327 protein-coding genes, 1 tRNA gene and 6 pseudogenes are annotated in these 363,815 nt (G+C 73.3%); 171 read left to right on the plus strand and 163 right to left on the minus strand.

The features are described 5' to 3' along the window. The first annotated feature begins 4 nt into the window (after nucleotides 1–4). Nucleotides 5–541 carry a hypothetical protein gene (locus AC27LF_RS05400; RefSeq protein WP_479662650.1) on the plus strand — a complete coding sequence of 179 codons (537 nt, stop codon included), beginning with the start codon at nucleotides 5–7 and terminating at the stop codon, nucleotides 539–541. Nucleotides 542–726: 185 nt separating this feature from the next. Beyond that, a complete protein-coding gene (locus AC27LF_RS05405; RefSeq protein ID WP_479662649.1) occupies nucleotides 727–1,509 on the plus strand; it encodes a CPBP family intramembrane glutamic endopeptidase in 783 nt (260 codons plus the stop codon). Between the two features lie 156 nt (nucleotides 1,510–1,665). Here the strand turns inward: AC27LF_RS05405 and AC27LF_RS05410 are convergent, their stop codons facing one another. The 3 genes from AC27LF_RS05410 to AC27LF_RS05420 form a co-directional block, all read right to left on the minus strand. Further along, on the minus strand, nucleotides 1,666–1,896 hold the full coding sequence (locus AC27LF_RS05410) for a hypothetical protein (protein WP_479662638.1): 231 nt from the start codon (nucleotides 1,894–1,896) through the stop codon (nucleotides 1,666–1,668). A gap of 389 nt (nucleotides 1,897–2,285) precedes the next feature. After that, nucleotides 2,286–3,653: an APC family permease gene (locus tag AC27LF_RS05415; protein WP_479662637.1), complete on the minus strand. Its 1,368-nt coding sequence runs from the start codon at nucleotides 3,651–3,653 to the stop codon at nucleotides 2,286–2,288. Nucleotides 3,654–3,743: 90 nt separating this feature from the next. Beyond that, on the minus strand, nucleotides 3,744–5,372 hold the full coding sequence (locus AC27LF_RS05420) for an amidohydrolase (RefSeq protein WP_479662636.1): 1,629 nt from the start codon (nucleotides 5,370–5,372) through the stop codon (nucleotides 3,744–3,746). Between the two features lie 87 nt (nucleotides 5,373–5,459). Between AC27LF_RS05420 and AC27LF_RS05425 the strand changes: the two genes are divergently transcribed. Beyond that, on the plus strand, nucleotides 5,460–6,170 hold the full coding sequence (locus tag AC27LF_RS05425) for a TetR/AcrR family transcriptional regulator (protein ID WP_479662635.1): 711 nt from the start codon (nucleotides 5,460–5,462) through the stop codon (nucleotides 6,168–6,170). A gap of 443 nt (nucleotides 6,171–6,613) precedes the next feature. Here AC27LF_RS05425 and AC27LF_RS05430 read toward each other — a convergent pair whose 3' ends face one another. Further along, the gene (locus AC27LF_RS05430; RefSeq protein ID WP_479662634.1) at nucleotides 6,614–7,654 is read right to left on the minus strand and encodes a DUF6745 domain-containing protein; all 1,041 of its coding nucleotides are present in this window, start codon (nucleotides 7,652–7,654) and stop codon (nucleotides 6,614–6,616) included. Nucleotides 7,655–7,680: 26 nt separating this feature from the next. After that, nucleotides 7,681–8,007, minus strand: coding sequence for a hypothetical protein (locus tag AC27LF_RS05435; RefSeq protein ID WP_404022828.1), 327 nt, complete (start codon nucleotides 8,005–8,007; stop codon nucleotides 7,681–7,683). 176 nt (nucleotides 8,008–8,183) lie between these two features. On the opposite strand from AC27LF_RS05435, the gene AC27LF_RS05440 reads away from it, so the two are divergent. The 7 genes from AC27LF_RS05440 (at nucleotide 8,184) to AC27LF_RS05470 (ending at nucleotide 14,739) form a co-directional block, all read left to right on the plus strand. Continuing rightward, nucleotides 8,184–9,140, plus strand: coding sequence for an STM4015 family protein (locus AC27LF_RS05440; RefSeq protein WP_479662633.1), 957 nt, complete (start codon nucleotides 8,184–8,186; stop codon nucleotides 9,138–9,140). A 7-nt stretch (nucleotides 9,141–9,147) separates the two neighbouring features. Further along, the gene (locus AC27LF_RS05445; protein ID WP_479662632.1) at nucleotides 9,148–10,107 is read left to right on the plus strand and encodes an STM4015 family protein; all 960 of its coding nucleotides are present in this window, start codon (nucleotides 9,148–9,150) and stop codon (nucleotides 10,105–10,107) included. Between the two features lie 172 nt (nucleotides 10,108–10,279). Then, on the plus strand, nucleotides 10,280–11,353 hold the full coding sequence (locus AC27LF_RS05450; protein WP_479662648.1) for an STM4014 family protein: 1,074 nt from the start codon (nucleotides 10,280–10,282) through the stop codon (nucleotides 11,351–11,353). Between the two features lies 1 nt (nucleotide 11,354). Beyond that, the gene (locus AC27LF_RS05455; protein WP_479662647.1) at nucleotides 11,355–12,161 is read left to right on the plus strand and encodes an STM4013/SEN3800 family hydrolase; all 807 of its coding nucleotides are present in this window, start codon (nucleotides 11,355–11,357) and stop codon (nucleotides 12,159–12,161) included. Next, on the plus strand, nucleotides 12,158–13,516 hold the full coding sequence (locus tag AC27LF_RS05460) for an STM4012 family radical SAM protein (protein ID WP_479662631.1): 1,359 nt from the start codon (nucleotides 12,158–12,160) through the stop codon (nucleotides 13,514–13,516). The genes AC27LF_RS05455 and AC27LF_RS05460 overlap by 4 nt, the downstream gene beginning before the upstream one ends. A gap of 10 nt (nucleotides 13,517–13,526) precedes the next feature. Then, a complete protein-coding gene (locus tag AC27LF_RS05465; RefSeq protein WP_479662630.1) occupies nucleotides 13,527–14,375 on the plus strand; it encodes an STM4011 family radical SAM protein in 849 nt (282 codons plus the stop codon). 151 nt (nucleotides 14,376–14,526) lie between these two features. After that, nucleotides 14,527–14,739: a hypothetical protein gene (locus tag AC27LF_RS05470; protein WP_479662629.1), complete on the plus strand. Its 213-nt coding sequence runs from the start codon at nucleotides 14,527–14,529 to the stop codon at nucleotides 14,737–14,739. A gap of 67 nt (nucleotides 14,740–14,806) precedes the next feature. Here AC27LF_RS05470 and AC27LF_RS05475 read toward each other — a convergent pair whose 3' ends face one another. The 8 genes from AC27LF_RS05475 to AC27LF_RS05510 form a co-directional block, all read right to left on the minus strand. After that, nucleotides 14,807–15,148: a DUF5713 family protein gene (locus AC27LF_RS05475; RefSeq protein ID WP_479662628.1), complete on the minus strand. Its 342-nt coding sequence runs from the start codon at nucleotides 15,146–15,148 to the stop codon at nucleotides 14,807–14,809. Nucleotides 15,149–15,213: 65 nt separating this feature from the next. Continuing rightward, nucleotides 15,214–15,825, minus strand: coding sequence for a hypothetical protein (locus AC27LF_RS05480; protein ID WP_479662627.1), 612 nt, complete (start codon nucleotides 15,823–15,825; stop codon nucleotides 15,214–15,216). 6 nt (nucleotides 15,826–15,831) lie between these two features. After that, nucleotides 15,832–16,668, minus strand: coding sequence for a carbohydrate ABC transporter permease (locus AC27LF_RS05485; protein ID WP_479662626.1), 837 nt, complete (start codon nucleotides 16,666–16,668; stop codon nucleotides 15,832–15,834). Further along, nucleotides 16,665–17,633, minus strand: a complete 969-nt coding sequence (locus AC27LF_RS05490; RefSeq protein ID WP_479662625.1) for a carbohydrate ABC transporter permease — start codon at nucleotides 17,631–17,633, stop codon at nucleotides 16,665–16,667. Before AC27LF_RS05490 ends, AC27LF_RS05485 begins: the two co-directional genes overlap by 4 nt. Beyond that, nucleotides 17,630–18,970, minus strand: coding sequence for an ABC transporter substrate-binding protein (locus AC27LF_RS05495; protein WP_479662624.1), 1,341 nt, complete (start codon nucleotides 18,968–18,970; stop codon nucleotides 17,630–17,632). The genes AC27LF_RS05490 and AC27LF_RS05495 overlap by 4 nt, the downstream gene beginning before the upstream one ends. A 121-nt stretch (nucleotides 18,971–19,091) precedes the next feature. Next, nucleotides 19,092–19,829 (minus strand): cupin domain-containing protein, encoded by a 738-nt coding sequence (locus AC27LF_RS05500; protein WP_479662623.1) that lies wholly within the window; start codon nucleotides 19,827–19,829, stop codon nucleotides 19,092–19,094. Beyond that, a complete protein-coding gene (locus AC27LF_RS05505; RefSeq protein WP_479662622.1) occupies nucleotides 19,823–20,746 on the minus strand; it encodes a DUF6807 domain-containing protein in 924 nt (307 codons plus the stop codon). The genes AC27LF_RS05500 and AC27LF_RS05505 overlap by 7 nt, the downstream gene beginning before the upstream one ends. Next, nucleotides 20,743–21,891, minus strand: a complete 1,149-nt coding sequence (locus tag AC27LF_RS05510) for a Gfo/Idh/MocA family protein (RefSeq protein WP_479662621.1) — start codon at nucleotides 21,889–21,891, stop codon at nucleotides 20,743–20,745. Before AC27LF_RS05510 ends, AC27LF_RS05505 begins: the two co-directional genes overlap by 4 nt. Nucleotides 21,892–22,190: 299 nt before the next feature. Here AC27LF_RS05510 and AC27LF_RS05515 point away from each other — a divergent pair, with 299 nt between their 5' ends. Next, nucleotides 22,191–23,264 carry a LacI family DNA-binding transcriptional regulator gene (locus AC27LF_RS05515; protein ID WP_479662620.1) on the plus strand — a complete coding sequence of 358 codons (1,074 nt, stop codon included), beginning with the start codon at nucleotides 22,191–22,193 and terminating at the stop codon, nucleotides 23,262–23,264. 192 nt (nucleotides 23,265–23,456) lie between these two features. On the opposite strand, the gene AC27LF_RS05520 is transcribed toward AC27LF_RS05515, so the two are convergent. Beyond that, the gene (locus AC27LF_RS05520; RefSeq protein WP_487227898.1) at nucleotides 23,457–24,665 is read right to left on the minus strand and encodes a PP2C family protein-serine/threonine phosphatase; all 1,209 of its coding nucleotides are present in this window, start codon (nucleotides 24,663–24,665) and stop codon (nucleotides 23,457–23,459) included. A 97-nt stretch (nucleotides 24,666–24,762) separates the two neighbouring features. Beyond that, complete coding sequence (locus AC27LF_RS05525; protein WP_479662618.1) at nucleotides 24,763–25,086, minus strand: hypothetical protein; 324 nt, start codon at nucleotides 25,084–25,086, stop codon at nucleotides 24,763–24,765. Nucleotides 25,087–25,570: 484 nt separating this feature from the next. On the opposite strand from AC27LF_RS05525, the gene AC27LF_RS05530 reads away from it, so the two are divergent. Beyond that, on the plus strand, nucleotides 25,571–26,449 hold the full coding sequence (locus tag AC27LF_RS05530) for an aldo/keto reductase (RefSeq protein WP_479662617.1): 879 nt from the start codon (nucleotides 25,571–25,573) through the stop codon (nucleotides 26,447–26,449). A 129-nt stretch (nucleotides 26,450–26,578) separates the two neighbouring features. Here the strand turns inward: AC27LF_RS05530 and AC27LF_RS05535 are convergent, their stop codons facing one another. Both AC27LF_RS05535 and AC27LF_RS05540 read right to left on the minus strand, forming a co-directional pair. Continuing rightward, nucleotides 26,579–27,478 (minus strand): polysaccharide pyruvyl transferase family protein, encoded by a 900-nt coding sequence (locus AC27LF_RS05535; RefSeq protein ID WP_479662616.1) that lies wholly within the window; start codon nucleotides 27,476–27,478, stop codon nucleotides 26,579–26,581. Between the two features lie 105 nt (nucleotides 27,479–27,583). Beyond that, nucleotides 27,584–27,778: a DUF2795 domain-containing protein gene (locus AC27LF_RS05540; RefSeq protein WP_479662615.1), complete on the minus strand. Its 195-nt coding sequence runs from the start codon at nucleotides 27,776–27,778 to the stop codon at nucleotides 27,584–27,586. Nucleotides 27,779–28,082: 304 nt separating this feature from the next. Here AC27LF_RS05540 and AC27LF_RS05545 point away from each other — a divergent pair, with 304 nt between their 5' ends. Then, the gene (locus AC27LF_RS05545) at nucleotides 28,083–28,961 is read left to right on the plus strand and encodes an SDR family oxidoreductase (protein WP_479662614.1); all 879 of its coding nucleotides are present in this window, start codon (nucleotides 28,083–28,085) and stop codon (nucleotides 28,959–28,961) included. A 204-nt stretch (nucleotides 28,962–29,165) separates the two neighbouring features. On the opposite strand, the gene AC27LF_RS05550 is transcribed toward AC27LF_RS05545, so the two are convergent. Continuing rightward, nucleotides 29,166–29,849: a dienelactone hydrolase family protein gene (locus AC27LF_RS05550; RefSeq protein ID WP_479662613.1), complete on the minus strand. Its 684-nt coding sequence runs from the start codon at nucleotides 29,847–29,849 to the stop codon at nucleotides 29,166–29,168. Between the two features lie 325 nt (nucleotides 29,850–30,174). On the opposite strand from AC27LF_RS05550, the gene AC27LF_RS05555 reads away from it, so the two are divergent. Then, nucleotides 30,175–30,894: an SDR family oxidoreductase gene (locus AC27LF_RS05555; protein ID WP_479662612.1), complete on the plus strand. Its 720-nt coding sequence runs from the start codon at nucleotides 30,175–30,177 to the stop codon at nucleotides 30,892–30,894. A gap of 105 nt (nucleotides 30,895–30,999) precedes the next feature. On the opposite strand, the gene AC27LF_RS05560 is transcribed toward AC27LF_RS05555, so the two are convergent. Beyond that, the gene (locus AC27LF_RS05560; RefSeq protein ID WP_479662611.1) at nucleotides 31,000–32,244 is read right to left on the minus strand and encodes an MFS transporter; all 1,245 of its coding nucleotides are present in this window, start codon (nucleotides 32,242–32,244) and stop codon (nucleotides 31,000–31,002) included. A gap of 147 nt (nucleotides 32,245–32,391) precedes the next feature. Continuing rightward, the gene (locus AC27LF_RS05565) at nucleotides 32,392–33,594 is read right to left on the minus strand and encodes a permease (protein WP_479662610.1); all 1,203 of its coding nucleotides are present in this window, start codon (nucleotides 33,592–33,594) and stop codon (nucleotides 32,392–32,394) included. Nucleotides 33,595–33,708: 114 nt separating this feature from the next. Here AC27LF_RS05565 and AC27LF_RS05570 point away from each other — a divergent pair, with 114 nt between their 5' ends. Continuing rightward, the gene (locus AC27LF_RS05570; protein ID WP_479662609.1) at nucleotides 33,709–34,047 is read left to right on the plus strand and encodes a hypothetical protein; all 339 of its coding nucleotides are present in this window, start codon (nucleotides 33,709–33,711) and stop codon (nucleotides 34,045–34,047) included. Between the two features lie 627 nt (nucleotides 34,048–34,674). Here AC27LF_RS05570 and AC27LF_RS05575 read toward each other — a convergent pair. Beyond that, on the minus strand, nucleotides 34,675–35,139 hold the full coding sequence (locus AC27LF_RS05575; RefSeq protein ID WP_479662608.1) for a CAP domain-containing protein: 465 nt from the start codon (nucleotides 35,137–35,139) through the stop codon (nucleotides 34,675–34,677). Nucleotides 35,140–35,359: 220 nt separating this feature from the next. After that, nucleotides 35,360–35,689 carry a hypothetical protein gene (locus AC27LF_RS05580; protein ID WP_479662651.1) on the minus strand — a complete coding sequence of 110 codons (330 nt, stop codon included), beginning with the start codon at nucleotides 35,687–35,689 and terminating at the stop codon, nucleotides 35,360–35,362. On the opposite strand from AC27LF_RS05580, the pseudogene AC27LF_RS05585 reads away from it, so the two are divergent. From AC27LF_RS05585 to AC27LF_RS05595, 3 genes and pseudogenes are all read left to right on the plus strand, one after another. After that, a pseudogene (locus AC27LF_RS05585) lies at nucleotides 35,676–36,241 on the plus strand (aldo/keto reductase); the annotation flags it as partial. The gene AC27LF_RS05580 and the pseudogene AC27LF_RS05585 sit on opposite strands and share 14 nt — an antisense overlap. Before the next feature lie 140 nt (nucleotides 36,242–36,381). Further along, complete coding sequence (locus AC27LF_RS05590; RefSeq protein ID WP_479662607.1) at nucleotides 36,382–38,079, plus strand: stealth family protein; 1,698 nt, start codon at nucleotides 36,382–36,384, stop codon at nucleotides 38,077–38,079. A 14-nt stretch (nucleotides 38,080–38,093) separates the two neighbouring features. Beyond that, a complete protein-coding gene (locus AC27LF_RS05595) occupies nucleotides 38,094–39,905 on the plus strand; it encodes a stealth family protein (RefSeq protein WP_479662606.1) in 1,812 nt (603 codons plus the stop codon). 66 nt (nucleotides 39,906–39,971) lie between these two features. On the opposite strand, the gene AC27LF_RS05600 is transcribed toward AC27LF_RS05595, so the two are convergent. The 3 genes from AC27LF_RS05600 to nsrR are packed head-to-tail and all read right to left on the minus strand — an operon-like array spanning nucleotide 39,972 to nucleotide 41,074. After that, entirely contained in the window at nucleotides 39,972–40,400 is a 429-nt protein-coding gene (locus AC27LF_RS05600; RefSeq protein WP_479662605.1) for a hypothetical protein, read from the minus strand. Beyond that, a complete protein-coding gene (locus AC27LF_RS05605; protein WP_479662604.1) occupies nucleotides 40,397–40,612 on the minus strand; it encodes a hypothetical protein in 216 nt (71 codons plus the stop codon). The genes AC27LF_RS05600 and AC27LF_RS05605 overlap by 4 nt, the downstream gene beginning before the upstream one ends. 18 nt (nucleotides 40,613–40,630) lie before the next feature. Continuing rightward, complete coding sequence (gene nsrR, locus AC27LF_RS05610) at nucleotides 40,631–41,074, minus strand: nitric oxide-sensing transcriptional repressor NsrR (protein ID WP_479662603.1); 444 nt, start codon at nucleotides 41,072–41,074, stop codon at nucleotides 40,631–40,633. Nucleotides 41,075–41,215: 141 nt separating this feature from the next. On the opposite strand from nsrR, the gene AC27LF_RS05615 reads away from it, so the two are divergent. The 5 genes and pseudogenes from AC27LF_RS05615 to AC27LF_RS05635 all read left to right on the plus strand — a co-directional run bounded on the left by AC27LF_RS05615 (nucleotide 41,216) and on the right by AC27LF_RS05635 (nucleotide 45,359). After that, nucleotides 41,216–41,641 carry a cupin domain-containing protein gene (locus AC27LF_RS05615; protein ID WP_479662602.1) on the plus strand — a complete coding sequence of 142 codons (426 nt, stop codon included), beginning with the start codon at nucleotides 41,216–41,218 and terminating at the stop codon, nucleotides 41,639–41,641. Nucleotides 41,642–41,819: 178 nt separating this feature from the next. Beyond that, nucleotides 41,820–42,845, plus strand: coding sequence for a 6-phosphofructokinase (locus AC27LF_RS05620; protein WP_479662601.1), 1,026 nt, complete (start codon nucleotides 41,820–41,822; stop codon nucleotides 42,843–42,845). 309 nt (nucleotides 42,846–43,154) lie between these two features. Next, nucleotides 43,155–43,708, plus strand: a pseudogene (locus AC27LF_RS05625) (acetate--CoA ligase family protein); the annotation flags it as partial. 65 nt (nucleotides 43,709–43,773) lie between these two features. Further along, nucleotides 43,774–44,474: pseudogene (locus tag AC27LF_RS05630) on the plus strand (CBS domain-containing protein). Between the two features lie 234 nt (nucleotides 44,475–44,708). Beyond that, complete coding sequence (locus AC27LF_RS05635) at nucleotides 44,709–45,359, plus strand: CBS domain-containing protein (RefSeq protein WP_479662600.1); 651 nt, start codon at nucleotides 44,709–44,711, stop codon at nucleotides 45,357–45,359. A 171-nt stretch (nucleotides 45,360–45,530) separates the two neighbouring features. Here the strand turns inward: AC27LF_RS05635 and AC27LF_RS05640 are convergent, their stop codons facing one another. Together AC27LF_RS05640 and AC27LF_RS05645 are read right to left on the minus strand one after the other, a co-directional pair. Continuing rightward, on the minus strand, nucleotides 45,531–46,211 hold the full coding sequence (locus AC27LF_RS05640) for a helix-turn-helix domain-containing protein (protein WP_479662599.1): 681 nt from the start codon (nucleotides 46,209–46,211) through the stop codon (nucleotides 45,531–45,533). After that, entirely contained in the window at nucleotides 46,208–47,299 is a 1,092-nt protein-coding gene (locus tag AC27LF_RS05645) for a zinc-dependent alcohol dehydrogenase family protein (RefSeq protein ID WP_479662598.1), read from the minus strand. The genes AC27LF_RS05640 and AC27LF_RS05645 overlap by 4 nt, the downstream gene beginning before the upstream one ends. Nucleotides 47,300–47,649: 350 nt before the next feature. Here AC27LF_RS05645 and AC27LF_RS05650 point away from each other — a divergent pair, with 350 nt between their 5' ends. Together AC27LF_RS05650 and AC27LF_RS05655 are read left to right on the plus strand one after the other, a co-directional pair. Continuing rightward, nucleotides 47,650–48,213 (plus strand): Rv1733c family protein, encoded by a 564-nt coding sequence (locus tag AC27LF_RS05650; protein ID WP_479662597.1) that lies wholly within the window; start codon nucleotides 47,650–47,652, stop codon nucleotides 48,211–48,213. A 463-nt stretch (nucleotides 48,214–48,676) separates the two neighbouring features. After that, complete coding sequence (locus AC27LF_RS05655) at nucleotides 48,677–49,345, plus strand: CBS domain-containing protein (protein WP_479662596.1); 669 nt, start codon at nucleotides 48,677–48,679, stop codon at nucleotides 49,343–49,345. A gap of 162 nt (nucleotides 49,346–49,507) precedes the next feature. Here AC27LF_RS05655 and AC27LF_RS05660 read toward each other — a convergent pair whose 3' ends face one another. Continuing rightward, on the minus strand, nucleotides 49,508–50,416 hold the full coding sequence (locus AC27LF_RS05660) for a universal stress protein (protein WP_479662595.1): 909 nt from the start codon (nucleotides 50,414–50,416) through the stop codon (nucleotides 49,508–49,510). A 348-nt stretch (nucleotides 50,417–50,764) separates the two neighbouring features. Between AC27LF_RS05660 and AC27LF_RS05665 the strand changes: the two genes are divergently transcribed. Continuing rightward, nucleotides 50,765–51,754 (plus strand): Acg family FMN-binding oxidoreductase, encoded by a 990-nt coding sequence (locus AC27LF_RS05665; RefSeq protein ID WP_479662594.1) that lies wholly within the window; start codon nucleotides 50,765–50,767, stop codon nucleotides 51,752–51,754. 174 nt (nucleotides 51,755–51,928) lie between these two features. Here the strand turns inward: AC27LF_RS05665 and AC27LF_RS05670 are convergent, their stop codons facing one another. Then, nucleotides 51,929–52,801 carry a universal stress protein gene (locus tag AC27LF_RS05670; RefSeq protein ID WP_479662593.1) on the minus strand — a complete coding sequence of 291 codons (873 nt, stop codon included), beginning with the start codon at nucleotides 52,799–52,801 and terminating at the stop codon, nucleotides 51,929–51,931. Nucleotides 52,802–53,036: 235 nt separating this feature from the next. On the opposite strand from AC27LF_RS05670, the gene AC27LF_RS05675 reads away from it, so the two are divergent. Then, nucleotides 53,037–53,738, plus strand: a complete 702-nt coding sequence (locus AC27LF_RS05675; RefSeq protein ID WP_479662592.1) for a CBS domain-containing protein — start codon at nucleotides 53,037–53,039, stop codon at nucleotides 53,736–53,738. Between the two features lie 255 nt (nucleotides 53,739–53,993). Here the strand turns inward: AC27LF_RS05675 and AC27LF_RS05680 are convergent, their stop codons facing one another. Both AC27LF_RS05680 and AC27LF_RS05685 read right to left on the minus strand, forming a co-directional pair. Then, nucleotides 53,994–55,547 carry an MDR family MFS transporter gene (locus AC27LF_RS05680; protein WP_479662646.1) on the minus strand — a complete coding sequence of 518 codons (1,554 nt, stop codon included), beginning with the start codon at nucleotides 55,545–55,547 and terminating at the stop codon, nucleotides 53,994–53,996. A gap of 69 nt (nucleotides 55,548–55,616) precedes the next feature. Continuing rightward, nucleotides 55,617–56,249: a TetR/AcrR family transcriptional regulator gene (locus AC27LF_RS05685; protein WP_479662591.1), complete on the minus strand. Its 633-nt coding sequence runs from the start codon at nucleotides 56,247–56,249 to the stop codon at nucleotides 55,617–55,619. Nucleotides 56,250–56,342: 93 nt separating this feature from the next. Between AC27LF_RS05685 and AC27LF_RS05690 the strand changes: the two genes are divergently transcribed. The 3 genes from AC27LF_RS05690 to AC27LF_RS05700 all read left to right on the plus strand — a co-directional run bounded on the left by AC27LF_RS05690 (nucleotide 56,343) and on the right by AC27LF_RS05700 (nucleotide 59,507). After that, a complete protein-coding gene (locus tag AC27LF_RS05690; RefSeq protein ID WP_479662590.1) occupies nucleotides 56,343–56,804 on the plus strand; it encodes a helix-turn-helix domain-containing protein in 462 nt (153 codons plus the stop codon). A 316-nt stretch (nucleotides 56,805–57,120) separates the two neighbouring features. Further along, nucleotides 57,121–58,047 (plus strand): arginase family protein, encoded by a 927-nt coding sequence (locus AC27LF_RS05695; RefSeq protein WP_479662589.1) that lies wholly within the window; start codon nucleotides 57,121–57,123, stop codon nucleotides 58,045–58,047. Beyond that, on the plus strand, nucleotides 58,044–59,507 hold the full coding sequence (locus AC27LF_RS05700; RefSeq protein ID WP_479662588.1) for a sodium:solute symporter family transporter: 1,464 nt from the start codon (nucleotides 58,044–58,046) through the stop codon (nucleotides 59,505–59,507). Before AC27LF_RS05695 ends, AC27LF_RS05700 begins: the two co-directional genes overlap by 4 nt. Here AC27LF_RS05700 and AC27LF_RS05705 read toward each other — a convergent pair. Continuing rightward, complete coding sequence (locus AC27LF_RS05705) at nucleotides 59,477–61,021, minus strand: PucR family transcriptional regulator (RefSeq protein ID WP_479662587.1); 1,545 nt, start codon at nucleotides 61,019–61,021, stop codon at nucleotides 59,477–59,479. The genes AC27LF_RS05700 and AC27LF_RS05705 overlap by 31 nt on opposite strands. A gap of 579 nt (nucleotides 61,022–61,600) precedes the next feature. On the opposite strand from AC27LF_RS05705, the gene AC27LF_RS05710 reads away from it, so the two are divergent. After that, nucleotides 61,601–62,365 carry a maleylpyruvate isomerase N-terminal domain-containing protein gene (locus tag AC27LF_RS05710; RefSeq protein ID WP_479662586.1) on the plus strand — a complete coding sequence of 255 codons (765 nt, stop codon included), beginning with the start codon at nucleotides 61,601–61,603 and terminating at the stop codon, nucleotides 62,363–62,365. A 15-nt stretch (nucleotides 62,366–62,380) separates the two neighbouring features. On the opposite strand, the gene AC27LF_RS05715 is transcribed toward AC27LF_RS05710, so the two are convergent. From AC27LF_RS05715 to AC27LF_RS05740, 6 genes are read right to left on the minus strand one after another with little or no spacing between them, the layout of a single operon-like run. After that, nucleotides 62,381–64,117 (minus strand): complex I subunit 5 family protein, encoded by a 1,737-nt coding sequence (locus AC27LF_RS05715; protein ID WP_479662585.1) that lies wholly within the window; start codon nucleotides 64,115–64,117, stop codon nucleotides 62,381–62,383. Further along, a complete protein-coding gene (locus AC27LF_RS05720; protein ID WP_479662645.1) occupies nucleotides 64,117–64,464 on the minus strand; it encodes a sodium:proton antiporter in 348 nt (115 codons plus the stop codon). Before AC27LF_RS05720 ends, AC27LF_RS05715 begins: the two co-directional genes overlap by 1 nt. Before the next feature lie 10 nt (nucleotides 64,465–64,474). After that, a complete protein-coding gene (gene mbhE / locus AC27LF_RS05725; RefSeq protein WP_479662584.1) occupies nucleotides 64,475–65,215 on the minus strand; it encodes a hydrogen gas-evolving membrane-bound hydrogenase subunit E in 741 nt (246 codons plus the stop codon). Beyond that, nucleotides 65,212–65,478: a Na(+)/H(+) antiporter subunit B gene (locus AC27LF_RS05730; RefSeq protein WP_479662583.1), complete on the minus strand. Its 267-nt coding sequence runs from the start codon at nucleotides 65,476–65,478 to the stop codon at nucleotides 65,212–65,214. The genes mbhE and AC27LF_RS05730 overlap by 4 nt, the downstream gene beginning before the upstream one ends. Then, a complete protein-coding gene (locus AC27LF_RS05735; protein ID WP_479662582.1) occupies nucleotides 65,471–65,923 on the minus strand; it encodes an MrpF/PhaF family protein in 453 nt (150 codons plus the stop codon). Before AC27LF_RS05735 ends, AC27LF_RS05730 begins: the two co-directional genes overlap by 8 nt. Beyond that, complete coding sequence (locus AC27LF_RS05740; protein ID WP_479662581.1) at nucleotides 65,920–66,102, minus strand: hypothetical protein; 183 nt, start codon at nucleotides 66,100–66,102, stop codon at nucleotides 65,920–65,922. The genes AC27LF_RS05735 and AC27LF_RS05740 overlap by 4 nt, the downstream gene beginning before the upstream one ends. Before the next feature lie 160 nt (nucleotides 66,103–66,262). Between AC27LF_RS05740 and AC27LF_RS05745 the strand changes: the two genes are divergently transcribed. After that, entirely contained in the window at nucleotides 66,263–67,234 is a 972-nt protein-coding gene (locus AC27LF_RS05745) for an LLM class F420-dependent oxidoreductase (RefSeq protein WP_479662580.1), read from the plus strand. Between the two features lie 24 nt (nucleotides 67,235–67,258). Here the strand turns inward: AC27LF_RS05745 and AC27LF_RS05750 are convergent, their stop codons facing one another. Further along, nucleotides 67,259–67,609, minus strand: coding sequence for a helix-turn-helix transcriptional regulator (locus AC27LF_RS05750; protein ID WP_479662579.1), 351 nt, complete (start codon nucleotides 67,607–67,609; stop codon nucleotides 67,259–67,261). A 129-nt stretch (nucleotides 67,610–67,738) separates the two neighbouring features. Between AC27LF_RS05750 and AC27LF_RS05755 the strand changes: the two genes are divergently transcribed. The 6 genes from AC27LF_RS05755 to AC27LF_RS05780 all read left to right on the plus strand — a co-directional run bounded on the left by AC27LF_RS05755 (nucleotide 67,739) and on the right by AC27LF_RS05780 (nucleotide 77,069). Further along, a complete protein-coding gene (locus tag AC27LF_RS05755; RefSeq protein WP_479662578.1) occupies nucleotides 67,739–68,527 on the plus strand; it encodes an STAS domain-containing protein in 789 nt (262 codons plus the stop codon). A 568-nt stretch (nucleotides 68,528–69,095) separates the two neighbouring features. Then, the gene (locus AC27LF_RS05760) at nucleotides 69,096–70,052 is read left to right on the plus strand and encodes an LLM class F420-dependent oxidoreductase (RefSeq protein ID WP_479662577.1); all 957 of its coding nucleotides are present in this window, start codon (nucleotides 69,096–69,098) and stop codon (nucleotides 70,050–70,052) included. A gap of 23 nt (nucleotides 70,053–70,075) precedes the next feature. Beyond that, on the plus strand, nucleotides 70,076–70,687 hold the full coding sequence (locus AC27LF_RS05765; protein ID WP_479662576.1) for a cysteine hydrolase family protein: 612 nt from the start codon (nucleotides 70,076–70,078) through the stop codon (nucleotides 70,685–70,687). After that, nucleotides 70,684–73,734 (plus strand): FAD-binding and (Fe-S)-binding domain-containing protein, encoded by a 3,051-nt coding sequence (locus tag AC27LF_RS05770; protein ID WP_479662575.1) that lies wholly within the window; start codon nucleotides 70,684–70,686, stop codon nucleotides 73,732–73,734. The genes AC27LF_RS05765 and AC27LF_RS05770 overlap by 4 nt, the downstream gene beginning before the upstream one ends. Before the next feature lie 38 nt (nucleotides 73,735–73,772). Further along, nucleotides 73,773–75,578 (plus strand): thiamine pyrophosphate-requiring protein, encoded by a 1,806-nt coding sequence (locus AC27LF_RS05775; RefSeq protein WP_479662574.1) that lies wholly within the window; start codon nucleotides 73,773–73,775, stop codon nucleotides 75,576–75,578. A gap of 399 nt (nucleotides 75,579–75,977) precedes the next feature. Next, nucleotides 75,978–77,069, plus strand: coding sequence for an SDR family oxidoreductase (locus tag AC27LF_RS05780; RefSeq protein WP_479662573.1), 1,092 nt, complete (start codon nucleotides 75,978–75,980; stop codon nucleotides 77,067–77,069). Between the two features lie 76 nt (nucleotides 77,070–77,145). On the opposite strand, the gene AC27LF_RS05785 is transcribed toward AC27LF_RS05780, so the two are convergent. The 3 genes from AC27LF_RS05785 to AC27LF_RS05795 all read right to left on the minus strand — a co-directional run bounded on the left by AC27LF_RS05785 (nucleotide 77,146) and on the right by AC27LF_RS05795 (nucleotide 79,197). Further along, nucleotides 77,146–78,177: an SDR family oxidoreductase gene (locus AC27LF_RS05785; RefSeq protein WP_479662572.1), complete on the minus strand. Its 1,032-nt coding sequence runs from the start codon at nucleotides 78,175–78,177 to the stop codon at nucleotides 77,146–77,148. 109 nt (nucleotides 78,178–78,286) lie between these two features. Continuing rightward, nucleotides 78,287–78,613, minus strand: coding sequence for a plasmid stabilization protein (locus AC27LF_RS05790; RefSeq protein WP_479662571.1), 327 nt, complete (start codon nucleotides 78,611–78,613; stop codon nucleotides 78,287–78,289). 107 nt (nucleotides 78,614–78,720) lie between these two features. Further along, nucleotides 78,721–79,197: an SRPBCC family protein gene (locus AC27LF_RS05795; RefSeq protein ID WP_479662570.1), complete on the minus strand. Its 477-nt coding sequence runs from the start codon at nucleotides 79,195–79,197 to the stop codon at nucleotides 78,721–78,723. Between the two features lie 230 nt (nucleotides 79,198–79,427). Here AC27LF_RS05795 and AC27LF_RS05800 point away from each other — a divergent pair, with 230 nt between their 5' ends. The 5 genes from AC27LF_RS05800 to AC27LF_RS05820 all read left to right on the plus strand — a co-directional run bounded on the left by AC27LF_RS05800 (nucleotide 79,428) and on the right by AC27LF_RS05820 (nucleotide 82,726). After that, complete coding sequence (locus AC27LF_RS05800; protein ID WP_479662644.1) at nucleotides 79,428–80,084, plus strand: HAD family hydrolase; 657 nt, start codon at nucleotides 79,428–79,430, stop codon at nucleotides 80,082–80,084. 111 nt (nucleotides 80,085–80,195) lie between these two features. Next, nucleotides 80,196–80,798, plus strand: a complete 603-nt coding sequence (locus tag AC27LF_RS05805) for a flavodoxin family protein (RefSeq protein ID WP_479662569.1) — start codon at nucleotides 80,196–80,198, stop codon at nucleotides 80,796–80,798. A gap of 23 nt (nucleotides 80,799–80,821) precedes the next feature. Further along, nucleotides 80,822–81,496 carry a HemK2/MTQ2 family protein methyltransferase gene (locus AC27LF_RS05810; RefSeq protein ID WP_479662643.1) on the plus strand — a complete coding sequence of 225 codons (675 nt, stop codon included), beginning with the start codon at nucleotides 80,822–80,824 and terminating at the stop codon, nucleotides 81,494–81,496. After that, complete coding sequence (locus AC27LF_RS05815) at nucleotides 81,480–81,701, plus strand: CDGSH iron-sulfur domain-containing protein (protein ID WP_479662568.1); 222 nt, start codon at nucleotides 81,480–81,482, stop codon at nucleotides 81,699–81,701. The genes AC27LF_RS05810 and AC27LF_RS05815 overlap by 17 nt, the downstream gene beginning before the upstream one ends. Continuing rightward, nucleotides 81,698–82,726 carry an iron-containing redox enzyme family protein gene (locus AC27LF_RS05820; protein WP_479662567.1) on the plus strand — a complete coding sequence of 343 codons (1,029 nt, stop codon included), beginning with the start codon at nucleotides 81,698–81,700 and terminating at the stop codon, nucleotides 82,724–82,726. Before AC27LF_RS05815 ends, AC27LF_RS05820 begins: the two co-directional genes overlap by 4 nt. Nucleotides 82,727–82,747: 21 nt before the next feature. On the opposite strand, the gene AC27LF_RS05825 is transcribed toward AC27LF_RS05820, so the two are convergent. Beyond that, on the minus strand, nucleotides 82,748–83,134 hold the full coding sequence (locus AC27LF_RS05825) for a DUF6479 family protein (protein WP_487227778.1): 387 nt from the start codon (nucleotides 83,132–83,134) through the stop codon (nucleotides 82,748–82,750). A 162-nt stretch (nucleotides 83,135–83,296) separates the two neighbouring features. Here AC27LF_RS05825 and ctaD point away from each other — a divergent pair, with 162 nt between their 5' ends. Both ctaD and AC27LF_RS05835 read left to right on the plus strand, forming a co-directional pair. Then, nucleotides 83,297–84,976, plus strand: coding sequence for an aa3-type cytochrome oxidase subunit I (gene ctaD, locus AC27LF_RS05830; RefSeq protein WP_479662565.1), 1,680 nt, complete (start codon nucleotides 83,297–83,299; stop codon nucleotides 84,974–84,976). After that, nucleotides 84,973–85,374, plus strand: coding sequence for a cytochrome c oxidase subunit 4 (locus AC27LF_RS05835; protein WP_404022735.1), 402 nt, complete (start codon nucleotides 84,973–84,975; stop codon nucleotides 85,372–85,374). Before ctaD ends, AC27LF_RS05835 begins: the two co-directional genes overlap by 4 nt. On the opposite strand, the gene qcrB is transcribed toward AC27LF_RS05835, so the two are convergent. Next, the gene (gene qcrB / locus AC27LF_RS05840) at nucleotides 85,292–86,821 is read right to left on the minus strand and encodes a cytochrome bc1 complex cytochrome b subunit (RefSeq protein WP_479662564.1); all 1,530 of its coding nucleotides are present in this window, start codon (nucleotides 86,819–86,821) and stop codon (nucleotides 85,292–85,294) included. The genes AC27LF_RS05835 and qcrB overlap by 83 nt on opposite strands. 311 nt (nucleotides 86,822–87,132) lie before the next feature. Next, nucleotides 87,133–88,317, minus strand: a complete 1,185-nt coding sequence (locus tag AC27LF_RS05845; protein WP_479662563.1) for an alcohol dehydrogenase catalytic domain-containing protein — start codon at nucleotides 88,315–88,317, stop codon at nucleotides 87,133–87,135. A 285-nt stretch (nucleotides 88,318–88,602) separates the two neighbouring features. On the opposite strand from AC27LF_RS05845, the gene AC27LF_RS05850 reads away from it, so the two are divergent. The 3 genes from AC27LF_RS05850 (at nucleotide 88,603) to fdh (ending at nucleotide 94,098) form a co-directional block, all read left to right on the plus strand. Beyond that, a complete protein-coding gene (locus tag AC27LF_RS05850) occupies nucleotides 88,603–89,646 on the plus strand; it encodes a 4Fe-4S dicluster domain-containing protein (protein ID WP_479662562.1) in 1,044 nt (347 codons plus the stop codon). Next, a complete protein-coding gene (gene nrfD / locus AC27LF_RS05855) occupies nucleotides 89,643–90,662 on the plus strand; it encodes an NrfD/PsrC family molybdoenzyme membrane anchor subunit (RefSeq protein ID WP_479662561.1) in 1,020 nt (339 codons plus the stop codon). Before AC27LF_RS05850 ends, nrfD begins: the two co-directional genes overlap by 4 nt. Before the next feature lie 175 nt (nucleotides 90,663–90,837). Continuing rightward, nucleotides 90,838–94,098: a formate dehydrogenase gene (gene fdh, locus AC27LF_RS05860; protein ID WP_479662560.1), complete on the plus strand. Its 3,261-nt coding sequence runs from the start codon at nucleotides 90,838–90,840 to the stop codon at nucleotides 94,096–94,098. A gap of 40 nt (nucleotides 94,099–94,138) precedes the next feature. On the opposite strand, the gene selD is transcribed toward fdh, so the two are convergent. Next, nucleotides 94,139–95,164, minus strand: coding sequence for a selenide, water dikinase SelD (selD, locus tag AC27LF_RS05865; protein ID WP_479662559.1), 1,026 nt, complete (start codon nucleotides 95,162–95,164; stop codon nucleotides 94,139–94,141). 35 nt (nucleotides 95,165–95,199) lie between these two features. On the opposite strand from selD, the gene AC27LF_RS05870 reads away from it, so the two are divergent. Next, a tRNA-Sec gene (locus AC27LF_RS05870) sits at nucleotides 95,200–95,293 on the plus strand. 82 nt (nucleotides 95,294–95,375) lie between these two features. On the opposite strand, the pseudogene AC27LF_RS05875 reads toward AC27LF_RS05870, so the two are convergent. The 3 genes and pseudogenes from AC27LF_RS05875 to AC27LF_RS05885 all read right to left on the minus strand — a co-directional run. After that, nucleotides 95,376–97,076: pseudogene (locus AC27LF_RS05875) on the minus strand (GTP-binding protein); the annotation flags it as partial. A gap of 5 nt (nucleotides 97,077–97,081) precedes the next feature. Beyond that, entirely contained in the window at nucleotides 97,082–98,515 is a 1,434-nt protein-coding gene (gene selA / locus AC27LF_RS05880; RefSeq protein WP_479662558.1) for an L-seryl-tRNA(Sec) selenium transferase, read from the minus strand. Nucleotides 98,516–98,603: 88 nt separating this feature from the next. Then, a complete protein-coding gene (locus AC27LF_RS05885) occupies nucleotides 98,604–99,128 on the minus strand; it encodes a DUF5709 domain-containing protein (protein WP_479662557.1) in 525 nt (174 codons plus the stop codon). 185 nt (nucleotides 99,129–99,313) lie between these two features. On the opposite strand from AC27LF_RS05885, the gene AC27LF_RS05890 reads away from it, so the two are divergent. The 4 genes from AC27LF_RS05890 to AC27LF_RS05905 all read left to right on the plus strand — a co-directional run bounded on the left by AC27LF_RS05890 (nucleotide 99,314) and on the right by AC27LF_RS05905 (nucleotide 101,335). Next, the gene (locus AC27LF_RS05890; RefSeq protein ID WP_479662556.1) at nucleotides 99,314–99,985 is read left to right on the plus strand and encodes an HhH-GDP family DNA glycosylase; all 672 of its coding nucleotides are present in this window, start codon (nucleotides 99,314–99,316) and stop codon (nucleotides 99,983–99,985) included. A 43-nt stretch (nucleotides 99,986–100,028) separates the two neighbouring features. Next, complete coding sequence (locus AC27LF_RS05895) at nucleotides 100,029–100,355, plus strand: DUF6480 family protein (protein WP_479662555.1); 327 nt, start codon at nucleotides 100,029–100,031, stop codon at nucleotides 100,353–100,355. Between the two features lie 167 nt (nucleotides 100,356–100,522). Further along, nucleotides 100,523–100,948, plus strand: a complete 426-nt coding sequence (locus AC27LF_RS05900; RefSeq protein WP_479662554.1) for a CBS domain-containing protein — start codon at nucleotides 100,523–100,525, stop codon at nucleotides 100,946–100,948. Nucleotides 100,949–100,999: 51 nt separating this feature from the next. Further along, a complete protein-coding gene (locus AC27LF_RS05905) occupies nucleotides 101,000–101,335 on the plus strand; it encodes a DUF6343 family protein (protein ID WP_479662553.1) in 336 nt (111 codons plus the stop codon). Between the two features lie 123 nt (nucleotides 101,336–101,458). On the opposite strand, the gene AC27LF_RS05910 is transcribed toward AC27LF_RS05905, so the two are convergent. From AC27LF_RS05910 to AC27LF_RS05920, 3 genes are all read right to left on the minus strand, one after another. After that, a complete protein-coding gene (locus AC27LF_RS05910) occupies nucleotides 101,459–101,755 on the minus strand; it encodes a hypothetical protein (RefSeq protein ID WP_479662552.1) in 297 nt (98 codons plus the stop codon). Between the two features lie 49 nt (nucleotides 101,756–101,804). Beyond that, entirely contained in the window at nucleotides 101,805–102,761 is a 957-nt protein-coding gene (ligD, locus tag AC27LF_RS05915; RefSeq protein WP_479662551.1) for a non-homologous end-joining DNA ligase, read from the minus strand. Nucleotides 102,762–102,908: 147 nt separating this feature from the next. Continuing rightward, on the minus strand, nucleotides 102,909–103,472 hold the full coding sequence (locus tag AC27LF_RS05920) for a Dps family protein (RefSeq protein WP_479662550.1): 564 nt from the start codon (nucleotides 103,470–103,472) through the stop codon (nucleotides 102,909–102,911). Between the two features lie 213 nt (nucleotides 103,473–103,685). On the opposite strand from AC27LF_RS05920, the gene AC27LF_RS05925 reads away from it, so the two are divergent. The 12 genes from AC27LF_RS05925 (at nucleotide 103,686) to AC27LF_RS05980 (ending at nucleotide 110,194) form a co-directional block, all read left to right on the plus strand. Then, nucleotides 103,686–104,015 carry a gas vesicle protein GvpO gene (locus AC27LF_RS05925; RefSeq protein WP_487227786.1) on the plus strand — a complete coding sequence of 110 codons (330 nt, stop codon included), beginning with the start codon at nucleotides 103,686–103,688 and terminating at the stop codon, nucleotides 104,013–104,015. A gap of 65 nt (nucleotides 104,016–104,080) precedes the next feature. Further along, nucleotides 104,081–104,521 carry a gas vesicle protein GvpJ gene (gene gvpJ, locus AC27LF_RS05930; RefSeq protein ID WP_479662549.1) on the plus strand — a complete coding sequence of 147 codons (441 nt, stop codon included), beginning with the start codon at nucleotides 104,081–104,083 and terminating at the stop codon, nucleotides 104,519–104,521. Then, the gene (locus tag AC27LF_RS05935; RefSeq protein ID WP_479662548.1) at nucleotides 104,518–105,243 is read left to right on the plus strand and encodes a GvpL/GvpF family gas vesicle protein; all 726 of its coding nucleotides are present in this window, start codon (nucleotides 104,518–104,520) and stop codon (nucleotides 105,241–105,243) included. Before gvpJ ends, AC27LF_RS05935 begins: the two co-directional genes overlap by 4 nt. Nucleotides 105,244–105,284: 41 nt before the next feature. Next, nucleotides 105,285–105,548 carry a gas vesicle protein GvpG gene (locus AC27LF_RS05940; RefSeq protein WP_404022703.1) on the plus strand — a complete coding sequence of 88 codons (264 nt, stop codon included), beginning with the start codon at nucleotides 105,285–105,287 and terminating at the stop codon, nucleotides 105,546–105,548. 28 nt (nucleotides 105,549–105,576) lie between these two features. After that, complete coding sequence (locus AC27LF_RS05945; RefSeq protein WP_479662547.1) at nucleotides 105,577–106,245, plus strand: ABC transporter substrate-binding protein; 669 nt, start codon at nucleotides 105,577–105,579, stop codon at nucleotides 106,243–106,245. Then, complete coding sequence (locus AC27LF_RS05950) at nucleotides 106,238–107,329, plus strand: SRPBCC family protein (RefSeq protein WP_479662546.1); 1,092 nt, start codon at nucleotides 106,238–106,240, stop codon at nucleotides 107,327–107,329. Before AC27LF_RS05945 ends, AC27LF_RS05950 begins: the two co-directional genes overlap by 8 nt. Continuing rightward, entirely contained in the window at nucleotides 107,326–107,844 is a 519-nt protein-coding gene (locus tag AC27LF_RS05955) for a gas vesicle protein (protein WP_479662545.1), read from the plus strand. The genes AC27LF_RS05950 and AC27LF_RS05955 overlap by 4 nt, the downstream gene beginning before the upstream one ends. 5 nt (nucleotides 107,845–107,849) lie before the next feature. Further along, the gene (locus tag AC27LF_RS05960) at nucleotides 107,850–108,662 is read left to right on the plus strand and encodes a GvpL/GvpF family gas vesicle protein (RefSeq protein WP_479662544.1); all 813 of its coding nucleotides are present in this window, start codon (nucleotides 107,850–107,852) and stop codon (nucleotides 108,660–108,662) included. Beyond that, complete coding sequence (locus AC27LF_RS05965) at nucleotides 108,659–108,922, plus strand: gas vesicle protein (protein WP_479662543.1); 264 nt, start codon at nucleotides 108,659–108,661, stop codon at nucleotides 108,920–108,922. Before AC27LF_RS05960 ends, AC27LF_RS05965 begins: the two co-directional genes overlap by 4 nt. A 28-nt stretch (nucleotides 108,923–108,950) precedes the next feature. Then, nucleotides 108,951–109,331, plus strand: coding sequence for a gas vesicle protein K (locus AC27LF_RS05970; RefSeq protein ID WP_479662542.1), 381 nt, complete (start codon nucleotides 108,951–108,953; stop codon nucleotides 109,329–109,331). A 66-nt stretch (nucleotides 109,332–109,397) separates the two neighbouring features. Then, entirely contained in the window at nucleotides 109,398–109,742 is a 345-nt protein-coding gene (locus AC27LF_RS05975) for a DUF3147 family protein (RefSeq protein ID WP_479662541.1), read from the plus strand. Beyond that, nucleotides 109,739–110,194: a DUF3147 family protein gene (locus tag AC27LF_RS05980; RefSeq protein WP_479662540.1), complete on the plus strand. Its 456-nt coding sequence runs from the start codon at nucleotides 109,739–109,741 to the stop codon at nucleotides 110,192–110,194. Before AC27LF_RS05975 ends, AC27LF_RS05980 begins: the two co-directional genes overlap by 4 nt. A 39-nt stretch (nucleotides 110,195–110,233) precedes the next feature. On the opposite strand, the gene AC27LF_RS05985 is transcribed toward AC27LF_RS05980, so the two are convergent. Then, nucleotides 110,234–110,935, minus strand: coding sequence for a GPR1/FUN34/YaaH family transporter (locus AC27LF_RS05985; RefSeq protein WP_479662539.1), 702 nt, complete (start codon nucleotides 110,933–110,935; stop codon nucleotides 110,234–110,236). A 212-nt stretch (nucleotides 110,936–111,147) separates the two neighbouring features. Here AC27LF_RS05985 and AC27LF_RS05990 point away from each other — a divergent pair, with 212 nt between their 5' ends. Further along, the gene (locus AC27LF_RS05990) at nucleotides 111,148–111,567 is read left to right on the plus strand and encodes a CBS domain-containing protein (RefSeq protein ID WP_479662538.1); all 420 of its coding nucleotides are present in this window, start codon (nucleotides 111,148–111,150) and stop codon (nucleotides 111,565–111,567) included. 357 nt (nucleotides 111,568–111,924) lie between these two features. Here the strand turns inward: AC27LF_RS05990 and AC27LF_RS05995 are convergent, their stop codons facing one another. Beyond that, complete coding sequence (locus tag AC27LF_RS05995) at nucleotides 111,925–112,851, minus strand: Rieske (2Fe-2S) protein (RefSeq protein ID WP_479662537.1); 927 nt, start codon at nucleotides 112,849–112,851, stop codon at nucleotides 111,925–111,927. A gap of 101 nt (nucleotides 112,852–112,952) precedes the next feature. Then, complete coding sequence (locus AC27LF_RS06000; protein ID WP_351746275.1) at nucleotides 112,953–113,186, minus strand: hypothetical protein; 234 nt, start codon at nucleotides 113,184–113,186, stop codon at nucleotides 112,953–112,955. A 171-nt stretch (nucleotides 113,187–113,357) separates the two neighbouring features. On the opposite strand from AC27LF_RS06000, the gene AC27LF_RS06005 reads away from it, so the two are divergent. After that, nucleotides 113,358–113,558: a hypothetical protein gene (locus AC27LF_RS06005; RefSeq protein ID WP_479662536.1), complete on the plus strand. Its 201-nt coding sequence runs from the start codon at nucleotides 113,358–113,360 to the stop codon at nucleotides 113,556–113,558. A 360-nt stretch (nucleotides 113,559–113,918) separates the two neighbouring features. Here AC27LF_RS06005 and AC27LF_RS06010 read toward each other — a convergent pair whose 3' ends face one another. Next, the gene (locus tag AC27LF_RS06010) at nucleotides 113,919–114,455 is read right to left on the minus strand and encodes a D-glycero-alpha-D-manno-heptose-1,7-bisphosphate 7-phosphatase (RefSeq protein WP_479662535.1); all 537 of its coding nucleotides are present in this window, start codon (nucleotides 114,453–114,455) and stop codon (nucleotides 113,919–113,921) included. Between the two features lie 357 nt (nucleotides 114,456–114,812). Between AC27LF_RS06010 and AC27LF_RS06015 the strand changes: the two genes are divergently transcribed. Next, nucleotides 114,813–115,376: a hemerythrin domain-containing protein gene (locus AC27LF_RS06015; RefSeq protein WP_479662534.1), complete on the plus strand. Its 564-nt coding sequence runs from the start codon at nucleotides 114,813–114,815 to the stop codon at nucleotides 115,374–115,376. Between the two features lie 229 nt (nucleotides 115,377–115,605). Here the strand turns inward: AC27LF_RS06015 and AC27LF_RS06020 are convergent, their stop codons facing one another. The 12 genes from AC27LF_RS06020 to AC27LF_RS06075 form a co-directional block, all read right to left on the minus strand. Next, nucleotides 115,606–116,136: a hypothetical protein gene (locus AC27LF_RS06020; RefSeq protein WP_479662533.1), complete on the minus strand. Its 531-nt coding sequence runs from the start codon at nucleotides 116,134–116,136 to the stop codon at nucleotides 115,606–115,608. A 224-nt stretch (nucleotides 116,137–116,360) separates the two neighbouring features. Then, complete coding sequence (locus AC27LF_RS06025) at nucleotides 116,361–117,275, minus strand: glycosyltransferase family 2 protein (protein ID WP_479662532.1); 915 nt, start codon at nucleotides 117,273–117,275, stop codon at nucleotides 116,361–116,363. Next, on the minus strand, nucleotides 117,272–118,213 hold the full coding sequence (locus AC27LF_RS06030; RefSeq protein WP_479662531.1) for a glycosyltransferase family 2 protein: 942 nt from the start codon (nucleotides 118,211–118,213) through the stop codon (nucleotides 117,272–117,274). Before AC27LF_RS06030 ends, AC27LF_RS06025 begins: the two co-directional genes overlap by 4 nt. Beyond that, nucleotides 118,191–119,228 (minus strand): glycosyltransferase family 9 protein, encoded by a 1,038-nt coding sequence (locus AC27LF_RS06035; RefSeq protein WP_479662530.1) that lies wholly within the window; start codon nucleotides 119,226–119,228, stop codon nucleotides 118,191–118,193. The genes AC27LF_RS06030 and AC27LF_RS06035 overlap by 23 nt, the downstream gene beginning before the upstream one ends. Further along, nucleotides 119,225–120,676 (minus strand): PfkB family carbohydrate kinase, encoded by a 1,452-nt coding sequence (locus AC27LF_RS06040; protein ID WP_479662529.1) that lies wholly within the window; start codon nucleotides 120,674–120,676, stop codon nucleotides 119,225–119,227. The genes AC27LF_RS06035 and AC27LF_RS06040 overlap by 4 nt, the downstream gene beginning before the upstream one ends. Then, nucleotides 120,673–121,305 (minus strand): D-sedoheptulose-7-phosphate isomerase, encoded by a 633-nt coding sequence (locus AC27LF_RS06045; protein ID WP_479662528.1) that lies wholly within the window; start codon nucleotides 121,303–121,305, stop codon nucleotides 120,673–120,675. Before AC27LF_RS06045 ends, AC27LF_RS06040 begins: the two co-directional genes overlap by 4 nt. Further along, nucleotides 121,302–122,540: a glycosyltransferase gene (locus AC27LF_RS06050; RefSeq protein ID WP_479662527.1), complete on the minus strand. Its 1,239-nt coding sequence runs from the start codon at nucleotides 122,538–122,540 to the stop codon at nucleotides 121,302–121,304. Before AC27LF_RS06050 ends, AC27LF_RS06045 begins: the two co-directional genes overlap by 4 nt. Then, nucleotides 122,537–123,499 (minus strand): glycosyltransferase, encoded by a 963-nt coding sequence (locus tag AC27LF_RS06055; RefSeq protein ID WP_479662526.1) that lies wholly within the window; start codon nucleotides 123,497–123,499, stop codon nucleotides 122,537–122,539. The genes AC27LF_RS06050 and AC27LF_RS06055 overlap by 4 nt, the downstream gene beginning before the upstream one ends. Beyond that, entirely contained in the window at nucleotides 123,496–124,503 is a 1,008-nt protein-coding gene (locus AC27LF_RS06060) for a glycosyltransferase family 9 protein (RefSeq protein ID WP_479662525.1), read from the minus strand. The genes AC27LF_RS06055 and AC27LF_RS06060 overlap by 4 nt, the downstream gene beginning before the upstream one ends. Before the next feature lie 565 nt (nucleotides 124,504–125,068). Then, entirely contained in the window at nucleotides 125,069–126,142 is a 1,074-nt protein-coding gene (locus tag AC27LF_RS06065) for a glycosyltransferase family 2 protein (protein WP_479662524.1), read from the minus strand. Then, a complete protein-coding gene (locus AC27LF_RS06070) occupies nucleotides 126,142–127,776 on the minus strand; it encodes a carbamoyltransferase family protein (protein ID WP_479662523.1) in 1,635 nt (544 codons plus the stop codon). Before AC27LF_RS06070 ends, AC27LF_RS06065 begins: the two co-directional genes overlap by 1 nt. Nucleotides 127,777–127,805: 29 nt before the next feature. Further along, nucleotides 127,806–128,798: an NAD-dependent epimerase/dehydratase family protein gene (locus AC27LF_RS06075; RefSeq protein WP_479662522.1), complete on the minus strand. Its 993-nt coding sequence runs from the start codon at nucleotides 128,796–128,798 to the stop codon at nucleotides 127,806–127,808. 830 nt (nucleotides 128,799–129,628) lie between these two features. Here AC27LF_RS06075 and AC27LF_RS06080 point away from each other — a divergent pair. The 9 genes from AC27LF_RS06080 to AC27LF_RS06120 all read left to right on the plus strand — a co-directional run bounded on the left by AC27LF_RS06080 (nucleotide 129,629) and on the right by AC27LF_RS06120 (nucleotide 139,403). After that, complete coding sequence (locus AC27LF_RS06080) at nucleotides 129,629–130,924, plus strand: MFS transporter (protein WP_479662521.1); 1,296 nt, start codon at nucleotides 129,629–129,631, stop codon at nucleotides 130,922–130,924. A 224-nt stretch (nucleotides 130,925–131,148) separates the two neighbouring features. After that, entirely contained in the window at nucleotides 131,149–131,697 is a 549-nt protein-coding gene (locus AC27LF_RS06085; protein WP_479662520.1) for a type 1 glutamine amidotransferase domain-containing protein, read from the plus strand. Between the two features lie 80 nt (nucleotides 131,698–131,777). Further along, a complete protein-coding gene (locus AC27LF_RS06090) occupies nucleotides 131,778–132,890 on the plus strand; it encodes a baeRF2 domain-containing protein (RefSeq protein ID WP_479662519.1) in 1,113 nt (370 codons plus the stop codon). A 526-nt stretch (nucleotides 132,891–133,416) separates the two neighbouring features. Beyond that, entirely contained in the window at nucleotides 133,417–134,655 is a 1,239-nt protein-coding gene (locus AC27LF_RS06095; protein ID WP_479662518.1) for a substrate-binding domain-containing protein, read from the plus strand. Nucleotides 134,656–134,658: 3 nt separating this feature from the next. Further along, complete coding sequence (locus AC27LF_RS06100; RefSeq protein WP_479662517.1) at nucleotides 134,659–135,453, plus strand: ABC transporter ATP-binding protein; 795 nt, start codon at nucleotides 134,659–134,661, stop codon at nucleotides 135,451–135,453. A 68-nt stretch (nucleotides 135,454–135,521) separates the two neighbouring features. After that, nucleotides 135,522–136,319 carry an ABC transporter ATP-binding protein gene (locus AC27LF_RS06105; RefSeq protein WP_479662641.1) on the plus strand — a complete coding sequence of 266 codons (798 nt, stop codon included), beginning with the start codon at nucleotides 135,522–135,524 and terminating at the stop codon, nucleotides 136,317–136,319. Continuing rightward, nucleotides 136,319–137,206: a branched-chain amino acid ABC transporter permease gene (locus tag AC27LF_RS06110; RefSeq protein ID WP_479662516.1), complete on the plus strand. Its 888-nt coding sequence runs from the start codon at nucleotides 136,319–136,321 to the stop codon at nucleotides 137,204–137,206. The genes AC27LF_RS06105 and AC27LF_RS06110 overlap by 1 nt, the downstream gene beginning before the upstream one ends. Continuing rightward, entirely contained in the window at nucleotides 137,203–138,462 is a 1,260-nt protein-coding gene (locus AC27LF_RS06115) for a branched-chain amino acid ABC transporter permease (RefSeq protein ID WP_479662515.1), read from the plus strand. Before AC27LF_RS06110 ends, AC27LF_RS06115 begins: the two co-directional genes overlap by 4 nt. Beyond that, entirely contained in the window at nucleotides 138,459–139,403 is a 945-nt protein-coding gene (locus tag AC27LF_RS06120) for an alpha/beta hydrolase (RefSeq protein ID WP_479662514.1), read from the plus strand. Before AC27LF_RS06115 ends, AC27LF_RS06120 begins: the two co-directional genes overlap by 4 nt. Before the next feature lie 47 nt (nucleotides 139,404–139,450). Here AC27LF_RS06120 and AC27LF_RS06125 read toward each other — a convergent pair whose 3' ends face one another. Next, nucleotides 139,451–141,565, minus strand: coding sequence for a helix-turn-helix domain-containing protein (locus tag AC27LF_RS06125; protein ID WP_479662513.1), 2,115 nt, complete (start codon nucleotides 141,563–141,565; stop codon nucleotides 139,451–139,453). Nucleotides 141,566–142,111: 546 nt separating this feature from the next. On the opposite strand from AC27LF_RS06125, the gene AC27LF_RS06130 reads away from it, so the two are divergent. Beyond that, on the plus strand, nucleotides 142,112–143,584 hold the full coding sequence (locus tag AC27LF_RS06130) for an extracellular catalytic domain type 1 short-chain-length polyhydroxyalkanoate depolymerase (protein ID WP_479662512.1): 1,473 nt from the start codon (nucleotides 142,112–142,114) through the stop codon (nucleotides 143,582–143,584). A gap of 203 nt (nucleotides 143,585–143,787) precedes the next feature. Here the strand turns inward: AC27LF_RS06130 and AC27LF_RS06135 are convergent, their stop codons facing one another. After that, complete coding sequence (locus AC27LF_RS06135) at nucleotides 143,788–144,408, minus strand: TetR/AcrR family transcriptional regulator (protein WP_479662511.1); 621 nt, start codon at nucleotides 144,406–144,408, stop codon at nucleotides 143,788–143,790. A gap of 150 nt (nucleotides 144,409–144,558) precedes the next feature. Between AC27LF_RS06135 and AC27LF_RS06140 the strand changes: the two genes are divergently transcribed. The 5 genes from AC27LF_RS06140 (at nucleotide 144,559) to AC27LF_RS06160 (ending at nucleotide 152,820) form a co-directional block, all read left to right on the plus strand. Further along, nucleotides 144,559–146,901 (plus strand): exo-beta-d-1,3/1,6-glucosidase, encoded by a 2,343-nt coding sequence (locus AC27LF_RS06140; protein WP_479662510.1) that lies wholly within the window; start codon nucleotides 144,559–144,561, stop codon nucleotides 146,899–146,901. A 179-nt stretch (nucleotides 146,902–147,080) separates the two neighbouring features. Next, nucleotides 147,081–148,037, plus strand: a complete 957-nt coding sequence (locus AC27LF_RS06145) for an ABC transporter ATP-binding protein (RefSeq protein ID WP_479662509.1) — start codon at nucleotides 147,081–147,083, stop codon at nucleotides 148,035–148,037. Beyond that, a complete protein-coding gene (locus AC27LF_RS06150) occupies nucleotides 148,034–149,395 on the plus strand; it encodes an ABC transporter permease (protein ID WP_479662508.1) in 1,362 nt (453 codons plus the stop codon). The genes AC27LF_RS06145 and AC27LF_RS06150 overlap by 4 nt, the downstream gene beginning before the upstream one ends. 4 nt (nucleotides 149,396–149,399) lie before the next feature. Continuing rightward, nucleotides 149,400–152,150, plus strand: coding sequence for a bifunctional YncE family protein/alkaline phosphatase family protein (locus AC27LF_RS06155; RefSeq protein ID WP_479662507.1), 2,751 nt, complete (start codon nucleotides 149,400–149,402; stop codon nucleotides 152,148–152,150). A 157-nt stretch (nucleotides 152,151–152,307) separates the two neighbouring features. Then, a complete protein-coding gene (locus AC27LF_RS06160; protein ID WP_479662506.1) occupies nucleotides 152,308–152,820 on the plus strand; it encodes a hypothetical protein in 513 nt (170 codons plus the stop codon). Nucleotides 152,821–153,577: 757 nt separating this feature from the next. On the opposite strand, the gene AC27LF_RS06165 is transcribed toward AC27LF_RS06160, so the two are convergent. Continuing rightward, nucleotides 153,578–154,447, minus strand: a complete 870-nt coding sequence (locus tag AC27LF_RS06165; protein ID WP_479662505.1) for an alpha/beta fold hydrolase — start codon at nucleotides 154,445–154,447, stop codon at nucleotides 153,578–153,580. A gap of 147 nt (nucleotides 154,448–154,594) precedes the next feature. Between AC27LF_RS06165 and AC27LF_RS06170 the strand changes: the two genes are divergently transcribed. The 5 genes from AC27LF_RS06170 to AC27LF_RS06190 all read left to right on the plus strand — a co-directional run bounded on the left by AC27LF_RS06170 (nucleotide 154,595) and on the right by AC27LF_RS06190 (nucleotide 161,584). Then, nucleotides 154,595–155,110: a CGNR zinc finger domain-containing protein gene (locus AC27LF_RS06170; RefSeq protein WP_479662504.1), complete on the plus strand. Its 516-nt coding sequence runs from the start codon at nucleotides 154,595–154,597 to the stop codon at nucleotides 155,108–155,110. 308 nt (nucleotides 155,111–155,418) lie between these two features. Beyond that, nucleotides 155,419–156,519, plus strand: a complete 1,101-nt coding sequence (locus AC27LF_RS06175; RefSeq protein ID WP_479662503.1) for an LLM class flavin-dependent oxidoreductase — start codon at nucleotides 155,419–155,421, stop codon at nucleotides 156,517–156,519. Continuing rightward, nucleotides 156,516–157,916, plus strand: a complete 1,401-nt coding sequence (locus AC27LF_RS06180; RefSeq protein ID WP_479662502.1) for an NtaA/DmoA family FMN-dependent monooxygenase — start codon at nucleotides 156,516–156,518, stop codon at nucleotides 157,914–157,916. The genes AC27LF_RS06175 and AC27LF_RS06180 overlap by 4 nt, the downstream gene beginning before the upstream one ends. Nucleotides 157,917–158,005: 89 nt before the next feature. Continuing rightward, nucleotides 158,006–159,292, plus strand: a complete 1,287-nt coding sequence (locus AC27LF_RS06185; RefSeq protein ID WP_479662501.1) for an ATP-binding protein — start codon at nucleotides 158,006–158,008, stop codon at nucleotides 159,290–159,292. 1,086 nt (nucleotides 159,293–160,378) lie between these two features. Next, nucleotides 160,379–161,584, plus strand: a complete 1,206-nt coding sequence (locus tag AC27LF_RS06190; protein ID WP_479662500.1) for a cysteine desulfurase family protein — start codon at nucleotides 160,379–160,381, stop codon at nucleotides 161,582–161,584. 122 nt (nucleotides 161,585–161,706) lie between these two features. Here the strand turns inward: AC27LF_RS06190 and AC27LF_RS06195 are convergent, their stop codons facing one another. Further along, nucleotides 161,707–162,057: a winged helix-turn-helix transcriptional regulator gene (locus AC27LF_RS06195; protein WP_479662499.1), complete on the minus strand. Its 351-nt coding sequence runs from the start codon at nucleotides 162,055–162,057 to the stop codon at nucleotides 161,707–161,709. 62 nt (nucleotides 162,058–162,119) lie between these two features. On the opposite strand from AC27LF_RS06195, the gene AC27LF_RS06200 reads away from it, so the two are divergent. Then, a complete protein-coding gene (locus tag AC27LF_RS06200) occupies nucleotides 162,120–163,007 on the plus strand; it encodes an NAD(P)-dependent oxidoreductase (RefSeq protein WP_479662498.1) in 888 nt (295 codons plus the stop codon). 79 nt (nucleotides 163,008–163,086) lie between these two features. Here AC27LF_RS06200 and AC27LF_RS06205 read toward each other — a convergent pair whose 3' ends face one another. Beyond that, a complete protein-coding gene (locus tag AC27LF_RS06205; protein WP_479662497.1) occupies nucleotides 163,087–163,719 on the minus strand; it encodes a TetR/AcrR family transcriptional regulator in 633 nt (210 codons plus the stop codon). A gap of 127 nt (nucleotides 163,720–163,846) precedes the next feature. On the opposite strand from AC27LF_RS06205, the gene AC27LF_RS06210 reads away from it, so the two are divergent. The 3 genes from AC27LF_RS06210 to AC27LF_RS06220 all read left to right on the plus strand — a co-directional run bounded on the left by AC27LF_RS06210 (nucleotide 163,847) and on the right by AC27LF_RS06220 (nucleotide 167,339). Then, nucleotides 163,847–165,109: an MFS transporter gene (locus AC27LF_RS06210; protein WP_479662496.1), complete on the plus strand. Its 1,263-nt coding sequence runs from the start codon at nucleotides 163,847–163,849 to the stop codon at nucleotides 165,107–165,109. Between the two features lie 5 nt (nucleotides 165,110–165,114). After that, nucleotides 165,115–165,318 carry a phosphotransferase-like protein gene (locus AC27LF_RS06215; RefSeq protein ID WP_487227787.1) on the plus strand — a complete coding sequence of 68 codons (204 nt, stop codon included), beginning with the start codon at nucleotides 165,115–165,117 and terminating at the stop codon, nucleotides 165,316–165,318. 815 nt (nucleotides 165,319–166,133) lie between these two features. Further along, entirely contained in the window at nucleotides 166,134–167,339 is a 1,206-nt protein-coding gene (locus AC27LF_RS06220; RefSeq protein ID WP_479662495.1) for a cytochrome P450, read from the plus strand. A 297-nt stretch (nucleotides 167,340–167,636) separates the two neighbouring features. Here AC27LF_RS06220 and AC27LF_RS06225 read toward each other — a convergent pair whose 3' ends face one another. Continuing rightward, the gene (locus AC27LF_RS06225; RefSeq protein WP_487231266.1) at nucleotides 167,637–168,404 is read right to left on the minus strand and encodes a DUF3152 domain-containing protein; all 768 of its coding nucleotides are present in this window, start codon (nucleotides 168,402–168,404) and stop codon (nucleotides 167,637–167,639) included. Nucleotides 168,405–168,688: 284 nt separating this feature from the next. On the opposite strand from AC27LF_RS06225, the gene AC27LF_RS06230 reads away from it, so the two are divergent. Genes AC27LF_RS06230 through AC27LF_RS06240 form a run of 3 tightly spaced genes read left to right on the plus strand, consistent with a single transcriptional unit; the run spans nucleotide 168,689 to nucleotide 171,419 of the window. Beyond that, nucleotides 168,689–169,381, plus strand: coding sequence for a response regulator (locus AC27LF_RS06230; RefSeq protein WP_479662494.1), 693 nt, complete (start codon nucleotides 168,689–168,691; stop codon nucleotides 169,379–169,381). Continuing rightward, a complete protein-coding gene (locus AC27LF_RS06235; RefSeq protein WP_479662493.1) occupies nucleotides 169,378–170,853 on the plus strand; it encodes a sensor histidine kinase in 1,476 nt (491 codons plus the stop codon). The genes AC27LF_RS06230 and AC27LF_RS06235 overlap by 4 nt, the downstream gene beginning before the upstream one ends. Next, nucleotides 170,850–171,419: a hypothetical protein gene (locus tag AC27LF_RS06240; protein WP_479662492.1), complete on the plus strand. Its 570-nt coding sequence runs from the start codon at nucleotides 170,850–170,852 to the stop codon at nucleotides 171,417–171,419. The genes AC27LF_RS06235 and AC27LF_RS06240 overlap by 4 nt, the downstream gene beginning before the upstream one ends. Nucleotides 171,420–171,492: 73 nt before the next feature. Here AC27LF_RS06240 and AC27LF_RS06245 read toward each other — a convergent pair whose 3' ends face one another. The 3 genes from AC27LF_RS06245 to AC27LF_RS06255 all read right to left on the minus strand — a co-directional run bounded on the left by AC27LF_RS06245 (nucleotide 171,493) and on the right by AC27LF_RS06255 (nucleotide 178,154). Next, complete coding sequence (locus tag AC27LF_RS06245) at nucleotides 171,493–172,725, minus strand: carboxylate-amine ligase (RefSeq protein WP_479662491.1); 1,233 nt, start codon at nucleotides 172,723–172,725, stop codon at nucleotides 171,493–171,495. Nucleotides 172,726–172,841: 116 nt separating this feature from the next. Further along, entirely contained in the window at nucleotides 172,842–174,026 is a 1,185-nt protein-coding gene (locus AC27LF_RS06250) for a HupE/UreJ family protein (protein WP_479662490.1), read from the minus strand. A 144-nt stretch (nucleotides 174,027–174,170) separates the two neighbouring features. Continuing rightward, nucleotides 174,171–178,154 (minus strand): metallophosphoesterase, encoded by a 3,984-nt coding sequence (locus tag AC27LF_RS06255; protein WP_479662489.1) that lies wholly within the window; start codon nucleotides 178,152–178,154, stop codon nucleotides 174,171–174,173. 826 nt (nucleotides 178,155–178,980) lie between these two features. Between AC27LF_RS06255 and AC27LF_RS06260 the strand changes: the two genes are divergently transcribed. Beyond that, nucleotides 178,981–180,177, plus strand: a complete 1,197-nt coding sequence (locus AC27LF_RS06260) for a serine hydrolase domain-containing protein (protein ID WP_479662488.1) — start codon at nucleotides 178,981–178,983, stop codon at nucleotides 180,175–180,177. 90 nt (nucleotides 180,178–180,267) lie between these two features. Further along, entirely contained in the window at nucleotides 180,268–183,735 is a 3,468-nt protein-coding gene (locus tag AC27LF_RS06265; protein WP_479662487.1) for a phosphodiester glycosidase family protein, read from the plus strand. Nucleotides 183,736–183,870: 135 nt separating this feature from the next. Here AC27LF_RS06265 and AC27LF_RS06270 read toward each other — a convergent pair whose 3' ends face one another. After that, a complete protein-coding gene (locus tag AC27LF_RS06270; protein WP_479662486.1) occupies nucleotides 183,871–186,294 on the minus strand; it encodes a zinc-dependent metalloprotease in 2,424 nt (807 codons plus the stop codon). A gap of 147 nt (nucleotides 186,295–186,441) precedes the next feature. Beyond that, nucleotides 186,442–187,209 carry a GntR family transcriptional regulator gene (locus AC27LF_RS06275; protein WP_479662485.1) on the minus strand — a complete coding sequence of 256 codons (768 nt, stop codon included), beginning with the start codon at nucleotides 187,207–187,209 and terminating at the stop codon, nucleotides 186,442–186,444. 462 nt (nucleotides 187,210–187,671) lie between these two features. Here AC27LF_RS06275 and AC27LF_RS06280 point away from each other — a divergent pair, with 462 nt between their 5' ends. From AC27LF_RS06280 to AC27LF_RS06310, 7 genes are all read left to right on the plus strand, one after another. Continuing rightward, entirely contained in the window at nucleotides 187,672–188,817 is a 1,146-nt protein-coding gene (locus AC27LF_RS06280; RefSeq protein ID WP_479662484.1) for a peroxidase-related enzyme, read from the plus strand. A gap of 98 nt (nucleotides 188,818–188,915) precedes the next feature. Beyond that, complete coding sequence (locus AC27LF_RS06285) at nucleotides 188,916–190,004, plus strand: ABC transporter substrate-binding protein (protein WP_479662483.1); 1,089 nt, start codon at nucleotides 188,916–188,918, stop codon at nucleotides 190,002–190,004. Further along, nucleotides 189,997–191,244 (plus strand): ABC transporter ATP-binding protein, encoded by a 1,248-nt coding sequence (locus AC27LF_RS06290; protein WP_487227780.1) that lies wholly within the window; start codon nucleotides 189,997–189,999, stop codon nucleotides 191,242–191,244. Before AC27LF_RS06285 ends, AC27LF_RS06290 begins: the two co-directional genes overlap by 8 nt. Then, nucleotides 191,241–192,230: an ABC transporter permease subunit gene (locus tag AC27LF_RS06295; RefSeq protein WP_487227781.1), complete on the plus strand. Its 990-nt coding sequence runs from the start codon at nucleotides 191,241–191,243 to the stop codon at nucleotides 192,228–192,230. Before AC27LF_RS06290 ends, AC27LF_RS06295 begins: the two co-directional genes overlap by 4 nt. Continuing rightward, nucleotides 192,227–193,024, plus strand: coding sequence for an ABC transporter permease (locus tag AC27LF_RS06300; protein ID WP_479665137.1), 798 nt, complete (start codon nucleotides 192,227–192,229; stop codon nucleotides 193,022–193,024). The genes AC27LF_RS06295 and AC27LF_RS06300 overlap by 4 nt, the downstream gene beginning before the upstream one ends. Nucleotides 193,025–193,118: 94 nt before the next feature. Continuing rightward, nucleotides 193,119–194,159, plus strand: coding sequence for a dipeptidase (locus tag AC27LF_RS06305; RefSeq protein ID WP_479665138.1), 1,041 nt, complete (start codon nucleotides 193,119–193,121; stop codon nucleotides 194,157–194,159). Beyond that, nucleotides 194,156–196,132 (plus strand): FAD/NAD(P)-binding protein, encoded by a 1,977-nt coding sequence (locus AC27LF_RS06310; protein ID WP_479665139.1) that lies wholly within the window; start codon nucleotides 194,156–194,158, stop codon nucleotides 196,130–196,132. The genes AC27LF_RS06305 and AC27LF_RS06310 overlap by 4 nt, the downstream gene beginning before the upstream one ends. Here AC27LF_RS06310 and AC27LF_RS06315 read toward each other — a convergent pair. The 6 genes from AC27LF_RS06315 to AC27LF_RS06340 form a co-directional block, all read right to left on the minus strand. Further along, nucleotides 196,092–196,721, minus strand: coding sequence for a GNAT family N-acetyltransferase (locus AC27LF_RS06315; protein WP_479665140.1), 630 nt, complete (start codon nucleotides 196,719–196,721; stop codon nucleotides 196,092–196,094). The genes AC27LF_RS06310 and AC27LF_RS06315 overlap by 41 nt on opposite strands. Before the next feature lie 77 nt (nucleotides 196,722–196,798). Further along, a complete protein-coding gene (gene htpG, locus AC27LF_RS06320) occupies nucleotides 196,799–198,697 on the minus strand; it encodes a molecular chaperone HtpG (protein WP_479663586.1) in 1,899 nt (632 codons plus the stop codon). Nucleotides 198,698–198,850: 153 nt separating this feature from the next. Continuing rightward, nucleotides 198,851–199,984 carry a PP2C family protein-serine/threonine phosphatase gene (locus tag AC27LF_RS06325; RefSeq protein ID WP_479663585.1) on the minus strand — a complete coding sequence of 378 codons (1,134 nt, stop codon included), beginning with the start codon at nucleotides 199,982–199,984 and terminating at the stop codon, nucleotides 198,851–198,853. A gap of 205 nt (nucleotides 199,985–200,189) precedes the next feature. Then, nucleotides 200,190–201,524, minus strand: coding sequence for a diaminopimelate decarboxylase (gene lysA, locus AC27LF_RS06330; protein WP_479663584.1), 1,335 nt, complete (start codon nucleotides 201,522–201,524; stop codon nucleotides 200,190–200,192). Then, nucleotides 201,521–201,895, minus strand: a complete 375-nt coding sequence (locus AC27LF_RS06335; RefSeq protein ID WP_479663583.1) for an SAV_915 family protein — start codon at nucleotides 201,893–201,895, stop codon at nucleotides 201,521–201,523. Before AC27LF_RS06335 ends, lysA begins: the two co-directional genes overlap by 4 nt. An 811-nt stretch (nucleotides 201,896–202,706) precedes the next feature. Next, nucleotides 202,707–203,723: a cation diffusion facilitator family transporter gene (locus tag AC27LF_RS06340; protein WP_479663582.1), complete on the minus strand. Its 1,017-nt coding sequence runs from the start codon at nucleotides 203,721–203,723 to the stop codon at nucleotides 202,707–202,709. A 231-nt stretch (nucleotides 203,724–203,954) separates the two neighbouring features. Here AC27LF_RS06340 and AC27LF_RS06345 point away from each other — a divergent pair, with 231 nt between their 5' ends. Beyond that, complete coding sequence (locus tag AC27LF_RS06345) at nucleotides 203,955–204,428, plus strand: DUF6174 domain-containing protein (RefSeq protein ID WP_479663581.1); 474 nt, start codon at nucleotides 203,955–203,957, stop codon at nucleotides 204,426–204,428. A gap of 91 nt (nucleotides 204,429–204,519) precedes the next feature. Here AC27LF_RS06345 and AC27LF_RS06350 read toward each other — a convergent pair whose 3' ends face one another. Continuing rightward, the gene (locus AC27LF_RS06350; protein ID WP_479663580.1) at nucleotides 204,520–205,023 is read right to left on the minus strand and encodes a hypothetical protein; all 504 of its coding nucleotides are present in this window, start codon (nucleotides 205,021–205,023) and stop codon (nucleotides 204,520–204,522) included. A gap of 256 nt (nucleotides 205,024–205,279) precedes the next feature. Between AC27LF_RS06350 and AC27LF_RS06355 the strand changes: the two genes are divergently transcribed. The 4 genes from AC27LF_RS06355 to AC27LF_RS06370 all read left to right on the plus strand — a co-directional run bounded on the left by AC27LF_RS06355 (nucleotide 205,280) and on the right by AC27LF_RS06370 (nucleotide 209,146). Then, a complete protein-coding gene (locus AC27LF_RS06355) occupies nucleotides 205,280–205,714 on the plus strand; it encodes a hypothetical protein (RefSeq protein ID WP_479663579.1) in 435 nt (144 codons plus the stop codon). Nucleotides 205,715–205,850: 136 nt separating this feature from the next. After that, the gene (locus tag AC27LF_RS06360; protein WP_479663578.1) at nucleotides 205,851–207,050 is read left to right on the plus strand and encodes a PLP-dependent cysteine synthase family protein; all 1,200 of its coding nucleotides are present in this window, start codon (nucleotides 205,851–205,853) and stop codon (nucleotides 207,048–207,050) included. Next, nucleotides 207,047–208,309 carry an MFS transporter gene (locus AC27LF_RS06365; protein ID WP_479663577.1) on the plus strand — a complete coding sequence of 421 codons (1,263 nt, stop codon included), beginning with the start codon at nucleotides 207,047–207,049 and terminating at the stop codon, nucleotides 208,307–208,309. The genes AC27LF_RS06360 and AC27LF_RS06365 overlap by 4 nt, the downstream gene beginning before the upstream one ends. Before the next feature lie 318 nt (nucleotides 208,310–208,627). Then, nucleotides 208,628–209,146 (plus strand): P-loop NTPase family protein, encoded by a 519-nt coding sequence (locus tag AC27LF_RS06370; protein WP_479663576.1) that lies wholly within the window; start codon nucleotides 208,628–208,630, stop codon nucleotides 209,144–209,146. A gap of 13 nt (nucleotides 209,147–209,159) precedes the next feature. Here AC27LF_RS06370 and AC27LF_RS06375 read toward each other — a convergent pair whose 3' ends face one another. The 10 genes from AC27LF_RS06375 to AC27LF_RS06420 all read right to left on the minus strand — a co-directional run bounded on the left by AC27LF_RS06375 (nucleotide 209,160) and on the right by AC27LF_RS06420 (nucleotide 221,981). Further along, nucleotides 209,160–210,392 (minus strand): FAD-dependent oxidoreductase, encoded by a 1,233-nt coding sequence (locus AC27LF_RS06375; RefSeq protein ID WP_479663575.1) that lies wholly within the window; start codon nucleotides 210,390–210,392, stop codon nucleotides 209,160–209,162. Between the two features lie 168 nt (nucleotides 210,393–210,560). Further along, the gene (locus tag AC27LF_RS06380) at nucleotides 210,561–211,226 is read right to left on the minus strand and encodes a TetR/AcrR family transcriptional regulator (RefSeq protein WP_479663574.1); all 666 of its coding nucleotides are present in this window, start codon (nucleotides 211,224–211,226) and stop codon (nucleotides 210,561–210,563) included. Beyond that, nucleotides 211,223–213,226 carry a CocE/NonD family hydrolase gene (locus tag AC27LF_RS06385; protein ID WP_479663573.1) on the minus strand — a complete coding sequence of 668 codons (2,004 nt, stop codon included), beginning with the start codon at nucleotides 213,224–213,226 and terminating at the stop codon, nucleotides 211,223–211,225. Before AC27LF_RS06385 ends, AC27LF_RS06380 begins: the two co-directional genes overlap by 4 nt. Continuing rightward, nucleotides 213,223–215,034: a dipeptide ABC transporter ATP-binding protein gene (locus AC27LF_RS06390; RefSeq protein ID WP_479663572.1), complete on the minus strand. Its 1,812-nt coding sequence runs from the start codon at nucleotides 215,032–215,034 to the stop codon at nucleotides 213,223–213,225. Before AC27LF_RS06390 ends, AC27LF_RS06385 begins: the two co-directional genes overlap by 4 nt. Further along, entirely contained in the window at nucleotides 215,031–215,927 is an 897-nt protein-coding gene (locus AC27LF_RS06395; protein ID WP_479663571.1) for an ABC transporter permease, read from the minus strand. The genes AC27LF_RS06390 and AC27LF_RS06395 overlap by 4 nt, the downstream gene beginning before the upstream one ends. Next, nucleotides 215,924–216,880 carry an ABC transporter permease gene (locus tag AC27LF_RS06400; protein WP_479663570.1) on the minus strand — a complete coding sequence of 319 codons (957 nt, stop codon included), beginning with the start codon at nucleotides 216,878–216,880 and terminating at the stop codon, nucleotides 215,924–215,926. The genes AC27LF_RS06395 and AC27LF_RS06400 overlap by 4 nt, the downstream gene beginning before the upstream one ends. Before the next feature lie 2 nt (nucleotides 216,881–216,882). Next, nucleotides 216,883–218,454 (minus strand): ABC transporter substrate-binding protein, encoded by a 1,572-nt coding sequence (locus AC27LF_RS06405; protein ID WP_479663569.1) that lies wholly within the window; start codon nucleotides 218,452–218,454, stop codon nucleotides 216,883–216,885. Between the two features lie 505 nt (nucleotides 218,455–218,959). Next, nucleotides 218,960–219,634: a dihydroxyacetone kinase subunit DhaL gene (dhaL, locus tag AC27LF_RS06410; protein WP_479663568.1), complete on the minus strand. Its 675-nt coding sequence runs from the start codon at nucleotides 219,632–219,634 to the stop codon at nucleotides 218,960–218,962. Beyond that, nucleotides 219,631–220,638 carry a dihydroxyacetone kinase subunit DhaK gene (locus tag AC27LF_RS06415; RefSeq protein ID WP_479663567.1) on the minus strand — a complete coding sequence of 336 codons (1,008 nt, stop codon included), beginning with the start codon at nucleotides 220,636–220,638 and terminating at the stop codon, nucleotides 219,631–219,633. Before AC27LF_RS06415 ends, dhaL begins: the two co-directional genes overlap by 4 nt. Further along, nucleotides 220,635–221,981 carry an MFS transporter gene (locus AC27LF_RS06420; protein ID WP_479663566.1) on the minus strand — a complete coding sequence of 449 codons (1,347 nt, stop codon included), beginning with the start codon at nucleotides 221,979–221,981 and terminating at the stop codon, nucleotides 220,635–220,637. Before AC27LF_RS06420 ends, AC27LF_RS06415 begins: the two co-directional genes overlap by 4 nt. Nucleotides 221,982–222,158: 177 nt before the next feature. Between AC27LF_RS06420 and AC27LF_RS06425 the strand changes: the two genes are divergently transcribed. The 4 genes from AC27LF_RS06425 to AC27LF_RS06440 all read left to right on the plus strand — a co-directional run bounded on the left by AC27LF_RS06425 (nucleotide 222,159) and on the right by AC27LF_RS06440 (nucleotide 226,516). Continuing rightward, on the plus strand, nucleotides 222,159–223,046 hold the full coding sequence (locus AC27LF_RS06425) for a dihydrodipicolinate synthase family protein (RefSeq protein WP_479663565.1): 888 nt from the start codon (nucleotides 222,159–222,161) through the stop codon (nucleotides 223,044–223,046). Nucleotides 223,047–223,119: 73 nt separating this feature from the next. Then, the gene (locus tag AC27LF_RS06430) at nucleotides 223,120–223,818 is read left to right on the plus strand and encodes a GntR family transcriptional regulator (RefSeq protein ID WP_479663564.1); all 699 of its coding nucleotides are present in this window, start codon (nucleotides 223,120–223,122) and stop codon (nucleotides 223,816–223,818) included. Between the two features lie 72 nt (nucleotides 223,819–223,890). Beyond that, a complete protein-coding gene (locus AC27LF_RS06435; RefSeq protein WP_487227782.1) occupies nucleotides 223,891–225,294 on the plus strand; it encodes an aldehyde dehydrogenase (NADP(+)) in 1,404 nt (467 codons plus the stop codon). A gap of 244 nt (nucleotides 225,295–225,538) precedes the next feature. Next, nucleotides 225,539–226,516, plus strand: coding sequence for a LysR family transcriptional regulator (locus AC27LF_RS06440; RefSeq protein ID WP_479663562.1), 978 nt, complete (start codon nucleotides 225,539–225,541; stop codon nucleotides 226,514–226,516). 10 nt (nucleotides 226,517–226,526) lie between these two features. Here AC27LF_RS06440 and AC27LF_RS06445 read toward each other — a convergent pair whose 3' ends face one another. After that, nucleotides 226,527–227,327 (minus strand): nucleotidyltransferase domain-containing protein, encoded by an 801-nt coding sequence (locus AC27LF_RS06445; RefSeq protein WP_479663561.1) that lies wholly within the window; start codon nucleotides 227,325–227,327, stop codon nucleotides 226,527–226,529. A gap of 117 nt (nucleotides 227,328–227,444) precedes the next feature. Between AC27LF_RS06445 and AC27LF_RS06450 the strand changes: the two genes are divergently transcribed. After that, entirely contained in the window at nucleotides 227,445–227,981 is a 537-nt protein-coding gene (locus AC27LF_RS06450) for a hypothetical protein (RefSeq protein ID WP_479663560.1), read from the plus strand. A 26-nt stretch (nucleotides 227,982–228,007) separates the two neighbouring features. Then, entirely contained in the window at nucleotides 228,008–232,318 is a 4,311-nt protein-coding gene (locus tag AC27LF_RS06455) for a cation-translocating P-type ATPase (protein ID WP_479663559.1), read from the plus strand. An 85-nt stretch (nucleotides 232,319–232,403) separates the two neighbouring features. Here the strand turns inward: AC27LF_RS06455 and AC27LF_RS06460 are convergent, their stop codons facing one another. The 8 genes and pseudogenes from AC27LF_RS06460 to AC27LF_RS06495 form a co-directional block, all read right to left on the minus strand. After that, nucleotides 232,404–232,817 carry an SRPBCC family protein gene (locus AC27LF_RS06460; RefSeq protein WP_479663558.1) on the minus strand — a complete coding sequence of 138 codons (414 nt, stop codon included), beginning with the start codon at nucleotides 232,815–232,817 and terminating at the stop codon, nucleotides 232,404–232,406. Nucleotides 232,818–233,060: 243 nt separating this feature from the next. Next, nucleotides 233,061–234,272 (minus strand): MFS transporter, encoded by a 1,212-nt coding sequence (locus tag AC27LF_RS06465; protein WP_479663557.1) that lies wholly within the window; start codon nucleotides 234,270–234,272, stop codon nucleotides 233,061–233,063. Further along, the gene (locus AC27LF_RS06470; protein WP_479663556.1) at nucleotides 234,269–234,799 is read right to left on the minus strand and encodes a GNAT family N-acetyltransferase; all 531 of its coding nucleotides are present in this window, start codon (nucleotides 234,797–234,799) and stop codon (nucleotides 234,269–234,271) included. The genes AC27LF_RS06465 and AC27LF_RS06470 overlap by 4 nt, the downstream gene beginning before the upstream one ends. Beyond that, complete coding sequence (locus AC27LF_RS06475; RefSeq protein WP_479663555.1) at nucleotides 234,799–236,019, minus strand: type III PLP-dependent enzyme; 1,221 nt, start codon at nucleotides 236,017–236,019, stop codon at nucleotides 234,799–234,801. Before AC27LF_RS06475 ends, AC27LF_RS06470 begins: the two co-directional genes overlap by 1 nt. Continuing rightward, nucleotides 236,016–237,347 (minus strand): DUF6271 family protein, encoded by a 1,332-nt coding sequence (locus tag AC27LF_RS06480; protein WP_479663588.1) that lies wholly within the window; start codon nucleotides 237,345–237,347, stop codon nucleotides 236,016–236,018. Before AC27LF_RS06480 ends, AC27LF_RS06475 begins: the two co-directional genes overlap by 4 nt. After that, nucleotides 237,344–238,375 (minus strand): phytanoyl-CoA dioxygenase family protein, encoded by a 1,032-nt coding sequence (locus tag AC27LF_RS06485; RefSeq protein ID WP_479663554.1) that lies wholly within the window; start codon nucleotides 238,373–238,375, stop codon nucleotides 237,344–237,346. Before AC27LF_RS06485 ends, AC27LF_RS06480 begins: the two co-directional genes overlap by 4 nt. Before the next feature lie 266 nt (nucleotides 238,376–238,641). Beyond that, a pseudogene (locus tag AC27LF_RS06490) lies at nucleotides 238,642–238,881 on the minus strand (hypothetical protein); the annotation flags it as partial. A gap of 41 nt (nucleotides 238,882–238,922) precedes the next feature. Further along, complete coding sequence (locus AC27LF_RS06495; RefSeq protein WP_479663553.1) at nucleotides 238,923–240,413, minus strand: glycoside hydrolase family 3 protein; 1,491 nt, start codon at nucleotides 240,411–240,413, stop codon at nucleotides 238,923–238,925. Nucleotides 240,414–240,915: 502 nt separating this feature from the next. Here AC27LF_RS06495 and AC27LF_RS06500 point away from each other — a divergent pair. Continuing rightward, the gene (locus tag AC27LF_RS06500; protein ID WP_479663552.1) at nucleotides 240,916–241,680 is read left to right on the plus strand and encodes a GntR family transcriptional regulator; all 765 of its coding nucleotides are present in this window, start codon (nucleotides 240,916–240,918) and stop codon (nucleotides 241,678–241,680) included. A gap of 285 nt (nucleotides 241,681–241,965) precedes the next feature. Beyond that, nucleotides 241,966–243,330: a helix-turn-helix domain-containing protein gene (locus tag AC27LF_RS06505; protein WP_479663551.1), complete on the plus strand. Its 1,365-nt coding sequence runs from the start codon at nucleotides 241,966–241,968 to the stop codon at nucleotides 243,328–243,330. 240 nt (nucleotides 243,331–243,570) lie between these two features. On the opposite strand, the gene AC27LF_RS06510 is transcribed toward AC27LF_RS06505, so the two are convergent. After that, a complete protein-coding gene (locus AC27LF_RS06510) occupies nucleotides 243,571–244,341 on the minus strand; it encodes a class I SAM-dependent DNA methyltransferase (RefSeq protein ID WP_479663550.1) in 771 nt (256 codons plus the stop codon). A gap of 115 nt (nucleotides 244,342–244,456) precedes the next feature. On the opposite strand from AC27LF_RS06510, the gene AC27LF_RS06515 reads away from it, so the two are divergent. From AC27LF_RS06515 to AC27LF_RS06525, 3 genes are all read left to right on the plus strand, one after another. Next, nucleotides 244,457–245,413, plus strand: a complete 957-nt coding sequence (locus tag AC27LF_RS06515) for a GlxA family transcriptional regulator (protein ID WP_479663549.1) — start codon at nucleotides 244,457–244,459, stop codon at nucleotides 245,411–245,413. A 106-nt stretch (nucleotides 245,414–245,519) separates the two neighbouring features. Beyond that, nucleotides 245,520–246,518: a type I glyceraldehyde-3-phosphate dehydrogenase gene (gap, locus tag AC27LF_RS06520; protein ID WP_479663548.1), complete on the plus strand. Its 999-nt coding sequence runs from the start codon at nucleotides 245,520–245,522 to the stop codon at nucleotides 246,516–246,518. Nucleotides 246,519–246,581: 63 nt separating this feature from the next. Continuing rightward, complete coding sequence (locus AC27LF_RS06525) at nucleotides 246,582–247,172, plus strand: histidine phosphatase family protein (RefSeq protein ID WP_479663587.1); 591 nt, start codon at nucleotides 246,582–246,584, stop codon at nucleotides 247,170–247,172. 48 nt (nucleotides 247,173–247,220) lie between these two features. Here the strand turns inward: AC27LF_RS06525 and AC27LF_RS06530 are convergent, their stop codons facing one another. Then, the gene (locus tag AC27LF_RS06530; protein ID WP_479663547.1) at nucleotides 247,221–247,787 is read right to left on the minus strand and encodes a TetR/AcrR family transcriptional regulator; all 567 of its coding nucleotides are present in this window, start codon (nucleotides 247,785–247,787) and stop codon (nucleotides 247,221–247,223) included. A 104-nt stretch (nucleotides 247,788–247,891) separates the two neighbouring features. Between AC27LF_RS06530 and AC27LF_RS06535 the strand changes: the two genes are divergently transcribed. After that, entirely contained in the window at nucleotides 247,892–248,809 is a 918-nt protein-coding gene (locus AC27LF_RS06535; RefSeq protein ID WP_479663546.1) for an NmrA family NAD(P)-binding protein, read from the plus strand. 87 nt (nucleotides 248,810–248,896) lie between these two features. On the opposite strand, the gene AC27LF_RS06540 is transcribed toward AC27LF_RS06535, so the two are convergent. The 4 genes from AC27LF_RS06540 to AC27LF_RS06555 all read right to left on the minus strand — a co-directional run bounded on the left by AC27LF_RS06540 (nucleotide 248,897) and on the right by AC27LF_RS06555 (nucleotide 251,334). Continuing rightward, nucleotides 248,897–249,649, minus strand: coding sequence for a CbtA family protein (locus tag AC27LF_RS06540; protein WP_479663545.1), 753 nt, complete (start codon nucleotides 249,647–249,649; stop codon nucleotides 248,897–248,899). 22 nt (nucleotides 249,650–249,671) lie between these two features. After that, nucleotides 249,672–249,893, minus strand: a complete 222-nt coding sequence (locus AC27LF_RS06545) for a CbtB domain-containing protein (RefSeq protein ID WP_479663544.1) — start codon at nucleotides 249,891–249,893, stop codon at nucleotides 249,672–249,674. A gap of 329 nt (nucleotides 249,894–250,222) precedes the next feature. Continuing rightward, a complete protein-coding gene (locus AC27LF_RS06550; protein ID WP_479663543.1) occupies nucleotides 250,223–250,891 on the minus strand; it encodes a nucleoside/nucleotide kinase family protein in 669 nt (222 codons plus the stop codon). Between the two features lie 62 nt (nucleotides 250,892–250,953). Beyond that, on the minus strand, nucleotides 250,954–251,334 hold the full coding sequence (locus tag AC27LF_RS06555; protein ID WP_479663542.1) for a winged helix-turn-helix transcriptional regulator: 381 nt from the start codon (nucleotides 251,332–251,334) through the stop codon (nucleotides 250,954–250,956). Nucleotides 251,335–251,477: 143 nt separating this feature from the next. Here AC27LF_RS06555 and AC27LF_RS06560 point away from each other — a divergent pair, with 143 nt between their 5' ends. After that, nucleotides 251,478–251,885 carry a RidA family protein gene (locus tag AC27LF_RS06560; RefSeq protein WP_479663541.1) on the plus strand — a complete coding sequence of 136 codons (408 nt, stop codon included), beginning with the start codon at nucleotides 251,478–251,480 and terminating at the stop codon, nucleotides 251,883–251,885. A gap of 10 nt (nucleotides 251,886–251,895) precedes the next feature. Here AC27LF_RS06560 and AC27LF_RS06565 read toward each other — a convergent pair whose 3' ends face one another. The 4 genes from AC27LF_RS06565 to AC27LF_RS06580 form a co-directional block, all read right to left on the minus strand. Continuing rightward, nucleotides 251,896–252,753 carry a dioxygenase family protein gene (locus AC27LF_RS06565; protein ID WP_479663540.1) on the minus strand — a complete coding sequence of 286 codons (858 nt, stop codon included), beginning with the start codon at nucleotides 252,751–252,753 and terminating at the stop codon, nucleotides 251,896–251,898. 202 nt (nucleotides 252,754–252,955) lie between these two features. Next, a complete protein-coding gene (locus tag AC27LF_RS06570) occupies nucleotides 252,956–253,798 on the minus strand; it encodes a citryl-CoA lyase (protein WP_479663539.1) in 843 nt (280 codons plus the stop codon). Further along, a complete protein-coding gene (locus AC27LF_RS06575) occupies nucleotides 253,791–255,017 on the minus strand; it encodes a CaiB/BaiF CoA transferase family protein (RefSeq protein WP_479663538.1) in 1,227 nt (408 codons plus the stop codon). Before AC27LF_RS06575 ends, AC27LF_RS06570 begins: the two co-directional genes overlap by 8 nt. Before the next feature lie 72 nt (nucleotides 255,018–255,089). Next, entirely contained in the window at nucleotides 255,090–255,908 is an 819-nt protein-coding gene (locus AC27LF_RS06580) for an IclR family transcriptional regulator domain-containing protein (RefSeq protein ID WP_479663537.1), read from the minus strand. Nucleotides 255,909–256,199: 291 nt separating this feature from the next. Here AC27LF_RS06580 and AC27LF_RS06585 point away from each other — a divergent pair, with 291 nt between their 5' ends. Genes AC27LF_RS06585 through AC27LF_RS06595 form a run of 3 tightly spaced genes read left to right on the plus strand, consistent with a single transcriptional unit; the run spans nucleotide 256,200 to nucleotide 259,034 of the window. Then, a complete protein-coding gene (locus tag AC27LF_RS06585; RefSeq protein WP_479663536.1) occupies nucleotides 256,200–257,648 on the plus strand; it encodes an amidohydrolase family protein in 1,449 nt (482 codons plus the stop codon). A gap of 28 nt (nucleotides 257,649–257,676) precedes the next feature. Further along, nucleotides 257,677–258,192 (plus strand): DoxX family protein, encoded by a 516-nt coding sequence (locus AC27LF_RS06590; protein WP_479663535.1) that lies wholly within the window; start codon nucleotides 257,677–257,679, stop codon nucleotides 258,190–258,192. A 20-nt stretch (nucleotides 258,193–258,212) separates the two neighbouring features. Further along, nucleotides 258,213–259,034, plus strand: a complete 822-nt coding sequence (locus AC27LF_RS06595) for a siderophore-interacting protein (RefSeq protein WP_479663534.1) — start codon at nucleotides 258,213–258,215, stop codon at nucleotides 259,032–259,034. A 13-nt stretch (nucleotides 259,035–259,047) separates the two neighbouring features. Here AC27LF_RS06595 and AC27LF_RS06600 read toward each other — a convergent pair whose 3' ends face one another. Further along, nucleotides 259,048–259,833 (minus strand): SAM-dependent methyltransferase, encoded by a 786-nt coding sequence (locus AC27LF_RS06600; protein WP_479663533.1) that lies wholly within the window; start codon nucleotides 259,831–259,833, stop codon nucleotides 259,048–259,050. 304 nt (nucleotides 259,834–260,137) lie between these two features. Then, complete coding sequence (locus AC27LF_RS06605) at nucleotides 260,138–260,602, minus strand: ATP-binding protein (protein WP_479663532.1); 465 nt, start codon at nucleotides 260,600–260,602, stop codon at nucleotides 260,138–260,140. Between the two features lie 243 nt (nucleotides 260,603–260,845). On the opposite strand from AC27LF_RS06605, the gene AC27LF_RS06610 reads away from it, so the two are divergent. Next, nucleotides 260,846–261,721 (plus strand): helix-turn-helix domain-containing protein, encoded by an 876-nt coding sequence (locus AC27LF_RS06610; protein WP_479663531.1) that lies wholly within the window; start codon nucleotides 260,846–260,848, stop codon nucleotides 261,719–261,721. A 151-nt stretch (nucleotides 261,722–261,872) separates the two neighbouring features. Here AC27LF_RS06610 and AC27LF_RS06615 read toward each other — a convergent pair whose 3' ends face one another. Continuing rightward, the gene (locus AC27LF_RS06615) at nucleotides 261,873–262,526 is read right to left on the minus strand and encodes a TetR/AcrR family transcriptional regulator (protein WP_479663530.1); all 654 of its coding nucleotides are present in this window, start codon (nucleotides 262,524–262,526) and stop codon (nucleotides 261,873–261,875) included. 144 nt (nucleotides 262,527–262,670) lie between these two features. On the opposite strand from AC27LF_RS06615, the gene AC27LF_RS06620 reads away from it, so the two are divergent. Then, nucleotides 262,671–263,702 carry a medium chain dehydrogenase/reductase family protein gene (locus AC27LF_RS06620; protein WP_479663529.1) on the plus strand — a complete coding sequence of 344 codons (1,032 nt, stop codon included), beginning with the start codon at nucleotides 262,671–262,673 and terminating at the stop codon, nucleotides 263,700–263,702. Between the two features lie 303 nt (nucleotides 263,703–264,005). Further along, nucleotides 264,006–264,878 carry an endonuclease/exonuclease/phosphatase family protein gene (locus AC27LF_RS06625; protein WP_479663528.1) on the plus strand — a complete coding sequence of 291 codons (873 nt, stop codon included), beginning with the start codon at nucleotides 264,006–264,008 and terminating at the stop codon, nucleotides 264,876–264,878. A gap of 126 nt (nucleotides 264,879–265,004) precedes the next feature. On the opposite strand, the gene AC27LF_RS06630 is transcribed toward AC27LF_RS06625, so the two are convergent. Genes AC27LF_RS06630 through leuD form a run of 3 tightly spaced genes read right to left on the minus strand, consistent with a single transcriptional unit; the run spans nucleotide 265,005 to nucleotide 266,839 of the window. Next, entirely contained in the window at nucleotides 265,005–265,343 is a 339-nt protein-coding gene (locus AC27LF_RS06630) for a hypothetical protein (protein WP_479663527.1), read from the minus strand. A 54-nt stretch (nucleotides 265,344–265,397) separates the two neighbouring features. Next, nucleotides 265,398–265,598, minus strand: a complete 201-nt coding sequence (locus tag AC27LF_RS06635) for an MbtH family protein (protein ID WP_479663526.1) — start codon at nucleotides 265,596–265,598, stop codon at nucleotides 265,398–265,400. A gap of 38 nt (nucleotides 265,599–265,636) precedes the next feature. After that, on the minus strand, nucleotides 265,637–266,839 hold the full coding sequence (gene leuD, locus AC27LF_RS06640; RefSeq protein WP_479663525.1) for a 3-isopropylmalate dehydratase small subunit: 1,203 nt from the start codon (nucleotides 266,837–266,839) through the stop codon (nucleotides 265,637–265,639). Nucleotides 266,840–267,368: 529 nt separating this feature from the next. Between leuD and AC27LF_RS06645 the strand changes: the two genes are divergently transcribed. The 8 genes from AC27LF_RS06645 to AC27LF_RS06680 all read left to right on the plus strand — a co-directional run bounded on the left by AC27LF_RS06645 (nucleotide 267,369) and on the right by AC27LF_RS06680 (nucleotide 278,024). Continuing rightward, nucleotides 267,369–268,655 (plus strand): ABC transporter substrate-binding protein, encoded by a 1,287-nt coding sequence (locus AC27LF_RS06645; RefSeq protein WP_479663524.1) that lies wholly within the window; start codon nucleotides 267,369–267,371, stop codon nucleotides 268,653–268,655. 52 nt (nucleotides 268,656–268,707) lie between these two features. Beyond that, nucleotides 268,708–269,646 carry a carbohydrate ABC transporter permease gene (locus tag AC27LF_RS06650; protein ID WP_479663523.1) on the plus strand — a complete coding sequence of 313 codons (939 nt, stop codon included), beginning with the start codon at nucleotides 268,708–268,710 and terminating at the stop codon, nucleotides 269,644–269,646. A gap of 13 nt (nucleotides 269,647–269,659) precedes the next feature. After that, nucleotides 269,660–270,487 carry a carbohydrate ABC transporter permease gene (locus AC27LF_RS06655; RefSeq protein ID WP_479663522.1) on the plus strand — a complete coding sequence of 276 codons (828 nt, stop codon included), beginning with the start codon at nucleotides 269,660–269,662 and terminating at the stop codon, nucleotides 270,485–270,487. Then, on the plus strand, nucleotides 270,484–271,533 hold the full coding sequence (locus AC27LF_RS06660) for a LacI family DNA-binding transcriptional regulator (protein WP_479663521.1): 1,050 nt from the start codon (nucleotides 270,484–270,486) through the stop codon (nucleotides 271,531–271,533). The genes AC27LF_RS06655 and AC27LF_RS06660 overlap by 4 nt, the downstream gene beginning before the upstream one ends. A 136-nt stretch (nucleotides 271,534–271,669) precedes the next feature. Beyond that, nucleotides 271,670–273,604: a glycoside hydrolase 5 family protein gene (locus AC27LF_RS06665; protein ID WP_479663520.1), complete on the plus strand. Its 1,935-nt coding sequence runs from the start codon at nucleotides 271,670–271,672 to the stop codon at nucleotides 273,602–273,604. After that, nucleotides 273,601–275,919, plus strand: coding sequence for a glycoside hydrolase family 3 N-terminal domain-containing protein (locus AC27LF_RS06670; RefSeq protein WP_479663519.1), 2,319 nt, complete (start codon nucleotides 273,601–273,603; stop codon nucleotides 275,917–275,919). The genes AC27LF_RS06665 and AC27LF_RS06670 overlap by 4 nt, the downstream gene beginning before the upstream one ends. 117 nt (nucleotides 275,920–276,036) lie before the next feature. Then, nucleotides 276,037–276,483: a universal stress protein gene (locus AC27LF_RS06675; RefSeq protein WP_479663518.1), complete on the plus strand. Its 447-nt coding sequence runs from the start codon at nucleotides 276,037–276,039 to the stop codon at nucleotides 276,481–276,483. A gap of 566 nt (nucleotides 276,484–277,049) precedes the next feature. Continuing rightward, complete coding sequence (locus AC27LF_RS06680; RefSeq protein WP_479663517.1) at nucleotides 277,050–278,024, plus strand: acetylxylan esterase; 975 nt, start codon at nucleotides 277,050–277,052, stop codon at nucleotides 278,022–278,024. A 371-nt stretch (nucleotides 278,025–278,395) separates the two neighbouring features. On the opposite strand, the gene AC27LF_RS06685 is transcribed toward AC27LF_RS06680, so the two are convergent. Next, nucleotides 278,396–279,484: a LacI family DNA-binding transcriptional regulator gene (locus AC27LF_RS06685; protein WP_479663516.1), complete on the minus strand. Its 1,089-nt coding sequence runs from the start codon at nucleotides 279,482–279,484 to the stop codon at nucleotides 278,396–278,398. Between the two features lie 199 nt (nucleotides 279,485–279,683). On the opposite strand from AC27LF_RS06685, the gene AC27LF_RS06690 reads away from it, so the two are divergent. The 3 genes from AC27LF_RS06690 (at nucleotide 279,684) to AC27LF_RS06700 (ending at nucleotide 284,268) form a co-directional block, all read left to right on the plus strand. After that, nucleotides 279,684–280,322 (plus strand): LysE family translocator, encoded by a 639-nt coding sequence (locus AC27LF_RS06690; RefSeq protein ID WP_479663515.1) that lies wholly within the window; start codon nucleotides 279,684–279,686, stop codon nucleotides 280,320–280,322. A 479-nt stretch (nucleotides 280,323–280,801) separates the two neighbouring features. After that, entirely contained in the window at nucleotides 280,802–281,722 is a 921-nt protein-coding gene (locus tag AC27LF_RS06695; protein WP_487227783.1) for a CAP domain-containing protein, read from the plus strand. A 323-nt stretch (nucleotides 281,723–282,045) separates the two neighbouring features. Further along, the gene (locus tag AC27LF_RS06700) at nucleotides 282,046–284,268 is read left to right on the plus strand and encodes a glycoside hydrolase family 95 protein (RefSeq protein WP_479665123.1); all 2,223 of its coding nucleotides are present in this window, start codon (nucleotides 282,046–282,048) and stop codon (nucleotides 284,266–284,268) included. Between the two features lie 697 nt (nucleotides 284,269–284,965). On the opposite strand, the gene AC27LF_RS06705 is transcribed toward AC27LF_RS06700, so the two are convergent. Beyond that, nucleotides 284,966–287,224 carry a M4 family metallopeptidase gene (locus AC27LF_RS06705; RefSeq protein WP_479665122.1) on the minus strand — a complete coding sequence of 753 codons (2,259 nt, stop codon included), beginning with the start codon at nucleotides 287,222–287,224 and terminating at the stop codon, nucleotides 284,966–284,968. A 753-nt stretch (nucleotides 287,225–287,977) separates the two neighbouring features. Between AC27LF_RS06705 and AC27LF_RS06710 the strand changes: the two genes are divergently transcribed. After that, on the plus strand, nucleotides 287,978–289,507 hold the full coding sequence (locus tag AC27LF_RS06710; RefSeq protein WP_479663922.1) for a methionine--tRNA ligase: 1,530 nt from the start codon (nucleotides 287,978–287,980) through the stop codon (nucleotides 289,505–289,507). 221 nt (nucleotides 289,508–289,728) lie between these two features. Here AC27LF_RS06710 and AC27LF_RS06715 read toward each other — a convergent pair whose 3' ends face one another. From AC27LF_RS06715 to AC27LF_RS06725, 3 genes and pseudogenes are all read right to left on the minus strand, one after another. Further along, on the minus strand, nucleotides 289,729–290,817 hold the full coding sequence (locus AC27LF_RS06715; RefSeq protein WP_479663923.1) for an NAD(+)/NADH kinase: 1,089 nt from the start codon (nucleotides 290,815–290,817) through the stop codon (nucleotides 289,729–289,731). Nucleotides 290,818–291,166: 349 nt separating this feature from the next. Beyond that, nucleotides 291,167–292,372, minus strand: a complete 1,206-nt coding sequence (locus AC27LF_RS06720; RefSeq protein WP_479663924.1) for a cysteine desulfurase-like protein — start codon at nucleotides 292,370–292,372, stop codon at nucleotides 291,167–291,169. A gap of 241 nt (nucleotides 292,373–292,613) precedes the next feature. Further along, nucleotides 292,614–292,970 (minus strand): annotated as a pseudogene (locus AC27LF_RS06725) (MerR family transcriptional regulator); the annotation flags it as partial. Between the two features lie 142 nt (nucleotides 292,971–293,112). Here AC27LF_RS06725 and AC27LF_RS06730 point away from each other — a divergent pair. From AC27LF_RS06730 to AC27LF_RS06775, 10 genes are all read left to right on the plus strand, one after another. Continuing rightward, nucleotides 293,113–294,186: an alkene reductase gene (locus AC27LF_RS06730; RefSeq protein WP_479663925.1), complete on the plus strand. Its 1,074-nt coding sequence runs from the start codon at nucleotides 293,113–293,115 to the stop codon at nucleotides 294,184–294,186. A 143-nt stretch (nucleotides 294,187–294,329) separates the two neighbouring features. Further along, the gene (locus AC27LF_RS06735; RefSeq protein WP_479663926.1) at nucleotides 294,330–296,615 is read left to right on the plus strand and encodes an FUSC family protein; all 2,286 of its coding nucleotides are present in this window, start codon (nucleotides 294,330–294,332) and stop codon (nucleotides 296,613–296,615) included. Between the two features lie 494 nt (nucleotides 296,616–297,109). Continuing rightward, the gene (locus tag AC27LF_RS06740; RefSeq protein WP_479663927.1) at nucleotides 297,110–297,322 is read left to right on the plus strand and encodes a hypothetical protein; all 213 of its coding nucleotides are present in this window, start codon (nucleotides 297,110–297,112) and stop codon (nucleotides 297,320–297,322) included. Further along, a complete protein-coding gene (locus AC27LF_RS06745; protein ID WP_479663928.1) occupies nucleotides 297,306–297,818 on the plus strand; it encodes a DUF6879 family protein in 513 nt (170 codons plus the stop codon). The genes AC27LF_RS06740 and AC27LF_RS06745 overlap by 17 nt, the downstream gene beginning before the upstream one ends. Beyond that, a complete protein-coding gene (locus tag AC27LF_RS06750) occupies nucleotides 297,815–298,648 on the plus strand; it encodes a helix-turn-helix domain-containing protein (protein ID WP_479663929.1) in 834 nt (277 codons plus the stop codon). Before AC27LF_RS06745 ends, AC27LF_RS06750 begins: the two co-directional genes overlap by 4 nt. A 466-nt stretch (nucleotides 298,649–299,114) precedes the next feature. Next, a complete protein-coding gene (locus AC27LF_RS06755) occupies nucleotides 299,115–299,252 on the plus strand; it encodes a hypothetical protein (RefSeq protein ID WP_479663930.1) in 138 nt (45 codons plus the stop codon). Nucleotides 299,253–299,266: 14 nt separating this feature from the next. Next, nucleotides 299,267–300,454 (plus strand): cupin domain-containing protein, encoded by a 1,188-nt coding sequence (locus AC27LF_RS06760; protein ID WP_479663931.1) that lies wholly within the window; start codon nucleotides 299,267–299,269, stop codon nucleotides 300,452–300,454. Between the two features lie 29 nt (nucleotides 300,455–300,483). Then, nucleotides 300,484–301,356: an aldo/keto reductase gene (locus AC27LF_RS06765; protein WP_479663982.1), complete on the plus strand. Its 873-nt coding sequence runs from the start codon at nucleotides 300,484–300,486 to the stop codon at nucleotides 301,354–301,356. Further along, the gene (locus AC27LF_RS06770; protein WP_479663932.1) at nucleotides 301,337–302,191 is read left to right on the plus strand and encodes a hypothetical protein; all 855 of its coding nucleotides are present in this window, start codon (nucleotides 301,337–301,339) and stop codon (nucleotides 302,189–302,191) included. The genes AC27LF_RS06765 and AC27LF_RS06770 overlap by 20 nt, the downstream gene beginning before the upstream one ends. A 784-nt stretch (nucleotides 302,192–302,975) precedes the next feature. Next, the gene (locus tag AC27LF_RS06775; RefSeq protein ID WP_479663933.1) at nucleotides 302,976–303,230 is read left to right on the plus strand and encodes a site-specific integrase; all 255 of its coding nucleotides are present in this window, start codon (nucleotides 302,976–302,978) and stop codon (nucleotides 303,228–303,230) included. A 199-nt stretch (nucleotides 303,231–303,429) separates the two neighbouring features. Here the strand turns inward: AC27LF_RS06775 and AC27LF_RS06780 are convergent, their stop codons facing one another. Then, nucleotides 303,430–304,578, minus strand: a complete 1,149-nt coding sequence (locus AC27LF_RS06780) for an acyl-CoA dehydrogenase family protein (protein ID WP_479663934.1) — start codon at nucleotides 304,576–304,578, stop codon at nucleotides 303,430–303,432. An 83-nt stretch (nucleotides 304,579–304,661) separates the two neighbouring features. Between AC27LF_RS06780 and AC27LF_RS06785 the strand changes: the two genes are divergently transcribed. Next, nucleotides 304,662–305,396 (plus strand): TetR family transcriptional regulator, encoded by a 735-nt coding sequence (locus AC27LF_RS06785; RefSeq protein WP_479663935.1) that lies wholly within the window; start codon nucleotides 304,662–304,664, stop codon nucleotides 305,394–305,396. 34 nt (nucleotides 305,397–305,430) lie between these two features. Here the strand turns inward: AC27LF_RS06785 and AC27LF_RS06790 are convergent, their stop codons facing one another. Next, a complete protein-coding gene (locus tag AC27LF_RS06790) occupies nucleotides 305,431–306,237 on the minus strand; it encodes a chitosanase (protein WP_479663936.1) in 807 nt (268 codons plus the stop codon). A gap of 113 nt (nucleotides 306,238–306,350) precedes the next feature. Between AC27LF_RS06790 and AC27LF_RS06795 the strand changes: the two genes are divergently transcribed. After that, nucleotides 306,351–307,541 carry an AI-2E family transporter gene (locus AC27LF_RS06795; RefSeq protein WP_479663937.1) on the plus strand — a complete coding sequence of 397 codons (1,191 nt, stop codon included), beginning with the start codon at nucleotides 306,351–306,353 and terminating at the stop codon, nucleotides 307,539–307,541. Nucleotides 307,542–307,742: 201 nt separating this feature from the next. On the opposite strand, the gene AC27LF_RS06800 is transcribed toward AC27LF_RS06795, so the two are convergent. The 4 genes from AC27LF_RS06800 to AC27LF_RS06815 form a co-directional block, all read right to left on the minus strand. Then, the gene (locus AC27LF_RS06800; protein ID WP_479663938.1) at nucleotides 307,743–308,522 is read right to left on the minus strand and encodes a maleylpyruvate isomerase family mycothiol-dependent enzyme; all 780 of its coding nucleotides are present in this window, start codon (nucleotides 308,520–308,522) and stop codon (nucleotides 307,743–307,745) included. A gap of 38 nt (nucleotides 308,523–308,560) precedes the next feature. After that, entirely contained in the window at nucleotides 308,561–309,325 is a 765-nt protein-coding gene (locus AC27LF_RS06805) for a polysaccharide deacetylase family protein (RefSeq protein ID WP_479663939.1), read from the minus strand. A 120-nt stretch (nucleotides 309,326–309,445) separates the two neighbouring features. Then, complete coding sequence (locus AC27LF_RS06810) at nucleotides 309,446–310,153, minus strand: response regulator (RefSeq protein ID WP_487231267.1); 708 nt, start codon at nucleotides 310,151–310,153, stop codon at nucleotides 309,446–309,448. After that, nucleotides 310,114–311,544 (minus strand): sensor histidine kinase, encoded by a 1,431-nt coding sequence (locus AC27LF_RS06815; RefSeq protein WP_479663983.1) that lies wholly within the window; start codon nucleotides 311,542–311,544, stop codon nucleotides 310,114–310,116. The genes AC27LF_RS06810 and AC27LF_RS06815 overlap by 40 nt, the downstream gene beginning before the upstream one ends. A 134-nt stretch (nucleotides 311,545–311,678) precedes the next feature. Between AC27LF_RS06815 and AC27LF_RS06820 the strand changes: the two genes are divergently transcribed. The 3 genes from AC27LF_RS06820 (at nucleotide 311,679) to AC27LF_RS06830 (ending at nucleotide 314,639) form a co-directional block, all read left to right on the plus strand. Beyond that, nucleotides 311,679–312,323, plus strand: a complete 645-nt coding sequence (locus AC27LF_RS06820; protein ID WP_479663941.1) for a class I SAM-dependent methyltransferase — start codon at nucleotides 311,679–311,681, stop codon at nucleotides 312,321–312,323. A gap of 176 nt (nucleotides 312,324–312,499) precedes the next feature. Beyond that, nucleotides 312,500–313,264, plus strand: coding sequence for a GNAT family N-acetyltransferase (locus AC27LF_RS06825; RefSeq protein ID WP_479663984.1), 765 nt, complete (start codon nucleotides 312,500–312,502; stop codon nucleotides 313,262–313,264). 208 nt (nucleotides 313,265–313,472) lie between these two features. Continuing rightward, the gene (locus AC27LF_RS06830; RefSeq protein WP_479663942.1) at nucleotides 313,473–314,639 is read left to right on the plus strand and encodes a S1 family peptidase; all 1,167 of its coding nucleotides are present in this window, start codon (nucleotides 313,473–313,475) and stop codon (nucleotides 314,637–314,639) included. A gap of 449 nt (nucleotides 314,640–315,088) precedes the next feature. On the opposite strand, the gene AC27LF_RS06835 is transcribed toward AC27LF_RS06830, so the two are convergent. From AC27LF_RS06835 to AC27LF_RS06855, 5 genes are all read right to left on the minus strand, one after another. Then, a complete protein-coding gene (locus AC27LF_RS06835) occupies nucleotides 315,089–315,997 on the minus strand; it encodes a serine hydrolase (protein ID WP_479663943.1) in 909 nt (302 codons plus the stop codon). Nucleotides 315,998–316,549: 552 nt separating this feature from the next. After that, nucleotides 316,550–317,488 (minus strand): carbohydrate ABC transporter permease, encoded by a 939-nt coding sequence (locus AC27LF_RS06840; RefSeq protein WP_479663944.1) that lies wholly within the window; start codon nucleotides 317,486–317,488, stop codon nucleotides 316,550–316,552. Between the two features lies 1 nt (nucleotide 317,489). After that, a complete protein-coding gene (locus tag AC27LF_RS06845) occupies nucleotides 317,490–318,395 on the minus strand; it encodes a carbohydrate ABC transporter permease (RefSeq protein WP_479663945.1) in 906 nt (301 codons plus the stop codon). 34 nt (nucleotides 318,396–318,429) lie between these two features. Continuing rightward, the gene (locus AC27LF_RS06850; protein ID WP_479663946.1) at nucleotides 318,430–319,773 is read right to left on the minus strand and encodes an ABC transporter substrate-binding protein; all 1,344 of its coding nucleotides are present in this window, start codon (nucleotides 319,771–319,773) and stop codon (nucleotides 318,430–318,432) included. Nucleotides 319,774–319,912: 139 nt separating this feature from the next. Then, nucleotides 319,913–321,736, minus strand: a complete 1,824-nt coding sequence (locus AC27LF_RS06855; protein ID WP_479663947.1) for a glycoside hydrolase family 2 protein — start codon at nucleotides 321,734–321,736, stop codon at nucleotides 319,913–319,915. A gap of 148 nt (nucleotides 321,737–321,884) precedes the next feature. On the opposite strand from AC27LF_RS06855, the gene AC27LF_RS06860 reads away from it, so the two are divergent. Together AC27LF_RS06860 and AC27LF_RS06865 are read left to right on the plus strand one after the other, a co-directional pair. After that, nucleotides 321,885–322,898: a LacI family DNA-binding transcriptional regulator gene (locus AC27LF_RS06860; protein ID WP_479663948.1), complete on the plus strand. Its 1,014-nt coding sequence runs from the start codon at nucleotides 321,885–321,887 to the stop codon at nucleotides 322,896–322,898. Between the two features lie 379 nt (nucleotides 322,899–323,277). Continuing rightward, a complete protein-coding gene (locus AC27LF_RS06865) occupies nucleotides 323,278–323,946 on the plus strand; it encodes a class I SAM-dependent methyltransferase (protein WP_479663949.1) in 669 nt (222 codons plus the stop codon). Nucleotides 323,947–324,097: 151 nt separating this feature from the next. Here the strand turns inward: AC27LF_RS06865 and AC27LF_RS06870 are convergent, their stop codons facing one another. After that, nucleotides 324,098–324,430, minus strand: a complete 333-nt coding sequence (locus tag AC27LF_RS06870; protein WP_479663950.1) for an ArsR/SmtB family transcription factor — start codon at nucleotides 324,428–324,430, stop codon at nucleotides 324,098–324,100. An 81-nt stretch (nucleotides 324,431–324,511) separates the two neighbouring features. On the opposite strand from AC27LF_RS06870, the gene AC27LF_RS06875 reads away from it, so the two are divergent. Beyond that, nucleotides 324,512–325,777 (plus strand): MFS transporter, encoded by a 1,266-nt coding sequence (locus AC27LF_RS06875; RefSeq protein WP_479663951.1) that lies wholly within the window; start codon nucleotides 324,512–324,514, stop codon nucleotides 325,775–325,777. Between the two features lie 11 nt (nucleotides 325,778–325,788). On the opposite strand, the gene AC27LF_RS06880 is transcribed toward AC27LF_RS06875, so the two are convergent. Then, complete coding sequence (locus AC27LF_RS06880) at nucleotides 325,789–326,340, minus strand: GNAT family N-acetyltransferase (protein WP_479663952.1); 552 nt, start codon at nucleotides 326,338–326,340, stop codon at nucleotides 325,789–325,791. Nucleotides 326,341–326,441: 101 nt separating this feature from the next. Further along, nucleotides 326,442–328,580: an amylo-alpha-1,6-glucosidase gene (locus tag AC27LF_RS06885; protein ID WP_479663953.1), complete on the minus strand. Its 2,139-nt coding sequence runs from the start codon at nucleotides 328,578–328,580 to the stop codon at nucleotides 326,442–326,444. A 131-nt stretch (nucleotides 328,581–328,711) separates the two neighbouring features. Between AC27LF_RS06885 and AC27LF_RS06890 the strand changes: the two genes are divergently transcribed. The 4 genes from AC27LF_RS06890 to AC27LF_RS06905 all read left to right on the plus strand — a co-directional run bounded on the left by AC27LF_RS06890 (nucleotide 328,712) and on the right by AC27LF_RS06905 (nucleotide 333,291). Beyond that, nucleotides 328,712–329,782 carry a LacI family DNA-binding transcriptional regulator gene (locus AC27LF_RS06890; RefSeq protein ID WP_479663954.1) on the plus strand — a complete coding sequence of 357 codons (1,071 nt, stop codon included), beginning with the start codon at nucleotides 328,712–328,714 and terminating at the stop codon, nucleotides 329,780–329,782. A gap of 153 nt (nucleotides 329,783–329,935) precedes the next feature. After that, complete coding sequence (locus AC27LF_RS06895; RefSeq protein ID WP_479663955.1) at nucleotides 329,936–331,180, plus strand: sugar ABC transporter substrate-binding protein; 1,245 nt, start codon at nucleotides 329,936–329,938, stop codon at nucleotides 331,178–331,180. Between the two features lie 228 nt (nucleotides 331,181–331,408). Next, nucleotides 331,409–332,395, plus strand: a complete 987-nt coding sequence (locus AC27LF_RS06900) for a carbohydrate ABC transporter permease (RefSeq protein WP_479663985.1) — start codon at nucleotides 331,409–331,411, stop codon at nucleotides 332,393–332,395. Beyond that, on the plus strand, nucleotides 332,392–333,291 hold the full coding sequence (locus tag AC27LF_RS06905; protein WP_479663956.1) for a carbohydrate ABC transporter permease: 900 nt from the start codon (nucleotides 332,392–332,394) through the stop codon (nucleotides 333,289–333,291). Before AC27LF_RS06900 ends, AC27LF_RS06905 begins: the two co-directional genes overlap by 4 nt. A gap of 272 nt (nucleotides 333,292–333,563) precedes the next feature. On the opposite strand, the gene AC27LF_RS06910 is transcribed toward AC27LF_RS06905, so the two are convergent. Both AC27LF_RS06910 and AC27LF_RS06915 read right to left on the minus strand, forming a co-directional pair. Beyond that, nucleotides 333,564–333,911: a DUF1330 domain-containing protein gene (locus tag AC27LF_RS06910; RefSeq protein WP_479663957.1), complete on the minus strand. Its 348-nt coding sequence runs from the start codon at nucleotides 333,909–333,911 to the stop codon at nucleotides 333,564–333,566. Nucleotides 333,912–334,031: 120 nt separating this feature from the next. Next, entirely contained in the window at nucleotides 334,032–334,547 is a 516-nt protein-coding gene (locus AC27LF_RS06915; RefSeq protein WP_479663958.1) for a DUF4232 domain-containing protein, read from the minus strand. 304 nt (nucleotides 334,548–334,851) lie between these two features. Between AC27LF_RS06915 and AC27LF_RS06920 the strand changes: the two genes are divergently transcribed. Further along, nucleotides 334,852–336,048, plus strand: a complete 1,197-nt coding sequence (locus AC27LF_RS06920) for a PP2C family protein-serine/threonine phosphatase (protein WP_479663959.1) — start codon at nucleotides 334,852–334,854, stop codon at nucleotides 336,046–336,048. A 332-nt stretch (nucleotides 336,049–336,380) separates the two neighbouring features. Here the strand turns inward: AC27LF_RS06920 and AC27LF_RS06925 are convergent, their stop codons facing one another. After that, entirely contained in the window at nucleotides 336,381–337,262 is an 882-nt protein-coding gene (locus tag AC27LF_RS06925) for a diacylglycerol/lipid kinase family protein (RefSeq protein WP_479663960.1), read from the minus strand. 61 nt (nucleotides 337,263–337,323) lie between these two features. Next, on the minus strand, nucleotides 337,324–338,916 hold the full coding sequence (locus tag AC27LF_RS06930) for an FAD-binding oxidoreductase (protein WP_479663961.1): 1,593 nt from the start codon (nucleotides 338,914–338,916) through the stop codon (nucleotides 337,324–337,326). A 123-nt stretch (nucleotides 338,917–339,039) separates the two neighbouring features. Between AC27LF_RS06930 and AC27LF_RS06935 the strand changes: the two genes are divergently transcribed. Both AC27LF_RS06935 and AC27LF_RS06940 read left to right on the plus strand, forming a co-directional pair. After that, on the plus strand, nucleotides 339,040–339,639 hold the full coding sequence (locus AC27LF_RS06935; RefSeq protein ID WP_479663962.1) for a TetR/AcrR family transcriptional regulator: 600 nt from the start codon (nucleotides 339,040–339,042) through the stop codon (nucleotides 339,637–339,639). Continuing rightward, on the plus strand, nucleotides 339,636–341,228 hold the full coding sequence (locus AC27LF_RS06940; RefSeq protein WP_479663963.1) for a glycerol-3-phosphate dehydrogenase/oxidase: 1,593 nt from the start codon (nucleotides 339,636–339,638) through the stop codon (nucleotides 341,226–341,228). Before AC27LF_RS06935 ends, AC27LF_RS06940 begins: the two co-directional genes overlap by 4 nt. 21 nt (nucleotides 341,229–341,249) lie before the next feature. Here the strand turns inward: AC27LF_RS06940 and AC27LF_RS06945 are convergent, their stop codons facing one another. Then, a complete protein-coding gene (locus AC27LF_RS06945; protein ID WP_479663964.1) occupies nucleotides 341,250–341,507 on the minus strand; it encodes a hypothetical protein in 258 nt (85 codons plus the stop codon). Continuing rightward, the gene (locus tag AC27LF_RS06950; RefSeq protein WP_479663965.1) at nucleotides 341,494–341,784 is read right to left on the minus strand and encodes a DUF6400 family protein; all 291 of its coding nucleotides are present in this window, start codon (nucleotides 341,782–341,784) and stop codon (nucleotides 341,494–341,496) included. Before AC27LF_RS06950 ends, AC27LF_RS06945 begins: the two co-directional genes overlap by 14 nt. A 237-nt stretch (nucleotides 341,785–342,021) precedes the next feature. On the opposite strand from AC27LF_RS06950, the gene AC27LF_RS06955 reads away from it, so the two are divergent. Next, nucleotides 342,022–342,522, plus strand: a complete 501-nt coding sequence (locus tag AC27LF_RS06955; RefSeq protein ID WP_479663966.1) for a carboxymuconolactone decarboxylase family protein — start codon at nucleotides 342,022–342,024, stop codon at nucleotides 342,520–342,522. A 48-nt stretch (nucleotides 342,523–342,570) separates the two neighbouring features. Here the strand turns inward: AC27LF_RS06955 and pgm are convergent, their stop codons facing one another. From pgm to AC27LF_RS06975, 4 genes are all read right to left on the minus strand, one after another. Continuing rightward, a complete protein-coding gene (pgm, locus tag AC27LF_RS06960; RefSeq protein ID WP_479663967.1) occupies nucleotides 342,571–344,211 on the minus strand; it encodes a phosphoglucomutase (alpha-D-glucose-1,6-bisphosphate-dependent) in 1,641 nt (546 codons plus the stop codon). Between the two features lie 114 nt (nucleotides 344,212–344,325). Then, nucleotides 344,326–345,399 carry an MASE1 domain-containing protein gene (locus tag AC27LF_RS06965; RefSeq protein ID WP_479663968.1) on the minus strand — a complete coding sequence of 358 codons (1,074 nt, stop codon included), beginning with the start codon at nucleotides 345,397–345,399 and terminating at the stop codon, nucleotides 344,326–344,328. 382 nt (nucleotides 345,400–345,781) lie between these two features. Further along, entirely contained in the window at nucleotides 345,782–346,630 is an 849-nt protein-coding gene (locus tag AC27LF_RS06970; RefSeq protein ID WP_479663969.1) for a PP2C family protein-serine/threonine phosphatase, read from the minus strand. 203 nt (nucleotides 346,631–346,833) lie between these two features. Continuing rightward, the gene (locus tag AC27LF_RS06975; RefSeq protein ID WP_479663970.1) at nucleotides 346,834–347,370 is read right to left on the minus strand and encodes a P-loop NTPase family protein; all 537 of its coding nucleotides are present in this window, start codon (nucleotides 347,368–347,370) and stop codon (nucleotides 346,834–346,836) included. Between the two features lie 195 nt (nucleotides 347,371–347,565). Here AC27LF_RS06975 and AC27LF_RS06980 point away from each other — a divergent pair, with 195 nt between their 5' ends. Both AC27LF_RS06980 and AC27LF_RS06985 read left to right on the plus strand, forming a co-directional pair. Next, nucleotides 347,566–348,258: an alpha/beta fold hydrolase gene (locus tag AC27LF_RS06980; RefSeq protein WP_479663971.1), complete on the plus strand. Its 693-nt coding sequence runs from the start codon at nucleotides 347,566–347,568 to the stop codon at nucleotides 348,256–348,258. 190 nt (nucleotides 348,259–348,448) lie between these two features. Next, the gene (locus AC27LF_RS06985) at nucleotides 348,449–349,366 is read left to right on the plus strand and encodes a PfkB family carbohydrate kinase (RefSeq protein WP_479663972.1); all 918 of its coding nucleotides are present in this window, start codon (nucleotides 348,449–348,451) and stop codon (nucleotides 349,364–349,366) included. Between the two features lie 55 nt (nucleotides 349,367–349,421). Here the strand turns inward: AC27LF_RS06985 and AC27LF_RS06990 are convergent, their stop codons facing one another. From AC27LF_RS06990 to AC27LF_RS07010, 5 genes are all read right to left on the minus strand, one after another. Continuing rightward, entirely contained in the window at nucleotides 349,422–350,660 is a 1,239-nt protein-coding gene (locus AC27LF_RS06990) for a cytochrome P450 (RefSeq protein ID WP_479663973.1), read from the minus strand. A gap of 47 nt (nucleotides 350,661–350,707) precedes the next feature. Further along, nucleotides 350,708–352,099 (minus strand): NAD(P)/FAD-dependent oxidoreductase, encoded by a 1,392-nt coding sequence (locus AC27LF_RS06995; RefSeq protein WP_479663974.1) that lies wholly within the window; start codon nucleotides 352,097–352,099, stop codon nucleotides 350,708–350,710. Beyond that, nucleotides 352,089–352,334, minus strand: a complete 246-nt coding sequence (locus AC27LF_RS07000) for a ferredoxin (RefSeq protein ID WP_479663975.1) — start codon at nucleotides 352,332–352,334, stop codon at nucleotides 352,089–352,091. The genes AC27LF_RS06995 and AC27LF_RS07000 overlap by 11 nt, the downstream gene beginning before the upstream one ends. Nucleotides 352,335–352,494: 160 nt before the next feature. Then, nucleotides 352,495–353,172, minus strand: a complete 678-nt coding sequence (locus AC27LF_RS07005; RefSeq protein WP_479663976.1) for a hypothetical protein — start codon at nucleotides 353,170–353,172, stop codon at nucleotides 352,495–352,497. A 178-nt stretch (nucleotides 353,173–353,350) separates the two neighbouring features. Beyond that, nucleotides 353,351–353,737 carry a cold-shock protein gene (locus AC27LF_RS07010; protein WP_479663977.1) on the minus strand — a complete coding sequence of 129 codons (387 nt, stop codon included), beginning with the start codon at nucleotides 353,735–353,737 and terminating at the stop codon, nucleotides 353,351–353,353. A gap of 223 nt (nucleotides 353,738–353,960) precedes the next feature. Between AC27LF_RS07010 and AC27LF_RS07015 the strand changes: the two genes are divergently transcribed. Beyond that, nucleotides 353,961–354,182, plus strand: coding sequence for a twin-arginine translocase TatA/TatE family subunit (locus tag AC27LF_RS07015; RefSeq protein WP_479663978.1), 222 nt, complete (start codon nucleotides 353,961–353,963; stop codon nucleotides 354,180–354,182). 31 nt (nucleotides 354,183–354,213) lie between these two features. On the opposite strand, the gene AC27LF_RS07020 is transcribed toward AC27LF_RS07015, so the two are convergent. The 5 genes from AC27LF_RS07020 to AC27LF_RS07040 all read right to left on the minus strand — a co-directional run bounded on the left by AC27LF_RS07020 (nucleotide 354,214) and on the right by AC27LF_RS07040 (nucleotide 358,294). Further along, the gene (locus AC27LF_RS07020) at nucleotides 354,214–354,891 is read right to left on the minus strand and encodes a lysozyme family protein (protein ID WP_479663979.1); all 678 of its coding nucleotides are present in this window, start codon (nucleotides 354,889–354,891) and stop codon (nucleotides 354,214–354,216) included. A gap of 157 nt (nucleotides 354,892–355,048) precedes the next feature. Continuing rightward, nucleotides 355,049–356,245, minus strand: a complete 1,197-nt coding sequence (locus AC27LF_RS07025; RefSeq protein ID WP_479663980.1) for a TerD family protein — start codon at nucleotides 356,243–356,245, stop codon at nucleotides 355,049–355,051. A 123-nt stretch (nucleotides 356,246–356,368) separates the two neighbouring features. Further along, nucleotides 356,369–356,953 (minus strand): TerD family protein, encoded by a 585-nt coding sequence (locus tag AC27LF_RS07030; protein ID WP_404028983.1) that lies wholly within the window; start codon nucleotides 356,951–356,953, stop codon nucleotides 356,369–356,371. 146 nt (nucleotides 356,954–357,099) lie between these two features. Beyond that, nucleotides 357,100–357,594 (minus strand): hypothetical protein, encoded by a 495-nt coding sequence (locus tag AC27LF_RS07035; protein ID WP_487227785.1) that lies wholly within the window; start codon nucleotides 357,592–357,594, stop codon nucleotides 357,100–357,102. Between the two features lie 124 nt (nucleotides 357,595–357,718). Then, complete coding sequence (locus tag AC27LF_RS07040) at nucleotides 357,719–358,294, minus strand: TerD family protein (RefSeq protein WP_479665128.1); 576 nt, start codon at nucleotides 358,292–358,294, stop codon at nucleotides 357,719–357,721. A gap of 278 nt (nucleotides 358,295–358,572) precedes the next feature. On the opposite strand from AC27LF_RS07040, the gene AC27LF_RS07045 reads away from it, so the two are divergent. Both AC27LF_RS07045 and AC27LF_RS07050 read left to right on the plus strand, forming a co-directional pair. Beyond that, on the plus strand, nucleotides 358,573–358,956 hold the full coding sequence (locus AC27LF_RS07045) for a BlaI/MecI/CopY family transcriptional regulator (RefSeq protein WP_479665127.1): 384 nt from the start codon (nucleotides 358,573–358,575) through the stop codon (nucleotides 358,954–358,956). 6 nt (nucleotides 358,957–358,962) lie between these two features. After that, nucleotides 358,963–359,895, plus strand: coding sequence for a M56 family metallopeptidase (locus AC27LF_RS07050; RefSeq protein WP_479665126.1), 933 nt, complete (start codon nucleotides 358,963–358,965; stop codon nucleotides 359,893–359,895). 72 nt (nucleotides 359,896–359,967) lie between these two features. Here the strand turns inward: AC27LF_RS07050 and AC27LF_RS07055 are convergent, their stop codons facing one another. The 3 genes from AC27LF_RS07055 to AC27LF_RS07065 all read right to left on the minus strand — a co-directional run bounded on the left by AC27LF_RS07055 (nucleotide 359,968) and on the right by AC27LF_RS07065 (nucleotide 363,772). Next, the gene (locus tag AC27LF_RS07055; protein WP_404028835.1) at nucleotides 359,968–360,423 is read right to left on the minus strand and encodes a tellurite resistance TerB family protein; all 456 of its coding nucleotides are present in this window, start codon (nucleotides 360,421–360,423) and stop codon (nucleotides 359,968–359,970) included. 182 nt (nucleotides 360,424–360,605) lie between these two features. Beyond that, nucleotides 360,606–361,253, minus strand: a complete 648-nt coding sequence (locus tag AC27LF_RS07060; RefSeq protein ID WP_479665125.1) for a hypothetical protein — start codon at nucleotides 361,251–361,253, stop codon at nucleotides 360,606–360,608. A gap of 272 nt (nucleotides 361,254–361,525) precedes the next feature. Next, nucleotides 361,526–363,772 carry a heavy metal translocating P-type ATPase gene (locus AC27LF_RS07065; protein ID WP_479665124.1) on the minus strand — a complete coding sequence of 749 codons (2,247 nt, stop codon included), beginning with the start codon at nucleotides 363,770–363,772 and terminating at the stop codon, nucleotides 361,526–361,528. Nucleotides 363,773–363,815 lie beyond the last annotated feature (43 nt).

Genomic DNA, 363,815 nt, shown 5'->3' on the forward strand with positions numbered 1-363,815 from the left:
ACACATGGTCTCCGGAACCCACGCGGCGCATGACATCGAGGTCACCGCTGAGAGCCTTCAGGCCGAACTGGAACTCCTGCACATCCAGAAGCAGTCGCTGGAAAGGGAACTGGCCGCGGTCGTGGCACACCTCGGCTCCGTACAGCGGGCCCTCAGCACCCTTGAGCCCCTGATGCTGCCCGCGTCCGGTGAGGCGGCCGGGGCGGGTCCGGCCGCCGGCACCGCTGCCGCGGAACGCGCGGAGGCCGCGGTGCCCGGCGCGCGGCGGTCCCGTCCCGCCTCCCCCGAACCGGCGGACGCCTCCGCGCCGGCCGGTGCGGACGCCGACGGGCAGAGGCAGTACGGCAGGCTCACGGAGCAGATCATGGAGTACTTCGCCGCCGTCGGCGATGTCGACGTCCGGGCCCGCGATGTCGCGGCGGCCCTGGGGCGCGACGCCGACAGCGGAAGCATCAACGGGGTCCGCAGCACACTCGACCGCCTCGTCGGCGCGTCGCGTATCCGGCGGACCGGCCGGGGCCTCTACCGCGCCAAGCGCTGAGCGCTGAGCGCTCGGACAAGGGCCCGTCCTCCCGACGCGCCGTGGCCGGCTCCTGCCCGGCCCTGCCCCGCGAAGGCGAGGCGCGTCCCGGCGGCCCGTGCCCCTGGCGACGCTCCCCGTCCACGTCGGCTCACCCAGAACGACCAGGTGCGGTCTTCTTCGGCCGGTACAGTGTTGGGCTCGTGATGGAGCGCTGGAAGGGCCACGTCGTACGTCATCCCCTCTGGGGCGCCCTGGAGTTGACCGTTGCCTGGCATGCCGTGCTGTTGCTGACGGCGAAGGTCGTGCTGCCGCCGCTGGCCCCCGCCTGGTTTCCCGACCTCGGGCCGACCGTGGTCAACATGGTCTGCTGCGCGGGTGTGGTCCTCGTCGCGTGGCGGTGGGGATGGCTGCGTGTGTCCGGCATCGCCACATGGGGCCGGGTGCGCAGGTGGTGGCTGGCGGCGCCGCTGCTGGCCGTTGCCTGTTCTTACGCCGTCGCCGGGCTCAGCGGCGGCACGACCGTCCTCGCCGGCGGGCTCTTCTCCCTGCTGTGGGTCGGTGTCAACGAGGAGATCCACAGCCGCGGTCTGGTCCAGCGGACACTGGCTCCGCTCGGCCCGGCCCGCGCCGCGCTCTGGGTCGGGCTCCTCTTCGGCTGCGGACACCTCCAGAACCACCTGTTCTTCGGCGCCCCGTTGGGCGACACCCTCTGGCAGATGCTGTCCGCCGGGCTGTTCGGCTTCACCTGCGCCGCGCTGCGGCACGCGATCGGTTCCGTCTGGCCGATGGTCGTCGTCCATGGGCTGGACGACTTCTTCCAGATACGTTCTCCGGGGGCGGCCCCGGACTGGTGGCAGATGAGCGTGTATCTCTTCCACGCCCTGTACGGCGTGTGGCTGCTGCGCCGGTACGGTGCCGGCGACGCGGCAGGGGCCGGCCGTCCCGCGGCGGACTGCGGGGACCAGGCCCCGGCAGACCCGTGGTAGCACGCGAGCGGTCCGGTAGGGCGCGGTGGCCGGGCCGCCCCGTCCCGAGCGCCACAACCCGCCGTGTGCTCGGAGCAGTTCGAGCAGTTTCTCGGTGAACTCCGCGGTGTTGGCGGTGCCACCGAGGTCCGGGGCTGACGGGCTCTCGGTGCCCGCTCAGCGGTGCCGGTGACGGCGGTGGTAGACGTCGCTCGACGTGGGCGCGGTGTTGTCGACCGAGCGGGCGTTGAACGAGACCCGGTCCATCTGCGCCTGGAGTCGTGCCTCGCGCTCGATCAGCAGACCGTCGGCCGTCTCCGTGCGGCTGCTGTTCCTGCGCAGCAGGACGACGACCAGGAGCACGACGAGCGCGCCGAGCACCCCGAACAACACGAGCACCGAGGTCATCTCGTGCTCCCCCCTCTTCCCAGGACGCCGTTGCACCCACGCGTCAGGAGAGCGGCCCGAGTACGGCCGGCTCCGGGAGCGCGATCGTGGAGTGCGCCGGCGTCGGACACGCCGTCCCGCGGCACCATTGTGGCGCCGCGTCCCGGTCATGTCATTGCCGTGGACCGGCAGTCTCGACGCGCTCATGGTGCCGGTGAACGGGCGCCCGCCCTGATCCCGCAGTCGTCGTCAGGCCGCCGCCGTCGGGACGTACGCCGCCGTCGGGACGTACGCCGCCGTCGGGGCGTACGCCGTCGCCGTCGGGGCGTCGTCGCCGTCGGGCGGAGGATCGGGGCGAGCGCCGTGTCGTTCAGCGGGCCGCCGCGCCCCGCGCTCCCGCCGCGGACCCCTCACGGGGGGGCCGCCGCGGCCTCCGCCAGGTTCTCGCTGAAGCTCATCACCGGCGGCTTCCGGCTGAACATACGGGTCAGGAAGAGCAGATACAGGAACCCGGCCAGCATCCAGCAGAGCCCCACCTCGAAGGTGATGCCCTCCAGGCTGGTCCACAGCCACAGGGTCAGGGCGAAGCCGACGACCGGCAGCAGTCCGTAGGACAGCAGATCACGACCGCTGCGGCGGCCCTTGTCGACCAGATAGTGCTTGACCACGCTCAGGTTGACCACCGAGAAGGCGATCAGGGCGCCGAAGTTGACCATCACCACGGCGTTGTCGAGGCTGATGAACAGTGCGATCAGCGAGACGGCGGACACCAGAGCGGTCGCGATCGCCGGGGTGCGGAAGCGCGGGTGGAGCCGGCCGAACACCCGGCTGGGGAGCACCCCGTCGCGTCCCATCGAATAGAGGATCCGGGACACACTGGCCTGCGTGGCGACCCCGGAGCCGAAGGCACCCGCGACATAGACGGCGACGAAGAACGAGGTGAAGGCGGAGCCGCCGAGCGTGCGCATGATGTCCAGGCCCGCGCTGTCGGGGTCGGTGAAGGTGGAACCCGGGTGCACCAGCGCGCCCATCCAGGACACCACGATGAACAGCACACCGCCGAGGACGGTGGTCAGCACGATGGCGCGGGGAATGGTGCGCCGCGGGTCCTTGGCCTCCTCCGACATGGTGGAGACCGCGTCGAAGCCGAGGAAGCTCAGCGCGAGGATCGCCGCCCCGGAGAACGCCGCCGAGGTCCCCGAACCGCCCGGCAGGAACGAGGCGAACGGCGCGGAGGCACCGTGGTCGAGCGTGCGGTGGACGGACAGGGCCACGAAGACCACCACCAGCACCCCCGCGAGGCCCACCACCAGGGTGCTGAGCCGGCTGATGAGGTTCACGCCGAGCACATTGACGAGCAGCGAGAGCAGCAGCGCGGCGAGCACGAACACCTGCGCGGGCACCGACGGGAACTCGCTGTGCAGATAGATGCCGATCAGCAGGAAGTTGATCATCGGCAGGAAGAGGTAGTCCAGCATCAGGGTCCAGCCGACCATGAAGCCGACATGCCCGCCGAAGGACTGCTGGGTGTAGGTGTAGGCGGACCCGGCGGCCGGGAACGCCCGTACCATCCGCCCGTAGCTGATGGCCGTGAAGAGCATCACCACCAGGGCGATCACGTAGGCGGCCGGCAGATGTCCGTCGGTCACGCCGGTGACCGCCCCGTAGGTGGTGAACACGGTCACCGGAGCGAGATAGGTCAGACCGAAGAGGGTGAGTCCGGGCAGTCCGAGGACCCGCTTGAGCCCGGATTCCGCGGGGATGTCTGTCGCCGTCATGAACCGTTCCTTCCGCAAAGAGAATGACGGGTTGCCGGGCGATCCGGCAACGGGCGGTGGCGGGGCGTGCGGCGGCGCCCCGCCGTACGGTCACCCGTGGGTGCCGTGGGTGCGCTCGCCGGCCAGCCAGGTGCCGCGCACGGTGATGCGGGGCACGTCGTGCGGGTCGCAGTCGCGGGGGTCCCGGTCGAGCCAGACGAGGTCGGCGACGCGGCCCGGGGCCAGGACACCACGGTCGTCGGCCATCGCCTGCTGGGCGACGCCGGCCGTGTAACAGGACATCGCGGTCTCGATGTCGATCCGTTCCTCGGGCAGCCAGCCGCCCTCGGGACGGCGCTGCGGCGTCTGCCGGGTCACCGCGACCGGCAGGCCGGCGAGCGGCCGGTGGTCGGTGACCGGCCAGTCGCTGCCGAAGGAGACCCGGGCGCCGCTGCGCAGCAGCGATCCCAGCGGGTACTGCCGGCGGGATCGCGCCTCACCCAGGCGGGGCATGGTCAGGTCGGTCATCGCCGGGTCGGGTTGCAGCCACAGCGGCTCGATGTTGGCGATCACGCCCAGTTCGGCGAAGCGCGGCAGGTCCTCGGGGTCGACCATCTGCACATGGGCGATCACCGGGCGGCGGTCCCGGGGGCCGCGCACCTCGGTGAGATGGGCGAGGGCGTCCAGGGCGGTACGGATGCCGGCGTCGCCGATCGCGTGCAGATGCGGCTGCAGTCCCAGCCGGTCGATCTCCCGCAGCGCCTCGCGCAGTTCGGCGGCGGTCCACAGCGGCATGCCCCGGGTGCAGGGGTCGTCGGCGTACGGTTCGAGCAGCGCCGCGGTGCGGTTCTCGATGATGCCGTCGACGAAGAACTTGACGGTGCGCAGGGTCAGCCGGTCGAGGCCCGCCGCCTCGATCCGGTCGCGGTCGGCCGCGAACTCGGCCAGCTGCTCACGCCAGCGCGACGGGTCGGCGCGCAGGGCGAGGTTCACCCGCGTGGCCAGTACGCCCTGCCGGGCCGCCGCCAGATAGGCGTCGACGGCCTCGTGCTCCACCCAGGCGTCCTGGATCCAGGTGACCCCGGCCGCGGCGTAGGTGCGAGTGGCGATGGCCAGGGCCCGTACCCGTTCGTCCTGGCTCCACGCGGGTGCCGCGCCGAGGACCGCGTCGACGGCGTCCCACTCGACCAGGGTGCCCATCAGGCTGCCGTCGGGACGGCGGGGGAACCGCCCCCGCTCGCTGTCCCGCACGGAGTCGTCGAGTCCGGCCCGGCGCAGGGCCTCGGTGTTGCACCACAGCGTGTGGTAGTCCCAGGCGCGCAGGGCGACCGGGCGGTCGGGCACGGCGGCGTCCAGCCAGCGGGCGTCGAAGAGGCCGTCGGGGGCGAGCGTGGCGTCATAGCTGCCGCCGAGGATCCAGTCGGCCTCCGGGTGCTCAGCGGCGTACCGGGCGACCTCCGCGACCAGCTCGACGACGCTGGTGCACGGCCTGATCCGCGGGCCCAGCGCCTCGAACCCGCCCTGGTCGGGGTGGCAGTGGCCGTCTCCGAACGCCGGCATGAGCAGGCCCCCGCCGAGGTCCAGCACCTCGTCGGCGGCGCCGGCCAGCGCCTCGGCCGCGGCGCCGACGGCCGCCACCCGGCCGTCCCGCACGGCCAGCGCGGCCGGTGGCCGCCCGGTGTCGGACGGCGTGGGCAGACCGGTCCACACGGTGGCGTGCCGGAAGACGGTGAGGGGCATACGCGCTCCTAAAGCGAAAGCCATTCGTTTTAGTGGACGCAGGCTAGACTCACGCGACGACGCTTGGGAAGAGGGGCGGCACATCGGATGAGCGCCGGGACGCGCAGGACGGGACGGCCGAGCACACCCGTACTGGATCGCGAGGTGATCGTGCGCGGCGCGCTCGACCTCATCGACGAGGTGGGCGCCAAGGGCTTCTCCGTCGCCCTGCTGGCCCGGCGGCTGCGGGTGCGGCCCTCGTCGCTGTACAACCACGTCAGGGGCAGGGACGACATCCTGGCCGGCGTGCGTGAACTGGTGGCCGACCCGATCGACGCGGGCGTCTTTGACACCCTTCCCTGGGACGAGGCCCTGGTCAGCTGGGCCAGGCTCTACCGGGCGGCCTTCGCGGCGCATCCGCAGACCATCTCGTTGCTGGCCACCATCCCGGTGTCGGGTGCGCATCGCACCCTGCGGATGTACGAGTCGGTGGTGGCCGGGCTGGAGCGCGGCGGATGGCCGACCGCGTCGGTCATCCCCGTCATGGTCGGCGTGGAGTCGTTCGTGCTGGGTTCGGCGCTGGACCTGGTGGCACCGCCCGCGATGTTCGACCCGGGGCCGGACTCGCCCCGGGTGCCCAGGTTCGCCGCCGCGGTGCATGCCCGCGACGAGGTCTCGGCCGCGCAGCGGCAGCCGGCCGCCGACCTGGCCTTCGAGGTCGCCCTCGGGGCGCTGGTCGACGGCCTGCGCACCCGCCTGGCGACGGAACTCGCCACCCGGACCACGCGGACCACGCCGACTGACACCGCGTCAGACTGACGGCGCACCACCGCGTACGCAGGGGCAGGGAAGACCGCCGTCCCCGGGTCCACACCGGTCCTCAACGGCACCCCCGCCGCCACCGACCCCTCGCCGGGGCAACGGACACAACCCGCCCCCGGCCCGTGGTCCCTCGCCGGGGCAGCAGCCACAACCCACCGCCCGCCACCGGTCCTTCAGCGGGGCAGCAGCGACAACCCACCGTCCCGTGGTCCCTCACCGGGACGGCGGGCACAACCCACCAACGCCACCGGCCCATCACCGGGGCAGCAGCCACAACCCACCGTCGGCCCCCGGTCCCTCACCGGGACGGCGGGCACAACCCACCAACGCCACCGGCCCATCACCGGGGCGGCGGCCAGGACCCGCCGCCCGCCACCGGCCAGCCCATCTCGGTCCCGGGCGTCCCCCGCTTCCCGCTTCCCGCTATGGAGAGCGGCGGCTCATGTCTGCCGCTGCGGCGCGTACTCGGCCTCCTCAAGTCCGAAGGTCCAGGCGACGCCTTCCCTCGCGCTCCGGGTGCGGGGCGGCACCCGCAGCCAGTAGGTGCGGTGGGTGCCGTCGGGCTCCGGGGTGGAGTTGACCACCTCGACCATCACCAGCGGCTCGTCCCCCTCCAGTTCGATCCGCCAGAGCACCCCTGCCTCGTCCCGTTGCACGGGTTCGGCCCCGGACTCCTCCAAGTAGCGGTCGTAGCCGTAGTGCTCAAGCATCACGCGGCGCAGTTCGGCGTTCTCCTCCTCGCGTATGCGCCGCGGGGTGAGCCCGGCGAGTTCGCCGAGGAACGCGGCCGGGACCGGCATGCCGCGCCAGGCGTGCAGGGCGAATCCGTCGGGGAAGGCGAGCGCCGGCCCGTCCGCGCGGTCGAGCCTGCCCGCCTCGTCACGGTGCAGTTCCACGGGGCGTTCACAGACGATCACGGTCTTCTCGTAGGGCCACCACCAGCCCGCGGCGCGGGCGACCGCGGCGATCCCGGCAACCGCCTCACCGCCGTCCTGGCCGTCGAAGGCGGCCAGCCAGGCCGCGTCGTGCTGGCCCAGGACCGCGTCGAGCAGCGCGAGCCGTACCGCCTGCTCGCCCCCTGCCGCACCGGCCGAGTCCTCGACCACGCCGGTGCGTATGCGCTCGGTCAGCATGACCGTGCCGTCCCACAACGGGGCGCTCGTCAGGGCCCAGTGCTCGGCCCAGCCGGCCGGCCCGAGCCGGCCGAGGACACGCTCCCGGGCGACGGCCCACGGCCGGGTACGCACCGCGTCGCGGACACAGCGGCCAGCCGTCCCCTCCGCCGTGAGCCGCGCGGCCAGCACAGCGCCCTCGCGGGGCGACCCCACCCATACGATCCGCTCCGGCCCGGGCAGGCCCGCCAGCCGGTAGGCCAGACGCACACCCTCCTCGGCGGCCGTCCGGTCGGCGGGCCCGGTCGCCGCCGCCACCTCACGCCACGTCCCCGTCGCGTCCGCTTCCGCCCACGCTCGCATCGGCATCGTCACCGCTTCGTTCTCCCGCCGTCTCAGTCCGCCACGACGCGGACCGCGCCGGGCACGTACTCACGCTGCCGCACCACGCGGTACCAGCCCTTGGGCAGCGGTATCGCCGCGTGTTCCTCGTGCACCACCCGGCCGCCGTCCGGGAGATGGAGGTAGGAGGCCGCGAACGGGCCGGCCTCGCGGACCAGCGTCCCGGGCCCGACCACCGCGTGGGCGTGTCCGGTGACCTCGCCGAGAGCCAGCACGAGCCTGCCCCGCGCGTCCCGCGGCTGCCGCGGCAGCCGGTCCGTGCCCGGCGGCACGGCCGCCTCCTCCACGGGCACGATCAGGACGTCCCCCTGCCGGTACATACGTGTCTCCCTTCCCCGTCGGCGCTCGCCGATCGATGTCCACGACGCTACGCCGGGGGTCTGACAACGCCCCTCGGACCGGGCGGTGCACGGCCCGTTGGCGGCGATGTCAGTGCGGCTTGGTACAACTCTTCGCGATCACTGCTTCACATCCGGGTCCCAGGAGGCCAGCGCTCATGTCCCATGTCGAGCATCTGAAGGAACTGCACGGCCTGCCGGCCTTCGACTTCCCCGCTCCCGGGGAGCGCGGGGAGCTGCCGGCGGCGGGCGCCGTGGCCTGGCGGCTGGCCCTCGATCCCTACGGGGACTCCGTGCAGGAGAACTTCGGTGAACTGTGGGACCGCTTCCTGAAAACCGTGGATCCCGCCGATGTCCGCGCGATCGTCGTGGGCCCGTGGGGCGAGGTGTACGACCACGACTCCAGTGTCGTCGTACAGGCCCTGGTGGACGCACGTGACCGACTGACCGCGCTCCGGGCCGTGTTCATCGGCGACCTTGAGATGGAGGAGGCGGAGATCTCCTGGATCGAGCAGAGCGATGTCACGCCGGTACTCGGCGCCTATCCGCTGCTGGAGGAGTTCGGGATCCGCGGCGGCACCGGACTGCGTTTCCCCGCGGTCGGTCACCAGCACCTGCGCACGCTGCGTTTCCAAGCCGGTGGCCTGCCCGGCGAGGTCGTGCGCGGTGTCGCCGCCGCCGAACTGCCCGCGCTGGAACACCTCGACATGTGGCTCGGCGTCGAGGAGTACAGCGGCGACGCGACGGTGGCCGACCTCGCGCCGATCCTCGCCGCGGGACGCTTCCCGGCGCTGCGCCATCTCGGCCTGCGCAACAGCGAGATCCAGGACGAGATCGCCGCGGCCGTCGCCGCGGCCCCGGTCGTCGCCCACCTGACCTCGCTCGACCTGTCGCTCGGCGTGCTCACCGACCAGGGCGTGGCGGCGCTGCTCGACGGCCAGCCGCTCACCCACCTGAGCCGGCTCGACCTCCACCACAACTTCGTCACCGAGCCGATGGCCCAGCGGATGCGTGCGGCACTGGAGCCGTCCGGCGTCGAGGTCGATCTGTCCGAGCCCGGCGACAGCTGGGAGAACGACGGAGTCGTCCACCGCTTCACCGCCGTCGCGGAATGAGACCGTCATGACCTTCGCTTCTCATTTCGACACCTTTCACGGGCTGCCCGTCCTCACCTTCACCGACCCGGGTGAGCGGGAGCTTCCGGCCGCGGGCGATGTGGCCTGGCGGCTGGACTGCTCCTGGGAGACGCCGTTCGCCGACCTGTGGCAGTCCTTTGTGGACCGGGTGCCGAGCACGGAAGTGCGGGCCCTGGTCATCGGGCCCTGGTGGCACGACGAGTACAGCGAACTGCGTCCGGCGCTGGAGCCGATCCTGGCCGACGCGGAGCGCTTCCCCGCGCTGCGCGCCCTGTTCATCGCCGACGTCACCGGTGAGGAGTGCGAGATCTCCTGGCTGCGGCTCACCGATGTGACCCCCGTCCTGGAGCGCTTCCCGCGGTTGGCGGAGCTGGGCGTGCGCGGCGGCAGCTCGCACGGGCTCGGCGAGGAACCCCTGTCGCTGCGCCCGGTGCGGCACGAGGCGCTGCGCGTGCTGCGGTTCGAGTCGGGCGGCCTGCCGGCGGAGGTGGTGCGGGCCGTCGGCGCGTGCGAACTGCCCGCGCTGGAGCGTCTGGAGCTGTGGCTCGGCGTGTCCCGCTACGGCGGCGACGCGACCGTGGCCGACCTCGCGCCGGTCCTCGCCCAGGGACGCTTCCCGGCGCTGCGCCATCTCGGTCTTCAGGACAGCGAGTTGCAGGACGAGATCGCGGCGGCCCTCGCCTCGGCGCCGGTCGTGGCGCAGCTGGAGTCGCTGAGCCTGTCCATGGGCACGCTCACCGACACCGGAGCCGAAGCCCTGCTGCGGGGCCAGCCGCTCACCCATCTCAGCCGGCTCGACCTGCACCATCACTTCCTGAGCGAGTCCGTGGCCGAACGGATCCGTACGGCCTTCGAATCCGCCGGGACCGAGGTGGACCTGTCGGACCGTCAGGAGCCGCACCGGTGGCGTGACGAGGAGTGGCGTTATGTCGCCGTCTCCGAATAGCCCGGCGCCGGGCGCGGGACCCGGTGCCCCTTCGGCCGGCGCGGGACTTGGCGCACCGGCGGCCGGGGCGGGTCCGCGCGACCTGGCATCACGTTCCGGTGTTCGCGGCGCGGCGCCCGGCGCGGTCCTGCGGTTCGCCATCGTCGGCAATCCGGAGAACCGGCGCACGACGATGTTCGCCGATGCCGTCGGCTCGGCCGGCCACGCGCCGCCTCGCGTGCTCGCGTGGCGGGACGTGCTGCTCGGGCGGTACGCGTTCACGCCGGGCGAGTTCGTACGGATCGACTCCCCCGGCGAGAACGCCGAGGTCGACCGGCTGCTGCGGGGCACCGACGATCCCGCCCGGGTCGAGGGAACGGCCCTGTGGTACCGCCGTTTCACCGCCGCGGTCCGGGAACTGGCCGGCGCGGCGCACCGCGCGGGCGCGGCGACGTCCGCCGACCCGGAGGATGTCGCGGTCCTCTTCGACAAGCGACGCTGCCACGCCCGGCTCGCCGCCGCCGGCGTCCCCGTCCCCCCGGCTCTGACGGGCCCGATCGGCGGCTGGTACGGGCTCAAGCAGCAGCTGAAGGCCGCCCGGATCCCACGGGCGTTCGTGAAATTGACGCACGGCTCGTCGGCCTCCGGTGTCGTGGCCCTGTCGATGGCGGGCCCCGGCCGGATCAAGGCGACGACGTCCGTGGAGACCACTGCCGACGGCCGCCTGTACAACTCCCTGCGGGTACGCCACTACACCTCGGAGAGCGAGGTCGCCGCCCTCGTCGACGCCCTGGCCCCGGACGGGGTCCATGTCGAACGGTGGCTGCCCAAGGCGGCGCAGGGCGGCCGGGCCGCCGATCTGCGGGTGGTCGTGGTCGCGGGGCGCGCCACACATGCCGTGGTGCGGACCAGCCGGCACCCCATGACGAATCTGCACCTCGGCGGCGCCCGCGGCGATCTGGAGGCGGCACGCGCGGCGATCGGCGCCGCGGGCGGCCGGTTCACGGACGTGCTGGAGGTGGCCGAGCGGGCGGCAGCGTGTTTCCCGGCCACGTTGTGCGTCGGAGTCGACATCCTGCCGTCGACCGGGTGGCGCCGCTTCACGGTCGGTGAGGTGAACGCCTTCGGGGATCTGCTGCCCCGGCTGACCGGCCTGCCCGGCAGCGGCGCCGACGGCCTGGACACCTACGCCGCGCAGGTCGCCGCGGCATCGGCCGCCGTACGGCGCACGGAACACGAGGAGCAGCGCGATGACGCCACCGCTTGACATGAACGAGGTCGTGGGCAGCCACGACCTCCTGCTGGTCACGCTCGACACCCTCCGCCTGGACGTGGCGCAGGAGTTGGCGGCGGCCGGACGCATCCCGAACCTGGCGAGGCACCTGCCCGGCGGTGCCTGGGAGCGCCGGCACGCACCCGGCAGCTTCACCTACGCCTCCCACCAGGCGATGTTCGCGGGTTTCCTGCCGACACCGGCCGCGCCGGGCCCGCATCCGCGGCTGTTCGCCGCCCGTTTCGCGGGCAGTGAGTCCACGGCGGACGGCACGTTCGTCTACGACACACCCGACCTGGTCTCGGGTCTGGCCGCCGTGGGCTACCGCACGGTCTGCATCGGCGGCGTCGGCTTCTTCAACAAGCGGGGGCCGCTCGGCTCGGTGCTGCCCGGGATGTTCCAGGAGAGCCACTGGGAGCCGGAGTTCGGGGTGACGTCCCCCAGGTCGTTCGAGGCGCAGGTGGCCTGCGCCGAGAAGGTCGTCGCCGGGCTCGCGCCCGAGCAGCGGCTGTTCCTCTTCGTGAACGTGTCGGCGCTGCACCAGCCCAACTGGTTCCACCTCGACGGGGCCACCCGCGAGGCGGGCGACACGCGGGCCACCCACGCCGCGGCGCTTGAGTACGTGGACCGGCACATGGGGCGGCTCCTGGCGGCCGCCGCCGGCCGCGGCCCGTGCTTCGCCATCGTCTGCTCCGACCACGGCACGGCGTACGGCGAGGACGGCTACAGCGGCCACCGCATCGGCCATGAGGTCGTCTGGACCGTTCCCTATGCCCACTTCTTCGTCGACGAGGCCCGATGACCCTCACCGAAGCGGCGTCCGCGTTCGCCGTCCGCCCGTACCAGCAGTACGTCTACGCCTATCCGCACAAGACCGCGTACCGGCCGCTGCCCCCGCAGCGCGCGTCCTTGCGCGAGCTGTGGGCGGACGAGCCGAAGGACGCCCTGTCCCTCTATGTCCACATCCCCTTCTGCGAAGTGCGCTGCGGCTTCTGCAATCTGTTCACCCGGATCGGGGCGCCGGACGGCCTGGCCGCCGCCTACCTGGACGCGCTGGAGCGTCAGGCCGCCGCGGTGCGCGAGGCGCTGGGCGGCGCGGCACGGTTCGCCAACGCGGCCTTCGGCGGCGGCACTCCGACGTATCTGGAGGCGGCGGAGCTGGAGCGGCTGTGCGATCTGGCCGAGCGGGGCCTGGGCGCCGATCTGACCGCCGTCCCGTTGTCGGTGGAGGCCTCGCCCGCGACGGCGACCGCCGACCGGCTGGCCGTGCTCGCCGCACGCGGCGCCACACGGCTGAGCCTGGGCGTGCAGAGCTTCGTCGACGCCGAGGCACGAAAGGCCGTACGCCCGCAGCGCCGGGCGGACGTGGAGGCGGCCCTCGCCCGGATCCGCGACGCCGGCATTCCCGTCCTCAACATCGACCTGATCTACGGCATCGACGGCCAGACCGAGGCGTCCTGGCGCCACTCCCTGGACGCCGCCCTGGCCTGGCAGCCGGAGGAGCTGTACCTGTATCCGCTCTATGTGCGCCCGCTCACCGGGCTCGGCCGGCAGCACGGCGGCTCGCACGGCGAGGCGGCGTGGGACGCACAGCGGCTGCGGCTGTACCGCCACGGCCGCGACCACCTGCTCGCGCACGGCTACCAGCAGGTGTCGATGCGCATGTTCCGCCGTACGGGCGCCCCCACCACGGGCGGAGAGGACTACGCGTGCCAGTCCGACGGCATGGTCGGGCTCGGCTGCGGCGCCCGCTCCTACACGTCGACGCTGCATTATTCCTTCGACTACGCGGTGGACATGCACCGCATACGCGGGATCATCGACGACTACGCCGCCCGCTCGGCCGACGACTTCCGGCACGCCGACTACGGCTGGGAGATGACCGCGGACGAGGCCCGGCGCCGCCATCTGCTGCAGTCGCTGCTCCAGGCCGAGGGCATGCCCGTCGCCGACTACCGGGCCCGTTTCGGCAGCGCGCCGGGCGACGACTTCGCCGCCGAGCTGGACCGGTTCCGCGACCGGGGCTGGCTGGACGACTCGGCCGGTCCGCGGCGGCTGCGGCTCTCCGCGGAGGGACTGGCCCACTCCGACGCGCTGGGTCCCGAGTTGTTCTCCGCCGCCGTACGCGAGCGCATGGCCGCCTATGAACCGAAGTGACGGAGCCCGCATGGACCTGACCATCCTCTACCGTGGCCCGCTGGCGTCGTGCGACTACGACTGCCCGTACTGCCCGTTCGCCAAGCGCCGGGACACCCGCGCCCAACTGGCCGCGGACCGGGCCGCGCTGGAGCGCTTCGCCGCCTGGGCGGCGGCACAGCAAGGCGACCGGCTCTCCCTGCTGTTCACACCGTGGGGCGAGGGCCTGGTGCGCTCCTGGTACCGGCGCACGCTCGTGGACCTGAGCCGGCTGGCGCATGTGCGCCGGGTGGCGATACAGACCAATCTGAGCTGCCGTACGGACTGGCTGGCCGACGCCGACCTGGACACCCTCGCCCTGTGGTGCACCTTCCACCCCGGGCAGACACCGTACGACCGTTTCCTCGGCAAGTGTGCGGACCTGGCCGGGCGCGGGGTCCGGCACAGTGTCGGCGTCGTCGGCCTGCCCGAGCACCTGGAGCAGGCGCGCCGGCTGCGCGCCGACCTGCCCGCCCAGGTGTATCTGTGGGTCAACGCCGCCGAGGGACACACTTACACCGATGCCGAGGCCGGCCGGTGGACCGCCCTCGATCCGCTGTTCCCGTACAGCCGCCACCCGCACCGCAGCGCGGGTCTGCCCTGCCGTACGGGAGAGTCCGTCATATCGGTGGACGGCGACGGCACGGTGCGGCGCTGCCACTTCGTCCCCTCCGAGCTGGGCAACCTGTACGACGGCTCCTACCGGCGGGCGCTGCGCCCCCGTGCGTGCCCGCTGGCCGTCTGCGACTGCCACATCGGGTATGTCCACCTGGAGACCCTGCCCCTGTACGACGTGTTCGCCGGTGGTGTCCTGGAGCGGATCCCCGCCGTGCTGCCGTGAGGTCCGCACGGGGCAGGCGGGCGCGGGGCGCCGCCTGGGTGTGCCTGCGCCCGGGCGGCACGCGCCCCGCCCCGACGGCTGGGTGACCTGGTCGTTCTCGGTGGGGTGCCGTGTCCTGCCGGAGCGCGCCGCCGGACGTAGATTCGGACATATGGAGCAGGCGCCGGAGCGTATCGATCCCTCGACGGACCGGGTGGCCGCCGCGATCCTGCTCGGCTGTGCGCCGCACGAGGTCGGATACTGCCCGCGCTGCCAGGGGCTCACCCACCGCTACGGCCAAAACGCGCAGGTCCTGTGCCCCGCCTGCACCGCCCCATCCGGCGGGCACCGGCCGGCCGATGGCGCGGTGCGCCGGGACGGCTGACCGGTGCGCCGCGTGCGGCGGCCACCGCGGTCACCCGGGGCATCGGCTCCATGCCGGACGTGTGCCGTCACCATTCCCGGGTGGCGATCAGTTCCTCGACGTCCGCGTCGGGGAATCCGTAGGCCGACGCGACGAACCAGAAGTCCTCGGCGATCTCCTCCCGTGCCACCGTCTCGATCTCGCTTCCCGCCGCCTCGAACTCCGCCTCCAGCAGGTTGAACTCCTCCGTGGCGGCCTGGGTGAGCACAGCCAGGGCCGCCACGTCCGAGGGCTGCTCGGCCTCGATCCGTTCACACAGCCGCAGCAGGATCGCCCTGCCCTTGTCGACGACATGGTCGGGAAAGTACGCGTCCGCGTACAAATGGTGCAAAAACGTGTGCTCTGCTACCTGCTGGTTGGTGATCGGCATGGTGCGTTGCCCTTCCCTTCGACGACCGACGCGCCGATCATGCATCACACCACTGACACGACGCCTCAGTGCCGTGGCTCGGGCGTCGGGGCGCGGAGGTCCACCACGGTGGCGGCGAACGCCACGGGGCCGGGCAGCAGCGGTGTCAGCAGGGGCATGGACCAGGCGAGGAGCGCGGCCAGGAGCACGGCGCCGCCCAGCAGAAACGTGCCCCGCGGGTCGGCGGCCGAGCGCAGCAGTCCCTCGCGTGCCGACAGCCGGTGCGGGGCCGTGAGCGCGGTCGTGCGCAGGCCCACGGTCGCGCAGCCCAGGGTGAGCAGCGCCAGCGCGGGCGCCATGGCGGCGGCTCCGGGCAGTGCGCCGCGCACCAGCGCGGAATCGACGAGCAGGACCACGGCGAGCAGCGGCACGACCAGACCGGCGGCCAGCGAGCCCGCGGACAGGTGTGCGCGCAGATGGCCGGCGTACGCGCCGACTCGGATCTGGGTGCCAGTGCCGACGGTCTCCCTGAGGGTTGCCGAGGCCGCGGCGAAGGCGGCCGGGACCGTGACGACCGGGAGACAGGCGAGGCTGGTGAGCAGGCCCACGAGCAGCATGTCGGCGAACAGGGCGAAGCCCGGGCTGAAGATCTCTCCCGCCTCCCGGCGGTCACGGGGCGGTGCGGGTGCGTGGCTCATGGTGGTTCAGCCCTTCAGTCCGGTGGTGGCCATGCCCTGCACGAGGTAGCGCTGGAAGACGAAGAAGAACAGCACGATCGGCAGCACGGAGATCACCGACATGGCGAACATGGGGCCGTAGGCGGAGGTGCTCGACTGGTCGACGAAGCTGCGCAGGGCGAGGGTGATGGTGAACTTCTCCGGCGCGAACAGGTAGATCATCTGGGTGAAGAAGTCGTTCCACGTCCAGATGAACGTGAAGATGGCCGTCGTGATCAGCGCGGGCCGGCTCAGGGGCAGCGTGATCGACCAGTAGGTGCGGAAGGCGCCGCAGCCGTCGATGCGGGCGGACTCCTCCAGTTCGCGTGGCAGTCCGCGCATGAACTGGACGATGAGGAAGACGAAGAACGCCTCGGTGGCGAGGAACTTGGGCAGGACCAGCGGCCAGTAGGTGTCGACCATGCCGAGCCGGTTGAAGATGATGTACTGCGGGATCAGCACGACGTGGTGCGGCAGCATCAGTGTCGCGACCATGAAGGCGAACATCGCTCTGCGCAGGCGGAAGCGCAGCCGGGCGAAGGCGTAGGCGGCCAGGGAGCAGGACAGGACGTTGCCGACGACGGCGCCCGCCGCGATCAGCAGGGTGTTGGACAGCAGGCGGGTGACGGAGATGCCCGACACTCCGTCCAGGGCGGTCGTGTAGTTGGACCACTCCAGGTGGCTGGGCCACAGGTCGAGGCTGGTCACCACCTCGTTCGCCGGTTTCAGCGAGGTCGCAAGCAGCCAGGCCAGCGGGTAGAGCAGAACGAGCAGGCACACCGCCGCGACGATGTGCGGCAGCCACCGCTTCGTGGCGATGTTCATCGCGTCTCCTCGTCCGCGTAGAAGACCCAGGACCGTGAGGTCCGGAACAGGATCAGGGTGATGACGCCGATGGCGATCAGCAGCAGCCAGGCCATGGCCGCCGCGTAGCCCATGTGCGAGGCGGTGAATCCGCGTTCGTACAGGTACAGCGTGTAAAACATGGTCGAGTCGGCGGGTCCGCCGTCGCCGCCGCTGATGGCGAAGGCCGGGGTGAAGACCTGGAAGGAGTTGATGATCTCCAGCACCAGATTGAAGAAGACGACCGGGGACAGCATCGGCACGGTGATGGAGACGAACTGCCGCCATCGGCCTGCGCCGTCGAGGGCCGCAGCCTCGTAGAGATCGGGCGGGACCTGCTGCAGTCCCGCCAGGAAGATCACCATGGGTGCCCCGAACTGCCACACCGTCAGCAGCACGACCGCGTACACCGCGAGGCTGGGGTTGCCGACCCAGCTGCCGGTGTGGATGCCGAACGTGCCCAGGACGTCGGGGACGGAGCCGCCGTCGTTGAACAGGGCCCGCCACACCAGCGCGACGGACATGCTGGCCCCGAGCAGGGACGGCGCGTAGAACGCGGAGCGGTAGAAGGCCCGGCCTCGGGCGAGGTTCTTCAGCAGCATCGCCACGCCGAGCGCGAGGCCGAGTTTCAGCGGGACGGCCACCACGACGTAGAGCAGGGTGGTGCCGACCGACCTCCAGTAGCGGGGGTCCTCGGTGAGCATGTCGGTGTAGTTGCGCAGGCCCACCCAGCGCGGCGGATCGAACAGGTTGTAGTCCGTGAACGACAGGTACAGCGACACGGCCATCGGCACCAGGGTCAGCACGGCCGCGCCGATCATCCACGGCGAGAGGAACACATAGGCGGGCCACTGCCGTTCGCGAACCGTGCGGCGCCGCTCGGCGGCCGGCCGCCGGTCGGTCGTCCGGCCGGCGCGCGCGGGCGCCCTGGTCGACACTGTGCTCATGACCTCAGCTCCCGCCTGGCCTCTTCGATGAGTTCGCGCGCCGCCTGCCGTGGTGTGGCGAGGTCGAACAGCACGCGCTGATAGGTGCGGTTGAAGGCTTTGTTGATCGCGACGTCGCCCGGCGGCGGTGCGGTCGGCGGGGCGTCGAGGCCGTACTTCTCCATCGTCCGCGCGTACCGGTAGATCTCGCGCTCCGGGCCTTTGAGCGTCTTGGCGACGCGGGCGGCGATCACACGGTTGGGCGGGGCGGACCGGGTGAAGCCCAGGATGTCGCCCGCCCGCCGGTCGTTGAGGAGGAAGTCGACCAGTTCGGCGGCCTCTTCGGGGTGTGCGCTGTGGGCTCCGACGCCCAGCAGCATGCTGGGTTTGAAGTACGAGCCCTGGCGGCCGTCGGTGGACGGCGTGGGCGCGAAGTGGACCGCGTCACCAAGGAGCGCCGGGTAGCCGGGGAACGGCGCGTCCCAGGTGAAGTCGGCGGCGGCGAGGCGGCGGCCCATGGGGCTGGTCTCGGTGCTGTGGGCCTGTACGGTGTCCTTCGCCGCCGCGACGGCGCCTTCCTCGCGCAGTGTGTCGCAGAACGTCCAGAACGCGGTGAGGTCGTCCTCGGTGAATCCGAGCCGCCTCTGGCCGGCGTAGAGCTGCTTGCCCCGGCTGCGCAGCCAGGTCTCGAACACGTCCTGGTTGCCGCCGCCGTCGTTGGCGCCGGTGACCGGGCGGCCGTCGGGGGACCTCAGGCCCAGGGCGGCGATCTTCCTGTTGGCGCTCGCCCAGTCCTGCCAGGTCCAGCTCGGCCGCGGGGCGGGGATGCCGGCCTTGTGGTACAGGGCCGAGTCGTAGGCGTATCCGGTGATGCCGCGGCCCATGGGCAGTGCGTACTGTCCGCCCTTGTAGGTGCCCGTCCGCAGGAACTGCCGGTCCATCTCAGAGGTGCGGATCGTGCCGCCTGCGATGTCCTGGTCGAGCGGTCTGAGCGTGCCGCCGGCCGCGTACTGGGAGATCTGCCGGTAGTCGAGCTGGACCACATCGGGTATGCCGCCCCCCGCGGCCTGCGTGGCCAGCTTCTGCAGGTAGGCGCCGAACTCTCCGTTCGACGTACGGACGGTGACACCCGGGTGTTCCTTCTCGAAGAGCCGTACGGCCTGCTCGGTGCGCGCGGCACGGTCGTCGTTGCCCCACCAGGAGAACCTGAGGGTGACTCCTTCGGACGAGGTGCCGGTGCCGGCGGTGGAGCACGCGGTGAGCACGGCCGTCAGGGCGGTGCTGAGGCCGACGGCCGCCGCGGCCAGCACGGCCCGGCGGCGCCGGAGCCGGCGCCGGCCGCTTCGGGGCTCGGACATGGTGGCCCTCCAGACGGTTACGGGACAGGGAGGTGAGCAACGGGCCGGCACACCGGCGGACGGCGCCGCACGCGCGGCGGGCCCGTCGCGGCCGGCCCCCGCGGTCGTACGGGCGGCGCGGTCAGATGCCGGGGTAGACGTCCAGGCGGCCGCACATGCCGAAGCGTCCGCGTGCGGTGGGACCGGTCGCGGCGACCCGGGCCGCGGCGAGATACGCGGCGTTCTCGGCGTTCTCGGCGCGCAGCGCCCGGAGCTGGGCTCCGGTCGCCGTCGCGGCGGCGTGGGCGCCGGAGCGCCAGCGCTGTTCCCAGGCGTCCAGCCGGGGCCGCACCAGTCGCGCGGCTGCCCGGTGGAAGGCCGCAAGCGGCTCCGGATCGCCGCTGTCGGTGGCCTTCCGCAGCTCCTGGAAACGGCGCGTCGCCAGGTCGCGGCGGGCCCGCGCGGCCTTGGCCTGCTCGGTCTCGGCAGCGTCGGCGGGGATACGCACCGCGTGCGCGTAGGTGTCGGTGTCGGTGAGGAGGTCCGGGGGCAGGGTGAGCACGGCGTCGCCCGCCTCGGGCAGGCCGCTGTTCTGCATCACGACGGTGATCTGCAGACCGCCGTCGTTGATCAGTCGGTGGATCGTGCCCGGCGTGAACCAGGCCACCGTGCCCGGCTCCAGGGGCGTCTCCTCGTAGCCGGAGGCGGTGAGGGTCTGCACCGCGCCCCGGCCGGCCGTCACCACGTATCCCTCGCTGCACGTCAGGTGCATATGCGGCGTGCCTCCGCCGGGCCGGCCGTCCGGGGTGGGCCAGTCGTACACGCTCAGCCTGGACACGCCGACCGCCGCGGGGAACCCGTCGTACGTCGCGCTCACCACGGCCGCGCCCGCAGATGCGCGGCGACCCGCTCGCGGTCCCAGGCGCCGTCGGCGACGGTCACCCGGTAGCCGCGGGCCAGGGTGTCGGCGGGGGCGAGGACCAGTTCCTCGTGGAACGCCCAGGAGGGCGCGACCGCGGCGAACGGGTCGGTGCGCACGAACCAGTGGGCCGGGTGGGTCCCCTTGTCGCCCGCGTGGTCGTTGGCCGGCGCGTGCTCGAAGACGACAGTGGCGTGGCCGTCGCGCCCGTCGTGCTCGCCGACGTAGGCCAGCCAGGGTGCCTGACGGCCCATCAGGTCGCCGCCGGTCGTCTCGGCCGTGAAGACCTGGCCGTCGCGGAAGGCGCGCGGGCCGCGCCAGAACAGCCCGGTGTAGCCGGCGGCCGGACGGCCGTGGGTGGTGGGGCTGCCGAAGCGCAGGGGTTCGGCACGGCGGTTGGTCACGGCGGAGGTCCAGGTGAACGACCAGCTGCCGGTGTCCGGGGCGACCTCGCACACCTCGATCCGGCGCTCTTCCTCGGCCCACAGCTCACCGTCGTACGGGTGCCAGGTCAAGCGTTCGGCGATGACGACGTGGTCGCCTTCGGCCGCGACCTCGGCGAAGGCGACATGGGCCATGGAACCCACCTTCTCGGGCAGCGCGAGGTATCCCTGCCCGTGCACATAGGTGTTGCCGCCCCACAGGTTCTGCCCCGACAGATGAGAGGCGGTCAGCTGGAGTCCTTTGTGCCATCGGTGGTCGTTGGGCCGGTAGTCGGTGACGAGTGCGCCGGTGAGGGTCCGGATCGGGTGGAGGTAGGGCTTGGGCGCCTCCCACGCGGCCTCGGGACGGTACACGTAGGCGAACAGCTCGGTTCCGGTGGCCTCGTGGGTCACGGTGATGCGGTCGCCGTGGACGTGAGTGAGTGCGAGCGTCATGCGGGGGCTGCCTCCTTGCGTGCGGCGGCCGGCGCCCAGCCCTGGGCGCCGCCGTGCAGTGCGGTGTAGTAGGGGTCGACGGGGCCGATGTCCCCGGCGCGGACGGGGGCATCGGTGAACGCGGACTTGTACAGGGCGGTGATGAACTCAAGCGTGCGCCGGCCGCCGGTGCCGCTGGTGCGGTGGCGCCGGCCCGCCTTGATGTCGGCGACGAGGACGCGTAGTTGGGCCACGTGCGAACTGGGCTCGTCGGCGCCGAAGTCGCGCCAGGCTGCCGCGGTCTTTTCGGGGACGCCGGGCGCGGGGGTGATGCGCCAGTCGGCGTTGCGGTGTCCGTACAGGTGGGTCAGTTCGATCGTGGCGCGTTCGCAGTCGATGCGGATCCGGCTGACCTCGTCCGGGCTGAGCACGCTGTTGACGAGGGTGCCGACGGCGCCGTTCGCGAAGCGCATCAGCGCCGTGGAGACGTCCTCGGTCTCCACGTCGTGCACGAGCCGTGCCGCCATCCCCCGCACCTCGCTCCAGGGCCCCATCAGGTCCAGCAGCAGGTCTGTCTGGTGGATGCCGTGCCCCATCGCCGGGCCGCCCCCTTCGGTGGCCCACCGGCCGCGCCAGGGCGCCGCGTAGTAGGCGGCGTCCCGGTACCAGGTGGTCTGGCAGTGGGCCACCAGCGGACGGCCGAACTCACCGGCCTGGAGCAGCCGGCGGACATGGCGGGCGCCGGAGCCGAAGCGGTGCTGGAAGACGATGGACGCGTACGCTCCCGTGCCGCCGGCCCGCTCCGCCGCCTCGATGGCGTCGAAGTCGGCCAGCGACGGGCACGGCGGTTTCTCGCACCACACAAAGGCTCCGGCCCGCAGCGCGGCCACGGACTGCTCCCGGTGCACGGCCGGAGGTGTGCACAGCACCACCAGATCGGGGCGCACCTCGGCCAGCGTCGCGCCCAAGTCCGTTGCGGCGTACGGGATCCGGGCCTCGGCGGCGAACGCGCGCGCCGCCTGCTCGTCGGCGTCGACCGCGGCGACGACGTCCACCTCGCCTTCGCCTGCCAGCGTCCGCAGCGCGGGCAGGTGGCCGGCGCGGGCGATGCCCCCGGTGCCGACCACGGCCGTGCGCAGCGGGGTGCGGGAACGATACGGGGACATACGGATCCTCTCGTGCGGCGGACGGGCGGGCCACTGCGCGGAGCATGGGTTCGGGACGGCGGCGTCGGCGCGGGCCCGCGAGCGGCGCCGTCTCGTCGGGGCGGGCTCGGCCGCCCAGGTGGGGCGGCCGTCCGAGCTGCCGCCGACGCGGCCGTCGGCGTGCGGTTCCAACGTTGTAACCGCGGGGTGTCGCCAGGGTCAACCCCCTGTCAGAAAGGGATTTCTACGCGGTCCTCGGGGCTGACGCTCGTGGTGCGCTCGTGCATAATCCGGGGAAACCACGGTGAAGGGGCTGGTCGGTGACAGCGGTGACGCTCAAGGACGTCGCGGAGCGGGCAGGGGTGTCCATCAAGACCGTCTCCAACGTTGTACGTCATGCTCCACGGGTGTCCGAGGCGACACGGCAGCGGGTGATGCGGGCCGTGCACGAACTGGGCTACCGGCCGAACCCGTCGGCACGCCGTCTCCGCACGGGGCACAGCGGTCTGATCGCCCTGGCCGTCCCGGAACTGACCCTGCCCTACTTCGCGGAGCTGGCCCATCATGTGCGGGCGCAGGCCGCGGCGCTGGGCCTCACCGTCCTCATCGAGGAGACCCTGGGGGACGCGACGGAGGAACTGCGCCTCGCGACCGGCATCGGCGCGTCCCTGCTGGACGGTGTGATCCTGTCGCCGTTGCGTGTCGCACCCGATGAACTGGCCGCCGTGGCCAACGAGTTCCCGCTCGTTCTGCTCGGCGAGCGCAGCTACGGACGCGAGCAGGTCGGGGCCGACCACGTCCTGATCGACAACGTCGCGGCGGCACGCGACGCCACCGCGCACCTGGTCGGGCTCGGCCGCACCCGGATCGCCGCGATCGGCGTGGACCACAAGACCTCGGAGACCAGCCGCCAGCGCCTGGAGGGTTTCCAACTCGCCCTGCACGAGGCCGGGCTGACCTATGATCCGCGGCTCGCGCCGCGGGTGCGGGAGTTCAACCGGCACGACGGACTGCGGGCGATGCGCACCCTCACCGAGCTGCCCGCGGGCGTACGGCCCGACGCGGTCTTCTGCTTCAGCGACATGTTGGCCCTCGGCGCGGGGCGCGCCTTGTACGAAGCGGGCTTGAGGATTCCCGAGGATGTCGCCGTGGTGGGCGTCGACGGCTCGGAGGAAGGGCTCTACAGCACTCCGTCGCTGACGTCCGTCGTCCCCGACAAGGCCGCGATCGCCTCGCTGGCCGTGAAGTGCCTGGCGACCCGTATCCGCGCGACGCGGCCCCTGCCGTTCGAGGTCCATCTGGCCCCGCACCGCCTGGACGCACGGGAGTCCACGCTCGGGGGGCGACGCCCGTTGCCCGGAAACCCACACCCGCCCGCCCGACCAACGCCCTGAAGGCGCCCGGTCCTGTACAACAACGGCTGCACCCCAAAGGACCGCGGGGAACGGCGCGACCAGCCACGACGGCGCCGCACACAACCGACGCCACTCGCCACCCCAAAGGGGCGCGGGGAACTGCGCGACAAACCACGACGGCGCCGCACACGACCGAGGGCACACAGCGGCCTTTCCTGCGGAGCACCCCGCTCAGACGGCCTGTTCATGGCGGGCGTGAGCCCGTCCGTGACGGCTCGCACCGTGCAGAAGATCGCTCAGATGGAGATCGCTGAGGTGGAGCCCGCCCAGCGGGATGGGTGCGCGCTGGATGGCGAGGATGGCCGCGTCGTCGCCGAGGGCGCCGTCGGTGTGGGCGAGGAGGTCCTGCCGTACATGGTGGACGAGCGTCGGGGGGCTGCATTTCGCGCACAGGGCGACCCGCTCCTCCAGCGGGTAGAAGACGCGGCCCGGGTCGCGGGCCTCGACGACGCCGTCGGTGTACAGGAGCAGGGTGTCGCCGGCGAGGAAGGAGAACGCGTGCATGGTGCGGCTGTCCGGCCCCAGCTCCCACGTGCCGAGGGGCGGCGCCGTGTACGGGCTGGCGACGGACGTCACCCGGCCGTGCCGCAGCAGCAGGGGCGGCGGGTGTCCGCACACCGTCATGCGGGCCACGGGGCTGTGGTCGGGGATCTCCAGCAGCAGTGCGGTGATGAAGTGCTCCTGGGCCTCCTCGTCGGCTTCGGGGAACTGTGTGAGGTAGCGGTGGACGCTGCGGTCGAGGGCGTCGGCCAGGACCTGAAGGGTGGCGTGCTGGTGGGCGGCCTCCTGGAAGGCGCCCAGCAGCATGGCCGCCTCCCCGATCGCGGAGAGCCCTTTGCCCCTGACGTCGCCGATGAGCACGCGGGTTCGTTCGGCGGTGCGTGCCACCGCGTACAGATCGCCGCCGATGTGGGCCTCCTTCTCCGCGGCCAGGTAGGACGACGCGAGGTGCAGGGGGCCGAGCCGGTCGGGCAGCGGGCGCAGCAGGGCCCGTTGCGCGGCCTCGGAGACCGACCGCACCCGGGCCAGCTGCTCCTTGTGCCGGTCACGCACCCAGCACACCAGCACGGAGAAGACCGACAGGGCGGCGAGTCCGGCCAGCTGGGCGATGTTGTTGGAGGTGGCCACTCCGCCGCTGTGCGCGGCCAGGAACGCCTGGGCGCCCAGGGCCAGCGCTCCGATCAGTCCGGTGAGCCGGGGACCGGCGAAGGACGTGGTGATGGCGGGTGCCGCGACGAGCAGCGGACCGAGATGAACGCGGTCAGGGGAGTGGAGGTCGGCCAGCATGATCGCCACGATCAGGATGAGCGGGAGCGCGACCAGCGCATGACTGGAATGCCACCGCTGCCACACACGGACGAGGTACTGCCCGACGTCCATATCTCCAATGTGCACGATCATCTGGTCACGATCCACCGGGGAGGTCCGCCGGTTTCCCCGGCCGGCCGGGCCGGATCACCGGTGCGGGAGGTACGGGTCACGCATGGGTGCACAGCCACCTGATCTGGTCCGAGATCCAGCGGATGCGGGCGGCGTCACCCGCGTGCCCCTGCTGATCGGTGCGGGGGACGACCTTGACCCCGCCGAGCCGGTTCACCTGCTTGCAGATCTCCGCCCAGTGCTCGGGACCGGGGGTGCGGTCGGTGTGCCCGGGGCGGTCGGTGTGGGAGACGACGGTGGCCCCGTCGCCGGGCGCGGCGGTCGCCGCCGAGGCGGAGCCCCCGGTGACGAGCAGGGCCGGCACGGCGACGGCCGCGGAGGCGAGTGCGAGCGAGGCCCGGCGGGCGATGCTGCTGGTCATTTTGTTTCCTTCGTGCTGGTCCCCGGCCGGTGCCGGGTGGTCCGGGTGTCGGGCGGGCGGCGCGGCCGGAATACGGCGTTGCGGACGTCATGGGCCGGCCGGCCGCGATCGCCCGAGCGAGATCATCGGTTCGGGTGAGGGTGTCGGCGTCATTGAGCCAGTCCAGCGACTCATCGGCGCCGTCGCAACCGGAGCCGGGTGAGGACGGTGTGTGCCGGGCGTGGCGTATCGGAGCCGTCCGGCAGGGTGATCACGCCTGAAGAAGGCCGCCGTGGTGAGCGGGCGCCCCCGCGCCGCACCGCGCGGGGGCGCCGCGGGGTGCGGCGCGGCGGCCGGCGGATCAGGATGGTGGGAGGGAATCGCCCGGCGGGAGTCTCCTCGCTGGTGCGCAGCGCCGGTGGGGTGCGGACCGGCCGGGTGTGACCGGCCCAGTACGGGGAAGACCTTCGGCGCCCTCGCCGTCCCCTCGTCCGAAGGACACCACATGAGCACTGCTTCCGTTTCCCGTCCCGCCGAAGCCTCCGGCACCTTCTCGCTCGGGGGTGATCTGCCCGTGCACCGCCTCGGCTTCGGGGCCATGCAGCTGACCGGCCCCGGCATATGGGGCCGGCCCGCGGACCCCGACGAGGCCGTGCGCGTGTTGCGGCGTGCCGTGGAGCTGGGGGTCGACCTCATCGACACCGCGGACTCCTACGGGCCGTTCGTCAGCGAGCAGTTGATCCACAAGGCGCTCCACCCCTACCCGGACGGCCTCGTCATCGCCACCAAGGCCGGTCTGACCCGCTCGGGCCCGGACGACTGGCGTCCGGTGGGCCGGCCCGAATACCTGCGCCAGCAGTGCGAGTTGAGCCTGCGTCACCTCGGCCTTGAGCGCATCGACCTCTTCCAGCTGCACCGCATCGACCCGAAGGTGCCGCTGGCCGAACAGCTCGGTGAACTGGTGCTCCTCCAGCAGGAGGGCAAGATCCGGCACATCGGACTGTCCGAGGTCACCGTCGAACAGATCGGCCAGGCGCGCGAGATCGCGGACATCGTCTCCGTGCAGAACCTGTACAACCTCGCCGACCGCCGCGCCGAGGACGTCCTGGACTACGCGGAGCGCGAGAACCTGGGTTTCATCCCGTGGTTCCCCATGGCCACCGGTGAACTCGCCCGTCCGGGCGGGCCGTTGGACAGCGCGGCCAGGAAGCACCAGGTGAGCCCGGCACAGCTCGCGCTCGCCTGGCTGCTGAGCCGTTCCCCGGTGATGCTTCCCATCCCCGGCACCTCGCGCGTCGCCCACCTTGAGCAGAACGTCGCGGCGGCCCTGGTCACCCTGACCGACGAGGAGTTCGCCGCACTGGCCGACAGTGTCGGCGCCTGAGGCGCTGCCGCCGCCGGCGCCATGAGGTGACGCCGGCGGCACACGTGTCATCTCGCCGGCGCAGCGGTCGGCGCTACGGGGCTACGGGGCTACGGGGCTACGGGGCTACGGGGCTACGGGGCTACGGGGCTACGGGGCCAGGATCCGCGGCAGGTCGTCCGCGGTGTCCGGCGTGGCGCCCGACCGGAACCGGGAGCCGATCTGCCCGGCGAGCCCCCGCCCGGCCGTCGTGCACCACTGCCACCAGTGATCCAGCGCCGCGGCGTCGACCTGCTCGGCGGGCAGCAGCGCGGGCCAGCCGCAGGCACGCGCCTGCGCGGTGACCTTGGCGCCGCCCGCGACGGGGTCGACGGCCAGGGCGGGAACGCCCGCGCGCAGCGCGAGCACCAGCCCGTGCAGCCGGTCGGTGACGACCACGTCGCAGCGGGAGACCACCGCTTCCAGCTGGGCCGGTGTGCTGCTCAGCCGCCAGTCGCGCGGGTCCAGCCGGGTCTCCAGCTCAAGGCGCGCACAGTCCCGGCCGGACAGCCACCGTGTCACCTCCCGGGCGACCCGCCCGTGCCGTCTGCGCGGTCCGTACTCCCCCTGGCCGTGCGTGAGGATCACCGCGGCCAGCGGCAGGGGCTGCGCGGACGGCGCCCGGGCCGCCAGGTCCAGCGTCGGAGTCCTGCCCGGGGCGTCCCTCGCCAGTACATGGTGGAAGCCGTCCAGGGCCGGGCTGGTGGCGTCGAGGACCGAGGTGCCCACGGCGATGCGGACACAGTGCGCAAAGCGCAGGTGCAGCCGCTCGATCTGCGGCCCGTGCAGGGGTCCGCAGACGAAGACCAGGTGTGAGTAGGCATCGGGCCGTACGTCCATGAGCGACGGGCCTTCCGGGCGGAACCCGGGACTCCAGGCGACGTCGTGGTCCCAGCCGGCGCGCCGCAGTTCGTCCCGTACCCGGTCCAGAGCCAGCAGGTCCCCGGCCGTGGCCTCGCCGTCCAGAAAGCTGAACCACCCCGTCAGCAGAATCCGCCGTCGCCGCTCCACGGCGACCGGGTGCCCTGCGCGGCGCGCGGCAATCTCCGCAGAGCGCACATCGGGCCCCCGGGACCGGCGATCGCGCGGGCGCGAGCCGGTCCCGGGGCGTGGTCCCTAGCCGTTGCCGAAGACTGCCTTCTGCACGTCGTTGGGACCGTCGAACCGGCGGGTCCCGGCGTGCGAGAGCTTGTCCACGATCTTGTCGTCGGCGCCGTTGCTCCTGGCCAGGGAGACCAGATCGTCACGGCTGGCCGAGTAGTCGGCGCCCTTCAGTGCCTTCTGGAGATCGATGGGGCTCATCTCGGCCATGGCGGCCTCCTGCCTGTGTCGGCGCAGTCGACCTGCGCGTGAGGTCATCGAGTACCCCGCGGGCGGCGAGGCGTTGCGCCTCGCCGGGAACGTCATGTGCGGCCGTCGGCCACCGTGTTCCGTGCTGCGCGGCGGGCCGCCCTGTGTGACGGGCGGCGCGACGGGTACGCGGTGCCGGGAGCCGTACGGCCGGAACACCGGACGTGCGTGACAGCGCCGGGACGAAGCCGGTGCCGTCACGGCCCGCGCCCGGCCGTACCGGCGTACACCGGATCACGCATCGGACGCGACACCTGGAGCCCTCATGGCACCGCACCGAGACGCCGACGGCCCTCATACCGCCCCCGTGGCCCTGGTCACCGGATCCGATTCCGGCATCGGCCGTGCCACCGCCGTCCGGCTGGCGGCGGACGGCCTGGACATCGGCATCACCTGGCACCGCGACCACGAAGGGGCGCAGCGGACGGCGGAGGAGGTGCGCGCGCGGGGACGCCGTGCCGCGGTCGAGCACCTGGACCTCACCCGGCTCCCGGAGGCCACCCGGGCCATCGATCTGCTGGCCGATGCGCTGGGCAGGGTCGACGTCCTGGTCAACAACGCGGGGACCGGCACCATGACGCCGTTCCTGGACCTGGACCTGGACACCGTGCGCCAGGTCATCGACGTCGACCTGGTGGGGCCGTTCCTGTGCGGTCAGCGCGCCGCTCACCGCATGATCGCGCAGGGCGACGGGGGCCGGATCATCAACGTCACCAGCGTCCACGAACACCAGCCGCGCGTGGGCGCGGCGCCCTATTGCGCGGCCAAGGGCGGGCTCGGGCTGCTCACCCAGGTCATGGCCCTGGAGCTGGCCGAACACGGGATCACCGCCAATGCCGTCGCTCCGGGTGAGATCGCCACGCCGATGACCGGCCAGGAGGACACCGACGTCAGCGCCGAGCGGCGGCCCGGTGTGCCGTTGGGCCGCCCCGGCGACGCCCGTGAAGTCGCGGCGGTGATCGCCTTCCTCGCGGGTCCGGGCGCCTCCTATGTCACGGGGGCCTCCTGGGTGGTGGACGGCGGGATGCTGCGGATGGGGCCGCAGGCCGGCAGCCACCTGCCCGACGATCGCTGGCGGAGCCCCCGAACCCGGTCGGGTCGGCGGGGCACGGGCGCGAGACGGACGGGAGACCGGCCGACGTGAGGTGCCGTCGGGTGTCTGCGGCACCATCGTGGCTGGTCGCTCCCCCACGTTCTCGGCTTCGTTCTCGGCTTCGCTCGAACAGGGGGAACCCCCATCGCGGCGGAGCCGCATATGGATACAGCCCCGCGCCCCTTCGGGGCGTTCTCCGCTCCCCCGAGTCCCTTCAGGGCGCTGTCGCTCCGTGACGGGCTTCGCCGGATCTGCTCAGCTCTCGGTCTGTGCCGAGCCGGTGGGGTCCTGCCCGGAGCGCAACCGGGCCTCGCACCACTGCCTGGCCGTCACGGCGACCTGCTCCAGGGCGCCGGGTTCTTCGAACAGGTGGGTCGCGCCCGGAACGACGCGCAGGGAATGCGGGGCCACAAGCCGCCGGGCCGCTTCCTTGTTGAGCTCCAGTACCAGCTGGTCCTGGCCGCCGACGATGAGCAGGACCGGTGCCCGCACCCGCTCCAGGGCGTCGCCCGCGAGGTCGGGCCGGCCGCCCCGCGACACCACGGTCAGCACCCGGTCCGGCCGCTCGGCCGCGGCCACCAGGGCGGCGGCCGCGCCCGTACTGGCGCCGAACAGCACGACGGGCAGGTCACGGGTGTCGGGCTGCTCCCGCAGCCAGTCGATCGCGGCCACGACCCGCCGTCCCAGGAGCCCGATGTCGAAGCGGTGCTCGGCGGTCAGCGCGTCGTGCCGCTCCTCCCGTTCGCTGAGCAGATCCATCAGCAGCGTGCCCAAGTGCGCGGTACGCAACTCGGCGGCCACCCTCCGGTTGCGCGAGCTGTGCCGGGAACTGCCGCTGCCGTGGGCGAAGAGCACCACGGCCCGTGCCGGTGTCGGCACGACGAGGTCGCCGGGGAGCACGGCGTCACTGGTGGGCAGCATGACCATCTCGGAGATCATCGCGTCACCTTCTTCCCCTTGTGCCGCCTGCGGATCGCTACGACATGGGTGTCCTGCACCGCGTACCCCGGCATGTCCCCGGCCTACCTCGGGGGCGGCCGATCAGCGCCCGAAGGGGCGCGGGGAACTGCGCGACCAGCCACGACGGCGCCGCAGACGCCCGACAGCACATCACGCCAGCACATCACGCCGGCCGCCACCCATCGCACCGCACCCCCTGACTCCCGGCGAACGCGGCACGCCACGGGGCGGCTAAACCGATCCGCAGGCGGGGGGAGCTACCGTCCGCGCGGATGACCGCCCACCCGAGAACAGGACATCGCCCATGAGCATCCTCAGCCCCCTGGCCGGCCGGCACGTGGTCGTCATCGGCGGCACCTCCGGCATCGGCCTCGCGATCGCCGAGCACGCCCTGGCCGCCGGGGCCCGGGTCACCGCGGCCAGCCGCAACCCCGAGCGGACCGCGGGCACGGTGCCGGCCGGCATAGCCACCGAGCGGGCCGACATCACCTCCGCGGACTCGGTCGCGTCGTTGCTGGACCGCGTCGGGGCCTTCGACCACCTCGCGATCTCGGCGGGTGTCACCGCCCTCGGCACCGTGCGGGAACTCGACTCCCGCGCCGCACGGGCGTACATGGACACCAAGTTCTGGGGCGCCTACGAGGGGGTGCGGGCCGCGGCCGACCGCATCGCGAAGGACGGTTCGATCGTCCTGATCGGGGGAATCGCGAGCCGCAAGCACGGCCCGGGCCGGCCGACGATGGCCGCGATCAACGCCGCCCTGGAGGCGTTCGGCAAGGCCAACGCCGTCGACCTGGCGCCGGTGCGGGTCAACGTCATCGCGCCCGGCCTGGTCGAGACTCCCGCCTTCGCGGACGTCCCAAAGGATGTGCGGCGCCGCCTGATGAGCGAGTACGAGGCGAGCGTGCCCGTCGCACGCGTCGGCCTGCCCGAGGACATCGCCTCGGCCGCTGTGTTCCTGATGACCAACGGCTACGCCACCGGCTCGGTGCTCGACGTCGACGGCGGCGTGCAGCTCACCTGATCCGCGCGGTCGCCGCTGCCGCGCCGCGACGTGAACGCCCGGACCGGGGCGCGGCCATGGCGGTACGGAGCCGACGGCGGCGGACGCCGCGGGGTTCGCCGCGTGTCATCGCGGGGTCGCGGCCGGTTCCCCGCTGGTGCGGGGGGCGTCCGCGCGGCGCGGGAGCAGCAGCGGGGTGGCCAGAAGGAGGATTCCGGCGGCCGCGATCGCCGTGCGGGTGCCGGTGAGGGCGGCCAGCACACCCCACACGGCGGTCAGGGCCGCGATGGCGGCGCTGGTGCTGACCGACCACGCGGACAGCGTGCGGGCGACCCGGTCCGCCGGCGTGTGGTCGAGCCGGTAGGTGGCCAGCACCGGGTTGAACAGCCCGCAGCAGGTCACCAGGCCGAACTGGACGACGATGATCAGCACCATCCCGGGCACACCAGGCCGGACGAACGCCAGTCCGAGGGGCCAGCAGGCGCGCAGCACCCCGGACGTGAGCAGCACCTTGCGCTGCCCGAACCGTGCCACGAGCCGGCGCGCAAGACGCGCGCCGACGAGGCCACCGACGCACGGAGCCGCGAACGCGAGACCGTACTGCCAGGGCGCGAACCCGAGCGGGCCCAGCAGGAGTACGGCGAGCAGCGGCTCCGACGCCAGGATCAGCCCGTTGACCACCATCGCGTTGAACAGCAGCGGGCGCAGCCCGGGGTGGGTGAGGACATGACGCCAGCCCTCCAGCAGATCGCCCGCCCGCAGCCGCGGCGCACCGGTCGGCCGGGGGTGGGGTTCCTTCCCGCCGACGGCACGGATGCCCAGTGCCGACAGCAGATGGCTGAACGCGTCGGCCAGCACGGTCGTCATCGGCCCGAACAGCCCGATCGCAGCGCCGCCGAGCGGTGGTCCGAGGGTCGTCGCGCTCCATGTCGTGGATTCGAACCGGGCGTTGGCGACGAGCAGGTCCTCCGGCGGCAGCAGCGCCTTCAGGAACGCTCCGCCGGCCGCGTTGAAGGCGATGCCGGCCGCGGCGACGACGACGCAGACGACGAGGAGTTGGGCGAAGCCGAGCCGGCCGAGCGCGAACGCGGCCGGGACGCTCGCCAACGCCGCGCACCGGGTCAGGTCCATCGCGATCATGACGGGCCGCTTGCGGCGGAACTCCACCCATGGTCCCAGCGGCACCGCGACCAAGGCCCCCACCGCCCGTCCCGCGGCGGACAGCGCCGCCACCTGGGCCGGCCCGGAGTGCAGCACGAGGACCGCGATCAGGGCGAACGCGCCGAACCCGAACCCGGTGCCGTACGCGCTGACCGCGTAGGCCGCCCACAACCAGCCGAACCGCCGCCCCAGCGCCCGCCCACCCGGCATGTCCCACGCACCTCTCGCCGACCCGCACATCCTCCGGTGTCCGCCCGCATCAAAGCGAGGACCGGGCCGCCGGATCAAACAACCGGCGTCCGGCCAGCCACAACCAGGCGTTGTGCCGCCTGCCGCCGGGCCGAAGCGGGGCCGTGCTCAGCGGGGTCCGTCGGGGGCGTCGCCCGCGGAGGGCCCCTGCCGTCCCCGGTCGGCTTCGGCTCGGCCGGTTCCGGGTGAACCGCCCATCGTGCGGAGCATGGTGGGGCCGCCGGTCCGCACGAACCGCGCCACGAGCAGGGCGGCCAGGGCGAGGAAGACGATGTTGAGCCACGTGGTGTAGTTCCATCGGACGCCTTCCATGGGGACCTTCGCGTTCGCCTGGTCCGGAACGAGGCCGAGGCCGCCGAAGGCGAACTCCACGACGTATCCCGCGATGACCGTCGCGAGGTAGAAGGTGCCCAGGAGGAAGGCGGCCGTCCGCGCGCCGTAGTACTTCCGGTAGATGCTGAGGATCGGCAGGATCAGCAGGTCGGCGAAGACGAACGCCACCACTCCGCCGAAGCTGATCCCCGCCTTCCACAGCACCACCGCAAGCGGCACATTGCCGATGGAGCACACGAACGAGGCGATCGCCACCAGCGGGCCGACGACCGGTCCCCACAGCTTGGCGGCGAGCGGGTGGCCGTCGAAGAAGAAGACGCGCCAGAACGAGTCCGGGACCCAGGCGGCGACGGCGCCGGCGATGAGCAGGCCGACGATCAGATCGCGCAGGATCGCCGCCCATTCCATGACGAACACATGGCTGGTGGCGGTGAATCCCTCGCGGGAGAACAGGCGGTGGGTGAAGGAGCCTGCGCGCCGGACGGACATGTCCATCGCGGCATGGCCCTCCATCGACCCGGCGAGCCCCCGGTTCGCCTGCCGCCGGGCCCGGCGCAGCAGTTCCTCGCGCAGGAACAGCCGGAACAGCACGGCCAGTACAAGGATCATCACGGGGCCGCCGACGAACTCGGCGACGGTGAACTGCCAGCCCATCAGCAGCGCGAGAAGGACGCCGAGTTCCACGACGAGGTTGGTGGAGGCGATCTCGAAGGCCATCGCGGCGGTGAAGTCCGCTCCCTTGCGGAACAACGCGCGGGCCAGCGCCACCGCGGCGTAGGAGCAGGACGAGGACGCCATGCCCAGGCCCGCCGCGACGGCGAGGGTGCGGGGCCGGTCGTCACCGAGCAGCAGGACGACGGTGGACTTGCTGACCACGGCCTGGACGACGGCGGACAGGGCGAAGCCGAGGATCAGCGCCCAGGTGATCTCCCAGGTCATGGACCCGGTGATCGACAGTGCGTGCAGTACGGCGTGCATGCGTGAAGCCTCCCCTGCGGGATCGGTGACTCGCCGGGGGTCGGCGGGCGGGTGCGCGGGCTTCACTCGTCCGATGGAATGCGCATACAGTAGCGGGGCGATTACGCTGCGTACGTGATCGGTTGGGGTGGCGGAGCGCATCGCGCGACCGCGCGGAGAGCCGTCCTGGTGCTGGCCTCCGTGCTGCTCGCGCTGTGTGCCGCGCTCATGGCCGAGCACACCGACGAGGCCGAAGTGGCGGAGAGTGTCGCCTGCGTGCTCGACACGAGGAAGCCGCTCGCCGTCGACGGCGTGGAACGCCCCGGCCGCAAGGCCCAGAAGCTCGCCGCGCTCTGCCCGTCCTTCCCCGCCGAGCGCCCCGGGGACGTACAGCGGGTCTCCCGCGCCTGGGCACTGCCCGAGCGGGCGATCCCCGCGACCGCCGGCGCTTCGTGCGTCGTGCTGCGCTGCTGAGAGGAACCACGGTGTCGGATCCGGTGCCCGTACGGCACCGACGACACCGCTCGCGCATCCCTCTTCGCTCACGAACGCAGCAGGAGCAGTCATGCCGGCCGACCCTGGTCGCGCGCTGGAAGGATATCTGCGCGCCCTGAGTTACCGTACGCCTCCCCGAGATCCCGAACCCGCCCCGATCCTCGAAGGCACCATCGGGGCGGTGCCCGCCGAGGAGCCGGTGACACGGGAAGAGCCCGACGCCGCCGTCTCTCCTCGGCCGTCTCCCGCCGACGGCCCTGGCCGCCCCGGCCTGTTCGCCAGGCTTCGCGCCCTGTGCGGGCGGCGACTGGGGCCGCCCCAGCGAGCACGCTCGTAACGCGTCACAGACGCATCAGCCGGTCACGGGCGGGGATCGGAGGGTGCGGCCGGCCACCGGCCGCACCCGTCGACCGGCCACCGGCCGCTCCCGTCCGGTCCGTGACCGCGGCATCCGAGGCGGTGCGGCCGGAGAACCGGACGCACCCCTTCGGCGGTCGGCGCCGCACGGGCCCTCGATACGATCACGGCGGCCGGCCTCCCCGACACACTGTCCACGCCTGGTCCGCCGTCTGCCCGTTGGCCCTCTCCCCCGGATCGGACCGGGTGTCACCGGGCGGCGAAGTCCTGGACCCACATGCGGTGCTCGGGCGGCCCCACCACGGCGATACCGGTGTCACGGTAGGCGCAGTTGAGGATGTTGGCCCGGTGTTCCGGGCTGCGCAGCCATCCCCGGGCGGCCTCCTGGGCGTCGTGCGGGCCGAGGAAGATGTTCTCGCCGGCCCGGTGCCAGCGGTAGCCGGCCGACCGAATGCGCTCCCCCGGGTCGGATCCGTCCGAGCCGGTATGGGAGTAGCGCTCGTGCCGGACCAGGTCACGGGCGTGCCGGCGGGCCGCGCGGCCGACCGCCGGACTCAACCGGAGCGGGCCGCACCCGGCCTTCGCGCGCGCATCGTTGGTGAGACGCAGAATGCGGGTGGCCGCGTCGTCGGCGTGCGGACGCGCGGTCGCGGTGTGCCCGTCGGTGAGCAAGGAAGTCAGCACCAGGAGGAGAACAGCGGCCGTCCGTCGCATGGAGGCTCCTTTCAAGGATGGGCCCGGAACACCACCGGCCACATCAGCACCCTCAGACTCACGACTATCGAAAGTAACGTCAACGCTACTCTTCGTAGCTAACAGGGGATTGGGGAGCTCGCAGCGTCACGGGAACGCCGGAGGGACGCATTTCACTCCGAGATCGCAACCGCACGCCCCCGGCCGAATGGCCGAGCGGCTTGGGCCTCGTGCCCGCCGCCTACAGGGGCCAGTGGTATCCCAGGGCGAAGTTGACGGCGGCCGCGTAGGTGAGGTACATCAGCCAGGCGCCGGTGGCGATATGGAAGAAGCCCAGTGCGCGTTCGCCCAGTTCGATCCCGATCGCGGCGAAGAAGTCACAGAAGTAGATCGCGAACAGGCCGAGGAAGAGCAGGCCCACCGGCCAGTCGCCGACCGCGAAGAACACCGTCGCGCCCATCGCGGAGATCACCATGTAGGCGATGCACATGCCCGCATTGGTATGCGCGTCATTGCCGCGGTAGCGGTTCCAGCCGATCGCGAACCAGTGAATGCCGCCCGCCTCGGACATCGTCGAAGCGCACTGGGTGGCCGAGCGGCGCGGCCTGGCCGGTTCCACACCGACCAGCCGCCCTGCTCACTGCTCGACCGCGGCATCGAACGCGAGGTGCTGCCGGTCGCACAGCGCAGCGGGATGGGCACGCTCGTATGGGCACCGCTCGCGCAGGGGCTGCTCACCGGCCGGGTCCGCAAGGGCGAGCGGAACGGCCTGCGCCGCGCGGGCCTGCTCCGGCACCTCGCCGACGAGCGCCGGCTCGATGCCGTCGAGCGCCTCGTCGCGCTCGCCGACGAGGCGGGCCTTGCGATGGCGCACCTCGCGATGGCGTTCGCCCTCACCCATCCCGCGGTGTCCAGCGCGATCGTCGGGCCGCGCACGATGAGCCACCTCGACGACCTGCTCGCCGGCGTCGACGTCGTACTCACCGACGACGTCCTCGACCGGATCGACGAGATCGTCCCGCCCGGCACCGACGTCGGCGCCCTCGACCAGACGTACATGCCCCCGGCCCTGCCGCGTCCGGGCCTGCGGCGGCGGCCCACCGGCGAACGGGCCGCCGCCTGACCGCGGCCCTACCACCCCCGGTTATGAGCCCGCTTCGGACAGAGTTAATTCTCGGAGAAATCTCATACAACCTTTCGCCACGTCCGTCCGTCTGGTTTACGCAGGACCTGTGCAGAGGTTGACGAAGAGGAGCTCAGAACGTGACCGTGCGTTCCTTTGCCCGGCGGATACGCCCGCGAGTCGAGCGGAAGGCCGCCGAGAGGGTGTGGCAGCTGCGTACCATGCGGCGGCGCCGAAGGGCGGCGGTCACAGACCCGGTGCTGCGCCCGGTGGCGGTGCGCGGCCAGCAGTTGTACGGACGGGTCGTGACCCGGTTCAGCGCGGCCGAGGCGGCGGCGGCCAACCTCGGCCTGGTCGTGGCCGCGCTGGAGCGGGAAGGCATCCCCTACTTCCTGGTGCCTGCCTCCCGTACCCGCCACACGGTCGGCGTGAACGCCGTCGACCGGGAGCGTTTCCTGACCGCGCTGGAGGAGCAGAACGCGGGCAAGGCCGTGTTCATCGGCAGGCCGCTGCCCGGCGGCAAGCTCAACCATCCCGCGTTGTTCCTGGACGGGGTGCTGCCGGCCGCGCTGCGCACCTCCCCCACGCTGCGGATCGGTGAGAACCACCTCGGTCCGGCGGGCCAGTTGCTCGCCGGACCCGAACTCGCCTGCGACGTCGAGTTCTGGGAGGACGGCGGACAGCTCCTCGCCTCCCCCGACGGGCCCCGGCGACTGGCCAAGGTGCAGCCGCAGGCATCGGAGGACATCTTCGCCGAGTCCCTGATCGCGCCGCGGAACAACGGCATCACGGACGTGCTGCCGGCCGACGAGCAGCGGCCGGCCACGGTGCGCGTCGGCGACCGCGAGCTGCCGAGCTTCGTCCCGTTCACCCGGCCCACCGTGAACGACGTGACGTTTCCCGTCGACGTCGTCTACACCTGGGTGGACGGCGAGGAGCCCGCGATGCGGGCCAAGCGGGCCCGGTACCAGGAGCGCGGCACCGCCGAGATCCTGGACAAGGAGACCAACGCCTCCCGGTACACCAGCCATGACGAGCTGAAGTACTCGCTGCGTTCGCTGGCGATGTACGCCGACTTCGTCCGGCACATCTACCTCGTCACCGACGGCCAGAAGCCGCACTGGCTCGACGAGGGGGCCCCGGGGATCACGGTCGTCGACCACCGCGACATCTTCCCGCCGGACGTCCTGCCGGTGTTCAACTCGCATGCGATCGAGACCCGGCTGCACCACATTCCGGGCCTGTCGGAGCACTACCTGTACTTCAACGACGACGTGTTCGTCGGACGCCGGGTCACCGCCGAGCACTTCTTCCACGGCAGCGGCCTCATGAAGGTCCCGGTCTCCCCGCTCAAGATCGGCGTCGGCAAGCCGCACGCCGAGGAGACGGCCACCAACTCCGCCAGCAAGAACGTCCGGCGGCTGCTGCTGGAGAAGTTCGGGCGGATGACGACGAACAACTTCATGCACACTCCGCTGCCGCAGCAGCGCGCGGCGCTCACGGCCATCGAGGAGCTGTTCCCGGAGGACGTACGCCGCACCACGGCGTCCCGGTTCCGCTCGCCGCAGGACATCGCCATGACGGCCCCGCTGCTGTACCAGTACGCGCTGATGACCGGACTCGGGGTGCCGGGCAGGTTCAGCTTCCGGTACGTCAACATCAGCCGCCCGGACGCCGAGGCGCGCCTGGCCGATCTGCGCAGAAACCGCCGCTTCGATTTCTTCTGCCTCAACGACGTCGACGTGCCGCCCGAGGAGCGGGAGCGGGTCGGCATCCGCATGGGCGAGTTCCTTGAGGACTACTTCCCGTTCCCGAGCCCCTTCGAGAAGCAGAGCTGAGCGGGAACACGCCCATGGACCTACACCACCGCTTCCCGGCGCCCGCGGGCATGCGGGCCGCCCGGGACCTGTTCGTGTACCTACGGCTCCGGCAGTCCGCCCGGCTCTGGACGCTGCGTACGAGCCGGGCGCGCAGGCGGCTGCGCGCCGCCGTCCCCGGGCTGCACCCGATCACCTGCGGGCCGGTGCGGCTGTACGGGCGGACGGTCACCGACTACACCGCCGCGGACGCGGCCGAAGCCGACCGGGAACGGGTCTGCACATTGCTGGAGGCGATCGGCGTCCCCTACTTCGTCGTCCCCGCCGACCACGGATTCGGCGCGCCCCGGCCGGTGATCGGTGTCGAGGAGGAGTACCGCGGCACGGTGCTCGACCGGGCCGCGCAGCGGTTCGCCCGCACGGCCGGGTACGTCGGCGCCGTCGGCCCGGACGGCGCCGTGACCAGCGCGGTGCTGTGGGCCGACGGGAGGCTGCCGCGGGCGCTGCGGCGGGCCGCCGTGCTGCGTACCGGCGTGGTGCGCCTCGGCCCCGCGGGGCAGGTGCTCAGCGGCCTTGAGACGGGCTGCGACATCGAGTTCTGGTGCCGCGGCCGGGACCTGGGGGCGGGCCAGGACCCCTCCTGGCTCACCGTGCCCGGCAGCCGGCTTGAGGACGTCTTCGGCACGGCGCTCGTCGCCCCGCGCCGCAACCCGGTCTCCGAGGTGCTTCCGGCGGCGGCGCTGCGGCCGGCCACGGTGGCGGGCCGCGGCGGCGGCGTGCCGACGTTCGCGCCGTTCGCCGAGCCGGGCCTCGACGAGGTGCGCTTTCCCGTGGACGCCGTGTACACCTGGGTCGACGGCGACGACCCGGCGATGGCCGAGAAGCGCCGTGCCCATCAGGCGCTCTCCGACAACCCCATCGCTCCGCGCGAGACCGGAGCCTCCCGCTACACCAGCCATGACGAACTGAAGTACGCGCTGCGCTCGTTGGAGATGTACGCCGGGTTCATCCGGCAGGTCTACCTCGTGACCGACTCCCAGATCCCCGACTGGCTGGATCCGGACGCGGCGGGCCTGACCGTGGTCGATCACCGGGACATCCTCCCGGCCGACGCCCTGCCGGTCTTCAACTCGCACGCGATCGAGAGCCGGCTGCACCACATTCCGGGCCTGTCGGAGCACTACCTCTATTTCAACGACGACGTCTTCGTCAACCGCCCGGTGCGGGCCGAGCACTTCTTCCACGGGAACGGCATCGCCCGCATCCCGCTGTCCCCGTTGAAGCTCGGCGTCGGCGCCCCGCATCCGCTGGAACCGGCGCCGAACTCCGCGGGGAAGAACGCCCGCGAGGTGATCCGGCGCTTCCACGGCAGATACGTCACGCACAAGTCGCTGCACACCCCGCATCCGCAACTGCTGTCGGTGATGCGTGAGATGGAGGGCCTGGCGATCGAGGAGCTGCGGCAGACCTCGTACTCGCGCTTCCGCTCCGTCACCGACGTCGCTCCGGCGTCCACCCTGCACCACCACTGGGCGATCGCGACCGGCCGGGGGGTGCCGGCCGACTACCGCTTCCGCTACATACAGCTGGGCACACCGGACATGCGGCGCCGCCTCGACCGTCTCGCGGCCGGGGAGGACATCGACTTCTTCTGCCTCAACGACGTGGAGACGCCCCCCGAGGCCAGGGCCGCCGCCAGGGCGGCCATCCGCGCCTTCCTGGAACGCAAGTTCCCCTTCCCCAGCCGTTTCGAGCGTGCGTCACGGCCCCTCGCCCGGCTGCTCGGGCCCACCGCGGTGCCCCGCCCGCAGCGGGCGAGACTGGAGGACGCACGGCGCCACGAGTGAACTGCCCGCGCCCCTGAACCGCCCGTGCTCCCCGCCGGCTCACCAGCCGGCGGGGAGCGCCGCGTCTCAGGCGGCGAACGCGCTGACGCCGAGGGCGATCAGCGCCGCCGCCTTGGCCACCTCAAGGGCCACGTAGGCCAGATGGGCGCGGGAGCGCGCAAGGGTCTCTCCGGCGAGCACCCGGTCGGACCGCCGGTTGAGAACGGGCCGTACGGCGGCGAGTTGCAACGCCAGCAGGAGCACTGCGGCGGCGGCCGGCACGACCACCGACGCGGGCGGGCCCGAGGTGGCGAGCGCCGCCGCGACGACGACGGCCAGCGCGGCTTCGACGGTGTTGAGCGCCCGGAAGACGATACGGCCGATACCGAGTCCGACCGGCACGCTCACTCCCGGGGCGCGGAACTTCAACGGGGCCTCCAGGAAGGAGATCGCCAGCACCATCCCGAGCCAGATGAAGGTGGCTGCCGCGACGACGGCGGCGGAGGTGTCGCTCATGTCAGGTGCCTGCCCTTGCCGTTGATGGAATCGGTCGCGCCGAGGGGTACCGGGCCCGGCGGGGCCCGGAACCGCCGGGTCCGCCACGCGTCGGCGAGCCGGCGGTCCGGCCCGCACACCTCGTCGTGGATGTCCCGGGCCGGGACGCCGCGGCGCAGCAGGTCACCGCGCACGGACCGCGTGCACGGCAGCGGGCCGCACTGCGCGGGCACCCACGGTGCACAGCCCGGTCACTCCGGGCGGGAACCGACGAGTCCGACCAGCACCGGACCCGTGGGCGAGGCCACCAGGTCGGAGACGGTCAGCGGGTCGAGAGCGGCGTAGAACGCCTCCTGTGCGACGCTCAGCGCCCGGCGCAGCCGGCAGGCGCCGCGCAGCGGGCAGGGCGGATCGCCCTCGCAGGCGACGACCTCGCCCTCCCCCTCCAGTTCGCGGACCAGCCGGCCGACCGAGGCCACACGCCCGCGTTCGGTCAGCGCCAGGCCGCCCCCGCGCCCGCGTCGGGCCTCGACCACGCCGAGATGCTGGAGCCGGGCGATCGCCTTCGCCATGTGCGCGTACGGTACGTTCACCACCTCGGCGACTTCACGGGTGGTCAGGGCGTCGCCCCGCGGGGAGACGGCCAGACGCATGACCGCGCGCAGCGCCAGGTCCGTGAACTTCGTCAGTCGCACAGCGGTACGCTAACAAATGCGCATGCTAGATTCCAATTAAACGGCGGGGGTCGGCCCTGTGGCATCCGCCACGTGCCAGGGGCCCGCGCCCGCCACCACCCGGCCCCGAGCGGGCACACACGCACCGGACGCTGACGACACATGGCTGAGCCCCACCACGACCCCTCCCGCTCCACCCCGAGCACCGCCCCGGTTCCGCGGCTGCCCCACGACACCAAGACCCTCGCCGGCCTCGACTCCGCACGGACCGGAGCGCTGTGGCGACTGGCCGAGCCCGGACGGCAGCTCGACGCCAATCTCGTCCACCTCCCGCCGAACGGCGCCATCGACCGCCATGTCGAGCCCGACCTCGACGTCCTGCTCCTCATCGTCTCCGGGGACGGCACGCTGACCACCGCTCAGGAGCACCAGCCGCTCACCGAAGGCTGTCTGGCCTGGCTCCCCCGTGGCTCCGGCCGCGGCCTGGTCGCCGGCGAGCACGGCATGGCCTACCTCACCGTGCACCGCCGCCGGCCCGGCATGCGGATCCTCGGCCCGGCCGCACCCGGCACCGCACCCCCGTCCTGACCGGCGCGGAATGCCGCCGCCCGCCCCGCCGGGCGGCGTGTGCCCCGCCGGCCGCGCACTGGTCACGCCCGGCGAGTGGGGGGACGCTGAAGAGGCAGGAGGCAACCGGCACCGGCAGCGCTCCCGCCCACCGGGACACCGCGGCCGGACGGGGACGACCGACGCGAGGGAGACGGCCATGAAGGTCGGCATACTGACCGGTGGCGGAGACTGTCCCGGCCTGAACGCGGTGATCCGCAGCGTCGTCCGCAAAGGCGTGCAGAAGTACGGCTTCGAGTTCGTCGGACTGCGCGACGGCTGGCTCGGAGCGCTCCAGAACAACGTCGTCCCGCTCGACATCTCCAGCGTGCGCGGGATCCTGCCGCGCGGCGGGACCATCCTCGGCTCCTCCCGCACCAATCCGTTCAAGCACGAGGACGGGGTGCGCCGCGTGCGGGACACCCTCACCGCACAGGACGTGGACGCGCTCGTCGTGATCGGCGGCGAGGACACCCTCAGCGTGGCCGCCGAGTTGAGCCGGCAGGGGATCAGACTGGTCGGCGTGCCGAAGACCATCGACAACGACGTGTCCGGCACCGACTGCACCTTCGGCTTCGACACCGCCGTCGGCATAGCGACCGAGGCCATCGACCGTCTGCACACCACCGCCGAGTCGCACATGCGGACCCTCGTGGTGGAGGTGATGGGGCGGCACTCCGGGTGGATCGCCCTGCACGCCGGCGTCGCGGGCGGCGCCAATGTGATCCTCGTCCCGGAGCGGCCGTTCGACATCGACGAGGTGTGCGGCTGGGTACGGAGCCGGTTCAGGATCAACTACGCGCCCATCGTCGTGGCCGCCGAAGGCGCGGTCCCCAAGGAGGGGCAGATGATCCTCAAGGACCACACGGTGGACGAGTTCGGCCATGTGCGGCTGTCCGGCGTGGGCGAGTGGCTCGCCCGGGAGATCTCGCGGCGCACGGGCACGGACGCCCGTACCACCGTCCTCGGCCATGTCCAGCGGGGCGGTACGCCGAGCGCGTTCGACCGCTGGCTGGCCACGCGGTTCGGGCTGCACGCCGTGGACGCGGTCCAGGACGGCGACTTCGGTGTGATGGTGGCGCTGGACGGCACCGGGATCGTCCGCGTTCCGCTGGCCGATGTCACGGGCCGGACGAAGCAGGTCGATCCGTCGCTGTACGAGGAGTTCGAGGTGTTCTTCGGCTGACCGCACGGCGTCACGGGCGGGCCCGGGTCCGGCGACGCGGCCCGGTCGGCGGCCGGACTGCCGCGGCCCCGGCCCGCGCCGGGACGCCGAGGCCGGCCGCCGAGATCATCCGGCGTACGGAACGACCGCCGCGGGACAGCGAGCATGGTGCAGCACCGCACGGGTGACCGGCCCGAGCCGCCCCGCCGCCGTGCCGGGCCCGGTACCGGAGCCCACGACACGTCTGCGCGGCCGGGGCGGACACGCGGTCGCCCGGAAGCGCCGGAGCGACGTGCACGAGGCGCGCGGCGCGCCCCCGCGCGGCACGGCCACCCGGACGGCGGCTGGCTCGATCCGAGGACGACCGCGGCGCTCCTCGGCTGCTACGGGATTCCGCACAGCCCCTGGGCGTCTTCGGGGTCAGGGCCGCCCACCGTGACCTCGTCACCCGTTTCGGCGACCGGATGACCGGGGTGGTCGTCCAGCCCCTCGCCGAACGCGGCACCGAACTGCTCGCCGGTGTCGTCCAGGACGAGGTGTTCGGCCCGCTCGTGTTGTTCGGGCTCGGCGGTACGGCGACCGAACTGCTCGCCGACCACGCGGCCCGGCTCGCCCCGCTCACCGACCCCGATGTGCACGGGCTGCTCACCTCGCCGCGCTGCTCCCCGCTGCTGTTCGGCTACGGCGGCAGCCCGGCCGCCGACATGGGCGCCCTGGAACAGTTGCTGCACCGGCTGTCCCGGCTGGCCTGCGATCTGCCCCAGCTGGCGGAGGCCGACCTCAACCCGGTGCTGGCCGGACCGCACGGCGTCACGGCGCTCGACGCCCGGGTCCGGCTCGTATCGCGCCACCCGTACGACCCCTATCTGCGCAGACTGCCCTGACCCGGCCCCACGCGCCGAGGAGGTGCGCCATGAAAGCCACGGAAGCCACGCAAGTCAGCGCCGTGATGACCGAGGACGTGGTGACCGCCCGGCCGGGCACCCCGTTCAAGAAGGTCGCACGCCTGCTGGGCGAGCACCGCATCGGCGGGCTGCCGGTGATCGACGAGGACGACAGGGTCATCGGTGTGATCTCCGAGACCGATCTGATACGGCATCAGGTGCGCGCGCCGGGGCGGGAGCGGCGCCTCGACGCCTGGACGCGCCGGCTGTGGCGCGGTGCGCGCGAGAGCGCCGCCAGGAACCGGGCGCGCACCGCGGGCGGGCTGATGTCGGCACCCGCCGTGACGGTGCCCGCGCGGGCCACCGTCCACGAGGCGGCCCGGCTGATGACGCGGCGCGGTGTCGAGCGGCTCCCGTGGTCGACGAGGAGGACCCGCTCGTCGGCATCGTCACCCGCCGCGACCTGCTCCGGGTCTTCCTGCGGTCCGACGACGACCTGCGCCGTGCCGTGCGGCGCGAGGTGTCCGCCGACGCCCCGTGGCTCGCCCCGCACACCGTCGAGGCCGATGTGTACGACGGCGTGGTCACCCTCAGCGGGCAGGTGGAGCGGCGCAGCGACGCCGCGGCGGTGGTGGCCGTGGCCCGCCGCCTCGACGGGGTGGTCGACGTCGTCGACCGTCTCACCTACCGGCTCGACGACCGGCATGCCCGCCCCGCGGGACCGACCGTGCGCGGCACGGGCGACGACCGGCCGCACGGACCGTGACGGGCGCGAGGCAGGCGCCGCCGCGCGAAGGGGGCCGGTCGGCACTCGTCGGCGGGCCGTTTCCGTGGTGTGCTGGAGGTGACGGGAAGGAGCGTTGGCGACGCGGGGAAGCGGCTCGCGGCCGTGCACCGCGCAATCCGGATCCGCGAGAAGCGGGTGGCCCTTCCCGTCCCTTCATGCCGGCTCACCCGGCGATGTGCGCCGCGAACCGAGAACCACGAGGAGGAGGAGAGCATGGAGGGCAGCCCGCACCGGGTGGGTGACGTGATGACGCGCGCCGTCGTCGCCGTGGGACGCGAGGCCCGGTTCAAGGACATCGTGGAACGCATGGAGCAGTGGCAGATCAGTGCTCTTCCCGTGGTGGAGGGCGACGGCCGGGTGATCGGCGTGGTCTCCGAGGCGGATCTGCTGCCCAAGGAGGAGTTCCGGGACGACGACCCGGACCGGTGCACCCAGCAGAACCGCCTTCCCGACCTGGCCAAGGCCGGGGCGCTGACGGCCGAGCAGTTGATGAGCACGCCGGCCGTCACCGTCCGCGCCGACGCCACGCTCGCCGAGGCCGCACGCATCATGGCGCTGCGGCGGGTGAAACGGCTGCCCGTGGTGACCGCCGAGGGCCTGCTGGACGGCGTGGTCAGCCGCGGGGATCTGCTGAAGGTCTTTCTGCGTCCGGACAACGACCTCGCCGACGAGATACGGCGCGATGTCCTCGACCCGCTGTTCCCGGCGCCCGTCGAGCCCGTGCACATCACGGTCACCGACGGCGTCGCGACCCTGACCGGACGCGTCCCGGACGGCAGTCGGATTCCGCTGGCCGTCCGGCTCGTACGCGGCGTCGAGGGCGTGGTGAGAGTGGACTGCCGGCTCACCGCGCCCGACGCCTGAGCGCTCCGCTGGACACAGCCCCGCGCCCCTTCGTCTTCGGGGCGCTGTCGAACCGCAGCGGACTTCACTGGACCCGCTTGGTCCCCGCGCAGTTCCCGGCGTAGTTCCCGCCGGGCCGGCGGCACGCGGGGGTCGGGAGCGACACACCGGCGGCGCACGGGGGCGTCGGGCTCACACGGTGATCCGGCGTCCGGAGACGGTGAAGGGATGGATGCGCACCCACAGATTGCGGGAGCCGCCCGCCCAGGGCGCGCTGTACGCACGCCGCGTCAGCCGGCGCTGCTCCCGCGGGTCCGTCACCACCCGTGCGGTTCCGCGGGCGAGCACGCTCCAGCCCTGGCTGAACGCCTCGTCGATGTGGTCGACCTCGAAGCCCACCCGGCAGCCGTCGCCCAGCGCCGGTGTCGCGCCGCGCGCGGTGCGGAAGACGATCGCCTCGTCCACGACGCTGTAGTTGACCGGTACGATCACCGGCCCCGACGAGGTGGGAACCGCGATCTGCCCCACTCCGTGCGAGGCGAGCAGGGCCCGGCACTCCCCCGGGCGCAGTGTGGTGAACTCCGGGGACCGTCCGGCGCGTCCGGTACCGGCCGGCAGGTCGACGGTGCCGCCGCTCAGGTCGGTGACGGTGGTCTCCAGTGCCTCGGCCAGCCGCAGCAGCGCGCCCGTGCTGGGCGCCGCGCCGGGATGGTCCTCCAGGTGGCCGAGATAGCTGGTGGCCATGCCCGCGCGCGCGGCGGCCTCCCGCCGGCTCAGGCCGACCTGTATCCGCCGCGCGGTCAGGCGCCGGCCCAGATCGCCCAGCGGCTTCGCGGGCGCCGTGCCCGTGCCCGCAGTCGTCCGTTCGCTCATGGTCCCGCCAGCCCCTCGGGTCGGGCCGTGGGAACGGCGAGTTCGTGCTGCTCCCCGCCCAGCACCACCTTGAGCGCGCCCGTGTCGGCCGCCCGGGAGAAGACGTCGTACGCCTCCTCCATGTGGTCCAGCGGGAAGGTGTGGGTGACCAGCTCACCGGTCGGCAGCCGGCCGGCCGCGGCCATCCGCAGCAGCGTGGGCGTCGAGTAGGTGTCCACCAGCCCGGTCGTGATGGTCACGTTCTTGCTCCAGAGCTCTTCCAGGTGCAGCGTGGCCGGCCTGCCGTGCACCCCGGCGTTGGCCACATGCCCGCCGGGGCGGACCATGCGGGTGCACAGTTCGAAGCTGTCCGGCACGCCGACGGCCTCGATCACCACGTCGGCCCCGAGCCCGTCGGTGAGGTCGGCGACCAGTTGGGCGGGGTCCTCACGGCCGTCGGCGACCGCGTCGGCGCCGAACCGGCGTGCCGCCTCCAGCCGGGACGGGGCCAGGTCCACCGCGATGATCCGCTCCGGTGCGAACAGGCGTGCCGTGACGATCGCGGCGAGCCCGATGGGACCTGCGCCCACGACGGCCACGGTGTCGCCGGGACGTACGCGCCCGTTGAGCACGCCCACTTCGTAGGAGGTCGGGAAGATGTCCGCGAGCAGCACGGCGTCCTCGCTGCGGACGCCGCCCGGCAGCGCGTGCACGGACAGGTCGGCGTAGGGCACGCGCACGTACTCGGCCTGAGTGCCGTCGACGAGATGGCCGAGGATCCAGCCGCCGCCACCGAGGCACTGGCCGTAGCCGCCCTCCCGGCAGAACCGGCACCGGCCGCACGAGGTGATGCAGGAGACGAGCACCCGGTCTCCCGGCCGGACGGTGCGCACGTCGCTGCCGACCTCGACGATCTCGCCGACGGCCTCGTGGCCGAGCACCGTCCCGGAGTGCACCTCGGGCACGTCCCCCTTGAGGATGTGCAGGTCGGTCCCGCAGATCGTGACGGCACCGACCTGCACGATCGCGTCGGTCGGTTCCTTGATGTCCGGATCCGGGACGTCCTGCCAGGACGCCTGTCCGGGGCCGTGGAAGACGAAGCCTTTCATGACGCTCCTCACCTCTTCGGGGCCGGTCGCGGGGCCCGCATCCGGCGGACCCGGCCGAGGACGCTGTCGCGGACCCGGCACGGTGCCGGGGCCGCCCCGCAGTCTCAGCTTGTGCGGTGCGCGGGGGCCCGCGCTTGGGCCGACCGGCCCCGGCCCGCCGCCGGTCCGCCCATCGGCCGCCCCGCGCGGCCGCACGCCGGGACCCATGGCCCCCTCGCCGGCGCCGGAAGTGGGCCGTCCGTCTGCCGGCGGTGGCTCCATCGGCCCCTGGCAGCGGCGGCGCCGTCGGGCGCACCGTCGAGGCAGCACCGCGGCGAGACGACGGGCGACGGGGAGTGGGGTGTTCCGCGATGAGGGCGACACGGCGGCTGTGGCGGTGGCGGAGCAATCCGCTGCGGCGGCGCGAGGACGTCGTCGAGGCATGGATCGTCCTGGCCGTCTGGGTCGTGGTGGTGGTCGGCGGGGCGGTCGCCGGGGCGGTGAGTGCCCATGCCGCCGCGGACATGCTGGCGCGGCAGCGCGCCCACCGGCATCCTGTCCGGGCCGTCCTGCTCACCGACGCTCCCGCGGTGACCGCCTGGACGGCGAGCGGCCGGGTCCGGGACTCCGTGCGCTGGACCGCACCGGACGGCACCTCGCGTACCGGGTCGACGCTGGTCGAGGCGGGGCTGAAGAGCGGCGCCCGGGTGGTGGTCTGGCAGGACGACCGAGGCCGGCTGACCACGCAGCCGCCGGGCCGCGCCATGGCGGCCGTCGAAGCCGGTCTCTACGGCACCGCGGCCGCGTGCTTCGTGGCGGCACCGGCGCTGGGCGCGGGAGCCGTCGCGCGAGCACGGCTCGACCGGCGGCGCATGGCCCGTTGGGACCGGGAGTGGGAACTGATGGGACGCCCCCGAGGACCGAGAGCGGCCTGACCGCCCCGTCCGGCGAACTCCGCCACCCGGCGTGACCGGCCCGCCCCACGGGCACCACCGCCCGGCACCGACCCGCCCCGCCGGCTTCACCCACCCGGCCTGACCAGCCCTTCCCGCAGGAGCTGCCACCCGGCCCGACCGGCCCGACCGGCCCGCCCTGTCGGCTCCGCCACTCGGCCTGACCAGCCCGGCCCGCCAGCACTGCCACCCGGCCCGAACTGCCCGGCCCGCCGGCTTCAGCGGCCGGGCCTGACCGATCCGCCCCGTCGGCTCCGCCACCCTGCCCGAACGGCCCGACCCGGCCCGCGGACACTGCCACCCGGCCTGACCCGTCCGCCCCGCGGGCGCTGCCGCTCGGTCCGAATGGTCCCGTGGGCGGGCCGGGCGGCCCTTGGCTCGTCGGGCGGTGCCGGTCCACGCTGGAAGTGGCACATCCGCCCGCGAGTGACCCGAGGCGGTCAGCATGTACGGCGCTCCCCACATCGTCAGTGACGTCATGACCCACACGGTCGCCGCCATCGGCCCCCGGGCCCCGTTCAAGGAGATGGTGCGGCTGATGCGGGACTGGAAGGTCAGCGCACTGCCCGTGATCGAGGGCGAGGGCCGGGTGGTCGGTGTGGTCTCCGAGGCCGATCTGCTCCCCACGGAGGAACTGCGCGACGACCCGGACGTGGGCTACCTCCGGCTGCGCCGGCCCGCCGACCTGGCCAAGGCCGAGGCGGTCACCGCGGCCGAACTGATGACCTCGCCCCCGGTCACCGTCCGCGCCGACGCGACCCTGGCCGAGGCGGCGCGCATCATGGCGCGCGCCCGGGTCAAGCGGCTGCCCGTCGTCGACGACCTCCAGCTGCTGCAAGGCGTCGTCAGCCGGGCCGACCTGCTCAAGGTGTTCCTGCGCGAGGACGACGACATCGCCGAGGAGGTGCGCCGGGAGATCGTGTCGTACCTCTTCCCGCCGCCGTCGGCCGTCCGGGCCGAGGTGCGCGACGGAGTGGTCACACTGAGTGGCACGGTCCGCGACACCTCCCTGCTGCCCGTGGCCGCCCGCCTGGTGCGGGCCGTGGAGGGCGTGGTGGACGTGGAGTTCGACCTCGCACGGGAAGGCGCCGCGCCGCAACAGCAGCCGCGGTAGCCGCGCCGGGTGCCACCGGCGCTCCTTCGGACCGCCGCCGCTCCCCCGCGCACGGGCTCGGTCGGCGAAGGCGGGCTGGAGCGCGCTCGGTCGGTCAGGGCGTGCTGGACCTCGCCCGCCGCGCCGTCGTCGCCGTTCGGGCCGCGCGCGGGTGGGCGGCGGTCACGGAAAGTCCGGTACGACGGCCACGGGGCACAGGGCGTGGTGCAGCAGCGCGTGCGCGACCAGGCCCAGTTGCAGTCCTCCGTCACCGTTCCTGCGCCGTACGCCGAGGACCAGCAGATCCGCGGCGCGGGACCGGTGGAGCAACACCTGGCGCGCCGGTCCTTCGAGGACACGGCGGTGCACCCGCACCTGGGGGTACTCGCTCATGGGATGGCGCAGCACGTCGTCGACGAGCGCGGACGCCTGCTCCTCACAGTCCGCGGCCGTGACCGCAGGCTCCTCGTGTCCATGATCCCGGTCCCCCACGAGCAGGGGATGCCGGGCGGCCCGGTGCGCCGGGCAGAGCCAGGTGCGGACCACGTCGAGGGCGCAGTGATGTGCCGCGGCCTCGCACAGCGCGAAGCGCGCCGCCTCGCCGCTCGTCCCCGGCTCCCCGACCGCGAGCACGATCCGTCCGTGCGCACCTGCGACGCCCTCGGCCGTGCCGCGGACCACGATCACCGGCCCGTCCGCGTGGCCGGCCACGGCCAGTCCCACCGAGCCGAGCAGCAGGCCGGGTATCTCCCCCCGGCCCCGGCAACCGGTCACCACGGCGGTGGCGTTGTGGCCCTCGCTCAGCAGCGCGTACACCGGGTCCTCCGCCAGGACCACGGCTTCGACCCTGACCGCGGGGGCGCGGCGCAGGGCGCGCGCCGTTGCGGCCGTCACGATCCGGTCGGCGCCGGCCGGTGGGACGGGCCCCGGGTCGCCGGTCGAGGGCATGTCGCCCTCGTACTGCTCCCAGAGCGACGCGTGCACCAGCCGCAGGGGCAGATCCGCGTGCCGCACCGCCTCGTCGGCCGCCCAGTCCACCGCCTGCAGGCTGGAGTCCGATCCGTCGACGCCTACGACCAGGGGCAGACGCATCACCCTCACCGCCTCTCGTCGGGCCGCGCCCGGCGCGGTACTCCCCGCTCCTACGCTCGCACGTCCCCGGCCGTCTCCGCAGGCGGAGGGCGGCCCCACGCCGTCCGACCGGGCCCTGCCGAGCGGGCCCGTCCGGCCCCGCGCCGCTTCGGGCAGGGCCGCGGGCGCGGGCACGAGGCCCGGATGGTCCACTCGTCCCCGTGTCGGGTCCGGGCGGCCCCTCCCCCGCCTCGTACGCGGCTCGCACACTGGGGGCGGAAACATCCACGGAGAACTCCTCCTCCTGCCGGGCGCGGCGCGGGCGTGGTCCGGGCCGCAGCCGGCCCTCCCGGCTGAAGGGTGGCCGCCGTGACCGCACACTCCCCGGACACGCACGCCGTCACCGCGCTCGTCGCGGCGGCCACGGCGGCGCCGTCGCTGCACAACGCGCAGCCATGGAGGTTCCGCTTCCTGCGCGCCGACGGCGTCCTGCGCCTGTACGCCGACCTGCGGCGCGCCCTGCCGCGCACGGATCCGGACCAACGGGGTCTGCACGTGGGCTGCGGGGCGGCGCTGTTCAACCTGCGCGTGGCCGCCGCTGCCGCGAGACGGGCGCCGGCCGTGCGGCTGCTGCCCGACCCCGTCGACACCGAACTGCTGGCGGAGGTGGACCTGAACCGTGCCGCGCCCCGCGACGAGTCGCTGGCCCCGCTGGAGCCGGCCATCCGCCGCCGCCACTGCAGCAGGCTGCCCTTCCGGGCCGAGGAGATCCCGGCCCCGGTGGCGGAGCGGCTGTGTGACGCGGCCCGCGCGGAGGGCGCGCAACTGCTCTTCCCGAGCGCCTGGCACGTACGGTCCATCCTGGAGCTGGTGCGGGACGCCGAGGGCCGGGAGGCGCTGGACCCGGAGATGCGGGGCGAGACGACGCGCTGGGCCCGGACGGGGCCGCCGGACGGCGCGGAGACGGCCGACGGCATCCCCGCCGAGGCGTTCGGGCCCCGCCCACGGCAGTGGACGACGCCCGTACGCGACTTCGCCGACGGCCGCTCGGTGCCCGGACGCCGCTGGGCGACCTTCGAGGAGAACCCGCGGATCGCCCTCCTGGGCACGGCCGGCGACCGGCCCGCGGACTGGCTTCGCGCCGGGCAGGCACTGGAGCGCGTGCTGCTTCGGGCCACCACGGACGGGCTGGTCGCCTCGCTGACCTCCCAGCCGCTGGAATGGGAAGACCTCCGGTGGGTGGCCCGCGACCCCCTCTCGGCCATGGCCCATGTGCAGATGGTGCTCAGGCTCGGTTACGGACCCGAGGGCCGGCCGAGCCCACGCCGTCCGGTGACCGACGTGCTCACGGTGCTCTGAGCCGCACGGTGGTCTGAGCCGCAGGGTCGTCTGAACCGCACGGTCGTCTGGGCAGGGCCGCGTCGCCCCCACGCGGGCGTGGGAGCGCCCCGAAGGGGCGCGGGGAACCGCGCGACCAGCCACGACGGCGCCGCAGACGACCCACGGCATGGCGCGGCATGTCCAGCGGAGCGCTCAGCGTTGCGGCACGACCGCGACCGGACACTGCGCGTGGTGCAGCAGCGCGTGGTTCACCCGGCCGAGCTGGAGCCCGAAGAGGCCCGCTGTCCGGTGCCGCGCGCCGACGATCACGAGATCGGCGGCCGCGGACCGGTCCACCAGGACCTTGCCGGCCGGTCCCTCGGGCGCCGCACGCCGGGTGCGGACGCCCGGGTACTGTCCGGCCGCGTCCGCGAGCGGCGCGTCGAACGCGGCGACGACCCGTTCCTCGCCGGCGTGCGGGTCGTCCGGTCGAGGCCCGGGCCCGCGGGTCGTGTCGCGGGCGGAGCGCCACGCGTGGACGACGTCGAGGACGCAGCCGCGCGCCTCGGCCTCACGGAAGGCGAACCGCACCGCCTCGTGCGTCGTCTCGGCGCTTCCCAGACCGAGCAGGATCCGCTCGTGCGTCCCGGCGATGCCCGCGCGGTCGCCGCGGACCACGATCACGGGGCACGGGGCACGGGCCGCCACGGCCAGGCCGACCGACCCCAGCAGCATCCCCTTGAGCTGACCGCGGCCACGCGACCCTGCGACGAGCGCGAAGGCGCCGTCGGCGGCCCGGACGAGGGCGGCGGCGGCATCGTCGGGCAGGATGTCGGTGGTGACCTTGACCTCGGGGTTGCGCCGCTCGGCGCGTTCGGCCGCGGAGGCCACGAGGTGTTCGGCCAGCACCTGTTCGCCGGGGCGTCCCGGGCCGGCCGAGGGCATGGCGCCCTCGTAGCGTTCCCAGAGGGAGGCGTGGATCAGCCTGAGCGGAACGCCGTGCCGGTACGCCTCGTCCACCGCCCAGTCGACCGCGAGCAGGGACGAATCCGATCCGTCCACGCCCACCACCACGGGGAGTGTCATCGTCCCCACCGCCTTTCGGGAGCCGCCGGGTGCCGCGGCACGTGGCGCCGATTTCACCGTCGCACCCCGGACCTGAACGGCACGAGGGCCCTTCGGCCCCTTCCGGGGGCCTTCGGCCCCACGGGGTGCGGGAGCCGCGCGGTCCCGGTGTGGACCACCCGGCCCATGCCGTCGCGGGCGTGCCGGCCGAGCCTGGAGTGTGGGACGACGATTCCGAGCAGCCCGGGAGGTCGAGATGACCGGCCGTCGCTACGCCGTCAGTGATGTGATGACCCGCAAGGTCGTCGCCGTGAAGGCGAAGGCTTCCTTCAAGGACATCGTGCGGACCCTGCGCCAGTGGGGGGTGACGGCGCTGCCGGTGCTGGACGACGAGCGACGGGTCGTCGGTGTCGTCTCCGAGGCCGATCTGCTGCCGAAGGAAGAGGCCAGGGGCGGCGATCCGGCCCTTGGCGGGCGGGCGGCGGACGGTTCGGCCGCCGCCAAGGCGGCCGCGGTCACCGCGGACCGGCTGATGACCGCGCCCGCCGTCACGGTGGCCGGGAGCGCGACGCTGGCCCTGGCCGCCCGGATCATGGCCCGCAACGGGATCAAACGGCTGCCCGTCGTCGACGCCGCCGGCGTGCTCACGGGCATCGTCAGCCGGTCCGATCTGCTCAAGGTGTTCCTGCGGGACGACGAGGAGATCGCCGAGGAGGTGCGCCGTGACGTCGTGGGGCGGCTGTTCGTGACGCCGCCCGAATCGCTGCGGGTCGAGGTGCACGACGGTGTCGTGACGCTCTCCGGCCGGGTCCGGGACAGCACGCTCGTACCCGTGGTGGCCCGGCTGGTGCGCGGGGTCGAGGGGGTGGTGGACGTCGACTGCGCGCTGATGGGCCCGCTGCGCCGCCCGGACCTCGATCCCGACCTGCCGGACATCGCCGAATTCCCCCCGGTCTGATCCGAACCCGGCCGAGGACCGCACCACCGCGTCGGCCCCTGACCGACCGCCGGGCCAGGGTGTCACCCCGCGAGTCCGGCCTCTGAAGGGCCGCGTCCGGGCCGGCACGCGCGTACCCGCCGCGGCGAAGGGGACCTGCCCTCGCACGAACCCCTCAAGGGACCGCCCGACCGAGCGGAACGGGGCGGGACCCGAAGGTCACCGCCCCGTCGGCGCGGGGCCGGCCGGCCCGCCCGTCACGGTCGCGCGGGCGCGTCAGTGCGCGAGTCCGGAAGACCGCTGCGTCTCCTCCTCGGCCCTGCGCTGCAACGCCGTCGTCGTCTTCAGCGGCGCCTCCTTGACGAACAGCACCGCGATCAGCGCGAGTACCGCGAACGGGAGGGCCATCAGGAACAGATCACCCGTGGCCACGCCGTAGGCGTGCTCGACCACGCCCTTCATCGGCTCGGGCAGGGCCGTCATGTCCGGGACGGCGCCGTGACCGCCGGCCGCGGCGCCCTGGGCGGCTTCGGCGGGCAGGTCCCTGAGCCCCTTGGCGATCTCGTCGGCGACCCGGTTGGCCAGCAGGGCACCGAGGACGCTGGTGCCGACGGTGCCGCCGAGGCTGCGGAAGAAGGAGAGCGTGGAGGTGGCGGCGCCCAACTCGTGCGCGGCCACGTCGTTCTGCGCGGCCAGCACGAGGTTCTGCATCAGCATGCCGACCCCGATGCCCAGGACGGCCATGTAGAGGCTGAGCACTGCGAATCCGGTGTCGGAGTCCAGCAGGGACAGCAGGGCGAGGCCTGCGCTCATCACGACGCCGCCGGCGATCAGGAACGCCTTCCAGCGTCCGGTGCGGCTGATGATCTGTCCGGCCACGGTGGAGGAGACCAGCAGGCCACCGATCATGGGCAGGCTCATCAGGCCGGCGACCGTGGGCGACTTGCCGAGTGCGACCTGGAAGTACTGGGCGAGGAAGACCGACCCGGCGAACATGGCGAGACCGACGAAGAAGCTGGCCACGGTGGTGAGCGTGACGGTGCGGTTGCGGAAGACGGTGAGCGGGATCACCGGCTCGGCCGCCCGGGACTCCACGAAGACCGCTCCCGCCAGCAGCACCGCGCCGGTGACGGTCAGCGCGGCCGTCTGCCAGGACGCCCAGGCGAACTCGTTGCCGGCGAGCGAGGTCCAGATCAGCAGGGCGCAGACACCGGCGACGATGAGGAAGGCGCCCAGCCAGTCGATCCGCACCTCACGGCGCACGGTGGGCAGCCGCAGCGTCCGCTGCAGGATGACGATGGCGGCCAGCGCGAAGGGGATGCCGATGAAGAAGCACCAGCGCCAGCCCAGCCAGTCGGTGTCCACCAGTACGCCGCCCACCAGCGGGCCGGCGACGGTCCCGACGGCGAACACCGCGCCGAAGATGCCGCCGTAGCGGCCGAGGTCACGCGGCGGGATGATGGCGGCCATGACCACCTGGGCGAGCGCGGTGAGACCGCCCGCGCCGATGCCCTGGATGACACGGCTCACGATCAGCAGGCCGACGCCCTGGGAGAAGCCGGCCACCAGGGAGCCGACGACGAAGAGGCTCAGCGAGAGCTGGAGCAGCAGCTTCTGGTTGAACAGGTCGGAGAGCTTGCCCCACAGCGGCACGGTGGCCGTCATCGCGAGCAGTTCGGCGGTGACCACCCAGGTGTAGGAGGACTGGCTCGCTCCGAGGTCGGCGATGATCCGGGGCAGCGCGTTGGAGACGACGGTTCCGGCCAGAATGGCCACGAACATGCCGGCCATCAGTCCGGACATGGCCTGGAGTATCTGACGGGACTGCATCTGGACAGGGGGCGCCTCGGCGCTCACAGCACTCACGGGTGATCCTTCGAAGGACGGGAAGAAATCGGTTCAGGACTCGTCGAGGGGGCGGACGAACCCCGCGGCGAGCTGATCGAAGACCTGGTGGAAGACGTCGAGGAACGCGGTGTCGCCGTCGTGTTCGTACCAGTGCGTCATCGCGACGCGGATCGCGGCGGTACTGAGCGAGGCGAGCAGCGTGGCGTACAGCGCGGCCCGGGGGCCGGTCGTGCCCTGCGCGCCCAGCCGCAGCGTGAACGCCTCGGCGAGCGCCCGCTCCTCCTCCGCCTGCAGGGACAGCAGCCGGGAGGTGAGTTCCGGGGAGCGGGAGAGCACCAGGGCGACCAGCGACCACAGTTCGCGATCCAGCTCCATGCCGGCGATCTGTTCGGCCATGGCCTCCCGGAGCACGTCCAGCGCGGAGCGCTCGGCGGGGGCTTCGCGCACCGCCTGCCGGATCCGCTCCCCCACCTCGGGGTCGGCCATGACGAACGCGTCTTCACGGCACTTGAAGTAGTTGAAGAACGTCCGCGGTGAGACGCCCGCCCGCTCGCTGATCGCCTCGACCGTCACCTGCTGCACGCCGTTGTCGGCCGCGAGTCGTATCGCCGCCTCGAACAGGGCGTGCCGGGTCGCTCTCTTCTTCTGCTCACGCAGCCCGACGGGGCGCTCCCGCTTCTCCACATCTTGCACACTACTGAAAAAATGCAGAGACATGCAAAATGATGGGCCCACGGCGACGGCTCGGAGGGCGGGGCGCCGTGATGTGATGGCGTCGTGAGCCGCGCCGCCGAGGAGACCAACCGCCGCATGCTGCGGGCCCGGGACGCCATGGACCGCGCCTACGCGCAGCCGCTGGACGTCGCCGCGCTGGCGCGGATCGCCCATGTGTCCCCGGCGCATTTCGCCCGCACCTTCCGGGCGACGTTCGGCGAGACACCGCACCGCTACCTTCAGCGCCGTCGCGTCGAGCGTGCGATGTTCCTGCTGCGGTTGGAGAAGCCGGGGCCGCCGGCCCTGTCCGAGGAGACGGCCCAGCAGGTCCGCGCGCTGCTGACCAAGGGCGCGGCGGGCGGCCATCTCATCTTCAGCACGGACGACTGCCGCAAGACGTACGAGACGCTGCTGGGCCGGGGCGTGGAGTTCACCGAGGAGCCCACCGAGCGCCCGTACGGCATCGACTGCGGACTGCGCGACCCCTTCGGCAACAGCATCCGTTTCACTCAGCCCAAGTCCTGAGACCTCGCGCCGGGAGGCGGCCGTCACCCGCACGGGAGCGCACCGCCTCCAAGGTTGCCGCCGGGGTGGGTGCTTCATCTGGCGGTCGGCACATCTTCATTCAAGTCGGGCACCGTGTACGCGGCGGCATCGCCTCCGTGGTGCCGTCCATCGCCATGTGGGCCAGTGGACGGCTTGCTCATTCGACATCCGGGCCGGGGCTGCGCACGGGCGGCGGCGAGGACGATCTGTGGCCAACCGACGTACCGTGCTCCGTGGCGTTCGCGACGTGGCGAAAGCAGCACACCCTGCAGGCCACGAGTGCGTGAGGAGCCAGATGACCGCCCGACCCCTGCCCCGCACCGACCGCCGTTTCACCCTGCTCGGCGCGCCCTACGACGGCGCCGCCACACTGGGCTGGCCCGGCAGCCGTTACGCACCCGACCGGATCCGGGCCGCGATGGCCTGGATCCTGCAACGACGCGAGGACGGGCGGATCTACTGCCTCGACCACGCCGCCCTCCATCCGTTCCCCGAGGACCTGCTGGCCGACGGCGGCGACGTGCCCACCGTCGCGCACGACCTGGAGGCCACGCTGGACGCCGCGACCGCCGCCGTCGCGGACACCCTCGCCGCCGGGCGCACGCCCGTGCTGCTGGGCGGCGACGACTGTCTGCTGTATCCGGCGGCGCGCGGGCTCGCCCGGTCCACCGCGGGCACGGTCGCCGTCGTCCACCTCGACGCCCATCTCGATCTGCTCGACGAGAACGAGCAGCAGGGCCGGTACAGCCACTCGTCGGGAATGCGCCGGGCCGGCGAACTGGCGAACGTCGACGTACGCGCCAGCGTCCAGCTCGCCTCCCGGCACTTCAACTTCCCGTCGTCCCTCGCCTTCCGCGAGGAGGCGGGACTGCGCAACATCCCGGCGGCCGAGATCCACCGGCGCGGCACCGAGGCCGTGGCGGCCGACGTGCTCGCCCACGTCGCCGCCGCGGACCGGGTGCTGCTGGCCTTCGACATCGACTGCGTCGACCCCGCGCACGCCCCGGGTGCCGGTGCCCACGAGCCCGGCGGCCTGACCTCACACCAGGCCCTCGACCTGGTGCAGCGGCTGGCCCCGTACAGCGACGCCATGGTGCTCACCGAGGTCAATCCGCTCACCGACGTCAACGACAGGACCGCCAACCTGGCCGCCTACCTCGTCGCGCACTTCGTCGTCCACGGCGGGCTCGCCGCAGCGTCCGGCGAAGGGGCACCGGCATGATCGACAAGCTCATCGTCCTGCTGTATCTGCTGGTGATGGTGGGGGCCGGCTACCTCGGCATGCGCCGCAGCCGCACCCGTGAGGACTTCACGGTCGCCGGGCGGCGCCTCGGGCCGTTCATGTACACCTCCGCCATGAGCACGGTGGTGCTGGGCGCGGCGTCCACCGTGGGCGGCGTCAGCCTCGGCTACCAGTACGGGATCTCCGGCATGGTGCTGGTGCTCTCGCTCGCGATCGGCATCGCCGCCATCGGGGTGTGCTTCGCGGGCACCCTGTTCCGCAGCGGCGTCTACACGGTGCCCGACGCGATGAGCCGGCGTTTCGGCGGCCCGTCGCGGCTGCTCGGCTCGGTCATCGTCGTCTTCTACACGCTGATGGTCGGCGTGGGTCAGATCATCGGCATCGGCACGGTGCTGACCGTGGTCTTCGGGGTCTCGCCGGGCACGGCCGCGTTCATCGGCTGGGCCACGATCATGCTGTACGGCGTCGCCGGCGGCATGTGGTCGATCACCCTCACCGACGTGGTGCAGTTCCTGGTCAAGACGCTCGGGGTCTTCGTGGTCCTGCTGCCGCTCGTGATCCACCGGGCGGGCGGCCTCGCCCAGATGCGGGACCGGCTGCCCGGCAGCTTCTTCTCGCCCACCGGTATCGGGGTGGGCACCATCGGCGCCTACTTCCTGCTCTTCTTCTTCGGGTTCCTGATCGACCAGGGCAACTGGCAGCGGCTGCTGACCGCGCGCTCCGAACGGGTCGCCCGCTGGGGCGCCGTCGTCTCCGGCCTGTACTGCGCGCTGTACGGCCTGGCCGGCGCGCTCATCGGCACGGCGGGCCGGGTGCTGCTGCCGCACCTCGCCAACCCGGACGACGCCTACGCCCGGATCGCCTCGCTGGTGCTGCCCGCCGGGCTGTTCGGGCTGGTGGTGGCCGCCGCCCTCGCCGCGTCGATGTCCACCGCGAGCGGCCTGCTGATCGGGGCGTCCACGGTGCTCACCAACGATGTGCTGCGCCCGCTCGGCGGCGCCCGGCTGAGCAGTGTGCGCGCCAACCGGATCGTCCTGTTCGCGGTGGGTGTGGTGGCGCTCGCGGTGTCGTACGCCGTGGACAGTGTGGTCGGCGCGGTGACGGTGGCGGCCGATCTGCTGGCGGCGGCCCTGCTCGTGCCCGTCGTCGGGGCGATGTTCTGGCGGCGCTCCACGACACCGGCGGCCATCGCCTCGCTGCTGGCCGGCTCGGTGGTGTGCGTGGCGTTCATGGCGGTCTCCGGGCTCTACGCGAACGAGCCCGTCATGTACGGGATGGCCGCCGCCCTCGTCGTCTTCGTGGCCGTGAGCCTGGTCACCCGGCCGGATCCGGCCCTCGCCGCCCTGCACTTCGAGGAGTTGCCCGACCCGAACGCGGCGCCGTCGGCGGCGCACGAGCCGGTGGCGACTCAGCCGGTGCCCTCCTCGCGCAGGGCGTGAGCGGCCAGCGCCAGGGACAGTTCCAGCCGTACGTACGCCGCGTCGAGGTCGCGGCCGAGCACCTTGCGCACCACGCCCAGGCGATGGTGCAGGGTGTGGCGGTGCACGCCCAGTTCGGCGGCGGCACGCGCCACGGAGCCGTTGTGGTCGAGGAAGGCCCGCACCGTCGCGACCAGCGGGACACCGCGCTCGGCCTCGGCGCGGCGGAGCGGGTCGACCAGCCGGGTGACCAGGAGTTCCGGCACCGACCGTTCGGCGGAGGCCAGCAGCAGTTCGATCGCGCCGAGGTCGCGGACGCGGGTGACGGACCGGCCCTCGGTGCGGCCGATGGCGAGCGCCTGCCTGGCCTGGCGCAGCCCCTGTGCCAGGGCGTGCGCGGGCACCGCCTCGCTCACCCCCGCGGGACCCGGGCACGCCTGGCCGAGCGGCGAGTCCGCGTCCCGCAGACTGGCGAGCAGCGGTTCGGGGCGGGAGGTCAGCAGGACCGTCTCCCCGACGTCCGAGGTCGCGGCGAGGACCGGGTGGGCGTAGTCGGTGAGCACGAGGTGCACGTCGTGGCGGTGCGCGCCGGCCGCGGGCCGTGTCTCGTCCGGGGCGTGCGGGTCGGGGTGCAGGACGACGACCGTGACGTCCGCGGGGTCGATCCCCCAGGCCGAGACCAGCCGGGTGGCCGCTGCGGGGTCCGCCTCGTCGCGCAGCGCCTCGCGCAGGGTGTCCGCGTCGGCCCGCCGCGCCTCGGCTCGCGACCTGCGCCGTTGTTCGAGGTCGTAGGTGATCAAGGAGGCGGCCGCCGCGACCGTGTGGTCGGTGCGGGTGAACGGCTCGGCGCGCCACAGCAGCAGCCGTCCCCGCACGGTGTCCGCGCCCAGGGTGTGGCCGACGAGGTGCCCCGCGAGGTCGACGGCGGACAGCGACCGGCCGGACCACACGGCGTCGGCCGCGGTCCGTTCGGCGGCCCGGGCGGCGGACCGCGGGGCCACCGTGAGCACGTTTCCCGCCGGGTCGGTGACGGCCGCCCAGCCGCCGTACTCCTTGACCAGTTCGCGCGTCGCGCCGCGCACGGCGCCCTGCTCCAGCGCCGCGGCCGTCAGCCGCGGATAGACGCGCAGGGCGCGCCGCAGCGCCGAGCGTTCCTCGCTGGCGATCCGGTCCGCGACCGCCTGGGACAGCGCCACGAACGGGGTGGCGTACGGCACCATGAGGACCGGCAGCCCGGTCTCCTCGCCGACCCGGACGACTTCTTGCGGCACGGCGTCGTAGACGAGGTCGACGGCGATCCCGACGGCCGCCGCCCCGGTGTCGGCGAGCCTGCGCGCCGTCGCCGCCACGGACTGCGGTCCCGGGTGTCCGACACCGGTGATCAGGACCAGCGAGCCCGCCTCCAGCCAGGGCGTGGGGTCGGGCACCTCGCTCGCGTGCACCCAGCTGATGGCACGGCCGAGCCCGGCCGTGCCCGCGGCCACGGTGAGACCGAACTCCCGCCGCGCGACGAGTTCCCGCACGCTGAGCGGCATCCGCGCTGCTCCTTCCGCCTCCAGACGCGCCGCCGGACGCGGACCGCGCATCGCAGCGTACGCCGGACGGCCGGTGCCGTGTCCCGTCGGCCATGCGACGAAACCGGCGCCGCGCCGGCGAACCCCGACACCGCGCGGGGCCCACCGCGCGACGCGCCGATCGCCACGGTCAGCAGAGCGCTGCCCCCGGGCACGGACAGGATCACCGGCCCGTCGCCGGACACGGCATACACCGCAACCACTTCCGCGCGCCCCCCGCGCCCGCGCATCGCAGCGTACGCCGGACGGCCGGTGCCCTGTCCCGCCGGCCATGCGACGAAACCGGCGCCACGCCGGCGAACCCCGACACCACGCAGGGCCCACCGCGCGACGCGCCGATCGCCACGGTCAGCAGAGCGCTGCCCCCGGCCACGCACAGGATCACCGGCCCGTCGCCGGACACGGCATACACCGCAACCACTTCCGCGCGCCCGCCCCGTGCGGTCGCCGTGCCGGGCACGCCCCCGTCCGTGCCGCGCGTCGGGAGGTGACCGTGGCCCGGTGGGTTTGGCCGGGGGGCCTGGCCGGAACCCATGGCGCATGATTCCCTCTCACGTCGACGAGACCCTGCCGGAGCTGGCTCCGTTCGTGCACGCCGTACAGGCCCGGCGGCCCGACGACGGCACATGGTGCGAGGCATGGACGGTGCGCGACATCCTGGTCCACCAGACGGGCAACGCCGAAGAGCTGGCCCGGGTCCTGCACGGCTTCCTGACGGGAGCGCCCGTGGAGACCCGGGGCTTCGAACGCGAGGCGCCCTACCGGCGGATGTCGGACGCCGACCTGTGGGCCGCGTTCCTGGCCCGCTGCGCACGGCTCACCGAGATCGCCGCGGCCGCGGCACAGGACCTGGACCCGGAGGCGGAGGTGATGTGGACGGGCCGGATCGTGAAGGTCCCCTTCTTCGCGGAGCACATGCGGGAGGAACTGATCCTGCACCGCTGGGACCTGACCGGCGACGACAGCACCGCGGTGCGGGCGCTCGACGAGCCGTGGATGACGGAGCACAGCGTGGTCTCGGTCGGCCGGCCGCTGCTGGTCCGCGGCCGTGCCCGGCTGGCACCCGGTGAGCGGGTGGAGGGCCGGCTGCGCACCCCGGGCACCGACGACGTCGTGGTGGTCGCCGACGCAGACGGCGCCGGCATCCGGCTCGCCGCCCCCGAGGGCCCCGCGACGATCGAGAGCGACGCGGCCACCCGTGTCCTGCTGCTGTGGGGGCGGCGCCCGGCCGATCCGACGCGCTGGCACAGCGCCGCCGGGCCGGACGCCCTGCGCCGGGTACGGACCCTGCTGGGCGGCTACTGACGCGAGCGTCCGGGTTCAGCCGCCGAGGACGCCCGGCAGGGCCAGCGCCCCCAGCGCGGCGGCCCCGAGCAGCAGCCAGGCCACATAGTCGCCGACGTGCCCGGACTGCAGCCGCCGCAGGCGCTGCGCCCAGCCGGGAGCCGGCACCCGGCGCGGACGCAGCACGGCGCGGCGGGCGAGGGCCGCGGCCAGCCCCGTGGACAGCAGCCCGAGCAGGACGCCCGGCGGCGTCCAGCGCGCGTCCCCGGAGCCCGCGGGGCCGACACCGCGGGCCACGGCCGCGGCGAAACCGGGAACCACGCCGACGGCGAGCGCGGCGGCCAGCAGCACCGCCGGGACGGCCGTCATGGTGTCGGGGACGCGCAGCAGTCTGCCCCCGGTCTCGGGCTGCTCTCCTGAGCCGGTGGTCTCATAGCCGGACGAGTCCTCGGGACGTGGGCCAAGGCCCCAGAACACCCGGGCGGTGACCCGGAGCACCGCGGCGGCGGTGAGCGCCGACGCGGCGACGTACAGCACCGTGAGCGGGCCGCCGACGGCCTCTTCGACGGTCGACTTGCCGAGGGCCGTGCCGAACGGCGGCAGGCCCGCGAGGCCGAGGGCGCCCACCGCGAACATCGCGCCCACCCCGCGCAACGGGCGGGCCCTGCCGTGCAGGGCGTGCTCGTCGAGGCTGCCGAACCGGTCGAGGAGGACGCCGGCGCAGGCGAACAGCGCGGCCTTCACCCCGGCGTGTCCGAGGATGTACAGCGCCACTCCGTCCTCGGCCGCCGGCTTGAGCACGCCGATGCCGACGAGGAACAGACCCATGTGGGCGATCGTGGAGTAGGCCAGCAGCCGCTTGATGTGCCGCTGGTACCAGCACATGAGGGCGCCGGTCACCGCGGTGAGCACGCCGAGGGGCACCAGCGCGCGCTCGAAGGCGCCCGCCGGGATGCCACCGGGCCCGGCGAACACGGTGGTGTACACCCGCCAGACGCCGTACGCGCCGAGTTCCACCATGACGCCGGAGAACAGCATGCACACCGGGGTGGGGGCGACCGCGTGGGCGTCCGGGAGCCAGAAGTGGAACGGCGCGGCGGCGGCCTTCACCAGCAGGCCGGTCGTCACCAGCACGAACGCGGCGAGGGCCAGTGCGTCGGGGCCGCCGTGTGCGTCCAGGCCGTCTTTGATCCGGGCCATGCCCAGCTCGCCGGTGCGCGCGTACAGCAGCGTGATGCCCATCAACAGGCCGTAGGCGCCCAGGGAGTTGACGACGCCGAAGGTCAGAGCGCCCTGCACGGGCTTCGCCTCGTCGATCCGGTAGCCGGTCAGCGCGTAGGCGACGACGCCCATCAGTTCGAAGAACACGAACGCGTTGAACAGGTCGCCGGCCAGGGCGAAGCCGGACATGCCCGCCTGGAACACCAGCATCAGGGCCGGGAAGGAACCGGCGTGGCCGCGCGGCGGCTCGTCGAAGTAGTGCCAGGAGTACGCCAGTGCGGCGAGCGTGAGCAGCGCGACGAGGGCGGCCATGCCGAGCGCCGGTGCGTCGCCGATCAGGACGATGCCGATGCCGGGCCCCCATCCGCCGACGTGTTCGGCGAGGGCGGGCGAGGAGTGCGGCAGCAGCACCAGCGCGAGAGCCGCGGCGCCGCCGGACACGGCGCACGCGGTGCTCTCCGCGGCGAGCCGCGGCAGCCGGCGGCCCGTGGCGACCAGCACCGCGGCGCCGAGCAGCGGCACCGCCGTGAGCAGCGGGAGCAGATGGTGCATCAGCCGCGCAGCTCCATCAGTTCGTCGGGGTCGACCGTGCCGTGCCGCTTGGCGATCTGCAGGACGAGTGCGAGCAGCAGCGCGGTGACGGTGGCGCCCACGACGATGTCGGTGAGGGTGAGGGCCTGTACGACGGGATCGACCAGGGGCCTGGTGCCCGGCTTCAGGTCGGAGAAGACGGGGGCGGTCCCGCCGTCCCGGTAGCCGACGGCCAGCAGCAGGACGTAGGTCGCGGACTGGCACACGGACAGACAGCCCACGGCGTGGATCAGGTTCCGGCTGGTCGCCAGGCCCAGGCAGCCGGCCAGAAAGATGTAGACGGCGACCAGATAGGGGAATACGTGCATCACGGACGGCTCAACTCCCCTGCTCCTCCTCGATCTCGACGGCCTGTTCAAGGAACCGGGCGAGCAGCACCACGACGGCGCTCGCCACCTCCATGCCGATGGCCGCGTTCAGCAGGGGCACGGTGCCGCCGGACGACAGCGTGTTGAAGGTGCCGTACGGCAGCAGCGTGTTGGCCAGGAACGCGGTGCCGGCCAGAACGCCGGCGAGGCCAAGGACCAGGTAGGCGCCGGCGGCGAGCGCGTCGCAGACCTCGAACGCCCCGATCGGGCGGACGCGTTCCAGGGCCCGGTAGTCGGCGCCGAGGTAGAGCAGGTGCAGTGCCGTGGCGGCGACCACCCCGCCCTGGAAGCCGCCGCCGGGGCTGAGCTGGCCGTGGGCGATGACGTAGACGCCCACGACCAGGGCGATGGGCAGCACGATGAGGGCGTAGCGGCCCACGGGCGGTGCCACGTCGGCGGGTGCGGGCGGCGCCCGGTGTTCGTCCCGGGCCTGCCGCAGCAGGACCACACAGCCCAGTACGGCGGCGAACAGGATGCTCATCTCGCCGAGGGTGTCGTAGGCGCGCAGATCGAAGTTGATGGAGGCGATGGTGTTGGCGGTGTGCCGGGCGAGTGAGGCGCGCACGGCCCGCTCCCCGTAGGGATGCGATCGCCCGCCGAACGAGGGCAGGTCGAGGCAGGCGAGGACCAGCAGCACGGCGAGGCCCGCGCCGCCGCAGGCCAGCACGGCCAGCCGCAGTCGGCGGCTCATCCCTCGCCGTCCGTGTCCCGGGTCCGGGCGCGCCGCTTGAGCTTGCGCACGGACAGCATGATCAGCAGCGGGGTGAGGGCCGAGCCGACCGCCAGTTGCGACAGGCCGACGTCGGGGGCCTGCACCACGGTGAACAGCACGGCGAGGACGGTGCCCAGCACGGACAGCACGAGCGCCTGACGGGCCGGATCGCGGGTGGCGACCGCCGCCGTCGCGGCGGCGGCCACCAGCACCAGGACCACGACGATCGACGCGTCAGCCACCGCGCACCCCCCGAAAGCCGCCCGCCAGCGCGCGGGAGGCGACCAGGTTCCCGCCGATCAGCAGGGCGCCGGTCACCAGGAGCTTCACCATGGCCCGCCCCGGTCCTGCGGCCACGCACACGGCGGCCACGACGACCGCGCCCACACCGGCCGCCGCCCAGGTCAGCCGCCAGGCGGACGCCCCGGAATCCGCCAGGTCCTCGGCGAGCAACCGTGCGAAGACGAGCGTGCCGACCGGTCCCAGCAGCGCCAGCAGCAGGGCGAGATCCACATAGGAGGAGCGGTCGTAGCCCTGGGCGAGGAGCAGCAGGCTCGGGCAGGCCACGGACGTGGTGAGGTTCTGTGCCACCGCCCTGCGGGCCGGCGGCCCGCTCGCCACGCCCCAGACGGCCGCCGCAAGACCCGCGCCGAGCAGGATCGTCGCCGCGAGGACCCAGCCGTTCAACGCTCCCTCACCGCCCGTCGCGCGGCCCGCGCGGCGAGCGCGCCGAGGGCCGCCGCGCCCGCGCCGACCGCCGCCTCAAGGGGCTGGACCGAGCTGATGAGCACCAGCCACAGCAGGGCGAGCCCGGCCCACCAGGCCGCCAGTTCACCGATGGCGCCAAGGACCGTACGCCCCGTCATGGCCCGCCTCCTTACGCCGCCACCGGCATCCAAGCACCGCGGGGCCGCCACAGCCCCGCGACGCGCAGGCACGGCGCCCTCGGGTGCCCGGTGGGAGTCAGCCGAAACGAAGAGCGGGTCCGGTCGTTTTCCGGCCGTCCGCCGGGGGACTCGGCTCTTCATGGTGCACATCGGATACACGATGATGACCGAGCAGTCCGGCCCGCGTGACCTGGTGGACCATGTCGTGCGTGCCGAGGGCGCGGGCTTCGACTTCTCGGTGATCTCCGACCACTTCTTTCCCTGGCTGCGCTCCCAGGGGCATGCCCCGTACGCGTGGAGCGTCCTCGGCGCCGCGGCCCAGGCCACCTCGTCCATCCCGTTGATGACGTATGTGACGTGCCCGACCGTCCGCTACCACCCGGCGGTGGTGGCCCAGAAGGCGGCCACCGTGCAGCTGCTGTCCGAGGGCAGGTTCCGGCTCGGGCTCGGTGCCGGGGAGAACCTCAACGAGCATGTGGTGGGCGGCGGCTGGCCGCCGGTCGACGTGCGGCACGAGATGCTGGACGAGGCGGTGCGGATCATCCGCGCCCTGTTCGAGGGCGGCCATGTGACGCATCACGGCACGCACTTCCAGGTGGAGTCGGCCCGCTTGTGGGACCTGCCCGAGACGCCGCCGCCGATCGGCATCGCTGTGTCCGGGGACCGGTCCTGCGCGCTCGCCGGGCGGCTGGCGGACCTGCTCGTCGCCACCGAACCCGTCAGGGGTCTGCTGGACGCCTTCGACCGGCACGGCGGCACCGGCAAGCCGCGGGTGGGTCAGCTCCCGGTGAGCCACGACCGCGACCGGGACACCGCCGTGCGCCGCGCCCACGCGCAGTTCCGCTGGTTCGGGCTCGGCTGGAAGGTCAACTCGGAGCTGCCTCACCCGGACTCCTTCGAGCAGGCGACCCGGTTCGTGACCCCCGACGACGTGGCCGCGTCCATCCCGTGCGGCGACGACCCGGACGACTTCGTGGCGGCGGTACGGCCCTACGCGCAGGCCGGGTTCACCGACGTCGCCCTCGTCCAGATCGGCGGCGACAGCCAGCCGGAGTTCCTGGACTGGTCGGAGAAGACGCTGCTGCCGGCGCTGCGCGACGCGTTCGGCTGACGCCCGTCGCGGCCCGGGGCGCGGTCACCGGTCGGACCCGGCCTGCCGCACCACGCCGTGGCGCGCGGCCTCGTCCCGGATCAGCAGCGACAGCAGGGAGGCCACCGTCAGGTCGGCCTCGGCCGGATGCCGCAGGATCTTGCTCGCGTCGATCCGGTAGGTGTTGCCGCGCCCCTGGCGGGTGTGGGAGAGATAGCCGTCCCGCTCCAGATCCGAGATGATCTTCTGAACGGCGCGTTCGGTGAGCCGGCAACGCGCGGCGATGTCGCGGATGCGCGCCGTGCGGTTGTCGGCGATGGTGGCCAGCACACGCGCGTGGCTGGTGAGGAACGTCCATCCGGTGTGCGGCTCGGGCACCCCATCCACTCCGACCATGGGGAAAGCGTACGGCCCGGCGTGCACGTACTCAAAAGAGCGAAATAAAATTCATGTATATCTTGACGGGCTGCGCACGGCGGGCGACGCTGGTGGGCGGGGACACGCAGGACCCACGGAGAGGCAGTCATGCCGCAGCCGCCCGACACGACCCGATCGACCGACGGGCACGAGCCCGTCTGCACGAGAACGATCTCCTCGTCGATCGTCACGCGAGGTGACGACGACCATGTCGTCGTGCGCATCGTCGGAGAACTCTGCTTCGAGGACGCCGAGTTGCTGGAGCACACCCTGCGCTCCGCACTGGACAAGCCGGTCTCCTGTCTGGACCTGGATCTCGGCGATCTGACGTTCTGGGACTGCTCCGCGCTCAATGTGCTGCTGACCCTTCGCCGGCAGGCGCTCGCGGCGGGCCAGACGATCGCCGTGACGGCCGCCAGTCCCGTCGCGGAACGGCTGCTGACCCTCACGGACACCCGCAGCCTGTTCACACCGGCACGGGAGGGCCCGCACGCCGTCACGCACGAGGACGGCGCATTCGGTGAGTACGGCGAAGACGCGCACGAGGGCGCCGGTGACAGCCTGCGCTCGGAGGTGGTCCAGCTTCGGCGCGCCCTGCAGACCCGCCCGGAGATCGACATGGCCCGCGGCATCCTGATGGCCTCCTTCGGACTGAACGCCGACGAGGCATGGGACGTGCTGGTCATGGCCTCCCAGGGCACCAACACGAAGCTGCACCGGCTTGCCTCGAACGTGGTCACCGCGGTGACCGGGGACACGCTGCCGCAGCCGGTGCGGCAGCAGCTGACGGCGGCGATCGCCCGGCGACGGGCGGCGGGCGCACGGAGCGCCCACGCGCCGGCGCCGCCCCGCGCCCCCCGCCGGGCAGACACCAGACGCGGAAGGCCCACCCCATGAGGCGCTGCGCCCCGCCCGGCAGGCGGACGCCGTCCTGAAACGGTCGGGGAACCGGTTGGCGCTCGCCGGGATCGCGGCGGACTGCGCCCACGGCGGCGACCGCCCGCGGTCACACATCCGGGTGACCACCGTCGTGGGGCGGGTCCTGGTGCGGTGGCGACGGCCCCTTCGCGGCGGTGTGCGGGGTGGCCGCGGCGGTGTGCCGCACGCGGGCCAGGCGCGGCGGTGTCCCGCGGGTGCGGGCCAGGCCGAGTGTCGCGTGGGCCGCGTTCACTCTCGCAACCGATCCCTTCACCCGGCGTGGCGCCCGCAGCCGTAGGGCGGCGCCGGCCGGGGCCGGGTACCCGGGGCTGGTCCGCAGCCCCAGGGCGGTGCCGGCCGGGGCCGGGCACCCGGGGCTTTCCTGGCGCCACGGATCACCGCGGACCTCGCGCCGTACGCGCCGTTACGCGGCGGCGCAGGCCGGGCATCCCCGCCGCCCGGCCGGCGCCGCGTGCGGAGCGGGTTCGACGGTGCGCTCCTCCGGGTACTCGAAGGCGCGGCCACGTTCCACCAGGAAGGCGCACAGATGGCTCACTTCGGATATTTCCTGTCCTGCGAGGAGCACCCCCCGGCGGCGCTCGTCGACCAGGCCCGCATGGCGGAGCAGGCCGGGTTCGACGCCCTCTGGATCTCCGATCACTACCACCCGTGGAACGACCGGCAGGGCCAGAGCCCTTTCGTGTGGTCGGTGATCGGCGCCCTGTCGCAGGCGGTGTCGTTGCCCGTGGAGACGGCGGTGACCTGCCCGCTGGTGCGCACGCACCCCGCCGTGATCGCCCAGGCAGCCGCCACCTGTGCGGTACAGCTGGGCGGCCGGTTCCGGCTGGGGGTGGGTACCGGGGAAGCCCTCAACGAGCACATCCTGGGCACCGGCTGGCCCGAGGCCCCGGTGCGCCTGGCCATGCTGGAGGAGGCCCTGCAGATCATCCGGAATCTGTTCACCGGCGAGCAGATCAGCCACCACGGCAGGTACTACACCGTGGAGAACGCCCGTCTGTACACCCTGCCCGACGAGCCGGTGCCCATCGACGTCTCCGCCTTCGGCCCGCAGGCCGCGGAGAGCGCGGCGCGCATCGGCGACGGGCTGATCACGATGATGCCCGACCGCGCCCTGGTGGAACGCTTCCGGCGCGGTGGCGGTGGCGCCAAGCCGGTGTACGGCGGCTTCAAGGCGTGCTGGGGCCCCGACCGGCAGGAGGCGGTCCGCACCGCGCACCGGCTGTGGGCGAACGAGCGACTGCCCGGCGAACTGGGGCAGATCCTGCCCACCCCGCGCCACTTCGAGCAGGCGAGCGAACTGGTCACACCGGAGCAGGTGGCATCCGCCGTACCGTGCGGCGACGACCCGGACGCCCACGTCGAGGCGGTGAACGCGTTCGTCGACGCGGGTTTCGACACCGTGTACGTCCAGCAGATCGGCGAGGACCAGCAGGGCTTCTTCGACTTCTACCGCACGAAGGTCCTGCCGCGGCTGCGCGGCTGACGCACCGGACGGTGGTGGCGGCCATGCACGGCAGCACGGAGACGGCGGGTCTCGCCCTCATCGTGATCGACATGATCAACACATACGACCACGAGGACGCCGAACTGCTCGTGCCCTCCGCACGGCAGGTCGTGCCCGTCCTCGCGGAGCTGATCGGCCGGGCCCGTGCGGCCCACGTGCCGGTCGTGTACGCGAACGACAACTTCGGGCTGTGGCGTTCCCACCACGGAGAACTGCTGGAGACCGCGCTGTCCCGGCCGCACGCCGACCTGATCGAGCCGATCAGGCCCGACGAGGAGTCGCTGTTCGTCGTGAAGGCCCGCCACTCGATCTTCTACGAGACACCCCTGTCCTATCTGCTGTGGCGCCTGGGTGCCGGACACGTGGTGCTGAGCGGCCAGGTCACCGAGCAGTGCGTGCTCTACTCCGCGCTGGACGCGCACATCCGCCATCTGGAGGTCACCGTGCCGCGGGACGCCGTCGCCTCCATCCACCCGCACCTGGCCGACGCGGCCCTGGACATGATGGAGCGCAACATGGGGGCACGGATCGTCGAGGCGAAAGATCTCTCGTTCCTGGGTACCCGATGGCCCGTACCCGAGGGACAGCCGCGTCGGCCAGGAGGTGGACCATGAGCGAACCCGTCCTCGAAGCGCCGGCGGACCGGCTGGTCGCGGCGCTGCGTGCCGAGACCGACGCCGAGGTCCGCTTCGATCCGGGCACCAGGGGTGCCTACGCCACGGACGGCTCCAACTACCGGCAGGTCCCGCTCGGCGTGGTCGTGCCCCGCACGGTCGAGGCCGGCGCCCGCGCGGTCCAGGTGTGCGCCCGGTTCGGGGCCCCCGTGCTGTCCCGCGGCGGAGGCACGAGCCTCGCCGGTCAGACGACGAACACGGCCGTCGTGATCGACTGGAGCAAGTACTGCCATGCCCTGGTCGCTCTCGACCCGGACACCCGTACGTGTGTGGTGGAGCCCGGGATCGTCCTGGACGAACTCGACCGGCGCCTTGCCGATCACCGTCTGCAGTTCGGTCCCAAGCCGTCCACCCACAGTCACTGCGCGCTGGGCGGCATGATCGGCAACAACTCCTGCGGGGCGTCCGCGCAGGCGTACGGCAAGACGGTCGACAACGTGCGCCGCCTGGAGGTGCAGACCTACGACGGCCTGCGCATGTGGGTCGGCCCGACCTCCCGGGCCGAGCGCGCGCGGATCGCCGCCGAGGGCGGTCGCCGGGCCGAGATCTACGCGGGTCTGGACCGCCTCGTCGCCGGGCATCTGGCGGACATCCGGCGCGGCTACCCGGACATCCCGCGCCGGGTCTCCGGCTACAACCTCGACTCGCTGCTGCCGGAGCGCGGCTTCGACGTCGCGCGGGCCCTGGTCGGCAGCGAGGGCACCCTCGTCACCGTCCTGCACGCCGAACTCGACCTCGTCCCCGTGCCGCCCTACCAGTCGCTGCTGGTCCTCGGCTACGACGACATCTGCCGCGCCGCCGACGACGTACCGCGCCTGCTTGAGCACTGTGCACCGACCCAACTGGAGGCCCTGGACGGGCGGATGGCCCAGCTCATGCGCGAGGAACACGCCTACCTGGACTCCCTCGACGCGCTGCCCGACGCCGAGAGCTGGCTGTTGCTGCAGTTCAGCGGCGACAGCCAGGAGGAGGTCGACGAGCAGGCGCACCAGTTGCTCAAGGCGACCGGCCGCGGGGAGAAGGACCCCTCCGTCGCCTTCTCCGACGACCCCGACCGCGAGCAGCGGATGCTCAAGGCGCGCGAGGCCGGCCTCGGTGTCACGGCCCGGCCGCCGGACGACCGCGAGACCTGGGAGGGCTGGGAGGACTCCGCCGTCCCGCCCGACCGCCTCGGTGACTATCTGCGCGACCTGAAGCGGCTGTTCGTGGAGTTCGACTACGACCACCCGTCCCTGTACGGCCACTTCGGGCAGGGGTGTGTGCACACCCGCATCCCGTTCGGGCTGCGGACCGCGGACGGGGTGGCGGACTTCAGGCGTTTCGTGGAACGGGCCGCCGACCTCGTGGCCTCCTACGGAGGGTCGCTGTCCGGCGAGCACGGGGACGGCCAGGCCCGCGGCGAGCTGCTGACCCGGATGTTCGGCGAACCGCTCGTGACCGCCTTCCGGGAACTGAAGGCGCTGTTCGACCCCGGCAACCGGATGAACCCGGGCAAGGTGGTCGACCCGCATCCGGTGGACGGGCAACTGCGCCTCGGGCCGTCCTGGCAACCGGCGCCGGACGGCACGCACTTCGGCTATCCGGAGGACGACCGCTCCTTCACCCGGGCCGTGTTGCGCTGTGTCGGCATCGGCAACTGCCGCAGCCACCGGGGCGGCGTGATGTGTCCCTCCTACCGGGCCACCCGGGAGGAGGAGCATTCCACCCGGGGACGTGCCCGGTTGCTGTTCGAGATGCTGGACGGGCACCCGGACTCGGCGGTCACCGACGGCTGGCGCTCCACGGAGGTGCGCGACGCCCTCGATCTGTGCCTGGCCTGCAAGGGCTGCAAGTCGGACTGCCCGACCGGCGTCGACATGGCCACCTACAAGGCGGAGTTCCTGGCGCACCACTACGCCGGCCGGCCACGGCCCGCCGCCCACTACTCGATGGGCTGGCTGCCGCTGTGGGCCCGGCTGGCCCGGCCGGCCCCGCATCTGGTCAACAGTGTGCTGCACGCGCCGGGCCTCGCCGGTGCGGGCAAACGGCTGGCCGGTGTGGACGGCGACCGGCAGGCGCCGGTGTTCGCCGACGAGTCCTTCCTCCAGTGGTGGCGGGCCCGCCACGCCGATGAGGTGGACCCGGCCGATCCGGCGGCGGTGGTCTTGTGGCCGGACACCTTCAGCACCTACTTCCACCCGTCCGTCGCGACCTCGGCGGTGCGCGTCCTGGAGGACGCCGGCTTTTGCGTCACCGTGCCCGGCGCCCCCGTCTGCTGCGGCCTGACCTGGATCTCCACCGGCCAACTGCCCACGGCGAAAAGGGTGTTGCGCCATACGCTGCGCGTCCTTGGCCCCTATCTGGACGCGGGCACACCCGTCGTCGGCCTGGAACCCTCGTGCACGGCCGTCTTCCGGGCCGACGCCCCCGAGCTGCTGGCCGGCGACCCGGACGCCCGCCGGCTCGCCGGGCAGGTCCGCACCCTCGCCGAACACCTCCTGCGCGCGGACTGGCGACCACCGCGGCTGGCCCGGCACGCGACGGTGCAGACGCACTGCCACCAGCACGCCGTCATGAAGTTCGACGCCGACCGTGAACTGATGCGCCGCGCCCACCTGGACGCCGACGTCCTCGACGAGGGCTGTTGCGGGCTGGCCGGCAACTTCGGGTTCGAACGAGGTCACCACGAGGTCTCCCTGGCCGTCGGCGAGCTGGGCGTGCTGCCCGCCGTCCGCGCCGCCGCACCCGACGACGTACTGCTGGCGGACGGGTTCAGCTGCCGCACCCAGATCGAGCAGGGCGGCACCGGCCGGCGGGCCCTGCATCTGGCCGAGGTGCTGGCCCTAGGACTCGACGGCCCGCTGCCCGGCGACCGGCCCGAGCGCCTGGCCCGGCGCCCCCGCGTCCCCTCCGCCCCGGCCCGGTGGGCGGCCACCGCGGGCGCCGGCGCGCTGGCCGCCACGGCCGCCACGGCCGCCGTGGGTCTCGTACGCCGTCTGCGCCCGTAGTTCCGTACTCACACGTTTCTTGCGGAAAGGATCCGACCATGTCGACGAAGGTCTCCGACTACCTCCTCCAGCGGCTGCGCGAGTGGGGCGTGGAGTACGTCTTCGCCTATCCCGGAGACGGCATCAACGGCCTGCTCGCGGCCTGGGGACGCGCGGACGACAACCCGCGGTTCATCCAGGCGCGGCACGAGGAGATGTCCGCGTTCGAAGCGGTCGGCTACGCCAAGTTCTCCGGCCGGGTCGGCGTCTGCGCCGCCACCTCGGGACCGGGCGCCATCCATCTCCTCAACGGCCTGTACGACGCGAAGCTGGACCATGTGCCCGTGGTCGCCGTGGTCGGGCAGACCAACCGCAGCGCCATGGGCGGCTCGTACCAGCAGGAGGTCGACCTGGTCAGCCTGTACAAGGACGTCGCCTCGGACTTCTGCGAGATGGTCACCGTCCCCGAGCAGCTGCCGAACGTGCTCGACCGGGCGCTGCGCACCGCGCTGGCGCGCCACTCGGTGACCGCCGTGATCGTCCCGGCCGATGTCCAGGAGCTGGACTACTCCCCGCCCGAGCACGCGTTCAAGATGGTCCCCTCCAGTCTCGGCATGCCGCACTACGCGCCGGTGCCCGCCGACGAGGACCTGCAGCGGGCCGCGGACGTGCTCAACGCCGGCGAACGCACCGCCGTGCTGATCGGGCAGGGCGCGCGCGGGGCCCGTCCTGAGGTGACGACGGTCGCCGAACGGCTCGGCGCCGGCGTCGCCAAGGCGCTGCTGGGCAAGGACGCCCTCGATGACGACCTGCCGTATGTGACCGGCGCGATCGGCCTGTTGGGCACCCGGCCGTCGTACGAGCTGATGCGGGACTGCGACACCCTCCTCGTCGTCGGCTCCTCCTTCCCCTACACCCAGTTCCTGCCGGAGTTCGGGCAGGCACGGGCCGTGCAGATCGACATCGACCCGCACATGGTCGGCCTGCGCTACCCGTTCGAGGTCAATCTCGTCGGCGACGCCGCCACGACGCTGCGCCGGCTGCTTCCGCTCCTCAAGCAGGCCGACCGTCCCGCGTGGCGGAAGAAGGTCGAGGACAACGTCGCGCGCTGGTGGGAGGTCATGGAGCGGCGCGCCGCCGTTCAGGCCGATCCGATCAACCCGGAGTACGTCACGCACACCCTCGGCGGGCTGCTCCCGGAGAATGTGATCCTCAGCTCGGACTCCGGGTCCGCCGCCAACTGGTACGCCCGCCATCTCAAGCTGCGCGGTGCCATGCGCGGTTCGCTGTCGGGCACGCTGGCCACCATGGGGCCGGGGGTGCCGTACGCCATCGGGGCGAAGTTCGCGCACGGCGACCGGCCGGCGATCGCCCTGGTCGGCGACGGCGCGATGCAGATGAACGGCATGGCCGAGCTGATCACCATCGCCAAGTACTGGCACGAGTGGCAGGACCCGAGGCTCGTCGTCGCCGTGTTCAACAACCGGGACCTCAACCAGGTGACCTGGGAGATGCGGGCCATGTCGGGCGCCCCGCAGTTCCTGCCCTCGCAGTCGATCCCCGACGTCGCCTACGCCGACTTCGCCCGTTCCGTCGGGCTGACCGGGCAGCGCGTCGAGAAGCCGGACGAGGTGCGCGGCGCCTGGGAGGCCGCGCTCGCCGCGGACCGGCCCTGCGTGCTCGACTTCGTGACCGATCCCGCCGTACCGCCCATTCCGCCGCACGCCACCCTCGACCAGATCGAGGCCGCCGCGACGGCCGTCCTCAAGGGCGACAGCGACCGTGCCGCGATGGTCAGGCAGGGTTTCAAGGCAAAGGTCCAGGAGTTCCTGCCCCACGGCCGCCACGGAACGGGCGGACGATGACCGCCGCCCCGCTCGCACAACGACCGAAGGGCCCCGCCCCCGGACAGACGGCCCACTCCCCCGGGACCGCAGACCCGCCGGGCACCGCACACCCGACCGGGACGGCACACCCGACCCGGACGCCGTGCCCGACCCGGACGCCGTGCCCGCCCAAGACCGCACACCCGACCCGGACGCCGTTCCCGACCGGGACGGGACAGCCGACCCGGACGCCATGCCCGACCGGGACAGGACACCCGCCCAGGACCGCACACCCGACCGGGACGCCGTTCCCACCCAGGGCGGCACACCCACCCAAGACCGCACACCCGACCCGGACGCCGTTCCCACCCAGGGCGGCGCACCCGCACAAGACCGCACACCCGACCGGGACCGCACATCCGACCGGAGGGATCGATCATGCCGCAAGTCGTCGTCATCACCGGGGCCAGCGCCGGTATCGGCCGTGCCACCGCCTGTCTGTACGCGCGACGCGGCGCCGCCGTCGCCTTGATCGCGCGTGGCCGGGGCGGGCTGGAGGCGGCGGCGCGGGACGTGGCGGACCTCGGCGGGCGCCCCTTCGTCCAGCAGGCGGACACCTCCGACGCCGGCCAGGTCTCGGCCGCCGCCGACGCCGTCGAGCGGGCCCTCGGCCCCATCGACGTCTGGGTCAACTGCGCGTTCACCAGCGTCTTCGCGCCTTTCACGGAGATCAGCGCGGAGGAGTACCAGCGGGTGACCGACGTCGCCTACCTGGGCTTCGTCAACGGCACCCGCGCGGCGCTCGCCCGCATGCTGCCGCGCGACCGCGGCACCATCGTGCAGGTGGGCTCCGCCCTGGGCGAGCGGTCGATCCCGCTCCAGTCCGCCTACTGCGGCGCCAAACACGCCATCAACGGCTTCACGTCGTCCGTGCGCCTGGAACTGCTCCACCGGGCGAGCAATGTGCACATCACGATCGCCCAGATGCCCGCGGTCAACACCCCGCAGTTCTCCTGGGTCAGGTCGCGGCTGTCCCGGCACCCGCAGCCGGTGCCGCCGATCTATCAGCCGGAGGTCGCCGCGCGGGGCGTCCTGTACGCCGCCGACCACCCCGAACGCAAGCAGTACTACATCGGGGCCAGCACCGCGGCGACCGTCTGGGCCAACCGGATCGCCCCCGCCCTCCTCGACCGTTACCTGGCCCGTACGGGCTTCGACTCCCAGCAGACCGACCGCCCGGCCCCGACCGGTGCGGACAATCTGTTCAGCCCGTCCGACGAGCCGCCGGGCAGCGACTACGGCGCCCACGGCGTCTTCGACGAGAGGTCCCACCCGCACTCCGCCCAGGCCGCCCTCGCCCGGCACCCCGTGGTCACCGCCGCCACCACGTCGGTGGGCCTGGCGGCCGCCGCCGTCGGCCTGGGGCGACGGCTGAGCGGCCGGACCGGGCACGCCGGGACACGACAGGGTGACGGGCTCGCACGGCTCCCACGGCTCACTCGGTCACGGCTCCCACGGCTCACTCGGTGAGGCTGCATCCCCGCCGTCCCTCCCGGGAGGGACGGCGGGGATGCCGGGGCCCGCAAGGTCGGCGATACCGGGGCGGTCAGCCGACCTTGCGGCCCCGCAGGGGTTCCGTGTCCGCTCCCTCGCCCGCTCGCAACCCGCCCAGGAACTCCCGCACCACGTCGGGCGCGCCGTGCTCCGGCTCCCAGCCCAGTTCGCCGTGGGCCCGGCCGCAGTCCATCAGGGGCAGCCGCAGCACCGCGTCGAAGAGCTGCGGGGACGCGGGGAGCAGATGGAGCCCCCAGGCCGCCGCGATCGCGGACCGGGCCGCGGTGCGGGGCAGCCGGACCGGGCGCAGGCCCAGCATCTCGCCGAGCCGGCCGGCGTCGAGAGGCGGTTCGGCGGCGAGGTTGAAGGCGCCACGCGCATCGCTGCGCCGCAGGGCGAGCTGAAAGGCGCGGGCCGCGTCGTCCGTGTGCAGGACCTGCACCCGCAGGCCGGGCACATCCGGCAGGAAGGGCAGCAGTTCGGGGCGGAGCAGCGGGCCGGGCAGGAACCGGCCGCCGAAGATGCGGCGCTGTTCGCTCGCGGACTCCCGCTTGAACAGGAACGCCGGCCGCATGCGGACCACCCGGATCTCGGGGTGGTCGCGTGCGAAGGCGTCCAGGGCGCGCTCCAGGTATGCCTTCTCCCGGCAGTAGGCGGCGTCCGGCCAGCCGTGCGTGGGCCAGGACTCGGCCACCGCCCGGTCCTTGGGGCCCGGGGAGTAGGCGCCGACCGAGGAGGCGTGCAGCAGCACCGGTACCCGGGCGGCGGCCACCGCCTCGAACACCCTGATGCTGCCGAGGACGTTGGTCAGCCAGGTCTTCGCCGGGTCGTGCGTCGGCTGGAACGCCCACGCCAGGTGGACCACGGCTTCCGCTCCCTGGAACACCGGGGCGAGGTCGGCCTGCTCGGACGCGAGGTCGACGGCGTGCCATTCGGTCCTGTCGGGTGCCCAGCCGGGTGTGCGCCGGGCGATGCCGCGCACCCACGGGACCCGCGGGTCCTCGCTGAGCAGGCGCACCACGCTCGTGCCGAGGTTCCCGGTGGCGCCCGTGACGACGACCCCGCCGCCCGTTTCGCTGCTCATCTGCGGCTCCTTTCGGTGTGAGGGTGCACGTCACAGCCGAACCGCGGCAAGGCAGGTCCGGCTGTGACGGCGTCGGTGGCCGCCCGGGGCCGCGGGCAGGGCTCTCCCGTCAGCGGCCGAGCGCGTTCTCCAGCTCCTTCTTGCTCATCGAGGAGCGTCCGTGGATGTTCCGCTTCCTGGCCTCGTCGTACAACTGGTCCTTCGTGGGGCCCTGCGCGCCGCGGTGCGAACGCTGCCCACCGCGCTCGTACGACGATTTGGGGTCACGGGTCGAGGCCCTGCCCGCGGTCTTCGACTCGCCCGACCTCGCCCTCTCCTTGTTGACCGTGCGCGCGGCGATCTCCTTGGCGCGCCCCGTCGACTCGCCGCGGTCCTCCGCGCTCTTCTTGATGTGCTCGTACTGTCGTTCCCGTTTGGAACTTGATCCGGCCGGCATGGTGCCTCTCCTGTTCGGCGTACCGGGCGTGCTGCCCGCTCACGTGGTCGTACGGGGGACGAGTTCCCCGACGGAGCGGCCCGACGCGTGGGGTCCGCGACGGGCCGTCAGAGCATCGAGCCGGGGTCCTCGGGCCGGATCCGTCCGCGCCAGGCACCGCTCTCGCCCTCGCGGCCTTCGATGTAGTCCTTGAAGCGGCCCAGGTCTCCCTTGACCCGCCGGTCGATCAGGCCCAGCGCGTCCGCGCCCTTCTCCGCGACGCCCTCGGGCTCGACCTCCATCGTGAGTTCCACCCGGGTGTGCGTGTCGTCCAGCCGCTGGAACCGGACCGAGCCCCGCTGGCGTACATCGCCGGCGATGGCGCGCCAGGTGATCCGGTCGTCCGGGAGCTGGTCGACGATCTCGGTGTCGAACTCGCGCCTGACCCCGCCGATGCTGGAGGTCCAGTGGTTGTGCCGGTCATCGAGCTGCCTCACCTCCTCGACGCCCTCCATGAAGTTCGGGAACTCCTCGAACTGCGTCCACTGGTTGTAGGCGGTACGCACGGGGACGTCGACGTCCACCGTTTTGCTGACCGTGCTCATGTCGTCCTCCTTGTCGTTGGCCGCTCGCGCCGGACTGCCGGCGCACCATGGGTCCACACGAGACCGGGTACCCACCCCACGCGGACGACACGACACATGTCGACGGGCGGACGCGGCCTCGCGGAATGCGGCCCACCGGCCGGCCGGGTTCCCGCAGGTGTTTCGCCGGGTACCCGGTCCTGACCCGGGACCGCCCGTGGTCCCCGACGCCGGGAGGCGTGATGGCGCAGATGCGGCGAGCGGCCGTGTTCGACGTGGACGGAACTCTGGTCGACACCAACCATCTGCATGTGGTGGCCTGGTGGGAGGCGTTCCGCCAGGCCGGCCACCGGATCACCGCGCACGCCATCCACCGGGCGGTGGGGCTCGGCTCCGCCGACCTCGTCGCGCATCTGCTGGGCGAGACGCGGGCCCGGAGCGAGGCGGCGGATCTCAGCGGTGCCCACAAGGTGCTCTACGCCGAGTACTTCGAGCGGCTTTCCGCGCTGCCCGGCGCGGGACGCCTGCTGCGGCGCCTGGCCGACGACGGCCGGCAGGTCGTGCTGGCCACCTCGGCGGCCGGCGACGAACTGTCCGCGCTGCGGCGGGCGATCGACGCGGACGACGCCATCACGGCGACGGCCAGTGCCGACGACGTCACCGAAGGCAAGCCCGCGCCGGAACCCGTGGAGCGGGCGCTGGAGCTGGCGGGCGTTCCGGCGGAGCGTGCGGTGTTCGTCGGCGACACGGTGTGGGACATGCGGGCGGGCCGGCGCGCGGGGGTGCGGTGTGTGGCGCTGCTCTGCGGCGGCATACCCCGCGCCGATCTGGAGGAGGCCGGCGCCGAGGCCGTCTTCCGGGATCCGGCGCATCTGCTCGATTCACTGGCGCGCAGCCCCTTGGCGTGACCGGGGGCGCGCCGTTGCGTGTCCCGTTACCTCCGCCGTGCCGGGGTACTCGGACGGCGCCGTCGGCGCGCCCGGCGTGCACACGTGTCGTCGATCGCTCCGGGAGCAACGGTGAAAGCACTGGTCGTCAACTGCACGCTCAAGAAGTCCCCCGAGCCTTCGAACACCGAGGCACTGGCCGCCGTGGTCGTCGGGCGTCTTGCCGAGCACGGGGTGGCGGTGGAGCAGGTCCGGGCCGTGGACCTGGACATCGCGCCGGGCGTGGTCACCGACGCGGGCGACGGCGACCAGTGGCCACAGGTGCACGACAAGCTGCTGGAGTCGCAGATACTGGTCATCGCCTCGCCCACCTGGCTGGGCCGGCCGTCCTCGGTGGCGCAACGCGTGCTCGAACGCATGGACGCGATGATGTCCGAGACGGACGACGCGGGCAGGCCCGTCGCCTACAACCGGGTGGCGGGCGTGGTGGTCACCGGCAACGAGGACGGCGCCCACCATGTCATCAGCGAGATCTCCGGGGCGCTCGCCGACATCGGCTACACCGTTCCCGGTCAGGCCTGGACGTACTGGCATCTCGGCCCGGGTCCTGGCCCCGACTATCTGGAGGAGCGGCGCGGCCGTGACTGGGCGCACCGCACCGGCCGCACCATGGCCGACAACCTGTGCGGGGTGGCCCGGGCGCTGGCCTCCCTGCCGTTGAAGGCAGCCGGGTGACCCGGATGACGCAGGCATCCCCGATGACCGCCGACACGCTCACCGCGTCCTGGCCGCGCTGCTGGGTTCCCCGGGGCGTCTACGCCCCGCAGGCCGACACCCGGCTGCTGCGGCGGGCCATGTGCCGTGAGCGGATCGCGAGCGGTGCGGACGTCCTGGACCTGGGCACGGGCAGCGGTGTGCTCGCCGTGGAGGCGGCCCGCCTCGGCGGTCGCGTCACCGCGGTGGACATCTCCTTGCGGGCGGTGGCCGCCGCCCGGTTCAACGCCCTGCTCAACGGGCAGAGCGTGCGCGTGCGCCACGGCGATCTGGCGTCCGCGGTGCCGGGCCGCCGTTTCGACCTCGTGGTCGCCAATCCGCCGTATGTCCCCGCCCCGGGCGGGCTGCCGCGCCGGGGCCCGGCGCGGGCCTGGGACGCCGGCAGCGACGGCCGTGCGCTGATCGACCGGGTCTGCGACACGGCCCCGGCGATCCTGCGGTCCGCGGGAGCGCTGCTGCTCGTGCACTCGCATCTGTGCGGCATCGAGGACACCCTGGACCGTCTCGAAGCGGCGGGACTGCGCCCGGCGGTCGTCGACCGGGCCCGGCTGCCGTTCGGGCGTGTGCTGCGCTCGCGGCTCGGCTGGCTGCGCGAGCGGGGACTGGCGTCCGACACCATGACGGAGGAGCTGGTGGTGATCCGTGCCGAACATGCCTGAACGCCCCCGCCGTATCCGCGTCCAGCGCGACGGGCCCCTGCTGGTGGAGGGACCGGTCGAAGTGGTGGGCGAGGACGGTGAGGTGATCGTCTCGAAGCGTTTCATGGTCGCGGTCTGCACCTGCCGCCGCAGCCGGATCTTTCCCTGGTGCGACACCAGCCACCGCCGCCGCGACAGGCGGCACAGCGGGGGCGAGGACGTATGACGGCCACGCCCGCCCGGCGGCACGCCCCGCTGCGCCCGCCGCCGCTGCCCGAGCCGCGCGGTGCGCTGTCGGCCGCGGTGCTGGCCGCACTGCGCGCATCGGGGCCCGGCCGTCCGCCGGTCCCGGTGCGGGGCTGCGCGTACGGCGACGATCTGCAACTCGCGTTGTATGTCCTGTACGAGCTGCACTACGCGGGCTTCGCGGGCGTACCGGACCGCCTCGAATGGGACAGCGGGCTGCTGGCGCTGCGCGGTGCGATCGAGGACCGCTTCCTCGGTGCGCTGCGCTCGGACGTGCCGGTCGCGGGCACCGACACGGCCGCGCGTGCGCTGGACGAGCTCCAGCTGGAACCGGTCGGCGACGCCGCCGGCGGTGTCTCGCACCATCTGTGCGGCGCGGGCACACTGCGGCAGCTGCGCGAGTACGCGGCGCTGCGCTCGCTGTACCACCTCAAGGAGGCGGACCCGCACGCCTGGGTCATTCCCAGGCTGCGCGGCCGGGCCAAGGCGGCCATGGTCGCCGTGGAGTTCGACGAGTTCGGCGCCGGCCGCGCCGACGAGATCCACGCGGAGCTGTTCGCCGATCTCATGGCGGACCTCGGCCTTGACACCGCGTACGGGCGCTATGTCGACAGCGCTCCGGCCGAAGCGCTCGCGACGGTCAATGTGATGTCGCTGTTCGGTCTGCACCGGGCGCTGCGCGGCGCGCTCGTCGGGCACTTCGCCGCCGTGGAGGTGACCTCGTCCCCGGCCTCCCGCCGGCTCGCCGAGGCCCTGCGCCGGGTGGGGGCCGGTCCGGCGGCCGTGCGCTTCTACACAGAGCACGTCGAGGCGGACGCGGTGCACGAACAGGTCGTGCGGCACGATGTCGTCGGCGGGCTGCTGGAGAGCGAACCCCGCCTGGAGGCCGACGTGGTGTTCGGCATCCGCGCGACCTCCTACCTTGAGGAACGGCTCGCGGCCCGGCTGCTGGGAGCGTGGCGGGGCGGTGCCACGGCCCTGCGCGCGGCAGGGCCGTCTTCCTGAGCCCTCTCGCCGGGCCGGGCCTCAGGTCGCGCCGCCGCCCCCGCCGCCGAAGGACCCGCTGGAACCGGACCGCCAGCGCGGCCGGTCCTGGTTGCCGCTCGGCCGGTCCGGGGTGTTGCCGAGTTCGTGGGGCGTGGGCCGGTGACCCTCCGTCACCCGGGGCACCTCGCTGGGTTCACGCATCTGCCGTTCCTCGCCCACCGGCCCCGACCGCGGCGGCCTCGTCCGGGCGGCGGGCCGGTGCGGCAGTTGCTCCCGTCGCAGCACCCTGGCCCCCAGCCGCAGCGACCACACCAGTGCCGCCGTGACGAGCAGCCCCCCGACGACGATGACGATCATCCCGGCCGTCGACCCGGCGGCGGCCAGGTACTCAGGTGTCGTGTTCATCGGTGTCGTGTTCATCGGCATCGAGTACCCCGCCCTGTGCCACCGGATTCAGGAAAGCGTGGCGCGACCGGTATTCATCGCCGTCACCGGTAGCGTCGTCACGCACAGGAGTCGCCGGTTTCCCGTCCGCCGGGCGGAGCACTCGCCCGGTGCTGTCCGCTGTCGGCCGGGGTGAGGAGGACCATGACCGAAGTGCCGCAACGCCTCGGCGAGGGCGAAGGGGGCACGTCCGCGCGGACCGCGACCTCACTGGGGCGGACGTTGCTGGGCTGGGCCTCGACCACCGACCACAAGGTGATCGGCCGGCTGTACATGGTGACCTCCTTCTGCTTCTTCCTTCTGGGCGGGCTGCTGGCGCTCGCCATGCGCGCCGAACTGGCCCGTCCGGGGCTGCAGTTCGTGACCCAGCACACCTACAACCAGTTCTTCACGGTGCATGGCACCATCATGATGCTGCTCTTCGCGACGCCGATGTTCGCCGGGTTCGCGAACGCGGTGATGCCGTTGCAGATCGGCGCGCCGGACCTGGCGTTGCCCCGGCTCAACGCGCTGTCGTACTGGATGTACCTCTTCGGCGGCCTCATGGTGGTCTCGGGGTTCCTGGTGCCGACCGGCGCGGCCTCGTTCGGCTGGTTCGCGTACGCGCCGCTCAACAGCGCGTACTACTCCCCCGGCGCCGGCGGTGACCTGTGGGCGATGGGGCTGGTGGTGACCGGTGTGTCGACCACGCTGAGCGCGGTCAACTTCATCACCACCATCCTGTGTCTGCGTGCCCCGGGGATGACGATGTTCCGGATGCCGATGTTCACCTGGAACGTGCTGTTCACGTCCATCCTGGTGCTGCCCGCGTTCCCGGTGCTCACCGCGGCGCTGCTGGCCCTGGAGTCCGACCGGAAGTTCGGCTCGCACGTCTTCGACGCGACCAACGGCGGCGCCCTGCTGTGGCAGCACCTGTTCTGGTTCTTCGGGCATCCCGAGGTCTATATCGTCGCCCTGCCGTTCTTCGGCATCATCTCCGAGATCATCCCGGTGTTCTCGCGCAAGCCGCTCTTCGGCTATCTGCCCATGATCGGGGCGACGACCTCGATCACCATGCTGTCGGCCGTGGTGTGGGCACACCACATGTTCGCCACGGGCGCGGTGCTGCTGCCGTTCTTCTCCGTCATGTCGTTCCTGATCGCGGTGCCGACGGGGATCAAGTTCTTCGCCTGGATCGGGACGATGGTGCACGGGTCGGTGTCCTTCGAGACACCGATGCTGTGGTCCCTCGGTTTCCTGGTGTCGTTCCTGCTGGGCGGGCTCAGCGGCGTGCTCGTCGCCTCGCCGCCGCTCGACTTCCATGTCACCGACTCGTACTTCGTCGTCGCCCATCTGCATTACGTGCTGTTCGGCACCGTGGTCTTCGCGATGTTCGCCGGGTTCTACTTCTGGTGGCCCAAGTTCACCGGGAAGATGCTCGACGAGCGGCTGGGCAAGGTGCACTTCTGGCTGCTGTTCCCGGGGTTCCAGCTGACGTTCCTCGTGCAGCACTGGCTCGGTGAGATGGGGATGCCCCGCCGCTACGCCGACTATCTGCCCTCCGACGGCTTCACGCTCTTGAACACCCTGTCGTCGGCGGGCGCGTTGCTGCTGGGCGTGTCCACCCTGCCGTTCCTGTACAACGTCTGGCACACCTCCCGGTACGGGCGGCGCGTCGAGCTGGCGGACCCCTGGGGGTACGGGCGGGCCCTGGAGTGGGCCACCGACTGCCCGCCGCCCCGCCACAACTTCGTGGCGCTGCCCCGGGTGCGGTCGGAGTCCCCGGCGTTCGACCTGCACCACCCCGACGTCGTACGCCAGGCGAAGCGGGAGGGACTGCAGTGAAGGTGGAGGCCCTGCTGTTCGGCGGTGTGGCCGTCTTCTTCGGCGGTACCGCGGCGCTCTACGGGGCCTGGTCGGGCGATCCGACCGGCACCGCGGCGCTCATCGTCGCGTTCGGCATGGCCGCGCTCGTGTCCTTCTTCTGCGCGGTGCAGTACGCCCGTCGCGGCCGGCGCCCGCAGGACCGCACCGAGGCGGAGGTCACCGATGCCGCCGGGCCGCTGGAGTTCTTCCCGCCGCACAGCCACTGGCCGATCGTGACCGCGCTCGGCTTCTCGGTCGCGGCGACCGGTGTCGTCTACGGGCTGTGGCTGTTCCTCATCGGCCTCGGTGTTCTGGCGCGGGGTGTCCTGGGTCTGGTGTTCCAGTACGCGAACCGGGGCGTCGAGCGGGAGGACTGACCGGGATGCGCGGGGCGCCCGGCCGGAAGGAGGTGACCGGACGGTGGCCGGACTCGTATCCGCCCGCCAGGGTCTGGCGCACCTCGCCGGTCTCCTCACCCTCCCTCAGACGCTCCTGCTCGGCGGCCACGAGGGCGTGGCACAGCGCACGGACGAGCGCGAAGGCGAGGATCGGCGCCACGATCAGGGCGATGCGCAGCACCCAGGTCAGGCTGTTCACCGAGATGCGGAAGGTCGCCGCGATGACGTCGTTGCCGCCGGCCAGCAGCAGCACGCCGTAGAAGGTCACGCCCGCGACGCCGAGTCCGGTGCGCACGGGCCGCTCCCGGGGCCGGTCGCACAGGTGCCGCTCCTGCCTTCCCTCCCCGGTGAACCGCTGCTCCACGAACGGATACGCGTACAGGACGAGGAAGAGCAGCGCGGGCAGCACGACGGCCGGCACAAGGACGTTCCACATGAGGGTGTGCCCGGCGAAGTTCGTCTCCCAGGGCGGTACGAGCCTGAGGGCGCCCTCCAGGAAGCCGACGTACCAGTCGGGCTGGGACCCGGTCGACGCCTGGTCCGGCCGGTAGGGCCCGTACACCCACACCGGGTTGATCTGCGCGATGCCGGCGAGCACCGACAACACCCCGAACACGGCGAGGGACAGACCGGCGGACGAGGCCGTGAACCGCGGATGGAGCGGTTTGCCGACGGCGTTCGCGTTGCTGCGGCCTGGCCCGCGCCACTGGGTGTGCTTGAGGTGGAAGACCAGCATCAGGTGCACCGTGACCAGGGCGACCAGCGCCCCCGGCAGCAGCAGGATGTGCAGGCTGTACAGCCGGGTCACCATGTCGTGCCCCGGGAACTGGGACCCGAACACGAACAGGGCGAGGTACGTCCCCGCCACCGGAATGGACAGCATGATGCCCTGGGCGATCCGCAGGCCCGTGCCGGAGAGCAGATCGTCCGGCAGCGAATAGCCGGCGAAGCCCTCCGCCAGGGCGATCGCGAAGAGCGTGACGCCGATGACCCAGTTCAGCTCGCGGGGCCTGCGGAAGGCGCCGGTGAAGAAGATCCGCAGCAGGTGCAGGCCGATCGCGGTGACGAAGACCAGCGCGGCCCAGTGGTGCAGTTGCCGGATCAGCAGGCCGCCGCGCACGTCGAAGCTGATGTCCAGGGTGGAGGCGAACGCCGTCGACATCCGCACCCCGCGCAGCGGCCGGTAGGAGCCGTCGTAGACCACCTCCCGCATCTCGGGCTTGAAGAAGAAGGTCAGCCACACGCCCGTCAGCAGCAGCAGAACCAGGCTGTAGAGGGCCAGTTCGCCCAGCAGGAACGACCAGTGGTCGGGGAACGCCTTGCGCAGCAGCGCTCCGCCGCCGTCGTACACGGGCAGCCGCCTGTCGGCCGCGTCGGCCAGTCGTTCTCCCCGGTGGCGGGCCGCGCCCGGCTCGGGCGCCGTCACACCGAATCCACGGCGCGGCTGACGGTTCCCTCGTGCGGCACACCGTTCACGACAGACCTCCTCGCGGTGTCACACCCCGTGTTCTCCGGCATCCGTTGCCCGGGGGGTGCGCGACGAGTACCCCGCCCCCGCGAAACACCCGTGCGACCGTGGCCCGGCACCCGATCGGCCGACAGGCGTGCGTGCCGCACCCACGGCCCCGCCGGCGCCGGGGGCCGCGCGTGTGTTCCACGGCGTGCGGGGCACCCACTGCGGTGTCGCGCGTTGTCCTGCGCCGGAGCCGTGCCGAAGGGCTTCGTGGTGCGGGCGGGTCAGGGATGCAGCAGGGTCTTGATCATGCCGTCCTCCTTGGCCTGGAACATCGCGTATGCCTTCGGGGCGTCCTCCAGCGGCATGTCGTGCGTCTTGAAGGTGTCGACGCCGAGCGGATCCTCGTCCGTGAGCAGCGGCAGGATGTCGTCCACCCACCGCCGGACGTTCGCCTGGCCCATGCGGACCTGGATCTGCTTGTCGAACATCGTCATCAGCGGCATGGGGCTGACCGCTCCGCCGTAGACACCGGACACGGAGATCGTGCCGCCCCTGCGGACGAGGTCGATGGCGGTGTGCAGCGCGCCGAGCCGGTCCACGCCCGCCTTCTCCATGAGCGGCTGGGCCACGCCGTCGGGCAGGTGGCCCACGAACCACTGGGCGGCCTTGGCGAACGGGGCGCCGTGGGCCTCCATCCCGACGGCGTCGACGACGGCGTCGGTTCCCCGTCCGTCGGTGAGGTCCCGCACCGCCCTGCCCAGGTCCTTGCCGCTGTCCCGGACGTCCAGGCAGGTGACCCCGTGGGCCCGGGCGCGTGCCAGGCGTTCGTCGACCAGGTCGATCCCGATGACCAGCCGGGCTCCCCGGTGCTGGGCGATCCGGGCGGCCATGTCGCCGATCGGCCCGAGCCCGAGCACGGTCACCGTCCCGCCCGGCGGGATGTCGGCGTACTCGACCGCCTGCCAGGCGGTGGGCAGCACATCGGACAGATACACATACCGGTCGTCGGGCGTGCCGTGGGGCACCTTGACGGGCAGCCGGTTCCCGAACGGCACGCGCAGGAACTCGGCCTGCCCGCCCGGCACCTGCCCGTACAGCTTCGTGTAGCCGAACAGCGAGGCGCCGGTGCCGTACTCGTGGACCTGGGTGGTCTCGCACTGCGAATGCAGGCCCTGGTCGCACATGAAACAGTCACAGCACGAGACGTTGAACGGAACCACCACGCGGTCGCCGGGGGCGAGGGCGTGCACCTCGGGTCCGACGTCCGCCACGATCCCCATCGGTTCGTGGCCGAGGATGTCACCGTGCTCCAGGAACGGCCCGAACAGTTCGTACAGGTGCAGATCGGAGCCGCAGATGCCGGAGGACGTGACCCTGACGACGATGTCGTCCGGCTTCTCGATCGTCGGATCCGGGACGGTCTCCACCCGTACGTCTCGCAGTCCCTGCCAGGTCAGTGCGCGCATCGTCTCGACTCCTCCGCTCACGGCTGTACCCGGTCGGCCACGGCGGGCCGTCCGCGGTACTCCGAGTCCCCTGCCCGCGGGTTCCGACACGCGCGTGCCGGGTACGCGCACGGCGGTGCTCGTTTCGGCCCGGGACCGTGGGTCGCTCGTCACGTTCCCCGCCGGGCAGGTGCGCGGGCGGTTCCCGGCGCGCGTGCGGCGGGCGGCCGTGCCAGGCTCGAAGCAGGGCCGCGGCGAAGGCGGGACAGGCCGAGGAGCGGGTGCCCTGATCGAGGAGGGCGAGCCATGACCCACAGCGATGTCGGCGGGACACATCGGCCGGAGCGGGACGCGGTGCACGGCAACCAGCTGTTCGGTCCCCAGCCGGACGTGGCGGGCGCCTCCGGGTACCCCGACGCCCCGCCGCGCATGGGCTTCTTCACGGACACCTCCGTGTGCATCGGCTGCAAGGCGTGCGAAGTGGCCTGCAAGGAGTGGAACGCCGTCCCGGAGGACGGCCTGGAGCTGACGGGCATGTCCTACGACAACACCCAGGGGCTCGGCGCCGACACCTGGCGCCATGTGGCCTTCATCGAGCAGCGCACACCGGTGCGCGCCGGCTCCGGCGACGGGCACGGGAACGCCGATGCCGCCGATGCCGTCGGTGCCCTCGATGTCTTCGACGCCGCCCGCGGCCTCGGTGCGGCGGCCCCGGCGGCCGGCACCGCGGCCGAGGACGGCCCCGGCGGGCAGATCTCCCCGGTGTCCCCCGACGGCCGCACGGAGTTGCGCTGGCTGATGTCCTCGGACGTGTGCAAGCACTGCACCCATGCCGCCTGCCTGGACGTGTGCCCCACCGGATCGCTGTTCCGCACCGAGTTCGGCACGGTCGTCGTCCAGGAGGACATCTGCAACGGCTGCGGCTACTGCATACCGGCCTGCCCCTACGGGGTCATCGACCAGCGCCGGGGCGACGGGCGCGCCTGGAAGTGCACCCTGTGCTACGACCGGCTCGGGACCGGCCTCGAACCGGCCTGCGCCAAGGCGTGCCCGACCGAGTCGATCCAGTTCGGCCCCCTGGACGAGTTGCGGGAACGGGCGGCGAACCGGGTGGCACAGCTGCACGCGTCCGGGGTCACCGGGGCCCGGCTGTACGGGGAGAGCCCCGACGACGGGGTGGGCGGGGACGGCGCGTTCTTCCTGCTGCTGGACGAGCCGGAGGTCTACGGCCTGCCGCCCGACCCGGTCGTCACCACCCGGGACCTCGCGGACATGTGGCGGCACGCGGCCGTCGCCGCCGTCTCGCTCGCCGCGCTCGCCGTCGCCAGTTTCGCAAGGAGGCCACGATGACCGGATCCGCTGGGCCGCGCCGCGGGAAGCGGGACGCCGAGGCCGGCCGGACGGCCGCCGCCACGGAGCCCAGCAGGCGCCGCCGACGCCGCCGCGGGCGCGGCGAGCAGGCCATGGTGCCCGAGGCCCGGTTCTCCTCGTACTACGGCAGGCCGGTCCTGAAGAAACCGGTCTGGGCACCGCTCGACATCGCGGGATACCTCTACCTCGGCGGGCTCTCCGGTGCCTCGTCGCTGCTGGCCGCGGGCGGACAGGCCACCGGGCGTCCCGCGCTGGCCAGGTCGGCGAAGCTGGCCGCGGCGGGCGCCATCTCGCTGTCCCTGGTCGCGCTGGTCCACGACCTGGGCCGGCCGGAGCGATTCCTCAACATGCTGCGCGTCTTCAAGCCGACCTCGCCGATGAGCCTCGGGTCCTGGCTGCTGGCCGGATACGTCCCGCTGACCATGACCGCGGCGGCCGCGGATCTCGCGGGCCGCTGCCGGCTCGTCGGCTCCGCCGCGACGGGGGCCGCGGCGCTGCTCGGCCCGGCGGTCACGACGTACACCGCCGTGCTGATCGCGGACACGGCGGTGCCGTCCTGGCACGAGGGCCGTCGCGAGCTGCCGTTCGTCTTCGCCGGTTCCGGCGCCACCGCGGCGGCCGGGCTCGCACTGGCCGCCGCCCCCGTCGCGCAGACGGGCCCCGCGCGCCGGCTGGCGCTGCTCGGGGCGGCCCTGGAACTGGGCGCGTACCAGGCGATGAAGCGGCGCATGGGCCTTGCGGCCGAACCCTACGAGCAGGGTGGGCCGCGGGCGCTGATGCGGTCGGCGGAGATCCTCACGGCGGGCGGCGCGGCGCTCGCCGGAAGCGCGGGACTGCGGCACAGCCGGCCGCTGGCCGCGGCGGCCGGGGCCGCCCTGCTGACCGGCTCGGCCGCCCTGCGCCTCGGTGTGTTCCACGCCGGGGTGGCCTCCGCCGAGGACCCGAAGTACACGGTCGTGCCCCAGCGCGAGCGCCTGCGGGCCCGCACCGGCTGACGGAGGTGCACGCATGGTCACGGGAGACATCGCACCGGGTGGGTACCCGCTGAGCGAAGATGCCGTCACCGCCGTACCGCGGGACAATCGACCGGGGAACAGGTGGGAGCGGCCGGAAGACGCCGGGGCCGCGCGGGTCGCCGACCGCGCGGCAGGCGGGCGGGAGGTCTGACTGATGGGTGTGCGCACCTGGATCGACTCGTGGCCGGTCTACCGCCAGCTCAGGGGCACCGACCCGCTGGGCCGCGGAGCCGCGGCCAAGAGCGCGCGCAGCGCCCGGCTCGCCCCGCGCACCGCGAGCGCGGAGCGGGTGGTGAAGTCGGTGTGCCCGTACTGCGCGGTGGGCTGCGGCCAGAACGTCTACGTCGAGGGCGGGCGGGTCACCCAGATCGAGGGCGACCCCGACTCCCCCGTCTCCCGCGGCCGGCTGTGCCCCAAGGGCTCGGCGAGCCTCCAGCTGACCACCGGTGACGCCCGCGAGCACTACGTGCTGTACCGGCGTCCGCACGGCACCGGATGGGAACGGCTCGGCCTCGACCGGGCGATGGACATGATCGCCGACCGGGTGATCGAGGCACGGCGGGCCGGCTGGCAGTGGGAGGTCGAGCAGACCCGCACCCGGCGCACCCTCGGCTTCGCGAGCCTGGGCGGCGCCACGCTCGACAACGAAGAGAACTACCTGATCAAGAAGTTGTTCACCGCGCTCGGCGCCATCCAGATCGAGAACCAGGCGCGCGTTTGACACTCCTCCACCGTTCCCAGTCTGGGAACCTCGTTCGGACGCGGCGGCGCGACCACCTTCCAGCAGGACCTGCAGAACTCGGACTGCATCGTCATCCAGGGCTCGAACATGGCCGAGTGCCATCCGGTCGGCTTCCAGTGGGTGATGGAGGCCAAGGCCCGCGGCGCGAAGGTGATCCACGTCGACCCGCGCTTCACCCGCACCAGCGCGCTGGCCGACCTGCATGTGCCGCTGCGCGCGGGCACGGACATCGTCTTCCTCGGCGGGATCATCAACTACGTCCTGGAGAACGACAAGTACTTCCGTGACTATGTGGTGGCGTACACCAACGCGCCCACCGTGCTGCGGGAGGACTTCCGGGACACGGAGGACCTGGACGGCGTCTTCTCCGGCCTGGACCCGGACAACCGCCGATATGACAACAGCAGTTGGCAGTACGAAGGCATGCAGGTGCAGGCGGCGTCCGGCCAACGCGACCGCTGGTACGACGAGCGCACCAGAGGCGGCAGGTCGCTGACCGAGGCCGCGCGCGGCGAGGTCCACGGCTCCGGCGGCGCGGACATCGGCGTGGGCGAGCCGGAGCGGGACGAGACACTGAGCCACCCGCGCTGCGTGTTCCAGGTGCTCAAGCGGCACTACGCCCGCTACACACCGCGGATGGTGGAACAGATCTGCGGGGTGCCGCAGGACCTGTTCCGGCAGGTGTGCGACCTGGTCACGGACAACTCGGGCCGGGACCGCACGACGGCCTTCGCCTACGCGGTCGGCTGGACCCAGCACACGGTGGGCGTGCAGTACATCCGCGCGGCCTCCATCCTCCAGCAGCTCCTCGGCAACATCGGCCGGCCCGGCGGCGGCATCCTCGCCCTGCGCGGCCACGCCTCCATCCAGGGGTCGACGGACATCCCCACCCTGTTCGACCTGCTGCCCGGCTACATCCCGATGCCGCACGCGCACCTGAACCAGGATCTGGACGCCTTCGTCGAGGCGGACTCGGCACGCAAGGGCTACTGGGGCGACATGCGCTCCTACCTGGTGAGCCTGCTCAAGGCGTACTGGGGCGATGCCGCGCGGGCCGACAACGACTTCTGCTTCGACTACCTGCCGCGCCTGACCGGCTCCCACTCCACCTACGAGACGACCATGGCCCAGCTGGAGGGCACCTGCAAGGGCTACTTCCTGTACGGCGAGAACCCGGCGGTCGGCAGCGCCAACGCCAAACTCCAGCGCCTCGGCATGGCCAACCTGGACTGGCTGGTGGTCCGGGACTTCTCGCTGATCGAGTCGGCCACCTGGTGGAAGGACGGGCCGGAGATCGAGACGGGCGAGCTGCGCACCGAGGACATCCGCACCGAGGTGTTCTTCCTGCCGGCCGCCGCGCACACCGAGAAGGACGGCAGCTTCACCAACACCCAGCGCATGCTGCAATGGCACCACCAGGCGGTCGAGCCGCCCGGCGAGGCCCGCAGCGACCTGTGGTTCACCTACCACCTGGGACGGCTGATCCGGCGCAAGCTCGCCGGCTCCACCGACCCGATGGACCGTCCCGTGCTGGATCTGGCCTGGGACTACCCCACGAAGGGCGCGCCGGCCGAACCGGACGCGGAGGCCGTCCTCGCCGAGATCAACGGCCGCGACGCCGACGGCCACCCGCTCTCCTCCTACCTCCAGCTCAAGGACGACGGCTCCACCCTGTGCGGCTGCTGGATCTACTGCGGGGTGTACGCCGACGGGATCAACCAGGCGGCCCGTCGCAAGCCGGGCGCGGAGCAGAACTGGGTGGCGGGCGAGTGGGCGTGGGCCTGGCCGGCCAACCGCCGCATCCTGTACAACCGGGCCTCGGCCGACCCGGACGGCAGGCCGTGGAGCGAGCGCAAGGCGCTGGTGTGGTGGGACGCGGAGCAGGGCCGGTGGGTGGGCCACGACGTCCCCGACTTCCCGCAGGGCAGGTCGCCGCACTACCAGGCGCCGCCGGACGCGACCGGCGCCGACGCCCTGTCGGGCACCGACCCGTTCATCATGCAGGCCGACGGCAAGGCATGGCTGTACGCGCCCTCGGGGCTCACCGACGGTCCCCTGCCCGTGCACTACGAGCCGCAGGACTCCCCGTTCCGGAACCTGCTGTACGGCCGGCAGCGCAATCCGGTACGGCATCTGATGCCGCCGCTGCCGGACAACCGCTACCAGCCGAGCGCCGACGAACCGGGCACGCAGGTGTTCCCGTACGTCGCCACCACCTACCGGCTCACCGAACACCACACGGCGGGCGGCATGTCCCGCTGGCTGCCCTATCTGGCGGAGCTGCAACCGGAGTTCTTCTGCGAGGTCTCCCCGCAGCTGGCCGCCGAGCGCGGACTCGCCCACACCGGCTGGGCGACGATCGTCAGCGCCCGCAACGTCATCGAGGCCCGGGTGCTGATCACCGACCGGATACCGCCGCTGACCGTGCAGGGGCGGACCCTGCATCAGATCGGGCTGCCCTACCACTGGGGTCCCAACGGCTACAGCACGGGCGACGCCGCCAACGAACTGCTGCATCTGTCCCTCGACCCCAACACCCACATCCAGGAGGCCAAGGCGATCGCCGTCGACATCCGGCCCGGACGGCGCCCCCGGGGCCCGGCGGCCGTCGAGCTGGTGCGCGCCTACCGGGCTCGGGCCGGCATCGACGACCGTACGGGCACGCAGATGTGAGGGCGCCGCACTCCTTCGCAGCCCACCTCGTGGTCCGCCGTCACCGGAGCACCACGGAGTGCGGTCCGCACGGCACGAGTTCCCCGATCACCGGCGCCCCCGGCACCTCGCCGGCGACCAGGAGCCCGCCGGAGGTCTGGGCGTCGGCCAGCAGGATCCGTGTGTCCTCGTCGGTCGTGCCGAAGTCCGTGACGGGTGCCACCCACGCCAGGTTGCGCCGGGTGCCGCCGCTGACATATCCGTCCCGTACGGCCTGGCGTGCGCCGTCGAGGTAGGGCACGGCGGCCGTGTCGATCACCGCGGTCACCCGCGAGGCCCGGGCCAGCTTGTGCAGATGGCCCAGCAGTCCGAAACCGGTGACGTCGGTGGCGCAGACCGCCCCGGCCGCCAGGGCCGCGGCCGACGCGTCCCGGTTGAGGGCCGCCATCGTGGCGACGGCCTGCTCGAACCGTTCCCCGGTGGCCTTGTGCCGGTTGTTGAGCACGCCGAGGCCGAGGGGTTTGGTCAGCGACAGCGGCATGCCGGGCCGGCCGGTGTCGTTGCGCAGCAGCCGTGCCGGGTCGGCCAGTCCGGTGACGGCCATGCCGTACTTGGGTTCGGGGTCGTCGACGCTGTGGCCGCCGCCGACGTGGCAGCCGGCCTCGGTGGCGACCTGGAGCCCGCCGCGCAGCACCTCGCGGGCCAGCTCGAACGGCAGCACGTCACGCGGCCAGGCCAGGAGGTTGACGGCGACGACGGGCCTGCCGCCCATCGCGTACACATCGGACAGGGCGTTGGCCGCGGCGATGCGTCCCCAGTCGTAGGGGTCGTCGACGACCGGCGTGAAGAAGTCAGCGGTGGACACCACGGCCTGTGCGGGGCCGCTCTGCGCGGGCAGCGCGACGACCGCGGCGTCGTCCCCGGTGGCGAGGCCGACCAGGAGGGGCGTGTCGACGGCCGATGCCGGCAGCGGTGCCGCAAGGGCGCCGAGGACGTCCTCCAGCTCACCGGGCGGGATCTTGCAGGCGCAGCCGCCGCCGTGGGCGTACTGCGTGAGTCGTACGGACGCTTGGCGGGTCGTGGTCATCGCGGTCTCCTGCGCGCGTAGCCTTGGGGGTCGGTGGAGGCGTGTGGGTGCCTGGTGGCCCTCCCGGTCTTCAAAACCGAGGTGCCCGAGGATCTCGGGCAGGCGGGTTCGATTCCCGTCCGCCTCCGCTTGCGGTGCCGGTCCGGCAGCGCCGCCGCCGGTCGTCGATGCGCTCCGTGTACCCCTGTGCGTCCAGGTGCTCCAGCAGCGGCACGGCGACCCGCCGGGTGGTGCCGAGGGCCTGCCGGGCCTCGCTCAGCGTGAACGGCTGGGGCAGCCGGGCGAGCACCGCGGCGGCCCGCGCGTCCGCGCCGGGCAGCAGCACGATCCCGTCGGCGACCCGCAGCAGCGCGCCCGCGGCGACCGCGGCGGCCACCGCCTTGCCGGTCAGGCCCAGTTCGGTGAGGCGGTCGGCCTCGGGCGCGCGAAACGGTGCCGTCGTAAGCTCCCGCCCCACGGCGTCGACGGCCGCGCGAACGGCGGGCGGCAGGACGGGCCCGGGGCTTTCGCCGCGGTACAGCCTGCCCTGACGGCGGGTGAGCGGCGGGCCGCCGGGCGCGTCGGCCAGGGCGTCCACCAGTGACCGGTCGGGCAGGCCGAGCAGATGCCCGGCCGCCTGTGTGGGCAGGCCCGGCTCCAGGGGGTGCGCTCGCGCGTACCGGTCCACCTCCGCGGTCAGGCGTTCGCGCAGTGCGGTCCAGTGCGCCGGGTCGGCGAGCCAGTCCCCGGCGACCGGCGAGGCCGGCGCCGGTACGCCCATGGCGAGCAGTTCCGGGCGCCGGATCAGCCGGCGGCGGCGCAGTTCGGCCGGCCCGTCCGGGACGCCGGTCATGGCGGCCAGTTGCTCCGCGCGGGCCCGGCCCGCGCCCCGCCGGGTCAGTGGCGGCGGGCGGACGTCCAGGACGGTCACCGCGCACGGCATGCGGCGGCCTCCCGGTTCGCGCAGCACCGCACGGTCGCCGACGCGCAGCGGCAGGCCGCGGTCCAGGGTGAGCCGTGCGGTGTCGGTGCCGAGCGGGCGGACGGCGGCCGGGACGGCGGCGGTGCCGATGTGCAGGGTGACCCTCCTCGGCAGGCCGTCGACCGGTTCGCCGGTGACCCGCACGTCGATGAGGTGGGTGAGCAGCCAGCGCTCCGGTGCCAGCAGTACCTGACCGCGGCGCAGCGCTCCGGCCGCCGGGCCGTGCACGTTGACCGCGACCCGGGCCACCCCGCTGACGACGGAGCGTTCCTCGTTCAGCGTCTGCAGACCGCGCACGCGCAGCGTGGCGCCCTCGTCGCCCGTCACCAGCCGGTCGCCCGCCCTCAGGGTGCCGGCCCCGAGCGTGCCGGTCACCACCGTGCCGTGCCCGCGCACCGTGAAGGCCCGGTCCAGCCACAGCCGTACGTCCGCGTCGGCGGGCGGGACCGGGAGCGCGGCAACCGACCGGGCCAGTACCGCGCGCAGTTCGTCGAGTCCGGCGCCGGTGACCGAGCTGACCGCGACGGACGGTACGGCGCCCAGCGAGGTGGCCGCCATCCGCTCCAGCGCGGCGGCGCGGGCCGGGCCGGGGTCGGCCAGGTCGCTGCGGGTCACGGCGAGGACCGCGTGGCGCACACCGAGCGCGTCGAGGATCGCCAGATGCTCCTCGGACTGGGCCTGCCAGCCCTGGTCGGCGGCCACCACGAACAGCACCGCGGGCACCGGCCCTGCCCCGGCGAGCATGGTCGGCACGAACTTCTCGTGACCGGGCACGTCCACGAAGGCGACCTGTTCCCCGTCCGGGACGAGCCGTGTCCACACGAACCCGAGGTCGAGGGTCAGCCCTCTGCGCCGCTCCTCCTCGAAGCGGTCGGGTTCCATGCCGGTCAGCGCCCGCACCAGGGCGGACTTGCCGTGGTCGACATGGCCGGCGGTGGCCAGAACGCGCATGCCGGCTACCTTTCCGCGGCCGACCGGACCGCCGCGGCCAGCCGTTCGTCGTCCTCGGGCGGCACCGCGCGCAGATCGAGCAGGCAGCGCCCCGCCTCCAGCCGTCCGACGACCGGAGTGGGTCCGGCGCGCAGCGCGGCGGCGAACGGCTCCGGCAGGGACAGCGCGGCACTGGGCAGGGTCACTCCGGGCGCGCCGCCGCCACCGACCGTCGCCGCGCTCGGCACGGACCGGACGTCGATGCCGTGTGCGCCGAGGAGGCGGGCGAGCCGGTCGGCGCGGGCGCTGAGCGCGGCCGGGTCGGCCGAAAGCGCCTCGGCGGTCGGGGTCGGCGGTCCGGTGAGCGTGGCCTGAAGGGCGGCCAGCGTCAGCTTGTCCACGCGCAGGGCGCGGGCCAGCGGGTGCCGGGCCAGGGTGCGGACCAGTCCCGCCTCGCCGAGGACGAGGCCGCACTGGGGTCCGCCGAGCAGTTTGTCCCCGCTGGCGGTCACCAGCGAGGCGCCGGCCCGCAGGTGCGTCTCGGCGTCGGGTTCGTCGGGCAGCAGCGGGTGGGGGGCGAGCAGCCCTGAGCCGATGTCGACGACCACCGGCACGCCCAGCGCGGCCAGTTCCCGGGCGCCGGCGCCGCTCGTGAAGCCGGTGATGCGGAAGTTCGAGGGGTGCACCTTGAGCACGAAGCCGGTGCCGGGTCCGATCGCCGCGGCGTAGTCGGCGGCGGTCGTGCGGTTGGTGGTGCCGACCTCGTGCAGCCGGGCCCCGGTGGACTCCAGGAGGTCCGGGAGCCGGAAACCGTCCCCGATCTCCACCATCTCGCCGCGGCTGATGACGATCTCCTTGCCTGCGGCGAGCGCGGTGGCGGCCAGTACCAGGGCGGCGGCGCCGTTGTTGACGACGTGCGCCGCCGCGGCGGACGGCACCCGCTCGCGCAGCGCCCCGAGCGCCGTGCGCCCGCGCCGGGCCCGTACGCCGGTGGCCAGGTCGAGTTCCACGTCGGTGGGGCCCGCTGCCTCCGCCACGGCCCGGCGTGCCGCCGCCGACAGGCTCGCCCGGCCGAGGTTGGTGTGCAGCAGGACCCCGGTGGCGTTGATCACCGTGCGCAGTCCGCCCGCCGTCCGCGGCAGCAGCGCGACGGCCGTGTCGGCGGTCCGCTCCGGCGGGACACGGCCGGTGCGGGCACGCTCCTGTGCCTCGCGTACCGCGGCCTTGACGACGGACGCGCCCAGCCGACGGGCCGCCTCGGTCAGCCGCGGTTCCCGCAGGAGGGCGTCGGTGCGGGGGATCCTGCGCCGTACGTCCTCGGGCGGACCGCCGGTCCCCCCTTCGGGCGCGGGCGTCGCGGCCCGTGCCTTCCCGGCTTCCTCCGATGCGACCTGCGGCTCCACCCGGTCCTGCCTCTCCGCCCGCCTCCGACCGTCCGAGATGTCCTGCGCGACGTCCATCGTCCCCCAGTGCCCCGGGCGGTGCGCTCGACACGCCGCGGCCGACCGCACCGCGTCGCCACCGGTGCGGCGCGCCCGCCGGCGCGGGTCAGGCGGGCGGTGGCCCGTTGCCGTCCTCGCCGGGTGCCGGCGAGGACTGTGCGGGCTCGTCCACGACGTGCACGGCTGCCTCCTCGGCGGATGCCGCGCCACCGGCGACACCGGTCTCCTCCGCCACGGTGTCGTCCGCCGCCCCGGCCCCCCGGGACGCTTCGCCGGCCGCGGTCAGCCGCCCGGCGCGCCTGTCACCGGCCTCCGTGTCGACGCGCTCGCCGCTGCCGCCCGGAAGGTCCCCGATCCCGTCGCCCGGCGGCGGCCCCACATCGGGTCGTTCGGCCCGCAGGCGCTCGTCCAAGGACTCCCGCTCGCGTTGCTCCGCGGCCGTGGTGCCGCGGCTGTGTGCCGCGAGCGGCTTCTCGGGCGGCGAGTACCCCTCGTCGATCGCGGGGTCGACGCCGCGCTCGTCCAGGCTGTCCTCGGGGTCCAGCACCCCGGCGTCGTCCTGGACCTCGGACCGGTCCGGCTGGTACACCTCGTCGCCCATGTGCTCGTACTCGCCCTGCTCGTCGGACATGCGTGCTCCTCGCGCGGTCGGATCGGGTCCGGCGTGTGACCGCGGCGCGCGCACCGGACGGTGCCGTGGCCGCCGGCATGGCCCCCGGAAGTCCTCGCGCCCGGGTTTCCGGTTGCCGGACCCGTGAAACCCGTCAGCACGAGCCCGGGACCCGCGGTCCGACTTCGTCCACGTTGCGAGGCGTCATGAGTTCCACGACGACCAGGAAGAACTCCAGCGACCGCACGGAGAAGGCGGTCGTACGGGCCCTGCTCGACCGGCAGCAATCGACCTACCTCGACCAGGCGGGCATCCGGTTGCGGAACACGCCCGGTCCGCTCTACCAGGCGCTCGTCCTCGCCGTGCTGCTGAGCGCCCGCATCAAGGCGGACATCGCGGTGGCCGCCGCGCGGGCGCGGTTCGAGGCGGGCATGCGCACCCCGCGCGCGATGGCGAAGGCGTCCTGGCAGCAGCGTGTCGACGCGCTCGGCGAGGGCGGATACCGGCGCTACGACGAGCGCACGGCCACCATGCTGGGCGACGGCGCGGACCTGCTGCTGGAGCGGTACGGCGGTGATCTGCGCAGGCTGCGTGAGCGGGACGACCCGAGGGACGCGCTCCAGGAGGTTCCCGGACTCGGGCCCACGGGTGCCGACATCTTCCTGCGCGCCGTGCAGACGGTGTGGCCCGAGTTCGCGCCCTATGTCGACAAGAAGGCGCTGGACGGCGCCAGGCGGCTGGGGCTGCCCGCCTCGCCCGAACACCTCGCGAGCCTGGTGAGCAGGCGCGAACTGGCTCGCTTCACCGACGGACTGGTCCACGCGGCGCTGGACAAGCCGCTCGCCGACGACGTCCTCGCCGAGGCGAAGGCCGCGTAGCGGCACCGGGCCGTCCGCCCCGAGGAGACGAAGGACCGAGGCCATGAACGCCAAGCACGCGCACCGCGCCACGGGTTCGCACCGCGTCCGCAGGGTCGCGCCGAGGCCCGGGGCGCCGCCGGCGGGGCCGGCCGGCGGGAACGACGGGTCGGCGGCCCACCCGGTGGAGGGCATCGCCGTACCGGAGGACACCGCCATGGCGCCCGGCGCCTCGCCGCCCGCCGAGTCCGGGGTGTCCGGGCTGGCCGCCCCGGAACGCGAGGCGCTGCGCCGGGGTTGGTCGCTCGCGCCGCTCATCGTCATCGGGATCGTCGTCCTGCTCGTCGCCATCGGCCTGGTGGCCATGGCGGTCGTCCTGGCGACGACCTGACGCGTCGCACGCCACCGGAAACCCGGACCCCCAGAGTCCCGTGTCCGACGCCCTGAGCCCGGAACCCGACGCCTTGAGCCCGGGTTTGGTCTCGCCCGTGCTGGCTACGCGGCAGGGGACAGCACACGGCCCAGGCGGGATGCGGGATGCGGGAGGCGGAGCTCGATATGACACGGCGGATTCGCGAGGTGATGACCCCCGACCCGGTCACCGTGGAACCGATGACCTCGGTGGAACGGGCCGCCGCGGCGATGCGCGAGCGCGATGTCGGCGACGTCCTGGTGGCCTACGACTGCGATCTGTTCGGTGTCCTCACCGACCGCGACATCGTGGTCCGCGCCCTTGCGGCCGGCCTCGACCCGCACACCACGACCGTCGGCGACCTGTGCACCCGGCCGCCCCTGGCCACCGTGACCCCCGAGGACACCACCGGCCACGCGGCCGAGCTGATGCGTGAGCACGCCGTGCGCCGGCTGCCCGTCGTGGAACGCGGCGGCTGCCCGGTCGGCATGGTCACACTGGGCGACCTGGCCGCGGGCGACGACCCGCGGTCCGCGCTCGCGGACATCAGCAGGGCCCGGCCGAACCGCTGAACAGGCAGCAGGAGCACGAGCCGTGAGCCCCGTTCACCGAGGAGGACGACCATGAGCCCCGAACCTCCCGGGCACCCCGAACCGCCGGCGCCGCGGTCGCGCTCCGGCACCATCGGCCGGCACGCTCCGCGCACCGGCGACGAACCGGTCACCGCGCGGAGCCCCCTGCGGCTGCGGCGACTGCTGAGCGGGATCTTCCTGCCGGTGTTCGTGGCGGCGGCCGTCCTCTTCGCGCTGTGGGCGCGGGTCTCCGGCCCCGGGAACAGCCCGCACCGCGCCGTGCTGATCACGATCGCCGCCCTCTGCGCGATCATCGCCTTCCTCGCCGTCCTGGACCTCGTGGTGGTGGTCCGCCGGCTGCGCCGCGAGCGGGGCGCCGGACGCTGACGACGGACGCTGACGACGCCGGTCCGGGGGCCGGTCGGGAAAGCCACGCCGGTCGGGAAAGCCACCAGGGTTCGGGGCCGGGCCCGCCGGTCCGTGGGGCCGCCCGGGTTCGGGTCGGCGTCGTCAGCCGGCCATCGGGCCGGGCGTGGTGGTGCGTGGTCCGCGGGTCCGGTGCAGACGCGCCGTCCTGCGCCGGTGGTGGGTGGCTCCGCCGGCCACGATGGCCAGGCCCAGGCAGAACAGCAGGGCCAGTGCAAGACCGGAGCAGAAGATGCCGAGCGGGCCGAGGGTGGCGATGTGCTGGCCGAGGATGGACACCGCGTAGTCCGGACCGCCCGACAGATTGCCGAGGATCGCCAGGGCGGTGAAGGCGCCCGTCGCCACGAGGAGGAGCAGTCCGAGGAACACCATCTGATTCATCTCCTCAGGAAGTCGTTCTGAGGAGGCGAGTACCTGCAATGCGGCGGATCTACACCAGGTCGTCCAGACGCCGTTGCGCGGTGCTCAGCGAGCGCCGGCAGCGGCCGAGTCCCTTCCACGGGTCGCCGTACCTGTCCAGGCGCTCGGGGAGCGTGCGCAGGGTCCATCGCCGCGGGCCGAGTCCGGGATCGTCGAGTTCGTCCCAGTGCAACGGGGTCGCGACCGGGGCGTGCGGGCGGGCGCGTACGGCGTAGGGGGCGACCGAGGTCTGGGCGTAGGCGTTGCGCTGGGTGTCCAGATAGAGCCGGCCGCGGCGCTTGTTCTTGCGGGCCTCGGTGGTCAGCCGGTCGGCGTGGCGTTCCGCGAGCAGGTCGGCCACCCGCCTGGCGAAGCGCCGGGCGGTGTCGAAGTCGGTGCGCCGGTCGAGCAGGACGACCAGGTGCATGCCGCGCGATCCGGTGGTCATCAGCGCCGGACGCAGCCCGAGTTCGGTGAGCAGGTCCCCCAGCGTGCGGGCGCTCCAGCGCACGGCCGCGAAGCCGGCCCCGTCCTCGCCGTCCTCGCCGTCCTCGCTGTCCTCTGGAGGATCGAGATCGAAGACCAGCCGGTCCGGGCAGTCCAGGCGGTCCGCCGTGCTCAGCCAGGGGTGCGGTGTGATGCACGCCTGGTTGGCGAGGTAGGCCAGGGTGGCCGTGTCGTCGCAGACCGCCATGGTGAGGCTGCCGCCCTCCTTGGGCACCCGTACGGTGCGGATCCACTCCGGGAAGTAGTCGGGTACGTCCTTGTGGTAGAAGGACTTGCCCCGGTATCCGTCCGGGTAGCGCTCCATCACCAGGGGCCGCTCCCGCAGCTGGGCGAGCATCGGGCGGGCCACGGTCCGGTAGTAGTCGATCAGCTCGGCCTTGGTGATCCCGTCGTCCGGGAAGAGTTCCTTGTCGAGATGGGTCACCGGCACCCGCCGGTCGCCCACCCGGATCTCGTCCTTCGCGGTCGCCCTGGCACTCATCGGCCTCTCCTCGCCTTCTGTCCGTGCCGTCGTCCTCCAGCCGTTCCTCCCGGGGGACGGTCGCGACCGCCGAGTGCCCGCCGGGCGCGCCGGCATGCGGGCCTGCTCACACGACGTGACCGCGGACCGGCCGTGGCGCTCGCCGGCTCAGCTCACCTCGGCCCCCTTCGAGGCGGCCTCGGCCTCCGTCCTCGCCCGGCCGGTGACCAGCGTGCCGCCCGCGTTCTCCAGGTGGGCCCGCACAAACCACTGGAACTGTTCCAGATCCCGCAGCTGCTCGATCAGCAGGTCCTCCGTGGCGACGTCGACCTGCCCGGCCTCCTTGATCGCGGCCCGCACACCTTCGATCACTCCGGTGTACACGAGGTCGAGCGCGCCGAGATGAGCGATGGCGTCGGCCCGGCCGATGGAGTAGTCGTCCCAGGTGCGCTCCGCGACCAGCGCCCCCGGCGTGCCCTGGGCGACGCCGCCGAGCGCAGCGATCCGCTCGGCCACGTCGTCGGCCATCTCCCGCACCCGGTCCACCTGCGGGTCGAGCATCTCGTGGACCGCGATGAAGTGGGGTCCGACGACGTTCCAGTGCACGTGCTTGAGCGTCAGATGCAGATCGTTGAGCGTGTGCAGCCGGAGCCGGAGCAGACCGATCAGCCGGCCGGCCGCCTCGCGTCCGATGCCGGGGACCGTGTACTTCGGGGTCGGTTCCTGCGTCATGGTTCACCTCGGTTCTCTTCGGCAGCGTGGTGGTACGCACCGACTCTGTTGCCCCGGTTCCGCCGTCTCAGACCCGCGGATCCCGGGCCCGGACCGATGCCGGGGGCCGCGTGGCGGCCGCGGGCGGGCCGGGCGTGGCGCCCCCGGCCCTCGTCAGAACTGGCACGGCCCGGCGAGAAGGTCGATGATTGACACAGGGATAGAAGGTGACTGATCACGAACGACCGTGAGCGGAAAGAGGCGCCCGCCCCGTCGTCCGGGGAATCCGCCCCGGAACGGGTGTCGGCTCCCGACGCGATGAAAGGCGCGACCGAGCAACTGGCACAGTTGCTGGGGCGGGCCCCGGTGTCGGTTTCGGCGCTGCGGCCGACCGATGGGGGCTGGGAAGCCCAGGTCGAGGTCGTGGAGCTGGAGCGCGTACCGGACACGAGCAGCGTGATGGCCAGCTATCAGGTCGTTCTCGACCCCGCGGGCAGGCTGATGGCGTACGAGCGCACCCGCCGCTACACCCGCGCACAGGTCGACAGAGAAGGCCGTCGCTAGGGATGTCTTGAGACGACAGGACATCCGCTGGGCGCGGCATCCCCTTCGTGTGAAGGGAACAGACTGTGACTGTTGTGCCGCAGGGCAACGCCGGCGCGGCCGCCGGGCCGTCCGGAGGTTCGGGAAACCTGTACGACGTGCTGGAACTGGTCCTGGACCGGGGCCTTGTCATCGACGCGTTCGCCCGGGTGTCCCTCGTGGGCATCGAAATCGTCAAGGTCGACGCACGGGTGGTCGTGGCCAGCGTCGACACGTATCTGCGCTTCGCCGAGGCCGCCAACCGGCTGGATCTGGAGGCGGGCCGCAAGGCCCCCGCTCAGCTGACCGACGTCGTCGAGAGCGCTTCCGAGGGCGGCGCCCACGGCAAGAGCAAGGGGGCGCTGACCGGTGCCGTCGAGGCGTTCACCGAGTCGTTCCAGAAGGGCCGCTCGGACGAGGACGAGAAGCGGCCCGAGCATGCCGAGCGCGGCTCGGGCCGCCGTTCTTCCAGGGAGCGGGAGGAGTGAGCGAGCCGATGTCCGTGTATGTGTACGGGATTACCGAGGACTCGCATCCGCTGGACCTGAACAGCCTCAAGGGCGTGGGCGAATCACCCGGTGAGCTGCACGTGGTGAGCGGCGGGTCGTTGCGCGCGGTCGTCAGTGAGGCCCCCGGGGATCTGGCGGTCACCCGCCGGGACCTGGCGGCACACTACGAAGTCCTCGACCGTCTGTGGGAGGACGGCACGGTCCTTCCGCTGAGCTTCGGGTTCGTCGCCCAGGACGAGGACGCCGTACGCGCCGTGCTGGAAGAGGGTGCCGAGCGGTACGCGCAGCGCCTCCACGAGTTCGCCGGACGGGCGGAGTTCAACGTCAAGGGCGTCCAGGACGAGGACTCGCTGCTGCGTGACATCCTCGCGACGTCCGAGCAGGCCCGTGCGCTGAACGAGGCGACCCGCGAGGGCGGCGGGACCTACGAGGACCGGGTGGCGCTCGGGGAGTTGGTGGCCCAGGAGGTGCAGCGGCGGCAGGACGCGCTCGCCGCCGAGGTGCTTGAGGCCCTGCGGCCGCTCGCGGCGTCCGAACGGCTCGCGGAGCCGTCCCAGCAGTACTTCGTCAGCGTGTCCTACCTGGTGGACCACGAGCGGTCCGAGGAGTTCACGCGTACCGCCGGGGAGTTGGCCGAACGGTACGGCGAGGGCGTCGAACTGCGGGTACGCGGGCCGCTGCCGCCGTACAGCTTCGCCTGACCCCCGCCGTCCTGATCCTTCCTGATCCTTGAGGAGTCGGTATGGGACTGGTCACCGAGATCCTGGTGCTGCCCGCCGCGCCCGTGCGGGGCATCTGGTGGGTGCTGGACAAGGTCGTCCGTGCCGCCGAGGACGAGTACTACGACCCCGCTCCGGTGCAGGAGGAGCTGGTGAAGCTGGAGCAGGCGCGCACCGAGGGCCGTATCGACGAGGAGGACTTCGCGCGGCGCGAGGGGGAACTGATGCGCCGCCTGGAGGAGATCAGGGCCTTCCAGCTGCGCAGCGGCGGGCAGGGCGGTCTGTGAGGCGTGGGCAAGGAAAGAAGACACCATCATGAACAACGCCAAGATCGGTGCGGCTGTCCTCGGCGGGTATGTGCTGGGCCGCACCAAGAAAGCCAAACTCGCCCTGAGCCTCGGTGCGCTGATGGCCGGGTCACGGATCAAGCCGGGGCAGGTCGTGAAGGCCGTCCAGGACTCCCCCTTCCTCGGCCATCTCACCCAGCAGGTGCGCACCGAGCTGACGGGCGCGGGAAAGGCGGCGGCCACGTCCGTGCTGACCGCGAAGGCCGACAGCCTGGCCGACACCATCCACCAGCGCACCACGGCCCTGCACGAACGAGCGCATCCGCACGCCGAGGACGCCGAGACGGACACCGCGGACACCGCGGACAGTGAGGACACCGAGGACAGCGAGGACACGGAGGACGAGCAGGACCGGTCGGCGCGGCGGGGCAGCGGCCGGGGCGCGGACCGTGAGGACGAGCCACGCGCCGGACGCGATCGGGACGACGCACGCGAGGGCGGGCGCGGCCGGAGCGAGCGCCGCGGGGGCGAGCCGGGCCACAGCGAGGGCCGCGCGAAGAAGGCACAGCACCGCGGGCCGGACGAGGACGAGGACCGGGGCGAGTCACGCGGCAGGAGGCCGGCGGGCAGGACAGCGGACGCCGAGGGGCGTTCCAGCGGCTCGGCGGCACGAGCGAGGAGGCCGGACGATGGCTGAGGGCAGGTCGGCGGAGCGCGGCTCGGGCCGTGGCACCGGGACCCTCGACAAGGTCCGTGAACAGGCGTCGCACAACCCTGGCGCGAACCGGCTGAAGGACGAGCTGGAGCACTACCTGGAGGCGCGGCTCGAATTGATGTTGGAGGGCGTGGGCCACCGGCTCGGCGAGGGGGCGCGCAAGCTGACCGAGACACACCTCGGGCCCCGCGCGCTCACCGGCGCCGCGGCCAAGGGCGGCCGGCAGCTCCTCAAGCACGCGCCGTCGGGCGAGATACTGACCTCGACGGCGTCCCATGCCAAGGACGCGTTGCTGGACAAGGCCAAGGACCTCACGGGGAAGCGGCACGAGAAGGCCCCCGAAGCCACCGGCACGGGCAGGGGCTTGACGATCATCGAGGACATCGACGTCGGCGTGCCCGTGCGCGAGGCGTACAACCAGTGGACGCAGTTCACGGAGTTCGAACGGTTCGCCAAGGGTGTCGTCAGCGTCGAGCAGAGGGACGAGGTCACCACCCAGTGGGAGGTGAAGATCGCCAAGGCGGGCCGGCGCTGGCGCGGCATCATCACGGAGCAGGTGCCGGACGAGCGGATCGCCTGGACGTCCGAGGGGGACAAGGCGACCACCAAGGGCGTCGTCACCTTCCATCCGCTCGGGGACAACCTCACCAAGGTGCTGCTCGTCCTGGAGTACTTCCCGAAGGGCGTGGTGGAGAGGACCGGCGGCCTGGTCCGGGCCCAGGGCCGGCGCGCACGGCTGGATCTGAAGCTCTTCCGCACGTTCGTGATGATGCGCGGCAAGGCCACCGGCGGCTGGCGCGGGGAGATCCACGAGGGCGAGGTGGTGAGCGGTCCGGAGGACGCCGAGAAGGCCGAGCAGGACCACGAAGAGGAACCCGAGGAAGAACACGAGGAGGAAGGGGAAGGCCGGGACGAACACGAGGAAGAGGCAGAGGAAGAGGACAGGGACGAGAACGAGTACGACGGTGAGAAGGAGAACACGGAGGAGGACGAGGACGAGGACGAGGACGCGTACGAGGGCAAGGACCGCAAGGACGAGGACGAGGACGAGGACGAGGCGCCGTGACCGAGCCCGCCCCCAGGTCGTCGCGAGCCCTGTCCCCGTACGGGCAGGGGCAGTCCGCGAACCTCGCCGACATCCTTGAACGCGTCCTCGACAAGGGGATCGTCATCGTCGGCGACATCAAGATCAACCTTCTCGACATCGAGCTGCTGACCATCAAGCTCAGGCTTCTGGTGGCGTCCGTCGACAAGGCCAAGGAGATCGGCATCGACTGGTGGGAGCACGACCCCGCCCTGTCGTCCCGGGCCGATCACCGACGCGAGCTGCGGGAGCAGAACGAGCGACTGCGCGCCGAAGTGGAGTCGCTGCGCAGGGAACTCGGCGAGGTCTCTACGGAGCTGACCGAGGGCGGCTCCGACGGCCGTCGCGCGCGTGACACCGAGCAGGGGCGGCGCGAGCGGCGTGCCGAGCCGCGCCGCGAACGCCGTGGTTCCGGTACCGACGGTGCCGACGAGTACGACGACAACGAGAACGACGAGGACGACGAGAACGACGAGGACGACGAGGACCGGAGCTGACAGCGGTGGACGAGCGGCTGTGCTACGCCTACGCGGTGGTGAGATCCGCAGACTCGGAGCGGATCGCGCTCGCGGGTGTCCGCGGTGTCGCCGACGCCCCGGTGGGCCTGGTCGCTTCGGGCCGGGTGGCCGCCGTGGTGAGCGAGGTGCCCCGGGACGAGTTCTCGGAGGCGGCGCTGAAGGACGCGCTGGAGGACATGCGATGGCTGGAGGCGACCGCCCGGGCCCACCACCGGGTCATCGAGGCCGTGTCCGCGCGGACCACGGTCCTGCCGCTGCGGCTGGCCACCGTGTATCTCGACGAGAACCGGGTGCGGGACATCCTGCGCGAGCGTCAGGCGGCGTTCGACGCGCTGCTGGACCGGCTGGCCGACCATGTGGAATGGGGCGTGAAGGTGTACGTCGAGGCGGCGCCCGCCCCCGCGCCGGCTCCGGAGGCGGCAGGCGGCCCGGCCGACGAGGCGAATCCGGGGCGCGCGTATCTGCGCAGCCGCAGGCGCCAGCGCCAGCAGCGACAGGACGCGTGGCGGCTCGCCGAGGAGGCCGTCCGGCGCACCGAGGAACAGGCCCGCGCTCTCGCGGTCGAACGCGCCCGGCACCGGCCGCAGGAGGGCAGCCTCGCCCAGGTGCCCGGGGAGAACGTCGCCAATGACGCCTATCTGGTCCCGCGGCGGCTTGCCGAGGAGTTCCGTGACCGGATGCTGCACGCCGCGGACGGCCTGCACGGGGTCCGCGTGGACGTCACCGGGCCCTGGGCGCCGTACTCCTTCACCGTCCCGCCGGCCCCGGACGAGCAGGAGGAGGCCGGGCGGCGGTGAGCGAGTACGACGCGTACGACGACCGCAGGGGACGGCAGCAGCAGGTCGCCCTGATCGACCTGCTGGACCGGCTGCTGAGCGGTGGTGTGGTGCTCAGCGGAGATCTCGTGCTGTCCATCTCCGACATCGACCTCGTGCGGATCTCGCTGCGCGCCGTGGTGATCGCCATCCGTGAACAGCTGGACGAGCAGTGGGCGACGTTCCTTCCGGGGCGGCCCGTGCTCACCGAGCCTGGCGGCGGCGGTGACGAGCCCGGCTGACCGCCCGCCCGCCGGGTCCGCCGGCCGCATGCGGGAGGCCGACCGCATGCGGGAGGTGGCCGAGGCCGCCGACCGGGCGTTCTCGCTGCTGCCGGCCCGCCCGGACGATCTCTCCCCGTCCGGGCGGGGATCGGGCGCCGCGCGTCGGCTGCGCGCCGACCCGGACACGGTGGAACGGGACCTCGTCAAGCTCGTCCTGACCATCGTCGAGCTGTTGCGCCAGCTGATGGAGCGGCAGGCCCTGCACCGGGTCGACGAGGGCGACCTGACCGAGGAGCAGGAGGAACGACTCGGCCTGACCCTGATGCTGCTGCACGACCGCATGGCCGAACTGTGCGACCGCTACGGCATCACCCTGGCCGACCTCAACCTCGACCTGGGACCGCTCGGCACCCTGCTGCCGCCGTGACGGCCGGCACCCCCCGTCCCGGCGTGGGTCGTTGCCTGGAGGTCGCTTCGTGCTGAAGGTGTGGGGATGCAGAACCTGCTGGAGTTCGTCCTGAAGGCCCTCATCGGCGGCCTGTTCGTGGTGGGTTTCGCGCTGGTGGCGGAAACCGTCCGGCCCAAGCGGCTCGCCGGGATCTTCGCCGCGGCCCCTTCGGTGGCGCTGGGCGGGCTGATCCTGACGGTGGTGTTCAAGGGCGACGCGGACGCGGCGACCGCGGCACGGGGCATGGTCGCCGGAGCGGTGGCCTTCACCGCCTACTGTCTCGTCGCCGTCCCAACCCTCGCCCGGTTCGGTGCCTTGCGTGGGTCGGCGGCGGCACTTGTCGTGTGGTTCGCGGCGGCGGCCGGCATCGCCTACGCGGTGGCGCCGTGAGCGGGTCGCAAGGCCCCGGGAGCGCAAGCGGCGACGAGGACACCGACCGGGTGCGGGTCGAGTGGCGGGCGGCCCTGCGCACACCGCGCAAGGACGTGCTGGTCCGCTTCGGCTTCGGCGCGGGCGTTTCACTGGTCGCGGCCGTCGTGTCCGCGCTGTTCGGACCGTACGTCGGCGGCGTCTTCCTCGCCTTCCCCGCCATCCTGCTGGCCAGCGTGACCCTCGTCGCCGAGGAGGAGGGCCTGCGCCGCGCCCGCGACGATGCGCGCGGGGCCGCGCTGGGCACCCTGGGTCTGGTGGCGTTCGCGGTCGTCGTCACGGTGCTCGTGCGCCACCACTCGGCGTGGCCGGCGCTCGTGGCCGCGACGGCCGCCTGGGCCGTGGTGTCGGCGGCCGCCTACGCGATCGCCCGAGCCGCGGGCCGGGGAGGCGACGAACGATCCGGCGGATAGCCGCGCCGGCGCGGCGCGCGGGCCGAGGGGGTGCGCTGTTCAGAGTTGCTTGCGGATCCCCGGTTCCCTGGGCAGGCGGGTGTGCTGGTCGGGCAGGCCCTCCTCGATGGCCCGGCGCGCCTCCCCACGGCGCAGCACGGGCAGCACCGTGTGCTGGCGCAGATCCTCGACGAGAAAGGCCGTACCGGCGTACCACGCGAGAGCGACCAGCAGCAACGCGGCGGCGCCGTTGGCCCGTTGCAGGGCCTCGGGAGCGCCGAGCTGGTAGGCCGCGGCGAGGACGGCGCGCAGCACCGAGACGGTCAGCACGGCGCCGAGCAGTGCCTTGCCGAGGAAGGCGACCACCATCAGCGGCAGCAGCATCAGGGCGAACGCGCACAGGTACATGCCCACGGCGGTGCTCGTCCGGTCGGCGGGAGACACGGCGTACAGCGCGCCGAGACCGGCCCAGGAGGTGGCGAACAGCCCGAGCGTGCTGGCCGCTCCGGTGTCACGGGTCAGATAGGCCATGATCGCGGCGAGGAGTTCGAGGGGGAACACGAAGACGGCCAGCAGGATGCCGGCCGTGCGGATCTGGTCACCGGTGATCAGATCCAGTCCCAGGCCGCCGAGCAGCGCCATGCCGATGCCGAAGGAGAAGAATCCGAGCGGAAGCGGGTTGCCGTAGGGCCGGACGACGACCGTGGCCGCCTCGGCTCCCTGCGGGACCGGCGGAGGGCTGCTGCCCGTGTCCTCACTCATGAGCTCCGGTGGATTCGTCGGCGGTGCTCGATGGCCGCGCCGCCCGTGGTGGACGGCGGCTTCGGCCCGAGTATCCAGGCCCGAAGGGACGGAAACGGGCGGGGCCCCTCCGGGTGGACGGTGCCGGACCGTGGGTACCCGGTCGCGCGGAGCGGTGGACGGCACCGCGACGAGTGGAAGACGAGTGGACGACGAGTGGAAAGGTACGCGAGATGGCTGAGCATGTACGCGACATCATGACCGGCACGCCGGTGACCGTGGAACCGCAGGCGTCGGTCACCGCGGTCGCCCGGCTGATGCGGGACCAGGACATCGGCACCGTGCTGGTGACTCACGGCGACGAACTGCACGGTGTGGTGAGCGACCGCGACCTGGTGGTGCGGGCGATGGCGGAGGGCATGGACCCGGACCTGACGACCGCGGCCATGGTGGGCAGCGGCGAACTGGTGACCGTCGGCCCGGACGAAGACCTCGGGCGCGCGGTCGCGTTGATGCGCGAGCACTCCGTGCGACGGCTCCCCGTCGTCGAGAACGGGCATCCGATCGGCATCGTCGCCCTCGGTGACATGGCGATCGAGCGTGACCCGGGATCGGCGCTCGGCGACATCAGCGCCGCCAGGCCCAACAAGTAGCCGGTCTCAGAAGGGAAAGGGAACGGGGGAATTCAGCGGGCGGGGCCCGTCGCACCGCCGACGCGTCGGGCCCCGCCCGCGGTTGACGCCCACGGAGGTGTTTTCGCCGTACGGCCCGGGGAACTCGGAGAACGCGGCTGAGCGGCCGTGGGTTGCAGGAAGGACCCGGGTACCGGACTCCCCCCGCCCGGCGCCCGGGTCACCTGCGCACGGCTGCCGCCCCGGCCGCCGCAGGCCGGTCCTCACGCGTGGTCCGAGGTGCGCGCCCCGAAGGGGCGCGGGGAACTGCGCGACCAGCCACGACGGCGCCGCAGACGACCGACGGCATAGCGCGGCGCATCCAGCGGAGCGCCCCGCTCAGCGCGGGGCGAGGCGGACCTCGACGGCTCTGCCGGCGACGACCCGGCAGTCGAACCGGGGCTGGGGCGCGGTCGCCGGGCCATGCACATTCGTGCCGTCCGCGAGCCTGAACCGGCTTCCGTGCCACGGGCATTCGATGCAGCCCTCCAGGACCTTGCCCTCGTGCAGCGGGCCGTCCATGTGGCTGCACCGGTCGGCCAGTGCGTGCAGCACCCCGGGCGCGTCCTGGACGACGACCAGGGCCACCTCGCCGGCCGCCCGCCGTACGGGCTCACCCACGGGAAAGTCGTCCAGCGTGCCGACGCGGTGCCAGCCCGGCTCGACCAGCACGGGCACCGCTTCCGCGTGGTTGACGCCGGCGGCCTGCCGGTAGGCGAGGTGGCCGCCGAGCAGACCCCCGACCGTGGCCACCGTCAGCCCTCCGTAGCCCAGCACCCGGCCGAGCACGGGGCGCCCCTTCGTGCGCGCCGCCAAGGAGGCGGCGTACGCGAGGACCGCGGCCGCGTTGGCGGCGGCGTGCACCAGGCCCACTCTGGCCTGCCGCGGGCGCTGCTCCGCCCATTCCACCCAGCCGGCCAGCGCGGCCGGTCCCGCGGCGGCCAGGCCGACCGCCACCAGGCGGCGCGCGGCCCGGCTCTCCCCGGGGAACAGGTCGAGCACCGCGGCGGAACTCCATGAGCCGATGGGCAGTTGCACCAGCACGGGGTGGAGGGGATGGCCGAGCCAGAGGCCCCGCAGCATGTCCCTGCCCCGGCCCAGCGGAAGCGCGCGCACGCTCTTGCGCAGCGCCCCGCTGATGCCGTCGAGTCGTTCCTCGCCCTCCAGGGCGTCCATGACCGACGCGAGCGCACCGCTCAGGTCTGCGCGTGTCCGTGCCGCCTGCGTCGTCCGTGTCGTCTGTGTCGTCCGTCTCGTGAGCCTCATACCGGCCGGCCTTCCCCTTCGCTTCACCACGATCACCGCTGCCGGACCCGATGAGGACCACCGGGTGTCGGCGCCGGGCCGCGCCGGGCGGCCCGGGCGGTTCAGGACGTCAGCCGGTCACGCAGCAGTTCCATGCCCAGCTCCGCGCCCTTGCGGCTGTCGGCCTGGGCCTTGCGGAAGAGTTCCGCGAGTGCGCTGTCCTTCTCGCGCTCGGCATCGCCGATGTAGGTCTCCAGCCGCAAGGCGTTGTTGAGGCATGCCTCCACGTACCAGATCAGGTTGTAGTCCTTGTCGAGGGTGCCGGTGATGTCACCGGTCTCGGTGCTGCTGGTCATCTCGCCTCCTTGGGACCCCTTCGGGACCCGGGCGGGTCCCTGTGGCCGTCCTCCGAGTGCCCCAGGGCCGGCCCGCCATGCCGCAGTTCCCTCCGTCCGGCGGACATCCGCTCACGCGCATCTCTCGTTGATGCACGCGTGACAGCACAATGGCCCGGGGGAACAGCGAGCGTGCGGTACGCCGCCTGGAAGGAACACCTGCGCCGGGCGCTGGCCCGCGGAGAGCCGATGTTCGTGGCACGCCTCGGTGTCGTCCCGGACGAGCCCCCGGCGGAGGCACGTGCCTCCGTCGTCGAGTCGCCCGGTTCCGGGCGCCCTCGGGGCGGGAACGGAGCGGTGCCCCGGCGGGAGACCGGCTGGCTGCCCCCATGAGGCAGGCCGGCACGGCTCACGGAAACATCGCCCCGGCGCGGGACGTGGGGCGTGACGGCGTCAGTCCTCACCTCGGACGACGTTCCCTTCGTCGCCGCGCCGCCCGTCCGCGGCCCTGCCGTCGGTCCTCGCCCGCACACAGGTACGTATGCCCTGCCCGCGCAGCCGCCGCGCCGTCGCCCACCCCGTCTCGGGGCTGCGCGGGGCGGTCGTCTCTCTCCTGGGTGTTTCCGCAGTCACACCGGTCCACTTCCTTCGCTGTCCGAACCCTTTGCGCTCCGGTCCGGGAGATCACCGGGTTTCCGCGGAACGACGAGAGAAACGTGTCCGGTCACATGTGCCGACGCTATCCGCGGCGTTTCATGGGTGCGGGCCCCCGTTCTCGCTGAGCAACCAGCACACCGCGGTCAGCAGGTCGGGCGCGGTACGGGGGGCCGCGGCGATCTCCTTCGGCAGCGTCGCCGCCGTCGGCACCAGCACACCTCGCGCGCCCGCCGCCCGGGCGGCCTCCAGATCGGCGGCGATGTCACCGATCACCACACAGTCCGCGGGCGCCACGCCCAGCCGCCGGGCCGCCTCGGTCACGAGCCCGGGACGCGGCTTGCGGCAGGTACAGCCGTCGCCGGGCGCGTGCGGGCAGTACACCCAGGTGTCGAGTCCGCCGAGCAGGGCGTCGGCCCGCGCGTTCACCCGGCGGACCGACGCATGGGTGAGCAGCCCCCGGCCGATGCCCGACTGGTTGCTGACGACGCCGGTGGCAAGGCCCGCCGCGCGCAGCAGGTCCAGGGCGGGCCGGGCACCGGGCAGCGGTCGCACCCGGTCCGGGTCGCCGTTGTACGGGACGTCCTCGACGAGGGTGCCGTCACGGTCGAAGAGCACGGCGGCCGGCCGGTTCACGGCGCGTCCCGGCGGTCGGGCGATCCGGGCACGATGCCCCCTGTCCTGTGTTCCAACGGTGCCTCCGGTCCTGTGTTCCTTCTGTCCTGTGTTCCACGCAGCGCGGGCACGGATGCCCGGCCCGCCTGGTCCGGTGGCACCCCCACCGCCTTCGCCACCGCCCTTGTCGCCCTTGTCCGTGCCGTGGGCGTCGGTCTGCGTGCGCGGCAGCGAGTTCCCCGAAAGCGGACGTCCGACGCCGTGCCGGACCCGCGGAGCGCGGACGGCGGGTCTGCCGTGGGTGCGTGAGAACGCCGATGCCGGGGACTCGGGTGTTACAGCGGACGGACCGCTGGGCTGTGTCAGGAGGTGGACGACATGGGACACGGTGGAAACGTGATCGACGAGCTCACCACCGATCACCGGGAGGTCGAGGAGATCTTCGGGAAGATCGAGGCGCTGGCGCCCGGTGACAAGAACCGGAAGGCGTACGCCGACCAGGCCACCATGGAGCTGGTACGGCACTCGGTGGCCGAGGAGGCGTATCTCTACCCGGCTGTGCGCGAGCATGTCGCGGGAGGTGACGCGCTGGCCGACAAGGAGATCGAGGACCATGCGAAGGCCGAACAGATCATGAAGGATCTGGAAGGCGTGGACGCGAAGGACGCGGAGTTCGACCGGCTGGTGGGCGCGCTCATGAGCGAGATCCGCGCGCACATCACCGACGAGGAGCAGAACCTCTTCCCGAAGCTGCGCGCCGCCTGCCCCGCCGACGCCCTGAACGATCTGGGCGACAAGGTGCGGCAGACGAAGAAGATCGCGCCGACCCGCCCTCACCCCTCCGCGCCGGACAAGCCTCCGGTCAACAAGCTGCTGGCACCGGGCGCCGGTCTGGTCGACCGGCTCCGCGATGCGCTGACGGGCCGGGGCAAGACCGGCTGACCGGCCGCGCGGCGACCGGCCGCGCGGCCGAGGACGGGGCCCGGCGCCCTGCCCTGCGCAACGCCTGCCAGATCCGCAGGGCCACCCGGTCCACCGGGCCTACCCGGCCCGCAGGGCCTGCCCGGTCCATCGGGCCCGCCCCGGTCCGCAGCGCCGTCGTGGTCCACGGCGCCGCCCCGGTTCGCCGGGCCCGCCCCGGTCCGCGGGGCCTGCCCGGGGGCCGGGGCGGTCAGTTCATGGCCGCGCGTCCGCACTCGTCGAGCCGGGCGAGCAGTTGGGCACGGTGCAGTTCGGCGACGGGGGCGAGCAGGTCGGGGTGTCTCAGCAACGCTCCGGCACGCCGGTCGCCCTCGTCGGGGGTGCGCAGCCGCCGGAAGTCGACCCGTGCGGCGGCGGTGTGCTCTCCCCCGGCGAGCGCGTCCACGGCGCGCCCGGCCAGGTCGGGGTCGGCGAGGAAAGCGGCCGCCCAACTGGCGACCACCTCGTCCACCCAGGTGCGCCAGGCCGTCTCGGCCGTCTCGGGGCCGTGCGCCGGGTCCGCGCCGGTGATCCAGTCGAGCCGTGACGAACCCCCGGGCCCGGCCATCGCGACCAGTCCGGCGTCGAGCGCGGTCGGATACCGCAGCCATGCCGCCACGGTCACCGCCTGCCGCGCCTGTGCCTCGCACAGGGCCGAGGCGATCACGCCGCCGTCCGGTGGAAAGGCGGTCGTCAGCCAGCGGGCCGTCGCCGCGATGAGCGGGGAGAGATCTGCGAGCACTGCTTGCCGTCCCAGGGCCGAGGGGAACAACGGGGAGCGAGGGGGAACGAGGCGGAACAACGGGAAACAGGGTGAACAGGGGAGAACAGGGGGGACCAAGCGGGAAGAGCGGGGAAGCGGACAGGACTGGATGAAACGGTAATCCGGGAAGCGGCCGTACGGGGAGGCCACCGCCTGCTTCCCGCGTGGCCTTGGCCACACACACCCGCCGGCAGCCCGGCGGCTCACCCCACGTACTTGCGGGCGGTCGAGTCGTGCCGGGCCCGCTCCAGGGCGGCCAGCCGTTCCTCCAGGGCCGGCGGGACCGGGGCACGCGACCTGAGGACCCAGGGCAGCCCGCCCGCCGCGCGGGCGAAGGCGCGCAGCGAGGCCGTGTCGCGGGGCACGGTCAGCATCAGCTCGGCCGTGCGGCGCAGCGCGGGCAGCAGCGGGCGGCGCAGCCAGGTGAACCACAGGGTGTTGCGCAGGCCGGTGATGCGCCGTTCGGTGCCGTCCCGCAGCGCCGATGCCTGATGATGGACGGTCAGCTCGTCGGCGTAGCTGAGCCACCAGCCGTCGCGCTGCAGATCGGTGGCGAGCAGTTCCTCCTCGCCGCCCAGCCACAGTCCGGGGTGGAAGCCGCCGGCGGACCGGAAGGCGTCGGTGCGCAGCACGGTGGCGGCGGCGAGGAAGGAGCCTAGGGCCGGCCCCGGCAGCCAGTCGGGCCCCGACAGCGGCGAGCCGCGCAGCTCCGGTACGACGGGGTCCTCGGTGCCGGCGGGCTCGACGACGATACGGGCGGTGACGGCCGCGAGCCGGGGCCGCGGGTCGAGCAGGTCCGCCGCCCGGCGCAGGCTGCCCGGCTCCCACCAGGTGTCGTCGTCGCAGAAGGCGACGTAGGGCGTACGGACGTGGCGCACCGCGAGGTTGCGTCCCACGGCGCCCAGATTGCGGCCGGGGCACAGCAGCCGGACGTCGGGGAAGGCGCGCCGGACCGCTTCGGCCGTGCCGTCGGTGGAGGCGTTGTCGGTGACGATCAGGGCGGGCCGCTCGGGCAGCCGGCGCATCAGCTCCAGCGTGCGCAGCAGTTCGGCGCGCCGGTTGTGGGTGATCAGCACGACGCTGGTGCGGCGGTCGGGCGCGGCGGTGTCCGTGCTCATGGCCGCCCTCCCCCGCGGCTCCGCGGGGTCGGGGTGCCGTCCAGCAGCCGGGCCGCCCGTTCCACCTCCGGTGGCAGCGGGCGGCGCCGGCCGAGCGCGGCCGGCAGCCGCACGAGCAGGTCCCCGAGGGCCCGCCGGGCGCCGGGGCGGCCGGCGATCGCGTCGCCTGCGAGGCGCGCGCTGCCCCGCAGGGCCACCGGGAGGGGGCGGCGCAGCCACAGGGTGAGGACTTCGTTGCGGCGCACCAGGTGGCCCCGGCCGGTGCGGCCCGACGGGGCGGGATGGTGCCGGGCCGTCAGGGACGGCTCGTAGGTGACGCCCCAGCCGCCGGCCGCGAGGTCGTAGGCGAGCAGGGTCTCCTCCGCGCCGAAGAAGAGCAGCGGGTGGTAGCCGCCCGCGGTGAGGAAGGCGGCACGGCGCGCGATGCAGGCGCAGCCGAGGAAGCCGAGGACGGGCCGCCCGGGCAGGTCGGGCCGGCCGGGCAGCGGGGAGGCGGCGAGTACGGCGTTGAGCGGGTCCTCCGTGGACCGGGGGCCGACGAGGGTGCGGGCCGCCAGCAGACCGAGCCGTGGGTGGGCGTCGAGCAGATCGGCGGCCCGGCGCAGTGTGCCCGGCGTCCACCAGGAGTCGTCGTCGCTGAAGGCGACGTAGGGAGTCGTGGCGTGTCGTACGGCGAGGTTGCGCCCCAGGGAACCGGTGTTCCTGCCCGGGCTGAGCACGCGGGTGGCCGCCGGGTGCCGGCGCAGCGCCCGCAGCGTCGCCTCGTCGGAGCCGTTGTCGACGACGATGACCTCGGGGCGCTCGGGGAGCGCGCCGAGGAAGTCGAGGGTGCGCAGCACGCTGGCGCACCGGTCGCGGGTGATCACCGCGACCGTGACACGCCCGTCGGGGACGTCGGTGGCGGTGGGCTGCTGTTCAGGGACGGGCCGGGGGAACACGGGCCTCATCTCCGTTCCGGGGTCGCATGGCCGGTGCCGGCCGCATGGCCGGGCCGGGGCGCAGCAGAGTGCGAGCCGCCTCGGTGACCTCGTCCGCCGCGATCAGCAGCAGCTGCGGGTCGGGGGTGTCGCCGTGCGGGTCGCCGGGCGGTCCGGGTTTCCACAGGGCGCGGTGGCGCGGGCCGGGCGGTGGCCCCCACAGGCGCGGCGGGACCGGTCCGAACAGCGTCACGGACGGCGTGCCGTGCGCGACGGCGAGGTGGGCGAGGCCGGTGTCGCCGCTGATGACCAGCGCGGCACGGGCGACGAGTGCCGACAGTTCACCGAACGGCAGCCCGCCGCGCAGCATGTCCCGGCCGGGCAGTTGCGCGCGTCCGGCGACGTCCAGCACCAGGGCGTCCTCCGTGGGGCCGCCGGTGACGACGACGCGCCGGCCGAGGGCCCGCAGACGCCGGGCCACCTCGGCGAACCGCCGGGCCGGCCAGCGGCGTGCGGCGGACTGGGCGCCGGGGTGGACGACGACCGCGCCGGGCGCCGCGGAGGCCGCCTGTGGGGCGGGCAGCCGCAGGTCGTCGCGGTCGGCGTGGATGCCGTACGCCCCGAGGAAGCGGCACCAGCGTTCCCGCTCGTGTTCGTCCCACCGCCACACCGGCGGCCGGCCGGTGACCGGGTCCCGGTGTGCGTGGGCGAGCAGTCGGCGCGGTGCGAGGGCGGCCAGTGCGTCGCGGCTCTCGGTGCCGTTGCCGTGCAGGTCGATCGCCACGTCCGGGGGTGGTCCCGGCCAGTGGTCCAGCCGCGGCACGGCCCGGTCGGGTGCCTCGGCCGGCAGGATCTCGTCGACGGCGCCGGTGGCCAGTGCGGCCTCGGTGAGGGCCGCGGGCAGCGCGAGGACGATCCGGTGCCGTGGAAAGGCCCGGCGCACGCCGCGCAGCGCGGGCACGCCGGTGAGCAGGTCGCCCAGTCCCAGGGCGCGCAGCACCAGCACCCGCGGCGCGTCGTCCGGTGCGGCGGTCACCGTCGCGTCCGTCCCTGTGCCGCGGCCCCGGCGAGGCCCGCGGGGCGCGGGGAGAGTGCGGCCCGCCGTGCGATGCCGGTGGTGGAACGTCCGTCGAGGTAGGGGAAGAGCACGACCTGGCCGCCCCAGCTCGCCACCAGGGACGCCTCCGGCATCGGGGTGCGGGCGTAGTCGCCGCCCTTGGCCCAGATGTGCGGGCGCAGCTCGCCGAGCAGCCGCTCCGGTGTGTCCTCCTCGAACACGGCGACCGCGTCGACGCATTCGAGGGCGCGCAGCACCCGGACGCGGTCGGCCACCGGAACGAGCGGTCGGCCGCCGCCCTTGCGCCGGCGCACCGACGTGTCCGAGTTCACGCACACGATGAGGCAGTCCCCGGCGCGCCGGGCGGCCTGCAGCAGGGCGACGTGTCCCGCGTGCAACAGGTCGAAGCAGCCGCCCGCGGCGACCACCGTCCCGCCCGCCGCCCGTACCCGGTCGGCCGTGCGCACGGCGTCGTCGTCCGGCTCGTGTCCGGCTGCGCGGGGCGCCTCCTCGTCGGGGAGGGTTCCGGTGCCGAGCGAGCGTACGCCGCCCTCCATGACGTAGCGGGTGGCGGCGTGCACGGCCGCGCGCACGGCGTTCTCGGTCAGCTCGCCGTCGGCCAGCAGCCCGGCGGCCGTCGCCGCGAACCGGTCCCCGGCGCCGCAGGTGTCGCCCTCGGAGGTGACCGGCGAGGGCACCATCAGGGGTGTCCCGCCGTGCGACAGCAGCGCGCCGCGCCCGCCCAGCGTCACGGTCACCGCGGCGGCCCGCCAGGCCGCGACGAGCGCCGCGGCGTCGTGCGCGCAGGTGCGCAGTTCGCTGCCCGCCGCGGGTTCCCCGGCGCCGTCGAGGCGGGCGGCGAAGGCACGGGCCTCGCTCGCGGACGGGGTGACGACGCGGGTGCCGGGCACCGGCGGCGCGCCCCGCGGATGCGGGTCCCAGACGAGGGGCACCCGGGCGGCCGCCCAGGTCAGCGCGGAGCGCAGCGTGTCGGCGGTGCCGCGGCCGTAGTCGGCGACGAGGACGGCGCCGGCCGCGTTCAGCTCGTCGCGTGCCTCGTCCGTGGCGTGCAGGGCGCGTCCGTCCCCGTCGTCCAGGCGCAGCAGCGGCCTGCCCTGCGCGAGGACCCGGGTCTTGCTGGACAGTGCACCGCGCAGCGGCAGCCGTACCAGCCGGACCCGGCCGGCCAGCAGCCGGCGCAGGGTGCGGCTCGCCGGGTCGTCGCCCAGCGCGGTGACGAGGGTGACGGGCCGGCCGTCGAGAGCGGCGAGGCAGGCGGCGAGCGCCGCGCCGCCCGGGCGGCTGGTGCGCCTGACGTCGCTGACGACGGGCACGGGCGCGTCGGGCGCGAGGCGGTCGGCGCGGCCGGTGAGGTCGTGGTCGAGCAGCGCGTCCCCGACGACGAGCAGCGGGCTTGGCGTGGTCATCCGCCGGTCCTCCCCGCGCCGGCCGGCCGCCTGCCGGTGCGGCGCCGTTGCGTGTCGGTGTGCCGGCGCACCGCCGGGTCGAAGGACTCGCAGAGCATGTGGACGGCCACGAGGTGCAGTTCCTGGACCGTGGCGGCGCTCGCCGCGGACACGCTCAGCGCCTCGTCGGCGGCGGCCTGCAGGGGGTTGGGGGCCGGGCCGGTCAGCGCCCAGACCGTCATGCCCAGGCGGTGCGCCTCGGTCGCCGCGACGAGCAGGTTGGCGCTGGCGCCGCTGGTGGACAGCAGCATCAGCACGTCGCGGGGCCGCCCGTGCGCGGCGACCTGCCGGGCGAAGATCTCCTGGACTCCGTAGTCGTTGGCGATCGCCGTGGTGGCGGAGGTGTCGGCGTGCAGGGCGAGCGCCGAGTACGCGGGGCGGTCGTCGCGATAGCGGCCGACGAGTTCGGCGGTCAGGTGCTGGGCCTGGGCCGCGCTGCCGCCGTTGCCCGCGGCCAGCAGCCGTGCGCCGTCGCCCAGGCGGTCGGCGAGGGCGGTGCCCCACCGCTGAAGCAGCGCAGCGTTGGCACGGAACTCTTCGAGGGCGTTCAGCAGGTCGTCGCAGTGCGTGACGTCGGTGACGGGTTTCATCGGACGACTCCCGAGAGCGAGGGGACACTCGACACGGCGCTGTAGACGTGGGCCACCGCGTCGGCGACCCGGTCCCAGGTGTAGTGGTCGAGCACCCGCCGCCGTCCGCGGGCGCCGTACTCGGCCAGCAGGTCCCGGTCGTCGAGCAGGCCGCGGACCGTGGTGCCGATGGCGTGGTCGGCGCTCTGGGGCGGCACCAGGACGCCGGTGCGGCCGTGCACGACCGTGTCGAGCTGTCCGCCGACCGCGGTGGCGACCACGGGAGTGCCGCAGGCCATGGCCTCGACCGGGACGATGCCGAACGGTTCGTAGCGGGGCAGCGACAGCACGAGGTCCGCGCTGGAGATCAGCCCCGGCATGTGCGCGCGGCTCACCCCGCCGAGCAGCGCCACGCGGTCGCTGACCTGGTGTTCGACGGCGAGGGCCCACAGGCGCTCCGCCTCCGGCTCGGCGCTCAGCAGGGCACGCTGGGGTCCGCCGGCGATCAGCAGCTGGGCGTCGGGGACGGCCGCCAGGGCGCGGACGGCGCGGTCGAAGCCCTTGCGGGGGACGAGGCGGCCGATGGCGAGCAGCCGCCGGGGTGCGGCGCCGTGTTCACGCGCGCCGGGTACCGGCGCGAAGAGCCCGGGGTCGACACCGCAGGGGACGACGGTGACATGCCGCCCGGGCAGGCCCATCGCGTCGAGTTCGGCCACCTCGTCCGCGCAGGTGGCGATGATCGCGGCGCACTCGCGGCCCACGGCCTTCTCGATCGCGATGCGCTCGGGCGGGCTGGTGTCGGCGGCGCCCTGGTGACGTTTCTTCACGGTGCCGAGGGCGTGGTAGGTCTGGATCACCGGCAGCCCGAGGGGGCGCGCGCCGGCCAGCGCGGCCATGCCCGACATCCAGAAGTGCGCATGCACCACGTCGGGCGGGTCGGCTGCCCACTCTCGGGCCAGCCACTGGCTGAACTGCCCCATGTGGGGCAGCAGTTCGTCCTTGGGTAGGGGGGCGGGCGGGCCGGCGGGCACATGCACGACCCGTACGCCGTCGGACGTGGTGACCCGCTCCGGGAGCCCGGGACCGTCGCGGCGGGTGTACACCACGACCTCGTGGCCCCGCCGGGTCAGCTGCGCCGCGAGCTGCGCCACGTACACGTTCTGGCCGCCCGCGTCCGGTCCGCCGAGCTCGGCCAGCGGACTGGCGTGCTCGGAGACCATGGCGACGCGCCCGGCCGTGGAGTAGCTGTGGCTCATCGTGTGACCTCCTTGATCAGGCGTTCCCAGTCGTCCCGGAAACGTCGTTCTCCGTAGCGGGCCCGCACCGCGGCCCGGGCGGCCTCCCCCGCCGTCCGGGCGTCCTCGGCGTCGGCGAGGAAGCCGCGGACGGCGTCCCGCAGGACGTCGAAGCGGTTCGAGACGACGCCTGCTCCGTCGGGTACGGCCTCGCGGACCTCGGTCGTGGCCAGCGCCACCACCGGCATCCCGAGGAACATCGCCTCCAGCAGGGACAGCCCGAGGGAGGTCCAGCGGATCGGGTGGAGGTAGAGGCGGCAGCGGGCCATCGCCGCGTGCAGTTCGGCCTGGGGCAGATCCCGGGCCCGGCAGCGTTCGGGTGGCAGTCCCAGGTGGCCCGCGAGGGTGTCGGTGCGCATGCCGAAGACGTCCAGCGGCGCCCAGTCGGCGAACCGGGGCAGCAGGTCCGTTCCGGTGGTGCGGCCGCGCCGCAGCGGCTCGTTGACGACGACGGCGGCGCGCCGCTCCTGCCCGGTCCACCGATGGCCCGGGTCGATGATGCCGTGCTCGATCACCGTGGTGGGCGCCCGGCCGTTGTCCCACATCAGGTGGTTGAAGTGGGTGACGTGCACGAGCGTGACGTCGTGGCGGCCGGCCAGCGGGTGACGGGTGTCCGCGGGTGTCTCGTGCGGGCTGTTGTGCTCGACGTACACGGCGGGCACGTCGATGCCCGGGCGGCGGCCGGTCCAGCGCCGGGCCAGGTCGATCTCGTGCGGCCGTTGCAGCACCATGAGGTCGATGTCGGCCTGCCGCAGCCGGTCGGGGGTCAGTTCGCGGACGTTCGCCGACCACTGCCAGGTGCGGGCCCGCCCGAGTCCGTCCGGGCCGCGGTCCGCGGTCACCGGGACGAGGAAGGTGTGGGGGCCCTGCACGAACGAGGTGAGCCATGAGCCGTGCACATGCCAGACAAGGATGTTCATGCGCCCTCCTGGAGGAGTTTGTGCACCGCGCGCACCACGTCCTGGCCCGTGACCTCGTCCAGGCACGGATGACCGGGTACGGGGCAGGAGCGGGCGCGGCTGTTCGCGCAGGGCGCCGTCTGGTCGCCGAGGAGGATGCTCGGTACCCCGTAGGGGGCCCAGCGGTCGGCGGGGACGACGGGCGCGAACAGGGAGACGACCGGTGTCCCCACGGCGGCGGCGAGGTGGGCCGGGCCGGTGTTGCCGCTGACCACGGCGTCGGCCAGGCAGAGCACGCCGGCCAGGGTGCGGTGGTCGGTCCGGCCGCCGAGGTCGACGGCGGTGCGGCCGCTGACCTGGCGGGTGAGTTCCCGCTCGCCGGGGCCGCCGGTGACGACGACGCGGTGTCCGGCGTCGGTGAGCAGGTCGACGGCCTCGGCGCAGCGTTCGGGGTGCCAGGTGCGGGCGGGTGCGCTCGCGCCGGGGTGGACGACGAGGTAGGGGCCGTTGCCGGTCAGGGCCGCGGTGTCGGGCGGGGGCAGGACGCGCAGCCGCCCGTCGTCGCCCGGGTGGGGCAGGAATCCCATGGCGGCGGCGGTGTCGAGCGCGGCCTGTGCCTCGTGCCGGCCGGGCAGCCGCCGGTGCCGTACGTCGAGGAGCCGCCCGGGGTGGTCGACGCTTTCGGCGCCGATCCGCCCGGCGCCCGCCAGCCGCAGCAGCAGCGCGGTCGGCAGGGGGCTCTGGTGGAACGAGGTGAGGATCAGCGCGGTGTCGAAGGCGGCGTCGGCCAGGCACCGGATCAGGCCGCCGACATCCGCCTCATCCACGGCGGGCGGGTCGAAGCCCTCCCACGGCGCGGCCCACACGATCACATCGTCCACGCCGGGCAGCAGACGGGCGGCGGGCTCCCCGCCCGGGCCGCACAGCATCGTGACGTGCGAACTGTGCGCGGCGACGGCACGGACCGCGGGCCCGGCGAGCAGCACGTCACCGAAGCTGTCGAGACGAACGACGAGCGCCTTCACGACACGCCACCTCGCGGGCCACCGCGGCAGATCGACACGACCGCGCACACGTGGGCACCGCCGCGGACGCCTGCGGCCGGGCCGCACACACACAAACGCACACCACCGCGGACGCCAACAGCCCGGCCGCACAAACACCAGCGCACACCACCGCGAACACCGGCAACCCGGCCGGGCACGGGCGAGTGGGCGCTGCCGCGGATGTCAGCGGCCCGGCCGGGCCGGACGGCCTCGTGGGCCGGACGGCACCGGGGGGCTCGGCGGTCGCGGCCGTCCTCGGACGGCGTGACCGGCTTCTGGACCACGCCGTCACTGAACAGCCCGGACTTCGCCCGCGGGAGCGCGCGGCGCGCGCGGGTGCCGGTCCCGCCGAGCGGTGTGCCCGTGTGCGCGTGACGGCGGCGGGCGTCGGCGGTGTCCGGGCCGTTGTGCATGCCGGCGGATGTGGTCGGGGCGCGGGTCGCGGCCCGGGGCCGGACGGTTGCCGTGGTGGTGTGGGTGTGCGGGGCGGCCCGGGCCGGGGTGTGGTGTGGCACGGTGGGCGTCCGGGCGGCGGCACGGTGGGTCATGGTGTGCCTCCGTGCGGTGTGGCCGGGCGTGCGGTCGGCGCCGGTGCCGGCTTGGGCGGCGCGGGCCGCAGGGGCACGGCTGTCCGGTGCCGTGCCAGGCCGGTCAGCCAGTGGCCCACCGCCAGCGGCGGGATGACTACGCTGGTGGCGAGCATGGTGGCGATCTCCGGTGCGGTGCGCGGTCCGGGCAGGATGCGGGCGAGGGCGAACTCGCCGGTGCCCAGCGCCCACAGGGCGGCGCAGGCCCCGGCGGCGCGCGGCCGGCCGGCCAGGGCGAGCGCGGGCGCCGCGAGGGCCATGGTCGTCACGAGCGCGTGCCGGGGCAGCCGGCCGCGCGGCGCCCGGGCGCGGTGCCACCAGTCGCGGCCGTGCAGGGCGCTCATCAGCGCGTCGTCCGCGTTGCCGCGTTGGGCCCGTACCGACACCCACCGGTCGGCGTCCCGCACCGGGTGGCGGGTGGTGCGCCGCCCGCGGCGCAGTGACCAGCCCGCGTCCGAGACCCGCAGCGCCAGGTCGGCGTCCTCCCGGAACGCTCGGCGGAACCGCTCGTCGAAGCCGTGGACCTCGGCCAGTACCGCCGTGCGGTAGGCCATGTCGGCGGTGGCCCAGGCCGCGTGTTCCAGACCCGCGGTGCCCCGTTCGAAGTCGGTGGGCCTGCGGTCCGGGTCGAGCGGTACCCGCAGGCGTCCCTGCACCCCGCCGGTGCCGGCGTCAGCCGCGGTGAGGTCTTCGGCGAGCCGGCGGGGCCAGTCGGGCAGCACCTGGACGTCGTCGTCCAGGAAGACGGTCCAGGGCGCGCGCACGGTGCGCCACCCGGCGTTGCGGGCGGCGGCCGGCCCTCGTCCGCCGGTGCGCAGTGTGCGGGTCCGGTCCCGCAGGACGCCCGCCGCGGCCAGGGGCAGCGGCGTGGCGGGGTCCGCGCGGTCGTCGACGACGACCACCTCATCGGGTGGACGGCCCTCGGCCTCGGCGAGCGCGCGCAGGCACGCGGCGAGGCAGTCACGCCCGATCGTGGGGACGACGACGGCGTAGGCGAGGGCGTCCTGCCCCCGCTCGCCGGGGCCGCACATCACGCGAACACCTTCTTCCGGCGTACGGCGAACGGGCCGAGCGCCAACAGGTCGACGGGGGCGGAGCCGAAGCACTCAAGGGCGTCACGCGGGTCGTCCACCATGGGCCGCCCGGCGGTGTTGAGGCTGGTGTTGACCACGACGGGCAGCCCGGTACGGCGTTCGAAGCCGTCGATCATCCGGGCCACCAGCGGCTCGGTGGCACGGTCCACGGTCTGGATCCGGGCGGTGCCGTCGACGTGCACGACCGCGGGGATGCGCTCGCGCCACGCGGCGGCCACGTCGTGCACGAACAGCATGTACGGGCTGGGCAGGGGGCCGTCGAACAGTTCCGCGGCCCGTTCGGCCGACACCATCGGGGCGACGGGCCGGAACTCCTCGCGTCCCTTGACCGCGTTGAGCCGTTCCAGGTTGTCGGCGCGGCCGGGGTGGGCCAGCAGCGAGCGGTGCCCGAGGGCCCGGGGCCCGTATTCGCTGCGGCCCTGGAACCAGGCCACGATGCCGTCGCGGGCGAGTTCTTCGGCGACGGTCTCCGCTATGTCCTCGGGCTCCTCGTAGGGTACGGCCGCACGCTCCAGCCAGGCGCGCAGTTCGGCGTCGTGCCAGCCGCGGCCGAGGGCGGCGGACGGCATGGCCTCCACGGCCTCCTTCTGGTGGGCGATGTGCAGCGCGGCGCCAAGGGCGGTTCCCGCGTCACCGGCGGCGGGCTGCACCCAGATGTGCCCGAACGGGCCGTCCCGGTACAGCCGGGTGTTGGCCACGCAGTTGAGCGCCACGCCGCCCGCCAGGGTCAGCGCGTCCTCGCCGGTGTGCTCGCGCAGCCACCGCGCGAGGCCCAGCAGGACCTCTTCCAGACACGCCTGGGCGCTGGCCGCCGCGTCGGCGTGATCCTGTGTCCAGGCGCCGCCCGCGGGGCGGGGCGGCACGAGGGACGCCCAGGGCACGGGGCGGGCCCGAAAACCGCCGTCGGCGTCCGGGTGGACGTAGCGGCGCAGCCGGTCCCGGAAGCGCGGTTCGCCGTGGGAGGCGAGGGCCATCACCTTGAACTCGTCGCTGCTGCGCAGGAATCCGAGGTGCTGGGTGAGGTCTTCGTAGAACAGGCCGAGCGAGTCGGGCAGCGACTGCGAACGCAGCACGCTCAGTTCACGGTTGACATAGCGGCCGGCGAGATGGGAGCCGCATTCGCCGCGGCCGTCCAGCACCAGGACGGCGCAGTCCGGGTACGGGGACGCCTGCCCCGCGGAGGCGGCGTGGGCGACGTGGTGGGCGACGAAGCGGACCTTGTCCGGATCGAGTCCGGGCAGCGCCTCGGCAAGGAACTCGGGTGCCCGGCGGGCGTAGTCCTGCCGCAGGTGGTCAAAGGGGTCGTCCAGTCCCATCAGGCCCGCCGGGCGGGCGAGTTCGGGGTCGTAGGAGTAGGCGACCGCGTCGAGGTCGGACGGGGCCAGGCCGGCGTGCTCCAGGCACCAGCGGGCGGACAGTTCGGGCAGTTCCCAGGCGGAGAACGGGATCGGGCGCTTGCCGTGCTTGCGCCGGCTGAAGCGTTCCTCCTCCGCCGCCGCCACGATCCGGCCGTCGACCACGAGTGCGGCGGCGGGGTCGTGGAAGAGGGCGTTGATTCCCAGAACACGCATCGTGCCTCCGTCGGGGCATGGGGGGCGTCTCACCTGTGCGGGGCCGGCTCGGGCGCCGGCCGGGCCGCGAAGTGGGCGATGGTCTGCTTGATGCCCTCCTCCCAGGGCACGCGGGGTGTCCAGCCCAGCAGTTCGCGGGCGAGCGCGGTGTCCGGGCGGCGCCGCCGCGGGTCGTCGGCGGGTCGGTCGACGAACTCGATACGGGAGGAGGAACCCGTCAGTTCCACGATGCGCGAGGCGATCTCCCGCACGGTCACCTCGTCGGTGCCGCCGAGGTTGACGGGGCGTACCGACCGGCTGGCGGCCACCAGCAGGATGCCGTCCACGATGTCGTCGACGTAGCACAGGGAACGGGTCTGGCTGCCGTCACCGGCCACGGTCAGCGATGCGCCGGCGAGGGCCTGGCAGACGAACGTGGGCACCACACGCCCGTCGTGGGCCCGCATGCGCGGCCCGTAGGTGTTGAACAGGCGCACGATGCCCGCGTCGGCGTCCCTGGTGCGCACATGCGCGGTGACCAGTGCCTCGGCGAAGCGTTTCGACTCGTCGTAGACACTGCGCGGGCCGACCGGGTTGACGTTGCCCCAGTAGTCCTCGCGCTGGGGATGTTCCAGGGGGTCGCCGTAGACCTCGGACGTCGAGGCGAGCAGAAACCGCGCACCGTCGCGCTCGGCGACGGCCAGCATGGCGCGGGTGCCCAGACTCCCGGCGTCGAGGGTTTCGAGCGGCAGCCGCAGATAGTCGGCGGGCGAGGCGGGACAGGCGAAATGCAGGACCAGGTCGTACGGCCCGGCCAGGCGCCCGGTGGCGTCGGGCGCGCAGACGTCGCACTCCACGAAGCGGAAGCCCGGACGGCCTTGGAGGTGGGCGACATTCGCGCGCGCTCCGGACAACAGGTTGTCGGCGCAGTCGACTTCGGTTCCCGCGTTCAGCAACTGCTCGCACAGGTGGCTGCCGATGAACCCGGCACCGCCGGTCACCAGGGCACGTCGCCATGTGGCACACGTCGTCGTATCAGTCATAAGGGTTCCTTTGTCCGCGTCGCGGTGTCTGAAGGCCACTGCCCTCACCGTCCGGCGTGGCAGAGAAAGGTGCTTGTGCGAAAGTGAAGGTTCGGCTGCCGGGCGCTCGCCGGCGTCGGTGTGCCCCGGGTCCGCCGCTGTGCGGACGGCACTGCCACTGGGTTCCCCCGGGCAGTAGTTTTCACACGTTGATTCCTAATGTCCCACTTTGCCGGTGCGCTCGCGCCTCGTGAAGCGTCGCGGCCGGGGCGTCCGGGCGGCCGCACGGTCCGCACCCCCGGGGCCGAGCCGCGTGACGGCGAGACGGAACCTCACTCCCGGCGCCCGGTTTCCCCATGCCACCCGGCAGTTGCCCGTCGGCCCCCGTGGAGCCGGCGGCCCCGCGTGCACGGTGCGTGACCGTGTCCGGGCCCGGGACCCGCCGCACCCCGCTGACCTGGGCGGACACAGTCGGTTTCAGCTGCTGAACGCTACTGACCGGCTGCGCCTGTGAGCAAACACACGCATGCCCCAAGTGCGGCGCAGCCGCGCGCAGTTGGCGCCGGACCGCGGCGGCGTCCGGGCCGCGGGAACGGCCGGCCGGGGCCCGCTCTGCCACGATGGTGCGAGCCGTGACCGACTCGGTGGACGCTGCGCACGCAGCGCGGCCGGGCTGTTCGGCTGCACCGGTCGGGCCGCTCGGCTCCGGCCGGTCCTGTCGCTGACTCCCCGTCGTCGTCGAGTACCGGACCGTGTCTTCTCCTCCTTCCTCGCCCTCCCCCGTGCCCGAAACCGCCGCCCCGCGCACCGGGGCCTCCCATTCGCCCTGGCGGTCGCTGAGACACCGCAGCATGCGCTGGTGGTCCGTCGCCAACCTCGTGTCGAACGTCGGCACCTGGATGCAGCTCACGGTGCAGAACCTGCTCGTGCTGCAGATCACCGGATCGGCCGCCGCGACGGGCCTGTCCATGTCCGTGCAGGCCGCGCCCGCGCTGCTCATGAGCCTGCTCGGCGGCGCCGCGGTCGACCGGTGGCCGCGCCGGCTGACGGTCGCCGTCAGCCAGGCCCTGCTCGGCACGGTGGCGTTCGCGACGGCCGTGCTCGTGGCCCTGGACCGGCTCGACCTGCCGTCCCTGCTGGTGCTTGCCGCCCTGACCGGCATCGTCGCCACCGTCGACGGACCGGCCTGCGCCCTGCTCGGCAACGATCTCGTGCCCGCCGGGGACGTGCCCTCGGCCATCGGTGTGGGCGCCCTGGTGCACAGCGCGGGCCGGCTGCTCGGCACGGCCCTGGCCGGTGTGACCGTCGGCTTCCTCGGCACGGCCGCCGCCTACGCCGCCAACGGGCTGTCGTTCCTGTTCGTGACCGCGGTGGTGCCGCTGCTGCGCCCCGCGTACGGCAGGTCGGCGCACACCGCGGCGAAGAACGCGGCGAAGACCGCAGTGAAGGACACAGACAGGCCGCCGAACGACCCGGCCGACCGGGACATGACCGTGCGCCAGGGGCTCGCCCACTTCGCGCGGCGCCCCCGTCTGGTCGCGCTGGCCTGCGTCACCGGCATCAGTTCGGTCCTAGGCCGCAACTACGGGCTCACCCTGGCCGTGCTCGTCACCGGGCCGCTCGCGGGCGGTGCGGGGGCGTTCAGCACCGTGTCCACCGTGCTCGCCGTGGGCGGTGCGCTGGGTGCCGTCCTCGGCGCCCGGACCCGCCGGCCCTCGGTCCGGCTCGTCGGCACGCTGGCCGCGACCGGCGGACTGCTGCAGGTGGCGGCCGGGCTGTCGCCCTCGCTTGCCGTGCTGCTGGTGCTGGTGCTGCCGATGGCCGTGGTGGAGTCCGCCTCCGACACGGCGGGCACGGCCGTGCTGCAGACCGACCCGCCCGCCCATCTGCGGGGCCGGGTGCTCGGCGTCTGGAACAGCATCGGCACGGTGTGGAGCCTCGGCGGCCCGCCCGCGCTCGGCCTGCTCATGGAGGTCTCCGGTGCGCGCGGCGCCCTGATCGTCGGCGGCCTGCTCATCGCCGGAACGATCACGGCCGGCCGCGTCCTGCGGGCGCGCCGGGCGTCGGTTCCGGTGCCGCGGGCGGTGCGTGGGGGCGCAGGGGACGCGGGCGCGCCGGAGCGGGAGGCGTTGCGGGCGGCCGCGTGACGGTGCCGCGGGGCGACGACGTCCCCGCGGCGGGGTCATCCGGTCCCGCGGCACGGACGGCCCTGCCCGGCGGGGCGCATAGGCGCGGTGCCCGTGGGTACTCCGGGCGGCGTCACACCGGCGTCGGACGAGCACGCCGGCTCCGATGCGGGCAGCCGGCGGTGACCGACGCGGGGCACACCGTCGCCACGGCCGTACGGCCGACGAAAGGACGATGAACCATCATGCGCATCGCGTTCCTGACCGCACCCGAAGGCGTGGAGCAGGTCGAGCTCACCGAACCCTGGAAGGCCGTGACCGACGCGGGCCACGAGCCCGTACTGGTGTCGACACGGCCGGGCGAGGTACAGGCGTTCCACCATCTCGACAAGGCGGACACCTTTCCCGTGGACGAGGTCGTGGACCCCGCGTCGGCCGGCTCGTTCGACGCGCTGGTGCTGCCGGGCGGCGTCGCCAACCCCGACCTGCTGCGGCTGAACGAGCGGGCGGTGACGTTCGTGAAGGACTTCTGCCGGCAGGGGCGCCCGGTCGCCGCGATCTGTCACGCCCCGTGGACGCTGGTCGAGGCCGATGTCGTGCGGGGGCGGACGCTGACCTCCTGGCCGAGCCTGCGCACCGACATCCGCAACGCGGGCGGCACCTGGGTCGACGAGCGGGTACAGGTCTGCGACCACGGCCCCGGCAAGCTCGTCACGAGTCGCAAACCGGACGATCTGAAGGCGTTCTGCGAGACGTTCCTGGACGTGTTCGCCGAGCAGACCGCGACCGCCTGACGGGGTGCCGCACGCGGCGGGCGCCCGGCCCGGCCACGCCGCACGGCGCGCCGGCCGCGGCGAGCACCCGGGAGGAGACCATGGATCTTGCCTTTCTGTATCCGCTGTACGAACGCTCCGGGCCCTGGGCGTCGGTGTACGTCGACCTCTCACGGCACGCGGAGGACACACCGCACGAACGGGAGCTGACCGCCCAGGCGGTCAGCCGGGAGCTGGCCGGGCAGGGAGCGGACGAGCCGACCTGCCGGGCCGTCGCCGAGGCCGTGGACGATCTCGCCCACTCCACCGATCCGCACGGCCGTGCCCTGTTCGCGCGGGCCGGCGAGGTGCTGCTGGACCCGCCGCTGGCCCGCCCGCCGGGCGGCACCCAGGCCCGGTGGGCACCCCTGCCGCATGTGGCGCCGCTGCTGGAACTGGCGGGCGAGGACCCCGTCTGCCTGGTGGCGTACGTCGACCGCAGGGGCGCTGACTTCGAGCTGCGCAGCGGGGTGGGCAGCCGTGAGGCGGGCTCGGTCGCCGGTCAGCCCTGGCCCCTGCACCGCACGGCGACGGCCGACTGGTCGGAGCGGCACTTCCAGCTCAGGGTGGAGAACACCTGGGAGAGCAACGCCGGGGAGATCGCCGACGCGCTCGCCGCGTGCCAGGACGAGGTACGCGCCGACCTGCTGATCCTGGTCGGGGAGCAGCGGGAGTGCCGTGCCGTGCACGAGCGGTTGCCCCAGCGGCTGACCGACCGCGTCGTGGAGGCGGACCACGGCATCGGCAGCAGGCTCCTGGACAAGGAGGTCGAGCGGGCCCGCGCCGAGCACGTCCGTCGGCGTGCCGAGGCCGAGCTGGGACGGTTCCTGGCCGCCCGGAGCCCGGACGCCGAAGGGCGCGCCGGGGCCGTCGAGGGGGTGCCCGCGCTGGTCGAGGCGGCGCGTGAACACCGCATCGACGAGCTGCTGGTCCGTCCGCAGGGCCCCGACACGCACCGCGAGGTGTGGATCGGTGCGGCGCCCGACCAGGTGGCGGTGCGGCGCACGGATCTCAAGACGCTGGGCGAGCCGCGGCCCTGGCCGACCCGCGCCGACGACGCCGTGATCCGCTCCGTGGTCGCCACCGACGCCGCGGCCCTCTCGGTGACCCCGGCGACGGGAACGCACGAGGACATACCCGCGGGCGGCCTCGGGGCGCTGCTGCGCTGGAGGTGACACCACTGGAGATGTTCCATGCGTTGCCGTACTTCCATGCGTTGCCGTGCCGCGCGGCCGTGGAGGAGGACGCGGCCACAGCGTAGGCAGGGCGCCGGCGGCGGGGCCAAGGTTGCCGGCCGGTGGCGCCGGCGGCGGGGCCAAGGTTGCCGGCCGGTGGTGGGAAATCCCCTAGCCCGGTCCCGGCCCGGTCGCCACGGCCGTACCCGCGGGTTCGGGGCGTCCATCGGCCGGCTGCGGGCGATGCCGGGGGACTGTCCGCGCCATCGGCCGGCTGCGGGCGATGCCGGGGGCTGTCCGCGCGGGGCCCACCGCAGGTCCGGGGGGCTGTGTGCGGCGAAACCATGTGGGACGGACCTATGTCCACGGCCTCAGCTGCGGTGGTCAACACCATGTCGGCGGCCCTTCGGTGGCTCCTACCGTCCCCTGCGTCAGCAACCGCGCCGCCGCCGTCCGCCGCACATGTGCCGCCGCCCCTGTCCGCGGCACGCGTCGGCGCGGCATCCACCCCCCGGGAGCCGGTCCGATGCCCACGTCGCCCGCACATCGCGCCCACCCGCGCCGCACCAGAATCCTCGCGGCGGCCGCCCTCGCGGCCGCCGCGCTCCTCGCCTCCGGCTGCGCCGAGGCCGGCACTGCGGGCTCCCACTCCGCCGGTGACGCGAAGGACACGGCGGCCGTGAAGGTCGGCCTCGTCTACTCGAAGACCGGTCCGCTCGCCGCCTACGGCAAGCAGTACATCGAGGGCTTCAGGGCCGGTCTCGACCACGCCACCGACGGCACCGGCAAGGTCGGCGGCCACACCGTCGAGATCACCGAGCGCGACGACGCCGGTGACGCCTCCAAGGCGGTCGCCGCGGCCAAGGACCTCATCGGCAAGGGCACGAAGATCCTCGCGGGCAGCACGGACTCCGGCATCGCCCTGCAGATGGCCCCGCTGGCCGCCCAGAACAAGGTGCTGTTCATCGACGGCCCGGCCGCCACGGACGCCGTGACCGGCAGCAACAGGTTCACGTTCCGCTCCGGCCGGCAGTCCTACCAGGACACCCTGACCGCCGCCGCGATGCTCGGCGACGCCCGGGGCAAGAAGGTCACCGTGCTGGCCCAGGACTCCACGTTCGGCCAGGCCAACGTCGACGCCGTCAAGGCGGTGCTCGGCGGCGAGGGCGCCACCGTCTCCTCCGTGCTGGCCCCGCCCGGCGCCACCGACCTGACCCCGTTCGCCCGGCAGGTCAAGTCCGCCGCGCCCGACCTGGTGTTCGTGGCCTGGGCGGGTGCCACCGCCCCCGCGCTGTGGACCGCCCTCGACCAGCAGGGCGTGCTGACCTCGTCGAAGGTCACCACCGGCCTGGCCGGCACCGCCTCGTACCCCGTCTTCGGGACGGGCGGCGAGAAGATCACCTTCCTCGCGCACTACTTCCCTGGCGCGGCCGGCACCGACGCCGAGAAGGCCATGACCGAGTCGGTCGAGCAGGCCGGTGGCACCCCCGACCTGTTCACCCCGGACGGCTTCACCGCCGCCCAGATGATCGTGCGTGCCGTCCGGGCGAGCGCCACCGACACCGACGCCATGGTGAAGTCCCTGGAGGGCTGGACGTTCGACGGCGTCAAGGGGCGGCTGCGGATCCGCGCCGAGGACCACGCCCTGCTCCAGCCGATGTTCCAGGCGCGGCTCAAGGGCAGCGGCAGGTCCGCCGAGCCGGAGCTGGTCCGGACGCTCCCGCTGGACGCGGTCGCCCCGCCCGTCAAGCCCCTGGCGGGCTGACCGGTGACCGCGGCATCCCACGGAGCGGGACGCGCGCCCCATGCACCGGCGGCCCCCGCGGCCGTCCTCGGCCTGGACCGCGTCGGCTGGAGCGTCGGCGGCGCGACCATCCTCTCGGGCGTCTCCCTCGACGTGTACGAGGGCGAGTTCCTCGCCTTCATCGGTCCCAACGGGGCCGGCAAGACCTCGCTGTTCAACCTGATCAGCGGGCTCGTCACGGCCACCGCGGGCCGGGTCGTGCTGGACGGGAGGGACATCACCGGCGAGGCTCCGTACGCCCGGGCGCGGCGCGGCCTCGGCCGCACCTTCCAGACGTCCAGCCTGTGGCCCGCGATGAGCGTCGCCGAACACGTCCGGCTCGCCGCGCAGGCCGCGGCCGGCGGCTCGTACCGGATCTGGCGGCGGGCCCCGCGGTACCAGGACAAGGTCGACGACGTGCTGGCCCGCACCGGCCTCGCGCACCGCGCCGACGCGCCCGCCCGGTCCCTGTCGCACGGCGAGAAACGGAAACTGGAACTCGCCGTCCTGCTGGTCGCGGAGCCCCGGCTGATGCTGCTGGACGAGCCGATGGCGGGGGTCAGCGCCGAGGAAGTACCCGCCCTGACCGAACTCATCCGCACCCTGCACCGTGACGAGGGCCGCACCGTGCTCATGGTCGAGCACCACATGGACGTGCTGCTCGGCCTGGCCGACCGGCTCGCCGTGATGCACCACGGCAGTCTGCTCGCGCTGGACAGCCCCGAGGCCGTCACCGCCGACGCCACCGTCCAGCATGCCTACCTCGGGGAGGCCCTGTGAGCGAGGAACGGACGGCCCGGGCCACCGCCGCCCGGCCGCCGGCCCCGGGCGGCGCCGCCCTGCTGAGCGTGCGCGGCCTGCGGGTGCTGATCGGCGGCCGGCACATCCTGCACGGCGTCGACCTCGATGTGCCGGGAGGGGGCGTCACCGCGCTGCTCGGCCGCAACGGGGCCGGCAAGACGACCACCGTGCGGGGCGTGCTCGGCCTGGTGCCGCGCACCGGCAGCGTGCTGCTGGACGGCGCGGAGACCGTGGGCCTGCCCACGCACACCCTGGTGCGCCGCGGCATCGGCTACGCCCCCGAGGACCGTGGCGTCTTCGCCGGGCTGACCGTCGCGGAGAACCTGCGCCTGGCCGAACGCGGCGACGGCGAGCCGGACTACGCCCTCGTCCACGAACTCTTCCCCGAACTGCTCCGGCGCGCCGGGCAGGCGGCCGGCACGCTCTCCGGCGGCCAGCAGCAGATGGTGGCCATCGGCCGCACCCTGCTCAACGGCAATCGGCTGATCATCGCGGACGAGCCGGCCAAGGGCCTGGCCCCGAAGGTCGTCACCGAGGTCACCCGGGTGCTGGAGCGGGCCGCCGAGGCCGTCCCGGTGCTGCTCGTCGAGCAGAACCTCGCCATGGTCCGCCGGCTCGCCACGCACTGCGCGGTGCTCGCCGACGGCCGCACCGCCCACCAGGGGCCCGCCGCGGACCTGCTCGGCGACCCGGACGCCACCCGCCGGCTGCTCGGTGTCGGCCGCGCCCCCGCCACCCCCGCGGCGCCGGCCGCCGCCCCGCCCGCCGGGTCCGCCGACGCCGCCGACGCCGTCGTTGGCGAGTGCGCGGATCCACCCTGCGACCGTACGGAGGCCGACGCCTGATGGACACCGTCGTCCTGCTCACCCTGACCGGACTCGGCCTCGGCGCCCTGTACTTCCTCGTCGCCTCCGGCCTTTCGCTGATCTTCGGCCTGATGGACGTGCTCAACTTCGCGCACGGCGCGCTGCTGTCCATCGGCGCCTACGCCACCTGGTGGGCCGCCTCCGGCAATCTGCCCGGCGCGGGCCCCGGCGGCCTCGGTTTCGTGCTCGCCGTCGGGTTCGGCGTGGTGGCCGGCACGTTCGCGGCGGTCCTGCTCGAACTGGCCGTCGTGCGACCGCTGTACACCAGGCCCCGCGAGCAGGTGCTCGCCACGGTCGGCGTCTCGCTGGCCGTGCCCGCGCTGCTCGCGGGCGTCTGGGGCAGCGACGCCCTGACCTTTCCCGGCCCGAAGGCACTGGGGGACACGGTCGGTGTGCTCGGCGCCCGGATCCCGGCCAACCGGTTCGTGCTGATCGCCGGGGCGGTGCTGGTCTGGGCCGGTCTGAAGCTGTTCCTCGACCGCACCCGGCACGGCCTGGTGGTCCGGGCGGGTGTCGAGGACCGGGCCATGGTGACCGCACTCGGTATCGACGTCGGCAAGGCGTTCACCCTGGTCTTCGCCATCGGCGGTGCCGCCGCCGCGCTGGGCGGCGCCCTCGGCGGCCTGTACTTCGGTTCGGTCGACCCCCGTCAGGGGACCTCGCTGCTGATCTTCGCGTTCGTGGTCGTCGTGACGGGCGGCATGGGTTCGGTGACCGGTGCGGCCGTCGCGGCCGTCGTCATCGGCCTCGTCCAGCAGTTCGCCAACTACTACACCGCCGCCGGGCTCGGGGACCTCGCCGTCGTCGTGCTGCTCGCCGCTCTGCTGCTGGTGCGCCCGCGCGGCCTGACCGGGAGGCTCGCATGAGCACCGTCACCGGGACCGGTGCCGCTGTCGCGTCCGGTGCGCGGGAATCCGCCGCCCGCCGTCTGCTGCGCCGGTGGCCCGTGGGCCTGTTCGTCCTGCTGTTCGTGCTGCCCTACGGCGCCGTCGAGGTTCCCGGGCTGCTGGACGGGCCCGTCGGCAGCGCCGGAAGTCTGCAACTCCTCGCGCTGTGTCTGCTGTCCGGCGCCCTGGCGACCGGCTACGACCTGCTGCTGGGCCGCACCGGCCTGCTGTCCTTCGGGCACGCCCTGTACTTCGCCGCGGGCAGCTACGCCACCAACACGATGATGCGGGAGGCGGGGCTGTCGTTCGCCCTGTCCGCCGTGCTCGGCCTGCTCTTCGGCATCGCCCTCGCGGTGCTGCTCGGCTCGGTCGCGCTGCGCGTCACCGGCATCGCCTTCTCGATGGTGACGCTGGCCTTCGCCCAGGCCGCCTCCATCCTGGTCGCCCGCGACCCGGGCGGCTTCACCGGCGGTGAGGAGGGCCGCGCGGTCGCCGCCGACCTGCTGCCGTCCGGGCTCGTCGGCATCGAGAACACCGCCACCCTGTACTGGATCACCCTGGCGTTCCTCGCCCTCACCCTCGCGGTCGTGCACTGGACCACCCACTCGCCGACCGGCCGTGTCTGGGAGGGCATCAGGGAGAACGAGCGGCGCGTCGAGGTGCTGGGCCTGCGCCCGTACGGGTTCAAGCTGCTGGCCTTCACCGTGGCGAGCGCGCTGGCCGCGCTGGGCGGCATCGTGCACCTGCTGCTGACCGGCGGCTCCAGCCCGCACTCCACCAGCTCCGAGTTCACGCTGTCGCTGCTGGTGATGGTCGTCCTCGGCGGCTCCGGCACCCGGTGGGGGCCGATGCTCGGCGGTGTCCTGTACACGTGGGCCGACCAACGCCTCGGCGATGTCGCGGGCTCCGCGGCCGTCGCGGACCTGCCCGCCGTGCTGCGGGTGCCGCTCAGCCAGCCGCTGTTCCTGCTGGGCGTGGTGTTCGTGGTCGTCGTGGGCGTCCTGCCCGGCGGCCTCGCCGCCCTGCCCGGACGTGTCCGTGCCGGCCGCGCCGCACGCCGCGGTGCCGAGGCCGGCTCCGGGCGTGGGGACGGCGGTCGCGGGGAAGAATCGGTCGTCGACGGGCCCGGATCCGGGTCCGCTGCCGGCGGCCCACGGACCGCTCCCGCCGTCCCGCACAGCAGGGCGTCGGCCGCCAGTGCCGACGCCGACGTCAAGGAAAGGCAATCGTCGTGACCAGCCCCGACACCTCGCCCGCCGAAGCGCCCGAGGGCCCCGAGCCGCTGCCCTTCGAGGAGCTGAGCGTCCCCGTGCCGGGCGGCGACCTGGCCGTGCTGCGCTGGGCCGCCGCCGATCCCGGGGCGCCCACGGTGCTCGCCCTACACGGCATCACCGCCAACGGGCTGTCCTGGGGGCCGGTCGCCCGCCGTCTCGCGGGCCGCGCCACGCTCGTCGCCCCCGATCTGCGGGGCCGCGCGGGCAGCCGGGACCTGCCGGGACCGTACGGCATCGCCGCGCACGCCGACGACGCCGCCCGGGCGGCCGAGGCGCTGGGGCTGCGCCGGCCGGTGCTGGCCGGGCACTCGATGGGCGCGTTCACCGCGGCCCTGGCCGCCGTACGCCACCCCGGGCGGTTCGGTCCGCTGCTGCTCGTGGACGGCGGGCTCGGCTTCCCGGCCCCCACCCACCTGTCCCCCGACGAGCTGATGACGGCGGTGATCGGCCCGGCCATGGACCGGCTGTCGATGACGTTCCGCGACCGCGCCGCCTACCGGGCGTTCTGGCGGGTGCACCCGGCGTTCGCCGGGCGGTGGACCCGGGAGGTGGACGCGTACATCCAGCGCGACCTGGTGGGTGAGGAGCCGGCGCTGCGCTCCTCGTGCCGTCTGGAGGCGGTCCGCACCGACGGTGTCGGCCTGTTCGAGCAGGACGTGCTGGCCGCGATCCGCGGGCTGCCCTCCCCCGCCACGCTGCTGTGGGCGGAGCGCGGTCTGATGGACGAGCCGCAGGGCCTGTACGACGAGGAACGGCTCGCCCGCGCCGCCCTCGACGGCACCGGTGTCACACCGGTGCGCGCGCCGGGCACCAACCACTACACGGTGCTCACCGGTGACCAGGGCGCGGGGCTCGTCGCCGACCTGCTGCTGAAGGCCGCCGCCGGGGCGGCGGGCCGCTGACACACGCGGGGGCGGCGGCCCGGCCGCCGCCCGCCGTCAGCAACCGGTCAGCCGCTCAGCTCCCGCAGTCTGAGGGCGAGTTGCAGCTCCAGTGCGCGGTCCGGGCGGCTCCAGTCCGCGCCGAGCAGCGCCTCGACGCGGTCCAGGCGCTGCACGACCGTGTTGACGTGCACGTGCAATGTGTCCTTGGCGCGGGTCAGGCTGCCGCCCGCGCCGAAGTAGGCGGCGAGCGTGGGGACCAGCTCGGTGCCCCGCCGTGCGTCGTACTCCAGGAGCGGCCCGAGCGTGCCGCGCACGAATCCGCCCACGTCCTTCCGGTCGCCCAGCACCACACCGAGGAAACCGAGTTCACCGGCTGACGCGCCGTCGCCGTGGCGGCCCAGCACATGCAGGGCACGCAGGCAGCGCACCGCCTCGGCGTGCGCGTCCGCGATCCGGGGCGGCCCGCAGACCGGGCCCGCGGCCGCCACCGTGACCGGGGCGCCCGTGAGATGGCCGAGCTGTACGGCCGCGGCACGGGCGCACTGGCCGGGCGTCAGCCGCTCGTCGGCCACTGTCAGCAGCACGACGGCACCGGCGTGTTCGGCGCCCGCGCAACCGGCCGGGGCCCCGAAGAGGTAGCGCACGGCGGCCGAGCCCAGCCGCTCCCTGGCCGCGGGCTCCGTGTCGGCGACCAGCACCAGATACGGCCGGTCGAGGTCGACACCGAGTCGGCGGCCCCGGTCGGCGAGCAGCGCCGGGTCGCGTCCGGCGTCGGTCAGCAGGTCGGTGACGAGTTCGCCGCGCACCCGGTTCTCGGTCTCCGCGACCGTGCGCCGCAGCAGCATGAGCAGGCCGGTGACGACGCCCGCGCGCTCGAACATCCGCCGGTCGGCGTCCGCCAGCGGGTGGCTCCGGTGCAGCACCATGATGGCGAGCAGTTCGTGCCCGGCCAGCACCGCGCAGATCCACCGCCCGGAGCGGGCCACCGCGCGGCCCGCCGTACGGGACTCCTCGGCGGCCGACACCAGCCAGCCCGCGTCCATCGAGTCGGCGGCGAACGGCCCGCCGTCGTGCCGGACCGCGGCGAGCGGCCGGCCGACGGGATCGTGCACGGTGAGCGCCCCGTCGAGCAGCGAGGCCACCGCGACGGCCACCTCCCGCACGTCACCGCCGCGCAGTACCAGGTCGGTGAGCCGGTCGTGTGCCTCCTCGGCCCGCTGCACGGCCGCCGCGTGCGCCCGCACGACCGCGTTGGCCTCGGCGAGTTCGGCGAGCGCGGCGCGGGTGTCGTCGAGCGCGCGGGCCGTGTCGATGGCGATGGCGGCGTGCGCGGCGAGCGAGGAGAGCAGCGCCACCTCGTCGGGGCTGAACGAGCGGGGGCTGCGGTCGGCGGCGAACAGCACGCCGATCACCTTGCGGTCCCCGCCGTGCACCGAGCCGAGCAGCAGCGGCACGCCGAGGATCGCGACCAGGCCCTCCTCGGACACGCCGGCGTTGATGTCGCGGGTGTGGCGGAAGCGCTCGTCGGTGGCGTAGTCCGGGGTCGCGTACGGGCGGGCGGTCTGCGCCACCAGGCCGCCCAGTCCCTCGCCGAGTTCCAGCCTCAGGTGCTGGAACACCGGGGACACGGAGCCGTCCGTGACCCGCATGTAGGTGTCCCCGGCCTCCTCGTCGGGCAGCGTCAGATACGCCGTGTCGGTGCCCAGCAGCATCCTGGCCCGCCGGACGATGGCCTTCAGCACCTCGTCGACGTCGCGGGAGGCGGCGAGGTCGCCTGCCGTGTCGAACAGGGCGGCGAGTTCGAGTTCCCTGCGGCGGTGCGCGCGCAGCGAGCTGCGCACCCGCAGCGCCGTGGCCACCGCCCGCTCGGTCTGAGCCAGGTCCGTCCCGTCGACGCCGGCCTCGCGTGCCTGCCCGGTGACCGCGCTCAGCGCCTCGGCGGGCGCGTCGGTGGCGAGGAGTTCCAGCAGGCGCCGCAGGTACGGGGCGGCCGAGGCGCTTCGGAAGGTCCCGCTCCGGCCTCCGACGGGGTCTGTGCCGCTCGGGGCCTCGCGCTCGCCGCTCCGCGTGCGGTCGGCCTGCCGGCCCAGGGCGCGTGCGGGCTCGTCGGCGCCGGTCCGGGGCACCGGCATCGCGGCGACGGTGCGCCCTTCGCCGCCCACTGCCGTGCTCGCGTCCATGTCCGCCTCCCGTGTCGTTGCCTGCGGCCCCTTTTCCTCGCGGGCGGGAACGGTGCCATGGGCGGGGCCACCGTCGTACGCCGCGCAGCCACCCGGGCGGCGGCCCGTCCCACCGGTGCGCCACCCTGCCGGCCCGCCCGTCCGGATCACCCCGGTGAACCGCCGCTCGGCTGAGGACGGGTGACGGGTGCTCCGGTGGCCCATGTCGATGCCGTCCCCTCCCGCGGACGGAGACCCCTGCGTGCGCCGGCCGCCACCGTAGGAAGCCGGCCCGGCCGAACACACTGGGCCGGGCCATACATTCCTCCGTCCATTCATAGGGTCTGGCCCCATAGGGCCTGCGGTGCGAGGGGTGACGCACGCGCGCGCTCTCGGCTCGGCACGGCCTCGGGCAACGGCCCGTACCCACACATCCGGGGAGGCCCGATGGCGCACCGCCACATGTCCGCCCCCACCACACCGCGCCTACCATCCCCCTGACCCCAGAGCCGCGCGAACGGGTCGACCCCCGCCTCCGTGCGTCTCACGAACCCCGGAGGTACCACCGTGCGCCCCACTCTGTTCAGCCGACTCGCCGGGCTGATCGGACGGTTCGCCGTGTCCGGTCTGCTCCTGGCGGCGGCCGGGACCACCGCCCTCGCCCCACCCGCCTTCGCCGCGGGCGGGTTGACCCAGGTGACCGGGTTCGGTTCCAACCCCGGCAATCTGTCGATGTACGCCTACGTCCCCACGGGCCTGCCGGCCGGCGCCCCGCTCGTGGTCGCGTTGCACGGCTGCACCCAGACGGCCCATGACTACTACGCCCACTCCGGCTGGACCGAGCTCGCCGACACCTACGGCTTCGCGCTGGTGTTCCCGCAGACCGGTTCGGCGAACAACTCCCTGTCCTGCTTCACCTGGTTCGACCCGGCCGACTCCACCCGCGGCAAGGGCGAGGCCGCCTCCGTCGCCCAGATGGTCACCAAGGCCGAGTCGCTGTACGGCTCGGACGCCGGCCGCGTGTATGTGACCGGCCTGTCGGCGGGCGGCGGCATGGCCGCGGACCTGCTCGCCGCGTACCCGGACGTGTTCGCGGGCGGCTCGATCGCCTCCGGCCTGCCCGCGCAGTGCGCGACCAGCCAGATCGGCGCGTCCAGTTGCCAGTACGGAAGCCTGGGCCTCACCCCGGCCCAGTGGGGCGACAAGGTCCGCGCCCAGTACCCGGGCCACACCGGGCCGTGGCCGCGCGTCGCGATCTGGCAGGGCACCTCGGACTACACCGTCCACCCGGTCAACGCGACCGAGCTGCGCGACCAGTGGACCGATGTCCACGGCGTCTCACAGACCCCGTCCAGCACCGCGAGCCTGCCCGCGGGCACCACGCTGACCAGCTATGACGACGCGTCGGGACAGCCCGTCGTACAGCTCTACCAGATCAGCGGCATGGGCCACGGTCTCGCGGTCGACCCGGGTTCCGGCGCCGAGCAGTGCGGTAGCGCCGCCGCGTACTTCCTCGACACCGTCTGCTCCAGCTACTACACGGCGAAGTTCTGGCGGCTCGACCAGGACGGCGGCAGCGGTCCGGGGGACGGCGGTGAGCAGTTGCCCGCGCCGACGGGCCTCACGGCTGGCCCGGCCACCGACACCTCCATCTCCCTGAGCTGGTCCCCGGTCCAGGGTGCCGCGTCCTACCGCGTGCGGCGGGGCGGCGCCCAGGTCGGCACGCCCACCGGCACCACCTTCACCGACACCGGCCTGGCACCGGCCACGGCGTACACGTACACGGTTGCCGCGGTCGCCGCCGACGGCACGGTCGGCACGGTCTCCTCGGCCGTCACCGCCGCCACCACCGGTTCCGCCCCGACCTGTACGACGGCCACCAACTACGCCCATGTGACGGCGGGCCGGGCCCACACCAGTGGCGGCTACACCTACGCCAACGGCTCCAACGAGACCATGGGGCTGTACAACGTGTTCGTCACCCACACCCTGAAGCAGACGTCGCCCGGTCACTACGTGCTCGCCGACTCCGGCTGCTGATCCCCGGCCGCCGCTTCGGGCCGCGGCTCCGGTCCACCGGCGCGCCGCCGTCTCCCCCCTCCGCCTCCGCCCCCGACTGACTCGGTGTTCCGGCCCGCGACCGCACCATGGCGGGATTTTCAACCGGGTGGTAGAAAAGATGGACGGGTTCCGGACCAGAGGGGGGAGAGGGCATGGCGCAACGGCGCGTCGGCCCGGCCGCCCTAGTCCACCGGCGTGGTCAGCACCTGCTGGAGGAAGAACCTCAGCGGGCTCACCAGGTCCACCTCGTCGGGATTGGTCAGCCACTGGACCTGGAGCCCGTCCATGAGCGCGATGAAGCTGACGGCCGCCATGCGCGGCTCGACCCCCTCGCGCAGATGCCCGCCCTCGGCCATGGCTCGGAAGGCGGAGTGCATGTAGTCACGCGCGTCCCGGTAGTGCCGGGTGAAGTAGTCGTGCGCCGGATGCTCGGGCGTGATCGCCTCGGCCGCCAGGCGGACGTACAGCTCGACGATGCCGGGATGGCCCGCGTTGTGGGCCGCGAGCGCGAGGAGGTGGCGCACGCCCCCGATGCCGACCGGCTCCCGGGGGAAGCCGCGGGCGTCGTCCTCCTCGTCGCGCCGCTCCAGCACGGCGGCCAGCAGCGCCTCCCGGTCGGGGAAGTAGTAGATCAGCGTCGCATGGCTGATGCCGACCCGCTTCGCGATCTCCCGCAGCGACGCGCCGTGGTACCCGGCGTCGGCGTACACGGACGCGGCCGCGGTGACGATCTCCTCACGACGCTGTCGGCCTTTGGCGTAGGCGGGCGTGGTGCCCGCCGTGCGGGTCTCGGCAGGGGTCATCCACCCATCATGCCCCAGCCCCGGCACTGATCAGCCGCCCCTTCCCGCCGCCGGGTCCCCGTCCCCCTCCCCCTCGTCCCCCCTCGTCCCCTCGTTCACCTTCTTCGCCTCACGAAGTCCGTCTTCTTCGCCTCACGAACAGGAACAAGCATGGCCGACCTCCCCTACCGCGATCCCGCACTGCCCGTCACCGCACGGGTCGACGACCTGGTGTCCCGCATGACGCTGCCGGAGAAGGTCGGGCAGATGCTCCAGCTCAACGCGAAGGACGGGGTCACCCGTCTGATAGAGGACCTGCACGTCGGGTCGATCCTGCACGCGTCGCCGGACCGCATCGTGCAGGCCATGGACCTCGCCGAGGGCACCCGTCTGGGCATCCCGTTGCTGATCGGCGAGGACTGCATCCACGGGCACTCCTTCTGGCCCGGCGCCACCATCTACCCCACCCAACTGGGCATGGCCGCGTCCTGGGACCCGCAGCTGGTGGAGCGCGTCGCCCGCGCGAGCGCCGTCGAGATCTCCACCACCGGCGTCCACTGGACCTTCTCCCCCGTGCTGTGCGTCGCCCGCGACCTGCGCTGGGGACGGGTGGGCGAGACCTTCGGCGAAGACCCGTATCTGCTGGGCGAGTTCGGCTCCGCCATGGTGCGCGGGTACCAGGGCGACGGCCTGGACGACCCCACGGCCGTGCTCGCCTGCGCCAAACACTTCGCCGGCTACTCCGAGACCCAGGGCGGCCGCGACGCGAGCGAGGCCGACCTCAGCCACCGCAAGCTGCGCTCCTGGTTCCTGCCGCCCTTCGAACGGGTCGCACGCGAGGGCTGCCGCACCTTCATGATCGGATACCAGTCGATCGACGGCGTGCCCATCACCGTGAACCAGTGGCTGCTGCGCGAGGTCCTGCGCGACGAGTGGAACTACACGGGCACCCTCGTCACCGACTGGGACAACGTCGGCCGCATGGTGTGGGAGCAGCATGTGTGTGCCGACCACACCGAGGCCGCGGCGCGGGCCGTGCGCTCCGGAAACGACATCATCATGACCACGCCGCAGTTCTTCGACGGCGCTCAGGACGCGGTGGCCCGCGGGGAGTTGACGGAGTCCGAGATCGACGCCGCCGTACGTCGCATCCTGACGCTGAAGTTCGAACTCGGGCTGTTCGAGAACCCGCGCCGGCCCGACCCCGCCCGGCAGGCCGTGGCCATCGCGTCCCCCGAACACGCCGCGCTGAACCTCCAGATGGCGCGCCGCAGCCTCGTCCTCCTCTCCAACGACGGCACGCTGCCCCTGGTGGACGAGGCGACGGCCGACGCCTCGGGACGGGCCGTGGCGCCCGCCGGGGCCGCCCCGCGGCGCATCGCCGTGATCGGCCCCAACGCCGACGCGGCCGACGCGCAACTCGGCGACTGGGCCGGTTCCTCCGGGCAGGCCGACTGGCTGCCGGACGGCCATCCGCGGCATCTCACTGAGACCGTTCTGGACGGTCTGAAGGCGGTCGTGCCCGCCGGCTGGTCGGTCACCCACGCCCGTGGCTGCCACATCGCGGAGTTCGTGCCCGATCCGGACGGCCCGCTGCTGCCCGACGGGCAGCCCGCTCCGGACATCGTCGTGCCCGCCCGGCCCGATCCGGTCCTGCTGCGTGAGGCCGTCGCCACCGCCGAGGACGCCGACCTCGTCGTGGCCGTCGTCGGCGACACCATCGGGCTGATCGGTGAGACCCGTTCCACCGCCACCCTGGACCTGGTCGGCGGCCAGATCGAACTCCTCGACTCCCTCGCGGCCACCGGGACGCCCATGGTCGTCGTGGTGATCAGCTCCAAGCCGCAGGTCCTGCCGCCGTCGGCCGTCGACGCGGCGGCGCTCGTCCAGGCGTTCAACCCGGGCATGCGCGGCGGGCGCGCCATCGCGGAACTCCTGCTCGGTCTGATCGAACCCAGCGGCCGTCTCCCGCTCACCGTTCCGCGGCACGTCGGGCAGCAGCCCGTGTACTACAACCAGATCCGCGGCCAGCACGGGGACCGCTATGCCGATCTGACCCAGGACCCCCTGTTCGCGTTCGGTGAAGGACTCGCGTACACGGACATCGCCTACACGGACCTGCGGATCCACACCCCGCTGGTCAAACCGGGCGACGATGTGCGCGCGACGGTCACCCTCGCCAACACCGGCCGCCGGCCGGCCCGCGAGACCGTCCAGGTCTACGTCCGCGATCTGGTCACCTCGGTGACATGGGCCGACAAGGAGCTCAAGGCGCATCGGCAGGTCGATCTGCGGCCCGGTCAGAGGGTCGACGTGGACATCGTGCTGCCCGCCGCCGAGTGCACCCTCGTCACGGCGGACGGGCGGCGCGTCGTGGAACCCGGCGCGTTCGACCTGCTGGTCGGCTCCTCGTCCCGCGACCGGGATCTGCTGGCGGGGCGATTCAGGATCGATGAGGACGAGTGCCGCGGCCTCGAAGATTCGCCCGCTCAGTCAGGCAACAAAGGATTCTGAATACGCTGGCAAAGTTCAGAAAAAGAAGCGGAATTGGGATGACAAAGTCCCCGGGCACACCATCCTGACCAGCGGCGTCGCCGCAGTCGACGTCCGTTTGAAAAACGTTCAACTCGCTGTCCATGCACGGGCTGTGTGTGGTCCTTAAGGTTCCTGAGGTTTTCAAATGAAGGGGCCTCATGGACACAGCCTTGGCAATCCGGGCTCGGGGAATCGCGAAGTATTTCGGCGATGTCGTGGCACTCGACGGCATCGACCTGGATGTGACGCAGGGTCAGATCCATGGCCTGGTGGGGCCGAACGGCGCCGGCAAGACGACGCTGCTCGGCCTCCTGCTGGGCCTGTCCGTCGCCGACCGCGGCACCCTGGAGATCCTGGGTGCGCGGGTCGGCCGTGCGCTGGCCGTCCCGGACGGCGTCGCCGGTTTCGTCGACGGCCCCGGCCTCTACCCCTCGCTCACCGCCCGGCAGAACCTCGCCGCGCTCGCGGCACTCGGCGGCCAGGACGCGCGCGGAGCCGGGATCGACGACGCGCTGGAGCAGGTCGGGCTCACCGATGTCGCCGACGACCGGGCCCGTGGCTTCTCCCTCGGCATGCGGCAGCGGCTCGGGCTCGCCGCCGCCCTGCTCACCAGGCCCCGGCTGCTGGTGCTCGACGAACCCTCCAACGGCCTGGACCCGGCCGGCAAGAGACATGTGCACGGTGTGCTGAGCCGGCTCGCGGCCGACGGCACCGGTGTCGTCCTGTCCAGCCACCGCATGGACGACCTCGAAGCGCTGTGCTCCGAGGTCACCATCCTCGCCACCGGACGCGTGGTCTTCTCCGGCCCGCCCGGCAAGCTGACCGCGGAAAACCGCGAACTCGACTACCGGTTGCTCACCTCAGATCCCGAGGCCGCCCGCCGGCTGGCCGCCGACACCGCCGGGATCCGGACCGTGGACGGCACCGGACCCGTACGCCAGGACACCGAGGTGATCGTCGTGCGCGCGCTCGGGCCCGCCCTCGACGAACTCGTGGTGCGGCTCGTGCGGTCGGGCATCGCGCTGCGCGAACTCGCCCCCGTCGTCTCGCCGCTTGAGGCCGCGTTCCTCGCCCTGACCGAACAGCACACCGCAGCACAGGAGGGCGGCCGATGACCGCGACCCTCACCGACAGACCGGTCGCCGTCGCCCGCCGCGTTCCGGTGCTGCGCGGCTACCGCTTCGAACTGGTCAAGCTCGTCACCCAGTGGCGGATCCGGCTGCTGGTGCTCGCCTGCTGGATCGTGCCGGCGCTGTTCGTGACGGCGGTGAGCCGGCAGAGCACGCTGCCCACCGACACCCTCTTCGGCCGCTGGATGCACGCCACGGGATGGGCCGGACCGCTGGTGATGCTCGGTTTCGCGGGCACCTGGGCGCTCCCGCTGCTGACCTCGGTGGTGGCCGGCGATGTGTTCGCGTCCGAGGACCGGCTGGGCACCTGGCGTCATCTGCTCATGGCGGTGCGCTCCCCTCGGCGGATCTTCGTGGCGAAGGCGCTGGCCAGCCTCACCGTCATCCTGCTGCTCGTGGCCGGTCTCGCCTGCTCCAGCGTGGCCGGCGGGCTGGTGGCGGTCGGCAACCGGCCGCTGGTCGGCCTGGACGGGCACCTGCTGACGCCGGGGGACGCCGCCGGCAAGGTGCTGCTCGCCTGGGTGTGCGCCCTCGCCCCGACCCTGGCGCTCGCCGCGATCGGGCTGCTCGGGTCGGTGGTGCTCGGGCGGTCCCCGATGGGGCTGCTGCTGCCCGCGCTCGTCGCGCTCACCATGCAGCTCGCCCAGATGCTGCCGCTGCCCGTCGCCGTGCGCCTCGCCCTGCCCGGCTACGCCTTCGTCTCCTGGAACGGTCTGTTCACGGATCCGGCGCAGCTGACTCCGCTTCTCGTCGGCATCGCGGTCAGCCTGGTGTGGGCCGTGGTCGCCACGGCGCTGGCCTTTGTGCTCTTCGTACGGCGCGACTTCACCAACCAGAGCTACGACGGCGCGGGGCGCCGTGCGCTCACCCTCGCGGCCCTGCCCCTCATCGTGCTGCCGGCCGCGACGGTCGCGGTCCTCGCCCAGGCGACCGGGGTCACGGGCTCGGGGATCGAGCAGGCCAAGGTGCAGCGTTCGGTCGCCACGGCGTTCGCCCACCTGTACCGGCTGCAGACCGAGGAGCTGAACCGCCCCGACGTCACCGAGGCGCAGCTGAAGGCCACGGCGGCGTGCTCCAAGGGCAACGTCCAGGACTCCTCCGCCCAGGGGTCGGGCAACGACTGGCGCTGCGTCGTCTCCTGGCACCTCCCCGACGTCGAGGCCACCGGCACGGCCGTCTACCAGCTCGACGTCACTCCGGACGGGCGGTTCGTCGCCGACGGCGACGGACCGAAGGAAGTCAATGGCTACTTCCTGGTGCGCACCCCGCAGGGAGACGCGCCGAACCCGCTGTGGCAGTTCGACGGCAACGTCGAACTGCCGGCCAACACCCCGAAGGGATAGATCAATGCAGGTATCACGCCGTAGGCGTGTCGAGAAGGACCGCCTCGGCCTTCTCGGTGGACACATCGGCCGCCGCACGCCTTTGGTGACGGCCGGCATCACCGCCATGGGACTGCTCGCCGCCGGTACCGCTTTCGCCCAGACGCGTCAGTTCGGCACCGACCAGGTCGGCCAGACCACCCCCAAGGGTCAGGTCGTCTCCAGCAACCAGTACATCGACCCGTACGGCGACCGTTCGGTCATCGACAACGGCAAGATCATGTCGTCCGTGGTCAGCCCGGACGGCACCCATCTGGCGGCCTCGGTCACCGACGGGGACTCGGCGCTGGTCATCGTGGACCTGAAGACCCGGCAGGTGGTGCAGCGCATCGGCAACTCCTCGGCCGTGGACCTGAAGATCAGCGGCAAGGACGTCGGCCAGGAGGGCCCGGCGTACTCGCCCGACGGCAAGCAGCTGTGGCTGGGCCGGACCGACGGCTACACCAGGTTCACCGTGAACGCCGACGGCACCCTCGCCAACCCGGTGAACGTCCCGATCCCGGCGGACGGTCCGCGACACGCGCTGGCGAGCGGAACCGTCTTCTCGGCCGACGGCTCCACCGTGTACGCGGCGGTCAACGGCCAGAACCGGGTGGTCGCCATCGACACGGCGACCGGCGCCGTCAAGCAGAGCTGGGCCACCGGCAACGCCCCGCGCGCCATGGTCCAGGTCGGTTCCCGGCTGTACGTCAGCAACGAGGGCGGGCGGGCGGCCAGGCCGGGCGACACCACCATCAACTCGTACAACACGCAGGTGCCGGCGGACCCGAAGACCGGTGCCACCACCACCGGCACGGTCAGCGTCATCGACCTGGCGAACCCGGCGGCCGACGTCCTGAGCATCACCGTCGGTCTGCACCCGACGGCACTGTACGCCAAGAACGGCGTGGTGTTCGTCACCAACACCGCCACCAACGACGTGTCGGTCATCAACACCGCGAACAACAAGGTCGTACAGACCATCTCCACCCAGCCGTGGCCTCAGGCGACGGTCGGCTACGAGCCCGACGCGGTGACGCTCACCGACGACGGCCATCTGCTGGTGACGCTCGGCCGCGCCAACGCGGTCGCCGTCTACAGGTACACGAGCCCGCAGGAGCCGGTCAGTTACGTCGGTCTGCTCCCGACGGACTACTTCCCGGCGGAGATCACCACCGTCGGCAAGCAGATCGTCGTCTCCAACACCCGCGGTGTCGACGCCCGCCGCCCCACCGCAAACGCCGGGCACGGCACCCATGACACGACGTCGAGCCTGCAGTACTTCACGCTGCCGAGCGACAAGGTCATCAGGTCCCAGACGGCCAAGGTGTTCCGGCAGAACGGCTGGACCCGCGACTCGGTCAAGCCGGCCCGGGGCAAGAAGGCGAAGGCCGTGCCGGTCCCGAACCGGATCGGCGACCCCTCGACGATCAAGCACGTGTTCCTGATCGTCAAGGAGAACCGGACCTACGACCAGGTCTTCGGTGACATGCCGCAGGGCAACGGCGACCCGGCGCTGACCCAGTTCGGCGAGAACGTGACGCCGAACCAGCACGCCCTGGCGAAGCAGTTCGGGCTGTACGACAACACGTACGACATCGGCACGAACTCCGCCGAGGGCCACAACTGGCTGATGCAGGCGGACAATCCGGAGTACACCGAGTCCTCGGCCGGTGAGTACCTGCGCAGCTACGACACCGAGGACGACGCCCTCGGCCACCAGCGGACCGGCTTCATCTGGTCCGGTGCGCAGGACGCCGGCAAGTCCGTGCGGAACTTCGGCGAGTTCCACCAGTTCCTGACCAAGCCGTCGGGCGCGAGCTGGCAGAACCTGTACTGCGACGCCAAGAACATGGCGGCGACCGGGAACGACACCGCCTACAAGCTGACGTCGTCCTCGCCGATCCCGTCGCTCAACAGCGTCTCGGTGCCCGGGTTCCCGAAGTTCGACACCAGCGTCCCTGACATCTACCGGACCGAGATCTGGAAGAAGGACTTCGCGCAGCACGGTCCGGCGAACCTGAACATGTTCTGGCTCTCCAGCGACCACACCGGTGGCCCGGTGAACTCGGCCTCCCAGGTCGCGGACAACGACCTGGCGACCGGCCGGATAGTCGACGCGATCTCGCACAGCAAGTACTGGAAGGACTCGGCGATCTTCGTCGTCGAGGACGACTCCCAGGCCGGTCAGGACCACGTCGACGGCCACCGTGCGCCGGTGCAGATCATCAGCCCGTGGGCCCAGCACGGCAAGGTCGACAGCCACTACTACTCCCAGATCAACATGGTGCGGACCATCGAGCAGATCCTCGGGATCAAGCCGATGAACCAGAAGGACAGCGCGGCCACCCCGATGAGCGCGGCGTTCACCACGAAGCCGGACTACACGCCGTTCACCGCCCTGCCCAACCGGACCTCGCTGACCAACGGCCTGGCCACGCCGCCCTCCTGCGGCGCGGACGTCCCGGCGCCGCAGAACCCGGCCGCGGCGGCCGTGCCGTCGGGGAAGGTCCCCGCGGACAAGAAGTCCCTCGCGGCGACGTGGGAGGACTGGAAGTCGCACCAGCGGCTCACCGGGTCCCACGCCGTTCCCGACTTCGCGAACCCCGCGCAGATGAACCACTTCACGTGGTACCAGACGTACGGGTACACGAAGCCGTACCCCGGCGAGCACAAGATCTACGCGCCGAACGACGTGCCCGGTGCCTTCGTCCCGTCGTCGGAGTCCGACGGCTGACCCGGGCTCATCGCCTCCTGAGGGCCCCTGGCCGGCGTCATCGCCGGCCGGGGGCCTTCCCGCCGTGCGGGCGGTGTGTCCGCTCGCGCCCCGCCCGGAACCTTCGTAAGGTCCGAGTGACCCCGGAGGTCCGAGTCACACCACGGGCAGGAACCGCATGGACCACTCGACGCACATGTGCCCGCTGCCGTCCGTGGCGGCGATGGGGTTCGCCGGGTTTCTGCTCGCCGCCGTGGTTCCGGGCCTCGTCCTGCTGCTGCGGCGGGCGCCGCTGTGGGAGCGGGTGAGCCTGCCGGCGGGTGCCGCCTTCCCGCTGCTGGTGCTGACGCACGCGTGGGCGCTGCTCGCCGGCCCGGTGGCCGGACTGCGGCCACCGGGCGGCGCGTTCGTGACGGAGCCGGTGCTCATGGCGGCGGCCGTGGTGTTCTGGGTCCCGGTCGTCGGCCGCACCCGGCACCGGCTGGGCGACCCGGGCCGGTGCCTGTACCTCTTCCTCGCCGCACCGCTGCTCGACCTGCCCGCCCTCGGCGTCATCGCCGCCGGACACTCACCGGAGGGGCTGGCCATGATCGTGAGTATGCTCCCCCTCGCACTCACCGCGGCCACCACCACCTGGACCTGGGCAAACAAGGAACTGCACCCACCAACCAGCCCCACCACCGCCCCCTGACCAAGACCCCACGCCCACCGCAACCCACCCAGGGGCGCGAGGAACCGCGCACCGAGCAACACCCCACAGCACATGCCTGCCCCGGGCTTCTCCATTCCTGACCGTTCCCGCCACCCCCGGGCAAGGACAGGGAGGTCAGCCCGTCTGCGGGAGTTCCTCGTGGGCGGGGGGGGCACATGGCCGATGGTCACGGCCCAGGTGACGGCCGACGGCGCGGTCACCGACACCGTGCCGGGCTTGTAGGCGTTCTCCAGGGCGAACTGGTGGTAGGCGACGGCCGGTTCCGTGGTGCCGCACTCCTGAGGGAACGACACGTGCACCACCGGTACGGAGACGGAGACACTGCCGCGGCCCCGGCAGCTCACCGCGACGACGAGAGCGCGGCCCCTGGGGCCACCGGAGTAGGTGAAGCGCGCGTTCCCCTGGGTCGAGCGGCGCTCGGCGGCGGGGGTCTCGCCGAGGCCCGCGACCAGTTCCGGCGGTTCCACGGCGCCGGCCGGCCGCGCGGCGGCCGTGCTCGGTGTGGTGGTGGGGTCGGACGCCGTGGGCGGGGCGGGGGCGCTCTGCGCGGGCGTGCAGGCTACCGCCGCCAAGAGCACCAGGGCCCAGGCGGCGTCACGGGGACGGAAGGTCACGATGGCCACGGAGCCCATCCAACACGGTACGGACGCCAAGGGCGGCCCGAACCCGCCCACCGCGACCGACTGCCCGGCTGCCGCCGGTCGGTGTAAGCGCCGCTGCCGTGCCGTGGGGTGGGTCAGGGCAGGGTGCGGGCGAGGAAGGCGCGGATGTGGTCGGCGATGGGGTCCAGGTGGGTCTCCAGGGCGAAGTGGCCGGTGTCGATCAGGTGGATCTCGGCGTCGGGCAGGTCCCGGCGGAACGCCTCCGCGCCCGCGGGGCCGAAGATCTCGTCGTTCGCACCCCACACCGCCAGCAGCGGCACCCGAGAGTCGCGGAAGTACCGGTGGACCTGCGGATACAGGTCCACGTTGGTGGAGTAGTCGCGGAAGAGCCTGAGCTGGATCTCGTCGTTTCCGGGCCGGTCGAGCAGCGCCAGGTCATGGACCCAGTTGTCGGGGCTGACCAGGCTGGGGTCGGCGACGCCGTTGACGTACTGCCAGCGGATGCTCTCGGGTGTCAGGGCGCCGCGCACGGCCGCCTCGGTTTCCGGTCCCGGCGCCTCGGCGTAGGCGAAGAGGCCGTCCCAGAAGGGCTTGACGAAGCCCTCTTCGTAGGCGTTGCCGTTCTGCGTGATGATCGCGGTGATGCGGTCCGGATCCCGGAGCGCGAGCCGCCAGCCGATGGGGGCGCCGTAGTCCTGCACGTACATCGCGAACCGGTCGATGCCCAGGTGCCGAAGCAGCCCGGAGGTGACGTCGGTGAGGGCGTCGAAGGTGTACGGGAAGTCACGCGGGGCCGGCATCGCGGACTGGCCGAACCCGATGTGGTCCGGGGCGATCACGTGGTAGCGGTCGGCCAGGGCCGGGATCAGGCGGCGGAACATGTGCGAGCTGGTCGGGAAGCCGTGGAGGAGGACGACCGCGGGTGTCTTCGGGTCGCCGGCCTCCCGGTAGAAGACCTCAAGGCCGTCGACCGTGGCGGTGCGGTGGTGCACGGCGGGAGCCATATCCCTGCCCCTTCTGCTGGCTTTGTCGGTCACATGGCCAGTCGAACACACCGGGTCTAACCTGTCAAACGAAGTTCAATGGTTAGGTTGATCGGGTGAGGGGCTCATGTACCCTGGCGAACGATCAGGTCGGGCAGGAGGCGCGAGGTGACCGATCGGGAGCGGCAGGACACGCTGCTGGAGCTCCTCAACACCACGCCGGTTCAGGGCGGGGCCGTCCAGGACCGGCTCGCGGACCCGGAGGCGGCCAGGCTCTGGCAGCGGGCACACGGCGGCCGCGGCACCGCCGAGGAGCGACGGCACCTCGTGCGGGCCCGCGACGCCCTCCAGGCCGTGGTCCGCGGCGGCGATCCGGCCTCGACACTGACGCCGCTCCTCAAGGACGTCATCGCACACCCGCGTCTCTCCTCCGGCTCAGTCTCCTGGGAAATCGATGTCCCCGCGGACCGCCGGATGGCGGTGGACGCGGTCATGACCTGGAGCGCGTTGCAGGAGACGATGCCGGGACGCCTGCGGCCGTGTGCCAACGCGGACTGCCGGCGGTTCCTCGTCGACCGCAGCAAGACCAACAGGGCCCGCTGGTGTTCCATGGCCGTCTGCGGCAACCGGATGAAGGCCAGGCGTCACTACCAGCGCACGCGCGACACCGCGCCCGCGGACTGATCGTGCCCTTGACACACGCACGGGCCGACGACTTACGTTGAGGACGCACGTTCCGGACGGGTGGAGGACTCGATGCGCGTACCTGGCGTGGCACCGCGAGGCGCCGGCACGGACACGCGTCTGATCACCCGGCGGCATGTCGACTACTGCCGCACCTCCTCCGCGGTCTGTCCTTCCGTACACATCTGACCCCTGCCGGCCCGCACCGCCGGCCGTCTCGTCGTGGCCCACCGCGGGCCGCCGACAGTGCCGGCGGCCCGCGGTGGGCCCCGCGCCCGTCTGCTCCCGTGTTCCCGGAAGGATCACCCATGCCCGGTCCCGCCCTGCGCCTCGCCGTCGAACTCGACGGCGACGGCGCCCATCCCGCGGCCTGGCGCCGCGCCGCCCACCCCCCGGACCAGCTCCTCACCCCGCGCCGGGTGGCCCACCTCGCCGCCGTCGCCGAGAACGCCGGTTTCACCCTGATCACCCTGGACGACGGTGTGCTGCCGCCCGGTGCCCCGCCCGATCCGGTGGGCCGTATCGGCGCGGTGGAGCGTGCGGCCTTTGTCGCCGCGTCCACGAGCACCGTCGGCATCGCGCCCGTCGTACCGGTCACCTACGCCGAACCCTTCCATGTCTCCGGCCAGTTGGCGTCCCTGGACCACATCTCCGCCGGCCGGGCCGGGTGGGTGGTGACGCAGGAGGACCGGCCCGAGGCGACCCGCGCCTGGGGGCGTCCCCTCATCGGCGACGCCGCCGCGCGGGCCCGGGAGTCCCGTGACGGTGTGGACGTGGCCCGCGCGTTGTGGGACTCATGGGAGGACGACGCGGTCATCCGCTCCGTGGCCACCAGCCGCTACCTCGACCGGGACCGGCTCCACTACATCGACTTCACCGGACAGACGTACGCGGTCAAGGGCCCGGCGATCGTGCCGCGTCCGCCGCAGGGGCAGCTCGTCGTCCTGGGCAGCCCGGACGCGGTGCCCGCGGACCGGCTCGACGTCGCCCTGGTCGCGGGCCGCGACCGTGCGGCGGTGGCCGCCGCCGCGGCGGACGCCGGCACCCCGCTCGTCTTCGCCGAGGTCGAGGTCGCCCTGGACACGCCGGACGCCACCGGCGCCGAGCGGGTCGCCGACCTGGAGCGCCACACGCCCTGGACGGACAGCGGCCGACTGCGCCACACCGGACCGGCCTCACAACTGGTCGCCGTCCTGGACGAGTTGAGCGCAGTCGTCGACGGCGTACGACTGCATCCGCTGGTGCTGGACGAGGACCTGCCCGTCCTCGCCCGCCTCGTGCTCCCCGCACTCGCCGAACGACGCCGCATAACCCGCCCGCTGCCCGGCACGTCCCTGCGTACGTCCCTGGGGCTGCGGCGCCCCGCCAACCGCTTCGCCGTCGCGGCCGCCCAGGAGGATGCCCGATGACCCGCACCGACCCCCTCGACGTGCCCCGGCCGCACGCGCGGCTCCACCTCGGCGTGTTCTTCCAGGGCGTCAACCACTGGACCATCTGGTCCGCCCCCGAAAGCGGCTCGCAGATCGACCCCGCCTCCTTCCAGCGGGTCGCCCGGAGAGCCGAACAGGGCCTGTTCGACGCGTTCTTCCTCGGTGAGGGGCTGCGGCTGCGCGAGGTCGACGGCCGGATCCACGATCTCGACGTGGCGGGGCGGCCGGACGCCATCACCCAGCTCGCCGCGCTGGCCGCGGTCACCAGCCGGATCGGCCTGGTGTCCACCTCCAACTCGACCTTCAACGAACCCGCCGACCTCGCCCGGCGCCTGTCCGGCCTCGATCTGCTCTCCGAGGGCCGCGCCGGCTGGAACGTGGTGACCACGGACAACGCCTGGACCGGCGCGAACTTCCGCCGGGGCGGCTATCTCGACCACGCCGACCGCTATCGGCGCGCCGAGGAGTTCCTGACCGTGGCCCGCGCCCTCTGGGACGGCTGGGACGACCGTGCCGTCGCCGGCTCCACGGGCGCCCCCGCCTGGTCGGCGCCCTCGGCCGTACGCCGAGTACGCCACCGCGGACCGCAGTTCGACATCGACCTCGCCCCGACCCTGCCGCGCAGCGCCCAGGGGCATCCGGTCGTCTTCCAGGCCGGGGACTCCGGCGAGGGACGCGACTTCGCCGCCCGCAACGCCGACGTCATCTTCTCCGCGCACGGCTCGGACTTCGACGACGCGCTCGGCTTCGCCGAGGACATCCGGCGCCGGCTGCGGGCCGTGGGCCGGCCCGACGACGACCTGCGCATCCTGCCCGGCACGGAGATCATCCTCGGCGCCACCGAAGAGGAGGCGCTGGAGAAGAAGCGCTGGATCCGGCTGCAACAGGTCACCCCCGCTACCGCGTTGGGGATCGCGGGACTGCTGTGGGGCATCGACCTGTCCGACCGTGACGCCGACGGCCCACTGCCGAAGGAGGACCCGGTCGTCACCGAGAACGACGGCTCCTTCGGGGCGCGGCGCATCGCCGACCCGCGCGCCGTGGTGGCCGAGTGGCGCGCGAAGGCGCAGGCGCACGGCTGGTCGCTGCGCGAGACGGTCATCGCGCTCGGACCCCAGCGCGGCCACGTGGGCACCCCGGCCGCTCTCGCCGACAGGTTCGCGCACTTCGTGCGGCACGGCGCGATCGACGGTTTCAACATCACGCCGTACCTGATCCCGGACGGCCTCGACGACATCGTCGACCAACTCGTCCCCGCGTTGCAGGAGCGCGGTGTGTACCGCACCGAGTACACCGGTACGACGCTGCGCTCCCATCTCGGGCTGCGCGAACCGCTCACCCACCGGCCGGCGGCCCGCGGGCGGGAGGCGGGCTGACCGCTTCGGCGCCGCCCCGGCCGGCCACGGGCTCAAGGTGCTCGCCGCACTTCCCGCGGGGGACAATGAGGTCCCCCGCACCCTGTGAGGTGGTGGCGATGCCCGCATGGCATCTGCGCGACTATCACGACGACGATCTCGACCAGGCCGTCCAGATCTGGGACCAGAGCCGCCGCGCCGACGAGGACCGGGTGTTCCCGATCTCCGAGGTGATGGCGGCGGCCAAGACCAGTCAGACGGCGGTGGTCGCGGCGGTCGGCGACGAGATGGTGGGCATGGCCGTGGCCGAGGCGTGCGGGAAGCGGGCATGGATCCTGCTGGTGGCGCTCGCCGCCCAGTGGCGCAAGCGGGGCATCGGCAGTGCGCTCCTCGCCGAGTTGGAGCGGCGGCTCAGGGCCCTGGGCATCCGCCATGTCAGCGCCCTGCTGCCCGCCGGGTCGCCCGGGACGAAAGCGCTGGAGAACTCCGGCTACCGGTCCCGCGACGACCTCGTCTACTACGAGAAGGTCGAACCGCCCGGGGCCGCGAACGTCGACGTGCTCGCGGCCCTGGGCGGCCGCATGCTGCCCCGCGGACTCTGGGACGCCATGGCCGGCATGGAACGCGAGAAACTGGTCGTCGAACGCCGTGTCGTGCTCCCGCTGACGGAGCCGGCGCTGGCCGACCGCTACGGCGTCGTCCCGCCCAAGGCGGTCATCCTGTTCGGGCCGCCCGGCACCGGGAAGACCAGCTTCGCCAAGGCGGTGGCCTCGCGGCTCGGCTGGCCGTTCGTGGAGCTCTTCCCGTCCCGGCTCGCGGCCGACACGAGTGAGGGACTGGCCGCTGCGCTGCGCGAGGTCTTCGCGGAGCTGGCGGAACTTGACTCGGTGCTGCTCTTCATCGACGAGGTCGAGGAGATCGCCGGCGCCCGGTCCGGCAAGGCGGTGGATCCCGGGCACGGGGTGACCAACGAACTGCTGAAGCTGATCCCCGTCTTCCGCGAGCACGACGAGCGGCTGCTGGTCTGTGCCACCAACTCCGTTCGCTCGCTCGACGCCGCCTTCCTGCGCCCTGGCCGGTTCGACTACGTCATCCCCATCGGGCCGCCCGACACCACCGCCCGCACGGCGATCTGGACCCGCTATCTGGGCACCGCGGGCGACACCGTGGACGTGACACAACTGGTCGGGGCCAGCGAGCTGTTCACCCCGGCCGACATCGAGTTCGCCGCGCGCAAGGGCGCACAGGCCGCGTTCGAACGCGAGGTCGCCGACCCCCAGGGCCGGCCGGCCGGCACCGAGGACTACATGACGGCCATCGGCGACACCCGGCCGACGCTCACCGCGAAGGCGGTCGAGGAGTTCACCGAGGACATCCAGCGCTACAGCCGCCTGTGAGACCGGCCGCCCGCGCCGCGGGGCCGGCGGCAAAGGACGTCCGGTTGCCCCGGGTGGCCCTGCCGCCGGGCCGGTCCGCGGAGAAGAACACCCCTGAGGTTCCCGCGTCGGTGAGCGACGGCGCGTCGTGCCGGCCCCGTCGGGATACCGCGGCCGATCGGTGGCCCACACAGGACGCCACCATGTCCAGCACCTGCCGGATCGCGGTGGACTGCCCTCCAAGCGGCCGGCCGATGTGCACAGCGGGCAGGCCGCCATGCGAGGTGACGGGACGGCCGGCCCCGCCGGGCCGGTCCGCGGCGCTGCCCCGGGTGGCCCTGCCGCCGGGCCGGTTCGCGGAGAAGAACACCCCTGAGGTTCCCGCGTCGGTGAGCGACGGCGCGTCGTGCCGGCCCCGTCGGGATACCGCGGGCGGCCGGTGGCCCGCACAGGACGCCACCATGTCCAGCACCTGCCGGGTCCCCGGCCGTCTCGTCTCCTTCCGGGACTGCGGGCGCCCGTCGAGGGTGCTCCGCTTGAGCCGCTGGAAGCCCTCGTCCGGTCCCTCTCGGGACCGCCGTCCGGCAGTCGGGCCGACCTGTACGGCGCGCCGGGCATCGCGGGCCGGGCGCCATGCGGGGTGGACGAACGGCCGCCCTCGCCGGGCCGGTCCGGGCGCTGCTCGGGGATCTCGTCCGGGGCTCGTGCGCCGTGACCGGACCGCGCATCGCCCGGCGCGTCCCGGAGCCGTACCGGCGGGCCGGAGGTCTGGGACGGCGGCGGCCATGCCCGAGGAGCCGGCGCGCGCCGTGTCCCTGGTGGGCACCAAGACCGAGGTCCGCGGGTTGTGGCCTTCCGCGACGCCGGTGTCACCACGCTCAGCGTGGTCCCGGTGGCGTCGGGCCACGCGGGCCCGGCCGACGGCGGTCGAGCGGCTGCGCGCTCTGGCGGGCCCCGAGTCGCCCGGTGACCCGCGTGTCGCGGGCGGCGTTCAGCCGGAGCGCCCTGTTTCATCTACGGCGTTCCCCGGACCGACGGAGGATGGATGCGTGGAGGACGGATGACGGAGACTGCCAGGACCGGCCTGCCCGTCGCCGCGGAGCGGACATGACCGGCGACGCCCCGCCGCCGCACCCCGCGCTGGCCGGCGGGCCGGTCTACCTGGACTACAACGCCACCACGCCCGTCGACCCGCGGGTCGCCGAGGCGATGGCGCCGTACCTGAGCCGCTTCTTCGGCAACCCCTCCAGCGGTCATCGCTACGGTGCCGAGCCCCGGCGGGCGCTGGCCGAGGCGCGCGACCGGGTGGCCGCCCTGATCGGGGCCCGGCCCCCCGAGATCGTCTTCACCTGCTCGGGCTCCGAAGCGAACCTGCTCGCGCTGCGCGGCGCGGTGCTCGCCGCCGGCCGCGCCCGGCCCCATGTGATCACTCAGGCGACCGAGCATCCGGCCGTGCTGGAGACGGTCCGGGCCCTGGAGCGGCTGCACGGCGCACGGGTGACGGTGCTGCCGGTCGACGGTGCCGGGCTGGTCGACCCGGGCGCGCTGGCCGCCGCCCTCACCGGGGAGACGGTGCTGGTGTCGGTGATGGCCGCCAACAACGAGACCGGTGCCCTCCAGCCCGTCGCCGAACTGGCCGCGATCGCCCGCGCGCACGGCGCGCTGTTCCACTGTGACGCCGCCCAGGCCGCCGGGAAGCTCCCCCTGGACGTGCGGCTGCTGGGTGTCGATCTGCTGACCGTGGTCGGGCACAAGATGTACGCGCCCAAGGCCACGGCCGCCCTGTACGTACGCGACGGGGTGCGCCTGGAGCCGGTGGTCTACGGCGGCGGCCAGGAACACGGGCTGCGCGCCGGCACCGAGAACGTGGCCCTGGCGGTCGCGCTCGGCGCCGCGGCGCGGCTCGCCGCCGAAGAGCTGGCCGCCGGCCGGGCCGCGCGGATCGCGGCGCTGCGCGACGACCTCCAGTGGCGGCTGGCCGCGGGGCTGCCCGGCCGTGTCCGTCTGAACGGCCCGGCCGTGGACCGGCTGCCGAACACGCTCAACGTCAGCGTCGATGGCGCCCTCGGGTTCGAACTCCTCGCCGCCTGCCCCGAGATCGCGGCGTCCACGGGTTCGGCCTGCCACAGTGGCCGGCACGAGCCGTCGCCCGTCCTCGCGGGCCATGGGTCTGCCCGCCGAGCGGGCGCTGGGGGCGCTGCGGCTCTCGCTGGGCCGCTGGAGCGATGGCCGGGACGTCGAGAGCGCGGCGGCCGCCCTGATCCGGGCGGCCACCACGCGATGACCGCGCCGACCAGCGCCGACCAGCGCTGACCGGTGTGCTCGGTACCCACTTTTTTGTGGGTACTTGGCAGCGGCCGACGGCGACGCGAACCTGGTTGCGGGTGGTCGAGGGACCACCGGAGCCGGACCGGGGACGGAGGTATGACGTTGCGTCAGGAGAGCGCCTGAGGCCGCGACAGCATCTCCAGACGGCGATGGCCCCAGTCGGCGAGGGGGCCGAGGGCTTCGGAGAGTTCACGGCCGAACCCGGTCAGCGAGTACACGGTCTTCAACGGCAGTACGTCGTGCACTTCCCGGTGCACCAGTCCGTCCGTCTCCATCTCGCGCAGCGCCTCGGTCAGCACCTTCTCGCTGATCCCCGGCAGCCGTCGGCGCAGTTCACCGGGACGGGCGGGGCCTGACTCCAGCAGCCAGAGCAGGGCGGTCTTCCACTTGCCGTCGATGACGGCGATCGCCGCGGTCACCCCGCAGACGTTTGTGTCCTGAGCACGGCTACGCGTCATGTCCCCTCCGGCCCTCGCCTTTGTTCACGTACGGGTTTTTGTTCACCTATGGGAGTTGAAACATGTCCAAGCACCCGGAGCAGTCTGCCGTCACCGTACTCGGCCTGGGACCGATGGGCCGGGCCCTGGCCGGGGCGTTCCTGGACGCGGGAGTGCGCACGACGGTCTGGAACAGGACGCCCGGCCGCGACCGGGACCTGGTCGCGCGCGGTGCGGTCGGCGCGCGCACGGCCGAGGAGGCGGTTGCGGCCTGCGGGCTGATCGTCGTCTGTGTGGTGAACTACGACGCGGCGGACACCATCCTGCGGCGTGACCCGGTGACCGACGCGCTCAAGGGCCGGACCCTGGTGAACCTGACCGCGGACACCCCGAACCGGGCCCGGGACACGGCCGACTGGGCGGCCGGGCACGGCATCCGGTACCTGGACGGTGCGATCATGACCCCGACCACCACCATCGGAACGCCCGCCGCGGTGTTCATCCACGCGGGCCCGGCGGACCTGTACGAGGAGCACCGGCCCGTGCTGGCCGCGCTGGGCGGCACCCACACCCATCTCGGCGAGGAGATCGGCCGGGCCGCGGCGTACGACATCGCGCTCCTCGACATCTTCTGGACCGCCGTCGCGGGCTACACCCACGCCCTCGCGCTGGCGCGGGCCGAGGGCGTCACCGCGGGCGAACTCGCGCCCTTCGCCCAGGGCATCGGCGCGATCCTCCCGCCGCTGTTCGAACAGGCCGCGCGGGACGTGGACAGCGGCACCTTCTCCGGTGAGGGCAACCCGATCACCTCGGCGGTGTCCTCCATGGCCCACATCATCGAGGCGTCCGAGGCGCACGGCATCGACGCGGGGGTGATGCGCGCGGCCGAGGGCGTCGCCCGCCGCGCCATCGGGCGAGGCCACGGCGCGGACGGGTTCGCCTGCCTCGCGGAGGTCCTGGCCCGGCCCTGACGGCGTCGCCTCCGGCCGGCCGTTCCGGGTGCGGCGCGCGCCGACGGCCGGGGGCGGGCCGGCGCGGCGGAGGCGGCCTTCAGGACGGGCCCGGGAAGCGGCCCGCCGCCTTCGCCGGCCCGCTTCCCGGTCCGTCCGCACCGGGAGGCGAGGCACGGCGCCCGCGAGCGACGACCGCGCTGACGGCCGCGGCGATGTCCGCGCGGGCGGTCGGGGTGGGGTCGAAAAAGTTGTGGATCGAGAAGCCCTCGACGAGCGCGTCGAGGGTACGCGCCGTCGTGGGATCGAAGTGCCGGGCGAGCGCGGTCCTGCTGGCGTGCATCCACGACCGCATGACCGGGCGCAGCGCCGGATTGCGTGCGGCGAACGCGTAGAGCTCGTAGCAGAGCAGGAGTTCGCGCGGGCTGCCCAGGGTGTCGCCGCAGATGATCTCGACGACGGCGGCGCCGGCCTCCTCCGGTGTCCGCGCGGCGTCCAGCAGGGCGCGGTAGCGCTCGGACATGGACTCGGCGAGCCGGGTGAACGCGTCGGTGAGCAGGTGCTGCATGTCGTCGAAGTAGTAGGTGAGCGAGCCGAGCGGAACGCCGGCGGCCTGGGCGATCTTGCGGTAGGTGACGTTGATGGCGCCGTGTTCGGCGATCACGTTGAGCGCCGCGTCGATGATGCGGTCGCGCCGTGCGGGGTCGTTCGGCCCGCGTGATGTCCCTGCCATACCGATGTCTCCCGTTGCCTCTACCCGGCACCCGGCCCAGTATGTACATTTGTACACGTCGTCTGGCGCGCCCGTCACGCACCCCGGAACCGCGCCTCCTGCCCGAACACCGCGGAGACTGTGCCCGATGGACCTCGCCACCCGCCGACGACGTCGGTCACTGTTCGTGTTCTTCTTCATCCCCGGCATCGCCATGTCGTCCTGGGTGACCCGGACGCCCGACGTCCGGGACCGGCTCGGCGCCTCCACGGCCCAGATGGGGCTCGTGCTGTTCGGCCTCTCGGTCGGCTCCATGCTCGGCATCCTCTGCTCCGGGCGGCTGGTCGCCCGTTACGGCTCCAGGCCGGTCATCGGCCTGGGCACCTGCCTGGTGATCGCCAGCACAGCGGTCATCGCGGCGGGCAGTTTCCTGTCCTCGGCCGGCGTCGTCGCCGCGGGGCTCTTCACGTTCGGCGCGGGCATGGGATCGGGCGAGGTCGCGGTCAACATCGACGGCGCGGACGTCGAACGGATCACCGGGAGCACCGTCCTGCCGACGCTGCACGGCTTCTTCAGCCTCGGCACCGTCATCGGCGCGGTCGCCGGCATGGCGGCCACGGCGGGCCGGTTCCCCACCCACTGGCATCTGGCGGCGGTCACGGTGGTGTCCGCCGTGGCGTTCGGGTACGCGTTCCGTGCCGTGCCCGCGGGCACCGGACGCAGCGCGGCGCCGTCGGCGCGTTCGGCTGGCCGCTCCTCCAGCGGGCTGTGGCGGGAGTCCAAGCTGCTGCTGATCGGCGTCATCGTCCTTTCCATGGCCCTCGCCGAGGGCGCGGCCAACGACTGGCTGCCGCTGCTGATGGTCGACGGACACGGGCTCGCCCCGGCGCTGGGCTCGCTCGTCTACGCCGGATTCGCCGCGGCGATGACCCTCGGGCGTTTCGGCGGGGCCGTCTTCGTCGACCGCTTCGGGCGGGGCGCCGTGGTCCGGGCCAGCGCCCTGTCCGCGTCCCTGGGCCTCATCCTGGTGATCTTCTCCGACAGCGCGGTGCTCGCCGGAACGGCCGTCCTGCTGTGGGGACTCGGCGCCTCGCTGGGGTTCCCGCTGACGCTGTCCGCGGCGGGCGACTCCGGCCCGGACCAGACGGCGCGGGTGAGCCTCGTGGCGACCGTCGGATATGTCGCGTTCCTCGTCGGGCCGCCCGGGCTCGGGTTCCTCGGTGACCACCTGGGCCTGCGCACCGCCATGATCGCCGTGCTGGCCTGCACCATCGTGGCCGTCGTCATCGCGCCCGCCGTCAACACCCCTCGCGCCGCCGGGCCCGCCGGCTCGCCCCTGCCCGCGCCGGTCGACACCGGCTCCCCCGCCGAATCCGAACACACGGGCCCGCAGGGCCGGCCGGGCGGCTGAGCGGCATCTCGCCCGCACCGGTTCCGGCGGAGAGGTCCCCGGCTGCGGGGAAGAAGCGTTGTCCTTCGGAACCGCACGGCCCGGCGGCGGGTGAGGCCGCCTTCCGGGCGCAGGGGGTCCACCGGGGTGTGGTCCACGTCCTGGAGGTGGACGCCACCCGCGCCGAGTCGACGGAGTGTGCGCGGACCATGGCCGTCCACGTCGTGTGATCGAGGCCCGAGCGGCGCGCCGGTCGTGGGGGCCGGGGCACTCCTTCCAGGTAGTAGTACGCGGGGAGGCGGCGGCACGGCGTGCGGGCGGGTGGCGCGGGCGCGCTGCCGATGCCGGTGCCCCCGCTGTGACCTGGCCGTGCGCGCGGCGCGGGAGGTCGGGCGGGGTGTGCGCCGTCCTGCGGGTGAGGGGCGGCCGGGCCGTGCCGTCACCCGCCGCGGCCCGGTTCCCCCGGTTGCGGGGACGGCGGCCGGCGCCCGGGCCGAAACCACCGCGCCGCCCAGGCCGGGCGGCGTCATCAGGGATGCCCGGTGCGCCGCCGGGCCCGGCCGCGGAGGTGGGGTTGCGCCGATCGGCCGTACCGGACGGACGCGCCGGCGGCCGATGACGGCGGTTAGCCCATCGAGCCCAACGCGTCGGTGCCGAACAGCGGTCGCCCCGTCTGCCGTGCTTCCATCGCGCCAGGAGGCATGTGTCATGGCTGACGAGCGACAGCAGGATTCCCGGTCCCGACCACCCGCGTCCCGCCCGGGCCCGCCGGCCCGGCGCGCCGGCCGCGGCCACCGAGGTGTCCGTCCAGCCGGCCGGCCGCACAAGCGTCACGCCGAGCGGCGGTGACCGCCGGCGAGGTCCGGGCCGGCTCCGTGCCCCGCGGCGCGGCGGGGTTCCGCGCCGAAGGGGGGCCGCCCGGCCCGGGGCCGCATCAACGCTCCGTACGCACCTGGGCCTTCGGCGACGCCGTCGGGCCCGCCCAGGGCCTTTACCAGCCGTGGACACCCCCACGTCGTACCACTGCCCCAAGGAGAGCCATCCGATGACCGGGAACGATGAGACCATCACCTGCCCGTTCGACTTCAGTGACGCCCTGGACTTCGATCCCGTGCTCGCCGACCTGATGAGCCGCGACAAGCCCGTGAAGATCCGGCTGCCCCACGGCGACGCCGACGCCTGGCTGATCACCGGCTTCGACTCCGTCAAGCAGGTGACCACGGACCACCGGTTCAGCCGGGCGGGCATCATCGGCCGCGACTACCCCCGGATGACGCCGGAGCCCATCGTCTCGCCCGAGTCGATCAATGTGATGGACCCGCCGCAGAGCAGCCGGGTACGGCACCTGGCCTCGCAGGCATTCACTCAGCAGCACGTCGAGGCGATGCGGCCCAGGATCGTCCGGCTCGCGGACCTCCTGCTGGACGACATGGAGCGGCAGGGGCCGCCGGCCGACCTGGTCCAGCACCTGTCCGACCCGCTGCCCCAGCAGACCGTCCTCGACCTGCTCGGCATCGAACGCGACGACTGGCCCCGCATCCAGAAGTCCCTGCACCAACTGCTCGTCGTGGGCGAGGGCAACAAGGAGGCCGCCGCCAACGCCAAGGCCGAGTTGACGGACTGCTTCGCCCGACTCGTCGAGCAGCGCCGGAAGTCGCCGGGCACCGACATCATCAGCGCGATGGCCGCCGCTCGGGAGGGCCAGGAACAGCTCGACGACAGGGAACTGGCGGTCATGACCCTGGTGCTGGCGCTCAGCGGCCAGGACACGGCGACCTGCCAGATCAGCGACATCATGTTCCTGCTGCTCACCCGCCCCGAGCTGATGGAACACGTCAGGGCCCACCCCGGGAAGCTCACCGATGTGCTGCACGAGTTGCTTCGCTACATCCCGTTCCGCAAGGGCGTCGGCATTCCCCGGGTGGCCCTTGAGGACGTGGAGCTGGACGGTGTGCTGATCCGCGCGGGCGACTTCGTCCATGTGTCGTACCTGACGGCCAACCGCGAGCCCGAGCGCTACCCGGATCCGCATGTCATCGATGTGGACCGGCCCAACGCGCCCCATATGGCGTTCGGTTGGGGCGGTCACCGGTGCATCGCGATGCCGCTCGCCATGGCGGAGCTGGAAGTGGCCGTCGGGCGGCTCCTGGAGCGCTTCCCCGCACTGCGGCTCGCGGTGGCGCCGCACGAGGTGAAGTGGGACACGGCGACGATCCGCCGCTTCCCCCTGGAACTGCCGGTGACCTGGTAGGAGCCCCCTCGGGCGCCGCGGGCGGGAGACTCCCCCGCCCCGCCCGCGCCACCGGCACCGGCGCCCGCCGAGGGCCCCGCCCGGAGGGGCGGCCGGGCGGGGCCGGGGCGGCGGGTGGCCGGTTACGGGGTCGACTGAACTCCTCAGGGAGGGGACTTGGGTGGGGAAGGCGCGTCCGCGGCCGGCCCGCCGCGGGTGGGCGTCCTCGGCCGCTGCCCTCGCCGGGCGGTCCGCGCCCGGGCCGCGGGGCGGCTCGGCTCCGGGCGCTCGCGGTGGGCCGGTGGGACGTCGCCGCGGTCACGGGACGGAGGGGCCGGTGATGAGGTGTCCCTCGGTGTCGTACGGCCAGACGTTGGGGACGCAGCCGTGCATGCCCTTGATCTGCTGCATCATCGCGGGGGCCGGTTTGCCCTTGCCCGGGCAGGTGACATGGCCGTGGCCGAGGAAGTGGCCCACCTCATGGTTGATGATCAGGGCCCGGTAGGCGGTGACGTCGTGCGCGTAGACGGGGGTCGCCTGTTCCCAGCGTTTGAGGTTGACCATGACGTTGCGGTCGACGCTGCAGTTGACCTCGCTGCCGGTGTCCAGGCCGTACTGTCCGCAGATGTCGTCGACGGTTCCCGGTGTGGCGATCTTGACCACGAAGTCGGTGGGGCCGTCGGCGACCCGTCGGAACGCCGAGTGCCCGTCGGCCGTCCAGCCGCGCGGATCGCCAAGGATGCGCTCCACCTCCGCGGCGGCGCCGGCGGCGGACACGTCGATGCCGTTCTCCACCTCGACCCGGTAGCGCAGCACCTTTCCCGTGCCGGCCTCGGCGCTCTCGCCGGGCGCGGTGACGAACGTGCCCGGCCCCTTGAGGGGGATGTCCGTGCCGGAGCGGTGGGTGGGCGCGGGGTCCTCGGCGCGGGCGCTCGACGTGGCCGTGGCGCTCGGTGCCGGTGCGGACGGCTCAGGGGAGCGGGGCGCCGGTGGAGTGCGCCCGGCGGACGCGTCCGCCGCCGGGTGGTGCGCGTCGGACGGCGGCCACGCCACCACGGCACAGCCGGCGGCCGCGAGGGCGGCCAACGCGGCGAGCCCGCCGGCCAGATGCCGTTTCGGGTGCCTCTTCGCGCGCCTGCTCCCGCGCCGCTTGTCCCTCCGGGCGGCGGTGGGCGCCGGGCCGCTCGGGCGACGACGGGAGCCGGGCGAGTTTCCTTGGTACGCAGTCACGTTGGTTCACGGTGTGACCGCAATGTGATCGGTCTTGGCCCGATGCGTAACGGATCGATAACGCTCACCCGTGGGGGCGTTTATATGATCAACCGGTAACAGTTTTCCGGCCGGGCGCACGGCATACCGATACTGGGCCCATGCCACGTGTACTGCTGATCGAAGACGACCGCGCCGTCCGCGAGGGCGTCACCCTGGCCCTGCGCCGGCAGAGCCATGACGTCGTCGCCGCCGGCACCGGGGAGGAGGGGATGGACCGGCTGCGGTCCTTCCGGCCGGACATCGTCGTCCTCGATCTGATGCTGCCCGGCATGCCGGGTCTTGAGGTGTGCCGGGGCATACGGGCCGTCGACCAGACGCTGCCGATCATCATGGCGACCGCGCGGGGCGACGAGGTGGACATCGTGGTCGGCCTGGAGGCGGGCGCCGACGACTACGTGGTCAAGCCCGTGCAGGCGCGGGTGCTCGACGCGCGCATCCGCGCCGTACTGCGCCGGGCCGGCGGGCCCTCCGCCGACCCCGCCCTGCCGAAGATCGACACCTATGGGGACCTGGCCGTCGACCGGGCCGGGCTCACCGTCACCCTGAGTGGCGTGCCGATACCGCTCGCCCCCTCCGAGCGGCGGCTGCTGCTCACCCTGTCCGCCTCACCCGGCCAGGTGTTCAGCCGGCAGCAGTTGCTGGAGGCGGTCTGGGAGCACGACTACCACGGCGACGCCCGCCTGGTGGACGCCTGTGTCAAACGACTGCGCACCAAGCTGGACGAGCCGCCGCGCGCACCCCGCTACATCCACACCGTGCGCGGTTTCGGCTACCGCTTCGCCGCCCGGTGAGGGCGCCCCGGCTGCGCGGTCTGCGGCCACGCCTGGTGGTCGGCTTCGGGCTCGTCGCCACCGTCGCCGCCACCACGACGGGCGCCCTGACCTTCCGGGAGGCGCGCACCGGAGTGCTCCAGCAGAGCCAGGACGCCGTGATCAGACAGCTGCGGACCCAGGTGAGCCAGCGCGCCCCCGAACTCGGCTTCCCGCCCGACCAGTCGGCCTTGCAGCGGTTCGCGTCGGACGTGGCGGCCACCGAGGGGCAGGGCCACTGGCGGGTGCTGGTCACCTTCCGGGAACTGAGCGCGGCCTCCGTACCCGGCGACCGCTTCGGGGAGCTGACGCCGGCCGTGCGCGAGGCCGTCGGGTCCAGCCGGGCCACCGTCTTCCAGCGGGTGCGCAGGGACGGGCGCACCTCACTGGTCGTCGGCATGTCCGTCACCTTCGGCGCCCCGGACGGGAGGGAGACGCCGTCCGGGGTGCGGGTGTTCCTCGTCGTCGCGCAGACCACCGAGCAGGCGTACGTCGACGCCCTGGTGACCGCCGTCGAGCGCGCCCTGGTGCCGGCGCTCGTCCTCGCCGTGGCGCTCGCCCTGCTGGCCGCCCGTGGTGTGCTGCTGCCGGTGCGGGCGCTGCGGCAGGCCACCCGCAGCATCGCCCAGGGCCGCCTCGACACCCGGCTCGCGGTCAACGGCTCGGACGAACTCGCCGATCTGTCGCACACGTTCAACGAGACGGCCGCCGCGCTTGAGGCGTCGGTGGCGGAGCTGCGGGAGATGGAGGCCAGGGCCCGCCGGTTCGCCGCGGATGTCTCGCACGAACTGCGCACTCCGCTGGCCGCCATGTCGGCGGTCACCGACGTGCTGGACGAGGACGCCGCCCGCCTCGATCAGGACACGGCCACCGCGGTGCGGCTGATCAGCGAGGAGACCGTGAAACTGTCCCGCCTGGTCGACGACTTGATGGAGATGTCCCGGTTCGACGCGGGCGCGGCGGTGCTGCACCTGGACGAGATCGATCTCGCCGAGTCCGTGCGGCGTACGCTCGCCGCCCGCGGCTGGTCCGAGTCGGTGCGGACGGACCTGCCGCCGCCCGACGCGCTGCGCGGACGCGTCGACCCGCGCCGACTCGACGTGGTCGTCGCCAATCTGGTCGGCAACGCCCTGCGGCACGGCGCCCGTCCGGTCAGGGTGCGCCTCCACGCACGCGAGACCGCCGGGGCCGAACGCCTCGCGGTGATCGAGGTGCGGGACAGCGGACCCGGCATCCCCGACGACGTACTGCCGCATGTCTTCGAGCGGTTCTACAAGTCGGACAGCGCGAGGACCCGCTCCGAGGGCAGCGGGCTCGGGCTGTCGATCACCGCCGAGAACGTGCGGATGCACGCCGGCACCGTCCGCGCGGCGAACCATCCGGCGGGCGGCGCCCTGTTCACCGTGGAAATCCCGCTGCGGCGGGACAACGTGCCCGAGGAGAACCGGACATGAAAGCCACCCGCCGGCTCATGCCGCTGCTCGCGCCGGCCCTCCTCGCCCTCTCCGCCTGCGGGATTCCCGCGACCGGGGTGGTGCAGGCCGGCGGTCCGGCGAGCGGGATCACACCGGTGACACCGGTGTACTTCGTCCGCGACGGTGCGCTCGTCGCGGTGCCGCGCACGACCGGCAGCCCCGGGGACGTCCAGGCGGCCCTGGAACTGCTCTTCGCCGGGCCGACGCCCGCCGAAGCGCTCGGGAGCCTGACCACCCAGGTGCCCGGGACACCGACCGCCATGCCCCCGGCACCGGGCGGGCTCTTCGAGGTGCCCGCGGCGAGCCCGGCGGACAGCCCGACCGTGTCGGCGGACATCCCGACCGTGTCGGTAAAGGGCGACACGCTCACGGTCCGACTCTCCGGCGGCATCGACCGGCTGTCCCGGCTCGCGACGCGGCAGCTGGTCTGTACGGTGGCCGCGGCGCACCGCATCGACAAGCCGTCCGCCGGTACGGTGACGGTGACCGTGTCCGTCGGCGGACGGCGGGCGAGGGCCACGGACGGGAACTGCCCCGGCGGGTGAGCGCGGCTCCGCGCGGGGCGGCGCCCGCTCGGTCAGGTCGCCTCCTCCCGGTCGGACGCGGGCGGCGCGTCGGTCAGGCCGTCTCCTCAGGGTCGGACGCGGGCGGCGCGGGACGGGAGAGCGTTCCGCAGGACGCTTCGGGGGCAGGGGCCGGATCGGCGAGGGTCAGGTGCTCGACGAGCCCGTCCAGGCGGCCGGTGCCGCGGTGCAGTGCCCGCTGGCGGTCCGCGGCGCCACCCTCCTCGGTGAGCCGGTCCAGCCAGGCGTTCACCAACGCCCCCTCGCCGCGGTCCGGCAGATGGGGCCCGAGCAGGCGTCGCGCCGTCTCGATCTGCCGCACGACCGGGGTGGCCACGGGCGCCGAGCCCCCGATCAGGTCCAGCAGTTCTCCGGTGGCCCCTTCGCGCGCCGCCTGCCAGCAGGCGGCGACGAGCACGTCCTGCTCCACCCGCGGCGGGAGGACGCCCGCCCGGACCGCGGCGCGGGCGCGGACGACCGCGGCCCGCACCAGCAGCGCGTAGGCCACCGTCTCGGCGACGGTCGGCAGTACGTCGGCGACGCGGACCTCGACGGTCGGCACGTGCCGCGACGGGCGGGCGTACCAGTAGACCATCGCCGGGTCCAGGGCCGCGCCGCTGGCCACGAGCATCCGGACGACCTCCTCGTAGTGCTCGGCGGAGCGCAGCACGGGGGGCGGTCCTGCCGTGGGCCAGCGGCGCCAGAGCATGGTGCGCCAACTCGCGTATCCGGTGTCGTTGCCGTTCCAGTAGGGCGAGTTGGCGGTCAGCGCGAGCAGCAGCGGCAGCCAGGGGCGCAGATGGTTGACGACCGCCACGGCGGTGCCCACGTCCGGCACACCTACATGCACATGACAGGAACAGACCCCCTGGTCGCGCACGAGCGGCCCGAACCGCTCCCGGATGCGCAGATACCGCGCGTGCTCGCGCAGCGGCGGTACCTCCGGGGGATCGTCCTCGGTCCCCGGTCCGGTCCGCCCGAGCGGCGAGGTTCCCGAGGCGAGCAGCAGACACTCCGCTTCCCCCGCGGCCCGCGCGGCGGCCCCGCGCAGCCGCACGAGTTCTGCGCGCAGCTGGGTACCGGTGCCGCACACGCCGCTGACCGTCTCCACCATCGCCTCGGAGATCTCCGGCACCAGCTGCTCGGGCCGCAACCGCCGTCGGCCGGCCTCCAGCACCTGACTGCTCCGCCCCACGGGCCGGTACGCCTTGCGGTCGAGGAGCAGAAACTCCTCCTCGACGCCCAGCGTGACCGTCTCGCGTAAGTCCCCTGGTCCCGAGCTGTCCACCCGGCCTCCCCATCGTCATCGTCGGCACCCGGCGCGGTCGGCACCATGCGGTGTGCCGTGGTGACTCAGTGCTACCCGCGGCGGGGACCGCTCACGACTGTCGGGGACGGCGGGCGTCAGGCGCTGATCGCCACCCGGTCCCACAACCAGTAGAGGCTGACGAGCACGATGGGTGCGGTCAGGGCCGGCAGCGCCCAGCGGTGCACCGGTGACCGGCGCAGCAGGAGCAGCAGCGGGAACACGACGAGGATGATGGCCAACTGCACCGCCTCGATGCCGACGTTGAAGCTGAGGAGCGACAACAGCAGTTCCCAGGACCAGCTTTCGTCGATGCCCAGCGACCCCGCGAAGCCGAGGCCGTGCACGAGACCGAAGACGAAGACGGTGGGCAGTCGCCAGCGTGCGTTGTCCGCGCGGTCACGCAGCCGGAAACCGGCGATCGCGACGACGGCGATGGACGCGGCGATCACCGGCTCCACCAGCCCCGCGGGCACGTCCACGACGCCGCACGCGGCCAGCAGGAACGTGATGCTGTGCGCGGCGGTGAACGCGGTCGCCGTGAGCGCGATGTCCCGCAGACCGCGCGCCCCGATGAGCAGCGAGAGCAGGAAGAGGATGTGGTCGAGGCCGAACAGCAGGTGCTCGGTGCCCAGCAGGAAGAACTCCAGGACCTGGTGGGACTCCTGTCCCCTGGCCGCGGCGGCGGTGACGGAGGGCTCGGTGGCGGTGAGGATCTGCGAGCCGCGGTCGCCGTCGATGTCGTAGTGCACGATCGTCCGCGTGCTGTGCACGAAGCTCTCGGCGTCGGGGAACAGCGCGCTTAAGACGGTGACCGGACCGGTGGCGCCGGCCGGGCAGGTGAAGGCGAGGGTGAGCACGGCGTAGGGGCGTGCGCCGCGGACGCGGATGTCCGCGGCGCCCACGGTGCGGGGCGTGCACGCCGCGTCGTCCCGGGTGATCGCGAAGCGCCCGGTGACGTACTCGGACACCGCCGGGGCGTTCAGCCTGAGCTGGCGCAGCTGCTCGGCGCGGCCCTTCGCGTCGTACGCCTCGGCGTACAGCCAGGCCGACTTCATCAGCAGGTCGTATTCGAGGTCGAGGGTGGCCTCGGGACGGGCGGCGCTGCCGTCGACCTCGGCGTAGGCGGTGGAGGTGGCGTCGTGCGCGGCGGCGGGTGCCGCCTGGAGCAGACCGGCGCCCAGCAGCGCGGCCAGCGCGGCGAGGACGGCGAGGAGGGTGCGCAGGGCGCCGCCCGGACCGGGCCGGGGCGCGCGAGTACGGGCAGGGGGTGTCGGATGCATGGCGGGCTCGGTTCTCGTGGCTGAGGATCACGGCGGTGAACCGCCGCCGCGATCCCGGGACGGGGGGCGTGGGTCCGCCGCCCCGGGCCGCGCGGGTCCGGGGCGGCGGACGACCACCGCCGGGCGCTGCCGGCGGTCAGCCGGTCAGCGCCGGCTCTGGGGCCGGGCGAACCACTCGTAGTAGGGCGTGTCCGCGTTCCATGTGCCGGGCCGGCCCTGTGCGTCCTTCGTCACGAAGACGCTCGGCTCGGAGGCGGTGACACCGCCGCCGGCGGAGCGGGCCGTGACGAACCAGGCGTGCGTGGAGCCGGGCTTGAGGTTCCGCCACGTCACCGAGGCGACCTCACCGGAGGTGACCTTGGTGCGCCCGACGACGCCGACCGGGTCGTACAGCGCGACCGAGTCGGTCCGGAACGTCGTCTTGCGGGACGTGAGGTCGATCGGCAGCACCATGTTGTCCTCGGTGCCGTCGTAGCGGTGGTCGGTGTCGTACTCGGTGGCGCCGAACTCGTCGAGCAGCGGCGAGTAGGTGTCGACGGTCAGCTCGGAGCGGGCCACGTCGAACTGGAGCAGCCGGAAGAAGCTCGCGCCGAACTGCAGTTGGTCCTCGGGCTTGTAGCCGCCGATCTCGGTGAGCCCGAGCCGGTCGGCGGACACCGTGTAGAACTGGTAGTCCGCAAGCAGTTCGACCACGTCGTGGCCGATCTCGCCGACCTTCGGCTTCACGTTGGTGCCCACGCCGTGCTCGTGACCGGCGAGGATCAGGAACACGTTCGGGTTGTCCTGGACCACCGTCTTGAACAGCATCGAACCGTCGGGCGCGGAGAACGGGGCCCCGCGGCCGTCGGGCTGGGTGCTGGGTGCGAGGTAGTCGTGCGAGAGCAGGATGCCGTTGCGGTCGGGGAAGCGCTTGAAGACCGAGTCGGCCCATTCGGCCTCCTCGCGGGTCACACCGTAGGACAGGCCGACCACCACGAAGTCCTGGCCGCCGGCCGAGAACAGGTCGTAGTGGTTCTGGTTGTCGCCGGCGCGCCAGGGTCCGCCGTAACTGGCGTGCTCCCAGCCCTGTGACAGCGCCTGGTAACGGTCGGGGCCGTAGTACTTGTTGTAGAGGGCGTCCGGGCCGTTCTCGGTTCCCGACTGGTTGTCGTGGTTGCCGGCGATCACACCGTTCGGGATGCCCGCGTCGTCCAGGATCTTCTGCTGCCTGGAGGACACCTCAAGCTCGCCGACGACCTGCTTCTGCGTGGCCTCGTCGGCGGGCTTGCGGATGTTGTTCTCGATGATGTCGCCGGTGTGGGCGACATAGGCGATCTTCCGCTTGTCCTTGTTGTCGACGATCCAGCGGGCGACGTCTCCGTACGCCTTCTCCCAGACCGCGCGCTCCTCGGGCGTCTCCTGTTCCACCGCGCCCTCGGACAGGTACTGGGTGTCGGTGTAGTGGACGATCGAGAAGTCGTACGAGCCGGGGTCGGCGAACGAGTTCGGGTCACCGGCGTCGATGTCGTCGGCGAACGGGTCCTCGCCCGTCACCATGACGTGCACCTGCTGGCGGTCGACGTGGACGCGGTCCAGTACGGCGGTGAGCACCGTGTTGCCCTCGGCGGCGCCGCGGGCGCTGCTGACGACGTCCCACTGGCCGGTGTCGTTGTTCCACGCCCGCAGGGAGGCCAGGCGCTCGGGGTCGATGACACCCTCCCAGCGCAGCACCGGCTGGTCGACGTGGCCCTTGACCTGGACGTCGAACCGCTGGAAGGTGACGTCGGAGGAGGACGGCGCGGCGAGTGTCCTGCCGTCGGCGGGCGCGAGCCCCGCGGCCTTGACCTTCTTCTCGCCCTTGACCCTCAGCGTGGTCGGGACGGCGGTGGCCGTGCCCTGGTACACCCGGTTCGGGGTGAGGATCTCGGCCTCGGAGAACGTGGCGGTCACATCGCCGCCATCCGGCTCGGCCACCTTCGCGGACAGCGTGACGTTCCGGCCGGCGTCGGTGGTGCCGGACGCCGGGGTCAGCTGTGCGGGGGTGTCCGGGATGCCGGCGGAGGTGAACCTCACCTCGCGGGTGCCGGTGTTGCCCAGGGAGTCGGTGGCGGTCACGGACAGCGTGTGCGCTCCCGCGGACAGGCCGGGTCCGATCGCGGCACCGGCCTTGACCGCCTTGCCGTCGAGCTTGATGTCCGGGCCGCTCACCACGCCGGAGAAGTCCTTCATCTGCACGCCGAGCACGACCGACGCGGTGATCCGCTGACCGGCCTTCGGGGTGCTGCTCGCGACCTCGGGCGCCGAGTTGTCGGTGACCAGGACACGGGTGGCCGTCCTGCCGGACTTCGAGGCGGCGGCCAGCGTGTGCCGCCCGTCCTCGATCTTCGCGGTGTCGAGGTCGGCGCGGGCGCCCTTGGCCGGGCCGTCCACGAAGAACTCCAGGTCGACCTCGGTCAGCGGGTTGACGTTGTCCCCGCAGTTGCCGTCGCCGAAGCTGTAGGAGCCCTTGACCATGCGGCCCTCGGCGGTGCCGCCGAGGGGGGTCAGCGTGAAGCCGGACAGCGTGAAGTCGTCCCGGTTGTCGCCGCACGAGGTGGGGTAGCTGCCGGTGACGACGTCGATGGTGTTCCAGCCGGGCACCAGCCACTCGTTGGGGAAGGCCAGATCGACGTGCCGGCTGACGTAGTCGGCGTCCAGCACGAGCTTCTGCCCGTTGACCAGGATGTGGTTCTGGTAGCGGGCCTCGATCGAGTTGCTGCCCACGGTGAAGCCGAGGGTGGCATCGCCGGAGCCGAGCGTGTCGGTGACGGCGACGGCCGGCGCGTCGATCGTGTAGTGCAGTTCGGCCTCGGGCAGGCGGTCGGGGGCGCTGCCGCAGGCGCCGTCGCCCATCGCGTAGGACGCGGCGATGTCCATGCCGGTGACGGTGGCGCCGTCCAGGGCGAGGCGCAGGCCGGAGATGTCGAAGTCGTCGCGGTTGTTGCCGCAGCTCTCCTTGTACGGGCCGGTGACGACCTTGATGGTGTTGTCACCGGGCACCAGGTACCGCGCGGGAATCGCGATGTCCACCCGCTGGCTGACCCAGGTGCCGCCCAGGTCGATCCGCTTGCCGTTGACGAGCAGGTGGTTGTCGTACTTGTCGTCGAGCGAGTTGGCGCCGACATCGAAGGAGAACGTGGCCGCGCCGTTGCCCAACTGGGGCGTGGAGATCGGCTTGCCGCCGTCCACGGTCAGCGAGGACAGCCGGCCGTCGGCGCCCGCGGGGAGGCTGGCGAACACCGACTGTCCGCCCTTGACCAGCGTGCCGTCCTTGGGCAGCAGCCGGGGGGCGCCCGCCGGGGCGTTGTTGACGGTCACCTTGTTGGTCACCGTCTTGCGCGAGGCGGTGGTCGCGGTGAGGGTGTGCTCACCGTTGGCGAGTCGGGTGGTGTCCAGGTCGGCTTGCAGGCCGGTGGTGCCCTGCGGGTCGCCGAGGACGAAGAAGCTGAGCGTCGCCTCCTTCAGCAGCGTGCTGTTGGAGCCGCAGTTGCCGTCGCCGAAGGAGTAGGTGTACTCGTTCTCCTCGCCGTCCGCGACCTCGCCGAGCAGGGTGAGCTGGATGTCCGACAGCACGAAGTCGTCATGGTTGGTGCCGCACGAGGTCTCGACGGTGCCGGCGAAGATCTGGATCTTGTTCTCGCCCTTGACGAGGTGTTCGTTCGGGATCTCGATGGTGCCGCGCTCGTTGACGAGGTCGCCGATGTCCGCGCGGTACTCGCCGTTGACCAGCACGTAGTTGTGGTAGCGGGCCTCCGTCGAGTTCGAGCCGACGTCGAAGCTCAGCCGGGACACCCCGACCGTCTTCTCGGCGTCGATCGCCTTGCCGTCGACGGCGAGCCGGGTCACGGAGTCGCCGGCCAGGGTCGGCGTGGCCGCGGCCTTCTGGGTGCCCTCCAGGTACGAGCCCTCGCCTGGGGTGAGGGTGGGCAGGGTGGTCGCGCCCTGGCTCGGCGCGTCCTTCTTGTCCGTGGCACGCCGGTCCGCTTCGGTGTCGGCGTACGCCACCGTCAGGTTTCCGCCCACCAGGACGAGCGCGGTCAGGACGGCGCCCGCGAGTCGGCGCCCGCCGGATCCACCGCCCTGCCATCTTCGCCGCTGTGTTGGCCGCATCAGCAGCCGTCCTTCCTGATCGCTCCGAAAGTGAAGGGCACGCCACGAACCAAATCGGGCATGCCCATGGCGAATCCTGGGCACCACAGGTGAACGCCGGTGGTTGGCCTGGGGACAATCAGCGGAATGATCTTCCGGACCCTGGCCCCCGGACCACCCGACACGCTATGAACACGGTGACGTCCACCCACCGCCCATCGACTTCGGGCGACGGCGGCCAGCGGATGGGACGAGTCCCGTACCGGGGACGCCCTCGGCTCCCAGGACAACGGCGCCAACCGAAGCCGTCCCTACGGGGTGTTGAGCGCCCCGGACACGGCCAGGTACGGCTGCCGCCCGGCCCACCGCCGACCTGGAGCGGCTGATCACGGCTCTCTTCCGGGGGCGGATCGTACCGGAGCCGCAGCTGCGGGAGATGTTCACACTCCCGCCGGGGACCGACGACGCCACCTACAGCGCCGGACTCCAGCGGTTCACGTACGACCACACCGTCTACTGGCTCAAGTCCGGCGCGCTACGGGTATGGCACGGCGGTCGCGGCCACCCGGGGCCTCGGCCCCACACGGGTCCACTCGGTCAACTCCACCGGCGCCAAGGGCACATCGGTGAACCCGGTCGCCGAGCGCATCGCGCCGGCCGCACTGCGGCGGTGGCCGCCGGAGCCCTGAGAGATGTCAGGGGTCGCGGGCAGGGGAGCGCTCAGGGGGCGATACCGCTGGAGAAGGACGCACCGTCACCGTGCCCCGGTCGAGGATGCCGGTGGCCGGGGGACTCCCGGCCGGCCGCTCCACGGGCGGACCGTGGTGAAGGAAAGGACGGCGCATTCATGCCCATTCAGCGTGTCCACGGACGGCTGCGGAGCCTTGCCGCGGCCGTGGCCGTGACACTGGCCTGCTCGGCGGGCCCCGCCGTGGCACTGCCGGCGCAGCGGACGCCGGCTCCGGCCGCCACCGGATCACTCCAGCAGGGCCTCGGCGCGCTCGTCCTGGACGGCGCGACGGCCGCCCTCGGACAGATACGCGAGGACGGCGTCGCCGTCCGGCGGGCCGGCGCGGGTACCTCGAACCTCGCCCGCCGTCTGCCGGTGCGGCCGGACGGCTCCTTCCGGATCGGCAGCGTGACGAAGAGCTTCGTCGCCGCCGTCGTCCTGCAACTCGCGGGAGAGGGACGGCTCCGGCTCGACGACCCGATCGGCCGCTACCTGCCCGGCGTGGTCCGCGATGCCGACGCCGTCTCGGTGCGGCAGACACTCCAACACACCTCGGGCGTCTACGACTACACCGAGGACCCGCGCGTCCTGGAGGACCCCGCCGACCCCGCCGCCCTGGAGCGCTGGCTGTCGACGGGCCGCTGGCGGACCTGGTCCCCCGCCGGGCTCGTCGCCCTCGCCGACGACCCGGGCCACGCGCCCTCCTTCCCGCCCGGGACCGGATGGCGCTACTCCAACACCGACTACCTCCTGGCGGGCCTGCTCATCGAGAAGGTGACCGGCCACACCTACGCCGAGGAAGTGAACCGCCGCATCCTGCGGCCCCTCCGCCTCGACCACACCCGCGTACCGGGCACCTCCGTCCGGCTGCCCGGTCCACACGCCCACGCCTACCTCCTACGCCCCGGGCACCGGCCGGTGGACATCACCGAGCAGAACATGTCCGTCGCCGGGCCGGCCGGAGAAATGATCTCCACGGCCGACGACCTGACCCGCTTCAACGCCGCCCTCCTCGGCGGCAGGCTCCTGCGGCCCGCCCAGCAGCGGGACCTGACCACCGCGGTCGACCTCGGTGCGGACGGCGGCTACGGCCTGGGCCTGGAACGCGCCCGCCTGTCCTGCACCACCGTCTGGGGACACGGCGGCGGCACATACGGCTCCACCACCCTCAGCTTCGGCACCCCGGACGGGCGGCGCCAACTCGCCGTCTCCTTCAACCCGTCCGGCCTCTTCCCCACCGCCGGCCAGAGCAGCACGGCCCACGCCCTCCTCGAAACCGCCTTCTGCGGCGCACCGGATGCGCGGTCGCAGTGACGCGGGGCTGCCCGGTGCGCGACGCAGGCACGCCGGGCAGCCATGTGCCGTTCAGGGGGGTGTTGCCGCGGCTGAATAGCTTCATCGGCCATGAACTCACTTGACCACGACACCGCCGGCCTCACCCGTCGCGGACTCATCGTCGGCGCGGTCGCCGCCGCGCTCGTCGCGCCCGGTGGAGTCGCGACCGCGAACACCGGCCGGCCGGGCGGATCCAGACCCGTCGGCAGCGGCGCCGCCGCCGGCGGCTCGGGCCCCGGCCGCGTCGACCATGCCGTCCCGCGGTACCGAACGGCCGTACCCGGAGAGTCCGTCGAGGTGGACCGGGTGGACCGCCCGGTGGCGCCCGGGATCGTCCTCACCACCTTCAGCACCTTCGGCCGCGGCGGCTGGATGCGGGTGCATGTGCTCAACGCCGACCTGGGCGAGCGGTCGGTCGGCGTCGACCTCCTCGCCGGCAAGGTGAGCGAGACACGGACCGTCTCCGCCGCCGCCGAAGCGCAGCACGCGGTCGCCGCCGTCAACGGCGACTTCTTCGACATCACCGAGACCAACGCGGCCATCGGACCCGAGGTCAGCGGCGGCCGGTTGCGCAAGGGAACGAACCAGCACTCCACCGTCGTGACGGTCGGCGCCGACCGGGTGGCGCGGCTCGCCGACTTCCTCATCGCGGGCACGGTCACGGTGGCCGGAACCAGACGGTCGCTGGCCGCGCTCAACTCCGCCGGTGTGCCCGCCGACGGCATCGCCGTGTTCACCCCGCAGTGGGGTCCCGGACACCGCACGCTCATCCAGGGCGCCGGCCCCTACACCGAACTCGTCGTCAGGGACGGCCGGGTCACCGCCGTGAGCGCCGGTCTGACCGACACGGCCGTACCGGACGACGGGCTGATCGTCCTCGGCCGCGGCTCCGCTGCCGCCGCCCTGGCCACCGCCCGCGAGGGCGACGCCGTCACCGTGACGTTCGAGCCGAAGACCGACAGCCCCTCCGCCCCGTACATGGCGCTCGGCAGCAACGCGGTGCTCGTGCGCGGCGGCAAGGCGATCACCTTCCCGTCCAACGACAACAACAACGCGCTCAAGCCGCGCACGGTCATCGGCTGGCTGGACGGCGGACGCCGGCTGCTGCTCGTCGCGATCGACGGCTCGGCCGCGTTCTCCGCGGGGCTCGGCTTCGACGACACGGCCGAGCTGATGGTGCGGCTCGGCGCCACCGAGGCGTTCATGCTCGACGGGGGCGGCTCCACCGAGATGGTCGCGCGGCATGCGGGCGACACCGCGGTGAGCGTCGTCAACACCCCCTCGGACGGCAACGAACGGCCCGTGCCCAACGCCGTCGGCCTGTTCGGCCCGAAGGGGTCCGGCGTCCTGCGGGGACTCGACGTGCGGCCCGGCGCCGACCGGGTGGTTCCGGGACTGACCCTGAACATCGAGGCCGCCGGCTACGACGAGACATGGTCCCCCGTGGCGATCGACGGACGGCCCGTCACCTGGACCGCGCACCCGGGCTCGCTGGGCCGGGCGAGCGACGGCGTCTTCCGCGCGGGCAAGCCGGGCGCGGGCACGCTGCGTGCCCGCTCCGGCCGCGCCCGGGGCGAGAGCGACCTGCGTGTCGTCGGCGCGCTGCACCGGCTGGCCTTCGCACAGCGCGCGGTCACGATCGAGCCCGGCGCGACGGCGGCCGTCGGCCTCGTCGGATACGACGCCGACGGGTTCGACGCCCCGGTGTCGGCCCAGGACGTGACGCTCGACTACGACCCATCCGTGATCGACGCGACCCCGCGCCCGGACGGCAGGCTCGGCATCACCGCGGACGCGGACGCCGCTTCCAGGGCCACGGTCGTCACGGCCACGGTGGCCGGGGTGACGGCGCGGCTCGCGGTGACCGTGGGCTTGAGCGAGGTGTCACTGGCCGAGTTCGAACCGGGCGAGACCTGGACCGCGGCCGCAGCCCAGGGCACTGCGTCGGTACAGATCGTCGCGGCACCCGACCGGCCGGGCGCCCCCGCCGACAACCACGCCGTACGCCTCACCTACGACTTCACCGGCAAGCCCAGCACCTCCGCGGCCTATGCGATCGCGTCAGCCCCGATCACCCTGCCCGCCGGGACGAAGCGGCTGGCGCTGTGGGTCGACGGGGACGGGCGGGGTCACTGGCTGCGCGCCATGCTGCGCTCGCAGGGCACCACGAACGTGCCGTTCACGTTCAGCACCACCGTGGACTGGACGGGCTGGCGCCAGGTCGTCGGCGATCTGCCGGCCGGCTTCTCCGACCCCGTCACCCTGCTGCGCGTCTACATCGCCGAGACGTCGCAGACCGACAAGAACGCCGGGCAGTTGACGTTCGACGCGCTGACCGCCCAGGTCGGGCAGCAGCCGGACGTCACCGAGGCACCGCCGCCGGACCCCTATGTGGTCGAGCAGGGCGGCCTTGCGCACGGCCGGTGGACGTTCGCGGTCCTGTCCGATCTGCATGTCAGCGCGGCGGCGGGACCCGACTCCTTCTCGGCCCGGCAGGCGGCGCTCGCGCTGGACCAGGCGGTCGCGAGCAAGCCCGACTTCATTCTCATCAACGGTGACTTCGTCGACAACAACGGTGCCGCGGACTTCGACCTCGCCGGCAAGCTGCTGAAGGACCATGTGCCGGACGGGCTGCCGGTCCACTGGACGCCCGGCAACCACGAGGCCGGACTGTCGGCCACCGGGGGCCTCGACGCCTTCCTGACCGCGACCGGCCGGCCGAACAAGCAGGTCTTCGACCACAAGGGGACCCGGTTCATCCTGCTGGACTCCCACACCGGCGACATGCGCACCTCCGACTGGGAGCAGGTCCCGCTGCTGAAGGCCGAGTTGGCCAGGGCCGCGCAGGACCGGTCGGTCACCGGCGTGGTGGTCTCCTTCCACCACCCGCTGCACGACCCGTCCGGGGCCGAGTCCTCGCAGTTGTCGGACCAGTTGCAGGCCGGTCTCCTGGGGCGCTGGCTCGCGGACTTCCGGGAGACCTCCGGGAAGCCGATCGCCCTGTTCACCGGTCACGCCCACACGGCGTCGGTCACCCGCGCCGACGGCGTCCTGGAAGTCACCACTCCGGCCGTGGGCAAGACGCCCTACAGCTCGCCCGATCAGGGCGGTTTCTTCGGCTGGATGAACGTCGGCGTCGATCCGCGCCCCGCCCGGATCAGGGCCGGACGGCCCAGCCCCGAGACCCGGGACTGGCTCCAGGCCGAGAGCCGGCCGCTCATCGACGAGATCGCGCTGTCCGCGCCCGAGCGGATGGAGGTGGGCTCCCGCGCGGCGGTCTCGGCGACGGGCGGTACCAGCGAGTTCGGCCTCACCTTCCCGCTGCGCTTCCCGGCCAGCGTCACCTGGGGCGGCGGTTTCGGGCTCGTCGTCGCCCGGTCCGCCTCCGAGGTCCGCACGGCCACACGCGGCCCGAGGACACGCGCCGTGCTCGATCCGACGTCCGGCACGCTCCTCGCCGTGCGTCCCGGGACGGTAACCGTCACGGTGACGTCGGGCGGCCTGACCGGCTCGGCGACCGTCGACATCGTCCCGTAACGGCACGGGTCCTGCGATGACCGGGAGCATCCCCCGGTTCGCGGCCGGCCCGCCGACCGGCCGCGAGTGCCGCGGCGCCGCCCGGCGCCGCGGCGGAGTCGGCGGTCCGCTCGCCGGGTGGGGCCGAGCCGGCGGTCACAGGGGGGCTCCGGGCGGTACTCGGGGCAGCGGATCGAGCCGGGCGGCGGCGGGGTCGGCGAGGAACCCGGTCAGGGTGCGGGCGGTCTCGCGACGGCGGGCCGCGCTGACGGGGTTCCGGTCGGCGGCGCCGGGCTCGTCGGCCAGCCGGTGGGCCAGGCTCCGCAGGGACGCCTTGAGTTCTTCACGGACCGGCGGGTGCGGCCCGCCGTCGCACACGGCCGCCATGACATGCCGGACCACGACCCAGCCGGCCGTCTCCCGGACCAGCGCCTCCCGTTCCGAGCCGGCCTCCGGGCCGTCGCCGGACGCGGGGCGCACGGCGCGGTCCGGGCCGGTGTCCGGGTGCCAGGACGCGGCGAACAGGGCCGAGAGCACGTCGCTGACGCCGGGCTGCCGGGGATCGGCGGCGTGCTGCCAGGCCAGCCGGTTCAGCCGGGCCGGCTCCAGCAGCGCCTCAGCGACCAGGGCCGCCGCGGACTCCACGGCTGCCTGCGGGTCGAAGACGCGGCCCGCCCGGGTGTCCACGTACTCGGGTGACCGCTCGTACCGGATCCCGGGCGGCGTCAGCACGGCGAGCACGGCCGGATCCGGCACCAACTGGGCGGGGTCCAGCAGGGCGACGGTCGCCCGCAGCGCCCGCCACTGGTCCTCGGCCGGCACCGGGGGCGTTCCGGTGACGGCGCCCGGGACGGCGTCGCCCGCGTGGGCGTAGGCGTAGCGGACACCGCCGACGAGCCGGGCCACCGCGGCCAGGTGGTGCCGGTGGTAGAGGTGCAACAGGGCGGCCCGGTGCTCCAGTTCGCCGGTCTGCCGGCCGGGCGGCACCGCCCCGCGGGAGAAACCGGCCTGGGCCGCGCGGCGCACCGCGAGGGCCTGGTCGAGCGCTGCGAACGGATCGGGCAGATGCGGCACCCAGACGGCGGCGTCGGCGTGTGCGGCGCCCGGGCCGCGGGCGTCCTCGTCCGCGACGTAGGCGAGCCCGCGCTGTGCCGCCTCCCGGCGCAGCCGGGCGAGCCCGGCCGCCTCCGCGGCGGCCGTGCGGCCGCCCGACTCGTCCGCGAACCTGCCGTAGGCGTGGGCGACCAGGAAGTGGTCCCAGGGCCCGAGCCCCGCGGGGTAGGCGTGCGAGAGGTCGGGGGTGCCGTCGGCGCCGACGGTGACGTGCGGGTGCGGGTAGTCCATCACGGAGGGACGCGGATGGCCGGTGCTCGCGAAGTTGTGCATGAAGCCGAGCGCGTGGCCGATCTCGTGCGCGGCCAGCAGCCGCATCCGGGCGAGGACCGTCTCGCGTACGGCGGCCAGCCGGGCGGTCTCGTCCGGGTGGCCGTAGGGTGCGAGCAGCGCCTCGGCGAGCGCGGTGACCTGTTCCACGCGCTGCGAGCCGAGGCGTACCCGGCCGTGCAGGATCTCGCCGGTGCGCGGGTCGGTCAGGGCCTGGCCGTGGGACCAGCCGCGGCCGTCGCGGTGCACCCACCAGACGGTGTTGAGCGCCGGGTCGTCCAGGTCGGTGTCCTCGGTGGCCACCTCGACGCGGTACGCGTCCCGGAACCCGGCGGCCTCGAACGCCTCCCGCCACCAGGTGCCGCCCTCCACGACGGCCGACCGCCACGGCTCGGGGACGGCGGGGTCCACGAGGAACACGAGGGGCGTGCGCACCGGCCCCGACACGGCCCCGGGGTCGGCGGGTTCCAGGCGGAAGCGGGGCTGGACCATGACGCGGACGCCGTTGGCCGCCCGGTCACCGTGGTCGTCGTGGCCGATGCCGTAGCCGCCGGATGCCGGATGGTAGGGGCGGGCCGTCAGCGGCGGGTCGGGCAGCGGTACGAGATGGACCTGCTGCACCAGGGAGAGCGCCGCGGGCGCGGGGGTGACCCGGCGCAGCGCGGCGCCGGTGCCGGGGCCGCGGAGGGTGAGCAGCGCGGGCAGCCGGACCCCGCGGGCGCCCGCCGCCGCGGGGAGCGGGTAGGACGCGTCCGGGTCCACGGCGTAGTCGCCCTGGCCGCGTTCGCGCAGCAGGTCGGCTATGCCGTGCAGGTCGGTCAGGGCGAGGCCGGTGGGGTCCACGAGGGCGCCGTCGGGGTCCTCGCGCAGGACGGGGGCGCTCCAGATCACGGACCGGGCGAAGGAGTCGGCGCCCGCGCGGACGGCGGCGGGGCCGCCGGTGGCGAGCCGGTGCTTGTCCCGCAGGACGAGGACGGCCCGGCCGGACAGCCGGCGGAACTCGGCGATCCGGCCCTTGCCCATCTTGCCCCGGTCGAGGGTCAGTTCACTGGAGCCGGCGCCGGCGGGGAGGGAGGCGGTGAGCAGAAAGGGGGTGTCGAAGCGGTGGATGAGGAGCCGCGGTGGTCCCGCTGCGCGGTCGGACCGCTCTCTGTCGGCGACCAGGGCGAACAGGGGGTGGGCGGGTGACGGGGACACGGGGGGTCACTCTACGGTGGGTTGTGGGCGGGGGCATTGGGGGGCGGGCGGGTGCGGGTGCGTTGTGGCTGATCGCGCCCACGCGGCGGAGCCGCATATTGACACAGCCCCGCGCCCCTTTGTCTTTGGGGCGGGCTGTACTGGCCGTTATTGGTGTGGTTCTGCTGGGATTTCGTAGGCCAGGCGGAAGCGGTCGCCGGGGATCACCAGGTCGGCTGTTTCCAGGGCGCGTTCGCCGGCGTAGTAGGTGCGTTCGATGGCGGCCACGGCCGCACCGCGGCCCAGGTCCAGTGCGGCGGCCTCCCGCGCTGTGGCGAGGCGGGCGGTGACGGTCTCGGTCGAGCGGGTGACCCGGATGCCGATGTAGGACATGCGGGCCACGACGCTGCCCCCGGCCAGGGGCCCCGCGCCGGGCAGCGAGACGGGCGTGCCGCCGGTGATCTCCAGTGGCTCCCAGCTGACGCAGATCATCGCCGGCAGCCCGTCGTTGCTGAGCTGGTACTCGCTGCGGATCACGGGCTCGCCCGGCGTAACGCCCAGCCGGCGGGCGACGTCCGGGCTCGCGCCCTCGGTGCGGGAGGAGGGCACGCCGCGTTCCGAGCCCGCGGCCGGCCCGGTGCGGCGCAGGGCCGGGTGGACGGCGAGCCGGCCCTGGAGCCGTTCATGGGTCCAGGAGCGGGCCATGGTGGAGGCGGAGACGCGCTCCCGCACGAACACCCCGCGACCGGTCCGGCCGCGCGCCAGCCCCTCGCTCACCAGCAGGCGGACCGCGGCGGCGGCCACGTTGACGCCGACGTCGTACTCCTTGGCCAGCGCCGCCCGGGAGGGCAGGAGGGCGCCGGGCGGGAACTCGCCGGCCTCGATCCGGCGCCGCAGGCCGTCGGCGACCCGCCGGTAGGACGCAACCCGCACCACAGCGTCTCACTTTCTGGACGAGCGTTCCACAATACGAGAACTTCCGGGCCGATCGAAGATTTTTCGCCAGCCGTCCGCGCCCCGACGGTACCGCGGGCCCCGAACCTGTTGCATCAGGTGGGTGCGGATGTGCCGTGCGGGGCGGGTCGGGGTCACAAGAGGTGTCACCTGATGCAACAGGTGGCCGGTCGCACCCGGCGGCCGACGGGCCCGCGAGGGCCGTCGCCGCCCGTATTCCCGCCTGTCAGGGCTTTGCGCACGGCTCATGGACGGGGCTAACTTGCAGCTCTCCGGGCCCGTCCCACGATGTGTCCGGATGGCGGGCCGTCTCGCGCCCGTCACTGGAGGGACCCGACGAAGGGCCCGCCGGACGGCGCACACCGGTCGCCGCCGGGCGGTGGCGCCCGGAGCCGACCCGGTACGCGACGCGATCGAGCGGGGAGAGGAGTGACCTGAGTGACCTTGAGCGACGACGAACACTACCGTCCGGCCGTCGGCACGCACGCCGGCGCGGCCGGTACCGCGCTGCTGCGTCCCGCCCGCCCGGGCCGGCTCGACCCCGCGCTGCGGGCGGAGGCCGCCGCCCTGGCCGCGGAGCTGGCCGGACAGCCCGCGCAGGCCGCGGCCTACCGGTCCCGCGCGCCGCGCACCCCCGACGGGGCAGGCGAGCCCGACTCCGCGCTCGCCACCGCCGTACGGGCGTACACCCGGGCCGTGACCCTCGCGCCGGCCCGCGCGGGACGAGCGGACATCGCGGAGCTGGAGCGGGTCGGCCTGGCGGCGGCGGACATCGTCGCGCTGGCCCAGATCGTGGCCTTCGTCTCCTACGAGGCCCGGGTCGCGTCGGGCCTGGCCCTGCTCGACGGCGCCCCGGCCGCCGACACCGCGCTGGCCGCCCGCGCGCTCGCCCGGTTCGGCCCCGCCGAGCAGACCACACGCCGCGCCGAGCCGGACGCACCGGCCGTCGAGCGCCGCTTCACGCTGGACACGCTCACCTGGGTCCCGTGGCTCGAACCGGTCCCCGCCGACGCCCTCGACACGGATCAGCGCGCGGTGCTCGACGCGCACGCCACGCTGTCCGCAAACTCGCCGTACTACCGCACCCTGCTGCACGATCCGGCCGCGCTCGACCACCGCACCCATGTGTACAACGCGCTGATGTACGGCCGGGGCGGGCTGCCCCGGGCGGAGCGGGAGCTGATCACCCTGCTGGTGTCGCGGATCAACGGCTGCGTGTACTGCGCGTCGGTGCACGGCCGCAAGTTCGCCCAGCTCGGCCGGGACGCCGAGGCCGCGCGGCGGGTGCTCGACGAGGGCACCGCGGCGCTCGCCGGCGATCCGCGCCGGGCCGCTCTCGGCCGCTTCACGGAACGTCAGACGGCGACCCCGCCGGCCGCGACCGCCGACGACGTGGCCGCGCTGCGCGCCGTGGGCATCGACGGCACCGCCCTGCTGGACGTGGTGCACTGCGTGGCGCTGTTCGGCTGGGCGAACCGGCTGATGCAGGTCCTGGGCTCGCCCGCCGTGCCGGAGTCCTGTACGCAGACGTCCGGTCCCGCCGCCGCACCGGCGGCGGCGCCCACGGCGGGCTCCCCGTCGCACGGCTGACCGGACGTCGCCCCCGCCTGCCCAGCCCGGCGGCCCCGCCGCCCGGCCCCAGTGAACCAGTGCCCACGCGCCCCGCGTCCCCGTGAACCGGAGTTGTCATGACCGCAGTCCCCCGCCCCCTCGTCACCGCCGCCGGCGTCGCCGCGGCCGCCCTGCTGGTGACGTCCTGCGCCACCTCCGCCGGCCCCGCCTCCGGTGGCTCCGGCGCGGGAGGCGGCAAGCAGACCATCACCTTCATGGGCTTCTTCGGCACCTTCCAGGACTCGTTCACCAAGACGGTGATCAAGCCGTTCGAGAAGGCCAACCCGGACATCAGCGTCACGTACGTGCCGATCCAGAACTCCGCCGAGGTGCTGGCCAAGCTGCGGGCGAGCAAGAAGAACCCCGCCGCGGACGTGGCCCTGATGGACAGTTCGGTCGCGCCGACCGCCAACGAGGAGGGGCTGTTCGCGAAGCTGGACAGCGCACGGGTCCCGCACCTGTCCGAACTGGTCGACGAGGCCCGCAGCAAGGACGGTTACGGGCCCGGCCTCACCCTGGACAGCCTGTCCATCCTGTACAACTCCAAGGCCGTGGACAAGGCGCCCACCAGCTGGAACGACCTGTGGGACCCGGCCTACCGGGGCAAGCTGGCCATGCCGATCGCGGACACCCGCGGGGTTGCGCTGATCGTCGCCCTGGAGAAGATCCTCGGCGCGGACTACAAGAAGGACATCGACCCGGCGATCGGCCGGCTCAAGGAGCTGTCGCCGTCCGTCGAGACCTGGCAGCCCGCGCCCGACGTCTACACCGCCGTCCAGTCCGGCGAGGCCGATGTCGCGGTCGGCTGGAACGCCCGCGGCCAGTTCTACAAGGACTCCTCCGGCGGTGTGGTCCAGCCGGTGCTGCCCAAGGAGGGCACGGTCAAGCAGATCAACACCATCAACCTGGTCGCGAACTCCGCGCACGCCGAGGCCGCGCAGAAGTTCATCGACTACGCGATCGGCGCCAAGGCCCAGAAGGCGTTCGACGACGACGCGTACTACGCGCCGGTCAACCGCAACGCGAAGCTCAAGGCGGAGGTGGCGGAGCGGACCACGGCCTCCGCCGAGCAGCAGAAGCGGCAGATCCCGGTCGACTGGAGCTGGATGACGAGTCGTTACACCGCCTGGGTGGACCGCATCAAGCGGGAGGTCATCGGTGGCTGAGCCGACGGCGCCGGCCGCCCCGGCCGCGGCGGCCGGCGGGTCTTTCGCGGGGCATCTGACCCTGGAGGGCCTGACCAAGACATACCCGGGGCAGCACGGCGCGGCCGTGCGCGGGATCGATCTGTCCGTGCCGCGCGGCAGCATGCTGGCCGTGCTCGGCCCCTCGGGCTGCGGCAAGTCCACCACGCTGCGCATGATCGCGGGCCTGGTCGCGCCCACCGCGGGCCGGGTTTTGGTGGACGGCCGTGACATCACCGGCATCCCGGTGCACCGCCGCGACATGGGCATGGTGTTCCAGTCGTACGCCCTCTTCCCGCACCTGGACGTGGCCCGCAACGTCGCCTTCGGGCTTGAGATGCGCAAGGTGCCACGGGCCGAGCGGGCCCGTCGGGTGACCGAAGCGCTCGACCTGGTGCGGCTCGGCCATCTCGCCGGCCGTCGCATCGCCCAGTTGTCCGGCGGCCAGCAGCAGCGGGTCGCGCTGGCCCGCGCCCTGGTGGTGCGGCCCACCCTGCTGCTGCTCGACGAGCCGCTGTCCAACCTGGACGCGCAGTTGCGCGGGGAGATGCGCGACGAGATCAGGCGCATCCAGCAGGAGACGGGCATCACCGCGGTGTTCGTCACCCACGACCAGCACGAGGCGCTGTCCATGGCCGACCGGGTCGCCGTCCTCGCGCAGGGCCGCCTGGAGCAGATCGGCACCCCGGAGGACGTCTACGAACGCCCGGCCGGGCGGTTCGTGGCGCGGTTCGTGGGCCGCGCCAATCTGATCGAGGGCACCGTCGCGGGTCCCGACGGGCAGCGCACCGTGGTGGAGTTGCCGGGGGTGGGCCGGGTGCCCGCGCTCGGCCGGCCACGCCCGGCCGGGGCGCGCGCGGCGGTCCTGCTGCGGCCGCACCGGATCGCGCTGGCCCCGGCCCCCGCGGACGGCCCCGCCGCCGGCGTCCCGGACGGCTCGCCCGCGGCGCCGGTGCGGGGCACGGTGCTCGGCGCCGGGTACAGCGGGGAGAGCATCGCCTACCGGGTCCGCGTCGGCGCGGACGGACCGGTGCTGGACGTCGAGCGGCCGGCCGGTCCTGAGGCCGCGCACGCGCCGGGCAGCGAGGTGCTGCTGACCTGGGACGCCTCGGCCGCCCGGCTGGTCGACGCGGCCGGTGACGACGAGAGCGGTGCCGACGCGCCCGTGGGCGCGGCGGATGCCGCCCCGGCCGCCGCCGCGCCGCTCGGGGTGACGCGGTGAACGCACCGTCCGGGATGCCCGCGGCCCAGGGCGCCGTCCCCGGCCCGAAGGGCGCACCGCACACGGCGGCGTCGGGCGGCGCGCCGGGCGACGGTGCGCGGGCGCCGCGCGGGCCGCGCCCCGGCCGGACCGCGCTGATGCTGCTGGCCCCAGGCGCCCTCGCCCTGCTGTTCACCTACGCCATGCCGCTGGTGTGGGTCGTCCGCATGGCGCTGAACGAACCGTTGGACGGCGGCGCCATCCGGCAGACCCTCACCTTCGGCACGTTCACGCAGGTGCTCGGTGACGGCCACTACTGGAAGGTCATCGGCCAGACCCTCCGGCTCGGCGTGCTGGTCACGCTGTTCACACTGCTGCTGGCCTACCCGCTGGCCCTGTTCCTGGCCCGGACCACGAGCCGGTGGCGGAGCCTGCTGATGGCGCTCGCCGTGGCGCCGCTGCTGATCTCCTCGGTGGCCCGCACCTTCGGCTGGATGGCGATCCTCGGCAACCAGGGCCTGGTCAACAAGACGTTGCGGGCGCTCGCCCTCATCGACGGCCCGCTGCCTCTGGCGAACAACATGACCGGTGTGGTCATCGCGTCCGTGGAGATCTACATGCCGTTCGCGATCCTCGCCATGATCAGCGGCTTCGGCCGGCTGGAGCCCGAACTGGAGCGGGCCGCCGCCTCGCTCGGCGCGAACCGGTTCCAGGTGCTGCGCCGGGTGGTGCTGCCGCTGACCCTGCCCGGGGTGCTGACGGCGGCGCTCCTGGTGTTCGTGCTCAGCCTCAGCGGATACGTCACCCCGCGGCTGATCGGCGGCGGCCGGGTCTTCGTGCTGGCCACCGAGATCTACGACGAGGCGATCACCGCGCTGAACTGGCCGGTGGCCGCGGTCCTCTCGGTCCTGCTGCTGGTGCTGTTCGGCATCGTCATCGTCCTGTACCAGCGTGCGCAGCGCGCCCTGGAGCGCCGGTTCACCGGTGAGAAGGGAGGCTCGCGGTGAAGTCACACCCGGCCGGGCGGATCGCGCGGGCCGCGCTGCTGACCGTCCTGTACCTGTTTCTGCTCGCTCCGATCATCGTGGTGCTGGTCGAGTCCTTCGACGACTCCACCTATCTGCGCTTTCCGCCCGAGGGCTTCACCCTCGACGCCTACCGGCAGGTCTTCGCCAACGCGGACTTCCGTTCCGGCGTCCGGGTCAGCGCCGTCACCGCCGCCGTCACCACCCTGCTCGCCCTGGTCACCGGGGTGCCGGCCGCGCTGGCCCTGACCCGGCTGCGGTTCCGGGGCCGGGGCGCGGTGGAGTCGGCCTTCCTGTCGCCGCTGCTGGTGCCGCACATCGTGCTGGGCCTCGCGCTGCTGGTGCTGTTCGCACCGATCCCGCTGACCGACACCTACTGGGGGCTGATCCTGGCCCACCTGGGGGTGACCGTCCCCTATGTGGTGCGGACCGTGTCGGCGGCGCTCGCCGGGGCCGATCCGCGCGCCGAGGAGGCGGCCCGCACCCTCGGCGCCGGCCGGTTCACGGTGCTGCGGCGGGTGACGCTGCCTGCCGCGCTGCCCGGGCTGGTCTCCGGCGCCATCATCGCCTTCCTGCTGTCCTTCGACGAGACGGTGATCTCGCTGTTCGTCTCCGGGCAGAACACCAGGCCGCTGCCGGTGGCGGTGCTCCAGTACGTGGAGTACCGCAGCGATCCGTCGATCGCCGCGCTGTCCGTCTGCCTGGTGCTGCTGTCGGTCGCGGCCGTGGTGGTCGTCGAGCGCAGCCTCGGGCTGCGGCGCAGTCTGCGTTCGTGACCGGCGCCTGCCCGCCTTCCCCACCGGTGCCCGCGCCGACGCCCCCGGCCGGTGCCGCCCCGTTCCTCGTCCGCTTCCCGTCCTTGGAGGTCATGTGTCCATCGCACCCGCCCCGTCCTTCGACCCCGCGGCGCTGCACCGCGAGAGCGTCGTCTTCAACGCGCTCGACTGCACCCCGCTGTCATGGGCGGACGAGACGTACCTCGGCAAGCTGGCCGCCTCCGGGGTGACCGCGTTCAACCACGCCACGGTCGTCTCCCAGGGCTACGACGCCGCCGTCGCCTCGATCGTCGGCTGGCAGCGCCGGCTGGCTCAGACCGGCGGGCGCCTCTTCCAGGGCCGCACGCTCGCCGACGTGCGCCAAGCCAAGCGGGACGGTTCGGTCGCCTGGTTCGTGGGCTTCGAGGACAGCAGGCCGATAGCGGACGAGCTGTGGCGGCTTGAGGCGCTGCACCAGCTCGGGCTGCGTTTCCTCGGACTGACGTACCAGAACCGCAACTTCGCGGGGGACGGCAGCGGGGAGACGGCCAACGGCGGGCTCAGCCGGTTCGGACGGTCGCTGGTGCGCGAGTGCAACCGGCTCGGCATCGCGCTTGACCTGTCCCACACCGGTGAGCGGTCCACCCTGGAGACCATCGAACGCTCCGAGAAGCCGGTGCTGGTCACGCACGCGGGGCTGACCCGCTTCGTGGACAGCCCCCGCAACAAGAGCGACCTGGTGGTGCGGGAACTCGCCGCGCGGGGCGGGGCGTTCGGCCTCGCCGCGAAGTCCGGGTTCCTCAGCCCGGACGGCCTGAAGGGCCCGACGGGACCGGAGGTGTTCGCCGACAACATCGACCACCTGGTCGACCTGGTGGGCATCGACCACGTGATCGTCGGCACCGATGTCGGCGACGAACGCAAGTACTCCAAGGAGGGCATGGCCCGGGTGCGCCGGCTCTACCCGGAAATCCCGATCGTCGACGACAGCCTGAACCTCGATCTGATCCACCCGGTCGGCATGGGCACACCGGCCGACCTGCCCGTCATCACGGACGTACTGGCCCGGCGCGGCTACCGCGAGGACGACCTGCGCAAGGTGCTCGGCGGCAACCTGATGCGGGTGCTGGGCGAGATCTGGGGCGAGGCGGCGTGACCTCCCCGCTCCCCGGGCCCGGCCGGTCGCCGGACGCAGGGCGCCCGGCGGTCGCCGTGATCGGCGCGGGACCGCGCGGCACGGCCGTGCTGGAACGGCTGCTGGCCCGCCTGCGCACCGGTGCGGGCGACGGCGGCGACGACGCGGGACACGGTCCTGACGGCGCCGGCCCGCTCGGCGTCGACGTCCATGTCGTCGAACCGCACGTCCCGGGGGCCGGCCGGGTCTGGGCGCCCGGCCAGCCGGACTCGCTGCTGATGAACACCCTCGCCGGGCACGCCACCGCGTTCCCCGACGAGAGTGTGCGCATGGCGGGCCCGCCGACGCAGGGCCCCTCCCTGCTGGAGTGGTCCGCGGAGCACGCCCCTGGCCTGGCACCGCACACCTATCCGGCGCGCGCCCTGATGGGCCGTTATCTGGCCTGGGCGTACCGGCGGATCGTCGCCGATCCGCCGCCCGGGGTGCGGGTCATCCACCACCGGGACCGGGCGGTGGCGCTGGCCGCGGAGCCGGACGGACGGCTGCGCCTGACGCTGGCCGCGGGCGGCGGTCTCACCGCCGACGCGGTGGTGCTCGCCACCGGGCACACGGAGGTGCTGCCCGGATCCGAGGAGACGGCGCTCGCCGCCCACGCGGCGGCCCACGGCCTGATCTACGTGCCGCCGGGGCAGGCGCACGAGAGCGACCTGGACGAAGTGCCCGCCGGGGAACCGGTGCTGGTGCGCGGGCTGGCCCTGAACTTCTTCGACCAGATCACCCTGCTCACGACGGCCCGCGGCGGACGGTTCGCCCCGCTGGGGCAGGGCCTGCTGCGCTATCTGCCGTCCGGCAGGGAACCCCGGGTGTACGCGGGTTCCGGGCGCGGTGTGCCCTATCTGGCGCGTGGCCACGCGCCCGGCACGATGCCGGCCGGCCACCGCAGGCGGGTCCTCGACGACGAGGCGGTGCGGCGGCTGCTCGCCCGCGGGCCCGGCTCGGTCTCCTTCACAAACGACGTGTGGCCGCTGATCGCCAAGGAGGCGGGTCACGCCTGGTACGAGGTGCTGCTGCGGCGCTTTCCCGGCACGTGCGCGCTGCCGGCGCGGGAGTTCCTGGACCGGTACCTCGCCGCCCCCTACCGGTCGGCGGCCGAGGCGGACCTGCTGGCCGGGGCCTTCGCCGATCCCGGCGCCCGGTTCGACCTGAGCGACCTGGACCGGCCGCTGTCCGCGCGGCGGTTCGCGTCCCGGAAGGAGTTCGACACCTGGATGCGCGGGCATCTGCACGCCGACCTGGCCGAGGCACTGGATCCGGCCTCCGCCCCGCTGAAGGCGGCCGCGTCCGCCGTGGCCGCCGTCAAGGGCCCGCTGCGGCGGCTGGTGGCGGCCGGCGCGCTGCGCGGTGACACCCGCGCCGCCCTGTCCTGGTTCCGGGCGTTCGGCGCGCATCTGTCGAGCGGGCCGCCGCCGTCCCGGATCGCCGAACTGCTGGCGCTGAGCGAGGCGGGAGTGGTGTCCTTCCTCGGTGCCAGGCCCGAGATCCGCATGGACTCCGGGGTGTTCACGGCGCTCTCGGCGACCGTGCCCGGCGCACCGGTCGAGGCCCGTGCGCTGATCGACGCCTGGCTGCCGGGCGCCGACGCGTCCCGTACGGCCGACCCGCTGCTGCGCTCGCTGCTCGACTCGGGGCTGGCCCGGCTGCATCGCACGGACGCCGGCCGCGGCGGGCCCAGCGGCGCGCTCGACGTGGAACCGGCCCGGCTGCGGGTGCGGGACGCCGACGGGGTCGCCTCCGACCGGCTGTTCGCGTGCGGCATTCCGCTGGAGGGCGTCGAGTGGAACAACGCGATCGGCGCCCGCGCCCGGTCGGACGCCGCGCTGTTCCGGCAGGCCGACGTCGTCGCCGCCCAGGCCCTGACGGCGGCCCGCACGGTCCGGCCGGGACGAACAGCGCCTACGGCGGCGGCACTTCGCTCGTCCGGCCCAGATAGGTGACCGGGCCCGGATCGGGCACGTGGATCTCGTGGAAGCCCAGCCGGTCGTAGAAGGCCCGGGCCGCGGTGTTGGCCGTGGCCATGCACAGATGGACGGCCGGGACGCCCCGGTGCCCCAGGGCCCTCAGGAAGGCCGTCATCAGCGCACGGCCGTGGCCGCGGCCCTGCCAGGCCGGCAGCAGGTCGATGTGCAGATGGGCCGGATAGGCGGCGACCTGGGGGACGAGCATCCGCTCCGGGTGGTGCAGCAGCCGGACGATCTCCTCGTCCGGCGTGCTGGGGGGTCCGACGGGCTCGGGGTGGCGGTCGGCGATCCTGGGCAGCCACCGGGCGCGGAACTCCTCGACGAAGCGGGGTGTGTCGGCGGTGCCGAGGATGTAGCCGACCGCGTGCCCCGCGCCGTCGTCGAGCACGAAGGCCGACTCCGGTTCCAGTTGGAGGTAGGGGGCGGCGAAGGTCGCGGGGAAGATTGCCGGGTCCGTGTAGTGCGGGCGGCTGTCCTCGCCGATGTGTGCGGTGCGGACGCAGATGTCCTCGACGGCATCGCGGTCGGCCGGGCGGTAGGGGCGTACGACGTGAGACGAGGCCATCCCGGCATCATGGCCCTCTGGGAGCGCTCCCACAAGGGGCGGTCGCGGAACGCGCGTTCCGCGACCGCCCCCGCGTGCTACAGGGTGCGCTCCAGCGCGTCGGCGACCAGTTTCACGAAGCGGCCCGGCTCCTTGGGCCGGCCGCCCTCGGCGAGCACCGCGAGCCCGTGCAGGAGTTCCGCGCTCTGAACCAGAGCCGAGTGGTCCTCGCGCGTCGTGAACGCCTGGTTCAGGCCCCGTACCAGCAGATGGTCGGGGTTGAGTTCGAGGATCCGCTTGGCCGTGGGCACCTCCTGCCCCATCGCGCGGTACATGTTCTCCAGCGCCGGGGTGAGGTCGTCGGCGTCGGAGACGACACAGGCCGGGGAGACGGTGAGCCGCGACGACAGCCGAACGTCCTTGACGTCCTCGCCCAGTTGCTCCTTCATCCAGCCGAGCAGACCCGCGTACTCCTCGCTCTGCTTCTCCTTCTCCCCCTCGGTCTTCTCCTCGCCGCCGCCCAGGTCGATCTCGCCCTTGGCGACGGAGCGCAGCCGCTTGCCCTGGAACTCGCCGACGGCGTCGACCCACACCTCGTCGACGGGGTCGGTGAGCAGCAGGACCTCGATGTCCTTGGCGCGGAACGCCTCCATGTGGGGGGAGTTCTCGATGCTCTGCCGGGACTCGCCGGTGATGAAGTAGATGTCGTCCTGACCGTCCCTCATCCGCTCCACGTACTCCTGGAGCGTGGTGGGCCGGTCGTCGCCGTGGGTGCTGGCGAAGGAGGCGACGGCGCAGATGGCCTCGCGGTTCTCGGTGTCGGTGATCAGCCCCTCCTTGAGGACCGCCCCGAACTCCCGCCAGAAGGTGGCGTACCGCTCCGCGTCGTTCGCCTTCAGGTCCTTGACCGAGGACAGGACCTTCTTCGTCAGCCGCCGCTGGATCAGCCGGATGTGCCGGTCCTGCTGAAGGATCTCGCGGGAGACGTTCAGGGAGAGGTCCTGGGCGTCGACCACGCCCTTGACGAACCGCAGGTAGGGCGGCAGCAGCGCCTCGCAGTCGTCCATGATCAGGACGCGTTTGACATAGAGCTGCAGGCCGCGCCGGTGGCCCTGGGTGAACAGGTCGTGCGGGGCGTGCTCCGGCAGGAAGAGCAGCGCCTGGTACTCGAAGGTGCCCTCGGCCTGGAGCCGGACGGTCTCCAGCGGGGCGCGCCAGTCGTGGCTGATGTGCTTGTACAGCTCGTGGTACTCGTCGTCCGAGACCTCGTCGCGCGAGCGCGCCCACAGGGCCTTCATCGAGTTGAGCGTCTCGGGCTCGGGCGTGGCGTCGTCGCCCTCGCCCTTGTCCGGGACCATCCGGATGGGCCAGGTGATGAAGTCGGAGTAGCGCTTCACGATCTCCCTGATCTTCCAGGGAGCGGTGTAGTCGTGCAGCTGGTTCTCGGGGTCGGCCGGTTTGAGGTGCAGCGTGACGGCGGTGCCCTGCGGGGCGTGGTCCACGGTCTCCAGGGTGTACGTGCCCTCGCCGCGGGAACTCCAGCGGGTGCCCTGGGTCTCGCCCGCCCTGCGGGTCACCAGGGTCATCTCGTCGGCCGCCATGAAGCCGGAGTAGAAACCGACGCCGAACTGGCCGATGAGCCCTTCGGCGCCGCCCGCCTCCTTGGCCTCGCGCAGTTCCCGAAGGAACTCGGCGGTCCCCGAGTTGGCGATGGTGCCGATGAGCCGCCCGACCTCGTCGTACGACATCCCGATGCCGTTGTCCCGCACGGTGAGCGTACGGGCCTCCTTGTCGACCTCGATCTCGATGTGCAGGTCGGAGGTGTCGGCGTCGGGCGCGTCGTCGCGCAGGGCCGCGAGGCGCAGCTTGTCCAGCGCGTCGGAGGCGTTGGAGACGAGTTCGCGAAGGAAGACGTCCTTGTGCGAGTAGACCGAGTGGATCATCAGCTGGAGCAGCTGACGGGCCTCTACCTGGTACTCAAACGTTTCGGTCGGCATGGTCGGTGTTCACCTCACAGGTCCCACTGTCGCCGGATCTGGTGAGGTTCACTGTAAAGCACCAAGTCAGCGCGCAGCGCCCGTTGTTCCCAAGTCCACCGTGCCGTGCGGTCGTCGGGGCTCGTTCTCGTCGGTCCGGGCTCCTTGTGCTGTTCACAGGCGGGCGGCGTCGCGGTGCGCGACGATCAGGGCCATGTCGTCGTCGAGCCGGCCTCCCGCGTGTTCCCTGACATCGGCGGCGATGCGCCGGACCAGCGGCACGGGCGCCTCGTCGGCCCAGGCGGCGAGGCGGGCGCGGAGCGGGTAGAAGACCCCGTGCTCGTCACGGGCCTCGCTGACTCCGTCCGTGTACAGCACCAGCCGGTCGCCGTGGTGGAAGGGATGGGTGGCCGGAACGTACGGCCCCGCGGACAGGTCGCCGAGGCCGAGCGGCGGCGCGGGCTCGGGCACCGTCAGGTGCCGCGCGGCGGCCCCGTGCAGCAGCACCGGCGGCGGATGCCCGCAGCTGATCAGCCGGACGACCGGTTCGTCGTCCGGGATCTCCACGATCACGGCGGTCACGAAGCGTTCGACGACGTCCTCCTCGGCCTCGGAGAATTCGGCGAGCCCCCAGGAGACCGCGTCTTCCATGTAGGCGACCAGGTCCGGCAGCGAGGTGGCGCGGTGGGCCGCGGCCCGGAAGGCTCCCAGCACGATCGCCGTGTCGCTGATCGAGGCCAGCCCCTTGCCGCGGACGTCCCCGATCAGCAGCCGGGTGGAACCGGCGCGGCGGGCCGCGGCGTACAGGTCGCCGCCGACGCGTGCGTCGGCCTCGGCGCTGCGGTACGCCGAGGCGAGCGAGACGGGTCCGGCCCGCTTCGGGAGCGGGCGCAGCACGACGCGTTGTGCCGCCTCCGACACCGAGCGCACCCGGAGCAGTTCCCGCTCGCGCCGGGCCCGCAGCCGGGTGAAGACGATGAGCAGGACGCAGAGTCCGGCGAGGGCCGCGAGTTCGACGAGGACGCTTTCGGTGGCCAGGGTGTGCCGTTCCAGACCGGCGACGACCAGGGCCAGCACGGCAAGCCCGCAGATCAGGGCCGTGGCGCGCGGGCCGGCGCCGATGGCGGTGACCGCGCAGGCGACGACCAGCAGATGCGCGATGTGGATGTCGGGCGGCAGGAACGCGTCGGCCACCGGGATGGCGAGGATCACCAGCGCGGGGCCGAGCAGCCACCAGGAGACCACCGCCGTGCGGTCCCGGGAGCGAAGGGTCCCGTCCGCCGTCGTGCAGATGGTCTCGGCGCTCATGGGCGTACTCCCCTGCGTAAGCGCTCCGCTGGGAATGCCACGCTATGCCGTCGGTTCATCTGCGGCGCCGTCGTGGCTGGTCGCGCGGTTCCCCGCGCCCCTTCGGGGCGCTGTCGAACCGCAGCGGACTTCACTCGACCTGCTTGGTGCCACTCCACCACACCACATGGCCGTCCCCGCGTCACCCCCGCCACGGGAGCGGGCGTCACAGGCCCACGTCACGGCCGCGGAGGTCGTCCAGGGACTCGCGCCGGACCAGGAGCCGTGCGCGGCCCGCGCGCACCGCGACCACCGGCGGGCGGCCGACCATGTTGTAGCCGGAGGCCATGGACAGCTGGTAGGCGCCCGCCACCGGGACGGCGAGCAGGTCCCCGGCCCGCAGGTCGTCGGGCAGCGGGACATCGGCGGCGAGGACGTCGCCGGCCTCGCAGTGCCGGCCCACCACCGTCACCCGGGCCGTCGCCCGCGTCGGGTGCCGGCCGATCAGCCGGGGCGCGTAGCGGGCACCGTACAGAGCGGGTCGTGGGTTGTCGCCCATGCCGCCGTCGACGGCGACGAACGTGTGCCCGGCCGTGTGTTTGACGGACAGCACCCGGTACACGGCGACGCCCGCCGGGCCCACGACCGCCCGGCCCGGCTCGATGATCAGGCGGGGCACGGCCAGCCCCGCGGCCTCGCACGCCGCCGTGAGTTCGGTACGGATCGTGCGGGCCAGCGCGGTCAGGTCGAGGGCCCGGTCCCCGGGGCGGTAGGCGATGCCGTGCCCGCCGCCCAGGTCGAGTTCGGGCAGCACCAGGCCGTGCCGCTCGTGCAGCCGCGCCATCAGCGCCACCAGGCGGCGCACGGCCCGCGCATAGGGCTCGACGTCGGTGATCTGCGATCCGAGGTGACAGTGCAGGCCGGTCAGTTCCAGCTGCGGCTGGTCGAGGATGCGGGCGATCGCCCGTTCGGCGCCGCCGTCCGCCATGGACAGCCCGAACTTCTGGTCGTCGGTCCCGGTACGGATCTTCTCGTGGCCGCCGGCGCTGATGCCGGGCACGACCCGCACCATCACCCGCTGCCGGCCGGCGGGTCCGACGGCGGCGGCCAGCCGGGCGATCTCCGAGGGGCCGTCGATGACGATGCGGCCGGCCCCGAGGCGCAGCGCGGCCCGCAGGTCCGCCGGGGACTTGGCGTTGCCGTGCAGCACGATGCGTTCGGGCGGGAAGCCCGTGGTGACCGCGAGTTCCAGCTCGCCCGCCGAGCACACGTCGAGGCCCAGATCCTCCTCGTCCACCCAGTGGATCAGGGCGCGGCACAGGAACGCCTTGGCCGCGTAGAGGACTTCGGCGTCGGGGAAGACGTTCCGGTACGTGCGGCAGCGTTCGCGCACCTCGCTCTCGTCGAGCACGTACACGGGCGTGCCGAAGCGCTCGGCGATCTCGGCCAGCGGCACCCCGCACACGGCGATGTCACCGCGGTGCGGCTCGGTGCTGGACGCGGGCCACACCGCCAGGCCGGCCGCCGGGGTGGTGGGTACGGGTTCGTCGACGACGCTCATCGGGGCACCGCCTGTGCGCCGGCCGTCAGCGCCGCGGTCAGGGGCGCCGGCGTCGCGGGGGCGAGGGAGGCGGGCGCGGGGGCCGGCGCGGAGAGCTGCGGGTCCACCGTGACGAGGGTGATGCCGAGCGGGGCGAGCAGCGCACGCAGCGCGGGCTCGGCCAGTTCGATCCACGCCTGCTCACGGCCGAGGGTCGCGGTCAGACGCCGCTGCGAGGTGAAGCCGACGGCCGTGCGGCTGCCCAAAGGAGTGCGGAAGACCCGGAAGACACAGAGCGCGTCTCCCCGTGGTCCCGGCCGGACCGGGACGAACAGGCGTCCGGCCGGGTGCCGATCGGCCGGCTCGGGGTCGTCGTCCAGGAGTTCTGTCATGGGATGCCTCCGACAGGATCCGTGTTCGTGGGGGCTGCTCGACCGCCCCGGCCGTGGGGAGGCCGGGGCGCCCGCGTCGACGTTATGCCCCGCCGTCGCGGCCTCCGGCGTCCCATGACGCGACGCTGACGGGCGGCGGTCCGACGCTGACGGACCCCTGACACCGGCGGCGACGGCCGCGCCGGCACCGACACCGGCGGCAGCGGGCCCGGACGGGCACACCGCCGTCCTCCCCGCCCGGCCTGCCCGGCCCGCTCGGCCTGCCCGGCCACGGTACGGCTTGGCTACGACCGGCCCCGATGAACAACCGGCACGAGGTGTGCGGGGCACGGCGGGAGGCGCGGTCCCGCTGTGCGCGCTGCGCTGTGCGGCGTTGCTCGCCGCGCTGCTGTGGGTGCGCCCGGTGTGCACCGACGCCTCGCCCGGCGGGTCCCACACGGTGGTCGCCGCCTCCGGTCAGGCCGTCACGGCGGTCGCCGGGGCGGCGGCAGCGGCCGAGGAGGCGAGCCAAGTCTGCCCCCACGCTCGGCACCGGCCGGGTGTCGCGCACTGCCGGCCGGCGACCGGGGCCGTCCCGAACTCCGCGTCCCCCGTGCCGGTGCCGCGCCCGCGGACGGCGGACGTGTGCGCCCCGCGGGCGCCCGACGCGCCGCCGGCCCCCGCCCCCGCGGCCGGCCTCACACACACCCGGCATCCACCGACTCCGGGTTCAGCGGACGTAGCAGCGGCACGCACCCCCTCGGACCCCCGGTCCGGCGCTCGTGCGCACCGCCATGCCTGCCGATGCCCCGGCCCCGCGGGACGCGCGGTCTCAGTGCGGGTGGGGTTCGTCGCGGTGAGCGGGACCGTGCGGTGCCTCGCAGTGGCCGGGGCCGTCGGTCCGCTCGCCGGGACGGGTGACGTGGAGGACGGCTGCGGCGGCGTGGTCGACCTGGAGGGTGGTGTGGGTGATGCCGTAGTCGCGCCGCAGCAGTGCCTCCAGGTCCCGGCGGACGGCGTGGCAGTCGCCGTCCGGGTCGACCAGGACGTGCGCGGACAGGGCCGGCTGACCCGAGGTGATCTGCCAGACATGCAGGTCGTGGACCTCGGTGACGGACGGCCGGCCGGCGAGGGTGTCGCCCAGCAGGTCCGGGTCGACATCGGCGGGGGCGGCCTCCAGGAAGATCCGGCCGGAATCGCGCAGCAGCCCGTACCCGGCCCTCGCCATCAGGGCGACGACGACGAGCGTGGCGAGGGCGTCGGCCCGCGCGAAGCCGGTGAGCACCACGATCAGGGCGGCGACGGCCGTGCCGACGAAGGCGAACAGGTCGTTGAGGATGTGCTGGTAGGCGCCCTCGACATTGAGCGAGGACCGGTTGGCCTTGGAGATGCACCAGGTCGCGGCGATGTTCACGGCGATCCCGGCGAGCGCGGTGACCAGCATCGCACCGCCCTGCACCTGCGGTGGCGCGATCAGCCGGCGCACCGCCTCGTAGGCGAGCCAAGCGCCGAGCAGCAGCAGGGTCAGCCCGTTGGCCTGGGCGGACAGGATCTCGGCCCGCTTCAGGCCGTAGGTGAAGCCGCCGCGCGCCGGGCGGGCGGCGAGCCGCATCGCGACGAGTGCGAGCACGATGGAGACGGCGTCGGTGAGCATGTGCGCCGCGTCCGAGATCAGCGCCAGGGAACCCGCGACGATGCCGACGGCGACCTCGGCGGCCATGAACACCGTGATCAGCGTGAGCGCGATGGCCAGCCAGCGGCGGTCGGCGTCCGCGGCCACGCCGTGCGCGTGCCCCGCGTGGCCGCCCGCGCCGTGGTCGAGCCCCACGCCGTGGTCGTGCTCGCTCATCTCGTGTGCCTCCCCGCTCGCGACGGATGCCCGACTCGCAGTGAAACGCATGCCCGGGGAAAACGCCAAAGACTGCACCGGTGACCGTTGTCATGTCCGTCAATAGCCCGCTGACCTGCGCGCATACCCGGCAGGACCGGGGCGGTCCAGGAGGCCGTCGCGGCGGGCGAACCTTCACGGGGGCCGGGGCGTCACAGGGACGACCGACCGTCCTGCGAAGGGAGCACCCCCATGTCCGCCGTAACCCGTGCCACCCGCTGCCCGCTGTCCCGGCTCGTGCTCACCGCGGCGGTGCTGTGCGCCGCGGCGGCGTGCGGTGAGCGGACCGTCCCGCTGCGGACCAAGCCCACGCCCGTGACCGGCTGGAAGGAGCCCACCGCGTACACGTACACGCTGACGTCGAGCGCGGGGGAACGGGCGCTGATCGGCACGTTCCGGGTGATCGTCGGCGACGGCGAGGTGGTGGACGCCGTCGGACTCGACGAGAGCGCCCGGCGGGTCGTGAAGCGGTCACCTGGTGTCGTACCCACCCTTCAGGACCTGCTCGCCGAACTCGACGGGGCACGGCGCGAGGGGGCCGCGACGGCCGAGGCGGACTTCGCGGCCGACGGACACCCGACGCGTATCGCGCTGGACCGGGAGAAGAACGCGCTCGACGACGAGGCCCTGTACGTCATCGGCGACTTCCGGCCCGGCCGTCCCTGACCGCACCGGCAGGACGGCGGGCCCAGGAAGACCGCGGCGTCAGGCAGGACGGCGGTCCCCGGAAGACCGTGGCATCAGCAGAACGGCGGTGTCAGGAGGACGGCGGCGCCGGGCTCGGGCCCATCCCGGACATGTGGACGATCGTGCCGCCGGTCCTGGTCCGGAACCGTTCAAGCGACTCCCGCTCGGCACTGATCACCCAGCGGGATCCCACCAGGAAGTCCCCCTGGTACATGCCCGCGGTCTCCAGCCAGGTCCGCTGGAACCGCTCCTCGGGGAAGGTGGTGATGAGGTAGTCGGCGCGCTCGGTGTGGCAGACGCCCTGCCGCAGCTCGTCCGCCTCGATCCGGATCTTGGCCGTGCAGTCGGTCAGGCGCGCGATGACCTCGACCTTCGCCGGCGCCACGACCTGGGCCTGCACCGCGGAGATCGCGGGAGTCCCCGACGCCCCGGGCGCACGCGCCGCCTCGTCCTCTCCCCCGCCGCAGGCCGCGGACAGGGGCAGCAGGGCCACGCTCGCGGCGTAGGCGGCCGCACGGACCAGACGGGCGGGAGAAGGGGTGCTGCCGGGGTGTGATCGCTGCTGCTGGGGCACGTCGCTCCCTCCGTCGGGGGCCTGCGTCGTCCGCGCGGCGGACGGACTGTCGAGGGGAGATACGGGCGCACGCGGGTCTGCGTTCACCCGATGCGGTGATCGCACACATGTCGCCGTCCCCGCGCCGCGGACCCGCCGCCCCGGCGGACTTGCGGGCCGATCGCCGTCGCCGGCGCGGTGTCCCGGCAGACGCGGCGGCCGCACCCGGCGCACCTCACCGGCACTTTATGCACATGATCGACTACGTTGCGTGTCCATGGTGGCTTGGTCGGTACGTCGCGAGCACCGGCCCGTGTCACGGGCCGGAGCGGCACTGGTGGTGCTGCTCGCCGCGCTGGTCCACGTGCTCGGCTGCGCCCACGGCCCGGCACCCGCGGGATTCGTACGGGCCGACACTCCCCTGCCGGCCGCGGCGGCCTGCGACCAGGCGCCGCCGCCCTTCGCCGTGCCGGTCACGCAGCCGGCGCCGCCCTCGGGGGACGACCTGGCGCAGTGCTGGGACACCGACGAGCCCACGGTGCAGCCGCCCCGGGACATCGCCTCGCCCGTTCCCGCCGTGGACGAGGCCGCGGCGCCCGCCGCCGGTGACGACGGACTCCCCGCCGCGAGGACGGGCCCGCCCGCCGGTCCGGCGCCCGGACCGGCCACGGCCGGCCGGTCGAGAGCCCGCCTGGGCGTGTGGAGGTCCTGACCGTACCGCGAGCCGCGCGACGCGCCATGGCCCCGTGCCTGCCGCCGCGCTGCGCTCCGACCGATCGGACCCCCGCTCCTTCGAACCACGGCGGCCGGCACCTGAGCGTGTTCACCGGCCGCGGGAGAAGCACGCCATGCAGCAGCACGACGGCACACCGGTGCCGCAGTCCCCCGCCCAGCAGTCCCCCATCCAGCACTCCCCCGTCCCGTTCGCGTCCGCGCCGCACTCCCCCGCGGGGCTGCTCGCCGACGCCAAGCATCCGCTGCACACCCCCGCCGGCCTCGTCGGTGACACCCCCGTCCTGTGGATCGGGGACCCCTTCACGGCCGCCGGACGCGGCTTCTGGGCCAAGCTCGAAGGGCACAACCCCGGTGGCATCAAGGACCGCACCGCCCTGTACATGGTCCACGCCGCCCGTGAGCGCGGCCGGCTGCTGCCGGGCGCCCGCATCGTCGAGTCGACGTCCGGCACCCTCGGCCTCGGTCTGGCCCTGGCCGGCGCGGCGTACGGCCACCCGGTCACCGTGGTCTCCGACCCCGGCATGGAGCCCCTGATGACGGGCCTGCTCACCGCCTACGGCGCCGAGGTCGACCTGGTCGGCGACCCGCATCCGGACGGCGGCTGGCAGCAGGCCCGCCGCGACCGCGTCACCGAGCTGCTCGCCGCCGACCCCGACGCCTGGTGCCCGGACCAGTACCACAACCCGGACAACGTGGCCGCCTACGCCCCGCTCGCCCACGAACTCGTCGCCCAACTCGACCGTATCGACGCCCTGGTGGTCTCCGTGGGCACCGGCGGCCACTCCGCGGGCATCGCCTCCGTGCTGCGCGGCTTCTTCCCCGGGCTGCGCGTGGTCGGCGTGGACACCACCGGCTCCACCATCTTCGGTCAGCCCGCGGCGCCGCGTCTGATGCGCGGCCTGGGCAGCAGCATCTACCCGCGCAACGTCGCCTACGGCCTCTTCGACGAGGTGCACTGGGTGGCCGCGCCCGAGGCGGTGTGGGCCGCGCGCCGGCTGGCCCGGCACCACTACGCCACCGGCGGCTGGAGCGTGGGCGCGGTGGCCCTGGTCGCCCGCTGGCTGGCCCGCACCCTGCCCGCCGAGGACCGCATCGCCGCCGTCTTCCCCGACGGACCGCAGCGCTACGTCGGCACCGTCTTCGACGACGCCTACTGCCGGCGGCACGGTCTGCTCGGGCACCCGCCCGCCGACGAACCGGACGAGATCGGCGAGGCGGGCGAGCGGGCCGTCACCCGCTGGACGCGCTGCACCCACGTCACCGACCCGCTCGCGGGCGGCGGCCTCCCCCGGCTCACGGGGGCCGCACGATGAGGAACCTGTGGCGGCAGACCCGCTCCTTCCCGCCCGCCGTACGGCTGCTGATGGCCAATCAGCTCGCCATCAACCTCGCCTTCTACATGCTCATGCCCTATCTGGCCGTCCATCTCTCCGGTGCGCTCGGCCTCGCCGCCTGGGCGGTGGGACTGGTGCTGGGCGTGCGGAACTTCTCCCAGCAGGGCATGTTCCTCATCGGCGGCACCCTCGCGGACCGCTACGGCTACAAGGCCCCGATCATGGCGGGCTGTCTGCTGCGCACGGTCGGTTTCGGGCTGCTCGGCTGGGTCGACAACCTGCCCGCCCTGCTGGTCGCCTCCGCGGCGACCGGGTTCGCGGGCGCGCTGTTCAATCCGGCCGTGCGCGCCTATCTCGCCGTGGAGGCGGGTGAGCGCCGGGTGGACGCGTTCGCCGTCTTCAACGTGCACTACCAGGCAGGCATGTTGCTCGGTCCACTGGTCGGACTCGGCCTGCTGGCAGCCGACTTCAGGCTGGTCGGCACGGCGGCGGCGGGCGTCTTCGGCGCGCTGACCCTGCTGCAGTGGCGCGCGTTGCCGGCCCGGCGCGACGCGGCGGCCGGCACCGGCGCCGGCACCGGGCGCGAGGGGGTGCTGGCGCAGTGGCGCGGTGTGGTGGCCAACCGGCCGTTCCTGCTCTTTGCCACCGCCATGATCGGGTCGTACGTCCTGACGTTCCAGGTCTATCTGGCTCTCCCGCTGGCCGCCGCCGACGCCCTGGGCGCGAACGGCACGGCCGTCACCAGCGGCCTGTTCGTGGTGTCGGCGGCCGTCGCCGTGCTGGGCCAGCTCCGGCTCACCGGCTGGGCGAGGAAACGCTGGAGCGGCCATGAGGCGCTGGTGCGCGGGCTCACGGCGATGGGGCTGGCGTTCGTGCCGCCGGCGCTCGTGCCGCACCACGCCGCGGCGGCGGTGGTCGCCGCCCTGCTGACCGCGGTCGTGCTGCTCGCGGCGGGCGGCGCCGTCGTCTACCCCTTCGAGATGGACACCGTCGTCTCGCTCGCCGGCGACCGGCTGGTCGCCACCCACTACGGCCTCTACAACACCGTCTCCGGGCTGGGCATCACGCTCGGCAACCTCGCCACGGGGGCGCTGTGGGACTTCGCCGTACGGCACGACGCGCTCTGGCTCGCCTGGGGCGCCCTGGCCGGGACGGGCCTCGGGTGCGCCGCGTCGATCGCCGCGCTCGCCCGCACCGGACGGCTGACCGTGCGTCAGCCGCAGCGGCTGACCGCCTGACCGGCGACTCGCCGAGTCGGGTGAGCACCGGGGTGCGGGGCACCGGCTGCCCCGCACCCCGGTGCTCGCCGGGCCGTGGGCGGAGCTGTTCCCGGTCACCGGTCAACCGCCGTGGGAGAAAGGCGTGTTCGGGCCGAGGTCTCGCAGGCGGGGTGGCCGTGGTCTTCGGCTGCGGCCCCCTGCACGGCTGCGCCTGGGCCACCAACTGCCGCCAGGTCCCGCAGCGCCCCAAAGCAAAGGGGCGCGGGGAACTGGGCGCCCGGCCACGACGCTCCCGCAGCCGAACGACCGTCGCACCACGGTGGGTAGGGTGCTGGTGTGCAGCGGATTCTGGTGGTGGGTGTCACCGGTGCGGGCAAATCCACGCTCGCCCGGGCGGTGAGCGCTCGACTGGGGCTGCCCTACCACGAGATGGACGCGCTGTACTTCGACGGCCCCGGCTGGTCCGTGAACGCCGCACTGGCCGAGGACGTGGCGGCGCTCACCGCCGAGCCCCGCTGGGTCTTCGACTCGCTCGGCTACCCGGAGGTCCGCGACCTCATGTGGGAGCGGGCGGACACCGTCCTCTGGCTGGACTACCCGCGAAGGGTCGTGATGCCCCGCATCCTGCGCCGGTCCCTGCGGCGCACGGTGATGCGCGAGGTGGTCTACGGCGGCAACAGGGAGACCTGGCGGGACTGGCTGACGCGGCGGCACCCCGCCTGGTGGGCCTGGTCCCAGCACCGGGCCCGCCACCGCGAGATCGAACGACGCGTCCACGACCCGAGGTTCGCCCCGCTCACGACCCACCGGTTCGGCCGGCCCGTCGCGGCGGCGCGCTGGCTGGCGACCCTGTGAAGCGGCCGGTCGGCTATCGGATGGCGCTTTTCGGGGGGCGTTCGCGTAGGGCGCCGTATCCGATGAAGTACGCGGGGAGCCGGCGCAGTAGCCGGGAGTTGGCGAGCAGACCGGCCGCGTGCCGGGCCCTGCGCACATCGCCGAGGGGCGGGCGGCCCTCCAGGACGGGGGCGATGAGGCGGGCGTGGGCCAGGCGTTGCAGCCCCTGGGTGGCGACGGTGGTGGGGCGGCGGCGACGCTGGACGGCGCGCACGTCGTGCAGGCCCACGGTGCCGCGGCGCAGCGGCCCCACCAGATGACGCGCGGCGGCCACGGCGTCCTCGACGGCGAGGTTGATGCCGATGCCGAAGACCGGGGACATCGCGTGGGCGGCATCGCCGATGCACAGCAGGCCGGGCCGGTGCCAGCGGCGCAGCCGGTCCAGGCGGACGTCGAGGAGCCTGACCTCGTCCCAGGAGCGCAGCCGTCCGACGCGGTCCGCGATCCAGGGGACGGCGGTGGCGAACTCGGCGCGGAAGCGGTCGAGCCCGGCGGCGCGGCGGCGGGCGTCGGAGCCCTTGGGGATGAGGGCGGCGCACTGCCAGTAGTCCCCGCGGTCGATCATCGCGGTCAGGAAGCGGTCGCCCGCGGCACCGACGAGTCCGCGCGGATCCCCCGCGTGCCGGGGCAGCCGGAACCACCAGGCGTCCATCGGGCAGCGGTAGCGGCGCAGCCCCAGCTCCGGCCGGGAGCGGGCCAGGGAGCCGCGGCCATCGCAGGCGACGGTGAGCAGGGCGCGCAGCTCTCCGTGCCGGCCGTCCCGGGTGCGGTAGCGGACGCCGGTCACCCGGCCGCGCTCGACCAGGAAGGATTCGGCCTCGGTGCCCATCCGCAGCTGGAAGGCGGGTTCGCGCCGGGCCTCGTCCGCGAGCAGGTCCAGGAGGTCCCACTGGGGCACCATCGCCACGTAGTTGTACGGGCCGCGCAGCACCGCGAGGTCGGCGACCGTGACCTGCGACCGGCCGGCCCCGACGGGCATCTGGACGGTGTGCACCCGGCGCTGCGGGAGCCGGGCGAACCTCTCGGCCAGGCCCAGGTCGTCCAGCAGGGCGAGCGTCGAGGGGTGCACGGTGTCGCCGCGGAAGTCGCGCAGGAAGTCCTCGTGCTTCTCCAGGACCGTCACCTCGACACCGGCCCGGGCCAGCAGCAGGGCGAGCACCATGCCCGCGGGACCGCCGCCCACGACACAACATGTGGTCCGTTCCATCACAGCCCTGCCTTTCCGGAGAGCAGCGGTTGGCCACCATTAATTCATCACTCAGTGAATAGTGTACTCGCCGGGCCCCCGCCACGGCATCCTGAAGGAGCCGGATTCCGGTGGCGGGCGCGCGCCCGCCACCGGAATCCGGCTCCGCCCCCTTGGGCGCGGGTGCGGTCAGTCGCCGGGCACGGCCGGGCGCGGGTGGCGCGGTGTCAGCTCCGTCTCGATCAGCCGGTTCAGATGGCGGCGGGCGTCCTGCGTGGTCAACGGCGGTGCCTGCCGCAGCCGTTGGAGCGCGAGCCCGTCGGCGAGGGCGGCGAAGCGAACCGTGAAACCGTCGATGTCGGCGCAGTCCGCGTCGCCGTCGGCGACGGCGCGCGCCGCGAGGGCGCGGATCTGCTCGTGCCAGTCCCGGTAGCGGTCCGCCTGCCCGCGGGCGAACGGCTGGTCGCGGTCCTGCTCGCCGGCGTTCCAGTACTCGAACCACATCCGCCAGTGGCGGTCGGTGTCCTCGGTGAACAGGGCGTCCACCAGCAGCCGCAGCGCCTGCGCTCCGCTGGTCGCGGCCTCGGCGGCCCGGCTGAGGGCCGCGTAGTAGCCCTCGATGTGCAGGACCATCGCCTCGGAGAGGATTTCCTGGACGCTGCCGAAGTGGTAGGTGACGGTGCCGACGGACACCCCTGCCGCGGCCGCCACGTCCCGGACGCCCACCGACCCGTAGCCGCGTTCGGCGATCAGCGGGACGGCCGCCTCGACGATGAGGCGGCGGCGCACCTCCGTGGGCTGCCGGGTGCGGTCGGCGGCGGCCACGGCACGGCGCGGAGTCCTGGCCGCCGTCATCCGGAGGTCCGCGGGGTGGTGTGGTGCCAGGCGCGCTTGGCCACTGTCTCTCCGTTCGCCCGTGCCTCGATGTGGCTGTCCATGATGAACTCGGTGGCCGTGGCCCGCAGTCCGGTCCGGGCGACCACCTCGGCCCGCCAATCCTCGCCGCGGGTGAGCCGGATCGTCCACTCGGAGACGGCACGGGCGGACAGCGGGTCCGCCTCGCGGATCCGGTAGGTCTCGCGTGCGCTCTCCTCGTACTTCAGGCCGTCCGGATAGGTCCGCGAGCCGCCGTAGTCCGGGTCGACCTGAAGGGTCCACTCCCCCGCCGCCACGTCCCGGGTGACGAGGCGTTCGGGGCGCCGTACGGCCGGCCGGTCGTGGGTCACGGGCAGGGGCGGCGCCTGCTCGGGTTCCTCGAACCGGATCGGCGGCTCCTGCCCCGCGGCGCGCACCGGCAGCAGCAGGCTGCTGCGGGCGGGGAGCACGGTCAGCTCGCCGCGTTCGCCGTGCGGCCACACCCAGGGCCAGTACGCGTCGCTGACGGCGGCCCGGACGCGGTGGCCGGGCGGGAACGCGTAGCCGATGCCGGTGAGTTCGATATCGATGTCCTCGTACGTCCCAGGAGTCCAGTCGTCGGCGCGGTCCCGTCCGTTGCGGCTGAGCAGATTGAGCACGCCGCGGGTGACGAGGGTGGAGGAGCCGTCGGGGGCGACGTCGCACAGCCGGACGACGACATGGGCGCGCGGGGTGGCGCTGTCGAGGCGGAGCCGGACCCGCGGGCGGCCCAGGATCTCCATCCGTTCGTCCAGCGGCGCCGTGTCGAAGCAGACCGAACGCCCGTCCTCCTCGCGCTGGTCGGGCGGCAGATCGCCCGGGTTGCCGAACGGGAAGAACCGGCCGGCGTCCACGCCGGTGTGCTGCGGCGAGCGGACGGTGACGGGCGCGGTGTCCGCTCCGAGCGGGCAGGCGTGCCAGGTGATGCTCGGCGACGGCCAGGCGTCGTCGCCGACCCAGCGGCCCGGCATCACGTCGTAGGTGGTGGCGGGCGGGACCGGGTCGTTGATCCAGGACCGCAGCAGCGGTTCGGCCATCACCCCGGTGTCCCGGTCCTTCAGGTGCTGGTCCCACCAGCGCAGGGTCTCCTGGAGGAAGCCGATGGCGGGGCCGGGCGGCAGTTCCCGGTCCGGGTACTGGTGCGACCAGGGGCCGATCAGGCCGCGGACCCGGTCGTGCGGCAGGTGCTCGACCAGCCGCAGCACCGTGTCCCGGTAGGGGTCGTGCCAGCCGCCGACGGCGAGGACCGCGGCGTCGATGGCGCCGTAGTCCTCGCAGACGCTGCCGTGCCGCCAGTAGGCGTCGCGTTCCTGGTGGGCGAGCCAGGTGTGCAGCAGCGGTTCGAGGGCGTCGAGGCGTGCGCGCCACATCGGCAGCCACCTCTCGGCGCCGACCACGGCCGGGTCCGGCGGCCGGGACGCGAAGGCGAGCATGGTGCCGGCCCAGGCGGCCATGTCGATGCCGAGGACGGCGCCGCCGGTGTAGTGCACGTCGTTGTCGTAGCGGTCGTCGGTGGAGCAGACGGTGACGATCGCCTTCAGCGGCTCGGGGGCCAGGGCCGCGATCTGCAGGGCGTTGAAGCCGCCCCAGGAGATGCCGAACATGCCGACGCGGCCGGTGCACCAGGGCTGGGCGGCCAGCCATTCGACGACGTCCACGCCGTCGGCGAGTTCCCGGGCGTCGTACTCGTCGCCGGGCGTGCCCTCGCTGTCGCCGTGGCCGCGGATGTCGACGCGTACGGAGGCGTAGCCGTGGCCCGCGTACCAGGGGTGGCGCTGGGCGTCGCGCGGCGCGGTCCAGTCGCTCTTGCGGTAGGGCAGGTATTCCAGGAGCGCGGGCACGGGGTCGTCCTCCGCGTCGGCGGGCCGCCAGACGCGGGCGTGCAGCCGGGTGCCGTCCCGGGTGGGGATCCACAGGTCCTCGCGGACGACCCGGCGCTCGAAGTGTGCGCGGTACTTCACGCGGCTCCTTCCGTTTCCTCGGCCGCCGCGGCGGCCGCTGCGTGGGGTTCCGGGGGCACCGGGTGCCAGCGGCGCACCCGGTGCCCGTCGCCCAGGTCCGTCCACACGTCGTCCGGTGTGGCGGCGTCCCTCCAGTCCAGGGCCGCGTCCGGTGTCCGGCCGGCGCGCGGCCGGGCCTTGGGGTCGGGTTCCAGGGCGGCGGCCATCAGCCGGCGCGTGTAGGGGTGGCCGGGTGCGGCGAACACGGCCTCGGTGGGCCCTTCCTCGACCACCACGCCGTGCCGCAGTACGACGACCCGGTCGGCGATGCCCCGTACGACGGCCAGGTCGTGGCTGATGAACAGGCAGGCCAGCTCGCGTTCCCGGCGCAGGTCGTCCAGCAGGCGCAACACGTCGGCCTGGACGGAGACGTCGAGGGCGGTGGTGATCTCGTCGGCGATCAGCACGTCGGGGCGGCCGGCCAGGGCGCGGGCGATGCCGATGCGCTGGCGCTGACCGCCGGAGAGCTGTGCGGGCAGCCGGTCGGCCAAGGCCGGGTCGAGCCGTACGTCGGCGATGAGGGCCCTGGCACGGTCCGCGGCCTCGGCGCGGTGGGCGGCCGTGCCGAACAGGCGCAGCGGGTGGCGGATCGCGTCGCCCACCGAGCGGCGCGGGTTGAGGGAGGTGTCGGCGTTCTGGAAGACGAGCTGGACCCGGCGGCGCAGCTCGCGCGGTCGGTCACGGGCGGGGCGGGCGAGGTCGCCCGCCGGGTGGGTCATGGTGCCGCCGGACGGGGTGCGCAGCCCGGCGAGCGCCCAGGCGAGGGTGGACTTGCCGCTGCCGGACTCGCCGACCAGGGCGAGGACTTCGCCGCGCCGCACGTCGAAGGAGACGCCGTGCACGGCGCGCGTCGCGCCGTAGTCGATGCTCACGTCCCGCGCGGTGACGGCCACCGGGGCGTCGGCGGGCACGGCGCTTTTCGGCCGCACCTCCCGTTCGCCGTCCTCGCCGACTCGCGCGAGCCCGGTGTCGTCCAGGCGCGGCACGCTCGCCAGCAGACGGCGGGTGTATGGATCGCGCGGCGCGGCGAACAGACGGCGGGTGGGTGCCGACTCGACCACGCGGCCGGAGCGCAGCACGGTCACCTCGTCGGCCGTGTGGGCGACGACGCCGAGGTCGTGACTGACCAGCACGGCGGCCAGGCCGAGTTCGTCGCGCAGGGCGCCGATCAGGTCGAGGACGCCGCGCTGGGTGACGACGTCCAGGCCGGTGGTGGGTTCGTCCAGGACGAGGACCTTGGGGCGGGCGGCGACGGCCATGGCGATGGCGACGCGTTGCTGCTGGCCGCCGGAGAGTTCGTGCGGGTAGCGGCGGGCGAGTTCGGCGGGGCGGGGCAGCCGCACCTGGTCGAGCAGGTCGGTCACGGGCACGTCGCCGCCTGCCTCGGCGATCTGCCGGCCGATGCGCATGGTCGGGGTCAGGGCGTGGCCGGCGTTCTGTGCGACCAGGGCGACGGTGCTGCCGCGCAGCCGCCGCAACTGCCGGGCGGGCAGGGCGAAGACGTCCGATCCGGCCACGGTCACCGAACCGCCGGTGATCCGTGAACCGTGCCGCAGATGCCCCAGCAGGGTGGCGGCCACGGTCGACTTGCCGCTGCCGGACTCGCCGACCAGGGCGAGGGTGTGTCCGGGGGCGACATCGAAGGACACCTCGTGCGCGACGGGTATGTCCCGGCCGCCCGCGCGGTAGGCGACGGAGAGGGCGCGGACGCGGACGACCGGTGCGGTGGCCCGGTCTGCGGGCGGCGCGGCGGAGACGGTCGAGGTCATCGGGAGCCCTTTCTGATCCGGTCGACGCCCCATGCCTTGGACAGGCCGTCGGCGGCGAGGTTGAGCCCGACGACGAGGGTGGCCAGGGCGATGATCGGCGCCAGGCTCGCCAGCGGGACGACGGTGATGGCGGTGCGGTTCTCGGCGACCATGAGCCCCCAGTCGGGGGTCGGCGGTGCGGCGCCGAAGCCGAGGAAGGACAGCGAGGAGATCAGCAGCACCACCCAGGAGGCCCGCATGGCGAACTCCACGCACACCACGTCGACGATGTTCGGCAGGACCTCGCGGCGCAGGATCGACCAGGTGCCCTCGCCGCGGGCGCGGGCCGCGGTGACGTAGTCGGCGGGTACGACGGCGAGCGCGGCGCCGCGGATCACACGGACGACCTGGGGGACGTACACGACGGCGACGGCGAGGACGATGACCGCGGGGCCGGTGCCCAGCGCGGTGACGACGACGAGCAGCGCGAGGATCGACGGCACCGACAGAACGGCGTCCAGCACCCGGCCGAGCAGGTCGTCGAACCAGCCGCCGCGCAATGCCGCCGCACAGCCGATCACCGTGCCGAGGGCGACGGTGAGCACGGTGGCGGCGGCCGACACGCCGAGCGCGTACCGGCCGCCGTGCAGCACCCGGGTCAGCACGTCGCGCCCGTACTGGTCGGTGCCCGCCCAGTGGTGCCCGCCCGGGCCGAGCAGCGCCTGCCCGGCGTCGTTCGCGACCGGGTCGTAGGAGGTCAGCAGCGGGGCGAGCAGGGCGATCAGGACGTGGACGGCGACGACGGCCAGACCGATGACGGCGGTGCGTGAGGAGCGCAGGGTGTGCCAGGCGCGGACCGCACGGGCGGCGGCGGTCGCGGGTGCGGCGGGCGCCGGTGTGTCGAGGGTGGTCATCGGGTCCTCCCACGGGTGCGCAGCTTGGGGTCGAGGGCCATGGCGCCGAGGTCGGCGGCGAGGTTGCACAGGGTGTAGACGACGGCGCTGACGAGGGCGACGGCCTGGATGACGGGCAGGTCGCGGTTCTGCACGGAGGACAGCATCAGCTTGCCGATGCCGGGGTAGTTGAAGACGTTCTCGACGACGGCGACGCCGCCGACCAGCCAGGCCACGTTGAGCGCGATGACGTGCAGGGTGGGCAGCAGGGCGCTGGGCAGCGCGTGCCGGGTGACCACCCGCCAGGGGGACAGCCCCTTGAGGCGGGCCGTGGTCACGTACTCGCTCGCCATCACGTCGATCACCGAGGTGCGGGCCATCCGGACGATGTACGCGGCCATCACCACGGCGAGCGCGAGGGCGGGCAGCCACACCGCGGGCAGGAGTTGGCCGACGCTCGCGTCGGGGCCGTAGAGCACCACGGCCGGGAACCAGGGCAGGGCGATGGAGAAGCACAGCACCAGCACGGTGGCGACGACGAACTCGGGCACGCTCATGCCGACCAGGCTGACGGTGGAGATGAGATGGTCGGGCCAGCGGTCCCGGTACAGGCCCGCGACGACGCCGAGCACGAGGGAGCCGGTCACCGCGAACAGGACGGTGACGCCCGCGATCAGCGCGGAGTTGCCGAGGTGGGCGGCCACCTCGCCGCCGACGGGCCGCTGGGAGACGAGCGAGGTGCCGAAGTCGCCGTGCAGGGCGCCCCCCATCCAGTCGAGGTAGCGCTCCCAGGCGGGCCGGTCGAGGCCGAGTCCGGTGCGCAGGGCGGCCACCGCGTCCGGGGTGGCGTCCTTGCCGAGGATCTGCCCGGCGACATCGCCGGGCAGGGCCTGCACGGCGAGGAAGACGAGCACGGAGGAGAGGAACAGGGTGCCGACGGCGGCGAAGACGCGCCGGGCGAGGAACGCGAGCATGCTCAGGCTCCCTTCAGGCCGATGCCCAGATAGTCGAACTCGAAGCCGTGTTCGGCGTAGCCGCGCACCGCGCGGGAGACGCCGACGAGCCGGTCCGCAAACATCGGGGTGATCGCCCCGCCCCGTTCGATCACCATGGTCTGCGCCTCGCCGTACAGGTCGCGGCGCCTGGCGTCGTCGGTCTCGGCGCGGGCCCGGTCGAGCAGGGCGTCGAAGGCGGCGTCGGACCACGCGGTCTCGTTGTAGGCGGAGCCGCCGCGGAAGATCTGGGTGAAGAGTTGGTCGACGGGCCGGCCGGTGAACCAGTAGGTGGCCATCAGCGGCTTCTTCATCCAGATCTGCGTGTAGTACGAGTCCGCCGCCGCCGTCTTCACCTTGACCCGGATGCCGGCCCGTCGGGCCGAGTCCTGGTAGGCGAGGGCCATGGGGGTGAAGAGCGGGTCGTACGCGGAGGTGTACAGCTCGACGGCGAGCCCTTCGTACCCGGCCTTCTTCAGCAGGTGGCGGGCCTGTTCCGGGTCGTGCGCGGGGTGCTCGGCGCGGTGGGCGGGGTCGCTGGGCGGCACCGGGTTGTCCCAGCCCGCGGTGCCCGCGCCCTGCAGCGCCACCTTGACCACGTGGTCGGGGTCGTAGGCCAGTTTCATCGCCTGCCGGACACGGACGTCGGTGAAGGGTCTCTCGGTGGTGAGCATCGGCAGCACGTACCACTGGGCGTCCTTGACGCGGGCGACGGTGGCCCGGTCGGAGGCGGCGACGACGCGCGCCGTGGCGAAGTCCAGGTTGGTCTGGGACAGCAGGTCGACCTGGCCGGCCAGCAGCGCGTTGGAGCGGGCCGACATGTCGGCGACGGAGTAGAAGGCGATGGCGTCGAGGACGGGGCGGCCCGCCCAGTGGTCCTCGAAGGCGACGACGCGCCCGGGTCCCGCCGGGGTGAACGACTCCAGCTTGAACGGGCCGGTGCCGATGCCGGTGCGCCCGGCGGCGCGGGCGCCGCCGTCGGGGATGACGTAGCAGTTGTAGTGCGTGAGCAGGCTCGGGAACTCGGCGTTGGGGGTCTTCAGCGGTACCACGAGGGTGTGCGCGTCGGGCGTGCGCAGCGCGGCCGCTTCGATGAGCGGGGCGAGCACGGCCGCCTGCGGGGACGCGGTCGCCTCGTCCAGGATGTGCCGCAGGGTGTAGGCGGCGTCGGCCGAGGTGAAGGCGCGCCCGTCGTGGAAGGTGACGCCCTTGCGCAGCCGGAACGTCCAGGTGCGGGCCTTGGCGTCGGGCTCCCATGACTCGGCGAGGTCGGCGGCGAGCGCTCCGTCGGCGCCGACCCTGATCAGCCGGTTGTACAGGGCGCCCAGGTATTCGTACGCCGACAGGGCGCCGGCCGGGTCCAGCGTCTCGGCATCGGAGGCGGGGGGCCGTGCGATGCGCAGGGTGCCGCCGCTGTCGGGTGCGCCCTGCCGGTCGCCGGTGGGCGGCACCGGGGCGGCCGAGGCCCCCGTGCAGCCGGACAGCAGCCACGAAGCGCCGAGCGCGGCGGCGCCGGCGAGGACGGAGCGCCGTCGTGGGTCATGGATGTCGGGCATGGACCGACCGCCCCTTCCGACTATTCGTTCAGCGGAACGATTGAGTGAGGTTGCCGAACGATAATGAGCGGGGGGCCGCCAGGCCAACCCGTCGGACGGGAAAATTGACCTCGGAAACCAAGCCGTTACGCGGGCCGCGTGGGGGCCGGCGGCATGCCCGGCGGCGCCAAGAGGATCAGCCTGGAGGGCAACGGGGCGGCGGGGGCGGGGAGTTCGTGGGTATGTGCCGGTGCGTTGTGGCCGGGCGCGCAGTTCCCCGCGCCCCCGGGTACCGGGTGAGTGCGGGGGGTGGGTATGTGCGGGCGTGTGGGGGTTGAGCGCGCAGTTCCCCGCGTCCCTGGGTGGGTGCGGTGCGCGGTCGGTCGGCCCTTGCGCTTGATGCCGGCGCCGAGCGCCGCGGCGTCGTGGACGTGCTCGCCGCGGGTGACTCCGGGCCGCGTGTGCCGTGATCGGACGTCAGCTGGAGTCGGCGCTCGCAGTGTTGCTCGTGTGGTGGGGGCCGGGGTCAGCCCTGGTGTGCGGGGGTCTTCCGGTCGGGCGCCGGGCCCTGGCCCGGCTCGTGCGTGGTCCCGAGGAAGTCCGTCAGTTCGCCCGGTGACCGGTCCTGTGCCCGGGCCAGGGACCAGAACAGCAGGGCCACCCCCATGGCGCCGGGGTCGGCCGAGCCGACGGCGCGTTCACCGACATAGGAGGCGCGTCCGCGCCGGGCCCGCAGCGCGGCCGTGGCCCGGGCGCCCGCGAGGGCGGCGAGGGCGACGTCCCGCAGGTCCTCGCCCGCCTCCAGGGCGTCCCGGGCCGGGACCAGGGCGTCCACCATGGTGCGGTCCCCGGGCTCCGCCTCCCCGACCCGCTGGATCGCGGCGAGTCCCTCGCGTACCCCGCGGGCCCAGGCCGCGCGGTCGTCCCCGGCGGCGAGGGCGCCCGCGATCTCCTGGAACAGCAGCCCGAGCAGGGGGCCGCTGGTGCCGCCGACCTCGTTCAGGAAGACCTCCGCTGCCACCGCGAACGGCGGTTCGGCGGGCCGGGCCGCCAGGGCCGAGACGACCCGGTCGAGCCCTTCGCGGAGGTTGTCGCCGAAGTCGCCGTCGCCGGAGAGCTGGTCGAGGGCGGTGAGGGTGTCGTGCGCGGTGTGGGCCGCCTGCGCGTAGGTGCGCAGGACGAGATGCCGGTCGATGGTCAACGGATCGTCTCCAGTGCGGGGAAGGCGGGGGTGCGGGCCGGTGCGTGCCAGAAGGCGGTCCAGTCCTCGCGCAGGGCGGTCACCGTGACGGAGAAGCCGCTCATGTCCAGGGCCGGTACGAACGTCCCGACGAGCCGGCCGGCCACGCTCAGGCCGCGTTTGTCCAGCAGCTCGGACACCCGGGCGTGGACGGCGTGCAACTCCAGCAGCGTGGTCGCGCCCAGGCCGTTGACCAGCAGCAGGACCCGGCCGGTGGCCGTCGGCAGCGCGTCGAGGACCTGCTGGGTCATGCGGTCGACGAGTTCTTCGAAGCCGGGGTGTTCCAGGGTGGCGGCGGCGCGCTCGCCGTGGATGCCGACGCCGTATTCGAGCGTGCCGTCGGGCAGTGCGAACGCCTCGCCGCCGCGGGACGGGGAGGTCTGGGCGCGCGCGGCGACCGCGAGGCTGCGCGAGGCCGCGGCGAACTCGGTGCCGAGACCGGCGAGTTCGTCGAGGCCGAGGCCGCGGTCGGCGGCGCCGCCGAGGAGCTTTTCCACGATGACGGTGGCGCCGGTGCCGCGGCGGCCGGTGGCGGTCTCGGCGCTGTCGGTGGCGAGGTCGTCGTCGACGAGGACGCGGCGCACGGGGATGCCGTCGGCGCGCAGCCGCTCGGCGGCGATGCCGAAGTTGATGCGGTCGCCGGTGTAGTTCTTCACGACGTGCAGCACGCCGTCCGGGCCGGCGACGGCCCGGGACGCCTCGTACACCTGCCGGTTGTGCGGCGAGGCGAAGATCCGGCCGGGGGCGGCGGCGTCCAGCATGCCGCGGCCGACGAATCCGGTGTGCAGCGGCTCATGGCCGGAGCCGCCGCCGGAGACGATGCCCACGCGCCGCCCGGGGTGGCGGTCGCGGGTGGTGACGTACAGCGGGTCCTCGGTGAGGTGCAGCAGGTCGGGGTGGGCCAGGGTCAGGCCGCGCAGGGCCTGCTCCACGGGGTGCTGCTCGGGCAGGAACAGGCTGTTCACGAGACCTGGGTCCTTTCGGGGAGGTGCGGGGCCGGTGCGCCGGTCGTGGGGACGGGCGCCTCGCCGGCCCCCAGCCGGGTGGTGGCCAGGGCGGAGACGACGGCGACGCCCACGCAGTAGACGATCAGCCAGGCCCAGTGTCCGCCGGCCGCGGACAGCAGGGCGGTGCCGATGAGCGGGGAGAGCCCGCCGCCGAGGGTGGCGCCGATCTGCTGGGTGACCGACAGCCCCGTGTAGCGGACGTTGACCGGATAGAGGTTGGAGAAGAGGGCACCTTGAGCGCCGTACATGGCGCCGTGCCCGATGCCGAGTCCGAGGGTCATACCCAACACGTAGGCCCAGAACTGGCCGGTCTGCAGCAGCAGGAAGAACGGCACGGCCAGGATCGCCTGGAAGAGGGCACCGGCGATGTACACCTTGCGCCGCCCGATGCGGTCCGAGAGGGCCCCGAAGTACGGCAGGGTGCAGCACTCGACGGCGCAGGCGATCAGCACGGCGAGCAGCACGGGACTCTTCGGCAGGTCGAGTTCGGTGGTGACGTAGGTGATCGCCACCACGTAGTAGATGTTGAACAGGCCGCTTTCGGCGATCTTGGCGAGGACGGAGAACAGGACCGTGGCGGGCCGCCGGGTCAGCACCTGGCGCACGGGCAGGCTCTGCACCTCGCGGTCCTCGCGCATCTTGACGAACTCGGGGCTCTCGGTGACGTTCAGGCGCATCCAGATGCCGACGCCGACCAGCAGGATGCTGGCGAGGAAGGGCAGCCGCCAGGCCCAGGAGTCGTACGAGCCGGACGGCAGCGCGTTGTCGAGGACGGTGACCAGGCCCACCGGGATGAGCACGCCCGCCGGGGTGCCGATGTGCACCAGTGAGGTGAAGAAGCCCTGACGGGAGCGCGGGCTGTACTCCAGCGCCATGAGCACTCCGCCGCCGTACTCGCCGCCCATGCCGAGACCCTGGAGCAGCCGGATGGCGACGAGCAGGATCGGGGCGGCGATGCCGATGCTGTCGTAGGAGGGCAGCAGGCCGATCGCGAAGGTGCCCAGCCCCATCATGAGCATGGTGATGATGAGGACGTTCTTGCGTCCGAGGCGGTCGCCGAAGTGACCGAAGAGTATGCCGCCGAGCGGGCGGGCGGCGTAGCCGACGAAGTAGGTGGCGAAGGCGGCGAGGGTGCCCACCAGGGGCGAGGCGTCGGGGAAGAACACCTTGTCGAAGACCAGTGCCGCGGTGGTCGCGTAGAGGGTGAAGTCGTAGTACTCGACGGTGGTGCCGAGGGCGCTGGCGGTGACGACTTTGCGCAGGGACGCCCGGGCGTCGGGCGTGGCGGGCGGTTGGGGCATGCTCGCTCCATTGCGATGGCGGCTCGGACGACACGGTCGGTTCGGCCCCTTCATGCTGCACGGGCGCCGGCCGTGTCCGGAAAGCGGCGGTTCTGCTGACGAGGGACCGCGTGTTAACATCTGATGCATCAGATGTTACATCCGCGCCTAGGGCGCGGCAATACCCGGGAGACCCACGTGAAGGACATCCGGCTCGGCGGCATGATCTCGACCGTCGTCACGCCGTTCGACGCGAACGACGAGGTCGACCTCGACCTGCTGCGCGGCGAGGTGAAGTACCTCCTGGACCAGGGCGTCACCGCGATCTGCGCCTGCGGCAGCACCGGCGAGGGCCAGACGCTGTCCCTGGAGGAGAGCGCGGCGATCTGCGCCACCGTCGTCGACGAGGTCGCGGGGCGCGTTCCGGTCATCGGCGGCGTCATCCAGAACAGCACGGCACAGGCCAAGCGCTACTCGCTGGCGCTGAAGGCGGCCGGGGTCGACGCCCTCCAGGTCACCCCCGTGCACTATGTGTTCGCGCCGTCCCCCGAGGAGACCGTCGCGCACTACCGCGAGATCGGCGAGGCCACCGACCTGCCGATCGTCCTGTACAACGTCGTGCCGTGGGCGCTGGTGCCGGTGGACACCATCGAGATGCTGCGCGACGTCCCGCAGGTCGTGGCCGTCAAGCAGTCGGGCGGCGACATCCACCTGCTCGCCGATCTCCTGCACCGCTTGCGCGACCGGTTCACCGTGCTCGCCGCGCTGGACGACCTGCACTACCCCGCGTTCGTCATGGGCGCCCACGGAGCCCTCGCCGCGATCCCCACCGTCACCCCCCGGCTGAGCGTCGAGTTGTGGGACGCGGTGCAGGCAGGCGACCACGCCAGGGCCCTCGAACTGCACGAGCGCATCCTCACCGTCTGGCGGGCCGTCGACGCGCCCAACCTGCCCGCCACGCTCAAGGCCGCGCTCGAACTGCAGGGCCGCAACCCCGGTCTGCCGCGCCGCCCGTTCCGGCCCGCCACCGAGGCCGAGCGGGAGCGCATCAAGGCCGCCCTGCAAGCGGCTAACCTGATCGATTAGATGCTGTATCCACGGCGCCGGGACCCCACCGGGAAACCGGCGCCGCAGCGACCGTCGGAGAAGAAGGGCGATCATGGCCACCCCGTCCGTCCACAGCCGCCGCGGCACCACCCCGCTCGTCGTGGAGTCGATCTCCGAGCAGCTCTACGCGATCCTGTGCGAGCGGATCACCACCGGCGTCTACGCCCCGGGCTCCCGGCTCGACCCGCAGGCCGTCGCGACCGAGTTCGGCGTCTCCCGCACCCCGGTGCGCGACACCCTGCAACGCCTGGAGCACGACCGGCTCGTCGAGACCCGGCCGCGCTCGGGCACCTTCGTCACCCGGCCCACCCGCAACGACGTGCACGAGGTGTGCCAGCTGCGCAAGGGTCTTGAGTGGCTGGCCACCGGAGTGGCCGCCGAGGCCATGCCGCTGGAGCAGATCGCCGACCTGCGCGAGGAGGCCGTCGCCGCCATCCGGGCGGCCGAGCGGGGCGACTACGAACCGTTCTTCGCCAGCGACACCCGCATCCACCGCGAGATCATCGCCAGCACCGGCAACAGCCGGCTGATCGCGGCCCGCGAGTCGGTCGAACCCTTCGTGTACTGGCTGCGCGTCCTCGGTGCCACCGGCCCGCACCGCCTCGCCGGATCGACCCGGCGGCACCTGGAGATCCTGGACGCCATGGCCGCCCGTGACATCGGCGCCGCCCAGGAGGCCGCCGCGATCCATCTGACCGAAGTCGAGGAGTGGACGCTGGCCGACATGGCCTCCCACTCCATCGTCACCTGACCCTTTCCGAGGTCCGTCGTGAGCACCACCGCACCCCGTACCACCCCCGCCGGCACTGCCTTGCCCACTGCCTTGCCCACCCCCTCGTCCACCACCGAACCGCTCGACACCGTGCTGGCCGGGGCCGCGTCCGCCGCGAAGGCGGCCCGCGGGTCCCGGCCCGCCGACCGCGCGCGCTGGCTGACCGCCGCCGCCGACGCGCTCGACGCCGCCGCGGGGCGTCTGGTCCCCGTCGCGCGCCGCGAGTCGCACCTGCCCGAGGCCCGGCTGTCGGGAGAGCTGCGCCGCACCACCTTCCAGTGCCGCCTGTTCGCCGAGCGGCTGGCCGCCGGCGCCCTGGACGACGTACGCGTCGACCACGCGGACCCCGACTGGCCGATGGGCGCGCGCCCCGACCTGCGCCGCACCATGGTCCCGCTGGGGCCCGTCCTGGTCTTCGCCGCGAGCAACTTCCCCTTCGCCTTCAGCGTCATGGGCGGGGACACCGTCAGCGCCCTGGCGGCCGGCTGCCCCGTCGTCGTCAAGGCGCACCCCGGGCACCCGGAGCTGTCCCGGCTCACCGCGGCCGTCGCCGCCGAAGCGCTCGGGTCCGCGGGCGCCCCGGACCATCTGCTCCAGCTCGTCGAGGGCGAGCGGACGGGCGCCGACGCCGTACGGGACCGCCGGATCAAGGCGGTCGGCTTCACCGGTTCCACGCGCGGCGGACGGCACCTGTTCGACCTGGCCGCCGCCCGGCCCGACCCGATCCCCTTCTACGGCGAACTCGGCTCCACCAATCCGGTCGTCGTCACCCCGGCGGGCTGGGCCGAACGGCCCGCGGACATCGCCGCCGGGTTCGCCGCGTCCTGCACCCTCGGCTCCGGCCAGTTCTGCACGCAGCCGGGCGTCGTGTTCGTCCCCGACGCCGACGCCTTCGTCGCGGCGCTGCCGTCGCTCGGCGCGGGACCGATGCTGAACGAGCACATCGGCGCCGGATACACGGCCGCGCTCGACGGCCTCGCCGCGCGCGAGGGGGTCACCGTGGCGCTGCGCGCGCCCGGAGCGGACGGGCACCCGGACGTCGTCCTGCTGCGCACCACCACCGACGCCGTCCTGGCCGACCCCTCGCTCATCGCCACGGAGGTGTTCGGGCCCGCCTCGCTCCTCGTCGAGTACGGGACCCTGGCCGACGTCGAGGCCGCGCTCGCCGGCTTCGAGGGCACCCTGACCGGCACGGTCCAGGGCGGCGCCGCCCTGGACGACGACGGGCGGCGGATGCTGGACCTGCTCGCCGAGCACGCCGGACGCGTCATCTGGAACGAGTGGCCGACCGGGGTCACCGTCAGCGACGCCCAGCAGCACGGCGGCCCCTGGCCGGCCTCGACCGCGCCGACCACGACGTCCGTCGGTACGGCGGCGATCGACCGGTTCCGGCGCCCCGTGGCGTACCAGAACGTGCCCGCTCCCGCCCTGCCGCCCGAACTCCGCGACCGGTAGGGCCGGCCGGGCCCCGGCGGCCCGGTGACCGCGCACCGGCCGCCCGGGTTCCTGAAAGAAGCGACAGGACGCCGGTGGCACAACGATGAGTTGTGCACTCGCGGTCGCCGATCCACCGGCCCCGTCGGGAGCCGGGGGCGGCAACCGGCGGCACCGGGCCCGTCATGGCGGGCCTCGGCGGGCGGGCCGGACAACCGCCGCACCCCGGCCGCACAACCGGAGGTTGTGCGGCTAGGGTGGCCGCGTGGATCTCAACGCTGTACGCACCTTTGTCGCGGTCGCGGAGTCAGGGCAGTTCCAGCGGGCGGCCGTCGACCTGTCCCTCACTCAACAGGCCGTCTCCAAGCGTGTCGCCGCGCTGGAGAAGGACCTCGGTGTGCGGCTGTTCACCCGCACGGCACAGGGCGCCCGGCTGACCATCGACGGGCAGGTCTTCCTGCCGCACGCCCGCGAACTCCTCCAGGCCCGGGACCGGGCCGTCGCCGCCGTGCGTCCCGGTCGGCGGGCGCTGCGCGTCGACGTCATCGGGCGCCGGCTCTCGCTGGCGGGCCATCTGCGCGACTTCCATCGGGCGCACCCCGAGACCGCCCTCGACGTGGTGACCCTCTTCGACGCGGACACCGCCGTCGCGGCCCTGCGCTCCGGCGCCATCGACGCCACCTTCCGCGCCGTCGCCGTGCCGGGGCTCAAACTGCCCGACGACATCGAGGCCGTACCCGTCTACGACGAACCGCTCCAGCTGTTCACCGGCCCCGACCACGCGTTCGCGACCGCCGCCGCCGTGACCCCCGCGCAACTGGCGGGGCAGCGCGTCTGGATGCCCGGCAACGCCCCGGGAGCCGAGTGGACCGCGTACTACGACGAGCTGGCCGCCGCGTTCGGCTGCACCATCGACACGGTCGGACCCAACTTCGGCGTCGAGGCCCTGCTCGACACGATCGCCGCGTCCTCGACGCTGGCGACCTTCCTCAGCGAGCGGACACCGCTGGTCTGGCCCGTCGGCCACGACCTGCGGCGCATCCCGCTGCACCGGCCCACGCCGGTCTACCCGCACTCCCTGCTGTGGCACACCCGCAACCGGCACCCCGCCCTCGGCGCGCTGCGCGACCACTTCGCCGCACTGCGCCCGGAGCACACGGGAGCCGACGTCTGGACGCCCGGCTGGGCCCGGCGCCGCACCCCATGGCCCGCGAGCGACCGCGGACACCCGCGGGCCCGCTGACGCGGGTCCCTCAGCTCCCGGCCGCCCGTGCGCTCTCGTCGACGCGGTCGCGCGCCCAGGCCAAGAACGCCCGTACCGCGGCGCCGGGAAGGGGCTCGGCGGCTGCGCGCGGCCGCTCGAAACTGCGTACCGCGGCCTCGATGAGCGGCCGGAAGTCCGCCTCGGCCGCGGCGATCTCATATGCCGCGGCGCGCTTGGCCCGCCAGCGGCCGGTGCGGCAGAACACCACCGAGCGGCAGCCGTTGAGGACGCGGTTGTCCGCGAGGTGCCCCTCACCGTCGCTGTGCTCGCGCAGGGAGGCGCGGATCGCGGTGAGCAGTTCGCGAGGCGGCGGCGCGGCGATCGCCTCCCGCGGGGGCCGGCCGTACAGCGGCACCCCGCACTGGTGGGCGACGGAACGGTCGATGACGTACCAGAACGACGGGGAGCGGGTGGCGTCGAAGCCCGCCCGGTCCGGCAGCAGCGCGCCGGTGTTGAGGTCCAGCAGATACCCGGCCGCGCCGGACGGCCGGGCGGCGAAGTCCGCCGCGTAGACCACCAGTTCGAGCCCGGCCGCGGGGCAGCGCAGTCCCGGGTGGGACAGCGTCCTGGCCAGGTCGCGCAGTGCAGGCCGCGGCGGCGCCGGGTCGACCACGACGGTGACGTCGATGTCGCTGCGTCCGTGCCGGTAGTCGCCGAGCGCGAGGGAGCCGACGCCGACGACGCTCACCAGGCCCGGTCCGCACACCGCGCCGGTGCGCCGGACCAGTTCCTCCAGATAGTCGCGCACCTCGGCGGGGACGGCAGGCGGCTGTTCGAGCAGGGGGATCACCCGGCCAGTATCCACGGCGGCACCCGGTGGAAACGACCTTCGCGCGGGGTGGGAGGGGTGCGTGTTTCGGGGCACTCGGAGGGACGCAAGCGATACCAGCGCAGGCAAGGAGCGGTCATGGCCGAGCAGAAGTCGCCTTCGGGCCCCGTAGCGCCCCTGCGCGCAGCGGCCTCGGCGGTGCGCAAGGTGCCCGGCGCCGAGGCGCTGACCAGGGCCGGCGAAGGCATACTGGACAAGGTCGAATCCGTGTCGCCCCGCGGACGGCGGCTGGCCGTCTACACCGGCGCCGGAGTGCTCGGGGCGGTCGGCGCGGTGGAGTGGCCCGTCGCCCTCACCGGCGCGGCGGTCGTCTGGCTCACCCAGGCGCGCCCCAAGGAAGCCGAGGGCGAGCCGACCGGCGCCGTCACGGGCAAGGCAACCGGCCCCGTCACCGGTTCGGCGGCGCCGACGACGGCCGCCGCCGCCCCGCGGCGCGCGAGCACCGGCCGCCGGGCGACGACACCGGCACCGAAGAAGTCGACGCCGGCACAGAAGAAGACCGCGTCCGAGGCCCCGCGGGGCACGACCGCCAAGAGCGGCACGAGCACGCGTACGACAACGACCGGTACGAGCGCCCGTACGACGACGGCGAAGCGAGGGCGCACCACCCGCTGAGCCGCACCCAGGGAAAGTGATGCGTCATGGTTCTGGGGTTGCTGACCGCCCCGTCGTCCGCCGTCCGGGCACTGCCCACGGCGCCGCGGCTGCTGGCACGGGCGGCCGTGCCCGCGGCCGGAATCGCCGCCGGGGCGATCGCCGGCACGGCCCGGGCCGGGGTGCGGGGCATGGACGGCGCGGTCCGCATCGCCCGGGTCGCGCGCACCGCTCTGCCCGGGTCGGCGGCTCAGTGGCGCGCCGGCGCGCGGGCCCATCTCGCGCTGCGGCCCGCGGACCCCGGCCAGTCGGCCGAGCGGACCCGCCGGCTCGCCCGCCGGCTGGCCGCGGAGGTGAGCCGGCACCCCGATGTGCTCGTCGCCTACTGGGACGACGGTCTGGGCCGGCTGGTGGTGACGGGCACCGAGGACGCGGTCGGCGACGACGTCGTCGAGCACGCGCTGCGGCTGGCTGACCGCTGCGGGCTCATCCCGGCCGACGGCGGCCCCGAGGACACCACGCATCCGGCCGACCCGGCCGGGGTGCGCGCGGCGGCGGCCCTGCTCGCGGCCGACGCGCTGGGTACGAGCGCGGCCATCACGGCGTACTTCCTGCGGCTGCCGCCGTCGCCCCGCGTGGTCACCGCCGTCGTGACGCTGCTGCGGGAGAATCCGCGCTTTCGCGCCCTGCTGCGGTCCCGGATCGGCCACTTCGGCATGGACATGACGCTGACCTGCGCGAACGCCATCGCCCACGGGGCGGGGCAGACACCCGCCTCGCTGCTGCTCGACGGGGCGCTGCGCGCCTGCCAGCTCGCGGACACCGTGTCCCGGGCGGCCTTCTTCGACACGCACCACGACAAGCTCAGCGGACCCGACCGCGTCAGCATCGCGGACCGCGGCTCCCCGCGCCCCGCCCTGCGTGTCTCCCCGGCCCAGCAGTACGCCGGCCACGCCTCGCTCGGCAGCGTGCTCGGAGCGGCGGCGACCCTGCTGGTCAAGCATGATGTCGCCGAGGCGGCCGAGGCGGTGCTCTCGGGATCGCCGAAGGCCGCGCGCTACGGTCCTGCCGCCTTCCACGCCCTGCTCGGCGCCGCGCTCGCCCGGTCGGGCGTCCTCGCCCGCGAGCCGGAGCGGCTGCGGGAACTGGAGATGGCGGGCACGCTCGTGCTGCATCCGAGCGCGCTGCGCACCGAACGGGGCGAGGCCGACCCGTGGGCGGAACCCGTGCTGGACGCGGCGCGCCGGGCCAAACTGCACGTCGTCCTCGTGGACGACCCCGCGCTTGAGGACTTCACCGGCCTCGCCGACCAGGTCGTGGACGCACGGCGCCCGCTGGACGACGTGGTGCACGGGCTCGGCGACGACGCGGGCGCCGTCATCACCGTCGCCCGGATCCGCTCCCGCGACAGCCACGTCCTGCTGGACGGGCTGCTCGCCGGGGACATCGCCTGCGCCCTCACCGACGCGGGCGGCGCCGTCGTCTGGGGTGCGGACGTGCTCGCCCTGCACGGACTGTCCGACGTGTGGCGGGTGCTGACCGCGATACCGGCGGCCCGGCGCGTCGGCGGCCGGGCGCAGACCCTGGCCCGCTCGGGCGCCGCGCTGTCCGGACTGCTGGTGGCCGTCGGCGGGTCGAAGGGCGGCCGGGGACGGCGGTCCGCGCTGCCGGGACTGCGGCACGCCCCCGTCGACCTCGCGGCGGCCACCGCCCTGCTGACCGCCGCCCGCGCGGCGCTCGGCGTCGCCGCGGCCCGCCCGCCCGTGCCACGGCCGAGGGTGCACTGGCACGAGATGGAGGCGGACGAGGCCCTGGACCGGCTGGAGCACCGGCCGGCCGCGGAGCACGGCCCGTTGGACCAGGCGTCGGCCCAGGCCCGCAGAGCGGCACAGGCCGCGTCGCACACCGCCTTCCTCACCCCCGCCTGGTGGACGGTGCGTCTCGCCAAGGCCGTACGCGACGAACTGAACGATCCCCTCACCCCCGTGCTCGCCGTCGGTTCGGCCGCCTCCGCGATCCTCGGTTCCGTCGTGGACGCCCTGCTCGTCCTCGGCGCCCTGGATCTGAACGCGCTCGTCGGCGGCATCGAGCGGCTGCGCGCCGAACGCGCCGTGTCCGGGCTGCTCGCCCAGCAGAAGCGGACCGCTCGGCTCGCCCCGAGCGTGCGGGCCGAGCCGCACACCGTGGACGCCGCCGATCTGGAACCGGGAGACGTCATCGAGTTGCAGACCGACGACGTCGTACCCGCAGACGCCCGGCTGCTGTGGGAGGACGGCCTGGAGGTCGACGAGTCGGCGCTGACCGGGGAGTCACTGCCGGTGGAGAAGCAGACCGAGCCGACCCCGCACGCCGCGGTCGCCGACCGGCGCTCCATGGTGTTCGAGGGCACGACCGTGACGGTCGGGCACGCCCGTGCGGTGGTGGTGGACACCGGCGAGCGCACCGAGGCATCCCGTGCGGTGCGGCTCGCCGCCCGCACCCCGCCGGCCGCCGGCGTACAGGGCAGGCTGCGCGAGCTGACCGCCGGTGCGCTGCCGTTGACGTTCGCGGGCGGAGCCGCGATCACCGGCCTCGCGCTGCTGAGGGGCACGTCCATCCGGGAGGCGGTCAGCGGCGGGGTCGCCGTCGCGGTGGCGGCCGTGCCCGAGGGGCTGCCGCTGGTGGCCACGGTGGCGCAGCTGGCGGCGGCCCGGCGGCTGAGCCGCGGCGGGGTGCTGGTGCGCACGACACGGGCCCTGGAAGCGCTCGGCCGCATGGACACCATCTGCTTCGACAAGACCGGCACCCTCACCGAGAACCGGCTGCGGCTGGCCAAGGCGACCGACCACGACGGCACGGTGCACCCGGTGGACGACCCGGCCGCGGCCGACACGCTGCGCGTCGCCGCCCGGGCCTGTCCCCGCCTCAACGGCGGCTCGGACCGGCCGGTGCACGCCACGGACGAGGCGGTGCTGGACGCCACCGGACCCGATCCGGACTGGACGCAGTCGGAGGGACGTCAGTTCGAGGCCGCCCGCGGATACGCCGCCGCGGTCGGCCGGGCCGGTCAGGGCCCGCGTCTGCTGGTGGTCAAGGGCGCCCCGGAGACCGTCCTGCCCGCCTGCGCCGGGCTGCCCGAGCGTATCTCCGAGGCGGCGCGGACCCTCGCCGGGGACGGGCTGCGGATCCTGGCGGTGGCCCGGCGCCGGCTGAGCGCGGACGAGGACCCCGAGGACGTGCTGGAACAGGACCTCGGCGACCTGGAGTTCACCGGTCTGCTGGGCCTCGCGGACACGCCGCGCGACACGTCGCAGACGCTCGTGCGCGGCCTGCGCGAGGCAGGCGTACGGCCGGTGATGCTCACCGGCGACCATCCGCAGACCGCGCAGTCGATCGCGCTGGCGCTGGGCTGGCCCGAGGACACCGCCGTCATCACCGGCAGCGAGCTGGCGGCGGCCGACCGTTCGGCAAGGGCCCGTATGCTGCGCGACACCACTGTGGTGGCGCGGGTCGCACCCGAGCAGAAACTGAAGGTCGTCGAGGCGCTGCGGGACGCCGGCCGCGTGGTGGGCATGGTCGGGGACGGCGCGAACGACGCGGCGGCGATCCGCGCGGCCGACGTCGGCGTCGGCATCAACGCCCGGGGTTCGTCGGCCGCGCGCAACGCCGCCGACCTGGTGCTCACCGACGACGACCTGACGGTCCTGATCGACGCGGTGCGCGAGGGCCGCGCCCTGTGGCGCAGCGTCGCCGACGCGATCGCCATCCTGATCGGCGGCAACGCGGGGGAGATCGGGTTCGGTCTTGTCGGCACGCTGCTGTCGGGCAGGGCGCCGCTGTCCACCCGCCAGATGCTGCTGGTGAACCTGTTCACGGACCTGTTCCCGGCGATGGCGGTCGCGGTCACCCGCAAGGAGACCGAAGAGCCGTCGCAGGCGCGGGCCGCGGACTCCCCCGAGGCGGCATCGGCCGTGCTCGGCGCTCCGCTGCTCACACAGATCCGCCACCGGGCGCTCACCACGTGTCTGGGCGCCGTCACGGCCTGGCTGATCGGCCGCTGGACGCCCGGCACGGCCCGCCGCTCCAGCACGATGGCCCTGTGCGGCGTCGTCGGCGCGCAGCTCGCGCAGACCCTGCTGGACCGCCGCGACAGCCGCCTGGTCCGGTTCACGTCCCTCGGCTCGGCCGTGGTGCTCGCGGTGCTGGTGCAGACCCCGGGCGTCAGCCGCTTCTTCGGCTGCACCCCGCTCGGACCCGTCGCCTGGCTCGGTGTGGCGGCGTCGATCGCGCTGGCCCTGATGGGCCAGCGCGCCCTGCCCCGCCTGGAGAAGACCGTGGGACGCCTGACGGCCGCACAGCCCGGTCGCGGGGCGGCCTGACCGCGGGCTCGTCCGTGTCCCGGCGGTGCGCCGGCATGTTCCCCGAGGCCGGTGCCGGCCCCGTGACCGGAACGGCACAAGCCGGTCAGTCGGCGGTGGTCTCCAGCAGTTGCTTGAGGCGGCGCAGGTCGGCGTCGACCATGTCGGCGTCCCGCTGGAACTCGGTGTCGGTCATCCCCGGCCTGCGGCGCAGGGTGAACACCACTTCGCTGCCCGTGCCGTCCGCGATCACACGGAGCGGGTTGTGGACCGTCTCTCCCGAGGGCAGCGTGACGTCGTGGTCGAGGACGCCCAGGTCGTTCGCGGCCACGAACGCCACCACGACCCGGCCCATCGGCGCGGACTCGGCGACCCACTGACCGTCGATCCGCTGGATGGAACCGCCAAGCCCGAGCGCCCACGCCGGCAGGTTGACCGGGTCGGAGGCATAGGCGTAGACGTCCGCCACGGAGCGGTCGATGTGGATGCTGAGGTGACGCGATGCGCGCGGGGTGTCCATGGCGGCAACCCTAGGGGAACCGCCCGGCCGCCGCCTTGAACGAATCGGACACCGCCGGGCCGCCGGGCCGCTGCCGGTGGCGTCGGTGTAGCCGCCGCGCGGCAGCGGCGCCGCCTCGGCGTTCAGGAAACGCCGAGGCGGCTGCGGGTCGCGATGCCGCCGGCAGTCCCGGTGCGCCCCGCCGGCCGCTCCGGCATCGGCGGCGGGCAGGGGGATGTCGAACCCGGCCACGCGCGGCACCGGTCACTCGGCGACCGCCGGGACGAGGGAGCCCCAGCGGATCCGTGTCGCGGACAGGCAGACGATCAGCGCCGAGACCGCCACCGCGGCCATGCCCGGGACCAGGCCGGCCGCGCCCGCGATGAAGCCGATCAGGGCCGGACCCACCAGCAGCCCCGTGGTGCCCATCGCGGCCACCAGCGCCAGGGCGTCGGACCCCTTCGCCGCCGCGGCCACGTACACGCACGGTGTGACGGCCGCCGCGCCGAGGCCCACGCAGGCGAAGCCGGCCAGCGTGGGCACCACCCCGCCGGCCAGGAGGGCGAGCGCGAGTCCGATGCCGGCCACCGCGCTGCCGACGCGCACCACGCGTCCGTCGCCCCAGCGGGTGCGCCAGCGGTCGGCGAAGACCCGGGCCAGCAGCATCATCACCGAGACGACGGCGATGCCCATCGGCGCCACCGTCTCCGACGCCTTGGCGACGTCCTTCATGTAGAGCGCGGACCAGTCGTTCATGGCGCCCTCGGTCACGGTGCCGAACGCCATGGCGCAGCCCATCCACAGCGTCGCGCGCGAGGGCACGGTCAGCGCCCGGCGGCGCTTGCTCTCGGGTGCCTGCGCGCCGGTGTCCCGCTGCGCGGTCTCGGCCGGCTGCCGCGCCGCCTCGGTGAGCAGTCCCGGCCGGGCGTAGCCGAGCAGCAGCATCAGCAGCACGACGGCCACGGCGAAGTGCGCGGTGACGGCCGAGGTCACCAGGTTCACCGCGGAGGCCAGCAGCGCGGCGCCGAGCAGCCCGGCGCTGAACGTGGCGTGCAGCTGGGACATGGCGGTGCGCCGGAACCTGGTCTCCAGCTCGGCGCCCTGCGCGTTCATGGCGACGTTCAGCGCGCCGACGCCGACACCGTCGCAGCAGATGATCAGGAGGGCGACCGGGTAGTTCGGCGCCACGGACAGCAGCGCGAGCAGCGCCGCGAGGACGAGTGCCGACATGAGGGCGAGACGCCGGGAGCCGAGCCGCCGCATGAGGAACGCGACCAGTGGGAAGGAGGCGGCGGCCCCGGCGCCGCAGGCCATCAGCAGCAGCCCCAGTTCCGTCTCGGACAGACCGAGTTCGCTTCTGAGCGTGGGCAGCCGCGCGGCCCAGGTGGCGTACTGGAAGCCGAGGAAGCAGAACAGCGCGGCGATGGCCCATTTGGCACGGCGCGACGCGTCGTGCACACGGACGGTGTTCGTCAACCCGCTTCCTCCTCTTCGAGGGGCCGGCTCGCGGGCACCCCTGTCGACATGTAGACGGCGTCTTCGCCGTAGCCGGGCGGGACGTGGACCTCGTGATGGGTCCGGTAGCCATGGGCCCGCCAGAAGCCCTCCATCCCGTCGATCGCGACGAGCGAGATCCGTTCGTATCGGCGGGCGGCGGCGACGGCGGTGAGATGGCGCAGCAGCCGGCGCCCCAGGCCCCTGCCGCGCAGCGGCTCGGCGACGACGAGGTCGTGCAGATGGAGGTTGCGCGAGTGGTGGGTCAGCCGCTCCGGCCGGGTCAGGTCGGGGTAGCGGAACATCGGGTAGGGCAGGGCGAGCACATAGCCCGCGATCCGGCCGTCCAGGTCGAGGACGAAGCAGGTGCCGGGCGAGGCCCGCCCCCGTGACTCCAGGGCGGCCCGGCCCTCGGTGAGCGAACTGCCCGCGTAGGTGTCGGCCTCCAGGGCGGCGACGTGCGGCCAGTCGGCGTCGGCGATGGCACGCACGCGCGGCGGGTGGCCCATCAGTGCGTCCTCTCGGCGGTCGGAACGGGACCGGTGTGTCCGTCGCGCACGCAGATGTACGGCAGCGGACCGAATCCGTTGAATCCCCGGGTCGTGTAGCTGGTGGCGTAGGCGCCGGCGGACAGGATCCAGACGGGGTCGCCCGAGGCGGCGGCGGCCGGCACGCGCGTGGCGCGGGGGCCGCTCGCGTAGGCGTCGTCGCTGTCGCAGGTCGGTCCGGCGATCACCGCGGGCACCCGGTCACCGCCCCGGTGGCCGGGGAAGACGAGCCGGTGGCGCAGCTGGTCCATCTCGTACAGTCCGTTGAACTTGCCGCAGCTCAGGTACAGCCAGTGCGCCGTGTCGCCGTCGTTCCCGGCGGGCTGCTCCCGGCTGGTCAGCCGGTAGACATGCGCCCGCACGGCGCCGTGGTCGGCCACCAGGTGGCGGCCCGGCTCCATGACGAAGTCGAGGGGTGCGGGGCTGAGGTGCCGCAACTGTTCGATGCCGTCGCGGATGACGGCGAACATCTTGTCCAGCGGCGGTTCGAGCGGGCGTCCCTGCCGGTCGAGGTAGCCGAGCGCGGGCAGGCCGCCGCCGAGGTTGACGAGGTCGATCGCGATGCCCCGCGCGTCCAGTGCGGTGATCGCGTCGCCGAGCGAGTCGAACGCCTGCCGCCAGGCGTCGGCGGTCATCTGCTGCGAGCCGACGTGCACCGAAAGGCCCGCCGGTGTCAGCCCGGCCGCCGCCGCCGCGGACAGCACCCGCACCGCGTCGTCGCGTGTGCAGCCGAACTTGCGGCTCAGGCCCCACAGCGCGCCGTCGCCGCTGGTGGCGAGCCGGCAGAACACCCGGGAGCCCGGGGCGTGGGCGGCGATCGCCGCGACGTCCTGCACGCTGTCGGTGGCGAAGGTGCGCACCCCGAGCCGGTGTGCCTCGGCGATGTCCGCGTCGGACTTCACGGTGTTTCCGTAGTGGATCCGGTCGGCGGGCACGCCGGTGCGCAGCGCCTGGACGATCTCGGCGGGGCTCGCCGCGTCGAAGCCGGCGCCCCGGGACGCGAGACAGGCCAGCACCTCGTCCACGGGGCACGCCTTCAGCGCGAAGCGCACGGCGATCTGCGGCAGTTCACGCAGCAGCCGCTCGTAGTGGTGCTCGATCCCGGTGAGGTCGTAGACGATGCGGTCCGAGGTGGCGCGGGCGAGGGCGGCCGACAGCCGCGGGGACAGGTCCACGCTCACCCGCCCGTGCTCCTGGGCCCCTGCTCCCGGGCCGCGTCGACGAGCCGCGCCCAGGCGCCGGTCAGCAGGGCGAAGTCCTCGATGTCCCGTTCGGCCTCGTCGAGGAGTCGCTGCCGGCGCGTGGCCAGCAGTTCGGCGAACGCCTCGTACCTGCCGCCGAGTTTGCGGTACGAGGTGTCGACGCGGTCCAGCCGCCATGCGTTCTCTGAGCGGTCGAGGCCGGTGCTCTCGCGCAGGAACGTGACGACGGTGTCGGCCCGGACGTGCCCGCGGTGGTCGAGCAGCGCGTCGCCCGCCGCGGCCATGCGGGCGTAGACGTGGTTGAAGTAGAGCATGGACAGCAGGAACTTCACGAACCGCGTCTGGTAGGCGACGAACCCGGCGTCGGTGCGCCGCTCCGGGGTGTAGAAGTTCTCGATGGTGCGGTTGTGCAGCACACCGGGGAGCGCGGCGTCGTGGACCAGGTGGATGAGGAAGTAGTCGCTGCCGATGGTGCTGGTCGCCGGGGGCAGCGGCACGCGCTCGTAGACCGCGTGGTCGAAGCTGATGTTGCACATGTCCACCCGCATGGGGTCGACGACGGTGAGCGTCGAGTGGTCCTCGGTGAAGGGGGCGGAACCGGCGCCGGTGAACGACTCCTCGACCAGTTGCCGTTTGTCCTTCTCCGGCCAGTCGGCGGGCGCCCACAGACTCACGACGTCGTGGTAGACGCCCGGGTCGAGGCGGGCGATCTCGCCGATGTCCACGGAGAGTTCGCCGATGAACGAGGAACCCACCATGGACACCGTCCGCGTGGCGTGGGCCGGGTCGAGGAGCGTTTCGCTCACGCCCGCGGACGCCTCGGCCGCGGGTCTGCCCAGAGACCGCAGTTCGTGGTGGATGGGGAAGACCGGCGTGCCGTCCAGGGTCTGGTAGGTGCTGTCCGAGTCCCTGCGGTGCACCGAGCGGCAGCCGAGCGCGGCGGCGAAGAGGAAGGCACGGTTCGTGCAGGCGCCGTAGGAGACGTCGGCGGGCAGCAACAGCCGGAGCATCGCGCCGGGTTCGGCGACGCCGGAGCGCTGGATCACGCCCCGCAGGAAGTCCCGCTGCTCCGCCTCGCCGAGGTGGTGCACGATCACATGGGGCTCGGCCGTCAGCTGTGCCACGGCGCGGGCGTGCGCGGCCCGGGTGGCGTCGTCGCAGGAGTCCAGGATCAGCAGGCGCACCTCGACGTCGAAGTGGCGGGCCGCGTACGCCGCCTCCGCGCCGATGGCGGCGATGGTGGCGGAGCACGCCCGGTTCGTGGGCAGGGCCAGACAGATCCGGTCGGGGCGTGCGACGTCGTTCACTCGGCGCACGCCCGTCCGCTCCAGGGTTCCTGTCCCAGCAGCCTGCGGCCCAGGTCGCTGAGGGTGGCCGGCCCGTACCGCAGCGCCTCGGGCCGTCGCGCGTCGCCGAGAAGCGTCGCGTTCCAGTCCGGGGTGCTCAGCGTCCGCCACGACTCGACGCGGGAGTGCCGCAGCGTCTCGTGTTCTTCCAGCGCCGGCATCATCGACAGGTACTGGACGGCGCGGACACCGTTGTCGGAGGCGTTGGGCGCGACTCCGTGGGCCAGCAGGCCGTTGAAGATCAGCAGGTCGCCGGCCTGGAGATCGGGCCGCACCACCGGGAACTCGGAGCGGTCGATCGCGGGCCTGATCGGGTCGCGGCCGGCGGGCTGGCCGATGCGCCACTGCTCGAACCGGTGGAACAGTTCGGGCGCGCACTGGAAGCCGCCCAGCTCGGGCTGGGTGTCGTTGAGGGCGATGATGCCCTGTACCCGCTGCGGCAGCACGCCGAGGGTGGTGTCGACGTCCCAGTGCAGCTCGATGTCGAAGCCCTCGTCGGTGGGTGCGATCAGGGAGCGGGAACGGGTGCCACGGTTGGGCGGGTTGAGGTTGAGCCGGTCCAGCGTGACCCACAGCTCCTCGCAGTCCCATACGTCCACGAAGGCGTCGTAGACGCGCTGGGTCTGCCGGCTGTCCCAGATGAGCTGGTGGTGGTACGCCTCGACGAATCCGTAGACATGCAGATCGCGGTCCAGGTCCGAGCGGAACTCGCGCTCCTCGTACCAGGTTTCGGGCCGGTCGGGGTCCAGGCCCTGGAACTCCCAGGCGAATTCGAGCAGGCTCTTCGCGGCGCCGGGCGAGATGGCGTTGCGGACGACGACGTAGCCGTACGTCTGCCAGAAGGCGAAGTCGTCCTCGGACAGCACGCGCAGCGGGCGGGACTTGTCGAGGTCGCGCAGCGGTGTCTGGGCGAGGTAGCTCTCGCCGTCCGCACTGAAGTAGGGGCGCTGCGAGGCGGCGCGGTACAGATAGGGGTCATGCGTCGGCATGCAATCACTCCAGGGATCGAGTTCTTCAGCGGCCGAGTGGCTGAGTCCCAGATCGCCACGATGATCGAACTGAGGTTCCTACAACTTGGACTAGACCAGTTGTGGTGTCAACGCGCTCCGCTCGAAGCTGCCCGCCAAGTGCCTGCGAACTGCCGGTGGTTGAGGCCCTTGGTGGGTGCGCCGCGGGCCGGGCGCGGACACGCCGAGGGCCCCGCGGCGCGGTCGCGCTGCGGGGCCCTCGGCCCGGGGACGTCGGGGTCTTCGGGTCAGAGCGCGGTGATGGCCTCCGCCGCGGCCAGGCCGCAGACGCGGGCCGCTCCGTGGGTGGCGATGTGCACGGCACCCCGCGGCGGGGACTGCGGTACGCCCATCTCGACCACGACCGTGTCCGGCCGCGCCGCAAGCAGCACATCAAGCCCCGCACGCATCCAGGCATGCCGATGCTCGTCCCGAACCACCGCGACAACCCGACGACCCCCCGCCGCCACCAGGGCATCCGCGCCCGCCGCCGCGCGGTCCTCGACCCACGGGCGTCGGGGTCTTCGGGTCAGAGCGCGGTGATGGCCTCCGCCGCGGCCAGGCCGCAGACGCGGGCCGCTCCGTGGGTGGCGATGTGCACGGCACCCCGCGGCGGGGACTGCGGTACACCCATCTCGACCACGACCGTGTCCGGCCGCGCCGCAAGCAGCACATCAAGCCCCGCACGCATCCACCCATGCCGATGCTCGTCCCGAACCACCGCGACAACCCGACGACCCCCCGCCGCCACCAGGGCATCCGCGCCCGCGTCCGCCCCGGTGAAGGAGCCGCCCGTGGTGCCCGGGAGCAGCCGCTCCAGTTCGCCGGCGACCCCCCAGGGGGTCACGTCGCCGACGGCGATGTTCGGAACCGGGTTGAACGTCGCCACGTACACCGGTCCGTCGACCGGTGCCGCGTGCGCCCCGCGGCGCACACGCAGGGCGCGGCGGGCCGCCACGAGTCCGATCTCCTCGTCCGGTGTCGCCTGCGCCCGCGCGGTACGCCGCGTCGTGGCGGTCCAGCGGGCCAGCCGCCGCACCCGGGCCGCGGCGTCGGCGAGCCGTTCCTCGGGGAGTTCGCCGCGGTGCACGGCCGCGACCAGCGCGTCCCGCAGCTTCAGCACCGTGTCCTCGTCGCACAGCCCGCCGCCCACGCAGATCGCGTCCGCGCCCGCCGTGATCGCCATGACCACCCCGTGCTCCAGGCCGTAGGCCCCGGCGATGGCCCGCATCTCCATGCCGTCGGTGACGATCAGCCCGTCATAGCCGAGTTCGCCCCGCAGCAGTTCGGTGAGGATGCGGCGGGACAGGGTCCCGGGGCGTTCCGCATCCAGCGCCGGGACGAGGATGTGCGCGCTCATGACGGCCTGGGTGCCGGCCTCGATGGCGGCGCGGAACGGGACGAGTTCGCGCCGGCGCAGCGTGTCCTCGTCGACGTCGATGCGCGGCACGGCGTGATGGGAGTCGACGTTGGTGTCGCCGTGTCCCGGGAAGTGCTTGGTGCACGCGGCGACGCCGCTGGACTGCATGCCCCGGACGTACGCCGCCGTGTGCCGCGCCACCAGGTCGGTGTCGGCGCCGAAGGCGCGCACGCCGATGACCGGGTTGTCCGGGTCGGCGTTGACGTCGGCGGACGGCGCCCAGTTGAGGTTGACGCCGCAGTCGGCGAGCCGCCGCCCCAGTTCGCGGGCGACGCGCCGGGTCAGGTCCGGGTCGTCGACGGCGCCGAGCGCGTGATTGCCGGGGAACGCGGAGCCGGTGTGCACGTCGAGGCGGGTGACGTCGCCGCTCTCCTCGTCGATGGCCACCAGCAGATCGTCCCGTTCGGCCCGCAACTGACCGGTGAGGGCGGCGACCTGTTCCTGGCTGACCACATTGCGGCCGAACAGGGCTACGGAGGCGAGACCTTCACCGACCCGGCGGCGCACCCAGTCCGGTGCGTCGGTGCCGGCGAACCCCGGCTGCAGGACCGCGAGCGCGTCGCGGGTGAGGGTGTCGTTGCCGGTGGCAGTAGTGGTCATCGAAGGCGTCATCCCTTCACGGCACCGTCGGCCAGGCCGCACGCCGCCGCGTGATGCAGAAGTGGAAAGAGAAGGAAGGAGAAGGAAGGAGAACGAGGGGACAGGAGAGGGCAGGAGAGGCCAGGAGAAGAGGGACGGAGACGGAGAACAGGAAAGCGGACACGAGGGGCAATCCGGAACAGCGGCGGGCACACCGAACCCCGGCCGGACCGTGCGGCATCCCTCCTTGCTCGAAGGCCGCCGCCGGACCGCGCCCGGCGGGTTTCCGCGCACGCCGCCACCGCACGCCGACGGGACCCGACGCGCTAATGGTGTAGACCTGCACGAGGGAGCTTGGCCTAGACTTTTATGCAGCGTCAAGGTCGCCGGAGGGTCGATCTCGACCCTTTGGCGAAGAACGTCGCACCGGACACGGCCGCGGACCGCATTCCTCATCTGGACTAGACCACAGCACGGTTGAGGGTTATAACGGGGTCCGGCGACCGAGCCGGGAAGGCAGGCCATGACCACCCACGTCAGCAGCACCCCGCAGCACCGGGCCGCGCCCGGCCGCGCGCCACGCGTCCCGAAGTACTACGAGGTCAAGCAGCAGGTCCTCGCCATGACGCGGGCGCTGACGCCCGGCTCCCGGATGCCGGCCGAGCGATTACTCGCCGTCCGGCTCGCCACCTCGCGCACCACGGTCCGGCAGGCGTTGCAGGAACTCGTGGGCGAGGGCCGGCTGGACCGCGTCCAGGGCAAGGGGACCTTCGTCGCCCGGCCCAAGCTCTACCGCACCCTCCTGCTCACCTCCCACACCGAGGACATGCATGCCCAGGGCCTCGAACCCGCCTCACGGGTACTGGACATCAGCCAGGTCGAAGCGGACGACAAGCTGTCGGCGCTGCTCGGCGTCGCGGCCGGCGACGGCGTACTGCGCATCGAGCGGCTGCGGCTGGCCAGCGGCGAGCCCAAGGCCATCGAGACGACCCACCTGTCCGCCCGGCGCTTTCCCGGACTGCACCGGTCCCTGGCCGCCCACCGATCGCTGTACACGGCGCTCGCCGAGGCGTACGGGGTGCGCCTCGCGGAGGCCGAGGAGGCCATCGAGACCTCGCTCGCCACTCCCCGCGAGGCCGCGCTGCTCGCCACCGAGGTGGGCCTGCCGATGCTGCTCCTGTCCCGTCATTCCCGCGACGCGCACGGCACACCGGTCGAATGGGTCCGCTCGGTGTACCGCGGCTCCCGCTACAAGTTCACGGTGACGCTGACCCGCCCGGCGGACTGAACCCCCGCCCGGGCCACGGCCCGTCACCGCCCACCGCAACGGCCGCCGCACCGCGCGGCATCCGGCTCCCCCTCGGCTCCCCCGGCCCCCGCGCCCCGCGCGGACGCCGCCGACGTCCCCTCCCTTTCACCGACCTCGCTCTGGCGACGGCCGCCTTTGGCCCGGCCCCAGACCCCGACGCATCTCCCCGCGCGGCGAGCGCCACGGCTGTCGGCTCCCCGCGCGCTCAGCACCGCACCGGCGCCCGGACGCCGGGGCAGCACCGAACGACGAAATGGGCGTGAAGTGAGCGAAACATCCACGGTGGACGCGCTTGCGGCGGCGCTGGTCCACGCGCGCGAGGCGGCCTGCCTCACCCAGGAGGACCTTGCGGAGAAGTCGGGGCTCAGCGTGCGGGCGATCCGCAACCTCGAAACCGGTCACACCGCACGGCCCCGCAAGCAGTCACTGATCCTGCTCGCGGGGGCCCTCGGCCTGTCACCCGCCGAGGTGGCGCGGCTGCTGCGCGGCTCCCGCGCCGAGCAGCACACCGGGCCACGCCCCGAACGGCCCCCGCAGCCGCTGCCCGCGGAACTGCCCGCGGCGCCCCGCAACCGCCTCGTCGGGCGGGAGCGGATCGTCGCCTCCCTCCGCGCCCACCTCTCGTCGCGGCAGGCCCGCGACCGCGCACGGCCCGCGGTCGTCGTCGGACCGCCGGGCGCGGGCAAGACGTCCCTGGTGCTGCGGGTCGCACACGGCGTACGCGACCGGTTCCCGGACGGGCAGGTCTTCGTCGATCTGCATCCGGCCTCCGGTGACCCGTTCACGCCCGACATGCTCGTGCGCCGCATCCTCCGCTCGCTCGGCGAGGCGCCCGCCGTGCGCAGCCCGGAGGAGGCCGGCGCCCGGCTGCGGGACGCGCTCAGCCGCCGGCATGTCCTCGTGGTCCTCGACAACGTGGACAGCGAGGCGCAGGTACGGCCACTGCTCGTGGACGACGCGCGCAGCGCCGTCCTGGTCGCAGCGCGACGTGAACTGTCCGCACTGCCGGGGCAGTTGACGCACCGGATCGGCCCGCTCGACCCACGGGACGCGCACCGGACGCTGGCGGACCTCGCGGGTGCCGCGCGCACCGGCGCGGAGCCGTCGGCCGCGCTGAGCATCGTGCGCTCCTGCGGGCGGCTGCCGCTGGCCCTGCACATCGCCGGGCTGTGGCTGTCGGCGCGCCCGCACCGGTCGCTGCGCGATCTGGCCGACCGTCTGGCAAACGAGCGGGAGCGGCTGCCGTTTTTGCGGGTCGGGGATCTGTCGGTGCAGGCGAGCGTGGCGGCCTGCCACCGGGTCTTACCGGCCCCGATCGCGGCGTCGCTGCGCCGGCTCGGCGCGGAGCGCGGCGACTTCGGCGTCGACGACGTGGTGGGGCGCGCGGCGCCGTCCCGGCAGCTCGCGGTGGACCTGCTCGACGAGTTGCTGAGCCGTCAGATCACCTATGTCAGCGAGTTCGGCAGGAACGGGCACAGCCGCTACCGGTTGTACGACGCGGTACGCCTGTACGTCGCGTACGGCGACGAGCGCCCGCCCGGCGACGGCGGTCCGGCCGGCCGGGTCCGGCTGCCCCGCCAGTCCGGACGCACCCAGCACCGGGTCCGCCGAGTGCGCTCCACCACCTGACCCCCCGAGGCCACGCCCGCGCATGCTCGATCCGCCTTGGGCGCGGGCCCCCGACGAGCGGCGACGGCGCTCTGCGCCGCGCCCGCGTCGCAGGTCACACATCGGTGGACCGGCGGGGGCGGCGTGGATCGTCGACTCGGGTAGGTGCCGGGCCGGTTCGTCGCGGTTCGCGAACGGATCCGACCCGGCTCGCAGATCAGGGGCGCCGGCCATGTCCGCCGGCGTGGCGTGTGCCGCGGTCTACGCCGGCGGGAGCCGGTAGACGGACACGTGTGAGCGTGAGTCCGCGGTGAACTCGGCGCCGGTCCAGTCCGCGTGTCTGGACTCCAGCTCGAACCCGGCGAGTTGGGCCATGAGGTCCAGTTCGGCCGGCCAGATGTACCGGTGCGGGCTGCGGAACACCCGCGCCTGACCGGCCCGGTCGAAGTCGAGGTGATGGGACACGACCCGCTGGCGCAGGACGTCGTAGGTGTCCAGGCCGATGTACTCGGTCCCCACCTGCCATACGGTGGCCGACTGGCCCGGCGGCAGCTTGCGCAGCTCCGGCACCCACAGCTCGATCACGAACCGGCCACCGGGCCCGAGATGGCGGGCCGCGTTGCGGAAGCACTCGACCTGCTCGGCCTGCGTGAGCAGATTGGAGATCGTGTTGAAGACGAGGTAGACGAGGGTGTAGTCACCGGGGGCCGCGGTGCTCGCCATGTCACCGATGACCACCGGGAGGGTCGCCTCGTCCGCCTTGGTCCGCAGTTGCTCCACCATCGGCGGTGACAGTTCGATGCCGGTGACACGGACTCCGCGCGCCGCGAGCGGGATCGCCACCCGGCCGGTCCCGACGGCGAACTCCAGGGCCGCGCCGTCGCCCGCGAGTTCCGCGAGCCGTTCCACGGTCGGTGTCAGCACCTCGGGCGCGAACATGCCGGTGCCGGGGGTGTCGTACCGCCGAGCGGCCTCGGCGTCCCAGACCCTGCGCTGCTGTGCTGTGCTCGTCTCCTCCTGCGCCTCCTGCATGGCGCCACCCTTCGCGATCGGCCGCCGTGCTGTCCACCGAATATCCCGCGCCGGGCCGTGCACGGGCGGCCCGGCCGTCACGCCGGGGCCGCCGCCGCCCGCGTACCCTGTGCGTGTGCCGCCCTCCCGTCCGCAGCGCGTCGCCGTCCTCGTGCTCGACGGCGCGAAACCGCTCGACGTCGGCATTCCCGCGCAGGTGTTCACGACCCGCGCGAGCATGCCGTACGAGGTGCGGGTGTGCGGCGCCGAGCCCGGGCTCGTGACCGGCGGTGACGGCCTGTCGTACCACGTGGCGCACGGCCTCGAAGCGCTCGCCTGGGCGGACATCGCGTTCGTGCCCGGCTACCGGTTCCCGGACCGGGACGACCCGCCGCGGGCCGTGGTCGACGCGCTGATCGCCGCCCACGACCGGGGGGCGCGGCTCGCCGCGATCTCCACCGGCGCCTTCGCGCTCGCCGCCACCGGTCTGCTCGACGGCAAACGCGCCACCACACACTGGCACTACACCCGGGCGCTGGCGGCCCGGCATCCGCTGGTCCGGGTCGACGAGAACGTGCTGTTCGTCGACGAGGGTGACATGCTGACGTCGGCGGGCGCGGCCTCCGGCATCGATCTGTGCCTGCACATCCTGCGCCGCGACCTCGGGGTGGCCGCGTCCCATCACGCGGCCCGGCGGCTGGTCGCGGCGCCCTACCGCAGCGGCGGTCAGGCACAGTACGTGCCGCGCAGTGTGCCCGAACCGCTCGGCGAGCGGTTCGCCGCGACCCGCGAATGGGCACTGCACCGCCTGGGCGAACCCCTCACCCTCGACGTGCTCGCCCGGCATGCGGCGGTCTCGCCGCGCACCTTCTCGCGGCGCTTCGTGGAGGACACCGGGTACACGCCGATGCAGTGGGTCCTGCGCGCCCGCATCGACCTCGCCCGTGAACTGCTCGAACGTTCGCAGCGGAGCGTGGAGCAGATCGCCGCCGACGTCGGTCTCGGCACGGGCACCAATCTGCGGCTGCACTTCCAGCGCGTCCTCGGCACCACGCCGAGTGAATACCGGCGCACCTTCACCCAGGGCGAATAGGTCCCCGGAGCCGCGTGGCGTGATCCTTTCGAACCATGGCACTCACGCCGCTTCCGGCGGCGGGCGCCGCCCGGGAGGCTGAGGGCGAACCGAAGGGACACCATTCATGACTCGCATCGCCGTCAACGGATTCGGCCGCATCGGACGCAATGTGCTGCGCGCACTGCTGGAGCGCGACAGCGACCTCGATGTCGTCGCCGTCAACGACCTCACGGAACCCACGGCCCTCGCGCGGCTGCTCGCCTACGACACGACGGCCGGCCGGCTCGGCCGGCCCGTGACCGTGGAGGGGGACACCCTCGTCGTCGACGGACGGCGCATCAGGGTGCTCGCGGAACGCGAGCCGGAGCGCCTGCCCTGGGCCGAACTCGGCGTGGACATCGTGCTGGAGGCGACCGGCCGCTTCACATCGGCCAAGGCGGCCGGCGCCCACCTCGCCGCGGGCGCGAGGAAGGTGCTCGTCAGCGCGCCGTCGGACGGCGCCGACGTGACGCTCGCGTTCGGCGTGAACAACGACGCGTACGACCCGGCCGCGCACACCATCGTCTCGAACGCCTCCTGCACGACCAACGCGCTCGCTCCGCTCGCCGCGGTGCTCGACGAGCTCGCGGGCATCGAGCACGGCTTCATGACGACGGTGCACGCCTATACGCAGGAGCAGAACCTCCAGGACGGCCCGCACCGCGACGCCCGCCGTGCCCGCGCCGCGGCCGTGAACATCGTGCCGACCACGACGGGCGCCGCCAAGGCGATCGGTCTGGTGCTGCCGAACCTCGACGGCAAGCTGTCGGGCGACTCGATCCGGGTGCCGGTGCCGGTGGGCTCGATCGTCGAACTCAACACGACCGTCGCCCGCGAGGTGACCCGTGAGGACGTGCTCGCGGCGTACCTGGCCGCGGCGCGGGGGCCGCTCGCCGGCATCCTCGAATACTCGGACGACGCGCTCGTCTCGTCCGACATCACGGGCAACCCGGCCTCGTCCGTCTTCGACTCGGCTCTCACCCGTGTCGACGGCCGGCACATCAAGGTGGTCGCCTGGTACGACAACGAGTGGGGCTTCTCGAACCGGGTGATCGACACCCTCGAACTCCTCGCCGCCGGCTGACCGGCGTCGTAGTCCGAGGGTGCCCCGAAGGGGCGCTGGGTTCCCGGCGGAAGGAGGAGAGTCCTGACCAGCCGAGTGTTCCTCGTCTCCCCCGCCATGAGCGGGTCGCTGCGGCGGGCCCGCTTCGACGACGGCGCCCCGATCGAGGAGGGCGGCGCGCACCGGGCCCGCGCGGCGGCCGGTTCGCTGCCCCCGGCGGGCCGCGTTCTGACCTCGCCGAGCGTGCGCTGCCGGGAGACGGCCGCGGCGCTCGGTCTGAACGCCCTGACGGCGCCGGAGCTGGCCGGTCTCGACGTGGGGCGCTGGCGGGGCCGCACCCTGGACGAGGTGGGCGCCGCCGAACCGGAGGCGGTCGCCCGCTGGCTCGGCGACCCGGACGCCGCGCCGCACGGCGGCGAGTCGGTACGGGACCTGTGCGGACGGATCGCGTGCTGGCTGGCCGGCGCCGCGGACACCGGCGGCCGTACCCTCGCCGTGGTCGAGCCGGAGGTGGTGCGGGCGGCGGTCGTCCATGCGCTGGACATGCCCGTGACGGCGTTCTGGCGCCTCGACGTTCCCCCGCTGACGGCGACCGAACTGAGCGGCCGGTCCGACCGCTGGAACCTGCGCCTGGGCCGGCCGCCGAGCGTGAGCGCTCCGCTGGGAGGGCCGTGATCGGTCGTCGGTCGTCCGCGCCGCCGTCGTGGCCTCCGCCTCCCCTCGTCACCGCTGTGGGCTGATTCCTGCCACGGTCAGTGTCAGCAGGCGGTCCGCCTCGCCGGCGGGATCGGGATGGTGCTCCGTGGCCAGGGCGATCCCGGTGACCAGTGTGACCAGGTCGGCGACGGTCACGTCCGGTGCCACGGCACCGTCCCGGGCGGCGCGGCGCAGCAGCGGCTCGACCGACTCGGTGAGTCTGGCCGCGCAGGCGTCGGCATGCCCCGCGTCCGGGTCGCCCGCCGGCTCCTGGGTGAGGACGGCGGCCATCCCCCGGGCGGATGCGGCGTACGCGGTGAGGGCGGCCAGCCACTCCAGCAGCGCGGCCCGGCTGTCGGCGGCACCGGCCAGGTCACGGGCGCGGGCGCACAGCTGCTCGATCCGTTCCTGGAACACCGCTTGCAAGAGGGCGCCGCGGCTGGGGAAGTGCCGGCGGACGGTGGCCGAGCCGACCCCCGCCGTGCGGGCGATCTGTTCCAGGGACGCGTCGGCGCCGTGCGCGGCGACCTCCTCCTCGGCCACCGCGAGGATGCGCGCGTAGTTGCGCCGGGCGTCCGCACGCTGGACGGGCATGGTGTCACCTCGGGGTTTGCTAAATGGCGGGGCCCTCCGTATCTTACCGGAGGAGAAACGGCGGGCCCCGCCGCTTAACCCATGGGCAGCATTGGAGAAGCATCGTGCCGACCGATCCCGCACCCGTCCTGGTCACCGGCGCCACCGGCCGGCAGGGCGGCGCCACCGCCCGTGCCCTGCTCGCGGCGGGCGTTGCCGTCCGCGCACTGGTCCGCGACCCGGCGACCGACCGGGCGAAGGCCGTCGAAGCGCTCGGAGCCGAGCTGGTCACCGGTGACCTGGACGACCGCGACTTAGTGATCCGGGCCGCCGAAGGGGCCCGCGCCGTCTTCTCGGTGCAGATGCCCGATCTGAACGGACGTGGTTTCGAAGGCGAGTTCGCGCAGGCCGTCCATCTGATCGAGGGCGCGCTGACCGCCGGCGTGCCGCAGTTCGTGCACACGTCCGTGTCGGGCGCCGGACAGCACACGCAGAGCCCCGGCTGGGCTGAGGGCCGCTGGGCCGCGATGGAGCCCTACTACTCCACGAAGGCCGGGATCCAGGACCGCGTACGGGCGGCCGGCTTCGAGCACTGGACCCTCATCAAACCGGGCTTCTTCATGGAGAACTTCCTGCTCTCCGAGGCGTTCCTGTTCCCCCGTGGCATCGAGGGCGGTCTGGTCAGCCTGGTGAAGCCGGACACCTGGCTGTCGCTCGTGGCGGTCGACGACATCGGCAGGGCGGTGGCCGCCGCCGTCGCCGCGCCCGAGCGGTTCGACGGCGTGGAACTGGAGCTGGCGAGCGACTACCTGACGATGCGCGACATCGCCAAGACGCTCTCCCGCGTTCTGGGAACGGAGTTGACCGCCCCCGACATGACCTTGGAGGAGGCCGTCGCCGCCGGGATGCCCGCCATGGGCACCGGGCACGCCATGATGAACGAGACCGGCCAGCCGGCCCGCCCGGAGTACGCACGGGCCCTCGGCATCCCGCTCACCGGCTTCGAGGAGTGGGCACGGCAGCATCTGCGCGCCTCGGCCTGACGCCGTTGCCTGCCGTGTGCCGCCGCCGGAGGGCCCCGGACGGTTCCGAGGCCCCGGCGGGCCGGGCGCACGGCGCGGGCACGGTCCTCAGTGCGCGGCCGGAACCGCCTTCGCCGTAGCGGCCGTTGCGGGCTTCGGGCGCAGCAGCCGCTCGGCCGACTCCGCGAAGAGCAGGCCGAATCCGCCCCACAGGACGGCCTGGACGGCCAGCGTGGACAGCCGGAACCGCCACAACAAGGTGGCCGGGAAGCCCGCCGGCACCTCGTCGACGACCGGCAGGAACGCATACGCCAGACCGATGACCACGACGAACGCGGTCACCGCCACGACGGTGGCGTACCACGAGCCGAGCCGGGACGCGAGCCGTCTGCCCAGGATGGTGGCGGCGATCGCGAGGAGCACGCTCAGCAGCATCATCAGGAAGTACAGGGCGGTCCGTCTGCCGATGGTGTCGGCATCGCCCACCGACGGCGGGTTGGCCGGGTACTTCAGGAACGGCACGACATACACGACGAGCAGGGCGCCGCCGGACAGCAGCAGCGCCGTCGCCCGCGGGCCGAACCGGCCCACGCGCCCGAGGGCGAAGCAGAAGGCGAGCGCGGCGATGCCGCCGAAGGCGACCCCGTGGACGAGGACACCGGTGGCGAGGCCGGCGGTGGACTGCACGGAGCGGGAGACGACCTCCGCCCCGTGCTCGTGGGCGTGGGCGTCCTCGAAGCCGATCGCCTTGTCGACGTTCGGCTCGCCGAGGAAGTAGGCCACGATCAGGGCGAGCACACCGGCCGCGAGGCCGGCGAGCATGCCCCGCAGGAGAAGGCCGCGTACGGTTGCGGAGTTCATGGGCGGGCTTCGTCCCCTCGCGTCAGTGGCAGGGGAAGCCGAGCAGATGGCGGGCGTCGTGCACCCATTCGTGGACGCCCGTGCCGCTGAACACGGAGGTGGCGCCCTGCTCGGCGCCGACGAAGTAGAGCAGGATCAGCATCAGGATGCCGAAGAAGACCGCCCAGGGGGCTATCGCCTTCAGCGGCAGCGTGGCCGGAACGGAGGGGGTGGTGGCTGACGGCCGGGCGACATGCTGCGCCATGGCAGACCTCCTTGGGGAGTTCGCGTCCCCTCTCGGTGGTGCACAGGACGACGGCCACGGGTCTGACTCACGAGCGGCCCAGGGGCGCTCGCACACAGTGGCGCGACCGTGCCGGATTCCCACCGGCTTCCGTCGTACCGTCGTCGATGTCGCAGCGACCGTACCGCGTGCCGCGTGCGGGGCCAAGACCGCGCCCGCCGCCATCGCCACGGCCACCACCCGGCAGACCGACGAGACGGCAGATCGGCTATCGCCAGATCGGCCTTTTGACAGTCCTGACGGGTCGACACGGCGACACGGCGACACGGCGACACGGCGACAGCCGATGGTCACCCTCCGGCCCGGGCGTCCTGGGCTTCGCCGTGCGGCGCCGGTGTGAGGGGCGGTGGGGCGAACACCAGGTCGGCCCGGTCCAGCGTGGCCGCGATGAGGTCGGCGTTTCGCTGGTCGGTGCCGAGCGACCACGCGCGGGCCTCCGCGAGCGGTTTGCCGTAGGCGACATGCCGCTGGATGAGCCGGTCCAGCCGTGTCTCCTCGTCGGTGGCGACGTACCACGTCTCGTCGAGGAGCGCCTTGACGCCCGCCCAGGGGCCGTCGTCGAGCAGCAGATAGTTGCCCTCGGTGATGACCAGCGGCGTTACGGCCGGGACCGGGATGGCGCCGGCGACGGCCTCCTCGAACTCGCGGTGGAACCGCGGGGCGTAGACACACTCCCCGGTCGGTTCGCGCAGTCGGCGCAGCAGCGCCGCATACCCCGCGGCGTCGAAGGTGTCCGGTGCGCCCTTGCGCTGCCGGCGGCCGAGCCGTTCCAGTTCGCCGTTGGCCAGGTGGAACCCGTCCATGGGCACCACGACGGCCGTGTCCGGGCCGAGCGCGGCGGCCAGGTGCGAGGCCAGCGTGGACTTTCCGGAACCCGGTGCGCCCACGATGCCGAGCATCGCGCGCCGTCCGGCCCCGGCGAGGGCCCGGGCCCGTGCGCGCAGACCCGAGAAGGGCATCACGTCAGGGGCACCGGCGGGGACGGCCGAGGGGGTCCTACCGTGGCGATCCATGCCCGGCCTCACGAGTCGAAGCGGCTTCGGGACGTCTCGATGTGGTGGAAGTAGCGGTGGGTCCAGGCGCACATGCCGTCGACGGTCGCCCTGAGACCCTGGCCCGGCTCGGTGAGGGTGTACTCGACCCGCGGCGGCACGGTGGGGTGCACGGTCCGCTCGACCAGGCCGTTGCGCTCCAGCATGCGCAGGTTCTGGGTGAGCATCTTGTGGCTGATGCCCTCGATCTCGTCCCGCAACTCGCTGAAACGCAGGGTGCGTTCGCCAAGGGACTCGATGATCAGGAACGCCCACTTGTTGGCGACGTCCGAGAAGATCTCGCGCGCCAGGGAGTCGGCGCGGGTGAGGTCCGCGTCATCGGGCGTGCCCTTGAGTTGCTTGGTCACCATGAGGTTCCCCAGTCACCGAAAAGTGCGTTCTTCCATGTCAGCGACCACTCTCCTACGGTTTCCGAGTAACCACAAGAGAGCACGAGCCGCTGTGCCCCAGGCCGACGGGCCTCGGGTTCGCAGGACGCAAGGAGACAGCACGCATGGCCATCACCCTCGTCAACCCCGGCGGACTGCCCGAGATCGACGTCTACCGGCAGGTGTCGGTGGCGTCCGGCTCGAAGCTGGTCTTCATCGCCGGCCAGGTCGCCTGGGACGCGGACGGCGTCACGGTCGGCAAGGACGACCTCGCCGCCCAGGTCGAGCGGTGCTATCTCAACGTCGGCACCGCCCTGTCCGCGGTCGGCGCCTCCTTCCAGGACGTGGCCAAGCTGACTGTGCATGTCGTGGACTGGACCGCCGACAAAATGCCGCTGCTGCTGGCGGGCATCGACCGGGCGGCGGCGCGCCTCGGCGTCACCCCCGTGCCGCCCGCCACACTGCTCGGTGTGGCGGCGCTCGACGTACCCGAGCACCTGGTCGAGGTGGAGGCCGTCGCGGTCCTCGACTGAGCCCGGGTCGTCAGCCGGCCTGGAGGACGAAGTCGTACTCGGCGTGCAGGTACGGCGCATCGAGGCGGCTTCCGTCGGGCGCGGCGCCCGCCGGGTGCGCGGTGAACGGCACGATCAGCGCGTCCCTCGTACCGAACACGACGTCGCTGTCCAGGTAGTCGCTGCCCGCCTGGAACAGATGGGTGATCAGCTTCCGGTAGCCGGGTTCGTCGATGAGGAAGTGGATGTGCGCGGGCCGGAAATGGCTGATGTCGGTCGCGCGGATCAGATCGCCGACGGGGCCGTCCATGGGGATGGCGTACCCGCGCGGTGCGATGGTGCGGACGCAGTAGCTGCCGTCCTGCGCGGTACGGTACTTGGCCCGCAGGCGTGCCTCGTCGACCTCGGGGAGCTGCGCCTCGTACGCGCCGTCGGCGTCGGCCTGCCAGACGTCCAGTACGGCGCCCGCGACGGGCCGTCCCCCGGTGTCGGTGACCTTGCCGGTGACGAACAGCGGCGTTCCCGGGATGCCGTCGGACATGTCGAAGCCGCGCGGTACGGCAGGTGAGCCGTCGATGTGGAAGGGGCCAAGCACCGTGGCCGGCGTCGCCCCCGGCTCGAAACGGTTGTTCAACTGGACCACGAGCATGCTGAGTCCGAGTACGTCCGAGGTGAGGATCAGCTCCTGGCGCTTGTCGTCGCAGGTCTGGCCGGCCGCGGTGAGCCACTGGATCGCGGCGGCCCACTCGTCCTCGGTGAGCCGCACTTCCCGGGCGAACGCGTGCAGATGGCGGACCAGCGCGGCCATCAGCTCCGCAAGCCGCGGGGAGTGCGCGGTGGCCCAGCGCTGAACGGCCAGCTCGGTGATGTTGTCCTCGTCGACGAACACGTTGCTGCTCCTTGGTCTGCGGTCGTGGGCGCGGGTGCGAGAGGCGGGCGCCGAGTACGGGGGGCGGGAGCCGGGGTGCGGGGGCGGGAGCCGAGTGCGGGAGCTGGGTGCGGGGGCGGGAGCTGGGCGCGGGAGTCGGATGTGGGGTGCGGGAGCGTGGGCCGGGAAAGGGGTGCGCGCGGCGGCGGCGCGGTGTCGGCAGTCAGTCGTCGTGCCGGCGCTCCGTGAGCGGTTGCGGTGCGTAGGGGTCCGGTGGGACGGCGGTGCTGTTGCGGTCGACGGACAGGAAGACGTCCCGTGCGACCGGGTGGCGCAGTTCCTCGGCGAGCTGCCCGATCAGCCCGGCCGTGCGCGCCAGCAGCGCGAAGGCGCGCAGCAGCGGCAGGGGCAGGTCCAGGTCGGCGAGCGCGGCGCCGCACACCCCGGCCCCGTTGAGCGGAAGCGTCCGTCCCAGCACGGCGGGATGGACCCGGCCGATGGCGGCGAACAGCCGCAGGTGCGGTCCGAAGCGGTCTTCCTCGGTGGCGATCCGCATGAGCCGCGCGGTGCGGGGATCGCCCTCCTTGTGCACATGGTGCCCGAGCCCGGGGACGAGCCTCCCGGCCGCCCGCCGCTCGCGCACCGCGCGCAGCGCCACCTCGTCCCAGCCCGCCTCGTCGGCGGGCAGCGCACCGGCCAGGGACTCCAGTACGTCGTGCAGGAAGCGTCCGGTGTCCTCGGTGACGCCGAGGAAGCGTGAGCCGCCGCCGAGCAGCCCGGCGGCCAGCGCGCCCTGGACCGAGTCCGGCGCGGACAGATGGGTCAGCCGGGTGACGAGGGCGGTGGGGGTGAATCCGTGGTCCGCCAGCGCGGCGAGCACCGCTTCGAAGACGCGCAGGTCGCCGGGGGTGGGCCGCCGCTGGGCGGCCAGCCAGAACGCCAGCTCGCCGAAGCCGACCGAGCCCATGATGTCCTCGGCCAGGTCGTGTCCGAGCAGGGTGATGGTCCTCGGGCCGGACGCGCCGAGGGCGGTGGGGTAGCCCGCGGGAGTCGTCGGGTCAGCCATGGTCGCTCTCCTCGGGTGCGGCCAGCCAGGCGCGCAACTGCGCGCCGTGTTCGTCCAGTTCGGGGGGTGGCAGCCGGTAGGCGGCCGGGGTGGCGGAGAACCGGATCGGGTGCCGGGTGGTGGGCACCGCGCGGTCGTCCTCCCCCACGGTGACGACCGGGTCGAGCCCGAAGCGTTCGGCCATGGCGAAGCCGCCGTCGAGGGTGTTGATCGGACCGCTCGGCACCCCGGCCGCCACCAGCAGTTCGAACCACTCGTGGGCGCCGCGCGTGAGCAGCCGCTCGGCGAGCAGCGGCCGGAGCTGGTCGCGGTGTGCGGTGCGGTCGGCGTTGCGCGCGAAGCGCGGATCGTCGGCGAGCGCGGGGGCACCGAGTACCTCGCACAGCTTGCGGAACTGCCCGTCGTTGGCGGCGGTCACGATGAGGTCCTGGTCGGCGGTGGGGAACGGCTCGTAGGGGAACACGCTGGGGTGGGCGTTGCCCATCCGGTACGGCACGGTGCCGCCGGCGACGTAGGCGGAACTGTGGTTGACCAGGCCGGTCAGCGCCGAGGACAGCAGGTTCACCTCCACCAGCTGGCCCTCGCCGGTCGCGTCCCGGTGCCGCAGCGCGGCGAGGATGCCGATCGCGGCGTGGTTGCCGGCCATCACGTCGAACACGGAGATCCCGGCCCGGTACGGCGGCCCGTCCGGGTCGCCCGTCAGGCTCATGAGGCCCGAGACGGCCTGGACCATGAGGTCGTAGCCGGGCACCCGGCGGCCGGCCCCGGAACCGAAGCCGGTGATCGAGGCGTAGACGAGTGCGGGGTTGTCCCGCCGCACCGTCTCGAAGTCGAGCCCGTACTTCGCCATGCCGCCCGGCTTCATGTTCTCGATCAGGACGTCGGCGCGGCTCACGAGTTCACGGGCGAGCGCGGCGTCGTCCTCGCAGCGCAGGTCGAGGACGATCGAGCGCTTGCCCCGGTTGATCCCGAGGTAGTAGGTGGAGACCTCGCCGCGCACCGGGGGCGTCCAGCCGCGGGTGTCGTCGCCGCCGGGGCCTTCGACCTTGACGACGTCCGCGCCGAGGTCGGCGAGCAGCATCGTGGCGTACGGCCCGGCGAGGATCCGCGAGAAGTCCGCCACCAGCACCCCGGACAGCGGCCCGGGCGGGTCCGGGGTGTCGGAACCGGGTGTGCCGTGCGTGGTCTCCGGCCGAGCGGGCCCGGCGTTCTGCGGCATCGGCCCTGCCTCTCTGTCCGCTTGGCGGACGTTCGTCCGTCCGGCGATTCTGTGGCGCACACCGCGGGCGCGTCAAGGCAGCGTGACCGCACCGGTCCGGGTGGTGTGCGGCGCGGACTGGAGGCGGGCGAAGTCCCCGCTGATCTCGCCGGCGGTCTGCAGCAGGAGCGGCAGGTGGTCGTCGAGGAGCGCCTGGACCGAGGTCTCCGCGGCGTGCGAGTTGACGTTGACGCTCGCCACGACCCGCCCCGATCCGTCCCGCAGCGGGGCGGCCACCGAGCGGATGCCCCGCGCCAGTTGCTCATCGGTCAGCGCCCAGCCCCGGGCGCGCACCTCGCGCAGCTCCGCCTCCCACTCGGCCCGGTCCGGCTGCCACACGGGCCGCAGCCCCGACCGGCTCGGCTCGGCGAGGATCCGGGCGGCCTCGTCCGGCGGCAGCGCCGCCAGCAGGACCTTGCCGAGCGAGGTGGGCAGCGCGGGGAAGCGGGTGCCGATCTGCACGGCGAGGGTGACGATCTTCGGCACGGAGACCCGGGCGACGTAGACGATGTCCGAGCCGTCGAGCTGGGCGATCGAGCAGGATTCACCGGTGCGTTCGACCAGCCGCTCCAGGTGCGGCCTGGCCACGTCCCACAGTCCCATCGAGCGCACGTAGGCGACGCCGAGGTCGAGGACGCGCGGGGTGAGCGCGAAACCGCCGGACTGATGGCGTACATAGCCCAGTTCGGCCAGGGTGAGCAGGATGCGCCGTACGGTCGGCCTGGCAAGGCCGGTCGCCGCCGCCACATCGGTCAGCGACATCACGGGCTGCTGGGGCCGGAACGCCGTGATCACCTCAAGACCTCGGGCCAGCGCCTCGATGAAGTCGGGCCCGGTTCCTTCGCGGGGCATGAGAACTCCTCCTGTCGGTGTCACGGCAGCGGCGGCGGCCGTCCGCTGTGCGGACGGCGTCACTCAAGCACTCTACGCAGCGAGACCGGCATCCGGCCCCGGCCCACGCACCGGAGCGGGCCACGGCCGACCGCAGAGCGGACGCCGGTGCCCGAAGCGCGCCGAGGCTCGCGCCGTACCCGGTATTGACATCGCAGCGTCCGCCCGAACACCATCGGGCAGCAAGCACACCGCCGCCATACGGACACTCGTCCGCCACGAATGCGCGTGACAGGAGCGGGAGATGCACAGATGAGCCAGTCCACCTCGTTCCGACCGGGCCGTCCCGTCGTCTTCCGCGGCGGCACGGTGCTGCCCATGGACCGGGCCCGCCGGGTGCTCACGGACACCGACGTCCTCGTGACCGGCGACCGGATCAGCGCGGTCGGCCCGCGGCTCGCCGTCCCGGACGGGACCGCGGAGATCGACGCCGGCGGCGGCATCCTGATGCCCGGCATGATCGACACGCACCGGCACATGTGGCAGACGGCGATGCGCGGCTACGGCGCCGACTGGACCCTCACCCAGTATTTCGTCTGGTACTACCTCGAACACGGCACGGTGTTCCGCCCCGAGGACGTGCACGCCGGGAACCTCCTGGCCGCCGTGGAGGCGCTGGACGCGGGGGTGACCACCGTCGTGGACTGGTCCCACGGGCTGCGGACGGTCGACCACGCGGACGCCGCGGTGGACGCGCTGCGGGCGGTGCCCGGCCGGTACGTGCTCGCCTACGGCAATATCCAGCAGGCCCCGGCGCAATGGACCGCGGCACCGCAGTTCCGGGACTTCGTGCGCCGCCGGATCACCGGTGACGACCTGCTCGGCCTGCAACTGGCCTTCGACGTCACGGGCGACCCCGCCTTCCCCGAGAGACCGGCCTTCGAAGTGGCACGCGAACTCGGCGTCGCCGTCACCACCCACGCCGGTGTCTGGGGCGCCACCGGCGACGACGGCATCCGGCTCATGCACGAGCACGGCTTCATGACGCCCGAGACGGTCTATGTGCACGCCTCGTCCCTGTCGGCCGACTCCTACCAGCGCATCGCGGCGACGGGCGGCTCCGTGTCGGTGTCCACGGAGAGCGAGCAGAGCGCGGGCCAGGGCTATCCGACGACCTGGGCGCTGCGCTCGTACGGCATCCCCGTCTCGCTGTCGATGGACACCAGTGTGTGGTGGAGCGGGGACCTGTTCTCCGCCATGCGCAGCACGCTCGGCGCCGACCGCGCCCGCGAGCACCTGGAGGCGCACGCCAAGGGGGAGACGGTCACCCACTGCGCCCTGCGCGCCGATCAGGTGGTGGAGTGGGCGACCCTCGGCGGGGCCCGGGCCCTTAGCCGCGCCGACGAGTTGGGCAGCGTCGAGGCGGGCAAGAAGGCCGACCTGGTGCTGCTGAAGAACGACCACTCACCGGTCGCGTTCCCGGTGCTCAACCCCTATGGCCATGTGGTCTTCCAGGCGCAGCGCGGCGATGTGCACACCGTGGTCGTGGACGGCCGCGTGGTCAAGCACGAGCACCGTCTGCTCGGCATCGACCTGGCCGCGGTACGGCGCGAGGTCGAGCGGACCGTCGAGCACCTGCGGTCGGCGCTGGGCGAGGCGGACTGGCGCAGGGGCATGAACCCGGACGTTCCCGAGACGAGGGTCCTCGACAATCCCTACACCTACACCGACTACCGCAGCGCCACGACCCACGGCCGGTGAGCCGGCGCACGGACGGAGGGCCGCTTCGATGACCGTGGGACTGCTCCTGCTGCGGATACTGCTGGCCGGTCTGCTGTGCGGGCACGCGCTGCAGAAGCTGCGCGGCTGGTTCGGCGGAGCGGGCCCGGCGGGCACGGGGGCCGTGTTCGAGCGGTGGGGGTTCGTGCCCGGCGCACGGCTCGCGGCGGCCGCCGGCCTGGCGGAGTTGGCGGGCGGCGCGTCGATCGCGCTCGGGCTGCTGACGCCCGGCGGGTGCGCGGTCGTCGTCGGCACCATGACGGTGGCGGCCGTGGCGACCTCGCCCCAGGGCTTCTGGGCCCAACGCGGCGGCTGTGAAGTGCCGTTCTGGTACGGGGCGGTGGCGGCGGTGCTCGGTTTCACCGGGCCGGGGCCCTGGTCGCTGGATGCCGCCCTCGGTCTTGCGTGGGCGTCCGGCACCGGCTGGGGCACGGCGGCCCTCGCGGCCGGTCTGCTGGCCGCCGCCGCACCTCTCGCGGCCCGGGCCCGGGTGCTGCGCGCGAGAAGCAAGGCCCAACCTAACTAAAGTTAGGCTAACCTTCCTTCATGGCGAAGATTCCTCGACTGATGCCGCAGCACCCCCGCATGTTCCGCGCCGAGGTCGTGCGCACCGAGCGTGTCTCCCCGTCCATGCACCGTGTGACCGTCACCGGCGCGGACCTCGGCGAGTTTCCGTGGCGGGGCTACGACCACTGGTTCCGCCTGTTCCTCCAACTGCCCCATCAGCACCGGCTGCGGTTGCCGGAGTTCACCGGGTCACGCTGGTGGCAGCCGTATCTGGCCATCCCGGACGAGGAACGGCCGCACTGCGCGAACTACACCGTGGCCGACTTCCGCCCCGACGCGGCGGAGATGGACATCGACTTCGTCGTGCACCTCGGCCCGACCGGCGAACTCGACGGAAGGGCCGCGATCTGGGCGTGCCGCGCCCGGCCGGGCGACGCGCTCGCCCTGCTGGACCAGGGCCTGCTGTTCGACTGCCCGCCGGACGCCTCCGAGGTCCTTGTCGTGGCCGACGAGACCGGTCTGCCCGCCAGCACGGGCATCCTGCGGTCCCTGCCGCGCGACACGGTCGGGCGGCTCATCCAGGAAGTGCCCACCGCCGGGGACGTACGCGAACTCGACGCGCCGGCCGGGATGAACGTCACCTGGGTGGTCCGCGACGGCGGCGGCGCCGTACCCGGCACCGCCGCGCTCGGCGAACTCCTGCGGCACACTCCCGCCGACGCGGCCGGTTACGCCTTCGTGGTCGGCGAGTCGGGCCTCGCCACCGAGGGGCGCAGGCATCTGCACCGGGCGGGCCTGCCGAAGGACCGCATCACGTTCTCGGGCTTCTGGAAGCACGAGGCGGCCGAGGCCGCCGCCTGACCGGCGGCCCCGGTCAGGGGATGCGGGCCACGGCGGCGTAGATACCGCTCTCCTCGGGCGCGGGCGGCGCCGACTGGAACCACTCGGGAGCCGTGACCACGCCCGGCTCCACGAGGTCAAGGCCGTCGAAGAAGCGGGCGACCTCCGCGCGGGTGCGGAAACCGAGCCGGATGCCGCCCTTGGCGTACTCCTCCGTCACCTTCCGGGACTGCTCCACGAAGAGGTCCGAGGCGGCGTGCGAGAGGACCAGGTAACTGCCCGAGGGAAGCGCGTCGAGCAGATTGCGCACGATGCCGTACGGTTCCTGGTCGTCGGGGATGAAGTGCATCAGCGCGATCAGCGACATGGCGATGGGGCGCTCGAAGTCGAGCACGCCCCGGGCGTGTTCGATGATCTCCTCGGGCCTGCGCACGTCCGCCTCGATGTAGTCGGTGGCGCCCTCGGGACGGCTGACCAGCAGCGCCTCCGCGTGCGCGAGCACGATCGGGTCGTTGTCCGTGTAGACGACCTTCGCGGTCGGCAGGACCCGCTGGACGATCTGGTGCAGGTTCGGCTCCGTGGGAATGCCGGTGCCTATGTCGAGGAACTGGTCGATGCCCTGCTCGGCGAGCCAGGCCGCCGCGCGGTGCATGAACTCACGGTTCTGCCGGGCGGCGTCATGGGCCTCGGGCGGCAGCTTCTCGCCCACCGCCTCGTCCACGGGGTAGTTGTCCTTGCCTCCCAACAACCAGTCGTAGACCCTCGCGGGGTGTGCCTTGCTCGTGTCGATCTTGCGGGGGCCGGGGGTGCCGGTCGTCATGACGGACTCCGTCGCTCAGGTGGACCAGTGAGCACTGGCGATCACCGAAGTCTGGCACACCGGCGCACCCGCGGGAACGCATGGGGGCGGCTCCGCGGCCCCTTCCGCCCGACGGCGTCCGGGGCGACGATGACCTGCGCGGATCCGGACGACCGGGGTCACGTTCTTTCGTCGCCCGTTCCGCGGCGTGACGCTCCTTGCTGCCCCGCTCCCCCGCCCCCCCGCTCCCCGCCTCTACGACTGCCGCGCCGGCCGTTCCGGCACACCGGCACCCCTGCCACCGTGGCACGCCGGCCGGCCGCACTCAGTCCTTGGTCTCGTTTCCGCCGCACTCCAGGTCCGCCCAGACGACGCGGCCCTTGCCGTCGGCCGCCTCGCCCACGCCCCAGGCGTCGCTGAGCCTGCTCACCAGCAGCAGGCCGCGCCCACCCTGGTCGTCCGCGTCCGGCTCACGCACCGCCGGGACGCTCGCGGCGCGCCGCTCGTCCTCCACCTCGATCCGCACCCGCTCGCCGCGCACCTGCACCCGGCAGGTGATCCGGCTGCCGCCGGAGTGGGCGATCGCGTTGGTGACGAGTTCCGACAGGACCAGGATCGCGTCGTCGGCCGGCTCGTCAGCGAGGCCCCACCCGGCCAGCAGGGTGCCGACGAGGCAGCGGGCCTGCGCGACACAGGCCGCCCCGGCCGGCAGACCGAACTCCTCGGAACGGGGGGCCGGCCCGTGAGCCGCACACCCCATGGCCGGATGCGGGAGAGGGAGCAAGGCCATTGCGGTACGCCCTTCGCCTGGCTGCGCCGTGGTCGGGCAGGTCCGTTTCGCGTCGGTGTCGACACGCGGTCGGCGAGGTCTCTCGCCGGGCCCGGCCGTCGGCGGACATGTCTGACCCAACCAGCGTCGCACCGGAGGATCATTTGTGCAACCAGCAATCTGCACATTTCAAAATGACAGGGCGTGCTTTACTGGAGTAAAGGTTGATCGCACTGCTCGGAGCATGTCCCTGAGGGGAATCGCATGACCTCGGCAACCGACTGGGGCGGAGCGCCCTCCGTACTGCGGATGATCCTCGGAAAACAGCTGGAGGAGCTGCGCTGCCGTGCCGGTCTGAGCTTCGAGGAGGCCGGCGCCGCGATCGGGGTGAGCCACTCGACGATCCGCCGCATGGAGGCGGCGAAGGTGGCGCGGCTCCGTCTCGCGGAGACCGAGAAACTGCTGCGTACCTATGGTGTGACGGACCAGCAGGAAATCGACGAATTCCTGGGTTCGGTACGCCAGGCCAACGTGCACGGCTGGTGGCACGAGTTCCGGGACGTCGTTCCGGAGTGGCTGCCCTCGTATCTGAGCCTGGAGCAGGCGGCACAGCAGATCCGCGGCTATGAGGCCCAGTTCGTCCATCCGCTGTTCCAGACCGCCGACTACGCCAGGGCGCTGGCCCGTTCCGACGCTCCGCACGCCCCTGAGGAGGCGAACGAACGGAAGGTCGCGATGTGTCTGCGCCGCCAGGAGATCCTGTCCCGCGAGGCGCCCCCGCGGCTGTGGGTGATCATGGACGAGACGGTCTTCCGCTGGCCGGTGGGCGGACCGGACGTCATGCGCGCCCAGGTGGACCGCCTGATCGAGGTGAACCGGCTGCCGCATGTGACGGTGCAGATCATGCCGTTCCAGAACGGGCCGCATCCCGCGATGCACGCCGGCGCGTTCCATCTCTTCCGGTTCCGGGCCCGGGAACTGCCGGACATCGTCTGGCGCTTCGGTCTGACCGGGTCCGCCAGCCTCGACAGACGCGAGGACGTCGTCGCACACCGTGAGGCGCTGGACCGCCTCGGCGCGCAGGCCGCCTCGGCGCGTCGGACGGAGTCGCTGCTCAGTGCGCTGCGAACGTCGTTCTGACCTGGTGCTCAGCGGTGTGCGGGACCTCGTCCGCGGCATTGTTGTGGCTGGTCGCGCAGTTCCCCGCGCCCCCTCGGGGGCCGATACGCCGGGTCTCGTCTGCGGGTTTGCCGGGGCTGAGCGCGCAGTTCCCCGCGGCCCTTCGGGGGCGTTAGGGGGAGAGTAGGTCGGTCAGTTCTGCTGCGTACAGTTGTTCGGGGTCGAAGCGCATGCCGGTGAAGTGGCCGGCCAGTTCCAGGGACAGCAGGCCGTGCAGCCGGGTCCAGAAGGACAGGGCCCGGTGCAGGGCCGCCGGCAGGGCGGGATGGCCGTCCGCCCACTGACGGTGTTCCTCGATGTGCCGGTCGAACGGGCTCTCCCGGCCCCCGGAGGGCAGTTCGGCGCAGGCGTCGAGCAGGAACGTCATGATCTCGGACGCGATCGCGGTGGTGTCGTCGGGCGCGTGATAGCCCGGCACGGGGGTGCCGTAGACGAGGAAGTACCGCTGGGGATCGGCCAGCGCCCAGCCGCGCAGGGCCTGCGCGAGCGCCGCCAGGTCGGCGCCCGGCCCGGACCGCGCGACCTCGCCGAAGGCGTCGGCCAGGCTGCGGTACGCGTCCCTGATCAGTTCGGTGATCAGCTCGTCACGGCCGGCGAAGTAGCGGTACAGCGCCGGTCCGCTCATCCCCATCCGCTTGGCGATCGCGTTGAGCGAGAGGGCGGACGCGCCCGCGGCGGCGATCTGCTCCCACGCCCGTTCCTTGATCTCGGCGCGCACCTGGGCGCGGTAGCGCTCGCGCGGGGTCTTGGTGTCCGTTTCCGTCATGATCTGCCACCCCTCCACGCCGCCGAGCTACACACCGAAGATTCAGTTAGAAGCTATCACGGCATCCGATTGACGTCCCCCGGGTCGTCGCGTTACAACTTCTAACGAACGCGAAGGCTACTTATTCAAGCGGTGGAGGTCGCCATGAACGCCGAACAGCTCACCGAGGTCGTCCTGCCGGGCAAGGTGGAGCCGGAGCAGCTGCGGCTCCGGCACGGCGCGGTCCCGGCGCCCGGCCCGGGTCAGGTGCTGATCCGGATGGAGGCGACCGGGGTCTCCTTCGCCGAGCAGCAGATGCGCCGCGGCCGGTACTTCGACCAGCCCCCGTTCCCGTTCGTGCCCGGCTACGACCTGGTCGGCACCGTGGCGGCGGCCGGCGAGGGGGTCGGGCGGGGGCTGACCGGCACGCGGGTGGCCGCGCTGGTCAAGGTGGGCGGCTGGGCGAGCCATGTGCTCGTCGACGCCGCGGACGTGGTGCCTGTGCCCGACGGCGTCGGCGCGGCGGAGGCCGAGACGCTGGTGGTCAACGGGATCACCGCCTGGCAGATGCTGCACCGCAAGGCCCGCGTCCGCGCCGGGCAGACCGTGCTGGTGCACGGCGCCAACGGCGGCGTCGGCTCGGTCCTGGTGCAGCTCGCCCAGGCCGCGGGCGTGCGGGTGATCGGCACCGCGTCCGTACGCCATCACGACGCCCTGCGGGCCGGCGGCGTCACGCCCGTCGACTACCGTTCCGGGAGCGTCGCCGCGCAGGTGCGCGCGCTGGCCCCCGGTGGGGTGGACGCCGTCTTCGACCACGTCGGCGGCCCCGGCATCGTCGACTCCTGGCGGCTGCTCGCGCCCGGCGGCACGCTCGTCTCCTACGGCACCGCCGCCACCCGCGACGACACGGGGTCCCAGCAGTTGCCGGTGCTCAAGCTGCTCGGCCGGGTGTGGCTGTGGAACGCGCTGCCCAACCGACGCCGCGCCTACTTCTTCAACATCTGGGCCGGGAAGGGGCTGGCCAAGGAGCGGTTCCGGGCCCGGCTGCGCGCCGATCTGACCGAGGTCTTCGCCGCCCTGCGACGCGGGGACATCGCTCCGCGGATCGCGGCGGAGCTGCCGCTCGACCGGGTCGCCGAGGCCATGCGGCTTGCCGAGTCCGGCACCGTCGCCGGCAAGGTGGTCCTCACGCCGTGAACCACCCCCTGCGGGGGGCTTCGCTGGGGGCGCGTCGGTTCTTCAGGTGCGGGAGCGTCGTGGCTGAGCGCGCAGTTCCCCGCGCCCCTTTGGGGCGCCCACGCTGACCCATGCCCTCCAGCTGTGCCCCGGGTGCGGGAGCGTCTTGGCTGAGCGCGCGGTTCCCCGCGCCCCGTTGGGGCGGTCACGCAGGTGCGTGGGCTCCCGGGTGGGCGTGTTGCGGGGCATACTCACCCCCGCTCGGGCCGGGGACCGCGCGCCTCGTCGAGCGCGGGCCCGCCGTACTCAGATCCGGAGGTTTGTGTGAATCGCAGCACCCGACGGTCCGCTCGTCGCGCCCTGCTCGCCGCTCTGCTCGGCGCCGCCGCCACGCTCGGCGCGGCATCGCCCGGCGCGGCCTCGGCGGACCCGCCGGCCGCGTCTGCCGTGCCGTTGCGCGTGGCCACGTACAACATCCATGCCGGAGCCGGGCAGGACGGGGTCTTCGACCTCGACCGCACCGCGGCGGCGATCCGCGGCCTGCGCGCCGATGTGATCGGCCTCCAGGAGGTCGACGTGCACTGGGGTGCGCGCAGCGACTTCGCCGACGAGGCGAGGCAGCTCGCCGAACGGCTGGGCATGCGGGCCTACTTCGCCCCGATCTACGACCTGCCGCCCGCCGCGGAGCACACCGGGCGGCGGCAGTACGGGGTGGCGGTGCTCAGCCGCCTTCCGGTGGCCGCCGCCGAGAACCACGAGATCACCCGGCTGTCCACCCAGGTCCCCGATCCCGTGCCCGCTCCCGCGCCCGGCTTCGCCGAGGTGACGGTCCGGGCCCGCGGCACCCTCGTGCACTTCTACTCGACCCACCTGGACTACCGCACGGACCCCGCGATCCGGCGCGCCCAGGTGGACGACATGCTCGGCATCCTCGCCGCGGACCGGGGGCCGAAGGTCCTCGTCGGTGACTTCAACGCCGAGGCGGGCGCTCCTGAGTTGGCGAAGCTGTGGGGGCCACTGGCGGACGCGGCACCCAGCGGCGGCAAGACCTACCCGGCGATCGACCCGGTCTCCCGCATCGACCTGGTGGCCGTCTCGCCCGAGGTCACCGTGACCGGCGCGCACGAGGTCGCCACCGAGGCGTCGGACCACCGGCCGGTGGTCGCCGACCTGCTGGTCCGGCGGCACGGTCGCTGACCCGGGACGGCTCGCGTGCCCGGCCGCGTCGCCGCGCGGACGCGGCGGGCGGCGGACGAGCCGGTGTGCTCGTCCGCCGCCGGGGGCCGGTCCTCGCCGGGCCGGCGAGGCCATCGGCGCACGGCGCTATCCGACGGTCTCGGCCTCAAGCGCGACCAGGTGTCCGGCACCGCTGAGCGAGGACAGCTCGATGTCGGCGACGCAGCGCACCTTCACGGTGTTGAGGGTCAGCGTCCCCTCGATGTGCACGCTGCCGGTGCCCTGCGCGAAGTCGGCCCCGCCCAGTTCGGTGGCCGTCTGATCGACGCGCACGCCGAGGTCCGTGCCGCCGCGCGAGTCGGGGAACTTGATGAAGACGTATCCCATCTCGGTGATACGCCGCTGGAAGTCCTGCACCGAGGGGGCGGGGCCGCCGACCACGACCTTCTGCCCCTCGACGCGGAGACGTTCGATGAGTTCGTCCATGACTGGCTCCTTGGGCGCCGTTGGTGCTTGTTGACGGATGGGTGAACGGGCCGGTCAGCCCTCGGACTTGGCCATCTGCTCGCGCAGGCTCCTGGGCCGCATGTCGACCCAGACCTCCTTGACGTAGGCCAGGCATTCCTCCTTCGACCCGACGGTCCCGGTCTCCGTCCAGCCGGCGGGGACGGCGAGATAGCCCGGCCACAGGGAGTACTGCTCCTCGTCGTTGACGAGAACCTTCATCTGCTGTGCTTCCACTGACGTTCTCCTGCTGGTGTCGTCGTCGGCGTGTCGGGTCAGGCGGTCTCGGGGAAGAGCCAGGGCGCCTCCTGCCTGCGCCGCTCCTCGTAGGCGAGGATCTGGTCCTTGTGGGAGAGGGTCCAGCCGATGTTGTCCAGGCCCTCGGTCATGGCGGCCTTCTTGAACGGGTCGATCTCGAAACGGAAGAGCCGTCCGTCCGCGGTCGTCACCGACTGGGCCGGCAGGTCGATGCGCAGTGTCGGTACGGCGCCGTCCGTCAGGGACGTGGCGATCGCCTCCACCTCAAGGGCCGGGAGCCGCACCGGCAGGATGCTGCTGTTGAAGCAGTTGTTGTGGAAGATGTCCGCGAAGCTCGGCGCGATGACGCACCGGAAGCCGTACTCCCGCAGCGACCAGGGCGCGTGCTCGCGGGAGGACCCGCAGCCGAAGTTCTCGCCCGCCACGAGGACGCTGGCGCCCTCGTAGCGGGGCTCGTTGAGCGGGAACCCCGGATGGGGTGTGCGGCCGTCCTCCAGGTAGCGCCAGTTCGCGAACAGGTGCGGCGCGAAACCGGTGCGGCGGATCGACTTGAGGAACCGGGCGGGCACGATGTCGTCGGTGTGCACCAGGACGAGCAGTACGGCGGCGTCCTCGGCGGTGAACGCGAGCCGTTCGCGCGGATGGTCGGGGTCGAGCGGCAGGTAGGCGCCGCCGGCCTTGAGGACGGCGAGCAGCGCGGTGACCAGGTCGAGGGACCGGTGCATGCAGACGCCGACGCGGGTCTCGGGGCCGACGCCGTGTCCGCGCAGCGTCCGGGCGAGCCGGCCTGCGCGCCGGTCCAGCTCCGCGTAGGTCAGCTGCTCGTCCTCGTAGGACAGGGCGATCCGGTCGGGGGTGCGCCGCACCTGTTCCGTGAACAGGTCGTGCAGGCAGACGGGGCGCAGCGTGTCCGGGTCGCAGGTGGCGTTGCGTGCCTCAAGGATCCGGGTGTGCTCGGCGGCGGACAGCAGTGGCAGCCGGGCGACGGGCGTGTGCGGTGCGTCAAGGGCGGCCGCCAGCAGGGTGCGCAGGTGTTCGCCCATGCGGGCGACGGTGTGCCCCTCGAAGAGGTTGGTGCTGTATTCGAAGACGTACCGCAGCCGCCCGTCGCGCTGCTGGATGCTCAGGCCCAGGTCGAACTTGGCGACACCGACGCCCTGGTCGGTCACGTCGTGGATCCAGTCGGGCTGCCGTTCGGTGTCGGGTATCGGCCACGACACCGCCGGCTCACCGCGCGGCGGCCCCTGTCCCAACCCGCTCGTACCAACCCGGCGGCCACCTGCCCCTACCCGCTCCTACCGATCCGGCGCCCCCTGCCCCAACCCGCTCACACCAACCCGGCGCCCCCTGCCCCAACCCGCCCACACCAACCCGGCGCCCCCTGTCCCAACTTGCCCACACCAACCCGGCGCCCCCTGTCCCAACCCGCTCACACCAACCCGGCGCCCTCTGTCCCAACCCGCTCACACCAACCCGGCGCCGTCGCCCGACCGTTGACCGGGACGGCGGCGAACAGCGCGCAAGCCATGCCGTCGTCGTAAGGCGGCCCATGACGGCACGTCGGCACGCTGACCCCGCACGGGGCAGCGCGCGGACCGGTGTCCGCGGCGGCCACCGCGGGCCACGCGGCCCGCGAAAGTTCCCCGTGTCAAGGGGTTGACCTGGGGCGGTGGGGCTCCTAATGTCCTCGCACCTCCCGAGGTACATCGATTAACCAATCATTAACCGTCTGGTTGGAGACATCCCGCTGTGCGCTCCTCGCTGACTCGGCGCGGCCTTCTCGCCGCCGGCTCCGGCCTCGCCGCGGCCGCCCTGCCCGCCCTCGCCGGCTGCTCGTCGCTGGCCGCGGCGGACTCCGATCCGGACACCCTGGTCGTCCACACCCAGCTGGGTACGACGGCTCCGGGCTCCCCCACCTATCTCTCGGCGCTGGACCGCTTCCGCAAGGAGAACCCGGGCCTGAAGGTGAAGAACCTGATCAACGGCGACGACCTGGGCCAGGTCTACGAGACCTCGCGCCTGGCCCGCAAGGAGGCCGACGTCGTCATGGTCAACCTGTACGACAAGACGCTGGCCTGGACGGACGTGGACGCCACGGTCGACGTCGGCCCGTACCTGGATCGGTGGGGGCTGCGCGAGCGCGTGCTGCCCGCCGCGCTGGCGGCGTGGACCGATGCCCGCGGGCGGGTGCGGGCCTTCCCGTACTTCGCCACCAACTGGCCGGTCGCCTACAACCGGGCGCTGCTGGAGCGGGCCGGCGTCGATGCCGTACCCACCACCGGCGACCAGCTCATCGCCGCCGCCCGCAGGCTGCGCGCCAAGGGCATCGCCCCCGTCACCGTCGGCGGCAACGACTGGACCGGGCAGAAGCTGCTCGCGCAGATCATCCAGACCTACCTCACCGAGGACGAGGCCCGGCACGTCTACTCGACGGGGGACTTCGGCGGCCGTGCGGTGCGCGACGGCATCGACTACTTCGTGGCACTGCGCGACGCCGGCGTGTTCGCGGACAAGGCACAGGGCCTGACCTCCGACTCGATGACGACGCAGTTCAACACCGGGGCCGCGGCGATCCAGTCGGCGATGTCGTCGGCGCTGGCGAAGGTGCCCGAGGAGGTGGCCCGGCACACCGAGGTGGGCGGCTGGCCGCTGGCGCCGGGCGCCGCGCACGACAGGCCGACCGTGATCCGGGCCTTCACCCTCATCGGGTTCTGGATCAGCCCGAACGGCGTGCGCAAGATCGGGCACGTCGAGAGGTTCCTGCGCTTCATGTACCGCCCGGACACCGTCTCCCGGTTCGTCACCGAGAGCGGCCGGGACATGGCCGTGCGCACGGACACCGTCAGCACCGGCTTCCCGCTGGTCGCCGCGGCGCAGCGGCTCGGCGGCGACGTCAGCCAGGTCCTGCTGCCCGACGTGTATGTGCCGCCCGCCGCCACCCAGCCGCTGATCACCGCCACCAGCACCGCCTTCACGCGGGGCACCGGCGCGGCCGAGGTCCGCGCCCTGCTCGAAGCCGCGTACCGGTCCGCATGAGCCGCCGGCCCGCTCCCCCGTTCCCCAAGCCCCCGTCCACGGGAGTCCTCGCATGACGACGCTGACGTCACCACCGGGCACCGGCGTGGCCCGCCGCACCGCCCCGCCCTCCCCGCGCACGGGCCGCGGCGGCCCGCGGCAGGGCGGCACCGTCCTGGCCGTGCCGGCCCTGGCCTGGTATCTGGTGTTCATGGTCGGGCCGATGCTCGCCATCTTCGTGATCGCGGCCCTGCACTGGCCGGGCATGCTGCAACCGGTGTCGTTCGCGGGTCTCGGCAATGTGCGCACGGTCCTCGCCGACCCGGTGTTCTGGGACGCGACACGCAACACCGCGGTCCAACTGGCCGTCGCCCTGCCCGTGATGATCGCCTGCGCGTACATGCTCGGCTACTACGTGGCGCAGCGCCCGCCGGGCCACCGGATCATCCGGTATCTGCTGTTCGTCCCGGGGCTGATCTCCACGCCCGCGAAGGCGATGGTGTTCTACGCCGCGCTGTCGCCGGACGGACTGCTCAACGGCGCCCTGAAGGGGCTGGGTCTCGGCTCGCTCACCGATGCCTGGCTGGCCTCCCCGTCGACGGCGCTGGCCTGTCTGATCGCGCTGGACGTCTGGAGCGGGATCGGGTTCACGGCGGTGCTGTTCGCGGCGCGGCTGAACAGTGTGCCGGACGAACTGGGTGAGGCGGCTCAGCTGGACGGCGCCGGGCACTGGCGGACCATGTGGGCGATCCACTTCCCGGTGATCCGTGACTACGTCGGTGTGGTGACGATGCTTCAGTTCCTGTGGACGCTGTTCGGCTCCGCCCAGCATGTGCTGCTGCTGACGCAGGGCGGCCCCGGCACCTCCTCGACCACCCTGTCGTTCCTCGTCTACCAGAAGGCGTTCATCGCCGCCGATCTCGGCTACAGCCAGACCGTCGGCGTCATCCTCTTCCTCGCCGGACTCGTCGGGCTGCTCGGCATCCGCCGCGCCTTCCGGCAGACCTACTGATCGGAGCAGCCCCATGAAGCTCGGCAAACGCTGGCTTGCCGCCCATGTGCTGGTGTGGACGTACGCGGTGCTGCTCGTCGTGCCGCTGTACTACTTCGTCGTCTCCGCGTTCAAGACCAACGACGAGATCTTCGGCCGCCCCTTCGCGCTGCCCTCGTCGTTCTCCTTCGGGAACTTCAGCACGGCGTTCAGCGGCGCCGACCTCGGGCTCGCCGTCGTCAACTCGGCCGTGGTGACGGTTGTTTCGCTGGCGCTGACCCTGCTGCTCGCCGTGCCCGCCGCCTTCGCGCTGGCCCGCTCCACGGGGCGGTGGGCCGCGGCGGTCGAGAAGGTGTTCTCGCTCGGTTTCCTCATCCCCACCTTCGCCGCCCTGTTCCCCACCTTCCTGCTGGCGGCGGCGACCGGTCTCTTCCACACCCGCACCTTCATGGTGCTGTTCCTGCCGGCCACCGCGATGCCGCTGTCCGTGGTGATCCTCGTGCAGTTCATGCGGACCGTCCCGCGGGAGATGGAGGAGGCCGCCCGGATGGACGGTGCGTCGACCTACGCGGTGCTGCGGCACGTGTACACGCCGATGTGCCTGCCCGGCATCGCGACCGTGCTGCTGCTGAACTTCCTGACGTTCTGGAACGAGTACCTGTACTCGCTGGTCATCATCGGCCCGGACCCGGCGCAGCGCACCGTCCAAGTCGCCCTGCCCACACTGAAGTCCATCACCGGCACGGACTACGGTGTGCTGACCGCGGGCACCGTCCTCACCCTCGTCCCGGTGTGGGTGGTGTACACGGTCCTCCAGAAGCGGATGCAGCAGGCACTGGTCAACGGGGCGGTCAAGCTGTGAGCGAGGCGGCACGGAAGGCGGGCCGGCGGCCCACCATCAAGGCGGTGGCGGCGGCGGCCGGGGTGTCGACCGCCGCGGTCTCGCAGGCGTTCAACGACAAGGGGCGGCTGTCGCAGGCCACCCGGCGCCGCATCCTGGACGCGGCCGTGGAACTCGGCTGGTCCCCCAGCGTGTCCGCGGCGGCCCTGCGCAGCGCCCGCACCCGTGCGCTGGCGCTGGTGGTGCGGCGGCCCACCGACGTCCTGGGCGCCGACCCGCACTTCAGCGAGCTGATCACCGGCATAGAGGGCGAACTGGCGCCGCGCGGCTACGGCCTGGTGCTGCATCTGGTCACCGATCCACGCGAGGAGAACGCCCTGTACGAGCGGTTCGCCGCCGAGGGGCGGGTGGACGGCGCCGTGCTGACCGACGCGCGCGCCGACGACTCCCGGCCCGCCCTGCTGGCCCGGCTCGGGCTGCCCGCGGTGCTGCTCGGCGCGCCGGACGGCTCCACCGGCGTACCGCGTGTCGGCCTGGGACAGCAGGGCGCCGGGGTCCGGGAGGTGGTGGAGCACCTGGTCGGCCTCGGCCACCGCCGGATCGCGTATGTGGCGGGCCCGGCGGAGCTGCAGCACACCCGGCTGCGCCGGCAGTCGTTCGAGTCGGCCCTGAAGGCGGCGGAGCTGCGGCCGTTCGCCGTGCTGCACACCGACTTCACCGAGCGGTCGGCGGTCGGCGCGACCGAGGCGCTGCTGGCCGCCGAGGGCCGCCCCACGGCGATCGTGTACGCGAACGACTCCATGGCCGTGTGCGGCATCGGCACCGCGCAGCGCGCCGGGTTCGGCGTGCCGCGGGACCTGTCCGTGGTCGGCTACGACAATCTGCCGCTCGGCCGCTGGCTGCACCCCCGGCTCACCACCGTCGACCAGCAGGTGCAGCGCGTCGGCGCCGCCGCGGCCCGGCTGCTGCTCGCCCTGTGCGGCGAGGAGGTCGTGGAGCTGCCGCTGGGCGACCGACCGCGCCTGGTGGTCCGCGAGTCCACCGGACCGGCCCCTGACCTGCCCTAGGGGCCTGTGCCGCCCCTCCGTCCGTTCCCTTCGGCCCTGCCCCCCACAAAGCCCTTGCGCACCTTTGCACCCTGTTGCACCTGTTCGCTCACGGAAGTCCCTCACCCCCCGCACCCGCACCGACCCGAGAAGGACCATGCGACGCCACAGCGCCCAGCTCTCCCACCACCCCGCCGTGCTGCCCTGGCTCGGCGCCAACTTCTGGTCGCGCACCGGCGGCCCCCTGATGTGGCGGGACTACGACCCAAGGACCGTACGCGAGGAACTACGGGTCCTGCGCGACCACGGCCTGACGATGACCCGGTCCTTCTTCTACTGGCCCGACTTCCACCCCGAGCCGCACCGGATCGACGAGTCGCTGTGCGCACACTTCCGGGACTTCCTGGACGCGCACCAGGAGTCCGGCATGGGCACGGTGCCCACGTTCATCGTCGGCCACATGTCCGGCGAGAACTGGGACCCGGCCTGGCGCGGCGGCCGGGACCTGTACGAGGACGTGTGGATGGTGGGCCGCCAGGCCTGGTTCGTGTCGCAGATGACCCGCCGCTTCAAGGACCATCCGGCGGTCACCGGCTGGCTGATCACCAACGAGATGCCCGGATACGGCCGGATCTACCAGGTGGACCCGCCGTCCTCCGGCGTGGTCACGGCGTGGGCCCAGGCGATGTGCAACGCGGTGCGCGCCGCGGGCGGCACCCAGCCGGTGTCGCTCGGGGACGGGGCTTGGGGCATCGAGGTGACCGGGAACGACAACGGCTTCTCGCTGCGCGAGACCGCCGAGTACGTCGACTTCGTCGGCCCGCACGTCTACCGCTCGGACACCGACCGGACCCGGCAGCACTACCGGGCCGCCTTCGAGTGCGAACTCGCCTCCGTCACCGGGCAGCCCGTCGTCCTGGAGGAGTTCGGACTGTCCACCGACACCGTCTCGGCGCGCAACGCCGGGATCTACTACCGGCAGACCCTGCACAACTCGCTGCTCGGCGGCGCCACCGGCTGGATCGCCTGGAACAACACCGACTACGACGACCTGTGGGACCGGTCCCCGTACGACCACCACCCCTTCGAGATGCACTTCGGGATCACCGACGGCACGGGCGCGCCGAAGGAGCCGCTGCGCGAACTCGCCGCCTTCGCCGAGGTGCTGCGCGAGGTCGACTTCGCCCGCTGCGCCCGGGCGGACGCCGACGCCGCGCTGGTGGTGCCGGCCTTCCTGGAGCGCGGCTACCCCTACAGCAGGCCCGCCGACCGGCCGCTCATCTTCACGTCCCTGCACCAGGGTTACGTCAGCGCGCGGGCCGCCGACCTGCCGGTGGCCCTGACCCGGGAGGCCGACGGGCTGCCCGGCGAGGCCGCGCTGTATCTGCTGCCGGCCACCCGCCAGCTCACCGCCCGCACCCGCCGGGAGCTGTGGCGCAGGGCCGAGGCGGGCGCCACCGTCTATCTGTCGTTCTGCTCGGGCGAGCACCCCGTCACCCGCGGCCCCTGGTTCGACGACCTGGACGGACTGTTCGGGGTGGAGCTTCAGTTGTCGTACGGCGTCGCCGAGCCGATCGAGGACGATGTGCTGGAGATGACGTTCACGGAGGACTTCGGCACCCTGCGCGCGGGCGAGGTGCTGCGCTTCCCGGTCGCGGGCAACGCGGACAGCCGCGCGTATCTGCCGGTGGTCCCCAAGGAGGGCCGAGTCGTCGCGGTCGACGGGCGGGGCCGTCCGGCGCTGCTGGTCAACGAGACCGGCGCGGGCCGTACGGTGCTCGCCACCTACCCGCTGGAGCACATGGCCGCCCGCACCCCGGGCGCCAACCCGGACCGGACGCACCGGTTGTACGCCGCGCTCGCGGAGGTCGCCGGGGCGCGCCGGCCGGTGACGGTGGACGATCCGCAGGTCGCGGCGGACCTGCTGGTGCACGCGGACGGCCGGCGCTTCGCGTGGCTGGTGAGCCAGTCGCCGCGGACGCTGCGGGTGACTCCGGTCAGCGACGGCACCCTGCATGTGCCGGCCTCGGGTGCGCCGGTCACCGAGGTCACGCTGGAGCCGTACGGCGTCGCGGTCCTGGAGTTGCGGTGAACGCGGCGCAGACGGACGCGGCCGGGCCGGGCGCCCGCTACCGGGATCCCGCGGCGCCGATACCGGAGCGGGTGCGTGATCTGCTGTCCCGGATGACGCTGACGGAGAAGGTCGGGCAGGTCAACCAGCGCATGTACGGCTGGCACGCCTATGAGCGCGACGACGGCGGGCACCGGCTGACCGAGGCGTTCACGGCGGAGGTCGCCGCCTTCGGCGGGATGGGCGCGCTGTACGGGTTGCAGCGGGCCGACGCCTGGTCCCAGGTCGGCTTCGGCTCGGGCATCGAGGCGGCGGACGGTGCCCGGGTCGGCGCCATGGTGCAGCGGTATGTGGTCGAGCACAGCAGGCTGGGCATTCCGGTGCTGCTGGTGGAGGAGATGCCGCACGGTCACCAGGCCCTGGACGGCACGGTGTTGCCGGTCAATCTGGCGGTCGGCGCGACCTGGGACCCGCGGCTGTACGCCGATGCCGCCGAGGCCGCCGCCGCAGAACTGCGGGCCCGTGGCGGGCATGTGGCCCTGGTGTCGGCGCTTGACCTGGTCCGCGACCCCCGTTGGGGGCGGGCCGAGGAGTGCTTCGGGGAGGACCCGTTTCTGGCGGCGCGGCTGACCGAGGCGCTGGTCGAGGGCGCGGACCGGGCCGGGGTCGCCGTCGTCCTGAAGCACTTCGCGGGCCAGGGCGCCACCGTCGGCGGGCGCAACAGCGCCGCCACCGAACTCGGCGTCCGCGAGCTGCACGAGATCCATCTCGCGGCGGCGCGGGCGGGCCTGCGGGCCGGGGCGGCCGGTGTGATGGCGGCCTACAACGAGTTCGACGGACTGCCGTGTGTCGCGAGCCGCGCCCTGCTGACGGGGCTGCTGCGAAAGCGGTGGGGTTTCGACGGCATCGTGATGGCGGACGGCGGCGCGGTGGACCGGCTGGTGCGGCTCACCGGCGATCCGGTGGCGGCGGGCGCGCTGGCCCTCGACGCGGGCTGCGACCTGAGCCTGTGGGACGGGTGTTTTCCCCGGCTCGGGGAGGCGGTCGAGCGGGGCCTTGTCGACGAGCGGACGCTGGACGCCGCCGTGGCCCGGGTGTTGACCCTGAAGTTCCGCCTGGGTCTCTTCGACCGGCCGCACACCCCCGCTGTGCCCCCTGACCGGGCCGGACCCGATCCGGTGGAGCTGAGCGAACGGGTGGCCCGCGCCTCGATCACCCTGCTGACACACGAGGGCGATGTGCTCCCGCTGTCCCCGGCGGTGTCCCGGATCGCGGTGCTGGGACCGAACGCCGACTCCGTCGCCCAGCAGATCGGCGACTACACCGCGCCGCAGCGTCCCGGCGTCGGCATCACCGTCCTGGACGGCATCCGCGCGGCGGCCGGCGACGCCGAGGTGGTGCACGCCCGGGGCTGCGACCTGGTGGGCGGGGATGTCTCCGGGGTGCCAGGGGCGGCCCGGCTCGCGGCCTCCTGCGATGCCGCCGTACTGGTCCTGGGCGGATCGAGCGCGCGCTCCGGGGACACCGTGTTCGACTCCAACGGGGCGGCGCTCGTGACCGCCGGGCCGCCGTCCCGGATGACCTGCGGGGAGGGCGTCGACCTGGCCGATCTGTCGCTGCCCGAGGGGCAGTCGGCGCTGTGGGAGGCGGTGGCGGCGACCGGCGTAGCGACGGTCGTGGTGCTCGTCCAGGGCCGTCCGCACGCCCTGCCGGCGCACCCGGGTACGGCGACGGCCGTGCTCAGCGCCTGGTATCCGGGGCCGTGGGGCGGGCGGGCCGTGGCCGACGTGCTGTTCGGCCGTGCCGAGCCGCGGGGCCGGCTCCCGGTCTCCGTCCCGCGCTCGGCGGCACACCTGCCCGTGTTCTACAACGGCAAGGACCACGGCTACCGCGGCTACGTCGACCAGCCCGCGAGCGCCGCCCATCCCTTCGGCCACGGCCTGTCGTACACCACGCTCGTGCACGAACCGCCCCGGCTGTCCCGCGACCGTGTGAGCGCGGACGACCCGAAGCTCGTCTGCCGGGTCACCGTCCGCAACACCGGCCGCCGTCCGGCGCGCGAGACGGTCCAGCTGTATGTGCGCCGGGTGTCGGGCGGCACGTCATGGCCGCGCATCCGGGAACTGCGCGGCTTCGTCCCGCTCGACCTGCCGCCGGGTGCGAGCGCGGAGGCCGTCTTCACCGTGGACGCCGGCACCCTGGCCTCGCTGGACCGGGACCTGGAGCAGGTCGTGGAGCCGGGTGAGGTCCTGCTGGAGACGGGTCCCTCGGCCGATCGCACCCAGGGGGCGCGACTGCGGATCGACGGGCCCGCGGGAAGGTTCCGGGCGAGGTGAACCCCGGGCCAAGATCGGGGAAACCTCCCGGCCGGACGGAACACTTCCGGACCGTCACGTTGTTGAGGCGCATGATCGATCACGCCACCAGGTGGTCGGAAGAGGAAAGAGAGATCCATGTTCCACCGCATCCTTGTCGCCGTCGACTCCAGCCCCGCCCGGCACGCCGTCGTCCGGCTCGCCGGTGACATGGCCCGGCTGACCGGTGCCAAGGTCAAGGTCCTGCATGTCGCCCCGTCCACGGCGACGCTCGCCGCGGTCGTCCCTCTGGAGGACGACACGGAGGCCAAGGCCGTTCTCGACGAGGCCGTCCGCGCCCTGCGCGACGCGGACGTCGACGCCGAGGGCGCCCTCGCCGAGGGACTGACCACCCAGATCGCCGCGACCATCGCCGCCACCGCCGAGGAGTTTCAGGCGGACCTCCTGGTGCTCAGCCCGCACCACCGCGGTTCGCTCGAAGCCCTGTTCAACCCCCGGGTCAGCGACGCCGTCGCGCACATCAGCCACGCGGCGATCCTCCTCGTGCCCGAGGCCGCCGAGGGCGCCGGCGTCGACAAGGGCTGACGCGAGCGGGGCCGTGCGGGCCGGGCCGGTGACTGGGCCCGGCCCGCACGGCCGTCGCCACCGGCCCGCACGCCCTGGGCGGCGCCCTGTGGGGCGAACTCGGCACGGCCGCCGGTGCGCGGGTGCCCGGATGACGCTCCCGTGCCCGCCTCCCGACGCCCGCCCCAGCATCCGGTCGGCGCCGCCCCCGCATCCGGTCGGCGCGCGTCGCCGGTTCCGCGTACGGACGTAGATGTCCGGCGACGGACGCCCGGCGGCCCGGCCCGCGGACAAGGAGCGAGCGAGCGGGAGCCGAAGCGTGTGTCAGGTGGCCGTAGGCTCCCGGGTCCTGGGTGGTGCGATCCGGCCGCGGCGCGCGGCAACGCGCGAGTGCCGCAACGCGCGAGTGCCGCAACGCGCGAATGCGGCCGAAACCGCCGAGCCATGCGGCGGACGGCTCGGCGGTCCGCTCGAAGGTCACCGTGTCCACCGCGATCAGGGCCCCGGTCCTGCGCGATCGATCTGTGTTCCCGCGCCGCCGGGGGCCGCCCCGCACCGCGGGCCCGCCCCCTGACTACAGTCGCCGCATGCCGCGTTTCGCCCACGACCTGCCCTTCGACCCCGCCCACGGCCACACGCCGGAGGCCCTGCTCGCGGTGCCCGCGCCGCCCGCCCCGCCCGGCTTCGACGACTTCTGGCGCTCCCGCCGGGCAGCCGCGCGACGGATCGACCCGCGGCCCCGGGTGGGCGCCTTCGTCGAGGAACGCGACGGAGTGCGGGTGCACGAGGTGACCTACGCGTCCACCGGTGGCCGCTGCGGCGGCTGGCTTGCCCTGCCCGCCGACGGCCGGCCCGCCCGCCACGGTTTCGTCATCGGACACGGCTACGGCGGACGCGACACGGCCGGCTCCGCCCTGCCGCTGCCCCTGCCCGGTTCCGCCGCGATCCTGCCCTGCGTGACCGGGATGCCGACGCGCGGCCTCCGGGCGGACGTCCCCGCGCACTCCGCCGAGCACGTACTGCACGGCATCGGCTCACGGGACACATATGTGCTGGGCGACTGCGTCGCCGACCTGTGGTGCGCGGCGAGCGCGCTGCTGGAACTCGTACCGGAACTCGACGGGCGGGGCCTCGGCTATCTCGGCGAGAGCTTCGGAGGCGGCCTCGGCGCCCTGGCGCTGCCCTGGGACGAACGGTTCGCCGCCGCGCTGCTCACGGTGCCGACGTTCGGCAACCATCCGCTGCGGCTCACCCTGCCCAGCACCGGAAGCGGTGAGTCGGTGCGCGGGTACGCGCGCGAGCACCCGGAGGTCGTGGACGTCCTCGCGTACTACGACGCGGCCACGGCGGCGACCCGGCTGCGCATTCCGGTGCTGGCCGCGTGCGCCCTGTTCGATCCGGCGGTGCCGCCGCCGGGCCAGTTCGCCGTGCACAACGCACTCGCCGGACCGCACACCCTGCACCTCCTCGACGCCGGCCACTTCGCGCACCCCGGCGAGGCCGAGGAACGCCGACGCCTGCGGGCGGCCAAGGACACCTTCTTCGCCCGCCACCTGAAGTGACGGCCGCCGTACGAGATGCCGGTCCCGGACCGGGGGTGACGCCCCCTCGACCGCGGTACGGGCGTCACCCGGGGCGCGAGCGGCGGGTGTCCGTCCGGTGTCACCGGGCCGGTGTGCCCGGAAAGCACACCACACAGCCCCCGCTGCCCAGGCGGCCCCGTGTCACCGGGCCGGTGTCCCCGGCCGAGCGCCGACCCCTCGCGGGACGGCCGCACCCACCGCACAGCACACCGCGCAGGCCCACCCGCGGGCCGGCGGCCGGTTGCCCGGTCTCACCCGGCCTGTACGCACAGCCGAGCGCCGGCCCCTCGCCGGACGCCCAGCGCCCACCGGAAAGCGCACCGTTGAGCCCCCGCTTCCCGGCGGCCGTGTCACCGGGCCGGTGTGCCCGGTCGGGCGTCGCAGCCGCAGCTTTCGCGGCGGGTCACCGTGACGGGGAGCATCAGTGAGACCGGGTCGCCCGACTGCGCCCCGGTCAGCCGCCGCACCAGGAGTTCGACGGCCTCCTCGCCCATGCGGACCGTGGGCTGGCGCACCGTGGTGAGCGCGGGACGTACCAGGCGGCTGAGCGGAATGCCGTCGAAGCCGGTCACCACCACGTCGCCGGGCACCGCGAGGCCCCGGCGTTCCAGGGCGGACAGGGCGCCGACGGCCATCTGGTCGTTGGCGAAGACGAACGCCTCGGGACGCTCGCCGGCCCGCTCGCACAGCGCGTCGGCGGCGCGCGCGCCCTGCGCCCGGGTCATCATCCCGACGCGCAGCGCCGGTTCGGCGGCCACGGCCACACCCGCCTCACGGCAGGCCCGCCGGAACCCCCGGAAGCGGGCCTCGACGTCCGGGGACTGTTCCGTGGTGCCCACGTAGGCCAGGCGCCGCAGCCCGTGGTCCTCGATGAGATGCCGGGTCAGCTCCCACTGGCCCTCCTCGTTGGCCACCTCGATGTGGTCGAGGTGGTCAAGCGCGTCACCGCCCTCGCGCGGCCCCGCCAGCATCACCACCGGCCGGCGGCGGGAGATGACCTCCAGTTCCTCCGTCGGCACCGTGCGGGCCGTCACGGCGAACCCGTCCACCCGCCCGGCCACCTTCGCGACCAGGCTCTCCGGGCCGCCCTGGAGGGAGGCGGCGATCAGCAGGGCGTAGCCGTGCCGCCGCGCCGCCCGCTCCATGCCGCGGATGATCTGGTCGGAGTAGAGGGTCGTGGCGTCGTCGTCATCCGCGTCCGTCGGGGCGGCGTCGGGATCCGCGTAGTCCGGGAAGCACAGGCCGAGGACTCCGGTGGAGCGGCTGGCGAGTCCGCGGGCGCTGCCGCTGGGCACGTAGCCGAGTTCGCGGGCCACGGCGAGGACCCGTTCCCGGGTGCTCGCCCGCACCGAGCCGGGGGTGCGGTAGACGCGCGAGACCGTGGCGATCGACACCCCGGAACGTTCGGCGACGTCGTACACCGTGGGGGTGGTGTTCATGATGCGGGCCCCGTACGTCTGTGTGTATGCACCTCGATGAAAGCGCATTCACCCTAGGCGGCCGGGCCCCCCGAAGCAACCCCGCCCCGGAACCGGCACCCGGCGTGGGCGCGAGGCCCGACGTGTGCGGTCTCGGGGTGCTCCGGGTGACGCGGTAAATCGGCTGAACGTCCGGGAGGCTCGTGCTTGCATGGGTGTCATGGTGTCCGCCGATCGTCTGCTCGCCTTCGCGGCGATGTCGTTCCTGCTGATCGTCGTGCCCGGGCCCAGCGTGCTGTTCGTGGTCGGGCGGGCGCTGGCGCACGGGCGGCGGGCCGCGCTGACCACGGTCGTGGGGAACACGCTCGGCGCCTGTGTGCTCGTCGTCGCCGTGGCGCTGGGGATCGGGACGGTCGTGGAGCGCTCCGTGCTGGTCTTCACGGCGCTGAAGCTCGCGGGCGCCGCGTACCTCGTGCATCTCGGTGTCAGGGCCTGGCGGCAACGCGGGTCGCTCAAGGCGGCGTTCGCCACGGACGAGTCGCACCGGGGAGGTCTGCGCACACTGTGGGAGGGGTTCGCGGTGGGCGTGGCCAACCCCAAGACCATCGTGTTCTTCGCGGCCGTGCTGCCGCAGTTCGTCGCTCCCGACCGGGGTCATGTGCCGGCCCAGATGCTGCTGCTCGGGCTGGTCTTCAACGCCATCGCCATCGTCTCGGACAGTGTGTGGGGACTGGCCGCGGCCACGGCCCGGGGCTGGTTCGCACGTTCTCCGCGACGGCTCTCGCTGGTCGGCGGCGCCGGCGGGCTCGCGATGATCGGCCTCGGCGTGACCGTCGCCGCCACGGGCCGCACGGACTGACCGCGGCCTCGGCGGTGCGGGCGGGCGTGATCGTCGTGAGCGTTCGGGGCGTCGACAACGGCGGCCGGGCACGGATGGTTCCGTGACATCTCTCACATCGGCTCCGGGAATTGACCGGGCCGGGTAGTAGACACCTCTCCGGGGACATTCTGGATTTGTCCGTCTTGATCCCCCTGTGCGTACCGCCGGGAGCGAGCGCCCGCCGCACGGTCGGCACATTCTCCTCGCTCTTTGCAGCAAACAGATTCTGACGAGGTGACAGAGGACCGCACCGGTACCGGGGCCGGGCCTGCACGCTCGTACTTCGCTGACAAGGGGCACACGGGCCTACGAGGCGGGATCGTACTAGAGCCCTTTGCGCTGCAAATGAAGCCTTCCTGAGAATCGACGCGCACGGCCTCGCCGCGGTCGACGGGCGGGGTCTTCGCAGCCGGCACACCGCACCAGGAGCGCTCGGCGACTACCGAGTGAGGTCACGCATGGGGAACCACCGCAAGAAGAATCATCACCGGCGCATACTCGTCGCCGCCCTCGCCGTGGGCGTCGTGGGCGTCCCGTCCGCCGCCCTGGCGGCCTGCACGGACTGGCAGGGACCGGGCGGCGGCGGACAGCAGCAGCTCAGCGGCGCGGCGGGCGCCGCGACGACAGGCGGCTGGAACGACACCGGCCGGCGTCAGGACGGGAACCGCGGCGCGGACCGGCAGTGGATTCCCGGCGGGGGCGGCGCCCCGGCGGCGCCGGACGCCCCGCCCGCCGCGGCGGACTCGCCGCAGACCGGTGCGCCCGAGGCCGCCACCCCGCCGTGGTGGGCACACCGGCACCCGGGTCACCGGGACGGGAGGGGCACCACGCCCGGCGCCCCGGCGCCGAGCAACCCGGCGCCCGCGCCCAGTACGGCGGCGCCCAGCGCGCCGGCGGAGGCGCCCGCGCCCGACACGGCGGCGCCCAGCGCGCCCGCCGAGGCGCCCGACACCTCCGCGGCCCCGCAGGCCCCGAGCGCTCCGGCGGCCACCGGGACCGCGTCCGAAGCCGCCACCCGCATCCTCGAACTCGTCAACGACGAACGCGGCAAGGCGGGTTGCTCGGCGCTGACCCTGAACGACACGCTGACCAAGGCCGCGCAGGCGCACAGCGAGGACATGGCGGCCCACCGGAACATGTCGCACTCGGGGTCCGACGGGTCCATGCCGGGCGACCGGATCACGAAGGCCGGCTACACCTGGAGCGCCTACGGCGAGAACGTCGCCTACGGCTACTCCGGTCCCGAACAGGTCATGGCGGCCTGGATGTCCAGCCCCGGTCACAAGGCCAACATCCTCAACTGCTCGTTCAAGGAGATCGGCGTCGGACTCGCGCAGCCCGGCGACTACTGGACCCAGGACTTCGGGGCCGCCCGGTAACCGGCGAACGGCCCACGGCCCGGCTGCGAGCGGCGCACGACCCGCCTGCGGGTGGCCGATGCCATGGTGTCGGGGCGCCACGGCATCGGCCACCCGCCCCGGGCACCGGCTTGTCATGACTCTTGCCGCCAGTTGATCGGACCTCTAGGTTCCGAGGCATGCCTCCAGAGCCGCAGCCCATCTCCCGCCGAACTACCTTGAGGGCGGGCGCCGTTGCAGCGGGAGGCGCCGCTTTGGGCCTGCCGGCTCCCGGATCGGCCGAAGCCGCCGCCCATCAGCCATCGGATGTATCGACGGCCGAGGCCCGGCCGGCCCAGCGCTGTGTGCTGTGGTACGCGGCGCCTGCCACGGACTGGGAACGCGAGGCGCTGCCCATCGGCAACGGCGCGCTGGGCGCCATGGTGTTCGGCACCGTCGCCTCCGAACGCCTCCAGTTCAACGAGAAGACGCTGTGGACGGGCGGCCCCGGCTCCGCGCAGGGCTACGACCACGGCGACTGGCGCACCCCGCGCCCCGGCGCCGTCGAGGCGGTCCAGGACGATCTGGACCAAGTGCGGCGGCTCGCGCCGGAGGCCGTCGCGGACCGGCTCGGTCAGCCGCGCGTCGGCTTCGGCGCCTACCAGACCTTCGGCGACCTGCGTCTGGACCTCGCCGACCCAGCCACGGTGGACGGCTACCGCCGCGCGCTCGATCTGGACGACGCCGTGGCGACGGTCGCCTATACCGCCCAAGGGGTGCGCAGACACCGGGAGTTCTTCGCCTCGTACCCGGACGGTGTGATCGTGGGCCGGCTCTGCGCGGACCGGCCCGGCCTGGTGTCCTGCACGCTGCGCTACTCCTCGCCGCGCACGGACTTCACCGCCACCGCGGCCGGCGGGCGGCTCACCGTACGCGGCACGCTCGCGGACAACGGGCTGCGCTTCGAGGCCCAGGTCCAGGTCCACACCACCGGCGGAACCGTGACATGCGGCGCCGACGGCACGATCACCGTCGCCCGAGCGGACAGCGCCTGGTTCGTGCTCGCGGCCGGCACGGACTACGCCGACAGCCACCCCGACCACCGCGGCGCGGACCCGCACACCGCCGTCACCGCCGCCGTGGACCGGGCGAGCGGGCACACCTACGAGGCGTTGAAGGCCCGGCACACCGCCGACCACCGCGCGCTCTTCGGCCGGGTGACGCTCGACATCGGCCAGTCGTCCACGGCGGACGTCCCCACCGACCGGCTGCTCGCCGCGTACACCGGCGGCACGAGCCCCGCGGACCGCGCCCTGGAAGCACTGTTCTTCCAGTACGGCCGCTATCTGCTGATCGCGTCCTCGCGGCCCGGCTCGCTGCCCGCCAACCTCCAGGGCGTGTGGAACCAGAGCACCACGCCGCCCTGGTCGGCCGACTACCACGTCAACATCAACCTGCAGATGAACTACTGGCTCGCCGAGACCGCCCACCTCCCCGAGACGACCGCTCCCTACCACCGCTTCGTGGAGTCCCTGCGCGCCCCCGGGCGGCACACCGCCCGCGAGATGTTCGCCTCGGCCGGCTGGGTCGTGCACAACGAGACCAACCCGTACGGTTTCACCGGCGTCCACGACTGGGCCACCTCCTTCTGGTTTCCTGAGGCGGCGGCCTGGCTCACCCAACAGCTCTACGAGCACTACCGGTTCGGCGGGTCCACGGAGTACCTGCGCGGCACGGCGTACCCGGTGATGAAGGAGGCCGCCGAGTTCTGGCTGGCCAATCTGCGCACCGACCCGCGGGACGGCAGGCTCGTGGTCACCCCCAGCTACTCGCCCGAGCACGGCGACTTCACGGCGGGGGCGGCCATGTCGCAGCAGATCGTGTACGACCTGTTCACCAACACCCTGGAGGCGGCCCGCGTCCTCGGCGACTCCCCTGCCTTCCGCCGGCGGGTCGAGCAGGCCCTGGCCGATCTCGATCCGGGTCTGCGCCTCGGGTCCTGGGGCCAGTTGCAGGAGTGGAAGGAGGACCTGGACGACCCCGCCGACGACCACCGGCATGTCTCGCACCTGTTCGCGCTGCACCCCGGCCGGCAGATCCGACCCGGCAGTGCCTGGGCCGACGCCGCCGAGGTGTCCCTGGCCGCGCGCGGCGACGGGGGGACCGGCTGGTCCAAGGCGTGGAAGATCAATTTCTGGGCCCGGCTGCGGGACGGCGACCATGCGCACCGGATGCTCGGCGAGCAGCTCAAGTCGTCCACGCTGCCCAATCTCTGGGACAGCCATCCGCCGTTCCAGATCGACGGCAACTTCGGTGCGAGCGCGGGGGTGGTGGAGATGCTGCTGCAGAGCCAGCACGGCGTCGTGGAGATCCTGCCCGCGCTGCCCGCTGCCTGGCCGGACGGCTCGGTGCGCGGGCTGCGGGCCCGTGGCGGCGCCGTCGTCGACATCGACTGGGCGGACGGGAAGGCCACGTATGTGGGGCTCACCGCGACGAGGGCGCGTGCGCTGACCTTGCGGAGTGGGTTGGTGGAGCGGGGGGAGATTACGTTCGAGGCGGTGGCCGGGGGGCGGTACGTCTGGTGCTGACCTCGGTCCTGTCAGCCTGCGCCCGCTGTTGCCTGGGCGGGGCCTGGCATCGCGTCGTCGGCCTTCTGCGGCACCGTCGTGGCTGAGCGCGCCGTTCCCCGCGCCCCCTCAGGGCGCCTGACCCCGCCGTGGGCGATTCGGGGACCGGCACACCAGGGGCGGACAGCGGGGTTCGGCATCGCGCCGGGGCCGACCGCGGCGCCGTCGTGGCTGAGCGCGCCGTTCCCCGCGCCCCCTCAGGGCGCCTGACCCCGCCGTGGGCGTTCGAGGGCCGGGACGCCAAGGGCGGACAGCGGGGCTCGACATCGGACCGTGGCCGACCGCGACACCGTCGCGGCTGAGCGCGCCGTTCCCCGCGCCCCCTCAGGGCGCCTGACCCCGCCGTGGGCGATTCGGGGACCGGCACGCCAAGGCGGACAGCGGGGCTCGACATCGCGCCGGGGCCGACCGCGACACCGTCGCGGCTGAGCGCGCCGTTCCCCGCGCCCCCTCAGGGCGCCTGACCCCGCCGTGGGCGGTTCGAGGGCCGGCACGCCAAGGGCGGACAGCGGGGCTCGGCATCGCGCCGTGGCCGACCGCGGCGCCGTCGTGGCTGAGCGCGCCGTTCCCCGCGCCCCTTCAGGGGGCCTGACCCCGCCGCCGATCGTTCAGGGGCCCGGGGCGCGTTGGGCGCCCCGGGGTTCTGCTGGGGTGGGGGTCAGGGGATGAGTTGCCACTGGTCGAGGTAGCCCACGTCTATCGAGGCGCGGTCCTGGACCCGGAGCTTCCAGGTTCCGGAGACGGGCTGCGCCGACGCGTCGACCGTGAAGGTCTGGTCGACGTTGTCCGCCGAGCCGCCGCTGCGGTTGAGCAGCGAGTAGACGGTTCCGTTCGGGCCGACGAGATCGACGGTCAGATCACCCCGGTAGGTGTGCACGATCTTGACGTAGACCTGGGTGGTGGCCGAGGCGTTGCCGGTCCGGCCGGTGACGGTGATCGGGGACTCCACCGCCGCTCCGGCGTCGGGGATGTCGACCCGGTTGGCGTTGGCGTAGATGTTGGCCACGCGCCAGGTGAAGGACGCGGTGGCGCTCGCGCCCGTGTCGTCGGTCACCGTCAGCGTCACATCACTGGTGCCGGTCGTGGTCGGGATGCCGGAGATCAGCCCCGCCGCGTCGATGGACAGGCCGTCCGGAAGCCCGGTCGCCGCATACGTCAGACCCGCACCGGAGTTGGTGGTGTACGCGTCGGTCTGCAGCGACACCTCCTGCCCGACGCCGCTGATCTGGTCCCCGATGGGAGCCACATTGACGCCGAGCGCGATCCGCTGGCCCACGTTGATCGCCGCCCAGGCGTCGGCCACGGCGAGGTAGGTGGGGCTGTAGGCGCCGAACAGGTCGGCCGCGGCCTGGAGCGTCGCGGTGCGGGCGCCCGCGTAGTTGGTGCTCGACGTCATGTAGGTGGTCAGGGCCCGGTACCAGATGCGCTGGGCGTTGTCGATGCCGATGCCGGTGACCGGCCGGCCGTCGTAGGTCGGGCTGTCGTAGTCGACCCCGTTCACGGTCTTCGCCCCGCTGCCCTCGGACAGCAGGTAGAAGAAGTGGTTCGCCGGGCCCGAGGAGTAGTGGACGTCGACGCTGCCGAGCGTGGAGCTCCAGTAGTCGCGGGACGCGCCGTCCTTGGAGGGCTTGTCCATGTACCGCAGCGGGGTGCCGTCGCCGTTGATGTCGATCTTCTCGCCGACCATGTAGTCGGGTACGTCGGCGGCCAGGTCGGCGTGGAACTCCACCGCGGCGGCGAAGATGTCCGAGGTCGCCTCGTTCAGGCCGCCGGACTCACCGGAGTAGGTGAGGTTGGCGGTGGCGCTGGTGACGCCGTGGCTCATCTCGTGCGCGGCCACGTCGAGCGCGGTCAGCGGGTTGGCGTTGCCCGAACCGTCGCCGTAGGTCATGCAGAAGCAGCTGTCGGACCAGAACGCGTTGACGTAGTTGTTGCCGTAGTGGGCCCTGCTGTAGGCGGCCACCCCGTCGTTGCGTATGCCGTTGCGGCCGAAGACGTCCTTGTAGTAGTCCCAGGTCGCGGCGGCCCCGAAGGCCACGTCCACGCCCGCCGTCTGGCGGTTGCTCTGGGTGCCGTCGCCCCAGACATCGTTGTCGTCGGTGAACAGGGTGCCGGTGCCGGAGGTGCCCTGGTTCAGGTCGTAGGTGCGGTGTCCGGCGCGGTCGCCGTCGACGAGTTGGTACGTCGAACCGGACAGCGTGGTGCCGAGCGGCACCGTTCCGTTGTACTGCCCGGTACCGGTGCCGGTCTGTACGCCTTCGAAGCTGGTCAGCTGCTTGCCCGAGGCGGCGTCGGTGACGACGTGCAGTTCGCTGGGCGTTCCGTCGTGCTGAACGCCCCCGACCACCGTCTCCCAGGCCAGGACCGGCCGGCCGGTGCCGGCCCAGACGACGAGCCGTGGGGCGCGGTCGACCGCGGGGCGCCCGGCGCGGGCCCCGGCGGCGGCGAGTGCTTTCGTCCTGGCCGTGGCGGCCGGGACCTTCGGCGTGGTGGTGGGCACGGCGAGGTCGGCCCGCGTCGCCTTCGACACCGTCAGGCGGGCGCCGTCGGTGTGCACGACCAGGTCGCCGCCGAGGACGGGCAGTCCGGCGTAGGTGCGCTCGTAGCGGGTGTGGGTGGTGCCGTCGGCGTCCTTGGTGACGTCCTTGACGACCAGCTTCTCCTTGGCGCCGAGGTCCAGCGCCTTGGCCGTGCCCGCGGCGGACGCGGTGGCGTTCTTGAGCAGTGCGGCGCGCTGTGTCGCCGAGAGGCGGGCGGGTGCGGCGGCGGCCCGCGGGGTCGCCTTGATCCTCGCGGAGCCGCCGCGGTCGGCGGCCACGGCGGTGCCGGTCTGTACGCCGGCCGCGAGCAGGGTGCTCACGGTGGTCAGGACGAGGGCGGCGGTGTATCTGGAGCGGTGACGGTCCTGCCGGAACAAGGGCGTTCTCCTTCTGTGTGGGGCGGACTCGGTGGAGCCCGGGAGAGCGGGTGGGGCCGGGTACGGCCGTCCGGCGGCGCGCGGGTGCACGGGGCAGGGCGCCGGACGGCCGCGTGGTACGCGCCCGGCGGTGCCCCGTGGAGGGGATGTGAAGGTGCGTTCAGCAGAGTGACACTTCACGGACAAGATTGTCATGCCTAGGACAAGCCAACGGCTCAAATTGGCCGCTGCCGACCGCCGTTCGGCCGCTCGGCCGCCGCTTTTCGGCCGCGCACCCTCTCGCGCCCGGCGTCGCGGTGCGCGGGGCGGGGCGCGGGCGCGGGGCGTGGCGCCCGGCATCGCGGTGCGCGGGCGCGGGGCCGACATCGCGGCGCGCGTGCGCGGGGCCCGGCATCGCGGTGCGCGGCTGAACTCCTACCCGCGCCCGCCCCGTTCACATCACGGCCGTGCCCGTACGCCCGGTCCGGGCCCGTGCGCGTGGCAGCGGTCGGATGGTGGTGGTGCTCCGGGAGACAGGACCTGCCGGCCGGTACGCCGTCCGCACAGAACAGGACGACCGGAAAACGGGAAAAAGGGCGGGCGCGGCGGCAAGCTCCGCTGTTACGATCGGCCGCATGATCACGCGTTCGCCTCAGCACCGGATGATGCCCCGCCGACGGGGCCGCTGAGTACGCACGCGCAGCGCATGCGAGGCCCCGCAACGGGGCCTCGATCGTTGTGCGACCGGGCCCCGCCACCCCGGCAGGAGGACCGATGACCGCACGACGCCACTACATCACCACGACCATTCCGTACGTCAACGCCAGCCCGCACCTCGGCTTCGCCCTGGAACTCGTCCAGGCCGACACATTGGCCCGTCACCACCGGCACCGGGGCGAGCAGGTACGGCTGCTCAGCGGCACCGACGACAACTCCCTCAAGAACGTCCTGGCCGCCGAGGCGGCCGGCGTCGACGTGCAGTCGTTCGTGGACCGCAACGCCGATGCCTTCGCCGCGCTGCGCGGCCCGCTCTCGCTCTCCCTCGACGACTTCATCCGCACCAGCAGCGATCCGCGCCACCGGGTCGGAGTGGAACGCCTGTGGCGCCGGTGCGCGGCCTCCGGCGACCTCTACCGCACCCCGTACGAGGGCCTGTACTGCGTCGGCTGCGAGCAGTTCTACACCCCTGACGAACTGGTCGACGGACGGTGCGTCGAGCACGGCACCGAACCCCAACTCGTCGCGGAGGAGAACTGGTTCTTCCGGCTGTCCCGTTACGCCGACCGGCTGCACCGGCTGATCTCCGCCGGCGACCTGCGCATCGAGCCCGCGGCCCGCCGCAACGAAGTCCTCGCCCTGATCGAAGGCGGCCTGCACGACTTCTCGGTCTCCCGCTCCCACGACCGCGCCCGCGGCTGGGGCATCCCCGTGCCCGACGACCCGAGCCAGGTCGTCTACGTGTGGTGGGACGCCCTCGGCAACTACGTCACCAGCCTCGGCTACGGCACCGGCGACGCCGCGTACACCCGGTGGTGGGAAACCAGCGAACGCCGTATCCACTTGGTCGGCAAGGGAGTTGTCCGCTTCCACGCCGTGTACTGGCCGGCCGTGCTGCTGTCGGCCGGCCTCCCGCTGCCCACCGACATCCTGGTCCACGACTACCTCACCGTCGACGGCCGCAAGATCAGCAAGTCCGCGGGCACCACCGTCGACCCGGTCGCGCTGGTCGCGGCCCACGGAACCGACGCGGTGCGCTGGTGGCTGCTGCGGGACGTGCCCCGGGTCGGGGACGCCGACTTCACTGTCGAGCGCCTGAGGGCCCGCGCGGACGCGGACTTCGCCAAGGGACTCGGCAACCTCGTCCACCGGGTCGTGACCATGGTGCACCGCTTCCGCGGCGGAGTGCTCCCCACCGCCGGCCTCTTGCCGTCCACCGGGCCGGCCCTGGTCGACGCCTGCCGTAAGGCACGAGGACGCGTCGACGCCGCCCTGGCCGGCTTCGACTTCCGGCGTGCCCTGCACGCGGTCTGGGACATCGTGGAGGAGGCCAACCGCCTGGTCGATGCCACCCGGCCCTGGGAACTGGCCCGGGCGGAGCGGCAGGGCGACACCGCGGCGGGGCGGCGGCTCGACGCCGTCCTCCTCACCCTGGTCCGGGCGTGCCGGGTACTCGCCGACGAGCTGCGCCCCTTCGTGCCCGACGCCGCCACGCGGATCAACGCCCAGGTGACACCGACCGAGGGCCGCCTGCCCGCGCCACACCCCCTGTTCCCCCGCCTCCAACAGGAGACCGGGCAAGCATGACAACCCACGCCCGACAAACGGGGCCCACCAGGGGGTGGGGGCCGGGCGTCGGCCGCTGGGGACCGAGGCCCAGGGGACGGGGCCCCGGACGCCGTGGTGCCGGGCCCGAGGCCGGGCGTCGGGTGCCGGGAGTCCGATCCGCTCCGCGCCGGCCTCGGGCCGCGGTGACCGGGGCGGCAGCCGGGGTGGGGCGCGAGGCGGGGGGCGGGGTGGGTTGGTGGTCAGGGGGGTGGGTGGCTCGGGAGGGTGCCGTCTGGGTCCGGACGCGGTGGGAGCGCCAGGTGCGCGAGATCGCCGGGGGGCGGTGAGCGGACCGGCCACAGTGGCGCGGCGGAGCCGTCGGCGACCGCGGCCGGGGCGTCGGTGAGGTTCATGCGCTCGCGCAGCCGGCCGTAGAAGTCCATCGGCCCCAACCGCACCGCGCGGAGCCGGCGCGGCGAGGGGTACACCCCGATCCAGTCCCCCGGGTTCAGGACGCCGCGGAGCTGACCGTCGATGCTGACGGCGGCCCGGCCGGAGCGTTCGAGCACCCTGAGCGCGATGGGTTCGTCGGGAGCGGCGACGACGGACCGGTTGAACGTCATGTGCGGGGCGACCGGCGTGAAGATCAGTGCCTCCGCGCGCGGCGAGACGACCGGGCCGCCCGCGGCGAAACTGTAGGCGGTCGAGCCGGTCGGGGTGGCCACCAGCAGCGCGTCGGCGGAGTAGGACGCCAGCAGCCGGCCGGCCAGATACACGCCCACCGACACCTGCCGGTCCCGGGCGAGCTTTTCCAGTACGACGTCGTTCAGCGCGGTGATGTTCAGGGCGACACCCCATTCGTCCCCCATCTCGCAGTCGGCGCGCACCCGCGGGGGCGGCAGCAGGGGTCCGCGGCCGTACCGCAGCAGCGCCTCCATGCCCTCGGGCACCCGCAGGCGGCACGAGGCGCGCATGGTGAGCAGCATGCGGCTCTCGACGCTGAGCCGCCCGTCCCGGACGGCGTCCAGTGCGCAGCGCACGGAGGGTGCGGGGACCTCGGTGAGGAAGCCGACCCGGCCGAGATCGACCCCGAGGACCAGGGCGTCGTGCTCCGCCGCGAGGCGGGCCCCGCGCAGAAACGTGCCGTCGCCGCCCAGGGTGACGATGAGATCGGGGTCGCCCGCGGCCTCTATCTCCTCCTGCGCGCTGTGCCGCACGCCCTCCTGCCACACGTCGATGTCCGCGCAGCGCACGTCGTTCTGCGCGCTCCATTCGCGGACGGCACGGGCGGCGTCCACGGCCTCCGCGCGTCCGCCGTGGACGACCAGACCGATGCGGCTCACGGTCATATCCGCCTCCAAGGACACGCGGGCCGACGGCCCGCACCGGCGCGGCGCACAGGCCGGGGTCACCATCGAGCCTGCCACGGCATCCCACACCACGCCGCCGGGAGCACCCGGAAAGCCCCCGGTTCCCGGCCCTCACTACGGGACGCAGGCCCCGCTCAGACCGCCGGGTGTTCCTCCCCTGCCACGACGACGACCGCGGGACCCGCCCCTCCTGCCCACCGCCACGGCGACCGCCCACGACGGCGGTGCCCGGCGACGCCGTACGAACCCGGCCGGACGGCTCACGCCTACCGGGTCTGACCTCCCACCGCGGTGGTGCCCGGCGCTGCCGGTCCGTTCGGGGGGCGCCTCAGGCCGCCAGGTACGCGGTCAGGCCGGACAGGAGCCGGTCGACGTCGTCGGTGTCGTTGTAGGGCGCGAGCCCGATGCGCAGGCCGCCGCGGTCGCCGAGGCCGAGGCGGCGGGACGCCTCCACGGCGTAGAACGATCCCGCCGGCGCGTGGACGCCGCGCCCCGCGAGGACGTGGTAGGCGTCCGCCGCGTCGCGCCCCTCGAAGGTCAGCAGCAGGGTGGGGGTGCGGTCGGCGGCCCTGGAGTGGACCGTGACGCCGTCGAGCTGGGACAGCCCCTTGTCGAGCCGGTCGCGCAGGGTGCGTTCATGGCCCTCCAGCGCGTCGAACGCGGCGGCGAGGCGCTCGCGCCGCGATCCGGTGGCGCCGGCGTCGAGGCCGGCGAGGAAGTCGACCGCCGCCCGCGTGCCGGCCAGGAACTCATAGGGCAGCGTGCCCAGTTCGAACCGTTCGGGGACCGCGTCGGTGGAGGGCTCCAGCTTGTCGGGGCGCAGCGTCTGAAGCAGCTCCGGCCGGGCGGCGAGCACCCCGTGGTGGGGGCCGAGGAACTTGTAGGCCGAGCAGACGAAGAAGTCCGCGCCCAGCCGCTCCAGGTCGACCAGCGTGTGCGCGGTGTAGTGGACGCCGTCGACATAGGTGAGCGCCCCCGCGTCGTGCGCCAGACGGGAGATCTCGGCGATCGCGGGGCGTGTCCCGATCAGGTTGGAGGCGGCGGTGACGGCGATCAGCCGGGTGCGCTCGCTGACGACGGCACGGACGTCGTCCGGGGTGAGTTCGCCGGTGGCGGGATCGAAGTCGGCCCAGCGCACGGTGGCGCCGGCCCACTCGGCGGCCTGGATCCACGGCCGGATGTTGGCGTCGTGGTCGAGGCGGGTGACGACCACCTCGTCGCCGGGCGACCAGGTCGCGGCGAGGGTGCGGGAGAAGTCGTAGGTGAGCTGTGTGGCGCTGCGGCCGAAGACGATCCCGGCCGGCCGCGCTCCCAGGAGGTCGGCCATGGCCCGGCGGGTCTCGGTGACGATGGCGTCCGCGTTGCGCTCCCCCGGCGCCTCGTGGCCCCGGTTGGACAGCGGCTGTGCCAGCGCGTCGCCGATGGCCTGGATGACGGCACGGGGCGTCTGGGTGCCGCCGGGGCCGTCGAAGTGGGCGATGCCGGCGGCCAGGGCGGGGAACTGGGAGCGGATGGCACCGATGTCGTATGTCACGAAGGCTCCTGTGGGTGGCGGCGTGCCGAAGGGCGCGGGCGGCTGGTGCGCGTCACGCCGACGGTACCCGGCCGCATGCCGCCGTCTCCGTCGCAGTCGCAGTCACCGTCGCCGTCGTCGCTGTCGCCCTCGGCGTCGTGTCCGTCGTAGCCGTCGGCGTCGGCGTCGGCGTCCGCCCGGCCGCCGTGGCTGCCGGCAGTGCCGCGGGGCGCGCGGGTGAGCCGACCGCGGTGGCCTCGCGCTGCCGCTCACGGTGCAGCCGGGCCGCCGTCATCATCCGGTCCAGCGCCTCGCGCGTGCGGACCAGGTCGTCGATGTGTTCGCAGAGCCGGTCGCGTTCCTGGGCCATCCGCTCCAGCGCGCGGTCGGACGCCTCCTCGCTGGGCGCGTCGACACAGGGCAGCAGTTCGGCGATGGTGCGGCTGGAGAGTCCTGCGGCGTACAGCCGCTGGATGAACAGCACCCGCTCGATCTCGTCGTCGGTGTAGTGCCGCTGCCCGCTGGTGCTGCGGGTGCTGCTCAGGAGCCCCTGTTCCTCGTAGTACCGCAGGGACCGGACGCTGACCCCGGCCCGCGAGGCCAACTCCCCGATGCGCATGCCGCCTCCCGTCGGTGGTGAACCACGTCACAGACCTTGCCTCTGACATCAATGTCAGGTTCTAGCGTAACCGGCGTGCCCGGCGGCCGGGCATCACCGATTGCCGGGCGACCGATGCCCTGAACGACCGAGGAGACACGACGTGACGACCCTCTTCACCGGCTACCGCCTGGGTGACCTGGCGCTGCCCAACCGTGTGGTGATGGCCCCGATGACCCGGGTGCGGGCCGCCCCTGGCGGCCTGGCGACGCCGTCGATGGCGCGCTACTACGCCCAGCGGGCCACGGCGGGGCTCATCGTCTCCGAGGGGGTGCAGCCGAGCCTGATCGGCCAGTCCAATCCGGGCACGCCGGGACTGCACAGCGATGAGCAGGTGGCGTCCTGGCGCGCGGTGACCGGCGCGGTGCACAGCAACGGCGGCCGGATCTTCGCCCAGCTGATGCACGGCGGGCGGGTCTCCCATCCGGACACCACCGGTCACCAGCCCGTCGGCCCGTCGGCCGTACCGGCCGTCGGTGACGTGTTCACACCCACCGGACCCCAGCCCGCGCCGATGCCGCGCGCCCTGGCCACCGACGAGGTGCCCGAGCACGCCGAGTCGTACGCGCGGGCCGCGCGCCGCGCCGTCGACGCGGGCTTCGACGGCGTCGAACTGCACGGCGCCAACGGCTATCTGATCTCGCAGTTCCTCTCCGCCAACGCCAATGTGCGCACCGACCGCTACGGCGGCTCGGTGGCCAACCGGATCCGGTTCGCCGTCGAGGCCGCCGCCGCGACCGCTCACGCCGTGGGCGCATCGCGCACGGGGATCCGCCTCTCCCCCGGCGGCACGTTCTGGGGCGTCGAGGAGACCGACGTGCCCGAGCTGTACGCCGCGCTTCTGGCCGAGCTGTCCCGCCTGGGGCTGGCCTACGTCCATCTGGAGGCCACCTCCGCCGACGACACGCTGCTGGGGCTGCGCCGGGCCTGGCCGGGCACGCTGATCATGAACCCGGTGCTGCCCATGGGCCCCCGGCAGACCGACCGGGCCGCGGCCGACCGCTGGCTGGGCCTGGGCGCCGACCTGATCAGCTTCGGCCGCGCCTTCATCGCCAACCCCGACCTGGTCGAGCGGCTGCGCACCGGACTGCCGATCGCCCCGGCCGACGAGAGCACGTACTACGAGGGCGGCGACGCCGGCTACCTCACCTACCCCGCGTACCCGTACGCGGCCTGAGGCCCCCGGCGTACCCGGTGCGCCGGGGGCCGCCCGGGTCCGGCCCCGCCCGGCCCCGCGCGCCGGGTACGCGCGCCCGGTGTGGCCGATACTGACGTCGTCCAGGCAGGCGGAGGGGCCGACCGCGGGAGGTGCGCGGGCCGATGCGAGAACGGGGCGGCACCCCGCCGACGAGACTCCTGGCGTGGCTGCGCGCGCACGACCCGGACCTCGCGGCGACCCGACGGGCCGGGCGGACCGCGCTGGTCATGCCCGCCCTGTTCGCGCTGTGCGGTCAGGTGATCGGCTCGCCCGTCATGGCGACCTACGCCGCGTTCGCGTCCATCTCGATGCTGCTGCTGGTCGAGTTCACCGGTCCGACGGTGCAGCGGCTGCGGGCGTATCTGGGTCTCGCGGTGGCCTGGGCGGTGCTGATCTGTCTGGGCTCGCTGGTCGCCGGGGTGACATGGGCGGCGGTCGCCGCCATGGTGGTGGTCGGCTTCCTGATCCTTTTCTCGGGCGTGGTCAGCTCCGTGCTGGCGGGTGCGACCACCTCGCTGCTGCTGGCGTTCGTGCTGCCGGTGACCTCGCCCGCGCCGCTGTCGCAGATCCCGGAGCGGCTGGCCGGGGCGGGGCTCGCCGCGCTGGCGGCACTGTGGGCGGTCTGCCTGCTGTGGCCCCGGCCGGTCGCCGACCCGCTCAGCGCGCCGGCCGCTCGGGTGTGCCGTGCGGCGGCGGCGCACCTGCGTGCCCAGGTGTCGCGGTCGACGGCCGCGCCGGACGCGAAGGCGGCCGGGCGCCGCGCCGAACTCGCCGCGCGGACCGCGTCGGCGGCGGCCGATCTGCGCTCCGCCTTCGACGCCACCCCGTACCGGCCCACGGGTCTGTCCGCGGGCTCCCGTGCCCTCGTGCGGCTCGTCGACGAGCTGACCTGGCTCACCGCCGTCGCGGCCGACGCCGGACGGCCCGCGGCCGACTGCCGTGCCTGCGACGCGGACGCCCACGCCGTGCTGCGGGCCGCCGCCGCGGTCCTCGATGCGGCCGCCGACCTGCTCGCCGGTCCGCGCACCGCACCCGACACGATCACCGCCGTCGCGGCCGATCTGCGTACGGCCGTGGCGCGCCTGGAGCGCGCGGCCACCGTCCGGGTGCCGGTGCACCACCGTCCCGGGACCGCGGCGGAGGTCCGCGCCTTCCTGGGCGCCCTGGACGTGTCCTTCCGCGCCCAGGAACTGGGCTTCGCGACCCTCCAGATCGCGGAGAACGTGCGGGTGGCCACGGCGGCGGAGCGGCGCACCTGGCCGGAGCGGCTGCTGGGCCGCGAACCCGGGGCGCTCGCCGGGCCGCTGGCCGCGGCCCGCGAGCGGGCCGCGGCCCATCTCCAGCCGCACTCGGTGTGGCTGCACAACAGTCTGCGCGGCGCGCTGGGCCTCGGCATCGCCGTCGCCCTGGCCGACGTGACCGGTGTCCAGCACTCCTTCTGGGTGCTGCTGGGCACACTGTCGGTGCTGCGGTCGAACGCGCTCAGCACGGGGCAGAACGCGGTACGCGCCCTCGGTGGCACCCTCGCGGGCTCGGTCCTCGGCGCGGGGCTGCTGCAGCTCATCGGCCACCATGGCACCGCGCTCTGGTTCCTGCTGCCGCTCGCCGTGCTGGTCGCCGGCATCGCGCCGGCCGCCGTCTCGTTCACGGCGGGCCAGGCGGCCTTCACGGTCACGCTGGTCGTGCTGTTCAACATCGGCCAGAACCCCAACTGGCACATCGTGCTGCTGCGGATCCAGGACATCGGCCTGGGCTGTGCGGTGAGCGTGCTGGTCGGCCTGTTCTTCTGGCCGCGCGGCGCCACGGCGGCGGTCGACCGGGCGCTGGCCGCCGCGTACACCGACAGTGCCCGCTATCTGGCGGGCGCGGTGGAGTACGCCGTCGGCAGGTGCGGCAGGCCGCCGACGCGGGCCGACGCGCCGCTGGAGCAGGGGCGTCGCGCGGCCGCGTCCGCGCGACGCCTGGACGACGCCTTCCGCAGCTATCTGGCCGAGCGCGGCGCCAAGCCCGTCCCGCTGGCCGACATGACCGCCCTGGTCACGGGGATCGTCGGGCTGCGGCTGGCCGCGGACGCCGTGCTGGGGCTGTGGCGGCGGGCCGGTGACCCCTCCGACGGGGCCGACCGGGCCGCAGCCCGGCAGGTCCTGCTCGCCGCGGCGGGCCGGGTGACCGGCTGGTACCGGGATCTGGCCGGGTGCCTCGGCGGGCCTCAGTGCGTGCCCGATCCGCTGCCGCCCGACCCGGACAGCGCGGCGGGACTGGTCGAGTCGGTGCGCCGCGATCTGCTGGACGAGCGCGGACGGGCCTCGGACACGGCGGTCCGCATCATCTGGACCGCCGACCATCTCAGCGCGGCCCGCCGCCTCCAGCCCACCCTGGCCGCCGCGGCCCGCCACTACGAAACCTGACAGCCGACCGACACGAGAACGGCATCACCGCGGGTCACAGCCGGAGCCGATCACGGCGGATTGCGCGCCATGACGACCCGTTGGACGTGGTTGGTGCCTTCGCAGATCTGCGTGCTTTACAGGCCATACGGTTCTGGCCTGCACGAACACCCCTCCCAGAGAGGACCACCCCAGCATTTCCCCATGATCGCCAACAGTCTGCGCAGGCCGGAGGCGCACTTCTGCCCGTTCCCGGCCGCTGTTGGTCATGCGTTGGTCATGTGACCAACCCTCCTTCGAGGCGTCCGTCCTCGGGGCTGCCGTCAGCCGTACCCGACGGCGACCAGGTCCGCCCAGTCTGCGCAGGCACCGGAGCATGACCACGTCCTGGGGTGGTCCTGGCCCACTTTATGCAAGGACAGGCATAGTCGCGTTCACGCATAGACGCGTAGCGCAGCCCCTTCTACTGTCGTTGGCCAGGCGGCCCAAACGGGGCCAGAGCAAGGGGGGTTGGCATGTCCGAACATTCGGCACTCACCCGGCTCACGGGCAACGGCGGCAACGGCGAGTGCGGAGAGAAGGACTGCCCGAACGTGTACCGCACGGCAACCGGCTCATTCGTGGTGCAGGGCGACGTGTCCGACGCCTTCACCCCGCCCACTGGGGAAGGGCTCGTGGAAATCCCGGAGTCGGTTCTCAGGGAGGCGTTTCGTGCACTTGGATGGTGACGCGTGGAATGACTGCTTCGACTCCATGGAGCGGGAGGCGTGGCGGCTGGAAACGCTGCCCGTCTACACCATGCCCCAGGAAGCGGAGAAGCTGAAACGCTTTCTCGCCGGGGAGAAGTCGCCCGCCGATTACACCTCGGGCTGGATGGACGAGGTCCGGCAATGGACCTCGGAAGGAAAGAGGGTCGGCAGGGTGCATATCGTGACCCGCCCGTTCTCGGACTATCTTCGGTTCGAGTTCGAGTACTACTACCGGCATCACGTAAAGGCGGGCGAGGATATCCGCATTCTCGACCTCACCGAGCGGGAGAACCCGGGGCTTCCGGATCAGGATTTCTGGATGTTCGATGAGTCCAAGGTGGTCCTGATGAACTACCGGGCGGACGGAACGCAGATAAACCGGGAACTGTACGAGGGCGATCCTGAGGCGTATCGGCAGTGGAAGCGGATTGCCGTTGCCGAGTCGGTTCCATTCCTGGAGTACGTGAGCGGGTGACGTTCGACCCTGAACAGTTGGGCCAGCCGAAGCAAGAATTGGCCGCCCTGCTGAAAGAACTACGCAAGCGAGCCGGCCTCACTGGGGACCGGCTCGCTCGGCGTTGCAACATGTCCCAATCGAAGATCAGTCGGATCGAGAATGGGAAAGCCCAACCGAGCTTGCTGGATTTGGAAAGAATCCTCCGGGCCGTCGTGGCTCCGCCCCAGGTCATCGAAGAGGTCATCGCCCTCGCGAGGCTGGCCAACACGGAATGGCAAGACCTGCGCTCGCTGCGGCGCAGGGGCCTGGAGAAGAAGCAGACTGAACTTGCTGCCCTTGAATCCTCGTCCACGGAGTTCCGCTTCTTCCTGCTCTCGATGATTACAGGATTGCTGTCCACCCCCGAGTACATCCGGGCCAGCCTTGCCCATTCCCCGGCCGATGTCACTAAGACGATCGCGAGGAAGCTGGAGCGGCAGGAGGTTCTTTACGACACCAAGAAGCGGTTCACCTTCATCTTGACTGAGCAGGCTGTGAGATGGCCGCTCCTACCCCCGGCTGCAATGGCGATGCAGATTGACCGGCTGGCCTCACTGACTCACCTTACGAACGTGAAGCTCGGCGTCATCCCAATCGTGGGGTACAAGCCCATGGCTCCGATGGATACCTTCACCGTCTATGACAACACGCTGGCCACCGTGGAGAACACGACCGGTGTCGTGATCCTGAGAGATCCAAGAGACATCGAAATGCACCTGGAGCTGTTCTCCACGCTGGAGGATTATGCGTTGTTCGGGGAGGAAGCACGGGCCTTGTTGACGGAGTGGTCTACCGCTTGCCGTTCATGATCTTTAGTCCATGACGGGAAAGAACTACACAGCCGCCGCTTTCCGGGTCAATGATTTCCCCCATGGCGGCGACCGAGCGAGACGAAACGAGAAACCGCAACGGCGGGCGCATGACTCTGCGGGTGTCGTACGACGGCGGTAGGACGTACGGCCCGGTGCGCACAGTGAACGTGAAGCCGCGCAACGCGGTGATCTTGGGTTCGCCGACCAAGTACCCGCCGTGTGGGTGCCCTCGGTGCACGGGGCGCCTGTCGCCCCCGGGATCGGAGTGATGTCCGGCTTAGAGCGGTGGGTACTGCGCCGCTTCGGCCGGTACGCAGGTCCGCTCTACCTGGCGATGGTCCTCGGCGGCCTGGCCCTGGTTCTCGTTGGAACCCTGGCTCTCCGGTAACCGCCGTGCTCGCCGCTGTCCCTTTTGCTTCCCGCCGGATTCCCGGCGGGAGTTCCCGAGAAGAGAGGTAGTCCGATGGCGGAAGAGAACACTGGTTCGATGGCCCCCGAGGGGGGTGGCCTGCTCGTCGCGAAGCGGAAGATCGTGGCCGCGCGGACCCGCGCCGAGCAGGAGTCGGACGTCAGCAGTGGCCGTTCCGACGGCAACGACTGACGGGAGCGCCCACGTTGCTTGATACAGCCTCGTGGGCGGGGCGTCTGGGCGGGGACAGGTTCCTCGCCCAGACGTACCACCGCTCGTACGCGCACTTCCCCGGCGTCGCCGACACGGCGGGCCTGTTCTCCTGGGACGACCTGAACCGGATCATCGCCACGCAGCGGCTGGAGCCGCCCCGGCTGCGCCTGTCGGCTGACGGCGAGATGGTCCCGCTGCACCGCTACGCGATCCCGACCACGAACCGCCGCGCGGTCACCTGGTCCCGCATCCAGCCGTCCGACTTCCATGCCCAGCTCAGGGACGGGGCGTCGCTGGTCCTCGATGCTGTGGAGAAGATCCACCCCGCCGTGGGGGCGGCTGCGGAGGGGCTGGAACGCTTCCTCGGGACTTCCGTACAGGCCAACGTGTACGCCTCGTGGACCGAGCGGGAGGGCTTCGGCCGGCACTGGGACGACCACGATGTGGTGGTGGTCCAACTGCACGGCTCCAAGCGGTGGCGCCTGTGGGAGATGACCCGTGAAGCGCCCACCTTCCGGGACGTGGAGTCGCCGGAAGAGCCGGAGGGCGACCCGGTAGCGGACCTCGTTCTGTCCCCGGGTGACGTGCTCTACCTGCCGCGCGGGTGGTGGCACGCGGTCACCGCTGATCAGGGAACTGAATCCCTGCACCTCACGTTCGGGATGGTCCCGCACACGGGCGCTGACCTCATGCTGTGGGTCGTCGATCAGCTCCGGGCCTCCCTCGCGCTGCGCAAGGACGTACCGCATTTCGGCTCGCTGGCGGAACAGTCGGACTTCATCGACGCCGTACGCCGTGAGGTGGCCGACATGATGGCAGACCCGCGCCTCGTGGAGCGGTGGGCGGAGTCGATCGACACGACCGACCTGGGCCACGCGATTCCGTCCCTGCCGTACGTCGACGGACTCCCCGCACGGGGCGAGATCACCGTCAAGCTCACTGCTCCGAGGGGCCGTCTGACAGCGAACCTCACACAGGGCACGGTCACCTTCTCGGCGGCCGGTACCGCCTGGGATTTCGCCGAGTCCGCCGCGCCCGCGCTGGGCACGCTGCTGACCAATCAGCCGACCACGCTGGGCGAGATGGCCGACTCCGCCGGACTGGAGGTCAAGGAGGTGGCCGAACTGGTCTCCGTCCTCATCGACGGCCATGCCGTCGCAGTCGTGGGTACGGCGCTGTGACCGCCGCGCTCTGCCTGGGAACTTACCGCGTGCGTGCCGTCAGTCAGGCGGCACGCACCGCCCTGGCTGCCGGTAGCCCCTGGGTGGACACAGCACCCAACTACGGTCGAGGTCGGGCGCATGAGGAACTGCGCCCGGTTCTCGGGGAGTACCCGGCCGTGCGGGTAGCCACGAAGACGGGGTTCTTCACTGAGGAGCAGGGCGGTACGGCCCTGGCTGAGGGCGTGCTCACCCGGGAAGAGGCGTCCGGTAGGCACAGCCTTGAGCGGGGCTTCGTCCGCTGGCAGACGGAGCGGTCGTTGGCCACGCTCGGGCGCGTGGACCTGGTGTTCGTGCACAACCCGGAGCACCACGGGCACGGCATTGACCGTGCCGCTCTGCACGGGCGTGTGCGGGAAGCCTTCACGGCGCTGGAGGAGTTCGCCCATGGGGGCCGGATCGGCGGGTACGGCGTCGCCACCTGGTCGGGCCTGACCTCCGGAGCGCTCAGGGTGCCCGAGTTGCTCGCGCTCGCCCGGCAGGCGGCCGGTTCCGCCGAGCATCACTTCACGGGCTTGCAGATCCCCGTCAGCCTGATCATGGATGCCCCGATCACACAGGCGCTGAGCGGCGGCGGACCACTGGTGCAGGCGAAGGACGCCGGGGTGATCACGTTCGGCTCCGCGCCCCTGCACGGGGGCGAACTCCTTGACGCCATGACACCCGAACTGGTGAACCTCATCCGTCCCAGCCTGTCGGCCGCAGCCGCTGCCCTGCTGGCCGCTGGCTCTTGCCCCGGCCTCGATATCGTCCTCACCTCCGCGAGCACCCGCGAACACTGGGACGATGCCGCCAAGGCTCTGGCTGCGCCGCTGACGGCCCAGGAACTCAGGAAGGTGACGGATGAACTCGCCTCTGAATAAGGAGGTACAGGCCCTGATGGAGGCCGCCCACGACCGGGCGGCCAAGGCTCTGGGGCTGACGTGCTCGGGTCCGCTGGCGTGGGGCTTCCTCGGTGTGACCCTCGGACGCCGGGCAGGGGACCGATGGCTACGGGTCAGCCGGACAGCGAAGCGCAACGCGGGCAGGAAGCAGGGGGAGGGCATCGTCGGGGCCTCCCTGCTCGTGCCTGACGCTGTCCCGCGCCCGCGCCTGTACGAGGTGCACGACTGGACCGACGGCGAGTGGGCCTTCGAGGCGGAAGTCCTCGACTACGTCACGCACCCCACCGTGTCCCCGGACCGAGCCGACATCGACCACGACCCCGGGTTGCCCGACGAGTGGTGGGCGGACCTTCGCCACGCCCTTGCCTTGCTCGCTGAAGCTGAGGGGGTGAAGGTCACCGTCCGGGACGGCTGGATCGAGCGGGCCTTCCCTCAGTTCCTCGGCGTCCCGGCACCCGCCAGGGTGGAGCGGGTGACCGGTCACGGTGACCTGCACTGGGGCAACCTCACGGCCGTGGCTCTGACCCTGCTGGACTGGGAACGCTGGGGCTTGGTGCCCTTCGGCTATGACGCGGGGCTCCTCCACGCGAACAGCCTGCTCGTTCCCGACATAGCCGCCCGCATCCGCAAGGAGTTCGCGCCGATCCTCGACACCCCAGCCGGTCGAATCGGGGAACTCGCGGCCCTGGCGGAGATGTTGCAAGCCGTAGCCCGTGGCTGGTACCCCGACCTTGCGCCCCACCTGGTTGCCCGAGCGGAGGCACTCACGGGAGTGCGCCCGCCCGTTCCGGTGCACTCCGAGGTGAGCGCCTGACCGTGCCCCTGTGCGCCTGTCTCAGGCGCTCTCACCGACGTGCCGGTACAAGGTTGGCGCGGGAGATTCCCAGCGCCTTGGCGATGGCCGTGACGCTCTCTCCCTTGGTGTCCCGGGCACTCCGCCGCTCAGCAAGCAAAAGAACGCCCCTACCGATCCGGTAGGGGCGTTTCCTGGGTTTGTTCGAGCAGTCAGAGCAGCGCGAGGAAGGGATTCGTGTCTCCAGACAGTTCCGACCGCTTTGGTTCCGGCGCAGGCTCCGGGGCCCGGTTCGGTACCGGGCGGTAAGCGTCCAGGCGGACGACCGTTGAGCGGTTCTGCTCACGCTCCGCGCTGGCCGGCTGCGGCTCTGCGTGACGGGAAGCGCCGCGTTCAGCTTGGTCCGTCGATCGGTGCAGGACGCCGTACGGATCACCAAGGGGGCTACCTCTCCGAAGGTGAAGCGGCAGCCGCTCAGTCTCGCTGACAAGGTTCGGGCCCGGATCGAGATGCACGGAGGTCGGGCCACGTCCTCTCAGATACTCCCGTACGTCACGTCGGAGCCAGCGCCGAAGCTGTGAAGGCACTTCCCGGAATCGTCGTAACTGTGGAGCAATCGGGGAAGACGGGCCGACCGGCCACCGTTTTCTCAATCCGCGGTGACAGTTCCGGTGACTCTGCGCCGCAGCCGGCCAGCACGGACAGCGACAGGAACGGGAAAGCTCGTGACGAAGGCGAGCCAGGGCGTTCCGTCCCCCTCCCTCCAAACGTCGCCTTCGGACTTCGGCGGCACATCAAGATCTGGATGGAGGCTCTGGGCAAGGGACAGGTGAGGTACTGCAAGGCGCACTCACTCCAGCACTATTACGGGTCGCGGCGGCTGTACGCCGGAGTCCCCGAGAACGACGTGGCCGACTGGATGGGCCACAGCAGTACGGACGTACTGAGGGAGCACTACCACTACATCTTCGAAGGAGCTGAGCAGCGCGGCCGGGCCGCCATTGCGACGATGTTGACGCCCGGCGCCGACGACCCGACGGAGGCATCAGAGGTCGCCTGATACGCGTACGACAACAGCCCCCGGCGCCGCGCCGGGGGCTGTGTTGTTTGTGCAGGTCAGAAGCTATTTCCAGCCCGGCATCTACCCAGGATTTCCCCAGCATGACGCCCAGGAACGGCCCTGATCGGGCCGCAACGGGCAGAAAGCCGAGGGCGTCCCTCCGGACCTTCGAAACAGCTTCTGACCTGCGAAAACCCTGTCAGGGAAGGTTCCTTGCCATGACGACCCGTTGGACTTGATTCGTGCCCTCATAGATCTGGGTGATCTTCGCGTCTCGCATCATCCGCTCCACCGGGTAATCCCGTGTGTACCCGTACCCGCCCAGCAACTGCACCGCGTCCGTGGTCACCTCCATCGCCACGTCCGACGCGAAACACTTCGCCGCCGCCCCCTGAAACGTCAGGTCCGCGTCCCCGCGCTCCGACTTCGCCGCCGCCGCGTACGTCAGCTGCCGCGCCGCCTCGATCTTCATCGCCATGTCCGCCAGCATGAACTGCACACCCTGGAAATCCGCCACCGGCCGCCCGAACTGCCGCCGCTCCCGCACATACTCCTTCGCGTACTCGAACGCCCCCTGCGCCACCCCCAGCGCCTGCGCCGCGATCGTGATCCGCGTATGGTCCAGCGTCCGCATCGCCGTCGCGAACCCCGTGCCCTCCGCGCCGATCATCCGCTCCGCCGGAATCCGCACGCCGTCGAAATACACCTCACGCGTAGGCGACCCCTTGATCCCCAGCTTCCGCTCCGGCGCCCCGAACGACACCCCCGCATCCGACTTCTCCACCACGAACGCCGAGATCCCCCGCGACCGCGCCCCCGGATCCGTCACCGCCATCACCGTGTAGAACTCCGACACGCCCGCATTGGTGATCCACCGCTTCACCCCGTCCAGCACCCAGTGGTCACCGTCCCGCACCGCCCGCGTCCGCATACCCGCCGCGTCCGAACCCGCCTCCGGCTCCGACAAGCAGTACGAGAACATCGCCTCACCCCGCGCCAGCGGAGCCAGATACCGCTTCTTCAGTTCCGCCGAACCCGCGAGCATCACCGGCAGCGAGCCCAGCTTGTTCACCGCCGGAATCAATGACGACGACACACACGCCCGCGCCACCTCCTCGATCACGATCACCGTCGCCAGCGCGTCCGCCCCCGCGCCCCCGAACTCCTCCGGCACATGCACCGCGTGCAGATCGCTCGCCACCAGCGCGTCCAGCGCCTCCTGCGGGAAACGCGCCTCCTCATCCACCTCCGCCGCGAACGGCGCGATCTTCGCCGCCACCAGCGCACGCACGGACGCACGCAGCATCTCGTGCTCCTCGGACGGACGGTACAGGTCGAAGTCCGACATCAGCTCTCCCACGGATATGGCACTCAGTACCCTCATTATGCACAGTGAGTGCCACACCGGAAGGGAGCAGGTACGTTCGGGTCATGGACGAGCAGCACGACCCCAGCACGCGCGGATGTGGGCGCGACGCCCCGGCCGCCGACGACCAGGAGAAGGCTCCCATCAGGGATCTCCTCGTCTCCGCGGCGTTCGAGCTCTTCACCGAGCACGGCTACGACGCCACGACCGTCGACGACATCGTGCGCCGGGCGGGCGTGGGCCGCCGGTCCTTCTTCCGGTACTTCCCGACGAAGGAGGAGGTCGTCTTCCCCGACCACGAGCGGGCGCTCGCCGACATGGTCGCGTATCTGGCGGAGGGGGCCCGGGACCCCGACCCGGTCGCCCGGGCCTGCGGCGCGGCCCGGCTTGTGATGCGCATGTACGCGGAGAACGCGGAGTTCTCGGTGAAGCGGTACGCGCTCACGCGCAAGGTGCCGGCGCTCAAGGCCCATGAGACGTCCGTGGTGTGGCGCTACGAGCGGGCCCTCGCCGGCTATCTCAAGGAGCGGTTCGCGGCGCTGCCGGACGGTGACGTCCGGGCGTACACGGTCGCCGCGAGCGTGGTGGCAGCTCACAACTACGGGCTGCGCGCCTGGCTGCGCTCCGGTGCCCGCGGCGATGCCGCGGCGGGCATCGACCGGGCCCTCGACCTCGTCCACCGCACCTGGGGCGACACCGGCGAGACCCTGGTCGTGGTCACCCGGAGCAGCACCCCGATGTGGCGGATCGTGCAGCAGTTGGAGCAGGTCGAGGAGCGGGGCACCAAGACAGGGAACTGAGTGCCCGGGCCGAAGGCACTCAGTACCCATGCCGTCAGCCGATGTGGTAGCTGTCGCCGTAGACCTTCCAGTCCAGGGGCGGGTTCAGGTCCAGGTTGCCGTTGCGCAGGAACACGCGCTGCGCGGTGTCGACCCGGCTGGTGTCGCTGTGCGCCTCCTCCTGCTTCATGGCCCACACCCGGGCGTCGAGGAAGGCGTCGAGGTACGCCGTCTCGTCGCCGCCCCGCGCCGGCGGCCGGGCCGAGCGCAGCGCCCGCTCGCGGATGGCGCCGAAGCCGGTGGCGTCGGTGCCGTCGCCGTGCATGACGATGGCGTCGTAGTAGGCGAACTGGCCGAGCGCGCGCAGCCCGTCGTCCTTGCCCCGGCGCACCGCGGGGTTGAAGTAGACGCGGTCCCGCTCGTCGTTCTGGGCCTGCTGGAACACGGGGTCCCCGGCGGCGGTGCGCCAGCTGCGGGGGAAGTCCGGGTCGAGCCCGGCGTGTGAGTCGGTGCCGTCGACCCGGCGCAGCGCGGGCAGGTACCGGGCGAGGACGTTGCCGGGCCTGCGGTCCGCGTAGAGCCGTACGAGGTCGAGCATGTCGCCGGTGCCCGAGCAGAAGCCGATGATGCCGGCGGTGTACCCGCGGCCGTCACCGATGTCCTCGATGTATCCGTACTGGGCCTTCCAGTCGAGCGAGGAGTTCTCCGCGCTCGACACGAGCTTCATGGCCGTCTCCTTCTTCGCCGGGTCGTCGAGGCCCGGTGCCGCCTGCGCCGCGGTGGCGCGCGGCGCGGCACTGAGGGCGCCGAGGGCCGCCGCCGCGGTACGGGAAGTTCGTAGGATCGGACGACGCCATGTCATGACGAAAGCGCACAAGAGCGCGGCCCGGACGGGCGTCCATGCCGACGGCGTCCGCCCGTCCGTGCGCGTTGCACCCCGCGGGCGGCCCCGCTTGCCCGTACGGTGCTCTGGATATGACTGGTCATCAGAGACGGCCGGGAGGCGCGAGCCGCGGGCGCGGGGCGCGGGGCGCGGTCCTCGGCAGCAGGCCCGCCCACTCGGCGCGGCTGCCGTCGCGTGTCCGTCCCGGCCCGCACGGCACCCCGGCGGTGGCGTCCGACGCGCCCGAGCGGACGGTGCCGTGGCTGCGGGTCGGCGCGGCCTACGCCTGGCGGCTCATCCTCGTCGGCATCGTCGTCTACGGCCTGTTCACCATCCTGGGCCGCTTCCAGCTCGTCGCCGTGGCCCTGTTCCTCGCGCTCGTCATCACCGCGGTCCTGCGCCCCGTCACCGACCTGCTGAACCACGTGCTCCCCCGGCCGCTGTGCGTGGCCCTCGCGCTCGTCGGCAGCATCCTGGTCCTGCTCGGCCTGTTCGCCCTCGTGGGCAACGCGGTGGCCGGCGAGTCGGCGAAACTGGCGGGAGAGTTCCGCGGCGGCATCCACCGGATCGAACTGTGGCTCCAGCGGCCCCCGTTCCGGCTCAGCCCGGGCCGGCTCGCCGAACTGCAACGCCAGGTGATGCACTACCTGAGCACGCACCGGGGGAGCCTGCTCAGCAGCGCCGCCAGTGGTCTCGGCCGGGTCGTCGAGGTGGTGACCGGGATCGCCCTCGCGCTCTTCTCCTCCGTCTTCTTCATCCACTCCGGCGACCGGCTGTGGGGCTGGGCGCGCGAGCAGTTGCTGCCCGCGGGTGCCCGCGAGGGATGGGACCGGGCGGGGCGCGCCGCCTGGCACACGTTCGCCGGGTACACGCGCGGCATCATCATCGTGGCCGCCACCAACGCGGTCCTCGTGGGCGTGGCCCTGCTCGCGCTCCGGGTGCCGCTCGCGCTGCCGCTGGCCCTTCTGGAGTTCTTCGCCGCGTTCGTGCCGCTGGTGGGCTCGCCGGTCGCGCTCGCGGTCGCCACCGTCGTCGCCCTCGCCGGGCGTGGCCCCGTCACGGCGGCGCTGGTCCTGGCGCTCATCGTCGTCATCGGGCAGTTGGAAGGCCATGTGCTGCACCCGCTGGTGATGAGCTGGGCGGTCCGGCTCCATCCGCTGGTCGTCGCCGTGTCCGTCATCGCGGGCAGCATCGTCGCGGGTGTGATCGGCGCGGTCGTGGCGGTGCCGCTCATCTCCGTCATCTGGGCGGTACTGCGCGCCCTGCGCGCGGTACCGCCCTGAGCGCGCCCGATGCACCGCCCCAAAGATGCGCGGGGCACTGCGCGACCCACCACGACGGTGCCGCGGACGACCGACAGCGGACCCCGCCCCAAGGGGCGCGGGGCCGTATCGGCAGGCGACTCCGCCGCGCGGGCCCGACCAACCACAACACCGCCGCGGACAACCGACGGCACACCGCGGCGCATCCAGCGGAGCGCTTGGTCACTCGTGGAGCCAGAAGCCCGTCCGGCGCAGCCACAGATCAAGCAGCGGACGGTCGCCCTCGACCTCGATGCGCTCCTCGACGGGCCGGCCGTAGACGAGCAGCAGCAGATCGGTGAGCGGTCCCCGGACGGTCACCGCCGCCTCCTCGCCCGTGTGCCGCCGGCGGGGAGCGTCGCCGGTGAGGTCGACGAACCAGTCACCCGCGGGATCGTCGGTGGCCGAGAAGCGCAGGGTGCGGTCGGCGCCGAGCAGGGGCGCGTCGCTCCCGTCGTACGCCTCGGGCACCGTGCCGAAGGACATCCACTCGTCCAGTCCGTCCCGTGCCACGGCCGGATCGAGCTGGTAGCCGCGGCCCACCGTCCAGGCGGCGTCGGCCCGGTGGACGACGGTCTCGAAGAGCATGCGCCTGGCCCAGAACACCAGAGGCTGATCGGGCACCACGGTCCACACGCGGGTGTCGGGGCCCGCGTCCGCCAGCGCGTCCGTCAGGTGCCGGGCGCCGTCGGCGAGCCACACGTCGAGCGTGGTCGTGTCCTGGTCGCCGTAGTCGAAGACCTCGTCCAGGAGGTGGTGGGACACCGGTTCGGTGGCGCGGGTACGGACAATGGTCTCCACCCAGCGGTGGGCGCCGCCGACGTGCCGCGCCAGCTGGCCGAGGTTCCACGCCGGGCAGGTGGGCACGCGGACCGCGGGGTCGGCGCCGCCCAGCAGGGAGCGCAACAGGCCGGTCTGCCGGAGGATTTCGCTGCGGTAACGGTCGAGGTCCCATCGGGGCATGGCGCCAGGCTAAGCCCTCTGCCGGTTGTTTTCCGGCGTCACGGGCCGTGGTGGTAGACCACACCCGGGCGCATTCCGCCGCTGGTGGCGAAGAGCTGAGGGACCGTCACCAGCGCATAGCCGCGGGCCTTCAGCGCGCGCAGCAGGTAGGGGACGGCCTGCGGGGTGGTCGCGTACCGGTCGTGCAGGACCACGACGGCGCCGGGCCGCACCCCGGTGAGCACGCGCCGTTCGATGAGCCGGGGGTCGTGGTGCTTCCAGTCCCGGGGGTCGACGTTCCACATCACCACCGAGAGGCCCGCCGCGGCCGCCGCCTTGCGGACCTTCGCGTTCCACGCGCCGAACGGCGGCCTGCAGATCGTCGGCCGGTGCCCGGTGACCGAGGCGATCTGCCGTGCCGCGGTCCCCAGCTCATGGCGGATCCGGTCGGGCGGAAGCAGGGTGAGGCGCGGGTGGGTGACCGTGTGGTCGCCGATCGCGTCCCCGTCCCGGTATTCCCGCAGTACGTCCGCGCGGCGCTGGAGCGCGTGCGGTCCGATGAGGAAGAAGGTGGCCACGGCGTGCTGCCGCTCCAGCGCACGCAGCACGGTGGGGGTGTAGCCGGTGGGACCGTCGTCGAAGGTCAGCGCGACGCACGGGGTGCGACGGCAGTCCACGGGCGGCGGCCTGGTTCCGCCGGCCGGGGTGGCGGGCGGGCCCTGGGACGCGGCGCCGGCCGCCGGGCCGGCGGTGCACGTCACGGCCGCGAGGACGGTGCCGGTCATCAGCGTCACCGCCCGCCGCCGCAGCGCCACGGCCGCCATCGCACCACCTCGGTCTCATGGCCCCGCCTCCATTGTCGGACCGCCGGCGGGCCCGGACGGACAGAGTCGGGTAAGAGAACGCGGGAAGGCCCCGGCCGGCGTCCCACCGGGCGGTGCCGGTCAGCCGCCCACCCGGACCAGGCCGCTCTCATAGGCGAAGATCACCGCGTGCACCCGGTCGCGCAGGTCCAGCTTGGCCAGGATGCGGCCCAGATGGGTCTTGACGGTCGTCTCCCCGAGGAACAGCCGGGCGGCGATCTCCGTGTTGCTCAGGCCCCGGGCGACGAGGGCGAGGACGTCCCGTTCGCGGTCGGTCAGCCGGGCGAGGCGGCCACGCTCCGCGCCGGGTGCCGCGGGCAGGACGTACCGCTCCACGAGCCGGCGGACGGCCGACGGCGCCATCATGACGTCGCCGCGCAGGACCGCCCGGACCGTCACCAGGATCTCCTCCCCGAGCGCGTCCTTGACCAGGAACCCGCTGGCCCCGGCCCGCAGCGCCCCGTACGCGTACTCGTCCATGTCGAAGGTGGTGACGACCAGCACCTTGGGCGCGGACGGCAGGGCGCACAGTTCCCGGGTCGCGGCCAGGCCGTCCACCTCGGGCATGCGGACGTCCATCAGGACGAGGTCCGGCCGCAGTTCGGCGCTGCGCTCCAGGGCGGCGCGCCCGTCGGCCGCCTCCCCGACGACGGTCAGATCGGGCTGGCTGTCGATCACCATGCGCAGCCCCATCCGGATCAGTTCCTGGTCGTCGCAGAGCAGCACGCGGTGCGGGGCCGCCGCCCCGCTCACCGGGGCGCCGCCGCGAGCCGGCGCGGCGCCGGGCACAGGGCGGCCTCCACCCGGTAGCCGCCGTCGGGCAGCGGACCCGCCTCGACGGTCCCGCCGTACAGCGCCGCCCGTTCCCGCATGCCGACGAGTCCGCGGCCGGCCGACGCGGGAAGGGCCGGGGGTGCGGCCCCGGTACCCGCCGAGTTGTCCACCCGGATGCGGACCCGGCGTTCGGGACCCGGCGTTCCGAGGTCGATCCGCACCCGGGCGACCGCACCCTGCGAGGCGTGCTTGGCCACGTTGGTCAACGCTTCCTGCACGATGCGGTACGTCTGCTCGGCCACCGCCGCGGACACCCCGTCGCGCTCGCCGCTCAGCTCCAGGCGGGAGCCGGGGAGGCGGTCGACGAGCGGGCGCAGATCGTCGAGGGTGGGACCCGCTTTGGTGAACTCGCCGCAGCGGTGGTGGTGTTCGCCGGCGCGTGGGGCATCCAGGGGCGGTTCACCGGAGCGTGAGGCATCCACGGGCGCGTCACCGGCACGGGAAGCACCCACGGACGTGTCACCGGCACGTGAAGCATCCACGGGCGCGTCACCGACGCGTGAGGCGTCCGCTGGCGTGTCACCGGCGCGGGAAGCATCCGCGGGTGGTTCGCCGACGCGTGGCGCATCCGCGGGTGGTTCGTCGGCGCGCAGCACGTCGAGGAGTTGGCGGAGTTCGCGCAGGGCGGCCCGGCCGGTGGTGCCGATGGTGTGCAGCGCGCGGTCCGGGGCCGCGGGGTCGGTGTCGCGGGCCAGCCTCGCCCCCTCGGCGTTGAGCACCATGACGGTGACGCCGTGCGCGAGGACGTCGTGGATCTCGCGGGCGATGCGCGCCCGTTCCTCGGCGACGGCGGCGCGGGCCAGCGCCAGCCGCCGGGACTCCGCCAGTTCCGCGCGGCGGGCGAACTCGGCGAGATAGGCGCGGCGGGCGCGGACGTACGCGCCGAGGATCCAGGCGCCCGCGAGCCACAGGACCACGGAGAGCGGGGTGAGCCAGGCGACGCCGCCGGTCCGCGCCCGCGGGTAGTCGGCGACCCAGCCGGGCGCCCACAGCAGCACGCAGACGCCCGCGCAGGCGGCGGTCACGGCGGCGGCGCGGCGCAGCCCGCGCACCGAGAGCGTGTAGAGGACCGCGGCCAGCGCGAGGGCCCCGCGGCCGGGTTCGCGGCCCCAGACCTCGCCCAGGTGCTGCGCCCAGAAGGCGGCCGTGACGCACGCGGCGACCGCCACCGGGTGCCGGCGCCGCCACAGCAGAGGCAGCACGAGCGCCGCCTGCACCGCGATCTGCACCCACACGGGCCGCCAGCCGGGCTGGTCCCGGATCACCGGCGGCGCGGCGACGAGCACGACGAGCAGAAGGTCCATCAGCCGGGGGTGGCGCCCTCGCCATCTCGCCAGGCTCTCCATCAGGCGAAACACCACCTCACGCTACGGCGGCCGAAGGGCCCCGTCGTCACCCCGTGGGCTGCACCAGGGTCCTCCCGCAGGAGGACCCGCACGGACCGGGAGTACGACGCCGGGTCACACCGCGACTGCCGAGCATGGCGGCCGTGTCGATCACCACGCAGTTCCTCAGGCGGCCCCTCATGACCGGGGCCGTGGCCGCCAGTTCGCGGCGGCTCGCGAGCGCCATGACCCATCGCATCGGTCTGGAGGAGGCCCGGCTCGTCGTCGAACTCGGGCCGGGCACCGGCGTGTTCACGGACGTCCTGCTGCGGCTGCTGCCGGCGGACGCGCGGCTCGTGTCGATCGAGCTGAATCCGCGGCTCGCGGCGCATCTGGCGGCCACCCGGCGCGACGCGCGGCTGACGGTGGTGAACGGCGCCGCGGCCGAACTGGCGCAGGCGGCGGGCGGCCCGGTGGACGCGATCGTGTCCGGACTGCCGTGGACGGTCATGCCGGCCCGGGAACGGGAGGAGACCCTGGACGCGGTCGCCGCCGGCCTCGCGCCCGACGGTCATTTCACCACCTTCGCCTATCTGCACGCCGCCTGGACCCCGCCGGGCCGCCGCCTCGCCGACGGCCTGCGCGACCGCTTCGGCCTGGTCGAACGCGGGCCGGTGGTGTGGCCCAACGTGCCGCCGGCGTTCGTGTACCGGGCGCGCTGTCCACGGCCCGCCGCGGGTGACGCCCGCCGGGCGGGCTCGTCCGCTGCCGAAGGCACGCCGCTCGACGCCGGGACTTGAGGTGCGCCACCGGCACGATCGTGCTCCACGCCGGGACATGAGGTGCGCCACCGGTCGTGCTCGACGCCGGGACATGCCGGGAAATGAGGTGCGCCACGGGCGTGATCGTGATGGAGTCGACCGCCGTGGACCTGCTGAACACCCCCGTCACCGACCCGGTGGACCTGTCGGCCAGGATGGAACGCAACCTGGCCGAGCACGCCTGCCATCTGCATCGCGGCCTGGGCGGCGCGACGGTCACCGAGCCCGGCGATCTCCTCGTCGCGGACAGCGGCCTGGACGACGACACGTTCAACATCGTCGCCGCGGCCCGCTTCACCACCACCGCCGCGCCCGCGCGCATCGCCGAGACCGTCCGGGCCCTGGCCACCACCGGCCGCGGCTTCTCCTGGTGGGTGGGGCCCGCCTCGATGCCGCCCGACCTGTCCGACCGGCTGTCCGCCGCCGGGCTGCCGGCGGCCGAGCAGGAGACGGCCATGTGGGCCGAGTTGGACGGCTCCCTGCCGTCCGCCGACGGCGCGGGGGTGGACATCCGGCCGGTCACCACGGCCGCGCGGCTCGCCGACTACGCGGAGGTGGTCGCCGCGAACTGGAGCCCGCCCTCCGACACCGTCCGCCGCTTCTTCGCCCGGACCGCTCCCCTCGCCCTGGCCGCCGGCAGCCCGGCCCGTTACCTGGTCGGCTACGTCGCGGGCCAACCGGTCTGCACGGCCGAGGTGTTCGCGTACGCGGGGGTCGCCGGCCTCTACAACATCGCCACCCTCGCCGCTCACCGGCGACGCGGCTACGGCACGGCCGTCACCCTCGCCGCGCTCCATGCGGCCCGGGCCGAGGGTCTGAGCGTGGCCGTGCTCCAGGCGTCCGCCGACGGGGAGCCCGTCTACCGCCGGCTGGGCTTTCGGCCGTGCGGCCGGTTCACCGAACACGCCGTCCATGCGTGAACCGACGTCCTGAACAGGGCCGGCCTGGGCCTGCGTTGGCACCCGGCGGGTCCGACAAGATCGGACGGCCCGTCAGGAACGCCTGGCCGCATTGGCATGGACCTGTTCATGATCAACGGCTAGGCTCGGCTCCGCCACAGGACTGAGAGCGCTCTCACTGTCTGCTGTTCCACCCCCACCACCGTTGGAACGACGAAGGGCAACCCCCATGAGACGCACCAGATTCACGCATGCCGGCCTCGCCGTCCTCCTCATGCTCGGCGTCGGCGTGACGGCGGGCACCCTGCCCGCCTCCGCCGCCGACACCCCGGCCGCGCCCCGGTCCGCCGAGGCGCCCGCAGGGGCCGCACTGCTCTCCGCGATGCAGCGCGACCTGCACCTGACGAAGGCCGAGGCGGAGGCGAGGCTCGCCGCCGAACAGCGGGCCACGACCGCGGAGCCGGCGGCGCGCCGGGCCGCGGGGGCGTCCTTCGGCGGATCCTGGTTCGACGCCTCAAGCGGCACCCTCACCGTCGGCGTCACCCCGGACACCCCCGCCGCGACCCGCGAGGCGATCCGGGCGACCGGCGCGAGCGTGACCAGTGTCGAACACAGCGCGCGTGAGCTGGACGCCACCCGGGCGCGCCTCGACAAGCTCTCCGCCCCGGCGGGCGTGACCAGTTGGCATGTCGACCCGCGGGCGAGCACCGTGGTCGTGAACGTCGCCGAGGGCAAGCGCGCTGACAACGATGTCCGATCGTTCGTCGCCCGGGCCCGCAAGGCCGGTCCTGTCACCGTCGAGGCGATCCCCGGTGTGCCGGCGACCCTCGCCGCGGGCACCGTGGGCGGCGACCCGTACTACACCGGCAACGTCCGCTGTTCGATCGGCTTCTCCGTGTACGGCGGGTTCGTCACCGCCGGGCACTGCGGGCGGCCCAGCGCCGGCGTCAGCGGCTGGGACGGCAGCTATATCGGCAACTTCCAGGGCTCGTCGTTCCCGGACAACGACTACGCCTGGGTCAACGTGGGCAGCGGCTGGTGGACGGTTCCGGTCGTGCTCGGCTGGGGCACCGTCTCCGACCAGCTCGTGCGCGGTTCGGCCGAGGCACCCGTCGGCGCGTCCATCTGCCGGTCCGGGTCGACCACGCACTGGCACTGCGGCACGGTGCTCGCCAAGAACGAGACCGTCAACTACAGCCAGGGCGCGGTGCACCAGATGACGAAGACCAACGTCTGCGCCGAAGGGGGCGACTCCGGCGGCTCGTTCATCAGCGGCGACCAGGCGCAGGGGGTCACCTCGGGCGGCTGGGGCAACTGCAGCAGCGGCGGCGAGACCTGGTTCCAGCCCGTCAACGAGATCCTGAACCGGTACGGTCTGACCCTGCACACCGCCTGACCAGCACGCACCACAACGGGCCTCGGCCACCGGCCGGGGCCCGTCCCGGACATCGCCCCGCCGCCCCGAAGGCACACGCGCCGCCCCGACCGGAACGGCCCCGAGCCGTCGGCCAACGCCTGCCACCCCGATCGCGGCCCCTGCGAGCCCGCCGGGCGGCGGCCCCCTCGCACCAGCCGCGGGCCCTCAAGACCGGCGGGCGGCAAGCCGGTTGAGCCGGCGGACAGCTGGGCGCCCCGGAAAGCGGGCGGGAACGGAAGGCGACCAGCGCCGAAGGGCGGCAGCCTGTCCGGACTACGGGCAGTGCCTCACGCCCGACAACCGGGCGGCGTCAGCCCTCCCCGGTCCGGTGGGCGCCGTCAGCCTCGCACCAGCCGCGGGCCCTCAAGACCGGCGGGCGGCAAGCCGGTTGGGCCGGCGGAGGCCGAGTCCTTCGAACCGCGGGTGGGTCAGCGGTGGGTGGTCGTGGTGGAGAGCGCCGTGCGGGCCGCGCGCTCCACGAGTGAGACGCCGGCCTTCATCGACGTACTGCCGTCGGAGAGGACCGCGACGAGGTAGTGATGTCCGCCCACCGCGACCCGGCCGATGCTGTTGACGTCCCACAGCCCGGTCGTCGTGCGCTGGAGCCAGCCGTTCTTCAGCTCGGCCGCGGAACGGGCCGCCGCCGAGACACCCCAGGACTGCTCGTCCACGACACGGGACATCAGCGTGCGCAGGTAGCCGCGGGACGGGGCGGTCAGCCCCTCGGCGCCCCCGGACGCACCGGCGGCGGGCTCGAACACCGCGCGCAGCAGCCGTATCTGGTCGCTCGCCGTGGTCCGGGTGAGTCCCCACTTGGCACCGGGGCCGCCCTGCGTCGAGGTCAGTCCGAGGCGCTTGTTCGCCGCCTCCAGGCCCGGCGCACGACCGATGCCGCGCCACAGCGCGTTGGCCGCCGCGTTGTCGCTGCGCTCGATCATCGCCTCCGCTTGGCTGCGTTCCTGCGCGGTCAGGCCCCGTCCGGCGTCCTGCGCCTTGAGCAGCAGCGCGGCGAGGATGTCGACCTTGATGATGCTCGCCGTGTCGTACGCGGTGTCGGCGCCGTACACCGTGGTGCCCCGGCCCGGGGCGTCCAGGTCGAGCACGGCGGCGGTGACCCGTTCCCTGCCCTGCGGCCGCACCTGGGCGAGGAAGTCCGCCGTGGCGGCATCGGGCCGCGCCGCGGCCGTGGCGGCGACCGCCTGCGTGGGGGTGAGGGCACCGGTCGACACGAGGGCCGCCACCGAGGCCGCGAGGGCGGTGACTCCGACCGCGGCGCGCCTGCGGCCGCGCCGTGCCGCACGCAGCGGACGGGAGAAGGGTGACGACGGGTGGGGCATGGTGCGGGACCTCGGCAGTTCATCGGGGAGGGGGCACAGCACTGCGAACGTAAACAAATCACCCCGACGACGAAGTGACGGCCGCCACCTCGGGGCGGCTCTGCCCACGGATTGTGGGGAAGGCCACAGCCTCCGGTGTGGTCGACGTCACGTCCCTCGACACGTCCCTCGACACGCCCCTCGACACACCCCTCGCCATGTCCCCCATCACGCCCCGCTGTCACGCCCCCGGCCGTCACGACCGCGAAGGCCATGAACCGGCCGGGGGCGTGCACATCGCTCCCGCGAGCCCGCGCAAGGACCCCGTATCCCTGCGGTGTCGCACAGCACACGGCCGCCGCGACCCTGCGCTGTCGCACACGGCCACCGCGGTCTCGCGGTCGTACACGGCCGCGTGCGGCCTTGCGGTGTCGTACACGGCCGCCGCATCCCTGCGCTGTGGCACACGGCCGCCGCGTCCCTGCGCTGTCGCGTACGGCGGCCACATCCCCGCGGTGCCGCGTGCGGTCGCCGCCGCGATCGAGCCGTGCGGCCGGCCGGCGCGGCCGTCGCTCACTGGCCGCCGAGTCCGGTCGTGGCCACGGACTTCACGATGTGCCGCTGGAAGATCATGAAGACCACGACGAGCGGCAGTGCGGCCAGCACGGCGGAGGCCATGGTCTGGGCGTACTGGATGCCGTAGGCGTCCTTCACCGAGGTGATGCCGACCGGCAGCGTCATCAGGGCCGGGTCGGACGTCGCGACGAACGGCCAGAGGAAGTTGTTCCAGGCGCCGATGAAGACGAAGATCGCCACGGCCGCGAGCATCGGACGGGACAGCGGTATCAGGACCGACCAGAAGATCCGCCAGTGGCCGGCTCCGTCGAGGCGGGCCGCCTCCTCCAGTTCCCGCGGCAGCGAGTCGAAGTGCTTCTTCAGGATGAACACCATCACGGGGGCGACGGTCTGCGGCAGGATCACCGCGGCGTAGGTGTCGATCAGATGCAGGGTGAGCATCTGCCTGAACCACGGCACGATCAGCACCTGGGGCGGCACCAGGATCGCGGCCACCGAGAGGGCGAACAGCCAGCGGCGGCCGGCGAAGCGGGTGCGGGAGAAGGCGTATCCGGCCATCGCGGAGACCAGCACGGTGATCGCCGTGACGGCCGCCGAGATGAACAGGCTGTTCAGCATCCACAGCGGCAGGTCGCCGCGCTCCCAGACGGTGCGGAACCCCTGGAGGGTGAAGCCGTGCCGGGGCCAGAACCAGTGGGCGGGGTCGCTCGCGTCCCCCTCCGACTTGAACGCGGTCAGCAGCGCCCAGGCCATCGGCAGCAGCCAGGCGGCGGCCAGCAGGGTCAGCGCGGTCAGGGCCAGCACCCGGGTGCCGCGGCCGTCGCCGAGGGTGAGGTTGGTGTGGCCGCGGGCCGCACGGCGGGCCGCCACCTCCCGCACCGGGCGCGGGGCGCGGGTGGCGGACGGGGTGCCAACGGGCAGGTCGGTGGAGGTCATGTCACTTCTCCCGGCGGCGCAGAGCCGCGTACTGGGCGGCGGAGGCGATCAGGACGAGGGCGAAGAAGATGTAGCTGATCGCCGAGGCGTAACCGAGCCGGTAGCCGGTGAAGCCGACGTCGTAGACGTACTCGACGACGGGGCGCGTGGAGCCGTTGGGGCCGCCCTTGGTGAGCAGGTACACCTGGTCGAAGACCTTCAGGGACGCCAGGATCTGGAGCACCGTGATCACCACGGTGATCCGGCTCAGCTGGGGCAGCGTGATCGACCACAGCCGCCGCCAGGCGCCGGCGCCGTCGAGGGCCGCCGCCTCGTAGAGCTGGTCCGGGACGGACTGCAACGCGGCCAGGTAGAGCAGGAAGTTGAAGCCGGCCGTCCACCACAGGGTGGTCAGCACGACGGCCCACATCGCCACCGACTCGTCGCTGAGCCAGGCCAGTTGGCCGAGCCCGAGGGTGTCGAGGAGGTGGTTGAGCAGGCCGAGATCGGGTTGGTAGAGCCAGATCCACAGCAGGCTCACCACGCCGACGGGCAGCAGGTACGGGGCGAAGAAGGCCAGCCGCCACACCCATTGGCCGGGCAGCCCGGTGTGGACGAGCAGCGCGAGAGCGAGCGCGACGACGACGAGCGGGACGGTCGACAGGACGGTGAACCAGGCCGTGTTGCCGAGTGAGCGCCACATGTCCGCGTCCCGCAGCGCCTCGGTGAAGTTGTCGAGGCCGACGAAGCCGGGGGCGTGGGCCGACAGCGAGGTGTCCGTCAGGCTCATCCACAGGCCCTGGGCGAGCGGCCACAGCAGGAAGAGGGCGAACAGGATCAGGAAGGGGAGCGCGAAGAGGAGGCCGGGCGCGAACAGCCGGCGGGCCATGACGGCCGCGGGGCGCGGCGAGGCTTGGGGAGAGGACATCGTTGTGCCTCCTGCGGAATGGTTCGCAGCCGGTTCAGGCCGGGCTGGGCTTGGCGAGGAAGGTGTTCAGGCGCCGCACCATGGCGCGCGCCGCGCGGTCGGGGGCGAGGCCGTCGAGGAGGGCCTGCTGCAGGACCTGGGACATGGCGTTCTGGAAGTCGGAGCCGGCGCCGGCGAACCACACGGAGGGGTCCAGGACCACGTGGTCCTGCGCCCCGGCGTAGTGGGCCTGGGGTCGCAGCCGCCGGTAGGCGGCGGTGCGGGTGACCGGGCCGTACGCGGGGATGTGGCCGGCGGTGGCCCAGATCTGTCCCGCCTTCAGCAGGGCCGCGACGGCGCGGTGGGCGCGGCGCCGGCGCGCGGGGTCGGGGTCGGGGTGGTGGGGCAGGACGAAGGAGTGCGAGTCGGCGTACACGGCGGGGGTGCCGAAGACGGTCGGGAAGGGTGCCGCGCCCACCTTCGCGTCGGCCGTGCGGAAGGTGCCCAGCTCCCACTCGCCGGACAGGATCATCCCGGTCTGCCGGTTGGCGAACGCGGCGATGGCGGCGGAGTAGTCGAGGTGTCCGGGGTTGGTGCGCCCGTCGACGATCTTCGCCATGAAGGCGATGACCTCGGCCATCCGGTCCACGTCGACCTCGGCGGGTCCGCCGTCGGGCAGCCGGAAGGCGCCGCCGGTCTGCCGGTACAGGCCGTAGAACAGCCGCCAGCCCTGGGCGGTGTCGGTGACGTAGCCGAACGCGATGCCCTGTTTGCCGGACGCCTTCGCCAACTCCCGCCCTGCGGCCAGGAACCGGTCCGGGGAGGAGAAGGCTTCGGCGTCCAGGGTGCCGTCCGCGGTGAGCAGTCCGGCGTCGGCCGCGATGTCGGGGTGGTAGAAGACGATGAACGGGTGGGTGTCCAGGGGGATGGCGTAGGTGTGTCCCCGGTACTGGGTGCGGGCCCAGACCGCGTCGGCGAAGTCGCCCTGGCCGACGCCGTGTTCGGCGAGCTGGTCCAGGTCCCACGCGTCGAGGAGCCCGGTGGGCGCGTAGCCGGCCAGGCGGGACATGTGGGCGATGGCGATGTCGGGGCCGCGGCCGCCGGCCGAGGCCATGGCAAGCTTGGTGTAGTAGGGGGTTCCCCATTCGAGGACGGTGCGTTCGATGCGGCTGCCCGGCATGTCCGGGCGCGCGGCGCGCACCATGTCGTTGAGGAGGCCCCCGTCGGCCCCGCTGAACAGGTCCCACAGGCGCACGGTCGAGGCGTCGGCGGCCTGCGCGGATCCGCAGCCGCTGAGCGCACCGGCGCCCAGGACCGCGGCCCCGGAGGCCAGGACGGTGGCGAGCGCGCGGCGCCGGGTGGGGCCGGGGGGACCGACGGGTGCGGGTATGCCGGTCATACGGCTCCTTTCTCGTGGGTGGCGGGGCGGGATCCGGACGCGGGTGCGTCCGGATCCCGGCTCGCCGCCCCTCAGATGTACATCGTTGTAAATCCTGGGCGAGAGCAGCCCCCGGTTCCGCCGGGGATCGGGGTGGCCGCTAGGCGTCGCGCTCGTAGGCCGCCGGGCGGGTCTGGGCCGCCCGCAGCAGGGCGGTGTCGACCTTCTCGGAGCGGTCGAAGCGGTAGACGCCGTTGCGTTCCTGGAAGACGTCGGTGAGCTGGGTGTAGCAGTAGCCGAACATGTCTTGGTCGTCCAGCAGTACGGCCGTCAGGCCGGTGAAGCGGGCGACGAACTCCTCCTGGGTGCGCGGCCGTTCGCCGTAGCCCCAGGACGTGTCGCGTTCGTCGCCGGCCGCCGCGGCGGCTTCGGGGTCCCACCAGATGCCGCCGAACTCACTGCAGAAGTAGGGCTGTCCGCCGTACGGCAGCGACCAGGTGCGCCCCTCGGGGCCGGTGTTGACATACGGGCGGTCCTGCGCGAGGCCGGACATCACCTTGGCGAAGACGGCCGGGTCCTGCTCGTAGCAGTGGGAGTCGTAGACGTCGCTCTCCGGGACCCGGTGGGCGTATCCCGAGGCGTCGAGCACCGGGCGGGTGGCGTCCGCCTGCTTGGTGGCGAGGAACATGCCGCGGGTGACGTCGTCGAGCCGGGTGATGCGGTCGTGCAGCGGCTGGTACGTCTCGTTCAGCGGGCACCAGCCGACGATCGACGGGTGCGAGTAGTCGCGTTCCAGCGCCTCCAGCCACTGGGTGATGTACGAGGCGTCGGGGCGCTGGTTGTCGTCGCGCACGCCGACCTCGCAGCCCCAGTCGCCGAACTCGCCCCACACCAGGTAGCCGAGCCGGTCGGCGTGGTACAGGTAGCGCTCCTCGAAGACCTTCTGGTGCAGCCGGGCGCCGTTGAAGCCGGCGTGCAGGCCGAGTTCGATGTCGCGGACCAGGTCCCGGTCGGTGGGCGCGGTCATCAGGCCGTCCGGGTAGTAGCCCTGGTCGAGCACCAGGCGCTGGAAGACGGGTTCGCCGTTCAGCAGCAGCCGCTTGCCGTGGACGGAGACCGAGCGCAGGCCCGCGTAGGAGCGTGCCGTATCGACGACACCGCCGTCGGCGTCGAGGAGTTCGAGGGTCAGGTCGTACAGGTGCGGGTCCTCGGGGGACCAGGTGCGGCGCCGGTCCTCGGGGACCGGCAGCACGAGGCGGGGCGCGAGGTCGAGGTCGGCGCGGCTGTGGGCCACGGCCACCTCGCCGGCCTCGTCCCGGAGCGTGGCGCGCACCCGGTGACCGGGCAGGTTGGCGGTGAGCGGCAGTTCCAGGAAGAAGGAACCTGAGGCCAGGTCGGGGGTGATGCGGGGGCGCTTGAGGGCGGCGGCGCGCGGGACCGGCTCCAGCCACACCGTCTGCCAGATGCCCGTCGTACGGGTGTAGTGGCAGTGCGAGTTGGCGTACCAGGTGGCCTGCTTGCCGCGGGCCTGGGGGCCGTGGCGGCTGTCCCGGGCGCGTACGACGATCGTCACCGGCTCGCCGGCCGCGGCGACCTGGCCGAGGTCGGCGGTGAAGGGTGTGAAGCCGCCGCGGTGGCGGGCGACCTCGACGCCGTTCGCCCACACCGTGGCGTCGTGGTCCACCGCGCCGAAGTGCAGCAGCACCCGGGCGTCCGCCCATGCCGCGGGGACGGTGACCGTGCGCCGGTACCAGACGGCCTCCAGGAAGTCCGTCTCGCCGACACCGGAGAGCGTCGACTCCGGGCAGAACGGAACGACGATACGGCCGGTCAGCTCGCGTTCGCGCAGGCCGCGCTCAAGTCCCGTGTCGGACCGGTCGATCTCGAACTCCCACTCGCCGTTGAGATTGAGCCAGGACGCGCGGACGAACTGCGGCCTGGGGTATTCGGGGCGGGGCGGGTCCGAGGGGTGCGGAACGGACATGGTCCTCCTTGCGTCGGGAGTGCCGGTCGGTGCGGGGCACATGGCATCATGAGATTTACATCGATGTAAATACGTCGGTGCACAGCGGACCGGCCCGAAACCGATTCGTGATGGTCGGTACGATCACGACCGACGGAAGGACGGACAGGTGGCGGCCAGACCGAGGATCAAGGACGTGGCGGAGTACGCGGGCGTCTCCCCGAAGACCGTCTCCAACGTGATCAACAACTTCGAGCACGTGTCGGAGCGGACCCGCACCGCCGTCCAGGAGGCCATCGACGCCCTCGGTTACCGGGTCAACATCGCCGGCCGTCAACTGCGGCAGGGGCGCACCGGAGTGATCACGCTGGCGGTGCCGGAGCTGGACGTGGCGTACTTCGCCGAGCTGGCCAAACACGTCATGGCCGAGGCCGGGCGGCGGGGGCGCACCGTCCTCATCCACCAGACCGGGGCCGTCCGGGAGAGCGAACTGGCCGCCCTGCACGGCTTTGACGCCCAGTTCTGCGACGGCGTCCTGCTGAGCCCGCTCTCCCTGCTCCCCCACGACCTCGCCACCCGCGACCGCCGGCTGCCGGTGGTGCTGCTCGGCGAACGCTCCCCCGGAGCCGGCACCGACCACGTCGGCATCGACAACATACGGGCCGCGCGGGAGGCCACCGAGCATCTGCTGGCCCGCGGACGGCGGCGCATCGCCGTCGTCGGCGGGGCGGCGCACGGCCCCCAGGGCACCGACCGGCTGCGCACGGACGGCTACCGCGAGGCCGTCGAGGCGGCCGGGCTGCCGTTCGCCGCGGACCTCGTGGTGCCGGTGGACGCCTACCACTGGCGGGACGGGGCCCGGGCGACCGCGCGCCTGCTGGAGCGCGCGCCCGCCGTGGACGCCCTGCTCTGCCTCAACGACCATCTCGCGCTCGGCGCCCTGCGCGCGCTGCACGAACAGGGCCGGTCCGTGCCGGGCGACATCGACGTGGTGGGGTTCGACGACATCGAGGCGTCCCGATTCAGCGTGCCCACGCTGAGCACCGTGGCCCCCGACAAGCAGGAGATCGCCCGCGCGGCCGTGTCGCTGCTGCTGCGCCGCATAGACGAACCGGACGCGGGCGCTCCGCGGGACCATGTGGCCGGGTACCGGCTGGTGCCCCGGGAAAGCACAGGCGGCTGACACCACCGGCCCCCCGGACACCGCCCGCCCCACACCGGCGACCCGAGCCCCCGGCACCGGCTCGCCGAGCGCCCGCCACCTCCCAAACGGCCGTCGCCTCCCGAGCGCTCGGCGCCGCCCGGGCGCCTGTCGCCTCCCGAGCGCCCGCGTCGGGAGTGCCGGTAGCCCCTGGCGAGCGCGGTACCGAGGTCCGCTCGGCGAAGTGGACGAACCGTGCCCCGGGGGCGTCGGCGAGCGGCCGGTGCGGGCGGGAGGGGAAGAAGCCGGGCCGGGCCGGCCTGATCCCGGCGTTCTCCTGGTCGCTGCGTCTCAGCAGTTTCGGCGCGGGCGCCACGACGGCCGGGGCTCACATGTCAGTGCCTCCGGCTAGATTCACCGCGTGGCCGAGCCTTCCTACCTTGCCGCGGTCCGGGAGTCGTACGACACCGTCGCCGCCGACTACACCGCCCTCGTCAAGAACCCGTCCGAGCTGGACCCCGTATCCCGCGCGATGCTGGCCGCGTTCGCGGAACTGGTGCGGGCCTCCGGCCTGGGACCGGTCGCGGACCTGGGCTGCGGCCCCGGCAAGGTGACGGCACACCTGGCCGGCCTCGGGGTGCCGGCGTTCGGCGTCGACGTATCGCCCCAGATGGTCGAACTGGCTCGTCACGCCTATCCGGACCTGCGATTCTCCGTGGGCACCATGACAGCGCTGGAGATCGAGGACGACGCGCTCGGCGGCATCCTGGCCTACTACTCGACCCATCACACACCTCCGGAGCTTCTGCCGGTGGTGTTCGCCGAGTTCCACCGCACCCTGGCGCCCGGGGGACACCTCCTGCTCGCCGGCCACGTGGGCGCCGGTGAACGCCGCCGTCCGACCCGCGGCCATGGGGGCCACCCCGTGTCCTACGAGTCCTATCGGCTGCCGGCAGACCGGCTCGCGGAACTGCTGAACCAGGCCGGACTCGTCGTCACCTCTCAACTGGTGCAGGAACCCGATGAAGATCTGAAGTGGAAGTACGCCAATTTCCTGGCACACAAGCCGGCCACCGAGAGGCCGGCTTGACCGCTCAAGCGCCCTGAGACGGTGCCGAAGGGGCCGGGGCCAGGTTTCGACGCCCACCCCGCCGGGCGTCGGTCGTCCGCGGCACCGTCGTGGCTGGGCGCACTTCCCCGCGCCCCTGCGTCTGCGGGGCGCCGCCGAGCGCCGGGTTCCCTCAGGCCGGTTCCTCTCGGGCCAGGGTGGTGATGATCGCGTCCAGGAATCCGGGGGCCGCCTTGTGGAGGTCGTCACTCCGCAGGCGGTGGCCCCGTGACCCGCCGACCATGACGGGGCGCAGCACGCCCGCGTCCACCAGGACCTTGAAGTGATGGGTCGCCGTCGACTTGCTCAGGCCCTCGTAGAGGGCCCCGCACGAGTCTTCTTCGCCGGGGCTGGAAGCCAGCCGCCGCACCATTTCCAGGCGCGCGGGATCCGCCAGGGCGCGCAGCAGCTTCTGCATGCCGCCGACGGGCGGCAACTGATCGGCGGGCACTTCCCAGCGTGACATCACACCTCCAAGTTTGACGCCCATCGTACTTCAACCTAGCCTCCCGAAGTACGATCCGCATCAAACATCGAAGGAGTCGCCTTGCGCACGTCCTCCGAGCGCCCTCCGCAGAGGTGGCGCTACCCGGCTCTCCTGGTCCTGCTCATGCTGGGACAGGCGACCTCGGCCATCCCCTCCCCGCTGTACTCCGTCTATGCGGAGAAGTGGCACTATCCGCCCGTCACGACCACCGTCGTCTTCGGCGCCTACGGAGTCATGGCGCTGGTGGCCATCTTGTTCTCCGGGCACGTGTCGGACCGTTTCGGCCGCCGGCCGGTCCTCATCACCGGGCTGCTTCTCGTGCTCGCCGGTCTCGTGGTCTTCGTCTTCGCCGGGGGTCCCGCCTACCTGATCGCGGCGCGGATGCTCAACGGCCTCGGCATCGGCGCGATCGTCGTCGTGGGCGGCGCCGCGCTGCTGGACGTGCGCCCGAACGACACGGCACGGACCGGGACACTGACCGCCATCGTGTTCAACCTCGGCATCGCCGTCGCGGCGCTCGGCAGTGCGGCCCTCGCCCAGACGGACGTCCACCCGCTGCTCGTCCCCTACCTCGCCGACGGCTTCGTCGCGCTCGTCCTGCTGGTGCTCATGGTGCGGATGCGCGAGCCGCACCCCGGTGCCGGCGCCGCGCCCCTGAGGGTGCCGCGGCCGGAGGTTCCCAAGGAGGTGCGCGGACGATTCGTCTTCGCCGTGACCGGTGCCGGCGCCGCCTGGGCCGTGCTCGGGGTGTGCTTCTCCCTGGAGCCGTCGATCGCCTCCCACGCCTCGGACATCGAAGGACCACTGTTCGGCGGCATCATCATCGCCGCCTTGACGGTGACCGCCGCGATCGCCCAGATCGCCGGCGGCCGCTTTCCGGCCCGGCAAGTCGCCCTCGTCGGAGACACGGCGCTCGCGCTGCTGATGCTCGTCGGGACGGCCGCGTTCATGACGGGCCACGCCGTCCTCATCGCCGTGACCGTCGCGCTCCAAGGCGGCGCCTACGGACTCGCGTTCGGCGGATCGCTGCGCCATCTGACCGCGCAGATCCCCGCCGAGCGCCGCGGCGCCGTCATGTCGGCGTTCTACCTCATCGCCTACACCGCTCTCATCGTGCCCAGCCTCCTCGTGGGCATCGGCGCGACGGTGTGGTCCGACGCCTCGGTCTTCCCGGTCTTCTCCGTGCTGGCGGCGCTGCTGTGCGGCTGCGCCGTGCTCGCGGAGAGGTTCCTCGGCCGTCGTGACCGGCGCGACACGCAGGTGCGCCCCGTGGGCGGACCGGAGCGCGCGACGACGTCGAACAGCGAAGGCGCCGCCCGGACTTGAGGGCCCGAGGGTCAGCTCTCAGGCGCCCGCCGGGCCGGCTTCCAGTCCTCGGCGAGGAGGCCGAGCAGCACCTCGTCAAGGAACTCGCCCATCACCCAGGCCGCGGAGCGCAGCACGCCCTCGCGGACGAAGCCGTTGCGCTCGGCGGAGCGCAGCATCGCGGCGTTGTCCGACAGCGTCTCGATCTGCAGCCGGCGCAGGCCGCGCACGACGAAACCGTAGTGGCACAGCACCGCGACCACATCGGTGCCGTAGCCCTTGCCGCGGGAGGTAGGCAGCAGTCCAAGACCGATGTGCGCGGACCGGTTGTGGAGGTCGATGCCCCACAGCACCGCGCTGCCGATCAGCGTGCCGCCGCCCAGCTCGACCACGGAGAACGGGACGTGCCCCTGTTCCTTGTCGTCCACCACGAACTGCGAGTTCTTCGAACCGGGCGTGATCGGCCGCCACGGTTGGTCGTCGGACCGCGAGAAGTTGACCACGTCGTCGTGCAGTTGTCTGTGCAGGATCGGGATGTCGTCCTCGTGCCGGGCCCTGAGCCCGACCTTGCTGCCTCTTAGCATGCGAGCTTCCTATCCGAGCAGGCTCTGGGGCGGCAAGCCGATAAACGGCGCCGGGGCGCCCGGGGTCGGCCGGGCGCCCCGGCGTGCCCTGCCGGCCGGGTTCAGCCGGTGAGCACGGTCAGTCCCTCCGGGGCCCGGGTGCGCACCGTGCCGTCCGCGGCCAACGTGATGTCGAGACGTTCTCCGCCGGCCTCAAGACCGGTGACCGTGAGCGGTCCGAAGGAGCGGGCGAATCCGGGTGCCACGGTGATCGTGCCGCCGGGTACGTCCGCGTCCAGGCCCAGCGCGGCCCGCAGCACATGCACCGACGACGCCGCCGCCCAGGCCTGCGGGCGGCAGGACGCGGGGTAGGGGGCGGGCCGCTCCGCGGCCCGGTCGCCGTGGCCGGCGAAGAGTTCGGGCAGCCGCGCGTCGAAGGCCGTCGACGCGGTCAGCAGGCCCGCGGCAAGGGACGCCGCCGCCTCCGCGAAACCGGCCCTGACCAGGCCGTGCACGGCGATCGCCGTGTCGTGCGGCCAGATGGAACCAATGTGGTAGCCGTACGGGTTGAAGCCCGTCGCCGCGCTGCTGAGGGTGCGCAGACCATGGCCGGAGTCGAGGTCGGGGCGGGTCAGGCGGGCGGCCAGCAGCGCGCTCTCCTCCTGGTTCAGCAGGCCCGTGCCGAGGAGGTGCCCGAATCCGGAGGTGACCGCGTCGACGGGCCCGCCGTCGCGGTCGAGCGCGAGCGCCGGATAGGGGCCGTCGGCGTCCTCGACCCAGAAGCGCTCGCGGAAGCGGGTGGCGAGCCGTTCGGCCCACTCCTCCCAGGCGTCGGCGCCGGGCCGGCCGAACGCCCGCAGCAGGGCCGCGCCGCCGCGCGCGGCCTCGTACGCGTACGCCTGGACCTCGCACAGCGCGATGGGCGGCTCGGCGAGGCGGCCGTCCTGGTGCCGTACCGAGTCGCCCGAGTCCTTCCAGCCCTGGTTGGCGAGGCCGCGGCCGGTCAGGTCCACATACTTCAGGAAGCCGTCACCGCCCGCGTCGCCGTGGTCGCGCATCCAGGCGAGCGCCGACTCGGCGTGCGGCAGGAGTTGTTCGACCTGCTCCGGGGCGAGGCCCCAGCGCCAGGCGTCGTGCAGCAGCGAGATCCACAGCGGGGTCGCGTCCACCGTGCCGTAGTACACCGGCGGCAGCGCGAAGGTGTCCGCGAACTCCTGGCTGCCGCGCCGCACTTCGTGCAGGATCTTGCCCGGCTGCTCCTCGGTGGCCGGGTCGACGACGGCGCCCTGGCGGCGAGCGAGGGTGCGCAGGGTGCCGGCGGCGAGTTCGGTGCCGAGCGGGAGCAGCATCCGTGCCGCCCACAGCGAGTCGCGGCCGAAGAGGGTGAGGAACCAGGGGGCGCCGGCGGCGAGGAACTGGTCCACGCGGCCGTCACGCGCCGTGCCGTCCTCGTCGGACCGCGGGTCGGTCAGACGCAGCCGGTCCAGGTCGGCCACCGACTGCCGCAGCCAGTGGTCGAAGCGGTGGTCCGCGGAGCGCAGCGCGGGGGTGCGCCACGGTACGGCGCCGGCCGGGGGCGCCGGGAACTGGTCGCCGTCCGCGTGGGCGGCCGTGCAGTGCAGCGTCGCCGTCCAGCGGGCGCCGGGGCCCAGGTCGATGTCGTAGGACAGGCTTCCGGTGCCGGGGTCGAGCCGGTCGGCGGCCGGCTCGGCGGCCAGTCGCACGGTGACGCCGTCGCGCGACCAGTCCAGGGTGCCGCCGTCCGCGGCCCGCGCCGGGACGAGGGCCGGGCGGTCGCCCGACTTGACGCGCTCCATGGGGGCCAGGTCGGTTCCGGCGGTGACGGTGAGCCGGAGGGTGATGTGGCGCCGGCCGGCGTTGACGACCGTGAACTCCTCCGTCAGCCGGCCGGCCGTGACGGTGCGCCCGCGGTGCAGTTCCACGGCCGGGTCGGCGGTGCTCTCGCCGAGCCCGCGCAGGATCGCCCGGAAACCGGCCCGGTCGGCGCCGTCGAAGCCGCCCGTGACGGGCACGAGCGGGATGCCGTCGGCCGCGACGGTCAGCCGGGACAGGGCCCTGACGTCGCCGTGGAAGAAGCCGTCGACGCCGTGCTCGATCTGCCCGTCCGGGCGGGAGAGCGCGAAGCTCGGCGCGCAGAGTGTGACGACCGCGTCGTGCAGGAACGGCTGCAGTCCCTCGGCGGTGTCCGCGGCCTCCGATTCCGGGTCGCCTGTGTCCTGGGGCTTGACAGTGGTGTCCAAAAGAGAAGAACCTCTCAGCGTTAGATCGTTCCAAAGACAGTAATCTGCTCGTCAGAGCGATGACAATGCCTTTGGAACGCTCAAATCGATCCACCAGGGCTCTACACGGCCCTTTCTCGTCGGAGACCCGTATGCCCCGCACCCCGCGTTCCCCGGCCGCACCGGGCCCGGTCACCCTCGCTATGGTCGCCCGCCGGGCCGGTGTCTCCCCGCAGACGGTGTCCAACGCGCTCAACTCCCCGCAGCTGCTGCGCCCCGAGACCCTGGAACGGGTGCGGCAGGCCGTCGACGAGATGGGCTACCGGCCGAGTCGCGCCGCGCAGACCTTGCGCACCCGCTCCAGCAAGCTGATCGGCTACGGCATCCAGCCCTCCCCGGCCGGCACCACGACCCCGATCATGGACCGTTTCCTGCACGCCCTGTCCCAGGCCGCTGACGAGGCCGGATACCGGATCCTGCTGTTCGCGAGCCCGCCGGGCGAGCCCACCCTTGAGGGCTACGAGGAACTGCTCGGACGGCACGAGGTCGACGGGTTCGTGCTCAGCGGGACCGCGCGCCACGACCCCCGTCAGACCTGGCTGGCCAAGCGGGGCGTGCCGTTCGTCGGCTTCGGACGGATGTGGTCGGGGCGGCCGGTCGGCGACTGGGTCGACGTGGACGGCGCCTCGGGCACGGATGCCGCGGTGGAGCACCTGGTCGCCCTCGGGCACCGGCGGATCGCCTTCCTCGGCTGGCCGCGCGGCTCCGATGTCGGTGACGACCGGGCCGCGGGCTGGCAGCGGGCGATGCGCCGGCACGGGCTGGCCACACGGGCGCGGCGCGCCCAGAGCGTGGACGACATCGAGGCCGCGCACGACGCGGTCAAACCGCTCCTGGACGCCGGCGCGACGGCCGTGGTCGCGGCCAGCGACACGCTGGCCCTCGGCTGCTACCACGCGCTGCGCGAGCGCGGGGCCGACCCGGGCCGGGACGTCGCCGTGATCGGCTTCGACGACTCACCGACCGCCGCGCTCGTGTCGCCCGCGCTGTCCTCGATCGAGCAGCCGCTGGAGGCGGTCGGCCGGGAGTGCCTGCGGCTGCTGCTGGCGCGGATGGCCGACGCCGGCGCGCCCCCGGAACGGGTGCTGCTGGCGCCGTCGCTGGTCGTGCGCGACAGCGTGCCCGGCGCGCGGGCGGGAGCCGACGGACCGGCAGCCCGCTAGCCGCCGCCCGCGAGGGCGCCGACGGCGCGAACCCGTACACCGGCCCGCACGGGCCCCGAACCTCTCCCCTTTCTCCTCCCCCACCCCGGGTCGCGGTCCGCCGCGGCGCCCGGGCGGAGCCGCACGTCCCACCCCGAGTACACGGAGGAAGCAATGACCACCCGTACGGCCGCCGCGGCCCTCGCCACCTGCGCGGCTCTGATGGCCGCCACCGGCTGTTCGTCGAGTTTCGGCGACGACAAGGAGACCGAGCAGGACAGCGGCGCCAAGCAGCACCTGACGGTGCTCATCGCCACGTCGGGCGACGCCGAGACCAAGGCCGTCAAGGACGCGGCCGCCGCGTACCAGAAGAAGTCCGGCAACACGGTGAGCGTCCAGGTCGCCAAGGACATGAACCAGCAGCTGGCGCAGTCCTTCGCCGGGCACAAGCCGCCGGACGTCTTCTACGTCAACTCCGACCAGTTCGCCAACTACGCGAAGGCGGGCTCGCTGTACGCGTACGGCGACCAGATCAAGGACGCGGACGACTTCTCGGCGCAGCTGCGCTCCTCCTTCACCTACGACGGGCAGCTGGTGTGCCTGCCCAAGGACACCTCCACGCTGGGTCTGGCCATCAACACCGAGCTGTGGCAGAAGGCCGGGCTGACCGACCGGGACCACCCGACCACCTGGGCCGAGCTGAAGCAGGTCGCGGGCAAGCTCAGCCGGGACGGGGTGACCGGACTCGTCACCACCAACGAGTACCAGCGGCTCGGCGTCTTCATGAAGGAGGCGGGCGGCTGGGTCACCGACGCGCGGCAGACGAAGATGACCGCCGCGGGCGCCAAGAACGCGCAGGGTCTCGCCTTCGCGCAGTCCCTGCTGAAGGCGGGCTCGATGAAGTACGCCACGGATGTCGACACCAGCTGGGGCGGCGAGGCGCTCGGCAAGGGCAAGGCCGCGATGACGATCGAGGGCAACTGGCTGGCCGGAGCGATGAAGGCCGACTACCCGGACGTCAAGTACAAGGTCGTGGAGCTGCCCGCGGGGCCGGCCGGCAAGGGCACGCTCGCCTTCAGCACCTGCTGGGGCGTGGCCGCCGAGAGCGCGCACCAGAAGGCCGCCGTGGATCTGGTGAAGTACCTCAGCTCCGGTGAGCAGCAGCTGAAGTTCGCGGACGCCTTCGGTGTCATGCCCTCCCGCACCAGCTCGCTCGCCACCTACGCGCAGCAGGTGCCGGAGGCCAAGGCATGGGTGGACGGCGCCGCGTACGCGCAGGGCCCGGTGACCATCGCCGGGTTCGACAAGGTGCTCGGCCAGTTCAACACCGATCTGCAGGCGCTGCGCACCGCCGACCCGAAGAAGATCCTCGCCGACCTCCAGAGCAACGGCGAGCAGGCGATGGCGAAGGGCGACTGAGCCGTCATGTCCCCCCGCACCACCCGCGCCGCGGACCAGCCCCGCGGCGACGGTTCCGCCGACTCCGGACGGCCGCCTGCGGCGGCACGTTCCCGGTCGACCGGTACGCCGGGCGCACCTGACGCGCCCGGCGGGGCCGGTCCCACCGCGGCGCCCCGCGCCGACCACGCCCCGCGCGCGGGGCGCCGCCGCGGTGAGGGCCCATGGGGCTGGCTGTTCGTCAGCCCCATGGTGCTCGTCCTCGGCCTGTTCCTGCTGCTGCCGATCCTGATGGCGCTGTGGGTGAGCCTGCTGCACTGGGACGGGCAGTCCAATCCGTTCAGCGGCGAGGCCGAGTTCGTGGGCCTGGACAACTACCAGGCGCTGCTGACCGAGGACGGTCTCGACCGCACCCTGTTCGCGACCTCGCTGCGCAACAACGCCTACTACGTGCTGCTGACCGTGCCGTTGCAGACGGCGCTGGCCCTGGTGCTGGCGCTCATCGTCAACCAGCGGCTGCTGCGCGCCCGCGGCGCCCTGCGCACCGCGTTCTTCTTCCCGTCGGTGACCAGCTCGATCGCGGTGTCCACCGTGTTCCTGTTCCTCTTCCAGGGCAGCGGGGCCGTGAACTCGCTGCTGTCCTGGATCGGGCTGAAGGGCCCGAACTGGTTCGCCGACCCGCGCGGGGTGCTCTCGCTGCTGCTGGGGGCGCTGGGCATCGTGGATCCCGACCATCCCTCGGGCGCGCTGGCCGACCACTCCTTCCTCGGTCTGTCCTGGTTCCAGTGGCTGTCCGGGCCGTCCGTCGCGATGTGCACGATCATCCTGCTCGCCGTGTGGACCACCTCCGGCACCTTCATGCTGATCTTCCTCGCGGCGCTCCAGGACATCCCGCGGGAGCTGGAGGAGTCGGCCGCCCTGGAGGGCGTCAACCGGTTCCAGATGCTGCGCCACATCACGCTGCCCGCGCTGCGGCCGGTGCTGTTCCTCGTGCTCACCCTGGGTCTCATCTCCACCTGGCAGGTCTTCGACCAGGTGTATGTGATGGGTCAGGGCGCTCCGGGCAACACCACGCTGACCCCGGCGTTCCTGTCGTACTCGTCCGCGTTCGACGACGCCGACTTCGGGCAGGGCGCGGCCATCGCGTTCATCATGCTCGCCCTGATCCTGTGCCTGACCGCGTTGCAGCGCTGGGCGTTCAGGGACCGCGACGCCCGCCCCGGGAGGAACCGATGACGTCGACGAAACGGGCCGTGCGCAGACAGCACTATCCGGTGCTCGGCCGGCATCCGCTGCCGCTGCGGATCGTGGGTTACGTCCTGGTGGCCGGGCTCGGGCTGCTGTACGTCCTGCCGTTCGTCCTGCAACTGGCGACCGGTTTCAAGACCGATCCCGATGCCGCGTCGCATCCGCTGTCGCTGGTGCCGGTCACCCCGACGACCGCCGCGTACCAGCGGCTGCTGGGGCTGAGCGAGTCCGGCGACGGGGTGCCGTTCCTGCGCTGGCTCGGCAACTCCGCGGTGGTCGCCGTCCTGGTCACCGCCGGGCGGGTGCTGTTCGACTCGATGGCCGGGTACGCGCTGGCCCGGCTGCGGTTCCCCGGGCGGGGCCTGCTGTTCGGGTTCGTGCTCGCGGTGATGGCGGTGCCCGGGGTGGCCCTGCTGATCCCGAAGTTCCTGGTCCTGAACACGTTCGGGCTGTTCGACACGTACACCGGCATGATCCTGCCGCTGATGGTGGACGCGGCGGGCATCTTCATCATGAAGCAGTTCTTCGAGTCGGTGCCCCGGGAGGTGGAGGAGGCGGCCCGGGTGGACGGTGCCGGCGTGTTCCGCACCTTCTGGTCCGTGGTGCTGCCGATGGCGAGGCCGGCGCTGCTGACGCTGACCATCCTGTCGTTCCAGAGTTCGTGGAACGAGTTCACGCACTTCCTGGTGGCCACGCAGTCCGCCCAGTACGAGACGCTCACGACGGGGCTCGCCCGGTTCGTCTCGGGCGGTCTGGGCGGCGGCACCCAGTACCCGCTGAAACTCGCCGCGGCCCTGCTGTCGACCCTGCCGGTGGCGGCGCTCTTCTTCTGCTTCCAGCGGTACTTCGTACAGGGCGCCAACGCGGGCGCGGTCAAGGAGTGACACCGGCACGGCAGCGGGCCTGAAGGTGTGCCGGCGGGATCGGCATCACGCCGCAGCGACGGCCGGGGCGGCGCGGTCATGGCCGGGCGGCCGGCCCGATCCCGGCATCGCCGCCCACCACGCGCAAGCACGTCGGCGACGCCCAGGAACACACCCCGGCCAACCACAACTCACCACAACCGACCGACGGAAGACCACGGCGGCCGCCGTGCGGGGGCGGGGGTGTCGGTGTCTGCGGGCATGTGGGCGAACGGCGAGCCCTGGTCGGGGGGTTATGCGGTGGGCGGGGTGGTGCGGAGCGAGTGGGCGGTGTCGGTCGGGTCGTAGTCGTCCGGGACGCCCTCGACCAGAATGATGTCGCCCTCGATGTGCCGGGCCCGCAGGGGCGCGATCTCCCGGTAGGCGGGCGAGTCCCACCAGGCCCGCGCCTCGGCGATCCCGGGAAAGGCGATCACCACGACGTGGCCAGGCCAGCCGCCCTCCACAACCTCGTGCCGCATGCCGTGCACGAGGAACCGTCCGCCGTGGGGCTCGAAGGTGGCCGTGATGCGCTCGATGTACTCGGCGATCTCGGGATGCGGGGCGGCTTCTTGCAGGTGGGCGATGGCGTAGGCGGGCATGACGGCTCCTTGCCGGTCGGTCCGTTCCCGGTACGCCCCGATCCTCGCGCGCGCCGGCGGCCGGGGTCGATTACCCGAGCGGTAATCGGCCCCGGCCGCCGGTGACGCGTCACACCGGCGCTACCGGGTGACCGGGGCGACCCGGAAGGTGCCGGAGCACACCTTCCAGCCGGCCGGCACCAGGACCGCGGTGCGGGAGGCCGGCGGATAGACCCGCAGATAGGTTCCGGTGGCCTGACAGGGCCCGCCGACGGGACCGTTGGTGGTGCGGATCACCGCGGACGCCGAGTGGGCGGGGGCGAGCGTCACGGTCGAGAGGGCCTGTCCGGTCCGGCCAGCGGCCGCGCCCACCTGGTGATGGGCGGCGTCGAGGACGCTGACGCCCGGGTAGCCGCGCAGGGCGCAGCCGGTGGTGCCGGTGTTGGTGAACCGGATCGGCCAGTACAGCGAGCCAGCGGCGCCCTCCTTGCGTCCCATGGAGACATACAGGTCGCTCACCGTGCAGGTGCGCGGGCCGGCCGGGGCCGCCGCCGCGGTCGTGGCCCAGGCGGCACCGGCCGCCGCGCCGCCCGTGAGGAGGGCGGTCGCCGAAGCGATCGCGACGCGCCGGGAGAGGTGTCGTGAGTGAAGAAACATGCCATACCACCCCTATCGGGTGAATGGGTGGATGTGTGTCACTCTCTTGGATGCACACGACCGACGAAAAGTTCTGCCGTCCGCCGGTTCCCCGACCCGCGGGCGGTGCCGGACGGGACATGCCGTGGACCGGAGCAATGAGCGGGGTGCGGCGGGCGGGCGCACCAGGCTGGCCCTCTTGTCGCCATCGCCGGGAGTTCCGTGTGTCCAGGCTGCTTGAGCCGAGCCGTCGGGCGTGTGCTGCGCCCGTCCGCCCCGCCTGCGCGTTCCGCGCCCGCCGGGCGCCCGCGCGGCTGGGCGAGCGGTGAGGCTTCGCGGTCATACCGCCCGGGCGGGCCGCGGCGAGGAGCGGGCGGGCGAGGCCGGCCGGACCCGGCCGCCGGCGCCGCCGGCCTGGCTGCGCTGGCTCCCGGTCGGGTACGTCGCCCTGGTCCTGGTGCTGGAGCCGCTGACCCCCGTGGAGTGGCCGGTGAGCTTCGCGCTCATCGCGCTGCCGCTGGTGGCGGCCTTCGCGTACGGCCCGGTCGTGGTCGCGGGCGGCACCGTGTTCGCCGTCCTGTTCGAGTGGATCCTGGCCGGCACCCCGTGCTGCGCGGGCCGGCACCTCGGCTACCAGTGGGACCCGCACTACGTGGCCGCCTACGTGTGCACGGCCCTGGTCGGTTTCCTCGGCACGGCGCTCGCCCGGCACAGGACGCGCCGCGAGCGTACGCTCGCCGATGTGCGCTTCGTGGCGGACATCGCGCAACAGGTCCTGCTCAGACCGGTTCCGCACCGGATCGGCGACCTCCGTCTGGAGAGCTTCTACCACTCCGCCTTCGCCGAGGCGCGCATCGGCGGCGACCTGTACGAGGCCGTGCCCACCGCGCACGGGGTACGGCTGCTCATCGGCGACGTCCGGGGCAAGGGGCTGCCCGCGGTGGAGACCGCGGCGACCCTGCTCGGCGCGTTCCGCGAGGCGGCGCACGACGAGCCCGACCTGCCCGCGCTGGCGGGCCGGGTGGAGACCAGCGTCACCCGCCGGGCGGATCAGCTGTCCGGGAGCGACGTGGGCGAACGGTTCGTCACGGCGGTGATCGCGGAGATCCGCACCGACGAGCGCACGGTGCGGGTCGTCAACTGCGGGCATCCGCCGCCGCTGCTCCTGAGGCCCGGCGAGGTGCGCGAACTGCACACGGGACGGTCCGCTCCGCCGCTGAACCTCGGGATGCTCGTCGGCGAGCCGTACCCCGTGGACGTCCATCCCTTCCTGCCCGGCGATCAGTTGCTGCTGTACACGGACGGCATCACGGAGACCCGCGACCGGGCCGGCGCCTTCTACCCGCTGCTGGAACGGCTGCGCTCCTGGGGGCCGCTGCCACCGCGGGAGCTGTTGGACCGGCTCCACCGCGATCTGCTGGAGTACAGCCACGACCGGCTGCGGGACGACATCGCCGCCCTGACGGTCGTGCTCCTCCCGCACAAGGGGGCGGGCGCCGCGTCCGCGCGACGCGGCCCATGACGTGCTGGGCGGGCATCGCGGGCATCACGTGGGATCCGTCGCTGCGGGTGCGCGCACCCCGGACGCCGGCCCTCCCCGGACGGCTGCGCCGCCGGCCCGGCTGGGCCGTGACGCCGGGCCGTGACAGCGGGCACGGCCGAGGGCCGGTGCCCGGCCCGGATCCGGTGCCGGGACCGGCCCCGCCGAGCGCGGTGACGCGCCGCGCGCGGCGGTCGGCCGTCGACGCACGGGCGCGGAAAGGCCGGTGGCGGCCCGGGGCGGCTGGAACTCGGCACAGCCGCGGCACGGCCACAGCCCGGTCTCCGGCTCCGAGGACGGCTATGGCTGTGGGCTCAGCACAGCACCGTGAGGTCGCCGGGCCGCACCCTGGCCGTGACGGGCAGGGTGGCCTCGACCTCTCCGTCGGTGCCGTAGGGGACGGGCCGGTCGGCCTCGATGCGGATCTCCCGGCCGCGCAGCACCCGCACCTCGGGCCGGTCGACATGGGCTCCGGTCGCCAGTTCGTTCATGAGGGCGAAGAACAGCCGGCGCGGTGCCTCGCGGATCATCACGATGTCCAGCAGTCCGTCGTCCACCCGGGCGCCGGGGGCGATGGCCCGGCCGGAGCCGTAGTAGGCGGAGTTGGCGGCCACCACGGTGTAACCGCGGTGGGCGTGCTCCCGTCCGTCCACGGTGACGCGGTAGGTGGCCGGGCGCCAGGTGGCCACCGCGCGCAGTGCGCCGGCGTAGTAGGAGGCCGCGCCGCGCAGCAGCCGCGCGCTGTTGGCGTGGCGGTTGGCGAGCGCGTCGACGCCCGCGTACACGCTGCCCAGCACCACGGTGCCCCGGTGCACGGCCGACTCCACCTCGATGGTGTCGACGGGCCGCGGAGTGCTGTCCAGCAGGATCCGGGCCAGCGCGGCGGGGTCGGCGGGCAGGCCGAGGGCGCGGGCGAAGTCGTTGCCGCGGCCCGCGGGGACCAGGCCGAGCACGGTGCCGGTTCCGCTGAGGGCGCCGCCGACGCACCCGGCGATGCCGTCGCCGCCCACCGCGAGCACCACCCGGCCGCGCTCGCCGGCCCGGCGGGCCAGGTCCTGGGCGTGGGCCAGGCCGCGGCTGTACTCGGCCTCCAGTTGCGCCCCGGCCTCCCGCAGCAGCCGGCCCACGCGCAGCAGCGCCGCCGCCCCGGTGGAGCCGCCCGCGGTGGGGTTGACGACGGCCGTGAACTGTCGCATCGGTGAGCCTCCGGACGGTGAGGGTGGTGCGGGGCGGCGGGCCGGGCGGTTCGCCGCCCGGTCAGTCGACGGGCAGCAGGATCCCGGGGTTCAGCAGCCCCTCGGGGTCCAGTCGGCGCTTGACCGCCCGGAGGGCCGCGACGCCGAGCGGGCCCGCCTCCCTGACGTACCAGTCGCGGTGGTCGGTGCCCACACCGTGGTGGTGGCTGATCGTCCCGCCGGCCGCGAGCACGGCCTCGTTGGCGGCGCGCTTGGCGGGTGCCCAGTGTGCGACGGGGTCGGCGCCCTGGGCGCTGACCACCGTGAAGTACAGACAGGCGCCGTTCTCGTACACGTGCGAGATGTGGCACATCACCAGCGGTGGTGTGCCCGCCTCGGTGAGGGTGTCGGTGAGCGCCCCGCGGACCGCCGCGTACAGCCGCGGGATCCGGGACCAGAAGGCGGCGGTCTCCAGCGTTTCGGCCAACGCGCCCGCGTCCAGCAGGGAGTCCCGCAGATACGGGGCCGCGTAGCGGCCTGCGGCCCAGCGTTCGCCGGGGCCCGCGCCCAGATGGGTGCCGCCGCACGCGCTCAGCACGGCCGCCGCCCCGGCCCGCCGGTGTGCCGTCTCCTCCTCGGTGCCCTCGTAGCCGGCGATCGCCAGGCAGCCGGTGCCGGTCGCGGCGGCGGAGCCGATGGCGGCGGGCTCGGCGAGTCCGATCAGGGTCTCGGTCTCGTCGGACAGGCGCAGCACCGTGGGCCGTGGCCCGTCCTGGGCGAGCCGGCGCAGCGCGGCGGCGCCCTCCTCGAACGAGGCGAAGCGCCAGCCCTCGTAGCGGCGTGTCTCGGGGGCGGGGCGGACGCGTACGGTGACGGCGGTGATGACGCCGAAGGCTCCCTCGGAGCCGAGGATCAGCTGGCGCAGGTCGGGGCCGGCCGCCGAGCGCGGGGCGCGGCCGATGTCGAGGGTGCCCTCGGGGGTGGCGACGGTGAGGCCGAGGACCATGTCGTCGAACCGGCCGTGTCCGGCGGATGCCTGGCCGCTGGAGCGGGCCGCGGCGAACCCGCCGATGGTGGCCCACTCGTAGGACTGCGGGAAGTGGCCGAGGGTGAAGCCGTGTTCGGCGAGCAGCGCCTCGGCGTGCGGGGCGCGCAGGCCGGGTTGCAGGGTGGCGGTGCGGGAGACCGGGTCGAGGTCGAGCAGGCCGGTCATGCGGCGCAGGTCGAGTGCGACGAAGGGGCGGCGCCGCTCGGGCGCGAGGCCGCCCACGACGGAGGTGCCGCCGCCGAACGGGACCGCGGCGAGGCCGTGCCGGGCGCACGCGCGCAGCACGGCCAGCACCTCGTCGTGGGTCGCGGGCAGGACGACGGCCGCCGGTACGTCGGTGGTGTCCCCGGCCCGGATGCGCAGCAGGTCGGGGGTGGACTTGCCGCGGGTGTGCCGGATACGGCCGTCCGCGTCGGTGCGTACCCACTCGGCGCCGCCGACGGCGTCCGCCAGGGCCCCGAGCGCGTCGGCGTCGAGCGGGGAGTCGGGGACGCGGAGGTCGTCGAGGGTGAGCGTGCCGGTGCCGCGCGGGCGCACGCCGAGCAGTTCGCCGAGCAGTGCGGTCACCGTGTCGGGCAGCGGTGCCGCCTCGGCCGGGTCGCCCCAGCCGCTCCACAGCATGTCCATGAACGGTCGTCCCTCGTCGGTCGGTTCGCGCGGGGCGCGGTGCGCGAGACGGTCGGCCCGCGAAGCGGTCGGTCCGTGGGGCGCCGTCTCCCGCCTCACCCCCAGGGCGTTACACTGTGACACATGACGCCTATTCGTCACAACCAGTCGGACGGCGATCGAGTCCTGGACGCGGTGCGCGACTGCGTCCTGGCGGTCGGGGTCCGGCGCACCACCCTGACCGACGTGGCCCGCCGCGCCGGCGTCTCACGGATGACGCTGTACCGGCGCTGGCCCGATGTCCGGTCCCTGGTGGGCGATCTGATGACCCGTGAGTGGATCGGCGTGGCCACCGCGGCCATGCCCGAGCGGCGGCCGGGTCTCGACGCGCGGGCACTGATCGTGGACGGACTCGTCACGGGCGTCGGGGCGTTCCGCGCCCACCCGCTCTTCCGCAAGATCGTCGACGTCGATCCGGAACTGCTCCTGCCCTATGTGCTCGACCGCCGCGGAGCGAGCCAGGAGGCGCTGCTCGACCTGCTGGCCGACGCCCTGCGCGAGGGACACGCCGACGGCTCGGTGCGCCCCGGCCCCGTCCAACGGCAGGCCCGGTCACTGCTGTTGATCGTCCAGTCCTTCACGCTGTCCCTGCGGACCATGACCGACGAGGACGACGCCGACCTGACCCCCGCGGCGTTCCTCGGCGAACTGCGCCTCATCCTGGAGAGGACCCTCGCGCCATGAGCCCCGCCCGCCCCACCGCCGAGGCCGCCGCACCCCGCCCCGGATCGTCGCTCCGCGCCGCCCGCCGCGCCCGTGAACTGGCCGCGGCGGCCGGCGGCGGCACGGCCGACGTGCTGGTCGTCGGACTCGGCGCGACCGGGGCCGGTGCGGCCCTGGACGCCGCGGCCCGCGGGCTGGACGTCGTCGCCGTCGACGCCCACGACCTCGCCTTCGGCACCTCGCGCTGGAGTTCCAAGCTCATCCACGGCGGGCTGCGCTATCTGGCCTCCGCACAGGTCGGCGTCGCCCACGAGAGCGCGGTCGAGCGCGGGGTGCTGATGGAGCGCACCGCCCCCCACCTCGTGGGCGCCCAGCCCTTCGTGCTCCCGCTGACCCCGCTGGTGACCGGCCCTCAGGTGTCCCTCGCGTGGGCCGGTGTCCGCGCCGGGGACACCCTGCGCCTGCTGGCCCGCACCTCCCGGGCCACGCTGCCCGCGCCCCGCCGGCTGTCCGCCGTCGAGGCCCGGCGGATGGCGCCGGCGGTGCGGGCCGACGGGCTGCGCGGCGGCCTGCTCTCCTGGGACGGCCGGGTCACCGACGACGCCCGTCTGGTCACGGCGCTGGCCCGGACCGCCGCCGCACGCGGCGCGAAGGTCCTGACCCGGGTCAGGGCGCTGGAGCTGACCCGGACGGGCGCCCGCGTCCGCGACGAACTCACCGGCGAGGAGGGCGAGATCCGCGCCCGCGCGGTGATCAACGCCTCCGGGGTGTGGGCGGGCTCCCTGGTGGACGGCATCCGGATACGCCCCTCGCGGGGCACCCATCTGGTGCTGCGCGCGGACCGGCTCGGACCGCTCCCGGCGGGCCTGCACGTCCCCGTGCCCGGTGAGACGAACCGCTTCGTCCTCGTACTGCCGCAGGGTGACGGGCGGGTCTACGTCGGTCTCACCGACGAGCCGGTCGAGGGCGGCGTCCCCGACGTACCGGAGGTCCCCGAGACGGACATCGGCTTTCTGCTGGACGTGCTCGGCTCCGTGCTGGACGCGCCCGTCCGGCGCGGCGACGTCGTCGGCGCCTTCGCGGGGCTGCGCCCCCTGCTGGACACCACGCGGCGCGGCGCGGCGATCCGGACGTCGGACATCTCGCGCAGGCACGCGGTACTGACCTCCGCGCAGGGTGTGATCACGGTGGTGGGCGGCAAGCTCACGACGTACCGGCGGATGGCCGAGGACGCGGTCGACGCCGCCGTCAGCGTCCACCGGCTCTCCGCGGGGCCCTCCCCCACCGCGTCGCTGCCGCTCGTCGGCGCGGCGCCGCCCGGCCGGCTCGCTCTGCTGCCCGCACCGGCCCGCCTGGTCCGGCGGTACGGCACCGAGGCGCCCGCCGTGCACGCGCTCGCCGCGCACGATCCGCGGCTGGCCGAACCCGTGCTGCCGGGACAGCCCGTCACCCACGCCGAACTGCTGTGGGCGGCACGGCACGAGGGCGCGCTCGACGCGGCGGACCTGCTGGACCGGCGCACCCGGATCGGGCTCGTACCCGAGGACCGGGCCGCCGCGCTCGGGGCGGCCCGCGCGGCACTCGACCGGGCGGCGGCCGCACCCGCCTGACCCGCCGGGCGGGCCCCGGGATCAGGAGCGGGGCAGGTCGTCGATGGTGCGCCGCCGGGCGGGGCGGGTGGCGCCGAAGCCGGTCTCGTGGTCCCAGACGTGGCCGCACGAGGGGCACTGCAGATGCAGCACGCTGCCGCTGTTGGCGAGCAGATAACGCCAGTGCTCGGCGCAGGTGCGCCGCTCGGCGCACCGCGCGCAGCCGTCGCCGTCGGCGCAGTGCGGGCAGGCGACCCAGGCCCGGCGGCCGATGTCGGCCTGCGGATCAAGCGGCAGCACGGCCACCCCCGCGCGGCGGCAGCACTCCGGCCGCGACCAGGTCGTCGTACACGCGCCGCTGCTCCTCGTCGAGGCCGGAGTACAGCAGGTCGTACGCCGCCTCCTCGCCGTGCAGCGCCTCCACCGGGTCCCAGTGCGGGCCGATGGCCTCAAGGACCTGGGCCCGCCGGTGCGCCTCGTGCGCGGTGAGGTCGATGGCGAAGTCGACCGGCCGCCCGGCGGCGGGATCGCCGGGGTCGCCGGGATCAGTGGGATGGGTGGGGTCATAGGCGGACATGCGGTCGAACTTAGGTTTGCCTTCCTCGCCAGGGCAAGAGCGCGTGGGCGACATCACAGCCCGCACAGGGGTCCGGGCCGGGGCCGCCGGGTGGCACGTTTCGGGCTGCCGGGATCTCGTCGCGCGCCGGGCCCTTCGCCCTCGCGGAGGGTAGTCCCGGCTTCAACATTCACGGGGGTGATGATAGGAGGGCAGCGGACGATCACCCGCACAGCGGCACGGGACGAAGGAGCACAGGTGACCCAGACGGCAGCGGCGGCGGACAGCGAACGGCGCGTCTACGTCGACAAGCAGAGCCCGGGCGCGTACCGCGCGCTGACCGCCACGGCCGAGGCGGTGCGCGCCGCGGCGGACGAGGCGGGCCTCGACCGCGCTCTGGTCGAACTCCTCAACGTCCGGGTGTCCCAGCTCAACGCCTGCGCCTACTGCCTCAGCCTGCACACCCGGGCGGCCCTGCGGGCCGGCGAGACGACGCAGCGCCTCGGCGTCCTGCCCGCCTGGCGCGACACGGAGCTGTTCTCCCCGCGGGAGCGGGCGGCGCTCGCCCTGGCCGAGGCCACCACGCACCCCGCGGACGCCGAAGCGCAGACCACCGCCTACGCGCAGGCGCGGGCCGTGCTGTCGGACGCCGAGGTCTCCGCGGTGATCTGGGTGGCGATCACCATGAACGCCTTCAACCGGGTCTCGGTCATGAGCAAGCACCCGGTGCGCGGCGCGGCCCCCCTCGGTACGGCGTGACCGCCGCCGCCCCGCGCCGCCCGGCGGCGCGGGGCGGGGGTGGGCCGGTCAGGCGCCGAGCGCCGCGAGGACCACCGTCTGGGCCTCCTCCTGGACCTGGCGGAGGTGGTCGGGACCGCGGAAGGACTCGGCGTAGATCTTGTAGACGTCCTCGGTGCCGGACGGGCGGGCCGCGAACCAGGCGTGCTCGGTGGTCACCTTGATGCCGCCGACGGCGGCGCCGTTGCCCGGGGCCTCGGTGAGCACACCGGTGACGGGTTCCCCGGCCAGCGTCCGCGCGGTCACCTGGGCCGGGGAGAGCCGTGCGAGCAGGGCCTTCTCCTGTCGGGAGGCGGGCGCGTCGATGCGGGCGTACGCGGGCTCGCCGAAGCGCTCGGTGAGCCGGGCGTAGTGCTCCGAGGGGGTGCGGCCGGTGACGGCGGTGATCTCGGAGGCGAGGAGGGCGAGAAGGATGCCGTCCTTGTCCGTCGTCCACACCGAACCGTCCCGGCGCAGGAAGGACGCGCCGGCCGACTCCTCGCCGCCGAAGCCGAGCGTCCCGCCCAGCAGTCCGTCCACGAACCACTTGAACCCGACCGGGACCTCGACCAGCCGGCGGCCGAGGTCGGCGGCGACCCGGTCGATCATCGAGGACGACACCAGCGTCTTGCCGATCCCGGTGTCCGCGGGCCACGCGTCACGGTGGCCGTAGAGGTAGGAGACGGCGACGGCGAGGTAGTGGTTGGGGTTCATCAGACCGGCGTCCGGCGTGACGATGCCGTGCCGGTCGGCGTCGGCGTCGTTGCCGGTGGCGATGGTGAAGCGGTCCCGCCGCTCGATGAGCGAGGCCATCGCGTACGGCGACGAGCAGTCCATCCGGATCCGGCCGTCCCAGTCCAGCGTCATGAACCGCCAGGTGGGGTCGGTGTGCGGGTTGACCACCGTCAGGTCGAGCCGGTGTTCCTCGGCGATGCGGCCCCAGTAGGCGACGGACGCCCCGCCCAGCGGGTCGGCGCCGATCCGTACCCGGGCCGCCCGGATCGCGTCCAGGTCCAGCACGCTCGGCAGATCGGCGACGTAACGGCCGAGGAAGTCGTACCGACCGGTGCCGGCCGCGGCGAGCGCCCGGGCGTAGGGGATGCGGCGTACGTCCTTGAGGCCGCCGGTGATGATCTCGTTGGCGCGGTCCTGGATCCAGGAGGTCGCGTCCGAGGCCGCCGGGCCGCCGCTCGGCGGGTTGTACTTGAAGCCGCCGTCGGCGGGCGGGTTGTGCGACGGGGTGACCACCACCCCGTCCGCGAGGCCGTCGGCGCGGCCCCTGTTGTGGGTGAGGATCGCGTGCGAGACGGCCGGCGTCGGGGTGTACCCGTCCGCGCCGTCGATCAGCACCGTGACGTCGTTGGCGGCGAACACCTCCAGCGCGGTGACCTTCGCGGGCTCCGACAGCGCATGGGTGTCGGCGCCGAGGAACAGGGGACCTGACACGCCCTGACCGGCGCGGTACTCGCAGATCGCCTGGCTGGTGGCGGCGATGTGGTCCTCGTTGAACGCGCTCGCCAGGGACGACCCGCGGTGTCCCGAGGTGCCGAACGCCACCCGCTGGGCCGGCTCGGCCGGGTCGGGGTGCAGCGCGTAGTACGCCGTGACCAGCCGGGCCACGTCGACCAGGTCCTCGGGGCGGGCCGGCGTGCCCGCTCGTTCGTGCGGCATGGGTCCGTTCCTCCGGGTCGTAGATCCATCGCTCGGCGTCCCATCATTCCCCGCTGCGGCCCCGCTTCGCGAGGGGGGCCCGGCGCCGGCGGCTGACCGGGTCCCGTCGGCGGCTCACCGCCCGTCGGGGCGGCCGCCCCCGCCGTCCCGGGCGGGCGGGGAGCGCTCGGCGCCGGGCCCCGCCGGCGGTCCTGGCGACGTCCGGCCCGCGTTCCGGGCGGAGGAGGTGAAGCGGCGGCCGACGGCATCGCCCGTGGTGAGGTACTCCAGCACCTCGACCAGTTCCTGGCATGCCTGTTCCACGGACCTGCGGGTGTTGCGCTGCTCGGTGATGACCGCCGACAGCAGCAGCGCGGTCAGGGCCACCGTCCCGTTGAACGCGTGCAGTTTCAGCAGCACCTCGACCGGCGTGAGCCCCTTGAACGAACCGACGTAGTCCGTCGCCGCGACGGTGACCAGGACGGACATGAACAGCGCGCACAGCGTGCTGCCGGCCACCCGGAAGCGCAGCGCCGACCAGATCAGCAGCGGGTAGACCAGGAAGAGCAGGCCCATGGCGCTGTACACGGCGAGCGGTACGACGCAGCAGACGGCGAGCGCCAGGGCCAGGGCCTCCTTCCAGCGGCGCAGTCGCGGCGGCCATCGCGTCTGGTACGGCAGCAGCAGCACCGGCGTGACGAGCAGGACGCCCATCGCGTCACCCACCCACCACGCCAGACACACCCGCCAGTAGCCCGGCGCGGCGAGCCTGTCGGTCAGAAGAAGCATCGAGGAGCCGACGACCGCGCTGACGAGCATGGCGAGCAGCGCCGCCAGGAACACCAGCGCGAGGCCGTCGCGCAGCCGGCTCAGGTCGGTCCGGAAGCCGACGCGACGCAGCATCAGCAGGGCGCACACCGGCGCGATCGTGTTGCCCGCGACCGTGCCGATCAGGTCGGGGCCCGGCGCGTTGACGGCCAGGACGGCCAGCAGGGCGCCGACCGTGATGCCGGGCCAGCAGCGCAGCCCGCAGACCAGCAGGGAGGCCATGGCGACGCCGGTCGGCGGCCAGATCGGCATGACCACGACGTTCTCGACGACGACCTGGCGCAGCAGTCCGAGCCGGGCGCCGGCGTAGTAGCAGACGGCGACCGCCAGCGCCGGGACGACCTGGGGACGCAGCTCCTGGGTACCCACCACAGCAGCCATGAGACACCGAGGCCGCGCGCTCGGCGAGGCGAGCGCGCTCCCTGCGGGGCATCTGCCGGTCCTCGTCTGCGGCGGCGTCGTGGTTGAGCGCGGCTCCCCTGCGGGGCATCTGCCGGTCCTCGTCCGCGGCGCCATCGTGGTTGAGCGCGGCTCCCCTCGTCTGCGGCGCCGTCGGGGCTGGGCGCGCAGTTCCTCGCGCCCCTTTCGGGGCTCCCCTCGGCCCTCGTCTGCGGCGCCATCGTGGTTGAGCGCGCAGTTCCCCGCGCCCCTTTCGGGGCTCCCCTCGGTCCTCGTCTGCGGGGCCGTCGTGGTTGAGCGCGTAGTTCCTCGCGGTCCTTTCGGGGCACCGTCGGTGACGGGGGTGTCGAGGCGGACGGGGGTGTCAGGGTGGTGGCGGTGGCTGCTGGGCTTGCGGTGGCGCGTCGTGGCCGACGACGAGGACGGCCGCGTCGTCCTCGTGTCCGACCCGTTCGGCGCCCTTGAGCACCGCACCGGCGAGCGCGTCGGCCCCCAGCCCCGCGACGACGGCCGTGCCGGCGAGACGGACGACCTGGTCGAGCCCTTCCTCCACGGTCATGGCGGGCCCTTCCACCACCCCGTCCGTGAGCAGCACGAACACCCCGCCCTCGGCGAGCCGGCTCCGGGCCACCGGATACTGTGCCCCGGCGCCGACGCCGAGCGGCGGTCCGCCCTCGTCCTCGGCCAGCCCGGACCGCCCGTCCGCCGTGGCCCAGACGAAGGGGAGGTGTCCGGCCCGGGCGCTCTCCAGGACGCCGGTGGACGGGTCGAGCCGCAGGAAGGTGCACGTGGCGAACAGCTCGCTGCCCAGCGACAGCAGCAGGTCGTTCGTCCGGCCGAGCAGTTCCCCCGGGTCGCCGGTGACGGTGGCGAGCGCCCGCAGCCCCGCCCGTACCTGCCCCATGAAGGCCGCCGCCTCGATGTTGTGGCCCTGGACATCGCCGATGGACAGTCCGATCCGGCCGTCGGGCAGCACGAAGGCGTCGTACCAGTCGCCGCCCACGTTGAGGCCGTGACAGGCGGGCGAGTAGCGCACGGCCAGCCGGATGCCGGGGGCGGTGGGCAGGTCCCGTGGGAGCATGCCGCGCTGCAGGGCGATGGCCAGTTCGACGTGGGAGCGCTGCAGCTCCGCGCACTCGCGCGCCTGAGCGGTGAGCGAGCGGAGTCTGGCCAACAGCTCGTCGCCGTCGTCCGTTACGGGCTTGCGGGGCATCGATCACTCCGGCCAGGCCGTCCTTACCGGGACGAATTCCTCGATTTTAGCCCGATCGGATCACCGTCACCCCGGATGGGGACCGCTCACCCCCGGCGATACGACCCGTGCGCCGGCGTACGGGCCACGCGCTGGGAGGTACGGCCGCGCGCCGGGCGGGGTCCGAGCACGCCGGGTGCCGTCGTGGGGCGCCGGGCCCGCCGTCAGCGGTCCCGGGCCGTGAGGCCCGTCAGGCCGGTTTCCCTCATGATGCGGTCGACGGTCGCGGCGAGATGGCTGTCGGCGCCGACGACGGTCTCGGCGGCGCCGGGCAGCAGATCCAGCGGCCGGTACCACTCGCGCAGCTGGTCCTCGCCGACCTCCTCGGCGATCGGCTTGGTGGCGTGCCGGACCAGGGTCTCGGCGAACGGCACCTGGAGGTAGTAGCCGTGGGTCGGGCCGCGGTGGTCGGCGCGCAGCCGGGCGAGCATGTCGCCGTAGCGGTCCGCGTAGAGGATGCCCTCCACCACCACGTGGTATCCGGCGTCCAGGGCGTAGCGCGCGGTGAGGTCGATCAGGCCGATGTTCGCCGCGCCCGGCAGATCGCGCTCGCGCAGCACGACGCGGCGCAGATTGTCCTGTGCGACCAGGGCGAGACCGCGGCCGAACCGGTTCCGTAGACCGGCCGCGACGGAGGACTTGCCCGAGGCGCTGTTGCCGCGCAGCACGATCAGCCGGGTTTCCGCGGTGCCAACTTTCACAGGGGCACGCTACCGCCGCGCGGCCCGCGCACGGCCCGGCGAGCAGGAGCGGCGGCCGGGGTCGTGGGCGGTGGACCGGGGCGCCGGCGCCGTGCCCGACCGCGGTCCGAAGCGCCCGGCCATCGGCCGGTCGCCGGCGCGGCGCACAGAGGGCATAGAGAGATCGACGGACACCGGACCGGAAGGGGCATGCCGATGAAGTTGCACACCCGTCAGTGGGGCGACGGCGACCGGGTCGCCGTACTCGTCCACGGGATCATGGCGGACCACAGGACATGGCGTCGTGTCGGACCGGCGCTGGCCGACCGGGGCTACCGGGTGGTCGCGGTCGACCTGCGGGGGCACGGCGCGAGCGAGCGGGGAGAGTACAGCGCCGACAACTGGGCCGGCGATCTCGTCGACACCCTCCCGGCCGCCCCCGAGCTGGCGATCGGGCACTCCCTGGGTGCGATGGCGCTGGCCGGCGCCGTCGAGCGGCTTGCCCCGGCCCGGGCCGTGTACTGCGACCCGGCCTGGGAGATGAGACCGGAGGCCGGCGCGGGGGCGGCACGGTTCGCGGCCTTCAAGGACGCCACCCGGGACATGATCGCCGGCCTCAATCCGCGCTGGGAGCAGGCCGACGTGGACGTGGAACTGGCCACGCTCGCGGCCTGGGACCCGAGGACCGCGCGCGCGATCGCCGACGTGTACGCGGTCAGCCGTACGCCGGTCCGCGCGGTGGTGCCCTCGCTGGTGCTTGCGGCCGATCCGAGCACGCTCGTGACCGCCGAGTTGCAGGGGCGGCTGACGCGAAGCGGCTTCGAGGTACGCACCGTCGGCGGCGCAGGACACACCCTCCACCGGGACGACTTCGACGGTTTCATGACCGCGCTGACCGGCTGGATCTGAACGACACGCCGCCCCATACGCCTGTCGTGCACGACGCCCCGGTCCTCGGCCTCCCCCGCGCGGGCGACGGCACGCCGTAGGTCTCCCCCGCCACCGGGACCGGGGCGGGGGGATCGTCCGTGGCGGCTGGGCGGTCCGCTGTGGTTCGTACACTGATCGCGGTTTCCCCGGCGGGAGGAGGTGTCCACGGATGGGACACGGCACGCGGCGGCAGCCGGTCGGGCTGTTCGTCGGCCTGTGCACCCTGGACGTCGTCCAGCTGGTGGACCATGTGCCCGGGCCCGACGAGAAGCTGACGGCCCATGACCAGACGGTGGCCGCCGGGGGCCCCGCAGCCAACGCCGCCGCCGTCTTCGCCCATCTGGGCGGCCGGGCACGGCTCCTCACCGGACTCGGCCGCCATCCGCTGGCCCGCACCGCTGCGGCCGACCTCGCGGCGCTCGGCGTGGCCGTCGACGACCTGGCGGCCGACACGACCGAGCCGCCCGCCGTCTCGTCGGTCCTGGTGACCGCCGCGAGCGGGCGGCGGGCCGTCGCCTCCACGAACGCCGGCCGGCACCGGCTCGCCGCGCCGGACGGCCTCGACGCCCTGGTGGCCGACTGCGACATCGTGGAACTCGACGGTCACCACATGGAGTTGGCGATCGCCACGGCCCGTGCGGCGCGGGCCGCGGGGCGTCCCACCGTGCTGGACGGCGGCAGTTGGAAGGAGGGCACACAGACCCTGCTGTCCTTGATCGACGTGGCCGTCTGCTCGGCCGACTTCCGTCCGCCGGGCACCCGGACACCCGCCCAGACACTCGCGTACCTGCACGCTCGGGGGGTGACCTGGGCGGCGGTCAGCGCGGGTGCGGACCCCCTCGTCTGGTCGGGCCCCGACGGGCAGGGCGTGGTCGAGGTGCCGCCGACCGCGGTGGCGGACACCCTCGGCGCGGGGGACTTCCTGCACGGCGCGTTCGCCTACCACTGGGCGCCCGCCCGTGGCGGCGGCGCCGCGGGCGGACGGGACCGTGCCGATCGCTTCGCCGTGGCGCTCGCCCGGGCGGCGGAGGTGGCGTCGCGGTCGTGCGCGTCGTTCGGCACCCGCTCCTGGATGCTCGGAAGGTGACGGCACCGACGAGGAGCACGGGTAAGCCCGCCAGGTCCTTGGCGCGGGCGCCGGATCAGGGCAGCAGGGTGTCGAAGGCGACGTCCAGACGGCGTGGGCCGCGCAGCAGCGCGTTCTGCCGGTAGGGCGGCGGGTCCTCGACGAGGCGGGGGTTGTCCAGCCGGCGGGCCAGCTCGGACAGCGCGATCTGGGTCTCCAGGCGGGCCAGCGGCGCGCCGAAGCAGATGTGGACGCCGCTGCCGAAGCCGAGGTGCTGGATGTCCTCGCGGTCCGGGTCGAACCGGTCGGGGTCGGGAAAGCGCTCCGGGTCGCGGTTGCCGGCGGCGAGGACGAGCCAGATGCGCGAGCCCTTCGGGATGGTCACCCCGCGCACGTCGATGTCCGTGATGCAGGTGCGCTGCGTCACCAGGTGCACGGGAGGCTCGTAGCGCAGCAGTTCCTCGACGATCCTGACGGACAGGTCCGGGTCGGCGCGCAGCCGGTGCAGGTACTCGGGGTGCCGCAGCAGGGTGAGCATGCCGTTGGTGATCAGGTTCACCGTCGTCTCGTGGCCCGCGATGAGCAGCAGCACGGAGGTGCTGAGCACTTCCATCATCGTCATCGCGCCGTCCGGGCCGTGCCGGGTCACCAGGTCGGACAGCATGTCGTCGCGGGGCTCCTTGGCGCGCTGCTCGACCAGCCCCGCCAGATACATGCCGAGCTGCATGCGCGCCTCCTGGGCGACGCGCCGCTCGTCGTCGCTCTCGTGCGAGCGGACCGCCGGGTCCAGGCTCGCCACGATCGGGTCGACCCAGGCGCGAAAACGCGGTTCGTCCTCGCGTGGTACGCCGAGCAGCCGGCAGATCACGGTCACCGGGAACGGGTAGGCGAACTGGTCGACCAGATCGATCTGCCGGGCGTCACCGAAGCCGTCGATCAGGCCGGTGACGATCCGGACGAGTTCGCCGCGCAGCAGGTCGAGGCGGCGCGGCCGGTGCGGCGGCCCGAAGGAGCTGTTGGCGATGCGCCGCAGCCGGTCGTGCTCGGGCGGGTCGAGCCGGATGAAGCTCGGCGGCAGTCCCGTCGCCTCCGGGCCGCCCGGTTCGGCGTCGCCGATCGCCGCGAGGTTGGTGGCGTCGGAGCTGACGCGCGGGTCGTGCAGCAGGCTTTCGATGTCCCAGTAGGAGCTGATGACGTAGGGGCCGCCCTCCTCCTCGTGCAGGACGGGGGTCTTGCGCAGTTCCGCGTACAGCGGGTAGGGGTCGGCGCGGTGGGCGTGGTCGGTGATCTGGCGCAGGAGCGAGGCGTGCGTCATGGCGGGTCCCTGAGAATGTGAGGCGGTCCGGGGGGACCGGGTGTCCGTCAGTGGCGGCTCGGGGTGAAGACCAGGCGGCGGTCCGCCGGTGAGTAGCCGGTGAGGGTGACGGACGGGCCGTGCGTCGGCAGCGACGGGTCGGGGAAGTCGGCAGGGAGGGGCCTGCGGCCCTCGGGGCGGCGGTCGACGGTCGGGAACTCCAGCGGGAACGGCGCGCCCGTCTCGATCATCCGCTGGTAGAACTCCAGCCAGCGGGTGTTGTCGAAGCTGACGGCGGCGATCACCCGGCCCTGGTAGCCGTAGACGCCGACGAACCGGCGTTCGGCGAGCGAACCCTGCGTGATCATGATCTCCTCGCCCATCGGCGGCACGCCGACCGACTTGATGTTCACGCCGAACTGCGCGGACCAGAAGGCCGGCACCCACAGGTGCGGCCGCCGGTCCGCGCCATGGCTGATCATGTTGTGGGCGGCGACCTCGGCCTGGGCGACGGCGTTGCCCCAGTGTTCCAGGGAGAGGAACTGGTAGCCGAACAGGGCGTGCGGGGAGCGGGCGACATCGCCCGCGACGTAGACGTCGTCGGTGACGATGCCCCGGAAGTCGAAGGCGCGGCAGCCCGCGTCGCAGGCGATGCCCCGCGGGCCCGCGCCGAGCCCCGATCCGGTGAGCCATTCGGTGTTGCGGATCGCGCCGAGCGAGACGATCACGACGTCCGTCTCGACGACGCTCCCGTCGGACAGGTGGGCGGCCCTCACCCGGCCCGCCGAGTCAGCCTCAAGGGCGGTGACCGTGACGCCGGTGCGCAGGTCCACGCCGTTGTCCCGGTGCAGGTCGGCGGCGACCGCGCCGATCACCCCGCCGAGCGCACCCACCAGGGGCCCGTCGGCCCGTTCCGCCACGGTGACCGCGATGCCCGCCTCGCGGCAGGCGGAGGCGACCTCCGAACCGGAGAATCCGGCGCCGATCACGAGGACCCGGCGCGGCCCGGCCCTCAGCCGCCGGTACAGGGCGGCGGCGTCGTCCCGGGTGCGCAGCAGGAAGACGCCGTCCAGCCGGGCCTCGTCCTCCTTGGGCCAGGGCCGGGCGCGTACGCCGGTGGCGATCAGCAGCCGGTCGTACTCGACCTCGTCCCCGTCCGCCAGCCGTACCCGTTTGCCCGCCAGGTCGAGTCCGGTCGCCGGTACGCCGAGCCGCCACTTCGCGTCGATGTCCCTGCGGCGCGGCAGTCCGGTGTGGTGCGCGGACGCCTTGCCGAGCAGCACCGCCTTGGACAGCGGCGGCCGGTCGTAGGGCTCGTACGGCTCGTCACCGATCATGGTGAGCGATCCGGCGAAGCCCTCGGCGCGCAGCGTCTCGGCGGCCCGCAGTCCCGCGAGCGAGGCGCCGACGACGACGATCCGGCCCTCGCCGCGCAGCCAGGCGATGTAGTCACCGGGCATCGCTCGCCTCCGGTGCGCCTGCGGCGGGCCGGCCGGCGGGGCCGTCGAGTCCTTCGGCGGTGATCGCCTGGACGGGGCAGGCGGCGACGGCGCGGGCGAGCCGTTCGCGCTGGTCCGCCTCGGGACGCGGGTTGTAGACGAGCGATTCCTCGCCGTGCATGGTGAAGACGTCCGGCGCGAGGAACGCGCACTGGGCGTATCCCTGGCACCTGTTGAGGTCGACCACAAGCCTCATGGCGCTCCGCCCTTCCGGTGGCCGGGTCCGTCGTGCGCCGCCCGCGGCGGACGGCGGTCGTCCCCCTCGGCCAGCATGGGAGCGGCGGTGCGGGCGCCGCGCGCCGGGGCCGACCGATCGGGTGACGGGCCGCGGCCACGGCACCGGTGCGCGGTCGGGTTCAGGTCGCCGCGGCCATGGAGGGCAGGGGACGGTTGGTGACGACGAGGATGTAGCCGCTGAGGACCAGCGACCAGGCCGGGAAGGCCAGTTCGGCCCAGGGCACGTTGGACGAGACGAAGAGCAGGACGAGGGTGGTGAGCAGGCCCAGCAGGACCAGCCAGCGCGGCAGCACGCCGCGCCGGTGGCCGAGCACCGACAGCGAGCAGGTGAAGACGGCGGCCATGCGCATCGCGTATCCGGTCATCAGGGTGTACGCGACATGGCTGCCGAAGGCCCACGTCGGCAGCGCCGATGCCGGACCTGCGACCCGCGCGACGTCGAGGACGCCGGCGGCGGCCGCCGCCGCCCCGAACAGGGTGGCGACGAAGAGCAGGCCGCTGCCGATGAAGACGGTGGCGAGGAACCGGTCCTCGGCCTCGCCCAGGTGGCTGCGGACGACGCCGGTGAACCAGAGGAAGAAGATGCCGGCGAACGGCACGAGCGCGAGCGCCGTGTGCACCGCGTTGTGCCCGGCCGAGTCGGCGAAGTCGGCGGCGGTGATCTCGTCGGCGCCTTCGGGGATGCCGATCCGGATGAGGACGATCGCCGCGGCGAGCAGCAGCGCGAAGACGACCCCGGCGAGCCCGGCGGCCCGTGGGGTCTGCAGTGCCCGCTCTCCCGACGCCGTTGTCTGCATGCGCGGCTCGCTTCCTGTGCGGCGGCTGATGCCACCAGCAAGCCGTCTTGTGCCGCTCGCCGCCACCGGAACACGCCCGAACGGCACACCCGGCGGTCCGCGCGGGGCATCCGCCGCCCGGCGGGGTCCCACGGTGCCGGGGCGGGCGGCGCCCCGGCGTGCGTCGTGGGCGTGCGGGTCAGTCCTCGGTCCAGCCGTGCTTCTTGGCGAACTGCAGGAACTCGCGCCGGATCTGCACGATCTGCTGGCCCGTCAGGGTCGGCGCCGTCTGCAGCAGGAGTTCCGTGATCTCGTTGGTGAACTCGACCGTCTGCAGCACGTCGCACAGCGGGTCGTCACCGACGGACCCCGACGCGGACCCGGCACGTGGCGTCGCGCCCGGTGCCAGCCTGATCGACGACGCCTTGGGGCCCCGCTCCCCCTCCTCGATCTCGAACTCGACCGCGAGTCCGGTACGGACCATGGACTCGGGGATCAAAAGGTCGTTCACATGCAGAAAGACGTCCTCGTCCCCGTGTTCCGGGGCGATGAACCCATATCCGCGAACGCTGTCGAACCTCACCACACGGCCTGCTGCCACACCAACCCCCAGACAACCCGGGCCACCTGCCCGAACGAATCAGCGGGCAACTCTAGCAGCTTGCCCCGCGCCCCTTCATCCGGGCGGCGGACGGGACGGGGGGCTTGTTGCATGATCTGTCCGCGGGAGAGACTTCTACAACAGTGTAGATTGTGGATGTCGCCGGTACGCCGTGCCGGTCGGCTCCGCCACCGGGAGGGCGTTTCTGATGTTCGGCTTGAGTGAACTGGCCGTGATCCTCATCGTCGTCATCGTGGTCCTGGGCATCAAGAAGCTGCCCGAACTGACGCGTTCGGCGGGCAAGGCGGCCCGGATCTTCAAGAGCGAGGCCAAGGCACTCAAGGAACAGGACGCGCACAGCGGCTCGCCCGCGGCCGGGGACGTGGTCAGCGGCACCGTGGTCGACCGGGACGGCTCGCCCCGCACCTGACGGTACGGACACCCGGCCGCCCGGCGGTGCGTCAGGCGCCGACGGCCCGGCCCGCCTTGGCCCAGTTGGTGTGGAGCTTGTCGAGGTAGGCCCGGGCCTGGCTGCCGGGCGGTGTGCCCCCGGCGAAGGCCAGCATGTTGCCGGCACCCGTGTTGTAGCCGAGGGCCAGCAGTTCGTCCCTGTCGTAGGCGGCGGGCCACTGGGCGGGGAGCCGGCCGCCCAGGTCGTGCAGGTACCATGCCTCGGCCTCTATGGCGAGGTCCCGGTCGTCGGGCAGTTCCTCCCAACGGCGGCCGGCGAAGTCCCGGCCCTTCTTGACCTCGTCGAAGGTGGCGCGGTGCATGTTGGCGATGCCGAAGGAGGCGTCGGGCTTGTACTTCTGCCAGGCCCGCTCCAGGCCGGGATCGTGCGGCTTGTACGACTCGTTGTAGAGGATCGCCATCAGCAGCTGGGCGCTGACGCCGGTGCGCCCGGCCCAGTCGCGGACCTGGCGGGCGTAGTCGGCGGGGTCGTAGGAGGACACGGCCGCCGCTGACGCGGTGGCCGAGGGCCTTCCGGTCGGTGCGGGCGAGGGGGAGGCGGACGACCCCGCGGGCGGCGGGCCGTCGCCCTGCGGGGTGTTGGCGGCGCGCACGATGACGTACACGGCGAGGGCGAAGACCAGCACGGGCAGCCAGCGCCAGCGTCTCGACGCCCTGGAATCGGACATGTCCGGTCCTCTCTCGCATCCCTCCCTCGACCAGAATCCTTCTACCCCACCGGGACTAAGACCCCCGTGAGGCCGCGCCCACCCACCGGGACCAAGGCCCCTGTGAGGCCGCGCCGCCCCGGCTCGGTGCGGCGCGGTGCCCGCGGCGGGCGGACGGTCACTCCTCCTCGTAGTAGTTGTTGACCACGACGTCGGGTTCGTCGTCGGACAGGGCCTCGTTCAGCAGGGCGCCGCCGACCAGGCCCGCCGCGCCCGCGCCGATGAGCGCGCCGGTGCCGAAGCGGCGTCCGCCCTGGTGCTGCGGGTCGCCGTGCGGCGCCGGGTAGCCCTGCTGCGGATACCCCGGCTGCGGGTAGCCCTGCTGCACCTGGCCGGGCTGCGGATAGCCCTGCTGCATCGGCTGCGGATACCCCGGCTGCGGCGGCGCGTAGAACGGCGGCGCCGTGGTCTGCACCCGCTGCGCGCAGCCGCCGCACGCCTGAACCGGGCGCGGCACGCCCCACTGCGGCGACCAGGTCACCATCGTCGCGCCGGGGCCGTGGTCGGGGTCGAAGAAGCAGGTCACGGGGGAACTCCCTGGGGGTTGGGGTGAACCGGGGTACGTGGGGGCGGGCGTGGAGACAAGGGTCGGTGTCGGCGCCACGGGTGCCGGTGCCGCCAGGAGTGCTGGTGCCGCTGCGGCCAAGGGTGGCGCTGCCGCCGTGGGTGGCGCCGCGGCGACGGGCGGCGGCAGGTGCGTGCCCGTGTCCGCCGACGGCGGGGTGACGGGTTCCGGGCCAGGGTCCGGCGCGCGCAGGACGTCCACGCCGTAGTCGGCGGCGATGCCCGCGAGCCCGGAGGCGTACCCCTGCCCGACCGCGCGGAACTTCCACTCCGCGCCGTGCCGGTACAGCTCGCCGAAGACCAGCGCGGTCTCATCCGACAGGCCGCCGGCGGCGAGGTCGTAGCGGGTCAGTTCGGCGCCGCCGTGCCGGTCGAGCACCCGGATGTGCGCCCGGTGGACCTGCCCGAAGGACTGGCCGCGGGCCGCGCCCTCGTAGAGGGAGACCGGGAAGACGATCTTCGACACGTCCGCCGGCACCCGGTCGAGGTCGATGTGGATCTGCTGGTCGTCCGGGCCGACGGGGCCGCCGCCCCCGGAGTGCCGGACCGAACCGTCGGGGCTGCTCAGGTTGTTGAAGAAGACGAAGTGCTCGTCGGAGGGCACCTTGCCCGACCCGTCGCACAGCAGCGCGCTGGCGTCCAGGTCGTAGCCCGTGTTCGCCTGCCAGCCCAGGCCGACCGTCACCGCGCTCAGGCCCGGGGCCTGCCGGCCCAGCACCACATTGCCGCCCTTGGTCAGGGGCACGCTCATGCATGTCCTCCGCTGCTGCTTCCGCGTCCCGTGTTCGTCGTGATCAACGGGGGACCGGTCCTTACAGTTCCCTGATTGCGCAAAAGATGAAGTGATTGCACGCTGTGGTCGTCTGCGTCCGGCTCAGAGGTGGCCGACGATGGTGGGCAGCAGGTCCTGGAAGGTCCGGCCGGCCGCGGGCTCCCCGATGGCCTTCAGCTGCCAGCCGCCCGTCCCGCGGTGCAGCTTGGCCATGATCTGGGCGGTGTACGTGCCGCCGCCGCTGAGGGTGTACCGGGCCATTTCCTGCCCGGTGTTCTCGTCGACGAGGCGGCAGAACGCGTTCTGCACCTCGGCGAAGGTCTGTCCGGTGAACGAGTTGACGGTGAACACGATCTGGTCGACGTGCGCGGGGACGCGGCCGAGGTCCACGAGGATGACCTCGTCGTCGCCGCCGGCGCCGCTGCCGCCGGTGAGGTTGTCGCCCAGGTGCCGCACGGAGCCGTCGTCACTGGTCAGATGCTGGAAGAAGGCGACATCGGCGAGCTGTCCGCCGGCGAAGAGCAGCGCCGAGGCGTCCAGATCGATGTCGCGGGGGCCGGTGAGCTTGGCCAAAAAGCCCTTGCGCTGGGCCGCCTGCCAGCCGAGCCCCATCCGGACGGCGTTCAGTGCGGTGCCGTCGGACTTGCTCAGACTGATCTGCTGGCCCTTGCTCAGATTGACCGACATATGTCGTCTCGCTTTCTGTCGCGGGGGTCGTTCAAGGCCCTGGGGGGCGAGGGAGGCGGGCAGCCGGCGGCGCGGATGGGGCAGGACGCCGCGTTCCAGGAGTGCCTGCCGCCACCGCCGCCGGGCCTGTTCGACGTCGTCGGCGCTCACCGGGGCCACCGGCCCGCCCGTCCCGGCCTGCCCGGCGTCCCGGCCCGGGGCCGCGCCGCCGCCCCGAGGGCCGCGGCGGCCACCGCCGCCACGGCGAGCACCCAGCCCGCCGAGCGGACCGGGCCGGCGAACCGGACCGCCGCGCCGGCGAGGAGCAGCCCGTGCCCGATGAGCAGGAGCACGGCCGCGGAGACGGCCGAGATCAAGGGCAGCAGCACGGCCGGCGGCAGCCCGGTGCCGCCGGCGAGCGGGCTGCCTTCGGCCGGGGACGTTGGGCGGCCCGCCGCCGCGCGGGCGTCCGCACAGGCGCGGTACTCGTCCTGGGCCGCGACCGCGATCTCGGCTTCCGCGGCCGGCGCCCAGCCATACAGCCGGCTCGCCGCCCGGCCGGTGGCATCGGCGCTCAGGGCCGCGCGGATCTCCGGGCCGTCCAGGGCCGATCGGAGTACCCGCGCGAAGTCCGCCCGGTCTGCCGGACGCGGGCCCGGCACGCCGTTCACGCTCCTTCCCCGGCCGGCCCGCGGGCCCGTCCGATGCGGGCCCGCGGGCCGGCACGCGGGCGTGTGAGGGCCGGGGGCGCGGCCCTCACACGGGTCTTCGGCGCGCGTCGCCTGCTCAGACATCGACTCCGAAGTCGGCGGCGATGCCCGCGAGGCCCGAGGCGTACCCCTGGCCGACCGCGCGGAACTTCCACTCGGCGCCGCTGCGGTACAACTCGCCGAAGATCATGGCCGTTTCGGTCGACGCGTCCTCGGACAGGTCGTAGCGGGCGATCTCGGCGCCGCCCGTCTGGTTCACCACGCGGATGAAGGCGTTGCGGACCTGCCCGAAGCTCTGGCCGCGCGACTCGGCGTCGTGGATCGACACCGGGAAGGTGATCCGCTCGACCTCGGCGGGCACGGCGGCCAGGTCGACCTTGATGGACTCGTCGTCGCCCTCCCCCTCACCGGTGAGGTTGTCGCCGGTGTGCTCCACCGAGCCGTCGGGGCTCTTGAGGTTGTTGTAGAAGACGAAGTGCTGGTTCGAGGGGACCTTGCCCGCGGAGGTCAGCAGCAGCGCCGATGCGTCCAGGTCGAAGTCGGCCCCGGTGGTGGTCCGTACGTCCCAGCCCAGCCCCACCAGCACGGCGCTCAGCCCCGGCGCCTCCTTGCTCAGCGAGACATTGCCGCCCTTGGCCAGGGAAACACCCATGCTCCATACCTCCACACACGCGGTCGACTCGGGTCCGTGCCACGGCCCGAGCTAGAATCTACAACACTGTAGAAGTAATCGCGCAGAGGGCGCGTACGGACGCGAGGCGAATGCGCCACACCGCCGCACGGCGGGGCGAGGCCGAGATGTGACCCGGCGTCACCGCCCGCTTTCGGCCAGGGGCGGCCGTCCCCGAACGGGTGGCCGGCCCCCGCTCTATACGATGTGACGCCCCGGGGCGAGAAGCCGGGCGGGGCGCAGCAGAAGGGAGACAGCGCGTGACGAACCCGGATCCGCACCGTCCGCGCCGGGCGCAGGGCGCGTTGGAGACGCAGGTGCTCGCGGCGCTCCACGAGGCCGGCGGCCCGGTGACCGCCGGCTGGGTGCAGGACCATCTGGCCGCCGACCTGGCCTACACCACCGTGATGACGGTGCTGGCCAGGCTGCTGGCCAAGGACGCCGTCACCCGCCGGCGCGAAGGCCGCTCGTTCGTGTGGCTGCCCGCCGCGGACGGCGCCGGTCTCGCCGCGCTGAAGATGCACAAGGTCCTGGACGGCGAGCGGGACCGCAGGGCGGTGCTGGCCAGCTTCGTCACCACGCTGCCGGAGGACGACGAGCAACTGCTGCGCGAACTGCTGGACCAGGCCGGCGACGAGGACTGACACCGCATGGGGATCTTCGTCTTCCTCCCGCTGGTGCTGCCGCTGACCGCCTGGCCGATCGCGCGCCTGGCCGAACAGCGCCTCCACCCCCGCACCGCGACGCTGCTGCTGACCGGCGTCTCCTGTGTCATGGCCCTGTGCAGCACGGTGTGCCTGGCGCTGCTGATGGTGGTCGGCACCGCACAACTGCCCGGCAATCCGCTGCCGGACGGCTGGTCGGACACCGAGGTGCGGGAGAGCGTGCCGCGCCATGAGATCGTCGGCAAGGCCGCGATTCCCGCGCTGGTCGCGGTGGTCGGCGCGGGTCTGCGCGCGCTGCTGCACCACCACCGGTTACGGCGCCGCGCCCACCGGGCCCTCGCGGAGCTGCCGCGCACGGAGGTGGCGGTGCTGCCCGACGCCGAGCCGTACGCGTACGCGCTGCCGGGCGGCCCACGCGACCGCGTCGTGGTCTCCACGGGCATGCTCGCCCGGCTCGCCCCACGGGAGCGCCGGGCCCTGTTCGCGCACGAACGCACGCACCTCGCGGCCGGCCACCACCGCCATCTGCTGCTGGTCCGGCTCGCCGCCTGCGCCAACCCCTTCCTGTGGCCGCTGCGCACGGCCGTGGCCTATACGACCGAGCGCTGGGCGGACGAGGCGGCGGCCCAGGTGGTCGGCAGCCGCCGGGCCGTCGCGCGGGCGATCGGCAAGGCGGCGCTGGTCCCCCAGGGCACGCCCGCGCCCGCGTTCGCCCCGTTCGCGGCTCCGGGGCCGCTCCCCCGCCGGGTCGCGGCCCTGCTCGGACCGGCGCCCGCCGTGCGGGCCTGGCCGCCCATCTTCACCGCCGTGGGCCTGGCCCTGTGGACCGCGGCGACCGGGGCGCTGCTGTCGGCGATGTTCTCGGCCAACTCGGCGGTCACGCTGCTGCTGCTCCTGCACGCGGCCACGCCCCTGTGACGCGGGCCCGCCCCGGGCGGGCGGCTGCCGCGCCCGGCCGCAGCGGTGGCCTTGGGTCGCGACGGCGTTCGCTCACAGGTCGAACTCGTGGGGCGGCAGCCCGAGCGCGAAGCATGCCTCCCGGACCACGGCGCGCTCGGTGGCGTCGAAGTCGCCGTCGGCGCCGCCGATGACGATGCCGATCTGGATCACCGCGCGGGCCTCGGCGGGCTTCTTCTTCGCCTTGGCGATCTCCTGGAGCACGCCGACCTTGCCGAAGTCGAAGTCGGCGGTCAGCTTGTCCAGGTTCTCCTCGAAACGGCGCCGCAGGTCGTCAGCGGGGAAGTTCTGCAGCACCTCGTTGCTGAAGATGAGCTGCGCGACGCGCTGCCGCTCCGCCGGATCGATCTTTCCGTCGGCCGCGGCCACCAGGGCGCACATCGCCATGCTGGCGTCGCGGAAGGCCCCGCTCTTCAGGTCGTTCTTCTTCGCCACCAGCTGATTCTGCATCTGCGACGCCGAGTCCTTGATGCGGTCCCACAGGGCCATGTCGACTTCCCTCACTCCGGGGCCACCGCACCGCACACAGAGCCGCACCGGCAGCCGCCTTTACTTCTACAGTGCTGTAGAAGATAGCAGCAAGCGCCCCGCAGGGGCGCGGGGAACTGCGCGACCAGCCACAACGGCGCCGCAGACTACCGACGGCCCAGCGCGCCGCACCCGGCGGAGCGTCACCGCACGGCACGGTCACCGCGTTCCGCCCCCCGCGCCTCCTCGATGCGGCCGAGCAGAAACGGCATCATTCCCCGCTCCAGCAGGGCGAGTTCCCAGGCGGCGCGCGCCGCGGCCGCCTCGGGTCCGGCGTCGGCCAGGCCGCCGTGCCGCTCGCCGGAGCGGTTGCGGACCGCCGTCACCCACAGCCAGATCGCATCGCCGATCGCCGCCCCGGCGGCCACCGCGGCGGCGAGCAGTCCCGCCGTGATCAGGCCGTCGCCGACGTAGGGCCGGCCGGCCACGGCGCGCAGGCCGTACCCGGACAGCAGGAAGACGGCGGCGGCCACGGCCGAAAGGCTCGGCACCAGCACCGCGAACACGGCCAGCAGCCCGCCCGCCCGGCGCGGCGGCGCCACCGTGTCGCCGGGGGCCCGCGTGCGGGCGGCGTCCGCCGCTCTGGCGCCGAGGTAGTCCTGGTACTCGACGGCCGCGGCGGCCGTGATGGCCCCGCGGGCCGACGACGCACGGGCGCGCAGCCACTCCCGGTCGAGCGGCGCACCGGGGCGTGCCAGTGCCTCCGTGATCTGCGCGCAGTCCAGGGCCCGAGCGAGGACCCGCTCGAACACGGCACCGATCTCCGTGGCCGACGGCGCGGGATCCGACATGTGTCCCCCGAGGTGTGAAGGCCGACGGCGCTCGCGACAAGCGTGGCCGCCCTGCCGGACGGTGGTTGAGGAGTGGCGAGTCTAACGGTTCCCGAATTGCGCAACCGCTAAAGACTCGTGCATCACGGCACACCGCCCCACCGGCCCCGCCGAACAGAGCCCCGAAAGGGGCGCGAGGCTGTCCCGATATGCGGCTCCGCCGCGCGGGCACGACCAGCCACAACGAAGCCGCACACAACCGACGGCCCATAGCGGCACACCCAGCGGAGCGCCTACGCGCGGAACCGCCGCAGCCGGAGGCTGTTGCCGACCACGAAGACCGAGGAGAAGGCCATGGCCGCACCGGCGATCATCGGGTTGAGCAGGCCCGCCGCGGCGAGCGGCAGGGCGGCGACGTTGTAGGCGAACGCCCAGAACAGGTTGGACCGGATGGTGCCGAGCGTGCGACGGGCGAGCCGGATGGCGTCGGCGGCGACCCGCAGGTCCCCGCGCACCAGCGTCAGGTCGCCGGCCTCGATCGCGGCGTCGCTGCCGGTGCCCATGGCAAGGCCCAGGTCCGCCTGGGCCAGTGCCGCCGCGTCGTTGACGCCGTCGCCGACCATGGCGACCGAACGGCCCTCGCCCTGGAGGCGCTTGACGACGTCCACCTTGTCCTGCGGCAGCACCTCGGCGATGACGTGCTCGCCCTCGATGCCGACCTCCGCGGCGACCGCCTCGGCCACGGCACGGTTGTCCCCGGTGAGCAGGACCGGGGTCAGCCCGAGGCCGCGCAGCCGCCGGACGGCCTCCGCGCTGGTGTCCTTGACGGCGTCGGCGACTTCGAGGACCGCGCGGGCCCGGCCGTCCCAGGCGACCACGACGGCCGTACGGCCCGCCGCCTCGGCCCCGGCCTTGACGCGTCGCAGTCCCTCCGGCAGGGACATGGCCCAGTCGGCCAGCAACCGCTCCCTGCCGACCAGGACGGCGTGCCCGTCGACCACGCCCTGCACGCCGCGGCCGGGTACGTCGGCGAAGTCCTCCGGCGTGGGCAGCGGTCCCACCCGGTCCGCCGCGGCGGACGCGACGGCCCGCGCGACGGGGTGCTCGGAGGCGTGTTCCAGGGCGCCGGCGAGCCGCAGCACGTCCTGTTCGTCGGTGTCCTCGGCCGGGTGCACGGCGAGCAGGGTCATGCGTCCGGTGGTGACGGTGCCGGTCTTGTCGAGCACGACGGTGTCGGCCCTGCGGGTGCTCTCCAGCACCTCGGGTCCCTTGATGAGGATGCCGAGTTGTGCGCCCCGGCCCGTTCCCACCAGCAGCGCGGTCGGGGTCGCGAGCCCGAGTGCGCATGGGCAGGCGATGATGAGGACGGCGACCGCGGCGGTGAAGGCGGCGGTCAGGCCGGCGCCGTTGCCCAGCCAGAAGCCGAGCGTGGCCACGGCCAGGGCGAGCACGACGGGCACGAAGACACCGGAGATCCGGTCGGCGAGCCGCTGCGCGGCCGCCTTGCCGTTCTGGGCGTCCTCGACGAGCCTGGCCATGCGGGCGAGTTGGGTGTCGGCCCCCACCCTGGTGGCCCGCACGACGAGGCGGCCTCCGGCGTTCAGGGTGGCCCCGGTGACGCCGTCCCCGACGCCCACCTCGACGGGGGCGGACTCACCGGTGAGCAGGGAGGCGTCCACCGCGGAGGTGCCCTCGACCACGGTGCCGTCGGTGGCGATCTTCTCTCCGGGGCGTACGAGGAAGCGATCGCCGACCTGCAACTCCCCTGTGGGGACCGAGCGTTCGCGACCGTCACGGAGGACGGTGACCTCCTTGGCGCCGAGTTCGAGCAGCGCCCTGAGCGCGGCGCCCGCCTTCCGCTTGGACCGCGCCTCGAAGTACCGTCCGGCCAGGATGAAGGCCGTCACACCGGCGGCGGCCTCCAGGTAGATGTTCCCTGCCCCGTCGGTGCGGGCGATGGTCAGCTCGAAGGGGTGTGTCATGCCGGGCGTCCCGGCCGTGCCGAGGAACAGCGCCCACAGCGACCACAGGACGGCCGCCGACACCCCGACCGAGATCAGGGTGTCCATGGTGGCGGCGCCGTGCCGCGCGTTGGTCCAGGCGGCACGGTGGAAGGGCCAGGCCGCGTACGTCACCACGGGGGCCGCCAGGGTCAGGGACAGCCACTGCCAGTACGTGAACTGCAGGGCCGGGACCATCGCCATGGCGATCACCGGCACGGCGAGGACGACGGCAGTGGTCAACCGCCGTCGCAGCGTGCGCAGTTCGTCGTCCGTGCGGCCGGGCGGGGCGTCCGGTGCGGCGGGCTCGGGCCGCGGCCGGTGCGCCGTGTAGCCGGTGGCCTCGACGGTGGCGATGAGGTCGGCGACGGCCACGCCCTCGTCGAAGGTGACCTTGGCCTTCTCGGTGGCGTAGTTGACGGTGGCCCGGACACCGTCCATGCGGTTGAGCTTCTTCTCGATCCGCGCCGCACACGAGGCGCAGGTCATGCCGCCGATGGCGAGTTCGACCTCGGCGGCGCCGGGAGCGAGGGTGGTCATGTCTGGTCCTCCGAGCTGTCGGCTTGGGTTGAGGGCCGCGGGC

It is taken from the genome of Streptomyces diversicolor, assembly GCF_057537855.1.

Bases quoted from the DNA above. Each gene is read 5' to 3' on its own strand.
- AC27LF_RS05440 (WP_479662633.1), top strand. From the start codon at position 8,184: ATGTCCCATGTCGAGCATCTGAAGGAACTGCACGGCCTGCCGGCCTTC.
- AC27LF_RS06025 (WP_479662532.1), bottom strand. From the start codon at position 117,275: ATGAGCACGGACACCGCCGCGCCCGACCGCCGCACCAGCGTCGTGCTG.
- AC27LF_RS06150 (WP_479662508.1), top strand. From the start codon at position 148,034: ATGACCGCGACCCTCACCGACAGACCGGTCGCCGTCGCCCGCCGCGTT.
- nrfD (WP_479662561.1), top strand. From the start codon at position 89,643: ATGACCGGATCCGCTGGGCCGCGCCGCGGGAAGCGGGACGCCGAGGCC.
- AC27LF_RS06980 (WP_479663971.1), top strand. From the start codon at position 347,566: ATGAAGTTGCACACCCGTCAGTGGGGCGACGGCGACCGGGTCGCCGTA.
- AC27LF_RS06545 (WP_479663544.1), bottom strand. From the start codon at position 249,893: ATGGCGCAGCATGTCGCCCGGCCGTCAGCCACCACCCCCTCCGTTCCG.
- AC27LF_RS05450 (WP_479662648.1), top strand. From the start codon at position 10,280: ATGTTCGCCGATGCCGTCGGCTCGGCCGGCCACGCGCCGCCTCGCGTG.
- AC27LF_RS05885 (WP_479662557.1), bottom strand. From the start codon at position 99,128: ATGTCCGACGAGCAGGGCGAGTACGAGCACATGGGCGACGAGGTGTAC.
- gap (WP_479663548.1), top strand. From the start codon at position 245,520: ATGACTCGCATCGCCGTCAACGGATTCGGCCGCATCGGACGCAATGTG.
- AC27LF_RS06870 (WP_479663950.1), bottom strand. From the start codon at position 324,430: ATGTCACGCTGGGAAGTGCCCGCCGATCAGTTGCCGCCCGTCGGCGGC.
- AC27LF_RS05645 (WP_479662598.1), bottom strand. From the start codon at position 47,299: ATGAAAGGCTTCGTCTTCCACGGCCCCGGACAGGCGTCCTGGCAGGAC.
- AC27LF_RS05660 (WP_479662595.1), bottom strand. From the start codon at position 50,416: ATGCGTCTGCCCCTGGTCGTAGGCGTCGACGGATCGGACTCCAGCCTG.
- AC27LF_RS06815 (WP_479663983.1), bottom strand. From the start codon at position 311,544: ATGGAGAGCCTGGCGAGATGGCGAGGGCGCCACCCCCGGCTGATGGAC.
- AC27LF_RS06985 (WP_479663972.1), top strand. From the start codon at position 348,449: ATGGGACACGGCACGCGGCGGCAGCCGGTCGGGCTGTTCGTCGGCCTG.
- AC27LF_RS05545 (WP_479662614.1), top strand. From the start codon at position 28,083: ATGGCACCGCACCGAGACGCCGACGGCCCTCATACCGCCCCCGTGGCC.
- AC27LF_RS07050 (WP_479665126.1), top strand. From the start codon at position 358,963: ATGGGGATCTTCGTCTTCCTCCCGCTGGTGCTGCCGCTGACCGCCTGG.
- AC27LF_RS05895 (WP_479662555.1), top strand. From the start codon at position 100,029: ATGAACGCCAAGCACGCGCACCGCGCCACGGGTTCGCACCGCGTCCGC.
- AC27LF_RS06420 (WP_479663566.1), bottom strand. From the start codon at position 221,981: ATGCCCCAACCGCCCGCCACGCCCGACGCCCGGGCGTCCCTGCGCAAA.
- AC27LF_RS06580 (WP_479663537.1), bottom strand. From the start codon at position 255,908: ATGCCCCGCGAAGGAACCGGGCCCGACTTCATCGAGGCGCTGGCCCGA.
- AC27LF_RS05550 (WP_479662613.1), bottom strand. From the start codon at position 29,849: ATGATCTCCGAGATGGTCATGCTGCCCACCAGTGACGCCGTGCTCCCC.
- AC27LF_RS06495 (WP_479663553.1), bottom strand. From the start codon at position 240,413: ATGACCACTACTGCCACCGGCAACGACACCCTCACCCGCGACGCGCTC.
- AC27LF_RS05890 (WP_479662556.1), top strand. From the start codon at position 99,314: ATGAGTTCCACGACGACCAGGAAGAACTCCAGCGACCGCACGGAGAAG.
- AC27LF_RS06965 (WP_479663968.1), bottom strand. From the start codon at position 345,399: ATGGCTGCTGTGGTGGGTACCCAGGAGCTGCGTCCCCAGGTCGTCCCG.
- AC27LF_RS06175 (WP_479662503.1), top strand. From the start codon at position 155,419: ATGCCCGGTCCCGCCCTGCGCCTCGCCGTCGAACTCGACGGCGACGGC.
- AC27LF_RS06255 (WP_479662489.1), bottom strand. From the start codon at position 178,154: ATGCGGCCAACACAGCGGCGAAGATGGCAGGGCGGTGGATCCGGCGGG.
- AC27LF_RS06540 (WP_479663545.1), bottom strand. From the start codon at position 249,649: ATGAACTCCGCAACCGTACGCGGCCTTCTCCTGCGGGGCATGCTCGCC.
- AC27LF_RS05985 (WP_479662539.1), bottom strand. From the start codon at position 110,935: ATGAGTGAGGACACGGGCAGCAGCCCTCCGCCGGTCCCGCAGGGAGCC.
- AC27LF_RS05720 (WP_479662645.1), bottom strand. From the start codon at position 64,464: ATGCACGTATTCCCCTATCTGGTCGCCGTCTACATCTTTCTGGCCGGC.
- AC27LF_RS06550 (WP_479663543.1), bottom strand. From the start codon at position 250,891: ATGCCCTTCTCGGGTCTGCGCGCACGGGCCCGGGCCCTCGCCGGGGCC.
- AC27LF_RS06285 (WP_479662483.1), top strand. From the start codon at position 188,916: ATGACCGCAGTCCCCCGCCCCCTCGTCACCGCCGCCGGCGTCGCCGCG.
- AC27LF_RS05520 (WP_487227898.1), bottom strand. From the start codon at position 24,665: ATGGACGTCGGGCAGTACCTCGTCCGTGTGTGGCAGCGGTGGCATTCC.
- AC27LF_RS06910 (WP_479663957.1), bottom strand. From the start codon at position 333,911: ATGCCCGCCTACGCCATCGCCCACCTGCAAGAAGCCGCCCCGCATCCC.
- AC27LF_RS06880 (WP_479663952.1), bottom strand. From the start codon at position 326,340: ATGCTAAGAGGCAGCAAGGTCGGGCTCAGGGCCCGGCACGAGGACGAC.
- AC27LF_RS06600 (WP_479663533.1), bottom strand. From the start codon at position 259,833: ATGACGACCGGCACCCCCGGCCCCCGCAAGATCGACACGAGCAAGGCA.
- AC27LF_RS07065 (WP_479665124.1), bottom strand. From the start codon at position 363,772: ATGACCACCCTCGCTCCCGGCGCCGCCGAGGTCGAACTCGCCATCGGC.
- AC27LF_RS06845 (WP_479663945.1), bottom strand. From the start codon at position 318,395: ATGTCCTCTCCCCAAGCCTCGCCGCGCCCCGCGGCCGTCATGGCCCGC.
- AC27LF_RS06015 (WP_479662534.1), top strand. From the start codon at position 114,813: ATGGGACACGGTGGAAACGTGATCGACGAGCTCACCACCGATCACCGG.
- AC27LF_RS05740 (WP_479662581.1), bottom strand. From the start codon at position 66,102: ATGACGGGGCGTACGGTCCTTGGCGCCATCGGTGAACTGGCGGCCTGG.
- lysA (WP_479663584.1), bottom strand. From the start codon at position 201,524: ATGAGCGTCGTCGACGAACCCGTACCCACCACCCCGGCGGCCGGCCTG.
- AC27LF_RS06905 (WP_479663956.1), top strand. From the start codon at position 332,392: ATGACGTCGACGAAACGGGCCGTGCGCAGACAGCACTATCCGGTGCTC.
- AC27LF_RS05525 (WP_479662618.1), bottom strand. From the start codon at position 25,086: ATGACCAGCAGCATCGCCCGCCGGGCCTCGCTCGCACTCGCCTCCGCG.
- AC27LF_RS06325 (WP_479663585.1), bottom strand. From the start codon at position 199,984: ATGAGCGCCGAGACCATCTGCACGACGGCGGACGGGACCCTTCGCTCC.
- AC27LF_RS05970 (WP_479662542.1), top strand. From the start codon at position 108,951: ATGCGGGAGGCCGACCGCATGCGGGAGGTGGCCGAGGCCGCCGACCGG.
- AC27LF_RS05635 (WP_479662600.1), top strand. From the start codon at position 44,709: ATGGAGGGCAGCCCGCACCGGGTGGGTGACGTGATGACGCGCGCCGTC.
- AC27LF_RS05505 (WP_479662622.1), bottom strand. From the start codon at position 20,746: ATGACGCTCGCACTCACTCACGTCCACGGCGACCGCATCACCGTGACC.
- AC27LF_RS05945 (WP_479662547.1), top strand. From the start codon at position 105,577: ATGAACAACGCCAAGATCGGTGCGGCTGTCCTCGGCGGGTATGTGCTG.
- AC27LF_RS06585 (WP_479663536.1), top strand. From the start codon at position 256,200: ATGAGCCAGTCCACCTCGTTCCGACCGGGCCGTCCCGTCGTCTTCCGC.
- pgm (WP_479663967.1), bottom strand. From the start codon at position 344,211: ATGCCGCACGAACGAGCGGGCACGCCGGCCCGCCCCGAGGACCTGGTC.
- AC27LF_RS06555 (WP_479663542.1), bottom strand. From the start codon at position 251,334: ATGGTGACCAAGCAACTCAAGGGCACGCCCGATGACGCGGACCTCACC.
- AC27LF_RS05800 (WP_479662644.1), top strand. From the start codon at position 79,428: ATGCGGCGAGCGGCCGTGTTCGACGTGGACGGAACTCTGGTCGACACC.
- AC27LF_RS06340 (WP_479663582.1), bottom strand. From the start codon at position 203,723: ATGAGCGAGCACGACCACGGCGTGGGGCTCGACCACGGCGCGGGCGGC.
- AC27LF_RS05770 (WP_479662575.1), top strand. From the start codon at position 70,684: ATGAGCGAACCCGTCCTCGAAGCGCCGGCGGACCGGCTGGTCGCGGCG.
- AC27LF_RS06825 (WP_479663984.1), top strand. From the start codon at position 312,500: ATGGAACGCAACCTGGCCGAGCACGCCTGCCATCTGCATCGCGGCCTG.
- AC27LF_RS05700 (WP_479662588.1), top strand. From the start codon at position 58,044: ATGATCGACAAGCTCATCGTCCTGCTGTATCTGCTGGTGATGGTGGGG.
- AC27LF_RS05435 (WP_404022828.1), bottom strand. From the start codon at position 8,007: ATGTACCGGCAGGGGGACGTCCTGATCGTGCCCGTGGAGGAGGCGGCC.
- AC27LF_RS06265 (WP_479662487.1), top strand. From the start codon at position 180,268: ATGAACTCACTTGACCACGACACCGCCGGCCTCACCCGTCGCGGACTC.
- AC27LF_RS06230 (WP_479662494.1), top strand. From the start codon at position 168,689: ATGCCACGTGTACTGCTGATCGAAGACGACCGCGCCGTCCGCGAGGGC.
- AC27LF_RS05600 (WP_479662605.1), bottom strand. From the start codon at position 40,400: ATGAGCGACACCTCCGCCGCCGTCGTCGCGGCAGCCACCTTCATCTGG.
- AC27LF_RS06785 (WP_479663935.1), top strand. From the start codon at position 304,662: ATGGACGAGCAGCACGACCCCAGCACGCGCGGATGTGGGCGCGACGCC.
- mbhE (WP_479662584.1), bottom strand. From the start codon at position 65,215: ATGAGCCGCCGACTGCGGCTGGCCGTGCTGGCCTGCGGCGGCGCGGGC.
- AC27LF_RS07020 (WP_479663979.1), bottom strand. From the start codon at position 354,891: ATGTCCGATTCCAGGGCGTCGAGACGCTGGCGCTGGCTGCCCGTGCTG.
- AC27LF_RS06915 (WP_479663958.1), bottom strand. From the start codon at position 334,547: ATGTTTCTTCACTCACGACACCTCTCCCGGCGCGTCGCGATCGCTTCG.
- AC27LF_RS05680 (WP_479662646.1), bottom strand. From the start codon at position 55,547: ATGCAGTCCCGTCAGATACTCCAGGCCATGTCCGGACTGATGGCCGGC.
- AC27LF_RS06595 (WP_479663534.1), top strand. From the start codon at position 258,213: ATGGCGAAGATTCCTCGACTGATGCCGCAGCACCCCCGCATGTTCCGC.
- AC27LF_RS07025 (WP_479663980.1), bottom strand. From the start codon at position 356,245: ATGAGCGTGCCCCTGACCAAGGGCGGCAATGTGGTGCTGGGCCGGCAG.
- AC27LF_RS07000 (WP_479663975.1), bottom strand. From the start codon at position 352,334: ATGAGGCTTGTGGTCGACCTCAACAGGTGCCAGGGATACGCCCAGTGC.
- AC27LF_RS06530 (WP_479663547.1), bottom strand. From the start codon at position 247,787: ATGCCCGTCCAGCGTGCGGACGCCCGGCGCAACTACGCGCGCATCCTC.
- AC27LF_RS06065 (WP_479662524.1), bottom strand. From the start codon at position 126,142: ATGTGCGGCCCCGGCGAGCGGGGGCAGGACGCCCTCGCCTACGCCGTC.
- AC27LF_RS06070 (WP_479662523.1), bottom strand. From the start codon at position 127,776: ATGCGTGTTCTGGGAATCAACGCCCTCTTCCACGACCCCGCCGCCGCA.
- AC27LF_RS06610 (WP_479663531.1), top strand. From the start codon at position 260,846: ATGACCTCGGCAACCGACTGGGGCGGAGCGCCCTCCGTACTGCGGATG.
- AC27LF_RS06000 (WP_351746275.1), bottom strand. From the start codon at position 113,186: ATGACCAGCAGCACCGAGACCGGTGACATCACCGGCACCCTCGACAAG.
- AC27LF_RS06820 (WP_479663941.1), top strand. From the start codon at position 311,679: ATGGCGGCCGTGTCGATCACCACGCAGTTCCTCAGGCGGCCCCTCATG.
- AC27LF_RS05415 (WP_479662637.1), bottom strand. From the start codon at position 3,653: ATGACGGCGACAGACATCCCCGCGGAATCCGGGCTCAAGCGGGTCCTC.
- AC27LF_RS06125 (WP_479662513.1), bottom strand. From the start codon at position 141,565: ATGGACGCGAGCACGGCAGTGGGCGGCGAAGGGCGCACCGTCGCCGCG.
- AC27LF_RS05490 (WP_479662625.1), bottom strand. From the start codon at position 17,633: ATGAGCACAGTGTCGACCAGGGCGCCCGCGCGCGCCGGCCGGACGACC.
- AC27LF_RS06620 (WP_479663529.1), top strand. From the start codon at position 262,671: ATGAACGCCGAACAGCTCACCGAGGTCGTCCTGCCGGGCAAGGTGGAG.
- AC27LF_RS06590 (WP_479663535.1), top strand. From the start codon at position 257,677: ATGACCGTGGGACTGCTCCTGCTGCGGATACTGCTGGCCGGTCTGCTG.
- AC27LF_RS05715 (WP_479662585.1), bottom strand. From the start codon at position 64,117: ATGCACCATCTGCTCCCGCTGCTCACGGCGGTGCCGCTGCTCGGCGCC.
- AC27LF_RS06430 (WP_479663564.1), top strand. From the start codon at position 223,120: ATGGCCACCCCGTCCGTCCACAGCCGCCGCGGCACCACCCCGCTCGTC.
- AC27LF_RS06605 (WP_479663532.1), bottom strand. From the start codon at position 260,602: ATGGCCTTGCTCCCTCTCCCGCATCCGGCCATGGGGTGTGCGGCTCAC.
- AC27LF_RS05905 (WP_479662553.1), top strand. From the start codon at position 101,000: ATGAGCCCCGAACCTCCCGGGCACCCCGAACCGCCGGCGCCGCGGTCG.
- htpG (WP_479663586.1), bottom strand. From the start codon at position 198,697: ATGCCGACCGAAACGTTTGAGTACCAGGTAGAGGCCCGTCAGCTGCTC.
- AC27LF_RS05495 (WP_479662624.1), bottom strand. From the start codon at position 18,970: ATGTCCGAGCCCCGAAGCGGCCGGCGCCGGCTCCGGCGCCGCCGGGCC.
- AC27LF_RS05785 (WP_479662572.1), bottom strand. From the start codon at position 78,177: ATGAGCAGCGAAACGGGCGGCGGGGTCGTCGTCACGGGCGCCACCGGG.
- AC27LF_RS05615 (WP_479662602.1), top strand. From the start codon at position 41,216: ATGGCTGAGCCCCACCACGACCCCTCCCGCTCCACCCCGAGCACCGCC.
- AC27LF_RS05400 (WP_479662650.1), top strand. From the start codon at position 5: ATGGTCTCCGGAACCCACGCGGCGCATGACATCGAGGTCACCGCTGAG.
- AC27LF_RS05455 (WP_479662647.1), top strand. From the start codon at position 11,355: ATGAACGAGGTCGTGGGCAGCCACGACCTCCTGCTGGTCACGCTCGAC.
- AC27LF_RS05975 (WP_479662541.1), top strand. From the start codon at position 109,398: ATGCAGAACCTGCTGGAGTTCGTCCTGAAGGCCCTCATCGGCGGCCTG.
- AC27LF_RS07005 (WP_479663976.1), bottom strand. From the start codon at position 353,172: ATGCAGACAACGGCGTCGGGAGAGCGGGCACTGCAGACCCCACGGGCC.
- AC27LF_RS05465 (WP_479662630.1), top strand. From the start codon at position 13,527: ATGGACCTGACCATCCTCTACCGTGGCCCGCTGGCGTCGTGCGACTAC.
- AC27LF_RS06315 (WP_479665140.1), bottom strand. From the start codon at position 196,721: ATGGCCTCGTCTCACGTCGTACGCCCCTACCGCCCGGCCGACCGCGAT.
- AC27LF_RS06240 (WP_479662492.1), top strand. From the start codon at position 170,850: ATGAAAGCCACCCGCCGGCTCATGCCGCTGCTCGCGCCGGCCCTCCTC.
- AC27LF_RS05695 (WP_479662589.1), top strand. From the start codon at position 57,121: ATGACCGCCCGACCCCTGCCCCGCACCGACCGCCGTTTCACCCTGCTC.
- AC27LF_RS06040 (WP_479662529.1), bottom strand. From the start codon at position 120,676: ATGACCACGCCAAGCCCGCTGCTCGTCGTCGGGGACGCGCTGCTCGAC.
- AC27LF_RS06695 (WP_487227783.1), top strand. From the start codon at position 280,802: ATGGGGAACCACCGCAAGAAGAATCATCACCGGCGCATACTCGTCGCC.
- AC27LF_RS06380 (WP_479663574.1), bottom strand. From the start codon at position 211,226: ATGACGGCGGCCAGGACTCCGCGCCGTGCCGTGGCCGCCGCCGACCGC.
- AC27LF_RS06210 (WP_479662496.1), top strand. From the start codon at position 163,847: ATGGACCTCGCCACCCGCCGACGACGTCGGTCACTGTTCGTGTTCTTC.
- AC27LF_RS05810 (WP_479662643.1), top strand. From the start codon at position 80,822: ATGACCGCCGACACGCTCACCGCGTCCTGGCCGCGCTGCTGGGTTCCC.
- AC27LF_RS06360 (WP_479663578.1), top strand. From the start codon at position 205,851: ATGCAGCAGCACGACGGCACACCGGTGCCGCAGTCCCCCGCCCAGCAG.
- AC27LF_RS05560 (WP_479662611.1), bottom strand. From the start codon at position 32,244: ATGCCGGGTGGGCGGGCGCTGGGGCGGCGGTTCGGCTGGTTGTGGGCG.
- AC27LF_RS05445 (WP_479662632.1), top strand. From the start codon at position 9,148: ATGACCTTCGCTTCTCATTTCGACACCTTTCACGGGCTGCCCGTCCTC.
- AC27LF_RS06155 (WP_479662507.1), top strand. From the start codon at position 149,400: ATGCAGGTATCACGCCGTAGGCGTGTCGAGAAGGACCGCCTCGGCCTT.
- AC27LF_RS06095 (WP_479662518.1), top strand. From the start codon at position 133,417: ATGCCCACGTCGCCCGCACATCGCGCCCACCCGCGCCGCACCAGAATC.
- AC27LF_RS06890 (WP_479663954.1), top strand. From the start codon at position 328,712: ATGCCCCGCACCCCGCGTTCCCCGGCCGCACCGGGCCCGGTCACCCTC.
- AC27LF_RS05765 (WP_479662576.1), top strand. From the start codon at position 70,076: ATGCACGGCAGCACGGAGACGGCGGGTCTCGCCCTCATCGTGATCGAC.
- AC27LF_RS06830 (WP_479663942.1), top strand. From the start codon at position 313,473: ATGAGACGCACCAGATTCACGCATGCCGGCCTCGCCGTCCTCCTCATG.
- AC27LF_RS06995 (WP_479663974.1), bottom strand. From the start codon at position 352,099: ATGCCCGGTGACTACATCGCCTGGCTGCGCGGCGAGGGCCGGATCGTC.
- AC27LF_RS06795 (WP_479663937.1), top strand. From the start codon at position 306,351: ATGACTGGTCATCAGAGACGGCCGGGAGGCGCGAGCCGCGGGCGCGGG.
- AC27LF_RS05510 (WP_479662621.1), bottom strand. From the start codon at position 21,891: ATGTCCCCGTATCGTTCCCGCACCCCGCTGCGCACGGCCGTGGTCGGC.
- AC27LF_RS05675 (WP_479662592.1), top strand. From the start codon at position 53,037: ATGACCGGCCGTCGCTACGCCGTCAGTGATGTGATGACCCGCAAGGTC.
- AC27LF_RS06335 (WP_479663583.1), bottom strand. From the start codon at position 201,895: ATGACAGAACTCCTGGACGACGACCCCGAGCCGGCCGATCGGCACCCG.
- AC27LF_RS06180 (WP_479662502.1), top strand. From the start codon at position 156,516: ATGACCCGCACCGACCCCCTCGACGTGCCCCGGCCGCACGCGCGGCTC.
- AC27LF_RS05920 (WP_479662550.1), bottom strand. From the start codon at position 103,472: ATGACGCAGGAACCGACCCCGAAGTACACGGTCCCCGGCATCGGACGC.
- AC27LF_RS06755 (WP_479663930.1), top strand. From the start codon at position 299,115: ATGGCGGAAGAGAACACTGGTTCGATGGCCCCCGAGGGGGGTGGCCTG.
- AC27LF_RS06840 (WP_479663944.1), bottom strand. From the start codon at position 317,488: ATGACCTCCACCGACCTGCCCGTTGGCACCCCGTCCGCCACCCGCGCC.
- AC27LF_RS05795 (WP_479662570.1), bottom strand. From the start codon at position 79,197: ATGAGCACGGTCAGCAAAACGGTGGACGTCGACGTCCCCGTGCGTACC.
- AC27LF_RS06145 (WP_479662509.1), top strand. From the start codon at position 147,081: ATGGACACAGCCTTGGCAATCCGGGCTCGGGGAATCGCGAAGTATTTC.
- AC27LF_RS06690 (WP_479663515.1), top strand. From the start codon at position 279,684: ATGGTGTCCGCCGATCGTCTGCTCGCCTTCGCGGCGATGTCGTTCCTG.
- AC27LF_RS06195 (WP_479662499.1), bottom strand. From the start codon at position 162,057: ATGACGCGTAGCCGTGCTCAGGACACAAACGTCTGCGGGGTGACCGCG.
- AC27LF_RS06990 (WP_479663973.1), bottom strand. From the start codon at position 350,660: ATGACGCACGCCTCGCTCCTGCGCCAGATCACCGACCACGCCCACCGC.
- AC27LF_RS06930 (WP_479663961.1), bottom strand. From the start codon at position 338,916: ATGGACATGCTGTGGAGCGGCTGGGGCGACCCGGCCGAGGCGGCACCG.
- AC27LF_RS06450 (WP_479663560.1), top strand. From the start codon at position 227,445: ATGGCCGAGCAGAAGTCGCCTTCGGGCCCCGTAGCGCCCCTGCGCGCA.
- AC27LF_RS05565 (WP_479662610.1), bottom strand. From the start codon at position 33,594: ATGCACGCCGTACTGCACGCACTGTCGATCACCGGGTCCATGACCTGG.
- AC27LF_RS06220 (WP_479662495.1), top strand. From the start codon at position 166,134: ATGACCGGGAACGATGAGACCATCACCTGCCCGTTCGACTTCAGTGAC.
- AC27LF_RS06405 (WP_479663569.1), bottom strand. From the start codon at position 218,454: ATGCCCGACATCCATGACCCACGACGGCGCTCCGTCCTCGCCGGCGCC.
- AC27LF_RS06500 (WP_479663552.1), top strand. From the start codon at position 240,916: ATGACCACCCACGTCAGCAGCACCCCGCAGCACCGGGCCGCGCCCGGC.
- AC27LF_RS06715 (WP_479663923.1), bottom strand. From the start codon at position 290,817: ATGACCGTGAGCCGCATCGGTCTGGTCGTCCACGGCGGACGCGCGGAG.
- AC27LF_RS06735 (WP_479663926.1), top strand. From the start codon at position 294,330: ATGCGAGAACGGGGCGGCACCCCGCCGACGAGACTCCTGGCGTGGCTG.
- AC27LF_RS06655 (WP_479663522.1), top strand. From the start codon at position 269,660: ATGAAGCTCGGCAAACGCTGGCTTGCCGCCCATGTGCTGGTGTGGACG.
- AC27LF_RS06800 (WP_479663938.1), bottom strand. From the start codon at position 308,522: ATGCCCCGATGGGACCTCGACCGTTACCGCAGCGAAATCCTCCGGCAG.
- AC27LF_RS06510 (WP_479663550.1), bottom strand. From the start codon at position 244,341: ATGCAGGAGGCGCAGGAGGAGACGAGCACAGCACAGCAGCGCAGGGTC.
- AC27LF_RS06780 (WP_479663934.1), bottom strand. From the start codon at position 304,578: ATGTCGGACTTCGACCTGTACCGTCCGTCCGAGGAGCACGAGATGCTG.
- AC27LF_RS06925 (WP_479663960.1), bottom strand. From the start codon at position 337,262: ATGCGACAGTTCACGGCCGTCGTCAACCCCACCGCGGGCGGCTCCACC.
- AC27LF_RS05475 (WP_479662628.1), bottom strand. From the start codon at position 15,148: ATGCCGATCACCAACCAGCAGGTAGCAGAGCACACGTTTTTGCACCAT.
- AC27LF_RS05410 (WP_479662638.1), bottom strand. From the start codon at position 1,896: ATGACCTCGGTGCTCGTGTTGTTCGGGGTGCTCGGCGCGCTCGTCGTG.
- AC27LF_RS05900 (WP_479662554.1), top strand. From the start codon at position 100,523: ATGACACGGCGGATTCGCGAGGTGATGACCCCCGACCCGGTCACCGTG.
- AC27LF_RS05460 (WP_479662631.1), top strand. From the start codon at position 12,158: ATGACCCTCACCGAAGCGGCGTCCGCGTTCGCCGTCCGCCCGTACCAG.
- selA (WP_479662558.1), bottom strand. From the start codon at position 98,515: ATGGACGTCGCGCAGGACATCTCGGACGGTCGGAGGCGGGCGGAGAGG.
- AC27LF_RS06055 (WP_479662526.1), bottom strand. From the start codon at position 123,499: ATGAACATCCTTGTCTGGCATGTGCACGGCTCATGGCTCACCTCGTTC.
- AC27LF_RS06630 (WP_479663527.1), bottom strand. From the start codon at position 265,343: ATGGACGAACTCATCGAACGTCTCCGCGTCGAGGGGCAGAAGGTCGTG.
- AC27LF_RS06075 (WP_479662522.1), bottom strand. From the start codon at position 128,798: ATGACTGATACGACGACGTGTGCCACATGGCGACGTGCCCTGGTGACC.
- ctaD (WP_479662565.1), top strand. From the start codon at position 83,297: ATGACCGAAGTGCCGCAACGCCTCGGCGAGGGCGAAGGGGGCACGTCC.
- AC27LF_RS05750 (WP_479662579.1), bottom strand. From the start codon at position 67,609: ATGGTCGGAGTGGATGGGGTGCCCGAGCCGCACACCGGATGGACGTTC.
- AC27LF_RS07060 (WP_479665125.1), bottom strand. From the start codon at position 361,253: ATGTCGGATCCCGCGCCGTCGGCCACGGAGATCGGTGCCGTGTTCGAG.
- AC27LF_RS06710 (WP_479663922.1), top strand. From the start codon at position 287,978: ATGACCGCACGACGCCACTACATCACCACGACCATTCCGTACGTCAAC.
- AC27LF_RS05705 (WP_479662587.1), bottom strand. From the start codon at position 61,021: ATGCCGCTCAGCGTGCGGGAACTCGTCGCGCGGCGGGAGTTCGGTCTC.
- AC27LF_RS06685 (WP_479663516.1), bottom strand. From the start codon at position 279,484: ATGAACACCACCCCCACGGTGTACGACGTCGCCGAACGTTCCGGGGTG.
- AC27LF_RS06970 (WP_479663969.1), bottom strand. From the start codon at position 346,630: ATGCCCCGCAAGCCCGTAACGGACGACGGCGACGAGCTGTTGGCCAGA.
- AC27LF_RS05910 (WP_479662552.1), bottom strand. From the start codon at position 101,755: ATGAATCAGATGGTGTTCCTCGGACTGCTCCTCCTCGTGGCGACGGGC.
- AC27LF_RS06680 (WP_479663517.1), top strand. From the start codon at position 277,050: ATGCCGCGTTTCGCCCACGACCTGCCCTTCGACCCCGCCCACGGCCAC.
- AC27LF_RS06805 (WP_479663939.1), bottom strand. From the start codon at position 309,325: ATGGCGGCCGTGGCGCTGCGGCGGCGGGCGGTGACGCTGATGACCGGC.
- AC27LF_RS05745 (WP_479662580.1), top strand. From the start codon at position 66,263: ATGGTGCACATCGGATACACGATGATGACCGAGCAGTCCGGCCCGCGT.
- AC27LF_RS06575 (WP_479663538.1), bottom strand. From the start codon at position 255,017: ATGCCGCAGAACGCCGGGCCCGCTCGGCCGGAGACCACGCACGGCACA.
- AC27LF_RS05775 (WP_479662574.1), top strand. From the start codon at position 73,773: ATGTCGACGAAGGTCTCCGACTACCTCCTCCAGCGGCTGCGCGAGTGG.
- AC27LF_RS06615 (WP_479663530.1), bottom strand. From the start codon at position 262,526: ATGACGGAAACGGACACCAAGACCCCGCGCGAGCGCTACCGCGCCCAG.
- AC27LF_RS06850 (WP_479663946.1), bottom strand. From the start codon at position 319,773: ATGACCGGCATACCCGCACCCGTCGGTCCCCCCGGCCCCACCCGGCGC.
- AC27LF_RS05425 (WP_479662635.1), top strand. From the start codon at position 5,460: ATGAGCGCCGGGACGCGCAGGACGGGACGGCCGAGCACACCCGTACTG.
- AC27LF_RS05405 (WP_479662649.1), top strand. From the start codon at position 727: ATGGAGCGCTGGAAGGGCCACGTCGTACGTCATCCCCTCTGGGGCGCC.
- AC27LF_RS06050 (WP_479662527.1), bottom strand. From the start codon at position 122,540: ATGAGCCACAGCTACTCCACGGCCGGGCGCGTCGCCATGGTCTCCGAG.
- AC27LF_RS05950 (WP_479662546.1), top strand. From the start codon at position 106,238: ATGGCTGAGGGCAGGTCGGCGGAGCGCGGCTCGGGCCGTGGCACCGGG.
- AC27LF_RS06940 (WP_479663963.1), top strand. From the start codon at position 339,636: ATGAGCCCCGCCCGCCCCACCGCCGAGGCCGCCGCACCCCGCCCCGGA.
- AC27LF_RS06665 (WP_479663520.1), top strand. From the start codon at position 271,670: ATGCGACGCCACAGCGCCCAGCTCTCCCACCACCCCGCCGTGCTGCCC.
- AC27LF_RS05620 (WP_479662601.1), top strand. From the start codon at position 41,820: ATGAAGGTCGGCATACTGACCGGTGGCGGAGACTGTCCCGGCCTGAAC.
- AC27LF_RS06110 (WP_479662516.1), top strand. From the start codon at position 136,319: ATGGACACCGTCGTCCTGCTCACCCTGACCGGACTCGGCCTCGGCGCC.
- AC27LF_RS06345 (WP_479663581.1), top strand. From the start codon at position 203,955: ATGTCCGCCGTAACCCGTGCCACCCGCTGCCCGCTGTCCCGGCTCGTG.
- AC27LF_RS06375 (WP_479663575.1), bottom strand. From the start codon at position 210,392: ATGGAACGGACCACATGTTGTGTCGTGGGCGGCGGTCCCGCGGGCATG.
- AC27LF_RS05710 (WP_479662586.1), top strand. From the start codon at position 61,601: ATGATTCCCTCTCACGTCGACGAGACCCTGCCGGAGCTGGCTCCGTTC.
- AC27LF_RS06135 (WP_479662511.1), bottom strand. From the start codon at position 144,408: ATGACCCCTGCCGAGACCCGCACGGCGGGCACCACGCCCGCCTACGCC.
- ligD (WP_479662551.1), bottom strand. From the start codon at position 102,761: ATGAGTGCCAGGGCGACCGCGAAGGACGAGATCCGGGTGGGCGACCGG.
- AC27LF_RS06205 (WP_479662497.1), bottom strand. From the start codon at position 163,719: ATGGCAGGGACATCACGCGGGCCGAACGACCCCGCACGGCGCGACCGC.
- AC27LF_RS06560 (WP_479663541.1), top strand. From the start codon at position 251,478: ATGGCCATCACCCTCGTCAACCCCGGCGGACTGCCCGAGATCGACGTC.
- AC27LF_RS06085 (WP_479662520.1), top strand. From the start codon at position 131,149: ATGCGCATCGCGTTCCTGACCGCACCCGAAGGCGTGGAGCAGGTCGAG.
- AC27LF_RS05470 (WP_479662629.1), top strand. From the start codon at position 14,527: ATGGAGCAGGCGCCGGAGCGTATCGATCCCTCGACGGACCGGGTGGCC.
- AC27LF_RS06485 (WP_479663554.1), bottom strand. From the start codon at position 238,375: ATGCCGACGCATGACCCCTATCTGTACCGCGCCGCCTCGCAGCGCCCC.
- AC27LF_RS06250 (WP_479662490.1), bottom strand. From the start codon at position 174,026: ATGCATCCGACACCCCCTGCCCGTACTCGCGCGCCCCGGCCCGGTCCG.
- AC27LF_RS06400 (WP_479663570.1), bottom strand. From the start codon at position 216,880: ATGCTCGCGTTCCTCGCCCGGCGCGTCTTCGCCGCCGTCGGCACCCTG.
- AC27LF_RS06080 (WP_479662521.1), top strand. From the start codon at position 129,629: ATGCGCTGGTGGTCCGTCGCCAACCTCGTGTCGAACGTCGGCACCTGG.
- AC27LF_RS06165 (WP_479662505.1), bottom strand. From the start codon at position 154,447: ATGGCTCCCGCCGTGCACCACCGCACCGCCACGGTCGACGGCCTTGAG.
- AC27LF_RS05760 (WP_479662577.1), top strand. From the start codon at position 69,096: ATGGCTCACTTCGGATATTTCCTGTCCTGCGAGGAGCACCCCCCGGCG.
- AC27LF_RS06895 (WP_479663955.1), top strand. From the start codon at position 329,936: ATGACCACCCGTACGGCCGCCGCGGCCCTCGCCACCTGCGCGGCTCTG.
- AC27LF_RS05420 (WP_479662636.1), bottom strand. From the start codon at position 5,372: ATGCCCCTCACCGTCTTCCGGCACGCCACCGTGTGGACCGGTCTGCCC.
- AC27LF_RS07030 (WP_404028983.1), bottom strand. From the start codon at position 356,953: ATGTCGGTCAATCTGAGCAAGGGCCAGCAGATCAGTCTGAGCAAGTCC.
- AC27LF_RS05485 (WP_479662626.1), bottom strand. From the start codon at position 16,668: ATGAACATCGCCACGAAGCGGTGGCTGCCGCACATCGTCGCGGCGGTG.
- AC27LF_RS06855 (WP_479663947.1), bottom strand. From the start codon at position 321,736: ATGTCCGTTCCGCACCCCTCGGACCCGCCCCGCCCCGAATACCCCAGG.
- AC27LF_RS05575 (WP_479662608.1), bottom strand. From the start codon at position 35,139: ATGCGACGGACGGCCGCTGTTCTCCTCCTGGTGCTGACTTCCTTGCTC.
- AC27LF_RS05430 (WP_479662634.1), bottom strand. From the start codon at position 7,654: ATGCCGATGCGAGCGTGGGCGGAAGCGGACGCGACGGGGACGTGGCGT.
- AC27LF_RS05640 (WP_479662599.1), bottom strand. From the start codon at position 46,211: ATGAGCGAACGGACGACTGCGGGCACGGGCACGGCGCCCGCGAAGCCG.
- AC27LF_RS06740 (WP_479663927.1), top strand. From the start codon at position 297,110: ATGTCCGAACATTCGGCACTCACCCGGCTCACGGGCAACGGCGGCAAC.
- AC27LF_RS06675 (WP_479663518.1), top strand. From the start codon at position 276,037: ATGTTCCACCGCATCCTTGTCGCCGTCGACTCCAGCCCCGCCCGGCAC.
- AC27LF_RS06140 (WP_479662510.1), top strand. From the start codon at position 144,559: ATGGCCGACCTCCCCTACCGCGATCCCGCACTGCCCGTCACCGCACGG.
- AC27LF_RS06950 (WP_479663965.1), bottom strand. From the start codon at position 341,784: ATGTCCGCCTATGACCCCACCCATCCCACTGATCCCGGCGACCCCGGC.
- AC27LF_RS06470 (WP_479663556.1), bottom strand. From the start codon at position 234,799: ATGGGCCACCCGCCGCGCGTGCGTGCCATCGCCGACGCCGACTGGCCG.
- AC27LF_RS05670 (WP_479662593.1), bottom strand. From the start codon at position 52,801: ATGACACTCCCCGTGGTGGTGGGCGTGGACGGATCGGATTCGTCCCTG.
- AC27LF_RS06115 (WP_479662515.1), top strand. From the start codon at position 137,203: ATGAGCACCGTCACCGGGACCGGTGCCGCTGTCGCGTCCGGTGCGCGG.
- AC27LF_RS06790 (WP_479663936.1), bottom strand. From the start codon at position 306,237: ATGACATGGCGTCGTCCGATCCTACGAACTTCCCGTACCGCGGCGGCG.
- AC27LF_RS06455 (WP_479663559.1), top strand. From the start codon at position 228,008: ATGGTTCTGGGGTTGCTGACCGCCCCGTCGTCCGCCGTCCGGGCACTG.
- AC27LF_RS05655 (WP_479662596.1), top strand. From the start codon at position 48,677: ATGTACGGCGCTCCCCACATCGTCAGTGACGTCATGACCCACACGGTC.
- AC27LF_RS06775 (WP_479663933.1), top strand. From the start codon at position 302,976: ATGGAGGCTCTGGGCAAGGGACAGGTGAGGTACTGCAAGGCGCACTCA.
- AC27LF_RS06200 (WP_479662498.1), top strand. From the start codon at position 162,120: ATGTCCAAGCACCCGGAGCAGTCTGCCGTCACCGTACTCGGCCTGGGA.
- AC27LF_RS06900 (WP_479663985.1), top strand. From the start codon at position 331,409: ATGGTGCTCGTCCTCGGCCTGTTCCTGCTGCTGCCGATCCTGATGGCG.
- AC27LF_RS05595 (WP_479662606.1), top strand. From the start codon at position 38,094: ATGGACCTACACCACCGCTTCCCGGCGCCCGCGGGCATGCGGGCCGCC.
- AC27LF_RS05650 (WP_479662597.1), top strand. From the start codon at position 47,650: ATGAGGGCGACACGGCGGCTGTGGCGGTGGCGGAGCAATCCGCTGCGG.
- AC27LF_RS06395 (WP_479663571.1), bottom strand. From the start codon at position 215,927: ATGACCACCCTCGACACACCGGCGCCCGCCGCACCCGCGACCGCCGCC.
- AC27LF_RS05990 (WP_479662538.1), top strand. From the start codon at position 111,148: ATGGCTGAGCATGTACGCGACATCATGACCGGCACGCCGGTGACCGTG.
- AC27LF_RS05820 (WP_479662567.1), top strand. From the start codon at position 81,698: ATGACGGCCACGCCCGCCCGGCGGCACGCCCCGCTGCGCCCGCCGCCG.
- AC27LF_RS07015 (WP_479663978.1), top strand. From the start codon at position 353,961: ATGTTCGGCTTGAGTGAACTGGCCGTGATCCTCATCGTCGTCATCGTG.
- AC27LF_RS07040 (WP_479665128.1), bottom strand. From the start codon at position 358,294: ATGGGTGTTTCCCTGGCCAAGGGCGGCAATGTCTCGCTGAGCAAGGAG.
- AC27LF_RS05540 (WP_479662615.1), bottom strand. From the start codon at position 27,778: ATGGCCGAGATGAGCCCCATCGATCTCCAGAAGGCACTGAAGGGCGCC.
- AC27LF_RS06770 (WP_479663932.1), top strand. From the start codon at position 301,337: ATGAACTCGCCTCTGAATAAGGAGGTACAGGCCCTGATGGAGGCCGCC.
- AC27LF_RS06460 (WP_479663558.1), bottom strand. From the start codon at position 232,817: ATGGACACCCCGCGCGCATCGCGTCACCTCAGCATCCACATCGACCGC.
- AC27LF_RS06570 (WP_479663539.1), bottom strand. From the start codon at position 253,798: ATGGCTGACCCGACGACTCCCGCGGGCTACCCCACCGCCCTCGGCGCG.
- AC27LF_RS05555 (WP_479662612.1), top strand. From the start codon at position 30,175: ATGAGCATCCTCAGCCCCCTGGCCGGCCGGCACGTGGTCGTCATCGGC.
- AC27LF_RS05480 (WP_479662627.1), bottom strand. From the start codon at position 15,825: ATGAGCCACGCACCCGCACCGCCCCGTGACCGCCGGGAGGCGGGAGAG.
- AC27LF_RS05790 (WP_479662571.1), bottom strand. From the start codon at position 78,613: ATGCCGGCCGGATCAAGTTCCAAACGGGAACGACAGTACGAGCACATC.
- AC27LF_RS06935 (WP_479663962.1), top strand. From the start codon at position 339,040: ATGACGCCTATTCGTCACAACCAGTCGGACGGCGATCGAGTCCTGGAC.
- AC27LF_RS06835 (WP_479663943.1), bottom strand. From the start codon at position 315,997: ATGCCCCACCCGTCGTCACCCTTCTCCCGTCCGCTGCGTGCGGCACGG.
- AC27LF_RS07055 (WP_404028835.1), bottom strand. From the start codon at position 360,423: ATGGCCCTGTGGGACCGCATCAAGGACTCGGCGTCGCAGATGCAGAAT.
- AC27LF_RS06355 (WP_479663579.1), top strand. From the start codon at position 205,280: ATGGTGGCTTGGTCGGTACGTCGCGAGCACCGGCCCGTGTCACGGGCC.
- AC27LF_RS06090 (WP_479662519.1), top strand. From the start codon at position 131,778: ATGGATCTTGCCTTTCTGTATCCGCTGTACGAACGCTCCGGGCCCTGG.
- selD (WP_479662559.1), bottom strand. From the start codon at position 95,164: ATGACCACGACCCGCCAAGCGTCCGTACGACTCACGCAGTACGCCCAC.
- AC27LF_RS06650 (WP_479663523.1), top strand. From the start codon at position 268,708: ATGACGACGCTGACGTCACCACCGGGCACCGGCGTGGCCCGCCGCACC.
- AC27LF_RS05755 (WP_479662578.1), top strand. From the start codon at position 67,739: ATGCCGCAGCCGCCCGACACGACCCGATCGACCGACGGGCACGAGCCC.
- AC27LF_RS05940 (WP_404022703.1), top strand. From the start codon at position 105,285: ATGGGACTGGTCACCGAGATCCTGGTGCTGCCCGCCGCGCCCGTGCGG.
- AC27LF_RS05995 (WP_479662537.1), bottom strand. From the start codon at position 112,851: ATGAGGCTCACGAGACGGACGACACAGACGACACGGACGACGCAGGCG.
- AC27LF_RS05580 (WP_479662651.1), bottom strand. From the start codon at position 35,689: ATGTCCGAGGCGGGCGGCATTCACTGGTTCGCGATCGGCTGGAACCGC.
- AC27LF_RS06365 (WP_479663577.1), top strand. From the start codon at position 207,047: ATGAGGAACCTGTGGCGGCAGACCCGCTCCTTCCCGCCCGCCGTACGG.
- AC27LF_RS05845 (WP_479662563.1), bottom strand. From the start codon at position 88,317: ATGCGCGCACTGACCTGGCAGGGACTGCGAGACGTACGGGTGGAGACC.
- AC27LF_RS05780 (WP_479662573.1), top strand. From the start codon at position 75,978: ATGCCGCAAGTCGTCGTCATCACCGGGGCCAGCGCCGGTATCGGCCGT.
- AC27LF_RS06160 (WP_479662506.1), top strand. From the start codon at position 152,308: ATGGACCACTCGACGCACATGTGCCCGCTGCCGTCCGTGGCGGCGATG.
- AC27LF_RS06190 (WP_479662500.1), top strand. From the start codon at position 160,379: ATGACCGGCGACGCCCCGCCGCCGCACCCCGCGCTGGCCGGCGGGCCG.
- AC27LF_RS05825 (WP_487227778.1), bottom strand. From the start codon at position 83,134: ATGCCGATGAACACGACACCGATGAACACGACACCTGAGTACCTGGCC.
- AC27LF_RS06390 (WP_479663572.1), bottom strand. From the start codon at position 215,034: ATGACCTCGACCGTCTCCGCCGCGCCGCCCGCAGACCGGGCCACCGCA.
- AC27LF_RS06045 (WP_479662528.1), bottom strand. From the start codon at position 121,305: ATGAAACCCGTCACCGACGTCACGCACTGCGACGACCTGCTGAACGCC.
- AC27LF_RS05850 (WP_479662562.1), top strand. From the start codon at position 88,603: ATGACCCACAGCGATGTCGGCGGGACACATCGGCCGGAGCGGGACGCG.
- AC27LF_RS06260 (WP_479662488.1), top strand. From the start codon at position 178,981: ATGCCCATTCAGCGTGTCCACGGACGGCTGCGGAGCCTTGCCGCGGCC.
- AC27LF_RS05530 (WP_479662617.1), top strand. From the start codon at position 25,571: ATGAGCACTGCTTCCGTTTCCCGTCCCGCCGAAGCCTCCGGCACCTTC.